The sequence below is a fragment of the Chloroflexota bacterium genome (assembly GCA_009840625.1).
Lineage (GTDB): Bacteria > Chloroflexota > UBA11872 > UBA11872 > VXNJ01 > VXNJ01.
The window spans coordinates 173015-634387 of sequence record VXNJ01000001.1 but is presented as its reverse complement, the minus strand read 5'-3'; the positions used below and the strand labels follow the sequence as shown (position 1 = coordinate 634387).

The following is a 461373-nucleotide window of genomic DNA, read 5'->3' as shown; positions in this document are numbered from 1 at the left end:
CAGCAGCGGCGCAAGCCAGCCGAATTGGAAGATGAGCACTACCGCGCCAAAGCTGGTCGTTAGCGAGAGCAGGTTGAGCGCGACCGCTTTGAGCGGCAGTATCAGCGAATGGAACATGCCCGCCAGCAGGACCAGAGTGGCCAGCAGGATGACCCCGATCACAATCGGAAAGGTCCCGTAAACGGCGTCGACGAAATCCGTGTAGTTGGCCGACCCGCCGCCCAGCTGTCCCTGCAACTCCAGGCCGGCAACCCGGTCCCGGATCGCATAGACCAGTTCGCGGCCGGCGGCGCTATTGCCGGCAACTGAAGGCGTGATTCCAATCAACGCCAGGTTGCCGCTGGTGGAAACCTGGGCAGCGGCGCGGGCGATCGGATCGGATGCGGCGGGACCGTCGGAGTAAAGCAGGCGATATTGATCCAGGGTTATGCGCGGATCGATGCTCACGATCCCGCTGGTTTTCGCCACCCGCGGGTCGGCTTCGAGCGATCGGACCAGCCGCAGCTGCTTTTCGAGGGCGGCGTCGCTGAAGGGGCCGTCTTCGAATTCCAAGACTAGAAAGAGCTGCGCCAGCTGGCCGGGACCGTATTCGGATTCGAGCAGCTCGAACGCCTGCCGGGCATCGGCGCGCTGGGGCAGGACGCGCGCGTCGGGAAGGGTGATGCGAGCTTCGGAGAGCGGTATCACGAATGCCAGTAGGACCATTGCAACCGGCACGAAGACCCTTATCGGGTGCTTCATGACCGCGCGGGCGGTGCGGGCCCAGAATCGGCCCCCGCCGAATAGACGCGGCAGGATCCGGAAACGGTTGATCGACGGCCCCAATATCGCCAGAACCGCCGGGGCCAGCGTCAACGCGCAAAGCGCCGCGACGGCGGTCACCATGGCGCCGACGATTCCGATCGAGCGCAGGAACTGGAATTCGAACATCGTCAAAGCGGTCAGGCCGATGATGACCGCCGTCGCCGAGAAGGCGATCGTCTTGCCCATCGAGGCGCTGGTCGCCACGACCGCCGCCCGGGGGCCGGCGCGGCGCAATTCGCGCCGGTACCGTGAGACCAGGAAGAGCGAATAGTCCACGCCCAGACCGAGTCCCAGCAGGGTGGCGATGTTGAGCGCGAAGATGGAAATCTCGACCGCGCCGGCAACCATCCAGACAAGTGCCAGGCCCACCCCCACCGAAATCGCGCCCATGACCAGCGGCAGGGCGGCGGCGGTCAGGCTTCCGAATACCGCCAGCAGGACCAGCAGCAGAAACGGAACCCCGAGCAATTCGGCCCGTTGCAAATCGGACTTGGTGAACTGCTCGATATCGTGGTAGTAGGCGGCCGGACCGGCCAGTCGCACCTCCAGCCAGGAACCGGCAATGGCGGTATTGACCGGCCCCGTCAGCGCGTGGGCCCGGGCGGTCTGCAAATCGGTGGTCACGTGCAGGAAGACGGTCTTCCCCGAATCGGCGCGCTGGAAGCCGGCCTCGCCCAAGGCCTGGACCGCGGCGACGCCCTCGACCGCCAGGACCGCGGTGCGCAGCCGCTCGATTTCGGCGAGGGCCGCGGGCGAATCGATTCGCCCATCGGAGTCGTGAATGATTAGCGTGAGCACCGGCAACGGCTGCTCGAACGCGGCGGCGTACCGCTCGTAGGCCTGTGCGGCTTCCAGGTCGGGGGAACTGAATCCCCCGGCTACGAGCCGTTCGGGTACCTGGACCGCAAAAACCGACCCGACTCCGGCCAGCAGCAACCAGCCGAAAACCACCGCCCAGCGCCACCGCACCACCACCCGGCCCAGGGATACAAACACTAGGCGCCATCGTCCGGGTTCGATCTAATTTTTTAATTATGGGTGTTTTTGGGCATCCTGATATTGCGGGCGAAGAAATGGAGTGCATGCCTTGACGCGCATCGCGATTGCCGGCGGTACCGGCATGCTGGGTCGGGAGGTTTCGGCGGTGCTGGAGGAAAAGGGCCACTCACTGGTGCTGCTTTCGCGCCGGGCTCAAATCGCCCCTGGCTACGAGCAGGTCGTCCAATGGGACCCGGTTACGAGGCCGGCGCCGGCCGAGGCCCTCTCCGGGGTCCAGGCCGTCATAAACCTGGCCGGTGAGCCCGTATCCGGACGCTGGACGTCGGCCAAGCGCGAACGCATCAGGACGAGCCGGGTTCGAGGAACGACGAATCTGGTGCGCGGCATGCTCGATGCTCGGCCGGGACCGCAACTGCTGATATCGACCAGCGCGATCGGGTACTACGGCCCGCGCGGCGACCAGGTCCTCAACGAACGCGCCTCGAGCGGCGACAGCTACCTGGCCCAGGTCGCCCGCGAGTGGGAAGCTGCGGCCGAGCAGTTCGCCACCGCCGGCAATCGCCTGGTTACCATGCGGCTCGGAATCGTCCTGGGCCACGGCGGGGCTCTAAAGCAAATGCTGCCGCTGGCGCGCCTCGGCCTCGGCGGACCGCTGGGCAGCGGCCGGCAATGGTGGTCATGGGTTCACATCGCCGATGTGTGTCGGTTTGTGGTCGGGGCAATTGAGGATCTCGAATGCACCGGAACCTACAACCTGACTGCCCCAGAACCGGTTCGGCAGAGGGAATTTGCGCAAACCCTGGGACGCGTTCTGGGTCGCCCAGCGGTTCTGCCGGCGCCGGCGTTCGGCCTGCGCCTATTGCTCGGCGGTTTCTCGACTGAACTGCTCGACAGCAAGCGGGTAATCCCGGAACGCCTCCAGAACTCCGGTTGGCGGTTCGCGCACCCCGATCTGTACACGGCACTCAAGGGCCTTATCCTGCGCAGGCGATCCGACGGGCCGCCTGCTAGCGTATGAAAAACATGGGCGCCCAAGGCCAGGGCGCGACTCCCTCCTGCCTGATTCCGGACCCAAATCTTGTCCAATTTCGCCGCCACTCTTAGCCGCTCGCGCGGACTGGTCTTGGCCGCCGTCGGGGTTGTTGCCGCCGCCGCAATCGTGCTGATCGGCATCGGCATCGGCGCCCAGCAAGCGGAAGTCGCCGCTCCCGAACCGGCGGGCGCTCCGCCGCCGCCGATTACGGTCACCCTCCAGGATCGGGGTCCCGCGCCCGAGTTTTCGGGTATCGGAGCCTGGATGAATGGCGAGAAAACAACGATCGCGGGCCTGCGCGGCCAGGTTGTCCTGATCGACTTTTGGACACTGGGCTGCATCAATTGCCGCCGCACCCTTCCCTATGTGCGGCAGTGGCACGACCGCTACGCGGCCCACGGGCTCAAGGTAATCGGCGTGCACACGCCGGAATTTGCCTACGAAAAGGACCAGGAGCGGGTCCGCCAGGCGATGGCCGAATTGGGCGTGACCTGGACAGTTGCGATCGACAACCAAAAAGGCACATGGTACGCCTGGCGCAACCGCTGGTGGCCGCGCAAGTACCTGATTGACGCCGCCGGCACCCTGCGCTACGACCGCATCGGCGAGGGCGCCTACGAGCAGACCGAGCATGCGATCCGGCTTCTCCTGGAGGAGAACGGCGCCGACCTGAGCGCCGTGCCATTCGGCGCTCGTCTCTAGGCGGTGGCGCTCAGCCGGTCCGGCTCGGGCGGACCCGGGCCGGTCGGTAGGGGTCGTCTTTGGTCAGCGGGTCGCTGGCCAGGAAGGCCGGCAGATTTCGCCAGGATTGGGCGGCGAACTGGGCGTCGCGCAGATCATCGCCCAGCAGCTGCAACCTGACCGGGTCGGGCTCGCCGGGATGGAATTCGAGCACCGCCGCCTGAAAGTACTGACGGATGAATCCGGGATCTCCGATCGCCAGGACCGCGCCCGCCTGCCGGTCGACCCGGGCCTCGGTCTTGGGCAGGCCGAATGACTGCACTCCGCCAAGCCGGTTGAAGAAGTCGGCGAACCCGGTGACCGTCCCGTCAACGGCCCGGTTTGAGACCCGGCGGCCCCAAGGCTCAAACACCTGCCCGGGATGCGGGTTGGTCGGCGCGTACTCGACTCCCAAGTCGGTGCTGCCGCCTTCGCCGCCGCCGAAGTAGTCCCAGGCCAGCCGCCGTTCGACCAACCAGCCGGCGCCGACCGAGTGGAAGTCGACCACGCCGCGCTGGTAGTACTGGCTGAGGGCCCCGGGTTCTACGATCAGGACCTCCGAAACCGGATAGCCCCAGCGTTCCAATCCGCCGGTTGCCTCGAAATGGGCGCGGAAATCGGCGACCGCGGTACCCCCGCCGGGGAGCTCCACGTCGAGCACCGGAACGTTGTGGGCCAGGACGTCGTGTGCCTCGACGGCCAGATGCAGGTTGTCGAGCACGGTTATCTTGCCGAATGCCGGTTCAGGCGGCTGCGGAGGCGCCGGAGCCACGTAATTTGCCGCGTCCCTGATGCGCACGGTCACGAAATCGATGATCGGGGTGAACCGCCCGAAACCGGGGGTCGCGCGATCGATCATCAGCAGGACGAATGCCTCGTCATCGCCATCCGAAACCCGCTCCTCGGGAACGTCCAGGGCGACCAGGCGGGCGCTGCCAAACGGCACGTCGACGTTGATCGGCCGCGGCAGGTCGCTGGCTTCGGCGCCATGGCCGCGGTTCTCGGACTTGAGCAGCAGTCGGGCCACCACCCCGGCCGCTTCGCGGTCCTGATGTTGCAGGCCGACGGCCAGCGGGCGACCCTCATCGGCGTAGTAGACCGGATTGTCGAACCCGGTGACCGCGCGCGAATCCGGGTCCAGGATTACCTCCACACCGGGAACGATCTGCTGTCGCCAGAGCGCCGGCAGGTTCGATAGACCGAACCCTTCCCCTTCGGCGCCCGGATTGTCTCGGACGTCAACCACGAGCGTTCTTGCCGGACCGATCTCGCCCAGCAGGTCCGGCGGCAATGCGGTCAGACCGGCATTGCTCAAATCCAGCCGACGCAGGTGCGGCAACTGCGAAAAATCTGCCGCGTTGATGTCGGCCACGTCCGCATGGCCGGAAAGATCGATCTCGGTGACGTGAGCCAGTTGCGCTATGCTCACCTCCTCGCAGGCCCTTTTCCGCGGCAGCCAGGATTCGATCTGGGTGCGGACCGCCGGATGGCGCTGGCAGAGCGAATGCCGAGGGGCGTCGTTGTCGCGCACCAGAAGCGTCGAATAGTCGATATCGCCGTCGTTTATGTCGGGCCGCGGGGCGGTCCCCTGACAACCCGGAATCAGGTCGAGCAGCAGTTCCAGTTCATAGTCGGGTTCGATTTCAGCGTTATCGGGCAAGCTGATCACCAGCCCGAACACCGACCGGATGCGATCCGAGGCGTTGATTCGCAGGCGCCATTGGCGGTGTCCCTCGAGAGTTATCTGCAAGCAAACGTCAATCGCCTCGTCGCCGACTTCCACGCCGGCCCCGGGCGGAATCGAGGCGAATTCAAACTCGATCAAGGGGCGCGAGCCTTCCGGCGCCGAATACCCCGAACTTCCGAATCCGACCCGGGTTCCGGTGCCGCCGTCGAACACCAGCAACAACCCTTCCGGCAACTCTGAGATGTCCACGTCGTCGGGCCCCAACGGGTTTCCGGAAAAACGCAGGCGGTCGATGTGACCGGCCGCAAAGTGGTAACTGATCAGCGCCTCGAGTGAATCGTCGCGCCAGCTGAACTGTTCCAAGTCCAGATTCGAGAAGTCGAGGGTGGCCGGGCGTCGGCCCGGGGTCCGGTCCAATTCGCGGGCCAGCTGGGCCAGCTTGGTGCCGGGGCGCAGCGCCGGATCTCGATCGGCCTCGTAATTGACGTAGAACTCATCGCAATCGTTGTAGTCGAGGTCGCCATCCGAATCTATGAGTCCGGCCACGGTGGGCGAAATGGTCGGCAGCAGGCCTTCGTAGAGCCGCTCAAATGCCTGGAAATGGTTGGGGTCAAGGAAGTGGCAGAGGTTGTAGTTGCCGTCACCGGCCAATTCGCCGGTGGCCGGCCGCGGTGCAAGCGCCAGGACGCTGGCGGCGATCGCCAGCCCCAACAGGAAATTGACGTGCCGGCGCCGCGCGCCTTGGGCGATGGCCTGGACGCCCGAACCGACTGGGGCGGTTATGCCAGCGGTCCTGCGGCCACGCCCAGGCCGGCGGCGGCGTCGCGGATGTTGGCCGCCGTGGCGTCGGCGATTTCTATTCCGGCCGCGCGGTTGTTGGCGCGGTTCATGCATTCCGGTTCGCCGGGCACCAGGACTTGATCGAATCCACCCGCCGGGGGCGTACCGTGCATCCGCGCGACCAGTTGGCGGACCCCTTCTCCGTAGGTTTCGGCACCGACCAGGGCCCCGGGATCGACGGCGATGATGCTGCCGCCCATCAGCAGGCCCGATGCCGACGCGTAGGTGCCGGTCACGGCTGAACCCAGCGCTTCGACCAGAAGCGCCAGTCCGTAGCCCTTGTGGGCGGCCGCTGGCACCATCATCCCGCCGGCGTAGAAGTCGGCTGGATTGGTCGACGGATTGCCGTCTTTGTCAAGGATCTGACCGGGTGGCAGCTGGGCCCCTTTGTCGCGGGCGACCCTGACCTTGCCTTCGGCGGTCGAGGTGGTCGCGAAATCCATGACGATCGCGGGTCCCGCCGGGTTGGGGACTCCGGCCGAAATCGGGTTGGTTGACAGCGCGCGCGCCGCGCCGCCGAACGGCGCCCCGGCCCCGGCCCCGGCGCCGCCGCCCACTGCCATGATGGCCAACACCCCTTCCGCGACGGCCATTTCCGACCACTGGCCGACCCGACCCAGATGGTTTACCTCGCACAAGCCGACCAGGGCGACTCCGGCGGACTTCGCCTTGGCGATCGCGATCTCGGTCGCGTATTTGCCGGTGAAGTGCCCGAATCCCTTGTTGCCACTGATGAGGGCGGTCGTGCCCGACTCCTTGAGCAATTCCGGCCGACCGTCCGGCACAATTCGCCCGGCCTCGATCATCTCAAGGTATGACGGGATCCGGATTACGCCGTGCGATGGGTGGCCGGACAAGTCGGCCAGGACCAGCGAATAAGCCATGAAATCGGCTATGTCGGCCGGGGTTCCGGCGCTGGCAAAGATCGACCGGGTCAGTTCCTGGATCGCGTCAGGGGCGTAGCGGGGCATGGAAGATGCCGAGTCCTGGGTCTGGTTCAGGCAAGTAAACGATCTGCGGCCGGAGCGGCGCGCGGTTGACTCAACCGCGGCCCAGCATGAACTTGAGATCTTCGCTCATCATATCCATGCTCCAGGGTGGGTCCCAGACGATTTCAATGTTCACCTCGTCGACCTTTTCCATCTCCTCGACCGAGCGTTGGGTTTCGGAGATCAGTTGCGGCCCGTAGGGGCACATCGGCGAAGTCAGGGTCATTTCGATATCGACCTTGCCCGCGTCGGGCTTGACCTCGTAGACCAGACCCAGATTCCAAATGTCCAGGTGCAGTTCAGGATCAAGCACGCCCTCCAGAACCGCGATCACATCATCGCGCGATACGGTCTGCTCGGACATTTGGGGCCCCTCCGTGGCGGCGTCTGCAGATGCTGAGTCCATTATCGCCGCCGAAGATCGGAACGGGCGGCGGAAAACACCGAACGGCTTGCAAACAAACAGGCGGCCAGATTATAATCAGCAAGCTGATGCGGCATCTGGTATTTGATCCTTCGAGACGGGGATTCTGCGCCCTTTTTGCAGCCCGTGATTTCGGGCTCGTATATACGCCTACTCGCCGCGCCGGCTTCCGCAAACCCCAAGAGAGAAAGCCGCCAGAACTTCTTGTCGCCGACCGCAACTAACCGCAACAAGTACACCGCCGCCCAGATCCGGGCCCTCAAGGGGCTGGAGCCGGTCCGCCAGCGCCCCGCCATGTACATCGGCGACACGTCTCTGACCGGACTGCACCATTGCGTGTACGAGGTGGTCGACAACAGCGTCGACGAGGTCATGGCCGGGCACGGCAACGCGATTTCGGTGGACCTGACCGCCGACGGGTACTGCGAGGTTGCCGACAACGGTCGCGGCATTCCGGTGGACCGGCACCGCGACGAAGGCGTCTCGGCCTTGGAAGTGGTAATGACCAACCTGCACGCCGGGGGCAAATTCGACGCCGACGCCTACAAGGTCTCCGGCGGACTGCACGGTGTCGGGGTTTCGGTCGTGAACGCCCTCTCCGAGCATCTCGAGGTCCGAGTTTCGCGCAACCGGCGCGAGTACTTTCAGGAGTACTTCCGCGGCATCCCGAAGTATCGCGTGCGCCCGCGCGGGAAGATCCAGGACAAAAACGTCACGGGAACCCGCGTCCGATTCAAGCCCGACGGCGAGATATTCTGCGACGAATCCGGCGACCCGATCGGTTTTGAATTCGACATCCTGGCCGAACGCCTGCGCCAGCTGGCGTTCCTGGTGCCAGGGATGGAAGTGAACCTGACCGATCAGCGCAGCGGGCGCCACGCGACCTTTTACTTCCAGGGCGGCATCAGGTCCTACGTCGCCAGGACCGCGCGGAGACTGAAGCCGGTCATCTCCGATCCGATCTTTCTGAGCGATTCGATCAACGACGTGCGCGTCGAGGTCGCGCTCCAGTACACCCGCGCCGCGCGCGAGCAGGTGACCGCGTTCGCCAACACCGTCCACACCATTGACGGTGGAACCCACCTGTCCGGCTTCCGCTCCGCGCTTACAAGCTGCATAAACCGACAGGGCCGCGAGATGGGGCTGCTCAAAGAGAACGATTCCAACCTCACCGGCGACGATGTGCGCGAAGGACTGGTCGCCGCAATTTCCGTCTTCCTGCCCGAGCCGCAGTTTGAATCCCAAACCAAGGTCCGGCTCAACAACCCCGAGGTTGCCGGGCTGGTGCAGTCGGTGACCAATGCGGCGCTCGCCCAGCACCTGCACGAGAACCCCTCAGACGCCCGCGCGATCGTCGTGCGCAGCATTGAGTCGGCGAGGGCCCGGGTTGCCGCCCAGCGGGCGCGCGACATGGTGCGCCGCAAGGGCGCGTTCGACTCGCTGGCTTTGTCGGGGAAACTGGCCGATTGCCAGGACCGCGATCCCTCGCGGACGGAACTCTTTATCGTCGAGGGCGATTCGGCCGGCGGCAACGCCAAGCAGGGCCGCGACCGGATTTTTCAGGCGGTGCTGCCGTTGCGCGGCAAGATCCTCAACGTCGAGAAGGCGCGCATCGACAAGATGCTCGAAAACCAGGCGATCTGTGACCTAATCGCGGCGATCGGGACCGGCGTGGGCGAGTCTTACGACGCCTCCAAACTGCGCTACCACCGGGTCATCATCATGACCGACGCCGATGTAGACGGCGCCCACATCCGGAGCCTGCTGCTCACGTTCTTCTTCCGGTACATGCCGCAGCTGATCGAAGACGGCCACCTGTTCATCGCCCTGCCGCCGCTGTTTCGAGTAACCCGCGGCCGCAAGACTCGCTACGTCTACAGCGAAGTCGAACGCGACGCGGTGATCGAGGAATTCGGCGGGAAAGTGACTCTTCAGCGCTACAAGGGGCTCGGCGAAATGAACCCCGATCAGCTCTGGGACACCACCATCAACCCGGTCGGACGGACCCTGCTCAAGGTCCGCACCCAGGACTTCGACCTGGCCGAAGACCTGGTTTCGCGATTGATGGGCCCCGAAGTTGCCCCGCGCCAGGAATACATCCTCGAACACGCCCGCGAGGTTCGAAACCTGGACGTCTGAATCCCAATCCAGACACAAAACCGGAACGGCAATGTCCGAGCAGCGACCGCGGGTCATCTTCGACGTCATGGGCGGCGATCATGCGCCCGGACCGATGGTCGTCGGAGCTCTGCGGGCGGCCCGCGATTACGGCATATCCAGCCTGCTTGTTGGTGACCGGGCCGCGATCGAACCGCATTTGGCCGAAGGCGGTCAGGAACGCGACCTGATCGAGGTCGCCCATGCCGGCGCGGTAATTGGCATGGACGAACATCCGGCCGAGGCGGTCAGGAACAGGCCCGATTCCTCCCTGGTGCGGTCGATCGAGTTGCTGCGCGACGGCGCCGGCGGATCCACGGTTTCGCTTGGCAACAGCGGCGCGATCATGGCGGCCGCAGTGCTGCGGCTGCGTCGCCTGCCCGGGGTGCGCCGCCCGGTAATTGCCTCGCTGCTGCGATTGCCAGGCGGGGCGACGGTCTGGATGGACATAGGCGCCAATGCTGACTGCGACGCGGATCATCTCTGCCAGTTCGCCCAAATGGGTGAGATTTATGCTCGGTCCGAGCTGAGAATCGAACGACCTACGGTGGGGCTGCTGAACATGGGCCACGAAGAGGGCAAGGGTCCGCAGGTGGTCAGGGACGCGGCGGCGATGATTGCCGCCAGGGGGTTAAATTTCGTCGGCAACGTCGAGCCCCAGATGATGCTGCGGGCCGAAGTCGACGTCGTCGTTGCCGACGGGTTCACGATGAATATTGCGGTCAAGACCCTCGAAGCGTTGGCCGACATGATCTTCGGCACCGTGCGCGACTATGCCCGTTCCTCGCTGCGGGGTCGGCTTGGCGGGATGCTGCTACGACCGGCTTTCGCCGGCCTTCGCTCGCAAGTTGACTACCGCGAGATCGGAGCCGCCCCGCTGCTCGGGGTCAACGGACTGGTCCTCATCGGTCACGGTCGCTCCCGCGAGCGCGCCGTGGTCGGCGCCATCCGCCAAGCCGACAGGCTGACCAGGGTCGACGCGGTTTCCCAGTTGGCGCGTGCCTTTGCCCCCTGATCCGGGTGCCCCGCGAATCGCGGTAATCGGCTGCGGCTACGTCGGCCTGGTTTCGGGAGCATGCTTTGCCGAGCTCGGCAGCCGTGTGCACTGCCTGGACATCGACCGCGCAAAGATCGCCCAACTGTGCGCCGGCGAGGTGCCTATCTACGAGCCAGGACTGGAAGAACTGGTCCGGCGCAACCGGGAGGCGGGCCGACTGGAATTCGGCGATTCGTTCGCCGTTGCAGTGCCGAACGCCGACTTCGTCGTGATTGCGGTAAACACGCCGGTCGGCGACTTTGGGCGGGCCGACCTTTCCGCGATCGAGAAGGTTGCCCGTTCGATCGCCGAACACGTCCGCCCCGGGACGGTGGTCGTGGACAAGAGCACGGTCCCGGTTGGCACGGCCGAGGTCGTCCAGCAGCTGATCGCCCGGCACGTGGACTTCCCGGTACCGGTGGTCGCCAATCCGGAGTTTCTGCGCGAGGGATCGGCGGTCGACGATTTCCTGCATCCCGACCGGGTCGTGCTTGGCACCGCCGACGAAGCGGCCGGTGACGCGGTGCAGGGCCTGTACGCCGGGATAGCGTGCCCGGTGGTGCGCACCGACCTGCGCAGCGCCGAAATGATCAAGTACGCCTCCAACGCGTACCTGGCCGCCCGGATTTCATTCATCAACGAAATCGCGGCAATCTGCGAGCGGCTGGGCGCCGACGTGACCACCGTGTCCAGAGGCATGGGGCTCGACCAGCGGATCGGATCGCGCTATCTGCAGGCCGGAATCGGGTGGGGAGGAAGTTGTCTCGGCAAGGACGTTCTCGCGCTGGAGCACATGGCGGCGGTCGCCGGTTCGCACCCGCAGCTTTTGCGGGTGGTGCTGGAAATCAACCGCGACGCCCGCCTCGGGGTGGTGCGCCGGCTGCGCGACTTGCTGGGCGACGTGCGGGGCCGCAAAGTTGCGCTCCTGGGTCTTGCCTTCAAGCCGCAGACCGACGACATCCGCGACGCTCCGGCGCTGGAAATCGCGCGCTTGCTGCTCGCCGACGGCGCCGAAGTGAGCGCCTGCGACCCGATGGCTGCCCGGCGGGCCGCCGCCGCGGAGCCCCGGGCACAGGTCTCCGACGATCCCTTGGCCGCGTTGACCGGGGCCGACGCCGCCGTGCTCTGCACGGAATGGCCCCAGTTCGTGGAGCTGGACTGGGAAGTTGCGGCGGCCAGGATGCGGGGGCGGATTGTCATCGACGGCCGCAACGCCCTTGACGGCAAGAGCCTGCGCCGGCTCGGGTTCTTGTACGCGGGCGTTGGTCTTCCGGGCCCGGAAGCGGCCGCCGACGCGGTTTCAAGCGCGTGATCTCGAACCGGGCGATTGCCGCCCATCTGGAGCGCATCGCCCAGGCAATCGATCTGGCTGACCCGGATTCGGGGCGCTCGCGGACCTACGGTGCGGCGGCGCGCCGCATCGAATCGTCCAAACGGGATTTCGCTGCCTTGGCCCAGGCCCGCGAACTCACCGGCGTGCCCGGCATCGGTCCCTCGTTGGCGCGAACGATTGGTGAGTTTGTCAGCAGCGGTTCCAGCAGGCGCTTGGACGAATTGCTCCAGCAGATCCCGCCCGGGGCATGGCAACTGCTTTCGGTCCGCGGCCTGGGAGCACGCACGGTGGGCCGGATCGTGCGGGACCTTGGAGTTTCCGATCTGGATTCCCTGCGGGCGGCGGGATCCGACGGTCGACTCAGTCAGCTGCCCGGCATCGGAAGTCGCAAGGTGGCGCAGATCCTGGCCGAAATCGAGCGGATCGCTGCCACCCGCGGGTTGTTCTCGCTCGGGCACGCGCTGGCCACGGCGCACCTGGAAGCCGCCCGGCTCGGGAATATCGATGGAGTCAGCGCGGTGCGCTTGGCCGGTGCCGCGCGAAGGGCGTGCGAGACGATGTCGGGCGTCGACCTGGTGGTCGCGGTGCGCGATCCATCGCGCCCCGCGTTGGCCGCCCTTGGCGGGGAATCGCTCGTCCAGCTTGACCCGGATGAATTGCAGGAACCAATTCCAGTCCGGATCCGGGTATCGGCTGAAGAGTCGCTTGGCTCGGCGTTGGTGCTGGCGACCGGCTCAGACGAACACATTGCCCGGTTAACCGACCTGGCGCGGCGGCGTGGCATCGAACTCGACTCGCCCCAGACCACTTTTGGAACCGAAGCCGAGCTTTATCGGGCGGTCGGCCTGGACCTGATTCCGCCCGAACTTCGCGAGGGGCGGGAAGAGATTGAACTGGCCCGGCGCGGGCAGTTGCCGCGCCTGCTGGAGCACCGCGACCTGGGCTGCGATTTGCATGCCCACAGCGACTGGAGCGATGGTCAGGACAGCATCGCGGCAATGGCCGAGGCGGCCCACCGGGCCGGCCTGCGGCAACTCGTGATCAGCGACCATTCCCAGTCGCTGGCGGTGGCCAACGGACTTTCCCCGGAGCGGGTGGCAGCCCAACGCGACGAGATTGCGGCACAGGCGCGGCAATGGGGGGAACTGTCTCTCCTGCATGGCACCGAAAGCGAGATCCGCGTCGACGGATCGCTTGATTTCGAGCCCGAGGTGCTGGCGAGTCTCGACTGGGTAGTCGCATCAGTGCACGCCGGACTGGGCCAGTCGCGATCGGCGATGACCGAACGCATATTGACCGCGATCTCCAATCCGGCGACCTGCGCGATCGGTCATCCGACCGGCAGGATCGTGCTTGGTCGTGAGGGGTTCGATTTTGATCACGATGTGGTCTTTGCGGCCGCCGCCGAAACGGGTGTCGCGCTCGAAATCAACTCGCAGCCCGGCCGGCTCGACCTATCGGCCGACCTCGCGCGCCGCGCAGCCCGCGCCGGCGCCGTATTGACCGTCAACAGCGACGCTCATGCGGCCGCCCAATTGGCAAATACACAGCTGGGGGCGATGATCGCGCGGCGGGCCGGCCTGACCTGCGCGCAGGTGATTAATGCTTGGGAGTGGGAGCAGATCGCGGAGCGCCGGGCGCGTCGCCTCGCCGGAGCTTGAGGTCGCCCGCCGCTTTCCTCCGCCCCCCGTCCCGGGAGAACTGCTTCTCAACCGGATCGCGCAGCGAATGGCGCAGGAACTCGGATATCTTGGCCAGGTATTCGTCGCGCAGGATATGAAAGCCTTCGACGTGCTCGGCTTCGTCGATGACCCAGAGGTGCTTTTCGGCGCTGGTAGCGGCCTCGAACAACTTGCGGGTGCTCTCGGCGCTCACGATTGAGTCCTGCCCGCTCTGGACGACCATCAGCGGGCGTGAATGCAGCGAAGCGACCAAGTCGACCGGCCGGATGTGGTCCATCCGGTGTCCGACCAGTCGCTGACCCAGCCAGACTACCGGACCCACGAACAGCCAGGGCGGAAGCCCTGTTATTCGTTTGAATGCCCGGGCCACGTTCTCGCGCAGGGTTGCAAATGGACTGTCGGCGATAACCGCCTCCAGCCGCTCGTCCAACGCGGCGGCCATGATCGCCACCGAGCCGCCCATTGAATTCCCCCAAACCGCCAACCGGCCCAGCTCCACTTGGTCTGCGGCCCAGTCCACGACGCCAAGGAGGTCCAGCATTTCCCGGTAACCCATCGTGGTGGTGCTGCCCTCGCTCTCGCCGTGGCCGGAGAAGTCAAACAGTACGACGCCATATCCGAGCTTGAGCAGCTCGACGCAGCGGCCGACCATTTCCTTGTGGTTGGTCCAAACCCCGTGACAGAGGATTACCGACGCCGGATGGTGTTTGGGCCGGGCGATCCATGCCTTGAGCGTCATGCCGGTCCGGCTTTCGATCTGTACAGGTTCGAGTCCCAGCACCGAGGGGTCGAAATCGGGCGCATAGCCCTTGGGCGTGTGGCGTGGGTTCGGGTGGGTCAGGTACCAGGCGGTACGAAAGACCAGCAGCGTCCAGAGGCCGGCCAAGCCGATCGGTATCAGCAAAAGCAAAAGCAGCCAGGGATTCACTTACGAATCGCCTCCTTGGCGGGCCGCTCCAGCAAGCTGGCTCACGAATTCTTCCGCGCGGGCCAGGCGTAATGGGCGATCGGCCAGGCCGCAGATTTTCACGAACGCCGAGCCAACGATCGCCCCGTCGGCCAGCCCGTGCAGCCCGAGGACGTGCTCGGGGCTGGATATGCCGAACCCGACCGCCAGCGGGCGGTCGGTCAGCGAGCGCGTGCGGCGCAGAAACGTCGCCAGTCCCACGCCCATATTTTGCCGAGCGCCGGTCACGCCGGTGAGCGAGACGACATAAATGAACCCCGACTCGTTCGCCAGCACCCGGACGGCGCGTTCGGGATCGGTGGTCGGGGCAAGGAACTGAACGAGCGCAACGCCGCGGCCGGCCAGCGCTTGCGCCAGCGGCCCGGACTCTTCGGGCGGCAGATCAACGGCGATCGCCGCGTCCACCCCGGATTCCGCGATCGCGGCGGCCAGGGGATCGATTCCGTAGGCCAGGAACGGATTGGCGTAACCCATTAGGATCAGGCCGGCATCGGTTTCGGCGCGCAGGCGGGCCGTGAATTCCAGGCAATCGCCCAGGTTTACGCCGTTTTCGAGCGCGACCTGGGACGAGTGCTGGATGGTGGGACCTTCGGCGATCGGGTCGGAAAACGGAATGCCCAGTTCGAGCACGTCGGCGCCGCCGGCCAGGGCGGCGCGGGCCAGTTCCCAGGACTCTTCGAGCGACGGATACCCGATGGTGAGGAATATGTTCAGCGCCAATTCGCCGCGGCTGCGGGTTCGCCGGTAAATCCGCTCGAGGCGCGCCGTCATTTGCCGGCAAGCCCATGCTCGGCGATGGTCTCCATGTCCTTGTCACCGCGCCCGGATAGGTTGACCACGACCGATTGGTCTTTGCGCATGCCGCCGGCCAGTTCGAGCGCGAAAGCCACCGCGTGCGCCGATTCGAGCGCCGGAATTATGCCCTCGGTGCGGGCCAGGGCGGTGACCGCTTCGAGCGCCTGCCGATCGGTGATCGAGGCGTACTGCGCACGACCGCTGCTGGCAAGGTGGGAGTGCTCGGGCCCCACGCCCGGATAGTCCAGGCCGGCCGAAATGCTGTGGGCCGGGAGCACCTGGCCCCACCGGTCCTGCAGGACCATCGTGCGCGTTCCGTGCAAGACGCCTTCCTTGCCGGCGCCGATCGTTGCCGCGTGCGAGCCGCTGGCCAATCCGTGACCGGCCGCTTCAACGCCGTGCAGGGCGACCGCGGAATCGTCCAGGAACTCGTAGAACAGCCCCATCGCGTTGGAACCCCCGCCAACGCAAGCGACCAGGGCATCGGGGGTACCCCCGACCAACCGGTTGAATTGCTCCCGGGTTTCGCGTCCGATCACCGCCTGGAAATCCCGGATCATCATCGGGTAGGGATGCGGCCCGGCGACCGACCCGAGCAGGTAGTAGGTGTCGGCGACATTGGTGACCCAATCGCGTATGGCCTCGTTGATCGCGTCCTTCAGGGTTCGGGAACCGGACTCCACCGGGACGACTTCGGCGCCGAGGACCTGCATCCGCACCACGTTCAGGTGTTGACGCTCAATGTCCAGGCTGCCCATGTAGACCACGCATTTCTGGTCCAGCAGGGCGCAAACCGTCGCCGAAGCCACGCCGTGCTGCCCGGCGCCGGTCTCGGCGACCACCCGGTCCTTACCCATGCGTCGGGCCAGCAGACCCTGGCCGATGGCGGCGTTTATCTTGTGGGCACCGGTATGGGCCAGGTCCTCGCGCTTGAGATAGATGCGCGCGCCGCCGGCCAGAGCGCTCAGGCGGGACGCCTCGTAAAGCGGAGTGGGTCGCCCGACGTATTCACGAAGGTATGTGGCCAATTCTTTAGCGAACGCCGCGTCGGCGCGAATCGCGCGATAGGCGTCATCCAGTTCGTGCACCGCCGGCATAAGCGTCTCGGGCATGAACATGCCGCCCCAGGGACCGAAATGCCCGCTGGCGTCCGGCAGTTCGCGCAATCGCCGCGAAGGAGCGGTCATGAAAGCTCCGCCGCCCGCTTGGCGCGCTCAACGAACGCGGCGATTTTGCGGCGGTCTTTCCGCCCTTCGGTTTCGACGCCGGAGGACACGTCGACCCCCCAAGGCCGCAAGCGGATCACGGTTGCGGCGACGTTTTCCGGGTCCAGCCCCCCGGAGAGAAGGTAATTGCGTCGGCCGACCAGCCGCGGCGCCTGGGTCCAGTCCCATGCCTTGCCGGATCCGCCGCCGGCGGGCGAATCGACGTGGACCAAGGCGGCATCGATCGCCCCGAGATCCGGTTCGAGGCCGCCCGAACCGACTCGGAAAGTCGGAATCACGCGCTCGGCCAGTTCCCTGGGCGGAGGTTTCCCCAGGTCGTGCACCTGGATGTAATCGGCGCCGGTCTGGTCGAGGGCGCCGGCCATCTCGGCCGCGTCGGCCGCCACCATCACCGCAACCGACTTGGCGTTCGGCGCGGCGGCGAATATCTCTCGCGCCCGCTGCGGCGAGACCTGGCGACGCGATCGGGCCAGAATGGCGCCGATGAAGTCGGCGCCTGCGGCGGAGGCGGCGGCCGCGTCGGCGGGATTCGATATTCCGCAGATCTTCACCCGCGGCGAAGGGGCCTTGATCAAAGCCCGCATCCGGTCCACGTCGCCGCTGTGACGGGCCAGGGTTTCGCCTATCAACACGGCATCGGCACCGGCGGCGGCCAGCCGCGCCAGATCGTATTTGTCCTTGACCCCGCTTTCGGCAACCAGTACCGCCTGACCGCCGATTTGGGGGGCCAGCCGTTCGGTGGTCGCCAGATCGGTTCGGAAGGTTTGCAGATCTCGGTTGTTGATCCCGATCAACGTCGCGCCGGCCGCCAGCGCGCGGTCCAGCTCGGACTGATCGTGGACCTCCACCAGAGCGTCCATGCCCAGTTCGCCGGCCACCCCGAGCAGCGGCTCGGGATCCTCGATCGCGGCCATGATCACCAGTACCGCGTCGGCGCCCAGCGCGCGCGCTTCATGAACCTGCCAGGGGTCGATGACAAAGTCCTTGCGCAGGACCGGAAGCCGGCAGGCCGCCCGGGCCCGAATCAGGTCCTCATCGCTTCCGGCGAAGAACTTCTCGTCGGTTAACACGGAAAGTGCCGCCGCGCCGGCCAACTGATAGTTGGCGGCAACCGCGCTCGGGTCCAGGTCCGCGATCCGGCCGGCGGATGGTGAGGCGCGCTTTAGTTCGGCTATGACCGCCAGTCCGGGCCCGGACAACGCTTTCGCAAAACCGCGCGGCGCCGCCGCCGCCAGCGCTCGCCGGCGGATCTGAGCCAGCGAAACCTGGGCTGCGCGCTGCCCAAGTTCGGCGCGCTTGTGGGCGAGGATATTTCGCAATACGCTCATGGTTTGGGATTTGATCCGGTTATTTGTCGCGCGGTATTGGCTCAGACCGCATGGGTTGCAGCCGTGAAATCGGCCAGCTTGCGGCGGGCGTCGCCCGAATCGAGGGTTGCCCTGGCCAGCGCGACACCGTCCCCAAGTTCGTTGGCCCTGCCGGCCACCAGCAGCGCCGCCGCGGCGTTGAGCAGCATGAAGTCCCGCGGCGGTCCGGACTCGCCGGCAAAGACCGCGCGGATGATCTCCGCGTTTTCAACCGGGTCGCCGCCGGCGACTTCTGCCAGCGGTCGTTCTTTGAGGTCGAAATCAGACGGTCTGACTTGGAACTGTTCGATGCGCTCGCCCCGAACCGAAAACACCCGCGTCGGGCCGGCGATGGAAATCTCGTCCAGGCCTTCCAGCCCGTGCACTACCAGCGCCCGGCGGGTTCCCAGTCGGGCCAGCGCCCCGGCAACCAGATCCAGCAACTCGGGCCGGGCGACGCCCAGCAGCTGGCGCCGCGCGCCGGCCGGGTTGGTCAGCGGCCCGAGGATGTTGAAAACCGTCGGGATCCCGATCTGCGCCCGCAGCGGGCCCGCGTGGCGCATTGCCGGATGAAACGATTGGGCGAAAAGGAACCCGATCCCGACCCGGCTTATGCAATCGCCGACCTGTCGCGGCGTCAGGTCGATCCGGGCACCGAGGGCTTCGAGGACGTCGGCCGAACCCGATCGCGAGGAGGCGGCGCGGTTGCCGTGCTTGGCGACTACCGCGCCGGCGGCCGCGGCGATCAACGCCGCGGCGGTGGATACGTTGAACGTGTTCTTGCCGTCTCCGCCGGTACCGCAGGTATCGATGTGATCCTCGCCGGCGACCTCGAGCGCCAGCGCCGCCCGCCGCATGGCGCGGGCCAGTCCGGCCACTTCGTCGGCGGTCTCGCCCTTCATTCCCAGGCAGGCGACGAACGCGCCGAACTGCGCCGGTTCGAATTCACCGGACATGATCTGATCCATGACCGATTCGGCCTCATCGGCGGTCAGGTCTTGGCCCTGGTAGACCTTGGCCAGCATTTGGGCGATCATGCGCGCGGCCCGATCCGATAGAGCTCTAGAAAGTTGCGCAGAATGTCGTGCCCCTGCGGGGTGAGGATCGACTCGGGGTGAAACTGCACCCCATGCACGGGCCGGCTCCGGTGGCGGAGCCCCATGATTATCCCGTCATCGGTCTGCGCCGAAATCTGCAGCGAATCGGGCAGCGATTCGCGCTCGACGATCAGGGAGTGGTAGCGGGTGGCCTGGAATGGTTGCGGCAAATCCTTGAACTCGCCCGCGCCGTCGTGTTCGATCATCGAAGTCTTTCCGTGCATAAGCGACGGCGCGCGAATGACCCGCCCACCGAACACCTCGCCGATGCACTGATGCCCCAGGCAAACCCCCAGGGTTGGCAGGTCACGAGAGACTTCTTCGATCAGCTCCATGGAAACTCCGGCTTCATGCGGGGTGCAGGGTCCGGGTGAGACCACGACCGCCTCCGGCCCGAGTTTTCTGACCGTGGCGGTGTCGATCGCGTCGTTGCGGTAGACCTCGACCTCGCATCCGAGCTCGTAGAGGTACTGGACGAGGTTGTAGGTGAAGGAATCGTAGTTGTCGATCATCAGGATCATTTGCTTGCTCCGTGCGCGCGGTCAATCGCGGCCAGCAGCGCGGCGGCCTTGTTCATCGACTCGTTGAACTCGTATTCGGCTTCCGAATCGGCCACGATTCCGCCGCCGGCCTGGACGTACCCGATCCCGTCGCGGACGACCATCGTGCGAATGCCGATGGCGGTGTCCAGGTCGCCCGAATAGGCGAAATACCCCACCGCCCCGCCGTAAACTCCGCGCCGGGTGGGTTCAAGTTCGTCGATGATCTCCATCGCCCGGATCTTGGGCGCGCCGGAGAGCGTTCCGGCCGGAAAGCAGGACCGCAGCGCGTCAACCCCGCTTTTGGCCGGGGAAAGCGAACCGTCGACGTGCGAGACGATGTGCATAACGTGCGAGAACCGGTCGACTTCCAACAAACGGGTCACGGAAACGCTGCCGCCGACCGCCACACGGCCCAGGTCGTTGCGCGCCAGATCGACGAGCATCACGTGTTCGGCGACCTCTTTCTCGTCCTCCAACAGCTCCTCGGCGATCCGGTCGTCGCTGGCGCGGTCTTTGCCGCGCCAGCGGCTGCCGGCCACCGGAACGGTCCGCATCCTGGACCCGCGCACCCGCACCAGCATTTCTGGAGAGGCGCCGCAGACATGCATGTCGGGCAGCTGCAGGAAATACATATAAGGAGACGGGTTCAACTGCCGCAAATGACGGTAAACGGCGAACGGGTGAACCGCCAATCGCCGCTTGAGTCGCTGCGAGAGCACCACCTGGATGATGTCTCCGGCGGCGATGTATTCCTTGGCCTGGCGAACCATGGCCGCGAATTCGGCCTTGGACATGTTCGTCTCGACCGGACCGGCCGCGCCACAACCATGATCCAGCGAGGCCGGCCGGCTGCCTAGCCGCTCGGCCAATTGATCGAGGCGCTTCAGCGCTTCCTGGTAGGAGCGTTGCGGGTCATCGCTCGGGTGGGCCAGAGTCACCAGCTTCTGGGTTCGCGACACGTTGTCGAACATCACGAAGGTGTCGACAAACATGAGTTGAACGTCTGGCAGTCCTACGTCGTCGGCGCGGGTGTGCGGGAGTCGCTCAAAACTCTCGACCGCTTCGTAACCCAGGTAGCCGATGGCCCCACCCTGAAAAGCAGGCAGCTCCGGGAGGGACACGGCGTTGATTTTCGCGAGTTGACGAGCGACGACCCGCAGCGGGTCCCGGTAAGCGACCGTTTCGGTTCCACCGTCGGCGAAAGTAAACGTCGCCGTGCCGTCGCGCATCGCCACCAACATGTAGGGGTCCGACCCAACGAAGCTGTAGCGGCCGACGGATTCGTCCGGTTCGGCGCTCTCCAGCAAAAACGCGGGCCCGTCGCCGGCAAGCTTGAGGTAAGCCGAGACAGGCGTCTCCAGGTCGGAGAGCAACTCGCGGTAAACCGGGACGGCGCGGTTCTGGCGAAGGTGACCGATAACGGCCTCGACGGCGGGAGCGGTGCCGATCATCTGCACCGGGGTGGCCATTTGAAGTCCTTCTGGGCGGTTGCTTTGTGAATTGACCGCCGGGACGAATGGCTATATCAGCCACGCGCGGTGCCACCCAGCTTGGTCGGCCCGAATTGGCCGACCCTCTCTGATTCGGGTGCGGACGCTCGGCGGCGGCCTACCGCCGCTGAGGGTCGATACCCAGTCCCGTTAACGGAGTTCCTCTACCGTCGGCGCCTACTGTGGGATTTCCCAGTTCGGGCCGCAGCTCCCGGGTCCATTCACCTGGCGGCACGTCGCCGGCATCTCACCGCTAACCGACTCTCTGTGCTCGCGCCGGGATCAGGTTACTAGTCCCGTTCACAGCCTTTGGGCGCAATTAAATTGTCAGAAATTATCGCAGCCGCTCCAAGGGTTGGGGCGACCCGGCTAGCTGCCTGAATCCTCGGTCGGGATCAATACGAACTGGCGGGGATCGACGCGTTGCGTGATTCCTTGCCGCAGGTTTGAAATCTGGGTAGACATCGATTCGAGATCGGTTATCGATTCGTAAACGCTGGCAAATCGCAAGTAGGCGATTTCGGACAGCGGTCGCAACCGTTCCATTACCATCCCGCCGATTTCGACGGTCGGAATCTCGTGCAGGGCCAGGCGCGAGATTTCGGCGATCAGGTCGTCGACCAGCGACTCGATCTGATCGCTGGAAACGGGCAATTTGGCGGTGGCGACCCGGACGCTGGCCAGGACCTTGTCCCGCCGGAAAGGTTCGCGGCGGCTGTCGCGCTTGACCACCACCAGGTCGCGCGCGACCGCGCTTTCGCGGGTCTCGTAACGAGTCCCGCAGGCAAGGCACTCACGACGGCGCCAGGAAACGCCGCGCTCGAATTCAAGTTTCGTGGTCCGCGAATTGGGGGAACTGCAGGTCGGGCAGATGAATCGCTCGACTCGCTCGTAGGTCGTAAAGCGCCGCCCGCAGTTGCCGCACTCGCGCCGCCGCCGGGTGGCGTCATCGGCGTGGCGGCTGTCGACCACCCGCAGATCAAGGCTCTGGCAATGCGGACACCACACTCGCTGCCTCCTTGAATCCGTAGGCCCGACCCGGTGGCGGGAGGGAGCGGGCGCTCGCCCCGTTTAAGCCACTCGATCAAATAATGCCTTAGTGGAGGCTCGGTTCCCGTTCGCGGCCGACCCGCGATCCTCGGGCGGACGCGAGAATTGACGGTCGCCTCTGGCGCGATTTCCCTCCCGTTAGCCATCGGCGCCGAACCATCGCACGGCACGGGTGCCGTCACGCGCTGGCCCAGTCGATCGAGAGCGCCCGAACAGCGTAATTCGGACGCGCTGCAAACCAGGCAGGAGCAACTATTGATGCAGGCCGCCGCCACGCTGCCTGGACCGCCTGAGAAGCGGTCGGCCCGCGCCGAGTCATGGCTGACCACCGCGATCCTGATCATGCTGGCCGCCCTGGCGCCGCTCTCGATCGACATGTTCCTGCCGTCGATCCCGGATATCACCGCCGAGTTTGCGGCCGACTCGGCCACCATCCGCCTGGCGGTAACGATGTATCTGCTGGTTTCGGCCGGCGCCGCATTGTTATTTGGACCGATTTCGGACCGTTTCGGGCGGCGGCCGGCCCTGATCGCCGGCATGCTGCTCTACGTGCTGGGCGGGATCGTGTGCTGGGTTTCCCTTTCGGCACCGATGCTGGTCGGGGGACGCATCGTGCAGGGGTTCGGCGGCGGAGTCGGGATGGCGGTCGCCAGCGCCACAGTCATCGACATTTACGGGCGCGACCGGGCGGCGCGGATCCTGGCCATCATGGGCGTGGTGATGTCGCTGGCGCCGATGCTGGCGCCGATAGTCGGCGGTGTTTACCAGGAGACTGTCGGTTGGCGCTGGGTATTCGGAACGCTCACCCTCATGGGCGTTGCCCTGATATCTGTCTACCTGCTTTGGATTCCGGAAACCAATCGCCACAAGGATCCGGACGCACTGCGACTGCGGCGGATTCTGGGCAACTACCGGACTCTGTTCTCGACGCGCGTGTATGTGATTCCGGTAACCCTGTTTGCGGTGACGTTTGCCGGGCACCTGGTGTTCATTTCCACCTCCGCCCTGGTGCTGATTGACGAGATCGGAATCGGTCCGGGACTTTACGGAATCGCGTTCGGAGTCGTTTCCTCCGGATTCATGGCCGGCGGGGCGATCGGCGGCGCGCTGGCCGGCCGCCAGAGCGGCCAGCGGATCATGATCGGCGGCATTGGGATGACCGCCGCGGCCGCGCTCGCGCTGCTGGCGGCGGCCTGGCTGCTGATCGAACCCGGTTCGGGGCTCTACGGGGCCGCGCTGCTGGTGGTACCGATGTTTTTTACCGCCATGGGGGCGGCGATCGTTCGCCCGGTAGCCACCGCGGCCGCACTTACCCCGTTTCGCCAGATGGCCGGACTGGCCTCAGCGGTGTTGGGGTTCTCGATGATGTTGGTCTCCTCCCTTTACGCGATTGGTTTCGCGGCCCTGCTCGAACCGACCGCGCTTTCCATGGCCGGGGCCATCGCCTTGACCGGGGTCGGTTCGTTCCTGCTGGTGCTGCTGGCCGGGCGTCAGATCATGCGCTGATCGGATCGCCGCGTCGGTTTGAGGAATCAGGTGACGGCCGCCACCGGCCCGTCCGATCGCGGTAGATTGCGACGCGGACGCGCCGAATCGCACCTGACAACTGCGATCCTGGTCGCCTTGGCAGCGTTGGCGCCGCTCTCGATCGACATGTTCCTGCCGTCGATCCCGGACATCACCGCCGAATTCGCGTCCGATTCGGCCACCATCCGCCTGACTGTGACCGGGTACCTCCTGGTCTCTGCGACTTCGGCGCTGCTTTTCGGCCCGGTCTCGGACCGGTACGGCCGGCGCCCGGCGTTGGTCGCGGGGTTGACGCTGTACGTCGTCGGCAGCTTATTGGCCTGGTTTTCGATTTCGGCCCCGATGCTGGTGGCGGCGCGGATCGTGCAAGGTTTCGGCGGCGGCGTGAGCATGGCGATCGCCACCGCGACCGTCATCGACGTACATGGCCGGGACCGCGCGGCCCGCATCCTGGCGATCATCGGCGTGGTGATGTCGCTGGCCCCGATGGTGGCCCCGATCGTGGGCGGCATCTATCAGGAAACGGTGGGTTGGCGGTGGGTATTTGCCACCCTGACCCTTCTGGGGGTCGGGCTTATCGCGACCTATCTGGCCTGGATACCGGAAACCAATTTGCGGCCCGACCAAGATGCGCTGCGGCTGCGGCGGGCGGCCCGCAACTACCGCAAGCTGTTCTCCAGCCGGGTCTATGTGGTCCCGGTGGCCCTTTTCGCGCTCACCTTTTCCGGCCACCTGGTCTTCATCTCTACTTCGGCCCTGGTCTTGATCGACCAGGTCGGGATCGGCGCGGGGCTTTTCGGGGTCTCCTTCGGGGTCGCCTCATCCGGACTTATGGCCGGCGGGGCGATCGGCGGAGCGCTGGTAGGCAGGCTCCGCGCAGACCGGATCTTGGTCGCCGGAATCGGACTCGGCGCCGTCGGCTCGCTGGCGCTGCTGGGGGCGGCGCTGCTGCTGATCGAACCCGGAACGGGCATCGTGGGGGCCGCCCTTATCGTGGTGCCGATGTTCTTCGTGCTTTTGGGCACGGCGATGTCCTGGCCGGTCGCCACCGCCACCGCGTTGACCCCCTTCCGGGACATGTCGGGCCTGGCCGCGGCCGTGTTGGAGTTCTCCATGATGGCCGTTTCGTCGATTTATGCGATCGCGTTCGCGGCGCTGCTGGCCCCATCGGCAGTCACGATGGCCGGTGCGATCGCGGTGTCGGGGGTCGGGGCCTTTCTCCTGGTGCTGTTGGCCGGACGCAAGGTTATCCGCTAGGGTTCGACGTAATTCAGAGCGGGGTAGATCCGGCGCGGTGGGATCATTGGCAGAGCGCCTTGGCCCGAACGCAGCGGCCATCGCCAACGCCTAGGACCTGATGCCACCCCCCGCCAACGCGGCCGCTGCCGCGCCGCCCGACGCCAAGCACGACGCCCGCGCCGAATCACGACTGACGACCGCGATCCTCATCGCGCTGTCGGCCCTGGCGCCGCTCTCGATCGACATGTTCCTGCCGTCGATCCCGGACATCACCGCCGAATTTAAGGCCGACTCGGCCACCATTCGGCTGGCGGTGACCATGTACCTGTTGATGTCGGCCACGTCGGCGATGTTGTTCGGGCCGGCGTCGGATCGGTTCGGGCGCCGGCCCGCTCTGGTGGTCGGCATGTCGCTTTACGTCCTGGGCGGCGTTCTGGCCTGGTTTTCTGCTTCGGCCGAGATGTTGGTGGCCGGGCGGATCGTGCAGGGGTTCGGCAGCGGCGCCGGCATGTCGATTGCTCGCGCCACGGTCATCGACGTCTACGGGCGGGAGCGTGCCACCCGGATCATTGCGCTCATGTCGGTGGTCATGGCCCTGGCGCCGATGCTTGCGCCGATCGTCGGCGGCATCTACCAGGAAACCGTCGGCTGGCGCTGGGTATTTGCGACCCTGACCCTGATGGGTATTGTGCTCATTGCGGCATACATCCGCCAAATCCCGGAAACCAATCTGCAACGCGATCCGAGGGCGCTGTACGTGCCTCAAATCCTGCGCAATTACCGGACGCTTTTTTCCACCCGCGCCTACGTCGTGCCGGTCGCGTTGGTCGCGATCGTATTCGCCGGGCACCTCACGTTCATATCCACTTCCGCCCTGGTGCTGATCGACGACATCGGAATCTCTCCCGGGATGTACGGGTTGGCATTCGGGATCGTCTCGGCCGGCTTGATGGCCGGCGGAGCCATTAGCGGGGCTCTGGTCGGCAGGGTTTCGGGCCCCGTGCTGTTGTTCGGCGGAATGATCCTGACCGCGGTCGGCGGTTCGACGATGTACCTCCTGGCGTTGCTGGTGCGCGAACCCGGCTCGGCCCTCGTCGGGGCGGCCCTCATCGTGGTTCCGATGTTCTTCACCACGATGGGTGCCTCGGTGGCCAGGCCGGTAATCACGGTGGCGGCGTTGACTCCGTTCCGCCACATGGCCGGATTGGCCGCGGCGGTGATGGGGTTTTCGCAAATGCTGGTCTCCTCGCTCTACGCGATCGTTTTTGCGGCCCTTTTTGCCCCCACCGTATTGACTATGACCGGGGCGATCGCCTTCACCGGCATCGTCGTCCTGACCCTGGCAACCGTAGCCGGCCGTGGCATCACCCGTTGACCGCGACCGGCTGACTCAAGCCAGGGAGTTGCAGAAGCGGCTGCAGCAGCAGGTCCGGATCGAACCGCTGGACGCATCACCTGCGCGGGTGGCGGGAATTGACGTCCATTTCGAGCCGAATGGCGATCGCGCGTGGGGTTCGGCTTGCGTGGTGTCCTGCCCGGATTTGCAGGTAATCGAATGCAAAATTGCCGCGGCCGCGATTGACTTCCCTTATCGAACCGGCTATCTGTCATTCCGCGAATTGCCGGCCGTGGCCGCGGTCCTGACCGCGCTTGCCGAACGCCCCGACCTGCTGCTGCTCGACGGCCATGGCATCGCCCACCCTCGCCGTTTCGGTCTGGCGTGCCATGCCGGCGTCGAATTTGACCTGCCGGCCGTCGGCTGCGCCAAGTCGCGTCTCTGCGGCCGGTTCGTCGATCCCGACAAGGAGGCCCTCGCGCGGTCTGACCTGACGGATGGAGCGGAGGTGCTGGGCAAGGTCCTGCGCTCGCGGGCCGCGGTCAAGCCGATATTCGTCTCGGTCGGTCACCGAATCACGCTGGACCAGGCGGTCGATGCGGTAATCGGGTGCCTGGACGGATTCCGGATCCCGCTTCCCCTGCGTATGGCCCACAACCGCGCCCGGTCGGCGGCCCGGAACGGCGGCGTGTAGGTCCATGGACAATCGCCGCGCCTACGACGACGTCGCCGCCCACTACGACCTCGAGTACCCGGGCCCGCGGACCGGCGAGCTGGAATTCTGGCAAGGCCAGCTGCCGGCGCCGGACTCGAAGGTGCTTGAACTCGCCTGCGGTTCGGGGCGCCTGCTGGCGCCCCTCGCCCGGGGAGGTGCCGTGATGACCGGCATCGATTCCTCACCGGCGATGCTGGCCCGGGCCCGCGAACGGCTTCGCGCCGATCCGGCGGTATGCGGTTTCGGCGCCAGACTCCATCTCCAGTCGATGCAGGATCTGGAACTGGAAGACGAGTTCAGTCTGGTCATGGCCGCGTTCAACGCGCTTCTGCTGGTGCCGCACCGCGAGCTGCCGCTGGTTCTGGAACGGGTCCGGTCGCATCTGGATAGGGGCGGAAAGCTGGTGGCGGAACTGTTCGCGATGACCGGATTTGACGCCCTGCCCGATGAAGAGTCGGCACCGTTGGCGGGCGGCTCGGGTTCGTGGTGGCGGGATAGGAGTTACCGCTACGATCCCGATTTGCGGGCCGGAATCTCGCACGTCAGTTACCGCCACGGGCGTGGACGGATTGCCAGCCAGCACAGCTACGGACTGCATCTCCACAGCTGGCCGGAACTGGAAACCCAGCTGGTCGGGTCGGGTTTCTGGATCGAATCCCTATACGGAGGATTCGACCGCCGCCCGTTCCGCGATGCCGGAGGCCAGTTGATCTTCGTCGCCCGGCCGTCCGATTGAACCGCCGCTGGTCCCCAAAATTAAAATCCGATCAGGGGCACGAAACAGCCACGGGCAAATTGGCCCCGACCAGCAGACGACCGGAGGCGGAATGGCTTCGACCGAGGCCGACAAGCGACCGCGCAGCCGCGAAAAAGTCTTCGTGGTCCGCTGTCCGGACGGCCAAGAGCTTGCGATCCGCAAGGCGCGCCTGCGCTGGACCGACAGTTTCACCTGCAAGTGCGGTACCGTGCTTTCGCTTGACGAGGTCCTGGATCAACTCCACGAACAAGGCCATGACGTTCATGACCTTGCGCGCGGCCGCGGCAAATTCCGCGAGCGCGTGCAGGGCCTGCCGATGCCGCAGGGCGGGTCGTTCGTGGCCGGCGAAACGCTGCAGCGGTCGGACGACGCCGGCCGGTCCGGTTCCCGGATCTGGCGCTTCAAACCGGTCGAGCGGGCGCGTCCCTTCGAGAAGGGCTTTTCCAAGGTCCGCTGAAAAGTTCAGCGGTCCGGTTTAGCTTCCGTCTAGCTGATCTCCAGCGTCGGGTCGAGCCCGAACCACGAACTGCCGCCGGACGAATTCCCCCAGGCCAATAGATCGGCGAACGAGACAGTCATCCCCGCGTCATCGCTTGCCCTGGCGGACAGGGAGCCATCCCGGACCGCGGCGGCGACCAGGTCCACCGGCAAGTCGAGCAGTTCGGCTGCGGCCAGCATTGTCAATGGGCCTTCAAGGGCGTTCCTGAGCGCCTCTGACTTGGCGGCCAGGACGGCGTCGGCGTAGCGCTCAAGGCCCGCCCGCGGCAGCCGTCCCAGCGACTGACGATCGCGGGTCCACTCGAGGACCCATTCGCCGTCGGAGAGTTCCAGCGTGAAGTAGGTGTCCGGATCTTCGCCGAGGGCCCGACGTGCGGCCAGGAACTGACCGTCGACGCCGGGCAGCGTGCTGGGGCCGCGGGCCGCTAGGCGCGAGATCATCAGTTCGCGCAGGGTTGCGTCGGTTGAAGCGGCCATGTTAACTCGATTCGATGATGCCGGGAATGACGATGTCCCAGAGACCGGACATCCCGCCGCCGGCGATTACCGCGTCGGCGTATTCCTCGGCGTTGTCGGAGGGGATGTAGCCGAGGTCGGCGACCGCCGAGGTGATGTCCCAGTAAGAGCGGGCGTTGTTGGAGACGCCGTAGTAGACGCCGAAGGAGATCCCCGCGGTTTCGACCGAGCGGGTTACCAAGTCGATCAGGTCGCGGTCGGACAGCCAAGTCGAAAGGATCCGCCGCCCCTCCCATTCGGTCGGTTTGGCCCGGTACTTGTAGCTGCCGATCCGCAAGCAGACCACTTCCATCCCGTAGCGGTCGGAATAGTAGTTGCCGAGCGCTTCGCCGTAGACCTTGGCGGCGCCGTAAAAGCCGTCCGGACGGTATCCGACGTCCGGCCCGGCCGCCTGCCCGGCCAGCTCCTGCCAGCCGGCGGCATGGTTGGAGCTGGCGAAGATGAAGCGCTTGACGCCGGCCAGCCGAGTCGCCTCGTACGCCGCGTACAGGTCGATGATGTTCGACCGCAGGTACGGTTCGAATTCGTCGGTGTCGTGGTTGGCCTTGCCGTGCATGTGGACGATCGCGTCCTGGCCCGAAAATGCCGCAACCGTCTCGTCCATGTCCGAGAAATCCAGCTCGATGAACCGCGGATCCGGATTGGAACTGCGCGAGGTTGCGGTCAATTCCCAGCGGTTGCTCAGATCCTCCATGATCGTGCGGCCGATCTGACCGGTCGCACCGGTGACCAGCACCTTCAATTTGGACATCGCGCCCCCGTGTTTTAACCTCGGGGCCATTATCGTTATTTGGGGCCTGGAATCGCCAGCGACCGCATCCGAGGGGGAGATGTCATAGCTGCCAAATTAGCCGTCGGTCTTTGCGCCAACGCGCACGTGCGGGCCGAGTACATCGGGGTAGGCGACCTCGCCCGCCTCGGAGATTTCGCCAGCTTTGACTGGCTTGAGTCGGATCTCGAATCCGAATGGCATCGGCCGCCCCCGTACGACGCCCACGCCGAAGCCGCCCTGGCCGAATTCGCGCTTGGACTTGACGCGTTGATCGTTTGCCATGGGTCACCGCGCATCACCGGTTCGCTGCTGTCGATGACCCCGCGCCTGCGCCTGGTCGGCGAGCTGGAAGGCGACCGGCTGGCGCGCCGGATCGACGTGGCGGCTTGCTCGGCCCGCGGCGTTGTCGCGGTCGATACGACGCAGGGTTCCTCGTACCCCGTCTCCGAATGGGCCCTGGCGTTGATGATGATCGGCCTGCGCGACGCCGGGGCGTTGTATCGGCGGATCATCAATCACGAGGACGTTCCTTCAGGCGACACCCGTCCCGACCTGCCTTTCTACCGGCGCGGCGAGCTCGAGGGAAAGACCGTGAGCATGCTCGGTTGCGGGCACATCGGGCGGCGCTTGATCGAGTACCTGAGACCGTTCAAAACCCCAATCCTGGTCCACGATCCCTACATCCCGATCGAGACCGCCGACGCGATCGGGTTCGAGTTGGTCGGCTGGGAGGCGGCCTTCGCCCTGGCCGACGTTGTCGTCTGCCTTCTGCCATTGACCCCGGCCACCCGGCACAGGATTGGCTGGGCCGAGTTAGACCTGATCCGCCCCGACTGTGTTTTCGTGAACGTCTCGCGCGGCGCGGTGGTGGATTCCGATGCCCTGATCGAGCGCTGCCGGGAAGGCGACATCAGCGTCTGCCTGGACGTCTTCGATCCCGACACGATCCCGATCGATTCGGAGATCCGCGACCTGCCGAACGTGTTCATCTCCCCGCACATCGCCGGCAACACGCGGGCCTCGCGGACGCGTTTTTTCGAGTTGATGGTCGATGAGATCGACCGCCTGCGAAAGGGGTACGAGCCCCGTTTCCAGCTCAGCGACCGGACGCTGGCCAACCGCGCCGGCGACCCGCCTCCGCCGCGTGGGTGACTCGATGCGTCGCAAGTACCGGGCCCTAAACGACGCGGTTTACGACCATATGACCGCGGTCAGCATGCCGCCGGACGAGTTGCTGTCGGACCTGATCGCCGAAACCGACGAATTGACCAAGGACTGGGCCGGAATGCAGATTTCGCCGGCGCAGGGATCGTTCATGAATTTGCTGACCCGCCTGATCGGTGCCCGAACAGCCCTGGAACTGGGAACCTTCACGGGTTACTCGTCGATCTGCATTGCCCGGGCGCTCCCGCCCGACGGAAAGCTGATCTGCTGCGACGACAGCCCCGAATGGACCTGCGTGGCGGAGCGCTACTGGCGTCGCGCCGGGCTCTCGGACCGGATCGAATTGCGCCAAGGCGAAGCGCTGCCGATAGTCCGCGCCATGCCGAAACGGGAACAGTTCGACCTGGCGTTCCTCGATGCCGACAAGAGTTCGAACTGGCTCTACTACGAAGAGGTCCTGCCGCGCCTGCGTCCGGGCGGAGTGATCCTGATCGACAATGCGCTTTCCGGGGTGGATTCCGAAGACTCCGAGCGGTCCCTGCGAGCGCGCGAGCTAAACGAGCGCATCAGCGCCGACCAGCGCACCGACTCGGTCCTCCTGCCGATTTCCGACGGGCTCACGTTCGCGCTGAAGCGCTAAGTTCCGAAGCGCGCGAGGATTCATTCCCGGTGGTGCTAGCAATTCCGGAATGTACTCCTGCAATTTGAGACGAGCGAACACGAAATGTTGGGCAAGTCGCGATCTGCGCACCTCTAATGCCGATGATTGCACTCAGCTGGCTGGGGAGATAAACACCGCCGCCGCGGTCGTTTCGACAAGCCGCCCAAGAAACGCTAGGAGTGCTTCAAGAATTGCGGGATTCCGGCAACAAAGTTACCGGGACGATTGCCCGCAGGGAAGCTCGGGATCGGCTAGCCAATTCCAAAGCAGGGAATGTAGTCGAATCGCTGATTGAACGGCAATTGGGTTCGACCTCTGATTGCTGACAGCCCCTTCCCCTAGCGTGGTCGGAAATCTGCCTCACGAGTGTCAACGGTTCTTTTGAGTATTAGTATGTAGTAGCCATATAAGGTGGTATGGGACGTATGGGTACGCATGAAAACCACGATCGATATAGATGACGAGCTACTTCGCCAAGCCAAAAATCTGGGAAAAATGACGGGCCGTCCGCTGCGGTCGGTGGTTGAAGAAGGCTTGCGAATCGTCTTGCAGGCCAATAGCCGGCGACCTCGCTACCGATTGCCGGACCTGAGCGTCGGATCGGAAAGCCGTCCCGACCCATTGGAGAAGTACTCCTGGCAGGAGTTGCGGGACGTAATTTACGGGGATGACGAATTACGTTGATCGCGGTGGACACCAACGTACTCGTGTATGCCCACCGCCGCGAGTCCAACAAACACCGTGCGGCGGCGCGGTTGCTGCAGACGTTGGCCGAAGGCGATGCCCCCTGGGCAATCCCCTGGCCTGTTTGCTCTGAATTCCTAAGCGTCGTGACGAATGCTCGCTTTTGGGGCAGAGAGTCGATTGACCGCGATGCCGCGTGGAGGCAATTGAATGCGTGGGCTTGCTCACCGTCAGTAAAGATGCTCTCCGAAACTGATGGTTTTCTTGCCGTATTCGAAAGAATCGCGCGGCGTCCTCGTGTCAACGGGCGGGTCGTGCACGATGCCAGGATTGCGGCCATTTGCATTGCTTGGGGCACAGAAGTTCTATTGACATGTGATCGGGACTTCAGTTTGTTCCCCGAGCTCAAAACCCGGGACCCGCTCCAACCCGATTGACTCTGTAACGGCCGGCGACGACGGCGCCGTGGCCATCGCAATAGCCCATCAACTGCCTGGCCGCTGGATCGCGCGCCGGACGATCTAGGAGCGCGTGCGCTCCCCGGTGCGGTTGGTTCTAATTGGTTTGCCCCGATCCAAGCCCGTTTCTCCCCGCACCATGAACACGCGCCATCGCACGCACTACCACTTTCAGCCGGCCGCCAACTGGATGAACGACCCCAACGGGCTGATCCAGCATCGCGGCATGCATCACATGTTTTTTCAACACAATCCCGACAACCCCTGGGCGGAGCGGATCCACTGGGGGCACGCCCGGTCTGAGAACCTGATCGACTGGCAGATCCTGCCGATTGCCCTTTCGCCCGGCCAGGTCGGTGCCGACCCACTCTCCTGCTACTCGGGTTGTGCGGTGAGCAACGACGGCCAGCCGGTGATCATTTACACCGGCGTGGCCCCCGAACGGGCCTGCGTCGCGTTCGGTAACGAAGATTTGAGCGAGCTAGAAAAATACGGCGGCAATCCGGTTATCGCCGGCCCTCCGCGCGGTTTGACCACCCCGGGGTTCCGTGACCACTCGGTCTGGCGCGAGGACGGGGGTTGGCGGATGATCATCGGCTCCGGCGAAAGCGGCCGGTCCGGTCTGGCGCTCGGGTACCGGTCGCCCGATCTACTCGGCTGGGAATACGACGGAGTCTTTGCCTCTTCAATTGGCCAGGAAAGCTCGCCGATGTGGGAATGCCCCGATTTCTTCACGGCTGGCGGACGCGATTTCCTAGTCGTGAGCATGCACCCCGATCGACGGGTTTTCTACTACACCGCGCCCGACCACGGGCGGGTCTTCGAAGGCGCGCCGGGCGGTCGCGTCGATCTGGGCCAGGCTTTGTATGCCCCGCAGAGCTACACCGATCAAACCGGTCGCCGGATCATGTTTGGCTGGCTGCAGGAAGAGCGGCCCCGGCAGCTGCAGGTCGACGCCGGTTGGTCTGGCGCGCAGAGTCTGCCGCGGGTGCTGGGCAGCGACCGGGCCGGCCGGCTGGTGTGCAGTCCGGCGCCTGAAGTCGATGCGCTGCGCATTTCCGCAACCCCCGACTGGCGCGAACCGGGCCAAGTTGCTGGCGACCGCATCGAAATCATTGCGCGTTTTTCGTGGGTCGAGAACGGTGTTTGCGGGCTGAGCGTTCTGGATTCGGGCGACGGCCTCGAGCGGACTGAAATCACCTATGGCTTTGCCAACGATTGGCTGACCCTTGATGCGTCTGGATCCAGCCTCGAAGCGCGCAACCACCGCACCGTGTCCGGAGGACGACTGCATTTGCCGCCGGGCGAAGACGTTGAGCTGCGGGTGTTCGTCGACGCCTCGGTCGTCGAAGTGTTCGCCAACGGCCGGGCCGGCGCCCTGCGCGCCTACCCTGAGCTGGACCAGAGCATCGGGACCCGCGTGATTTCGCGAATCGATGACCCCGGGATCCCGGTCCGCGAGGCCGACCTCGATAACCTGACCGGTTTTGCGGCCTGGAGGCTGCGCGAGGCAAGCCCGGGCCAATAACATGGTGCGCCCCCGCCCGCGCATTGGAGAAGCCAGTGTCCGAACTGACCGTAATCGCCCACATCACCACCGATCCGTCCAAGACAGAGCAGTTCATCGAAATCTTCAGTGAGAACCTCATCAACGTGCACGAGGAAGCGGGCTGCCTGCACTACACGCTGCACCGCAACACGGAGGATCCGGAAAAACTGGTGGTGGTGGAGCGCTGGACCTCCGCCGAGGCACTTGCCGAGCACGCCGTCGCACCGCACATGAACGCCATGCGTGAGAAGGCGGCCGGCATGTCGCTCAACACCGAAGTTCTCAAGTTCGCCAAGATCGACGCCCCGGGGATGCCCGAAAAGTCGAACATCTGAACTTGACCGCTTTCACGGCCGTGCCCGGCGTGCAGCCAACACGAAGCAGTCGCGCCGGCTTCTAGAATCGATTTCCGCCAGGATATCGGCGGGCGGCGAGGTTGTTGTCGGTCGGAATGAGAGATTCCACGTTGTGGATCGGGCGACCTGTGGTCACCGGATCGCGGTCGCGCACGCTGGTTCTCGCCTTGATCTGCGCCGCCGCGATGTCGCTCAGCGGATGCGACCTGCTGCCCACGACGCCCGAACCGACCGTGGCGCCCAACCCGACTGCCGCGCCGCCGGCCACCGTCCCCACCGAGTCGCCCGAACCGCCGCCGGATAAGGCGCCGACTCCCACGCCGGTGGTTACGGTGCCGCCTCAGCCGACGCCAACGCAACCGGTCCCACCCGCGCCGACCGCCCCTCCCCCGACCCTGACTCCGACCCGGGTAGTTCCGACTCAGTCCCCGACCGTGGCAGTGCGCGGCCGCGTGGGCACGGCGGCGGTCGCCCGATCGATCGACTCGCAGCAGCGGCCGCGCGAGCGAGCCACCGAATTCGATGCCGGCGAACGGGTCTACGTCTCGGCCGAGTTCATCGGGATTGGCGCCGGCTCGACCATTGGAATCGCCTGGAAACGGGGCGATGAACCGGTGTTCGTCTACGAGCAGCCGGTGCAGTCGGCATTCACGCGAGGCTATTTCGCCTTTTACCTGGACCCCGGCGATGCCATCCCGGGCGCCTACTCGGCGGACGTCCTAATTGACGGCCAGGTTCAGCGCGAAGTGGCGTTTACGATTCGCGGGTAGCGCAGGCGCAGCGAATTCCCCAGCACCAGCAGGATGCTGAGCCCCATCGCCGCCGCAGCCAGGACCGGATTGAACTGAAAGCCAAGCACCGGGTAGAAGATCCCGGTGGCCAGCGCGACCAGCAGAAAAGTGCTGCCGAACGCGATTGCAAGGTTGGAATTCACGGCCGTGCGGACTTTGGCGATAAGCGTGAATGCCGCCGCAATCCGCTCCAGCCCGCCGGCAACGATGCTCATTTGAGCAGCGTGCGCGGCCAGGTCGGATCCTGTTCCGATCGCGATTCCGACATCGGCGCGGCCCAGGGCGGGGGCATCGTTTACCCCATCCCCGACCATTGCGACACAGTGGCCCTCGCTCTTCAATTCGGCGACGAGCTCGGCTTTCTGGTTCGGGCTCTGATCGGAGTGGACGCGTTCAATCCCCACCGCCGCGGCTACCCTGGCCGCCGCCGGCGCGCGGTCGCCGGTTACCAGGATCGGTTCAATGCCGGCGCGTCTCAGCCGCGTGATCTCATCGGCCGCCTCGTCTCGGATTTCGTCCTCTAGCGCAAAGCTGGCCACTGCCCGACCGTTAACCGCCACCTGTGCGATTGCATAACCGACGTCGCCGGAGACTTCGATAGGGCCAACCGAATTCCTGCGCAGGAAACCGGGCGAGCCAACCAGCAATTCGGCGCCGTCGACCAGGGCCCGAACTCCGCCACCGAATTCTGCTGAAAACTCTCTCGCGGCCGGAACCGTTAGGCCGCGTCGGCGCGCCACCTCGCAAATCGCCCGACCGATCGGGTGCTCTGAATGGGATTCGGCGGCGGCGGCCAGGGCGATTGCATCGCCGGCGTCCGTTCCCGGAAGGGTTTCAATGTCAACCACCTCCGGGCGACCGTGGGTCAGGGTCCCGGTCTTGTCCAGCATCAGGACTTTGACCCGGCCGGCGGCACCGATGACGGCCGGATCGCGCAGCAGGATTCCGTTGCGGATTCCCAGCGAGATCCCAACCGTCGTGGCGGCCGGTATCGCCAGCCCAATCGCGCACGGGCAGGCGACCACCAGAACCGTAAACAAAGTCCGGAATGCCGCCGCCACACCCTCATCCGGGGCGAGCAGCAGCCAGGCCGCCGACGAAACGATCCCGACCAGCGCGATCACCGGTACGTACCGGGCAATGAACCGGTCCAATGCGGCCTCGCCGTGACTACGGCGGCTGTGGGCGAGCTCTACCTCGCGGACTATCTGGGCCAGCACGGTCCGATCGCATGCCTGCTCGACCTGGACCCGCAGCGATCCGTCGTGGTTGAGCGCCGATCCGATGACCCGATCGCCAGGGCCCTTGGCGACCGGTCGGGATTCCCCGGTCAAGAGGGATTCATCGACGGTTGATCTTCCGGACAAGACCACTCCGTCGAGGGCGATCTGATCGCCGGGCCGAATCACCTGGATATCGCCGGGCCGCAGGTCGCGGATCCTGACGGTGGCGATCTCGCCTTCGCGCTCTACCCGGGCGTCGCCGGAGCCGACCAATTCCAGCAGGGATTCGTACGGTCGGGTGGTGGCCGCCAGGGCCCTATCCTGCAAGTGGTGTCCGAGGGCGACGATAGCAATGACCAAGGCCGCCTCAGCGAGGAACACCTCGCCCGGGGTGGACCCGCTCCAGGCGGCGCGTCCGATCTCAATCGCGCTCCACAGCAGCGCCATTCCCGTGCTCATCGACACCAGGGAATTCATATCGAGGTTGCGGGTGCGCACCGCCCGCCAGGCGGCGCGGTGGTAGTCGGATCCCAGCAATGTGAACACCGCCGCCGCCACCAGCCACAGGACCGGCAGGTTGCTCATGAAAGCCGGGGATGGGATCCAGGCTGCCTGGCCCCACAGGACGACCAGTCCGGCCAGGATCCCGGCGACCGGTCCGGACCAGTCCGGCAGCGCATCCGTGAGATCTTCCAAGTGATCCATTAGCCGGTCCCACCATGCGCGGGCTGCGATGGGGCCCGAATCCGGGAAATGCACCTTGCCGGCGGTTTCCGTCCTGACTGCCAGCGGCGTGATGCCGACCGCTTCCAGGGCGGCGTTAATCTGCCCGCGGCCGACATAGTCGGCAAAGTACTGGCACCAAATCTGATCGCCCCGTACTTCGGCTCGCAACAGACCGTCGAGTCCTCCCAGCGCCGCCAGCGCGGCAGGCCGCAAATCTCCGTCTGCGGGGCCGAGGGCTATCTGGGATTCAGCGAATTCGACCTCGTATCCGATGGCGCGAATCCGATCGCTGATTGCGATCGCATCGGTGGCAGCCGGATCGTAGCGGGCAACGACCGCGCGGGTGAGCAACGAGACGTAATGCTCGAGTACTCCGTCACCGGCGACGGCTCTTTCGACGTTTGCACGGCAAGCGGCGCAGGTCATTCCCTGAACCGGGATTTGAACCGTCCGTGGCCGGGATTGCGCTTCAGCTATCACGGCCCAAAGTACCTATTTCCTAATCTCGACCCCACCCTGTTAGGCCAATTATCGAACTTGCCAGCCAGGGCGATCATGATGCCCACCGAAGTACGCGTTGCCTCCGCCGGGCGTGGTCGGAACTCTAGGCGCGGTCCAGTCCCAACACGGCGCGGATGCCGTCGTCGATCGCGTCGGTGAGCGCCCGGGGCAGTCGCCCGGCGCAATCACCCAGCCAGGACCGATCGACCAATTTCAGTCGCAACGGCACCGCAACCGAGTCCACCGGCAATCCCGTTACGGCCGCGTCAAGCAACACATTTCCGGCTAGGCCGGCCCGGTCGGTGTTGGAGATTGGCGGCACCACGTGCGTTTGCCAGAAGTCCACGCCGAGGATTTCGTCGGAGGATTCGACTACGACGGTCGGCGCTCGTCGAGTTCAATCCAGCAAACTGCGCCGCGCGCTACCACGGAGCCGATCTATCCATTCGCTCGGCCACTGCCGCCGCATCCTCTTCGGTCGGCTGATTGCCGTCTGCCAATGCGGCATCGACCAACAGCATCTCGGCGCACGACATCGTCGATCGAGCCGCGTGACGTCGAAGTTGCCGGGTCACCCATCGGGAGAAGGGGACGTCGAGCCGGTCAATGATTGGAATGACGTCGTCGGGCAAGCTGATTGTTTTGTCGGGCATGTATGTATTGCATGTAAGTAATCGTCAGTACCGAGTCGATGTTTCTCAACTAATATCGGGCAACCGCGGTTAACCTGAATCATCCGGGCCGACAGAGCCAAGCACTATCTGATATGGCTTCCGAACTGACCACTCCCAACATTTCGCTGACCGAATCCGCAGCCTCGGCGTTCAACAGCATCGTCGACGCACAGGGTTATGACGCCGCGGCGATGAAGGTGGCGGTTGCCCCGGGCGGCTGCGGCGGCTGGGAATACCAGCTGGGTATTGCCCGTCGCCCCACCGACACCGATCTGGTCACCGAGTCGCTGGGCATAACTCTCTACGTCGATTCCATGACGCTGCCGCTGTTTGACGGTGCGGTGATCGATTTCGCCGACGGCTTGATGGGTCAGGGATTTTCGGTCAGCAACCCGCTGTCGAAGGCAGACTGCTCCTGCGGTCAGTCTTTTAAGACCACCGGCGGGGCCGTCGACGAGGGGACCTGCACATCGAGCGTGGCCGGGAACTAGCAACGTTCCCGCCCGGCGGCCGTTGACCCGCCGCGCCCCCGGCCGGATAACCGGCTAGGCAAGCCCCGCCAGCGCCTCGCGCGCCACTTCGACTTCGTCGTAGGCGACTTCACCGTCCGGTCCAATAATGCTCTTTTCATGCCCCTTGCCGAGCAGTGCGACTACGTCGCCGGGGCGCGCCTGGGAGAGGGCGTACCGGACCGCCTGCGGGCGGTCGTGGATGACCACGAAGCTGGCGGTGGGATCCTTCTGCCGCAGCCCGAACACGATTTGGGAGGCGATCCGGTCGCGGCTCTCGCCGCGTGGGTCCTCGTCGGTAATTACCGCGAAGTCGGCCAGTTCGGCCGCCACGCGCCCCATCAGCGAACGCTTTTCTATGTCGCGCTCGCCGGCGCTGCCGAAAACGGCGATCAACCGACCGTCGGTCTGCTTGCGCAATTCGGACAGTACCGCGCCCAGGCTGGCCGGTGTGTGGGCGTAATCGACGACTACCACAAAATCTTGTCCGCGATCGACGTACTGCATGCGCCCGGCGACGCCGCCAAACGATCGGCACCCGTCAATCAGCGCCTCCAGATCGAACCCGGCGGCACCGCCGGCGGCGATGGCGGCAAGGACGTTTTCGATGTTGAAGCGGCCGCGCAACGGAGTCTGGACTTTCCCCCGGCCCCAAGGCGTTACCACCTCGAATTCGAGTCCGCGTACACCCGATCGCTCCCGGCGACTCTGGACATCACCGACGCCTTGCCCGTAGCTGATCCGGCGACAGCGTCGGCCCGCGGTAATGGTCGGAGTATGCGGATCGGCGGCGTTTAGGACCAGGGTGCCAGGGTCGTCCGCTTCCGCGGCCGCGTCTACCAGTTGCGCGAGGCGCCCCTTGGCGGCAACGTAGGCGTCAATCGTGCGGTGATATTCGAGGTGTTCGTGGGTGATCCGGGTATACACCGCAAGATCGAAAGCGAGTCCGTCGACCCGTTTCTGGTCCAACGCGTGCGAGGTTGCCTCGATCACCGCCCAGCGATCGCCCGCCGCAACCATTTCCGCCAGCAACTCGTTGACGCGCAGGGCTGACGGCGTGGTCTCGTGCTCGGACCTTGGTGAGAGCACTCCGCCTACGCCGAGCTGGGCGGTCGTGACCAGGCCGCAATCGGCACCGGCGTTGGTCAGTAGGTGCGCAAGCAGCGAGCAGGTGCTGGTCTTGCCGTCGGTGCCGGTCACGCCGATAAGGCCCAGCTGGGTGTCCGGGCGCCCGTGGAAGCAGCGGGCCAATTGAGCCAGCGCCGCGCGGGAGTCCTTTACGACCAGTCCGACCACGCCCGGAGGGCAGGCCGAAGGGCGCTGCGCGACCACCGCCACCGCTCCGGCGGCGACCGCCTGCCGGATGTAATCGTGTCCGTCGACCCTGGTTCCCGCGATCGCCACGAAAAGCGATCCGGGCACCGCTTGGCGCGAATCGAAGGCGATGGCGGCGATCCGCAGTTCGCCCGCCCCGGGTTCGACGCGGCAGCCGATCGCAGCCGCCAGTCGGTCCAGCCTCAATTCGACGCCGGCTCCGGTTGCGACCGGTTGGCGATCACCTGCTGGTACATCGGCAGAAAGGCCTTGATGAGCCCCGATAAAGGCCGCGAGAGATCCAGATCGAATGTCCCCGGGTGCTCGATCGGCATCGGGTTGTAACCGTTCTTGAACCGGCTGACTCCGACCATCGGGTCGCGGGCGTTTTCGGGATCGGCCATTCCCCACAGGTCGTATCGGCGGCAGCCGTGGGCGCGGGCCCAACGCATCGCTTCCCACTGGACCGCGTAACTGGGCATCCGGCGTCGCTCGTGCGATGTCGAAGCCCCGTAGACGTACACCGCCTCCCCGCCGGTCTTGATAGCCAAAAGTGCGGCCAGATCACGCCCCTCGTAATCAGCCACAAAAAGCGCCGAATCGTCGGGCCCGAAAGCGTTGTAAACGGCTTCGTAGTATTCCCGGTCGTGGATCGCGAAACCGTCGCGGCGACCGGTTTCAACCGTCAGCTCGAAAAAGCTGGACAGGTCTTTCTCCCCGCCTCTCCGCACCACGACTCCGCGCCGTCCGGCCAAGCGGGTGTTGTAGCGCGTCTTGGACTTGAATCCGGCAAGGATTTCGGACTCCGATTTGCCCAGATCAATGTAGGCCGAGTGCCGGATTTGCACGTGCTGATCGGAAACCCCGAATCCCGCTTGCAGCAACGCCGGGCAGACCCAGCCCGCATTCGCTGCCGGCGGCTCCACTCTGAGCAGGCTGGCGCCGCCACGACGGGCGCCATCAACGGCCGCGGCGACCAGGGCCTCGGCCACGCCGCTTTCGACCCGTCCCACCGGCCCGCGCGGAACATACCCAATCCCGACCGCCGGCAGGAAGGAAAGCGGGCGATGGCGTTGGATCAGGATCTGAACTCCGGCCACCAGGGACTGCCCGTTGAAGGCCCCGATGCGCAATGGCTGCCAACCGTTGCGGCGCTTGATTTCGCCCCACTCCCAGCGCTGCAGAAAACTGTGCCCGGTCGCGGTGCCGAAGAGCTCGGCCCACTCCCGCGGATTGTCAACCGCGCGCAGTTCGAGCTTCATGCCCGGCCCCCCGGTGCGGCCGCGGTGTGAATTGCAACACTCCCCAACCCGCGGCGCTCCCACGCGACCTGCTCGAAGCCGGCTTCGGCAAGTTCAGCGGCCAGATCCGCGGGGCCCGGGAATCGCTCCACCGAGGCCGGCAGATAGCTGTAGGCGAATCGATGGCCGGAGACCAGGCGACCGAGCAGCGGGGTAATCCGCGCGAAATAGAGGCGGAATAATCGGGCCAGCGGACCATTGCCCATCGGCGTCATTTCCAGGATCACCAACCGTCCACCGCCGGCCAGGACGCGGCGCCATTCGGTAAAGGCGGTCTGACGGTCGGCCAGGTTGCGAACCACGAACGCGCAGACAATCGCATCGACCGCGGCGTCGCCGACCGGCAAGCGCAGAGCGTCAGCGCGAGCCAGCCGTCCGCCGGCGCGCCCCACCCGGTCGCGGCCGGCCAGCAGCATCGCGTGCGAGAAGTCGATTCCCAGGGCAAGCAGGTGCTCTGCTCCCCGCCGCTTGGCCAGGGCCACAAGGTCGCCGGTACCGGTCCCGATGTCGAGCAGGACCGCAGGGTCGTCGATCAGGGAAAGATCGATCAACCGCCGCCGCCAGCCGGCATCAAGCCCGAGGCTGATCATGCGATTGAGGCGATCGTAGGTCGGGGCGATGGCGTCAAACATCGCCCGGACCTGTGGCGGATCAAGCCGCCCGCGTTCAGCGGACTCGGTCAACTACGAATTCGGTCAGGTCGGATATCGCACTTCTGAATTCATTGTCCGGCAGATGGTCAAGTTGGGCGCGGGCCTCGGCGGCGAGATCCCGGGCCTTGGCTACCGCCGCATCCAGCGCGCCGCTGCAGCCGATTTCGGCCAGCGCCAGCGGAATCCGGTCGGGGCGTGCCTTGCGACCGTCGTAAAAGCTGGCAACTTCGCCGCCGGGAACCATGCCCAGGTGCACCAGGATCGGCAGCGTCAGCTGGGCCTGCAGCAGGTCACCGCCGGCCGGCTTGCCGGTCAAATCGGGATCGCCGCGAAGGTCAAGGACGTCATCGCAAATCTGGAATGCCAGTCCGAGGGCGACTCCCAGCTGCCGCATCCGCTCCTGCTGCTGGGACGGACGTTCGGCCAGGTCGGCGGCGGCGCTGGCGCAAAGTCCGATCAGAGCGGCGGTCTTGCCCTCGATCTTGGTCAGGTAGTCGGCCTGCGCTGCCGCCGCGCCATCGTCGAGATCGGGCGAATGCAATTCGGCCCGCGACATCTGCATGATGGCGTCGGCGAACTTGGATACGACCGATGGGCGGCGGAGGCTCGCCACCATTTCGGCCGAGAGTGCGAACATGAAATCCCCGGCCAGGATCGCGATCCCCTCGGACCACATCGTGTGCACGGTCTCGCGTCCGCGGCGGGTGGCCGAGGAGTCGACCACGTCGTCGTGAATCAGGGTCGCCGTATGCAGGCACTCGACACCGCAGGCGAGTACCACCGACCGCTCGTCGAGTCGCCCGAACGCCCCGGCCGACAGGAGCACCAACAGCGGCCGCAAGCGCTTGGCGGGGGCATCGAATAGGTTCTGTAACACGGCCGCGATCATCGGCGAAGGTTCGTCGTCGCAGAGCTGGTCCAGTCGCGAGTTAACCCGATCCAGCCAGGGTTCGACCGGGGCGGCGATGCTTTCCAGCGAAAGCTTGCTCATGCAGCGTCGGGCAGGTCGAACAAGGCCCGCGCGTTTTCCGCGCATAGGGCCGCGACTTCATCTCTGGCGGAATGCCGCAGGCGGGCCAGCAAATCGATCGTCAACGGCAGGTTGGCGGGCTCGTTGCGGCGCCCCGAACGCGCACCACGCGGGACCAGGTAGGGTGCGTCGGTTTCCACCAGCAGGCGTCCGTCCGGGACCAGCGTCGCCGCGGCCCGAACCGGTTCGGCGGATTTGAAGGTCAGCAACCCGGCGAACGAGACGTACAGGCCAAGTTCCAGGAACCGGTCAAGGTCCTCCGGGCCGAGACTCCAGCAGTGCATGACGCCGGTGATGCGGCGTCCGGCAAGCTGCTCCAGAATCGCGGCCGCGGACCGGCGCTGATGGATGATGACCGGCAGTCCCAGCCGCTCGGCCTGGTCGAGCTGCCAGGCGAACGCTTCACTCTGGACCTCGGGTTCCGGATAACCGCGCCCGGCGAAGTCGAGACCGATCTCGCCGACAGCGACCGCCGCGCCAGATGCCCAGATTTCCGCCAGGCGTGACTTGGCGTCCGAGTCAAGTTCGGCCGCCGAATAAGGGTGAACGGCGGCGGCGGCGCTAATTGAATCGTCGTTGCGCGCCAACGCAATCGCCTTAATTGAAGATTCCAGGTCGAATCCCGGCACCAGCAGGCGTCCCACGCCTGCGTCCCGGGCCCGCCCGATCACCTCCGGCAGATCCGCGCCGAAAGCGTCGTGGTTGAGGTGGCAGTGCGAGTCGAACAGCAATGGCGACACGAACCCTAGTCGAGCATGTCAAGCCGTGGGAATAGCGGCCGACCCCCGGGAACCGGATTGCCGGGTGAAATCGTCGACCAGCGCGCGGATTCGTCCCAGCTAACCTGCCCGGGGCCGGGGCAGCCGAGTTGGGAGGATATGCGTTCCCCCACCCCTGGCATAGCGGGATAAACCAGGACCGCAATCTGGCGCAGGCAGTCGGCCAGGTGATAGAGGATCGTGCCCACGCGCCCCCCGGCAGCGGGATCCCTGGCCAGTCTGAACGGTTGGGTCTGGTCGACATAGCGATTTGCGGCGGCGATGAACCGCCAGGCCGATTCGAGGGCCTCGGAAAACTCCCAGGCGGCGTAGTGCCGTTCGGCGTCCGACCACGCGGACCTGGCCGCGGACTGCAGCTCGGCATCTTCGTCAGCGGCCTCGCCCGGTTGTGGCAGAACCCCGTCGCAGTAGCGGGAGATCATCGCCACGCAGCGATTCAGCAGGTTGCCAAGGTCGTTGCCGAGATCGTGGTTGTAACGCGAGTGCAGGGTCTCACGACGAAAACTACCGTCCAGCAGAAAACGCATCTCGCGCAGCAAGTAGTAGCGGAGCGGATCGACTCCGTAGTACTCGGTCACGTCGTAGGGGTCGATAACGTTGCCGCGCGATTTGCTCAACTTCTCGCCGGCCATGTCGATGAACCCGTGCGAGACGATCTTGGCTGGCGGTTCCAGACCGCAGGACCAGAGCATGGCCGGCCAGTAGATGGCGTGAAAGCGCAGGATGTCCTTGCCGATGACCTGGGCGTCGCACGGCCACCAGCGCCGGAAGGCTTCGTCGTCGCTGGTGAACCCGACGACGGTTGCGTAATTGATCAGCGCGTCAAACCAGACATAGATAACGTGGTCGGGGTCGTCCGGGGTCGGGATTCCCCAGTCGGCGCGATGGCGTGAGACCGAAAAGTCCTTGAGCCCGCCCTCTATCAGGGCCAGCATTTCGTTGTAGCGTGAGCGCGGAATCACGAAATCCGGGTTGTCCAGGAAGTGCGTCCGCAATCGCTCCTGGTACCCGGTAAGGGCGAAGAAGTAGTTTTCCTCGGCCAGCCATTCCGGCGCCCGCCGGTGGATCGGGCAAACGCCTTCGACCAGTTCGTCCTCGGCGTAATAGTTCTCGCACGAAAGACAGTACCAGCCTTCGTACCGGTCGCTGTAGATGTCGCCGCGGGCTTGGGCGCGGCGGAAGAACTCCTGCGCGGCCTGGTGGTGACGCGGTTCGGTTGTGCGGATAAAGGCGCTGGCCGAAACGTCGAGGTGCTCCCACAGCGCGGCGAACCGGGGCGACATCGAGTCGATGAATTCGCGCGCGTCAAGGCCGGCCGCGGCCGCCGTGCGGGCAACGTTGAGGCTGTTCTCGTCCACCCCGGTGGAGAAGAACACGTCGAATCCCTTGAGGCGCTTGAACCGCGCCTGGCAGTCGGCGCCGATCTTTTCAAATGCGTGGCCAAGATGCGGGTTCCCGTTGGGGTAGTCGATCGCACAAGCTTGGTAGAAACTGGGCATTGCACCGCCGGGACGGGGAAAAAGGGGCGCGCTCGCGGCAATTATCCCCGTGCGGGCGCAAAATCGACCGGGGCGGCCCCACCGCATCGCCCCGGCAATGCTTTCATCCAGCGAACGCTTACCCAGATTCGAGGCACCGCATGTCCACGCCCGCCGCAGCCGCCGTCAGCAGTGCCGACGGCGTAGCCTGGGACCTCGCGGACCTTTACGCGGGCCCGGCGGACCCGCAGTTGGATGCCGACATCGCCCGCGCCGGCGAGCGCGCCACGGAATTCCGAAACCGTTACGAGGGCCGAGTCGCCGAGCTAGACGCGCCGGCGATGCGGGACGCGCTCGCCGAGCTCGAAGATCTCAGCCAGTTGGCCGACCGTCCGTTGATCTTCGCCCACCTGCTGCACGCGGCCGATAGCTCCGATCCCGCAAACGGGGCGTTGGTCGCCAGGACGGCCGAGGCCAATTCGCAGGTCCGGGCGGGACTCCTATTCTTCGAACTCGAATGGCTCGCCCTGCCCGACGATCACACCGAACCCATAATCACCGACCCGGCCGCCGGCCGCTTCGCCCACTTTTTGCGCAAGGGTCTGGCTTTTCGCCCGCATGTGCTGGACCGTCCGGTCGAAGAAGCTCTAGAGCAGAAATCGAACACCGGTTCGCGGGCTTTCAAGCGCCTATTTGACGAGATAACCAGCGGCCTGGAGTGCGACGTCGAACTGCCGTCGGGACCCCAGCGGCTCAATGAGTCGGCCACGCTCGCCCTGCTCCACGACCACGACCGCGAGGTGCGGCGCGCGGCCGCCCGGGCCTTGACCGTGACGCTGCGCTCCAATTCCAAGGTGCTCACATACATATTCAATGTGTTGCTGCAAGATCACAACGTCGATGACCAGTTGCGTTCCCGAGGGCACCCGATGCAGGCGCGCAACCTGGCCAACGAGATATCGCAGGAATCAGTCGACGCGTTGATTGACGCTTGCGCGGGCGCCAATGGAATGGTGCAGCGCTACTACCGACTAAAGACCCGGCTGCTGGGGCTTGAGAAGCTCTACGACTACGATCGCTATGCCCCGCTGGAGCAACAGGACGGGCGCTGGTCATGGGACCGCTGCCGCCAGATGGTCACCGACAGCTACGCCGCCTTCGACCCCCGGGCGGGCGAGGTCGTCGAAATGTTCTTCGAGCATTCCTGGATCGATGCCGAGCTGCGCAACGGCAAGCGCGGCGGTGCGTTCTCGGCCGGCGGTCCGGCCGACGCGCATCCCTACATCCTTTGCAATTACACCGACCGCGCTCGCGACGTGATGACCGTGGCCCACGAACTCGGGCACGGGATTCACCAGTACCTGGCCCGCGATGTGGGGTACTTGCAATCGCACACCCCGCTGACGATGGCCGAGACCGCCTCGGTGTTCGGGGAGATGATCGTCTTCTATCGCCTGCTGGAGGGCAGCCGCGACGCCGGCGAGCGGCTTTCGCTACTGGCGGGCAAGATCGAGGATTCCTTCGCCACCGTGTTCCGGCAGATCGTCCTGACCCAATTCGAACGCGCCGCCCACGCCGCCCGGCGCAGCGAGGGGGAACTCAGCACCGAACGCATTGGCGAACTTTGGATGGATGCGAATGCGCCGATGCACGGCGACGTGGTCGAACTCACCCCGGACTACGAGTCCTGGTGGAGCTACATCCCGCACTTCATCCACACCCCCTTCTATACCTACGCCTACAGCTTCGGCCACCTGCTCGTCCTGGCCCTGTACGCCACCTATCGCCGGCAGGGACCCGACTTTGTGCCCGGCTACCTGGAGATGTTGCGGCGGGGTGGCTCAGCCTCGCCGAGGGACCTGGTCGCACCCTTGGGCGTGGATCTCGACGACCCCAGGCTCTGGCAGCGCGGGCTGGCGCTCATCGGAGACATGATCGATGAAGCCGAGGCCCTGGCGGCCGGCCGCGACTAGGGACGGGTCATAGGTGCCCGGTCCGCGCCGAATCGCCGCGGTCGCGGCGGCGCGCCTCAGTCGCGCGGCGGTGCGCAGAATCGCCCGGCGCGGCGGTTCTGCACTGCCGGGTCTGGTGGCCGCAACGATCGACCCCGACCTGCTCTACGCGCTAATCGGCGATCTCGGTGGCGGCACGATCCTGGTTTCCGGGACCAACGGCAAGACCACTGTGACCGGGCTGGTGGCCGAAATCGCCAGGGCCGGCGATGATCCGGTGGTCAGCAACCCGTCGGGATCGAATCTGGCCCGCGGCCTGCTTTCGCACCTGCTGGAACGGGTCGACCTGCGCGGCCGGGCGCGCTGGCGCCGGGACTCGCTGGGGGTGCTCGAACTCGACGAAGCGCAGTTGATCGCCAGTCTGGTCCGGATCGGGCCGCGCGCGGTGGTACTAACGAACCTGTTCCGGGACCAGCTCGACCGCTATGGCGAACTGGACGCGTTGGGCCGCGGTTTCGCCGCCTCGCTGGCCGACTGCGAACCGCGCCCCGTGCTGGTTCTCAACCGGGACGATCCCGTCCTGGCCCACATAGCCGAGTCCTATCGGGGCCGGGTGGTTGGATTCGGTCTGGACGTTTCCGATTCGAGCGCCGAACCCGATGAATGGGCCGATTCGACGCTCTGCCCCGAGTGCCTTGGACCGCTGCATTACTCGGGCGTGGCCTACTCGCACCTGGGCCGCTTCCAGTGCCCGGACTGCGGGTTTGCCCACCGCTCCCCGGAAATTAGCGGGAAGGTTCTGCGGGCCGATTTGTCGGGCATTTCGCTCGAATGCCGCGTCAACGGGGGGTCGGTGACCATTAACAGCTCCCTGCCCGGGACTTTTAATGCCTACAACCTGCTGGCCGGGTTGGCCGCCGCCCACGCCCTGGGGTATCCGGTCGAAAGCTCGGCCGCCGTGATTGCCGAGGTCGGGCCGAGGTTCGGTCGGGCCGAACAGGTTGAATTGGACGGCGTCGAAATCACCCTGCTGCTAATGAAGAATCCGACCGGCGCCAACGAGCTGGTCCGCACCTTGCCGAAAGAGAACTACGACCTGCTGTTGCTCTTGAACGATCGACCCGCCGACGGCGAGGACGTCTCCTGGATCTGGGACGTCAACTTTTCCGAGATGGGTCCGCGCCAGCTGGTTACCGGAGGTTCGCGAGCCGCCGACATGGCCCTGCGGCTCAAATACGCCGGACACCGAGCCGCCGCCGTTGCCGAGGGCCCGGTGGAGACCGCCTTGCGCGCGGCGTTGGAGCTTGGCGGGCAGCGGCTGCTGGTGCTATCTACTTACACCGCGATGCTCGAGTTGCGGCGTTGGCTCCTGCGTTCGGGAGCCGTCGACCAGCACTGGCAGGCGCGATGAACCTCAGAATCGGACACCTGCTCCCGGAGTTGATGAATATCTACGCCGACCGGGGCAATGTCGAGTGCCTTGTCCAGCGCTGTCGCTGGCGCGGATTTGACGCAGAGGTAGTTCCCTTGACTGCCGGATTGCCGTTCGGCCCAGAGGATGTCGACATAATCCTTATCGGCGGGGGCCAGGACCGCCAGCAGGTACTGGCCAGCCAGGCCCTCAAGGCCTCGACCGGAACGGCGCTGCGAAGCTGCGTCGACGACGGCGTGGTGGTCCTGGCGGTTTGCGGTGGGTACCAATTGATGGGGCACAGTTACCGCGACGCAGGCGGAACGGTACTCGAAGGCATCGGTCTGCTTGACGTCGAGACTGTCCACCCCGGCGCCGAAGTGCCGCGCTGCATCGGTAACGCGGCGGCCCGCTGGCGGGAACAGATCCTGGTCGGGTTCGAAAACCACGGCGGCCGCACCTATCTTGGCGCCGGGCAAGCCCCCTTGGCCAAAGTCGAGTACGGGCACGGCAACAATTCCGCAGACGGAACCGAGGGTGCCCAAGCGGGAAACGTCTTTGGTACGTATCTGCACGGTTCGCTCTTGCCCAAAAACCCGGGATTTGCCGACTTTCTGCTGGCGCGGGCGCTGGACCGTCGCGGGCACCGGGAGGAATTGGCCCAACTGGACGATCGCCGGGAATGGGCCGCCCACGCCGCCGCCCGGGCGCTGACCGGATGGAGCGGTGGCAGATAGTCCGTCTTGGCGGGTCGCGCCGGCCGGTCAAAACGGGCACCCAATATAAAATCCGCTGGTTAACCCGCCCGCCCCCGGATTTGCCTACCACCAATGGCGCCCCCCGATAGCGCCGGCGCCACCGGCGCTGTCAATGAAACCGGCCTGCGGGTAACGCTTCCCGGGCTCGATTACTACCGCGAGCAGATCGCCTGTCAGGCCGCCTGCCCGTTGGATACCGATGTGCGGGGAATGGTCACCGCGATCGCCCGCGGCGAGTACCAGGCTGCATGGGACATGGCCCGCCAGGTGAACCCGTTCGCCGCCGTCTGTGGCAGCGCCTGCTCCGCTCCATGCGAGACGGCTTGTCGGCGCGGGAGCATCGATACTCCCGTCGCGATCGGTCCGCTGCAGCGCTTTGCGGCCGAGGTTGCGGGGCCGACTACGCGCCCCTTTGACCTGGCAGCGCCCGAACGGGCGCCGGAAAACTCCAGGACCGCATTTTCCGCCTTCGGGCTGTCGCAATATCGGCGCAACTTTGCCGACCAACGCCGGGCGGGGGCGCAAATCGCCGTCGTTGGTTCGGGCCCCGCCGGCCTGACCGCGGCGCACGACCTCGCCCTGCTCGGGCACGCGGTCGACGTTTTTGAAGCTACCGACCGCGCCGGTGGCATGATGTTGCGGGGAATACCGGAATTCGTTCTGCCGCGCGCGGTCATCGAAGCCGAAGTCGCGGCAATTCTGGAAATGCCCGGGGTTCAGGTCCAATTCGGGATGCGGCTAGGCGAAGGGCTGGATCTTGCCGAGTTGGCCGCAAATTACGACGCTGTGGTGCTGGCGCTGGGCGACCCCGGTCAGTGGTACCGCGGCACCGGTGGTCCGATCATCTCCGCACCCGAACTGGTCGAGCGACTGCGTGTCGGCCAGACCGCCGAAGTGGGCCGCCGAGTCGTCATAGTCGGTGGTTGCAACCGATCCATTTACGCCGCCCGGGTCGCCGCTCGCATCCAGCGCATGGCGGGCAACCCAGTCGGCGTGACTATGGTCGCGCACCGCATCATCGGGTCGCTTGAAGCCGCCCGCGAGGCCCGGCGCGAAGGCGTCGAAATCATCAGCGGCCACCTCCCGGACGAGGTGTCCGAGGAGTCGGGCCAAGTGAGCGTCCCACTTGGGCCCGGGCGCGGTTCGCTATCGGCCGACCTGGTGGTCCTACCGATGGGCCATTCGCAATTGGAAGCACCAAAAACCCCCGAGCTGAGCCAGTTGCCCGATAACGTGATCGCCGCCCAGTCCCCGCACGCCGACGAGGGAGTGGTTTATGCGGTTGCCGCCGGCCATCGCGCCGCAGCCGACGTCGAAGCGCTGATCCAGGGGCAATCCCTGGGGGTGCGCCGCGACGGGCGGATGCACCCGGTCGAGCATTCCGATTTTTCGGTAACCGGCTCCCTGACCGCCCTCGCGCAGGAGTCGGAGATTATTCCGCCGGCGCGGCGCGGGCCATTCGATGTCGTCGACATCGGATTCACCGCAACCGAAGCGCAGGCCGAAGCCCGCCGCTGCCTCAAGTGCAACGTGAACACGGTGTTCGAAAGCCCGCGTTGTATCACCTGCGGGGACTGCGTGGACGTTTGTCCGCCCGGTTGCCTGCTGCTGACCCGACCTGAAGACGCCAGCGGCGCGGGGCTGGATTCGCTGCTTGCCCAGGAATTCGGAGCAGGCCTCGACTTCCAGCGCAACTCCGAAGCGGCCAGCGAGGCGACATTGATTCTCAAGGACGATTCAAAGTGCGCGAATTGCGGACTTTGCGTTCAGATATGTCCGACCGACGTAATTTCGTTTGAATGGTTCGCCTTTTCAGAAGAGCTTGACTTGATCAAGGTGCCGGCCTGATGCGCGGCCGGCCCACCGGCGCATTCGCCCTGTCCCGCTTTGGGAAAATGGGTGCGGTCCAGGCGGGCCTTGCAGCTTGCCGGAACCTGCGATTTTGCGAGCGCGATTGGAGCAATTCGCGCCGATGCAATCAGAAGGAGTCGTCGGCGTGAATCTGCGGCCCGAACCCAAGAACGGCTACACCGATCGCTCGCGGGCGGTTGCGCAGAACTTCTTTCTCGCGTTTCACCCGGTGCAGGTGAATTCGACGAACCTGCGCCCGACATATTCATTCGGCTTCGGGTTGCTCGGCCTCTACAGCCTCCTGATCATGTTCGTCAGCGGATTGCTGCTGATGTTCCATTACGTACCCGAAATCAATAGCGCTTATGCCTCGATGGTGCGCCTGGAGACGGACGTGTTTTTGGGCGGCCTCATCAAAAACTTGCACGTAGTTTCCGGGCACGCTCTGGTCGCGTTTGCGGCCTTGCATTTGGTGCGAGTGTTTTTCACTGGGGCCTACGCCGGCCGCGCCGCCAATTGGATTCTTTCGGTGGCAATGCTGCTCGGGGCGGTACTTACCGTACTGACTGGGTACGTATTGCCGTGGGATCAATCCGCTTACTGGATCACGGCCGGGGGTGGTGAAATCCTTGCCGAAGGACCAATCTTTGGCGAGTGGATCAGACTGCTGGCATTCGGGTCCGAGGATGTGAGCCAGGCCACGTTGACGCGTTTCTACACCTTGCATTTCATCGTCGGCCCCTTGGCGCTTATGGCGCTGGCCGGCTGGCACGTTTTCCTGCTTCGCCGCGGCGGTCCGGCCGCAACCGAATGGGGGCCTTGATGCCTGACGCTGGGTTAATGGCTTGAGTACTTCGCAGTTGGACTCCTCGGGTAAGACATACGGCCTGATGGGGCTCGCCCGCGGCCAGGTGCGGCCGGTTCGCGCCGCTCCCGGCAAACAGCTTGCCTGGCCCTCGGTGCTGCTGACCGAGTTGCTGTTGGGACTGGGCCTGCTGCTGGTGCTGTTGGTTGTTGCCGCCGCCATGTCGGCCAATCTCGGACCTCCGGCAAACGTTGCCGCCTCCGACAATCCGGCTCCGGTTCCATGGTTTACGGCCTCGGTTGCCGAGTTAAACCTCCGCTACGATCCCATCATCGGCGGAATTATCATCCCCAGCCTTTGGGTTCTCGGCTTGCTGCTGGTGCCGCTCACCGCGTCGAACCCGATCGCCCCGGGAACCTGGTTCGGGGGTCGGTCGCTTGGGTTTGCACTGGCCGGCGCGGCATTTTTCGGAATCGCCTGGATCCTCTATGTCGCGTTCGACCCCGATGGTCGACTTTTCCATGAAATCAACTCGGCGCTGGAGCTGACCAAGCTATCCGGCGGTGAATCGCCCGGCTGGTGGCCGACCGGGATTCTCTTCTTCGGTTTCTTGGATCTGTCCGACCTGTCGGCCCTGGTCTGGACCGGGCTCTTGCCCTTGCTCGTTTGGATCGTGCTAAGCGGGGCCGCCCTGTTGGTGGGGCGATTGGCGATGGGTGCCGACCGCCGGGAAATGACCGTGTTCCTGTTCACCGGAGTCTGGGTATCGATCGTGCTGCTGACATTCATCTATGGGGCGATGCGCGGCCCGGATCTTGCGCTGTACGCGCCCTGGAACGTACCGGCTCCGATTCCCGCCGCCTTTGGCGCCGGATGACCGGGCGCAGCCGCGCTTTTTGATCGCCCGCATTCCCGCGCCGTAGCGTAATGCCTGCCCGCCAGCCAGGACTAGTCGAGCTGACTCGACGCAATTTGCTTAAAGGCGTATTCGGATCGACCATGGGTGTGCTGGCGCCGCTGGCGGCGGTGGCCTCAGGGGTCGCTTACCTCATGCCAGCGCGCGAGGTTGACGAGGAGTGGCTGGACGCCGGCGAACCAGCCAGCTACGCCGAAGGCGAAGTCAAGTTCATCCCCACTGCAGGCATATTCGTGGCCCGCAGTGAGCGCGGTTTCATCGCGCTAAATCACGAGTGCACGCACTTGGGCTGCAAAGTTCCGTTCGATCCGGTTGAGCGCGAGTTTCGCTGTCCCTGTCACGGTTCCGTCTACGACGAATATGGCGACAATGTAAGCGGTCCGGCTCCACGCCCCCTGGCGTACCACCCGCTGCGTCTGGATGGCGGTCAGATTCTGGTTTCGACTAATCCGCGTCCGCGCGAACTGGTCAAAGAGGTCCAATTCAAGCCCTATGCCTAATCGAACCGAAGTCCAAGTCGCGGCCGTCGCCACGCTGGCGGCGCTGATCGTGGTGGTGTTGGCCGCCGTGCTCGTGACCGAGATTTTTTGGCGCCACAGCGAGGCTGCCGACCATTACCGGCCCTACATCGATTCGCCGGAGCTGACCGAATTTGGCATCTTTTCGATCACCGCCGCCGCCGCCGGTGCAGCGGATGCCGCGCCGGTCGCACGCTCTCCCGAACTTGAGGCCATTTACGACATCTTCATTGAAAAGGGCTGCACCGGTTGCCACATCGTGGATGGCATTCCGGAAGCCATCGGCGACACTGGCCCGAACCTGAACGGGTTCGCCAGCCGCCAGATGATGGCCGGTGAAACGATGGAGGTCAGCCGCGATAACCTGGCTTCCTGGCTCAAAGACCCGCCGGCCCACAAGGCCGATACGCTGATGCCGAACCTGGGTCTCAACGACGCCGAGATCGATCTATTAATCGACTGGCTGTTAACCCTCACCTGATTGCGGGAATAGGCCCAATAGATCGGCTTCGGTCTCGCGCCGACGGGTGAGAGTCGACCGGCCGTCAGTTACGAATACCACCGCCGGCCGCAGGGCCATGTTGTAGTTCGATGCCATTGCCATCCCGTAGGCCCCCGAGGTTGCCGCTGCCAGGATGTCGCCGCGTCGCAGCCGAGGCAGTTGCGCGTCCTTGAAAAGGATGTCGCCGGACTCGCAGTAGCGGCCGGCAACGGTTACGGTCCCGAACGGCGGGCCTGGTTGGCGGTTGGCCAGCACCACCGTGTATTCGGCGCCGTACAGGGCAGGGCGGATGTTGTCGGCCATGCCGCCGTCGACGGCCACGTAGGTGCGGATGTCCGGAATCGATTTGATCGTACCGACGCTGTAGAGGGCCACGCCGGCCCGGGCGATCAGCGACCTGCCCGGTTCGACCACCAGCAGAGGCCGGCGCGCATCGGGCAGGGCTTCGGTAACCGCTGACCCGATCGCGGTCATCAGCGGGCCCGGATCCAGTCCGGCATCGTCCAGCGTGTACCGCACGCCGCCGCCTCCCCCCGGCGAGATGACAGCCGGGAAATAGCCGGTTTCGCGCTCAGTCGCAATGGCAAATTCCACTAACTTGCGTGCGTTGTCGATTAGCGGTTGGCGGTCAAATATCTGCGAACCGATGTGGGCGTGATAACCGAGCAGCTCGATTCCGGGATCAGCAAGCGCCGACTTGGCGGCCGCGCGGGCCTGACCGGTGGAAATCGGAATGCCGAACTTGGAGTCGAGCTCGCCGGTCCTAATGTACTCGTGGGTATGGGCTGAAATGCCTGGCGTGAGCCGCAACAGGACCGGAGCGCGGATACCGCGCCCGGCGGCTACATGACCGATGAATGAGAGATCATCCTCCCCGTCGGCGACCAGTTGTCCGATCCCGGCGTCCAACGCCAGCTCGATCTCGGCGCGCGATTTGTTGTTGCCGTGTAACGTGACCATGCCCGGGTCGATGCCAGCCTCGAGCGCGGCGGTCAACTCGCCGGCGCCGACGCAATCGACCCCGAGCCCGCATTCGTCCACCAGGCCGAGCACGTGCAGGTCGGCATAGGCCTTGACGGCGTATATCACCCGCGAATTCGAATAAGCCGCGGCCAGTGGCAGGCGGTACTGCCGGCAGGATGCCCTGACCGCGTCTTCGTCGTAGACGTACAGCGGGCTGCCGAATTGCTCGAGCAGGTCGGTCACTGCACATCCGCCTAGGATCAGGCGGCCGGCAGCGTCGCGCGCGGTGCCCTCAGGGAACAGCTCCAGAGGGTCCTGTATGCGGTCGTTGGAGTGTTTCACTTGGTCCCCAAAAAACTGACGGCGCGGGATTGCCGCGCCGTCAGGGTAATTCAACCAGGTTCGAATTAACCGGTGCCGGCGCCGCCCCAGGATTTGATGAAGTTTCCGTCCGAGTCGAAGTGCACGATCCGGTTGTTGCCGTTATCGGCGACGTATACGCCTTCTACGCCGGCCTGCAGGCCGGTGGCCCCGGAGAACTGGCCATCGCCAGATCCGGAGCCGCCGAAGCTGGCGCTTCGGGTGCCGTCGATCTCGAACCGGTGAATCTCATCATTGGCCGGGTCAAGCACGTAGAACTGCTCTTCACGGTTCACTGACATGTGACCGGGCTCGACGAGGTCTTCGAAATCGGCCTTGTGCTCGATCTCGTAGTCGAGCCCGACGCGGTTGATTTGGAAGAGCTTGGATTTGCCCTGGTCTGGATCCCAGTCCAGTCCAAATATTTCGCCTTCAACCGGGACCGCGGTAACGCCGCGCCAGAGCCCGCCGGCCTCGGGAGGTTCGATTACCGTCTTGTTGCTGCCGTCGGCGGAAAACCGAATCAAACGCTCGTCGGCGGTGATTATGTACGGAAACCCAAACCCGCTCGAGCGCAGCTGGGTAGCGCCTTCCAGGTCGGGGTCGCCCCATATTTTGGGAATGTTCATGTGTCCCTCAGGGCGTCCCAGGTAGGTTGAGAACTTCTGCACCTGGGCGTTGCCGGCGTCCAGCACCCAGAGAACCCGGGTGCGGTCCATCGTGGTGTCAGAGGGGGCGTTGAACGGGTGTTGGCGATCGGTTATCTCATCGCCACCGTCGGACCAGTAGTTGAGGACGCCCTCATTAGTGAATTCAAACAGCTTGTTGTCGGCGGTGACAACGTAGATGTCCTTGCGTTCGTCGTTCTGACCGATGCCAACCGGCCCAACCATCTCAGTCGGGTCCTCCACGAACTTCGGCCCGCCGTCGAGTTCGGCCGAGGGACCGCCGCCCGCGCGCGCGGCGCCGGCAACTTCTTCGGCCCCGCCGAGCCTGCCTTCGTCGTGGGCCTCGCCGCAGGCGGCCAGGGCCAATATGGCCGCACCGGCGGATCCGGTGGCCAGCAGTCGCCGGCGGCTAATGATCGAGTCATTTCTCACCACGTCTGCCTCCTGTATCTCTTCTCCATATATATATCGGTCGCGCAAACGAACTATTCGGGGCCAATCGCGCCACGCCCCTGGTGCTCGCTGCCGGCCGCCGCGGGCCAGCGGTGTAAGCGGGGACGATTGACCGATTTTAGGCAGCACTGACCCGAAGTGCCGACACGGTCGAAAGCTGCGCGATTGCGATTGGTCGATTCGGCGCTTACCTTCAGTGGATTTGACATTGACCCTCTATGGGCGCAAAATGCGCCCAACTGATAGGCCCGTCAACGGTTGGCCTTCTCTGAATATTTGGGAGGACACTGCTGGCGCGGGATTCTTTATTGATCCCAGCGCGCCGGCGGGATATCAGAGCAACTCAAAGTAGGAGGAACACTCTTGCGCATAACCCGAAGACGTGCCTTAACCGGCATGGCTGGGGCAACCGGTCTGGCCATCCTGGCCGCTTGTGGCGAGGAAGAGGCAGACGCCCCGGCAGCTGCGGCTCCGGCAGCTGCGGCACCCGCCGCTCCGGCGGACAGTGGCGGCGACGCCATGGCCGACAAGGGCGACGAAATGATGATGTTCGATGACGTGGAAATTGAATTCCGCTTCAACGGACTCAACCCGGCTGGCCAGGAAGCGGCACGCACTGAAATCGCCAAGTTCAAGGACTTGACCGGTATTCAGGTCAAACCCGACTTCTCCGACTGGGCAAGCTCTTTCCAGAAGATCACTACCGGTTTTGCGGCCCAATCCGCGCCTGACATTTGGTACGGCGGCGGGCTGTGGACCCCGGTACTGGCCGCAAAGGGCCAGGTGCTCGAAATTGATGAGTACGTAGCCAACTGGGACGAGTGGAGCGACTTCTACCCGCGCGGGCTTGAGGACGTGACCTATGAAGGTCATATCCAGGGTGTCCCGTATCGGTTCAACTACCGAGCCTCTGCGGTTATCCGAGCCTCGTTCTTTGAAGCGGCCGGCCTCGAGCCGACACCGCCGACAACTTGGGACGAACTCAATGAAGCAACTCCCAAGCTCACGATCAAAGATGGCGACATCTTCGAGCAGGCCGGAATCAACATCCAGCACCACACTCAGGTGTACGAGGACTGGCTGTTCCAGGCCGGCGGTAACTACTTCTCCGAAGACCGCACGATGCCGCTTAACAACTCGCCCGAGGGCATCACTGCGCTTAGCCAGCACGTGAGAGCCGGTCTGGTCGACGGGACCATGCCCAAAGAAGGCATGGACTCCGGCGTACCGAACCTGCACGCGTTCTGCGCTGGCCGCGTGGCGTACCAGCAGCTTTGGCCCGGTAACGTGGGCAACTGCGAAACGAACGCCCCGGACGTGTTTGCGGACGTGGTAGTCGGCGAACCGCTGCGTGGTCCCAAAGAGCAGATCATGCAGATCTACGTTGATAAATACATGCCTTGGAAGCTCACCAAGAACCCGGACGCTACCTTCGAGACCATGAAGTACTTTGCGTCCCCGGGTCCAAACCATGACATCAACGTGGTTGGCGACCGCTCAATGCCGTGCCGGGTAGCGATGGAAGCCTACGAGCTCTACAAGCAAGAGCCGTGGAAGACCTACTCCCAGAACGGCAACAAGTTCGGCAAGGGACGCCAGATCGTTCCGGAGCACTTCGACGTTCAGCCGGCCATGAGCCGCTGGGTCGAGAAGGCCGCTCTCGGCGAACTTACCGTCGAGGAAACCCTCGAGGGAATGGACGCGGAAGTCCTGGAAATCATTACGGGCAGCTAAGTCGTCCAATTCGGCGGTTCCCGTCAAACGGAACTACCGAGAAGCGGGGCATGGGTGGTGGCCCGAGCGGCCGCCACCCGGCCTCGCCGAAAAAACGCCCGCCCGGTGGATCAAGCCTGGCTGGCTGAATCTGAATCGCCACTCAATTTAAGAGGGGCGTTTCGGTAAGATGAAAGTCTTAACGGCCGAGTGCATAGCCGCATTGCGGCTCGGACAGCGGAAGAACGGTTCGTAAGGAAATCACCTAATGGCGGTAGCGCAAACCCAACCGGCGGCGACGCTGCGGACGCAGGGCCGTACCTGGCCGATCATCCGCCGTTCGTTGCTCTACATCCTCATGTCGGTAATCGCCTTCTTGGCGGTTTTTCCGTTCCTCTGGTCGCTCCTGGGGTCATTCAAGACCGCGGAGGACCTGTTCGACTTCGCGATTGAAGATCCGGGCACCTATCTTCCGTACGCTTGGCAGTTCAATAACTACACCACCGTCTGGGGCCTTAACTTCGGGCGGTTCTTCTTTAACAGCGCATTTGTGGCCACGGTTATCACCCTGGCCCACCTGCTGCTTGCTTCAACCGCCGGATACGCTTTCGCGCGGTTGGAATTCCCCGGTCGCGACGTTTTGTTCGTGGCCGTGATAGCCACCCTTATGGTCCCGTTCCAGGTCACGATGGTTCCGCTGTTCATCATGATCAAGAACTGGCCGCTAACCGGTGGCAACGACATCCTGGGCCAGGGCGGACGCGGTCTGCTCGACTCATACGCCGGACTGACCATCCCGATGTTCCCGACCGCCTATGGAACTTTCCTGCTGCGTCAGTTCTTCCAGACCCTGCCGCGCGAGCTCGAAGATGCCGCGCGCATCGACGGGGCTTCCGAGTTGCGCATTTACTGGAACGTGATCCTGCCGCTCTCAGGCGCCGCTCTGGCGGTTCTGACGGTGTTCTCGTTCCAGCAGACCTGGAACGACTTCGTCTGGCCGTTCATCATCACCCGTGACGAGGACATCAAGACCCTGCAGGTGGCGTTGGCCAACTTCAGACAGGAATACAACACGGACTGGGGTCTGCTGATGGCGGCCACCATGGTTGCCACGGTGCCGATCCTGATCCTGTTCCTTATGACGCAGCGCTACTTCGTCCAGGGGATCGCCCTCTCCGGCATCAAGGGGTAAGCCTCCTTGAATAACGGCCCCGTCGCCCCCGCTTCGATCGGGGGCGGGCAGGCGCGGTTTGGTGTTTACTTTCGGCGCAATTTGGCCGGGTACCTCTTCGTCCTGCCCCAGATCCTCTTCATCACGGTATTTATCCTGGTGCCGATCGTCGGCGCGTTCTATTACTCGATAACCAACTACAACCTGCTCACCGCTCCGGAGATCGCCGACCCGATCTGGAAGAATTTCGCCGCCCTGCCGGGCGATGAGCGCTACGGACCGGCGATCCGCAACACCCTGGTGTTCGCGTTCGTGACCGTGCCGGCGGGAGTGATCACCTCGCTGCTGCTGGCCCAGTTGATCAACCGTTCGATTCGCGGCATTTATTTTTTCCGGGCCATGTTCTACATGCCGGTCGTGTCCTCGTTCGTGGCGGTCTCGCTGATTTGGCTCTGGTTTTACGAACCCCAGTTCGGGCTCTTTAACGAGTTTCTGCTCTGGGTCGGCCTGCCGGCCTCGAAATGGCTCAAAGGCCAGGAATCGGCGCTGCTCGCAATCATCGTCATGAGCGTCTGGAAGAACATGGGGCTGAACATGGTGATCTACCTGGCCGGGCTGCAGGGGATCCCGCCGACCGTTATCGAGGCCGCCGACATCGACGGCGCGGGACGGGTATCAAAATTCCTGCGGATCATTTTGCCCCTGCTGGCGCCGACCACGTACTTCGTGGTCATCGTTTATTTCATCGGCGCCCTGCAGATGTTCGTGCAGGTGTGGATCATGACGCAACAGCCAGGCAACGGCGTACTCACCGGAGGCCCGCTCGACAGCACCGTCACCGTCGTTCTCCTGATTTACTCCAATGCCTTCGAGTACCTGAAGATGGGATACGCGGCGGCGATGTCGGTGGTCTTGTTCCTGGTAATCGCGCTAATCACCTACATGAATTCGCGCCTGCTCCAGTACGAGGTAGGCTGGTAAACGCACGCGAACCGGCGCCCGCGGGCGGGATCGCAAATCCCGGAAAACGCCGGGAAGACGGGACCAGCTCCCTTCCTTGAAGCCCCCGGCGGTCAGTGGCCGCGCGCCGACTTGATCCAAACCGGTTGGGAGTCGCGACCCGGGGTTGAAATCAACAGATCTGCCCGGGCCCCATCGGCGCCTGTGATCCAGATGTCGGCCGAATCCTCACCGGCGCGCGAGAAGGCGATTTGTTGTCCGTCGGGCGAATAGTCGGGATCGCGGTCGTCCCCGCCGCCGCGGGTCACGCGCCGAATTTCTCCGGACTCTCGATCGAACGTGAATAGGTCCCAGTCCCCGCTTTCGAAGGCCTCAAACGCGATCCGCTTGCCGCTCGGATCAAAGTCTGGGAACTGGGCGAATGCGAACGTATCGACCACCCTCTCCGGGTCCTGCCCCGGCGCTTGTTCCGTCCGGATGACATAGATGTCGAAATCGCCTTCGGGGTTGGCGAAATAGGCCAACTCATGCCCATCCGGGCTCCAGTCGGGCGCGTAGTTGTGCCAGGGAACATCCGTGAGTTGGCGCACCCGGCCGCTATCCAAATCAAGCTCAAACAATTGGAAGAAATCGACGTCGCGTTCAAAGACTATCCGTCGGCCATCGGGGGAGAAGACCGGCGAGTAGTCTTCGAGATCGTTGGCGGTCAGCTGGATGAGGTCGCTGCCGTCGATTCCGACTATGAACAGATCGAAATCGCCCCCGTCGGCGCTGGAGGAAAAGAGGACCCGGGATCCGTCCGACGAAGGGTCCGCATAGCGATTGTGATGTCGGTCGGCGGTGACGCGCCGCAGCTCGTCGCCGAACCCGTCGGCGAAATAGATGTCCCAGTCGCCGTCGGCGCTTGAACGGAATATGATCTGGCGGTCGCCCAGCAGCTGCCAGTTTACGAAGTGCTCGAAATCAACCGGCGATCCGGCCCGGGACGATTCGGCGCCGGGCTGACATCCCAGCAAAAGGCCAGCAAAAAGCAGCCAGACCGGCCAACTGCGTCCGAGTCCCAATTAAGCTAAATAGCCGGGTGCCAAGAGCGTCCCTGGCCCGCGACCCGCAAATTTCTGCCTAAGGATCGGGGCATGCCCAAGCACCCCAACATCATCATCTTCATGCCCGACGAGATGCGCTGGGACTGTGTTGGGTACGCCGGAAATTCGGTCATTAACACTCCAAATTTTGACCGCTTTGCAGACGAGTACGCTCCGTTTTCGCATTTTTTCGTCAATCACACGGTCTGCACCCCGTCGCGGATCTGCATGTTCACCGGATGGCCGCCGCATGTAAATGGCCACCGCACTCTCTGGCACATGCTGCGACCGCACCAGCCGAACGTGTTCAAGTACCTCAAGCAGGCCGGCTACCACGTCGAGATGTGGGGCAAGAATGACCTCCTGGCGCAGGAGTCATTCCCCGACAGCATTTCGCACGAGGGCCAAATCAATTTCGACTACCGCAAGTTCACCGCCAACCCTTGGCCGCCGGAGCATAAGCACTTCCGCAGCTTCTACTTCGGTCAACGCCCGGACGCGGCTTCGAACGATACCGATCGTCAGTGGATCGACGGCGCAATCCGCTTCCTCGAATCGAATCCGCCGGAGCCGTTCTGCCTGTACCTGCCGCTGATCTTCCCGCACTGCCCTTACTGGTGCGAGGAACCCTACTTTTCGATGCACGACCGTGACCGGGTACCCGACCCCATGCCACCGCGCGGCGATGCCCCCATCCATCACCAGGAGATGCACCGCTCCTATGGGCTGGATCGCCTCAACGCGGCGGACTGGCGGGAGTTGATCGCCACCTACTGGGGTATGTGCTCGCGGCTCGACGACCAGTTCGGCGAGCTCCGCGAATCGCTGGAGAGGAATGGATTCTGGGACGAGGCGGCGGTGCTTTTCTTCTCCGATCACGGCGACTATGCCGGCGACTACGGCCTGGTCGAGAAGTGGCCCAGCGGATTCGAGGACGTGCTGCTGCGGGTGCCGCTGACCATCAAATTGCCGACCAACGAGCGCGCCGCGATGATCCCGCACCTCTGCGAAACGCTCGACCTGACCCCCACCATCCTCGACATCGCCGGCGTTCCGCTTGAACACGACCAGTACGGCAAAAGCCTGTTGCCGTTGATACGCGGGCAAGCGCTCGACCACAAGGACGCGGTATTCGTCGAAGGCGGCCACCACCATTTCGAGCGCCAGGCGGTGGAACTCAAGTGGGACGGCTTGGGCGGGACCGACCACGTCTACTACCAGAAGGGCCGAATCCAGACCGACAACCCGGATTCGGTAGCTAAGGCGGCGGCGATTCGCACGACCACGCACAAGTACGTGCGTCGCCTGCGCGACCGCGACGAGCTGTACGACCTGGTTGCGGACCCGGGCGAGCAGGTGAACCTGATCGACTCTCCCGACCATCAATCGGTCCGACTCGAACTTGCCGGTCGGCTCACCGACTGGTTTCTTGCCACCGGCGACGTCGTCCCGCGCGACAAAGACCCCCGCATCGGAGGAGCCCGCAGTGCGCGTCCTGCTGATTGACATAGATTCGCAGCGCCCCGACCACCTGGGGTGCTACGGGTATCACCGCGACACCTCACCCAATATCGATTCGATCGCCGCCCGCGGCACGCGATTCGATAGCTGCTATGTTTCCGACTCCCCCTGCGTGCCGGGCCGGGCCTCGCTGTTCGGGGGCATGTTCGGCATCAACAACGGAGTGGTGACCCATTGGGGGCCGGGGTCCGAATACCGGCTGCCGGCAGACATCCACCTCGAGCGGGCCGGCGGCCTGACCCTGACAATGGCCAGGAATTTCCTCGTCAACGGGTATTACACGGCTTCGGTTTCGTCGTTTGCCGACCGCCATCATGCCTTCTGGCACACTTCGGGGTTCCGCGAATACCATCACCACACCCTCAAGCGCGGCAACGAGACCGCCGATGAGGTCAACGCCGCCGCCCTGCCGGTGCTTGAGCGGATCTGCCAGAAAGACGATTGGCTGCTGCACGTAAATTACTGGGATCCGCACCGGCGCTACCGGGTGCCACCGGAGTGGATGACCAAATTCGACGGGCAACCCCCGCCGGACTGGCCCGATCAGGCAACTCTTGATGCCCAGCAGGACCTCTCCGGGCCGTTCACGCCGCCAACCGTGAACCCCTACCGCGATCCCGAGACCGGGACAGTGCCGGATACGCGCTTTGACCGCCTGAGCGATTTCGAGGAGTGGATTAACGGCTACGACGGATCGATTGCCTACGTCGATTACCACATCGGGCAGTTGCTGGAAGTGCTGGAGGACCAAGGGGTCCTGGACGATACGTGCATCATCATCACCGCCGACCACGGCGAAGCCCAGGGTGAATTCGGCATCTACGGCGATCACTGCAACGGTTACGAGGCCCCGCACCATATCCCGCTGATCATCTCGTGGCCCGGGCGGGTGGCCGAGGGCGCCGTCTGCGACGAATTCGTCTACAGCCTGGACATTGCCCCGACGCTGTGCGACTTGGCCGGTATAGACCCCCAATCCGGGTGGGACGGAGCCAGCCTGGCGCCGCTGCTCGGGGCCGCCGGGGAATTTTCGAGCCGCGATCACCTGGTGCTTTCGCACGGCCTGTACGCTTGCCAGCGCTCGGTCAGGACCCGGGACTGGTACCTGACCCGGACGTACCACCCCGGGTTATTCGATTACCCCCCGCTCAGTCTTTACGACATGCGTTGCGATCCGCGCCAGACCAACAACCTGGCCACCGAACGCCCGGATGTGGTGGCCGAACTCGACCACCTCTTAACCGAATGGACCCATCGCCAGGCGGGTCGCCCGGGCCATCCGGGCGACCCGATGCCGAAGGTGATTGAGTCGGGCCCGTTCAAATACGTGCCGTATGAATACTGGATTGATTACCTGCGCGAGCAGGGTCGCGGCCATGCGGCCGAGCGGATCGCGACCCGGTTGCGGCACTGGCCGGACTGGGAGGTCTGAGCGTGACCGCGGGCAAGCTTTCCGGAAAAATCGCCGCCATCACCGGCGGCGGCGACGGGTTCGGCAAGGGAATCGCGCAGAAATTTGCCGCCGAAGGCGCGGCGGTGGCGATCTGCGACATCAACCTGCCGGCCGCCCGAAGGGTCATTGCGGGGATCGAGGAAGGCGGTGGTACGGGCCTCGCGTTTGAGGCCGACGTCACCGACAACTCCTCCCTGGAGGCGTTTGTGGATGCGATCGTTGCGCGGTTCGGGCGACTGGACGTCTGGGTCGGGAACGCCGGCCGAGCCGGCGGGAGCGCTTCCGAAGAAGTGGTGGAAGCCGAGTACCGGCAGATGATTGACCTCAATCTCTGCGCCGTATTTTTTGGCGCCCAGCTTGCCGGCCGGCAGATGATTGCCCAGGGCGAGGGCGGGCGGATCATCAACATGGCCTCGGTCGCCGGCTATCGCGGGATTCCGCAACGGGCGGCCTATTGCGCCTCCAAGGCCGGGGTGGTAATGACAACCTACGTATTGGCCGAGGAATGGGCCAAGCACGACATACGCGTCAACTCGATCTCGCCCGGTTATGCCGACACTCCGCTGTTCTGGAGCTCGGCCGGCTCCGGTAGCCGCATGCCGCTCGAGCAACTGATGTCGCGGGTTCCGACCGGCAAGTTGATAACCGTCGAACAGGTGGCGCGGGCGGCCCTCTACCTGGCCTCGGAGGACTCCGACGCGGTGACCGGGTTGGATCTGCGGGTGGACGGCGCGTTGGCGGTCGGCAACATCTGACCGCCGGCCGCGAGCCAGCTAACTGTCGATGGCGGCCAGGCGCAGCGCTCTATTCAGGCTCAATCCGAAGAGCAGCAGCAGGATAAGCAGCGACGATATGCACCAAATGCAGAAGTTGTTGATCTGGGTCGCCGAGACGATGGTCAGGTAAACCGAAAACGTCGATCCGGCCGCGGTCAGGAGCACCAGGGCCAGCGTCGAGTCAGGGTGCACCTTGTCGCGCCAGAACAACTCGGCCGCCGCCGCCAGCACGATCAGCGCGTAGGCAGCCACTCCCAGCAGCGCCACCGGGGCTCCGAAAAGCTCGCCCCAGGCGCTTTGCGTTACCGCCTCGCAGCCGCCGCCCTCAATGCAGACTGTCGCCTCGCCGGCGAGGTCGGACGCGCTGAGGTACGCCGCGACCGCCAGTCCGACCACGGCCAACAGGGCCGTCAGGTAGCGGTAGGTAAGCGAATCCACGAAACTCATCGGGCGCTGCCCAGCGCTTCCTCGATTGCGGCCAGAAATTCGTTCAAGGATCCGGAGCCCACCTTGCGCTTGCCGTTGAGAAAGAACGTGGGAGTCCCGTTTACCTCGAGACCGGAGGCCTCGGAGATGTTGGCCTGCAGGATTTCGGACGTTCGATCCGACTGGGCGTCTTCGACCAGCAGTTTGCCGTCCAGGCCGAATTCATTGCCGATCGGCTCGAAGTCCTCCCAGCTGTAGCCGTTCGCGGCCATCTGGCGAATCTGGTTCAGCAGCCGGTAGTGCATCGGCCAGAACGCGGCCGGGTCCTGCTGGGCGGCTGCAATCGCCACTCGCGAAGCGCTGATCGCGTTGGTATCGAACGGACGGTGCCGGGCCACCAGCACGGCTTGTCCGGTGTCGATGTATGACTCTTTGACCTGGGGTTCGATCTGCGCGGCAAAGGTGATGCAGTGCGGACAGGTGTAGGAGAAATACTCGACGATCAAAAGCGGCGCGCCCGGATCGCCAAGGCGGTGCGACAACGTCGCATGCCGGTGTCCATCGAGTTCTTCGGGCGACCGGGCGATGAACGGTTTTTCGCCCGATTCGGGTTCGGCGTCCGGTTCCGGCACGCTGGCAACCGGGGCCGCGGGCGTTGATGCATCAATAATCGGCTCCGGGACGCTCTGCCGCGATTGGGCGTCGAACCAGTTCAGTCCGCCCAGCAGGCCGCCGGCCACTATGCCCGCTCCGGTCCCTAGGAATACGTCGCGCCGGCGCAGCCGGCGCGGCTCTGCACGAGATTGATCGGGCGGCGGCGCTGCGGCCCCGGTCTGATCGGCGGCGGCGCGAGTTCGCACTTCGGCCATGCGCCGGCGCCGGCGCTGCCGCGCGTCAGAACGGCCGGCCATCTGCTTGCTCGGCTAGGAGACCGCGCCGGAGTCGCAGGTCCTGGGCCTGTTCGGGGCGACCGTCTTCTTCCAGGTGGGCCAGCACCGCCTCAAGCGGAATGTAGGTGTCCGGGGTAACGTCCATCATGTCCTGGAATGGGTCGCGCACGCTCCCCGGGCCGGTGCAGTGGTCGGACCACCAGTTGGAAAGCAGATGATCCATGTCCGCCGTTACCTGCGGGTCGCTGGCGGCCAGGTTATGTTCCTGCCGGGGGTCTTTCTCCATGTCGAATAGCGAAATCGGATCGACCGGCAGGCAACCCGGATGCAGGGTCCGGATGAATAGGTGCCGGCGAGTCCGGACCGCCCGCTGGAACGTAAATATCCCGGTTCCCCACACCAGGTGGTCGCGTCCCTGCCAAGACTCGCCGCGCAGGGCCTGGCCAAAACTCTCCCCGCTCCAGCCGGATGGGATCTCCAGATCGAGTAATTCGGCTACGGTGGGGACCAGGTCGAGCTGGTAAAGCAGCCCGTCGTAGGAGGAGCCGCGCGCGCCGTCGGTCACGCCCGGCCAGCGGATAACCAGCGGCTGGTGGGCGGTCCCCTCGGATGCGTTGCCGTGCTCGAAATATAGGCCCTGTTCGGCAACCGATTCGCCGTGGTCGGAGGAGACTATGATCGCGGTTTCCTCGTAAATCCCGAGCTCGCGCAGGATGTCAAGGATCCGCGCGATGGCGTCGTCGACGTAGGCCATGCCCGCGTCGTGTCCATCGACAAAGGCCTGCAGGTCTTCGCGATTGCGGATCTGAGCCCGCATCCGCGGAAACCGCTCGAAATAGGCCCTACCGGCCCATTGCCGCTCCATGATGCCCCAGTCGCGTGCCGAGCGGGGGCCGTAGTAGCGCTCGTAGTCGGCGCGGATTTTTGCGTCGTCGGGCCACTCCAGTCCGGGACCGGCGGCCTGCACCCGGTCCCAATATTGGTCGGGGGCCCGATAGGGATGGTGGACATCCCAGTAATTTACGTGCAGGAACCAGTTGTCGCTCTGGCCGTTGTCCTGCAGCCAGGGTTCGACCAGTCCGTTCACGTCATCGGCCGATTCGAGCCCGCCCGGGAGCTTGTTGCCGTGGAATTCGGTGAACCCGGCGGTGAACCACCAGGACATGTGCCGCTGGGCAAAACCGGAAAATGAGACGGTGTTGTAGCCGGCGTGCTGGAGGTGCCGCATGAACATGGGCCGCTCGGGATCGTGGCGGTGGCCCTCGCCCGGATAGCGCATGTGCTGGGCCGGCCCGTTGTGGCCGACCACCCCGTTGAGAATTCCGAAACGGCCCGAGAATAGGGCCGCCCGGGACGGATTGCACGGCAGGTCGGAACCATAGCAGCCGTCGAAGCGCACTCCTTCGGCGGCCAACGCGTCCACGGTAGGCGAGGTCGGCCGCGAATACCCGTAGCAGCCCAGGTGCGCCGGCCGCAGCGAATCGATATCGAAATAAATGATGCGCATGTTTTGCTGGGTGGCTTCTCTTATTGGGTACGCAGAATCAGTCTCGTCGGACGACGTTGCCGGGGCGGACGGTGTTCATTGGAACTCCATCCGGGAACATGCCCGGGGCAAAGACCGCGGCACCCTGCTTCGGATCGATCCCGTCCGGCCCGTCGCGGAACAGTTTGATAGCAATTTCGGGGGCCTGCGACTGCTCCAGGAATGAAATCAGCTCTGCGTGCAACCGCGCGTAATGATCGGGCTCCTGGCCGTACAGATTGACCTGGGTATCCGGATCGGCGTCGACGTCATAGAGTTCGCGCATCCCCGGGTCGGCGTTGTCAACCAGCCACCAGCGTCCGTCGGTCACCTGTAGCGGCGACCAGCCCGTGAACCGTCCCGCCAAGGCCGCGGCGAACGGGCTTCTCGCGTCAAAGTAGGAAGGACCGTTGCCGGAAACGGTTGCCGTCCGTGCCTCGTACCCGCCGCCGCTCAGCAGCGGGACCCAGGATCTGCCCTGTATGTCCATCCCCTCCGGAACCTCTACTCCGGTCAGGTCGAATACCGAAGGCGCAAAGTCTGGGTGCTGGGTAAGTTGGGCGATCCGGCTCCCGGCGCCCGCTCCGTCCGGAAGGCGGACCATCTGGACGGTGCGAACCACCTCGGGATAGATTGCCCGCTTGCCGACGTAGCCGTGCTCGAAGAAATCGAATCCGTGGTCGGACATGATGATCACGGCGGTTTTCTCGCGCAGCCCCAGGTCGTCGATCTTCTCCAGCACCCGGCCGATCCAGCGGTCCATCAGCGTCACCTCGCCGGCGTACAGGGCCTTGACGTTGCGCTGCTCGGCCGGACTGAACTTGTCGGCGACTTCCCCAAAAGACGGCCAGGTGATCTTCACGCCTTCGTAACCGGGATCGTACATGTCGACGTAGTGCTGGGGCGGGTCCCACGGCTCGTGGGGATCGAAGGAATCGATCCAGAGGAAGAACTTCTCGTGCCCGGCGTTGTGATCCAGCCACTCGCAGGCGGCCGACATCACCCGGGCTACGCATTGGTCCTCCTCGCGTCGCATGTGGCGGTAGTTGCGGTATTCATGGGTGGCCTGCTGGTCCCAGGTGAACTTGCCGCCGCCGGGAACCTGCAACTCTGAGAAATAGTCGGTCCGCCAGCGGTCGGCCTCGTTCCCGCGGACGAATTCCCAGCCGGAAAACGGCCGGTCGAACCCGTACCCGAAGTTGGCCAGATGCGGGGTGTCGTGGATGAACATCGTTTCGTAGCCGGCTAGTCGCAGGGCCTTGGGCAACGTCATCGCCCCCCACTCCAGCGGTCGCCACGCCTGGAAGGGGTTGCCGTGGCGGCCCTTCATCATTTCATGGCGATTGGGAACCGTGGGGAACGAGCAGAGGTGGTTGTTGTCGAATACGGCCGCCTCGGCCGCGAACGCGTCCAGGTTTGGAGTTGAGATCCAGGGGTTCCCGTTGGCGCCGACGTGGTCGTAACGCAGCGTGTCGTTCATGATCAGGATGACGTTCAAGGTGAATTCCTAAGAGTGGTCGGAGGTATTACCGGTATTGGCAACGCTGGGTTTGGCGAATTCAGAGGACCGAACCGTCCAGGGTGACGGTGAACGGCATGCCGCGTTGACGCACCAGCTTGAGGTGTTCGTCGATGTCGGGAACCTGCACCCCGGCCGGACCGTCGCCGTAGATCCGCTTGATCCATTCCGGGCTGTCGTGGGTCTCCAGGAAGGCCATCAACTCCCGGTGTAGTTCCTGCTCGCGTTCGCGGTTTGCGTCCACGATGTTGCTGGTCATGCCCGGATCGCTGGGCAGGTGATAAACCTCGTTGCGCTCCCGTTCCGGGTAGGCGATCAACGCGTACTCCGGGCCGGTGACTGTCAGCGGGGTCCAGCCCGGTTCCACCATTGGGGCCGGGACTCTTCGCCCGGCGTAGGTCGGATCGCCGACCGGCAGGATTTCGTACGGGAACGTGCCGGACACGGCCACCGGACGATGAATCTCGTTGGAACCGGCCATCTGCGGCAGCAGCGATCTGCCCTGGATACCCATTTCGGCCGGGGCCTCGATTCCGAGCATTTCAAGGACCGTGGGGGCGAAATCGGCCGGCTGGGTAAGGGCCTGAAAGCGTTCGCCTGACCCTATTCCGTGCGGGTGCCTGATCATCAGGATCTGATGTGAGACCTCTTCGTATAGTGGGCCGGACTTGGACTGCTGGTCGTGCTCGCCGAAGTAGTGGCCGTGATCGGACATGATCACCACGACCGTGTTCTCGCGCAGGCCCAGGTTGTCGATCGTGGTCAGCACGCGCCCGATGTGGGTGTCGCACATCGTGCATTCGGCCGCAAAGAGCTTTCCGATGTGCTCCTGCTCTTCGGGGGTGTACACGTCCGAGGATCGGCAATAGGCCGGCCAGACCACTTCCACCCCGTCGTAGTCGGGTGCGTACATGTCCCGGTAGTGCTGCGGCGGATCCCAGGGTTCGTGGGGGTCGAAGGAGTCGACCCAGAGAAAGAACTTGTCGTGGTTGTGATTGCGCTCCAGCCAGGTGCAGGCCGCATCCATGACCATCGGAGCGAAGAACTGTTCCTCGAGGAACTTGTCGTGGGTCTGGCGGTAAAACTGGGCCATCCCGGCGCTCGTGCGAAATTTGTCCATGTTGCCGAGCCTCCATTCGCGGAACCAGTCGGTGCGAAACCGGTCTACTTCATTGCCGCGAATCATTTGCCAAGCGTGGAACGGCCGGTCAAAACCGAAACCGTAATTGATCATGTGCGGGGTGTCGTTGATCAGCATCGTGACGTAGCCGTTGGCGCGCAGCACTTCGGGCAACGTCAGGCAGTCCCACTGCAGCGGGCGCCAGTAGTGCAGGGGCTCGCCGTAGCGGCCTTTCATCAAATCGTGACGGCAGGGTATGGTCGCAAACGATCCGATGTAGGAACGGTCGAACACCGCCGATTCGGCTGCAAACCCGTCTAGGTTCGGGGTCGAGATCCAGTCGTTGCCGTTGGCGCGCACGTGGTCGTAGCGCCAGGTGTCGTTCATGATGAGTACGACGTTCATGCTCAATCTCCCGCCTTGCCGGTAATCTGCATTTGTTTGGTCAGACCGTCGCTACTATCTTGCCGATATGCGACTGGTTCTTCATCGCCGCAAACGCCTCCGGCAGCCCGTCGAATTCAAACTCCTGCCCGATATAGGGTTTGTAGCCGACCTTTTCGATGAATTGGTTCATGCGCTTGAACTCTGCCCGCGAATCGACATAAATGCCGCAGACGTTCAGGCGGCGCGCCAGTATCGTCCTCGTCTCGATCTCGCCGGAGGGTCCGGTCAAGACTCCGAACAGCGCCGCGGTTCCGGCCGCGCGCAGGCTGCGCAGCGACTGGTTCAGGGTCTGTGCGCCGCCCGCCTCGAGGACCAGGTCCACGCCCCGCCCGTCGGTTATTTCACGCACCTGTCGCGCCCATTCGGGGTGGGTCCGATAGTTGATTCCGTGATCGACACCCAGCCCGGCCACGGTCGCCAGTTTTTCGTCGTCCTTGCTGGTGATGATGGTTCGGGCGCCCATCGCCTTGGCCATTTGGAGGCCTACAACAGATACCCCGCCGGTGCCCAGCGCCAGCACGGTGCTTCCCGGCCCCAGCGGATCGCCGGCGTGAAGTCCGGACCAGGCAGTCAGAGCGGCGATCGGCAGGGTAGCGCCCTCTGCGTGAGTGAGATTGGACGGCTTGGCCACCAGGGCGGTTTCCGGCAGGACCAATTCGGTCGCCGCCACGCCGGGGCCGGGGGTGCCGAGCGTGGTTTGCAGGTACCGGTCCTGGAACGGCCCATCCTGCCAGTCGGCCACGTAGTTGCTCACGACCCCGTCACCGGCCGAAAACTCGGATACGCCGGCCCCGACGTCAATGACGTCGCCGGAAAAGTCCGACAGCGGAACCACCGGCAGTTCCAGGTCGCGGCTGACCCACCCCTCAAGCACCAAGAGGTCGCGGTAATTCAGGCTCACGGCGCGCACTGCCACGCGGACGTCGCTCTCGCCGAGCGGGGGCCGGCCTTTTTCGACCTGAGTGAGCGCGTCGATTGCGTAATCGTCAAATTGCCAGCTTCGGACCATGGGGCGACCTGTTCGGATTGGCCTGGAATCGGGGACTAGTGGATTCGGACGGGCTAGGCTGCAGAAAACCGGACCCCACCATTGACATTTTCGCCGGGCCAGGCCGTCGCCTTGGCAGGATCAGGCGGCGCCGGTGTAGAGCAGTTCCCCGCCGCGCGGCTGCGCGGCCGGCTCGCCGCGGCCGGGTTCGAACCAGGACCCGGCGACCGGCGGGTGATCGGCGTCGGGATCGATCGCCAGGTCCAGAACGCAGGGTCCGCCAAGCCGCAGCGCGTGCTCGAACGCCCCGTCGAATTCAGAATGCCGGTTCACCCGCAACCCCTCGGCGCCCAGCGCCCGGGCCAGAGTCGCGAAGTCGGTGGACACCTGGAATTCGGTACCGATCGTGCGACCCGCGAAATCGGCCTTCTGGCCCTCCCGGATCGCCGCCAGTACGCCGTTATTGAAGACCAGCCAGACGATCGGCAGGCCCATCTCGACCGCGGTGCCGATCTCCTGGCAGACCATCAGGAATCCGCCGTCGCCGGTGATCGAGACTGCCGGCAGCCCTGGTTTGGCCAGGGCTGCGCCGATGATCGCGGTCGGTCCCCAGCCCATCGGCGTCCACCCGCCCGGGTTCAGGAATTCCCCGCCTTCCAGGATTGGGAAGTTGAACGAGAAATAGTGGGCGTGGTTGCCGGTGTCGATCGAAAGCAGCGATCGCCGCGGAAGGATCCGGCGGACCTGATCGGCGATGCGCAGCGGGTTCATCGGCTCGGCGTCGGGATCCGGCAACTCGAGCTTGTAAGACGATTTGGCGCGCTCGACCAATCGGCGTGATTCTGGGGCCCCCGGGCGGCCGCCCAGGTCCGACAACCGGTCGAGCAGGTCGCTCAGAACCGCCCGGGCGTCGCCCACCAGGGCCGTCTCGGCCGGCCAGGTCCGGGCGATTTCGCGGGGTTCGACGTCGACCTGGATGATTCTGTTCTGGGGAACGAACGGCCGGCCTTCCGTCCACCAGCTGGTGGACTGGTCCGAGAATCGGTGCCCCACGGCCAGGATCACGTCGGCGTGTTCGCGGATCAGCTCGTGGGCGACCGGGTGGCCAAGCCATCCGCAGATACCGACGCTCAGCGGGTGGTCTTCGGGAATCAGTCCCTTGGCCACGAACGATGAGGAAATGGGTGCGCCAAGCAGCTCGGCCAGCGCGATCACCTCGGCTGCGGCGCCGGACCGCCGCGCCCCGTTGCCTACCAGAATCAGCGGAAATTCGGCCTCGGCCAGCGCCTTGGCCGCCGCCGCGGTCTCCGACTTTCCGGCCCGCGGACGGGCCCGGACCAATGCCGAATCCGGCGGTTCGACACTCCCGGCCGCCGCCGCCGCCTGCACGTCCCAGGGGATCTCAATCGCCACCGGCCCCGGTCTTCCCACCTGGGCGGTTGTGAACGCTTTGCGCAGCGCCGGCGCGATCTGATCGGTCGACCAGCAGGACCAGACCCGCTTGGTAACCGGCTGGTACATCTGCATGAATGCCTGATCGATTCCCGACGAATCGGGCCGCGAAGTCTCCTGCAGCTGCCCGCGGCCCAGCCAGTCCCGGATCGGAGATCCGATCAACGCCAGCACCGGCGAGGAGGTCGACATGGCGGTCGCAACCCCCATCAGGAGGTTGGTCGCCCCCGGTCCGACCGATCCGGTACAGACTCCGACCTTGCCGGCGACTCGCGCGTAGCCGTCGGCGATGTGTGCGGCGGCCTGCTCGTGGCGGACCAGGTGGAACCTGATTCCCGGCTCGTCCAGGAGGGCGTCCAAAATGTTGGTGTTGCCGTGGCCGGGGTGGCCGAAGACGTGCTCGACCCCGTGTGCGGCCAGGCCGCGCACGAGTAACCCAGCCCCGTTCATCGCCGGTCCCTGTCCCTGGCGCCGTTCCTGAGCGCCTCGAAGAAGGCCGCCAGGTCGGGCTCGACCTGCAGCGGCAGGGTGACCTTGGCGCCGCTGGCGGCCGATGCGAACGCTGCGTTGACTGCCTCCACCGCGGCCGATCCGGCGTCGCCCGGGGCACGGTTTTCAGCTTCGCCCGCGATGCAGTCGGCAAAGTGGTTCAACTCACGGGCGTAGCGACCGTTGCGGGCGATTTCGGCCCGAATGTTTGCCAGCGGTCGCACCGTCAGGTCGCGAGTCGTTCCGCCGGGCCCGAAAAACGTCATCTGGAACGGATCGGCCGAGGCGTAGCTGGCCCGACCGGAATACTGGATCCGCAGGCGGCCGCGCGTTCCTACGAGGTCGTAACTCTCCATCATCCGCCCCGTGTGCACCCTGGAAATATTGTGGGTTGAGATCGCGCCTTGCGCGTGCAGGCAGATGGCCGCGCCGACATCCTCGTTGTGGCGTTCCCCGAACGCGATCTTCATCTCGGCCGACACCTGCTCGATATCACCCAGCCAGAGACGACAAAGGTCGATCGTGTGCGATCCGTGGTCCTGGAAGGTCCCGCCCCAGGTTTGGGGGTGAGCTCGCGATTCGTGGGCCGGAAACGGCGAACGGTGCGACCAATCACAGCGGACCTCGATCATCGTTCCCAGCTCGCCACCGGCGACCATTTCAGTGGCGCGCTCGAAGCTGCGGTCGAACCGCTTCATGAATCCGACCATCAGGACCCTGCCGGCGGCCGCCGCCGCCCGCTGGATCGCCCGGCATCCGGAGAGCGTGCGCGCCATCGGTTTTTCAACCAGAACGTGCAGGCCCGATTCCAAGGCGGCTATCGCCTGCGGCCGATGAAACTGGACCGGCGAGGCGATGATGGCCGCCTCAACCCCATCGGTGAGCGCTTCCTGCAGGCTGGCGGCCGGCCGGCCTTGGCCGATAGCGTCGACCAGCGCGGCGCTGTTCTTGCGGTCCGGGTCGTAGACCCAGGCCACTTCGAATCGGTCGCTGCCGGCCAGCGCCGGGGGGTACATCACCTGCGCCCCGGCCGGGCCGGCGCCGATGATCGCCAGCCTGAGCGCCATGGGCTAGCGGCGGATGAACGGCCGCGCGGCCGGATCGCCGGTTGGCGGACCCCAGACGCCCAGATTGCGACCGTTGCTCTCAAGGCCGTGTCGACGTCCCTGCGCCTCGCGGCGAAGGTGGTCAAAGTACATGCGGCCGAAGCCCGCCAGCATGTCGCGGGCCAGCTCGTCGTTTCCGGAACGAAGATTGGTTCGCTCACCGGGATCTGCTTGCAGGTCGTACAGCTCATCGCCCTCACCGGCGGGCCGCAGAACAAGGCTCCAGCGGTCGTTGCGGATTACCCGGTCGAACGCCTCGTGATAACCGCAGATGATTGCATCGCGGTGATGGTCGGTGTCGCCTTCAAGAACTGGCAGGAAGCTCCGGCCGTGCATGTCAGCGGTGCAATTTCCGAGCCCGGCCACTTCCAACAACGTGGGGAGCAGGTCCTGATATTGACAAATGGCTGAAGTGCGCCTGGCGCCGCGCCCGCCCGGCAGGCGGACCATGAACGGTATCAACAGCTGTTCGTTGTAGAGGCGGTCGGCACCTTTTAGGAACTTTCCGTGATCGGCCAGCGGGTGACCGTGGTCGCCCATCAGCACGATTGCCGAATCGTCGTAATAGCCCAGTTCGCGCAGTTGTTCAAGCACCATGCCGACCGCGGCATCGACCGACGCGGCTTCGCCGGCATAAAGAGCGCGGATGTTGTCGATTTCGGCATCGCTGTACCAGTTGCGCGCCGGCCCGCCCATGGGCATCACGTAGCGTGGACCCGTGTAATCGGGGTCGCCGTATACGTCGAATTCGGCAGGCGGGTCCCACGGCTCGTGGGGGTCGAAGCTGTCCATCCACAGGAAGACCTTGTCCTGCCCCCGGTTGCGTTTCAGCCAGTCGCAGGCCAGGTCGGCGACTTTGAATGCGAACCAGTCTTCTTTCCGCGCGAATTCCTCGGTATTCACGATGAACTGGGCCACGTTGGCGCGCCAGAGCTCGTCGTAGTGCTCGTTGGTGAACTTGGCCAGATCGCTCTTGGGGGGTTCCGAGCGCCAGGGATCGTATTCCTGCCCGCGCACCCATTCGTAGGCGTGAAATCCGGCGTGGAAGTTCTGGTCGGCGGCGCGGTAATGGTAGACGTCGGCGATCAGCGCCGATACGTATCCCTCCAGGGCCAGGATCGACGAAATCGAAAAATCCTCGTCGGCCAGCGGCTGCCAGGCGCGCGTGAAGAGGGTGCGGTTTCCGGTAAACAGTGCGGTCCTGGCTGGAATCGTCGGCAGGGCGTCGGCGTACATCGAATCGAAAACAACCGACTCGGCCGCGAACGCGTCCATGTTGGGCGTTTGGCAGGGCGGGACGTTCGGGAAGACGCGCCGACCCTGGTGGTAGAAGCCGAAGTGGTCCTGCCGGTAACTGTCCAGCATGATCACGATGATGTTCATAGTCGATCCCACCCCTTGTTGCTTGCCGCCCCGCCGCCGGCCGCACCGACCCCCTCAGGGGGCGCCGATCATTTTGGCCGGAGGCACTCTCAGACGCGGGACAATTCGAGCACCGTCAACGAATGCGGTTCGAATTGGCGGGTAAAACCCCGGTCTCCCGGCTCCAGTTCGCAGTCGGCGCGCGAGAGCCGGACGACGGGGACAGCACCGGCGGCGTTGCGGGCGTTGGGTCCGTCGCCCCCGAGCACGCTCACCCGAGCGCGCGGATTCCAATCACCGGCGATCTCGATCATCGCGGTGACCGCCTGGCCGGGGTGACGGTTGATCACCGATATCCAGACGCGGTCGCTATCCCGGCTGGCGGTGGCGGCAACGCGCAGCCAGGGCACCGCCCGCTGCGGGGGTTCGGTTCCCAGACCGGGCGTGCTGTACGACTCCGAACGGCAGGTGCTGGCAACCGCCAGCGGACCGGAGTGATTGGCCAGCAGCGCGAACGCTTGGAAACACGGAGTTTCGGCGATCGAGTCGGCTTCCACGTCGATTAGCCCGAGCCGGTTGGCGAATCCGAACTGGGCGCCGATCCGCACCCGGGCGGAGCGCTGCTGCATCGACTGGATGATTCCGGCGATGCAAAGCCCATCACGCAGGGTGTAGACCTCTTTCCAGGGAGTGGCGGTTCGAAGGTCTTCGCGAACCCCGTATTCGTCGTAAGAAATCTCGGCCCCGGGCCCGCTCCAGTGCTCATCGATCACGCTGATCGAATCGTCCAGCACTCGATCGACCGTCTCTGGACCGGCCACTATGGCCAGGTACTTCTCCTCCGGATCGGGTTCCGTGGACAGGATCATCGGGTTGAGGGTGTAGCTGTGTATTGCAATCGCGTCGACGCTGGCGCCGGCGATTCTTGACACGCGCTCGTTCCAACGGCCCAGCACGTTGCGGACGTGCCCAACCGCGGTTAGGTGCAGTCGGTCGTCCACCGCCCGCATGGCTCGGGCGAATTGAACACAGCGTCGCGCGTAGGTCTCGGCGTCAACGTGCCCGACCTGGAAGTTGCCCCAAATCTCGTTTCCAATCGACCAGTGGCGCACGCCGTAGGGTTGCGTCCGGCCGTTGGCGGCCCGGATCGCCCCGTACTCCGAATCGGGCGGGCCGTTGCAGTACTCGACCCAGGCGGCCGCCTGCTCGGGCGATCCGGAGCCGGCGTTCACGGTCAGGAAGGGGGTGATGCCCCATTGTTCGCAATGGGTCAGGAATTCGTCGGTACCCAGGTCGTGCGGTTCCCATTCCCCCCAGGCGCGGTTTAGGGCCGTCGGACGGCGGTCGCGCGGCCCGACGCCGCATTCCCAGTCGTAGTCGGATGCGAAATTCCCGCCCGGCCAGCGAATGAGGGTGATGCCGCCGGTCTTGAGCCGCTCGGCAACGTCCTGCCGAATTCCGCCGGCGCGATGATGGTCGGCGCGCATCAGCGACACCGCCCCGACCCAGAGTTGCCCGCTGCCCGAGGCGGTGATCCGAAGATCAAAATCGCCTCCCGCCTTCGGCACCAGCCGGGATTCGATGGTGCGCCATTCATCGGCCAGGTCGCGATCGTCGACCACCAACTCGGCGACGTCGTCGCCGAGTCCGATCCTGACCGGACCGATCGGTCCCCGCGCGCGCAGCACCGTCCGCAGGTGGTATTCCTCACCGCCCAGCACCGCTATGCCCGGCTGGGAAACTCCGCGGGGACTCCGGTCGTCGCCGAGCAGGTCGATCCGCTGCGACTGCCCGCCGCTGTAGAAGACTGAATTGTCGTGGGCATATTCCACCGCCGGACCGGCCCCGAACGGCTCCCAGCACGCGGCGATCCCGAACCCCGGCGGGTCGGCAAATTCGCGTTTCCAGGCAACCGGCCGACCGCGTCCGGGTCGGTCGTCGTCGTGACCGGCGAACTTGCGGTTTCGGACCAGTTCGGCCCAGTAACCGCCGTAGACCGCGCGCTCGAGATGCTCGACGTTCACTCCGTAAAGCATCGGATCGATCTCCCCGAGGATTTCCTGCGGTTCGATCCGGATTTCGGCGCGCATAGGCGGTGTTCGATCTTGTTTGTGTGACCCAACCGATTTTGTCTGGCACCGCCGTCTCGGCGTCGCCTGGAGCGGCCGGGCCCCATACCAAAACCGGCCCCCGCGACTGCGGGGGCCGGCAGCTTTGCGAATCGATTCCGATTAGTTTTTGGAGATCTTTATTCGCTGCGGCTTGTGGTCCTCGACCAGCGGGATTTGCACGGACAGCTCGCCGTTGGCGTAGTTGCTGGTGGCGGCACCGGCGTCCACGCCGCGCGGCAGCCGCACCGAGCGCTCGAATGAACCGATTCGACGCTCGCGCACGATGAACGAGTCGCCCTCCTCGGCGGACGAACCGGACGCCGTTCCGGCGATCGTGAGGACGCCTCGATCGAGAGTCACCTCGATCCGGTCGGGGTCGATGCCGGGGACCGATGCGACCACCGTGATCGCCTCGTCGGTCCTTGTCATGTCGATCGGAACGTAGGTTTCAAAAAAGACGTCGCGGCCAATATCGAAAAACTCGCTCAGCAGCGGACGGGCCCAGGGAAAACCGAAATCCGCGCTGGCCGGCGCCAGTCGACTTCGGGTGGGTCGGCGGAGCAACTGCGGCATTGCATGGTTCCTTTCAGAATTCGTGTTGACCTCGTTGTCAACCTGCCGTTGCTAAATGATAAAGCTTGAGCGTGTAATTGTCAAGAGTTATTACAATGCGAACAACGGTTTGCTGCGCCCACGCGGCTAGGAACGGGAATCGGCCATTCAGGTGATCGGCCGCACGTCCTCGAACGAATTTGACTCCCAGGAACGAAAGATCGCGTCCGACACCTCGGCCACCGCCAGGGCGGCGTTGATGTTGGGCTCGCCGGGCTCGCCCGCGTCGGTGGCGCGCAAGAACTCGTAGGCCTCGATTACCTTGGTGTCGTCATAACTCATTGACAAACCGTCGCCGGGGGTGAAGTTGGCGAAGTACGGCATCTCGACGCTGGCAAGTAGATTGACATAACCATCACGCGCGTTGTCGCCTTCGCTCAGTTCGAAGAATTCGAGTTCACCCATTCGGCCCAGGTACCACTTGAGGACTCCGTTGGTGCCGTGCAACTCCCAGCTCAGATTGATCTTCTCGCCCTGGATGACCCGGCACGACTCGAGGTGGCCGAAGACGCCGTTGGCAAATTCGACCAGGACGCCGACGTAGTCCTCGTTTTCGACCGGTGCCCGCGGCGCTCCCTTGCGGATTGAGAAATGGGTCCCCTCGCCGGGAATCGGCTCCGGTCGATCCCCGATGAATGTGTTCTGCTGCGAGGCCAGGCGCTTGATCGGACCGGCCAGGAAATGGGCCTGGTCGACGACGTGCGAAAGCATGTCCGCCACGACCCCCGATCCGGCCATTGAACGCGAAAAGCGCCAGGTCAGCATGGCGTCCGGGTTGCTTCCGTAGCCTTCCAGGAAGCGACCCCGGAAGTGGGTCAACCGGCCGAGCCGGCCCGAATCGACAATCTGCTTGGCAAACTTCACCACCGGACACATCCGGTAATTGAACCCGATGTGCGAGGTGACCCCGGCCGTGTTGATTGCGTCGGCGATCGCCTTGGTCTCAGCCGGCGAGCGCCCGCACGGTTTCTCAAGCCAGATATGCTTGCCGGCGGCGGCCGCAGCCTCGGCCATTTCCAGGTGCAGGAAGTTGGGGGTCGTGATGCTCACGGCTTCCACTTCGGGGTGTTCGAGAACCTCCCGCCAGTCGGTGGTCCACTGCTGATAGCCGTACTTTTCAGCCGAAGATCGGGCCCGGCGCTCGAAGTTGTCGGCACAAATGACCAGCCTTCCCGTCGCCGGCGCATCCGGAAACCGAATCGCGACCTGATTTTGCGAGCGCGAGTGCAATTCGCCCATCCAGCCCATGCCGATCGTGCCGATCCCAATTTGGCGTTGCATTTGCATTCCTTAAGGTTTGGCGTGCTTGCGGGGCGCGCTTGACCGGGCGCTCGCCGCCCTAGCAATTTACCGCCAAATTGACCGGCGATATGGCCCGGTCGCGCCTGCACCAGATCCCTGGCGGCCGCTACCCCTGAAACCGGCGGCGCACTCCACCTAGAATGGCGATTCAAAGAGCACTAAATCCGGGGAGCGGATCAGGGATGCGGCTCAAGGTTGGCAACTGCCCCGATTCATGGGGTGTCTGGTTCGGTGAACCCGATCCGCTGCAGACTCCATGGGAGCGCTGCTACGACGAAATCAAGGAAGCCGGGTACAAGTACGTCGAGTCGGGGCCCTGGGGTTACGCTCCGACCGACGCGCAGGTAATGAAGGCGGCCATGGAGGCGCGCGGTTTCAGTGTTACCGGCACCAACATGATGGTCCACTACGAGGACGTGGAGGCCCGCGACCAGATTCGGTCGGTGGCGCGCCAGATTTCGGACTACCTGGCCAAACTGGACGCCGAATATTTCATTTTTATCGATGGCAGCTACACCGGCGGTACCCATACCGACCCGACCGGCCGCGAAGTCGAAATGCCGGAGCGGCTGGACGATGCCGCCTTCGACGCGCTGATCGAATTCACGGTCGATCTGGCCCGCATGATCTCGGCCGACTACGGCCTGCGCCCGGTGTTTCACCCCCACGCCGACACCCATGTCCAGTACGAAGACCAGATCGAACGCTATCTCGAGGCCACCGATCACGCCGATGTCGGCCTGCTGCTGGACACCGGTCACCACGCCTATGCCGGCGGAGACCCGGTCGCGTTCATGCGCAAGTGGGGCCACCGCGTCGACTACCTGCACCTGAAGAACGTCGAACCCACGATTGCGGCCAAGGTGCAAGCCGAAAACATCCCCATGACCGAAGCCACCAAGATGGGCGTCTGGGTCGAACCGGGCGACGGGGTGGTGGACTTCGACGACTTCCTGAACGCCATCGTCGAGGCCGACTTCTCCGGCTACGCTGTCGTGGAGCAGGACATGTATCCGGTACCGTTTGACAAACCGCTGCCGATCGCCAAGCGCACCCTGGCCTGGCTCGAAGAGCACGGGTACACGAGCGCCTGACCGCCGAACGCTGAGGTGTCTACCGGGAATCCGCGACGATGACTGACCGGGCCGCATTCCCCGATCAGTTCGCCGGCAAGGTGGCGGTCATCACCGGATCGACCCAGGGTATTGGCGAGGCTACGGCGCGGCTGTTCGCGGCGCGGGGCGCCGCCGGACTCGTGATCTGCGGGCGTTCGCAGGATCGTGGGGCGGCGCTGGCTGCCGAATTGACTGCCGGCGGCTGCCCGACCAGCTACCAGCGCGCCGATCTTTCCCGCTATGAGGACCTGAAACCGATCGTGGATCGCGCCGAATCGGACTTCGGCCAACTCGATGTCCTGGTCAACTGCGCCGGGGTTGGGCCGCGCGGGACCATTTGGGACACCGATCTTGAGACGTACGAATACATCTTCAACGTCAATATGCGGGCCCCTTATTTCCTCACCCAGTCCGCGGTGCACCTGATACAGCGCGGCGGTCGCGGCGGGGCGGTCTGCTCCATCGGATCGATCTCGGGCTACGGCGGTCAGCCCTACATAAACGCCTATGCCGCGTCCAAAGGCGCGCTGATGTCCTTTACCCGCAACACCGCGTTCCAGTTGATGCGCCACCGCATCAAGGTGAACGTTCTCAATATCGGCTGGGCCCAGACGCCGAACGAGCACATCGTGCAGACGACCGCCCAGGGTCAGCCGCCGGACTGGGTCGAGCGTGCCAACCGCGAGCTGCCGTTCGGACGGCTGGTTCAGCCAGACGAGGTCGCGCGCGCGGTGGCATTCCTGACTTCGGACGAGTCCGGTCTGATGACCGGCGCGTTGGTCGATTTCGACCAGTATGTAATCGGGGCCTTCCAAGAGCCCCCGCGTCCGGCGCCACTGGAGACCTGAATCCCATGCCACGCATCAACCGAGCGATCGAGCTGCTGGAATCCGGCCAACCGGTCTACTACACGGCGGCCGGCGAAATCAGCTACGAGGGCGGCCTTGCCGAAGCCGCGACCTGGGCCGATTTCCTTTTGATCGACTACGAGCACCGCCCGTTCGACATGACCGCGTTGCGGAGTTTCATGCGCGGACTGGTCGATGCGGGACCGACGCGTTCCGGGCACCGCATGCCGGCGATCTTCTGCACCCTGCCGGCGTCGGGCAAATCCGCGTCGGAAGTGCTCGACAACCAGTGGCAGATTACCCATCTGCTTAATGCCGGAGTTCACGGGCTTGTGCTCTGCCGGGCCCGCGATCCGGAGGCGGTCAAGGCTTTCGTCGACTGCTCCCGCTTCGTTTTTCACCGTGACGCCGAAGGCGGCCCCGGCACCGGTCTGCGCGGCAACGGCGGTCAACAGCACCCGGCCGAAATATGGGGCATAAGCCCGGAGGAATACTTGCAGCGGGCCGATCCGTGGCCGCTGAATCCGGCCGGCGAGCTGCTGCTGGGCCTAAAGCTCGAGGACCAGGAGTGCGCCGCCGCCGCCGACGAATGCCTGGCGGTGCCCGGCCTGGCCTATGCCGAATGGGGTCCGGGCGACATGGGGATGTCTTTCGGTTATCCGACCAACCACGATCCTCCATACCCGCCGGAAATGGAAGTTGTTCGGCAAAAAATCAAGACGGCCACGCAATCGGCCGGCCTCGCCTTCCTGATGAGCTGGGACGATGCGGAGATGAGCCCGGAGGACAAAGCCCGATTCCTCTTCGACGACCAACAGGTCAAAGTCGTCGCGGCCGGTCCCAACGGGGCCGCATTTGCCTCGGTCGGGCGACGCCACACCGGTCGCCGGCTGCCGGCCTGACGGAATGGGCGGTCAGGCTCAGATGGATACCAGATCGGCGCTCGCCGCATTGGGGTCAGGCGCCGAACTCCTCACCGCCGCCGAGCGCGAGTCGCTCGATCGGGAGGGGTATCTGGTTCTACACGACCTGATTTCGCCGGCCGAGCTGGCTCCCCTGCGGCGGCGTTTCGACGAACTGCTGGCCAGCGAGGACGGCCTGGGCCGCGAGGTGCATTCGGAGTCCAACGTCGATCGCCTGGCCAATCTGGTGAACAAGGGGCGTGAATGGGAAATCTGCTATTCCCACCCCAAGGTTTTGGCGGCGGTCTGGCACGTAATCGGCGGCGAATTCCACCTTTCGTCGCTCAACGGCCGCTCGGCCCCGCCCGGCCACGGCCATCAGGCGTTGCATTGCGACATCTACGCCGGCCAGCCCGGCCCCGGATTCCGGGCCTGCAATTCGGTCTGGATGCTGGACGATTTCGTCCCCGACAACGGCCCGACCCGGCTGGTTCCCGGCAGTCATCGCCGGGCCACCAAACCGGAGGAATTGCTCGACGACCCGTCCGCTCGGCACCCGCAGCAGATTCTGGCGCTGGGCCGGGCCGGAACGGTAATCGTCTTCAACGCCCTCACCTGGCACGGCGGGACGCGCAATCAGACAACGCGCGAACGGCGCGCGCTGCACTCATTCTGGGTGGAACGGTCGCTGCAGCAACAGACTGACCAGCGCCAATGGCTGGCGACCGAAACAATCGCGCGGTTTTCGCCGGCGCTGCGTTTCCTAGTGGACGTTTAGCCGCCCGGACCGCTTGGATCAAGCCAGCCAGACCGCGCCGTTCTCGGTAATCTTTCTGCAACGGGCCGGGGCAGCCGCGTCCGGGAGTTGATGGTGGAGAAGGCGATGAAAACGGCCGAGGCCCTGAGCGCGCTGGGAGTTGCGTCGGACACCCTGAGCGTGGAGGAAAAATCCCAACTGGACGAACGCGGGTACTTGTACCTGCACAATGTGCTCACCGCGGACCAGCTTGAGGCGATTCGCCAGCGATTTGACGAGATCGAATCTAGCGAGGGCGATGAGGCTGGCGAGGAGATGGCTCGCGTCAAGGAAGCCGGCATCGGGCGGCTGGCCAACCTGGTGGAGAAGGGCGTGGAGTTCGCTCCCTGCTACACCCACCCCAGGGTGCTGGCGGCGATGGCCCACATCATGGGCGAAGAAATCCACTTCGATTCCCTGAACGGCCGGAACTGCCCGCCCGGCGAAGGCCTTCAGGCCCTCCACCGCGACGCCATGGGTTCGACCGACGAAACCGGTTTCCGGGTTTGCCAGAGCCTCTGGATCCTGGACGATTTCACGCCGGTTAACGGCGCCACTAGAATCGTGCCCGGGACTCATCGATCAAACGAGGATCCGCGCGAGGTCATGGAGGACCCCAAAGCTTCCCATCCGGACGAGGAATTGGTATTGGCGCCGGCCGGATCGGTGGTGATTTTTAACGGCCACTGCTGGCACGGCGGGACCCAGAACCGCAGCCAGGGCCAGCGCCGCGTGCTGCACGGCTGCTACGTGCGCCGCGACCAGGAGCAGCAGCAGGTCCAGGCCGAATGGCTCTCGCCCGAAACCATCGGCCGTTTATCGCCGGCGGAGCGCCACATCCTGCACGTATGAGCGTTTAAACCGTGTCCGATCGGGCCCGCGTCGGAATCATCGGCGGCGGAATCGTCGGGTCCTCGATCGCCTTTAACCTGGCGAACGCGGGAATCAGCGATGTAGTCGTTATTGACCGCGGTCCGTTGCCGGGATGGGGGTCGACGGGGCGCGCCGCCGGCGGTTTCCGGCACCAGTTCCCCCACCCGGCCGACATCGCCTTTTCGCGTTTCGCGTTCGAGCGGTTCCGGCGGTTTGAAGCCGACACCGGCGTCGACCCCAACCTGAGGATGCACGGATACCTGTTCCTGGCGCAAAGCCAGGCCCGCCTCGACCAGTTGCGCGGAATCCACCAGGTTCAGCGCCGGGCGGGACTTTCGGAAGCGGTAATGCTTGATCGCGAGAGCGTGGCCGAACTCGTGCCTCACGTGGTGGTCGACGACGTGTTAGGGGCCTCGTTCTGTCCGCTGGACGGGTTCCTGGACCCGCTGTACATCATGCACGGCTACGCCCGCGCGGCCCGCGCCCGCGGAGTCCGCTTCCGACTCGGCCAGGAGGTCGAGCGGGTGGTTGTTACGAACGGCCGGGTGCAAAAGCTTCAGGGGCCGGGCCTAGACCTGGAAGTGGAATGGGCGGTGGTCGCCGCCGGCGCCTGGAGCGGACGCCTGCTCAGGCAACTGGGCGTTGAGTTGCATCTGGCTCCGGTGCGGCGCCAGATTGCCGGCACCCACCCCCTTCCGCAACTGCCGTCGGACTCGCCGATGACCTTCGATGACGACGGATTCCACTTCCGCAAGGACCACCTGGGCGGGGGCGGCGCCAACTTGATATGGGAAGACCCGGCAGAGCCGGAGAGCTTCAACCAGGAATTCGACGTAGCGTTCGGCGCCGTCCTCCGCGAACGCCTCGTGAGCCGCTTAAAAGACCCGGGCGAACCGCTCTTGTCGCCCCGCCGCAGCTGGGCGGGACTCTACGCGGTCACCCCCGACCACCACCCTTATATCGGGCCGCTGCGGGATCCGGCCGGAATCGTCCTGGCGGCCGGATTTTCGGGTCACGGCGTGATGCATTCACCGGCCACCGGTTGGAGCGTGGCGCAGATGATCGCCAACCAAGAAACCCCCGACCTGGCAGCACCCTATTCACCCTATAGATTCGAGCGGGGTTCTCAATTCCCGGCCACCGGCAACATCTACTGACCGGAAAAGGTCCCACCGCCGGCGATGGCCGGCTATTGCCGGCGGCGCAATGTATTCGAACGGCGGCGCGACGGAGTACTAGCCGACGTCGACGGGCGTGCCGATCATGCTGCCCCACTCGGTCCATGACCCGTCGTAATTGCGAACGTCGGAGACCCCGATCAGCTCCTTCAGGACGAACCAGGTGTGCGAGGAGCGCTCGCCGATCCGGCAGTAGGCGATCGTTTCCTGGCCCGGCGACACGCCCTTGGAGCCGTAGATTTCGTTGAGCTCATCGGCCGACTTGAAAGTGCCGTCGCTGTTGACGGCCGTCGCCCACGGAACGTTGGCAGCTCCGGGGATGCGACCCATTCGCTGAGCAGTTTCCGGAAGACCCGGCGGGGCCATGATCTCGCCCCGGTACTCCTCCGGCGCGCGCACGTCGATCAAGACCACGTCGCGCGAGAGCGCGTCCAAGACCTGGGGCTGGTAGGCGCGCAGCGACTCGTCGCGGGCGCGGGCGCGGTAGCTGCTGCGGGGGTAGGAGACCGGGTCGGTGCTGAGCGCTCGCCCGTCCAGCTCCCACTTGACCCGCCCGCCGTTGAGCAGGTGCACGTCTTCGTGACCGTAAAGCCGGAACTGCCAGTAGGCGAAGGCCGCGAACCAGTTGTTGTTGTCGCCGTACAGAACCACGCGGGTGTCGTTGGCAATGCCGGAGGCCGAGAGCAGCTCCTCCCAGTCGTCCTGGTTGACGATGTCGCGGCGGATGTTGTCGGAAAGCTGGGTCTGCCAATTCCAGCCGACCGCCCCCGTGATGTGGCCGCTCTCGTAGGCGGTCGTGTCAACATCGACTTCGACGAGACGCACGTTGCTGTCGGCGCCATGCTGTTCGACCCAGTCGGCGGAGACCAGCGCGGATGGATTTGCGTATTCGGCCATGGTGGTTCCTTTGAGGAATGCCGTGAGCATCAAGCGAGCCGCCGGTCGCGGCAATCTTTACCAATATAGTCAATTTGGTGGGAAATACCAATCAACGCCCAGATTAGTGCTTGGAATCGGACCATGGTTATCGACACGCGGCCACAGGCCGGGGACGGCTTTCAAATCCTGGTGCGCGATCGGATCGGTCGCCATGACGCGGTCCTGGCGCGGTCCGAAGGACCCGCCCCGCATCGATTCGCGATCTATGTCCGTCCCGAACCAGATCGGCGGTTCGGCCGGCGCGCCTTCAAGGAGGGGCACGCCCTGATGCTGCTCGGGTTTGCACCGCGACCGCGCTGCAAGTTCTTCGTCCGCGGCTGCGCCCTGGCCGGTGGTTTCGAACTCCTGCTCCCCGCGAAAGCGGACCCGGACGAGGAATCGAGCGCCCGGGAGCTGTTTGCCCGGCTGCGGGATGGGTTGGAGGCCGTTCTTGACCGGGTCGCGGATGCGATCGCCGCCGGCCAGGACCTGGGCTTGGCGCCGGTTCCGCCACCCGCCCCACGCTATACAGGGGCTTGAAAGACATTTAGCTGGTTGAACGCCGTTGACCGAACCCGGACCATCTGATCCAGCCGATTCCCCGGATCCCGACACGCTATCGGGCGGGACCCTGGTGGGAGTGGACATCGGGGGCACTTTTACCGACGTCTTGACATTCGACGAGCGCCAGCGCCGGCTGCGGGTCGCCAAGGTGCCGACCACCGCCGACCAGTCGCGCGGGCTGATTGCGGCCCTCCACTCGCTGGCGGTTCCCTGGGCCGAGATCGCACTGGTCACGCACGGAACCACCGTTGCCACCAACGCCATATTGGAGCGCAAGGGCAGCCGCTGCGGATTGATCGCCACCCGCGGGTTCCGGGACATCCTCGAATTGCGACGCCGCGATCGTCCGCATCTTTATGGCCTCACCGGCAGTTTCGAACCCTTGATCCCACGTGATCTGCGTCTTGAAGTGACCGAGCGAATCGGGTTCGACGGGGCGGTCGTCGACCGGCTCTCTGAGGACGATGTCGTCGCCGCGGGCGAATGGCTGGTGGAACAGGGCGTAGAGGCCGTCGTTGTCGCGTTCCTGAACTCGTACGTCAACCCGGCCCATGAACTCGAGGCCAAATCGATCTTGGAAGATCGCTGGCCGAAGCTGCACGTTTCCGCATCGGCCGAAGTCCTGCCGGTGCTGAGGGAGTTTGAGCGCACCAGCACCGCAGTCGTCAATGCCTACGTGCAGCCAACCATTTCACGCTACCTGGCTGGCTTGCAGACTCGCCTGCGCCGACGCGGCGCCCCCGGCGAGCTCTTCATCGTCCAATCCAACGGCGGCATGATATCTGCCAGCGCAGCGAAAAAATTTCCGGTCCAGACGGTCCTCTCGGGCCCGGCTGCCGGCGTGATCGCGGCCGCCAGCCTGGCCAAGCAGTGCGGCGAGTCGAATCTGATTTCCTACGACATGGGAGGCACCAGCCTGGACGTCGCGCTGGTGATTGACGGGAATCCGCAGACCAAGAGTGGAATCGAACTGGAATTCGGAATCCCGATCATGGCTTCCATGGTCGACATTGATTCGGTCGCGGCCGGCGGCGGCAGTATTGCCGCCGTCGACGCCGGCGGGATCCTGCGGGTGGGCCCCGAGAGCGCCGGTGCCGACCCCGGTCCAGTCGGGTACGGGCGGGGCGGAATACGGCCAACGTTCACCGACGCCCAACTCGTGCTCGGCAGGATCAATCCCACTTACCCGATAGCCGCCAGCGCGGGCCTTGAGCTGGACGTGCACCGGGCCGAGACGGCGATCGCCGAGCAAATCGGAGAACCCCTCGGACTGCCTGCGGCGGCCGCCGCGCAGGCGATAGTCACGGTGGCCACGAACCGGATCGCGGGAATCCTGCGGCGCGCAACGGTTGACCGCGGCCACGATCCGCGCGACTTTGCCCTGTTCGCGTCCGGCGGCGCCGGTCCGCTGCTGGTAAGCGCATTGCTTACCGAGCTTGGCGCCGAAAGGGCTCTGATTCCGAGCGCGCCCGGAATCGTCTCGGCCTGGGGATGCGCAATAGCCGACCGCCGCCATGATCTGGTGACAATGCTCAATGTCCGGCTGGAGGATCTGGACCTGGGCGAAGCCGCGAGACTTTTGGCTGGGCAAGAGAAGCGCGGCCGCGAAATGCTCCGCCAGGAACCATTGCCATTGACGGGGGTCGAGGTCATACGCGAAGCCGAGTTCGCATACCAGGGGCAGACCCACGTGGTGCGGGCACGGTTGCCGGCCGGCCGGTTAAGCCGGGTCGGCATGGCGGAGAGTTTTCGTCGCGCCTACCGGCGGCGCTACCGGCAATCGGAGGCCTACTTTGAAGGGTTGGGCCGACTGCTGGAGGAGATTCCAATCCGGCTGCTCAGCCTGCGCACGGCGGTAATAGGCATCCGTCCCGGCCTTTCGCTTAGCGATTACCTAGAAAAGCCGGATACCGAGCTGAAGGACGCCTACAAGGGAACGCGTCCGGTATACGCCGATGGAAAAATAATCGACTGCCCGACCTACGAGCGCGCCAAGCTTCCCTGGGGAGCGCGCATCGAAGGCCCGTTGATAGCCGAACAACCGGACGCTACCACCTGGCTCGAGCCAGGGTTTGAAGCCACCGTCACCGAGGGCGGGAACCTGCTGGTGGGGAAAACCTGAATGACGGTCGATCCGATCACCCTGGCGGTCCTGCAGGGGAGCCTTGAGCAAATTGCCGACGAGATGGACACCACGCTCGAGCGCATGGCCTTCTCCCCGGTGATCTCGGACGGCTGGGATCGGGCCAGCGGAATCTACCACCCCGACAGCGGCGAGATCATAGTCCAGGGACCGCGCGGGCTGCCGAATTTCATCTACGTAATGGAATTCACCGTCCGCTCGGTAATTGAATGGGTCGATGAATTCGCTCCCGGGGACGTGTACATCGTCAACGATCCCTATCTGGGCGGCACCCATCTGATGGATGTGAAGATGGTCAAGCCGGTCTTCTACCGGGACCGGCTTACCGCGTTTGTTGCCACCAGCGGCCACTGGCCGGATATCGGTGGACGGGTCCCGGGCGGGTTCTCGACCAGGGCAACCGAGGTCTACCAGGAAGGGCTGCGCCTACCTCCGGTCAAGCTCATGGACCGGGGTCGGTTAAACCGCGACGTGCTCGAGATCATCTTGCGGAACGTGCGAGTTGCATCCGAGCGCCAGGGCGACATCATCGCCAAGATTGCCGCGCTCGATGTCGGCGGCGACCGCCTGGTCGAACTGCTGGACCGCTACGGTCGGGAAACCCTGTTTGCCGGCATCGCGGAGCTGCGGAATCGATCGGAGCGGCTGATGCGATCGCACATCGAGACGGTTCCCGACGGCACGTACGCGTTTATCGACCATCTGGACAGTGACGGAATCGTCTGGCAACCACTTAAGATCGATCTCCGAATGACCGTTTCCGGCAGTGCTGTTCATTTCGATTTCTCCCGGAGCAGCCCGCCGTGCAGGGGACCGCTCAACAGCGTATTGAGCACATCGATTTCCGGAGCCTACATCGCCGTCAAGCACCTGTTCCCGGATGTCCCGATAAATGCGGGTTGCTTTGTGCCGTTCACCTTCGACTTGCCGGAGTCGACCTTTCTCAATGCCCAGCCGCCGCGCCCGGTCGCCGGTTGTGCCTCCGAGGTGTGCCAGCGAATCATCGACGTCGTACTCGGCGCATTCAGCCAGGCGATTCCAGATCGTTGCTATGCGGCGCCCATGGGCACGGTCACCAACGTCTCGGTCGGCGGAGAGGACCCGGAGCACGGACCCTATGTTTTTTACTCGTTCATCGGCGGCGGATACGGGGGGAACTACCTCACCGACGGCCTCAACAACGGCAATCCGACGATCGCCTTGGCCCGGACCCAGGCGCTGGAAATCTTCGAATCCAGATACCCGGTCATTTTCCGGCGTTACGCGCTGCGCGAGGGATCGGCCGGAGCCGGCCGGCTTCGTGGTGGCTTGGGGGTCATATTCGAATTCGAGCTCCTGCGCGGGACGGCCGTCGGTTCGATGCTGGGGGAAAGGGGACGCTTCGCTCCGTTTGGAATCTTGGGCGGCGGACCCGGCCAGCGCGCCCGGCACACTTTCGTCCTGGAAGGCCGAGATTATCGGCCGACTCACATCACCAAGGATGAGGACGTAGCTATGCGGCCGGGCGATCGCCTCCGCCTGGAAACTCCGGGCGGCGGCGGTTATGGGGACCCCCTGGACCGACCGGCCGCAAAAGTTGCCGGGGATGTGCGGCAAGGGTACTTGGACCCGGCCGCCGCCCGGCGCGATTACGGGGTCGTCGTTCGGCCTGAGGATTGGTCGGTCGATGTCGAGGCTACAGAGCTCCTGCGGAGCACCCGAGGACCCTAAGCGACCGGCCGGGGCAATCTGCGAATTCGCGTCGCCGGAGCCCCCGGCGGTCAATATATAAGGAGTTGACCCTCTCGCCGTCCGCGCGAGGGCTTTGAATCGCGCGAGAACTGGAACAAACGCATGCTCAAATTCGCCGAGGAGATCGTCCTGCTGCTCCTGCACGATGACGACGGTCGGTTCGTTAACGTGCCCAACTGGTCGATTCGCTATGCGCTGGCCGGGGCGGTATTGATGGACCTGGCCATGGAGAACCGGATCGACACCGACCTGCAGAACCTTTCGGTCATCGATTCGACCCCGGTCGGCGACAGTCTGCTGGACCCGACCTTGGCGGCAATCGCCGCCGGCGATGAGCACGAAATCCGTTTCTGGGTCGACCAGGTTGCCGCCCAGGCCGATGAAATACGCGAGGAGGCGCTGAGCCGCCTGGTCAGCCAGGGAATCCTCGAGGTCGAGGACGACCGGATCCTCTGGGTGTTTCGTTCGCGCCGTTACCCGTCGGTTGACGGTACCGTCGAACGCGAGGTGAAACTCCGCATCCTGGAGGTGTTGTTCAGCGACCAGATTCCAGCCCCCCGCGACGTTGTGATCATCTGCCTGGCCGATGCATGCGGTATCTTGAGCGAACTGCTCTCCCGGCGTGAACTGGATGCGGCCGCGCCGCGCATCGAGCAGGTGCGTCGGCTGGATCTGATCGGACAGACCATGACCCAGGCGATTCGCGATATCGAAATCTCGATTGCGGCCTCGATGCAGCACATGCAGTAGGCCGGGCCGCCCGCGGGGTTTGGGGCTGCCCCCAAATAGAATCGACCCATATCAGGGCCCGTGGGTGGCGCCTGATGGCGTGACAACAAGGCAAGCAGAGCGGGAGCGGCCGGTGGGAGATTCGCAGAGAGTCGCGTATCTGAACGGTGAATGGGTGCCCGAGACGAAATCGAGCGTCTCGGTGTTCGATCTGGGGGTGCTCTACGGCCAGATGGTCTTTGAATTCACGCGCACCTACAACCGCAAGCCTTTCCGGCTGGTGCATCACCTGCAGCGCCTCTACAACTCGATGCAGGTCGCCGACATCGACTGCGGCCTCACCATGGATGAAATGTACGACCTGACCATGGAGCTGCTTGAACGAAACATGCACACCCTGGCCGATGGGGACGATTTCGGGATTTGGCACAACTGCAGTCCCGGAATCCAGACCCAGTACCAGGACATGGCCCCGCAATCCAGCCGACCTACGGTCACTATCAACGTCTGGCCGATTTCGCTATTCAAGCCCGATCAGTGGATTCACCAGTCGATCGGGATGGACGCGGTGATCACCCCGCAACGGACGGTTCCGTCGAAGCTGATCGATCCCAAAGTCAAGAATCGCTCGCGGATGCACTACCGCATGGCCGAGGTCCAGGCGGCGCGGATAAAACCCGGATCGATGGCGATCCTGGTCGACGACGACGGGCACATTTCCGAGGGCACAAGCTGCAACGTCATGCTGGTGCGCGACGGAACGCTCGTCTCGCCGGAGCCGCGCAACATCCTGCGCGGAGTGACCCGGGGAGCGATCATCGACCTGGCCCAGGCGCTCGAGATTCCGTTCGTTGAAACGAATCTCGATCCGTACGACGTGTACACCGCTGACGAGGCGTTTTTCTGCTCGACGTCGTTTGCCATCATGCCGATCCGGACCGTCGACGATCACCGGATCTCGGAAGGAATTCCGGGACCGGTAACCCAGCGGATCATCGATGCGTTTTCCGATGATGTCGGCATCGACTTCATCCAACAGGCGCGCGAACTGTTCGACCTGCCCGAGCCCGCGCTGGCCCACTGACGCCGACGACCCGCAAGCGGGCGCCGGCCGCGACCCGGAATCCCCAGATGGTCCAGGATCGAGCCGAGGTGCTCTGGCAGCCATCGCCCGCCCAGGTCGCCGCATCCAACCTTGAGCGGTTCCGAATCCGGGCCTGCGTGAGCACCGGTCGTGATCTCTCCGGTCACCGTCAACTGCATGATTGGTCGGTCAACCGACGGGACGAATTCTGGGGTCAACTGGCCGAGTTCGCCGGCGTTGATTTTTCCACGCCGCCGGCCAGGATCAAGGGTCCAGATCAGATGCCAGGCACCGAATGGTTCCAGGGCGCCCGCCTGAACCTGGCTCAAAACCTCCTGTCACGCCGTGACGAAAAGATTGCGATCATCTACCGCGACGAGTCCGGGCAGCAGCGGAGCCTCAGTTACCGGCAGCTGGAATTAGACGTTGCGGCCGCGGCGGCGGCGATGCGCCGCCGCGGGATCGGTCCCGGCGACCGTGTGGCCGGTTACATGACCAACAGTCCGGAAACCGTCATCGCCGCCCTGGCGGCGATATCAATCGGAGCGGTGTGGACGGCCTGCTCACCCGATTTCGGTTCGGATGGCGCGGTCGCACGATTGGGCCAGGTCCGGCCCCGCCTGGTGTTCGCCTCGGACTGTTACTCCTACGGCGGGCGCCAGTTTGACTGCCGCGGGGCGGCCGCGGCGTTGGCCGGAATCGATTCCGTGGATGAAGTCATCCAGGTCCCCTACCAACCGGAATCCGATTCGAGCGGCGGGGACGGCGACTGGCAGGGTTTTCTTGCCGAGGGAGCCGGGGCGGCGCCGATGTACGCGCAACTGCCGTTCGATCATCCCTGCTACATCCTTTATTCGTCGGGTACTACCGGTGCCCCCAAGGGAATCGTCCACGGTGCCGGCGGGACCCTGCTGCAGCACCGCAAGGAGCACCTGCTGCATTGCGACCTGCGGGCATCGGACGTGGTTTTCTACGGGACGACCTGCAGCTGGATGATGTGGCACTGGCTGGTGAGCGCGTTGGCCGAGGGTTCCACCCTGGTCCTCTACGAGGGAAGCTTCGGCCACCCCGACATGTGGGCCATGTGGGAGTTGGCGGCCGATCTCGGCGTGACCGTGTTTGGCACCAGCGCCGCATTCATCGAGGCCTGCCGCAGCCGTGGCGTCGCCCCGCGTCGGCGTTACGGTCTGGGCGGAGTACGCGCGGTTCTTTCGACCGGATCACCGCTCTCCCCGGACGGATTCCGCTGGGTTTACGAGAACGTAGGATCCGACCTCTTGATGGGCTCGATCTCCGGCGGAACCGACATAATCTCCTGCTTCGTGCTCTCGAATCCCACCCGTCCGGTGCGGGCCGGCCAGATCCAGGGTCCCGGGCTGGGGATGGACGTCGCGGCTTTCGACGAACAGGGCCGCGAGGTCGTGGGCCAGCGCGGCGAGCTCGTCTGCCGGCGGCCGTTTCCCTCGATGCCGGTGGCTTTCTGGGATGATCCCGACGGCAGCCGCTACCGGGCCGCCTACTTCGATCATTTCGACGGAGTCTGGCGGCACGGCGACTTCATCCAGTTCGGCTCCGACGGCAGCTGCGTCATCTACGGACGCTCGGACGCGACCCTCAATCCGCAGGGCGTGCGCATCGGAACGGCCGAGATCTACCGGCCGCTGGAGGAGATCGAGTGGATCGACGAAGCCATCGCGGCCGCGTACGTCGACGGCGGAGTGGAGAGAATCGGCCTCTTCCTGGTCTGCCGGACCGAGCCCGACGACGACTGGCGCGCGCGGGTTCGCAACGCGATCGTGGACGCGGCCAGCCCGCGCCACGCACCCTCGCTGATCCGGCGAGTCTCCGGCATTCCGGTCACCCGCAACGGCAAGAAAGCAGAGTTGACGGTGCGAGACGTTCTGGCGGGACGGCGGCCGGGCAACGTCGCGGCCCTGGCCAACCCGGAATGCCTGGCCGATTTCGAGCAAATAGCCCGGGAAATCGCAAATGCCTGAGGCGGTCCTGGCCGCTGCCGCGCGCAGCCCCATCGGTCGATTGGGCGGGGGCCTGGGCAAGCTCTCGGCCGGCGCACTGGGCGGGGCCCTGGCGGTGGAGTTCTGGCGCAGATTCTCGATCGACCCCAAAGATATCGACGAAACGATCCTGGGCTGCGTTCTCCAGGGGGGACAGGGAATGAACGTGGCGCGTCAGGTTGCGATCGGCGCCGGGGTCCCTGCCGATCGCCCGGCGCTGACCGTGAACCAGGTCTGCGCCAGCGGATTGACCGCGATCGAACTGGCGGCCGTGCAGGTAGAGTCCGGGCGCGCCCGGCTGGTCCTGGCCGGCGGGGTGGATTCGATGTCGACCGCGCCGCACCTGTTGCGGCGCCTGCGCCGCGGTCGCCAATACGGGCCGGCCGAAGTCGAGGACCTGATCCTGGTCGACGGACTGACCTGCGCGCTTGAACACATTCACATGGGCGAGACCGCCGAGGAAATCAATTTCGAATACGGTCTGTCGCGGGAACTCCAGGACGCCTACGCGCTGCAGAGCCAACAGCGTTACCGGGCGGCGGCCGCCAAATTGGCCGAAGAAATCCTGCCGCTGCGCAGCGCCGACAACCCGGAGGCGGCTGGACTCGAGGTTGACGAACTGCCTCGCGACAGTGACCTCCAAGGACTGGCCCGGCTGCGTCCGGTATTTGCGCCTAATGGTTCAGTAACCGCCGGCAACGCATCGGGACTCGCCGACGGCGCAGCGCTTGTTTTGGTTGCCGAACGCGGATTTGCGCACCAGTTGGGCCTGACCACGCTGGCCCGCCTGCAGGGGTTTACGACCGTCGGAGTCGACCCGCGGCGGATGGGCATCGCCCCGGCCCCGGCGATTCGAAAACTCCTGCGAGAGCATGGCCAGTCGCTGGGCGAAATCGACCTGCTCGAAATCAACGAGGCTTTCGCCGGGCAGGTTCTGGCGGTGCTGGCAGATCTTGGGATCTCGCAGGAACGGGTCAATGTAAATGGGGGCGCGGTCGCCCTGGGCCACCCGCTGGGAGCCACCGGCGCCCGGATCCTGATCAGTCTGGTCCACGAACTGGTGCGGCGCGGCGGCGGCCGCGGGGTGGCGGCCCTCTGCGTCGGCGGCGGGATGGGCAAGGCGGCTCTGGTGGAGGTTGGCGCCGCCTAGCGGCGCGGAGCCGGGAGTGGGACTCGAACCCACGACCTGCTGTTTACAAAACAGCTGCTCTGCCAGCTGAGCTATCCCGGCCGGTTGGATCCTTCGGTTCAAGTATCCGGCCTGCCGTCAACCGGCCGATTCCGGTTCCGCCCCGGCAGGCTTTGGACGACGAGCGCTACGGGGATCGCGGCATGCTAGGCAACGATAATTGAATCGGGCCCGGATTGCGCCGCCGCAAACTGCCGGTTACGGGCGCCGGCGCGAAAAAATTGCCAAGGACCCACGACAGGACGGGATTCGACCGCACGAGCGAGCAACGCGGCCGCGGTTGCCTTCCCAGCCCACGGAGGGAGCAGAATTGAGCTCATCGGATCTGGTCTTCGACCTTCCGGAACGCCTTCCGACACCGGTACCCGATCTGAAATTCAGCGACCCGGCCCTGGCGCCGATCTGGGAGAGAGTCGTCGCCGGCGAGCGATTACCCAAGGCGGACGGTCTGGCGCTGCTTGAGACCTCCGACATCCTGGGGCTGGGACGAATGGCCGATTTCGCCAAGCGGCGAGTCTCGGGAGACAAGGTCTACTTTGTCCTGAACGTGCAGGTGAACCCGACCAACATCTGCGTGCTTTCGTGCAAATTCTGCGACTTCGCCGCCAAGCCCGGCGACGACCACGCCTACGAGATGTCCTACGAGGAAATCCTGGAAACCATCCACCCCGAGATGGAGGAAATGCACCTGGTCGGCGGGCATCACCACACGCTGCCGTTCGAGTGGTACGAGGAGCTCCTGCGCACGGTCCGCCGCGAGCGCCCCAACGTGCAGATCAAGGCGTTCACGGCGGCCGAGATCGATTACTTCTGCAAGCGTTTCAAGCTCAGCGAGGACGAGGTATTCGACCGATTGATCGATGCCGGATTACAGTCGATGCCCGGCGGCGGAGCGGAAGTGTTCTCCGACCGCGTACGCAAACTCCTGTTCCGCGGCAAGATCGGCCGTCACCGCTGGATGGACATCCACCACATGGCCCACCGCCGCGGCCTGCGCTCGAATGCGACGCTGCTATACGGGCACATAGAAACGCTGGAGGAACGGATCGACCATCTGGTCGTCCTGCGCGAGGGACAGGACGTGACCGGTGGATTCCTGGCTTTCATTCCGCTCGAATACCAGCTGGGGACCACCCGCCTGGTTGACCGCGGCGCCACCGCAATCGATGACCTGAAGATGCTGGCGGTGTCGCGCCTGATGCTGGACAACGTCCCGCACATCAAGTCCTATTGGATCATGACCGGGGCCGAAACCGCCGCGATCGGCCTCAATTTCGGCGCCGACGACCTCGACGGCACGATCGGCAAGGAGCGCATAGCCCACGCTGCCCTGGCGGAGAGTCCCCTGGGACTCGAACGGGAAGCGATGGCCCAGATGGTGCGCGACGCCGGCAAGATTCCGGTGGCGCGCAACGCCCTCTACCGCGAGGTGGAAGTCTTTGCCTGAGAGCTCCGAGCTGCAACGGCTGCGGCTGGGCCGGATCGCATATCTGAACACCGAACCGTTTTTTGCCAGCGACACCATCCGCTCGGCCGCGGTCTCGCTGCCGCCGCGCCAGATGTACGACCTGGCAGCCGCCGGCACGATCGACGCCGCCCCGCTTCCCTCGGTGGCCCTGGCCGACCATCCCGACCTGTTTGCCCAGGTCGGCAACTTCACGATCGCGGCCGCCGGTCCGGTCAGTTCGGTGCTGCTCCGCTCGCGGATTCCGCCTTCAGAATTCAGTCCCGGTACCCGCATCGGCGTAACTTCCGAGACCGCGACCTCGCTGCGGCTGCTGAAGGTCCTCCTGTACGAGTACTGGGGCTTGGGCCAAGGCCTGCTATTCGACCCCTTGGGTCCCGAAAACGACGCCCAGCTGGTGATCGGCGACCAGGCCCTCAGCGAGCAGGCGGCCGAATTCCCACACTTGATCGACCTGGGAGCGGCCTGGTACGAGTTCTCCGGGTCGCCATTCGTGTACGCGCTGTGGCTGGCCGGCCCCCGCGCATCCGAATCGGCCCTGGAGGAGCTGGCCGACTATTTTTCGGTCAACCTGGCCCGCAACGGCGCCGATGTCTCGGAGATCGCGGACCGCCGCCCGGGGCTGGGCATGACGGAGGAGCAGATCGAATCCTACCTGGCCAAATTCAGCTACCGTCTCGGCGAACGCGAGCGGGTCGGCCTGGAGCAGTTCTTCGAATTGGACGCCCGCGTGCGAACCCGGAGCGTCTCCCGATGATCGATGCCATCCGCGCCAAACTCGTCGCCAACGAACGGCTGGATAGCGCCGACGGTCTCTATCTTTTGGAGCGCGCCGACCTGCTGGAGCTGGGCCAGCTGGCCGCAGAGGCCCGCTTTGCGCGGCACCCCGATCCGGTGGTCACTTACGTAGTCGACACGAACCTCAACTACACCAACATCTGCGACGCCTACTGCTCGTTCTGCGCGTTTTATCGGCCCCCGGGGTCCGGCGCCGAGCAGGGCGCTTACACCTACACCGCCGACGAGATCGTCGAGCAGGTCGGGCGGGCCGCCGAAATGGGATGCACGACCGTGCTCATGCAGGGCGGCCTTCACCCGAACCTGCCGCTGACCTATTACACCGACTTGGTACGCGCCGTCCTCGCCGCCCATCCACAGGTGACGCCCCATTTCTGGTCGGCCCCGGAGATTTTCAAAATGGCCCAGGTCAGCGGAGAGTCCTACTCCGCGATTTTCGAGGCTCTCTGGGAAGCCGGTCAGAGGACTTTGCCCGGTGGTGGCGCCGAGGTCCTGACCAACCGGGTGCGGCACAAGATCTCGCCGCTGAAGATGGATGCCGACGAATGGATAAAGATCCTGCGCGCGGCCCACGGGGTCGGATTCACCGGGACGGCGACGATGATGTACGGGCACGTGGAGACCGACGCCGACATCGTCGAGCACCTGGACCGGATCCGGGACCTTCAGGATGAACCCGGGCCGGGCTACTTCCACGCATTCGTCCCCTGGAGCTTCTCTCCCGGCGACACGCCGCTGGGTCGCCGCCTGGGCCGCAAGCGGGCCGGGCCCAACAAGTACTTGCGGATCCTGGCGCTGGCGCGGCTGTACCTGGACAATTTCGATCACATCGACGCCAGCTGGTTTTCCGAAGGCAAGAAGACCGGCCAGATCGCCCTGCACTTCGGGGCCGACGATTTCGGCGGCACGCTGTTCGACGAGAACGTGATGAACGAGGCCGGTCATTACAACCGGACGACCGAGGCCGAAGTTCAGCTCATGATCCGCGAAGCCGGTTTCAAACCGGCACGGCGCGATACGAAATACCGGGTGCTTGAACAGATCGCAGATCCGGTGGCGGTCTGATGGCCGGGATTGGCGAACTGACGATCGGGCACAGTCCGGACGCCGACGATGCTTTCATGTTCTATGCGATCACCCACGACCTGGTCGGGATCGGCGATGGTGCCAGGTACCGGCACCGCGAGGTGCTCGAAGACATCCAGAGTCTTAACGAACGTGCCCTGCGGGCCGAATTGGATATGACCGCGATTTCGGCGGCCGTCTATCCGGACGTGGCCGCCGACTACCAGATCCTCTGTTGCGGCGCCTCGATGGGGCTCGGTTACGGCCCGCTGGTAGTGAGCCGCGAGCCTTGCGCGCTGCCCGATCTGGCCGGGAAGCGGGTGGCCATGCCGGGGCCGCACACCACTGCTTTCATGCTCTCGAAGATGTTCCTTCCTACGGTTGAGGCGGTGCAGCTGCCGTTCGATCAGGTTATGGAGCCGGTTGCCGACGGCGAACTTGCCGCGGCGGTCGTGATCCACGAGGGGCAGCTCACCTACGTTGACGCCGGGCTCTACAAGATCTGCGATCTGGGTCAGGTCTGGTTTGAAGAAACCGGCCTGCCGTTGCCGCTGGGGCTCGACTGCGTCAAGCGGTCGTTGCCGTCGGACCTGCGCCTGCAACTGCTCGACGCGCTGCAAGGCAGCATCCGGGCGGCGTTTGCCAATAATGCCGCCGCGGTTGATTACGCGCTGCAGTTCGGCCGCGGGATCGACGCCGAGCGCGGCGAGAAGTTCGCCAAGATGTACGTGAACGATCTCACCTACGACATGGGAGACGACGGCGTCGCGGCGCTTGCCGAGCTTTACCGGCGGGCGGCCGCGGCCGAGATAATTCCGGCTGCTCCGCCGGTGGACGTGCTTTTTCCGGGATAAACGATTCCGGCGAGATCTTGACCTAGCCCGGCAATTTCACCGGGACTTGGAAGTCGGAGGCGGCGGATTAGCGTCCTCGAGCGTCGCCCGCTCCACTGAAGGTCCGCAAGCCCCTGGTTTTTGTTCTGGCGGTAGCGCATTGCGCCGCCGCCAGACAATGGCCTTTAGACGCGCCCTCCCAGCGGGCGGGGCTTCTTTCCAGACTTGCGGGCGTTGATTCCGGTAACTTGTTGCTTGGTCGAGTTCCCGACTCCCAACTCGCCGAGTTCGCCTTCCGGCAGTTGATCGCAAACCACTTCGCCGCCCCGGGCCACTTCGATCCAGGCCCCCCGCGGACCCCCGGTGTTGGGATCGATGGCAAATGACGGGCAGAACTGGATTACGTACGCCAGCCGGGCCTGGTCCGACTGGTTGGGGCCGGAGCGGTGCAGGCACATCGATGACATTGCGATCGCATGTCCTTTGGCCACGTCGATCGTCACGCCCGGGTCGTCGCCGTCGTAGCCCACCAGATCGGGCGAATCCTCGGCCTTTTTGTGTTCTTGCAGGCCCCACCGGTGCGACCCCGGCATGACTGCGAGGGTACCGTTGTGCTCGTTGACGTCGTGCAGCGGCAGCCAGATGGTCAGGTATTCCTCCGGAACGATCGGGTAGTAGCCCGAATCCTGGTGCCAGTCGAATTTGCCGCCGGTTCGCGGGGCCTTGGTGACTGCCTGGTCCCAGTAGAGCCGGACGTCGTCCCCGATCAGCTCCATTGCCAGCTGCGACATCGTCTCGCCGACCGCCAGCTGGCGTGCGGCGGAACTCTTGTCGTGCATGTCCCAGATGAAGTTGCGACCGACGATGTTGATCGAGTCGCCACCGTCCTCGGCCCGCTCGGCGTCCATGATATTGCGCAGGCGCTCAAAATCGTCTGCGGTCGAATCGAGCAATTCGTCGGTGAAAAGCTTGTCGGTGACGAAATACCCGTCGCGCTCGAATGCTTCGCGTTGTTCGGATGTAACCAGCATCTTGATCGCCTGTTGCCATTTGAGATTGCGGGCGCTTCGCATAATCACGGCGAGTCCAGCCCCGCTAGATTGTGCCCGCGCAATGCCCAGCGACGCAAATCCCGATTCAGCGGCGATCGGATTCACTTCGGCCCGCGAACTGGTGCGCGCCTACTCCGAGCGCCGCCTCGGCGCGGTCGAGGTCGCCCGCGCGCTACTGGATCGAATTGAGCGCTTCAACCCGGGATTGAATGCTTTCTACCTAGTCTGTGAAGACGCCCTTGAGCAGGCCAGGCAGGCCCAGGTCCAGATTGACGCCGGCCGGGCCGGTCCGCTCTGCGGCGTGCCGGTGGTGCTTAAAGACCACACACTGGTGAAGGGCCTGCCGGCACCGTACGGCTCGCTGGCCAACGCCGGCAGCATCGCCGCAGAAGATTCGATCATCTGGGAGCGGTTGCGCGCCGCCGGCGCGGTGCTTCTGGGCAAGACGATCATGCCGGCGTATGGACACATGGGGGTAACCCACAGTTACCTGCACGGCATCACCCGCAACCCCTGGAACCCGGCCCACACTCCCGGCGGTTCATCCGGCGGATCGGCGGTCGCGGTCGCCGGCGGCATGGCGCCGGTGGCGATTGGGACCGACGGCGGAGGATCTATCCGGATTCCGAGTTCCTTCTCCGGAATCTATGGGCTCAAACCGTCGCTGGGGCGGGTGCCAATGTATCCGACCATCGGAAATTCCGACCAGCTCTCGCACGGCGGGCCGATGACCAGAACGGTGGCCGATGCGGCCCTGACCCTTAACGTCCTGGCCGGTCCGGACGAACGCGACAACATTTCGCTGCCCGGGCCGGTTCCGGATTACCTGGCCGGGATCGACGAGCTGGATCCGCCCCGCACGCGCATCGCATACGCGCCAGAGCTGGGTTTTGCCCAGGTCGACCCGGAAGTCGCCGCGGTTTGCCGGTCGGCCGTCGACCGGCTTTCCGACGCAGGTTGCCGGATCGAGGAAGTCGGAGCCATCTGGGATGATCCGAGCGAGGACTTTATGGCGCTGTTCAGCACGAACTACGCCCTGCGCAGCGGCGCCGACCTGGAACGCGACCGCGCTCTGTTAGAACCGACCTACGTCGCAATGGTCGAACACGGACTTTCGCTCTCGCGCGAAAAGGTGATCGCCGCCGGCGCCCGGCGCCGCGAAATGGTGGCACGGGGGCGGGAATTGTTCGAGCGATTTGATGTCCTGCTGCTGCCGACGGTGGCGGTACTGCCGCTGAAGGTCGGTACGGACGCTCCCGCCGACGCTGATGGCCTGGAACCGCTTTCCTGGGCAGCCCACACCTATACCTTCAACCTGACCGGATACCCGGCTGCCAGTTGTCCGGCGGGGTTCGCCGCCGGCAACCTGCCGGTAGGCCTGCAGGTCGTGGGACCGCGCTTTGCCGACCAGATGGTGCTCTCGTACTCGCGCCTGCTGGAAAAAATCCTGCCGTTTGCCGAAGAACGTCCGCCGCTGGTCGCCTGATCCGGTGCGTTGGTAGCCGGTGCGGTTATCCGTCCAGGCCAAGTGATGCATCGATCGGCCCCTGCCAGGCGTAGGCGCGGCGATCGACCACCTCTTCGGGCGTAATCTCGCGCTTGAGCGAGCTGGATTCGAGCTGGGCGTAGGCGAGCGCCAGATCGCGCAGGCCCTGCCGGCCGTCGCATTCGGGTGCGACGCTTCCGCCGCTGTTAATAGCGGCCAGGAAATCGGCGAACTGAAGACCGAATTCGTGCTTGATTCCCTCCGGAAACCACCCACCAAGGACGGCCCGTTCGGCGTCCCGCCAGAGCAGGTCGACAACGTCGGCCGAATTGCCGCGATCGTCGACGATGTTGCGACCGACGATCGATCCCGAACTGCCGTAATAGGCGGTAACGTGCGGCTGATCGAGCGGTCGGCCGTGCAGCCCGCGGGCGATCAGGACCTGGCCGAAACCGCCACCGGCCAGCCGCAACTGCGAAATGCAAAAGTCATCCGATTCGTCCCGGACCTCGGCGTAGTCGGCGTGGGCGTCGGGGGCGGTTTTGATCTCCTCGAGAGTGCCGGCCATCCCGCTTACCGCTTCAATCCGGCCGGCAACGTATTCGATCATGTGCAGGCGATGGACCCCCAGGTCGAGGGCGGTATTCGATCCGACCCGGTTGAGCTGGTGCCGCCATAGGTTCCCGGACCCGAAGTGGGGCGGTCTACCGGGCACACCCATCTCGCGGTGGACCACGAACTGGATGGATCCGATACGGCCGCTTTCCACGACCCAGTGCTGGGCGCGGTGCAGTTCGATGTGGCGAACCATTTCCGCCACCGCCAGGACGCAATCGTGGGCGGCAGCCGAGTCGATCATCGTCTGGGCGGCGTGGGTGGTTATCGCCATCGGTTTTTCGACCAACGCGTGCACCCCGGCGCTGAAGCAGTCCCGGGCCATCCCATGGTGCTGCGATACCTGGGTCAATATCAGTACCGCGTCGACCAGGTCGGCATCGAGCATTGCCCGATAGTCGTCGAACACCTCCGGTCTTTCCGATTGCAGTTCGGAAACGTAGATGTGCGGCGTCGACATCGGATTCGCGGGATCGCTGACCGGCGGTTTTCGGGGCTCAATCCCGTCTTCGGGAGAACGAAACATCAGCGCGTTTTTGATGTGACCGGAACACAGAGCCGTGATCGTGGCCTCACAGACGCCGGCTTCGATCACCTGGGATATCCCAGCCAGATGGGCAGGCAGGACTCGCCCGCAACCGATGATCCCGATCCGCATGTTCTGCCACCCTCCGGCGCTGACCCGAACTGGTATGGGTCCGCCGCCAAATTACGCTCGGCGCTCATCTGTGGATGCGGGCCCCAATAGCAATAATGGCCGGGGCCAGTACACGAACGAACGCCAAAGGGATTTGTTGATGGAAAAAGTCCGTCTGGGTGCCACCGACTTGCTGGTGACGCCAATCTGCATCGGAACCAGCGCGCTTGGCAATATGCCGGACACTTACACCTACGCGGTCGGCGAGGAACGAGCCTGGTCAACCGTGCGGGCAATCTTCGACGGTCCGCTAAATTTCCTGGACGTCTCGCGAAATTACGGCATGGGACAGTCCGAGGCGCGGATCGGTGACGTTATTCGCGAGCGGGGCGGCAAACCCGCCGATCTGGTCATTTCCACCAAGCTCGATCGCGACATGGACAGCGGGCGGTTCGACGCCGCCCAGGCGCGCCGTTCCCTGGAAGAGAGCCTGTCGGCCCTTGGCGTCGATCGAGTGGAGATCCTGCACCTGCACGATCCCGAATACGCCGCCGACATTGACGAAGTGACCCGGTCGGGGGGCGCTCTGGACGAGTTATTCAAGATGCGCAGCGAAGGCCTGTGCGACTACGTCGGCCTGGCCGCCGGTGACGTGACCGTAATGACGCCGCTGGTTGAGACGTGGGACTTTGACTTCTTGATCTCGCACAACCGGTTCTCAATCATCAACGGCAACGCCGAGCCGCTGTTCGACCTGGCGATCGAGCGCGGGATTGTCGTCCTAAACGCCGCTCCCTACATGGGTGGCGTCCTGGCCAAGGGCAGTGAGGCGTACCCGCGCATGACCTACATGCCGGCGTCCCGGAAACAGCTCGATCCGGTGCGCGAACTCGAGCAGATCTGCCGGGAATACCAGGTGCCGCTGGGCGCTGCCGCGCTGCAGTATTCGCAGCGCGATCCACGGGTGAGCGCGACCATCTGCGGCTGCTCGCGCCCGGAACGGATCGAGCAGACTATTGCCTGGTTTGAGCACCCGGTTCCGGAAGGATTCTGGAACGCGATCGCGCAGATACCACGCGGGTTCGGCGACCCTGAAGCCGACCGCGAATACAAGCCGGGTTGATCCTTCAAATCGGCGATCGCCGAATGATCGTAATCCGGTACCCAGCGACCCGGCTCCAACTGCGTCAATTCAATTTGAGTCCGCACCGGTTCGGGATCGTGTGACTGGGATGTGCTTCTTACCTGGAGCGGATTTGTGCGAAAGACCCGTCTAGGAACCACCGAACTCTCAGTCACCCCAGTGTGCATCGGCACCGGCGTGCTGGGCAATATGCCCGACTCGTACACGTATGAAGTCGACGCGGAGCGAGCCCGGTCCACGGTGCGGGCCATATTCGACGGGCCGATCAACTTCCTCGATACGTCGCGAAACTACGGATTCGGACGGTCCGAGCAACGCGTCGGCGATGTCATCCGCGAGCGCGGCGGCAAACCGGCCGATCTGGTCATATCCACCAAACTCGATCGCGACATGGAAACCGGCCGTTTTGACGCCGGCCAGGCGCGGCGGTCGATTGAGGAAAGCCTTGCCGTACTTGGCGTCGACAAGGTGGAAATCCTGCACCTGCACGACCCTGAATATGCCGCCGACGTCGGGGAGGTTACCCGATCGGGAGGTGCGCTGGATGAGCTATTCAAGATCCGCGAAGAAGGTCTCTGCGACTACGTAGGGCTGGCCGCCGGTGACGTGATGGTAATGGCGCCGCTGGTCGGTACTTGGGACTTTGACTTCTTGATCACGCATAACCGATGCTCGATCCTCAACGGCAATGCCGAATCCTTGATCGATCAGGCAATCGAACGCGGGATGGTCGTTCTTAACGCCGCGCCTTATATGGGCGGCATCCTCGCCAAGGGGACCGATGCGTTTCCGAGGCTTACGTATATGCCGGCTACGTCGCGACAACTGGCGCCGGTACGCCGGATCGAGCGGATCTGCCACGAATTCCAGGTGCCACTGGGGGCCGCCGCGTTACAGTACTCGCTGCGCAACGCGCGCGTGGCCGCCACGATCTGCGGGTGCTCCCATCCGGACCGCATCGGGCAAACTGTGGCCTGGGCAGAATTCCCGATTCCTGATCGGTTTTGGACCGAAGTTGCCCAGGTTCCTCGGAATTTCGACAATCCCGAAGCAAGTCGTGTGTATCGTCCCGGTTAGCTAGCTTCGACGGCACCGGCCAGCGGTGGTTCGACCGGGAACCGGATAGTGAACTCGGTGAACTGGCCCGGTTCGGATTCCACGCTCATCGTCCCGCCGCGCCTGACGACGATGTCGTTGGAGATTGAAAGCCCCAGACCCGTTCCCTGATCGGTCGGCTTGGTCGTAAAAAACGGATTGAAGATCTTGTCCACGACGTCGGCCGGGATGCCGGAACCGTTGTCGCGAACCCTGATCTCGACGTTTTCGGGATCTTTGGCCGACATGAGCCGGATTCGTGGACCGCTTTCGCCGCCATTGCTAGGGGCGGGCCCGGCGATGGTGCCGCGCCAGCGCTCGTCGACCGCGTAGCAGGCGTTGGACACGAGGTTCAGGATCACCCTTCCCATGTCCTGCGGGATCACCATCACCTGGCCGACGTCCGGATCTAGCTCGTAGGCAAGGTCGGCCTGCAGGTCGGGGTCTTTGGACCGGGCTCCCTGAAACGCCAGCTTAGCGTGCAGGGAAATCAGGTGGTTTATGTCGGTGGCCTGCAGCTCTCCCGATCCGCGGCCCATGCGCAGCATGTTGGTCACGATGTTTTCGGCGCGCTGGCAGTGGTTGCGGATCCGCTCCAGGTTGTCTTCCAGGTCGGTTGCGACTTCGACGATGATCTCGCGCCCCTCCTCGTCAATCTCGCCGCTTTCGGGATCGGCCACGTCTCCGAGTTCCTCGAGCAGCTCTTCCGAGGCCTCGGAAAAGTTCTTGATGAAATTGAGCGGATTGCGGATTTCGTGGGCGACTGCGGCGGTGAGTTCGCCCAGGGCGGCGAGTTTCTCCTGGGCCACGATCTGTCCTTGAGCGCGCCGCAGTTCGGCCACCGCGGCCTCGAGCTCCTTGTTGTTCTCCTGCAGTTGCTGGGCCAGTTCCTCGACCAGGTTCAGGCGCTGTACTTCGAGGGCGTGGCGACGGAAAACCTCCAGCGTCTCACCCAGTTCGGCGATTTCGTCGTTCCCGGCCACCACTTCGCGGGCCTCCAGATCGCCCCCGGCCAACCGTCGCATCCAGACCGCGAGCTGGTCTATGCGGGCGGTTATGACGCGGCCAACGTAAAGCCAGGCGATAAGCAATCCGCCGGCGACCGCCAGGGCGGTAATGGCGAATAGGAACAGGCGGCCGACTTGAATTGAATTCGAAGCATCCATGCTGGCGCTGGCGGCATCGCCGGATGCGGCGCGCACGAGGTTGTCCACGTGCAGGCCGAGGATTCCCGCGCTCGCCTGACTGTGACTCATCGTATCGGCCTGCTGCTGGGTGATGCGCAGCTTGTTCTCCATGGTGTCGAACCCGCCCGCTTCCGTCAGCGCCAGTCCCTGCAGCTGGCCGAATGCCGGTGCGAGCAATCCCTGGATCGGGTGACCGGCCAGCCCGGCGAGACCCAGCTGCATTCGTTCGGCGGCCGCTTCGAATCGCTCCCGCAGGGGCTCAACCGCCGCTGCCTGGTCGAGGATGAACGCCGACGCCAACACCTGCACCGCGATATTGGCATCGGCCTGAAGATCAGTCAGGCGGCGGTAAACGTTCAGCTCCTCAGAGGTCAGGTAGTCCCCGATCTGGGTGCCGGGCCCGGCCGACAAGGCTGGGTCATCGCGGATGCCGGTCGCCAGGAAGAAGAGCTGGTCGTCGATAGCCGGACCCAGCAGCCCGGCCAAGTCATCGCGCAGCAGCGCGATCTGATCGCTGATGAGGGCCGCCCGGGCGTTCAGCTCCAGAATCTGGCGCTGATCATCTTCAAGCTGGGCTATGTCTTGAGAAATGGCGGCGCTCAATTGGCGTATCTGGGCCACGTCCTCACCCTGACCGGCGAACCCCGCCAGGACGGCGTCCAGTTCGGCGCGCACCGAGGCGGCCTCCTCGGCGGCCAGGTCGAATTGTTCTGGGGAATCCGCCGATGCCAGCCGGGGCCCCACCGCCACCAGATTTCCGGAGATTCGAGCCAGGTCAAAGGCCGCCGTCAACTCCGGCACCGCGTTCTCGGTGATCTGAGTCTGGAATCGGCCAACGACTTCGAAAGAAATCAGGGCCACGGTGCCCGCCAGCAGCGTCATGACCAAGGCACCGCCGATGCCCAGATACATCTGGGTCGCGATGCGGCGCGGCAGCGCCGGGAGGTTGGCCAAGAGCCAATCCCAGTCGGCGCGGATGGCATCACCCGCCGCCCGCGCCCATCGGTTTCCGGTCAGTGCCATCGGTGACTCTAAACCGGAACGGCGGGAGGGTTGTCGGGAGCGAGGGGCCGGAAACGCCCTTCGGGTCCGATTTCGGTCAGGAACACGCTGTCGGAACCCTGGTTGTCATCGGGCCCGAAGGAGAGGGGGAACCCTCCCAATTCGAATTCGACCAGCGATTTGAGCCCGTCAACAAAGCATGTCCGGCTCAGGTCTGGGCCGCAGGCGGCCAGCCCCGCGATTGCCAGGCGTCCGGCCAGATAGCCCTCGAGCGAGACGAATCCGGGCAGGCCGGTGACATCGTGCGACGCCATCGCGTCCAAGTACTCGACCACTATCGGCACCGACCGGTCGGTGGGCAGGGGCACAACCTGGGTGACTTTCACTCCCTCGCCGTCCGGCCCCAGCTGCTGGGCGAGCGAATTTGACCCAACAAACGAAATCGCGATGAACTCTGAATCCAATCCGATCGACTTGGCCAGGCTGATCAACGTACCGACCGGTTCGTAAGCGCCGATTAGGATGATCGCTTCGGGTTCGGCCGCCGACAGGTCCAGCAGCGCCGTCTTGATGGCGGTGGTGTTGCGCGGATAAAGCCCGACCCCGACCGGCTCAAGGCCCCGCCTCGCCAGGGCGTCCCGGGCGCCGTTGTACCCGGTCCTGCCGAAGGAATCGTCCTGGTATAGGACTCCGATGCGGTCGAAGCCGCGTCGATCTACGAACAGTCCGACCATCGTCTCTGTTTCCTGCGCATAGGAAGCGCGCAGGTTGATCACGTGCTCGAGTTGCGGATCGCGCAGAAACGCCGCGCCGGTGAAGGGGGCTATGAAGGGCACCCCCGCTTCGCCGGCAACCGGAACCGTAGAACGGGAAGTCGGGGTTCCCACCGATCCGATCAGCGCAAAGACTTCCTGCACACCGATCAACTGCTGAGCGTTGGTGATTGCCGCCTCCGGTTCGTAGGCATCGTCCAGGGACACCAGCTCAAGCCTCCGGCCGTTGACTCCTCCCGATCGATTGGCTTCCGCGAACGCGGCTTCAATGCCGCGCCGCATTTCGATGCCCAGTCCCTGCGCCGGTCCGCTGAATGCGGCGGTTTGGCCGAAAACTACCCGGTCATTGAAAATCCCGGGTTCCGGGCCCGGGTCCGGGGCCACGGCCGGTACCGGCCCGGTCGCGTCCGCGTTCACGTTTGCGGGCGCGTCGGGGCGCGTCAACACAAACACCATCGCCGCAATGGCCGCGCCCAAGACCACCAGCCCCGCCAACGCGGCAAGGGCTGGCCGGCGGGTCAACAGCGGAATCACTTTGCCCGATTGGCAACCATGGTCAGGTTGTTGCGGCCGCTTCCGCGGTCGTAGGAAACCATGTCCATCAGAGTTTCCACCAGGTGGACTCCAAGCCCACCGATGCGGCGGTCGGCGACCGACGCCTCCAGATCCGGGGCGGGCGCGTCGACAAACGGATTAAACGCCGGCCCAGGATCCGAGAAGACGACCGTTACCGATTCCGGCGTCGAATCGATCGTCACCTGGATGGCCTGGTCATTGGAAAGGCCGGCGTAGGAGACGATGTTCATGCCGATTTCCTCGACCGCCAACGCAACCTTGTATTCGAGATCGGGCGTCCAATCGTCGTCGGCCGACACTTCGGCAACGGTATCGGCAAGCTTGCTGACCGAGTCCAGTTCCGGGGTGAGCGAGAGCTCGCGCTTCACAGCCGCGATCCCGGCGCCAGTCGCTGCAAAACAAGGCACGTGATGTCGTCGAATTGGTCCTGTTCGGCGGCGAACCGTTTGACGGCCGCCACCACATCGTTTACCGTTGCGCCGGCGTGCGACGGGGGTTTTTCGGCGAACAGCTGCATCAGGCGACCGAGGCCGAACTGTTCCTCCTGCGGGCTCATTGCGTCGGTGACCCCGTCGGTATAGGCCACAAACGTATCGCCGACTTGCATCTTTATCGATTCGGCCGAATACGGCATTCCCGGCAAGACTCCGAGCGCAACTCCGCCGGTCGAAGGGATGGTGCGCGCCCCGTCTCTGTCAACCAACACCGGCAGGTCATGCCCGCCGTTGGCGTAGGTAAGGGTTCCGCTGGCAGGTTCGTACTCGGCGTAAAAGGCGGTGACGAACATCATGTTGGGGTTGTCGGCGCTGAGCAAGTCGTTGGCCCGCGTAAGCACCTCGGCGGCGTCGCATCCGTCTAAGGCGGCCCCCTTGATCGTGGTGCGCGCCGACATCATGAACATCGCCGCCGACACGCCCTTGTCGGATACGTCGGCGATGACCAAACCGACGTTTCCGTTCGGCAGTTCTAGGAAATCGTAGAAGTCGCCGCCCACGTTGCGGGCGGCCTGCATGAATCCGGAGATTTCGAAATCGTCGCTCTTCGGAAACGACTTCGGCAGGATTGATTCCTGCAGGCGCCGCGCAATGTCCAATTCGCGCTGCAGCGAGACAAGTTGGTCCCTGGCCGCCAGCGCGTTGCGCCATTCGGCAAGGTTGTTGAGCGCGCGCTCAATGGTGATGTCCAGGTCTTTGAAATCGACCGGTTTGGTGACGAAATCGAACGCGCCCCGATTCATGGCGGTTCGGATGTTGTCCATGTCACCGTATGCGGAGATGATGACTGACCGAATGTCGTCGGTGATCTGCGGAATCTGTTGCAGGAGCGTCAACCCGTCCATCCTCGGCATGTTGATGTCGGAGAGGACTAGCTCGATCTCCTTGTCCTGCTCGAGAAGGGCGACGGCCTCGACGCCGTTGCCGGCGAATTGAAATTCGTATTGACCGGACCTGATCTGGCGACGCATGCGCTGCAGGATCAGCGGCTCCAGGTCAGGCTCGTCATCGACCACCAGAATCTTCCGGGTCGGGCCTTCGTAGCGGGTCCGAGACCGGCGTCTAGGTCTGTCCGGGGGCACCGGAAAAGTCTTTGTGGAGGACTCTAGTCGGGCTCGGCCCTAGCCCTGCAGGTCGGCGAGAGCGGCGGGCCTATCGGCGTGGACGTTGATGATCTTGTCGAATCCGGAGATCTTGAATATTTCGGAAATCGACTCGCTAAGACTGCAGACTGCCAGCTGTCCGCCCTTTTGGTCGAGCTGGCGGGCCACCAGCAGTACAACCCGAAGCCCGGCGCTGGAGATGTAGGAGAGGTCCGCGAAATCCAGCAGCAGTCGGCGGTCATCGTCGCCGAGCGCCGATTCCAATTCGGTCTGTACTTGTCGGGCGTTGGTCCCGTCGATGCGGCCGGAGAGTCCGGCGATCAGTATTGGACCCTCGCGGGCGGTGTCAATCACGGTCCATCCAATTCCAGCGCGGGCAAAGATTCAGTGCCAATTATTCCAGCCCCAATTATTCCAATGATCGACAAACGGAGCCGGCCTCACGCTCAAGCCAGTTTACGGACTCGGACGCGGAACCTTCCATAGACCTTAGCGCCCGAGTCTCGAATTAGAGTGGTCGGCGCGCCAGCGAGAATGACTGGCCGGTTGGGCCCCCGGGCGGCAGGCCGGCCATCCAGGCGACCAGTTCGCCGACCTCGTCAGGGTGCTTGACGCGTTCGGAAGCTGCGAACGGCACCGGCCGATCCGCGAATTCGGCCAGCACCGTATCCACCGAAGACCGGTCGCTGGCCCAGGTCACGTTGGTGGTCGCCACCAGCCCTGGAATCACGTCGTTCACTTCGATCCCGCGTTCCCAGACTTCCTGCGAAAGAACCTGCGTGAGCATGTGCACAGCCGCCTTGGCGGCCGCGTACGAACTGTTGCCGGGCAACGCCGCCAAGCCCATGCCGGAGGCGATGTTTATGATCTTGCCGCCGCTGGGAATGTCGGCCAGCAGGGCCCTTGTCAGGAAGTAAGTGCCGTACAGGTTGATGTCGACGGTCTTGGTCCAAAGTGCCGGGTCGCTGTCGGCCAACTCCCCCTCGGCAAACGTCCCGCCGGCGTTGTTGACCAGGATGTCGCAGCGCCCGAATTCCGCGACGACCGTTTCGGCGAAATGCTTGACGTTTTCCCAATCGGCCACGTCGACGCGGGCGGTCGCGCAGCGCCGCCCCAGCTGTTTGATTTCGCTCGCCAGGGATTCGAGCTCGCTCACCGTGCGCGAGCACCCCACGACGTCGGCGCCGGCGCGGGCCAGGGCGATGGCGATCGATCGGCCGATGCCCCGCCCTGCGCCGGAGACTACCGCGACCTTCGATTCGAGGTTGTTCATGATCTGATTTGCCCCCTGGCAGCCCGCGGCGATAGCAGCCGCCTCCTGGAATCCGAACTCGGTTCTGAGTTGCGTCATCAATTTACCCGTCGCCGGTTCGGTTCGGTCGGCGTTAGGTCAAAATCGTTCGGTTTGGCTTGGCCAATCGACGATCGTTCCGACGCCCTCCAGGCAGTGCCCTGACTATGCAAATCTCCCAGCGTGCTCTTCGCATGGCCGAATCGGCCACCATGGCGGTGACCGGTCGGGCCGCCCAGTTGCGCCGCGAAGGCGTCGACGTCGTCAGCTTCGGCGCCGGCGAGCCCGATTTCGACACCCCGGACCACGTCAAGCGAGCTGCCATCGACGCCCTCCAGGGTGGCCAGACCGGATACGCGGCCCCGGCTTCGGGGATCGTGCCGCTAAAGACCGCGATAGTCGATGCCCTGGCGCGCGATGCCGGGCTGCATTACCGATCCGACCAGCTGATCGTCACTTGCGGCGGCAAGGAAGCCTTGTTTCTGGCGTTCGCGGCCATCCTGGACCCGGGTGACGAGGTGATCGTGCCGGCGCCGTACTGGGTCTCGTTTCCGGAGCAGGTCGCGCTCTGCGACGGCGTCCCGGTGATCGTGGAGGGGAGTCCGCAAAACGACTACAAATTGACTCCTGATCAGGTCGCCGCGGCGCTGTCCGATCGAACCCGGGCATTCGTGTTCAACTCACCGTCCAACCCGGGCGGATTCGTCTATTCACCGGAGGAAGCGGCGGCGATCGCCGAAGTCCTGGCCGGCTCAGAAGTGATCGTCCTGGCCGACGAGATCTATGACCAGCTGGTTTTTGGCGGGGCAAGTTTTGCCAACTTCGCCAGCCTGTCGGACGACGCCTACGCGCGCACGGTAACGTTCAATGCCTCCAGCAAGACCTACGCGATGACCGGCTGGCGATTGGGATTTGCGGCCGGTCCGGCAGAGATCATCGGGGCGATGGCCAAGATTCAGACCCAGACCACGTCCGGGGCCTGTAACTTCACCCAATTCGGCTATGCGGCCGCTCTAGCCGGCGATCAAGCGATAGTGGCCGAACGGCGCGAGGAGTTTGCCCGCCGCGGACGCTACTGCTTCGAACGCCTCAACGCCATGCCGGGCGTTACCTGCCCGCGACCGCAGGGCGCTTTTTACGTCCTGCCCGACGTCTCGGCCAACTACTCGCGGCTGGGAGTTGCCGGTTCGGTCGAATTTGCCCAGCGGCTGCTTGAAGAAGGGCGGGTAGCGGTGGTGCCCGGCGAAGCGTTTGGAATGGATGCAACCGTGCGTCTCAGCTTTGCCACCGACATGGAGACCATTGCCCGTGGACTCGACCGCGTCGCCGAGTTTCTCGCGTGATCGGCGGCCTAGCTTGACGCCGGACTGCTGCCCACCGCCCCGGTCCGGTGTTCCGGAAGTTGAACCCCGACCAGCCGTCCGGGAGACCGGTGTAATGGCGCCCGAGGGCATGGTGTTGCTGGACGGCGGAACTTTCCTGATGGGCACCGAGAGCAGCGACGGATTCCCCGACGACGGGGAAGGTCCGATTAGAGAAGTCGCGATCGACCCGTTTTTCATCGATTTGACGCCGGTGACCAACCGCGAGTTCGGTCGGTTCGTTCGCGCGACCGGATACAAGACTGAGTCGGAGCGCTTCGGTTGGTCATTCGTCTTCCAACTGTTGGTTCCGGGCAGATTGCTGCGCGGCAATCCGCAACGGGTCAACGAGGTCCCCTGGTGGCTGGCGATCAATGGCGCCAGCTGGCGCCATCCCGAAGGCCCCGGATCGAACGTGCGCAAGCGTCCCGACCATCCGGTCGTGCAGGTGTCCTGGAACGACGCCGCCGAGTACTGCCGCTGGGCCGGCAAGCGCCTGCCGACCGAGGCCGAATGGGAATATGCCGCGCGCGGCGGATTGGTCCAGGCCGTTTATCCCTGGGGTGACGATCTGACTCCGGCCGGCAAACACATGGCCAACATCTGGCAAGGCAAGTTCCCGGACCTGAACACCCGCGACGACGGGTATCTGGGAACCTGTCCGGTCAAATCGTTCGAACCCAACGGCTACGGGATGTACGGCGTAGCCGGCAACGTCTGGGAGTGGTGTCAGGACTGGTTCAGCCCCAACCACCACCTGAGCGCCTCACCTCTTAATCCGCGCGGCCCTGCCGAGGGCTCGGCCCGGGTGATGCGCGGCGGGTCTTACCTTTGCCATGATTCCTACTGCAACCGCTACCGGGTGGCGGCGCGCAACCGAAACACCCCCGACACCGGCGCCGGCAATCTCGGATTCCGGTGCGCCCGCGACCCCTGACGGGCTTCCGGCGGCAATTTTCGCGGCCTAATAAAGCGCCAGCTTGCGGTGGCGGCGATCGTAGGTCGTGGCCAGTTTCTGCAGCAGCGCCTTCCGCATCCGCGCCAGTTGGGCGGCGTGTCCGGGGGAGCACGCCAGATTCACGTGTTCGCCCGGATCCTCGGCCCGGTCATAGAGAATTTCTTCGCCTTCGTCGTTGATCCAGTACTTGTATTCGGAATTGATCAGGGTTAACACTGAAGACCCGCCCTGGTAGTAGCGAGTGTGACGCGAGATCTCGGTTTGGACCTGGTCGTTGCCGGGATTGAAGTACTCGACCAGCACCGATTCCTTGCCGCCGCCGCCCGAGCCCGTCAGCTGCTCCCACAGGGAGCTGCCGTCGACGCGGTCGGGTACCTGCAAGCCGAGAGCCGCGAGCAGAGTCGGGACCAGGTCAACTCCTTCGAAGAACCCCTCAAAACTGCTGCCCGCCGGGATCCTGTCCGGCCAGCGCCAAACCATCGGGACCCGGAGGCAGGAGTCGTAATGGGCCTCGTGCTTGGCCATCGTGAAGTTGTCGCCGCAGGCGTCGCCGTGGTCGGAGTAGAAGACTACTAAAGTGTTGTCGAGTTGGCCCGTTTGCCGCAGGTGCTCGACGATGCGTCCGCAATGGTGGTCGATCATGCTGCAACTGGCGTAGTAGTAGCGCCTGAACTGCATTACTGTCTCCTCGTCTTCGGGCAGAACGGCCTCGGCGATCCGACGAACGGTAGTGGGCTTGTCGTCCAGCTCGCCAGGGATCACGTCTGGTGGCGGCACGCTATCGCGCGGGTAAAGGTCGAGGTATTTGGGCAGCGGATTGCACGGGGAGTGCGGCAGGTAGAAACCGGCAATGGCAAACCAGGGCGTTTCGCCCGACGCGTCGATGAAGCCGATCGTCTGATCGGCCACCCAGGCGCTGTAACTGAGTTCCTCGGGAGCGTCGAAGTCCCAGTACAGGATGTTGCGGTCGCCGGTGATCGGGTGCGGCACGCCGACTTTTTCCTCCATGCCCGGCGCCACTCGCCGGATCCAGCGGATGTAATCGTCCGGATAGCAGCCCGGTTCGTCGGCGTTGACGTGGACGTCGAATCCGTACGCGGGGTGAGCCCGATCGTAGTCGCGGTTGGAATGGGGCAGGAAGTGCAGTTTGCCGAGGTTGCCGGTCCGGTAGCCGGCTTGCGAGAGGATCTCGGCGATGGAGACTTCATCCTCCGGCAGCGTGAACCCGTTCGAGGTGACCCCATGGTTGCGAGGGTAGCGACCGGTCAGCAACGTCGCCCGCGAGGGCATGCAGACCGGGTTGTTCACGAAGGCCCCGGTCAGATTGACGCCCTCGGCGGCCAGGCGATCGATATTGGGAGTCTTCACGTATCCGCCTGAATTAACGCCCAGGCAGTCGAACCGTTGCTGGTCGGTCGTGAGGAAGAGGATGTTGGGACGTTGCGCGCTAGCCATCGGCCGTTCCGTGGGTTGGATGCGGGTCGCGGGTCGCTGAAAATACTTCGCCGACCCGACCACGCTATTTTGGGCCGGTCGCCGGCGTCGATTCTTGCCGGGCGGGCGGCCGTTTCCTCTGGAGCACAAGCTAATGCAGATCACCGCCGTCGACGTCTGTACATATCGGCGCCCGGGGCGCTCATTCGTGTGGGCGCTGGTGCGAACCGATGCCGGCATCACCGGCCTGGGCGAGGCTACTTTGATGGGGCGCAGCCAGAGCGTGCGGTCCTGCCTGGGAGAGATGGGCGAGGTAATCCGCGGGATGGATCCGCTGGCCTCGGAGGACATCTGGTGGCGGCTGTACCTGGGCGACCGGCGTCGCGGAGGCGCGGTGACCGCCTCGGCCATGGGAGCGATCGATGTGGCCCTGTGGGACATCCGCGGGCAGGCCCTGGGGGTTCCGATCTACCGGCTCCTGGGCGGGCCGTTGCGCGACCGCGTGCGCCTTTACAACCATGCCCAGTTGCCGACCCCGGAATCCGTCCCCGACGCGCTCGGGCCGCTGATTGACGATGGCTGGACTGCGGTCAAGTTCATGGCAACTCCTTCCGATCCGGGCGCGGGACCAAGACGGGAACGCTTCGACCCGCGGCCCGCGGTCCGCCGCGGTGCCGCCGTGGTCGCCGCCGCCCGCGAGTTCGTCGGGCCCGAATTCGACCTTCTGCTTGAAACCCACGGGAGACTGCGGCCGGTCGACGTGGTGGCATTCGCCGAACGGGTCAAAGACTTCGACATTCTTTTTCTTGAAGAACCGACCCGGTTCGAGGCCGCAGAGAGCTTTAGGATGCTGCGAGAGCGGTGCCCGACGCCGCTGGCCACCGGCGAGCGGCTTTACTCACGCTGGCAGTTCCAGCCCCTGATCGAAAACGAATGGGTGGACATAATCCAGCCCGACATAGTGCATGCTCACGGCATCACCGAAGTCAAGAAGATCGCGGACTACGCCGATGCGCACTTGATCAGCCTGGCCCCGCACAACCCCCAGTCGCCGGTCAACACGATGGCCAGTCTGCAGCTTGACCTGGCCTGTCACAACTTCCTGATCCAGGAGGTGATATGGCCGTTTCCGGAGCAATTCCACGAGATATTCGACGGGATTCCCGAACCCCGGCGTGGTTACATGTATCCGCCGGATGCTCCCGGATTGGGTATCACCCTCGACCTAGAACGGGCGCGGGCGCTTGAGCGCAAGCGACGGCATCGACCGGCTCCCACTGACGAATTGCAGTTGCCCGACGGCACCTGGATCGATTTTTGAGGTTTGGACGGTTTTTCCGGGGCGATCAGGACGGCCAGCTTGCGCGTTCGCCGGCCGGTCTCAGCAGGCAGATGCTGGCCGAATAGGAATGCAGGTAGTTGGAGGCCCCGACCGGGCCCAGTTCCCCGTTGGCGAAGAAACCGGCCACCGGAACTTGGCGGCCAATCGCGCGGCCGACGATGCCGACATCGCGATTCGGCTCGGCGTATAGCCGGGTGCCGCGGGCGTTGCAGGTAAACAGCAGGGCCGCCGCCGGGGCGGTCGCGAACGCTTGGGGCGACAAGAGCAATTCAAGATCGTCGGCCGCCGCCGCCGGGGTGCGAACGTGGAAGCGGACCACTTGGCCGCTGCGGACCAGATCCATCACCCCGATCGCACCGGTTTCCGGATTGACCCCGGACACGTTGCGGATCAGGTAATCCGATGGGCCGGGCGGGTCTTCGCTGTCGTCGACGGCGATCCCGATGAGCAGTCCCCCGCTGCGGATGAAGGACTGCAGATCCGAATCGAGTTCGTGGTAAAGGTCGCGGAATACAAGCGTCGGTTTGCGACCATCCAACTCGGTAATCTGGCTGCGCTCGGCGCCGGTCACCTCAAACTCGTTGCCAATCGGACGGCAGCCCTGCGAAAGGATGATTTCGGGCTCCAGCGCCCCGCCCAGAGCCAGACCGACGACCCCTTCGTCGCGGATCCGCCCATTGGCCGAAAGGCGCGTCATCCCGGGCGACATGCCGCCGCTGGCGACGCCGCCGACGACCGGCGTGGCCGGGAACGCGCTGTCGAATGCCGGCAGCAGATGCCGGAGCGGGGCCGTGAACGGTTCGGCCAGCAGTACGAACAATTTGGGTTCGAAATCAAGCTCTAGATGGTCCCGCAGTCCCTCCGGGGTGCCGAAGATGGTTTTCCAATCGGTGTCGCCCAATTCGAACGCCGAGCATGCCATTCCTTCGCCCCAGCCGGCCAGCAGGGTGGCCGCCGGACGCTCCTCGACTTCGCGATCGTTGCCGATTACCCATTCGGCCGAGCAGGCGATCGAATTGGTCGGGGCCAGCGTGCTTTCCAGCGCCGCAATCTGGGCCTCGGCCTCGGCCCCGCTGGTTGGGGCGGTAAATAGCAGCGCCAGATCGGGGTTTTGCGGGCCCTCGCCGGCAATAGAGTCGACCAGCGCCGGGATCGAGTCCGCTGCCGCTTGGTCGGCAGCCAGCGCCGAGGCGAACCGCATGTCGGTCACCTCAGGCTGATTCAGTCGGAGATGTCGCGCAGCGTCAGGCCCGAATTGGTCGGCGGGGCCATGCGGGCCGCCATCGCGGCGTGCTCTTCGTCGGTACAGGGGGCGTCCAGCGGAACGCCGGCGTCGTCACCGGACGCGGCGACCAGTCCGCGGGCAATCAGGTACTGTTCCAGCTCTTCGCCCGAAACATCGGCCACGATCTCACCGTTGATTTCGAGGCTGGGCTGGAAGCGCTGGCCGGTCTTCATCACCATCTCGATGTAGTTGTCGGGGATGTTGATGATGTCCTTGTCCTCGTACGAGAGCCCGTATTTGGCCAGTACCGCGCGTACGCCGTTGCTCCAGCCGCAGGACGGCTTCATCCAGGCGGTAATTGCAGGTGCTTGGTCGCTGGCGGCCATGGGACGCTCCCTCGGATCAGCCACTGATGGTGCATGAGGAGTGGTGATTTGCCGATTATGGCACGCTGCCCGGCGGTCCCTTCAGGGCGTGGCGACGGACTCGAATTCCACGGCCTGGCCGATTTCGGCGGAGCGGTAGCAGGCCCGCACCAGGGCGATAGTGTCGAGGTTGTCGAGTCCGCCCGGGTCGGGTTCGCAGTCGTCTTCGATCGCCTTCATCAGCGACGCCATCGGCCCAACGAAGGAGTGCGGCACCCGCAATTCCGGCACTCGCATCACGAATTCGACTTCGGGATCGATTTTGTCGCTGCGCACCATCAACCGGGTCGGGTCGCCGGCCGCGCTGCCTGAGAAAAGGTGGTTGTCGCCGATCACCGTGCCGCCGCTGCCCTCGAATCGGAAGCGGGCGTACTGGGTGTCGTGCCGGTTGTTGGAGGAGGCAAATACCAGGGCGGTGTGGCCGCCGGGGAAATCCAGAACGGTGGTGGACCGCGTTTCGCCCCTGCCCTGCTGGTCGGGCAGGCAGCCGGTCGTGCAGTAGACCCGGTGCGGATTCCCGAAGATGGACCGTAGGGTGTCCAGGTAGTGGATGGAGTGATACATGATTTCGAGCTCTTGCTGTCCCGCCAACCACGGAAAGTCGTAATCGAGATCGATGTTGGTGTCGAACATCGTCCGAGTCGGCCGGCCGAGCAAGTCCTTGTCAAATAACGCCGCCACCGAGCGCATTCGGGCGTCGTGGCGCAACTGCTGATTAACGTTCAGCTTCACCCCGGCCGCCTGGCAGCATTCGACTATCGCGCGGGCCGGCGCTAAGTGTTCGTGTAATGGCTTCTGGCACAGGATGTGCTTTCCAGCCGCCGCCGCCGCTTGTACGATTTCCAGTTGCACGTCGGGAATAAGCGCGATGTCGACTATCTCGACGCTGTCATCGGCGACGAGCTGGTCGACGTTCTCGTACGCGCGTTCGATCCCGAACCGCTGGGCGGCCGCCTCTGCGCGGGCCCGGGTGCGGTTCCAGATCCCGGCGACATTGAATCCGGCCAGCGCGTAGGCGGGCAGGTGGGCACCGGTGACGATCGCGCCGGCGCCGGCGATGGCAATGCGGCGCGAGGAATCGGCGGGCATCTCGGGCAGGTAGTTGATTTCCGGCAACACGGCGGCCATCAGGCACTCACTGACTGGTAGTAAAAATCCAGAACCATTGTGGACGCCGGGACGCGCGGCTGCTGCTTTTGCCAGAATTTCCGGGGCTTTGCCCGAACCACTCTCGAACCAGTCCTCGTAGGCCGTCGCACCCATGTCCGATCCCGCCAAACGCCGCAGCGCCGTCATGACCGACGGCCCCAATCGCGCCGCCGCGCGGTCTTTTTTCAAGGGAATCGGCTTCACTGACGCCGACCTTGACCGCCCGCTGGTAGGCGTCGCGCACATGTGGATCGAGACGATGCCCTGCAACTTCAACCAGCGGCGCCTGGCCCAACACGTGAAGGAAGGCATCCGCGCGGCCGGCGGAATGCCCGTCGAGGTCAATACGATTGCGGTCTCGGACGCGGTGTCGATGGGCACCGAAGGGATGAAGATGTCGCTTACCTCGCGCGAGGTCATCACCGATTCGATCGAACTGGCCGCGCTGGGACACTCCTTCGACGGCCTGGTTGTAATCGTCGGTTGCGACAAGACGATTCCGGCCGGCGCGATGTCGCTGGCGCGACTGAACATCCCCGGCCTGGTGCTCTATTCGGGGACCATTGCCCCCGGCCGCTTCCAAGGACGCGACGTGAACATCCAGGACGTTTTCGAGGCGGTCGGGGCCCATGCGGCGGGCAAGATGACAACCGACGAACTAAATGAACTGGAGGGGGCGGCCTGCCCGGGCGCCGGCGCCTGCGGGGGACAGTTCACCGCCAACACGATGTCCTTGGCGCTGGACTTTTTGGGAGTTTCCCCGGCCGGGCTCAACGGGGTGCCGGCCACCCACGCCGACAAAATTGAAGTCGCCCGGGAAGTCGGCCGTATGGCCATGCGATTGGTGCGGGAGAACCGCCTGCCGCGCGAATTCATCACCCGCGAATCGGTGCACAACGCGATCGCCGGGGTGTGCGCGACCGCCGGTTCGACCAACGCCGTACTGCACCTTATGGCCATAGCCAACGAGGCCGGAATCAAGATCCCGCTGGAGGACTTCGACCGCATCTCCGAGCAGACTCCGGTGCTGGCCAGCCTCAAACCCGGCGGGGAATACGTGGCCACCGACGCGTTCGCCGCCGGCGGGGTTGGCGTTGTCGCAAAGGAGCTGGTCCGCAAGGGTGTGCTCAACGACTGCCCCAACGTCGACGGGCGGTCAATGTTCGAAATCGCCGCCAGCGCGAGCGCCACTCCCGGCCAGAAGGTCTTTACCGATCTGGAGAATCCATTCAAGCCGACCGGCGGAATCGCGATCCTGCGGGGGAACCTGGCCCCCGAGGGCTGCGTGGTGAAGCTTGCCGGACACGAGCGCAAGCAATTTAGCGGCAATGCGCGGGTTTTCGAGTCCGAGGAGGACTGCTTTGCCGCGGTGCAGGCGCAGGACTTGCGCGATGGCGACTTCGTGGTCATCCGCAACGAGGGTCCGGCCGGCGGACCGGGAATGCGCGAGATGCTGCAGGTGACCGCCGCGATCGTGGGATCGGGGATGGGCGACAAGGTCGCGCTGATGACCGACGGCAGGTTTTCGGGCGCGACCCACGGCCTGGTCGTGGGACACGTCTCCCCGGAAGCTGTCCGCGGCGGCCCTATTGCGGCGGTTCGCGACGGGGACCGGATCACCATTGACGTGGACGCGCGCGAGCTCATCCTGGACGTCTCGGCCGACGAGATTGCGGCGCGGATCGAGGCCTACCAGGCTCCGGAGAACCGCTACCCGAGCGGGGTCATGGCCAAGTACGCGGCGCTGGTTTCTTCCGCTTCCGAGGGGGCGATTACCCGGCCGGCGGCCTGATCCGCCGTCAAATGATTGGCATGGGAATCTTGATCAAGTCGGCACGAGGGTTGTGCACGGTGACTCACTAGCCAATTCGTCGAGTTTCCCGGCCTCAATCCGCGTGCGCAGAACCGGTTCGCCGGTGATATTCAGGAACGTCGAACGGGAGCGAATCCGCGCTTTGGCCATCGCTTGGTGCGGATTGTCCCGGTTTATGCCTTTCTCGCGTGGCTCGGACGCTTGCATCTTGCGACCGAGCCAGGTACATTCGGTGCTGGCCGAATCACGTCCCAGTCCCTCAAGGTCCTGGTTGGGAAACCGCATCGCCGCCGGCTTTCTGGTTTGCGTCGATCGCCGGTCTGATCTCTCAACTGCCGGTAACTGCCTGTGAGGTCAGTCGTAGAGCAGGCGGGGCCCTCGTTCGCGCTCGAATGCTTCAATCCCTTCGCGCCAGGAATTTGTAATCGATTTGATCGAATCACCCTTTGCGAGCGCCTGTCGTAGCCGCCCGGTGCCGGCTAGTCGGTCGAAGTGCTCGGCTCGCCAGGCAAATTCCTGAGGGTGCAGCGCGATTGCAGAGGCGACCAGGTACAGGGCGGCCTCAAGCGGCCTGAACTGCTCTCGGTCGGTTACATGTAACTGCAGTCCCCGGCATATCTGGGAAACGTATCGGCCCGATTCGGGCACGAATGCCTGGGGCCGGAAGACAGCTCCGGGCAGCGCAAGCTCGTTTAGGCGGCCGGCAAGCGCATCCGCCTTCAACCACGGCGCTCCGACGAGCTCGAAGGGCTTGACCGTCCCGTGGCCGTAGGAGAGGTTGGTGCCCTCCAGCAAGCACAGGCCCGGAAACACCGTGGCGGTGTCGAGCGTGGCTATGCCGGGCGAAGGGCTAATCCACTGCAGACCGGTCTGATCGAACCAATGTTGCCGGCGCCAACCGGCCAGCGGCACAACTTGAATGGAGCAATCCAGACCCGCGTGGGCGTTGAAGTAAAGGGCCAGTTCCCCCGGCGTGAGGCCGTAGCGGACAGGGAGGTCGAAAATTCCCACGAACGAGCGGAATGCCGGATCCAGCCGCGGCCCCTCGACGCGCACGCCGCCAATCGGATTTGGTCGATCCAGGACCACCATCGGGACGGCGCATTCGGCAGCGGCCTGCATGCACAGGAAAAGGGTGGAAATGTAGGTGTAGAAACGCGTTCCAAGATCCTGTATGTCGAAGACGAGCACGTCCAACGGGGCCAGCATTTCGGGCGTCGGTTTCTTGGTACGTCCGAATAGGCTGTGTACTTGGGCGGTACTGGCGACCGGTTTTTCGGCCGATTCGTAACCCAGATACCCGTGCTCGGGTCCAAATAGCGCCGCCAAATCAGTCCCGGGACAGCCGGCCAGCACTGCGGCGGTCGGTCGGAGCCGCGAATCCACCCCCGTCGGGTTGGTGACCAGGCCAACCTTCCTGTCGGCGATCAAACTCAGGTAGGGAGGTTCGAGTATTCGATCCGCCCCCACCAGCACCTGGCCAGCGGTCATGAAGTCGTTGGCCGGGAAGGCCTAGGCCGCGCGCTGTTTATCCGGACTCGACCGGATTGGTGGTTGCCCGTTTGTCCGGATTCAGCCGACCGCCTCCTCCAGTTGCCCGCTGCACGCAAGCCACCAGCCGGTCCCGGGCAACGGTCTCCTGCTTGCCGGCAACAAGGTCCCTGACGGAGGCGCTGTCACTGGCCAGCTCGGCGTCGCCCAAAATGACCGCGCAGCGCGCCCCTAGGGCGTTGGCCTTGCGCAGGTGTGAGCGCGGCGACCCGGCCGCGTATCCGACCACGACCCGCATTCCAGTCCCTCGCAGATCGCGGGCCGCGACCAGCGCCGCCGGCCGCGCCGCCCCGCTGAGCGGGGCAATGTAGGCATCGATTGCGGACTCTGCCGCAGGCAGCCTGCCCTGGGCCTCCAGGTTCAACAGCACCCGCTCGACCCCGCACCCGAACCCGATCCCGGCCGTTGGGGGGCCGCCCAGCTGCTGGGCCAGCAGGTCGTATCGACCACCCCCGGCGACGGTCGACTGGCCGCGCGAATCGGCCGGCCAGATTTCAAATACGGTGTCGGTGTAGTAGTCAAGGCCCCGAACCAAGGCCGAATTAAGGACCGCATCGATTCCGAGGCCGGCAAGGCCGTCCTTGACCGCCGCGAAGTGCGACTCGGACTCCTCGCCCAGGAAATCGAGCGTGCGCGGCGCCGATTCGCAGACATTGCGGTCGCGCTGATCCTTGCTGTCGAGGATTCGCAGGGGGTTGGTAGACAATCGCCGCTGGCTCTCAATGGATAGGTCCGATCTCACCGGCTCCAGGAAATCGAGCAGCGCTTTCAGGTAGCGCGCTCGGTCGTCGGACCTCCCGATGCTGTTCAGTTGCAGGGTCAGATCCCGCAGGCCCAAGTCTTGGGTCAACAACCACCAGATCTGCGAGATTAATTCGACGTCCGCGTGCGGATCCTGTTCACCCAGGATTTCGGCGCCGATCTGGTGGTGCTGGCGCAGCCGTCCGGCCTGGGGGCGATCGTAGCGGAATAGTGGGGCAAAGTAAGCCAGCCGCTGCGGCTGCGGGCGCGACGCCATGCCGTGCTGTAGGTAGGCCCGCACGACCGGAGCGGTGCCTTCCGGGCGAAGGGTGAGGGAGTCTCCGGATTTGTCGGCGAAGTTGTAGGTTTCTTTGCTGGCTATGTCCGATTCTTCGCCGACCGCGCGCACAAATAGGGCGGAATCCTCAAAAAGCGGCGTGTCCAGACGTCCGAAACCGGCTCTCTCGAAGCGATCCCAGAAGGCGCCAAGCACGAATCCCCACGACGGCTGCTGCTCCGGCAGGCGGTCCTGCGTGCCGCGCGGCGTCCTGAATTCCATGTTCTGGTCCTAGCCTCTGCCGCGAGGGCCGCCACCGGCGCAAAAGCGTCGGCACTCGGTATCCGACGTAGTCAACTTCGCAGGAGGGAGTCGAGAAATACGCCCAGGATCTGCAGGCCTATGATCGCGATCAACGGCGAGAGATCGATTCCCATGCCACCGCCAATCCGGTTGCGAATCGGGGCCAGGATTGGTTCGGTTAGGTCATTGAGCGTGCGCATCAGTGGATTGAAGGGGTCCTGGATGAACCAGGAGAGCAGCGCCCGGGCGATGATCAGCAAACTCAGCGTCTGAATGACGATCATCGCTAGGTTCAGGATCAGATTCGAGAGTGCGTTCATCAGCTCACCTTTGCGATTCCCGCCTTCGCAAGCTCATGACCGATCCCGGGCCGCCACTGCGTAAAGCGCCGACCCCAGTATCGCTATTGTGCGCAGGAGTTCTGATCCGGCTACTGCGGCCTGGACCCGAAGATTGCCCGGCCGATGCGTACGATGGTGGACCCTTCGAGGATCGCTTGCGAATAATCCGAGGTCATTCCCATTGAAAGCTCGTACAAGGGGGCGTCCGGGAACTGCGAAGCCAGGCCGTCGCGCAATTCACGTAGTCGGGCAAACGTCGATCGCAGAGTCGGTTCATGCTCGGTCTGCGGGGCAATCGTCATCAGGCCGCGCACCTGCAACCGGGTCTCGGAGGTAATCGCACCGAGAAGTTCGGGCAACTCGCGCGCATCAGCCCCGCCCTGGGAATCGACGCCGGATAGCTTGACCTGCACCAGGATTGGGAATCCGGCAGCTTCGGCGCGGCGATCGATCGCCGAGGCTAAACGGAGTGAATCGACCGATTCGACTAAATCGAAATACCGGGCCGCGTCGCGGGCTTTGTTGCGCTGCAATCGCCCGATGAGGTGCCAGCGGGCCGGTTCGTCCAGTCGCCGGATCTTGGCCACTCCTTCCTGGACGCGGTTTTCCCCGAACCTCCGTAAACCCGCCCGCAGACCGGCCTGAATGTGTAAGTCGCCAAAGGTCTTGGTGACCGCGACGAGCTTGACGTCTTTGCGGGATCGGCCGGCGGCCGCGCAGGCCGCTTGAATCTGCTCCTCGACCCGCTCCAGATTGCCGGCTATGACGCCGGCAAGCTGTTCGATCTCGGCGTGTTCGCCTAAATCGCCGTCCGTCGGTGCTGTCGAATGAACGATGGCAGATCCGTCCGATCCGATTCGCCGGCAAAATCGCTGGCGCCGTATCCGCGCAGGCTGCCGCTCGATTCGCCTTGCAACCTGGTGGCGATCACGGTGACAAATATGTCCTTGTCGGTCTGCTCCTCGACCACCGCGCCAAAGATGATGTTGGCGTCCTCGTGGACGGCGCTGGAGATCATGCTGGCGGCTTCATTTACCTCGAAAAGGGAGAGATCGTAGCCGGCGGTGAAATTAAGCAGCACGCCTTTTGCTCCGTCAATCGAAGCGTCCAGCAGCGGAGAGGCCAGGGCTTCCTTGACCGCGGCGACCGCGCGGTTTTCCCCGGTACCGTGCCCGATGGCCATCAGCGCGGTTCCGGACTTGGTCATTACCGTCCGGACGTCGTTGAAGTCCAAGTTGATCAAGCCCGGCTTGGTTACCAGGTCGGAGATTCCCTTCACCGCCTGACGCAGGACGTCGTCGACAGTCCGGAACGCTTCCAGCATTGGCAGGTTTTGGTCGGCAATTTCCAGGATCCGGTCGTTGTGGATCGAAATGGAAGTGTCGACGTGGCGCTGCAATTCCTCCAGGCCGGATTCGGCCACCGCCGAGCGGTGCGAACCTTCGAAGGAAAACGGGCGCGTGACGATGGCGACCGTGAGGATGCTCATGCTGGATGCGATTTCGGCGACGATAGGCGCGGCGCCGGTGCCGGTCCCGCCACCCAAGCCGGTGGTGATAAAGACCATGTCGGCGCCCTGCAGGCAGGCCGCAATTTCGTCGGCGTTTTCCTCGGCCGCCTTGGCGCCAATCCGCGGGTCGCCGCCCGCGCCCAGCCCGCGGGTCGCTTTTTCGCCGATGCGGATGCGCTTGGGAGCCAGCGAGCGGACCAATGCCTGGGCGTCAGTGTTTATGGAAATAAAGTCCAGGCCGTCAAGCTTCTGGCGGATCATCCGGTCGATCGCATTGCCGCCGCCGCCGCCTACTCCGACGACCCTCAACACGGCCGGATTCGGAGCGCTGACCCCGTCGCCCGACGACGCGCCGCCGCCCGAAATGCGGGTGACTACGTTGCCACCACGAGTCGATTCAGCCATGCGCGCGCCTCAGAAAAAAGCCGGTTTCAGATTGATGCGAGCACCATGCCGAATGCTTGGTTTTATATACCGCATATCTTACCCGCCGCCGCCAAATGCGACCCGCGGCCCGCCTAACTTGACCAGGAAATACTGGGTTGGAACAGTTGCCGGATCCAGCGTCGCATCGACTCCAGCGTGTTCCCGCGGGCGTTGAACCCGGTCAATTGCGACTGACCATGCTCCTCGGGACCGATCGCCGCCAGGGCGAGCCCGAATGCGGTCGTAAATTCAACGCTGTGAGCGCTCGGATTCATCCCGAATAGGAATGGTGCCAGACCGCGGTCGACCGGCATGCCGAAGACCCTGCTGGCCAGGCTGGGCAACCCGGTGATCTGGCTAGCCCCTCCAGTAAGCACGACGCCGGCCGCCAGATGGTGGATCAGGCCGGCTTCGACTAGGACCGACCGGGCTCTGAGCAGCATGTCCTCGTAGCGAGCTTCCAGGATTTCGTGCAGGAGCGAGGAGTCCACGTCGATCATCTGGGACCGGAAGGAATGGGCCGGCAGGCTAGCTCCCGGGTTGGGACCGGCCAATTGCCCGTAGGAGAGTTTTAACTCTTCGGCCACATTGACCGGGACGTGAAGCCCCTTGGAAATGTCCGCGGTCACCGCCTCTCCGGCAATCGGGATCGAGTGCATCAACTTGAACGCCCCGCCCTGAAACGCCATCACGTCGGTGGTGCTGTGGCCGATGTCGATCACCGCAACCCCTGATTGGATTTGCTCCTGATCCAGGCAGGCGGTGGCCGCCGCGTAAGGCTGCAGCAGCGCGAAATCCACTTCCAGGCCACATTGCTGCAGGGCCTTGGCCTGATTCTCCAGCGATCCGCTGACGCCGGTAACGACCGTGGCCTTCAGCGCGAGGCGGCGACCGGCCAGACCGATCGGGTCGTTGACCCGGGCGGTGCCGTCGACGACGAATTCCAGCGGAGACACGTATACGATTTCGCGGTCGCCGCGCTGCGCGCCCTGGGTCAGGCGCGCCAGCAGCTGCTGGAGGTGGCGGTGCTGGAAAGTGCGTTCGTTGGCGCGCAGCAATACGTCGGCGGTCTCGGTGGTGGTTGCGAGGTGTGATCCGGAAACGCCGACGCACACCCGCTCGATTTCCGCCCTAGCGGCGCGCTGGGCGTGCTCGATCGCGGCCTTGATCGATTCGGCGGCCGCGTCCACGTCGACGACTTGGCCGCGGAATACCCCGGCGCTCGGCGCCGTGCCCAGTCCCAACACGTGGGTCTGATCGTTCCGGTAGCGCTGGGCGATTACGGCAACGGTCTTGAGCGAGCCGACTTCGAGTCCCGCCACAAGCTGCCGGCGACCCATCAACCGAGCCCCAGCTTAGGGTCGAAGTCGTGCGGCACCGCCCTGAACGTAGGGTGGAGCGGCGGGCGCAGGTCCACGTGCAGGAGGCGCAGCTGGTTGCTGCGGGCGTAGCCAACAACTTCGATCAGGGCGGATAGCTTTTCATCGACTGCTTGGGGGGTGCCCAGATAGATCAATGCACCGCCGGCCGTCCGCGCAATCATGCCGTTGGCCGCCGAGTGCTCTATGTGGTCAAGTTTGAACCCCAGCGCGGGGAGCGTCTGCTGGATCCGGTGGCCGGCTTCCAGTACCGCCGGATTGACACCCGATTCGGCGTCGGCGAATGGGCTGGAAATCGCCAGCTCCAGGCCGGGATCGAATCCCGCGGCCAGCGCGTTACCACGGCGGTCGATCAGGAAGAAACCGTCGCTGGTGGACCAGTTGGCGACCGCCAATGCCGGTTGGACGGACACCGCCACCGACCCGTCAATTCGGGGACGTACTTGAGCCCAGGCGATCTCAGGGCGCGCACCCAACCGGGCGGCGGCGTCCGTGCCGGAGAGCAGGAACAGGTTGTTCGGGGCTGCAAACAGTTCTTCCACCGGGCGGTGATCGACGGGCACGCTGCCGGCGCCGGTTCCGATGAAAGTTGTCCGCGCACTGCGGACATCAAAAAGCGGGTCGGTCAGCATCCAGGCGATCAATCCAGACAGGGCCAACGCGCCCGCAAGGGCCAGCCAGCGGGCCTGATTGCGTGCCACGAATGCAATCATGCCGTCTCCCCGAAACCCGATCCGATGCGCCGAATTTCCGGCTCCAGCCGGATGCCGCTAACTTCGTGAACCCGGCGGCGGATCCGGTCCATCAGAGCAACCACGTCGGCGGCGCGGGCTTGGCCGCGGTTGACGATGAAGTTTGCGTGCCGATCCGAGACCTGGGCGGCCCCGCTGCGCGCGCCTTTCAACCCAGCCTTTTCGATCAGGCGTCCGGCGAAATCGCCGGCCGGGTTCTTGAATATGGACCCGGCGCTGCGGTCGGCCGGCTGTGATTGCCGGCGCTTGTCCTGGATTTGGACCATGCGGGAGCGTATTTCGGATTCTGGCCGGGCGACCCCCTGCAACCGGACCTCTATCACGACCGCTAGACCCGGCTCCCGTTGCAGTGCAGAGCAACGGTATCCAAATTCAAATTCGTCGCGCCCCTGCCAGCTGACGCCATCGTTCCGCCAGACCAAAGCCCGCTCCAGAACTTTCGAAATATCGGATCCGAAGCAGCCCGCATTGCCAAACACGGAACCGCCCACCGACCCCGGGATGCCCAGGCCGAACTCGAATCCGCCGATCCCGTTTTCGGCGGCAAAGTGCGCCAGCTGACCCATCAATGCCCCGGATTCTGCCGAGATCTTTCCCCTTTCGTGCAATCCCAGCTGGCGAGCCTGATTGATGATCACCAACCCCTCCACGCCGTCATCGCCGATCAGGACGTTCGAGGCGTTGCCCAGTACGGTGACCGGCAGCTCCCGACTCGAGCCGAAGTCCAGAAGCTCGGTCAATCGGGAGGCCTCGTCGGCTATCGCCAGGTACTGAGCCGGTCCGCCGATACCGAAGTAGGTATGCGGCGCCAGTTCGCGGTCTCGGCAAACCCCCAGATGGGACGGCCAGGAATTCTTTGCCAAGTCCTTCACCGCCGGCCCAGTCGCGCCGACACGCGTTCCGAAAGCAGGTTGATATCGCCGGCACCGAGCATCAGGATCAAATCGCCGGGCTTGGCGCCGCCTACGACCGTTTCGCAGGCTTGCGCGAAATCTGGGCAGCTGTCAGCCCGGTCGCCGACCGCGGCCGCCAGGGCGGCCGCATCGACCTCATATTCCCGGTCCCGCCCCGGGGGCGAATAAATGTGGCAAACAGTGACCTTGTCGGCCGCCGCCAGGGCCTCGGCGAAAGACTCAAAAAGGAGCGCCGTTCGAGATCGCAAATGGGGCTGGAATACCACCCAGACCCGGTCGGCTTCCGGTTCCAGACCCCTGGCGGCTGCGATCGCGGCGCTGATTTCGGTCGGATGATGGGCGTAGTCGTCGACCAGGCGTATCCCGGGCGCCGGGTTTGAACGGACGAAGCGACGGTCGCTGCCCGTAAACGCGGCGAGCGCGGCGAAGCTCTCGCCGGGATCGATTCCCAGTTGGGCCAATGCCGCAACGGCCGCCAGCGCGTTGAGGGCGTTGTGCTCGCCGGGGACCGCCAGGCAGGTGGTCAGCCCCAGACCATCCGGGCCCGCAACATCGATCTGCTGGCCTCCCCGGCTGGATCGGTTGGCGATCAGCCGCCAATCCCCATCCGTACCGAAACTGACGATCCTGGCGGTCCCGGCTGCGGCGGCATGCGCGACGGCCGGTATCTCGCAGCGGGCGACGACAGCACCGGCCGGATCCACGCCGCGGGCAAATTGCGCGAAGGCCTCGTACAGCGCTTCCTGGGTTCCAAAGTAGTCAAGATGGTCGGGTTCAAGGTGGCCGATTACGGCCACGTGCGGCCGGTAAGCCAGGAACGCCCGCGCGTACTCGTCGGCCTCCGCGACCGCGATCTCGCCGTCGCCCCAAGCGGCGTTTCGGCCAAGTTGGGGGATGTTGGCCCCCACCAGATAAGCGGGTTTGCGACCAAGCTTCTGCAGTGCGAAGCTTGCCATCGCGCTGGTGGTTGTCTTCCCGTGTGTGCCGGCAATTGCAAGGGTCGTTTTTTCGCTCAGCAGCGACGCAATGAAGCTCGCCCGGTCGGTAACCGGGATCCCGCGGCACGCCGCCGCGGCGATCTCGGGGTTTTCGGGCCCGATCGCGGCCGAGTGCACCAGCAGGTCGGCGGCTCCCAGGTTCCCGGCGGCGTGCCCGAGTTGGATCCTCGCGCCCTGGTGTCGCAGGCGAGCGACGTACTCCGAATCGACCATGTCCGATCCGCTGACGCGAGCGCCCCGATCGAGGGCGATCTGGGCGATGCCGCTCATCGCCATCCCGCCGATTCCGACGATGTGAACCTGCGGTCGGCCGGTCCAGTCAACGATCGGAAGGTCGCTCACGGCGGCGAGCTCCCCAGCATTAACACCTGTTCGGCCACGAAACGGGCTGCATCCGGTCTGCCCAGCCCGCGTCCGGCCGCCGACATCCGGCAAAGCCGGGGTCGGTCGGAAATCAATTTGCCGGCCCGGTCGGCCAGTTTGTCCAGGCAGTCGTCAGCCATCGAGACCGCCGCCCCGGCGCGGACCAGCGGTTCGGCGTTATCGTGCTGATGTCCGCCGGCGAAACTTCCCGGAACCAGGATTGCCGGCCGGCTGGTGGCGGCGATTTCGGCCACCGCTCCGGCTCCGGCCCGGCTCACCACCAGATCAGCGGCGGCGAGTAGGTCGGCAAAACCGCTGTCAACGAATTCGAAGGGATGGTAGCGGTCTCTAAGGCTTTCGTCTAATTGGGCCCGGTCGGAGTGCGCCGCATCAATTTGTCGGGATCCGGTGACGTGCACCAATTGCGAATTGGCGAGCAATTGCGGCAACTGTGCGGAAACCGCCCGGTTGATTGCCGCCGCTCCCTGACTGCCACCGACCACCAACAGCAAATTCTGGTCTGACGCGATCCCGACCCGGCGCCGTCCGGCATCGCGATCGGGGTGATCGAATTGGGTCCTAAGCGGCAGGCCGCTGACGACCGCACGTTCGGTCGCCACGCGCTCGAGCGAATCTCCGTCAACGCAGCAGACCAGATCGGCGATGCGGGCCTGGAGTCCGACCGCCAAACCGGGGCGCCGGTCCAACGCCAAGAGCAACAGCGGACGCCTGAGGGTGCGTGCCGCCAGGGCCCCGGCGACTGAGGGGTATCCCCCGGTGCTCAGCGCGACTTGAGGATCGAATTTTCTTACCAGAGCCAGCGCCGAAAGGTACGCGGAAGCGTTCCGGGCCAGGTTCAACGGCACCGCGGCCGGCGATACGCCCGACAACGGCGCCGAGCCAATCCGTTCTACCCGCAATCCAGGTAATTCGCGATGTCCCAGTCCACGGCGGGACCCGAGCAGAAGTACCGTCAGGTCATTGCGCAGGCAGCGCAACTGGTCGATCACCGCCAGCGCCGGCATGGTGTGCCCGTAGGTTCCGCCGCCGCAGACCACCAGACGCATCACCGGTTGGCCCAGCGGGAACTGCGGGCGACGTTGAGGAGCACCCCGAGCATCCCCATCGTGAATATGTGCGAGGTCCCGCCGGCAGAAATCAGGGGTAGCGGGAGCCCGGTCACCGGGACCTGCCCGGTGATGACCAGCATGTTGATCATGGCCTGGGCGACGATTGAGGTCGTGATTCCGGCCGCCAGGCAACTTCCCAAAAGGTCGGGCGCCCGGTAGGCGCACCAAAGCCCGCGTCCCAGCAGCAGCAAATAGGCGCCCAGCACGGCGCCGGTGCCCAATAGGCCCAGTTCCTCGCCGATCACGGCAAAAATCGAATCCGAGCTGGAGACCGGCAGGTACAGGTACTTGATGGTCCCCATCCCGATTCCCTTGCCGGTCAGGCCCCCGGATCCCAGGGCCAGCGTCGCTTGTTGGATCTGGTAATTGGCCGATTGCGAATTGGCCGGATCCAGGAATGCCGAAATCCTGGCTATCTGGTAGTCAAGGTCGCGGGCCAGCATCAGGACGACCGCGAACGTCACAAAAACGGTCACCGAGAGCACCAGGTAACGCAGCCGCACCCCCGCCGCTAGCCCCACCGCCATCGCCGCGATCGCCAGGGTCAGGGAGGTTGATAGATCGGGTTGCAGCATAACCAGCACAATGGGGACTCCGCTGACCAGGACCCCTTTGGCGAAAACCGGAAGCGTGGCGATGCGTTCCCGGAACTGCCAGGCCAGGGCGCTGAGGCTGACGATCAGCACCGGTTTGGCCAACTCCGACGGCTGAACGGTCAGGCCTCCGATTTCGTACCAGCGCGCCGAATAGGCATCGGAGACGTACCCGAAAACCAGCACCCCCAACAACGCCAGTACGGTGATCGTGTAAAGCCCGGCCCAGCGGGCGCAAATCGCGTGATAGTCGACAAATGAGACCGTCACCGCGAGCACCAATCCCCCCATGAGGATCCCCAACTGCTTCATGACCGGGCCGGAAAGCAGGTCGCCGTCGCCGCCGGCGAACGGCATGTTGGCGCTGACAATCATCACCGCGCCCAGCAGCGGGACGATCACGACCAGCGCCAGCAAGTAGGAGTCGTTCGCCGGCCAAGATAGGTCTTCCCAGGAAAGGGTGCGCAATCTTCGCAAGGGGGCGTCCATGAAGTCAGCCGTCGCTGGCCGGGATGCCCAGCAGCGGAAAGATTGCCTCGACTACCTCGCGGAATACTGGGGAAGCAACTTCATGGGCCCAGCGACCCTTCGCGGGGGCGTCGATCTTGACCAGCACCAGGGCGCGCGGGTCGCGCGTGGGCCCGAATCCGGCGTAGCTGGGAATCGACGAATCCTCGGAATAACCCGAGTTGATCGGCACTTCGGTGGTCGCGGTCTTGCCCGCGGTATCAAACCACGGACTCAGCGCCGGGTTGTTGGGAACCGAGCGTTCGGCATCGCGCATCATGGCGACCATTCGCCCGGCGGTGGCTGCGGTAATCGCCCGCCTCCGCACCACTGGCGGATTCGGAGTGACCCGGCCCGCGGGATCGATCAAGGCCGCGACCGTGCGCGGGCGCAGCAGCAGTCCGCCGTTGGCGATCGCGGCGTAACACATCGCGGCCTGCAGCGGGGTGATCGCCAGGCCTTGGCCGAAGGAGTTGGCGGCCAGGTCTCCGGGGTACCAACCGGGGTCGCGGTAGTAGCGGACGATTCCGCCGACTTCCCCGGCCAAATCGACTCCGGTCGGCTCGCCGATCCCGAAATTGCGCAGGTAGCCGTAGAACTTCTCCGGCCCCATTTGGTCGGCGATCCAGACTGCGCCGGTGTTCGAAGAGTGGCGCAGGAGGCTCGTCATGGACTGGTTCGGGTAGGTCTTCTGGTCCCAGTTGGCGATCTGCAGTCCGCCGTATTCGATCTCTCCCGGGAAGCTGTGGGTCGAAGCCGTGGTAATCGTCCCGGAATCGAGTCCGGCGGCCATCGTAATTAGCTTGAACGTGGATCCGGGCTCCCACACAAGCTGAACTGCCGGGTTGAGGAACTGGGGTCCGATCTCGGCGTATTCGTGCATACGATCGGGGTCGAACGTCGGTTGGCTGGCCATGGCCAGAACCGCCCCGTCGCGGGGGTCGAGAACCAGTATGGTGCCGTGCGCGGACTCGTACTTGGCGAGCGACCGTTGCAGGATTCCCTCGACCTTCAGCTGGACCCGACGGTCCAGGGTCAGTCGGACGGTTGATCCCGGCTCGGCCGCGGTGACGATTTCGCGTCCCACGGGTATCGATCGCCCAAGTGGGTCGCGGTCGGCTATGACCCGTCCGGGGCGGCCGCGCAGTTGCAGGTCGTAAAACGACTCGACTCCGGAGCGGCCGGAGTTGCTGGCGTCGGTAAACCCGAGCAGGTGGGCGGCCAGCGGACCTGAGGGGTAACGCCGGTTGTGTCGGCTCTCGATCTGCAAACCGCCAGCCTGGCCGGCGTGGATAGCCTTCTGGATCGGAGCCGTGCGCACCGGATCGACATCCTCGGCCAGAACGGTGTACTGGGACAAGCGGTCGCGGACCCGGTGCCTTAGTTGATGCAGCGCGATCCCGGTGTGCCTGGCGACGAATTCGAGCATGGCCTGCAGGCCCGATTCGGAGAGAACTGCCGGCGAGATGATCAGCCGGTCCACAACGCGAGTCACCGCCATGGGTTTGGCCCGGGCGTCGATGATGTCGCCGCGGCGCGGGTTTAGCAAGTTGTCGGCGCGCAACTGCAGCACGGCGTCGGCGGTGTGCGCGCTTTGCTCGCGGACCTGAATCCGCAGCAGAGCATGGGTGACCGCCCCGGCCAGAGCGAGGTTGGCGCCGCCCAGGAAGAGCAGCCGGCGGCCGAGCTGCGGTCGGTCGTCCGTGGTCGGGTGCACTGGCACGGTTCAGGCGCCGGGGGGACTGCGGCCGGTCCACCGCAGAAGGGCGTGCCAGAAACGATCTCGCCAGTGGGGGATTTCCGGCGGAGCCGGGTCCGACCAGGTAGGGGAAGGACCTACCCGCGAGCGGCCACGCGTCGGCGGCGAGATTGTGGCGGCGGGCTCGGCCGGGTGCATTCCCAGTTCGCCGGCCCGTTGCTCAATCCGCGGGAGGTTAGACGCGGTCGCGGCTTCAACCAGCAGCGCCGAGCGCACCCGCTGCAATTGGGAAAGTTCGCGCTCGAGTTCGTTCACGGTGGCGATCCGGGCCGCCTGCAGTTGCAGCTGCAGCACCAGAATCATGGTCACCAGAAACGCCGCCGCCACCAGGGTGAGAACGACCACGCCGGGGCGGGGCAGCGTTCCGGCAGCTCGGATTCTGGCCCACAGCCCGGTGAATCCGGCGGACTTCCCGGAGGACCCGGCGGCCCCGAGCGCGATGAAGTCGGTGCCCTGGACGTTCAATTCAGAACCGCGCATCGGAGTCGGGCGCTGCGGGCGCGCCGGTTGGCAGCCAATTCATCGGCCTGCGGCCGCAGCGGTTTGGGCGTACGCACGGTGAGTCGACCCTCGGTTTGGCCGGACCTGAACGCGAGCTTGACCAGCCTGTCCTCGGCACTGTGAAAGGAAATCACAACTATGCGAGCGCCCCGGGCGCCGATGCCGAGGATTCCCTCCAGAAACCGCTCCAGGTTTTCAAGTTCCCGATTCACCGCGATCCGCAGGGCCTGGAAGGTGCGCGTCGCGGGGTGAATGCCGCGGCGCCGCCGCCGGCGCGCCCCTGACACAACCGCGGCCAGATCGCCGGTTCGGGTAATCGGGTTCTTGGCGCGGGCCTGACAGATCGCCCGGGCGATTCGCCGGCTGTCGCGTTCGTCACCGTAGCGATATATAAGGTCGGCCAGTTCCTTCTCGCGCATGTCATTGACATAATCTGCGGCAGTGCGTTCCTGGCGGAGGTCGAACCGCATATCGAGCGGACCATCGGAGGCGAACGCGAAACCGCGATTGGGATCGGCGAGCTGGTCCGAGGAAAGGCCCAAATCGGCCAAAACCCCGTCGAACCGGTCGAACCCGGATTCGCGCGCAACCGCCGGTGCATCGGCAAAGTTGGCGTGTGCCAGTACCGCGCGCTGCCCGAACCGGGAGAGTTGCTGCCGGGCGCGCTCGATCGCGTCGGCGTCGGCGTCGATGGCGAGCAGCCTTCCGTCGGGAGCGTTGCCGTTCAGGATCAAGCAGGAATGTCCCCCGCCGCCGGTGGTGGCGTCGAGGTAGTCCAGGTTCGGTTGCGGATCGAGCAGGGCCAGTGCTTCGCGCGCCATCACCGATTGGTGTGAAGTTGGCTGGACCACGGGATTAGCGACTTCGGTATGTGTGGGGCGGAGGGGAGGCACTCTGCCCCACACGAATACCCGTTAAGAGTTGCTGGGGCCGGTTTCGGACGCTGTCCTGAAGGTGTCGGCGATCGTCGCCGGCAGTCCGGCTTGCAGTTGGCCCCATTTCTCGGCGCACCAGATTTCGATTTTTTCGCCAGCTCCGACAACCGCGACTTCCTTGGCGATACCAACCATTTCGCGCAGCGGCGCGGGGATTGAGACCCGCCCCTGCCGGTCGATATCCAGTCGGACTGCGTTGGCGAACAGCGCCCGTCGGGCGTTGCGGCCTTCGCTGCGAAATTCATCCAACCCGGTGACCCGTTCGGCTTTAGCTTCCCAGGCCCCCATTGGCAGGATTTCCAAGCAGGTGTCGATGCCGCGCGTGATCGCGCCACCATCGGCCAACCCGTCTCGAAATCGGCTCGGCACGGTCAGTCGACCTTTCGAGTCGAGCGAATGCATATACGTGCCCATGAAGCGTTCCATCGGCGCGGCAACTCGCTCTCCTTGATCCGAGAAAGCCTAGTCTACCACTTTGACCCACCATTTACCACATTGTCGTGATCTCGGGCTCTTTTCAGGGTTTTGGTACCACACCGTGCATGGGGTCGGAGCCGCCGGGAGTCATGTCTGCGCGAATTAACCTCCGGCCGTCCAGCGGCCCGGAGTCAGGCTTCTTCGGCTTGGAAAGCGTCGATTGCGGCGTTGGCCAAGCCGTCGGCGACGGCGTTGCCGGCGCGCCGCACATGGACGAATTCGACCTCTTCGAATCGCGCGCAGAGCTTGCGCACGGTCTGGGCGATTGCGCGCAGGCGGGGGTTGCGGACGCGGTACTCGCCGCGCATCTGCTTTACGACCAACTCGGAGTCCAGCCGACAGGCTACCCGCCGCAGGCCTCTCTGGTCGGCCAGCAGCAGCCCCAGCCGCAGACCCTGGTATTCAGCAGCGTTGTTGGTGTCGGTACCCAGATAGATTTGGGAGCGACCCAGTTCGTTGCCGTCGCCGTCAAGAAGGATCGCCGCCGCAGCTGCCGCCCCGGGGTTCCCACGGGAGGCACCGTCGGCGTAGATGTAACCGTCGAACGCGGCTGCCGAGGCCAATTTGCCAGGTCCTTTCGGCGTCGCTGTGCCGGCACTTCAATTATCATGATCCGGGACGTTCAGGGGGGATTCTTGCCAGACAAAACTGCCGGCTTGCGAGATGTGATTGCTGGCTCCTCAACCATCTGTTACCTGGATGGAGAGCGGGGCATCCTGCGTTACTGCGGCTACCCGATCGAAGAGTTGGCCCAGCATTCCACGTTCGAGGAAGTGGCCTATCTGCTCTGGCACGGTGAGCTACCGGCAATCAATCAACTCCGTCCCCTGGCCGAGCGGTTCGCTGCGGCATCAGTACCCCAGCAGGTCTGGAACGTTCTCAGGGAACTGGGCCCGGTCCAGGTTATGGATGCGCTCCGTACCGGTGTTTCGGCGTTGGCCGGTCACGACCCAGACTACGGCGACGATTCGCCGACCGCCCTCCTGCGCAAGTCCGAGCGGCTCACCGCCCAGACATCGAGCATCGTGGCCGGAGCCTGGCGCATCGGCCAGGGCATGGCGCCGGTCGATCCGGACCCGGAGCTGGGGTTTGCGGCCAATTTCCTATATCAGTTGCGGGGGGAGCGACCCTCCGCCGTCGCAGCCCGCAGCCTTGACATTGCCCTGATCCTGCACGCCGAGCACGAACTCAATGCATCCACTTTCGCCGGGCGCGTGATAGCCGCGACCCTGACCGACCTGCATTCGGCGATCGCCGGTGCAATAGGAGCCCTCAAGGGACCCTTGCACGGCGGCGCCAACGCGGCCGCATTGCAAATGCTGCTGCAGATTGGTGACCGGAGCAACGCCGAGGCCGCGATCCACCAGCGCCTGGCCGCGCGTCAATTGATCATGGGCTTTGGTCACGCCGTTTACCGGACCGCGGATCCGCGCGCCGGAGTCCTGCGCGAGATGTCGCGGCAACTCGGTGAGGACGTTGGCGACCTTTCGCTCTTTGAGTTGTCGGGAGCGATCGAAGAGATCATGATGCGCGAAAAAGGTCTCAACGCGAACGTCGATTTCTATTCGGCCAGCGTCTATCACAACCTGGGGATACCGGTCGACCTGTTCACTCCGATATTTGCCGTTTCGCGGATGACCGGCTGGACCGCGCACATCATCGAGCAGGTTGGCAACAACCGCATCATCCGTCCGCGGCTCGAATACGCCGGGGCCTGGGAGCGCGAATACGTGGCCATCGAAGAGCGCGGTCTGACTCCTACCCAGCGGTAGGGCCGGGTCAGAGGCTGGCCGGGGTAACCACCCGCCCGCGGGTCGCTGCCAGGGCCGCGGCAACAAGGAATAGTCCCGCGGCCGTCCCGTACACGGCCCAGTAACCGTAACGGGCGAATTCGAACGGCGCCTGCAGGGCCTCCTGAACTCCTTCGAAGGAGAGCACCACGGCGGCGAAGAGCAGTCCGAAGGCCGCCTGACCGTAGACGAACCCAGATGTCCGCATCCAGGCGTTGAACGCCCCCGCCAGGCCGATGTGGCTGAGCGGCAACGACCCCATGATCGAACTGGAATTGGGCGACATGAACAGGCCCTGGCCGAGCCCCAGGACGAGCATGCGAACGCCAACGTCCAAAATCGTCGACTGCTCGTCCAACAGCAGCATCGAGGCGGTGGCGGCACTCATTACGAGCAGGCCCAGAGTGGCCGGGATGCGCGGGCCGAAACGGTCGACGAAGGCGCCCGCCTGCAGGGCCAGGAGCACCGCCCCCAACGGCATCAGCGACATCAACGCGCCCGCCGTGGCCGGGGAAATACGCATCACGTCCTGGAGCAGGAAGGGGGTCATGAGAACGTGGCCGGCGATCCCGATGAAAGTCAGGAAGCCGATCCCAATGGAGATTGTGAAGGCGTGGACCTTGAACACCCTTAGCTCCACCAGCGGGCTTGCGGCGCGCAATTGGCGCCAGAAAAACGCCGCCACCAGCAGTATTCCGCCGGCCAGAACCGCGATTATCAGCGGGTTGCCCAGACCCCGCAGCGCGCTCTGGTTGATCCCGTAGGTAAGCGCACCGGTCCAGCCGACCAGCAGGGCGGCTCCCAGCCAATCCATGCGGGCGCTGCTTTCGGGGATCTTGTCCTCCTTCAGGATCCAGGCTCCCAGCGCCAGCGCGGCCAGCCCGAGCGGGGCGGCCAGCAGGAAGATGAAGCGCCAGCCCAGCAGGCCGGTGATTAGGCCGCCGATGATCGGGCCGGCGAGTAATCCCAGCGATACAACGGATCCGTTCAGGCCCATGGCGCGACCCCGCATCGATGCGGGGAAGGCGGTAACCATCAAGGCGTTGCCGGTCGATTGCAGCATCGAACCACCGACGCTCTGGATGATCCTGGCCGCGACCAGCATCGGCAGGTTCACACTCAGCGCCGAAACGATCGCGAACCCCCCGTAGATCGCAAACCCCACCAGGGCCAGCCGGCGGCGCCCGATCAGGTCGGAGAGGCGGCCGAAGAAAAGCATCAGGCTGGCGGTGCCGAGCATGTAACCCAGCGCGACCCATTGCGCCTGGGGCAGGTCCACATCCAGTTCGCGGGCGATGGTGGGGAGGGCGATGGTCACACTCGAGACGTCGGTGGTGGCCATAAAGACCCCCAACCCGACGACTACCGCCTGGGGCCAATTGGGCCGGACAGCGACGGCGGTCGACCGGCTCATCGCCGCGAGCACATATCGGCGAGCGCGTCGAGCACCATCTGCAGCTTTTGGGGGGCGGTGCAGGCGGGGAATCGCCAGCTCGTATCCGATCGATTGGCGGCGGCCCTGAACGACTCCAGGCTGTCGACGAAGTCTTCGATATCGTCCGGCGAAGGGACGCTGCGCCGCAACCGCCCGGGCAGGAATTCAAGGAACGGATCCCTCTCCGGCGCGGCAGGGCAGACCAGGCGGGCGCCGATCACGGACGCGCTCGGCGGAATCACCAGCCCGAGCGAATTGGACCGGATCCGCAAGCGTCCGCCGCGACCCATCCAGTGCACGGCCAGGGACATAATCGCCATGGCCCGGTCAGGGGCGTGAATTGCCAGCCAGTCCGCCAGGCGAGGGTCCTCGGCGGAGTCGATCAGTGCTTGGTCCAGGGCCCGGCGCATATCACTTGAACTTTAATTTGAATGCCGGGACGGAAGCGATCCGGGATGGCGAAAAAAGGAGCGTAATTATCTACGGAGTAGCGATTCAGGGAACCGGCTGGGTGGCTTCGGCCCACCTTGAGGCGGCACGGTCCGATCCGCGTTGCCGGGTCGTGGCAGTGGGCGGATCCTCGGTTGAAAGTGCATCCCGATTCTGTGCCGACAACGGCCTTGACGCGGCCGCCTACGGGCGCATCGAAGATCTGTTAGCCGATTCGGCGGTGGACGTCGTAGTACTGGCCACACCAAACGACCTGCACGCTTCCGAAACGGTTCTGGCGGCGCAAGCGGGCAAGCACATATTGATCGAAAAGCCGGCCGCCCTGGACACCGAGTCGCTGGATCGGGCGGTGCAGGCAGTCGCTGCGGCCGGAGTAACCACGCTGGTCGGGTTCGTGTTGCACTGGAATCCGATGTTTGACCTGATCCGTGCCCAGATAGATAAGGGTCTTCTGGGGCGGATCTTCTACGGCGAAATCAATTACTGGCATGAAGTCGGGGACTGGTACAGCGGTTTCGCGTGGGCCAAGACCCGGGCCGCCGGGGGCAACGCGCTGCTGTGTGCGGGCTGCCACGCCGTGGATGCATTGCGCTTCTTCACCGGTTCCGATATCGCCGCCCTCTCGGCCCTGGCCACCCGCGACGGGACGGCCCACGAATACCCGTCCACCACCGTATTCGTGTGCGAGCTTGCCAGCGGGGCAATCGGCAAAGTCTCTGCGTCGCTGGGGGCCCGTATGCCTTACCAATTCGATGTCGACCTGCTGGGGACCGAGGGATCGGTCCGCAACAACCGCCTCTATTCGCGACAGCTTCCGGGCCTTCAGGGATTCGTCGAATTTCCGGTCGAGCGGCCCGATTCGGCCGATGTAGTTTCACACCCCTTCACCGGCGAGCTGGGCCACCTGTTCGACTGTTTGGACGAAGGAACGGATTCCGAATTGAACCTCGCCGGGACGGTAAACACGCACCATGCCTGCATAGCGGCCGAGATTTCGGCAAGCGAGGGTGGTTGCAGAGTGGAGCTGCCGCTTGCCTGACCTTAATTAGTCCGGCGGTGGCGTCGCGCTGGCGAGGAGATCGTCCTCATCCTCTGGATCGTCGGACGGCTGGGGGTCGTGGCTCCCGGATCCACGGTCCCGTTGGTCCGAGACCGGCGCACCGGTGCGGCTTGCCAATTCATCAAGGTCCACCGACGACGCCGACTTTAGCAATTCGAACCCGTCGCCGGTAGGCCGAAAAACCCCGAGTTCAGTGACCACCAGAGCGCAGTTCGCCGGCGAAAGATTGCGCTCGTCCGGCGCCAATTTTTGGCTCAGCGCCGGGCTGCCGTCCGGCAATTGGTGCTGAAGGCAGGCTATGAGCCGGCCGACTCCGTATACGATCTCCCGCAGGTGGCCGGGAGCGGATTCATCGTCCGAGGGTGCCAGATCACCGGCCGCGTCGACTTGACTCGCTTCGACCACGCCGACGTCGATCCATCCGCGCCGCAGCATCGCCGCCGCTCGCACGGGGCCGGCCATCGCGCCGCCGGATATCACGGTAACCGTTTCGCCGCCGTCGGCCGGCTGCAGCCCGCGTTCGCGCCCACGTGGGGCCGGCCCCAGGCCGATCAGGCCGCTTCGGTCAACCGCGATTACCGCGCGTCCCGCCAGATGCTCGCCCACCAGGCGCGGCAACCCGGCGTCCAGATAGACGACGTCATTGGTTTCGAGTTCATCCGCAAGCGCCTTGGCGATGTCATGCGCCGACCAGGCCATGTCAGTCGTCCTTGACGACGTGGCGAACGATCACGCCGGGTGTGGCCACCGCCGCGGGATCGATGTCGCCGATCTCGTACAGCTCATCCACCAATGCCACCACTACCGGCGCCGCGGTCGCCATCACCGGGTTGGATCCGGCGCGCGATCCGCGATAGGCAAGATTTCCGAATCGGTCGCCACGCCAGGCCTTGACCAGGGCCACGTTGCCGATCAGGGCCGGCGCGACCGAAAACTCCCTTTCGCCGACCATCGTGGGCGAAAAATCGCCCCCGCCTGCCAGCTCGGGTGGAACGAGGACCCCGCCGAGGCCGGCGCCGGCGGCCCGGAGCCGCTCCAGCAGCACTCCCGGGGGCACGATCTCAACCCCCGATTCACCGGCCGCTTCGCGGATTTTTGGTCCGGCGGCGCCGGTGAGCAGACGACTACAGCGCCCGCTCGCTAGCAGTCGGGCTACCCAATCGTCGTCGGCGTCCAGGCAGATGATGGTCAGGTCGCCGGCCGGTGAGTCCAGCAGCGCCGCAATCAGGGCCGCGGGGTAACTGGGCCTACCGCTCCCGCCAACCAAGACCGTATCGCCGTCCTGGATCTGGGCGACCGCTTCCTCCGCACCACATACCTTGTCGGGGAGAGGCTGGGCCGCTGGTCGGGCCGGGCCCAGGTACCGGGCCGATCGCGTGCGGGCGGACATCGGGTCGAATCAGCCGCTGGCGGAGGTGGTCAGATCCAGCGGCGCAGCAGGCGTGCCAGCAGCGCGCTCAGGCCCAACGCAACTCCGAATGCGATCGCGGCGCGGGTCCCCATCAAGGCACTTACGTGGCCTTCCACAGAGCCCGCAACCACGGCAAGAGCCATTACCCGCTGGGCCTCGACGGCCCCGCCGATGATTACCGGGGTGGCCCCGTTCTCGATTCGCACCGAACCGCCGCAGGCCACGATGGCAGCCGAATCGGCCAGACGGGCGGTGCCCGCGATGACGGCCCCGCTCGCTGATTGCTCAAGCTGGGCGCGGTCGGCGTGGGTCAAGGCGATGGCCGAATAGCCGGCCCGGCAGGTGTCGGCCCTAACGCGTTGCGCTGCCGAAAACTCGAGGTTTATCTCAGCCCCTGATAGGTTGCCGATCGACGATCCGACCGGTCGGGCTGCGTCACGCATGGATGGTCTCAATTAGCTGGCCGGGTGCCGTTCATTCTCGCCGGTGGACTCGGCGGTCTGGCGGGCTGCCCGCATTACCTCGGCAATCGGCCGCTGGTGAGCTAGCGCGGCACGGCGGACATCTTCATATTCCGGCGAAATCAGGTTCGCATCGGCGGCCGATTTGATCCTGATCGATCCGAACTGGGTTTCCACGGTCCACACCCGGCGGTCCAGGATCCGGCGCTCAAGCGAGCGGCGGCGGATTCCGAGCGTGCCGGTTTCCGTGAATATCACATTCTCAATTTCGGCGGCTTTTTCCGGTTGGCAGATCACGTGCAGGGCGGTGCCCGGGCGGAACTTCTTCATCTGGATCGGGACCATCCAGACATCCAACGCCCCGGCCGCCAGGCAGCGCTCGGCGGCGAACCCCAGTACTTCGCCGCTGGCGTCATCGACGTTGGTTTCCAAAACGACCACCGAATCGGTCCCGGAGGCGGTCAAGTTGTTGCCGATTACGACCCGCAGGACGTTGGGGATCACCAGGTTCGCCGACCCGGCACCGTATCCGTAGGCGGTCGGCCGCATGGCGGGGATGGCGCCGAACCGGTCGGCGATCGAAGTCAGAATCACCGCTCCGGTGGGGGTGAGCAATTCGATCGATTCATCACCGGAATAGATCGGTGCCCCGGCGGAAGTAACCAGGGCCAGCGTGGCCGGCGCCGGAATCGGCAGGCGGCCGTGCGCGGTGTCCGCGTGGCCGGAGCCGACGTTGATCGGCGAAACCGTGATCTCGGCGGCGTCCAACCACTCGATTCCGACCGCCGCCCCGACCAGGTCCAAGATGGCGTCGGCGGCGCCGACCTCGTGAAAATGCACCTTTTCCAGCGGGACTCCGTGAATTCCCGCTTCGGCGTGCCCGAGTTGCTCGAACATCGCCAGCGCCCGGGATTCGACCGCTGTTCCGAGATCGGCGGCGCAGATAAGTTCCCGGATCTCAGGGAGCCCGCGTTGCACCTGCTCGGGGATAGTCTCCACCTGCAGCCAGGTGGCGCTGATTGCTCCGCGAACCACCCTTCGCGGCCGCATAGACCAGTGCGGGAGGGCGAGCCGGCGGAGGCGTTCCTCAAGCATCCCGAAAGGCATACCGGCGTCGATCAGGGCGGCCAGGAACATGTCGCCGGCGGCCCCGGACGCCGCCTGCAGGTAAACGACCCTGCTCATTGCCGGCGATCGCGGCCGCGCAACAGCAGGGCGGCCAGGTACCCGGCGCCGAACCCGTTGTCGATATTGACCACGGCCACGCCGGGGGCGCACGAGTTGAGCATCGTCAGGAGCGGTGCGATGCCGCCCAGCGACGCTCCGTATCCAACGCTGGTGGGCAAGGCCAGAACCGGCGCGTCGGTCAGGCCGGCGACCACGCCGGGCAATGCGCCCTCCATCCCGGCGACGGCGACGATAACGTCGGCGCGTTCGAGCCTTTCCCGGTTGGCCAACAAGCGATGAATGCCGGCAACTCCGACATCCCAGTAGCGCTCCACCTCCGCGCCCAGCGCGGTGGCGACCTCGGCGGCCTCGGTCGCCACGCCGATGTCGGAGGTCCCGCCGGTCACCACCGCAACCAGTCCCGCAAGGCCCGGTGCCCGGCCGGCGATGACCAGTCGCGCTTCCTGGATATGGCGGGAGCCGGGCACGGCCGCCATCAGCGCCGCGGCGTGATCGTCGTCGGCCCGCGTGGCAATCACCACCTCGCCGGCACCATGCAGGGTGGCCCCTATGCGGGCCACCTGCTCCGGAGTCTTGCCCGGACAGAAAATCGCCTCCGGAAATCCGGTGCGTTGCGAACGGCGGTCATCGACTTTGGCGTAACCGAGGTCGGTGTAGGTATCGCCGAGGGCGCTGAGCGCTTCCTGGACGCTTACCTGCCCGTCGGCGAGGCGCTCGAGCAACTGGCGCAACCCGGTATTCATGGCTGGCGGTTTTTGGTCCGCGAGGCGAACGGAGGCAGGGTTCCAGCGTAGCTGGCCGCCGAACCCAGGCGTGACTCAATTCGCAGCAACTGGTTGTATTTGGCGACGCGGTCCGAGCGCGCCAGCCCGCCGGTCTTGATCTGGCCGACTCCGGTGGCGACCGCCAAATCGGCGATGAAGGTGTCCTCGGTTTCCCCGGAGCGGTGCGAGATCACTGCCGCAAACCCGCTGCGCTTGGCCAGATCGATCGCATCCAGCGTCTCCGACAGGGTACCGATCTGGTTTAGCTTGATCAGGATGGCGTTACCGGCGCCGTGGTCGATCGCTTGCTGTAGGACCGCCGGGTTGGTGACCGTGAGGTCGTCACCGACCAACTGGACGCGGCCCCCAACAGCCTCGGTCAACGCGCGCCAGCCATCCCAGTCGTTTTCGTCCATGCCGTCTTCGATGGAATAAATCGGATAGCTGGCGACCCAGCCCGACCAGAAATCAACCAATTGGTCAGAGTCGAGGTCGCGGCCCTCGCGCGCTAGCCGATAGGTTCCCCCATGGCAGAACTCGCTGGCGGCGGCATCAAGAGCCAGGAGAACGTCTCCGCCAGGGTTGTAGCCGGCGCTTTCGACCGCCTCCAGAATCGCCACCAGGGCGGCCTCGTTCGAATCCAACTGCGGGGCGAACCCTCCCTCGTCACCGACGTTGGTGTTTTTGCCCTGGCGCTTGAGAACCGCTCTCAGAGCCTGGTATATCTCGGATCCGGCGCGCAGCGCGTCGCTGAAGCTGCCGACTCCGGACGGGGCCACCATGAATTCCTGGATGTCGGTCGAATCGTCGGCGTGGGCGCCGCCGTTGAGGATGTTCATCATCGGCACCGGCAGCACGCCGGCCCCGGCTCCGCCCAGATACGCGAACAGCGGCAGCTGGCAGTCGTCGGCCGCGGCGGCCGCGCAGGCCATCGAAACTCCCAGAATCGCGTTTGCGCCCAGGTTCGATTTGTCGGAAGTGCCGTCGAGTTCGATCATGCGATCGTCGATTTCGCGTTGCGCGAAGACATCCGATCCGGCCAAGGCGGGTCCGATCACGACGTTTACGTTCTCAACCGCGTTGGCGACCCCTTTGCCGCCGTAGCGATCCGCGTCACCATCGCGTAACTCGATCGCCTCGCGTTCCCCGGTCGAAGCCCCGGAAGGCACCGCCGCCCGGCCGGTCGCCCCGGAATCGAGCAGCACGTCGACCTCGACCGTGGGGTTGCCGCGGGAATCGAGGATTTCGCGGGCGACGATCTGTTCTACGTGGCTCAATTGGGTTCCGTTTCAGTACTGGGGCAAGGATCTGCCCGGAAGACCGGATCCGGCGGTCACCGGGTCGCGGGCCAACTGCCCGGAGAAGATCCCCGGGGGAATTATCAGAGGCCGGGGCGTTGGCGGCTGGAGTTCGGGCTCAGGTCGCCGAGGTAGGGGAGAAGCGCGGACCCTCGACCGAAACCTGGGTCCGGTCGGTCATGAGCAACCCGAACACGCAGCTGGCGGCGGCGATCACCGCCCCGCCCACGAACGGGACCACGTGACCGAATTGCTGCCAGAGGATCCCACCGGTTATCGGCACAATCACCGCCGCGATGTGGTTCATGGTCTGGCCGGTCACCATAGTGGGCCGCAGATCCGAGGCCTTGATCAGCATCTTCTTGCCGAAGGTCGAGATCGCCAGCTGATTTGAAAACAGCAGGTTGTCGATGACGTACAGGGCGAACAGGACGTTGACCGAATCAATGAACGCGTAGCCCAGAAACACCAGGCCGATGAAGAACGTCGAGGGCACGAAGACGAGCCGCTCTCCGTAGCGATCGATCCAGCGTCCGAAGACGTAAGCGGCGAAGATCGACACGACCTGGTTGACCAGAAAGAGCGTGGTAATCGTCGAAATCGGGGTTCCGTAGCGCTCGACAAGGGCAAATACCGCGAAGGTCATGAAGATGTGCCGGCGGCCGCCATTGAGGATCTGCAGGACGTAGAAGAGCCAGTACTGGGGACGGATCACGATCCGCTGCTCGGGCGGATGCTCTTGCGACCTGATAGTGAACATGATCAGCCCGCCAAGACCGATCATTACCCCCGAAAAGATGAACATCGGGCGGAATCCGAATCCGGCGGTGACAAGGTAGACGACCGCGATTCCGGCCAGGGCGGCGATGTTTCCCGAAGAGCGCAGGATCCCCAACCGGGTGCCCATGTCGGAATCTTTGCCGAACCGCAGGGCAAGCGATATCGCCAGCGGTGACCAGGTGTGGAATCCGATGCTCCATATCAGCGAGAAGACGATCAGCAAGGCGACCGAGTCGACGTAGAAGTAGTTGAGGACTCCGAAAGCCATCAGCAGCAGGGCGAGTCCGGCCACCACCGGCTCCAGCAGCATCATCACCGCCGCCGCCATCAGGACCGAGAGAAGGCCGGGGATCTCGCGAATCGTCTCCAGCAGACCCAACTCGAAGGGCGTGATGCCGATGGACTCGACCGCGAAATTGGTAAAGACCGTGTTGTAGGCAAAAAACCCGAGCGAGTAGAGTGCCCCGGCAACCACCAGTAGTCGGAAGGGCTGGGTCTGTCCGGGGAGGATCCGGTTCCCGGCTATGGTCAGCAGCGCGCGCATCGGTCGGCTTACCCGGCCAGGCCCGCAAATTGCGGTTCGAGCGTGGCATACATCTCTTCGTAGCGCTTCCGCTGGCGGGCGAAGTGATCAGCGGCGGCCGGATCGGGCCGAACCTCACCGACGATCGGAACCAATTTGGGAGCGTCGAGCAGCGATTCCATCGCGCCTTCGGCGCGCATGGCCAGCATCGCCGCCCCCAGGACCGAGGCGTCTCCCTCCTGCGGCAGGGCCAGCGGGGTGGCCAGGCAGTCGCAGAGCATTTGCACCCAGAAGCTCGATCCGCGGAATCCGCCGGTCGTCCTGACCTGCCGCGGCGCCGAGCAGATTTCGCGCAGGGCCGACATTACGTGGCCAAGGTGCAGGCAGATCGATTCCATTGCCGCCCGGGCGACGTGCCCGCGGCCGTGCCCCAGGGTCATGCCCAGCAGCGCGCCGCGGGCGTTTACGTTCCAGTTGGGCGAACGCTCACCGGCTAGGAATGGAAGCATCAACAGTCCGTCGGCGCCCGGCGGGGCTGCCTCCGCGGCCGCGTTCACCGGGGAATAGTCTTCGGGTCCGGCCCGATCGGCAAAAAGGGTGTCACGGACCCAGCGATACACGATTCCGGCCGAGGAGATGGCGCCCCCGTTTACCCAGAGGCCGTCGGCCAGGTAGTAGGACCAGGTCGCCCGCCGCGGATGCAGGATCGGACGGCTATCGACCGTGCGACAGGCGGCCGAGGTGGCGATCATGGCGGTGTAAACCCCTTCTCCGACCGCACCGACGCCGAGCGAAGAGAGCATTCCGTCGGCGGCGCCGACGATCAGCGGGGTGGCTCGCGGCACCCCCAGCATGGCGGCAGCTTCGGACGTTAGCCGGCAGCGGTGGTCGGATTCGACCAGCTCGCCCAGCGAACCGGGATCGACGCCCAGGAACTGCAGCCAATCGTCATTCCAGCTGAGACCGGAGGTGTCAAGCAAGCCGGACCCGGAACCCACCGAGCGATCCAACAGCAACGAGCCGGTGAGCTTGAGCAGAAGGTATGACTTGAGCGGGACGAACCAGCGGCCGGCCGCAAACCGCTCCGGTTCACGGCGGGCCAACCACGCGATCTTGGGGCCGGTGTATATGGAGTGGATCTGGCATCCGGTCTGAAAGTAGACGGAATCGTGGTCCAGGGCCTCGATCGCCTCTTCAACCTGCGGGCCACAACGGAGGTCGGCCCAGGTGAACGCCATACCCAGCGGACGCAGTTGGCGGTCGAGTACGACCAACGATCCGATGATCCCGCTCAACCCGATCGCGGCGATCGGGTGGCCACGCTCTTTCACCGCGCGGAGGCAATCTGCCAGAACTGTTAAGCAGGTTGCTACGAAGTGGTCCGGGTCCTGCTCGGCCGCGCCTGGGACCGGCGAGTTCATCGGCAGCTCGGCGCGCACGCTGGCAACGTCTCGCCCGTCGTCCAGGAAAGCGGTTGCCTTGACCCCGGTGGTACCGGCGTCCAGGCCGACGAATACGGGGTTAGCCAATACGCTGTCCGGCAAGGGGTTCGCTGACTGGCCGGCGGCGTATCAGCGGCGCAGACGGCCCTTGCCGCCGCACTTTGGACACGTGCCACTGGCCACGTGCCAACCGCCCGGTTTGGAAGGATCGGGCCAACGTTCGTCGATGTTGCCGGTGCCGTCGCAGCGGTTGCAACGCGGGCCCTGGGGACCCATGATGCGCGGCAGCAGCAGGACCGCCGCGGCGACGATCGCCAGCGGGATCACGAAGGTCGTAAAGTCCAATCCTGCCCCTTAGGCCGCTGCAGCTTGTGGTCATTATCAACCGAGCACCATTCCGCTATTCGCTAAGGCGGGAGCGAAGTCGCAATTGGGCGCTGAAACCGCCGGATGCGGCCACTAGAATCGGGCCATGCAGGCGTCTCCCCGTTCGGATTTCGTACACCTGCACGTCCATTCCGAATTCAGCCTTCTGGACGGGATGGGCAAGATCCCGCAACTGGTCTCGGCCGCCCGCGAGCAGGGCATGCGGGCGCTGGCGCTGACCGACCACGGGTCAATGTACGGGGCGATGAATTTCTACCTGGAAGCCCGCCGCCAGGGCATTCAACCGATCGTTGGCTGCGAGGTCTACGTGGCCGCGCGCGCGATGGACAAGAAGGAAGGCCGGCGCGACCAGAGTTCGACCCACCTGACCCTGCTGGCCGAGAACGAAGTCGGCTACCGCAACCTGATCGGCATGGTTTCGCGAGCCCACCTGGAAGGTTTCTACTACCGGCCGCGGATCGACCTTGACCTGCTCGCCGCCCACTCCGACGGCATCGTATGCCTGTCGGGCTGTCCTTCCAGCGAAGTCTCGCGGCGGATCCGCCAGGGCAACACCGATTCAGCCCTGGAGCTGGCCGGCTTCTACCGGGAGCTGTTCGGCGCGGATCGATTCTTCGTCGAGGTGATGAATCACGGCTTGGATTTCGAACGCCAACTGAACGTCGGCTTGCTGGAGATATCGAAGCGCTTGCAAGCTCCGCTGGTCGGGACCCAGGACGTCCACTACGTGGGCCGCGAAGACCGCGACGCCCACGACGCGCTCCTGTGCATCGGGACCAAGTCCCGCGTCGCCGACGCCGACCGTCTCCGGATGGAAGGCCATTACCACCTGGCCGGGCCCGAGGAGATGGCCGGCGTCCTGGCCGAGTTCCCGGATGCGTTCGAGAACACCAACCTGGTGGCCGAGCGCTGCCACCTGGAGTTGGACCTGGGCCGGATCTCGCTTCCGCAGGTGGACCTTCCGGAGGGCCGCACTGCGGCCGAGCACCTGCGCGCGCTGGCGGTCGAGGGTCTAAACGAGCGCCGCCGCGGATCTTCGCCGGGTTACCGCGAGCGACTCGACTACGAACTGGGGATCATCTGCGACCTGGGGTTCGAGGTCTACTTTCTGATCCACGCCGAAATCTTCCAATTCGTGCGTCAGCGCGGCATGCTCGCCGGCCCGCGCGGGTCGGTCGGCGGATCGCTGGTGGCGTTCGCCCTGGGGATTTCCGGAATCGACCCCATCGAGCGCAACATCCCCTTCGAGCGGTTCCTGAACGAGGGCCGCCGCGATCGCCCGCCGGACATCGACATGGACTTTCCGGACAACGAGCGGGCGACCGTGATCGATTACCTCGCCCGCAAGTACGGACGCGACCACGTCGCCCAGATCGCAACTTTTGGCACGATGGCGGCGCGACAGGTAGTCCGCGACGTAGGGCGGGTCCTGGAAATGCCCTACGATGCCGTCGATCGAATCGCCAAGGCCATACCGCAGAACGCGGTCGACCCCTGGGATTTGCGGCGGGCGCTCGACAACGTGGACGAAATCGCCTCAGCTTATGCCGACGATCCTCAGGTCAAGCGGCTGATCGATCTGGGCCTGAAGCTTGAGGGAATCTCGCGTAATCCTTCGGTGCACGCGGCCGGCGTGGTCGTCTCCAGTTCGCCGCTGGCCGAGCACCTGCCGCTTATGCGCGGCCAGCAGGGCGAGCGGGTGGCCCAGTACACGTTCGAAACGCTGGAGACCATCGGTTTTCTCAAACTCGACATCCTGGGCCTGACAACATTCCGGACGCTGAGCACCGCGCTGGGCCTGATCAAGACTCACCATGGACGCCAGATCGACATTGAGAAGATCCCGTTCGATGATTCGGCGACGTTCGAAATGCTCTCGCGCGGCCGCACCGTGGGCTGCTTTCAGCTTGAGGGCGAGGGTATGACCCGGGCTCTGGTGCAGCTGAAACCCACCCGCGTGGAGGACCTGGCAGTCCTGGTTGCGCTTTACCGGCCCGGCCCGATGTCGAACATCGATCAGTACGTTGCGATGAAGAACGCGCCTGAGCGGGTCTCCTACCTGCATCCCAGCCTGCGGCCGATCCTGGAGGAGACCTACGGTGTGATGGTCTATCAAGACCAGGTGCTGATCGCCGCCCGCGAACTGGCCGGATACAGCTGGCCCGAGATCGACGTGATGCGCAAGGCGCTGGGCAAGAAGATTCCCGCCGAGCTGGCCGAGCAGCGCGAAAAATTCCTGACCGGGGCGGCCGAGCGCGAGATCCCGCGCCAGGTGGCCGAGTCGATCTACGAACTGATCGAACCGTTCGGCGGCTACGGCTTCAACAAAGCCCACGCTTTCTACTACGGGACGGTCGCATATTGGACCGCCTACCTGAAAGCCAACTACCCGCGCGAGTTCATGGCCGCGGTGCTGACCACCGCCGCCGGGGATTCGGCCAAGCTGGCGGCCGCAATCGGCGAATGCCGCAAGCTCGGCATCAAGGTCGAACCGCCCAGCGTGGCCCGTTCCGGAGCCGACTTTGAAGTCGACGGGCCGTCGATCCGGTTCGGCCTCGCTTCGATCAAAGGCATCGGCCGGCAAGCCGCCCAGTCGATTGTCGAAAAGCGCGGTTCGGGGTATACGGACATGCCCGACATGTGCAAGCGCGCTTCCGACCAGATCGGGCGCCTGCAGCTGGAGAAGCTCGCCAAGGCCGGCGCGCTCGACGTGTTCGGCGAGCGCAACGCCCTGCTGGGGGTGATCGACCCGGTCATCCGGCACCTGCAGTCGCTCAAATCCAGCGGATTGCTCGACCAGCAGTCGCTGTTCGGCGCGATGCAGAACGGCCCCGGCAACGGCGAGGCCGGGATCTCGTTCGCGTTGCCGTCAGTAGAGTCGGCCAGTCCCGAGGAATGCGCCGGCTGGGAGCGTGAGCTGCTGGGGATCAATTTCACCTCCGACGCCATGGACGAGGTGATCGAGCGGCTGAGGGCGGGCCGCTTGAAGCTGCCGGACCAGATCGATGCCGGCGAAACGGGATCCAAGGTAGCCACCGGCGGAGTGGTCAGTCAATTGCGCAGTTTCCGCACCCGCAACAACAACCAGATGTGCGCATTCCAACTGGTGGCCGGCGGGTCCGGCGGGCTAGCGGTGACGGTGCTGCCGCGCATGTACGAGAAGTCCCGCCGGCACCTGGAGGAAAACACCCGCCTGTGGTTGACCGGGCGGGTGGAATCGGACGGTCCGGGCGTCCGATTGCTCATTGGCGACGAGGACACGGTGGCGCCGCTCGCGCAACTGCCGGCCGATGGTCCGCCGCCCGACCGATCTGCTCGGCGTTCCGGGTCGCGGCGCCGGCGAGCTCCGGCCCACCCCGAGCCCCGGCCGGGACCGCAGCCGCCCGCCGAACTGCCCGACCGTGCGCTGCGCCTGCGCATGCGGCTCTGCGGCGACGAGGATGCCGATCGCGGCGCTCTCGCGGGGCTCGCCGCCTGCCTGCGCGGCAACCCGGGCCGGAACCGGGTCGAACTCGAATTGACCGGCCAGGGCCCGCGAGTGCTGCTGGCCGTGCCGGATCCCGTCGGCGACCCGGCCGGCTTCTTGCAGGACCTGCCGGAAGCCGTCGAACTCCTCCCGGGCGGTTCCCCGCGGACCTGACCCATAATCGGGATGTGACCCCGGTCCGCCGGGGGATTCAGGCGGGTTGCTAACACCGCGAACCCGAAACACCCCCATCTACTAGAAGGACTTTTGGCGCAGATGAAAGTCGGATTCATTGGTCTCGGGACCATGGGCCTGCCGATGGCCGCCAATCTCGTCGAGGCCGGGTTCGAGACCGTTGTCTGGAACCGAACCGCATCCAAGGCCGAACCGCTCGTGGCCGCCGGCGCAAAACTCGCCGGATCGCCGGGGGAACTGGCCGCCGAGTGCGAAGTCGTCGGCGCCTGCTTGTTGCTGCCCCAAATCTCCGAAGACATATTCCTCGGCGAAGGTGGCGTTATCGAGCGCGCGGCGCCAGGTTCCACCCTGATCGACTTTTCAACCAACGGGGTGGATACCGCCGAGAAGTGCTTTGCGGCAGCCAAGGAAAAGGGAATCGGCTACCTCGACGCGCCAATTTCGGGCGGCCCTTGGGGAGCCGAGGCCGGGACCCTGGCGATCATGGTCGGCGGCGAACAGGCGGCCTATGATCACGCCCACCCGGTGCTGGACGTCCTGGGCGGAAACGTGAACCTTATGGGCGGACCGGGCGCTGGTTCGGTAACCAAGCTGGCCAACCAGGTCATCTTCGCCGCCCAACTGGCGATCGCCGGCGAGGCGTTCGTGATGGCCCAGAAGTTCGGGCTCGATCCCGAACGCCTGCTTGACGTCCTGCAGTCGGCGACCGCGGCCTCGGCCTCGCTCGATCGAAACTTCGGCATGAAGGTCCTGAAACGTGATTTCGACCCGGCTTTTTCGGTCGATCTGCTGGCCAAGGACCTGGGTTTGACGTCCGACCTCTGCCGTTCGCTGGGCGTCCGCAACAACGTCGGCATGCAGGCCGAGAGCTTCATGCGCGAAGCCCAGGCGCTGGGCCACGGCGGCCTGGACATAACCGCCGCCGTTCTGACGCTGGAGCATCTGGCCGGCGTGGAAGTCAAGCCCCTTTGACCGTGCTTGGGGGATGATTACCCCCGGGAGGTAGCTTGCGCCGCCTGTTGGTGAATTGGGTCGCGGCCGTTGCCGGCCTGGCGACCGCGGGGGCGCTGCTCTGGGGATCGCTCGATCTGCCGCCGACGACCTCGGAGGAATACTGGCGCACGCTGGCCGGGTTTGCCGCCGCGTTTGCGGTTCTCACGACCTACGTGCGACCGCTCGTCTTTCGGCTGCTGGGACCGGTCGGCTGCGCCCTGACCGTGCTCACCCTGGGGTCGATCCATCTCGTGGCGGCCGGTCTCCTCTTCTGGCTGACACTGCAATTGCCGCTGGCGGTGTCGGTCGATGGGCCGTTGACCACCCTGGCGACCGCGGCCATCATCGCCGTGATCTCGGTTGTTGCCTGGCAAATCCTGGGGTCCGAGACGCAGGATCGTCGCCGGCGATGAATGATCAGGCGGGGTTGCTGGACCGCGCCCAGGCGGAGCTGGAGGAAACCGACCGTCCGTTGCCGCTGCCCGTGTTGGCCCGGGCGGCCTACCGAACTACATCTCCGATACCCCATCGGCTGTACGCCCGCCTGGCGGCGGCAGTCGATTCGGACCGGCGCTTCCAGCGCAGTCAGGGAATGGTGTCGCTGGCGGACTGGGAGATGCGCGACGTCGGCTTGCAGAACGCCGAGTTTGTCGCAATCGACGTCGAATCCAACGGCGGGGCTTCGGGACGGCATCGGATTGTCGAACTGGGCGCGGTCCGGTTCGGATTGGACGGAGTCAGGGGAAGGTTCGAAACCCTCGTGGCCTGCCCCGAACCGATTGCCCGCGCGGTAACCAGGATTACCGGAATCCGCGCCGCGATGCTCTCCGGGGCGCCCGGGCCGGCGGAGGCCGTGGAGGCGTTGTCGGAATTCTGTTTGGGGGCGGTCCTGGTCGCCCACAACCTTCCGTCGGATCTGGGGTTCCTGAACCTCGAAGCGCGCTGGGCCGGTATTCCGGCGTTCAGCGGCGACGGCCTGGACACGATGGCAATTGCCGCCTGGCAACATGCCGACTCCGGACCGTTCGGGTTGGCCCGGACCCTCGAGCTCTACGGCTTGCCGCCGCACGAGGGCCACCGCGCGGCCGCCGACGCAGAGGCGGTGCGGAAAGTCTTTCTGCGACAGGCGGAGCGCGCGCGCAGTGAGGGAACAAAGACCATCGGGCAGCTCCGGGCGGCCAGCCGGCCGGACTCCAGCCCGGCCGGTGTCCGCGGGCGCCTCTTGGAAGAAGTCGCTACCCAGCTGCCATCGCTGCCCGGCGTGTACCGGCTGCTCGACGCCGCCGGTGACGTGATCTACGTGGGGATGGCCCGTTCCCTTCAGCGTCGGGTGCGAACCCACTTGAACAACAGCAACCGCCACGCCCGCCGCCGCGAGGCTTTCGTCGAGCAAATAGACCGGATCGAATTCGATCTGGCGGGGTCCGAACTGGAGGCGTTGGTGCTCGAGCAGGAGCAGATTGCGCGACTGCGCCCGGCTTTCAACCGCCAGCTGCGTTCGCACCAGGGACCGCACTACGTCGCCATTCGTGGCGATTCCGGGCGGGGCCAGTTGCACGCTTGCCGGCAACCCCCCAAAGGCGCCATCGCCTGCGCCGGCCCGTTCCGGACCGCGGCCCACGCCCGCCGCCTGGCGCAGCAATTGCGCTCGGCCTTGGGAATTCCGGCGCGGTGGGGCGGGGAGAACGGACCATCGGAGCTTGCGATCGGGGCCGGGCGGGCATTCCTGAGCGGCGGAATCAGTCGCGCGCGTCGTTATCTGGATGAATCAGGTTCGTCGTCGGCCAAGCGAATCCTGCGACGATTGAACGCCCGCGAACCGTGGCCGCGTCCGTTGCCGGGAGGAGAGTCCGGAGGCAGGGTGTTGGTTGTTGCCCACGATTCCGATCCGGCGCGGGTGGCGCTCTGGTTGATCGAAGGCGGCAGCGCGGTTCGCCGCTACAGGATCCCGGCCGATGCTCCCGGCCGCATTGCAGAGTCGGTCGAAGCGCTGCTGGCGACGGACACCGGCTTGCCCGACTCCGGCGATGTAAGCGTTACCAACCGCATCGACCGCTGGCTGATTGCCAATGCCGACGATCCCAATGTCATCTGGATTGACTCGCGGCCCGAAAAAGTTCAGGTGCGGGTCCGGCGCGCGGTCCGCCGCCTCGGATTGGGCGCGGGACTGCGCTGATTCAAGCGCCGACGGCCCTGAGAGGTGGCGCCGGCGAGCGCGAATTCGAACGAATGTCTTGGAGGCGACGATCGGAATCGAACCGATGATAAGGGTTTTGCAGACCCCTGCCTTACCACTTGGCTACGTCGCCTGAGCCGGGTACGGACCAATAAGAATAATGGTTTGGTTTGCGTTCGCAGCAGCTAACTCTGAAGCCCAAGGGGACACAACATATGAACATTGATTCGATCGACCGCTGGCGCGGCGCCGTCCTGGGACTTGCCTGCGGCGACGCTCTGGGTATGCCGTTTGAGTTCGCCGACCCCGTTCCCTCCGAACCGGTCACCGAAATGCTGCCCCACGAGCGATTGAGGTTCGGGCTAAGGAGAACCAGCGCCACGTCGGCGGACGAATCGATAAGCCTGCCCGCCGGTTCCTGGACGGACGACACATCGATGACTCTCTGCCTGGCCGAAAGCCTACTTGAGTGCGGCGGCGTAAACCTGCGCGATCAGATGTATCGATATTGGCGTTGGGGAAGGCAGGGCCACCTGACGCCAACCGGCGTCACCTTCGGCATGGGCCCGACGGTCAGGGTCGCCCTGGCGCGGTTCGATTCCGGCGAGGAGGTTTGGGGAGACGAGTCCGCGCTTACCAACGGGTCGCTGATGCGCGCCGCCGCCGCCCCGCTTTATTTCGGCTCCGGAGCACAGCTGCTGGACGCGGCTGCCGAATGCTCCGAACCCACCCACCGCGATCCGATTTGCCGCGCGGCATGCCAGGTTTACGCGGCGCTAGTATCCGCCGCCCTTGGCGGAGCGCGGCGTGAGGATCTGCTGGCCGCCGGGGCCGGAAGTTCGGGCCTGGAACGCCCGTTTCCGGGGCGCTTGGAATCGATATTGGACGGGGGGCTTGCCCGGCGCGATCGATCCCAAATCTCGGGCGCCAACGATGTCCAGTGCACGCTCGAAGCGGCGCTGTGGGCATTCGCCGGCACGGATGACTTCGAATCCGGTGCGGCCGCGGCCATATCCCTGGGAATGGACACCGACACAACCGCCTGCGTCTACGGCGCCCTGGCGGGCGCCCACTACGGAGTGGGCGGCATTCCGGAACGCTGGCTCGAAACTGTGCAGCAGCGGGACCTCTTGGAAGGGTTTGCCCGACGATTGCACGCGGCCGCGAACTAGTCCGGCTCAGAGCCGGAATCCGGGTCCTGCGACCCCCGCCCGCGAATGAAATGGACCTGAACTGGGGCTTCTCGCACGAAAAGCGCGCTAGCCAGGGTCGCCGCCAGCGAAGTCAACAACGCTGCCAGCAACGCGCTGCCGAATCCCCCTACGGTTACTCCGGGCACCACCTCGCTGGCCCACAGCAGCAGCACCGCTCCGAGAATGAAATGGAAGGCGCCGAAAGTGAGCACGATCAAAAGACACGCCAGCGGCCCGAACAACAAATAGATCAGGGGCCGCAAGACGATGTTGACGGCGGCCAGGATCGCCGCGAACGCGATCAGCGTCGCAAGGTACTCGATCTGCCCGAACGGCGGCAGGCTTACGATTCCGGGCGCTACGGCCGACAGCAGCGCCAGCGCCAGTGCCAGGGCTACGATTTGAACCGCGAAGCGATGCGCGATCCGGTCCCAGGCGGGACGCGGTCGCGGCGGTTCGCCGTCGGTGGGCGGAGGCCAGATTTGCATGTAGATTCGGTGCCGAGAGCCGGAATTGAACCGGCGACACATGGATTTTCAGTCCACTGCTCTACCGACTGAGCTATCTCGGCAAAAAGCGATCGATTGTACGGCGGGGCGGTAGTTCAAATTCGGAGATCAATTGACGGCTTCCACCAATAGATCGAGCACTGCGCGGGCGACCGGCTGCAAATATGGCCTGGCCCCGTTGAAATGCTCTTCGAGTTCGGCGAACGGCACCCAGCGACAGAGGTCGATATCTTCGGCAAAGTCGGGGACCAGCGGATCGGTCAGTTTGCCGCCGTATTCGAAAACCAGCCAGTGAACTTTCTTTAGCACCGGTTCTCCGCCGTAATAGGCCACGTAGCGCGTCTTGCAGAGCTTTGATCGCCGCTTAAGCAGTGCGGCTGCCAGCCCGGTTTCTTCACTTATCTCCCGCATCGCGCAGTCCTTGACCGCCTCCCCGCGGCGGCGTTTGCCCTTGGGCAAATCCCAGAGGCCGTGCTTGCGGATCAGCAATCCGTGGCCGTTGCAGAGCACGATCCCGCCGCACGCGATCTTCTGGCGCAGCGGCCGTTCACTCATGCATAAGGATCTGATTGAGAAGCTGGACCTGCTCGGGATTCGGGTTTTCGAATAGCACCCCGTCGGCGGTCGTGTTCCGCGACGGGCGCCGCCGACTGGGGGAACTCAAGTTCTCCAAGCCGCGATCGCGATCCAGGTAGGCGATGCCCGCCATCAGGCAATGAATGGCGTTCAAGCGGGCTCGGCGCTTGTCGGCAAGCTCAGGTAATTCACTCCGCGCCGGGCGCCCCGGCGACCGAATGGCAGAGGGCCGGAGATCGAGTAATCCCCAATCCGCCGGGCCTAATCGCCGGCCATGGCCGGCTTCCAAGAAATCGGGACCGGGGCCGAATGGCGGGCTCGCGGTGCAACCTAAGCCCCGTCGGCATCACCCATCTTCTCCACAGATCACCATGTGCGAGCCGTCGGCGTTGGAATGGACTGGGTAAAGCGCTCCGTCGAGATCGAAAAGGAGTTTGTGGCCCGGTGTAATCACCTGGGCGTACGCGTAGCCTTCCTCCGGGCACCCCAGGCTGGCGTCAGGCCATTGAACCCTCTCGTAACTGAGGAGTCTGAAGGCTCCCTCGCCGACCTCTGCGGCCAACAATCGCCGCGCGGCAGCTTCGACTTCGGCGTCCGCGCCTTCGCCGTCCGCGACGGCTGGCGTTTCATCTGGGCCCGCGGGAGCTCCGGATACGACCGCCGGCGTGTTCGCAGGGTTTTGCGGTGCCGGGTCTTCTCCGTATGCGTCGCAAGCCGCCGCGGCCGTCAACGCAAGCACAGCGCCGAGCGTTAAAAGCTTTCGCAACCTTGGGGAGATGAGCATTCGCGGTCAGATCCCCCCGGAAATTACGCCTGGGAAGCTGGCGTTAGGAAGCTCCGGGTGGCGATGCGCTGGAATCGCGCCTTTGCAAGACCGCCCTGCAACGAATGGCGGCGTGCCAATAGAGCAACGAGTCGTACCCGATGGCTGTGTCATACAGGCGATTTGCACTGGTGGGCGATGCAGGACTTGAACCTGCGACCCCTACGGTGTAAACGTAGTGCTCTGGCCAACTGAGCTAATCGCCCGCTGGGGCGGCCGGTACCCGACGGGAACCGGCCGTGGTGTCAATTACCGGCCGAGTTTCCGGATCCGGAAGCGTCGACAAATACCGGCAGGCCTGTGTCGGGGCTTACCGGAACGTAAACGACGCTTCCGCCGGATATGTCTTTGAGGCTGTTGATGTAAAGGAGCTGCAGGTACTCGTCGGTCAGCGTCTTGGCGATTTCGGCCTGCGCGTCGCGCTCACCGCCGGCTTCGATGACGCGGCGCTGGGCCTCGACTTCTTGCCGTTGGCGGCTGAACTCGGCCTGCTGGACCCGCTGTTCCTCGGCCAGCTTGTCGTCGATCGCCTGCTGAATCACGGGCGGCAGGCGCACATCGCGCAGCAGCACGTTTTCGATGTTGACGCCGCGCGGCTCCAGCGCGCCCCGCAGTTGCTCTTCGATCTGGATCGCCACCTGCTCACGACCGGTCGTATAGAGGTCCTGGGCGGTGTACTGGGCCACCACGTCACGGATCGCGTTCCGGATCGCGGGGCGGACGATGATCGCCTGGTAATCGGGCCCAATCGTGCGGAAAACTACCGGCGCGGTCTGGAATTCGAGGCGGAACAGCACCGTAATGTCGAGCCCTACCGTAAGACCCTCGCTGGTCAGCGTCTGAACCGCGTCGTCAGCGCCGAGTCCGGCTTCCTCGGTGCGCGAGCTCATCGTGAATTCCTGGGTCCGGACGTTCAACTGCTCCAGCGCCGACCACGGGAGCTTCAGCAGCAGACCGGGCGGTTTTGATACCGGGTCGACCACGCCGAAAGTGTGAATTACTCCCGCCTGCCCGACACCAACGATTCGAATCGAGAAGAAAGCAAACAGGGCGACGATGGCGACGATGACGACAACGAAGCCCAATGCCAGGGAGCTGGAACGGGACTGCATATGGAACCCTTTGCGAGTTCGAGCGAACGGGAATTAATGGAACTGGAACAGCGGCGGATTTTTGTCGGCCGCACCGGCGTGATGCCTTCAGGCAAGGCATAGTCCGGCTTGATCGATCAAATATACGAAATTGTTCCTGCGAATAGCCAGTCCGGACTCGGCGCGGAACCTGCAAACACGCAATGACCCCCGGCGTATTGCGAGGCCGCCATGCGGCAGCCCCAATCAGCAAATAGACCGAGTATCGGACCGTTTGCCGCGCCGATCTGCGCCCGCGGGTAGTCTTTTCCAGTAATTCGGCCCCGCACGTCGGGGCGGCACATCCATTCGGCAGTTGGGGCGAAATCGCAAATGGCCAAAGAGCGAGTAGGACTTGTAGGCGCCGGGATCATGGGGATCGGCTTATTGGGGCAGGTGCTCCGCGCCGGGCATCCGGTCACCGTGTACGACGCCAATCCCGAGGCCCTGGAACGCGCCGCAGCCATGGGGGCCGATACCGCTGGCTCACCGGCCGAAGCGGCGTCCGAAGCCGAGTTCGTACAGGCCGTTTTGCCCGGTCCGCCTGAAACCGAAGCTGCGGTTTTTGGTGACGGCGGCGTGGCCGCAGGGATCGGAAACGGGGCGATATTTCTCAACCACGCCACCGTCGACCCGACGTTCATCATCTCGGTTGCCGACCGGCTCCTGGAACAGGGTGTGGAGACGATCGACGCCCCGATGCTGCGCGGACCCGAACAGGCCCGCACCGGCACCCTGGGAATGCCGGTCGGGGCCAATCCCGGTGTCTACGAGCGCGCTCAGCATCTGATCGGGGCGATCTCGGAAGTTCAACTTCAAACCGGCGCGGTCGGGACCGGATCGGCACTCAAACTGGTCAACAACATGCTCAACTGCACGATCCTCTGCGCAACTTCGGAGTCGCTCACCCTGGGCGCCAAGAGCGGATTGAAACTCGAGACCATGCTGGAGGCGTTCTACATGACGCCGGCTCGCGGAATGCACCACATTTGGTGGCCGAAAACATTTACCGAGCGCAATTTCGAACCGGGATTCACAACTACGCTCAGCGCCAAAGATTCGCGCCTGGCGCTCAAACACGCTTCCGACCTGGATGTTCCGATTTCGGTGAATGCAGCGGCGCAGGCAATGATGCGTCAGGCCCAAGTCCAGTACGCGCGCGAGCACTACGCCGCCGTCCTCAAGATTTATGAGGCCGCCGCCGACATCGAGCCGCTGCGCTCGGTCGGCGACAAGCTCTACCCCAACGTTGCGGAGCTGGACATATGAGTAACAGCCTGGGGATCGGGTTCATTGGCGCCGGCGGCATAACCCGGCTGCGACACGCCCCCGGACTGGCGGCAATCGCCGGGGTCGACCTGGTTGCGGTGGCCAACCGCACCAGGGCCTCGGGCGAGAGATTCGCCGCCGACTTCGGAGTCCGGACCGTGTATGCGGACTGGCGGGAACTGCTCACTGACGATCGCGTCGACGCGGTATTCATAGGGACCTGGCCTTACCTGCATTCCGAGATTTCCGAGCGAGCGCTTGGGGCAGGCAAGCATGTTTTCTGCCAGGCACGATTGGCGATGGACGCAGCTGATGCGCGCCGCATGTTGGCGGCCAAGGAAGGCACCGAACTCACCACGATGGTCTGCCCTCCGCCGCACGGCATGCAATTTGCACCCCGGATAAAGCAGATCGTCGATTCAGGAACCCTTGGCCAGATCAGGCACCTGGTGGTCCGGGACTTTAATCCGTCCTACCTGGATCCGCGGACGCCGTTGCACTGGCGTCAGCGCGAGAGCCTTTCCGGCGCCAACACCCTGACCCTGGGCATCCTCTACGAGGTGCTGCTCACCTGGTTCGGTCTGCGGGCCGACTGGGTACTGGCCGGCGACGCAACGTTCGTTGACGAACGACCCGCCGGGGATTCGTCGTCGGCCGTAGAGCGTCCCGACGCGGTATTTGTTACTGCCGGTCTGGAGAACGGCGGATTGGCCAGCCTGACTTTCTCCAGCAATGCCGGTGGCGCCGGCGAGACCGCCGTTTCGGCATACGGGACCGGGGCGAGCCTGCACTGGACGGCCGGCCCGTCCAGCAGCGAGGGTGGGAACCTGACCCTGCGGCGCGCGCCCGGATGGACTGACGAGCAATTCAAGCCCGACCCGGCGGCCGCTTGGCGGGTCGAAGCCGATTTCATCGCCGCGGTGCGCTCCGGAACCGACGGGAATCCCAACTGGGAGCTGGGACTGGAGTACATGCAGTTCGTGGAGGCGGTCGAGCGGTCGGCCCGCACCGGACGAAGGGTCCGGCCGGCTTCGCTCTAGCTCTGGTCGGTTCCGCGCACTCCGATCAGCCGGCGGTTGCGCGGTCCGGCCGCCAGCAGGATCAGCCCGTCGGCGTCGAGGTCGGAGGGCTTCAGCGGCTCATTGCCGCGCTTTAGGCCGTTGATCCTGATCGCCCCCTGGGCGATCAGCCGGCGGGCCTGGGAGCGCGACGGCGCGAGTCCGCAATCGACCAGCAGCTGGCGCAGGTCGAGCCCGGCTTCAAGATCGTCCGAATCAACCAGCAGGTGAGGCGTGGAGGCGGCCCCGGCCGCGGCGCCGCGGCCGAACATTGCCGCCTGTTCGGCACGCGCGGCAGCCGCCGCCTCGGCGCCATGAACGAGCGCGGTGACCGAATCGGCCAGCAATCGTTGCGCCCGGCGCGCGGCCGGCTCAGCGCGCAGCTGGCTTTCGGCGTCGGCGATTTGGACGTGATCGCAGAAAGTGAACACCTTGAGCGCCGCTAGGACGTCCTCGTCGGCGAAGTTGTACCAGTACTGGTAGAAATCAAGCACCGGGGTGCGCTCGGCGTCCAGCCAAATCGTCCCGGCGGCGGTCTTGCCCATCTTCTGGCCACTCCGGGTCTGCAACAACGGGAAGACCAGGCCGAAGGCGCGGTCCTCGGGACCGAGCGAGCGACGGATCAAATCGGTTCCGGCCACTATGTTCCCAAGCTGGTCGGACCCGCCGATTTGCAACCGGCAGTCGTACGCGCGGTACAGGTGTAGGAAATCGTAGGCCTGTATCGCCTGGTAGCTGAACTCGGTGAACGAAATCCCGGCATCGCTGCCGAGGCGCCGGTTGACCGACTCCCGGGAGAGCATGACCGAAACCGGGAAGTGCTTGCCCACGTCGCGCAGGAACCCGATCAGGTCGAGGGGGGCGAGCCAATCGAGGTTGTCGACCATCAAGGCCGGCGCGACCTCGTCTTCAAAGTCCAGGATCGCCTCGAACTGGCGCCGCTGGGCGGCGGCGTTTTCGGACAGGGTCGTTTGGTCGAGCAGGTTGCGTTCGTCGCTCTTGCCCGAAGGGTCGCCAATCATGCCGGTGCCTCCGCCGAGAACCACGATCGGGCGGTGGCGATAGCGCTGGAAACGGGCCAGTGTCAGCAGCGGCACGAGGTTACCGACCTGCAGCGAAGGGGCGGTCGGATCGAACCCGCAGTAAAGGGTCATCTGCTCGCGGTCGAGGATCGATTCGAGGTCCTCGTGGGTCTTGGAATGGACCAGGCCGCGCGATTCAAGTTCGGCGAAGATGCCGGGACGCGGCCGTATCGGGGTCAATTCGTGGCTACCTTGAACTTTCCGGCTCCGGGGCAAGTTTCGGCAATAAGGCTGGTCTTCGACCCTCGAATCCGGCAAAACCAGGGCGCCGCGGCAAGCGGGCATCGGATGCGGGGTTGTGAATCCAAATTTCGCCTCAGCTAGTTCAACATTGAATCGTGATCAGCACCAGACCAGGCCCCGGCAATGATCGATTACACCAGCCACGAATCGCTGCTCGGATTCGAGATCGCACAGCTCAAGGAGGAAGGTTGCGATCCGGTCGAACTCTCGGATCGCCACAACCGGCTGCAGAAACACGGCGCTGCCGATTCCGAATTCGAACAACTGTGGTCGCTTGCCGAGGCGCTTGCCGGCACTGGTCCGTTGGAAGACGCCGAACCCAGCGGCCTGGACCAGATCCAAGCCGCCCGACCGAATCCCCGGGCGCAGCTGGGCGACTTGCCCGCGGACTTGGGCGATGCGGTCGCCGGAGCGTGGCTGGGCCGCTGCGCCGGATGCCAGCTTGGGAAACCGGTCGAGGGTTGGCCGCACTGGGCGATCCGGCGCTACCTGGAGCCCGAATACGCGTTTCCGCCCGACGACTACATCCCGTTGATCCCGGACCACGACGTCGGGATTCCACTTCACCAGTCTGCGTATGAAGCTGCCCGCGGGAACTTTTCTTCGATGGCCCGCGACGATGACATCGACTACATGATTTTTGCGCTGGCGAATCTTGAGCGAAACGGCTTCGACTTTGCCGCCGCCGACGTCGCCGAAGCCTGGCTCGAGGGCATTCCGGCAAACATGACCTACACCGCCGAGCGGGTCGCCTACAAGAACCTCATGCTGGGTATCGCCCCGCCCGAATCGGCCACCGTACGGAATCCATTCCGCGAATGGATCGGCGCCCAGATCCGGACCGATGTCTACGGCTACGCCTGCGCCGGCGACCCGGCCGCCGCGGCCGAACTGGCCTACCGGGACGCCATCGTTTCGCACATCAAGAACGGGATCTACGGGGCGCTTTTTGCGGCTGCCGCCAACGCCGCCGCATTCGCCACCGACGATCCGCTACAGGCGCTGCTGGCCGGAATGGACCAGATTCCGGCGCGATCCCGTTTGCAGCGCGAACTGGAGAGCGTGATCGACTCCCGCGAACGCGGTCTCGATTGGGAGCAGGCCCTGGCCCAGGTCATGTCGACCTGCGGGCACTACCACGGCGTACACACCATCAACAACGCCTGTTTCGTGGCGATCGGCCTGCTTTGGGGCGAATGCGATCTGGAGAAGTCCATCTCGATCGCGGTTGCCTGCGGCCTCGACACCGACTGCAACGGCGCCACCGCCGGGTCAATCGTGGGCGCGATTCTCGGCGCCCGCTCGCTCCCGACGGCCTGGATCGATCCGCTCGGAGATCGAGTCGGCAGCATGGTGGCCGGATTCGATGGCTCTCGAATTAGCGATCTGGCCGAGCGGACCCACACCCTGGCAAAGAGTCGGTAGATGCCGCCTTCGAGTCGATTGACGCACGCCGGGATCGTGGTTGCCGACATGGACCGGATGATCGGATTTTTCAACGATGCGCTCGGATTCGAAATCCAGCACCGGTTCCGGCGCGGGGACGAATTCACCGAAAAAGTCGTCGGCCTAAAGGATGCAGACGTGGAAGTCGCGATTCTGGGCACCGACGCATCACCGCGCCAGCTGGAACTGCTCTGCTATCACTCGCATCCGGACCGGCCCGGGCCCAGGCAGGCGAACGCCCTGCACGCCAACCACATAGCGGTTGAGACCAACGACGCAGCCGGAATGCACGAACGGTTGTTGGCTGCGGGCGGGAGACCCATCTCCGGTCTGGTAGAGGCTCCGGGCGGAGCGAAGACGGTCTGCTACGCCTACGACCCGGAGGGCGGCATCATCGAGATCATCCAGGTGCACGACAGGGCCAACGAGTACCCGCCGGGGTAACCGCACTCGCCCGATGTCGCCCGGCCGGGCATCCTGCCGGCAAGGCCTAGTAGTAGAGGCGCTGGCTCCGCTTTTGCTGGTCGTACTCGGCCCGCATCGCCACCACGTCCTCGTAGGAGGAGATCTCGGGCACTGAAACGTCCCACCAGACGCCGGTGTCCGCGGCCCAGCGCGAGGGTTCGACTTCACATTCGATCAGGACCGGTTGGCGTGTAACCGAATCGGCCTGGCGCAGGGCGGCGCGCAACTCCTCCAGGCTGGTCGCCGTCAGCCCGACCGCACCGAGCGATTCGGCATTCTTGACGAAGTCGATTCCCGCATAGGCGCCGGTGAGACGGTCGGTCGCCTCTTCGCGGGTGCGGAATTCGTTCCCGAACGCGCGGCCGGTTTTTGCCTCTTGCAGTTTGCGGATGATCTGGAAGCCGTGATTGTTGGCCACCACGATAACGATCTTTAGGCCCTCTTTGGCGGCGGTGACGATTTCGGTGTTATTCATCAGGTAGGTGCCGTCGCCGATGAAGGTATAGACGCTGGCCTCGGGCCGGGCCAGCTTGGCTCCCAGCGCGGCCGGCAATTCCCAACCCATGCAGGAGAAGCCGAATTCGACCAGCGGCTGACCGCTGTCCGCCGAGATCCATTGCTGCTGTACGTCGCCCGGTGGAGATCCGGCCGCCACCGTGACGAAATCCCCCGAATCCAGGTGTTCATTGAGCGCCTGGATCACTTGGGCCTGGTTCATGCCTTCGCCCGGCGCCGGCGGCCTGACTTCGGTGTCGAGCTGAACCCGCCATTCCTGGTTGAGGCGCCGCGCGCGCTCGGTCCAATCCGGGTCGGCCCGGTAATCGGATGCGGCCAGGAGCAGCTGTTCTAGCGCGATGCGGGCGTCGGCCTCCACCGCCAGCCCGCCCTGCTTGTAGGCGTCATGCCCGGCGACGTTGATGTTCAGGAACGCCACTTCGGGGTTCTGGAAGAGCGAATTGGAGCCCGTCGCAAAGTCTGAATAGCGGGTGCCGATGCCGATCACCAGATCGGCTGCGGCCGCGATCTGGGCGGCCTGCGGGGTCCCACAGACCCCCATCCCGCCGAGCGCCAGATCGCCGGCCAACCGTCCCGCGGAAAGCCCGGCGTGCGTCTCCCCGATCGGGATTCCGCAGGTGCGGGCAACCTCGCCGAGCACCGCTTCGGCGTCGGAATAAATCGCGCCGCCGCCCGCCAGGATTACCGGATTGCGGGCCGACCGCAGCAGCTCAGCGGCGGCGTTGATGGCATCGGGATTCGGATATGGCCGGGCGATCGTCCAGGTGCGTTCGTTGAAGAAATGGACCGGCCAGTCATAGGCCATCATTTGCACGTCCTGGGGCAGCGCGATCGTTACCGCGCCGGTTTCGCGCACGTCGGTCAGCACGCGCATGGCTTCCGGCAGGGCGGTCAGCAGTTGTTCGGGCCTTGAAACGCGGTCGAAGAAACGGCTCACCGGCCGCAGAGTGTCGGCCGCCGAGGTGTCGAAGCTGACCGGGTGCTCAAGCTGCTGGAGAACCGGTCCCTGGTGACGGGTGGCGTAGTTGTCGGACGCAAAAAGTAGCACCGGCAAGCGGTTGATCGTGGCGGTGGCGGCACCGGAAACCATGTTGGTGGTCCCCGGCCCGATCGATGCGGTGCAAGCCATTACGGCGCGCCGTCGCATGGCCTTCGAATATCCGGATGCGGTGTGCACCATCGCCTGCTCATTGTGCGGCTGGTGGTAGCGCAGCAGGCCGCGCTCTTCCTCAAGGGCCTGGCCCAGCCCAGCCACGTTGCCGTGACCGAATATGCCGAACATGCCGTTGATCAGGCGTTGGCGTTCGCCGTCGAATTGACTGTACTGGGCGGCCAGAAAGCGTACGATCGCCTGGCCGGCGGTAAGCCGCATTGTTGCGGACATGGCTGCGGCCCCATCCTGTTGGTGGTATGTCTCCGAATGTGCGCCGATTCTATGGGGGTTCGCTGCCAGCCTCCGGCGGTAGAAAATACGAGAGACAGCGGCGCCCGCCATTCAGCGCGCTAACGACAGAAGGTCTCGGCCCCACCTCTATGGATCTGTGCGGCATTGCGCCCGTCGTTCCCACTCCGTTCGACCCGACCGGTGGAAGCGTCGACCATCCCGGCTTGGACAACTTGTCGGACCTGCTGGCCGAGTCGGATGTTGGCGCGCTGGTTGCGCTGGGCGTGGCATCCGAATCGCGCGCCCTTTCCGAAAGCGAACGTTCCGCGGTGGTCGAAACCGTTGTTTCTTCGGCAAACGTTAGGAAACCGGTAATCGCCGGAGTGGACGGGTACACGCAAGCAGCGGTTGAGCAGGCCCGGTCCTATAGGAGCCTGGGAGCCGCCGCGGTCATGCTGCGCACCCCGCCCGGCTGCGCCGGCGCGGCGCTGGTAAACCATGTACGCGCGGTGGCCACCGCCGCCGACCTGCCGATCATGTTGCAGAACGCGCCCCGGGAAACGGGAGTCGACGTACTGCCGGACGACCTGGAACAGCTCTGCCGGCAGGTACCGTCGGTCTTTTCAATCAAGGAGGAGTCGGCTGCGGTCGGGGCGCGCACCTCGCAGTTGGCGGCGGCCGGTTTGCGGGTTTTCACCGGCAACGGGGGGATCAACTATCCCGAATTCGTGGCCCGCGGCGCGGTCGGCTGCGTCCCCGGTCTCGACCTGGCCCCGGCCTGGCTGCGGATCGACGGGCTGCTGCGCGAAGGATCCCGCGAGGCGGGGTTGGCCGAATACGAGAAAATCCTGCCCCTGCTGACCTTCGGAATGCAGTCACTGGATCTCTACATGCACTGCCAGAAGCGCTATTTCGAGCGCCTCGGGATGATCGGTTCGGCGCACGTGCGGGGGCCGGCGCAAGTATTCGATGATGTTTCGCGGGAGACCGCCGACCGGCTGTTTGCGGGCCTGGCGCGGCGGGGCGTGCCGGGATTCGAGCGCGCGGTCTTCGACTCCAAAACGGCCGGCGGACAGCAGAGACCTTGAGCAATTCCCGGGTAGTTGCCGTGGCGCCGGCCGCGGACGATTCCGAACGTCGCGTCGCGATCGTACCGGGCGACGTCGGGATGCTGCTGGATTCCGGATACGAAGTGAGCGTGCTCTCCGGCGCCGGAGAGCGGGCTGGCCATGCGGACGCTGAGTACCGTTCCGCCGGGGCCGCCATCGCCGCCGACCGCGGCCAGCTGCTGGCCGGGGCCGCAGTGGCCGCGATCGCACCCTACCCGGACGAAGGCGATCTGGCGGCCCTGCCCGCCGGAGCTACGGTGGTCGGTTTGCTGGATCCGATCGCCCGGGCCGGGCACGTTGCCGCAATCGCCGAGCGCGGGCTGCGAGCGTTCGCGTTCGAGATGGTTCCCCGGATTTCGCGCGCTCAGTCCCTGGACGCCCTGTCGGCGATGGCGACCTTGGCCGGCTACAAGGCGGTTCTGGTCGCAGCCAATCGGCTGCCGCAGATCTTTCCGCTGCTCATGACCGCGGCAGGTACCCTGGCCCCGGCCAAGGTGACGGTCTTGGGGGTCGGGGTGGCCGGTTTGCAGGCCATCGCCACCGCCAGGCGGCTGGGCGCCCGCGTGTCGGCTTACGACGTCCGCGAAGAAGTCCGCGAACAGGTCGAGAGCTTGGGTGCGCAGTTCATTGAACTGGATCTGGATGTTGCCGGCATTCAGACCGCTGGCGGCTACGCCCGCGATCAGTCGGCCGAATTCCTGCGCCGGCAGCGCGAGCAACTCGGCGCCGTCCTTGCCGACGCCGACGTGGTTATCACTGCGGCCCTCGTGGCCGGGGCCAGGGCGCCGGTCCTGGTGACAGATGAAATGCTGGCCAAAATGCAACCGGGATCGGTACTGATCGACCTAGCCGCGGCCAAGGGCGGAAACTGCGCGGCTTCGGCACCCGGCCAGACTGTCGATCGCGCCGGGGTAGCGGTGGTGGGCCTGAGTGATGCCGAATCGCAGCTGGCCGCGCACGCATCACAGATGTATTCCCGCAATCTGGCGCGTTTCCTGGCGCTACTGGCCGAATGCGGCGACGATCCGTCCAAGGACGAAATCCTGGCCGAATCGCTGGTGGCGGCCGAGGGCAGCGTGCGCAGCCGGATGGTGTTGGAGCAACTCTGCCCGCAACCGTCACCGGGAGAAGGTGATCCGGATGCCTGAAGGACTTGTGTTGCCCACGATCCTGGCGCTTTCGGTGCTGCTGGGACTTGAACTGATCACCAAGGTGCCGCCCACCCTGCACACGCCGCTCATGTCCGGGGCGAACGCGATTTCTGGAATAACCATCGTGGGGGCGCTGGTGGCGGCCGGAGCTGCCGAGGGGCTCTGGCCGACGTTGCTGGGCACCCTGGCGGTGACCCTGGCGACCGTCAACGTGGTCGGCGGATTCCTGGTAACCGGACGCATGCTGAGCAAATTCAGGCGTCGCAAATGAGCTCGGACGGCCTTATCGGAGCCGCCTATCTGATCGCGGCCGTCCTGCTGGTGGTCGGCCTGAAGGGCATGGCCTCGCCGCGCAGCGCGGTGCGCGGCAACCTGCTGGCCGCGAGCGGCATGCTGGTGGCGGTCCTGGCCACGTTGACGGCGTCCGAAATCGTGGAATTCCTGTGGATCGGAATCGGCCTCGCTGCGGGCGCCGGACTGGGTGCCGCGCTGGCCTTCCTGGTCCGTTTCACCGCAATGCCGCAACTGGTCGCGACCTTCAACGGATTCGGCGGGGCGGCCTCGGCGCTGGTGGCGGTTGCCGCCGCCCTGGTCGGCGCCGGGGCGGCGGCGGATTCGGTGCAGGTCACCGTATCGGTTGCCGCCGGGACCCTAATCGGAGTCTTGACGTTTACCGGTTCGCTGGTGGCGCTCATAAAACTGCAGGGGTTCGCACGCTGGCAACCGCGCATCAACTGGTTCCACCGCGGCAGCGCGTCGCTTCAGATACTGCTGGGCCTGGCGCTGGCGGGTATGTATGTCTACCAACCGGACTGGATCTGGTGGCTGCTCGGGGTGGCGCTCGTCGCCGCGGTCCTCGGATTGGCGCTGACGTTACCCATCGGCGGGGCTGACATGCCGGTGGTGATATCGATGCTCAACTCGCTCTCCGGCGTTGCTGCGGCGGCAACCGGATTCGCCCTCGGGATCGAGATTCTGGTCATCGCCGGGTCGCTGGTGGGGGTAGCCGGCCTGATCCTGACCCTGATCATGAGCAGGGCGATGAACCGCTCGCTGGCCGACGTCGTGCTACGCAACTTCGGGTCCGCCGGGACCACCTCGGCCGACGTCTACGACGGCCGCGTGACCGCCACCAGCCCGGATGAAGTGGCGATGGTCCTGGAGGTTGCCGACAGCGTGCAGATCGTTCCCGGTTACGGAATGGCCGTCGCCCAGGCCCAGCACGCGGTTCGCGAGCTTTCGGACCACCTGAAAGCCGCCGGGGTCAAGGTCGGGTTCGCCATCCACCCGGTGGCCGGCCGCATGCCCGGGCACATGAACGTCCTGCTGGCGGAGGCCGACGTACCCTATGAAGAACTGCTCGAACTAGATCAAGCCAATCCGCGCATGCCGCAGACCGACGTCGCGATCGTTATCGGCGCCAATGACGTGGTGAACCCGGCCGCAGCGTCCGATCCGGGGAGCCCGATCTTCGGCATGCCGATCCTGGAAGCCGGACGGGCCCGCACGGTCGTGGTGATCAAGCGTTCGCTCTCGCCCGGGTTCGCCGGAATCTCCAACGAACTCTTCGCTTCCGAAAACACGGTGATGCTGTTCGGCGACGGTCGCGAGATGACCGAGCAACTGCTCCGCGCGCTGAAGGCGGGCTAGCGACGGTGGTGACCACCCGGCAACTGCGGCGCATATTTTTCGGGTTGGGGATCGCCGCACTGGTCGTCTACCTGGGCGGATTCGTGGTGGACGCCGGCCGCGAGCTCGGCTCGGTGATCCTGATATTCCTCTTCGCCACGATGCTCAACCTGCTACTGCTGCCGCCGGTGCGCTGGTTGCGCCGCCTGCGGCTGCGCGGGCACCCAATCCCCTACACCCTGGCGGTTTTCCTGGTCGCGATCGGGGCATTCCTGCTAATCGCCGGGCTGGTGACCCTGTCGGTCCCCTACATGGTTCGCGACCTGCGCGAAATCATCGACCGGCTGGGCGAATATTCCGAGGAGGTGAGCCAGCTTTACTCCTGGGCGCTTGACATATTGGCATCGCTGGGCATGCCGGTCACCAGCGTCGAACAGGTAATCGACGATTACGCCAGCAACCTGCAGGGCCTGGTAGGCCAGGCCGCCACTGAAGTCCTGCAGGGCCTGACCTCGGTCGCCGCGGGAGCAATCAATTTCGTTCTGGTCCTGATCGTGACCGTTTACATGATGTTGAACTGGGACCCGGTCCTGGCGAAGCTGCGCCGGCGATTGCCGACCTCCTGGTCGCGCTACCTGGCGACCGGGGTCAGCACTGTAGAGAGTGCGTTCGGAGCCTACATGCTCGGGGTAATAACCGAGGTCGTGCTCTTTGCGATCGCGGTCGCCGTCGTATTGCGGATCGCCGACGTGGATCCATGGCTGTTTCCGGCGGTGATATCCGGGCTGCTGCTGGCGGTGCCGATCGTCGGGGCCCTGATCGGCCTCCTGCTGCCGGTGCTGATCGCGCTGTTGGATTCGTGGACGGTTGCGGTGTTCTGGGTGGGCATTCCGCTACTGATCATCCAGGCGGTGTTGGAAAACCTGGTCCGGCCCAACGTCGTCGGGCAGGTCGCCGGCGTCAACCCGCTGGCGCTGATCGCCTCTGTCCTGGTCGGGGCCGCCCTGCTCGGTTTCTGGGGGATCCTATTCGGCGTTCCGGCTGGAGTCCTGATTTCACTGATTCTGCGGGCGATATTCCTGCGCTGGGCAGACGACGCCAGGGCGCGCGAGGACGGTGATGCCACCAATTCCGAAGACGCGGATCCCGCCCCCGCCGAAAACGATTGACCGCCGCTACTGAACCGCGGCGCGGGGCTTAGCGGACCGGCGCCCCCGCTCCCGGCGAGGTTTGCCGGGCAAGCGCCGACCGCAGCCGGTCGGCCACTTCCGGCTCGCTATCGACGATGTTGGTCAATTCGTGGGGATCGATCTTGCCGTCGAAGAGGAGTTCGCGCCCTTCGGTGTGGTCGACAACCAGCTTGTAGCGCCCGTCGCACACCACGTCGAACCGAGTCACCCTGATCACCCGGTAGGAGCTGCTTGCACCCCTTGAGCCGCGTTGGTTCAAGCCCGAATAGGAGTAATCGTGCACTCCGCGGGCGCGGCCCTCCAGGACCGGCCGCAGGGAAAGGCCGTCGCTGTCCCCCAGCGGTTCGGCCCCGGCCAGGTCGAGGAACGTCGGGCCCAGGTCGTTGACCTGCGCCAGCGCGTCGGACACTCGCCCGCCATCGATTCCCGGGCCGGCGATCACCAGCGGCACGCGCAGGGCGCCGTCGTAGAAGTTGGACTTTTCCCAGCAGTTGTGATCGCCCAGCATCTCGCCGTGGTCGGATGAGTAGACGACGATGGTGTTTTCCAGTTCGCCGCGACTTTCGATCGCATCCAGGATCCGTCCGGTGTGCCGGTCGATGTTCTCGATCATGGCGGTGTAGTTCTGGCGGATCCGGTGGTGGTCGCCGGGTTCGAACTCGGTGCTGTCTACCGGGCCCGGGAATTGGCGCCCCTGGACCGAATCCCACATGCTCTGGGTAACGTCGTTTGGTTCGTGCGGACCCGTGTAGTTGATCTGCATGAACCAGGGCTTGCCAACCTCCACCTGTTCCAGGACGCTGAGGCAGTTGTCGGCGATCCAGTTGTCCGAATAAAGATCCTCGGGCAGCGGTGTCGGCTGGGTGTCAAGAAAGTAATGGCGGCTCTTTAAGTCCTTCACGTGAGCGTCGGCCCAGCCCTCGCGATGCAGCATCGCCATGTACGGTCCGGCCGGCTCCTCGTCGCCGGTCACCACCCCCGCGTGTTTGCCCTCGTTGTCTATGCCGCGGGTGAACCCCCACTGGTCAAGCCAGCTGGAGCCGTCGGTCTTCCATTCCGCGGTGCCCTTGTGGAGGTCGACTTTGCCGACCGCGCAGACCTCGTATCCGGCGGCGCGCAGGTTCTGGTAGAAGAACGGCCCGTCCAGGGGCGTGTCGTCGTAGTTGTCGTTGACCCCGCAGCGCCAGAAATTGCGCCCGCTGGCCAGACAAGCCCGCGCCGGCGCACACAGCGGCGAACTGGTTATCGTGTGCTCGAACCGCACCCCCCGCTCGGCCAATCGGGCCAGGTTCGGCGTCCGGATGTCCAGCTGCTCGTTCCAGGGCCCCCAGTCCCAGCGCTGCTGGTCGGGAAATATGAACAGTAGGTTGGGTGGGCGCTCGGCCATGGGGTCGCGACTCCTCGCTATGCGGTGGCGGGCTGGACTTTAGACGGAGATGCCGTTGCGGGCGGTCTCGGCGTGGATCAATTCGAGCATGGCGGAGGTCCGGTCGGGATCTGCGGCCGCAAGGTCGTTCGATTCCGCCGGGTCCGATTCCAGATCGAACAACTGCGGGCTAAGCCCCAGGCCGTGCTGGTGGATCAACTTGAAGCGCCCGTCGAAGGCCAGGTCCCAAACGTAGTGTTTCGGCTCGCGCGACGCTGCCACGCTCGTGTATCCGCCGTGGTAGCGGAGGCCCGAGAAGAGGATTTCGCGATGTGCCCGCGCAGGGTCCTCCAGGACCGGGCGGATCGATTGAGAGTCCATTTCGGGCACCGGATCGGCGTCGGCGTAATCAATGAACGTGGCCGCCAGATCGAACATTTGGATCAGGGCCGAGCTCGACCGCCCCTGCGCCACCCCCGGGCCGGCCGCTATCAAGGGCACCGCGACCGACGATTGCCAGGGACGCGACTTCTGCCATTCGTCGTGATCGCCGAGCATGTCGCCGTGGTCGGACGTGTAGACGATCACGGTGTTGTCCAGTTCGCCGCGGCGTTCGACGGCGGCGATGATCTCGCCGATGCGGGCGTCGATGTTCTCCAGCATGGCACCGTAGTTCTGGCGGGCCCGGTTGTGGAATTCGGCGTCGTGCTGGGTACTGGCCAAGGGGCCGGGGTACCCTACACCCTGACAGGAATGCCACATCGAGGCGGTAATGTCCTGCGGTTCGTGCGGACCGGTGAAATTGACCTGCATGAACCATGGCTGTCCTTGCGGAAGGTCGCGCAGGATGTCGATCGTGTTGCGCCCGATCCAGTTGTCGCCGTAGGCAAAGTCCGGCAGCGTGGTCGGAAAGGTGCTGCCGTAGTCCCTGCCGTCGCTGTAATCGCGGCCGCGGCGCTCGAAGTCCTGGCAGTGCGCCTCGGCCAGGTCGTTCTCAACCAGGAACCTGTAATACGGACCTTGCGCGGCGCCGGTGTCGCGGAAGTTGCGAAAACCGTCCCACTTGCCCTCGTTGTCGATCCCCTGCGTGAATCCCCAATCGGCCAGTCCGTTCTGCCCGTCAAGGCCCCAGCCACCTGACACCTTGTGGAGGTCGAATTTGCCGGTGCCGCAAACCTGGTATCCGGCGCTGCGCAGCTGCTGGTAAAAGGTCGGCAGGTCGATCGGATAGTCGTTGCCGTTGTCGACCACTCCGCACGATCCGTAGGATCGCGCCGACGCGAGACTGGCCCGCATGGGTGCGCAGAGCGGGCTGTTTACGATCGCCTGATCGAACTGCACCCCGCGCTCGGCCAGGCTTGCCAGGTTCGGCATTCGCAACGGCGACTGCGGGTCCCAGGGCCCGAAGTCCCAGCGGTGCTGGTCGGGAATAAGCAGCAGAAGATTGGGGCGCGTATTCGGCACGAGCGGTCAGCTCCGGTTGGTTGTGGGCACGGGTCGGCGGGGATGCCTGGCGGCAGCCAAGGCCGCCCCAATTTGAACACGGCGGACGCCCGAAAACTCGAATCCCTCATTGGCTACCGCCGTGCCCGGCTAGAATTTCAACGTTCATCAAAGTCGCCGATCTGACGGCGACGAGGTGCTTTTTATGCAATCGACGTCGGCGTTGCCGAAGCGCAATGCCTGGCGGACCCTGGTGGCACTTGTCAGGGATGAAGAGGCCCGCAGCGGGTATCTGTTCGTCCTGCCATCGTTCGCCTTTTTTCTCATATTCACGCTGGTGCCGGTCCTGGCGTCGTTCTATCTGGCTTTTTTCCGCTGGAATCCGCTCGACCCCTTCGAAGCGGCCAAGTTCATCGGGATTGAAAACTTCGCCGAGCTGATCACCAAACCGGACTTCATACGCACCATGTGGAACACGTTTGTGTTCGTGGTGGCCTCGGTCGCAATCATGATTTGCGGAGCGCTGGGAACTGCGCTGGCGCTGAACCAGGGGATCAGGGCGGAGTCGCTGCTGCGCGGACTCTACTACTCCCCGGTGGTGACCTCGCTGGTCGCCACCGCGGTCATCTGGCTCTGGATTTTCGATCCGCAGTTCGGCATAATCAACGCCCTGCTAGAGGTGGTCGGGCTGCCGGACGATTTGCGCTGGGCCTCGGACCCGGTCCTGGCGATGCCGACTGTGATCATCACCTTCGTTTGGCGGGAGGTCGGCTACTTCACTGTCATCTACTTGGCGGGGTTGCAGGGGATACCTTCGGAGTTGAAGGAAGCCGCCCGGATTGACGGGGCCAACGCGGTAACCACGTTCCGCTACGTGGTGATCCCGCTGCTGATGCCGACCACTCTCTTCGTGCTGGTCCTGGGGATCCTGCGCGCCACCCAGAATTCGTTCGCGGTCATTTACATAATGACTGGAGGCGGGCCGGTGAACGCCACCAACGTGATGGTGTTCTACATGTACCAGAATGCCTTCGAATTCTTCCGGATGGGATTTGCCAGCGCGGTTTCGCTGTTCATCTTCATCCTGATCTTTTCGCTGTCGCTGCTGCAGTTCCGGTTGATCGGCGCGCGCACGGAGTACCTCTAAATGGCCCAGACCCAGGTAATCGAAGCGGTCGCCGACCCGGCGCTAACGATCCGCTCCCGGCGGACCCAGAATTGGCGCCGAGTCGGAAGGATCATCCTCTACGCCGCCCTGGTAATGGGCGTGCTGTTCGTGACCATCCCCTATCTGTGGATGCTTTCGGCTTCGCTGAAAGAAGAGCGCGAGATCTATGAGCCCGGCCTGAACTTCCTGCCCAATTCGCTCTACCTGCAGAACTACATCGACATCGTCGAGGACTACCAGATCATCCGCTGGCTGTTCAACAGCTTCCTGATCGGATTCATCGTCATTCTCTCGAACATGACGTTCACCGTGCTGGCCGGCTACGCGTTCGCCCGGCTGCGCTGGCCGGGCCGCGACATCATCTTCTACACGTACCTGGGCGCGATGATGATTCCGATCCAGGTCCGGCTCATACCGAGCTTCATCATCATCAAGGAACTCGGTTGGGTCAACACCTACCAGGGAATCGCCTCGCTGCAGCTGGTCGAATTCTTCGGCGTGTTCCTAATCAGGCAATTCATGCTCAACATGCCGCGCGAACTCGAGGACGCCGCCCGAATCGACGGCTGCGGCTGGTTCCGGGTGCTCTGGCAGATCATCATTCCAAATTCCAAGCCGGCGCTGGCCGCGCTGGCGATATTTACCTTCACCGCTTCCTGGAATAACTTCCTGTGGCCGCTGGTTGTTATCAACCAGGAGCACTACATGACCATCCAGGTCGGACTCGCCAGCATGAAGGGCGAGATCATTCCCTGGGGCCTGCTGATGGCCGGGACGATGATCTCGGCGGTGCCGCTGTTCATCGTCTACATCATCCTGCAGAAGCTGTTCACGCAGGGCATCGTGATGAGCGGGATCAAGGGGTAGTCGCCGCCGACTAGTTTCGGTTCCGCGCCGGCGACGCGTCAGCGACGGCCGGCAGGGAAAGTCCGGGCGTCAGGTCAGGTCGAAGCGGTCCAGATCCATCACCTTGGCCCAGGCCTTGACAAAATCGCGCGCAAACGCTTCCCCGGCGTCGCTGGATCCGTAGACCTCGGCCAGCGCGCGCAGTTCCGAATTAGATCCGAACACCAGATCGACGCGGGTCGCCGTCCAGATGGGCGCCCCACCGCCGGCGCGGCCCTCAAACACGTCCCCGGCTCTGCGCCACTCGGTCCCGGGATCAAGCAGGTTCACGTAGAAGTCGTTGCTGAGGGTTCCGGGGCGCGTAGTAAAAACTCCATGCCGCGTGCCGCCGGTGTTGGCGCCCAAAACGCGCAGACCGCCGATTAGCACGGTCATCTCGGGCGCGGTCAATTCGAGCATCGCCGCCCGCTCGATGAGCAGCTCTTCGGGCGGCCTGCTCTCGCTGGCCGCGACGTAATTGCGGAAGCCGTCGGCGCGCGGCTCCAGCACTGCGAAGGATTCAGCGTCGGTCCAGTCCTCCCCGGCGTCGGTCCGGCCCGGGTGGAAGGGCACCGCAAGGACGTGCCCTGCGTCGCGGGCCGCCCGCTCGACCGCCGCGCACCCGCCCAGGACGATCAGGTCGGCCAGCGAGATCCTGGCGCCGTCGGTCCGAGACGAGTTGAATTCGTCCCGGATTCGAGCCAGCGCGGCCAGCGTTGCGGAAAGGTCCACCGGGTCGTTTGCGGCCCAATCTTTCTGTGGGGCCAGCCGGATCCGGGCCCCGTTGGCGCCCCCGCGCCGGTCGGTGCCGCGATAAGAGGCCGCCGCCGACCAGGCGGCGCGGACCAGCTGTGAAACCGAGAGCCCGGAAGCGAGTATGAGCGCTTTCAGTTCGGAAACGTCCCGGTCACCGACCAAATCATGGTCGACTTCGGGCACCGGGTCCTGCCACAGCAGCTTCTCGGCCGGAACCAGCGGTCCCAGGTACCGGCTGCGCGGCCCCATGTCGCGGTGCAGAAGCTTGAACCAGGCCCGTGCGAACGCGTCCTCGAGTTCGGCCGGATTGTTCAGGAAACGAGTCGAAATGGCGGCGTACGCGGGATCGGCCCGGAGCGCCAGATCAGTCGTGAGCATCATCGGCGCGTGCTTGACCGCCGGATCGTGGGCGTCGGCGACGGTGGTCGCGGCCGCGGCGTCGCGCGGCCGGAATTGAGATTTGCCGGCCGGACTCTTGGTCAATTCCCACTCGTGGCCGTATAGGTTTTCCAGAAATTCGTTGTCCCAGCGGGTGGGATTGCTGGTCCAGGCGCCTTCCAGTCCGCTGGTCACCGAATCACCGGCGTTGCCGTTGCCGTAGCTGCTGGCCCAGCCAAGCCCCTGCTGCTCCAGCCCGGCCCCTTCCGGGTCCGGTCCGACGTGCGATTCGGGGCCGGCGCCGTGGGCCTTGCCGAAGGTGTGCCCGCCGACGATGAGGGCGACAGTCTCCTCGTCGTTCATCGCCATCCGCTCGAATGTCTGGCGGATGTACCGAGCCGCCTCCGCCGGGTCCGGACGTCCGCCCGGCCCTTCCGGATTCACGTAAATCAAGCCCATGTGATCGGCCGCCAGCGGTCCCTGCAGGCGCCCGTCTGCGTCGTGGCGTTCGTCGCCCAGCCACTCGCTCTCCGCACCCCAGTCGGTCTCGTCAGGCTCCCACACGTCCGGGCGCCCGAACGCAAATCCGAACGTCCTAAATCCCATCGACTCCAGCGCGCAGTTGCCGGCGAATATCAACAGGTCGGCCCAGGAAAGACTCTGGCCGTACTTTTTCTTGATCGGCCAGAGCAGCCGCCGGGCCTTGTCGAGATTGGCGTTGTCGGGCCAACTGTTCAGCGGCGCGAACCGCTGCTGGCCCGAGCCGCCGCCACCCCGACCGTCGCTCACCCGGTAGGTTCCGGCGGCGTGCCAGGTCATGCGGATGAGCAGCGGCCCGTAGTGGCCATAGTCGGCCGGCCACCAGTCCTGCGAGGTCGTCATCACCGATTCGATGTCGCGTCGCAGGGCCTCGACGTCCAGCGACTGGACTGCCGCCCGGTAGTCGAACCCGTCCGGCAGCGGATCGGACTGCGGCGAGTTTCGGCGCAGGGCGGCAAGACTTAACCGCCCCGGCCACCAGTCTTGGTTGTTGGTCACTTTGGTGCCCCTGTCGAATCGTCGTGCCGCCGGTATTCTGCCGCCGCGACGGCGGCCACAAACCGGCGGCCCATTGGCGCCCTCACGGGCGCGGTGTTTCCATTAAGGCCGCCCCGGAACCCAGGAGCCGGACGGGCTGGATGCTCGGCCGGCGTTGATCAGCCGGCGGTTTTGCTGCGAGCGCAGCGCGCGGGCATAGACCTCGTCGGGATCGTAGTCGCGGCGCGCCCGGGCGCGCAGATCGGCAAGCGCGTCGGCGTAGCGGGGATTCTGGACCTGGTTAACAAGCTCGTCCGGGTCGGCGGCCATGTCGAACAGCTCCTCAGGCTCGCCGTGGTAGTAGTTGTATTTCAGGTCGCCCACGCGCACCATCCGGCAGGGTCCCTTGGCGGCCACCGCCGTGTAGTCGGCGATGACTTCGCCCGGGCCTTCGGGCCCGCCGCCGGCCAGCCCCAGCAGGCTCTCTCCAGACCAGTAGTCGGGGGCTTCGACGTCGGCGCAGTCGAGCAGCGTTTGCGTCACGTCAATCAACGACACCGGTTGGCTAACGCGGCGTCCGGCGTCGACCTTGCCCGGCCAACGCACGTGCAGCGGGACTCCGACTGAATCCTCGTAGAAAGTCTGCTTGGTCCACATCCCGTGTTCGCCCACCGCATCCCCGTGATCGGAGGTGTAGACGATTACGGTGTCTTCGCCCTGGCCGGACTCGTCGACTGCGGCCAGGATCTGACCCAGGCAATCGTCGCAATAGGTGATAAGTCCGTAATAGGCAGCCCTGGCCCTTGCCACCAGCTCGGGATCGACGTCCACGTAGGAGAACCATTCCGCCAGGCGCCGCTTGTGCGGGTGGATGTCGTCTATGTGAGCCGGTACGCGCGGCTGATCGGCGTGTTCGGGATAGTACATGTCCCAGTACTTCTGGCGCGCGATGAATGGGAAGTGGGGAGTGATCAGTCCCACCAGCAGCGCCCAGGGACGGTCCGCACCCTCCTGGGCGCGGATGTAAGTGCTGGCTTGGGCGGCGGCGACTTCGTCGTAGGCCGAATAGGGGTGCTCGCCCGGCCCGGCCTGGGTGAACATGCTGTAGTCGGCGGCCGCGTTCTCAGGGTGCCAGCCCACCCAGTCGGCGGTCAGTTTTGGGTTGGCGTCGCCGTGGACGTCGGACAGGATGCGGCGCTTGAAGCCGTGCATCTGGTCGGCGCCCTGGAAGTGCATCTTTCCGCAAAGGACGGTCTCGTATCCGGCCCCATTGAGCAGATGCGCCCAGGTGGCCTCGTCGCTGCTCAGGGTGGCGGCATTGTCCCAGGCCCCCACCTGCGGGGTGTGTTGGCCGGTCATGAACGATGCCCGCGAAGGGTTGCAGATCGGCGAATTGCAGTACGCGTTGACAAACGTGGTCCCCTCGTCGGCAAGGCGCTGCATGTGGGGTGACTTGACGAATGGATGGCCGTAGGGCTCGGTGAAACTGCGCGAGTGTTCGTCGCTCATCACCACCAGGATGTTGGGTCGCTTTGGCATTGGCGTGCCTTCGGAGTTGAACTGGGAGTTGTCGGTGCGGCGGGCTAGGGAGCGATCAGGCGAAGTCGCCGCCCTGGTAGGGTTGCCCCCAGGGCTGGTCGCCGAGCGCGCCTACGAGCTTGGATCGCGACTGCTGCGAGTGGACTACGCGGCGCGAGATCTCATCCGGATCCCAATCCTTCAGCGCGGCCGCCGTCAATCGCTGCACGGTCCCAGCGTGGGCGGGATCGGCGGCAAGGTCTGAGACCTCTTCGGGATCGTCCTCCAGGTCGAACAATTCGGGCCGTTCGCCATGGTAGTAATTGAGCTTGAAGCGGCCCTGGCGGATGCTGCGACCGGGGGCTATCGATCCGTGCGCGTAGTAGTCACATATCGCCTCGCCGCCACCGTCAGACTCCTCGCCCGAAAGTAGCGGCAGGAGCGAGGTACCGTGACAGAGCTCACTGTCGGCGCCTGCGCCCTCCAGTACCGTCTTGACCACGTCCAGGAGCGACGTAACGCGCTTGAAACGACTGCCCGGAGACGTGACCCCGGGCCAGCGCACCAGGAATGGAATCTTGGTCGAGGCATCGTAGAAACCGCACTTGTACCACAGCCCTTTTTCGCCCAGCTGCTCACCGTGATCGGCCACGTAGATCACCACGGTGTTATCGCCCAATCCCAGGTAATCAAGGGCGTCGACCATCTGACCGATCTTCTCGTCGGCGAATGTGCACATGCCGTAATAGGCGGCCCGCGCCTTGCGCACTTGTTCGACCGGAATGTCGCGGGATTGGAACACGTCCAGCAATCGTTCGTTCTGCGGGTGCAGCGTGCCCAGATCGCCAGCGCCAAGCCGGGGCATCTCGACGTTGTCGGCGTAGTACTTGTAATAGTGCTGGTCGCGGGCGATGAAGGGGAAGTGCGGCGTGAATATGGATGCGCAGATCGCGAACGGGCGATCGCGCCGGTCCGGCTGGGAAAGGAATTCGACCGTGCGAGTGGCCACCTCGTCGTCGTACCGGAGATGGAAGTAATCGCCCGATCGCGGGACCTCGGTTAGCCGGCGGGCATTGTCGATCGTGTCGCCGAAGTGACCGCCCGTCGACCAATCGGGCAGCCGCCCGGTGGTCGTCCCGCCACCGTGGATATCCTCCAGCAGTCGATGCTTGAAACCGTGCATCTGGTCGGGCCCGACGAAGTGCATCTTGCCGCACAGGGCCGTGTCGTAGCCGAGCGAATTGAGCCGGTGCGCCCAGGTGATCTGGTCGGTGCGCAGGGTGTTGGCGTTGTCCCAGACTTCAACCTCGTGCACGTATCGGCCGGACATGAAGGATGCCCGCGACGGCACGCACAGCGGCGAGTTGCAGTAGGCGTTATCAAACGTGGCCCCCTGTGCCGCCAGGCGGTCGAGATTGGGAGTCTGCACCGTCGGGTGGCCATAAACCGAACTGTAGGCAGGGTTGTGCTCATCGGACATGATGATGAGGAAATTGGGTCGGTCCATTTACCCTGCTCTCGGGGGATTCTGGGGGCGATGGGCCGCGCTGGCCCGCCATATTAAAAGGTGGCCGGGCCGGCCGGGCCGGAATTGCCGACATTGCCAGGGACCAATCTGCAAAATTGACCGGGCGATCAAGTTGATGGCGATAGCAGACCGGGACGCAAGGCAATGAACCAGACCAGGGTGGCTTTAGTTACCGGCGCCAACCGCGGAATCGGGCTGCAGCTCTGCCGGCAGCTGGCCGGTTCCGGCTTCAAGACCGTTCTCTCCTCGCGCGACGAGCGCCTGGGTGCGGTGGCGGTCCAGCAATTGGCGGTCGATGGCATCGAGGTTCTCTACTGCCCGATGGACGTCACCAAGCGGTTCACGGTGGATCGCGCAATCGATTTCGTGCTCGGCGCCTGCGGACGGCTGGACGTGCTGGTGAACAACGCCGGAGCGCTGCTCGACGAGGCGCCCGCGCCGGGAGCGTCCGCCGTGCTGGAGACGACCGACGCGACCCTGCTGGACAGCTTTCAGGTAAATGCGCTCGGCGTCTACCGGGTTTGCCGCGCGGCGTTTCCGGTCATGCAGGACCAGGGGTACGGGCGGATCGTGAATGTGACCTCCGGCGCCGGATCGCTGGCCCGCATGACCTCGCGGCATCCGGCCTACCGGATCTCGAAAGCCGCCGCCAACGCGGTCACGCGGGTGTTCGCCGATCTGGTCGGAGACGCCGACATCAAGGTCAACTCGGCCACCCCGGGGTGGGTGCGCACGGACATGGGCGGTCCCGATGCCGACCGTGACGTTGCGACCGCCGCCGCCGGCATCGTACCACTGACCCAACTGCCGGCGGACGGCCCCAATGGCGAATTCTTCTTCGATGGTCAGCCGGTCGAATGGTGATTCCCCACCCCCCGGCCCGGTCCAATCCGCCCTCCTTGGCAGGGCCAGGATCGTGAGCAGTCCAGGCGGATCCGGGTTCCGGCTCTTTCGCAGCGAAGACGATCGCAAGATCTCCGGCGTGGCCGGCGGTCTGGCTGAGGGGCTGGGCATAGACCCGACCCTGGTGCGGCTGCTCTGGGTGCTGGTCGTCCTGGTTACGTCCGGCGTCGGCCTGCTGGCCTACCTTGCCATGTGGGCGATCGTGCCGCAGCGATCAGAGGTACTGGTCGGCACCGCTGAACCCAGCCGGCCCGATCCGGCGCCCAAGGCGGCGGATTCCACCCCGGATGCGTCCGCCGGCTCCGAACCCGCCGCCGCCCGGCCGGCCGCGGCGCGGCGACCGTCAAATGGGCCGGTAATCGCCGGCGTCGCCCTGATCGTCGTCGGGGCGTTGTTCCTGCTGGACAACTGGGTTTCGCTGCAGTTCTGGTCGTATGTCGGAGATCTGATCAACCTGGCGCTGCGGTTCTGGCCGGTGCTTCTGATCGTGGCCGGCGCCATGCTCGTGTTTTCGCGTTTGCGCCGCTAAGCGGCCACACCTTCAGCCGGCACGGGGCCGGTTCAACCGCTCACTTGAGGCCCAGCGCGCTGCGCACGTCGGCAACCTCCGGGTATCCGTGCTGCTCGCGGTGGTACCAGTTGTCAAAGAAGTTGTTGGTCTTGAACCATTCGTGGCGGCCGTCGCGGGCCTCATTGCGTACGCGGTGGGCAAATTCACGCATCTCTGCAGGGGTGAACGGCTCGAAGTTCTCCCCGATGGCGACGTCCTGGTCGACGTCCTCGAGGCTGGTCAAGCCGCAGCTGAGCGTAGTTATGGGCTGCGAAAGGGCGAACCGCCTGCATTCCTGCGCAGTCAGGCCGCCGTCCCTGATGAATTGCCCGTTGCCGCCAAGCGACTTCATGCCGATGCAGGCCATTGAGCGCTCGGTAATGATCGGCAGCACCTGATTGATGAAGCTGCGGTAGGAGGCGTCGTAAACGTTGATCGGCATCTGCACCGCATCCCAGCCGTCAAAGCGTCCCAGCATCTCCACCAGGATCGCGGGATGCTTGTGGCCAGTGAAACCGATGTACCGGGTCTTGCCCTGGGCCCGGGCGTCGAGCAGGGCCTCGAAGGCGCCATCCGGGGCAAAGCACCATTCGGGATCGTTGTCGTAATTGATCTCATGCAGCGAAAGCAGATCGACGTGATCGGTCCGCAAACGATCCAGCGATTCATCGATTTGCGCTTCCGCGCTGACGCGGTCGCGTGCGCAGACCTTGGTGGCCAGGAAAAGATCTTCGCGGCGCCCTTCGATTGCGGCGCCGACCCGCAATTCGCTGGAGCCCTCGCCGTAGTCCCAGGCGGTATCGATGAAGTTGACACCGCGGTCTATCGCAGCCCGGACGATCGCCACCGATTGCTCAAAGGTCGTGCCGGGGCGGACAATGTGCCCGCATCCCACGGCAACGATCGTCACCTCGTCTTCGTGACGGCCGAATCGGCGCTTTGGAATCATCGGTTCGGCCTTTCCCGGCGGAGTTATCGGGCGCAACAATGGTCTGACCGGTGAGGAGGGTACGGGCAACCGGCAATGCCCGGGTTGCAGCCTTCTTGATAATAATTCTGGGGAGAGTTGCAAGCTATTCCGGCAATGGAGCGAACGCCCCTGACCATGGGTGAATCCCGCCACCTGATCCAGCTTCCGGACCAACGCCTGGGTCGCCGCCGCCTGCTGGGACTGGCCGCCGCCGGCGCTGCCGCCGGGCTGGCCGCCGCCGCCCAACCGGCGTGGGCCGCGCTATTGACCCCGGCCGCAGCAGAAGAGACGACTCCGCGGGACCGCGAAAACATCGTCTATGTCCCTCAGACCGGCCACAATGTCAGCGGCTCGGTCCTGGACCACTGGTCGCGCTACGGCGCCAACGAAACGTTTGGGTGGCCGGTATCCGAATCGCAAGCGCGCGGACCGCAGACCGTTCAGTTCTTTGAATTCGGGGCGTTGATAACCGATCCGGATTCGCCTGAATTAACCGGGGTCCGGTCTCTGGCGGCCGGTTCGGACTGGATAAACCGGCGCGCCTATCAACTGACCTCCCTGGTGCGCGACTTCACCGAGGCCGACATTCCCTGGGAACCTAGCGTCGGGATGCATCCGGCATTTGCCGACTGGCATCGCGACACCGGCGGGGTGTTCGCCTGGGGCGACCCGATCGACTGGGCGTATCGGCTCGACGAGGAAACAATCCTGCAACCGTTCCAGAAGGTCGTCGCAGTCGCCAAGGATGGGCAGTCGCCACACCCTCTGCCCATCGGACGCTCGCTGGCGGCGGCCTACGGTCTCCCGCAAGCGGGTGTAGCGCCGCGCAAGGGCGCCCGGCTGTACGACCCGACGGAATTTCTTCCATCGCTGGGTCCGCTGCGAGGGCGCTGGGTTGACGTGAACCTTGCCACTCAACTGGTCACTCTGCACTCTGCCGAAGGCCCGGTGTTCCAGTACACGACCTCCTCGGGCAAAGACCTATTTGAGACTCCGCTGGGCAGTTTTCACGTGAACCGCAAGGTCAAGACGGAGCGCATGACCGGCCTCTGGGGCACCCAGGAGTTCTACGACATAAGCAATATCTACAACACCGTCTACTTCACCTGGGAAGGCCACGCGTTCCATTACGCTTACTGGCACGACGACTTCGGAACCCGGCGCTCGCACGGCTGTCTCAATATGCGCCTGCCGGACTCGGCGCTTACCTATGAGTTCTGCCAGGTGGGCACCAGGATAGACATACACTTCTGACCGGCGGCCGGCGCGGGCCGGTAATTGCCCGTGCGTCGACGACTTGCCTTCAATGAGCCGATCGGATCCGGCGCCGCGAATCCTGCTGGTTGACGATGAGCCCAACCTGGTCGCCTCTTTGCGTTACAACCTGCGCCAGTCCGGGTTCAGGATCCACGCCTGCGCAAGCGCTGAGGAGGGCCTGGACCACCTTCGGCAGACCGCGGTTGATCTGGTCCTACTGGATGTGATGCTGCCCGGCATGGACGGGTTCGAAGCCTGTCGCGAGATTCGCGCAAACTCAAGCGTCCCAGTCGTCATGCTGACCGCCCGCGACGATGAGATCGACCGAGTGGTCGGGCTTGAGATCGGGGCCGACGACTACGTCACCAAGCCCTTTTCAGTCCGCGAATTGCAGGCCCGCATCAAGGCGCTGTTGCGCCGCCACGCGCTGCTTCTGGGCGAACTCGAATCGCGCCGATCCGACTCCTCGCTCGTCGACGGCGATCTGGTGTTGGACCGTGCCGGCATGCGGCTTGAAATTGGCGGCGAAACGGTCGAGTTGCGACCCAAGGAATTCGATCTGCTGGAGCATTTGCTGGCCAATCGCGGACGCGTCATTTCGTCCGAGGACCTGATTCGCCAAGTCTGGGGACACGACTTTACCGAGGACACTCGCACGGTCAGGGTCCATATCAGCCTGTTGCGGCACAAGATCGAACCCGACCCGACCAATCCGAGACGAATTCAAACGGTACGCGGTTCGGGGTACCGCTACGCTCGCCCCTAGGGTTGCTTGATCGACCGCTGGATCTGGCTGGCCATTCCGGCGGGGATCCTATTGGGGACCCTGCTTGGGATCACTTCGCAAGGGTGGGTCGCGCCGCAGCCGGCATTCGCGGCACTGGTGCTGGCGGCGCTGGCCGCGGCGGCCGGCGCCGCCATTGCCAGGCGCTGGCTCGGTCGCCGATTGGCCGCAATTGGCTCGGTCTCCCGGAGATTGGGATTCGGGGCCGCCTCGATCGGCGAATACCCGCAATTGGCCGACCGAATCGCCCGTCGGATCGGACGTGGCGAAGCGATGGCGCGGGACCTGCGGCATTTGCTCGAGAACATGGCGGACGGCGTGGTGGTCATAGACGGCGACGACCGGGTCGAGGTGATTAACGCGGCGGCGAGCAGAATTTTCGGCATCGAAAGCGCCGAAAGTGGCGGACTCACCCTTACCCGCCTGGCGCGAGACGTCGAGATTGTCGATCTGGTCGGCCGGGTTCGCGAGGGGACGGGCACCCAACGCCGGATAGTGCGCCCGGTTCATCCTGATTTGATCCTCCAGGTTGTGGCCACCCCGATCGCGGTCGGGACCGTATCCCGGGTGCTGTTGATCCTCCAGGACGTGACCGCAATCGAGGGGCAACGGGCGGCGCAGCGCGATCTGATTGCCAATATTTCGCACGATCTGCGGACGCCGGTCGCGGCGATCAAATCGCTTTGCGAAGCCCTGCTCGGCGGGGCCGTCGACCAGCGCCGATTCCGCGACGACTTCCTGGCCAGGATCGATTCGGAGGCCGACCGGCTCATCGAGTTGACCGAGAGCGTAATAGCCGCCGCCCGGGCAGATGCGATCGACAACCAGATGGATTGGCAGCGAGTCGACCTATCCCAGTTGGTGTCCGAATTGGCAAGCCGGTTGCATCCGGTCGCGCGACGCGCGCAGGTGGAATTGACTGTGGAGATCGCGGGCTCCCTGCCGGTTCAAGCCGATCAGGCCAAGCTCGAGATAGCCGTCGCCAATCTGCTCCTGAACGCATTGAAATTCACGCCGCCGGGCAAGTCGGTACGGGTTGTGGGCGACCGTCGGCAGGACATTGTCCGGATCCGCGTGATCGACGAAGGCTGCGGTATCGATCCGGCGATTCAGGAACGGATTTTCGAGCGTTTCTACAAAGGCGATCCGGCTCGAACCGCAGCCGGATCGGGACTGGGCCTCAGCATTGCCCGGCAACTGGTCGAGTTGCATGACGGAGACATCCAGGTACTCTCTGCCGGCGTCGGCAGCGGATCCGAATTCATTCTGTCGGTTCCCGATCGAAGGGGCTCAAATCTGGGCGGAGGCTAGTTTGACGGGCCGCTAGCTGCGAATTGACGCAGCGTTGACATTGCCCCGACGACAGGCCGGCGTCGTCACCTAACTTTGGGCTGGCAATTCAGTTTCAGCCACAACCGGACGAGCAATGACCCAGCTTTCAAGGCGCAGTCTGCTGGCCGCTACAGGAGCCCTGGCCGCCTTCACCGCCATGGCCGCTTGCGACCCGGATGAGGCTTCCCCGAGCGCTGGTTCCGACGCCATGAGTGACCAGAATTTGACCGCTGGATCAGGGCTGAGCGGCACGATTCTGGCCGACGGTTCGTCGACTGTCGGCCCGGTTACCCAGGCGGTTGCGGAAGAATTCGTAAAGCTCCATCCCAATGTGCGGATCCCGGTGGGTATTTCGGGCTCCGGGGGCGGTTTCAAGAAGTTCTGCATCGGAGAAACCGACCTGTCAAACGCATCGCGCACGATCAAGGAATCGGAAACTGCGGTCTGCACCGAAAACGGGGTCGATTTCACCGAGCTCACAGTTGCGTTCGACGGGCTCGCGGTGCTCGCCAACCCGGCCGCCGACTGGGTCGACTGTCTCACCGTCGACGAATTGAAGAGGATCTGGGACCCCGAGGCCGAAGAAAAAATCACCAGTTGGTCTCAGGTCCGCGATGGCTTTCCGGATCGCGGCCTCGTCCTCTACGGCCCGGGCGTGGATTCGGGGACGTTTGATTTCTTCACCGAGGTGATAAACGGCGAAGAGGGCCACAGCCGCGGCGATTTCACCCCGTCCGAGGATGACAATGTCCTGGTTCAGGGGATCGCCGGTGATGCCAGCGCCACCGGATTTCTCGGCCTGGCTTATTACGCCGCCAACGCCGATCGCTTGAAGCTCGTCCCCGTAGATGGCGGCAACGGCTGCGTATCGCCTTCCGAGACCACCGTAAACGACGGGACCTACGCGCCGCTCTCGCGACCGCTGTTCTTCTATGTGAGCAACCAGGCGGCCGAGCGCCCCGAAGTGGAGGAATTCATCCACTTCTACCTGGAAAACGCCAAACACGTAGCCGCGGATGTCGGTTACGTGGCCATGCCCGATGAAATGTACGCCGAACAACTTGAAAAATTTGAAAGCCGCTAGTAGCGCCGCGAACCGGCGGCTCGCGGCGACTCCAGTCCGCGGCCGCCGCTCGGGTCTGCGGGCGATCGGGAAATCCCCGAACGCAAAATCCTATGGCGCGGCCAACCGCCGCCGCCTGACCGGGTGACAATGCAACAGCAACAAACCGTAGACCTCTCGCCCAAGCGCAAGCGAATCCTGGTAGAGGGGGCGGTGCGATCAGTCCTTTTCGCGGCTGCGGCGGTCTCGGTGCTCACCACTGCCGGGATCATCTTTACCTTGCTGGGCGAGACGTTCCAGTTCTTCACCCAGGTTTCGCCGGTCGAGTTTCTGACCGGCACCCGCTGGACACCGTTATTCGTATCCAAACACTTCGGCGTGCTGCCGCTGGTAAACGGCACGCTGGCGGTGGCGCTGGTGGCGATGCTGATCGCAGTTCCGCTTGGGCTCCTTGCGGCGATCTTCATGTCCGAAGTGGCGGCACCCCAGTTGCGCACCGTCCTGAAGCCGGCCCTTGAAGTACTGGCCGGAATCCCGACCGTGGTTTACGGATATTTCGCATTGTTGTTCGTCACACCCATCCTGCGGGAGATATTTCCCGACGCGGGAATATTCAACGTCCTCTCGGCCGGCATCGTGATGGGTTTCATGATCCTGCCGATGATGGCCTCGATTACCGAGGACGCGTTGCAAGCAGTCCCGGTCGGCCTGCGTGAGGGTTCGTACGCGCTGGGTGCAACCAAGCTGGAGACTGCGGTCAAGGTGATCGTCCCGGCGGCCCTCTCGGGCATCCTGGCCGCGGTGATACTTTCGATCTCCAGGGCGATCGGGGAAACGATGATCGTCTCGATCGCCGCCGGTCAGCAGCCCCGCTTGGGGTTTGACCTGCTCAATTCGATGGAAACGATGACCGCTTACATCGTGCAGGTATCGCTGGGCGATACGCCACAGGGCACGATCGAGTACCAGACGATATTTGCCGTCGGCACGCTGCTGTTCGCCATGACTTTCGTGATGAATCTGCTTGGCGACTGGCTCGTTCGGCGGTTTCGCGAGGTGTACGAATGAGATCGCCGGAAGGTTCGGTTGCCGCGGCCCGACGCTCGATCGGGTGGCGGACCGTAAAGACCTGGATCTTCTATGCGACGACGCTGATTTCGGTTGTGCTGGCGCTGGCCGTCCTGGCCTCGTTGCTGCTGGACGTCTTCTCGCGCGGCCTGCCCGAAATCGACCTGGCATTCCTGACCAGCTTTCCATCGCGCTTCCCTGAAGAATCGGGTTTGCGCTCGGCGCTGCTGGGCAGCCTCTGGCTGATCGCGTTCACCGCCCTGATCTCGTTCCCGCTGGGGGTCGCATCGGCGATATACCTTGAGGAGTACGCGCCGGAGAACTGGATCACCCGCTTCATCCAGATAAACGTCGCCAATCTCGCCGGCGTGCCCTCGGTCGTTTACGGGCTACTCGGACTGGGATTGTTCGTCCGCACTTTCGGGTTGGGCCGCAGCATCGTCGCCGGGGCGCTGACGATGTCGCTGCTGGTGCTGCCGATCATCATCGTTGCGGCACGCGAAGCCATCCGCGCCGTTCCCGACTCGCTGCGTGAGGGCGGTTACGCGCTTGGCGCCAGCCGCTGGGAAGTCATCTACAAGACCGTGCTGCCGGCGGCGCTCCCAGGGATCCTGACCGGCACGATATTGGCCCTGGCGCGCGCGATCGGCGAAACCGCGCCGTTGATTACCATCGGGGCGCTGACGTACATTGCGTTTGACCCGCAGGGCCCGATGGACCTTTTCACGGTGTTGCCGATTCAGATATTCAACTGGGTATCGCTGCCGAACCCCGAATTTGCTTCGCTCGCCGCCGGCGGGATCGTGATTTTGCTGATCGTGTTGCTTTGCGCGAACCTGACCGCCGTGATACTTCGCTACAAATTCGAACGGGCCAACCGATGATCGAATCCAACGTGAGAACCGCGCAGCGGTACGCCCAAGCGCCCGCTTCGGCGCCGTCGGCGCCGCCAAACGGGGAGGCCTGGCCGCATCCGATCCTGGCGACCCGGAACGTCAGCTTCTGGTACGGGCGCCTGATGGCGTTGGAAGGCGTAACGCTCACTATTCCGCACAACCAGGTGACTGCGATCATCGGGCCTTCCGGTTGCGGCAAGAGCACCTATCTGCGCTTGTTCAACCGCATGAACGAGATGGTGCGCGGGACGCGCGTGAAAGGCGAAGTGCTATACCGCGGGCAGAATGTTTTCGCGCGCAACGTAGATCCGGTCGAAGTGCGCCGGCAGATCGGAATGGTGTTCCAAAAACCCAATCCCTTTCCAAAGTCGATTTACCAGAACGTCGCCTACGGACCCAAGGTCAACGGCTACCGGGGCGACATGGATGAATTAGTTGAACGCTCGTTGCGCCAGGCGGCCCTCTGGGACGAGGTCAAGGACGACCTCAAGCGATCGGCGCTGGCGCTCTCCGGCGGCCAGCAGCAACGGCTCTGCATCGCCCGCGCCATAGCGGTGTCGCCGGACGTGATCCTGATGGACGAGCCCTGTTCGGCGCTGGACCCGATCGCGACCACCAAGATCGAGGACCTGATCCGCGAGCTGCGCGAGAAGTACACGATCGTGATCGTCACTCACAACATGCAGCAGGCCGCCCGGATATCGGACATGACGGCCTACTTTCTCAACAACGCCCGCGGCGCCGGCGAACTGATCGAATTCGACGAGACCCATAAGGTCTTCACCAATCCATCCGACGAGCGCACCGAGGCCTACATCACCGGCAGGTTCGGATGAGAGATTTGCCCCTCGGCGCCCAGCGCCACGAGTACACCAAGAACCTGGAGCTGGCGCAGGACCGATTGATAATCCTGGCCAATCTGGTCGAACGTTCGGTGCGCGACTGCATCGAAGCGGTGCGAACCCGGGACATGGACCTGGCCCGGACAGTTATCGCCAACGATGACGAAATCGATACGCAGGAATTGGCCATTCAGGAGCACTGCATCGAACTGATCGCCATGCAGGCGCCGATGGCTGCGGACCTGCGGCAGATCATCTCGGTGCTGTTGATTGCCGCCGAGCTGGAGCGGATTGGCGACTACGCAGAGGGAATAGCCAAGATCGGTCTGCAAATGGGGCAGGAACCGCCTCTAAAGCCGCTGATCGACATCCCGCGGATGTCGGACATTGCCACCGAAATGCTGCACACCGCAATGCTCTCGTTCACCGAACGCGACGTCGATCGCGCATTCTCGGTTCGGCACAGGGACGACGAGATCGACGATCTTTACCAGCAGGTGCTGCGCGAATTGCTCTCCTACATGATCGAAGACCCCGCGTCCATCCGGCGCGCCACCTATCTCATCTGGATCGCCCACACGCTGGAGCGGATCGCCGACCGCTCAGTCAACATCGCCGAACGGGCGCACTACTTCGTTACCGGGGTCCAGGGTGGGCTGTATTCGCCTCAGGCGGAGCAATAGCCGGCCGGTATCTCAACGCGGGCTGCGCCGGCTTCCGTATGCGTAAGTGTCGGGATCGCGGCCGCCGTATTCCTGGGCTGGATGGTGCCCGGACAGCCCTTCGTAAGCGGTTCCGGTCGCCGGGCCCGGTAACTGGTCTTCGGTCTCGATCAGGACATCGGCCAACCGGCGGGTGAGCTCGAAACGCTTTTCGCGCCAGCCCGGGTCTTCGTAGAGGTTGTCGAGCTCCAGGGGGTCTTCGGCCAGGTTGTACAGCTCCCCGTAGGGCTTTGAACCGTAGTGGATCAGTTTCCAGTCATGAGTGCGCAGCATCTTCATGTTCAGCGACTCGGCGAACGCCCAGTCCCGCCAGGGCACCTGTTCCTTAGCCAGCAGCCGCCTGAAACTCTGACCCTGCAGTCCGATATGGCCGTCCACCCCGCAGAAATCCAGAACCGTCGGAACCAGGTCGACCGCCTGGAGCATGTCGGAGACAATCTGGCCGCCGCCGTATTCGCGTGGGTAGCGAACTATCAGCGGCACGTGGGTGATGTGGTCATAGAGCATGCGGCCCTTCCAGAGGACGCCGCGGTTCCCCAGCATCTCGCCGTGGTCGGCAAAAAAGAAGATGACCGTCTCGTCCAGCACGCCCTTGCGTTCGAGCGTATCCAGCAGGCGGCCGATCTCGCGGTCGACCAGCGAGATCGTGGCGTAGTAGTAGGCCTTGATCCGGGCCAGTTTTTCCTCGGTCAGCAGCGAGAAGTCCTGCTGTCCGGAGCTGGTCCGGTACTCGGGCCAGCGCATGGTCTGCGAACGGTAGAAATCGGGCGGGATCTCCATGTCGTCCGGGTCGTACATGTCCGCGACCGAATCGGGCGGATCAAATGGCATGTGCGGGTTGCAGAACGAAAACCAGGCAAAGAATGGATCGTCCCCGCAGGACGCGATCATTTCGACCCCCCGCGCGCCGATGAATGAATCGACGTAGTTCTCGTCTCCAAGAGGAAAGACCTCGGCGCCGAAGTTGTCCACGTTGTTCCAGCGCTTCACGTGCTCGAAATAGCGGCCGTCCAGGCCTTTGGAGCCAAGCATCGTGCGGTACTCGTCGTAGTCGGAGAACATCTTGCCTTCGACGTAAACCCGGTCCTTGAATCCGTGGTTGTCCTCGATCGGCGTAAAGTGCATCTTGCCGATGGCCATCGTGTGGTACCCCGATGCGTCCAGCATGCGGGCCAGGTTCGGGTCATCGGGCAGGTTGTACCAGTTCCAGCGCACTCCCGTCACCCGCGGGTACCGTCCGGTGATGATCGATGCCCGCGAAGGCTGGCACATCGGCGAGTGAACGAAGAATTTCTCGCACAGCACTCCTTCGCTCGCCAGCCGGTCGATGTTGGGGGTCTTGACCCGGCCGCCGCTGGTGACCCCCAGCGCGTCGTAGCGGAGCTGGTCCATGGTGATGAACAGGATGTTGGGTTTCTCGGAATTCACCTAGTGCTCCCGTCAAATCCCGCCGCGCGGCGGCGATCGAAATGATTCAACTACCTTCGGCCCGCCATACGCGGACCCGGCCCGCGGCCGGGTCGAGCTCCACCCGATCCCCGGTCTTGATCGCCACGACCGGATCGGGATCGAGCCCGGCCATGAGCGGCAGGTCGGCCAGCACCGCACCTTGCACCATGACCGGATTGGTCGACGAAAAAATCAGCCCCAGCGGCGCCATGTCGCGCGAGGCCATTTCGGCCAGCATCCAGGAGGTGGCGATTCCGCCCTTGGCGGTAGGGAACACCAGGATCCGTTCCAGGTAGCTCTGGCCGAACAGGTCATGGGCCGGCCGCGAAAACACGCCCGATTCGCGATCCAGGTCGTAACGGGCCGAAAACCCGGACTGCGAGACCAGGGCCACTCCGGAAACTGACGGTCCGACGCCGGCGCGTCCCCGCAGAACCAGGTCGGGCGGCCGGCTCACGGGATCTTCCCGGTGATTGCGGCGTCGACGCAGTCGTCGGTTCCCCGCAAGGCCGGCTGGTATCCGTAGCCGGAGATTATGTTGGCCAGCTTGGCCGAGTCGGTGACGATGGTGCGGAAACCGCGTGAACTGACGAGTTCATGGGGGGCCATTACGTAAAAGCAGGTCCCGGCGATCAGCTCCACGCCGGAGCCGGCCAGCGTCCCGGCGTGGCCGAGCCGTTCCGCCTCCAGCCGAGCCATCGGGCTTGTCGTTGCCAGGCAGAGGACCCGGTCGCTGACGCGCCGCCCGCGAAAACGGGCCGCCAGATCGGCAATCTCCTGCGGGGACAGCTGCGGAGCCGAGAAGGCGACCACATCGGCCGCGTCCGAATCGGGCGTGAACTCCCGCATGAATCCGGCGATCGCGGCATCGTCGACGTCCAGCGTGCGCTTAGGCGATGCACTCCCGAATGCGGCTTCAAGGCTGGGCGCTTCGGGAGTCAGTCCGACCCAGTGGAACATCGGAGTCGACCCGAAGCTGGCCAGCGCGGCGCCAAAGAACTTGAGCTCGTCCGGGCTGGGTGATCCGAAATCGCCGACAAAGCAGGGGACTCTCCAGTAGTCGTTCAATTCGCGGCCCACCAGCCCGCCCAGCGCACTCCACTGGCCGCGGCCCCGCGGGCGGGCGCTGACCCGCACCAGGACCTCGGCTCGCCGGTTGACGTCCAGATGCATCCCGTAGCGCGGCGTTCGCCCGGTGATGCCAGCGCAGAGTGCGGCCGGCCCGGCCTCGAAGTTTGAACGCGCCCCGCAGATCGAATTGGCCCAGATCACGGTCCCGGTGTCCCCCCACGCCAGGTGCTCGCCCAGGTGCGGTTGGTCGAGCAGCTGGTAATTGACGCAGGTCAGGCACATGTGCGCGCCCATCGCATCCAATGCCGCATTTATGTCCCGGGTGCGCGAGTGCCAGACGCGGCGCTGGCCGATCACGCCGGGGCGGTCCGGATCGGCGGCGCCGGCGTTGATCGTGGTGGGAATCTTGAATCGTCCGTCCCGGTCTGCGATCGAGCGCAGATACTGGACGCCGAAGTCGCGCAAGGATTCGGCGTCTGCGGCCAGGTGCGCCGACCGGACCGGAACCATATCCTCGGCGCCGAAGAAATCGCCCACTTTTATCTGCAATTGCAGGGCCAGTTGGGCCGCCTGGCCGGACTCTCCGGCCAGCATTGCCTGTTCTTGGGAGTTGAGCCGCATTGCGGTCGGAATCTGCTCCATTGGCGATTGCCCCCGGGCGGGTTCGCCGCAGGCAAATAGATTTTGCCAATGCCGATCAGTCCGGCGCCGGATCGATCTGCCAGAATGCGAAATCGCCGCGCGCAGCGGCATTGCCGAGACCGTCCTTGCCCCGTAGCGGCGAGTCGTCGGGCTTGGGGTGCGCCGTTGGCCGATCCGCCCATTTCGCGAACGAGGCAATTTGCAAGCTCAATCGTCGGCGGGCCGGCTCCGCGACCGACCGTATGTGGTCTTTTCCCTTTCGCAGGCCCTCGCGATGGGCGGCTGGCTGCCGGTGCTGGCCCTTCTGGCGATTTACATGCGCGATCATCTGGGTTCGAGCGTCCTGGCCGCGATGGCAACGATCCTGGTGATCCAGACCGTCGCATCGGTTGTGAGCCTGTTTGCCGGATCGTTCGCATCGCGCTGGGGCGGCCGCCTGACCCTGCTGATCGGAACTGCCGGGATGATGGGGTTCGCCGGCCTGCTCAGCCTCATCCGGGAGGGCTGGCACGTAATCGCGCTGGCCCCGCTGGCCGGCCTGGTGGTTCCTTTTTTCTGGACCGGCACCAGCACCTACCTCCTGCAGGCGGTTGCGCCGGCGCGCCGCGGCGCCGGGACCGGTGTGAACGCATTTGTGATGACTCTGGCGCCTGGAGTTTCCGGTCCGATCCTGACCTGGCTGGGCCAAGCGATCGGAATCTGGGCGACGATTCTGGGCGGAGCCGGCCTGCTGGCGATCTCATCGCTGGTGGTGCTGTCCCCGCTGCCCGAGCTGGATTCGGGGTCCGGCCCGGCGGTCGCGCAGAAGAGGTTCCCGCTCGCCGGATACCTGCGTCTGCTCTCCGATCGCCTGAACCTGGCGGCCGCGTTCGCGCGCCTGGTTTCGGGCCTGAATTTCGGCGTCTTCCAGCTGCTCTCGGCGCTGGTGCTCCTGGACCTTACCGGCCAGCTTGCATCGGTTGGCTTTTACCTGACCGCCGGGGCGATCGGCGGGGGTGCCTCCCAGGTCCTGGTCGGGTCGCTCTCGGACCGGATCGGGCGGCGCAATCTCCTGGCCGGATCGATGCTAATCGGCGCGGGCGCGTCGCTGCTTTTCTGGCACTCGCAAATCCTGTCGGTGCTCCTGCTCGCCGCCGCCATGCAGTCGTTCTCGCACGCTGCCTACCACACGCTGATAACAGCGATCAGCGGCGACCTCGTTCAACCGGCCGAAATCCCGGCGATCTCCGGGTTGCACACCAGCATGTTTTCCACCGGCATGATCGCCGGCGCCCTTTTGGCCGGCCTGCTCTGGCAGGTTGACCACCGGGTCGCCTTTCTGGTCTCGGCGGCCCTGTTTGCGCCGGCGCTGTACAGCGTTCTGGCTTTGCCACGCAGAACTCTGCGGCCTTAATCGGAAGATTGGAAGCGTTGGTGCAGGCACGGGAACCCGCTTGGGTCCGCACCTATCCGGAAGCTTTTCCGCTTCCCTTCAAATCTCCGAAAGGCCCTTCAGAACGAACTGTTGGCAAGATTCACGGTTGCCGCGAAATGGTGCGACGTGATGACTTCCGGGCCTGATTCCATCCCGCGCGGCAGCGGATTGACCGATCGGCCCTACGTGGCCTTGAACGTCTGCTTCGCACTTTCGGTTGGCGGCTGGCTACCGGTATTGACGCTACTGGCGGTATTGATGCGCGACCACTTGGACGCCGGCGTTGGCGGAGCCGTCGTGACCGTGCTGATCATCCAGGTGATCGCCACCGGCGTCAGCCTCTACGCCGGGACTTTCGCGGCACGCTGGGGGAGCCGCAAGTCGTACCTGCTCGGTACCGCCGGCATGGCGCTTTTTGCATGCCTGCTTGGCGTGGCTAATCAGGGTTGGCAGGTATTTGCGGTGGCTCCATTGGCCGGCTTGGTCATGCCGTTCCACTGGACCGGTACAACCGCCTACATACTTCAGGCGGTCGAATCCCACCGGCGCGGATTCGCGACCGGGATCAACGCCCTCGTCATGGTTGCGGCCCCCGGGCTGACCGGGCCCTTGCTCACCTATCTGGGGGCCGAGTTCGGCCTGGGTGCCTCGGTGCTGGGCGGATGCGGATTCATGGTTGCCGCGGCGCTTGCCATTTGGCTGCTTTTGCCGGATCTTCCGGCGCCGCCGTCGGTCGGGGCAAAACCATCATTTGCCGACTATCCGCGTCTCCTCGCCGAGCGCGCGAACCTGATCGCGGCCGCCGCCCGGCTCACGATGGGGCTCTCGTTCGGAATGTTCCAGCTGTTGTCGGCGCTGGTGATCCTGGACGTCACCGAAGACCTCGCAACTATCGGCTTTTACCTATCGGCCGGCGCGATCGGCGGCGGGTTGTCGCAAGTGTTGGTGGGCGCCGCTTCCGACCGCTTCGGGCGCCGCAATCTTCTTTTCTTGGCCAAGATCGTCGGCATCGGCGCGTGCCTGTTTTTCTGGCAGGCTCCATCGCTGCTGCTGCTGTTGGTCGGGGCGACGATGCACTGGTTCGCCCAGAGCGCCTACCAAACGCTGATAACGGCCATATGCGGGGACCTGGTGGCTCCGCGCGACCTGCCGACCCTTTCCGGCTTGCACACCAGTTCCTTTTCGGTCGGAATGGTCGTTGGCGCGGTCGCCGGCGGACTGCTCTGGGGCCTGGACCCCGGTTTGCCGTTCCTGTTCGTCGCCTTCTGCTTGGCGCCGGTGGCGATGGCTCTGTTCCTATTGCCGCAACGCACGCTGGCGACCTGAATTCGATTGCCGGCCCATGCAAAAGGGGAGCTTGTCCCGGCGCGCCGGCATGGATTCGCGACCGCTGCGTCCTTTCCCAGGTCTGACGTGACCAATTCCGCGAATTCAGCTGCGTGCGGCAGGTAACCGGCCCGGTGTCGGCCACCCGCTCGGCGCGCCGCACCCTCGTTCTGCTTGCGCCGATAACGTTCCTGGCCGCGGGTGGCTGGGCGACGACGATGTCTTTCCTCTCCAGTTTTGCCGCCACCGAGTTCGACGTGGGCATCCTCTCGGCGGCCCTGATCATGATCGCCGTGCACGGCGGGTCATTCACGATGGGTGGGGCGCTCGCCCTGCAGGTGATAAACCGCTGGGGATCCAAGGCCTCCTACGTGGCCGGGATGGGGCTCATGGCCGCGTACCTGGCGTTCCTGGGACTGACGCAGAACCTGATCCTCGGTATTCCCCTGGGACTAATCGGGGGTCTGGGCCTGGCCATGCACTGGACGGGCCTGCAGAACTACATATTGGAAATCGCCCCTCCCCAGCACCGCGGCCTGGTCGCGGGCACGGTTTCGTTCCTGTTGTTCGGCTCAATCGGGGTGACCGGACTGGTGCTCGGTTTCGTCACCGGGGAAGGCGGTTTCGCCCGCTTTATGGCCATTTCCGGATCGATGATGGTCGCGGCGTTCCTGCTCTCGCTCAAGGTGCTGCCGAATCTGGGCGCGGGCGAGGGAGTGCGTCCCCCCGGCAACGTGTTCACCGGCTTGCGCGACTCCAACCTGCGGCAGATGTCGTACGTGCGATCGGCGCACGGGGCGGCCTACGCGCTCTTTAACCTGATGGCCGGCCCGCGCCTGTTCGAGGCCGGCGGCGGCCTCGAATACGTCGGCCTGCTGGCATTTGCCGGATCGATGGCCGGCGGGGTGGCCCAGCTGGTTGTCGGGAGGCTGTCGGATCTATTCGGGCGCACCGGGCTGCTGCTGATGCTGCTGGCGCTGACCATACTCTCTTGCATAAGCTTCATCTTCCTGGACAACGTGTATCTGCTGCTGTCGGTCACGTCGCTGCACTGGTTCGCGCAGAGCGCGTTCCAGACCGTCCTGGTGCCCCTGGGCGGGGATCTCTCGCCGCCGGGCCAGAGCGCCAACGCGATGGCGCTGCAGACGGTCGCCTTCTCCTTCGGCCTGGTGGGCGGAGCCCTCTACACCGGCCTCCTTTCGGCGACCCCCTGGCCCGAGGCCGGTTTCGTGTTGACCGCCGCCCTCTTGGCGATGGTCGTACCGGCGGCATTCAGGCTGCGCGCCGCCCTGGCCGGGATGGTGGTCCGGCAGTGATCATGGCTCTGCGCAGAAGCCTGCTCGAGGCCTACGCCCACCGTCCGGTCCGCATCGGCGGTATCCCTTATCAAACCGCGGCCACCACCTGGGCATGGTTTTGGCGCGACCTGCTGATCAGGGTTCCGCCGATCGTCGCACTGCCGATCGCGCGAGCGGTTTACGAAGACGAATTCCCGGGACTCGTCGGGATGGACGGGAGCGGCTGGTTGCTGACCCTGGCGGCGTCGGCGGCGGTGATGGGCGTCTGCACCTGGTTCGTATTCGTTTACCCGTCCCAGCAATACCGCTACACCGCCGGCGGGCTTATCGTCGGCGGGGTTTTCTTCCTGGTCACCAACCCGATCGCCGAGGAGATCTTCTGGCGCGCATTCGTTCAGGACATCCTGGCCGACTGGGCGGGATTCTGGCCGGCGCTGCTGATCACCTCGCTGGTGTTCGGACTCCACCACTGGTTCGCCGGGTTCGGCCCCCGGTTCATTACCCTGGCGACCGTGGGCGGCCTCGCTTTCGGGCTGCTCTTTGAATGGACCGGATCGCTGCTGGCTCCGATAATCGCCCACTCGGTGGCCGACCTGGCCCTGTTCGTCACCGGCCCGCCCTTAAAATTGCGCCGCTCGTTGGCGGCCGCAAACTTGTCCTCGTAGCTCAGCCGGATAGAGCGTATGGTTGCGGACCATAAGGTCGGAGGTTCGAATCCTCTCGAGGACGCCACCCGAAAGCGCCCGGGGCCGGCTCAGCGGTAGGACTTGGCCTGCATCTCGAATAGGCGCGCGTATTCGCCGCCCAGCCGCATCAACTCCTCGTGCGAGCCCTGTTCGAGGACCCTGCCGTCGGCGATCACGACTATGCGGTCGGCGATCCGCACGGTGGTGAAGCGGTGCGAAATCAGGATCGCCATCCGTCCCTCGGTGAGCCCGCGGATGCGTTCGAAGACCTCGGCTTCCGACTCCACGTCCAGGGCCGCGGTCGGCTCGTCCAGGATCAGCAGCTGGGCATCGCGCATAAAGCCCCGCGCCAGGGCGATCTTCTGCCACTGACCACCGGAGAGATTCACGCCTCCGCTGCCGAACCACCGCCCCAGCTGCGTGGCAAATCCCGCCGGTAGCTCCTCGATGACCGGGGTGGCGCCGCCCTTGTCGGCCGCCGTGCGGATCCGGTCCATGTCTTCCAGCCGCCCAATCTCGCCGAACCCGACGTTGTTGGCGGCCGTTTCCTGGTAGGTGCCGTAGTCCTGGAAGATGACCCCGATCTGGGAACGGATGTCGGCAACGTCGTATTCGCGCAGATCGCGACCATCGATCAGGATTCGCCCGCGGTCGACGTCGTAAAAGCGGGCCAGGAGCTTCACGGCGGTGGTCTTGCCGGCTCCGTTTACGCCGATGATCGCCACCTTCTCGCCGGGGCGCACCGCAAATGACAGACCGCCAAGGACTTCCTGGTCGGTGCCCGGGTAGGTGAAGTGGACGTCTTCAAACTCGATTCCTTCGCTGATCGGCCGCGGCACCAATTGCCCGGCTCCGCGGTTCGGCACCAGCGGGGCAAATTCGAGGAAGTCGTAAAAGTTCTTTATGAACAGGCCGCGCTCATAGAGCGAAGCGATGCTGGCCAGCACCATCCCGGTGGTCTGCACGGTCTGCTGGTAGGACTGGAAGAACAGCGAGATGTCGCCGAGCGGCAGTTCCTGGCGGTATACGCCCAGGGCGACATAAATGAATACGCCCAGGCCGCCCAACGCGCCGAGCGCCTGCAGCAGGAATCCGGCCCGGTTGCTGCGCACGAGCAGGGACCGGTTCTGGAGATGGAAGCGATCGAACGTGCGCCGGTAGATCCCGATCAGGTATCGCCCGAGATCAAAAATCCGCATTTCCTTGATGTAGTCGTCGTTTGTGATCAGCCAGCGGAAGTAGGCCAGGCGCCGCACCAGCGGGGAGCGGAAGGTGAGCAGCCGGAATCTTTCGCGCGAGTACATGACCTCGACCAGCAGCGACGGGGCGGTTGTAAACAGCACCACCATCACGACCCACCAGGAGAGCGTGAAGAGCAGCCCGATCATCGTCGCCAGGGTAATCAGGCTCTGGGCCAGGCCGAAGGTCTCGTTTACGATCTGCACCGGGCCCTCGCGCGCTTCGCGCTGAGCGTTCTCCAGGCGGTCGTAGAAGGCCGGATTCTCGAAATAGGAGACGTCCAGCGACTCGGACTTCTCCAGAATCATCAGGTTGGCCCGGTTCGAGAAAAGATCGCCCAGGGTGCCGCGCACCAGGGCAATTCCGGATCGGGTCCCGAATCCGGTCAACTGGGCCAGGAAATTCGCGCCGACCATCACCAGGATCGGCGTGAGGTCGCCGTCGCCGCGCCCCGAGAGCTCCAGGCCGATCCCGTCCATGATCTGCTTGAACGTCCAGACCTGCACCGCCGGGACCAGCGCCGCCAGCAGGGTGAGCGCCGCCAGAGTGATCGTGAGCGCCGGGCTAGTCTCGAAAACGAGCACCATTACCCGCGCCGCGTAGCGCAGCGCTTCGGGAAACCGGGCGATCCGGATTTCGGCCTGGGGGCCCCTGCGGCGACCGGCCACCGCGGTCAGCCCCTGCCCCTAGAGGGCGGCCGACGAATCCTAGTTGAGCTGCTCAAGCCCAAACTGCTGCAGGTAATTCGACATTACCGGGTCGGGACGGGTCATTATTTCCAGGATGTAGGGCCGGTCGTCGGCCGCCGCCGCCAAGCCGCGCTGGAAGGCCGCGGCGAGTTGGTCGTGCTCGCAGACCCTTTCGCTCTCGACTCCGAGCGCCCTGCCCAATGCCGCGTAGTCGCCGCCGAGTTGGTCGGCCTGCCACTTCTCCACCGCGGCCGGCATGTGCTTGCCGTAACCGGACATCACCCCGTTGTTCAGGATTACGGTCATAACCCCGATTCGGTTGCGGGCGGCGGTCTCGAAATCCATTCCCGCCATGCCGACGGCCGCATCGCCCATGATGTTTATCACCTGTTTGCGCGGGCAGGCCAGCTTGGCCCCGTAAGCCAGGCCAAGACCGTAGCCCAGCTGGGTGGACTTGCCCCAGCCGAGGTAGTATCCGCCGGGCCGCGATTTCCAGAACGGCGCGGTCTGGTCACGCGGAAATCCCGAGTCGTGGGTGACGATGGTCTCGTCCAGGTCGACCGCCGCCATCAGCTCGCCGATTACGTGATAGGGGCTGAGCGGCGACGCCCGGTCCGCAAACCGGTCCGACCACTGGGCCATCCATTCGGCGTGAGCGGCCTTTATTTGCGGGCGCGGATCGGGACGCGGACTCGGGTGCGCGCCGTCGACTTCGGCCAGTACCTGCCCTAGAACCAAGTCCAGGTCGCCGACCACGGCGTGGGCCACCGGGTAGTCCTTCTGCAGATCGACTTCCGAATCGAGAACCTGGATGAGATCGGCGCCTGCGGGCAGCGAGGCCTGTTGGTTGGCGATGGAAAAACTGGATCCCAGCCCCAGGACCAGGTCCGCGGAGGAGACGAACCTGCACGCCGGCAGGGTGTTGGCCTTGGCGAACACCCCCAACGAGAGCGGGTGGTCTTCCGGAAACGCGCTTTTGCCGTTCAGGGTCACGCACACCGGGATGTGCAGCCGTTCGGCCAGTTCGACAAGGCGGCGTGAGGAATCGCTGTAGAGGACGCCCGCGCCGGCGTGAATGACCGGTCGTTCGGCCGCCAGCAGGCGCCTGACCAGCTCGGCGACGTCGGCCGGATCGCCCATGCTGCGGTGCCGGCGGGCGGGCCGGTAAGAGTCAACGTCGCCGGGAAATTCCCGGTCCCCGACGTCCATCGGCAGCTGCAACAGGACCGGGCCCGACTTGCCGTTGCGCAAGAGCGTGAACGCTCGCCGCACGCGGTCCAGGGTCACGTCCGGGGTGGCGATTTGCCCGGCCCACTTGGTGATTGCGCGGTAGTTGGGGACTGCGTCGAACATCGGGGTGATATCCAGGCGGTTAGCCCGATAGGAGCCGGTCAGCACCAGGAACGGGGTCGAGTCGGCAAACCCCTGGGCGACTCCTCCGAACGCGTTTTCGGCGCCGGGCCCGTACTGGACCGCCACGACCCCGATCCGCTCCCGCCGGGCGAGGCGCGAATAACCGTCGGCCATGTTGATTACCGTGCGTTCGGTGCGGCCGATGATCGGTTTGATCCCGATCCGGGCGCAGGCATCAATTACCGGATTGTGCGGAAAGGCGAAGAGGTACTCGGTGCCCTCGGCCTTGAGTGCGTGGGCGATGGCTTGGTTGCAATTCATGCGAAATCTAGGTCCATTCGCCGGATCGGATTGGGGCGCGCTCTCAGATTCTGCGTGATTGGGGAGCTCCCTTCAGCCACCGCCGGTGAGTTTGCAGCCGGCCAATAGAATCGCCGCGCCGCCGACCGAATCAGCCGTGAGTCCCGATCGCATGACCCTGAGAATTTCGCCGAACCGACGTTATCTGCTCGATTCGGAAGGCAGACCATTCTTCTACCTGGCCGATACCGCCTGGAGGTTGCTTTACCGGCTGGACCGGGCCGAAACCGACCACTACCTTTGCGACCGGGCGGCCAAGGGTTTCAACGCGATTCAGTTCGTCGTGTTCGACATCCGCTACCAGCCCAACCGCTTCGGCCACGCGCCCTACATGGACGACGACCCGACCCGACCCAACGAGGCGTTTTTCGAGCACCTCGACTGGGTAATCGGGCGCTGCGCGGAACTTGGGATGTACGCCGTGCTCCTGCCCAATTGGGGTTACGTCGTCACCGCCCGCAGTCCGGGCGGCGAGCACTATCTTGAGCGCCCCCTCGTTGACCAATCAAACGCCTACGCCCAGGGACTTTTCCTGGGCCGGCGATACCGGGACCGGCCGGTCATCTGGATGCTGGGCGGCGACCAGCCCGAACACGGCAAGTCCGAGGTATTCCGGCTCCAGGCGGCGGGGATCGCCGAAGGCGACGACGGCGCCGGCCTGATCACCTACCATCCGCGCGGGCAAGCAAGCTCGTCGCAATGGTTCCACAACGCCGCATGGTGTGATTTCAACTCCCTGCAGTCCGGGCACTTACTGGATAACCCGAACTGGCAAATGATCGAGCACGATTGGTCTCTGGACCCGCCCAAGCCGACGCTGGACTCGGAACCCATGTATGAGAACATGCCCCAGTTTCTGCGCGATTTCCGTCCCCGGGCCGACGCCTGGCATGTGCGCAAACAGGCCTACTGGGCGGTGTTCTCCGGCGCCTGCGGTCACACCTATGGCTGCAACGACGTATTCATGTTTTGGCGCCCGGGCGGACCAGAGCCCACATTCGGCGCCAATCTGCCCTGGCCGATTGCGCTCCAACTGCCCGGATCGCACCAGATGCGGTTCTTGAAAGAGCTGATCGAATCGGTGCCCGACTACTGCTCGCGGATCCCTGATGATGACCTCATCGTGCGTGTCGATCGGGCCGCCGACCGCGGCCACGTCTGCGCCACCAGTTCGTCCGACCGCCGGATGGTGCTCTGCTACACCTCACACGGCCACGGCTTCACGTTGGACATGGACTCGCTTGCCGCCAACAGCATTCGGTCCCGGTGGTTCGATCCCCGGGCTGGCGATTACGGTGCCGAATCGATCGTGCCGGCGCGAGCGTTCCACACATTTGCCCCGCCCAAGACCGGCGAGGGTTATGACTGGGTGTTGCGTCTCGAAACGGCGTAGCAATCGGTCGCTGGCGGCGTCTCCACAGTCGTCCCCCGCCGGTCGCCGGTCAGCTCCCGGATCGTTCTCGCCGGGCCCTGCATATCGAATAGCCTGTACCAGGTTCTGAGTTGGTCGGCGAGGGTCAAAAGCCGCGTGGCCAGGGCTTGACCCAGTTCATGATGCGGAAATTGAGCGAAAAATCCCCGAACTCGCGGGAGAATACGCGCGATCCGGGTCCCCCGAGCACGTCGGCGTGAGCTTCCGTTTCGCCCATCAGAATCTCCGTCACCTGCTCGAGGTCCAAGCCATAGGCCACCCCGATGTCGACGTCGCCGCGGACGCGGGAAATCGACAGGGTCTAGTTGTCGAAGTGATTGGTGATCGGCTCGGAATTGGGCATGACCATTTCGGTCCCGCCGAAGGTGCGGATCAGTGTCGAACGCAGCCGGCTAAAGAGTGATTTCGCGTTTTTCATTAGCGGCGTGCAGATTGGCACGCCACTGGGTTTCAAGCGTTTCAGACAATCGAATGTAACCGGAATTTCCGGTCATTTGAGTCGCCTCTCCCTTTTCGCCGGGGTATTCGTCTAGCCTGCTTCCCTTGCGCGAAAACCAAATCGGGTATTCCTCAATCCATGTGCCCCGCATCATGCCGGTGAATCTGCTTTGACTTAAATTCGGCTGACTGGCGGAAAGTTCGCTGCGCACGACGTTTGCCAACGCCCGGTGGCATCCATTTACGCCGATGCTGCCCCAAAGGACATTAGTTTTTGGCTCATCCCGTGAAGTCGGATTCACTGCGGCGACGGCATTCCAGAAGTTCTTGAGCACTTTCACCCAAAACTCTGTCGGAACCGGAGCTCCCTCAATATTCTTGACCCGAGAGCTAAGGTCTTTGTCGTCGAGGATGTGCTTGAGGCTCGTCCAGAATGCTTGCATCTTGATCGATTTACCAGCAGCCTGTTGCCCAGGCATCTGGATCAATCCTCGAAATGCCGAATCGGCTTCGCCATTCAAGCGAGCAGCTACCCGGCTCGCTTCATATCTCCACTGTTCGGTATTTGGAACGACAGTTTCAAGCGATCTGATTTGGGATTCCGATAGCCCACCTTCATCCAAGGCTCTTTGAACAACTCTGAGGCTCAGGTCTGTGCGGACTCGCTTCTGGTTCTCATTAATCAAAAGAAATAGCGCGATTTCTTCGGGAACAGAAAGCCCTCCAAACAATCGAACGTCAAAAAATGTCTCTCCCGTGATCGCTCCAGACGCAACCGCCCGTTCGATCCCCCTCAAACGAGTACCGCCGTCTACCATCGACATCCATGGCCCGTGGTCCGCAACCACGTCGACGAATCCTAGGTTTGCGTTTTCATCGAGCGGATCAAAGTTGACTCGGACCCGATGGTCCGCCGACTTACATCGAGCGCTGCCCGTCATTTCGAAGATATGGGGGTTCAAATCCGCTTCGGCGCATCTTTTGAAGTACTCCTCAATGTCACGCGCCCTGGTTTCTCGCATTGTCTCGTTTCGTTGATATCCCTGACCTGACACCTCTTCATAGAAATCCACCCAACCAGAATCAACCAGATCTCGAGCCTTGATGCTGATGCTGAAACTGCCATCTCGGTTGCGTTTGCCTAATAGTTGCAAGATCGGCTCCCCATAGCGCCTCTGAGTATTTCCTCCAATCTTATCCGCCACCATTGCAATTTGCAAATGGCGAGTGTTTCCGAGGCAGGTACCAACAAACTGTCCACAAGTTCGGTCGCATCGTTGGGTGAACTGGGGCTTGGCAGTTCATCCGGTGGACCAATGCGAGGCGCGATGGTCAGAATCTGGAACAGTGCGTATTCAGAGTTTTGGTCACGTTGTGGCGAACCCAGATCGCTTGCACGGTATGCGCGTGCGTGTAGGGTTTGCTTCGATCGGGAGAATTGACCGAATCAGCTCAGACGTTCCACGATCGACTAAAGCGCCGGATACCGCCGCATCGCTTCCCGCGCATTGCCGCATCGAGACTTGGCGTTAGTGACTGGCCAAACAGAATTGATCCTCTTTCTCAAGGCTTGCGCGAACGCCGGATTCGCGACTTTAGAATTGCAGTCGGTTAGTAAGTAATTCGTTTGGGGGTTCGGGCTGTGGTTTGTTCGATGGCTGCTAAGGAATTGTCGGATTTCCTAGGTTCTCGGGAGTATTCGACGGTATTGGCCGACCCGCCCTGGCGATTCATCAATAGAACCGGCAAGGTTGCTCCGGAGCACCGTCGCCTAAGTAGGTACGAGACGCTGAGCGTCGAAGAGATCTGCCAGTTACCTGTCGAGCCGAACCTAACCGAAACCGCCCACTGCTACCTATGGGTTCCGAATGCGCTGCTCCCGGAAGGGCTGCGCGTGCTGGCCGCCTGGGGATTTACATACAAAACGAATTTGATCTGGCACAAGGTCAGAAAGGACGGCGGGTCCGACGGGCGCGGGGTGGGGTTTTACTTCCGCAACGTGACTGAGTTGGTGTTGTTCGGAACGCGCGGGCGCAACGCCCGGACACTGGATCCGGGCCGCCGCCAAGTGAACTTGATCGCGAGCCGAAAACGCGAACATTCGCGCAAGCCCGACGAACTCTATTCGGTGATTGAAGGTTGTAGCAACGCGCCGTATCTGGAACTGTTCGGGCGCGGGAAACGGCCGAACTGGACCGTCTGGGGCGATCAGGCGATTGACGACTACGTTCCCGATTGGCCAACGTATCGGTACAACTCTGCGAGCCCGCTGAACCCGACAGGATGAGCCTGGAAGAGCTCTCGGCCGCCGGTTACGAGCTTGAGACTCGGAACCACGCTCGGGCGGTGCTGGAATCGGATTTTCCCGGCCCTCTTGCAGAAATCTGCGATTCGCTATTGGAACTGGAAATCTTCGACACCGAATTCATCAGGGGAGGCGGCGGCGAGTCGGCGATAACGCAGCGGTTAAAGCGCTCCCTCGCCGGCCGCGGTTGGAATACAAAGCGCGTTTTGACCCGGCAAATAGTCGACGAAAGCGAGTTTTCCTCCTCGACCTACGCGATCGATCACTATCGGCCGACGGAATCCGGCGCGATTGCGCTTGATATCGAGTGGAACAACAAGGATCCGTTCTTCGACCGTGACCTGGGCACATTCAGGCGCCTGCATGCTGTCGGCGCGGTCAGCGTAGGTGTGGTGGTGACTCGCGGCAGTTCGATTCAGGAGGAGTTGCCTACCATCGTCCGCGAATGTGCGCTCGCCCACGGCGTCGCCAGTCTAGAAGATCTGGGCCAATTCGAATTGGAGCCGACGTCTCGGCAGCGGCGGTTGATTGCGAATCGGCGCGAACCCGAGTTCATCGACGCCTGGACCGCGGTGTTCATTGCCGACAAGTTCGGGGCGGCAACGACGCACTGGTCAAAGTTGATGGATCGGTTAACGCGGGGCGTCGGAAACCCCTGCCCGCTCCTTTTGATCGGTATACCAGCCAGCGTGGTGACCCGCAGCCGGTAAGTGCCCGATCGGCCTTGCGGGTCCGCCCAGACAGCGTTCGCCTGTTAGGGAATGGTCGACTCTGGCTCTGCAGCCAGCGCCAGGTAGTCGCCCCGTATGTGGATATCGCGTTGAAGATACGGAATCTCGATGTCGACTTGGCGAACTTCGATTACCAGATGTAGGGCAGGTCGGTGAGCGTGGCGGCGCGTTGGCCGGAACCTCGCCCCAGCAATTACCTGGAAATTGAGCGCGAAATCGCCAAATTCGCGGGAGAACTCGCGCGATCCGGGCCCCCCGATCACGTCGGCGTGGTCCTCCATACCGCCCGTCAGGATGCCCATCACCATTTCGGGATCGGAGACGTATGCGACTCGGATATTCGCATTGCCCAAGACCAGCCAGGGTTACAACTGGGTGTTGCGCGCGTAGCGCGGGAAGGTTCGCCCCGCACGTCAGTGCGTTTAAGGGGTCTGAATCATCTCGGGCGAAACGACTCGCTCTGGCGCGGACGCAAACGTCCGCGCGCGACATTTGAAGACGCGGGGCAAGGGCGTTGCCCCATTGTCCGGTTCGAAAGGTACCCGATTCAGCGCAAAATGCGCTGGTCGCTCAGGTCCTTCCCGCCTACCGTCCGGGTTACCGATCCGCCCAGCAACTCCTTGACTTCCAAGTCGGCGAACGCGTTGACCACCGTATAGAAGGTCGGCAGGTCCTCCCACTTTGCCCGGTGAAAGGTAACCGATCCCTTCCCCACCTGATGGTCGATCACCTTGCGGTGGGGAGTATCGGACGGCGTCAACACGGCGTAGTGCAGGTCAGCCTCGCCCCAGAATTGCGTCTTCGGGATGTACTTGTAGTGCAACATCCCGTCGACCGGTTCGATTGGGCCTCGCTTGGTCGGGGCCGCGAGATCGTCCACTTGCAAGTCCATGAACTTGAATCCGAGCCAACCGGCGGTGCACCGAGTCTGGCCGCGGCAGACGCTCGGTTCCGGCAATTCGCAGTAGATCTTTGAAAAGCCGATGTCCTCGCGGCCCGTGATGATCGGGTCGGCGAGGTTTTCCCACAGCACGGTCAGGAACGGCCCCCGGGCACTGTCGACCTCTCCCTTGAACACGGACGGAAACGTGACTCCGAGAGTGTTGTAACCGCGCCCGGCCAGCCATTCGATCTCCTTGATGTAGGAGGCGGTCACGGTCACGATCGGCCGCTCGCCGACTTCGAATCCGGCCGGAAGCATCGCGTTCAGCTGATCTCGATTGGAGAGAAAACTGACCGACACGGACGTTGTCTTGGGATTGTCAAGGCACGAGAACTTGCGCCCGCCGGGACCCTGACGGGGGCCCAGCGAAGGGCCGAAGTGGGTGGGCATCCGGTACATTTTTCCCGGTTCAAATTGATACGGCATAGAGACCCCCTCGTTGTATCAGCGCATCATTCGGAAATCAGATACGGGTACATCGCCAGCGGGGTCGTTGCCAGCAGGCCGGCGTCCACCGGTAGCACGACCCCGGAAATCCAGCGCGCTTCATCGCTGGCCAGAAAAAGCGCCGCCATCGCCACGTCCCAGGCCGTGCCCTCGACGCCCAATGGCGCCGCCTTGCGGCGGAGTTGACGTATCTCGGCCGACATTCTCCCTTTTACGAGGGCGCCGAAGATATGGCCGGGGGCGATGCAATTCGTCCGGATGTTCTGCCGGCCGTGATGCCCGGCCATGTTTCGGGTAAGAGACACCACGCCGCCCTTGGCGACCGCGTACGGAAGATTGCGGGACGATCCCGTCGCAAGACCGTCGATCGACGAAATATTGACGATCGATCCGCCCCCGCCGGCGGCCATCGCGGGGACCGCGAATTTGGCCATCATCACCATGCTCTTCAGGTTCACTTCCAGGACTTCGTCCCACCGGGAGGATTCGAATTCCGTGACCGTTCCGGAACCGGTGATGCCCACGTTGTTGACCAGGACGTCCAGTTTTCCAAAACGCGCAACCGCCGCTTCAACCGCCGCCTCACACTCTGCTTCCTTCGTCACGTCCGCTCCGAACACGGAGACGAGGCCGCCTTCGGCCGCTATTTGCCGGCTGGTCTTTTCGGCGTTATCCGGGGATATATCCACGACCTGAACGCTCGCCCCCTCGCGGCTAAAGGCGATCGCCGTAGCAGAGCCGGTCCCTTCGATTTCATCGTCGCTCTTGCCGGCACCGGTGACGATTGCGACCTTTCCTTGCAACCGATCGGCCATCAGTAGCCCCGCCAGACTACCGCCCCGGATCGGTGCGGGTGCTGCCTCACCGCGTTTTCCAAAGCCCGACGCCGTCCCCGCCTATCCGCCCTGGCCGATACAGCGGTTGGCTCGCGACGGATTTGCAACCAGGGGCCCGGCGCTGTTTCTGCCCGGGACGATCTAACCCGGCGGATCTTCCGGCGCCGGCAGGGTGCCCGAGCGGATGTGGATGTCATGCTGCGGGAAGGGGATTTCAATACCGGCCTCGGCGAAGCGCTGGTACCAGGAGCAAAGCAGGTCGGTGAGCGTGCTCAACCGTTTGGCCGGCGCTTCGACCCAGTAGATGACGCGGAAATTGAGCGCGGAATCGCCAAACTCGCGGAAGAAGACGCGCGGTCCGGGTTCCTCCAGAACGTCGGCGTGGGCCTCCATCTCGCCCATCAGGATGCCCATCACCTGCTCGGGATCGGAACCGTAGGCGACTCCGATGTTCGCGTCACCCCGGACCCTGGTATTTGTCAGCGTCCAGTTATCGAAGTGATTGGTTATCAGGGCCGAATTGGGCATGATCACTTCGGTCCCGCCGAAGGTGCGGATGACGGTCGACCGCAACCCGATTGATTCCACGACCCCGGTGACCCCGGAAATTGAGATTACGTCGCCGTCCTTTACCGGGCGCTCGCCCAGCAGAATCACCCCGGATACGAAGTTCTCGGCGATGCGCTGCATCCCGAATCCAAGGCCGAGTCCGAGCGCCGACAGCGGAAGCAGGACCACGTTCAGGTCAAACCCCAGCGAGGAGGCGGAGACGTAGAACCCGATGAAGATCACCACCGCGCGCGTCAGGTTGGTGATCAGGGTTGCCAACGATCGGCCGATTCCCTGGCCGGCGATCCACTGATTGACCAGCTCGGCGGCGACCTGCGAGAGGTTCCAGGTCACCCAGACCATGATCAGCGCCAGGAACACCCCGCCGACGGTGAGCTCGGACTGCTGGATCTGGCCGAGGCTGAAACGTCCGACGCCCAGCTGTTCAACCGCCAGGTAGAAACCGATCAAGACGATCGCGACCTTGATGGCCCGCAGCGCGGCGCGGTCGGCCCCGGCGGAAAGATCCCAGCGGCGGTCAAGCCAGCGGTAGGCGAGCCAGGCCGCGATCCGCGAAACTATCAGCCCGGCCAGGGCCAGCCCGACCGCCACCGTCAGGCGGCCGGCCGAAAGCGTGTAGTCGCCAAGGACAAGCAACTCGTAGTTCCAGTATTCGGCCAATGGACTCCGCCGCTTCCGGGTCGATTCGAGGCTGAATCGCTGCGATTTTATGGACGCGCAATCTCCCCGCCGGCGCCCAAGGAAGGCAGACTTATGTGCTGGGCGCTCCGCTTACGGCGGAACTCCCGTCCCGACCAGGCAGAGACCACCGAGCGAGGCTGATGAACGACGGCAATTTCGTAAAGCGCAAGATCGAGAACGGCCAGGTATCGGTCGGCGCCTTCCTGAATCTCGGATCGCCAATGGCCGGCGAAGCCTGCATCGCCGCCGGCTACGACTGGGCGGTCGTCGATGCCGAACACGGCGCCTGGGACCTTGCGCTCACAACGGCGGCGTTTACTGCGATCGAGGCTCGCGGTGGCATCCCGATGGCCCGGGTCTGGGATCACGACAAGGAGACGATCAACCGCCTGCTCGATGCCGGCGCACTGGGAATCGTCCTGCCGCACGTCTCCACCGTCGAGCAGGCGGAAGCGTTCGCTTCGGCCTGCCGCTATCCCCCGCGCGGCCACCGCTCGGTGGGCTCTTCGCGGGCTACCCTGCTAAACCCCGCCTATCGCGGCGACTGGGCCAACGACAACATCCTGGTGATTCCACAGATCGAGGACCCATTGGGAGTCGAGAACGCGGCCGCCATTGCCGCCGTCGACGGCATCGACTGCATGTTCATCGGCCCCAACGATCTGGCGTTGGAAATGGGCCTGCGCGGAGATCAGGCCTATGTGGATCCCGGCCATCGCGCCGCCCTCAGCGCGATCCTGGCCGGCGCCCGTGCGGCGGGCAAACCGGCCGGCATCTCGGTCAGTTCGCCGACCCTGGCGCGCGAATTCGTTGAAGAAGGATTCACGCTGATCAACCTGAGCAACGATTTCCGCCTGCTGCAATCCGGCTGCGCCGAAGCCCTGGGGACGTTCGGCGGCTGAAGATCGATTGCGCGCCGGCGCTCAGCCGGGCCCGCGTTGCCCCGGATCCAATTTCAGCACCGGATTGGACAGCGTCCCGATGACCTGGTGCGAGATTTCGACTATGTCTCCGTCGCGGACCGCGCAGTCTTCCTCGACGATTATTCCGGTGCCGGTGGTCAGGATGGTCCCGGAATGGATCGGGTTGTTGCGGGTCAGGTGGCCGACCAAGTCGGAGAAGTGTCGCCTGATCAGCCCCAGGTCGACCCGGCCGGAGAAAATCGCCGCGCCGTCGCGGATGATTCGGGCCGAGAGCTCGCCCGCCCGCGGGTCGGGCAGTTCGTCGGCGGTGACGATCACCGGCCCGATAGCGATGCAGCCGTAAAAGACCTTGGACTGGGGCAGGTAGAGCGGATTGGCGCGCTCGATATCCCAGGCCGAGTTGTCGTTGCAAAGGGTGTACCCGAAGATCTGGCCGTCCGAAGCCAGCACGAGGGCCAGTTCCGGTTCGGGGGCGGTGAATTCCGAATCGGAGCGGATGGTAACCGCCTCGCCGGGGCCGACCGCGTGGCGGTGGTCCCCCTTGTAGAACAGTTCGGGTCGCTCGGCCAGGTAGACCTGGTCGTAGATCCCGGTCGGGGCGCTCATGTCCTCGTCGCGAAACTCGGCGCTCTTGCGGTAAGTGACCCCGGCCCCCCAGGCTTCGGGAATCCGCAGCGGGACCGCGAGACGCGGGCGGCCTGATCCGGATCCGGTCCGGAGCTGCTCGAGCGAAGGTCCGGCTTCGACCCCGGATGCGGCACCCACTTCTGCCAGCGACCGACCGGTCTCTTCGGCCGCGTTCACCAGTTCGATGAGGTCGGCGTGGTCGGTGAACGTCTCCACCTGGTCGCCGGCCAACCGCCCGCAGCGGCGGTTGCCTTCGACGTCGACATATCCAAGGAGCTTCATTCCGGGCTGGTCCTCCGGGAGGTGCGAACGGTGATCTGCAGGGTTTGGGCGCGCGCACCGAACAAGCGCGCCGCCGACCCGCTGGGTATCGCCAGTTCCAGATAGCCGGCGCTGCCCACGAGTGCTACCAAATGATCGTATTGGCTGTACGTGCGCGCCGGCGCACCCAGCTCCAGCACGCGCGCGCCGTCCTCCACCAGCACAGCCGCGTTGCCGGGATCCGGGATCTGCTCGCCGCGGATGTTGGTGACCAGGTTGCCGAAACGGTCCTGGTGGAGAACTCTCCCGCGCAGCTTGCCGTCGAGTTCGGCGGCGCGTTCGAGTTCGAGTCGGCGCGCCGCTTCAAGGGGGCGGCCCATGTCCGAGAGCAACGCATTCAGTTCGTCGTCGCCGGCCAACGCCAGGCGGGCGCCGACCGGAGCGAACACGTCGCGACCGTGGAACGTGTTGGAGACCTGGTCGCGCCAGTAGCCGGAGTTGGTCAGTTCGAAGAAATCGGCCGGTTCATCTGCGGCCCGCGCCGCCGCCGCCTGCGGCCACAGAATCCCGTTGTCGGGCCCCACCAGGATCGTCCGCGGGGTCACCAGGACCACGGCGGCCCGTTCTCCGCCGACTCCGGGATCGACAACCGCGATTACGACCGTTCCGGCGGGCAGGACCGGCAGGGCCGTCTCAAGCAGGAATGCGCCGTGCGCGATGTCGTGCGGGCGGACCGCATGCGAGATGTCCAATACCAGCGCATCTGGCGCGATCCCGGCCAGGACCGCCTTCATCTGGGCCACGTACGTATCGTCGAGGCCGAAATCGGTCAGCAAGGCGATCGGTCGCGTCATCGCGTCTAACCGGAGCCGCCGACGGCCTTGATGCCGTAGGCGGATCGGGCCGCCCGCACGCCGTGGCGGATAGCGGCGGCGAGGGCGTCCGCGGCCAGGGCGCCGACCAGGTCGGAACGCGTCTTGACCCGCCGCTCCCCGCAGGCGGCGGTGAATACCGTGTCGCCGTCGGATGCGGTGTGGGTCGGCCGAACCGCGCGCGCCATTCCGTCGTGGGCCATCTGTGCGACCCGGGTGGCGCCCAGCTTGTCCAGATCGGCGTTGCAGACGATTGCCGCGATAACGGTGTTTCCAAAGCCGTCGTCCATCAGCTGGTAGGACCGCTCCGGCTCGGTGACGACGCCGTCCACGCGCAGGCCCGCCAATTGCATCCCGCGCTCGTCGACGACCGTTCCCAGCGGATTGACCGCCGCCAGCGCCCCGACGATCAGCGGGCCGCGCTCGATCAGGGCGGCGCCCAGGCCGGACTTGGTCCCGTTCGGACCCGGTCCGGCGGTCGCCCCGGTTCCGGCTCCCACGTTGCCGCACTCGAAGCCGTCTCCGCCGGCGGCGCGGAAGGCGGCCGCGCCCTCGGCCGGCCCCGGCCAGACCGGTTCGGCGGTGGCCAGGTCAAAAACGACTGCGGCCGGCACGATCGGAACCGGTCCGGCCGGGGTAGGGTGGCCGCGACCCTCGGCGCGGAGCTGATCGGCGACGCCGCCGGCGGCCGACAACCCCAGCGCGCTGCCGCCGCAGAGCACGAGCGCATCGATCCGGTCGACGCTGCATTCGGGGGCCAGCAGCGCGATTTCGCGGCTTCCCGGCGCGGCTCCGCGGACGTCGACCCCGGCCACCGCCGGGGGATCGAACGCGAGCACCGTGCAGCCGGTGCCGGCCGGGGAATCCGTGTAGTGGCCGACCAGGAGGCCGTCGAGCTTGCCGAATCCGCCCCCGCCCGGAGTCAGGACCAGTCGCTGACCGGCACCCTCAGGCAACGCCTTCCCCGATTAAGTCGTCGACCCGGCGGCGCAGGGCGGTTTCGGCGTCAATCCCGAGATCGTCGGCTTCGGCGACCAGGTCGTAGATGCGATCGGCCAGCGCCGCAGCCGAGGCCGCCGAACCACCCGGGACGTCGCCTGGCTCCGGCCCGCCGCGGGCCCGCGCAATCTGCTCGCGGGCGTATTTGAGAGCGGGCAGGTACCCGGGGATGGGCTGGGACTGGGCAGGGGGTTTACGCGACCGTTCGTCGGCCTTCACCGACTGCCATATTTCTATCGCCTCGGCCGGATCGCGCGCGTTTGCATCGCCGAATACGTGCGGGTGACGGCGCACCAGCTTGGCGTTGAGCTCCGATATCACCTCGGCCACATCGAACTTGCCAGACTCGGCGGCAATCTGGGCCTGCATGAGGATTAGCAACAGCAGATCGCCCAGTTCTTCGGGTAGTCCGGCCAGGTCGCCGGTGCCGGCGGAGGCGACTTCGTAGGCCTCCTCGATCACGTACTGACCCATGTCCTGGATCCGGAGTGCCCGGTCCCAGGGACACCCCTCCTCCGAGCGCAGCACCGCCACCAGCTCGAGGGTTTCCCCCATTAGTTCCAGTGCGCGGCGGCGCGGGCCCGATTCGGATTCGGGAGCGTTCAATCAATCCCCAATTCGGTTAGCGCGGTTGCGGCGGCCCGTAGGGAGGACCGCTGGGCCAATTCTGGCAATTTGCCCGGCCAAATCGAACCAGGAAGGGTGCCGGTGAACATAGAATCCGCCGCATGTTCGACTTGCGCAAGACGCCGCTGCACCGCCACCACCTGGCGGCCGGTGCGCGCATGGTCGACTTCGCCGGCTGGAGCATGCCGGTCCAGTACGAGGGCCTGATTGCCGAGCACAGCTCGGTTCGCCAGTCTTGCGGCATGTTTGATGTTTCCCACATGGGCGAATTCCTGGTGGAGGGACCGCGGGCCGGGGACCTGCTCCAGCACCACTTCTCCAACGACGTCGCCCGATTGCGTGATGGCAGATCACAGTACACGCTGCTGCTCAATGAGGACGGCGGAGTCGTCGACGACGCCATGATCTACCGCTGGTCGGAAGACCGCTACCTGGTCGTGGTCAACGCCGCAAACCGCGAGGCCGACTGGGAGACTCTCTGCGATTCGGAATTTGATGCTGCGCTGCGCGACATCACCTTCGATTGCGCGCTCCTGGCGGTCCAGGGGCCCCGGACCAACGAATTAATCGAGGACCTGGTGGATTGCGACCTGACCGGGATCCGGCGCGCCGGGATCGTGGCCACGCGAATCGCCGGCCTGGATTGCTGGCTTGCCCGCACCGGCTACACCGGCGAGGATGGCTTCGAAATATTCCTTGAGGCGGGCGATGCCGCCGAGGTGTTTGCGGCGCTTTGCGACGCCGGCGTCGCCCCGGTCGGACTTGGTGCCCGCAACACCCTTCGCCTGGAAGCCGGCATGGCGCTGCACGGCCACGAGCTTTCGGCCGAGATCAATCCCTACGAGGCCAATCTGGGCGGAGTCGTCAGGCTAAAAAAGGGCCAATTCACCGGCAGCGAGCGTCTGACCCGGGTCAGGTTGGAGGGGCCGGCGCGGCGCCTCTTCGGTCTCAAGATGGAGTCCCGGCACGTGCCGCGCGACGGGTATGCCGTCAACACCGAGCACGGACCCGGTGAAGTCTCCTCGGGAACGTATTCGCCCACCCTGGAGTGCGGAATTGCGATGGCATTCCTGCCCGCTGACTGCAAAATTGGCGACGCCGTTGAGGTGATGGTCCGGAACCAAGCGGCACCGGCACGGCTATGCGAATTGCCGTTCTACTCCAACGTGCGGCGCTGGCGCGCAAAGCCGTCCTGAGATTTCGCTCCAAGACAACCGATCGACCCCGATTCGGAGGGCTACGTGAACCCCCAAGACCGCCGCTATTCGCGTGAGCACGAATGGGCCCGGCCGGAAACTGAATCCGAGTTCACGGTAGGCATCAGCGACTATGCCCAGAGTGAGCTCGGCGACATAGTCTTTGTCGAGTTGCCGGCGGTGGGCACGAGTTTCAAGCAGATGGAATCGTTCGGCGTCGTCGAATCCGTAAAAGCGGTATCCGACCTATATGCGCCGCTTTCCGGCGAAGTCGTGGCGGTCAATTCAGAGCTGGAAATGGCCCCCGAATTGGTCAACGACGAGCCATTCGGTGGAGGATGGATGATCCGGATGCGCATCGCCGATCCGGCCGAACTGGAATCGCTTCTGGATGCCGCCGCCTACGACGCGTTGACAGATGAGTTACGCGCCTAACACCGCCGACGATCAGAAGGTAATGCTGGACGCCATCGGCGTCCCGGCAATCGACGACCTCTTCGTCGACATCCCGTCCGAACACCGTGACCCGCAGCTGGGTGTCGGGCCGCCCATGGCCGAGATGGAGGTGCTTGAGCACCTGGGCCATCTGGCCGCCAAGAATCGTTCGCTGGGCGCCGGCCCGGCTTTCCTGGGGGGCGGCTGGTACGACCACTACGTTCCGGCCCTGGTTGACCAGATGTTGCTCCGCTCGGAGTTCTACACCGCTTACACGCCCTATCAGCCGGAAATATCGCAAGGCACCCTGCAGGCCATCTACGAGTTTCAGAGCCTGATCTGTGACCTGACCGGCCTGGATGCGGCCAACGCATCCATGTACGACGGCGCTTCAGCGCTGGCCGAAGCGACCGCGCTCAGCCTGGCGGCCACCGGCCGGTCGAAAGTGGTCCTTGCGGCGTCGGTCGACCCCGCCTGGCGCGCGGTGGTGGCGACCTACCTGGAGCCACTGGACGTGGAAATCTGTCAGCCCCGCACCTGGCGATCCGATGAATCCGCACTCACCGACGCCAGTACCGCGCTCTCCGATTCAATCGATTCCGACACCGCGTGCGTGGCCATCCAGCGCCCCAACTACCTGGGCTGGCTCGAACCGATCGACGCCGTAATTGCCGCCGCCCGCGAAGCCGGCGCGATGGTGATCGTGGCCGGTGAGCCGGTGGCCCTGGGCCTGATCAAACCCCCGGGCGACCTCGGCGTCGACCTCGCGGTCGGCGAACTCAGACATCTTGCCGGGGCCCCGGCCCTGGGCGGACCCGGCGCCGGCTACTTTGCGCTGGCGCAGCGTTACCTGCGACGGATACCGGGCCGGATCGCCGGCAGGACCCGCGACACGAACGGCAATGAAGGGTACGTCCTTACCCTGCAGACCCGCGAGCAGCACATCCGCCGTCAGCGGGCATCCTCAAACATCTGCACGAACCAGGCGCTGGTAGCGCTGGCCGCGACCATCCACCTCTGCGCCCTGGGCAAAGTGGGGTTGCAGAAACTGGCCACGCTGAGCCTGCAGAACGCCCACCGCGCCCTGGCGGCCGACTGGCCGACCGGGTTCGCGCCGGATGCGGCCGGCCCGGTGGTGCGCGAGTTCCCGCTGCGCTGCCCGATCCCGGCGGCGGCGGTCAACGACCATCTGGCCGAACGCGGCATCGTCGGCGGCATAGACCTCGGGCAGTTGGATCCGGCCCTCGACCACCATCTGCTGCTGGCTTTTACCGAGCGGTCCGGCGCCTCCGCCCTGGGATCACTTCTGGGCGCCCTGGAGAGCGTTTGATGCAGAGACGCGATCCGGTGATCTACGAGCTCTCGCAGGAGGGTCGCAGCGGAGTGGCTCTGCCCGACCCGGACCCGGCCCTGGGCGGACCCGAGGACCTGCTGCCGGCCGACCAGCTGCGCCAGGACCTGCCGCTTCCCCAGGTTTCGCAGGTGGACGTCGTGCGGCATTTCGTGCGGCTGTCGCAGAAGAACTTCTCGATCGACACCGACATGTATCCGCTCGGTTCCTGCACCATGAAGCAGAACCCCAAGATCAACGAAGCCACCGCCCGCCTTGAGGGATTCAACCGGATTCATCCCGGCCAGCCCGACGAGCAACTGCAGGGCGCCCTGGAACTGCTCTATCGACTCGGTAGCCAGCTCAAAAAGATCACCGGATTTGCCGGAGTGACCCTGCAACCCTCGGCCGGCGCCCAGGGGGAATTCGTCGGCCTGCAGCTGATCCGGGCCCACCACCTGGCCAACGGGGACCAGCGGCGCCGCATATTGATACCCGACTCGGCGCACGGCACCAATCCCGCCACCGCGTCGATGTGCGGATTCGAAAGCGTGGCAATTCCCTCGAACTCAGACGGTGAAATCGATTTCGACTTCCTGATGGGGGAACTTGACGAGACGGTGGCCGGGCTCATGATGACCGTGCCGAACACGCTGGGGATTTTCGAGACCCGAATCGGCGAAGTCTGCCGGGCCGCCCACGCGGTCGGCGCGCTGGTCTACTGCGACGGGGCGAACATGAACGCCATGCTCGGGCGGGTGCGGCCCGCCGACCTGGGGATCGACGTAATGCACCTGAACCTGCACAAGACGTTCTCGACCCCGCACGGCGGGGGCGGACCCGGCGCCGGGGCGCTATGCTGCGCCGAGCGACTAGCCCCTTATCTGCCGGTCCCAACGGTCGAACGCGACCCGGACGGCCGTTACCGGCGCCAATGGGATCGGCCGCGGTCGATTGGCAAAGTCCACTCGCACTTGGGCAATTTTGGAAACCTGGTGCGCGCCTACACCTACATCTGCTCCAACGGCGATGCCGGCCTGAAAGGCATCGCCGACAACGCGGTGCTCAATGCCAACTACCTGCGCACCCAACTGCAAGCTGACTACGATCTGCCCCACGACCGGATATGCATGCACGAGGTGGTCTTTTCCGGATCCCGCCAGAAAAGGCTGGGCGCCAGCACCCTCGACATCGCCAAACGCCTGATCGATCACGGTTTTCATCCGCCGACGGTCTATTTCCCGCTGGTTGTGCGCGAAGCGCTGATGATCGAACCTACCGAGACCGAATCGCGCCAGACCCTGGACAGATTCATCGCGGCGATGCGATCAATTGCCCGTGAAGCCGAAACCGAACCCGAAAAATTGCAACAGGCCCCGACCAGCGCGCCGGTGGGGCGGCTGGACGAGGCGACCGCGGCGCGGCGCCCCGACCTGCGCTTCCGGCATGCCTGACCTCCGCCGCATCCGGGGGCGCTGACCGCGCGGTGCCAGGTGACCGGGGCCGCCCGCCGCGCCGGATCGCCCACTTTGACCTCGATCAGTTTTTCGTGGCGGTCGAACGCGCCCGCGACTCGAGCCTGGCCGGAAAACCGGTCATCGTCGGTTATCCCGGGCCGCGCGGCGTAGTCTCGACCGCGTCGTACGAAGCCCGCGCGTTCGGAGCCCATTCCGCCCAGCCCATGGCCGAAGCACTGCGGCTCTGTCCCCAGGCGGTGGTGATCGCCCCGCAGCGGCGGCGCTACCAGGCGGCTTCGGAGCAGTTCCATCGGATCCTCTCCGCCCATGTCCCGATAGTGCAGCCGGGCGGTCTGGACGAGGCCTACGCGGACCTGACCGGCGTTGAAGCCGGCGATCCAGAGGGTCCGCGGCGGGTCGCCGAAGGTGTCCGCAGCGACGTGTCCGACCAGATCCAGGTCAGGGTGTCGGTCTGCATCGCCGGCGGCCGCACCACCGCCAAGGTCGGATCGGACAAGGTCAAGCCCGACGGCCTGCTGGAGATTCCCCCGGGTGGCGATGCGGCCTTCCTGGCACCGCTGCCGATCCGCGTTCTCCCTTCGGTGGGGCCGCAGTTCGCCGGCCAGTTGAAGCGAGCGGGGGTCGAAACGATCGGCGATGCGGCCGCCCTGTCCAAGCAGTGGCTGGCAGAGCAGTTCGGACGCCGCGGCATTGTTCTTTCCGATCGCGCCCGCGGGGTGGATCCGACTCCGGTGACGGGCGGCTCGGCGCCCGCCAAGCAGGTCTCGCGCGAGACGACCTTTGACGCCGACATAACCGCCAAGTCGCACATGCGGCAGGTCGTGGGCCAACTGGCCGCTTCGGTTGCCGCCGATTTGCGCAGTGGCGGCCGGCGCGCTCGCACCATTACCTTGAAGTTGCGCTGGTCGGACTTTTCCACGATCACCCGATCCCAGACGCTCCCCCAGCCGGTATATGACACCGAGGCGGTCGCTGCGGCTGCCGACCGGCTGCTTCGCCGCGTCATAGCCGGCGCCCCCGGTCGGGCGGTGCGGTTGCTGGGGATTTCGGCCGGCAATCTCGAAACGCCGCTGAGGCAGCTGGAGATGGAATCGATTTCCGGGGCGGATAGGTCCGATCGCCAGCGGCGCCGTGCCGAACGCCGGGACGCGGCCCTCGACGCCATCCGGCGGCGCTTCGGGCCCCGGGCGTTGCGCCGCGGTCTTGCGCGCGAGGAGGACTGACCATATGGCTTCGGCGCGCGCGGTACGGCTATCCAAATCTCGCTACATTGCCGGACGACAGTGCCCGCTGCAACTCTGGTACCGGGTCTACGACCCGCCCGCCGACGGGTTCGATCCGGTTTTCTGGGAGGGCGCCGAGGAAACGGCCCGCGCCCTTTTCCCCGGCGGGCGGTCCGGCAGCGCGCCCGGGGCGGCGGGTGGCGCCGACATCGCCAGGACCGCGTCGTTGCTGACCGACCCCGGCTGCCCGGCTATCTTCGAGGCCGCATTCGCGCACGACCGCCTGCTAGCGGTAGTCGACGTGCTTCAGCGCCACGGGGAAAGCTGGGACCTGATCGAGGTCAAGACCGCCACCCGCTACGACCCGACCCGCGGCTCGGCGGTGAGCCAGCCGCACATTACCTATGACGTGGCCTTCCAGCGTGAAGTTCTGCGACGCGCCGGAATCCCGGTGCGCAAGTCATGGGTCTACCACTTGAATCCGGAATACGAGCGGCGAGGTGAATTGGACCTCGAAGCCCTATTCCGGCGCCGGGAAGTTACCGACCTCTGCGAGGAATTGGCCCCCCAGATACAGGCGGAAATCGAGGAATTCCTGGCGCTCACCCCGGCCACCGCTCCGGCCGCCGAACCGGGCAGCCGCTGCCGGAGCCCCTTTGAGTGCGATTTCCAGGACCGGTGCTTTGCGAGAAAGCCGCGGCATTGGATCTTCACCCACCTGAATCGGCTTAACCACCACCACCGACGCTGGCTGGCCGAGGGCGGCGTCGAGTCGGTCCTCGAACTCGACGCCACCAACACCGCCCGGCTCCCGGACGGGGCGCGCCGCCGTCATTTGCGGTTTCGCGACGTCTACGCAACCGGCCGGCCCCACATCAGCCCCGAGCTCGCAGACGACCTCGAGCCCCTGGGACCGCCGTCGGCGTATTTGGACTTTGAAACCATCAGTCCGCCCATCCCGCGCTTTGACGGGACTTCACCGTTCCAGCAGCTGCCGTTTCAATACTCGTTGCACCTGTGGTGGGGCGATGAAGATCTTCGCCACTTCGAGTACCTGGCCCCGGCCGCCGACGATCCGCGCCTGGGATTGGCGCGGCACCTTGTCGGATCGCTGGCTCATTTTCCAACCGGACCGATCCTGTCCTACAACGCCAGCTTCGAGCGCAGCTGCGTGGATTCGTTGATTCGCCGGGCCGGCGAATCCGATTCGGCACTGGCCGATTCGCTCATCGGCGTGCGCGACCGCATCGTCGATCTCCTGCCGGTCGTTTCCGCGAACGTCATCGCCGCCGGATTCAAGGGCTCCTATTCGATGAAAGCGGTCGCACCGGCGGTGCTTGGCGAGGGCAGCGGTTACGACGAAGCTGAAATCTCCGACGGCCTGGCCGCCCAGCGCGCGTTCGAGGATCTCGCCGCCGGTCGAATCCGGGGCGGACGGGTCGAACAGGTTCGGCTCGCGCTCCTCGCCTACTGCAAGTTGGACACCCTAAACCTGCACCGGCTGCACCGGGCCCTAATGGACCCGCGGCAGCTTGCCCGGTCCCTCACCGCTGATCCGGCATCGGCATGAATTGCGCGGAAGGTCAGCCCTGAGTCTGCAGCCCGTAGCGCTCGCTTACCAGGGTGGCCAGGTTGTGGACCAACAGCTCGTTGGTGAGCGGACCGATTCCGCCCGGCACCGGGGTGATGGCCGACGCCACCTTGCTCACTTCGGCAAAATCGACGTCGCCGCGGACCTCCGACCCCACGAAGCTGAACCCGGCGTCTAGGACCACCGCCCCCGGCCGGACCAGATCGGCGGTGATCATTCCCGGATTTCCGGTCGCGCTGACCAGAATGTCGGCCGACCGGGTGACCTGGCGGAGCTGTTCGGGCGTCGTCTTGGAGTGGCAGTAGGTGAGCGTGGCGTTGCGCTGCAGCAGCAACCATCCGGCCGGCCGCCCGACGTTGCCGCTGCGCCCGATCACCACCACCCGCCTGCCGGAGATCGGAATCTGGTTGTGGTCCAGCATCCGCAGGATCGCGCCGGCGGTGGGCGGAGCCAGTTCGCTGTAACCGAGCGCCAGGTCCATGATTCGGCGCGGGGAGATGCACTCGAGGTCCAGGTGGCTTTGTACCGCCGCCACGTACGGGAGCGTGCGCGGACCGTTGAAGTCGACCGTGAAGGACTCGGGGAGCGGCTTCAGGATGATCACGCCGTGCTGGCTCGGATCCGACTGCAATTCGCCCAGGTCGTGATAGAACTCGGCCGCGTCGGTGCCAGCCGGGTAATTGTGAGCCTGGACCGGGATCTGATATCGGCCGAACGTGCGCTCGATGCTGCGCATATAGGTCGCGGTGGACGGATCGTCCCCGACCGATAGCGCGGAGATTTCCATATCGCCGTGGTCCCAGCGCACCCGGTCGAAGAACGTGCGCAAGTCGCGGCGCAATGCGCGCGCCGGCTCGCGGCCCGTCAGTTCTAGGTGATCGGCCAAATAACCCTCCGCTGCGTACTCGATTTTCCCCGGTCAAAGCCGCCGGCGCGCCGCTTCGGCAAGGCCCTGCCAGCGCTGCCGATCCGAGTCTTCGGGACACGATCGCAGGTTTGCGTCCAGGTTCGCCAAGGCGATCCCGGCCGCTGACCGGGCGAGCAGCGCGCCGCCCTCGGCGTCGCTTGCCAACCGGGGGTTGCCGATTTCGGCGACGGTCCGGCCGGCGTCGATCACCGCCAGCGCCGCCTCCAGGATCGAAACCGAGGTCGCCGACGCCGCCTTGGCGGAGTTTTGGATCTCACGCCGCCGGAAATCTTTCTGGGCCTCGTCTGAACGCGGCAACCTGACCGCCTTGCGATAGGCCGTGTAAGCGTCGGAATCGGCATCCACGGCCGCGACCGCGTCGGACTGGGCGCGCTGGCAGAGCGCTCGCGCGGATTCGACCCGGTCCCGTCCTGATGCGTCCAGCGTTTCCGGATTTGCATAGTGCGAGGCCATCTGAACCAGTGCCGCGCCCATCGCCACTGCGGCGGCGGCGGCGGCCCCGCCGCCCGGGGCCGGCGCGTGGGCGGCCAGCGCGTCGGCAAACGCGGCGATCCGCGGGCCCTGTTCTTCTGGGACTTCTGGGTTCAATGGTTTTGGGCGGGCCGTCGCCGGTCGGTCGGGAGCTTGCAATTTCGTCCAACAATTAGTTTGTACGAAACCTTCGGGAAATTGCGTGAGTGCTTCCGGAAACCCCTGAACCGCCGCTGGTCGCGATCGTTGGACCGACCGCCAGCGGCAAAACCGCGCTGGCGGTTGAGCTCTGCCGGGAGATCGGCGGCGCGGTGATCTCGGCCGATTCGCGTCAGGTCTACCGCGGCATGGATATCGGGACCGCCAAGCCCACGGCGTCCGAGCGCGGTGGAATCGATCACCACCTGCTGGACATTAGGACGCCCGACTGCCCGTATTCGCTGCCCGAATTCCTCGGCGACGCCAACGCCGCGATCGGCGCGATCCGGTCCGACGGGATGGTCCCGGTGGTGGTGGGCGGGACCGCGCTTTACGTTCATGCGCTGCTGGCCGGGTTTGCCCCCGGACCGGCCGATCCCGACCTGCGCAGAGCGCTCGAACGGGATCTGAAGCGTACCGGACTGAATGCGCTGAATGAACGACTCGGTGCCCTCGACTCCGCGGCCGCCCGCGCAGTCGACTCCAGGAACCCGCGACGCGTATTGCGGGCTCTGGAACGGCGGATCCTGGCTGGCCGCGGCGCCGTCGCCAAAAGCTGGCCGCAGCACCCGGCGATCGTATTGGGCCTCCATGATCGGCCCGCCCGGCGGACCGAAAAGATTGCCCGCCGCACCCGCATGATGCTCGCCTCGGGACTTACCGACGAAGTCCGCCGTTTGCTCGCCGGTTACGGTCAGTCGACCATATTGCAGACCACCATCGGCTATTCCGAATGCGTCGATTACCTGCTGGGACGCTGCGACCTGACCGCGGCCGAGCAGGGGATCCGGACCGCGACCAACCAGTACGCGCGCCGGCAGATGACCTATCTAAGAAATAAAATGCGCATTCAATGGCTTGAACCCGACCGACCGCAAATTCAGCAGGCGCTGACGCGAATTGGTCGGACCGGGTAGCCGATTCCCCTAGCGAGACCCATGCGATTTACCAAGCTGCACGGAGCCGGCAACGATTTCGTGCTCGTCGATACCCGCTCGGAAGACGAGCGCGATTGGCCGCAGTTTGCGCAGTCGGTATGCGATCGCCACTTCGGAGTCGGCGGGGATGGCGTGCTGCTGTTGCGGGGCGAACCGGGCGAGAACCTCGAGATGGTCATGTACAACCCGGACGGCTCTGCGGCCGAGATGTGCGGCAACGGCATTCGCTGCTTTGCCAAATACCTATACGACCGGGGCGAGATCGGCGAAGGCCGGACCGGCGTTCTTACCGGCGCCGGGCCGCTCTGGGTCCAGGTCCTGGGCGACGGCCCGCAGGGCCTTAGGGTTGCCACCTCGCTCGGCGTGCCGGACCTTGACGCGGCGGCGGTGCCGACGACGTTGGCCGCCGATATGGCGATCGAGGTTCCGCTGGAGATCGGCGGTCAGGAGATTGAGTTGACCTGCGTGAGCATGGGCAATCCCCACGCAGTCGCCCGGGTGGAATCGCCCGAGGAATTCGATCTCGAGCGCATCGGACCGCAAATCGAGCATCATCCGGCCTTCCCCGAGCGCACCAATTTCGAGATCTACGCTCCGGTGGTCACGCGCAATGGAGCCACCCTGCGAATGCGCGTCTGGGAGCGCGGCGCCGGGATCACCCTGGCCTGCGGATCGGGTGCGGGCGCCACGGTGGCGGCAGCAATGAAGACCGGTGCGATCGAATTCGGGCGGGTTGGGCTCGAGGTCGACGGGGGCCACCTTGAAGCCGAGTGGGATCACGAGCACGACGACCTGATCCTGATCGGACCGGCAGTCACCGTTTTTGACGCCGACTGGAACCATTGAGCCGACTGGCCAATATCACGCAAAGGTTGGTCAATTGACCCTTGACACCAATAACCTGATCGCGCGCCGCATCGCCGAACTGCCGCCATATCTGTTCGCGCGCCTGGATGCGCTGCGGGCCGAGAAGGCCGCCACCGGAGTCGACGTGATACCGGTCAGCATCGGAGACCCGGACCTGCCGACGCCGGAACCGGTCGTGGAACGCCTGCGCGAAGCGGCCGGCAACCCCGCCTACCACCGCTACAACGAGACCGCCATCCCCCAGTTCCGCCGCGCCATTGCCGACTGGTACCGGCGGCGGTTCGCGATCGATTTGGATCCGGACCGTGAAATCGTCCCCCTCATCGGCTCCAAGGAGGGGATCGCCCACGCCCCGGTCGCCCTGGTCGACCCGGGCGACCTGGTGCTGGTCCCGGACCCGGGCTACCCGGTCTACTCGATCGGCACCGAACTGGTCGGCGGCCGGGTGTCCTACATGCCGCTGCTGGCCGAGCGCGGGTGGACCCCGGATCTCTCCGAAATCGATCCGATGGACAGGTCCGCGGCCAAGCTGATGTGGCTCAATTACCCCAACAATCCGACCGCCGCGGCCGGTTCGGAGGGGTTTTTCGCAGAAGCGTTGGAATTCTGCCGCCGCAACCAGATCCTCCTCTGCCAGGACGCGGCCTATTCCGAGGTCACGTTCGACGGGTTCCGCGCCACGAGCGCCCTGTCCCAACCCGGGGCGCTAGATTACTGCGTTGAATTCCATTCGCTATCCAAGACCTACAACATGACCGGCTGGCGAATTGGCTGGGCCGCCGGCAACGCCGCCGTCATCGAGGCTTTGGCGCGGGTCAAGAGCAACATGGACTCGGGGATGTTCGCCGCAATTGAAGCGGCCGGCGTGGCTGCCCTGGAGATGCCCGAGGAATGGATCAGCAGGCGCAACAAGGCCCTGGAGGCGCGGCGCGATCGCGTGGTGGCGGCGCTGCGCCGGATGGGGCTGGCACCGGAGGTTCCCGCCGCCAGCCTCTATGTCTGGACGCCGGTGCCGCAGGGGTTTGATTCCAGTTCCTTTGCGGCCCACGTGATCGACGAGGCCGGCGTCGTGGTGACTCCGGGACTGGGATTCGGTCCCGGCGGGGACGGCTACTTCCGAATTTCGTTGACCACGCCGGATGCGCGCCTGGACGAAGCTATGGACCGACTGGCGCGACTTAACTTTTGAACCGCGAATCCGGGGAGCCGGTCTTCCTGGTTGGTCTGGAACTACCCGGGCGCGGCATCTGGACGCCGAAGGACAGCCTGGCCGAACTGAGCGAGTTGGCCGAATCGGCCGGCGCCCGGGTCTGCGGGCAGACTCTGCTGCGGGTGCGCCGCCCCAACCCGGCGTTGCTCATCGGGACTGGGCAGGCCGAGGAAGTGGTGGCAGAGGCCGCCCGGTTGCGAGCGCAGGCGATCGTATTCGACGCCGAGCTGCAACCGCGCCAGCAACGCAACTTGGAACGGCGCGCGCGCCGCAAGATCCTCGACCGGACCGCCTTGATCCTGGACGTGTTCGCCCGCCACGCGGGATCCGCCGAAGGCAAGCTGCAGGTCGCCCGGGCCCAGATCGATTACCTGCTGCCGCGCCTCTCCGACCTCTGGGTCCAGTTCTCGCGTACCGGCGGCGGGATCGGGACGCGCGGTCCGGGCGAGACCCAGATCGAACGCGACCGCCGCGAGCTGCGGGCGCGCCTCTCGGTCCTGGACCGCCAAATCGAACGGCTCCGGTCGCGGCGCTCCATCGCCCGCGCCCAGCGCGCCGAAGCCGGACTGACCGTCGCCCTGGTCGGATACACCAACGCCGGCAAGACCAGCCTTCACGCAGCGCTCTGCGGCGACGCCGATCCCGGCGAGCCGCGCATGTTCGCGACCCTGGATCCGAAGGTCCGCCGGGCCGAATTGCCGGGTGGCCAGTTGGCCCTGGTGATCGATACGGTCGGGTTCATCAACCGCCTGCCGCCGCGCCTGGTGGCCGCATTCAGAGCGACCCTGGAAGAAGTTGAATCAGCCGATGCGCTGGTCCACGTCGCCGATGTATCCGCCCCCCACCTGACGGAAAGGGTCGAGACGGTTGTTTCCACGCTGGAAGATCTTGGCCTGGCCGACAAACCAAGCGTCCTGGCGCTGAACAAGGCCGACCGCTTGCGGGCCGGAGAGAGCCCGCCGTTGCCCGGCGGGATGCTGGTTTCGGCCCGTACGGGCGCCGGGCTGGACGTACTGCGCGACGCGATCGGCAAGGCCGCCGCCGCCGACTGGCAGCAGTTTGACGTGGAACTCCCTTACCGCAGCGGCGCCCTGCTCGAAAGGATCAGATCCAGCGGGCGGATCGCAAGGCTCCGCTATGTCGGAGACCGCGTGTTGGTGCAGGGCAGCGGCCCGCCGGCCCTGCTGAACCGGCTGCGCCGATACGCGGCACCGGAATCGATTCACACTTGATCTGAGCAATCGCCTGCAATCGCCGCATCCGAGGGCTAGGCGCATCGAAGTTGTGTTCGATCACAATGCCGGGTCAAGCGTTGAAAGCATTCCAGATCGCCTGGCCCAACTGGTTATCCTGCCGTCGGCGGTCGCCAATCGATAACCGCCGACCAGGGCGGTGGCGGCGATTATCCGGTCGGCCGGATCGGCGTGAAACCCCTCGTTCGCGAGCTCCGCGGCCCGGAACGCGATCTCAGCATCCACTGAGACCGTCCGAAGTCCGTCAACCCGCAGCCGCCGATGGAGCGCGCGCGGCGATATCGCAAGATTCAATCGGCCTTTGTCGTTAAGCAAGGCGATTTCCCAAAAACTGAATGCCGAAGCGGTTACGGCGCCGCTTTCCCAGGCGGCCTGCAATCGCCTCAGTGCGTTTTCACCCATGCGTTCTGAACCCGCAACAAACCACAGCAGTACGTGGGTGTCCAGCAGGATCAACGCGCCGACCCACGTTTAGGGTCCAGCACTCGGTCAGGATCGTTAATGGCATCCCATTCCTCAGCCGGCACGACCGGGGCCATGACGTCGCCTACGACCCGGACTGTGTCCCGGTATCGACCCCAAATCTGCGGCGTCGATTTTCTTGCCGGAACCAATCGCGACACGGGTTTGCCGTACTTGGTGATCACGATCTCTTCGCCAGTCTCGTTTACTTCGTCCATAAGCGCCAGGCAGCGGTTCTTGAATTCGCCCGCCGAAATCGTGCGTTGCTCGGTGTTCGCGCCGCTCATGTCGAATCCCTCGAGTTCCCTTTTGTCATATTATTGCCATAGCCAGTAGCTATAGCTATTTGTAGATAGATTGAATCGGCGACGGCTCTTCGCCTCGGGTAATTGCGAGCGAATCAGACCCATCGAATCGCCGTTTCATAGGGCGGCGTCGGGCTTTAAGAATGCCGCGATCAGTTGGCGCGATCCACCGTCCAAAGGAGCAGGGGAGGCGAATTCGCGTTATTGCGCGTCGTCAGGTCCCGTATTCCGGCCCGCGACGGCATCTGCCAGCGGTTGCGAATAGCGATCGAATGCCGAGCGGAGATGCTGGATCGAATAGTGGGCGTAAATGGTCTTTGTCGTTTCCGGCGAGGCGTGACCGAGGAGATCTTGGACCTGGGACAGGTCGGCTCCCCGATCAAGCAGAGTGGTTGCTTTCAGGTGACGGAAATCGTGCGTAGACGCGGAGACCCCGGCGGCACGCGCGTAGCGCTTGACTGTCAGCCAAATCGATTGCGGCGATAGTCGCAGTTTTTCGCCCCGTGGGCCAGGGTTCCCACGCGCCGGATGTCGAATGAATAAGGGTGCGAATGAATCGCTTCGCAGGGCCAAATAGGCGGCAATGTGTCCGAGCGAACTCTCGTCGAAAAAAACCACCCGTTGTTTGTTGCCCTTACCGGTGATGATCGCTTCCCCACGTCGCCCGGCTTCGACGTCGGCCCGATTCAGAGAAGCGACTTCGGCGCGTCTCATTCCGGTGCTGTAGAGGGTATTGAGGATCGCGCGGTCGCGCAGGATGCGGGTCGCCAGGTTGGGATCGGAGCGATCCTCGGGCAACGGAGTTCGATTGGCCGTCTGAACGACCAGCGCGAGGGCCGAATCAACGTGTGGAGTCAGGTAATTCTTGCGGACCTTGACCCGTCGCAATTGCTCGCGCGAGCGCTCGATCGAGATGTGCGGGATCGATCCCTCCCCGGCCAGAAAGCGCAGCAGGCCTCGGAGGCCGGAAAGGTACGTCTCGACCGTGGATAGGCGGTCGCGCCCGTGTAGATCAACCAGCCAGAGGTAGAACTGCTCCAGCGATCGCTCCGGAAGCGAATCGATATCGTCGGCTGCAGGGTCGATGCCCAACGCCGCCAGGTAGGCCCGGAAGGCCTTGAGCCCGGTAGCGTAGGTGTTGCGCGTCGCCGGAGACTTGGCCCGATTGGCCAGCAGGAATCCGTCGATCGCTTGATTGATCGTCATCGCACTTTACATAATAAAAGGCTTTGCAAACCGGGATCGTTCCACGGCCGTATAAAGCGAAAGAGCCTGCATCGATAATCGAGCGCGGTGGTGCAGCACCGGAGGGGTCCATGCACGATCCGGAAATTGACGCAGACGCCGGCCTGACGGCGCGGATTTCCGCAGCCGTCGGTGCCCCCTGGGCAATGGCAGGCCTAACCGGCCTGCTCGCGGGTGGTCTGGTGACTTCCCTCTACTTCCCGCTTTTCGAACTGGGTTGGATGGCCAATCCGGCATTTGACTTCGTCGATCTGCTGATCCGCTTTTCGCCCGGCCAGCTGGCAACCTGGTCGATTGAAACCCTGGGGCCGCTGGGCAAGACTCTCCTTGAGGCTTCGGGACTGGCGACCTGGATACTGGCCACCGGGGTCCTCTCGGCGCTGGTCTACCGGTTCGCGCCGCAAACCGACTCGCTCGCCCAGCGATCGCTCCTGGCCGGTGCGATCTTCCTGGTGGCCCAGTTGACGATCGAACTCCTGGCCGAACTCTCCTTCTACGGACTGGGCGGCATTTTCTGGCTGGTCGCCGCGGCCGCCCTATACGGCTACCTATCGCAGGCCTATGCCCCGTTGCCCGCGCCGGCCGCCGAGTCGGTCGCCAGCGCAACTTGGCCACCGCCCCGGCGCTCTGGCTGGCTCCAGCGGCGCTCGCGCCGCGAGTTGCTGGCCCTCTCGGCCGCAACTGCGGTGGCGGGATCGTTCGGCGCCATTGCCGCGCAGCGCGGGATTCTGGCTTCCCGGGCCGAGCCTCCCAGCCCCGAACCGGTGGCGATCGAGGGCTTCGACTCCGACTTCATGCAGGCCGCCAACACCCGTCCCTTGGTTACATCCAACGAAGACTTTTATCGGATCGACATCTACACCCGTACGCCTACATTTGCGCGGTCCAACTGGTCGATGCAGGTTGGCGGACTGGTGGACCGGGAGTTGAGTTTTTCGATCGACGACATCGAGCGGCTGCCCATGCAGGAGATGTACGGCACGCTGCAGTGCATTTCCAACGAGGTTGGCGGCGAATTGATCTCCACCACCCGCTGGACCGGCGTGCCGCTGGCCGAAGTCTTGGATCTGGCCGGGCTGCAGCCGGGCGCCCGCGACGTGGTGTTTCATGCCCCGGGCGGATATGACGATTCGATACCGATCGAAAAGGCACTGGAACCCACGACGCTCCTGACGTACGGTATGAACGGCCAGCCGCTTCCTGCCGCGCACGGGTTTCCGCTCCGCGCATACATCCCCAACATCTACGGGATGAAGAACGTCAAGTGGATCACCCGGATCGAAGTCACCGACCGCGATCACGAGGGCTACTGGCAGCGCCGCGGCTGGTCGGACATCGCGATCATCAAGGCCACCAGCGCCTGGGACCTGGCCGGCCGGCGCCGAACCGGCCGGGTGCAAGTGGGCGAGGACATCATCGGGGGCATCGCGTTTGCCGGCAACCGCGGAATCTCGGCGGTCGAATGGCGACGCAACGATTCCGATGTTTGGACGCCGGCCGAACTCGAAGACCAGCTCAACGAGACGACCTGGCGCCGCTGGAAAGCCAACCTGGGCCTGGATCCGGGCACTTACTTCCTTGAGGTGCGGGCATTCGACGGGGCGGGCGATCCGCAACCTGAAAAACGCACCCCGACCCACCCCGACGGGGCCGGCGGGTACCACCTGATTCAACTGGCGGTGGTCGAGTAAGGCAGCGGCTTTGCCGCGGGCGGCTACTGCCGTGCCGGGGCCGCGCCGCAGCGCGACTGATTCGAACGCAGCCGGTACGGTCGCCGTGCCGGGCTATCCAATAATTGGTCGAGGACTTGGCCGGCCCCGGGATCCTCCACGCGGGCCCGACAGGATGTGACGATGCGCCTAACCCAGGAACAAATCGATCATTTCGACCGCGAGGGCTGGCTAATAGTCGAAGCGGTATTTGATCCGGAGACGGATTTCGCGCCGTTGCTCGCCGACTATTCGGCCATCGCTGACCGCCAGGCCCCGAAATTACTGAGTTCGGCTCAATATGCCGGGTACGATCACGCTTGGAATTTCGAGCAGAAGATGCTCTACCTGGCCGAAAGCACGGGCGGATTCGACCATCAGCCGTACGACATCTCGCTGCCCCCCAAGGGGATCGACCCCGCGGTAGAGATGTACACCGGCGAATCTGCCTTCCGCCTGCTCTCGCACCCGCGGCTGCTGGACATCGTCGAGTGCTTCATCGGTTCGGAGATTTATTCCAATCCGGTCCAGCACATCCGGGTCAAGGTTCCCGAGCGATCGGTGCCGGACAGCCGGTCGGTATCGAATATGGGAATCGGCAACGCGACCCTCTGGCACCAGGACAACGGGGTCATCACCGAGGACGGCGACGTTACCCCGATACTGACCTGCTGGGCCCCAATCACCGACGCCAGCGTGGAGATGGGCTGCCTGGCCGCGATACCGCGCTCGCACCGATTGGGCCTCGCGCCGCACTGCCTGGCCTCGACCGGCCTGCACATCCCCACCGAAAACGTGGAAGAGAGCCTGATGCGGCCACTCCCAATGGCGGCCGGATCGGTCCTGTTCCTGCACCGCCACACCCTGCACCGGTCACTGAACAACGTCTCCGACGCGGTGCGCTTCAGCTTCGATCTGCGCTACTCCCCGACCGGCCTTCCCACCGGGCGCGAAGTCTTTCCCGGATTCGTGGCCAGATCAAGGCTCGATCCGGCCAGCGAGCTGCATGATGCCGGGTCCTGGGCGCAGAGCTGGCGCCGGACCCAGTTGCATTTGTCGGAGGTCGGCAGCTACGCCGGCAATCGCTACAACGCCGACGCAGTCTTCTGCTAGGGAATCGCAATGGACACCAACCGCAAGTACCTGCTGGTTAACCGGCCTCGCGCCGAGCCTTCACCCTCTGATTTTTCGCTGGTCGAGGAACCGGCCGGGCAGCCGGGCGAGGGCCAGGTGCTGGCACGAACGATCTGGCTGAGCGTCGACCCTTACATGCGCGGTCGGATGCGACCCTCGCGCAGCTATGCCGATCCGGCCGGCCTGGGCGAGGTGATGGTCGGCAGCGGAGTAGGCGAGGTCGTTGCCTCGCGCTCTCCGCGCTTTAAGCCCGGCGACATCGTCGAGGGTGACTTCGGCTGGCAGACTATGCCCACGATTGACGCCGACGGACTTGATCTGGTCGACCCCGAGCTGGCGCCGATATCCACCGCGCTTGGCGTGCTGGGAATGCCCGGCATGACCGCCTATTTCGGTTTTCTGGAAGTGGGCCGCCCGCAACCCGGGGACACTGTGGTGGTCTCCGCCGCCTCGGGAGCGGTCGGCGGTGTCGTCGGACAGATGGCCCGGATCGGCGGGAACCGCGTGGTTGGAATTGCCGGATCGGATGCCAAACGCGAATATTGCCTGCAGCGGCTCGGCTACCATGCCTGCATCAACCGCCGCGATGAGGATGTCGGCGCGGCGCTCGACCGCGAATGCCCGAACGGGATCGACGTCTACTTCGACAACGTCGGCGGGCCGATCCTGGACGCGGTTCTGCAGCGAATCAACCTGGGTGCGCGCATCGCAATCTGCGGGATGATCTCCGAATACAACCTGCCCGAACCCGAACGGGCCGTTCGCCCCACGCGCGCCCTGCTTTCGAATCGCGCCACGATGCAGGGCCTGCTGGTGCGCGACTGGTGGCACCTCCGCCAGCGCGGGCTCAGTCGGCTGGCGGGCTGGATAGCATCCGGTGAGCTCTACTACCGCGAAGAAACCGTCACCGGATTCGAGAGCATGCCCCAGGCGCTGATCGGACTGCTTGAGGGGGAGAACTTCGGTAAGCGCCTGGTCAGGGTCGCCGACCCACCCCCGGGCGTGATTGCTGGTGGGGACGCGCGATAGCGCTTGGCGCCAGCTGGATGCCGACGGTATTCCAGTCGGTAACTCGACGGCTGACTCGATTAGCTGACCCCCGGCGGGCGCGTTTGTCCGGGCAACTTCGCCACAAGCCGTGAGCCCGGCCGGCTCGATAGCGCGCCGCTGCGCGAACGGCTACGCCAGCTGGTCGAAGCGGGTCAGGACGTCAAATATGCAGCTGGCGCCGAACCGCAGACACTCGTCGGGAATACGCTCGTCGGCAGCGTGAATTAGACGAAAAATCTCGATGTCGGGTGGAAGGTTCATCGGCAGGAAGCCGTAGGACTGGATCCCGATCCGGCGGAATTCGCGACCGTCGGTGGCTCCAACCATCAGCATCGGCATCGGCCGGGCATCCGGGTCGTGCTCTCTGAGCACCTGTTCGAGCAGCGGCAACAGGCGCAGGTCGGGCTGTCCGAGCGGTTCGCTCATCGCCCGCGGGGGATCGAATTCGACCTCCTCCCCGACCAGGTTTTCCAGGTCGGAGACCAGTTTTTCGGGCGTTGAACTGGGCAGGATGCGGGCGTCGAAATTCAGCTCCACGACGCTGGGCACGACGTTGAACTTGTCGCCGCCATTGATGACCGTCACGTTGACGGTGTCGTGCAGGACGCAGTCAAAGATGTCGCCTCGCGGGCCCATGCGGTCCAGCGCGGAGTCGGCCCGTTCGGGGTCGAGCAGGGCCAACACCTGGGCCCGCTCGGGGTCCTGCAGGCCGTTGGCGACGGCCTCGACCATTCCGGCCGCGGCCGGAGTGACCGACACCGGCAGGCGGTTCTGGTCGAGGGTCGTCAGGACCCGGCCCAGGCGCGCCATGATCCCGCCGCGGTGAATCATGGCGCCGTGGCCGCCGGGACCCCTTATGCGTCCGGTCAGGCGAACGACGGTTTTCTCGGACACCTGGATCGGGTAGTACGTTTGACCGAACATCTCCTCGCGGTAGCCGCCGAATTCGCCCAATGCGAACCGCACCCCTTCGAACAGTTCAGGGTGTTGATCGACCATGAAACCGGCGCCGTACTCGGCTCCGGCTTCTTCGTCCGCGAGCAGGCAGAGGATCACGTCGCCGGGCAGTTCGGTCTGCTCGTGGACGGCGCGCAGGAAGGCGGCGATCATCATCGCGTCGCCGCCTTTCATGTCCAGGCTGCCGCGCCCCCAGATCACGCCATCGACAAGATCTGCCGCGAACGGGTCCCTGGTCCAGGGCTGTCCGGCGGTGGTCACCACGTCGACATGTCCGTACAGCAGGAGCGGCGGTTCGTCGCCGCCCCGGATGCGGGCCACGAGATTGGGACGGTCCTGGTCCAGCGCGTAAAGGCGCGATTCGATTCCGTATTCCCCCAACAGGCCCTTGATCCATTCGATGCAAGCGCGCTCGTTGCCGGGCGGGTTGGTCGTGTTGAACCGGATCAGGTGCCGCAGTAAGGCGCCCGGATCGGCATGGATTCCGGCCAGGTCGCCGGTCAGCGCCACTGCTGCCCCCAATCGGAGGTCTCGTAGTGGCTGCGTATCAGCCAGTCGGTCAGAACGTCCGAGAGCCGGCCCCTTTCGGCAGCGCAGTCCGGATCGCCCCAACGGTTGCGAGTCTCGCCAGGATCGGATTCAAGGTCGAACAGCTGGCCTTCGTCACAGTCCAGCAAGCGCACCAGCTTCCAGCGACGGTCACGGACCATGGTCATAAAGTCCCAATCGAGCCCCATCATGTCCTCGCGCGACTGCTCGCAGAAGACATAACGGCGTCCGCTGGCGCTCGGGCTGCCGGCCAGCGCCGGGCCCATGCTTATGCCTTCGAACCCCTCCGGTACGGTCAATCCGGCGAACTCGAAGATCGTCGGCGCCAGGTCGATCCACGAATAAAGGTCTTCGATCCGGCGGCCGCCGTCGAATCTTCCCGGTGACCAGACAATGGTCGGCACGCGCGTGACTATGTCGTAAAAGGTCCACTTCTGGCTGTGCCCGTGGTCGCCGAGGGCGTCGCCGTGGTCGGAGGTGAAGACCACGATCGAATCCTCGAGCAGGCCGCGGTCTTCTAGGGCGGCCAGGATGTTGCCGACCTGGGCGTCGATCATCGCCACGTTGGCCATGTAGCAGGCGCGCTGGTGCTGGCGCTGCGCGAAGGTCGGATCGAGCATGTGCACGATCGAATCATGGTCGACCTCGGCGTTGTGCTCGCGCATCGACCGGAAGGGGCCGGGTTGACCGTCGATCTCCGCGCGGGTCGGATCGACGATCCCGAAATCGCGGTCGCGGTACCGGCGCTCGAACTCGGGCGTCGGGTCGTACGGGGGGTGAGGCCCGGGGAACCCGATCTGCAAGAAAAGCGGTTCGCGAACGGTCTGGTTTCTTATCCAGTGGGCCGCAAATCCACCGACGAAGTTGTCCGATTGCAGGTCCTCGTCCCAGTCCCAAACGAACGCACCCAGGCTGTGGCGGTAGTCGGCGCGCTCGCGATACATGATCCGGCCAGGCTTGGGGACCACGCCGCGCGCTATCAGGGCTTTGTCCCATTCGTCGATGAACTCGGCCCCCTGCAGATAGCGGTCCTTGTTCTCTACGACGTAACGCTCGTCGAAGCCCGCTTCGGCGAGAAAGGGGGTAGTGTGCATCTTGCCGATGTTGACGGTGTGATACCCGGCCGCGCGGAGATCGCTGACCCAGGTCTTGCGCCAGGGATCCCCGTTCTTGAAGATCCGGGTCGTGTGCGGATATCGACCGGTGAAAAGGCTGGCCCGCGCCGGCGCGCAGGACGTGGCCGGAATGAAGCAGTTATCGAAGGAAACCCCTTCTCGCACCAAACGGTCCAGGTGCGGGGTGTCCATGTAATCGAAGCCAAGCGCGCCGATGGTGTCGAAGCGCTGCTGATCGGTGATGATCAGGATGATGTTTGGGGGTCGTTGGGACAACCCGGAACCGCCTTGAATCGAATCGGTGCTGGTCCGGCCGCGAGCAATCAAATCCTAATTCCGGGTATTCGCGGGCTCGGCGAAAATCAACCCGAGGTCCCGGCCGACGGCGCCCGGGTCCGATACCGCTCGAACCCGGAAGCTGACCGCGATCCATGTCTGACCAATCCCAGCCGCCGATCATCGGACTGACCCTCGGCGACCCGACCGGCGTTGGGCCCGAGGTGGTGGCCAAGGCATTGCTGCATGACTCCATCTACGAGCGGCTCCAGCCGATTGCGATCGGCAGCGCTTCGGCCCTGGAGCGAATCCTCGAAATCTGTGGGATCGACCTTGCGGTGCGTACGATCGCGGACGCTAGTGATGCCCGATTCGAGCGCGGGACCGTAGACACTCTGGACATCTGGCACCGGGACCACCGCGAACTGCCGTTTAAGGAAGTCACGGCCGCCGGCGGCGAGGCTGCCGTCACCGCGGTCATCGAAGCGGTAAAACTCTGCGCGGCCGGCCGATTGGACGCCATGGCCACTTCGCCGCTGCACAAGCTGGCCATGAAAATGGCCGGCTACGACTATCCCGGGCATACCGAAATAGTCCAGGAATTCTCGGGCGCCAGGACTTCACGCATGATGCTGGTGGCGGGGAAACTGCGCGTTATTCACGTCTCCACCCATGTCGGCTTGGCCGAGGCCGTCACCCTGGTCAAGACGGACCGCATTGTCGAGGTGATCGGGATCTTCCAGCAGGCCCTGCAGGACATGGGGATCGACTCGCCCCAGATTGCGGTTGCCGGCCTCAATCCACATGCCGAACCCGGCAACCTGTTCGGCATGGAGGACTCCGAGCAGGTGGAACCGGCGGTGCACCGCGCCCGAAGGGACGGAATCGACGCGCTCGGCCCGATGCCCCCGGATACGGTGTTTGCGCGGGCTTCCCAGGGCGAATACGACGGCGTCGTGGCAATGTACCACGACCAGGGGCACATTGCGGTGAAGATGCTGGGAATCCACAACGGGGTCAACGTGACCTTGGGCACGCCGGTAATCCGGACTTCGGTCGACCACGGCACCGCCTACGGGCGCGCTGGCGAAAATCGCGCCGAGGAAACCAGCATGCTGAACGCGACCCTCTTGGCGGCCGATATGGTGATGGCGCGACGACGACGCCAGGCGTACGCGACCAGCGGGGCCACTTCCGGCTAGGTTCGACGGGCCTCAGGAGTCAAGGATTTGATTCACCGTGGTTCGATCGGGCAGCGAAGAGGACGCCCCCAGTTGCCGACAGGCCGCTGCGCCGGCGGCGCTGGCGAACCGAAGCGCCTGGGCGAACCCCATCCGCTCCAACAACCCGACCGCGAGTGCGCCGCAGAAGGCGTCACCGGCCGCGGTGGTGTCAACCACCGTGGTCGCGAACGCCGGGAGCCGAATCCGATCCGCTCCGTCGCTGGCGCAGAGGCCGCCGGACCCGAGCGTGATGACCGCGGCGCGCCCGCAAAGTTCGGCCAATCGATCGGCCAGCTGCGGGGCCTGCCGGTGATCTGGCGCCGGCTCTCCGACCAGCGCGCCGGCCTCGGTCTCGTTGACCACCAGGTAGTCGGCCAGCGAAAGGACTTCGCACGACAGGCGGCCCGGAGGAGCGGCGTTGAGCAGAGTAATGGCGCCCGCGCGGCGGGCGGTAGTGAAGGCGGCCGCTATCGGCGGGGTCGGGATTTCCACGACTGCCATAACCAGCGATGCATTCTCGACCGCGGCACAGGCGGTATGGAGGGGCGTGACGCTCTGGTTGGCGCCGGCCGCCAGGGCGATGCAGTTTTGACCTTCCTCATCGATCGTGATGAGCGCCACCCCCGAGGATCGGTCGGCGACGCGGGCTACGTTTTCCACGTCGATTCCCTCGCCCGCCAGCTGGGAGACTCGATCACCGCCGAACTGGTCCGCGCCGACCGCCCCAACCATGCTTACCGGAACCCCCAGGCGGGCCGCGGCGATTGCCTGGTTGGCCCCCTTGCCGCCGCCAAATATCTGAAGCGCCGATTCGGTGAGGACGGTTTCGCCCGGCAACGGCAGGCGCGGGAGTTGCAAAACCAGGTCGGTGTTGATGCTGCCCACCACCGCAATCGAGCGATCTGGCCGGTTTTCGGAACCCAATTCGATTCCTCCTGCGGACGCTGGTTTCTGAAAGACGATAGTCTTCCGCGTGTTGGATCGGGGCATCGGGCCCGGATGTCCACCCGCCCGGCGAGCGCAATGCCGGTGCGCCGATGATGCCCAACCGACCTCCGGTGATACCCGGTCGGCCCCCCGGTCCGGCCTTGAGACGGATTTCCTGGACCCTGCCCGTGCTCGCGGTCACCATGCTGGCGGTCTTTGCGGCCTGGCTTTTTACGCCCGAACCCCGCGCGTCCGATCCCGCGGCAGTTCAGGATGCCGCCCCGGCGGTGCCGGTAGCCCCGGCCCTGTCGCGGATCGAGGCCCTTCCGCCCGACTGGCTGGCCGAGATTCCGGCCTCGATCCCCGATCCGGGCGCGCTGGTTCCGGATTGGCCTGACGACCAGCCGTTCTCGGCCCTGATACTGGGAATCGACCGCCGCGGTGACGACCCTTCGGGACGCACCGACACGATGATCTGGCTGCGGGTGGATCCCGAGACCGACACCGCGATCGCGGTGTCGGTTCCGCGCGACATTTGCGTGGCCAACTGCACCGACGAGCCGGTCCGCATCAACGCGGTCAAGGATCTGCACGGCCCCGAGGGCTTAAAGCGCGAGGTCGGCCGCCTCCTGGATCAACCCGTTGACTACTATCTCGCGGTCGAATTTCCGGGGTTCGTCGAACTGGTGGACTTTTTTGGAGGAATCGACATCTACGTGGAAAAGGCGATTCGCGACCAGACCTTCCCGGCCGCCGACGATTCGCGATACGAGCACTTTTACCTGGAACAGGGCGAACATCACCTCGACGGGGCGACCGCGCTGAAATTTGTGCGCACCCGCTACCAGGACGGCGATTTCGGACGGGTTCAGCGGCAGCAGCAGTTCCTGCGCGCCGTTCGCGAGCAGTTTGTCACTCCCAATCTCATCGTGCAGGGCCCGGCGCTGGCCGGTCGGCTGGCGTCCACCTTCGAGACCGACTTCCCGCTTTTTTCGCTGCCGTCGTTGACCAAGCTGATTCTCGACGTACCACCCGGGGAAATCACGTCGGGGGTCATTGATTACGAGCTGGGCATGGTCGAACCGTCCACCAGCGAAAACGGCGCCCAGGTGTTGCTGGCTTACCCGGAGGCGATCCGACTCTACGTGTCGGGACTGATAGAGGACTCGGCCTCAGGGACGGCGACCACGCCGCATGCGTTCCCGTCCGCCCAGCGCCAGGAGCTTGAACCTTGACCGAAACCGGGATCAGGATTGCTGATCCGGCGGCCCCGGCGGAAGTCCTGGCGATCGGGACTGAGGTCGTGATCGGACGAATCCAGGACACCAATTCCTCCTGGCTGGCCCAGCGCCTTACCGAGGCCGGCGCGCGGGTTGAACGGATAACCGCCGTAGCCGACGACCCCGGGCTGCTGGAAAACGTCTGGCGCGATGCAATTCACCGTCGCGCGAGCCTGGTGCTGGCCACCGGCGGTCTCGGCCCGACTCCAGATGACCTGACGGTGGAAGTAGCCGCCGCGGTGGCCGGTGTCGAGGTCATCCAGCATCCCGCGGTAATCGCCAGCTATCGGCGCCGCCGCGAGCTTGGCGAATCGGATCCGTTGCCGCCGCACCTCTACAAGATGTCAGCGGTTCCGTCCGGCTCGACGGTATTCGAGAACGGACCCGGCTGGGCGCCGGGCTTTGCGATCCGCGTTGACGAAACGGTTCTGGCATGCATGCCGGGCCCACCCAGCGAGATGCAGTGGCTGTGGGAAAACGCCCTGGGATCTCTTGCGGCCCGCTGGTTCGGCGGGCGGACGGAGTCTGCGCGGGTCCTGGTGACGATGTTCGAATCGCAGGTCTCGCCCATCCTGGGGCTGGTGATGGATCGCCATAGCAATTCGTACCTGAAAGCCTATGTGGCTCTGGGGTCGCGCCACGTCGGCCTGCCGGTCGACGTGATCGTGCGGCGCGAGTCGGGAGGCTCGGCGCTATCCGACGTAATGGACACGCTGCGCATCCTGGTCGAAGGCGCCGGCGCCGAAATCAGGCCCTGGCCCTGACCTGAAATGGACCGGAATCTGGGTCGGGTCAGATTCCGCGCGTAACCCCCGAGATGACCATTTCCTGATCGGAAATGATCAACGTCTTGGTTTCGATCGGGATTCGCGGCAGGCCGGCGTCGACCGTTGCTTTTATCGCTTCCACCGTCAGATCGCGAAACCAGCCCGGGGCCGCCAACGCCCCCAGGCGCGCGCTGTCAATCGCCACCTGGCGTTCTTCGTCCTCGATCCGCAATCGGGTCTTGACCGCGTATTCGAAATCCACCCCGAGGATGTGCAATCTCCCGCGGAAATCGATGCCGTCGTCTCCCAGATAGGCCTCGCCGCCGGAAATCCCGAGCAATGCCAAGCCGGGTTGCGACCAGTCGGCGTATTTGCTGAACATCTCGGGCTCGGAGATTTGCAGCAGGACCGGTTGCGATTGGCCGGTCAACCGCGATTCGGCAATTGCCCGGTTGACCGGTTCCAGCTTCTGGTCTAGGCGCCGCAGATCAAGACCGCTGCGCGAAAGCGAGGGGTAACCGCCCTCGTCCTCGAGCGGTCGCGAGGCCAGGAAGACCACCACCGCCAGCGAACAGAGGAGGATGATCAGCAGCAGCGGTTTGGAGCGCACGAGATTCCCAGGTTCCGGAGCGTCTCTAGAATGAATCCGCCGTTGCCGGGACGGTCTCCGCTGACCCGTCCGGGCAGCCCAGCCCGAGGCCGCTTAACAAAATCCGAGCAATATGGAATTCTTCGTTCCTTTTCGCAATCTCTGGATCGGCCTCGGAATTCTTTACTACGACCTGCTGGCGCTGGCGCTGCGGGCCCACTTGCCCTGGCTGCTGTTCATGTTGCCGTGGTTCATATTGCTGGCCGCTCTTCTGCTTAACGCGTTGGGCAATCCGGACTTTGCCGAAGCGGTCCGCGAGACCAGTTTCCATCCGCTCGAATTGCTGGGCCTGCCTCTGCTTACAGCGGTTACCATGGCCGCCGCCGGTCCCGCTACCGCGGCGCTTTACGACGTCACCTGGAAACTGCACGACCAGCACCAGGATCCCAGCTGGCGGGGATTCATTCAGTCGTTTAGGACCTACTTCTGGCGGGGCTGGGCGATCGCCACGATCGATATTTGCGCTTTTTACGCCCTGGTTCTGGCCTTCTTCTTTTATTGGAACCAGGGGGAACTGATCACCCAGGTGGTGGCGGTGATGGTCACTTATCCGGTGATCTTCTGGTTTCTGCTACAGCCCTTCCTGATGCCGGCGCTGACTCAATTGGACTGCTCGATCGTGCAGACCTTTCGCAATGCAGCCGTACTCGCAGTTTCAAGTTTCTCGGTCACGATCGCGATGCTGATGGTCACCCTGATGGCGATCGCGGTCTCGCTGGTGCTCAATTTTTTGATCTTTCTGGCCGCACCCACGGCGTTGGCCATCTGCGGGCAGCTCAGCACCCGCATGTTGATCGAGCGGGTCCAGGGGCGGACGTACTAGCTTCGCGGCGGTGAACCGGCGTGGCTGAACTCCTCGCCCGCGATCTGACCGTGCGCTTCCAGGCCTCCGGCCAGGGGTCGCCGTCGGACGAGCCCGGACCGCGGATCGAGGCCGGTCAGGTAGTGGCACTGGATCATGTTGACCTGCAGATTCCGGACGGCCGCACGCTGGCCCTGATCGGGCCGTCGGGCTGCGGTAAGACCACCCTCATAAGGGCCCTGGCGGGACTCGTCAGCCCCACCGCCGGCAACATCTGGTTCGGCGAGCGTGAAGTCACGGAGTTGCCGCCGCGGGACCGCGACGTGGCGGTCGTTTTCCAGGAATATGCCCTCTATCCACACATGCCGAGCGGGGGAATCGTCTCGTTTTTTTTCCAAATGCACCGGCGTCGACAGGAGATCCCCGAACGCATTCTCAGGGCCTGCGAAATCATGGGCCCGGGGTTCGATGAACTCCTTGATCGCAAGCCGGGCGAACTCTCCGGCGGTGAACAACAGCGGGTCGCGATCGCGCGTTGCGTCATCCGCGACCCGGCGATGTTCCTATTCGACGAGCCGCTCGCCAACCTCGATGCCGGGTCGCGCGCCAAGGTTCGGATCGAGACCAAGCGCCTGCTGCGCCGGTTCGGCACCACGGCCCTTTACGTGACCCACGACCAGCGCGAAGCGGCCGCGATCGGAGACGAGATCGCGGTGATGGTTGGCGGTCGGATCATCCAGCGCGGCCCCTACGGGGCGCTGCGGCGCTATCCGGCCAACACCCTGGTGGCCGGGTTCGTCGGCCAGCCTCCGATGAACCTGTTTCCGGCGCGCGTGGCCGACGGCTCGGTCCGGCTGGGGCAGTCGCGGGTACCGCTCGGTCGGACCCGGCTCTCGATCCTTGAAGGCGAATCCGTCACCGTCGGCGTCCACCCAGACGAACTCGAAGTGTGCGCCGTCGAGGACGCCCTGGTCCTGTTGGAAGCCGAATCGGTGCAACCGCGGCCAGAGCAGCGCGCCGCGCTGGTGACCGGGCGCAGCCACGGTCGCGAATGCAGCGCGCTGCTGCCCAATTGGGCCGGCGCCGCTGCCGGCGACGTGATTCCGCTGCGGGCGCATGAGGACCGCTGGGTTCTTTTTGACCCGGAGGACCGTTTGGTGCCCTAGCCGCGGCCCTCTTCCGGTTTACATAACATGGCTCTTCGGGACCGGAGGCCGGCCCCGGAAGCGGATATACTTTTGCACAGCACGGGCAACAGGCTGGAACGACCTTGGAGTGGGCTTTTGACAAGCCCACTTAAGTTGTTTTTGGCCCAAGTTGTGGAGGCCCAACCGAATAGCTGACGGAGGTCTGGACGGTGAAAAGCGAGTTCGAACTCGCCGCCGCGCAGATCGCCGCTGACAAGGGACTGACCATCGGTGACGTGATCGAGGCGGTTCGGGTCGCGGTTGAATCGGCCTACATCGATCTGCCCGGTTCGCTTGAGGACATCTACGCCGAGGTTGACACCGAGGGTTCGTTTACCGTCTTCGCGAACAAGACGGTGGTTTCCCGGGTTTCGGATCCCGACACGGAAATTGCCGTTGCCGGCGCCCGCGAACTGGATCCGTCGGCCGACGTTGGCGGCGTGGTGCGGGTGGATGTCACGCCGACCGGGTTTTCGCGCATCGCGGCGCAAAAAGCCGGCCAGGCGATGCGCGATACCTTGCGCGAGGCCGAACGCATGTTGGTGCGGGACCTTTACACCGACCACGTCAGCGAGTTGATGGTCGGCAAGATCGTGCGGATCGAAAACCGCGGCGCCATCCTGGAATTCGGGCGCGCCGAGGCGCTGCTGCCGCCTTCCGAGCAGATTTCCAGCGAGAGACTCCGTCCCAATTCCTGGTTGCGGGTGCTCCTGCTGGAGGTGCGCGAGGTGGGTCGCGGACCGCAGCTCCTGGTCTCGCGCCGCCATCCGGATTTCGTGCGCAAGTTGTTTGAACGCGAGGTTCCGGAAATCAACAACGGGGTGGTCAGCGTGGTCAACATCGCCCGCGACGCGGGAGTTCGCTCCAAGGTCGCGGTGCAGGCCATGCAGGAAGGGCTCGATCCGATCGGCACGTGCGTGGGGATTCGCGGCTCGCGCATTCAAAACATCGTCCGCGACCTGGTGCCCGAAAAGGTTGAAATCGTCCAGTTCTCCGAGGACCCGGCGACCTACGTGGCCAACGCCCTCTCGCCGGCGCGGTCGATGCGCGTGGTGATCGACCCCGAACAGAACCTCGCCGATGTCCAGGTGGCGTCGGACATGGTCTCGCTGGCCATCGGCCGCGAGGGCCAGAACTCGCGCCTGGCGGCGCGCCTGACCGGCTGGCGGATAAATATCCGCGACGCCGCCCAGCCCGACAAGCTGCGTTCCGAAGCCGCCCCTGATCCGGCGATCCTGCTCGGTGACGAAGACCTTGAAGACCTGGCCGAAATCCTGGGCCAGGATCTCAGCGACCTGGACGAGCAGGAAGCGCCGGATGACCAGGATGCCCTGGCCGGCCCCGCCGGCGAAGCATTGGAACGCGGCGAGGCTTGAACGGCTTCCAACACCGCCGTCCGCCACCGGCGCAGCCGGTAGCTAGGACCTGAATGGCCCGCCGCCGCGCCCGGCGCCGCCCGCCGGGAAGACGCCGCCCGCCGCCGCGCAGCCCGGCCCCGGTCGCCGCCGAACGCACCGAGGTCGCCGCCGCCGCGGCGCCCGAGCGGCCTGACAAGGTCGCCATCCCCGATTCGATCACGGTTTCCGATTTGGCCGGGCAGATCAACATGTCCGGTGCCGAATTGATCGGAGAGCTTTTCAAGCAGGGAATCTCCGCCAACCTGAATGCCCCGCTGGATTTCGAGACCGCCAGCCTCATGCTGGCCGACCTTGGCGTCGAAGCCGAGCTGGCCGAATCGGCGCCCGATCCGGAAGAGGACCGCGAAGACGACATCCCCGAGCCGGACGGCGAACGCGGCGCGCGTCCCGCGGTGGTTACCGTGATGGGGCACGTCGACCACGGCAAGACGACTTTGCTGGACACCATCCGCAAAACCGATGTGGCCAACCAGGAAGCCGGCGGAATCACGCAGAGCATCGGCGCCTACCAGGTTGAAGTCGACGGCCGCTCGCTCACGTTCATCGACACCCCCGGTCACGCCGCGTTCACCCAGATGCGGGCCCGCGGCGCCGGCGTAACCGACATCGTTGTGCTGGTAGTGGCCGCCGATGACGGGGTCATGCCCGAGACCCGGGACGCAATCGGTCACGCCCTGGCCGCCGACGTCAAGATCATCGTCGCCGTGAACAAGATCGACCTGGAGGCGGCCAACGTCATGCGGACCCTGGCGGCGCTGGCCGACGCCGGCCTGCAGGTCGAGCAGCTCGGCGGCGACGTAACCAGCGTAGAGGTGTCGGCGCTCACCGGACAGGGCGTCGAAGAGTTGCTGGAGCTGGTCCTGCTTACTGCCGACCTGGATCCCCCGCAAGCGCGATTGACCGGTCCGGCGCGGGCGACCGTCCTTGAAACCCGCCTCGACCGTTCGCTGGGTCCGGTTGCTACGGTCCTTATCACCGGCGGGGTTCTCAGCGTGGGCGATCCATTCGTGCTCGACGCCAGCGCCGGCAAAGTACGGGTACTGGTCGACCCGCGCGGCAACCGGGTTCGCAGCGCGTCTGCATCGATGGCCGTCGAGGTCGTGGGCCTGAAGGAGATACCGGTTCCCGGCCAAACCCTCTACGCCGTCGAGAGCGACAAGCAGGCGCGAGGCATCGCCCAGGTGCGGCGCGGCGCCCAGGCGCGCGCCCAGGCGCGCAATTCCCTGGCCAACCAGCTGAGCCTCGAACAACTTGCCCAACAACTGTCACAGGGCAGGGTGCAGCAGGTCGACCTGGTGATCAAGGCCGAAACCGAGGGTGCCGCCCAGGCGACGGTCCAGGCAGTGGAGTCGCTCTCGACCGAACTGGTGCGGGTGAACGTGGTGTTCCAGGGCGTGGGCGCAATCACCGAAAACGACATCAACCTGGCCACCGCCGCTTCGGCGATCGTGCTCGGATTCGGCGTCCAGGCGAGCGCCAACGCGGGTGCCCTGGCCGACCAGAACGGGGTCCAGATCCGGCAATACTCGATCATTTACGAGCTGATCGAGGATGTCGAGAAGACCCTGGCCGGCCGCCTGCAGCCGGAGTTGGTCGAGATCATCGACGGCCGCCTGGAAGTGCGCGGGGTATTCAGGACCGAGCGTTCGCTCAAGATCTTCGGCGGAATGGTCACCGAGGGACAGATGGCCGACGGCGCCCAGGTCCGGCATTTCCGCGAAGAAGAGCTGATTCAGACCGGACGGATTTCTGCGCTGCAGCGGTTCCAGGACCGGGTCAATTCGGTCGCGGCCGGGTTCGAATGCGGCCTTTCGGCAAATCTCCGGCGCGTGGTACGGATCGGTGACGTCATCGAGGCGTTCCACGAAGAGGAACAACTGCCGGGTTAATCGGTAACCGGGCGGCAAATGTCTTACCGACCGCAGAAAATTGCCGCCCAACTGGCTCGCGAATTGGGCCAGATTCTGGCCCACGAAGTCAGCGACCCCCGTTTGCAGCAGTTGATCATTACCAGAGTGACGGTTTCCGGGGACCTGAAGCACGCGCGGGTGCTCTACGGTGCGCCGGGTTCCATGGCCGACGGGCAGCGCCTGCAGGCTACCGTGAGCAACGCGGCCGGATTCCTGCGTCACCGGGTCGGCCAGGTCATGCGCATAAAGCTGGTTCCGATGCTGGACTTTCGACCGGACCGCGGCTACTGGGAGGGAATGGACACCGTCGAACTGCTGGCCCAGCTTGAATCCGATTCCGAACCGGGAGATGGTTGAGTCGGCTGCGGTGGGGAGCTTCGTTGTTCCCGTGTACAAGCCGCGCGGGATTACGTCCACCCACGTCGTTCGCTCTCTCAAACGCGCCGGCGGTTTTGCGCGCATTGGGCACGGCGGGACCCTGGACCCGCTGGCTGAGGGCGTGCTGCCCATCCTGGTCGGCCCGGCCACCCGCATGACCGAGCACCTGCACGCCGGGTCGAAGACCTACCTGGCGGCGGTGCTGTTCGGCGCCACCAGCGCGACCTGCGACCTGGGCGGCGAGATAGTCGATTCGGGGTCGTCGATTCCGGCCCCGTGGCGTGTGCGCGATGCCCTGCGGCTGTTCCGCGGGCCCATCAGCCAGACTCCCCCGCGCTATTCGGCGGTCCGCGTCGGCGGTCGGCGCGCTTACAGCCGCGCACGGGCCGGGGAAAACGTGGACGTCCCGGCCCGATCGGTGACCATTCACCGGCTCAGGGCGATCGAATTCGCCTATTGGGATTCCCGCGAAATGGCATCAACGGGGCGGTTGGCGGGACTCGGCGGCCGCGGCAGGCTGGTCGCCGCGCTGGAGGTCGTGTGCGGGACAGGGACCTACATACGTGCCCTGGCGCGCGATCTGGGCCGTTCGGTAGGCAGCGGCGCCGTGCTGGTCGGACTCCTCAGATCACGGGTCGGACCGTTTGCCGCCGCGTCGGCGGTCCCGCTGGCGCAGGCCGAATCGCTGGCCCGCGCGGGCCAGCTTGCCGATATCGGTCATTCCCCGGACGAGGTCGCCCTTCACATTCCGGCATTGCTGCTGGGCGCAGATTCGGCGCGGGGGTTCGTCCACGGTGCATTCGCGCCGGTCGCCGAGACGGCGGGACCTCGCCGGGTCTACGCGGCGGATGGCCGATTCCTGGGGATCGGCGAGGTGGCGGCAGATAACCTCCTGCGCCCGAGAAGGGTGTTGACGCCCGCCGCGGAAATCGGGCAATGACCGCGATCTGGGCCAAGACCGACCCGATTCCAGAGGGCCGCGAACTGGCGATTTCGATCGGCAAATTCGATGGCGTTCACAAGGGCCACCGCCAATTGCTCGGCGTGCTGCGCGACCGGGCCCGCGAAAACCGGCTGGAGAGCATGGCGATCGCATTGGATCCGCATCCGCTCGCGGTGCTGGATCCCGATTCGGCTCCACTGGGAATCAATTCGGTCGACGACCGCGGCGAGCTGCTCGCCCGCCTTGGTTTAGATCACGTCAAACTGCAGGAATTCAACCGGGATCTGGCCGGTCTTTCGGCCGACGAATTCCTAGGCCAGCTGGCCGCGGCCGGCATGCGAATGCTGGTAGCCGGCGCCAACACCCGCATCGGTCGCCGGCGGGCGGCCGGAATTCCCGAGATCAAGGACATTTGCGCCCGGTTGGACGTAGCCGTACGGACGGTTCCCATCGCCAGCAACGGGCAAGCGTTCAGCACGGCGAACCTTCGCGCACGCATCGGGTCCGGCGACCTGGCCGGGGCCGGCGCCATCAGCGGCCGCCGGCACAGCCTGGCCGCGCGCGTAGAAAGCGGGGCTGGCCGAGGGACCGAACTTGGATTTCCGACTGCCAACCTGACCCCGGACCGGAAATTGCAGTTGCCGCCGGACGGCGTTTACGCCGTCTCGGCCCTGCTGGCGGACGAGAACGCGCTTCGGGCCGGTGTGGCCAACATCGGGGTGCGACCCACCTTCGGCGGTGACCGACGTTTACTCGAGGTGCACCTGTTTGATTTCGACGGCCGGCTGGAAGGTCGCCGAATGCGGGTTTATTTGGAGCGGTTCCTGCGACCCGAGACCAAGTTCGCCGGGCCCAGGGAACTAGTCGACCAGATTCGCATCGACTGCCGGGAAGCCCGCGCGGTTGACCCGGGCCCCGCTTGCCGGTACGGTCCCTGGCTGCGACCTAGCCCATAAGGTCTTCGCCGCCGTCAACACCGATCACGTTGCCGGTGATCCAGTGCGCGCGCTGATCGCAGAGCAGCGAGATTGCCTCGGCCACGTCCTCCGGAGTCGTCAGGCGACCGCCGGGGTTCAGGGCCGCCGACCGCTGCATCAATTCCTCGTAGCCGCGAATCTTCTCAAGCGCGGGGGTGTGGGTGACTCCGGCCCGAATGGCGTTCACGGTGATCCCGTGCGGGCCGCATTCGAAGGCGAGGCGCTTTACGTGCGCCTCCAGCGCCGCCTTGACCGGCCCCACCGCACCGTAATGCGGCCAGATTCGGGTGCTCCCGGCCGACGTCATGGCAAATACCCGCCCGCCCCGAGCCATCAGCCGGCTTTGGATCAGTGCCCGGGTCCAGTAGATGAGGCTGTGGGCCATCACGTCGAACGTCATCTCCAGCTGGCGCTTTGACACCGACCGGTCGTTCTCGTCGGGAAAGTAGGGGAGGAGATTGCCGAACGCCAGCGAATGCAGCAGAATGCGCACGCTTCCCAAACCCCGGCTCCCGACCACTTCGCGCATCGCGGCCACCGCTTCTTCCATGACTTCCGCGTCGGCGGCATTTGCATTGGTGAATTCCGCCCGCACGCCCAGTCCGGCTATTTCAGCTTTTAGGGCATCGACCTTGGGCATGGTGGAGCGGCGGTCCAGGTGGAATCCGAAGATGGAAAACCCGTCGCCGGCCAGTTGTCGCGCAACCGCGGCGCCGAATCCCGAAGAGACTCCCAGAATCACGGCCCAGCCTTTTTCGGTCATGCCAATTTCCTGCAATCTGGCTAAGTACAACGCCGGCTGCCTGGCTGCCGTTCCGGCGGCCGGTGCCAAGGGTGCAGCGCCGGGTCCCGGCAATCACTTTAACCGGGCTGCCGGCCACCGCGGGCGGTCGCCAATTACCATTGCCCACCCGGTGTTCCGAAGCTAGCAGGGAGAAGCCAGATGCGCGCATTGATGGCCAGGACTCATGGCGGACCAGAGGTTCTCGAAATCGCTGATGTGGCCCCTCCCGAGCCGGCCGAAGACCAACTGCTGGTCCGGGTCGAGCTGGCCGGCCTGAATTTTTCCGACATCGATCACCGGCGCGGCGAACGGGGTACCCCGGTGCCGATGATATTGGGCACTGAAGGAAGCGGCAGGGTGGTTCAAACCGGCGGACTCGCTGAGGGGTTTGCAGTTGGCGACCGGGTCGTCTGGTGGCTGCCCGGCACACCCAGCAGCTGCGCCGAACTGGCGGCGATACCGGCCGCGCGAGCGATCCTGGTCCCGGACGGTTTCGACCCCAAAGTCGCGGTGGCGCTGATGCTCCAGGGGATCACCGCCCACGCCCTGGTATTCCCAATCGCCGGCATCGAGCCTGGCGAATCGGTGCTGGTGCACTCGGGCGCCGGCGGGGTCGGGCATCTGGCCGTGCAGTTGGCGCGCCTGGCCGGCGCCAAAAGGATCATCGCCACCGCTTCGCCGGAAAAGTTTGGCTTCCTCGACGAACTAGGTGTTGATTGCGCCATCGACTATCACTCCAACGACTGGGACGCCCGGGTCCGAGCCGCCAGTGACGGCGGCGTCGATGTAGTCCTGGACGGAATCGGCAACTCGACGCTGCCCGGCTCGATTGCATCCTGCCGCCGCCGCGGCCGCTGCATCCTCTACGGATACAAATCGGGCGGGCACGCCGGCGGCCTGGCGACCGCCTTCGACACCGGATTGCTGGGCCGCGGCACGGTATTCCTTACGACCGGGGTCTCGTTCCTCTACGTCCGCGACCGGGCTGCGCTCACCGATCGCGTGGGCAAGTTGTTCGATCTCTACCGCGAAGGCCGGTTGAAAGTCAATATCGGCGGGGTTTACGGCCTGGATGAAGCCGCCGCCGCCCACCGCGCGCTGGAGGGTGGCACATCCCGCGGCAAACTCCTCGTGGAATTGGCGTGAGGGTTCCCGCGGGTTGGGTGCCGGCCGGGAGACTTGCCGGAGCCGACGGTGGGAATCGAACCCACAACCTGAGCTTTACGAAAGCCCCGCTCTACCGTTGAGCCACGTCGGCGGTCGGGCCGGTCGATTCTAGGAGCGGACCAGGGCCTTCCAGCCATCCTTCAATCAGTCTCGCGACGCCGTGCTTCGCGGGCCCGGCAATGCGGTGCGATGCCTCGCTAACGACCGCCGATCCGGCGCCTTCGACGGCGATCGCGGTCCCGGACCAGCGCAGCATTTCGATGTCGTTTACGTCATCCCCGATCGCCGCGACGTGTTCTGCCGCCACGCCCAACTTCGCGCAGAGCCAACTCAGGGCGGCGCCCTTGGACGTTCCCGAGTGCACCACTTCCAGCACCGATCCCCGGTACCGGGGGCTGCTCCAGGTCATCGCCCGCGCGTTGCCCGGCGGCAACCCGTCGATTCGCCTTTGCAGTTCGGCCAGCCCGTCCGGCTCGCCGAAGCAGACGATCTCCAAAGCCGGCCCAAGCCCCGCGAAGCTGTCCTTTTCGACGAACGCCCCCGGATTGGGGCGAGAGTAGATCTGCAGTTGCGGACTGGCCGCGACCTGTCCGAATACGTAGAGCTGCCTGGTCCGTTCGGGAGTGTCGTACCAGACCGGGATCAATCCCAGGTCCAGGGCAACCCGGCAAACGCCAACCGCCACCTCTCTGGGGATGTATTTGCGGTATACGATCCGTCCACGGCGGTCCGGATCCAAGTCCCGCACGACCGCCCCCGAGCTCTGGATCAGGAAGTCCCCCGCCCCGAGGGGCTCCAGGACCATCTGGGCCGTGCGCCAGCGCCGGCCGGTGGCGATGACAATCCGGACGCCGGCCGCCGCCGCCGCACGCACCGCGTCGATGGTCCGCTGGCTGAGTTCGCCGCCACTTGCGATCAGGGTCCCGTCGACGTCGAGCGCCAGCAACTTGGGCGGCAGCGGGGCGTGGGACAGGGAAAAACTCGATGTCTGGTCGCGGGACGTGAGGTCAAACTCCAAAATTATGAGGGCGAAGAACAGCCGGTACGCCGCCTTGCGGTGCGCGCAGCCGGAGATTTGAAGGGCGACCATGTATCTGGGGATTGACGTTGGCACCCAGGGTTCGCGGGCAATTGCGATCGACGAATCCGGCACCATTCTGGCGTCGGGATCGGGCGAGCACGCACTGTCCACCCCGCGCCCGGGCTGGACCGAACAGGACCCCGAGGAATGGTGGAGGGCGGTCAAGCTGGCGGTCGCCGAGCTGGGAGGCAAGATCGATCTGCGGGAAGTTCGAGGCGTTGGTCTGACCGGGCAGATGCACGGATCGGTTTTCCTCGACGAGGGCGAGCAGGTCATCCGTCCCGCGTTGCTTTGGAACGATCAACGCACCGCCGTCCAGACCGCGGCCATGCAGGATCTTGCCGGCGATCAACTCATGGGAATCGCCCTGAGTCCCGCAATCACCGGATTCCAGGCCCCGAAGATCCTCTGGCTGCGCGACAACGAACCCGAAAACTACGCCCGAATCGAATCGGTCCTGCTCCCCAAGGACTTCGTCCGCCTGCGCATGAGCGGTCGGCGCGCGACCGACGCCGCCGATGCCTCCGGGGTGCTGCTCTTGGACGTGGCTCGCCGACGTTGGTCGGACCAGTTGCTGGACGCCTTTCAGATTCCCGCCCACTGGTTGCCGGAAGTCTTCGAGGGACCGCAGGACACCGGCGGGATCAACGCCGCCGCAGCCGCCGAACTGGGACTGCCGGAGGGGACGCCGATCGCCGCCGGCGGGGGCGACAACTCGGCCGCCGCGATCGGAACCGGGATCGTGCGCGAAGGCATCGTCTCGGCCAGCATCGGGACCAGCGGAGTGGTTTTCGCCCATGCCGACCGACCGGTCGCCGACCCCGGCGGCAGGATCCACACGATGTGTCATTCGGTCCCGGACGCGTTTCACTACATGGGCGTGATACTTTCGGCCGGCATGTCGCTGCGCTGGCTGCGCGACCTGCTCCTCGATCCCGCCTCCGGGGCGAGGGTCGTCGGCGAGGGCGACCCCTACGACCTGCTGACCGCCGCCGCCGCGGACGCGCCGCCGGGTGCGGAGGGGCTGGTGTTTCTCCCGTACCTGACCGGGGAGCGCACGCCGCACCTGGACCCTGACGCGCGCGGCGCGCTGGTCGGGGTCACCCTGCGGCACTCGGTCGGGCACGTGGCCCGAGCGGTCATAGAAGGCGTCACCTTCGCCATGGCCGACTGCCTGCACCTGATTTCCGACCTGGGGGTCCGTGCCGATCGGGTGATCGCCACCGGCGGCGGGGCGCGGTCTGACTTCTGGGTTCAGACGATGGCCGACGTGTTCGGTCTGCCGGTGCAGCGGACCGCATCCGAGGAGGGGCCGGCCTTCGGCGCGGCGATCCTGGGGGCGGTCGCCGGCGGGGGCCACTCCGACGTTCAGACGGCCGTGGACGCGTGCGTCGGTTATTCCGAACTGTTCGAACCCGACACCGGCCGGGTGGAGAGCTACCGCGATTACTACGGAGTCTTCAGGGCGCTTTATCGCGACCATTTACGCGAGCCCTCGCACCAGCTTGCCGCCCTGGTCCGCGACGATGCCTGAATCCCGAACCGCGGACGGTTTGCCGGCGGTGACCGAACTGATCCCGCAGCGCCCGCCTTTCCTGTTCATCGACCACCTTCTGGAACTGGTGCCGGGCGAGCTGGCCGTGGCCGAATACACGGTGCGCGGCGACGAGGATTTCTTCGAGGGCCACTTCCCCGGAAACCCGATCCTGCCGGGGGTGATCATGGTCGAGGCTCTGGCCCAGACCGGGGCCTGCCTGGCGATGTCGGCTCCGGCCAACGCAGGCAAACTGGCGGTATTCGCCGGCATCGACGAACTCCGGTTCCGGCGCATCGTCGCTCCTGGCGCCCGCCTGGAGATTAGGGTTCGGGTCGAGCGCCTGCGCAGCCGCATGGGGCGCGGCCGCGGCGAGCTCTTCGCCGACGGCGAGCTGGCGGTTTCAGGCCGGCTGACGTTCGGCCTGATTGACGCACCCGGGGGCGATTGAGGCGGTCCCCTTGGCGGGGTCGGCACGCGACGGGTTAGTCAGCGCGGCCTGCCGGGCACTGGCGGCCGGCTTCCCTTCGGCCGAAGATTCGGCAATCTCGGCGCCGCGCCGGGTCCTGGTGATCAAGCCCGGCAGCCTGGGTGACGTACTCCTGGCGGGAGCCGCCCTGGCATCGCTGCGGAAGGGGTTCCCGGACGCCGAGATTTCGCACCTGGTAGGGGACTGGGCCAGGCCCGCCGCCGCCGGCAGTCCCAGCGTCGATAGCCTGATTGTGTGCGGTCCGGTGGGGACCCCGGGGGCTTACACTCTGCGCCAATACGTCCGGACCGCCAATCGAATCCGGGCGCGCAGGTTTGACGCTGCGATCGTGCTCGATCGGTCTCCCCTTATGGCCCTGTTGCCCTGGCTGGCCGGCATCGGCGTGCGAGCCGGGCTCGACAGCGATGGGCGCGGGTTCGCCCTCAACTACCGGACCCCGGTCCCGCCGGCGCGCCACGAAGGTGAAATCTATCTGGACGTGGTGCGCCGGATCGGTCTGCCGGTCGTCAGGCCCGATACCTGGTTTCGCCCGCCCGCCGCCGCAAGCGCGAAGGCCAGGGGCTTGCTGGCCGAAATGAACCCCCCGTCAGGCTGCTTGGTGCTGGCCCCCGGCGGCGGTGTAAATCCCGGCGCCCGCCGGCTTGACAAGCGCTGGGCACCGGATGGATTCGTCCGGGTGGCAAGGCGCCTGCGCGACGATGCCGGCGTTTTGCCGGTACTGGTCGGCGACGCGAACGATCAGGATGCGGTCGGAGCGGTCCGCGTGGGGCTCAGCGGCGGCCCGCTGCTTGACCTTTCCCGGCGGCTTGAATTCGCCGAAATCGGCGCGCTGCTGGCGTTGGCCGGTCGCTTCTTGGCCAACGATTCGGCGATTGCGCACCTGGGGGCGGCGGTCGGATCGCGCGGAGTCGTGATCTACACCGCGACCGATCCCGATATCTACGGCCCGCAAGGCGGGAAGGTCGCCAGGCTGGTGGCCGCGCCCGGAGCAGGCGTCGAGGGTGCAGCGGTCGCCGCGCTAATGCCACGGCTCGATCGGCCGGGGTCCGGATCCGGACCGGGACGAACCGCATTCTTATAATTCCACGCTCCAAGATATGGAGGGGTGGCCGAGTGGTTTAAGGCGGTGGTCTTGAAAACCACTAACCGATGAGGTTCGTGGGTTCGAATCCCACCCCCTCCGCCCCAAAAATCCCCTGGAGGAGTCGCATAGTTGGTCTAGTGCGGCCGCCTGCTAAGCGGTTACTCGGCTTTTAACCGGGTCGCGGGTTCGAATCCCGCCTCCTCCGCCAACGACTGTTCGCGCTAGAGAACCCTATTTCCCGGCCAGCGCGGCCCAGCCGGCGTATTCGATCCCGGCTCCCGCCCGGTCCTCGATTCGCAACAGCTGGTTGTACTTGGCCCCGCGCTCGGAACGCGCCAGCGAACCGATCTTTATCTGCCCGGCGCCGGTCGCCACCGCCAGATCGGCGATGGTCGAGTCTTCGGTTTCGCCCGATCTCGCCGAGACCACCGTCGCAAAATTCGCCGCCTGGGCGCGGCGCAGCGCGGCAAGCGCCTCGGTGAGGGTGCCGATCTGGTTCACCTTCACCAGGACGGCGTTGGCCGCCCCGGTGGAAATACCCCGCTCCAACCGCGCCGGATTGGTTGTGAACAGGTCATCGCCCAGCACCTGGATGCGATTGCCCAGGGTTCCGTTCAGCTCCGTCCAGGAGCCCCAGTCGTCCTCGGCCAATCCGTCCTCGATCGAGACGATCGGATAGTGATCGGTCAGCCCCACCAGGTACTCGATCAACTCGGATGCCTCCAGGCGGCGGTTCTCCGCGGCGAGCCGGTAACCGGGGTCGACGAAGAAGTGCTGGGCGGCGACGTCGATCGCTATCGCAACGTCGGCACCCGGTTCCAAACCGGCCGCCGAGATTGAGTCAGTCAATAGGTCCAGCGCGGCGCGGTTGCTCTCGAGCGCCGGCCCGAAACCGCCCTCGTCGGCCAGCAGCAGCGAATGTCCGGTGCGGGCCAACGCCAGCGCAACCTGGGTCCTTACGGCCGCCGTCCATTCCAGTGCCTGGGCTATCGAATCGGCACCGCCCGGGACGACCAGGTAGTCCTGGAAATCAAGATTCTTCCCGGCGTGCAGACCGCCCGAGATGATGTTGATCATCGGGGTGGGAAGCGACTGGTGGGAGCCGAACCGCGCGAGGTATTCGAACAGCCGCAACCCGGCGGCGCTGGCGGCGGCGTGGGCGGCGGCCAGCGAAACGCCCAGGACCGCGTTGGCTCCTAAACGCACCTTGTTGTCGGTGCCGTCCAGGTTGATTAGCGCTTGGTCGATCTCGTCTTGTTCGGCGCAATCCATCCCGACGACGTAGTCGGCGATTTCGCCGTTGACTGCCGCCACCGCCCCGCGTACGCCTTTGCCCTGGTAGCGCGTAGGATCGCCGTCGCGGGACTCGTGAGCCTCGTGGCTGCCGGTGGAGGCCCCGGACGGGACGATCGCCCGGCCGAATCCGCCGTCGCAGGCCAAGTCGACTTCGACGGTCGGCAGGCCGCGCGAATCCAGAACTTCGCGGGCCCGAATTGATCTGATCAGGGTCATGTCCGCAGCGAGCTTTCGTTGGCGCATTGGGCCGCCATCCGGCAGGCGTTGCCGATTGTTCCGGAGTCGTTACGCAACAACCGGTGGCCCAAATCTACGACGCGCCTGCGCGCGCCCGAATCGGTCAGGTACTCGGCCGGCGATTGTCCGTCGACGCGCGCCAAGAGCAATCCTCCCAGGCACCGCACGGTGATCGATTCGTGGTCGGGCGTCAACCACCCGCCGAGTCGGCTCGTATATGAATCCCAAAAGACCTCGGCGAGCGCGATGAATCCGCCGGCCGCCCGCGGCATGTGCTGGGACTTGAGCACCAGGTGGGTGAGCATGAACGCCGGGTCGAACGCCGGGTGCCCGAAATGGCAGATTTCAAAATCAAGCAGACAGACCGACCCCTCTTCCCCGACGAGGACGTTCTTGGGCGAATAGTCACCGTGAACCAGGCAACGGCGGTTCGCGAGCAATTCGGCGCTCAGCGTTGCCAGCGCGGGCGCCAGCGAGGGGTGGCGGCCCCGCAGCCTGTCCCCCAGGTAGGGGTCCAGGCGGCCCTGGACGAAAGTGTCGGTGGCCGGCAGCTTCCGGGGCAGGTCTTCATCGCCGCCGGCGCGTTGCCAGTCGGCCAGCATGACCCCCAGAGTGCGGGCCGCGGCCGGATCAAGTCGCCGGGCCAGCAATTCCTGTTTCCAGTTGCGGTGCCCCGGAGGCGCACAACTCATTGCCAAAATGTAATTGGCTTTGTCAACGAAATGCACGGCCGGCACGGCGTCGCGCGCCACCAGACTTTTCCACAGCCGCATCCCTTCGGCTTCGCGGAATATCCGGACCCGGTCGATGCGCCATTCGGTCTGTACCCGCAACCTGGCCAAGGGCTGTTTGAGTACCAGGCAAACTGATTCGGATTCGAGCTTGAAAACCGCGTTTGATACCCCGCCGGCCGAAAGATCGCTCACGGTTGGTGTGGGTGAGCCGATTAGCAATCCGTACGAATCGGCCACGGCCACGGCGTTTTCAGCGGTCAGCAGCATGCTCGGCCCGGAATGATGTTTGGCAAATGTCGCTTGCGCCCCGATTTTGGGGTGCGCGCGCCGGGCAGGCCCGCCGCAGCCGCGTTGCGGGCGTCGATCCTGCTGGCGCTCCTCGCCGTCGCGCTGGCGGTGCCCGCGCAGGCCCAGGAAGCCGAATACGCGGTTCCGGGCGGTCGGTTCTTCACCCAAACCGGTGGCGACACTCCCGACCCCGGCGACGGGTACGCCGTTGTCGACGACTCCGAAGCCCGGTTCTGGACGGCATTTGAAGAATTCGGCGGCGTCGCCGAGGTCGGCTACCCGGTCTCGCGCCGGTTCATCTGGGACGGATTCGTTACCCAGGTGATGCAGAAAGCGGTCTTCCAGTGGCGGCCGGGCGAACAGGCTACCGCGTTCGTGAACGTATTTGACGACCTGCACCGCCTGGGGTACGACGCTCGCCTGGCCGACGAATTGGTGCCCGAGCAGGAGGATTTCGACGAATCCGGCCTGGCCTGGCCGCAGATCCTGGAGCAGCGGATCGCGCTCCTGGACGAGGAGCCCCTGCTGCGCCGGGTCTACTTGGCGTCCGGCGATTACCTGCGCCACTTCGGCCTGCCGACTTCGCGGGTCCGAAATTACTCCGGGTTGCGCGCCATCCGGTTGCAGCGGGCCGTGCTCCAACTCTGGCTGGACGACTTCCCATGGGCCCGCGCCGGCACCGTGACCGTCGCCAACGGGGGTGATCTGGCAAAGCAGCTGGGACTGTTCCCGCAGGCGGCGCTGGCGCCCCACGCCCCCAACGTGGTTCCGGCTACCCTGCCCGCCGGTTCGCAGGCTAAAGATTTCGGGACCGGCCGGTGGTTCGTCGACACCGAGGGGTCGTTCCTCAACGTGCGCCAACGGCCGTCGGTCTCGGCCCCGATAGTCGACAGCGCCAACGACGGCGAGGAGGTGTTCCCGACCGGGCGCACGATCGAAGCCGGCGGCCTTACCTGGGTTGAGATCGGGACGGCGCGCTGGGTATCCGGCGAATTCCTGAGTCCGCAGCGCAGGGAAACCCAGCCGGTGGACCCGCCGACGCCGGTGACTCCACCGACGACCGGAACTGATTATTCCAGCGGCAGCTGGCAGGCCAATGTGCCGGGATCAACGCTAAACGTTCGGGCCCAACCCTCGCGCGGAGCCCAGATCGTCGCCCGCTTCCAACACGGCCGCGTCCTGGACCTCACCGGCAACACGGAATCGGTTGGCGGGGAGACGTGGCTGGAGCTGAATGTCAACGGCGCAAAAGCATGGGTAGTCGCCGAATTCGTAGCACCGGTGACCGGCGGCGCCCAACCGGTAACCCCCGGAACCGGTGACTCGCTGATCGAGGAAGTCAATCGGGTCCGGTCCGGCCTGGGACTTTCGCCGTTGGTCAAATCGGATGCCCTGACCCAGGCCGCATCCAGCCATGCCCTTTACTGGATAACCAACCGCGGAGATTTCCACAACGAGACTGCGGGCCTCCAGCATTTCACCGGCGTGTCGATCTTCGACCGCGCCAAGGCCGCAAATTACGAACTCAACTGGATCGACGAGGTCGCTGGGCTGCTGGATCCGGCGCGGACGCTCGACTGGGCGCTGTCGACCGTCTACCACCGCTACATGTTCGTTCACCCCTCGGCCGTGCACATCGGCTACGGTTCGGCCTCCGACGGGAACGTGACGGTGTCCATCTTCAACGTCGGCCTGCAGTTTGACCGATCCGGTCCGAATCCACAGCCGAGCATCTATCCGGCCGACGGCACCTCCGCGGTGCCGCCGCAATGGGATGGATTCGAAAGGCCCGATCCGGCGCCCGGCGTGCCGCGTCCGCTGGGTCCGCCGATCACAGTCCTGTTCCGACTCGGTGACGATGTCACCTGGGGCCAGGCCAGCCTGACCCGCCTGTCCGACGGTGCGGTGCTGCCAGCAACGAATCAGACCAGCGCATGGCGGAAGGGGCTGTCGCTGGTTCCTCACGATCCTTTGGGCAAATCCGAAACCTACCGCTTCAATGTGAGCTGGACGGTCAACGGAGTAGCCGGGACATCTTCCAGCACGTTCACCACCGCCAGCCAATGACCTCGGGCACTGCGTCCGTCCGCCGTCCGGCTCCCGGCTATTGCTTCCCCCGGGCGGGTGCGTCCGCCGGACGCCGCAATCAGTCGTCGCCGTCTGCGGCGTGCCGAGTCGGGTTTATGCGCGTCAGGTACGGGCGGCCGTCGAGTTGCTCCAACTGGGCCGTCACGCCGAATCCGGCCGCCAGGTTCTGCCGGCTTAGAACGCTCGCCGGGTCGCCGGCGGAAATCAACCGGCCGCCGCCGATCAGGTAAATCCGGTCGGCGAACGCGGCCGCCAGGTTCAGGTCATGGGCTGCTGCCAGCACCGCGCGCCCGGACCGGGCGCGGTCCAGCAACAAGCTCCAGCACCAGGAGATTCGGGCGACGTCCATGTGCGCGCTCGGTTCGTCGGCGAGCAGGATCGGGGTGTCCTGGGCAAGGGCCACGGCCAGGGCCACGCGCCGCCGCTGGCCACCAGAGAGCTCGCCCAGCGGCCGGCTGGCGAGCCGGTCCAGGCCGCATTCGGCCAGCGCCGCCGAAACCGCGCGGCGGTCGCCGGACCGCATCCGGCCGAAGTACCCCATATGAGGGGCGCGGCCGAACTCGACAACTTCACGCACATTGAACGCGAACGGGATCTCGAACTCCTGGGGAATCGCGGCCATTTGCAGGGCCTGCCTGCGCACTGAAATCCCGCTCAGCGGCCGGGAAAAGATATCGATTTGACCGCGGTCGGCCCTTAATTGACCGCCAACGGCGTTGAGCAGGGTCGATTTGCCGGCCCCGTTCCGCCCGATCAGGACCACGAGCTCACCGGGCTCCACGCGCAGGCTGTCGATTCGCAGCCGAAACCCGCCCCTCCGCAGGCGCAGCCCCCGGACCTCGATCGCCGACCGGCTAGAAGTCATACCCAAATCGATCGCGTCGCAGCAGCCACAGAAAGACCGGGGTTCCAAGCAACGCCGCCAGGATCCCGACCGGGATTTCGGCCGGTGCGAATGCGGTTCTGGCGATCAGGTCGACTAGGACCAGGTAGGCGCCGCCCAGGATGGCGGCGACCGGCAGCAACAGCCGATTCGCGGGCCCCAACACCAGGCGCGCGGCGTGCGGCACCAGCAATCCGACCAGGGCGACGATTCCGGCCAGGGCCACGGCGATGGCGGTCAATAGCGACGCGGCGAGCAGCAGCGCGACACGCAGGCGGCCGACGCTTACCCCAAGGCGGGCTGCCCCGGCTCCGCCCAGCGCCAGGTAGTCGAGCTGACGGGCAAACATGAAACCCAGCGCGACACATAAGGCGATCGCCGGCAGGGCCAGCGCGACCGGAGTCCAGCCGGATACCTTTACACCGCCCAGGATCCAGCTGACCGACTCCAGCAGGCGTTCCCGCAGCGGCTGCGCCGTCAGCAGGATGAGCAGGTTCAGCGCGCCCAGCAGGGAGCTGACCGCAAAACCGGTCAAAACCAGGGTGCTGTTCGACCGGCGTCCGCGACGGCCGGCGATCAGGAATACCAGCCAGACCGCAGCCAGCGCTCCCGCGAACCCGAGCGCCGGGATCAACGCCGCGCCGCCGGCGGGCAACCCCGCATAGATCAGCAGGATTTGTCCGCACACGATTCCCAAAGCCGCTCCGCCGGAGGCGCCGACGATAAACGGGTCGGCCAGCGGGTTTCGCAGCAGACCCTGATAAAGGACCCCGGCGGAGGCCAGCGCCGCGCCGACCAGGAATCCACCGGCTAGTCGCGGCAGGCGGATCTGGAGCAGGATCCGGGTCGCCAGTTCGGCGTCGCCCGGTCCGATGCGGTCGGCACCGCAGGACGCGGCCCAGCGGATCCCGAAGGCAGGCAGCAGGTCGACCGCGCCGCAGGCCGCTCCCAGCAGGCCCGCCAGCAAGGCGAATGCGCCCGCGCCGAGCAGGGCGATGATGGCCGGCGGACGCGGTCTGGACCGCAGGCCGGGATCAGTCGGAGGCAAAACGGGGCTGGAGGTATTCGATCAGGTCGAACACCGCCGGGGTTGCGCGCGCCCCGGCATCGGCCAGTTGCGGACTGAGTTCGATAACGCGGTCGTCGGTCAACGCGCTCAACCCGGCCCAGGCGGGCCGCTGCGCCAGCGATTGCCGGTCAACCCCCCAGGGGGCGTTGGCCAGCACGATTACCGCGGGATCGCGGGCGACGATCGCTTCCAGGCTTACCTGGGGGTAGGGTTCGCCGATATCTGCGAGCACGTTTCTGCCGCCGGCGAGCGTGATGATCTCGTCGGCCAGTGATCCCGGCCCGGCGGCGAACGGTCGGGTTGGATCGGTCGCGTCCAGTTCCCAGTACACTCCCGGTCGCTCGGACTGGGCGTCCACTGCCGCCGAGACCTGCTCCAGGCGCCGGGCCAGGTCGGCGGTCAGCGGTGCGACCGCTTCGGTCCGCCCGATCGCCGCCGCCAGTTTGGCGAGCGCCGGGGCGATGCCGGCGATGGTCGTGCTGTCGACTATCCAGACCGGAATTCCAAGGTCGCCGATTCGGTCGATCTGTTCCAAAGGGGTGATGTTGGCCCCAATCACCAGGTCCGGCGAGAGAGCGGTGATCAATTCGTAGTCGAGCGTGAACGCCCCGACCCGGGGCAGATCCGGACGCGAAGGAGGCAGCGGACTGTAGTCGTCGACTGCGATCACCAGGTCTTGACCGCCCAGCGCAAATATGAGCTCGCTCGCGCTCGGGGCCAGCGACACTATCCGCTGCGGGTTTACCGGGACCGCCACCGATCGCCCGGCCGAGTCGATCCGGACGGCCGTTGCGGGCGCGTGCTCCGTTGACGGTTCGGCCCCGCAGGCCAGCAGCAGCGCGGTCATCGCAACCAAAAGCACCGACAGTATCAGCCGGGCCGGGCCGGCGTTTTGGAATCGCATCCGGGTCAAGCCATATCCGCCGCCGGACGCACCAACGCCAGTGCCGGCCCGGCCGCTGGTGCCCTTCCGGGGCTGTTTCAGGTTCGCGAGCGGCGCTGAGGGCTTCGGTTCCGGCTCGGTCTCCCGGCTTATGGCTTCTTGTTGCGGCCTGGCCGCCCTTCCCGCCCGGGCACCGGCCGTTCCGGCGTCATCCGGGCAGTGGCGTGCGGCTGGCCTCGCCAATCACGGTGGCGCGTCCGCTGCGGAATCTCACCGCATTCCCAGACGTTCGAGAGTTCCGGGCCGCGATTGCCGCGGCCGAGGGACAACCCCGGACATAGCAGGAACCGACTGCGTGGGGACATTATGCGGGGGCGGGTCCCCCAAATTGCCTGCGCCTAAAATCCCTAGGCTCCCGCCGATCGCCCACTTTGCCCACATAGCTCAGTAGGAAGAGCGCATTCTTGGTAAGAATGAGGTCTCCGGTTCAATTCCGGATGTGGGCTCCCTCAATCGCCTCCGGGGAACTGCCCTTTGCCTGAATCAATCGCTTCAACCGCCAGTCCCGCAACCGGCCAAATTGATCCCGCACTGGTCGCCCGCGGCATACGCAGCCGCAGCCTTCGCAAATCACTGGAACTCGACGGCGGCTATCTATCGCAATCCTGCTCGTCGGCTGAAATCCTGGCCGTCCTCTACACCCGCCTCATGCGACTCGGACCGAGCATCGCGCCCCCGATGCCGCCGCCCTATTCAGGGGTCCCCGGACCCGACAACCCCGGTCATTTCCCCGGTGACCGCTACAACGGGCCCCATACACCCGAGCTGGACCGATTCATCTTCTCGCCCACTCACTATTCGCTCTCGCTGTATTGCGTCCTGGTCGAGGTCGGCCGCCTGGATGCGGCCGCTTTGGACCTGGTGGAGGTCGACGGGCACGTGATGGAGCGGATCGGCGCCGAGCACTCGCCCGGGATCGCCGTAACCTCCGGTTCGTTCGGACAGTCGCTATCGCAGGCGGCCGGAATCGCCTTCGCGCGGCGCGAAAAGGGCGAGACCGGCCACACCTGGATCTTCATGTCCGACGGCGAACTGCAGGAGGGGCAGACCTGGGAGACGGTCGCTTCCTGCAGCTTCCACGGCATCGACAACCTGACCGCGATCATCGACGTTAACGGGCAGCAGTGCGACGGCGAGATGGAATCGATCATGCAGACCGAGCCGATCGTTGAACGCCTCGAGGCTTTCGGGGCCAACGTGCTCGAAATCGACGGTAACGACATCGATGCGCTGACCGCGATCCCCGAGGCAAGGGTTCCCGGCAAGACCCTTTTCGTGGTCGCCCGCACCAATCCCATGTGCGGGATGCCCGAATTGGAACCGCGCCTGCCGGAACTCCACTACGTGATATTTAGCGATCCGGACGAAAAGCGGCGGTTCGAACGTCGCCTCAGCCTGCTCGAAGGAGCGGTATCGTGAGCGAGTCCGAGAACTACGTCCTGCGTCCGCACCATTCCAATTTCCCGCGCTTTGCGGCCGCCCACCCGGACGTCTACGGGGTTACCGCCGACCTGACCCGGCCCTGCGAACTGGGACTGTTCCGGGACCTATATCCCGAGCGCTGCATATCGCTGGGCATGGCCGAACAGAACATGATCGGCTTCGCCGGCGGAATGGCGCGAGAGGGCTTGATCCCCTACGTTCACACGTTCGGGGTGTTCACTACCCGCCGGGTCATCGACCAGATCGAGATGGCGGTGGCATACCCGAACCTGCCGGTGAAGATGCTCGGATTCCTGCCCGGAATCATATCTCCCGGCGGAGCGACCCACCATGCGATCGACGACGTGTCGCTGATGCGTTCGATTCCCAACATGACTGTTATCGACGCCGGCGACGCGACCGAGATCGAATCGGTCCTGGAAGCCGCCTATCAGCATCCGGGTCCGGTTTACATACGAATGAACCGCGGACGAATGCGGCGCCTGTTCCCTACCGATGAACCGCTGCAGATCGATCGCGTGCGGCGGCTCTCGGCGGGCGAGGACCTGACCGTGTTCTCCTCCGGCCTCATCACCGAACACGCGATCAGGGCCGTCGAAGTCTTGAAGGAACGCGGCCTAAGTGTTGAACACGTCCACATCTCGACCCTGAAACCGTTCAACGACCCCCAGATCGCTGACTCCCTGCGGCGCGGCCGGCTGGGCGCCATCTCGATCGAGAACCACCTGATTACCGGGGGTCTGGGTTCCGCCCTGGCCGAGAAGATCGCCGACGAGGGCATCGGGATCAAGTTGGTGCGGATCGGCCTGCGCGATACGTATGCCCACGGAGCTGACCCGGAATACCTGTTGCGACTGCACGAAATGGACGCGCTGGCGGTTGTGCGCGCCGCCGAAGACCTGCTTGGCGACCGCCTTGGGGTCGATCCCGAGGACCTGGGTGCGGTGGGCTTCGAATCCACCCGCGCCAGCTATCGCGCCGACGCCCTATAGGCAAAGGCATTTGCCCCGCCGGACAGTTCGGAGCGGAATGCGAGCCGCAATTGATTTGGGCCGACCGGGGAGCGTATGTTAACTTGACGTTTGTAATGGGTGCTGGGGAAGACTTGGCACCCTGCTTTTAATTTGGAGGAAAAACACATGCGGAAGATAAGCCGCAGGACCGCCCTGCGAGCCGCCGCGACCGGCGCCGCCGGCCTGGCCACGACCGCGGCCCTGGCCGGATGTGGCGAGACCGAGGTCGTCGAGGTCGAAAAAGTGGTGACCGTCGAGGTCGCCGGCGAGACCCAGATCGTCGAAGTCGAGATCCCGGGCGAAACCACGGTTACCGAGCGAGTGGTGACTATCGAAGTGCCAGTCGCAGCACCGGCACCGGTCACCCAGGTGACCAACATCTGGTTCAACCAGGCCACCCAACAGGAAAACTTCGAGAAGAACGTGGTGGGGCATTACCACCGCCAGCAGGACGCCTTCAAGCTGGACCCGATCCTGGTCCCCAACGGCGAGCTCAACGTCAAGCTGACCGCCGCAATCGCCTCCGGCACCCCGCCGGACGTGGTGCGCGTTGGTGGCTCAATCCTGGTGAACAACTTCTACCGCCGCGGCGTAATGCACGACATGGACCAGTTCGATCCCGAGATCCAATCCCGGGACTTCGTTCCGTCGATTACGCAGACGATTACCTGGCGCGGCAAGATGTGGGCGATGCCGGTCAACTCCGGCACCCAGTCGCTCTACTACAACGCGGACCTCTACCGTGCAGCCGGTCTCGACCCGGATGTTCCGGCTGAAACGACCGAGGATCTGTATGAAAACGCTGCCCGCGTCCACTCAGTCAGCGACGAGATAACCGGAATTTCCTTCCCGACAGTCCCGGCAACCGCAACCGGCAACGGTTCGGCCGGCTTGTTCTTCCGCTTCGGCGCCCACGCGGTGACCGACGACGGAACCAAGACTCTGTTGGACTCGGCCGAATACAGCAACTATTTCGCGTGGATCAAGCGGTTTGTCGATGAAGAAATCACCAACTTCAAGTCTCAGAACGAGACCGGGCAGACCAACGACTACGGCACCGGGCTGATCGGCCACTACGTGGCGTACCCCTCGCGGTTGCAGAACTCGGTTCAGAACCTGGGCGTCGAAGTGGGGCGGGTCGCCCTGCTGCCGCGCGGTCCGCTTTCGGACCTGAACCCGATCGGATACGGAGCGCTGCAGATGCCGACCGGCGGTAAGAACACCGAGGGCGGCTGGCACTTTACCAACTTCATCGGCAATGACCCCGAGAACGACTCGATCTGGTGCACCGCGTTCGGGCAGATCCCGCCGCGGTTCTCGTTCCGCGACTCGGTCGTCTACACGGCCTACCGCAACGCCATCCCGGGTACCCAGCCGTTCATTGACGGGCAGAAGAACTCATTCGCGTTCTACTTCGGCCCGGCGACGGCGGAGATCTGGACCCAGTTCGGCAAGATCCAGGAAGCGGTCATCCTCGGCGGGCAAGATCCCGCCGATGCCCAGGCAACGTTCAATGCGGAGGCTCAGGCCTCCCTGGACCGGGCCCTGGAAGCCGACGATCCGGTCTCAAATCCGTTCCCGAACCCGCTCACCGGCGGATACCTCTAGAACGATCGTTCGGGGTCACTGAACCCCGAAAAATCCTTCGGGGCCGCATCGCAAGATGCGGCCCCGTTGGCGTCTCAAAGGGGCTTGCCGATTGCGGCATAACTAATTCGTCCGCAATTCGACCCGCGCAATCTGTAAATCTGCGGCCAAGTTGAGTTTCGGTAAGGTTTAAAAACGGGCACAGGAGTCCATAGCAACAGGACTGTGTGCTCAGTGGGGAATCTTGGAGGAGGAAGCGATGCGCAGATTTAGCCGCAGGACCGCCCTGCGAGCCGCCGCGACCGGCGCTGCCGGCCTGGCCACGACCGCGGCCCTAGCCGGGTGTGGCGAGACCGAGGTCGTCGAGGTTGAAAAGGTGGTGACCGTCCAGGTCGCCGGGGAGACCCAGATCGTCGAAGTCGAGATCCCGGGCGAGGCCACGGTAACCGAGCGGGTGGTGACAATCGAAGTCCCGGTCGCCGCACCGGCGCCGGTAACCCAGGTGACCAACATCTGGTTCAACCAGGCCACCCAGCAGGAAAACTTCGAGAAGAACGTGGTGGGGCACTACCACCGCCAGCAGGACGCCTTCAAGCTGGATCCGATCTTGGTGCCCAACAACGAGCTGAACGTCAAGCTGACCGCCGCGATAGCCTCCGGCACCCCGCCGGACGTGGTGCGCGTCGGCGGCCCGATCCTGATGAACAACTTCTTCCGCCGCGGCGTCATGCACGACATGGATCAGTTCGACCCGGAGATCCAGAGCAAGGACTTCGTCCCCTCAATCATCCAGGCGCTGAGCTGGCGCGGCAAGATGTGGGCGATGCCGGTCAATTCCGGCACGATGTCGCTCTACTACAACGCCGACCTCTACCGTGCCGCCGGGCTGGATCCCGACGTCCCGCCGGACAATACCGAAGAGCTCTTCGAGAACGCCTCGCGGGTGCATTCGGTCGGCGACGAGGTCACCGGTATGGCGTTCGCCACCAAACCAATCGCGACTACTGGCGCGACCTCGACCGGGTGGTCGATGCGCTTCGGCGCCCACGCCGTTACCGCCGACGGTACCACGACGCTGTTCGATTCGGCCGAATATGCCAATTACTGGGGTTGGATCAAGCGATTCGTCGACGCCGGCACGATACAGTTCAAGTCCACCGACGAGACGGGTATGACCAACGACTACGGCACCGGCCTGCTCGGCCACTACGCCGCCTACCCGTCCCGACTGCAGAACTCGGTCCAGAACCTGGGAATCGAAGTCGGCCGGGTGGCGCTGCTGCCACGCGGTCCGCTGTCGAACCTGAACCCGATCGGATGCGGCGCGCTGCAGATGCCGGTTGGCGGCAAGAACCCGGAAGGAGGCTGGCACTTTACCGATTTCATCGGCAATGATCCCGAGAACGACTCGATCTGGTGCACCGCGTTCGGGCAAATCCCGCCGCGGTTCTCGTTCCGTGACTCGATCGTCTACACCGCCTACCGCAACGCGATTCCGGGCACCGAGCCGTTCATCGAAGGCCAGAAGAATTCGTATGCGCATTACTTCGGCCCAGGGACGGCCGAAATCTGGACCCAATTTGCCAAGATCCAGGAGGCTGTGATCCTGGCCGGGGCCGACATTCAGGAGACTCAGGCCCAATTCAATTCCGAAGCCCAGGCCATCCTGGACCGGGCCCTGGAGACCGACGAACCGATCAGCTCGAATCCGTTCCCGGAACTAGCTGGGGGCTACCTCTGATCAGAATGACGGCTTAACGACCCACTGGCGAGCATTGGGGCCGCACCGCAAGGTGCGGCCCCATTGATAATGAGGATCGAAACCGCCCGCAGGGGCCATTTGCGGAAGCGCAACCGAATGGGGATTGCCGGTGGCATCCTGCCAAATCTCGCATCCGGGCCATGCCACCTGCCTGATCGAACTCGACGGCAGGGTGCTGCTCACCGACCCGTTACTGGCCGACCGCATCTTTTCGATCAGGCGGATTTGTCCGACGGTTGACCCGGCTTGCCTGCCGAACATCGACCTGGTCTTGATTTCACACCTTCACCACGATCACTGCCATCCCGAATCGATGCGCGCATTGAACGGCAATCCGACGTACCTGGTGCCGCATGGAGGCGGAGAGTTTTTGGCCCGCCATTCGATCGGACCGCTTGTTGAAGCCGGTCCCGGTGACCAGTTGGAGCTGCTGGGGCTGCAAATCACGTGCCTGGCGGTCGATCACAGCGGCGAACGGGTGCCGTTCGGCCCGCACGCGCCCGCCCTGGCTTTTGAGATTTGCGGCAGTCGCCGGATCTATTTCGTTGGCGACACCGGGTATTTTGAACCGATGCGGCCCGGCCCGCAGCCGCTGGACGTCGCCTTGTTACCGGTAGCCGGGTGGGGGTCCTCGCTCGGCCCCGGGCACCTCGACCCGCAGGAAGCTGCCCGCGCCGCCAATCATCTGCGTCCGCGTTGGGTGATTCCGATCCACTGGGGCGCATATCGCAACGTCTTGCCCACGATCACCAGCGCAGGGCAGACTCCGGGTCCCGCGCAGCAGTTCGTCGACGCGCTCGAGACATTGACTGCGGACATCGAGCCTGTGGTACTGCGGCCCGGAACCGCCGATCGGCTGGCGCTCTAGATGGCCAATTTCGGCCGCATGCTGCGCCAGACCGCGTTCGTGATCGCGCTGCACCTGGTTTCGTTCCTGATCTTGGGACGCATTCTGCCTGGTTTCACAGTCGGGGACGTCGGGTCCGGCCTAGCGCTGGCATCGGCGGTGGTGCTGGGGAACATATTCGTACGACCCCTGATCCTGCTTTTGACGCTGCCGCTCACGATCGTGACCCTGGGGCTGTGGTCGCTGGTTCTGAACGCGATCATCATCTTCGCTGCCTCGCTGATCGTGCCCGGCCAGATGACCGATGGGTTCGGTACCGCGCTGATCCTGGCAGCCGCATTTGCCACAGTAAACGCCGCCGCCAACGCACTTTCGCTGATACAGGACGAAGACACCTTCTACTACTATTTCGCAAATCGTCTTTCGGTGCGAACCGAAGAGCACGAACTGGTCGGCTCCGGATTGCTGGTCGTTGAGATAGACGGGCTTTCCGAACCGGTCCTGCGCGATGCGCTCGCCGCCGGCCGCATGCCCAACCTGCGTCGATTCCTGCTGGGCGGACAGTTTGAAATGCGGCCGTGGTGGTGTCACCTGCCCACCCAGACGTCCTCTTCGCAGGCCGGCATCCTGTACGGCAACGACCGCGATATTCCAGGATTTCGCTGGTTCGACAAGCGATCCGGGCAACTGGTGGAATCCTCGAATCTCGAGGACGCGGCCGCGATCGCCAGGCGTCTTGACCATCCCGGAGCGCTGCTGCGCGGCGGGGCCTCGATCTCGAACCTCCTCGACGGCGGAGCCAAGGAGCGGTTCGCGACCGCCAGCACAACCCAGCTGGCCGGATCGGTGAGCCGACCGGCCCGTGACCTGTTTCTCTTCTTCTACGACCCCTACAGCTTTCTGAGAACCCTGGTGCTGGTGCTGGCCGAATTGGCGGTAGGACTGGTTTACGAGTTCCGGCGATTGCGCCGCGGCCACGCCCACTTCAAATTCGCCATCACCCGCGCAATCACCACCGTGCTGCTGGCCGAATTGACCACCTTTTACGCCACCCGCGAACTCTTCGACGGAAGCCCGGCAATTTACCTGACATACGTTGGTTACGACCAGGTCGCCCACTATCGCGGACCGCGAAGTCGCGATGCCATGGCCACCCTGCGCAATCTGGACCGGCAGATCGCCCGCCTGCGGCGGGTGGCCCAGTCGGTGCCGCGCGAATATTCGCTGGTGATCCTGTCCGACCACGGTCAGAGCATCGCGCGGCAGTTTTCGGAAATCTCCGGCACGCCGCTGGAGCAGGTCGTCGCCGATTCGGCCGGTTCGCAGCCAATCTGGACCGCGATGGAGGACAGCGAATTGATGGGCCACTTCAGCTCCCTGCTAACCGGGCCGGCCGAGTCCGGCGGCGCCGGGGGAATGGCGGCCCGCTCAGTGCTCGATCGGATGCGCGGCGGCCGCGAGCAGGGCGATCCGAACGGAAATACCGGGTCCGTCCCGCAACGCGGTGGCGGGATCATCGTGTGCCCGTCCGGCAACTTGGCAAACGTGTACTTCCCGGCCTATCCCCACCAATTGAGCGCCGCCGAGATCGCCAAGGAGTTCCCGGCACTGGTACCGAGCCTCGTCAATCATCCCGGGATCGGATTCGTGGTGACCCGTTCGCAGTCGGGCGGGGCTTTGGTTTCCGGTCCAGGCGGGGTGCTGGATCTGGCAACCGGCGACGTGCTCGGCCGCGACCCCCTGTCCGGGTACCCGCCGGAGCTGGCCGGTTCAATCGCGCGACTGGCCGAATTCTCGAATGCGGGCGATTTGATCATCAATGGCGCGACCCTTACCGACGGACGCGTGGCCGCGTTCGAGCCCCAGGAAAGCGTCCACGGCGGCGCCGGTGGCGAGCAGACCACCCCCTTCGTCATCTACCCCGCCCAGTTCGAGGTATCTGACGAACCGCTGGTGGGCGCGGACGCGATTTACAAGCTCTTGATCAGGCACCGACCGCCCATCGCGTCACCGACCGCCGATTGAGTCCGGCCGGTTCTCACCAGCGCACAATTGACCGTTGCCAACGGGGACTGGATGCAAATGACCGAGGGATTGTTCGCCGACCGCGTCGCGGTCGTAACGGGTTCAACACAGGGTGTAGGGGCCGAAGTTGCCCGCATGTTCGCGCGCGAGGGTGGCGCCGGCGTCCTGATCTGCGGCCGCAACTCCGCCAACGGCAAAGCAGTGGCGGCCGACATCGCGGCGCTTGGCGCAAAAGCGCATTTTGTCTCCGCCGACCTTAGCGATCTCGCCCAGGTGCGCGAAATCGTACCCACGGCCCTGCAAGTTTTTGGCCGGGTCGATCATCTGGTCAATTCGGCCGCGATCACCGACCGGGGCAACATCCTGGGCACTTCCCCCGAGCTTTATCAGCAGACACTGGACCTGAACCTGCGCGCGCCGTTCTTTCTGATCCAGGATGCCGCCCGGGCGATGATCGATCAGGGCAGCGGCGGGTCGATCGCCAATGTCCTCTCGGTAAATTCCTACGGGGGCGGTCTGGATCTGGCACCCTATTCGACTTCCAAAGGCGGTCTTCTGACGCTTACCAAGAACGCGGCCAACTACCTCGCCGAGCACCGAGTAAGGGTTAACGGGATCGCCCTGGGCTGGACGGATACGCCGAACGAAGACCGGATCCAGCGCCAGTACCATGGCGCCGGGGCGAACTGGCGCGAGCAGGTCGAGCCCGGACTGCCATTCGGACGGATGCTCAAACCTTACGACGTAGCCAATACGGTTCGATTCCTCTGTTCGGAAGAATCCGGGATCATGACCGGCGCGATCGTCGACCTGAGCTTCAGCGTAGTCGGTACCGGCGGAACTTCGCTGGTCGAGTCGCTGAACGAGTAATTGCAGCGCGATCCAAGCGCGACCTGACGGGGAGATTGCGATGGGCTTACTTGACGATTTTTCGCTGGCCGGCAAAGTTGCCCTGGTCACCGGTGGCGGAACCGGGATCGGCCGGGCGGTCGCGCTCGGATTGGCTCAGGCCGGCGCCGACATTGCGCTGTCAGGTCGGACCGAGCAGACGCTGGAGGAAAGCGCGGCCGATATCGAAGCGCTTGGCAGGCAAGCGTTGACCGTCACCTGCGATGTGCGCGACGCCGATGAGGTTTCGGCGATGGTCGACCGGGTAACCGGACACTTCGGGCGCATGGACGTGGCTTTCAACAATGCCGGCGCCTTCGGCTGGATTCCGGGTTACGAGTTGGCCGAAGCGGACTGGGACCGAATCGTCGACACGAACCTGAAAGGCGTGTTTCTCTGCATGCAGGCCGAAGCGCGCTGGATGCGCGATCACGGCGGCGGCAAGATCATCAACAACGCCTCTATGTCGGGATCGATCGTCAATCACCCGCAGATGCAATCCACCTACAACGCCTCCAAGGCCGGTTGCGTGCACCTGACAAAATCGCTGGCGGCGGAATGGATCGGCGACGGCGTCTACTGCAACTGCATCTCACCCGGCTACATCTACACCGATCGGGCGGCCCAGAACCCGGCCGCCGACCCCTTGCGCGATTACTGGAACAAGGTGACGCCGATCGGCAGGCCCGGCGCGGTCGACGAGCTTGCCGGAGCGGTTTTATTCCTGGCCACGCCGGCGTCTGATTTCGTCGTGGGACTGGACCTGATCGTCGACGGCGGCTACAGCTTGTGGTAGCCCCGGACTGCCCCGACCCCTGATTGGGTGCTAAAATCTTTGCGATCGGCGCGGCTTAAAATGCCGCGCTTTTTTCAATTTCCGAGCAGAAGTAGAAACCCCGGACCGCCTTCGCGGCGAACCGGTGTGGCCACATCCAGGAACCAAAGTTGGCGGGCAGACGCAGAACCGGCCGCCGAGAGGCACGCAAGCAAGGCACGAACCCGGCCGCATTCGCGCGGGAAACCGTGACTGAACTGCGTCGGTCGCACTGGCCGACCCGCGACGAAACGGTTCGTCTTACCGTGATCGTGCTGGGCGTTGTAATCGCCTTGGCGGCGTTCCTGGGGTTGTTCGACTTCGGCCTGGCGCGCTTGTCCGATCTGATATTCCTGCAAAATTAATTCGCTATGACCGTCGATTCCGCCTCCCAGGGTGACTGGTACGTAGTCCAGACCTATTCGGGCTACGAGAACCGCTTCCGGGAAAATCTCCTCTCGCGCATCAAATCCATGGATGCGCAGGATGCGATATTTGAAATCGTGATTCCTGAAACGGATGTCGAGGAGGTGCGCAACGGCGAACGCCAGACCGTCAAGCGGAAGATGTTTCAGGGATACGTGCTGGTGCGGATGGACTACAACACAACCTCCGGCACGATCGTGCGCAATACCCCGGGCGTGGTCAATTTCGTCGGCGGCAACCAGCGGGCGTTACCGCTGCCAAAGGCCGAAGTTGACCGCATCTTTGAACAGATCCATGGCAAGGCTCCGCGGGCCCAGGTCACCATGGCGGTCGGCGATACAGTCAAGATCGTCGACGGCCCGTTTACCGAATTCCTTGGCACGGTTGACGAGGTCAACATCGAGCGCGGCCGCGTTCGAGTCATGGTTTCCTTCTTCGGTCGCGACACCCCGGTCGAACTCGACTTCCTACAGGTCGAGCGCGTGCGTTCCGGAACCTGATCCAGTTCACGCGGTTGCCGAATCGACTCGGCCCGCCCATTCCGCCCCCAATAGGACTTTGACTTGGCGCAAAAAGTAATCGCGGTCGTGAAGATGCAGCTCGAAGCCGGTCAGGCTACAGTGGCCCCTCCGGTTGGCCCCTCGCTCGGCCAGCACGGTGTGAACAGCGTTCAATTCGTCAAGGAATACAACGAGCGCACCCGCGACCAGGCGGGGAACATCGTGCCCTGCGAAGTTACGATCTACTCCGACCGCTCCTACTCATTCATAGTCAAGACTCCGCCGGCCAGCGACCTGTTGCGCAAGGCGGCGGGCGTCGAATCGGGCGCCAACAACCCGAGCCAGGAAACTGTCGGATCGGTAACCGACGATCAACTCGCCGAAATCGCCAGTATCAAGATGCCGGACCTGAACACGAACGACATCGACCAGGCCAAAAAGATCGTCGCCGGGACCGCCCGCAGCATGGGCATTGAAACGCCCTGACCCCTGCAAACGACTAAGTAGCCAAAGCTCCAACGCAAAGAGTTCTACGAGGCCAGCACATGCCCAAGCACGGCAAAAAATACCGGTCCATGGTGGCCAGCATGGAAGCGGACAAGGTCTACGGGATTGACGAGGCCGTTGAGGTGGCCCGCAATACTCAGATAACGCGCTTCGACGCGACCGTGGAACTTCACTCCAAGCTCGGAATCGACACCCGCCATCAGGACCAGCAGGTCCGCGGCACGGTGGTTCTGCCGCACGGTACCGGTCGCAGCCGCAGGGTGATTGCATTTGCCGCCGGGGACGCCGCCGCCGAAGCTACCGAAGCCGGGGCCGAGGTGGTCGGCGGGGACGACCTGGCCGATCGAATCCGCGGCGGATGGCTTGACTTCGACGCCGCCGTTGCAACCCCGGACATGATGCGCACCGTCGGCCCACTGGGGCGCATCCTGGGTCCGCGCGGCCTGATGCCGAACGCCCGCGCCGGCACGGTCAGCCCCCGGATTGGCGAAGTGGTTTCGGCTATCAAGGGCGGCCAGGTCGAATACCGGGCTGATCAGAGTGGAAACATTCATTTCGCCATCGGCAAGACTTCGTTTGGGGCCGAACAACTCAAGGAAAACCTCTGCACGGCGCTGAACGCGGTGGTCAACGCCCGCCCCAGCGGCGCCCGCGGCACCTACGTTCGTTCGATTACGATCTCGACATCGATGGGACCGGGGCTGCCGCTGGACGTGAGCGAAGCGATCAACGAGGCGCGCACACTGGCATAGAATCGCTCCGAAAAAAGCAACGCTTTACGCCCCAGACGGCCGGTGCCGAAAAAGGCTTAATTGCTTGCGGAAAGACCGCAGGCGCCCGCCCAGGCATGTGCTCCTGGCATATTCCGAGAGTTGCCGCAAGGTGACGCGCGACCGCGCGGGGTTGTACTGCCCGGCGCGGTTTTTCATTTGACGGAACTCTCCAATCCACCTACCTTAAGGAGCCGAATTGGCAACAAGAGCTGAAAAAGAGGCCGAAGTAAAGGCGCTGGAGGAACTGCTCGAGTCCTCGCCTTCCTGGTTCGTGAGCTGCTACCGCGGGCTATCCGTGCCGGAGATCGCCCAGTTCAGGAGCGAATTGGCGGAAGTCGGCGCAAGTTACCGGGTGGTCAAAAACACCCTGGTCCGAATCGCGGCCGCCAACCAAGGTCTGGGCGACCAGAGCGAACTCTTCGACGGTCCGATCGGACTTGCAGTTTGCCCGCAGGACCCGCCCGGGGCCGCCAAAGTCCTGGTCCGGCTGGCCGGCAGCAACGAAGCGTACGCAGTGCGCGGCGGCATGCTGGAGGGCGACCTGATTGACGCGGCCGTAATTGATCGCCTGGCGGCGATTCCGTCGCTTGACGAACTGCGCGCCCAGGTAGTTGGCGGCGTTGCCGCGCCGCTTACCGGCCTGGTGTTCACGTTGTCGGCGGTTGTTGGCAGCCTGGTGACGGCGTTAGAGCAGATTCACGAGCAACGTTCAGCCGCCTAGGCCGCGGCCAAATTCATAGACCCTTTATCCACTAAACGGAAAGGAACCCTCATGGCAACCAAGAAAGCCGACGTAAACGAACTAATCGGTGCGATCGAGTCCCTCACGGTGCTTGAACTGGCCGAACTGGTCGAGCAACTCAAGGAGAAATTCGGAGTCTCGGCGATGGCCGCGATGCCGGCGGCCGCGCCGGCCAGCAACGGCGAAGCAGAAGAGGCCGAGCAGACCGAATTCGACGTTGTGCTGTCCGAGATCGGACCCAACAAGATCCCGGTCATCAAGGTCGTGCGTCAGATCACCGGACTTGGCCTGAAGGAGTCCAAGGCGATGGTCGACGAAGCCCCGAACGCCATCAAGGAAGCGGTATCCCGCGACGAGGCCGAGGAAATCGCCAAGTTGCTGCAGGCCGAGGGCGCGACGGTCGACATCAAATAGGCGAACCGGTTCCGGCAGTCATCGGCGGCCGCAACTGGCAGACCCGGGTCGGGGATTTCCCGACCCGGTTCTTTTGCACTCGGTTCCGGGCGGCAAGACCCGGACTACGTTATTTCAGCGGCTGTAACCGGAACGACCTGTCGCCGATTCGAACGGCAAGGCCGCGAGGTGCCCAAGTACGGTCCTGAAATCGCGGAACGCGCCCAGGCCGCCGAGATGCGGTTCCAGGTGCCCCAGTTCATCGCGCAGCGCCGAGAGTTCCTCGCCTACCACCCGGTCACCGGACTGCGCATTCCAGAGGCTGGAGTAGCGGTCCGAGGCCAGGGCCACGATGGCTCCAAAACGAAGCATCGCGTTGTCATAGTCGCGCTCCCCGAGCCGGTTGGCAAGGATGGGCGCGTGCTGGCGATTCGAATCGCCTGAAATCGGGGTAACCCACCGGAGTTCGACTTCTCCGATCCGCTCCCCGGGACCTGAAGGCGGCCGGTGCAGCTCCAATTCGAAGAATGCGGTCGTGGCCGATCCGGCCGGGATCTCGGCGAATTCACGGCGGTCCTGCACGAAGGACTCGTCGCTGGTGATCCGGTTCTCGTAGCCGATGAGCCGCCAGGAATTGACGACTTGGTCGTCCCAGGTGATCTGGGCGCGGGTCTGGTCGGCGAACGGGACCGAGATTGCGAGCCAGTTCTCGCGTTGGAATGTCGCCTCGGCCTGGTCGACGTCGCTCAGGTAGCGGTACCAGCCGTTGCCGTGCTGGGCCAGTTGCTCGAGCAGGTAGTCGTTGAAGTTCTCGACCCCGACGCCGATGGTGATCAGGCGCAGCGGATTCTGGCTTTCTCCGCGGCCGACCGATTCGAGGATCCCGAATGGGTCAGTGGCGTCGACATTGGCGACGCCGTCGGAGAACAGGATCACGTAATTGTGAGCGTCGGGCCGATTCCAACGCGCCTGATCGGCGAGCCGCACGCCCAGATCCAGTCCGGCCTGGACGTTGGTGGAGTTGCGCGGCCGAAGCGCGTCGATCGATCGACGCACGTTACTTGAATCCGGATGAGCGTGCTCAACCGTCAGATCGCCGATTACGTCCGTGGAGAACTGCACCACTGCGACCCGGTCGTCTTCACCCAGGCTCCGGCGAATCGCCTCGGCGGCGGCGCGCGCGATGGCGACCCTATTGCCGTCCCCCATCGACCCCGAGGCATCCATGACCAAGGTCACGTTCAACGGCGTATTGTCGACGAATTCAGGTGCCTGAAAAGCCAGCCGGGCAAGGTATTGCCCGTGGTTCAGGGGGTGCTCGATTACGGCGCTGGATATGGCGAAACTGTCTCCGCGCAGCGGCTTGTCATACCGGTAATCAAAGGCGTTAATCCACTCTTCGGCGCGGACCGAATCGGGCTCGACCGCGTAACCGGATTTGATCCAGTTGAGCGCCAACTGGAACGAAGTCCGGTCGGTGTCCAGGCTGAACGTAGAAACTGCGTCGGCCGCTGCCGATACGCTCCGGGTTCGCAGGTAGTCCCTGAACGTGGTAGCGGCCGGACTGCCGGTGGCAACCACGTTCCCAGACTGCGCAGTGGACCGGGCCTGCTGGAACGACGAAGAACCGCCCTGGAAAAATGTTGCCCCGCTGGCCGGCGCGGACGCAGGCGTGGCGCTGGCGGGCTCGTATCTGCCGGCCTCCGTCTGAGTCGTTGCCGAATCGGCGCTGAACATCATCATCTCCGATCCCGCCGACTCGGCCGCAGCGTCCGATTCCACGGATGCCGGTGCGGCAGTTGCAATGTCCGCCGCCGGCGGGCGGGCGAATTCGGTCGCGGAGGGCTCGCTCCCACCCTTACTGATGTCGCCGAGGCTGGCGAGTGCGCCCACGATTACGATCGCCGCAAGGGCGATGCCAAAAAAGATGGCGGCCGGCTTGTTGACATGCCAATGCCCAATTCGTTTGTTCATCTTTCCTGCTCCCCGTCATATGTGATCTTGGTCGGTTTTGGCGGTGCGATGGACAATCCCGGTTTGACTGCACCGAAACCCCATCGACCTGGTTCGTAGCCCTCCTTGCTCCGATATGCAGAGACCTCCCGTAATGACCGGAGAAAGAGGGACTGGCAATATGTGCAAGACGCTACCGTGTTTGCGATAGGGTCTTGATCCCATTGCGCTGAGACACGCGGGTTGCAGTATGCGGTGAATACTGAACCGCGTTCAATTCGGGCCGCATTAGCGCCGCGTGTTCGCCCATATATTACATATATATGAAATATATGGTCAAGCCATTCAAGCTACATATATGGAATGGGCGAACCGACGGTATGACCTAGCAACGCGGCATCGGCAACAGGAAAGTTCGACGGGCCCGGCGCTTTGACGGCCCGGTGCGGGTTAGGCGGGCTTTTGAAACTCGGCGTTGAAGATCACCGACTCGAACCCGGGGTGGGAGAGATATCGCTCGCCGGTGTCCGGCAGTATTACGACGATCAATTTGCCGGCGTTCTCGGGCCGCATACCAATCGAACGTGCGGCAGCGACGCCGGCCCCGGCGGAAATGCCCACGAAGACCCCGTCGCGGGCGCAGAGCTGTCGAGCCATGTCCTCGGCGGCTTCGTCATCGACCTTTAGCACCTCGTCCATGAGGTCGGCTTCGAATATCTCCGGCACAAACCCCGCGCCGATGCCCTGGATGCGGTGCGGACCGGGCGGATCCCCGGAAATCACCGCGCTGCGGCTGGGTTCGACCCCAATCACCTTGAGTCCGGGCTTGCGCGGCTTCAGGGCGCGCGCGCAGCCGGTGGCCGTTCCGCCGGTCCCGACCGGGGAGACGATGAAGTCGACTTGGCCCTCGGTGTCGCGCCAGATCTCTTCGGCGGTGGTCTGGAAGTGGATGTCGGGGTTGGCGGGGTTTTCAAACTGCTGCGGGATCCAACCCCCGTCGATCGAATCGCGCAGCTGGACCGCCTGGTCGATGGCCCCCTGCATTCCGCCGGCGGCGGGAGTCAGGACCAATTCGGCGCCGAACAGCAGCAACGCCTGGCGACGCTCGATGCTCATTGTTTCCGGCATCGTGATCACGCAGCGATAGCCCTTGGCCGCGCAAGCCATGGCCAGCGCGATACCGGTGTTGCCGGAGGTGGGTTCGATCACCACCGTGCGGCCCGGCCCGATCGCTCCGGATCGCTCGGCCGCCTCCAGCATCGCCAGTCCGGTGCGATCCTTCACGCTGCCGCCCGGATTGGTCGACTCCAGCTTGCCTAGGATGATGGCGGCCGAGTCGGACACGCAGTTGTTGATGCGGACCAGCGGGGTGTTTCCGATCAGGTCGATGACGCTGGCCCCGACCCGGCCGAGGCGATGCCCGCGCACGTTGATCCCGGGCCCGGAGGCGTCTTCGGCGCCGCGTGGAAAATGATCTGTGTTCGAGATTGCCGATCGACCCTATTGCAGACTTCCAGCCAAAGTATCCGCGAACCGGCCAGCCGCCAACCACACCGAACCGGCCGGCGCACCTGATGTGGCCCCGCGTCGCCCTCACCGGTCTGGGCGGCGGCGTGTTTTCCGGACTGGCCGGCATCGGCGGCGGTACGTTCATGGTTCCGCTGATGGTGTCGCTGCTGAAGGTTTCGCAGGTGGTGGCGCACGGCACCTCCCTGGCGATAGTGGTGCTGACCGCGCTGGCCAGCCTGCTTGGGTACACGATCTCGGTGCAGATTGATTGGACGCTCGTGCTGGTCGCCACCGTTCCCTCGATCGCCACCGCGCCGCTGGGGGCACGATCGGCCTCGGCCATGCCGGAAGTCGGCCTGCGCCGGTCCTTTGCCGCCTTCCTGATGGTTGCCGCTCTGCTCCTCCTGTTGCTGGCCGACCCTGAGGAGCTTTTCGCGTTCGCCGGGATCTATCGCTACCTTGTCGCGGTCGTCATTGGGCTGCTGGCCGGGTTCCTGAGTGGGCTGCTGGGGGTTGGCGGCGGGATATTCGTCGTCCCCACGACGGTCTTCTTTCTCTCCATGGAGCAGCGCGACGCCCAGGCCTTTGCGCTGGCGATGATGATCCCTACGTCCGTGGCCGGCACCATCGCGCACACCCGGTTGGGCAACGTTCGCTGGCGCTGGGCGGTCGGCATTGCGCTTTTCTCGGTGCCCACCGGGCTCCTGTTTGGAACTCTGGCCGGCGGCTGGATCGACCAGCAGATCCTGCGCTACGTATTCGTGGCCCTGTTGATTTATTTTTCGCTGCGGATGTTCGGAACGGTTCCGTGGTTGCGCAAGCACGTCATGCGCTCGGGGTGACCGCGATAATCGGCTGACCGCAGTAAGGACTCCATGGTCCGAGCTTGATCCGCTACCACACCGCCCACGTCGCAGAGTCGCTGCAGACCAACGTCTGGAGCTTTGACTTCCTGGCGGGCCTGACGTTGCTGCTGGCCGCCGGCGCCTACCTTTACGTTCTGGGGCCGCTGCGGACCAGGTTCGCCCTGGGGCCGGACCCGGAATGGTGGCGGCCGGCCATGTTCCTATCCGGCCTGCTGGCGTTCGCCGGGGCGATCTTTTCGCCGATTGATTACATCGGCGAGCATTTCCTGTTCTCGATGCACATGGTCCAGCACCTGATCATGTTTTTCATAGTCCCGGTCGGAATCCTGCTGGGAACTCCGGGATGGATGATCGACCTGGTGCTGCGCCTGCCGGGCACCATGCGGGTCGGCCGCGTGGTTACCAATCCGGTGGTTGCGATCGGAGTCTCGCAGGGCGTGGTCGCAGTATGGCACGTGCCGGCGCTCTACGAGACCGCGCTGGCCAACCGGATCGTCCACGACCTTGAACACGGTTCATACATCGCGGTCTCGCTGATGATGTGGTGGCCGCTGCTTTCCCAGTCGCGCCGGCTGCCGCCCATTCGGCCCGTGTTCCAGATCTTCTACCTGTTCGTTCTGCCGGTGCCGCAATCGCTGTTCGGGGCGATTCTTACTTTTGCCGATGGACCCGTTTACCAGGTCTACGCCGACGCCCCGCGGGTGTTCGCGCTCAGCGCGGCCGACGACCAGCAGTTGGGTGGCCTGCTGATGTGGACGCCCGGCAAGGTCATCTTCTGGTTCGTCCTGGCGATAGTTTTTTTCCGCTGGTTCGGCGCCGAACGGCGTCGCGACAACCTGGAGTTGCGCAACCAGCTGGAGCAGCGCCCGGGATTTAACTGACCCGGGCCCGGCCGCGGCCCAGCCGCTTCCGGAGCAGGCTGAGGATCACGCCCGGTTCCCTCACTCCCAGCACGTGCAGCACTCCCAAATAGACGACCGCGCTCAGCGGCAGGGCGATCGCCAGCGTCAACAGGCCGGGTTCTCCCGCTTCGAGGGCGCCGCCCGCGGCGGAGCCGGCTAGCAAGGCGAACCCAGCCGCCGTCCCACCGACGGCGATCTTTGCTAGGAAGACGAAGGCGGAGCGGCCGGGGCGTTGCCGCGTCCAGTAAAGGATCAACCCGATAAGGACGAGTCCGTGCAGGCTGTTCTGAACCGTGTTGGCCCAGACCAGGCCGTGAAATCCGATTGCCGCTGAGGCCGGAAACGCGATCGCCAGAAAGACCAGACTGCCCAGTACCCCGACCCCGGCCGGGAGGATCGTGTTGCGGCAGGCGTAGAAGGCAAAGATCAGCAGCTGATCGATTGCGATCAGCGGCAGCGCCAGCGCGTATATGACCAATGCCAGCGCGGTCGGGGCGATTGCGGCCTCGACGAACTGGCCGCGCGCGAAAACTACCCGGACGATGGGCTCGCTGGCCAGGATCAGAAATAATGCCAGCGGCGTGATTCCGACCGCCAACGCGCGCGCTGCCGACCAGAGCAACCGGCCAAATTCCTCGGCGCCGGGCAGATCGGCCAACCGTTCCGGGGCCGCTCGCGAGAGTCCCGGCAGCAGCACCAGGGCGACGGCGGCCACAACCGCGCCGAGCGGGAACTGCTGCAGGCGCGCGGCAAATCGCATCATTGCCAGGCTGCCTTCGCCGGCGCTGCTGGCCAGGCGGGTGTCAACCATGATCACGAGCTGGGTAACCAGCAAGCCGCCAAGGACCGGCAGGTAAAGGACCGCGGCGCGCCGCAGGTTCGGATCGCGCCAGGGTGCCGGGCGCGCGGCCAGGGGGTCGATCCGCAGCAGTCCCGGCAGTTGCACCAGCAGATGGGCGCCGGCGCCCAAAAGGTAACCCAGTGCGACCGCGATCGGACCCAGCAGCGGCGTCAGGGCGAGGATCGAGACCACCAGAACCGCATTCAGCGACGACACCGAAAACGCCGGTCCCAGGAAGAGTTCGCGGGCCAGCAGGCGCGCCGTAACAACCGCTGAAAGGCCCAGTAGCAGCGCCGCCGGAAGCGTGAACCGCAGCATGTCGACGGCCAGCGGCTTGGCCTCCGCAGGCAGGTCGGGGGCCAGCAACTGAACGATCGGCCCGGCGAAAAAGACCCCCAGGCCGACCAGCGATCCGAGCAGCAGCGCGGTTACCAAGGCGACATTGGCGAACAACCGGGCCGCCGCGGCCGGGTCGCTGATCCCGGCCAGCAGCGGAACCAGCACCGCCGACACCGCCCCGCCGATCGCGACTTCCAACAGGGTGTTGGGAACGCGCGATGCGATCTCGAACGCATCCGCCTGGGCGGTCGCTCCGAAAACGGCCGCGATCACCGGCTCGCGCACAAAGCCCAGCAGGCGCGAAAGAACGTTGCCGGCGGCTACCAGGCCAACGGCCGCCAGGAGTCCGGTGAATCGAGGGTCGGCGGCTATCTGGGCCCTCTATGCGACGCTGCGACCCGGGCGGCCAGCTCGGTGGTCGAGTGCCCGTCGCGCATTCGGATGAACCTGCAGCAGGCTCCGACATCGCGGGCGCCTGCCAGTTCGGGCAATGGGCGCCGGTCGATCCCGGTTGGGTCGTACTCCACGCCCTTGGCGTAGATGTCGGGGCGCAGGTTCCGGATCAGCGCTTCGGCGGTCGGCTCCGGAAAAGGGATCACGAAATCCACCCAGCGAACCGCGGCCAGTGCCGCCGTCCGCTCCTCGATCCCCTGAACGGGACGTCCCGGTCCTTTCAGCCGTCTGACCGTCTCGTCCACGTTCACGCCCACAGCCAATAGATCGCCCAGTTCGGCGCAATCCTGCAGGAAAGCCAGGTGGCCGGGGTGCAGCAGGTCGAAGACCCCGTTGGTGAGCACCAGGGTCTTCCCGCCGCGCTGGGCCAGGCCGGAAGCCGCGGAAGCCTCGATCACCCGGGCCGGCCGCGACTTCACGAACGGGCCAGTCCCGCCGCAGCCACCGCCAGGATATCTTTTGCGGAAATCGCTGCAACGCCGATTTCTGCGACCGCCGCCGCGCCGGCCATGTTGGCCAGCAGCGCCGCTTCCGCGGGCTCGGCACCGGCCGCCTGGGCGGCCGCGAACGCCGCCGCCACCGAATCACCGGCCCCGGAGGGATCGGCGATCCCGGCGCCGGCTACGGCCGGGATGTGCAGAGGGGTGACTGATTCATCGGCCAGGATCATTCCTTGCGCCCCCATGGTCAGCAAGACCTGGCGACACCCGAGGCGGACGCGCATCTCCTTGGCCCCGGCGCGGGCCTCTGCGAGCGTCTTGAACCGCCGCCCAAGGAACGATTCGGCTTCGGGTTGATTGGGCGTGAGCGCATCGAATCCGCGGAACCGCTCAAACCCGCCGTGCGAATCGGCGACCCGCAGGGCCCTACCGCCGCTTGCCTGCACCGCCGCCGACGCCACCGTCGGGTCGACCACTCCGCCGTCGTAGTCGGAATAGACGAGCGCATCTACCGACGCCGCGGCGTCGCGCAAACGGGCGGCCAGGTCGGCGACTATCGGATCCGGGACCGGGGAGGGCGCAGGCGTATCGATCCGGGCAACTTGCTGGTAATTGAACTGTCGGTCGCCGCTCGCCCAGATGCGGAGTTTGGTCGGAGTGGCCCGCCCAGCGGCAACGATTATTTGGCCGGTGTCCGCACCGCCGCCACCAATGAGCTCGATCAGCTTCTCACCGCGCCGATCGTCGCCCACGACCCCCATTACCGCGACCTGGGCGCCGAGCGCGCATAGGTTGGCGGCCAGATTGCCCGCCCCGCCAGGCAGGTGACGAAGCTCGCGTTGCTCGATGACCGGGAGCGGGGCTTCCCGGGAGAGGCGAGCCACCACCCCCAGGCGGTGTTCGTCGAGCACCAGGTCGCCGATCACCAGGACGCGGGTTCCGGCCATGCCATCCAAGATGGCGGCCAACCGGTCATTGGTTATCTGCATCATCGAATCCGCAACTTGGCCGTGCTGTCCCGCGCAATCTGCATTTTCCCCGGACGCGGCAAACCGGCGACGTTGCGCCACGCAACGATCGCGGCGATTCAGAGAATCGACTGATGATCCCGACCCGAAGTAGTTCCCAGCGCTTGGCTGCCGTCGTCGCGATGGCCGACGAGCTCGTCGGCGCCGCCCGGCCGCAGATCGCCGCCGATTTGCTCGAACAGATTAAGGCCGCGTTCCCGGATTCTCTGGGCGCCCGATTGCTTTCGCTGCGCCTCGATCTTGCCGGCGACCGGCCCTCAGAAGCATTGGACGGGGCGCGCGAAGCGCTGCGGATCGACCCCACGAATCCTCAGGCGTTGGCGATCGAGCTGCAGGCCAGACGCGCGTTGGGAGAGTCCGGCGAGGGGATCGCGACGGCGCGCAGACGGCTGGCGGCCATCGCCCCCGACCATCCGCAAATCGGCCCGGAACCGCCGACCCCGACCCTTGCCGGAATCGGATTCATGCACCTTCGACAGGGCCGCCAGCTGCTGGCCCAGCGCTGGCTCGGGGAGGCGGCTCAGACCGAAGACTGGCCGGAACTGGCGGCCGCCATCGCCCAGCTTCAGTTGGAAAGCGGCCAGGTCCGCGGGGCTTTGGAGTCTGCCCGTGCGGTACTCGATAAGTTGCCCGATTGCTTGCCGGCCAACCTGGTGTGCGCCCAGGCCAACGCCGAGCTCGGCAAACTGGCGCTGGCCGACAAGCACCTGAAACGAGCCCGCCGTTTCGATCCCGAATTCGAATTGGCACGGAGGCTATACGGCAGACTCCGGGTTTCACGCCTGGAGCTGCCGTCGATTCCGGAACTGGAACTGCCGGAAATGCTGCTGGCCCGAGCCCGGCGGGCCCTTGACCCTCCGGACGAACCTGTCGCCGACACCGAATCGGCACCGGACCCGGTCGGCGAATACAGCCCGCCCAGCTCCCGGTTCCTGCCCGCCGAGGATGCCGGATCGGGCCCCGATTCCGCTACCGAGACCCCCGATTCGCACGTGCCGGCGGCAACCGGCGAACTGGCTCGGTTGATGGAGGCCGGACGGTGGCCGGCCGTCCTCGAACTGCTCCGCGGCAGCGCTCACCTGCTTGACCCGGGACAATTCGTATCGCTCCCTCCGGAAGGCCTTCCGCGACTGGCGGACGAGTTGGTGCGGCTCAACTTCTCCGAGCTGGCGACCGAGGCCTATCGGCTGGCCGAGCGTCGTTCGGCGCCGGCAGTTTCGGAGCCCGCCGCAGACGACGCATCGCCCGACAATTGACGGCATTTCCGCGACCGGATCCCAGCGAGAGGTATCCCAAATTGTTCGAACGCACTTTCGTGCTGCTCAAACCCGACGCCCTGCAGCGCAGCCTGGCCGGCGAAATCCTGTCCCGGCTAGACCGTCGCGGCTACCGGTTCGTCGCGCTCAAGCTCCTGCAGCCGACGTCCGAGCAGGCGAGGGCCCACTATGCCGAGCACGCCGGCAAGTTCTTCTTTGACGGCCTCGTCGAACACCTGACCTCGGGACCCGTATTGGCTATGGTTCTGGAAGCCCCGAACGCGGTCTCGTCGGTCCGGCAACTGGTCGGCGCGACGCGTCCCGCGGAAGCCGCCGCCGGGACAATCCGCGGCGATCTCGGCCAGTCGCCGCTGCGGAATCTCGTACACGCCGCCGATTCGCCAGAAAACGCCGCCCTCGAACTGGCGATCTATTTCAATCAGGCCGACCTGCTCGATTACGAGCGCGGCTCCGACCGCTGGATATTCGAACCGGGCGATTGACCCGGCAACCGCCTAGCCGGTCTGACTCCTGATCACGTTCAGGGCCGAACCGGCCCACAGCCAGGCTATCTGCTCGGGATTCAGGGTGTGGGAAAGACTGATCCGATCGACCGAACCGTCGGAGTGGTCGATACGTGCCCGCAACCCGCGGCCGGGAGCGATCTCGGCCACATCCTCGAGCGTGATTCGGTCGTCGGACCGCAGCAGGTCGTAGTCGGCGCGGTCGTCGAATGTCAGGGGCAGGACCCCCTGCTTTTTCAGGTTGGTTTCGTGAATGCGCGCAAACGAGCGCGTGATGACCACGGCCGCCCCGAGCAGCCGCGGCGACATCGCGGCGTGCTCGCGCGAGGACCCTTCCCCGTAGTTCTCGTCCCCGACAGCCACCCAGCTGCGCCCGGCCGCGGCTAAGTTCCGGGCAACCTCGGGCAGCGGTTTCGGGCGGCCGTCGCCGGCCAGGTCAGGCCCGTGCCCGGGTTGGTCGGCGAACGCATTGTTGGCGCCCAGGAACATGTTGTCGGAGATGTTGTCCAGGTGACCCCGAAACCGCAGCCAGGGCCCGGCCGGCGAAATGTGGTCGGTCGTGCACTGTCCGACGGCCTTTAGCAGCACCGCCATGTCGGCGAATTGTTCAGGCGCCCGCCTCGCGAACGGCTCCAGCAGCTGCAGGCGGCTGCTTTCCGGATCGACTTCGATCGGATCGGTCTCGCCGTTGGGAGCTACGTATCCGGTTCCGCGGGCGATAAATCCGCTGTCCGGCACCTCCGGCGCCGGAGAGGGCGGTTGCAATTGGACGCCGCCACTGCCGGGCACCCGATCGCGGCGCGGATCGAATCCGAGCCGTCCGCCGATCGCCAGCCCGACCGCGACTTCGGGACTGGTGATGAAGTTCATCGTTTCCGGATTGCCGTCGTTGCGCCGCGGGAAGTTGCGATTGAAAGAGGTGACTATCGAATTGCGGGCCGGGACCGGCTCCTGGGGTGCTTCCGGGTCGGCCCGACGCCACTGCCCGATGCAAGGGCCGCAGGCGTTGGCCAGCACGGTAGCCCCGATCGCCTCCAGCTCGGCGATCTGCCCGTCGCGCTCGAGCGTGGCGCGAACCATCTCCGAACCGGGCGTCACCAGCAGCGGAGTCGCCACCTGCAGTCCCTGCGACGTCGCCTGGCGAGCGACCTCGGCCGCCCGCGAAATGTCCTCGTAGGAGGAGTTGGTGCAGCTTCCGATCAGCACTGCCGAAAGGTCGTCGGGAAACCCCTCGCTGGCGATCTCGTCGGCCAGCTTGGAAAGTGGCCGCGCTCGGTCGGGCCGGTGCGGACCGACCACGTGCGGTTCAAGGGCCGAAAGGTCGATCTCGATCACCTCATCGTAATAGCGCTCCGGATCGTCGGCGATTTCCGGGTCGGCGACCAGCAGGTCCGTTTCGGCTTCGGCCAGATCGGCGACTTCGGCGCGGCCGGTCGATCGCAGGTAGGCTGACATCCGGCGGTCGAACGGGAACACCGAGGTCGTTGCTCCGACTTCGGCCCCCATGTTGGTGATCGTCGCCTTGCCGGTGCAGGAAATCGTCTCGCAGCCCGGCCCGAAGTACTCGATGATCCGGTTGGTGCCGCCCTTTGTGGTCAGGATCCCGGCGAGCTTTAGGATCACGTCCTTGGGAGCACTCCAGCCCGCCAGCGAACCGGTCAGCCGCACCCCGAGGACGGAGGGTGCGAGCACTTCCCACGGGAACCCGACCATCACGTCGACCGCGTCGGCGCCGCCGACGCCGATCGACAGGGTGCAGAGACCGCCACCGTTTGGAGTGTGCGAATCGGTGCCGATGATCATCGAACCGGGCACGGCGTAGTTTTCTAGGACTACCTGGTGGATGATCCCGGACCCCGGTTCCCAGAAGCCGAGCCCCCAGGTCGCCGCCGCCGCGCGCAGGAAAGTGAAGACCTCGTTGTTCTCCAGCCGCGCCCGCGCAAGGTCGGGGGCGGCCCCGATCTGGGCCCGGATTAGGTGGTCGCAGTGCACTGTGGTCGGCACCTGGGCCCGGTCTTGGCCGGCCAGCCGGAATTGCAGCAGCGCCATCTGGCCGGTCACGTCTTGCAACGCCACCCGGTCGGGGCGCAACATGATCCAGGATCCCGGGTCCAGCGAAATCTGGTCCGCGTCGTCGGCGTGGCCCCACAGGATCTTCTCGGCCAGCGTCAACGGCCGGCCGGACCGCCGGCGAATCGTTTGCAGCCGGCCGCGCAGGGTCCGGTACAGATCGCTTACCGCCGCAGAATCGACACCGTTTTCGGCCATGGTCCGGTTTGACTCCAGCTACTTGCCTCTACAGCCGAATTTACTCAATGACACGCGGCGATCGCCGTGATCGTCAAACTGCGAATTCGTTGGCCCCCTGAGCGAAAGCGGCTCCCAAGTCCTGCTAAGTGGAAACCAAGTCAAATCACGCTAACGCCGCCGACGCGTTCCAACAATTCGCGGCGGGAGACAACGCTTGTGGTCACGCGATCGATCCAATACTGCGGTGCGGCTTTTGCGGATCTGCATGACCATGACCGTTGATGGCGGGCTGTCATTTGAAACGTGAATACGGTTCATGTTGGCTGTGACTAGCTTCCATGGCCGACCGACATGGCCAACAGTTCCCGTCGTGTGGTTGCCGGGACCCCCCAACCTAATCCCGCAAGAGTCCCAGGCCTCCCAGTACAGGCAGCCGCCGGCGAGCGCTTTTCCGTCGGTGCCGCGCCCAGCCACAGGCGGCGGGTGATGCACCGTAACCCGCTACATGGTACAATTTGCCATGCAGTTTAGGCACGTAGGATTGAGGCGATTATGGGAACGTGGCGATGGCCGCCGCATCAATCCTGAGCATGTGGTCCGCGTCAACCGCATCCTGGACGATTTGGCTCAGGCCATCCAGCCAGCGGACATGCGCCGACCCAGCTACCGCTTGCATCAGCTGCGCGGCAACCGGCGTGGCACCTGGAGCGTCCGGGTTTCCGGCAACTGGCGAATCACATTCCGGTTCGTCGAAGGCCAGGCAGTGGACATAGACCTTGAGGACTATCACTAGACGGAGGAAGCAGGGACCACAAATGAGCGCAAAGAACCCGACCCACCCGGCCGCCGGTCTGCGGGATGACCTAGAAGCGGCAGGGTGGACGGTCAACGAATTTGCAGCCCGCCTGGGCGTCAGCCGGAACACGGCCTCTCGGCTGCTGAACGGACGATGTGGCATATCGCCCGAGGTGGCCCTCGCATTAGAGCGCGTCGGCTGGAGCAACGCTGAATTCTGGATGCGCCGGCAGGCCAGTTACGACTTGGCAATGGCCCGCCGCGCACGGGAAGCGACTCCCGTCGCTTAATCGCGGTGTGGCGGTCGTCCGCTCTTCATCCGCAGGATGATCTCCCGGTCGAACGGCTTCCAGCGCAGGCGTATAGGAGTCCGGCGCGGCGATACCAACGACAGTAACCCGCGCTGGGGGCGTGCCACTACTCAACCATTGCGTCAGCCCGTCGAATTACTCGGGCGCCGCCGGCGACCCCGATAATGGGGCCGCGTTTCGGGCAATCGTCCGCGCGATTCAGGCCCTGCGATGGCAGCAATTGAAGCTCCACGAACACCAATCCCGCCAACTGCTGTCCGACAGCGGAATCCCGGTACCGGCGGCCCTCCTGGCGGCCGATCCGGCCGCCGCGGCGCGGGCAGCAGCCGAACTCGGCGGCCCGGTCGTGATAAAAGCCCAGGTGCTGTCCGGCGGACGCGGTAAGGCCGGCGGGGTCAAACTGGCCAGCGACCCGGACGGCGCCGCCGCGGCCGCGGCCGAAATCCTGGGACTGGAAATCGGCGGCAATCTGGTCGAAAACGTGATGGTAGCCGAGGCGGTCGACATAGCGGCCGAGTACTACCTGGCGGCTCTCCCCGACCGCGAATCCGGCCAGTTGATGGTGATGGCATCGGCCGCGGGGGGAATCGAAATCGAAACGGTCGCGGCCCAGGACCCGGAAGCGATCCGCACCGTTGACTGCGGGGTTGATTCCGGACTGGCGCCGCACCAAGCCCGCCGGCTCGCTTTCCAGCTCGACATTCCGCTCCCGTTGCTCGGCGATTTCATCCGGATCGCTACCGCAACGGTGGATTGCCTGGTTTCCAACGACGCCTCGCTGGTGGAGATCAACCCGCTGGTTCAGTCCGGGGACCGACTGCTGGCGATCGACGCCAAGATCACGATCGACGATTCGGCGCTATTTCGGCAGCCCCAGCTGCGGGAAATGCGCAACCCGGAAGAGGAGACCGCAACCGAAGCCGAGGCGCGCAATTCGGGGATCTCCTACGTAAAGCTGGACGGGACGATCGGCTGCATGGTCAATGGCGCCGGTCTGGCCATGGCGCTGCTGGACGTGATTGTGAGCGAGGGCGGCGAACCGGCCAATTTCCTGGACGTGGGCGGGGGCGCCGACGCCGGCCAGGTCGCCAAAGCGATGAACCTGATCCTGGCCGATCCGGAAGTCGAGGTAGTTCTGGTGAACATATTCGGCGGCATCACCCGCTGCGACGACGTCGCCCACGGGATCGTCCAGGCCCTCGACGGGCTCTCGCGGCGCGTGCCGCTGGAGATCAGGCTGGTCGGCACCAATCAGGCCGAAGGCTTGAAAATCCTGCGCGAAGCCGGACTGAACGCCCACCGCGACATGCTCTCAGCGGTGCGCGCGGCAGTCGCCCTGGCCGGTTAAGGGAAACGCTTGGTGCTGGTCAACGCGAAAACCGGGATCCTGGTCCAGGGCATCACCGGCCGCCAGGGCGCGTTCCATGCCGGATTGATGCTCGAATACGGCGCCCGAATCGTTGCCGGGGTCGTGCCCGGCCGGGGCGGCCAGGCCGTTAGCGGGGTCCCCGTTTACAACACCGTCGAGGAGGCCACGCAGGAGCAGGCGATCGACGCCGGAGTGGTTTTCGTTCCGCCCTTTGCAGCCGCCGACGCAGTCTGCGAACAGGTCGATGCCGGAATCGACTTGGTAGTGGTGATCACCGAAGGGATCCCGGTGCTGGACTGCGCGCGGATGCTCGCCTTCGCGAGGGCCCGCGGCGCAAGGATCCTGGGGCCGAACTGCCCGGGCCTGATCCTTCCCGGACAGACCAAGCTCGGCATAATCCCCGGCGATATCGCCCAACCCGGCCGGGTCGGCGTCGTGTCCCGATCAGGAACCCTGACTTACGAGGTCATCCAGGCCCTCTCCGACCGCGGAATCGGCCAGGGCCTCTGCCTTGGAATCGGCGGCGATCCGATCAAAGGGCTCTCGTTCGTCGACGCGCTGGCACTCTACGAATCCGATCCGGACATCGACGCGATGGTGCTGATCGGAGAGATCGGCGGCCGCGACGAGGAGCTGGCCGCCGAATACATCGCCGAGGTCTGTCGCAAGCCGGTGGTGGGGTTCGTTGCCGGGCGCGCCGCCCCGCCGGAGCGGCGAATGGGTCACGCCGGCGCGATCGTTTCCGGCGGCACCGGTGCCGCAGAGGGCAAGATCGCCGCACTCACGGCGGCCGGTGTGGCGATCGCCGGTCATCCCGACCATGCGGGCGATCTGGTCGCCGCCCGACTCTGAACAGACCGCATGAGAGAAGGTGCGGGCGTACACCAAATTAAGATTTTGATCGTGGGGTGGCCGGCCGGCGCAGCTGGAAGGGCCACCGTTGCTTTGTCCGGGCCAATTCGGGACGGGGCTCTGTTTCTTTGATTGAATACGACTTGGTGGTGGTGGGCGGCGGTATCGCCGGACTGCGCGCCGCCATTGCCGCCGCTGAATCAGACCTGTCGGTGGCCCTGATATCGCGAGCCCCCTTCGGCGCGCACCATGACGGGAACATCCGCGACGGCCTGAACGCTCCCGCCGGCGATTCCCAGATCGAGCAGTTCCGCTCCGACGCGCTCGCCGCCGGATCCGGACTGGCCGATGCCGCGGCCGTTTCGCGATCCGCTGACGCAGCGGTGGCCGAGGCCGTGGCCACCGAGCACATGGGGGCCGCCTACGCGCGCTCCGCCGATGGCGGGCTGCAGACGTTCCGGCTGGGACAAAACAGCGGTGACTACAGCCTGCGGGCGGGGTGGTGGACCGGTCGCGCGGTGCTGAACTCGCTGCTCGATCAGGCCTGCGGCTACGCGATCGATGGCTACTTCGAGTGGCTGCCGCTGGAGCTCCACATGGATGAAGTCGGGGTCAGCGGTTTGACCGCGCTCAACATCCGGTCGGGGCAGGTGCAGGCATTCGCATGCGGCAACGTGCTCCTTACCGACGGGGCCGTCGGAGGCCTGTATTCGGTCAGCGGCAATGCGCGCCACAGCGCGGGAACCGCGCAATCCCTGGCGGCGGCAGCCGGCGCGGTTCTGCTCGACCCCGAGCTGGTCGAATTCGTTCCCGGATTGGTCTCCAGCTCACCGGCCGCTGCCGGGGCCGTGATCGGTGACGCCGCTGCCGCTGCCGGCGCGCGCTATTCGGGCCTCAGATCCGAACCGGACGGTATTGCCCTGGGCGCGGTTGCCCGGGCGTTGGATCCCGGCGGCGGTTCGAGAGTTGATTTCTCGGACTGCGTCGAGGAGTTGGAACTTTTCGCGCCCGAACTGCGCGGGCTGCTGGACGATTACTTCGGCGCGGCGGTTGTCCCCAGCGCACACTTTGCGCTGGGCGGAATCGCCCCGGACACCGGCATCCCGGGACTGCACGCGGCCGGCGAGGCGGCCGCCGGGTCCCTGCACGGGGCCGGATTGCTACCCGGCAATGCGCTGTTGGACCTATTGCTTTCGGCCAAGTCGGCGGTGTCCCGGATCGATCCGCGTCCGGCCGCCCTGTCCGAAAGCGTCCGCTGGCGGGCCCAGGAAGGAATTCAGCTGACGCTGGCCGGCGATTCGAGCATCGACCCGGCGGTTCTCTGGAACCGGCTCCGCGGCCTGATGAGTTCGAACCTGGGTCTGGGACGCGATGTAAGCGGCCTGGCCGCGGCCGCCGATCAAATCGCCGAAATCGGCGATCTTGCGCGCCGCGCCGCACCGGCCAGTTCCGGCTACCATTTCAACCTCGAACTGGTCCGTCTGCTGGAATTGCGCCAGGGCGTGGTTACGGCGGCGGCGATCGCCGCCGGGGCCGGTTCGCGCCGGGAATCGCGGGGGCCGCACCAGCGCGCAGATTTCCCGAACGCCGACGCCGATTTCGCCGACCACAGCGCGATTCGGTTTTCCGCGTCCGGCTGGCGCAGCGACCGGTGGGCGGATTATGAGCCGGCGGCGGCGGAGGTTCCGGCGTGATTTCCCAGACCGAACTCAGCATCGCCCGCTACGACCCCGAGACCGACCCGGCACCGAGCTGGCGCAGCTACACGATCCGCACCGAACCGGGTATGACCCTGCAGGACGCGCTGGTCCAGGTGCGCGACGAACAGGACGGTTCGCTGCGGTTCCGCGAGGCGGAACCGGGGGGATTCTCGGGCGTCGGCGCGGTAACCCTGAACGGCCGGCCGGTTCTGCCGGTCCGCGAACCGCTGCCGTCCGCGGGCGAAGAAATCCGAATCGGACCGCTGTCCAATCACGCGGTCATTGTTGACCTGGTAGTTGACGGCGAAATCTCCCGCAATCGGCTGGCCCGGCTCTCGCCCTGGATGCAGCGGGTTGATGCCCCCGACCCCGAACGCCCAACGCCCATGACCCGCGAGGAACTGGACCGGCTGCAGCGCAGCGAATTCTGCAACGGCTGCGGGATTTGCGATGCCGCCGTGCGCGGCGTGGACGTGGATTTTCTCGGTGCCGCCTACCTGCTCAAGACCTACCGGCTCGCCGCCGACGTGCGCGACGATTTCGACCGCGAGCGATTGGAAATGGCGGTCGGCCCGAACGGCATGTGGCGGCTCAATCTCGCCCAATTTGCATCCGATCCCTGTCCTTACCACCTGGCTCCATTTGCCCAAATCGACAAGCTGCGGCGGGCAGCCGAACTAAACGGATTTCGCAATCCGGGCTAGTTGACCGGGATTGCCGGAGCGGCCCATTCCTCAGACAGCACCAGAACGAAAACGCGAGGCTAGTTGAATGCGACCCAAAGTAACCGTGGTCGGCGCCGGCGCCACCGGCGGTTCGACCGCCCGTCGAGTGGCCGAGCGGGGATACGCCGACGTGGTACTGCTCGACATCGTCGAAGGCCTGCCGCAGGGCAAGGCGCTGGACCTGAATCACGCCGCGGCGCTGGCAGGCTATCCGACCACCATGCTGGGCAGCAATTCCTACGACGACACCGCCGGATCGTCGGTGTGCGTCGTCACATCCGGATTTCCGCGCCGGCCCGGCATGAGCCGCGACGACCTGCTGCTGGCGAACAAGGCGATCGTCGAAGAAGTCACCACCGAATTGGTGCGGCGGTCGCCGGATACCACGCTGGTGATCCTCTCCAATCCGATGGACGCCATGGCGCAGCTGGCCATGCACGTATCGGGTTTTCCGCGCGAGCGCGTCATTGGCCAGGGCGGGATCCTGGACACCTCGCGCTTTCGCACCTTCCTGGCCTGGGAACTGGGGGTCTCGCCGGCCGACGTCTCCGGATTCGTACTCGGCGGGCACGGGGACACCATGGTCCCGGTGCCAAGCTACACGAGCGTGAACGGGATCCCGATCCGGGACCTGATCGCGCCCGAACGGCTGGATCAGATCATCGATCGAACCAGCAACGGCGGCGGGGAAATAGTCGGTCTGATGAAGACGGGTGGCGCGTTCGAAGCGCCCGGCGAAGCCTGCGCGATGATGGTCGACGCGATCCTTCTTGATCAGAAGCGGCTTTTCCCCTGCGCGGTCATGCTGGATGGCGAATTCGGCATCAGCGAAACCTTCGTCGGCGTGCTGGTCAAACTCGGGGCCGGCGGAGTCGAGGAAATCGTCGACCTCCAGCTCGACGAGACCGAGCTGGCCGGCCTGCGCGGTTCGGCTGCGGCGGTACGCGAACTTATCGAAGTTATGGGGATCTAACCGGCCGCAGCGGGCCCGTCAGCGGTTGCCGGTCAACAGCCCCAGCAGCTTGCGGACGGGATCGTAGGCGTCGTCGGCGACGCGTTCCTTCAACGGGATGATCGCGTTGTCGGTAATCTTTATGCCCTCGGGGCAGACGTCGGTGCAGCACTTGGTGATGTTGCAGAAACCGATTCCGTGGCTCTCGCGAAGGTCCGAGCGGCGGTCGGCGTTATCCAACGGGTGCATCTCCAGCGCGGCGGCATGGATCAGCAGCCGCGGACCGACGAATTCCTGGTGCAGGGCGCTGGCCCGCAGCACGTGACAGACATCCTGGCACAGGAAGCACTCGATGCACTTTCTAAATTCCTGGACCCGGTCGATGTCGCGCTGCTGCATCCGCCAACCCCCGGCAGAGCGCTCCTCCTCGGTTTGCGGCCGCGGTGAAAACCCTTTGACGCTTTGCTTGGCGCGGTAGTTCCAGCTCACGTCGGCGACCAGATCGGTGATGACTGGAAAGGCGCGCAGGGGAGTGACGTACACGGGTTTTTCGACGTCGATCTCGTGAAAGCCGGTCATGCAGGCCAATTTGGGTCGCCCGTTTATTTCGACCGAGCAGGACCCGCATTTGCCGGCCTTGCAGTTCCAGCGGCAGGCCAGCGAGGGATCGGCGTTGGCCTGGATCCAGTGCAGGGCGTCGAGCACCACCATCCCCTCTTCAAGCGGGACCTGAAAATCCTCGAATTCGGGCTTTTGCGTGTTGCCACGCTGGACTCGCAATGTGGCGCTATCCGACATGCGGCGCTATTCCCCGTCGATGATGGCTTGAAACTCGGGCGGCGGCTTCTCCAGCCGGGAGCGCCGCACGCGCAGCGGCCCGTCGGCCGAAGGGCCCACGATGACCGAGTAGTCGCCCCACTCGGGATCGGTTAAGGGGTAATCGTCGCGGGTATGGGCCCCGCGGCTCTCGGTGCGGGCCAGCCCGGCCAGCGCGCAGGCCCGGGCAACGGTCAGGACGTTGCGCAGGTCGATCGCCTGTTGCCAGGCGACGTTGTAGGCGCGCCCGCCGCGGACCGGGGCCGACGCCGACCGCGCGGCTAGTTCTTCCAGGTCGCCGAGGGCCGATTCCAGGTCCCTTTGGCGGCGGATGATGCCGACCTTGCGGTCCATCATTTCCTGCAGCTCCGAGAGGAGCGCGAAGGGGTTCTCGGCGCCCTCGGCCGCAAACGGCGACAGTGCGCGGGCCACCGCCGATTCGACCGTTGCCGCCGCCGGCTTGGGCGGGGAACCGCATTCAAGGGCGTACTGGGCGGCGTGCTCGCCGGCCCGCTTGCCGAAGACCAGGAGATCGGTCAGCGAGTTGCCGCCCAGGCGGTTGGCCCCGTGCATTCCGCCGGCCGCTTCCCCGGCCGCGAACAGCCCCGGCAGGCTTGAGGCCTGGGACTCCGATTCAACCCGAATACCGCCCATGATGTAGTGGGCGGTGGGGCCGACCTCCATCGGGGTCTTGGTAATGTCCACCTGCGCCAGTTCAGTGAACTGGTGATACATCGAGGGCAGGCGCGACCGGATGTCGTCGGCGGAGCGCTGCGAGGCGATGTCGAGGAAGACGCCGCCGTGGGGCGAGCCCTCGCCGGCTCCGACCTGGCGCAGGATCGCCCGCGCCACCTCGTCACGGGTCAACAGCTCCGGAGGCCGGCGCGCCTGCTGGTCCCCTTCCAGCCAGCGTCGGGTCTCGGACTCGTCCTCGGCGAATTCGCCCTCGAACATCTCCGGCACGTTGTCGAACATGAAGCGCTGCCCGGACCGGTTGCGCAGGATCCCGCCTTCGCCGCGGACCGCCTCGGTGACCAGGATCCCCCGCACCGAGGGCGGCCAGACCATACCGGTCGGATGGAATTGGACGAACTCCATGTCTATCAGTTCGGCGCCGGCGTCAAGCGCCAGGGCGTGACCGTCGCCGGTCCCTTCCCAGGAATTGGTATTGATCGCCCAGGCCCGGCAGGCTCCGCCGGTGGCCACGACCACCGCGCTGGCGGCGATTGCGAGGAGCTTCCCGTCGGCGCGCTGGAAGGCGAGCGCCCCGACCACCCGGCCGCCTTCGACCAGCAATCCGGTGACGGTGCATTCCATGTGCACCTCAAGGCCCTGGTGGACGCCGTGGTCCTGCAGGGTGCGGATCATCTCCAGGCCGGTCCGGTCGCCGACGTGAGCCAGCCGCGGATAACGGTGGCCACCAAAATTTCGCTGCAGGATCAGGCCGTCGTCGGTGCGGTCGAACACCGCACCCCAGGCTTCCAATTCGCGGACCCGGTCGGGGGCCTCCAGGGCGTGGATCTGGGCCATCCGCCACTGGTTCAGGTGCTTGCCGCCGCGCATGGTGTCGCGAAAGTGGACTTGCCAGGAATCGCGCTTGTCGGTGTTCTGGAGCGCCGCCGCCATCCCGCCCTCGGCCATAACTGTGTGGGCTTTGCCGAGCAGCGACTTGCAGATCACCCCGACGCTGGCGCCGCTCGCGCTGGCCTCGATAGCGGCCCGCAGTCCGGCCCCGCCGGCTCCGATGACCAGCACGTCGTAGGCGAGCCGCTCGGGTTCGGGCGTGTTCATGCCGAAATGAGAATCAGCCGCGGATCGCCGATTACTCCAGACGAGACCAGGCGCACGTAAAAGTCGGCGAATCCGATCCAGACGAGCGAGAACCACGCCCAGGCGCCGTGGTTCTCGTTGAACTTTGTCACCACCTGCCATAGGCGCCCGCGCGTTCGCGCCGCCAAGGAGCAGGAGAAGCAGTCCAGACCGCCCCCCACCATGTGTCGCAGCGAATGGCACCCGAAGGTGTACCCGGCCAGTCCGATGACGTTGACGATCAGGATCAAGGTCCCGAGGCCGATGCCGAAGCCGTTGCTGAAAAAGAAAGCCAGGACGGTGTCGTGGAGGTTAATCACCACCAGGGCCACCGCGAAGGGCACGAAGTAGCGATGCAGGTTCTGCAACAGGAGCAGACCGCGCTCACCGTGGTAGGGAATGTTCAGCCGTCCGACCGCGCATGCCGGTGGCGATAGAAAGTAGGAGCGGTAGTAGGATCGCCGGTAGTAGTAGCAGGTGAGCCTAAAGCCGAGCGGCGCCCAGAGGATCAGCAGGGCCGGCGTGCGCAGCCAATCCGGCCACCAGTCGGGCCAGGGAAACCCGGCAAAATTGGGCGCGTAAAGGGGCGAGAGGTACGGCTCGGCGATGTGGTGCTCGTTTTGCGCTCCCTGCAGCAGCGCCCAGGTGGCGTAGACGACGAATGCCCCGAAAATGACTCCGAACCGCAGTGGTTCCACCCACCAGCGGTCGGTGCGAAAGCTCTTCCCGAGACTCTCCCGGGCAGCCGGAATGGTCGCCAATTCGGTTACGATCTCTCCTTGCCGGGGAACGCTTGCGCAAACACCCACCTAGGATAGTTTGTGTGGGATCGCCAACGCCCGGACCGGGTGTCGGGCGCCGGGCCCCCGTAGCTCAGGGGACAGAGCAGCTGCCTTCTAAGCAGCGGGTCGTGTGTTCGAATCGCACCGGGGGCGCCGACCGGATCTGGAATGATGGACGGCGGGGATCGATGCAGCCTTCAAGGTTGAGTCGCAGCCAGCAGGCGCGTTTCGCCAGCTGCGGTGCGCTTGTCCTTAAAAGGGCGTTGGCGGCGGAGATTCAGGCGCTGGAAGATGCGTTCGAACGCGTCTTTGGCGCCTGGTCCGGCCCCGCCGGCCAGCGCGCGTCCATGACCGGGTTCCTGGAACTCGATCCGGTCCTCTCCGGGCTCCGATCGCACGGAATGATCAATCGCCTGCAGGCCTCGCTGGTCCCCGGCAGGAGTCTGGTCCAGATCGCCAGCACGGGAAACCTCCATTCCGGCGACAACCCATGGCACGTCGACGGGGTGGGAACGGACACTATCCACGTGCGGATCAACGTCTACTTGGACCCGGTCGCGGTCGGCCGCGGCTGCCTGTTGGTAATCCCGGGATCGCACCGGTACGGGCCGTGGCAATCGGGTCCGGCGCCGGACCCGATCGTCCGGTTGCCGGACTGGTACGATCCGGGCGGAGCCTGGATCGGACTGGAATCTGAACCGGGCGATGTAGTGGTTATCGACCGCCGCATAATCCACGCCTCCTTGGGCGGGGGTCTCCGGCGGCGAATGTTCAATCTCGATTTGAAGGAAGGCAAGGGTCGTGCCGCTTAAAGTCAGGGTCGCCAGTTCGCCCACCTCCTGGGGCGTATCGTTCGCATCCGATCCCCTGCAGCCGCCGTGGAACCGGTTCCTGGACGAGGTGGCCCGCTCCGGATATCGCTGGATCGAATCCGGCGGGTTCGGCTACCTGCCGACCGACCCGCGGCGCCTGGGCACCCAGCTGGTCGCGCGCGGACTTTCAATTTGCGGCGGCAGGGTAATGCGCAACTACCTGTTCGATGACGAGCAGGACTCGATCCGCCAGGAGTGCTTCCAACTGGCCGAACTCCTCTCGGCCGCCGGCGCCGAAGCGATCATCCTCATCGAAGGCCTTTACCGCGAAAAAGAGACCGGGCGCCTGATCGACGAACCCGAGCTGGATGAAGCCAGGTTCAAGCTGCTGGTCGAGCGGGTGGTAGATCTGGCCCGGGCGCTGCGGTCTAACTTTCCGCTCAAGACTTACTTCCATCCCCATGCCGAGACCCATGTCTGCACCGAAGAGCACATGGACCGGTTCTTCGAACTGGCCGCCGACCCCGAACTGGGCCAGGTCCTGGACACCGGCCACCACGCCTACTGCGGCGGCGACCCCAATTCCTACATGGCCCGCAACCACGCCCGCATACCGTACGTGCACCTGAAGAACATTCATCCCGAGGTTCACGCGCGCTGCCAGGCCGAGGGAACGGGATTCCTGCCCAGCGTCCGCGCCGGGGTGTTCTGCGAACCCGAATACGGGCTTTTCGACCTGCGCGATTTCCGACGTGTGCTGGAAGAGGTCGAGTTCGACGGATTCGCGGTCGTGGAACAGGATCTCTATCCGGTGGAGACGTTCGCGGTGCCGGAGCCGATCGCCACCCGGACACGCAACTGGCTCAGCCGGAACGGATTCGGCTGAGCCTCATCCGGCCCGCGATTTACCAGTAGTAGCGCTGGCGGGCGCGTCCGCGCTGGCTTTCCTCCGACACCTTGACCACTACCGGGTCGTTGCTCACCTCGGCCGCGTAGACGTCCCACCACACCCCCGGCGAGGGCGCGGTGGTGTACTTGTCGACGTCGACTTCGATCAGACAGGGGCCGGCCTGGCCACGGGCTTCCTCCAGGGCGGCCGATAAATCGGCGGCGCTGTCTACCGACCAGCTTCGCGCCCCCATGCCGGCGGCGATTTCGGCGAACGGAATCTCGACGAAATCGCCGAGTTCAAGCGTGTTCGATTCGGGATCGCGCCAGCGGAACTCGTTGCCCAGGCTGTGCCCCACGGTGCGCCGCTGATGGGCGTTGATCGACTGGAAGCCCAAATTGCGGACGATGATCACGGTGATCTTGGCGCGTTCCTGGAGGGCGGTTATCAACTCGGACGGGTGCATCAGGAACCCCCCGTCGCCAATGTGGACGAATACTTCGCCTGGGGGATCGGTCTTGCGCACGCCGATCGCGGCCGGTATCTCGTAGCCCATGCAGGAATTGCCGAATTCGAGCATGGCCGTCCGTCCGCCGGTGCCGTCCCAAAGCTTGCACATTTCCCCGACCGGCGTGCCGGCCGCGGCGATCATGATGTCTCCGGCCCGGGCGTGCCGGTTCAGGACACCGATCAACTGCGGATGGGTCAGGGGCTTGCCGGCCGCGGGGACCTGCACTTCGGCGATCTCGGCGCGCCAGCTGCGCCGGGCGTTGCCGACCGCTTCCAGCCAATCCGGGTTGGGAGATACGCCGCGATCGGCGGCGGCGGCTCCTAACTGTTCCAGGGCGAGGACGGCGTCGGCGACGACCGGATGGGCGCCCAGCTTGATCGAATCGCGGGGGCTGACGTTGATGGAAATGAACCCGACGTCGGGGTTCTGGAAGATGGAATTGGATCCGGTGGTGTAGTCGGCGAGCCGGGTGCCGACGCAGATTACCAGGTCGGCGTTCTCGGCCGCGTGCGCCGCGGCGCGGGTACCGTTCATCCCGATCCCGCCCAGCAGCAGCTCGCTGTCGCGGGAGATCACGCTGCGTCCGGCATAGGTCTCGGCAACCGGCACCCCGAAGCGCTCTGCGAATCCGGTCAGCGATTCCTCGGCGTTCGAATAGCGAACGCCCCCGCCGGCGATGATCAACGGCGCGCGTGCGGCAGCGAGCAGTTCGGCGGCGCGTTCGATCGCGACCCTTGTGGGTGGCCTTCGCTCGATCAGCCAGGTGTTTTCGCGGAAAAAATTGGTTGGGTAGTCAAATGCCCAGTTCTGGATGTCCTGGCACAGCGCCAGGCAGACTGCCCCGGTTTCGGCCGGATCGGTCAGGACCCGGAAGGCTTCTGGCAGCGAGAACAGCAGCTGTTCGGGACGGGTGATCCGGTCGAAAAACCGGACCGCCGGCCGGAAGCAGTCGGTCACCGAGTAGTCCTGGTTTACCGGATGCTCGATATCCTGCAGGATTTGGCCCTGGTGGCGGGTGGCGAAGTAGTCCGAGGGGAGCAGCAGGACCGGGATCCGATCGATCGTGGCGGTGGCCGCGCCGGTGATCATGTTGGTCGCGCCCGGTCCGATCGAGGTCGTGCAGGCCATCGTCGCCAGGCGCCGCTTGGCCTTGGCGAATCCGGCCGCGGCGTGCACTTGGGCCTGTTCGTTGAACGGCTGGTGATAGGGCAGTCCCGGTCCGCCGTATTCGTGGATCGCCTGGCTCAGGCCCGAGACGTTCCCGTGTCCGAAGATCCCCCAGATTCCCTGGATGAACCGCTGCCGCACGCCGTCGAATTCGGAGTGCTGGGCGTTGATGAAGCGCACCAGCGCCTGCGCCATGGTCAGGCGCACGGTCTCGTGCGAGTCGTAGGTCGTGTACATGGTTGCGCAAATCCCCCGTCGGCCATCTCGGCCGTTAGTTCATTATTTCGATTGGCCGGCCGCCAACCGGACTCAGGGAATCGCGGCCACCTGCTCCCAGCGTCCCGAATCCCAGGATCGGGCCATCGCCGCGTTCACGCGCGCCACTTGCAGGGTCGACTCGAAGTCGGGGGCCTCGGATTTGCCGGCCGCGATCGCGCTCAGGAACTGGTGGGCGCCAATCACCTGCAGGGCTTCGTAGTCGATCCCACCGCCCAGATCGGCCGAAAAGCGCGCGTGGTTGGGATGGTGCCGGCCGGCGAACACGGTAGTGAGCCCGATACGCTCGGGTTCCTCGCCGGCGATGTAGAGCTGTAGCTTGTTGAGCAGGTTGAATTGCCAGGATGCGACGCCTTCGGTGCCGTAGATGGTGAAACCGAATTCGTTCGCCGGCGTCTGCATCACCCGGGAGGCCTCGAAAGTCGCCGTCGCCCCCGACTCGAGCCGCGCCTGGGCATAAACCGAGTCCTCGTTGTCGACGGGCAACATTGGATCGGAGTCCGACCCAAGAGCGTAGTGGTCGACCCCCAGTCTCGGTTCCGGCCGCTGTTCGTATACGTGCTGCTTCTGCGAGGAGACTTCGCTTACCGGACCAGCCAGCAGGGTCGCCATGTCAACGACGTGCGTCATCAGGTCGCCCAGCACCCCGTATCCGGACTGTTCGAAAACGTAGCGCCAGGTCCGAAATCCCTGCGGCGGCGCCCCGTAGGCGGCGAAGAAGACTCCGCGGTAGTGCAGGATCCGACCCAGCCTGCCGCTGGCGGCGAGCTGGGCGGCGTAGCTGACGACCGGCACCCAGCGGTAGCAGAAACCCACGAACGTGACCACGCCGCTGCGCCGCGCGGCAGCGGCGATCGCGGCGGTCTCTTCGGGCGTGCGCCCGACCGGTTTCTCGCAGAAGATGTGCTTCCCGGCCTCGGCCGCGGCGATTGCTATTTCGGCATGGGAGTCATTGCGGGTGGCAATGCTGACCGCGTCGATGGAGGGATCGTCCAGCAGCTCCCGCCAATCCTCGGTCGAGCGCGGGATGCCGAGCCGCTGCGCCTCGGCCGCGGCGCGTCCGGGCAGGTTGTCGGCGCACGCCACAAGGTCCGCCGATATCCCGCTTTCGGGAAACCGCTCCCGGACCTCCCGATAGGCGCGGCAGTGGACCGAACCCATCCAGCCGGTCCCGATGATTCCGATGGAAATCCGCTTGGTAGCCATATTCGGCCGCCTCGCCACAGCCGCCAGTATGGCACTGACGCCGCCGCCCGCACCCAATTAGGGCGAATAATACCCGACGACCACCATATGTGCAACTGTGACGCGCCCGGCGCGCCTCAGCGTACTAGCGGTGGTGGCTGTTTCCTCCGGGTTTGATCTCCGTTACTGCGGATTGGCGAGCTTCCACTGCTCGTATTCGGCCAGGGTCTTTTCGTTGGGCGGATAGGCCTCCGAGAGCGGATAGCCGTGTTCGAGCACCCTTTCGCGGATGAACGTCTCTTTGTGCTCGATCGCGCTCCCTTCGGCCGCGATTTCGGCCGCCAGCGACGGCGGGATCACCACCGCGCCGTCGCCGTCGGCGAGGATCCAGTCCCCGGGAAAGACGCTGGTGCCGCAGCAGCGGACCGGCTGATCGTAGTCAATCGCCATGAACGATCGCTGCGAAGCGGCTCCGTGAATGCCCTTGACAAAGCACGGCAGGCCGACCAACTCGCGGATCTGGACTCCGTCGCGCAGGCCGCCGTCGGAAATGACCCCGACCCCGCCCTGGGCCTTTATCCGCGCCGAGATGATGTCGCCGATCGAACCGGCGGTAACTTCGCCGCCCGAATCAATTACCAGGAAGTCGCCCTCGGAAATGTTGTCGGAGACCAGCCGTTGCGGGTTGCTGCCGGCCGCGACCATGGCCTTGTGAACGTCTTCGCGCATCGGAATCTGGCGCAGCGTTCGGGCGCGGCCCACGATGACGCCGCTGACCGGCACCACCGCCTGCAGCCCCGCCATGTAGGTGTTGGAAATCCCCTTCTGCTCCAGCAGGTGGGTCGCGGTGGCTGGGGTGACCTTGGCCAATTGGCGGGCAAGGTCCTGGTCGCTGCGATTCATGGTCTGCTTTCTCCCCCTCGGCTGGGGTGCCGCAACTGGCAACGGCTGCTTTCAGGTAGCGCGCATCGCGCCCAAGGATTAGTTTGCCCGCAACGCGGCGGCCGGAAGGGTTGCGATCACAAAATACGGAGGAATCTATGCAGGAAGCCGGAACAAATGCGCGCCAAAGTACTTTCAGTCGATTCAATGGAGCCCATTTCGCGTGGCGGCGGAATAAAGTCCTATCCCTTTTTCGGCGAGTGGACCGGCGCGGAACAGCTGGTCTCCGGAATGAGTGTTTTCCCGCCCGGGACGGTAATCGTCGAGCACACCCACAACGTCGAAGAAATAGTGGTCGTGATCGGCGGGCAAGGCAACGCGATCATCGACGGCGAGGTCTTTCCGGTAAAGGCGGTCTCGACCACCTGGATACCGGCCGAGGTGCCGCACTACTTCGAGAACACCGGGGAGGGGGACCTGACGATTCTCTGGTTCTACGGCGAAATCGAGGTGGTGCGCAAGATAGTTGCCACCGGTGAGGTCATACCGCACCTCTCCGCCCGCGACCGTTCGATAGCGGCCAATTCCTAGCCGCCCTCGCTGAATCATTCACGGACCAGAGCCGAATCCATGTCCAAACCCCCCAACATCGTCATCTTCATGCCCGACCAGATGCGCTGGGACTGCACGTCCCACAGCGGCAACCGCCTGCTGGCGATGCCCCACTTCGACGCCCTGGCAGAGGAAGGGGCGGTGTTTTCTAACTTCTACGTAAACAACACCGTCTGCACCCCCTCGCGCTGCGCGATGTTTACCGGGCAGTACCCGCACAATCGCGGCCACCGATCGCTCTGGTACCTCCTCCAGGAACACGAACCCAACGTCCTGCGGGAGCTGAAGCAGGCCGGCTACCACGTCCACCTGACCGGCAAAAACCACCTGCTGGCCGATGACGCGGTCGAATCGAGCATTTCCTCGCGGACGCTCTCTCCGCTCGGCGTCGAGCGCCATAACCTGATGAATCCCCCCGATTGGCTGGACGAGCGCTATCGCTACACGCTCTATTACGGGGAGCGACCCGCCGACCTGGCGCGCGATTTCGACCGCGACTGGGTGGACGGGGCCCTGGAATTCCTAGGTTCGAATCCGCCCGAGCCGTTCTGCCTGGTGATCACCCTCTTCTTCCCGCACCCGCCCTACTGGGTGGAAGAGCCGTACTACTCCATGTACGACCGCGACGCGGTCCCGCTGCCGCGCCCGGCCCGCGACGGGGGCAGTCCGATTTACCATCGCGAGATTGCCGAGCGCTACGGAGTGGCCGAACTCTCCGAGGAAGAGTTGCGGGAAATCGTGGCCGTCTACTACGGCATGTGCTCGCGCATCGACGACCAGTTCGGCGAGGTCTGCGGGGCCCTGCGCGGGGCCGGGGTGTACGACGAGACCGCGATCGTATACCTCTCCGATCACGGTGACTACTGCGGTGACTGGCAATTGACCGAGAAATGGCCCTCCGGGTTCGAGGACCCGCTCGCCAACATTCCCTTTGCGATCAAGGCGCCGGGTGTCGCCGGCGGTCAGCAGTTCGACCAGCTCGCCGAAGCGGTCGACCTGACCGCCACGCTGCAGGACCTGGCCGGGATCGAGTCGGGCCACGACCATTTCGGTCTGAGCCTTATGCCGCTGCTGGCGGGCGAGCGCAACTGGCACAAGGAAGCGGTCTATTGCGAAGGCGGTCACCTCCCGCACGAGACCCAGGCCCTCGAGATAACCAGCAAGTACTCCAGCCTGCTCTGCTATCACCAGAAAGCGGCGATTCAGACCGAGAACCGCGCCTCAGTCTGCAAATCGGTGATGGTCCGCTCCGGCAAGTGGAAGTTCGTAATGCGGCTATCCGACCTGGACGAGCTATACGACCTGGAGGCCGATCCGCGGGAGATGGTCAACCTGGCCCGGGACCCGGATCATGCCGCGATCGTCCGCGAGCTAACCGACCGGATCGCGCGCTGGTATATCGAAACCGGCGATTACGTGCCCCGGGAGAAGGACGAGGCCGGCAGGCCCGCCCACTGAACCGGCTGCGGGTCGGACCGCCCGGACGGCGGTTTCTTCGAACAGGTCCCGGTCAGACCAGTTGCACCGCCACGGGTTGGCCGGTTTGGCTTGAGGTCGTGGCCGCGTCGGCCAGCAGCAGCGCGTTGAGCCCGTCGGCCCCGGTTGGCGACTTGAAGTCGCCGCTTTCGATGCCGTCGGCGAATTCGTCCAGCTCCAGTCGGTAGGAGTCGGCGTAGCGCTCGACAAAGAAATTCGGCGGTGGATCGACCCGCGTGTCGCCGGCGCCGGCGACGCTTACGGTGTTGGAGGACACGTTGTCCAACAGCAGTTTTCCGTCTGATCCGTGCACCTCGACCCGCTGGTCGTAGCCGCCGGCGTTGCGCCGTGAGCAGTTGATGTGGCACAGCTTGCCGCTGGCGGTGCGCATGATCACCATCGCCGAATCGACGTCGCCGGCTTCGCCAATCGCCGGATCGATCAGGACCGATCCGCTGGCGTAGACCTGGATCGGTTCCTCGCCGAGCAGCCAGCGGGCGATGTCGAAGTCGTGAATCATCATGTCGCGATACAGCCCGCCCGACACCTTGACGTATTCGGGCCAGGGCGGTTCGGCGTCGTGACTGATGATGCTGACCATCTCGGTCGTGCCGATCCGGCCGGCGTCGAGTTTGGCTTTCAGTTCGGCAAAGTTCGGGTCGTAGCGGCGGTTGAATCCCATCGCCAGGCGCCCAGAGTGCTCATTAACCACTTCCAGGCACTCGCGCGCGCGGCCCGAATCGAGATGAATCGGTTTTTCACAGAACGCGGCCTTGCCGGCGCGGACCGCGGCCTCGATCAGCTCGGCGTGGGTATCGGTCGACGAGGCGATCAGCACCGCCTCGATCGAATCGTCGGCGAATATCTCCTCCGGGGTCACCACCGAACAACCCAGGTCTGCGGCCAACGCGTCGGCGGGCGCCTGGACCGGGTCGGAGACCCCGACCAACTCGAACCTCGAGCTGGCGGCCAGATTGGGCCCGTGCACCTGTCCGATGCGGCCGGCCCCGAATTGTGCGATCCTGATCACTTTGCTCCCCTTCCCAACGCTCCGATGGTGCCGCGGCGTCGGGAATCCGGGCCGCGACGCCCCTGAATATTCTTGGCCATTCCGAACCTAGCCGGCTCGGGAGTCTGCTTCGGCCAGGACCTCGCGGATGACCCGGGTGCCGTCCAGCGCCGCTGGGGCCCCGCAGTAAACGGCGACCTGCAGCATGATTTCGCGCAATTCGTCGCGGGTTACGCCGTTGTTCAGCGCCCCGCGCGCGTGCAGCCGGAGTTCATGCGGCCGATTCAAGGCCGTGAGCATTCCCACGTTCAGCAGGCTGCGATCCCTCCGCGTCAGCCCCGGTCGGGTCCAGATCGTGCCCCATGCGTGTTCGGTTATCTGTTCCTGCAGGGGCCGCAGGAATTCATCCGCCTCGGCGATCGAGCGGTCCACGTACTCGCGGCCGAGAACCTCTCGTCGAACCGGCAGTCCCCGTTCGTACAACTCGGAGGGCATTGCGCATCCTTTCGCCTATGGGACTTCCCTCAGTCAAACCGAGCGTAGCGCCCGCCAGCCTCCAGGACCAGGTTGCCCCGTCTGGGGGTACGCACCCCGACAGGGCTGGCCCCTCGGAGCGCAACGTCCGCGGCCCGGTTATTCGTCGAAGTTTTCAGGCATGAGCACGAATTCGGGGTAGGCCTCCATGCCCAACTCGCCGCTGTCCTGGCCGATCTGCTCGACGTCCCGCGAGACTCTCGCACCGATGGTCAACGACAGGATCTTCCAGATCGCCAGCGAGGCCAGGAAGACGAACGCCCCGATCGAAGCCACGCCGGCCAGCTGGGCCAGGATGTCGCCGGTCCCGAAGATCGCCACCGCTATGGTCCCCCACACCCCGGCGAAGAGGTGGGCCGGGATCGCGCCTACGACGTCGTCGAGCTTCACCACCTCGAGCAGCTTCAACCCGCCGGTGCAGATCAGAGCGCCGATTACTCCGATCAAAACCGCCCAGTAAGGCTCGGCAAGGTCCGGTCCGGCGGTGATCGAGACCAACCCGGCGATCGCGCCATTGAGGCCCGCGAAGAGGTCGATCCGGCCAAACACCAGGCGCGAGACGGCCAGTGCCGCCATAACCCCGGCCGCCGCCGCCAGATTGGTATTGACGATGATTTGGCTCATCGCCACCGCGTCCACGGCCCCGCCCAGGGCCAGCTGCGAGCCGCCGTTGAACCCGAACCAGCCGAGCCAGAGGATGAAGACGCCCAGGGTCACGTTGAGGATGTTCGACGGCGGGGCGTTGCGCACCGTGCCGTCGCGGCGGAATCGGCCCAGCCGGGGACCGACGATGATCACCCCCGCCAGGGCCGCCCAACCGCCGGTGCTGTGCACGATCGTGGAGCCCGCGAAATCGGTGAAGCCGAGTTGATAAAGCCAGCCCTCGCCCCAGGTCCAGGCGCCCACGATCGGGTAAACGACAGCGGTCAGCAGCAGCGTGAACACGAAGAACGACCACATCTTCACCCGTTCAGCCAGCGCGCCGGAGACGATCGAGGCGGCGGTCGCCACGAACACCATCTGGAAGAACCAGTCCGACATCCGCGAGTAGCCGTTCTCGACCACGCCCGCCAGGGCATCGGCTTCGCCGGCCAGCAGCGCCAGCTCGTCGGCCGAAGGACCGTACGTCAGCTTGAACGAGCCGATCACGTCGACGACGTCGACGTACATGAGGTTGTATCCGATGAAGTAGTAGGAGAGGCCGGCGATGGAGTAGATGCCGATGTTCTTCAGGCAGATCATTGCGGCGTTCTTGGTCCTGACCGACCCCGATTCGAGCATCGTGAAGCCGGCGCACATCCACATCACCAGCGCGCCCCAGATCAGGAAGGAGAAGGTGTTCAGGACGAATTCGGTCTCGGTGTCGACGGCGGCTGCGACCGCGACCGGCAGCGCCGCCAGTAACGCGACCCCGGCAAACGCCGCCAACGCCAGACGGCCCTTCCGAATGTGCTTGCTACTGAACGCCCGCATCAGCAATCCCTCTCCCGCGGTTCAACCAAGCGCTTCCCGATTTCGGATCGGCCGCCTAGGCGGTTTGCGCCCAATCCGATATTGCCATCCGCGCCGGTCCGCCCCCGGCCCGACGGGGCCTCGCCGGCGTGCAACCGTTCAATACCCGGTCGCGACTCCGCCGTCGAAGTTAATCGCCTGGCCGTTGATGTACGACCCGGCCTTGGTGCAGAGGAAAGCGATGAATTCGCCGGTCTCGTCGCCGTCGGTGGCCCGCCGAAGCGGCACTCGTCGATCGACCATTTCGTCCCAGCGGCTGGTGCCAAGGTCCGAATCCCAGCGCGAGGTCGCGGCAAGGCCGGGACACACCGAGTTGACGGTGATGTTGTGAGCGCCCAGCTCCCAGGCCAGCGACGCGGTCAGCGCGTTGAGCGCGGCGTTGGCGGCCGCATAGGCCGAGGCGTTGGCCTGGGGCCGCTTGCTGGCGATCGACGAAACGTTGACGATGCTGCCTCCCTCGCCCTGCTCGATCAGGGCGCGGGTGACCGCCTGGGCGCAGAAGAAGCTGCCCAGGACTTTCACCTCCATCACCAGGCGGAGCTGCTCCTCGGTCAATTCAACCAGCGGCACTCGGTCGTCGCCCTTGGGGGCGGCGGCGTTGTTGATCAGGAAATCGACCCGGCCGAATTCGTCCAGCGTGTTTGCAACCAGGCGTTCGACTTGATCGCGCTGCGACACATCGGCCACCAGCGGCAGCGCGCGGGGCCCCAGGGCGCGGACTTCGTCGGCGACGCTCTCCACGTCGCGCCAACCAATCTCCTGCTCATCGGATGGGAAAGTGCTTGGATCGCGACCGGTCCCGACGGCCACGATCGCGCAGCCGCGCCTGGCCAATCCCACCGCCGCGCCCCGGCCGATGCTGCGCAAGCGGCCGGCACCGGTTACGATCGCTACCTTGCCGTCAAGTTCTGCCATCTGTCGCGGTCCCCGCTAAATCCCGATCCGGCGGCGCTCGGCCGTGCGCCAATTTAACCCGGCGCCGGGTCGATCAAATCTGCGGACCGACCTGATCCCGCCCTCGCCTCCGCCCGGATTGCGTTCATCGGAACGCAATCGCGTCACCCGCATCCTGGCGATGTGGCCGCCCTCCGATTCAGCGCGCGACTCCAAAATCAATCGCGGGAGAGAGCCGTCGTTCGGCCCGAGCCGGCTCGTTTCCCGTGAACCACGGGAGGAAGCTGTCAATGGCAGACGCGCAAAGGCCTGAAATCGAACTGACGGACCGCCTGCGGTCCTGCTACAGCGGAGCCGTCTACGATGCGATGCGCGACCTCGGCCTGGCACCTGCGGTGCTCCCAAGCGCCATACGTCCGCTGGATTCTGGATTCGCGCTGGCGGGCCCGATCTGGCCATGCGAGGGCCGCCCCGACCAATCGGCCGATGACCACGAAACTTTACTCGGATGGACCAGGCTGCTCAGCGCCGCCCCGGCCGGGGCGGTGGTCGTCTGTCAGCCCAACGACTCCTCCATCGCGCACATGGGCGAGCTCTCCGCCGAAGCGCTGCGGACCCGCGGGGTTTTGGGGTTTTTCGTGGACGGCGGTTGCCGGGACACGGAATTCATCGTCAACCGCCGTTTTCCGGTCTTTTGCCGTTACCGGACACCTTCCGACGTGGTCGGCCGATGGGTCGTCGAATCGCTTGGCGAGCCCATCAGGATCGGGGAAGTAGACATAAACGCAGGAGACTTCCTGCTCGCCGACATCGACGGCGCGGTGGTGATACCGGCCGGCGCCGTGGAAGCAGTGACCGAGTCCGCCGAAAAGCTGATTTCCACCGAAAGCGAAATGCGCCGGGCGATCCTGGCTGGCATGGATCCGAGTGAGGCGTACCTCAAATACGGGGTTTTTTAGCGCCGCTTGGAGGTTTTTGCAACGGATCCGATTTCAGCCGCGTGATTTGGCGCACCCGGTGCGGTCCGGGCGAACTTTTCCAAACGATGGGGGCCCGGCGCGTCGGCCGAGGCTCAAATCAGGACCGGTACCGCTCCGCCGGTGAGCGGTCGAGGTAATCGGCTAGATTCGCCGGGTCGTCGGCGCCCGGCGCCAACTCGACGGACGGGCTGGTTCTGCGCTGACGGCGCAATGCCTCCAGTGCCTCGGGAAGCGCAAACTGTTCGCCGGTCAGCCCGGACACGAAGCGTCCGCCGCGAATGGTGCCCCGGGCCTCCATCAGCCGCAGCCGCCGCAGCAGCAGGCGCCAGGGAACGCGCCAGCGTTCCCGGGTAGCCAGCTCGCGGAAAACGACTCCATAGCGTTCGAGCAGCACCTCGGCAATTCCGTCCAGCACCGCTTCCTCGTCCGGCGGCGCCGTCGCCGGCAGGATCGCTGCCCAGCGGCCCGGCGGCCAGGCGTCGTTTAGCAGTCCCTGGCGCCGGCCGGCGAAGTTGCCGCGACGCAGGCGGCGTGCCAGCTGTCGATTGGACAGCGCCCGGATCGAGGCGTAACCGTCGGAATTGACGAGCCCCGCGGCGACCAGTTCGAGCAGCCGCCGCTCGACGTCCTCGGGCAACCGCCCGCTGTGCCCGATGAGGTCTTCGAAAAACAGCGCCCCTTTTTGGCGCAGGATCTCGAAGAGCTCCCGGGTGCCATCGGTCAACCCGTCCAGCGGGTCTTCGGACCCGCGGGCGGCCGCCAGCAGCAGCGGGAGCTGCCGCCGCGGCATCAAGGCGATACGGGTAGCTCGCGTGGCCGACCGCCGGCTCGGTCCGGACCGTCCATTGCCCGGAACGCTCAAGCGCAGCCAGGTGACCTCGCCGGCCAGGCACAACTCGTCCAGCAGGGCGGGGTCGTAATCGCTGACCCGGGCCGGAAGCAGCTCGCCTTCCCAGGCCGGCGCCGGCGCCTCGTAACCCTGCAGGCGCAAGATCGCCCGGCGCAGCCCGGCCCGCCCCTGCAAGCGCGTATCCGGTCCCAGGAACTGCCAGTTCATCAGGAAGCGCAGGAAGTCCTGGCGGGTGACCGGGGCGATTTCGGCGCGCAGCCGCGCCCGCGTGCGGCGGTGAATCCGGGCCAGCAGCTGGCGGTCGCAGTAGGCCTGACCGTCGCCTTCGAACTGGCCCCGCAGGACGTGACCCAGGCCTTCGATCTGGGTCAGACCGATTTGGGCGTCGACTTCCGACAGGCCGGTTCGTTCGGCGATCTGGGCCGGGGTCACCGGTCCGCATATCTCGCAGTGTCCCCGCACCGCGCGGATGCGGACCTCGTCGGGGCTCTCGAAGGCGGCCAGGGCCCGCTCGGGAATCCCGCCCAGATCGACCCCGGCCTCCGGGAACAGCGCCCCTACCATGGCCGCCGATTCGGCGGCGAACCAGAACTCGGCGCCGTCTAGCTGCAGCCTCCGCGCGCGGTTGGCGGCGACCAGCTCGTCCATGAGGTGCGACCACTGCTCCAGTGCGGAAACCCGGACTATCACCAGGCTGAAGAGAAGCTCGTGCAGTTCGTCGCAATCGCGCGGGTCGGGGGCGATCTCGGCGAGCACCTGGGCGATCGCGGCCGGATCAAGCGCCCCCAACTCGCGCTGCTCGAGCGGGAGGACCTGGCGCAGCTGGACCGCCCGCGAGCGGCGCTCCTCGAGCGGCGCATCGTCCAGAAATGTGAACGGGCGGCCGTTGATGATTTCGTGCGACATCGGCGAGGGTTCGGTCACGTCGCGGGCGTGCAGGCGAATCTGGCCGGACTCGATGCGGCGCATGATCTCCTCCAGGCCCTTTACGTCGTGGGCCTCGAACAGGCAGTCCTCAACGGTCTGATGCACGAGGACGTGATCGGGGATCTCCAGCGGTCCGGTCACGTTTTCCTGGCAGCCTACCTGCTCCGGGAACACCGCCGCCAGGAGATCGTCGGCGCGCATCCGCTGGATCGGCGGCGGCACGCGGCGCCCGTTCTGGAACCGGCGCACGAAAAGCGCCCGGGTCGCGTTCCAGCGCCAGCGGGTCGGGAAAAGCGGGGTGTAGAGGATCGCCTGCCTGAGCGAGGGTCGGGCGTTGTCGGACGTGACGTAGGAAAAGGACTCCTGAAGCGGGAAGGAATGCTGGGGACCGAGCGAAAGCAGGATGCAGTTGTCGTTGGCGGCGGCCTGCAGTTCGAAGTCGAAGCGCACGCAGAATCGCTTGCGCAGGGCCAGCCCCCAGGCCTTGGTGATTCGCTGGCCGAACGGGGCGTGCACGACCAGCTGCATACCGCCGGCCTCGTCGAAGAACCGCTCGAACACGACGTCGGTATCGGTGGGCACCAGCCCCAGGCCGTCGCGGGTGGCGCGCACGTAGTCGAGCAGCAATCCCAGCGCGGCTTCGGTCAGCCCGCAGTCCTCGGCCAGTTTCGTACGGGCCGAGTTGCCCTCATCGAGCGCCTCCGCCAGGTCGCCGCGCAGCCGCGAGACCTGATGCGAGAGCTCGGGCGTGCGGCCCAGCCCCTCGCCCAGCCAGAACGGGATCGTGGGCGGGGCCCCGTGGGCGTCGGCGACCCGCACGCGCCCGGATTCGACCCGCAGGATCTTCCAGGAGTTGGTCCCCAGGATGAATATGTCGCCGGCCATGCTCTCTATGGCAAAGTCCTCGTTCACGCTGCCCACCACGGCCTCGTCGGGTTCGGCGACTACCAGGTAGTCGCCCTGTTCGGGGATGGTTCCGGCATTGGTTGCGGCCACCATCCGCGCCGCCCGGCGCCCGCGCACGGTTCCGTTTATCTGGTCGCGGTGGATCAGCGGGTTGCCGCGTCCGCCGCCGGATCCCAGGCCCTCGGACATAAGCTCCAGGACCGAATCGAATTCGGACCGGGTCAGTTCCTGGTAAGTGCCGGCGTCGCGGAACAGGGCGAACAACTCGTCTTCCGAACACGACCTGGCCGCCGATTCGGCGACCACGTGCTGGGCCAGAACGTCCAGCGGCCGCTCCAGCAGTACGACCCGGTCCAGGATGCCGGCGCGGGCGGCGCGAACGATTGCGGCGCACTCCAGGACGTCGTCGCGCGAAGTCGGCAGGAGCCTTCCCTTGGGAATCAGGTCGATCGCGTGGCCGGAACGACCGATCCGCTGCAGGAACGCGGCGATCGACCGCGGTGACCCGACCTGGAGGACGAGGTCGATGTGCCCGACGTCGATTCCCAATTCGAGCGACGCGGTCGCCACCAGGGCGCGCAATTGACCGGCCTTGAGCCGCTGTTCGACATTCAGGCGGCGCTCCTTGGCCAGCGATCCGTGATGACTGGCGACGACGTCCTCGCCGAGGCGCTCGGCGAGATTGAAGGCCACCCGTTCCGAAAGCGACCGGGTATTGACGAATACCAGCGTCGTGCGGTGCTCGTTGACCAGGTCGGCGACGCGGGCATAGAGCGCGGCCATGTACTCGCCCGAGGCGACCGCGCCCAGCTCGACGTCCATGACCTCGACCGCCAGGTCAATCCGGCGCTGGTGGCCGAAGTCCAGGATCCGGCAGGGGCGCGGCCGGCCGGAGTCGTATCCGCAGAGGAACTGGGCGATCTCCGACAGCGGCTTCTGGGTGGCCGAGAGACCGATTCGCTGCGCCCGCCGGCCGGTCAGGGCATCAAGCCTGGCCAGCGAAAGCGCCAGGTGCGAGCCGCGCCGATCGCGCGCCAGCGAGTGGATCTCGTCGACGATTACGGTCCGCACGCCGGAAAGCGCCTTGCGCCCGCGCACCGATCCGAGGAGCAGGAACAGCGATTCCGGGGTCGTGACCAGGATGTGCGGCGGTCGGCGGTAGATCGCCTCGCGGTCTTTCTGGGTCGTATCGCCGGTGCGCAGGCCGACCCGGATTTCGGGCATCGACCCGATCGCGTTCGGGTCGCCGGCGCGCATCTCCCGGAGCGGCTGGCGCAGGTTGCGGGAGATGTCGTTGGAGAGCGCTTTGAGCGGGGAAACGTAGACGATCTCCACCGATTCGGGTTCGGGCCGCGCCGGGATCTGTTCGGCCAGCTCGTCTATGCCCCAAAGGAAGGCGGCCAGGGTCTTGCCCGACCCGGTCGGTGCCGCCAGCAGCACGTCGTCGCCGGCGGCAATTGCCGGCCAGGCGGCGGCCTGGGAGTCGGTCGGAGCGGCGAACTTGGACTCGAACCAGGCGCTGACCGCCGGATGCTTGAAATACGCTGCCGAACTGTCGGTCAAGGGTTCAACTAAGAGCTTTCTCGGGGCCTAGTCGAATATATGTGTTTTCGGCAAATCGGCCCGTCTGGTTACCCGAACGAGACCTGGTGCTCGCGGATAAATTCCTCGTTCAGCTCCCAGCCGAAACCCGGTTCGTCGGAGAGTTCGATGCAGCCGTTAACGGCCTCGGGTTCGTTGCGCAGCGCGCCCCAGACGTATGAATTCCCGGTCAGCGGGTAGCGGGCCGGGAAGTACTCCCCGATCGGGCAGCATGTCTTGGCCGTGATCAGGTGGTAGGAGTGCAGCCAGCCCTGGTGCGGGCAGACCGCCCGGTGATGGGTCGCGGCCAGGGCGCAGATCCTCAAGACCTCGGTGTAACCGCCGACCCGGTTTATGTCCGGCTGCAGAAAGTGCACCCCGGCGTTGATGAAGTCCAGGTAATCAAAGCGCGTGCGGGCGTGCTCGCCGGCGGCAATCGGGATGGGGCTGTAATCGGCCAGGCGGCGATGCCCGTCGATATCGTCGGGCGAGAGCGGTTCCTCCAGCCAGGCGATGTCGTACTCGGCGATGGAGTCGATCATGCGCTTGGCGTAGGGCAGATCCCACTGGATGTGGGCATCCACCATGAACTGCACGTCCGGTCCGATCGCGGCCCTGATCTCGCGGACCACTTCCACCTCGCGCCGCATCCCCTCGGGGCCGTGCGCCGGATTCATGGTGAAGAAGTACTTCATCGCCTGAAAGCCCGCCTCGGCGTCGGCGGCGGCCCGGGCGACGGTGTTCTCAAGTCCGGCGTTGTTGCGCAGCAGGCTCATGTACAGCGGAACCCTAGGCTTGCTCTTGCCGCCGATCAGGTTGTAGACGGGCTGACCGCATTCCTTGGCCAGGATGTCCCAGAGGGCGAGGTCGATCCCCGACATCGCCATGATCACCGCCCCGCGCAGGCCGTACTGCTGGGTCTGGTGGTACATGTGGTCCCAAAGGGCCTCGATCGCCAGCGGGTCTTTCCCGATAAGTAGCGGCGCCAGGTGCCCGCTGATGATCGAATCGGCGGCGATGTTGAAGCCGCCGACCGTCCCCAGCCCGGTGATGCCGGCGTCGGTTTCGACCTCCACGACGGTCAGCGCGGCCGGTTCGGGCAGGGTGAAAGACCCGTCCCGGAACGGCCCGGAACCGCCCAGCGCGGCCGGCGCCGGAGGGTCGAATATGGCGCGCGATTCCTTGTTCGGCGCGGCCAGGGTCCGGGCGCGGATGGCGATGATTTTCATGCCTGGTCTTTATCCCTTGCTGCCGGTCTGCCGGTCGCTGGCCGAGAGGTGCTTGAACGTCTCGCCGGTCTCGGTCACCGTGCGGGTAACGTCGGCATCCCCGTATACCCAGAGGATCCGCATCTGCCCGGAGCCACTGTTGTAGAAGCGGTGCGGGACGCCGGCCGGGATCCAGGTGGTCGACCAGGTGCGGACGGCGAATTCCTCTCCGTCGATTACCGCGGTGCCCTCGCCCTCGATCACGGTCACGCACTCCTCGACGTTGTGCGAGTGCATAACCACCCCGCCGCCGGGCGGGAATACGGTCATGCCGGTCGACATCTGCCTGGCGCCGGACCACTCGCCGAAGAACGGCAGGGTGCTGATCCCGCTGCCGCGGGTGACGCCGTCGACCTCGTCAGCATGGGTTATCTGGCCGCGCATGGGGCAGCTCCTATCTGGATCGGATTGGACGTTCGGGTTCGGGTTGGCGCGATGATCTCGGCACCGAAGTATTGCCGAAATGTGACCTAGCGGCCCGGCTGCGGCGGGAGGCCCACCTTGCGTTCCAGGCGGGCCGATTCGCGCAGGGCGTCCAGCACCCGCGCCTGGGCGATCGCGTCCCGCTGGTCGAACGGCAGTTCGGCTTCCCCGCGCACCGCGTCGGCGAACGTCTCGAACTCGGCCCGGTAGATCAGGTCGGCCTGGAAGTGCTCGACCCGCTCGACGTCGCTCCGGTTGGCGCGAACGCTGATCGTGCCCGGTTCGCCGGCCGAGATCACGAACTGGTCCAGCACCATCCGCCCGTCGAACCCGATCACCTCGATTTGCTGGCTTCCGGCGTCCTCCATTGAATATGAGATCAGGGCGGTCGGGCCGCCGGGGAACTCGAGGATTCCCGAGCCCGACATGTCCACGCCGAATTCTTCGTCGATGTGCATCGAAGAAAGCACCGCGACCGGCTCCGCGCCGAGCAGGAAGCGGGCAGCCGCTACGGTGTAGCAGCCGGCGTCGGCCAGCGCGCCGCCGGCCATCTCGGGGTAGTGGCGGATGTTGCGCGGCGACCTTGGGACGTTGAACGAGAAACCGGCCTTCACCGTCCAGATCCGCCCGAGCTCGCCGGAGGCGATGATCTCCCGGGCGCGGCGGTTGCGGGCCGCGAACCGGAACATGAACGCCTCGCTGAGCAGCACCCCGTTTTTTTCGCAGGCCGCCGCCATCTCCCGCACCTGGGCGGCGTCATCGCCCATAGGTTTTTCGCAGAGCGAGTGTTTGCCGGCCTCGGCCGCCTTGATCACCCACTCGGCGTGCAGGAAGTTGGGCAGCGGATTAAAGACCGCATCGATTTCCGGGTCGGCGAGCAGCTCCTCATAGGAGCCATAGGCGCGCGGAATTCCGTGATCAGCGGCGTAGGCGCAGGCCGTATCGAGGCTGCGGCTGGCGATCGCGACCGGTTCGACTTTTTGCGAACCGACCAGTTGATCATGCACCCGCAGCGAATAGTGATAGGAGGTCGAGATGATTCCGAAACGCAGTTTTCGGGGCATGATGGGGCGATGCCTAGCGGGTTGGGAACGAAACTGTCCGCCTGCATTTTTGCGCACGGCGGCGGCGCGGCGGACCGATTGTGGGAAGGGCGCCGGGCGGCAGGAACGGAAGCCTTGAATTGAGCGTTTCGGATCTTCCGCGGGCGCACCCGATCCGCCCGACCGACGACCGGTCGTAGCCGCGGGCACCCCTAGAATCTTTATCCTTGCCCGCCCGCCGTGGCTGCGCGCGATCCACGCCCCATCTTGCTAAGAAGGACCCGGCCTTGCAGACGTTGCTTACGTCCGGCGACATTTGCGCCACCGACGCCGACACGATCATCGTGAACCTGTTCGCGGGCGTGACCGCCCCCGCGGGTGCGACCGGCGCGGTTGATGCCAGGCTCGGCGGCCAGATTTCCAAGGTCGCGCGGCTGGGCGACCTGAGCGGACGGGCCAACCAGGTCCTCACGCTCTACCCCGGCCCGGAATTGACCGCCGACCGGGTCGTGGTCGTCGGGCTCGGGGACGCCGCCAAGTTCAGCGCCGAGGCCGCCGCCGAAGCCGCTGCGGCCGGGGTCGCTGCAGCCGCCAAAGCCGGGTCCAAGCGGGCCGCGATCGTCGCCTTCGGGGCCGGCGTCGGCGGGTTGTCTCCGGCCGCCGCGGCCGAGGCCACGATCCTGGGGGCGCGGCTGGCGGTCTACCGCTTCGACAAGTACAAGACCATCCGCGCCGACGACGATTCCGACCCCGAGCTCGCGACCGTCGAGCTGGTCGAATTCGACGCCGCCAGTCTCGATGAACTTGCCAAGGGCATGGCTGCCGGCAACGCGATCGCCGACGGGGTGATCCTGGCCCGCAACCTGCAGAACTCCCCGCCCAACGACATGACGCCCGGGGCGATCGCCGAGGCCGCCCGCCAAATGTCCGAAAGCGAGGGTCTCGACTGTTCGACCATGGACCAGGATCAGATGCGCGCGGCCGGGATGGGTTCGCTGCTGGCGGTGGCCCAGGGATCCGAACAGCCGCCGCACCTGATCACCATGATCTACGAGCCCGATCAGGCTGCGGCCGGCACCCTGGCGGTGGTCGGCAAGGGCGTGTCGTTCGATACCGGCGGTATTTCGATCAAGCCCAGCGCCCGTATGGAGGACATGAAGTTCGACATGTCGGGGGCCGCGGCCACGATCGGCACAATGCTCGCGGTCGCCCGCCTCAAACCCGCCCTCAAGGTGGTCGGCATCGTCCCGACGGTCGAGAACATGCCGTCCGGCCGCGCCCTGCGGCCGTCGGACGTGGTCACCGCTTCCAACGGCAAGACGGTCGAGATCGTCTCCACCGACGCGGAGGGGCGGATGATTCTGGCCGACGCGCTCTGCCACGCCCAGACCTTCGAACCCGACGCCATCGTCGACATGGCCACCCTCACCGGCGCGGTTGTGATCGCCCTCGGACACTTCGCGACCGGGATGATGGTCACCAGCCCGGAGTTGGCCGACCGGCTTTCGCGGGCCGGCGACAAGGTCAACGAACGCGTCTGGGAACTGCCGCTCTGGGACGAATACGAAGAGAACATTAAGGCCAAGACCGGCGATCTGGACAACACCGGCGGGCGCGCCGCGGGCTCGATCAACGGCGGAATGTTTCTCAAGCACTTCGCCGGCCAATACCCGTTCGCCCACCTGGACATCGCCGGTACTGCCTACGAGGGCAAGAAGACCCCGCTCTGGCAGGGCGGCGGCAAGGGGGTCGGGGTGCGCCTGATCACGCAACTGGTCCGTGATTGGCCGGGCCCGCTGGCCGGGGACGCGACTACCGCGCAGTGAAATCGATCTCGGTCCAATGGACGCCCGAGGTCACGATGACTGAGGCCCGGGCGGTAATCGACGGCGCCGCCGGCGCGCTCGAGCACGCCTTCTTGCTGGCCGCCGATACCGGCATCGGCCTGACGCGCCCGCACCTGCGGCCGCTGGGGACCTGGCACATACCCTCGGTCGACAAGGGCTCGCCCTACTGGTCGACCCTTTACTACGTCGAGCAGAGCCTCGATGAGGCCTCGGGGGTGATCGACGGACGCCGTTTCATTGAGACGATCCGCCAGGAACCCTGGCAACAGATGGGGGCCCACTACGATCTGGCCATCATCCACCACGACCTGCACGACGTACCGGAGCGCATGGCCGGCGAGGACCCGTCATTTGCGCTTTCGGCCACCGAACCGAACCTTGCGGCGGTCATATCCGTCAACCGGGTGCGCCAGATCCGGCGCTCGGCCGAGCGCAAGCTGGCGCTGGCCCGGCTGGCCATGCACTCGCTTGGCCACATCATGGAAGCGGTTCCCGCCGGTCGCGAAAACGCCGAGCTTTCCTGGGGCGACTGGCACTGTCTCAACGATGCCTGCGTAATGCGGCACGCCCCGACCGTGGAAACCCTCCTAGACTTTGCCCACGCCGAAGACGAATACGATCCCAGCTATTGCGACGATTGCTCGGACGCGATCTTCGAGCACCTCCTCGCCAACCACTTCATTCCCAATTGACTGACCAGCCCGCCGAACCCCGCGCCCGCGTCCTGTCCGGGATACAGCCGACCGGAAACATCCACATCGGCAACTACCTGGGCGCGATCCGCCACTGGGCGGCCAACCAGGACCGGGCCGAAAACTACTTCGTAATCGTCGATCTGCACGCGCTCACCGTCCCGCAGGACCCCCAGCTGCTGCGCGCCAACATCCGTGAAGTTGCCGGGATCCTGATCGCGGCTGGAATCGACCCCAAGCGTTCGGTCCTCTTCCAGCAGTCGCACCTGTCCGCCCATGCCGAGATTGCCTGGGTCCTGAACTGCTACATCCCGCTGGGCTGGCTCGAGCGCATGACCCAGTTCAAGGACAAAGCCGGCCAGAACCGCGAACGCGCCTCGACCGGGCTGTTTACCTATCCGGCCCTGATGGCCTCCGACATCCTGCTCTACGACGCCACCCACGTCCCGGTCGGTGACGACCAGCGTCAGCACCTTGAGTTGACGCGCGATGCGGCCGAGCGATTGAACAAGCAACTCGGCAAAGGCACCGTGGTGGTCCCGCAGGCGGCGATCCCGCCGAAGGCCGCCCGAGTCATGTCGCTCACAAACCCGGCCGCCAAGATGAGCAAGTCCAACCGGGACCACTCCGGCGAGGTCATGGTCCTGGACGACCCCGACCAGATCCGGCGCAAGGTCCGCCGGGCGGTCACCGATTCGGAGAATTCGATCCGATTCGACCCGCAGCGTCCGGGGGTCTACAACCTGCTTTCGATTTATCAGGCGCTGGACGGGCGGGCCGAGGACGAGATCGAAGCAGAATTCGACGGGCTCGGATACGGCCAGCTCAAAGACCGCGTCGCCGACGCTCTGATCGAGACCCTGCGGCCGTTGCGCAGCAGGTACCTCGAGTTGACCCGCGAACCTGGCCGGCTCGATGCGCTCCTGGCCGCCGGCGCCGAACGGGCCGGACCGGTCGCTGATGCGACCCGGGATCGAATTTACGAGCGGATCGGATTGATCTGACCGTCGGCGGCGTCGCTACGATCCTTGGGAATTTGGGACGGAAATACCTAGCTGCCGGATGCCGGCTTGGCCGCGCAGCCGCCGCCGTATTGATCGTGGCGGCGCTGCTGGCCGCTTGCGCCAACGAACCGGTGGAGCAGGTAGTCGAAATAGTCGTCCAGAATGGGGCGATCGTGGGCGGGGCGGGGTCGATCTCCGCCCGGCAGGGCGACGCCGTCACCTTGCTGATCGATTCCGACGCCGACGCCACGCTGCATGCCCACGGCCTCCCCGACGTGGTCGCGGTGCGGGCCGGCGAACCGGCCCGGATCGAACTGGATACGACCTATGTGGGCCAGTTCGATGTGGAATTGCACCTGATTTCCGCCGGCCCGGCCGCGATGGCCGGTGATCGAGATTCCGGGGCCGCGATGGAGGCGGGCGCGATGAGCCACGGCGGGGCGGTGCCGGCGCCGTCGGAAATGAGCGTTGCGATCACGCTTACTCCCGATTCGGTGGACGGCCTGAACCTGCAGATTTCCACCATCGGATTCAAGTGGTCCCCCGAAGGCGCGGGCCGGGAGCACGTTGCCGGCGAGGGTCACGCGCACGTGTACGTCGACGGGGTCAAGCGCGCCCGCGCCTACGGGCCCTGGCTGCATCTCTCCGCGCTGGAGCCGGGGACGCGCCACGTCAGGGTCACGCTTAACGGCAATGCCCACGGCGAATACGTGCGGGAAGGCCAGCCGGTCGCTGCTGAGGCCAGCGCCGAAGTGCCCGAATCAAGCTCCGGCGGCGGACACGGGGCCGCCGCCCTGATCGTCGCCGAACTGAGCGTGGCGCCGTCCTGAAAGCGAACTCGGCCCGGAACTGATCGACCGGCGAATGCCAACGCGGCGGATGGGCCGGAAATTGGTGCCCGCGGCGGCGAACAATCGGCCGCCGCCCTAACCGGTCAGCCCACTCCCAGTTCGCCTAGCCGTTCTTCGCCTATCCCGAAATAGTGGCCGATCTCGTGCAGAACCGTGATCCGTACTTCCTCGCGCACCTCGTCGTCGTCGGCGCAAATGGACTCGATCGGATCCTGGTAGATGCTGATCTTGTCCGGCAGCGCGAAGCTGTAGCCGTCGCTGCGGTCGGGCAGCGGGATCCCGTGGTACAGGCCGAGCAGGACGTCGTCCCGCTCGAGCCCGGCCTGTTCCAGGTCTTCCGCGGTCGGGCGGCTTTCAACCACGATCTCGAGGTTTGCGATGCGGGCGCGGAGCCTGTCAGGCAGCGAATCGAGGGCTTCGTCCACCAGTCTGCGGAATTTGTCGCGTTCCATCGCCGCGAGTTTAAGGAGACGGTCCGCGCTAGGGGGTCACCCAAATCTCCACCAGGGCTCCTAGACAAGCCCCGTAGAGGGCGTGGGCGGGAATGCCGAGCTTTAGGACCCGTTCGCGGGTCTTCTCGCTCAATTTCGAGAGCTCCTCGCGCAGTCCCGAAACCGGGTGCCAGATCGCCATCTTCAGAAACACCAGAACGACCGCCAGGCCAACGCCCCACACCCACAGCCAGCTGGTGATGCCGGCCACGTCGACGGCGACGAACGCGGCCAGCGCCCCGACGGTTGATCCATAGCCAAAGTGGAGGACGATCCCCAGGATCGTCATGGCCAGCGTGTTGTAGTCGGCCCCCAGGGTCTTGCCCAGGATCATCGCTGACAGGCGGGTTGTCTGGTGGGGATCGTAGGTGGAGACAACCGTCATCATCACGGTAGCCAAAAAACCTGCCAACAGTCCGGCGAACCAGGCGTCCAATTCAGGGCCCTTCCTGCGAGATCGCCGTATGCTTGTTCGACATCAGCGTCCAGCCCGGCTTGCAAAAAAGGTTCTTATCCATGCAACGATACGTTGTCCTTGCAAAATTCACCGACGCCATCGACCAGAAGACTATCGCCGAGGGCACCCCGCAGATCACGGCTGTGTGCGAGAGCCACGGTGGCAGCGTCGTCGACGCATACCTGACCATGGGCGCCCTGGACATCGTTCTGGTGCTCGACTTCCCGGGCAACGGCGAGTGCGCCGCGGCGATGCTCGAGTACGCCCAGAAGGGGTTGCTGACGACGCAGACCATGCCGGCGTTTTCCGCCGCCGATTGGGCCGACCTGGCCGGCTGAACTTAACCGGCCGGGGACGCCGGGCGGCTATTCCGCACGGGCAATCGCCGATTGCCCTAACCGGCGAAAGTTGCCGCCGGTCGGCCTTTGACGCCGGGTCGACAGACGAATAGTCCGCCGGGGCCGGTCTCGGCATCGAGTTCGGCCGGCGAGAGGTTCTTGGCTGAACTGGTGATGTAGAGATCCATGTAATCGTCGCCGCCGAACGCGACCGACGTGATCTGGCTGGCTGGCATCTCGATCACCTCCATAAGGCTGCCCGCGGGCGAGTAGCAGCGGACCGCGCTGCCCCCGTAGAGGGCCAGCCAGAGGTTGCCCTCGACGTCCACCGTCATCCCGTCCGGCCACATTCCCTCTTCGACCTGGACCAGCGGCCGCCGGTTGGTGGCGACCCCGCTCTCGAAATCGAAGTCGAACACGTCGATGTTCTGGGTCGGCGTGTCGATGTAGTACATCAGCGAGTTGTCAAGACTCCAGTCGGTGCCGTTGGAAATGGTCACGCTGTCCAGGATGGTGGTGACCGAGTGGTCGGGGTCGATTCGGTAGAACTTGCCCGCCCCGGGGGCGTTCTCGGCGTGGGCCATCGTGCCGGCCCAGATCCGACCGGCCCGGTCGCACTTCCCATCGTTCATGCGCGTTACCGGATCGTCGGCCTCGATCGCGCAGATCTCGGTCAGGATGTTCGAGTCGGACATTCCGAAGAACCCGTGCTGGGTCCCGACCGCGTACCCGCCCGAGTCGCGGATCAGAATGCAACCCGGCATCCGGTCGCCAAGGTCGATCGCCAGGTCGGCGCCGGTGTCGGGGTCGTAGTGGTGCACGGCGCAGCCGGGGATGTCAACCCAGACCAGCTTGCGGGTGCGTTCGTCCCAGACCGGACCCTCCCCGGTGCCGGCGCGTGCGTCGACTATCAGTTCTACCTGGGTCATGGGTTCCCTCCAATTGGATTGATCATCTTGCTCCTGCGGTCAGTCAGACGTCGTGGGAGCCTCGGGCCAACGCCGGCCGTCTAACTCAATCCCACGCGGTCGAATTGCTCCGGCGGGGCGTCGTTGGCCTTCATCAGCGCGGCTACTTTGCGGCCGAGGTCGGCCTCCAGTTGCGCGTTGCTGATCTCGTTTTCCTGGCCCGGGTCGTTGTGCAGGTCGAATAGATGGGTGCTCATATCGATCGGCCAGGAAAGGTATCTGGCTTCGGGCGAGAGGGCCGAGATCTTGGCGGTCCGCACTCCCTTGGTGAAGGAGAACGGCTCGGCCAGTCTTACATCCTGCAGTTCGGATACCGGCATGCGGTTGCGCATGTGGGTGGCCATCAGGGTGTAGTGGTTGAGCTCGTAGCCGATTTCGCGGTCAACCGGACCGCGCATGTAGACGTATCGCCCGTCGGTGTAGTTAACGTGCGCCCCGAACATTCCAAAGAGGATCCCCTCCCGCGTCGGCGAGCCGTCGGCCACCGTTTCGCGCAACGGGATTCCCTGCATATCGGGCGGGCGTTCGATCCCGAAGTACTCCAGCAGGGTGGCCGGTACGTCGATGTTCTGAACCAGGTTCTGGTTGCGTACGCCGCGCCGTCCCGACCGCGGGTCCCAGACAAAGAACGGAATGCGGGCAACCTCGTTGTAGAACGGCTGCACCATCTTGGCCCACCAGCCATGTTCGCCAAGCAGGAAGCCGTGGTCGGTGGTCACGATCAGCATCGTGTCCTCCCACATCTGCTGCCGGTCCATCTCGTCGAGTATTTGCCCCAAGTAGTGGTCGCACATCGAAAGAGTGGCGGCGTATTCGTAGCGCATGTGCTGAACCATGTGGTCGGGCTCGGTGACGCGGCCGTAACTCGGCCAGTCAAAATGCGGCCCGTCGTACTCGTGCGGGTACAGGTCCTTGTATTCATCGAGGGTGTAAAAGGGCTCGTGCGGATCGAAGGTTTCAATCTGCAAGAACCAGTTGTCCGCATCACGATTGGTTCGCAAGAATTCGATGCCGTCGGCAAACGTTTTGGCCTGGGGCAGCTGGTCCTGCTCTTTCAGGTATTTGCGGTTGACCCAGTCCTGGCGCCAGGTGTAGCCGGCTCGTTGGTCAAGCGTGAGGCCCTTGGGCAATTCGGGGTCGGCGACCTCGCCTTTCCAGGCGTCACCCTCGTGACCGCGGTGAAAAGACCAGGTGTTGTAGCGGGCGTGAAAGGTTGAGCCGCCATCTTCGAAGTAGTGCTGGTGGTCGGTTGTGAAGTGGCAGTAGGTGCCCGATTCCTTCATGATTTCCGGGGCCGAATCGTCGAACGGCTCGAGCGGACCCCAGGCGCGGTGCAGGAAGTTGTAACGGCCGGTGTGGAGCTCGCGGCGAGCCGGCATGCAGGGCATGCTCCCGACCCAGGCCTGGTCGAATGTGACCGTGCGTTCGCCAAGCCGCCGGAAATTGGGTGCGTGCGTCCAGTCGCAGCCGTAGTTGGGCAGGAAATGCCGGTTGAGCGAGTCAAACATGACCATGATGGCGCGCATGGTTTGCCTTTGCAGGTGCGAACGGTGGCCGGGAGACGAATGGATCGATCTCCTCACTAATCTTCACCTCGACCGGTCCGCGAGCAGCAAATCCGATAAGTTCCGGTTGCCGGACGAATAATCCGGCTTCGGGCCGTCGCTAGTCAGCTGATTCGGGAAATCCCGGGATACCGGTCAAATCTCCGGTCGAAGCGGAAGATCTCCAAAAAACCAACCCGACCGCGTGATCGCGGCAAAGACCGCGTCGCGCGCTGAAACGCCGCGAATCGACCCGATCAACTTTTGGGCGCCGGGGAGCTGGGCCAGTTCGAGTGCGAATACTTCGTCGGCGATTGCGTCCAGAAGGGTGACGCGGGTTCATTGGCGTCGGCGCGATTCAATGCTGCGTATCGATGCAGGATTTCCTGATAAACCTCGACATCGGGCGCGAATATTTCTCCTTCCGCGGCCAATCGACCCGGCAGCATCGCGGCCCGTTCCTTGATTGGGTGGGAAGCTCCGACCAGAATCGTCGGAACGTTGGAACCGATGAATATCAGTTCGAATCGCGTCCCGCGTCGATTTCGTCCAGCATTTGGTCAATGTCGGATGTCGGGTACTGATGCCGCGTCGCAGCGGCGATTGCCGCGAGCTTGGCGTCGACGGATGCGAGTGAATCGCGGCGCGCTTGCCGCAGGGCACGGCGGACCCATTCGGACACGGTCACGCGATGGCGGCGCGCAATGCGCTGAGTCTCGCGAAACTCCACTTCATCCAAGATGACGTGCAATCTTTTGGTCATGCAAAGAGTTTCAACCACCTTTTTTCGGTATGCGCGGGTTGCGGCAGAAGTCCGAAGCATGCCCAGCTGGCACCGATAATGGGCGCGGCAACGTTGAGCGATCCGCCCCGCGTTCGGATTCCCGAGGCAATTTCACTGATGCAAATAACCGACATCTGGTTCGAAAAACTCTACGGCCGGCTGGCGCCCGAGTACCCAATGTTTGAAGAGCGGCTGATTCGCCCGATTGACGTTTACCCCGAGCACCGTGCCGAAAGCGCGGCGGCGATGTCGCAGGACCGATTCGAGGCAAATGACGACGGCACGGTCGACGTGACGACGGTCATCTGCCACGTCGAAACCGACGTCGGCATCAGCGGACTGGCCGGTCCCTGCTCGGTCAACGAGGCTTTCTTCGTGCGCAAGCAGCTATTGGACCTGCTCCGCGGAGAGGATCCGCTGGCGACCGAGCGCGCTTGGGACAAGATGTACCGGTACCTGATTCACGGTCGCAAAGGCGAGGCGATGTTCGCCGTCGCCGCGGTCGATTCGGCCCTCTGGGACATCCGCGGAAAAGCAGCCGGTCTGCCGCTCTATCGGCTGCTGGGCGGGCCCGTCCGAAAATCCTTCCCGGCCTATGCTTCGGCGCTGGGGTTTTCGATCGAACTCGAGGATGCCGCGCGGGTCGCCAAGGGATTCGTCGACCAGGGATTCACCGCCACCAAATGGTTCGTCCGCAACGGACCGATGGAAGGCGAACCGGGCGCGCGCAAGAACGTGGAGCTGGCCGGCGCGCTGCGGTCGGCGGTCGGCGACGACGTCGAGATCATGATCGACGCCTGGAGTTCCTGGGACGTGCGCTACGCGATCGACATGGGCAACCGCCTGGCCGAGCACCGCGTGCGCTGGATCGAGGAGGTGGTCAAGGCCGACGACATTCCGGGCCAGGCCGAGGTGCGCCGCCGCTCGGCGACCCCAGTCTCGGGCGGCGAGCACGAATACACCCGCTGGGGCGCGCGCGAATACCTGGAGGCCAAGGCGGTCGACCTCTACCAGGCCGATACGATCTGGGCCGGCGGGGTCTCGGAGATGATGAAGATATTCGCACTCTGTTCGGCCTACGGCGTACCGCTGATTCCGCACGGCGGCTCGGTTCCCATCAACGCTCATCTGACGGCCGCGGTGTCGCCCACCGACGCCCCGTACATCGAATACCTGGTGCAGTGGAACGAGTTCACCCAGTTCTTCTGGAAAAACCCGACCAAGCCGGTCAACGGTTACATTTCGCCCACCGACGATCCCGGGCTGGGACTCGAGATCGACGAGGAAAAGGTGATCAGCCGCCAGCGCCTGGACTACTAGTGGCGACCGCCCCGATGCAGGCCGAGACCGCCCGCATGCTGGCGGTGGGCGGAATCGAGATCAACGGACCCAACCCCTGGGACATCCAGGTAAACGATCCGCGGCTGTACCGGCGCATCTTCCGGCACGGTTCGCTGGCGCTGGGCGAATCGTACATGGACGGCTGGTGGGACTGCGAGCAACTCGATGAGTTCATCGCCCGCATCCTGCGGCACCGGATCGACCAGTCGGTCCCCAAGAACCTGAAGACGATCGCCTACCGGCTCTCCGGGGTGCTGCTGAACCGCCAGTCCAAGGCCCGCGCCTGGATCGTGGGCCGCGAGCACTACGACCTGGGCAACGATGTCTTCGAGGCCACCTTCGACACCCGCATAACCGGCAGCTGCGGGTACTGGGCCCGGGCCGACAATCTCGACGACTCGCAGACGGCCAAGCTGGACCTGATCTGCCGCAAGATCGGGCTCCAGAGCGGCCAGCACGTGCTCGACATCGGCTGCGGCTGGGGGGCGTTCATGCAGTTCGCCGCCGCAGAGTACGGCGCCCGGTGCACCGGCGTGACGGTGTCCGAGAACCAGGTCGAGCTGGGCCGCCAGCGCTGCGAGGGGCTGCCGGTAGAGTTTCGGCTGCAGGACTATCGCGATCTCCGTGGAAGCTTCGACCACGTGGTTTCGATGGGGATGTTCGAACACGTCGGGGTGAAGAACTACCCGATCTACTTCGACGTAGCCCGCCGCTGCCTAAAAGACGAAGGTTTCTTCCTGCTCCACAGCATCGGCGCCAATCGGACCTCGCCGGTCGTGGACCCCTGGATAGACAAGTACATCTTTCCCAACGGAGCGCTGCCTTCGATCAAGAACCTGGGCGAGGCCCTGGAGAGCCGATTCGTTGTCGAGGACTGGCACAACTTCGGGCCCGATTACGACAAGACATTGAACGCCTGGATGGCCAAGTTCGATTCCAATTGGGACGCCCTGAAGGACAAGTACGGGGAACGCTTCTACCGGATGTGGCGGTACTACCTGCTCTCCTGCGCCGGCGGATTCCGGGCCCGCAACATTCACCTCTGGCAGCTGGTTCTTTCCAAGCGGGGCGCGCTCGGGGGCTACGTCCCGGTACGCTGAACCGCTCGGGCGGCGCGCGGCCGTCGACCCAAGCGGCCACTGTCCGATATTTAGGCAGGCTTCGGCGGTGCGGGATTCCGGCCGCCGCCCCGGGCTATTGGAAGGGTTCTTTTTCCGGACCGAACGCTGCGGGCGCCGGGGTGTAGGGAATCTTGACGTAGTTGGCGACGATGTGCTCCTCGCCCCCGTTTCGCTCAACGAGCGCACGCTGGTCGGCAAACGCGCGCGAGTTCACCTCCGCCGGATCGCAGATGTCCAGTAGTTCGAGATGCAGGCGCGCACGGACGCCGGCGTGGCTCGGATCGGAACCCAAGTCGCAGAGTTCGCGCGGGTCGTTGTCCAGGTCGAAGAGCTGTGCCGGAAACTGCGGGTCGGCATAGTGCACGTATTTGTAGCGCTGGTCGCGGACCATGTAGGAGCCGCAGATGGCCCCGCTGGCGTGGTACTCGGCGAAGACGGTCCGCTGCGGATCGCTCTCGCCGCGCGCTACCGGCCACAGCGAGGTGCCCGGCAGGTCGGAATCTTCGGCCGCGGCCGGGGCTCCCACCGCATCCAGCACTGTCGGGAAAAAGTCGATGAACGAGACGTTGGCGCTGCGCGTTTCGCCGGCCGGCAGGTCGGGGCCCGACATGATGAACGGGACTCCGACGGCATCCTCGTAGTGCGAGCTCTTGCCCCACAGCCCGAAACTGCCCGCCATCTCGCCGTGGTCCGACGTGTAGATGATGCGGGTGTTCTCGCGCCAGCCGTTGGCATCGACCGCGTCCAATATGCGGCCGACCTGTTCGTCCATGAATGAGATCAAGCCCCAATAGGCGGTAATCCCGCGGCGGACCGCCTCGTCGGGCAGCCGGTCCGAACCGTCGGGCGGACTCATCCGCAGCGGGCGGACCCTGTTCCAGTAGGGATGGTCGGGATAGCTCTCGTGGGAGAGCGGCATTTCGACTTCGTCGACGTCGTAGAGGTCCCAGTGCCGCTGCGGGCAAATGAACGGGAAATGCGGGGTGACGACCGAGGCGAACAGCACCCAGGGCCGATCGTACGACGTGGCATCGTCGCCCAGCCAGCGCACGGTCTCGTCGGCGACCGCGGTATCGAAGCGGATGTATTCGGAATCGCCAGCGTGGGCCTGCAGCACGTCGAACGCGGGGGCTTGGCTGGGGGGCATGTTCCAGCGGATCGAACCACGCACATCGCCGATGCCGTCCCGGACGTTCATCGAGACCCGTTTTTCGGCGATGCCGTTGTCGTCCTCATCTGCGCGGTAGTGGAGTTTTCCGATCGATGTGACCTGGTTTCCGTTGGCGGCCAGGCGGTGCCCCCAGCTGGGAGCTTCGTGGCCCACGTAGGGATGGGCGTTGTCCCAGTGCCCTGTCTCATGGCAATAGCGCCCGGTGAGAAAGTTGGCGCGCGAGGGCACGCAGATCGGGAAATTGCAGTAGGCGTTATCGAAGCGCACCCCGTCGGCGGCCAGCCGGTCCAGGTTGGGGGTCTTGACCTGCGGGTGCCCGTAGCAGCCGGTCATGCGGCGCGTGTGTTCGTCCGACATGATGATCAACAGGTTCATTGGCTCCACGGCAACGCCTTTCGGGTGCGATCGTCTGGCGACCCGCGCGGCCGCGGCAATTGTGCGGCGCGCGGAAATAATCCCGCCAACAGTTTGACGTCGCCGCAGGGGGCCGCCGGCAATCGGAGGCCGCTGCGGAGGTCTAGCGCTGGATCCCGTCCTCGTAGAACTCGACCGGGGTAGGGGTCGCCCCGATCAGCGGACCTTCGGCGGCCACGTGCTCCTCGCCGCCGTAGCCGTCGATAAGCGCACGTTGGTCTGCGAACGCCTGCTTGTTGACCGCTTCGGGGTCGCAGATTTGGAGCAGTTGGGCGTGGAGCCGATCGCGGATCGCGGCGTGCGCCGGGCTGGCGTGCAGGTCGTTCAGCTCCTGCGGGTCCTCCTGGAGGTCGAACAGCTGCGGCGGATACCCGGCGGCGTAGTACACGTACTTGTAGCGCTGGTCGCAGATCATGAAGTTCCCGGTAGGGCTGCGGGCGGCGTGATACTCGGAAAACGCGACCCGTTCCAGGTCGGTTTCGCCCTTGGTCAGCGGCCATAGCGAATCACCGGGGAGCGCGTCATCTCCGGCCTCCGGCGAGGCGCCGACGCCTTCCAGGACGGTTGGGAAGACATCGGCCCAGCTCACGATGGTCTGTTGGGTCTCGCCCTGGGGTATGTCGGGGCCGGCGATTATCAGCGGGGTTCCGACCGAGTCCTCGTACATGCACATCTTGCCCCAGAGTCCGAACCCGCCCAGCATCTCGCCGTGATCGGAGGTGTAGATGATGCGGGTGTTCTCCGCCTGACCGGATTCCTCCAGCGCGGCCAGGACCAGGCCGAAGTTGTAGTCCATGAAGGTGGTGATCCCGTAGTAGGCGGCGATCGCCCGGCGGACCTGGGCCTCGGTGTAGTACTCGTCGCCGTCGAAGGGGAGCCGCCAGGGCCGGGCTTCGTTCCAGTAGGGGTGGTCGGGCCACTGCTCCGGCGACCAGGCGATCGGCATGTCCACCCCGTCCAAGGGGTACATGTCGTAAAACTCCTGCGGCGCGATCAGCGGCGGGTGCGGGCAAAGCAGCGAGACCATCAGGCACCAGGGCTTGTCGTGCCCCTGCGATTCGTTAGCCAGCCAGGAGCACGCTTCGGCGGTGGCGGCCCGATCGAATCGGGTGTAGTGGCTCTCGCCCGGCCCGGCTTCCATCGTCGAATCCGCGGAGTGCGAGACCTTGCCCTTGAGTCGGCGCCAACGCATGCTGGAAAAGTAATCGCCGCGCCCCTTGAAGATGTTCATCGCCACCCGCGATTCGGTCAGGCCGTTGGGGTCGGATACGTCGTGGAAGTGCAGCTTACCGATGGTGGTGGCAACGTGCCCCTGGTCGGTGAGGCGGTGGCTCCAGCCCTCGGGTTCGCCTTTCCAGGCATGGGCGTTGTCCCAGTGCCCGCTGCTATGAACGTACTGGCCGGTCATGAAATTGGCCCGCGACGGGACGCAGATCGGGCAGTTGACATAAGCGCGGTCAAATCGCACTCCCCGCGCCGCCAGCGCGTCCAGGTTGGGAGTCTGAACGATGTCGTGCCCGTAGCATCCGGTCATGCGCCGGGTGTGCTCGTCCGACATCAGGATCAGCAGGTTCATGGGCTCGGTGGACATCGCGCTGGCGCTCCGGCTTCTGGTGGGCGCCAGAATTTTGCATTGCGCCAGACCGTCCGCGGCCGGGTCGACCCTAGTCGGGCCGCGCGCGGAGACCGTCGCCGAGAATGCGGTCCGGCTTCAAAAGGGATGAAATGGAATCTGCATGTGCGGTCGATTCGGCCTTTTCTCCGACCTTGATCGCCTGGCCGAGCAGTTCGGGTTCGACCCGCTTACGGTGCGCGATCTGTTCTCGCCGTCGTACAACGTCGCCCCGACCAACAGCGTCCTAACGCTGACTGCGCCGGGACTAGCGCTGGAGCCGCAGTTGATGCGCTGGGGACTCATCGCCCCCTGGCAGCGCCGCGGCGATCCGCTCGGCAAGCCGATATTCAACGCCCGCAGCGAAACCGTTGCCGAGAAACCGATGTTCCGGCGTGCGTTTGCGCGCAGCCGCGGACTGGTGCTCGCGGACGGCTTCTACGAGTGGCGGCGCCGCGGTGGCGTCAAACAGCCCTACTGGATCTGTCGCCGGGACGGACACCCGTTCGCCTTCGCCGCCATCTGGTCGCTGCAACAGGGCGCGGGACTCTATTCCTGCGCGGTCCTGACCACCGGCCCCAATGAGCTGATGGCCCCGATCCATTCCCGCATGCCGGTCATCCTGGGCGAGCACGATTCCGATACCTGGCTGGATCCGGAGGCACCTGCCGAACGGTTGTTGGAGGCCTGCCGGCCCGACCCCTGGCCGCATATGCAGGCCGTCCCGGTTTCGGCCAGGGTTGGCAGGGTCGCCAACAACGACCCGACGCTGATAGTTCCTGTGACGAAGCCTTCGGATGAAGGTTTGCTCTGAGCGCAGATCCCGCTTGCGTTGCAAATCGTGCGAAGCAGTTTCGCCGGGGGTTTGGGGAGGTCTATTGAAGATTCGCCGGCTGGCGCTTGGGTGTTTAACCCCTTCGGGTGAATGCTTGCCGCTGGCCCGCGGCTGACGGCCCCGTCCTTTCGTTTTGGTCCCTGCGATCGCTCCGCCTCGAACTTTGACCTCTCGGCAGTTTCTCGCGGCTCGATTGCGCTAACCCCAATCGTGGGTTTTCTCGCTGACCACCAGGTCGGGCGACCAAGGCGCAGATAAGCGCCGCGCCTTATCGACCATGATGTTGGCGGATCCGTCGCGGCGCGACATCACTCCTTCGATCAGCACCAGCGGGGCCGAAAGGTCGTTGCGATGCCGCTGCCAGGTCGATGGCCAGATCGCCAGCGGGATCATCCCGAACTCGTCCTGCAGAGTCATGAACACCATCTTGCCCAGGGGGCGCTGGCGGCGCAGCACCTTGCCGGCCGCGCTTATCCGGGCCCCGTCAGGGACCTGGTCCAGCTGGCGGCTGCTCAACACACAGTCGGCCAGACGGGGGCGCAGCGTTTCCATCACATGGCCACCGGTGAACAGCCGCAGAGTCTGGTACTCGTAGGCCATCTGGTTCTCCGGCGACAGCGGCGCCAGCGACGGCATGACCTCGTGGTGCTCCAGGGCCAGCGGCGCCTGTGGCGACGGAGGACGGTAGTGCAGCCCCACCTCCCAGAGATCGCTGCGCCGATCGCCGGCGCCGGAAAGATCAGCGCAGGCGCCGGACTTTACCAGCGCCTCCAGGGCGGCCTGCTGGAGCCCGGCGCGGGCGATCAGGTCGCGCAGGGACTTAAATTCGCCGCCGCGCTCTCGCGCCGCCAGCAGTTTTTCGGCGCTCTGGGCGGCGATCCCGGCCACAAAGCCCAGGCCCATCCGGAACGTGTCCGGCCCCTCCGGCCGGCACTCCCGGTGGCTGCGGTTCACATCCGGTCCCAGGGTCCGGATTCCGCGCCGCAGGGCATCCTCCTTTAAGGTTTCGATCGACCAGAACCCCATCGGCTGGGCGTTGAAGATGGCGCAGTAGAACTCCGCCGGGAAGTAGTGCCGCAGCCAGGCCATGTGATAGGCGGTGGCGCCGAAGGCGAGCGCATGGGCCTCGGGGAACATGTAGTGCGGATTGAACTTTTTAAAGATCCGGTCGGCGATGCCCGCCGGGACCCCGCGGTCGCGGGCGCCCTCGCGGAAGCGGTGCCAGTACCGGCCGATCAGGTCCTGGTTGTTGCGCCGCTGGAAGGCTCGGCGCATGAGGTCGGCCTCGGCGGCCGAGAGCCCGCCCACGTCCATCCCCAGCTGCACCACCTGGTCCTGGAAGAGGATGATCCCCAGCGACTTGGCCAGGGCGCGCCGCTCCAGGGGATGGTCGTAGTCCCAGGACTGGCCGTGGCGGCGGCGCAGGAACTCGGTCACCCCGTCGTTGGCCCCCACTCCGGGGCGGACCGCGGCCACCTGCAGGGCCATGTCGTAGAGGTGTCGCGGCCGCATGCGCTTGATCGTCTGCATCTGGGCGGCGCTCTCCACCTGGAACACCCCCACCGTGTCACCGCGCCCCAGGTCGGCATACACCGCCGGGTCGGAATGGTCGATCCGGCTCAGGTCGATCCGCCGGCCGGTGCGGTCCTCGATCAGCTGCAGGCACTCCTGCATCTGCGAGAGCGTGCCCAGGGCCAGGAAGTCGATCTTGACGAACCCGGCGTCCTCGGTAGCGTACTTGTCCCACTGGCAGATGTAGCGCCCCGAGATCGCCGACGGCTGCACCGGCACCATGTCGACCAGCGGCTCGGAGCTGATGATCATCCCGCCCGGGTGCTGGGACAGGCCCTTGGGGAAGCCCTGCAGCTGCGCCCCCAGCGCGATCAGGTCGCGCCAGCCGCGCTGACGCTGTCGACCGGCCAGCTGCGGGATCTTGTCCATCTCCTGCTCCAGATCGGCGCCGGAGTGCGATTCGGCCCGCTGGGCCAGGATCGCAAGCTCGGCGGCCGGCAGTCCCAGCGCGCGCCCGACGTCGCGGACCACCCCGGGAAGGCGGTAGGTGGGAATCATGGCGGTGAGCGCGGCCCGCTCCCAGCCCAATTCGTCGAACACCTTCAGGATCAGCCGCTCGCGGATGTCGCGCGGGAAATCCAGGTCGATGTCGGGTGGGCTGGCCAGGCGGTCGGCGGGCAGGAAGCGCTCCAGCGGCAGGTCGTACTCGAGCGGATCGACGTGCGAGAGGCCGATCAGAGTCCCGGTGAGCATGGCCACCGAGGACCCGCGCCCGCGGCCGGGCGCACGCTGCGACAGCGGCGCCCCGGGCGGCAGGTGGCCGAGTTCGACGGCGACCTGGCGGGCCATCTCGATGACCTGGCGGTAGAGCAGGAAGAACCCGGCCAGATCGTGCTTGGCGATCAGGTCGAATTCTTTCTGCAGCCGCGCCTGCAGCGTCGGCGTGATGCGTCCGTAGCGCTCCCGGGCCGCGATCCGGCAGACATGCTCGAAATAGGCCTGCTGGCCGGCGAACCCCTCCGGGACCGGCGGCTGCGGGAGCCGGTAGCGTATCTGCCCGACCGAAAACGCCATGCAGCGCCGGGCGATCCGGGCGCTGTTCTCCAGGGCCTGCGGCCAGCGTCGAAACAGCCGTGTCATTTCTTCGGTTGGGCGCAGATGGTAGTTGGCGTTGGGGTGCCGCTGGCGGTGACAGCCGTCGAGGGTGGTGTTTAGGCGAATGGCGGTGAGTACGTCGCCGAGCCGGTGGCGGCTGCGGTCGTGATAGCAGACCCCGCCGGTGGCCACCATCCCGACCCCGAGCTGGCCGGCCAGCTCGGCCAGGGCCCGGTTGCGGGCAAGCTCGCCGGGAGCCAGGTGGCGCTGCAGTTCGATGAAGACGGACTCGCTGCCCAGCTGCTGGCAGTATCCGGCGACGAGGCCGCGGGCGGTGGCCAGGTGGCCGGAATCCAGGTGCCGGGCCAGGTGCCCGCCGGGGGATCCGAGCAGGGCGATCAGTCCCTCGCCGTGGGTGCTCAGTTCGCCCGGATCAAGCTGCGGATGACGGCGCTCGCCGGCCCGGTGGGCGCTGCTGATGAGCCGGCAGAGGTTGGAATAGCCGGCTGCGTTTTCGGCCAGCAGGGTTATCGGGGCAGGCTCCAGCTCCGGGTGCGCCACGGTGACCTCGGCGCCGACGATGGGCTTTATCCCGGCGGCGCGGGCCGCCTCCGCCAGCTCCAGGACGCCGGTCAGGTTGTCGCGGTCGGTCAGGGCCAGCGCCTGGTAGCCCAGCTTGGCCGCGCGCACGACCAGTTCGTCGACCGACGAGGCGCCGCGCCCGAACGAGTACCAGCTGCGGCAGTGCAGTTCGCCGTAGGCGGAATCGTCCATCCCTCTAGCCGTCCTGGCGGAACCAGCTCCCGCTGGCCAGGTCGCAGAACACGGTCAGTACGCGGCCGTCGGCCAGCAGGAGCCGGAAATAGCGGCGCCGGATCGGGTCCTCGCGCCACCACTCGTCGTCAAGCTCCCATGCGTCGAGCAGGGCCCGGACTGCGGCGGATCCGCCGGTCCGGGTGTCGGCGATCGCCCGCGGCAGACCGCGCGCGTTGGTGCGCACCGTGGCCGGGCGCGGCAGGTTTAGGGGGCGGTAAAGCGGACCAGCGCCTGGCGCCGTTCCGGGATGCGTGACCATGGTTCCACCTCAACTACCCGCAGCAGCGCCTCGCCCGGCAGGCGCCGGCGCAGACCGGCGACTGCTGAGTGGAGGCTGGCCTTGCGGGATTTGGACCAGAGTTCGCCCTGGATCGTGGGCGCGGGCCCCAGCTGGCCGAGTTCGACCTGCAGGTCCTTGACCGGCCCGGGCAGGCCCAGCGGCCCGGGTTCGCGGCCGGAGAGGACCGCCAGCAGGGTTTCGCAAGCGGCTTCGGCGCCGGCCACCGGGGTGCGGAACCGGTAGGCGAACGACCAGGTCGGCTGGTCGCTGATCTGGCCGGTCAGGGCAATATGCCCGGCGGCCCGGCCCGCGAGCCGGGGATGGCGGTAGAGGCGCTGCAGCAAGGTCAGCAGACCGACGCTGAAGGCCCCGACGCTGACCGCCGGAAACGGGAATTCCAGCTGGGCGGATACGGTTTCGGCCGGCGGGAGCGGTCGCAGAGGTTCGGAGTCGTCGCCGCGGGACAGGTCCCAGGCCCGGGCCCCGGGCGCCCCTAGGCGCGCCCGCAGCGCCCTGCGCGGCTGGGCGGCCAGATCCCCGAGAGTGTTGAGGCCGAAGTCGGCCAGCAAATGCTGCGCCTCGTCATCGAGCGGCAGCAGCGTAGCCGGCATCTTGGCCAGGAAGGTGCGCAGCGCAGCCGGCTCGGACGGGGCTCTCAGGATCTCCCCCGCCGGGGAACGCACCGCCGCGCAGCGGGCGTTGAACTTGCCCGTACCCAGGCCCCACCGCCCGCGCCAGTCATCCGCGATGGCCTCGCGCAGGTGCCGTTTTAGACCGGCCGGGCCGCCGTAGAGCGACTCCAGCCCGGCAATATCCAGGTAGGCGCAGCCCGGCCCGCCGTCCTCGACGCCTGGAAACATCTGCTGCAGCCGATCCAGGATCCGGTCCCAGCAGCGCTGGTAGTAGACCGGATCGGCCGGCAGGAGACGCACTTCTGGCTGCTCGGCCAGGACCCGGCTCAGGGCGGTCCCGGGCCGTGACCCCAGCGATGGATCGGCATCAAGCAGCTGCGGGCGCCAGGCGCTTCCCTCGTAGATCGCCAGCGGCTCCGGGCCGAGCCGGCGGCGGATCCGCTCGGCCTGCAGCGGCAGGTGAGCAAATACCACACAAGCAATACGAAACATAAAACATTATAGAAACACTTTGCCGATCGATAGAACCCTGTCAGACACGATCAAGGCATATGATTCCTGCCAGGCTGAACGGCGGCAACGGACCATCGGCGGAGATGGCGCATTAGCATCCCGTCATGGATATTGCCAGCACATTTCGCCACTACGACGGGAAGCGCATAGCACCGTTCCGCCAGGTGATGAATGCCGTAAGGGACTCCCCGGAGAGTGCGGTTGGCGAGTTGCTTGACCTCGCCGCCTCCGACGAGCTGGCACTCCAGGTTGGCGCCACTTGGGTCCTAAGGAACCTTGTTGAGCGCGGCGCAGTGCTTGACGGTCGGCAGGCGGAGAAGCTCCTTCGCCTCCTAAGTCAACCCATCGCGCCGGACGCGCTCCTTCACGTTCTGCAGACCCTGCCGCATATGGAGGTCGAACCGGCCCAACAAGGAGCGCTGCACAACGCGCTGATGGCGCTGATCAAGTCCCGACGGGCATTCATCCGCGCATGGGCCTACAACGGCCTCGGCATTCTGGCTGCACGAGAGCCCTCATTGCGGAACGAAGTTCTCACTCTGCTTGACCAGGCTGCCGGGCGTGAGACTGCCGCTGTGAAGGCGCGCATACGGCATGTGCGGACTGCGATCTCGAACGAGCCATAGATTGCCGACTTGACCGGCAAATCTCCATTCACGACTGCTGCGGGATTGCCTTAACGACCCTCCCAAGGGTTGACGATTTCGATTCCGCACCCTTCGAATCCGGCCGCATCCCGGCTGGCGACTGAAGCCGCCCGGCTTCGTGCGATCCCGGCAATCTGACAATCGGCAAAGGCAATGGGATGCCCGGACGCCCTCCGGGCGGCTGCGATGCGCGCGTGATTGCGAGCCGCAATGCTGTCAAAGCCCAGGATTCTTCCGGCGAAATGCTCCCCCAGCAATCTTTCAATGAGGGTGAACAGATTGGCGCGGCGCCGGCCAGCCGGGAGGCATTCAATGCCAAACAGCAACTCCGCCTCGGTAATCGTTGTGACATACAGCGTCGAAGGATCTTGTGCCCTGAACCATGAACCAACAAATGGGTCGCAACCGGGCTTGATGACCTCCGAAACCACATTCGTGTCAAGGATGATCACGGAGCGTCCTTCAATCGAACTTTAGGGGTTCGCCGATCAGCTCCCGAACCGGTAGTTCAAGGTCGGCGCCGCCCAACTCTGCAACGTCGGCCCTGATCTCATCAAAGAGGCTGCCCGTGCCATGCTTGGCGTTGCCCTCGAGCGTATCGAACAGGATTACCCGGACTTCCTGCTCCATCGACCGGCCGTTATTGGCCGCACGGATGCGGAGTTTCCGTTTGAGCGCCTCGTCGAGGCCGCGTACTGTGATTGTGGCCATGAACCCGCATTGAAAGCGATGTCATTGCTGTCATTATAGTGCTAGCAATGCATCCATTATCGATGGCTGGACATGCCGCTCCATGCGTTGAGCCCCGAAGAATCTCCAGTTGCGGCAACGGATGGGTTAAGGCGTCGGCGACCGGTTTCGGCAGGACGGAATTCAAACGATTCGGTGGGTTTCGGCCGGGCCATGGCGCGCCGGCTCCGATGGCGACCGGGTTAGGTTGTTGGTTACATAATGCTGCGTGCTCAATTAAGTACCAATTGACCGTTTGGCGTGCACGCCCAGGAATCGACGGAGGAGCGGAATTGAAACCCGAGAACGAATTCCAGATCGCGGTATCCGAGAGCCCCTTTTGCGCCGAGACCGATCCGGCCGGCCAGGGTGACTGGACGACCCCGAACGAGCGGTTCTTCATCCGCAGTCACTTCGGCGAGCCCGAGCTGGCGAAAGACCACCGCATCGCCATAGGCGGGGCCGTCGAGCGGCCCGGTTCGGTCTCCATCACTGAATTGGCGGCAATGGAGAAGGTGGAGCAGACGGTGACCCTGGAGTGTGCCGGCAACAGCCGTTCTTACCTGATTCCGCCCGGGATCGGGCTGCAGTTCCAGCACGGAGCGGTCGGCAATGCCGTCTGGGCAGGCATTCCGCTGGCGCGGTTGCTCGAGCCGGCCGGGATCGCCCCCGACGCCGTAGAAGTGCTGTTCCGGGGCGCCGATTCAGGGATCGAGGCCGGCGAGCACATGTATTTCGAGCGCTCCCTGCCGCTGGCCCAGGCGCTGGATCCGCACACCATCGTCGCTACTTCGATGGATGGCCAGCCGCTGACCCGCGCACACGGTTATCCGGCCCGCCTCATAGTTCCCGGCTGGTACGGAATGGCCTCGGTGAAGTGGCTGACCGAGATCGAAGTGTTGACCGAACCCTTCGGCGGTCACTTCCAGACCGACGCATATACCTTCATCGATCCCGGATCCCGGGACGGGCCCAACCGGCCGGTGACCCGCATGGCGGTCAAATCGGTCATTACCTCGCCGCTGCAGGACGAACGGCTGAGCGGAACGGTCACGATTTCCGGGTTCGCCTGGTCGGGGCACGGAGCCATTGCCGAGGTCCAGGTCAGCACCGACGACGGCGCCACCTGGGAGAAGGCGAATTTGGCCGATTCGGGAAACCCCCGCGCATGGCGGCGCTGGGAGCTTCCCTGGCAGCCGTCCGGCAGCGGGCACTACGTTCTGTGTGTTAGGGCCCGCGACGAGGCCGGCAACCTCCAGCCAAATTCGGCCGGCTGGAATTACCGCGGCTACGTCAACAACGCCGTCCACGCCCTCTCGGTGATAGTCGATTGATTCACCGGCCGGCCGGCACCAACGGTAGGCCGTAATTCCCGGACCGGAAATGACTGCCGCCAATTCGCCGAGGCACGCCGGCCCCAGGCGCATCGCCATCGTCGGAGGAGGGGTCTCCGGACTGGGGGTGGCCTGGGCCCTTAGCCATCATCCGGAGCGATTCGACTTTCGGCTCTTTGAGGCCCGCGACCAACTGGGCGGAAACGCGGTGACGGTGGACATGCCGCAGGCCGACGGCAGCACGATCCCCTTCGACATCTCGGTGACCGCCTGCATTCCTTCGGTCTACCACCACGTCCTGCTGCTGCTGGAAAAGTTCGGCATCGAACTGGTCGACACCAGGTTCAACTACAGCGTCAGGTATCAGGGCGATGTCTACGCCCACGATTTCGATTCGGAAATCCGTCGGCAGCTGCAACCCGAGATTTCAAAATTCCAGCGGCTGCTCGGCCGCCTGCACCAATTCGGGGCCCTCACGCGGGCGCGGTCAAAGCTCCTGAACGCGCTGAATCCATTCAATTACCTGAGCATGGGAACGGTGCTCAACCTAGGCGGGTTTTCCGGCGACTTCAGGTACAAGATCCTCAAGCCGATGTTCGTCAACTTCCTGATGGCAACAAACGTGTTCGACATGCCGGCGGCACTCTTCTCGCGATACCTTGAATTCTTCGACATCGAGTCGGCCACGCCCATGCAGACGTGGGACGGCGGGACTCGGCGGATCTACGAGAACATTGCGGCCGGGTTTCCCGACAAGATTTATCTGAATCGGGGCGTACGCAAGGTCTACCGCTACCGCTCCGGCGTGGTTGTCGAGGACGACGCCGGGGTCCGCGAGAAGTTTGACGACGTCGTTCTAGCCTGCAACGCCAACCAGGCGCTCATGGCCCTGGATAGGCCCACTTTGCTGGAGCGCTTCATCCTCTCGTCAATCCGCTACGAGAGCGAACTCCACAACCACGCGATCGTCCATTCGGACCCCTCGGTCCTGCCGGAGAGCCCGGTTAAGGCCCTGGCCACGCGCAGCAATCACATTGAGCAATACGGCGCGCGACCGGACAACTACGAGATCACCTACATCATGCATAACCAGCAGCCTTGGGCAAGCGCCTCCGATCGGCCCTGCCTGGTGACCTACAACCCGATCAGTCCGATTGACGAAGAAAAGGTGATCGCCAGGCGCTGGTTCCAGCACGTCGTCCACGACGTTCGCCACGTGGCGTTGCTGGTCCCCCTGTTCCGCTTCATTCAGGGGCGGCGGCGCACCTGGCACTGCGGCGCCCACACCCTGGTAAACAGCCAGGAAACCTGCCTGGTCACCGGCCTGGCGGCGGCCAGGCAACTCGGCGCCGATTACCCGTTCGCGGATTCGGATGCCCGGGCATGGTTCAATCACTACGGGAGCCTGTTGTACGGGCGGGGATTCCGCAGGGCCTAGCCCCGAAAGCGCGCCCTAAAGACGCCGTCGATTGCGACCGCCGGCCGGCAGTAGAACGACGGGTACCAACTTAAAATCACCCGCCATGAACCAACCGCTGGTCATATTTAGCCGACTGGTGACAGCCCGACCCTGGCTGACTGTCGCCGCGTTGGTTCTGATCACCTTCGCCTTGTTGGTCGGCGCGGATCTGCGAGAGCCTCCGCCTACCACCGAAGAGACCCTTCCCGATGGCGCGGTAAGGGAAACCCTTGCCGAGATTGACGAGATCTTTGGCGCCTCCGGCGAATCGAACGTGGTGACGTTTCTTTTCCGCGGCGAAGCGTTGACGCCGGCCGGCCTGTCCCAGATGGCCGACTTGATCGACGCGGTCACCGGCAACCCCCAGGTCGCGGACCTGCTGGTGCCCGACAACCCGGTCGTGGCACCGCACCTGCTGGTGCAGGGTGCGCTTCAATTGACCGATCTGAGCGGTATCACCCAGGCCGAAATCGATTCGACCGGCGGTATTCCGCAAATCGCGGCCGCACTCGACGCCCTGACGGGGAATGATGCGGACGGAGACCCGATAACGATTGCCACCCTCAGGCTCGCAAGCTCGGATTTCGACCTGGTCGCCGAAGCCGAACGCTGGATCAACGAGTCCGCAGCCGCCAGCGAAGGCCCACTTAAGGCAAGTTCGATCTCGCCCATCATCATCGAGGACGAGTACCAGGAGGCGACCGAGGTCGGAATGCTGCCGGTCACCGGCCTGGCGCTGCTGGTGATTGTCATCCTGCTCGCGGTTTTCCTACGCACCCCGGCTGACGTATTGCTGACCCTGGCGGGCCTGGTGATGGCGATCCTTTGGATTACCGGCGTGGAAGGATTGCTCGGGCCCAGGGGATTGGGCTTGATCGGGCCGCCGAACTCGCTGACGACCATGGTTCCGATCATCATCATCGGCCTCACGGTCGACTATGCCATCCAGATCGTCACGCACTACCGCGAACAGCGCGTCGAAGGGTTGCCGGTTACCGAATCGATTCGGACCGGATTGCGGATCGTGACGGTCCCGCTCATCCTGGCGGCGGTTACGACGATGGTCAGCTTGTTCGCTAGTCTCTTTTCCCCGATCGGAATCGTGGGGGACTTTGGAGTAGTTGCCGGACTCGGCGTGGGACTGAGCCTGGTCGTGATGCTGACCCTGCTGCCCTGCGGTCGATTTATCATCGACCGACGCCGCGAAGCGCGCCAGACCCTGCGGGAGCCTAGACCGGTCTCGCAAGCCCTGCCCGGAATCGAAGGGGCGGCCGGGTTGCTGGGGCGAAGCGTGACCAGCCGCCCGGCACCGTACATCGTGGGCGTGCTGGCGGTCACCGTCGCGCTCGGATTCGCCGCAACCGACATCGAGTCCGAATTCAGCATCCGGGACATCCTTCCACGCGGCGGCCAGGTGCTCGAAGACATGGACACGCTCGACGAGGCGGTCGGCGGCGCGACCGAATTGACGTCGATCCTGATCAAGGCCGAGGCGACCGAGACGCGCACCCTCATCAACCTGCGCGACCTGGACGCCGCGTTTTCAAACGCATCGGTACGACCGGCCGCCGCCGCCGGACCCGTCCTTGGCACCTATGAAAAGGTTGTCCGCGACTGGGTCACCGCGAGCGGTGAGCCGGGCGACAAATTCGACCCCGACCTGGCCGCCCTGTACGACCAGGCAACCGCCGGCGTTGAAGTGGATCGGGCGCTGATGCAGGAAGTCCTTGACCGGATCGGGCGAAACGACCCGGCGCTCGACAGGCTCCTGGTCAACGACCCCAACGGGATCGATTCGATCCTGGTGCAATTCCCCGCCTACAACAACGAGCCCTCACAGACCGCCACACTGCAGGATGAAATCGAGGCCCTGTGGTTCGGAGACGACGAAAACGTCACGGCGACTTCGGACAGCATCGTCTCGATCACGGTCACCGATTCAATAACCCGGCGCCAGACCGAGGCAATTAGCGCCACGGTTGCGGTCGCGCTTACCGTGCTGGCGGTCTTTTTCTGGATAACGATCCGGCAGCCTATGCTCTCGATCGTGGCCGTCGGCCCTATCGTGCTGGTTCTTATCTGCGTGCTGGGAACCATGGCCCTCATCGGGATCCCCTACACGCTGATCACCTCGATAATCACGGCCCTCTCGATCGGGATCGGAGTCGATTACACGATTCACGTGATCCACCGCTATCGCGAGGAGTTCGCCAAGCACCGCAACCCCGAAACCGCCGCGGTCCGGACGCTTTCGATAACCGGATCCGCGCTGCTCGGCTCCGGTCTGACCACCGCGCTGGGCCTGGGCATGCTGGTCCTCGCGCCGCTGGCGGCATCGCAGCAGTTCGGCTTCACCGCGGCAATCACGATCTTTTACTCGCTCCTGTTTTCGATCCTGGTGGTGCCGCCGGCGATGACGGTCTGGGGCGCCTACCAGAACATGCGGCTCCGATCGATGGTTGAGCGGATGTGGGACGATCTCGACGTCGCCATCGAGGAAACGCACCGCCGCCTGGAGGGACAGGGGCAGAACTGAGCCGGGCCGGGCGGCGCAGCCCGGACCTCGTTGGTGTAAGCGTCCGGTTGGTTTGCTCTTCCGAATCCGAGTGGAATCGTCGGAAGGGTTCGGTGTTGCGGGCGCCCTAAGCGGGAATCTCCCGCCGGCGCGCAGTGATCCGGTACTTGAGTTTTTTGCTTACCGACTGCGACGGAAACGGGTTGATTCGAAACTTGAAATCGGGGGGCCAAACTTCGATCTTGAAGTAGTGCGCGAGCATCAGCAGGTTGACCGCCAACAGCATCTCCATCATGTGCGATCCCATGCACGAGTGTGACCCCAACCCGTAGGGCGCATAGCCGGGGCCGCGATGCTCGTTGCGCGGCGCTTGGTAGCGGTCGATGTCGAATTTGAACGGTTCGGGGAACAACTCTTCCATGTAGTGACAGGCGGTTTGGGCGATGTGCAGTCGAGTCCCGGTCGGCAGCGCGAACCCTTCCACCACGCACGGATTCATAACCGTTCTGACCGACATCGGGACCACCGGGTACATCCGCAGGACTTCCATGATGAAGCGGTGCGTGACATCAATCGCTTGCAGGGAGAAGTCTTCGCTGCCCGGATCGCCGCCGCCGAACAAAGCGTCGGCTTCGGCCTCGATCCGGTCGCGCAATTCAGGTTGAGTCACCATGGCGTACACGGCGAAATTCAACTGGTCGCCCAGATACATGCTGGCAATCAGCGACGCCGAAAGAGCAAAGCTCAGGTTCGTCGCCGGTAGGAACTGCGGATCGCTGGCGTGCAGGCTGAACAAATCGTCAGCAAGGTCGCGCGGGCACCCGGCCCGCTGGGCGGGCGTATGGCCGCTCGTGACCCGTTCAAGCAAATCCGCGAGTGAAGCGAGTTTGCGCTTCATGCCCGGGGTCTTGAGCATGAATTTGGGCAACGTCTTCGTTACGTGCGCCTTGAGCGCCTGCTCCTTGAAACTGACAAGGTCGTCGAATATGTCTTGCGAATGCACGCTCAGAAAGTACGCCGATATTTGAGCGTTGACCAGTTGGCGCATCATGGGCGTTGACGAAAGCACGTCGCCTTGCTCCCACTTCGTCATCTCGCTGCGGGCGTGCTGGTAGATGTCGTCGAGTTGCCCCGCGAGGCGCTTGCGGGAGTACGCCGGAGCCAGCGATTTGCGCAGCCGGAAGTGGTCGGCCCCATCAAGCGCCGGCATGATTCCGTGGGCCCCGTACACCTTTTCAAAGGTGGATAGATAGTCCTGGGAGCGCAGAAAACCTCGCGCGTTCCGGTTCGCCCACCGATTGATGGACGGTCCGCCCAAAAAAACCAGAGGCTTGGCGAAGGGTGGCTTGATCTGATACACCGGGCCCAGCTGCCGGGTGAGGTCGGCAAACACCGCCGGAATGTTGCCTTTGCGCAGATTCCGGTTGAAAAGCAATTTGCGCAGCGGGGCGGTAGGAATCGCCTTGGAAATCGGAGGGCGCTGGAACAAGCCGCCGGTCAGGTTCTGCTCCACCGCCGCGGCTATGGACCGGCCGATCAAGTCCATCCTGCAGATCAACTCGATCCGCTCTTCGTTTTCCTCGTCCAATTCGAAGATGAAGCGGAACAGGTCGCAGGTGTTGATCAGGCAAATGATGACGATGTCGCGCGGCTCGGGAATCTCCCCATCGAAGATCGCCTTGCTGATGCGGGTCTTGACGAATCCGGTCGCCGAGCCCGGGTCGCCGTCGGGCGCCGAATCTTCGCGCAGGGCGTTCTCGGTCAGCGTCCAGAAATCCCCGGTATGATGCCGCAGAATTCCCAGCTTGACGAGTCGGTCAAGCGCCCCGTCGACTATCGGCTCGGCCCGGCGGGCGTACCGCTCGATCCAGTACTGTGCATTGCGCTGGCCCGAGTCGGCCGCGATTTCGGCAAGCAGCGGGTCCAGCAGGGGATCGCCGGTCGGGGTGTCATCCAGCAGGATGAGCGAATTCATGTCGGTGTCTATACGACCCGTCATGGACAGTTCGGCCAGCACCGAACCGACTATCGCGCAGTCCAGGTTCCAGCCGGGCACCTGCCGAAAGTAGCCGCTTTCCTCGTTGAGGAGCATCAAGACCAGCTCTTCGGTCAGCGTCAGCGCGTGAGTCCTCACGCCCTCGCTTGTGGCAGTCATCCGCCTGAATCCCCGGACATCGTTCCACGCAGTCTAGGGCGTGTGCTGCTACCTCGCAACCTAGGGGGACGCAGATTTCTGCGCCTCATTGCACCATCGGCGAACGAAATCCACATCACGCGATCGGCCGGCGGCGACTGGAGCGGCTGGTCCGATCGCCGACCCGCCCGGCCGCGACGCCGGAGGAATCGGATCGGGTGGACCGGACGTCGCGGGCGTGACGCCGGTTCCGGGATCGCCGCCGCTGGGCCTGTGGCCCGAAACGTGGTTTCCGGGGCGGGATCCGGAATTGATTTGCAGCCGGCTGCCGGCGACGCTTTAAGTTAACTGGGCAACGCCGGTCGGGCAACTTACCCCCGTGCCGCCGATACCGCAGTAGCCGGCCGGATTCTTGGCCAGGTATTGCTGGTGGTATTCCTCGGCGTAATAAAACTCGGGCGCATCCAGGATTTCGGTCGTAATTGCTCCGTAACCGGCGGCGGTCAGCGCCTCCTGGTAGCGATCGCGACTCGCTTCGGCGGCCGATCGCTGCACCTCGTCAAACACGTAGATGCCCGAGCGGTACTGGGTACCGACATCGTTTCCCTGCCGCATTCCCTGGGTCGGGTCGTGACCCTCCCAGAACACCTGCAGGAGGTCCGCGAAGCTGATTTGCGCGGGATCGAATACGACCAGGACGACTTCGTTGTGTCCGGTAAGTGAGCTGCACACTTCGCGGTAATTGGGATTTGGAGTGGTTCCGGCGGCATACCCCACGGCGGTCGTGTACACGCCGGGCAGCGTCCAAAACATCCGTTCCGCCCCCCAAAAGCAGCCCATTCCAAAGAGCGCCTTCTCAAGTCCGTCCAGTTCAGGTCCAGATATCGGTCGGCCGTGCACGAAATGCCCGGAAGGAATTGGCATCGCCGCGTCGCGGCCGGGCAGCGCCTCATGGGGTTTGGGAAGTTCTGGTTGCTTGCCAAAGAACCAGGGCATGCGTTCGTCTCCATTGCTGGCCGGGCCGGGTTGGTATGGACCGCCGGGGGCCGGCTCACCCATCTGCCAGATCATACGGATTTAACGCAGTGCCCGGATCAGCCGAACGGTAACGGTACCAGGTGATCCCGCCGCGTACGAAGCTATCGACGCGGTTGGCCCGGCGCGGCACCTCCGGCGGAAAATCCAATCCGGGTAAACGAACATTTGTTCGGGAACAGGGCTTGGCGCCCGCCATGGCGGCGAAGGAGGGACCCGCGATGCCGAGAAAACACGGCGAACCCGCGATTGCGCCACTGCCGTCACCCTACCCCGAGGGCTGGTTTTACGTCGCCAGCGTTCGCGAAGTTCGAAAAGCCAGCCTCATCCAGAAGACGTGGATGGGCGAGAGCATAGTCGCCTGGATCGATGACGCCGGCCAGGTTTGCGTGGCCGAGGCCATTTGCCCCCACCTGGGTTCGTTTCTGGGCCCGAGTGCCGGTGGCCGGGTCAGCGACGGGCGGATCGTCTGTCCGTTCCACGGGTTCGAATTCGACACTTCCGGCCGCTGCGTCCATACGCCGTACGCGGCCCCGCCGCGATCGGCGCGACTGCGGGTGTTTGCAACCCGGGTCATTTGCGGATTGATCTTCGGTTGGTGGGGGATTGACGGGCGGGACCCGCAGTGGGATCTGCCGTCCGAAGAACCGGACCAGTCCGGCTGGTGCGACCTGCGGATCAGAACCCTGCGGTTCCGCGGCCACCCGCAGGAAACGACGGAGAATTCGGTCGATCTGGCCCACCTGCGCTACGTCCACGGCTACGGCAGCGTCGACCGGGTGGACCCGCTCGCAATAGACGGGCCCTATCTGCGCAGCCGGTTCGACTTCACCCGCACGCGCGAGATTGCCGGAATTCTGAAATTGACGTTCGCGCCTTCCGCCGACACCCACATTTACGGATTTGGATATTCGCTGGTGGAGGTACACGAGCGCTCCATCGGAATGGACTTGCGAATCTGGATCCTGGCGACCCCAGTCGACGGTGAATTCATCGATATGTCGCTGGCTTGCCAGGTGCGCGAACTGCGCAGCCCCAAGCGCTGGTTCATGGGTTTGAAATTCCTGCCGACGAAGGCGCGCGCCCCGCTGTTGAATCGATTCATGTCCGCCCAGCAGGCCGAGGATGTCCTCCAGGACGTTGAAATCTGGGGCCGCAAGAAGTTCGTTTCTCACCCGCGCCTTTGCCGATCCGACGGCGAGGTGCGGGCATTCCGCGCGTATTGCGAGCAGTTCTACCCGGAAAACGGCGCCTGACATCGTGCGCGCGGCGCGGCCTGGTCGGCTGCCCTTGTTATTCGATCTGGCGGGGCCGGCGCAAAGCCGGCGATCGAGGCGGGATTCCAGCCACGGCCCGCAACGGGCGTCGATTCGGCTGGGGTAGAAGGATTCGAACCTCCGCTACGTGGGCCAGAACCACGCGTCCTACCGCTAGACGATACCCCATTGTTCGCGGCGAGAAAATGTTAGCAAGTAAAAACTCAGATCCAGGCCCTCCTGCCATTGCCCGCAACGCCCTTTAGACCACGCGCCGTTTTCATTTTTCCGGCGCTATTGCTGCTGGCGGCGCTGGCCGCGGCCGCGCTTTTCGTCGCCACCGACCGCTTAACCGTGCACGCGCTCGGCGCAAACGATGAAGGGATATGCGACTACTCAAACACGATGCGCAAGGCGCTGCTGGCCCATCTTGAATTCGAATTCTTCCAGTGCGACGAAGGCGTTCTCGCCAGCGGTTCTGCTGACCCATGGTCGGGGGATCTCGACGTTGAGCCATTCGTCGGCGCGGAGTTCGCGCCGGGAAAAGGTGAGCTTGACGGCTACGTGCGCGGATCGCGCGTAGACCTGCGCGGCAGCGGGCTGGGGGTTTCAGACCTTGACGTAAGCGCGGCGCTGGATTCGCACGGAACCCCGACATACAACCGCTTCGGCGTGGACGCAGCCGGCACCCGCCTCAGCGGCAACCACAGCGGCGGATTCGTCGGCCTGACGTTCCTGTTGGACGGCTCGGACGTCGCGACCAACGGATTCGTGGGTGAACCGTTTGCCGGTGTCGAGGGCCAGGTCGCCTGGTTCGGATTCCAGTGGAACACGATTCCGGAGCAGTTCACGGACTGGGACGACACGATCACCGGCACAGCCGACGCCGGCGAAGACGGTTACTACCTAGTGCTTAAGCTCGCGATCGAGTTGGAGGGAGATGACAAGCAAGTCTTCTTTCTGGTCAATTCCGAAGACTCCGTACGAACTCTCTACGCCGTACCGTTCCTGATCCCGGACGACTTTGTCATCGAAAGGCCGGAACGGGTAAGCGTTGACCTGTCGGCAGTAGCCGTTTACGACGACCTCCCCGCAGACGGCGATTTGGACCTTGGCCTCAGTCACAGCGGCGACGCCGGCGACTACTTCGACGAAATCGAGCGTGCCATCTCGCGCGGCAACGACGATGCACGTCTGCAGATCAACGACGACGACGCCCCGGCCATAGAGGTCTGCGACAGATCGCGGCCGGTCCGCGACCTGCTGGTGGAAGACCTTTCCAAGGCCTGCGACGAAATCAGCGCCCACGACCTGGAAGAAGTCACCTCGATTGACCTCTCGGATTCGGAGATCGAGGAACTGCAGCGCGGAGATTTCTCGGGGCTCACCATGCTTGAGGAACTGGACCTTACCGGCAACGAACTGCGTTCGCTACCGGCCGGAGTATTTGAAGGGGCCGGTTCGGATCGCGACGCGCCCGACGTGGCGCTTATCGACGTGACCGATAACCCTGGGCCACGCGGCGGCGGATTTGAATTACGCAACATCTCGAATGCTTTCCGCGCCAGCGTTGGACCGCGCCAAGCGATCCGCCTGGACGCCCATGATGATCCGAACGACGACCCCGCATACGGCTTCGAGGAATCTCGGTACAACGCCACCGAAGGCGGCACCCTGGTGGTCGGGGTCACCGGTTTCCAGGACAGCGCGGTCCTTTTCCGGTCGCTGGGCGGGGATACGGGCGTTTACGAGGACCTTGATGCCGATTGCCCGGCCCCCTGCTATGCGCCGGAGGCCTCGCAGATTGAAGAAGACGGTGATTACCTGCTCGGGTTCGCCGTTCCGAAGGACGCGAATGATCGCAACGACACCTTCACCATTCTTTTTGGTGAAAGCAACACCGCGCTCGACCTGACCTCCATTCACGGAATTGCCCGCCTCACAGTTACCGAGGATGGCAGCGTCGTAACCCCACCGGCGCCCGCCCGTTCGATCTTTGAAATCGTCCGCGTCACCGAAACCGCGCGCAGCACCACTTCCGACAACCCGGACCTCGACCACAACATCTCCGATCTGCAGGTCAGCGTTGGCGGTCAGGCGCTGGATGCCGAATTCCTCGGTTACTACAACCGGACCGGGCAGCTCAAGCGCTGGGGCTACGCCACATCGGAGGTGCTGGAGATCGAGCAGGGCACGCTGACGCAGTTCTTCCAGCGCGGCGTGATCGACTTCCACCGCCGCCCCGACCTGGGCGGGATCTGGCTGGTCGAGCGTCGCCTCGCCTGGGACTACTTCGGCGGCGGGCTCGGAGGAAGCATCGATCAAAAAGTCGAACCGGCGCCAACCACGCCGCCTTCGGCAGGCGCGGTCAATTTCGGCGGTTTCAATCACTACGTTTCGAATTTCGCCCCGGATGGCACCCGGACCGGATTCCTGGACTTCTTCATCGAACTGGGCGGCGTCGAAAGTTTCGGATACCCCAAGACCGCTGGGCGGACTGACACCGGTGCCCCTGGAACCCTTTTTGAAGGGAAAACTCCCGGTTTTGTGCGGCAATACTTCCAGGCCGCGATATTCCAGCTGTCCGCCCAAGGAATCGTGGAGCTGACCTTGCTGGGGGACTCGCTCCGCAATCAACTGGTACCCAACTTCCGCGACTTCGCCGCCTTCGGGCCCGCGGCCCCGGTGGTCAGGGGACAGTTGATCACTCCGGAGCAAATCGCCTGACGACGCCAATTCGGGCGACCCGACATTGATGGCGCCTTAGGGCGGGCCTCAGTGTCGCGCAAACGCCGGCAGCCCGAGAACGCCCAAAAGCTGGGCTGGATGACGCTCTCCTCGCGCGTTGCTTGGCAGGGCAGGTTTCCGGTTTTCGAGGACGAGATCGCTGCCGATCTGGATGGTCGCCGGCACACCTACACGTACCTCGCCAGCCGCGCCCGCGCGGTCGCGGTGCTTGCCCAGGACGATGACGGCCGAATCCTGACGGTGCGCGAATACCGCCACCCGCTCAAAGAGGTGGTCTGCGACCTTCCGATGGGATCGATCGGACCGGACGAAGAACCGCGGGCCGCCGCGTTGCGCGAGTTGCGTGAAGAGACCGGGTATGCCGCGCTGTCGGCCGATTCCTACGGGGCGATTCATCCCATTCCGGCTTTGACTCGGCTGCGGCTCGAGTTCTTCCGCGCCCGCGGTTTGGAATACGTCGGGCACGACCGCGACCGATCCGAGATCCTGCAGACCGAATGGATCCCGTTGGAGGCGGTCCTGAGCGGGATAAACGACGGCCGGTTCCAGGTGGGTGCTTTGCCGCTGGGGGTGCTCCTGGCCGACGCCCGGGGCCAACTCGACAGGGACCGGGATGGCCGCTGAACCCGGGGCGCGGCGCTTTCGAATCGCGCCCAGCCCGACCGGATCGATCCATGTGGGAACGGCCCGCACCGCGCTTTACAACTGGCTGTTGGCGCGGCAGAGCGGCGGATCGTTCGTGCTGCGGGTCGAAGACACGGCCCGCGACCGCAATCGTCCCGAGTACGAGCGGGCGATTTATTCGGGCCTGGCCTGGCTGGGCTTGGACTGGGACGAGGGCCCTGACGTCGGCGGCCAATTCGGCCCATACCGGCAGAGCGAACGGCTCGAGCTGCACCGGCACCACCTGCAACGCCTGATCGACCGCGGTCACGTCTACCGCTGCTTCTGCAGTCGCGATCAGCTGGCCGAGGAGCGCAAGGCGGCCCAGCGCGCAAAACTCCCGCCGCGCTATTCCGGACGCTGCCGGAACCTTCCCGAATCCGAGGTCGAATCCAGACTCAGCGCCGGCGAACCGGCCAGTTACCGCTTCAAGGTTGCGGCCCGAAACGTGGAGTTTGATGACCTGGTCCTGGGCGGGTTGCGCGAGGATGCCGGCCTGTGGGGCGATTTCATCGTGGCCCGCTCGGACGGCTCCCCCGTGTACAACTTCGCGGTTGTGGCCGACGACCACGACATGGCGATCACGCACGTTCTGCGCGGCGCCGACCACATCTCGAATACCTTCAAGCAGGTCGTGATGTACGAAGCGCTGGGCTGGGATTGTCCGCGATTCGGCCACATCCCGCTGACGTTGAACGCAAAGCGCCAGAAACTCTCCAAGCGCGACGGGTCCGTCTCGATCCAGGAGTACCGTGATCAGGGCTACCTGCCTGAGGCGGTAAACAACTTCATAGCCCTGCTGGGCTGGAACCCCGGGGACGAGCGCGAGTTCTTCTCGCTTTCTGAATTGGTCTCCGAGTTTTCCGCCGGGCGAATAAATCGCGCCAACGCCATCTTCGACCAGGAGCGCCTCGACTGGTTCAATGGCAATTACGTGCGCGGCCTGCCGATTTCCGAGTTGAGCCGGCGGGCGTGGGAGTATCTCGAAGGTTGCGGTTATTTCGAACCGCCGAATGGGACTCCCGGTGGCGAGTTTGGATCTGAGCCGGTGAAGCGTCCCGCCCGCGAGTATTTCGAGTCCGCGCTGGCCCTGGAGCAGGAGCGAATCCGGCGCCTATCCGATTTGCCCGGTGTCATTTCGTTCTTCTTCCGCGACCAAGTCGATCCCGACCCGAAGTTCCTCGTGGCCCGGCGCCAGTCGCCGCAGGCGAGCGCGGATGCCCTGGCGAAGGTTGCCGACTGGACCGAACAAAACGATGTTGCTGATCAAACGCTGACCGAGGAGTTCTTGCGCGGATTGGCCGAAGAGCTGGGCTGGAAGGCCGGCATTTTATTCATGCCGATCCGGATGGCCATTACCGGTTCGCGCGCGACTCCGCCGCTCTTTGCAACAATGGCGGTACTGGGGTCGGGGCGCGTCAGTTCACGCTTGCGCGCCGCCGTGAAGCTGTTGAAGGGCTAGGGGATGGAGTCTCAATACCGTTACCGCGGGCTGGTTTGCAATATTGGCCCCGGTGAACGCCGCCAACGATTGATCTTCGGCGTGGTGCTGATTCAGTTGTCGATCGTCGCCTGGGCGCTGATGTTGGCATTCGGGTTGGACCAACTCTGGCGCCTGTCGCTGCAGGTACCCCTTTGGCTCGGGTTGATGGGGATCGGCCAGGCCCATTACCAGATCTGCGTGGGGTTCGACTTCATCGGCAAGGTTGACCCGGCGGTTGCCGGGGACGTCGTCGGGCACGATTCGCCGGCGTTCAGGCGCGCTTTGCGGCTGCGGTCCCTGAAACTGCTTGCCGGCACTGGCGCCGGGGCCGCGCTGCTGACCACCTTGGCGTACGCGATCGGCTGAGCGACCCGCCGACCCGTCACCAACCCGGTAGGTAGTCGGCCTCGGCCGAAAACAGCTCGTCGGTCATTGATTCGATCTCATCCAGCGTGCAGACTGCGGCGGTCAGCGGGTCGAGCATAAGGGCCTGACGGGCGAGCTGGCGGTCGCGCCCCAGACCGGCCAGGGCGCCCAGTTCGATCACGCTCATGTTGCTGCGGCAGACGGCCGCCATCTGCGGTGGCAGGGCTCCGACAGCGGTGGGAGTGACGCCGCGCCCGTCGGCCACGCAGGCCAGTTCGACTATCCCGTCGGCGGGCAGGTTCGTAATCAGGGGGCCGGCCCCTCCCCAGTTGTTGGGGATGTTGCCGTGGAACACGAACGGGGCGTTTTTGCCGACCGCCTCGATGATCCAGGAGGCGTATTCGTAGGTCCGGCTGGTGCTCAGATCGGCCTCGCCGCGGGCCATCGCGCGGCGTTCGGCCTCGTCGGCCCGCCGGCGTTCCGGCCACATACTGAGCAGGAAACCGCTCTGTCCGTGGTAACCGGAGCGCATGAATCGGGCGCGGGTCTCAGCCCGCTTGCGGTACCAGGGCAAGTACTCGGAGAGATGGCCGGAGCTTTCGGTAATGAAAGCTCCGAAATGCAGCATCATGTCCTTGCGGACCAGGTCCTGTGAGCCGTCGCCGGGTTCGGCGGTGGCCAGGTCAACGCGGGCCTGTTCCCGCAGCTGCGGGTACAGGTCGCGTCCCCGATGCTCGAGCCGTGTGAACCAGGCCAGGTGGTTGATCCCGGCGCACTCCCAGTCCATCTCGTCGTAGTCGACGCCGGCGCGTGCGGCCAGGAGCCGGGAGGTGCTCTGGACTGAATGGCACAGACCGACGACCCGCATGCTCGAATTCAGCGCGGCGGCCAGACAGAGCATTCCCATCGGGTTGGTGTAGTTGAGGACGATCGCCTCCGGGCAGCTGCGCTCGCAGTCCGCGAGGATCTGAATGAACGCGGGCAGGGTCCGAAAGCACTTGAATAGTCCGCCCGGGCCGATCGTGTCGCCGATGCACTGGTCGACCCCGTAGCGCTCGGGGATGTCGTTGTCGAACCCGATCGTCTCCAGCCCCGAGACCTCGATGGTGATCACCACCCAGTCGGCGCCGGGCAGCAGATCGTTGCGATCGGTGCTGGCCGATACCGACCAGCGTTCAGTGTTGCTGGTTATGGCGACCAGGGTCTCGACGACAGCGGCCATGGTTCCAAGGCGGTTTTCGTCGATATCGCACAGTCGCAGTTGCCCGCCGGCCGAGCCGGGAATGGCGAGGATGTCGGCGGCGAGCTTGGGCGTAAAGTGCGATCCGGCGCCGACGATGACCACGTTGATTGGGGACTGCATGCGGCCGGGCAGACCTGCCTGGTTCTCGCTCAGCATCCGGTCAAGTTCGGCCGGAGGTTCCGTAGAACGGGTTTCGGTCGCCATCAGTTCGCTCGCTTCGCTGGTGGGGGCGGGCTGACGCCCGCCTCAATTCTTTCCGGACTAGGTAGGCCTGGTCTAGAAGATGGTGAACCCGCCGTCGACGATCATGTCCAGCCCAACCGTGAAGTTCGATGCGTCCGAGGCCAGGTAGATAACCGCCCCCTGCAGGTCCTCGACCGTCCCCATTCGGCCGATCGGAGTGTCGCGCAACCAGGTCGGCTGCAGGTTTTCACGAATGTGGGGGTTGTCGGCCATCTCGGTGACGATGTAACCCGGACTGAGCGCGTTGACATAAACGCCATGCGGAATCCATTCCGCGGCCACCGAACGCGTCAGGTGGATCAAGCCTGCCTTGGAGGTGTTGTAGGGCGCCTGCCACTGCGGACGGTTGACGATGCTGCCCGACATCGAGGCGTTGTTGATGATCTTCCCGCCGCCGGCCGCGATCATTACCCGCGCTTCGGCCTGCATGCACAGGAACGGGCCTTTGAGGTTGGTGTCGATCATCTCGTCCCAGGCCGACTCCGATGCGTCCAAAGTGTCCATGTGGGCCCCGATCCCGGCATTGTTGACCGCAACGTCAAGCCTGCCCCAGGCGGCCACGATCGCATCGATGAAACGGTCGACCTCTTCCTGGTTGCGCACGTCGGCCGGCAGCACCAGGGTTCTGCGCCCGATGGCACGGACCTTCGCCGCCGTCTCCTCGAGCGGTTCCGGCCGGCGCCCGACCAGGGCCACGTCGGCACCCGCTTCGGCCAGCCCGGTGGCGATGGCCCGCCCGATGCCGGTACCTCCTCCGGTAACCAGCGATTTCTTGCCGGCCAGCGAAAACCGCTCCAGAATTCCCATCGTTTTTCCTTCCAGGAGGTGGCCCGCCGGCCGCCGCCGGCATCAGGCACCTAAAATCAACTCGCGGCAATCGATCTTATGTAGGAGCGGCGGTTCTGCCAGGCCGCAATACCGAGCAGCGGGTCCCGATTCTGAATCCGAAACCGGGCACCAAACCGGTTAGGATTAGCGCCCCGCGCTACTACGACCTGAAGGGCGCGATGCTGCGCAGGCTGGGCGATTGCGGGCAAGGGATCGCGTTCGCCGATCTGGCCGACGCCTGCGCCGAATCGCTCCAGACCAGACTGTGGGACGGAGCTTCGCTCAACTGGTACGTGACCTCGATAAAGCTCGACCTGGAAGCCCGCGGCCTCGTATACCGCACCTCCCGGCGGGGCCGGCAACAGGTGCACCTGGGGCCCGGGGCGGGCTGATGCGCCAGCAACTGGGTGAACGCGCGCGGCGCTACCTGCTGATGGCCTTCGGCGTGCTGTGCTTGTCGCTGGGGGCGATCGGGCTGGTCGTGCCTGGCCTGCCGACCACGATCTTCGTGATATTGGCGGCCTGGGCGTTCGTGCGCAGCTGCCCGGTCCTGCACCGTTGGCTGCTTGAAAACCGCCTGTTCGGACCCAGGCTGCAGGCCTGGTACGACGATCCGACCCTGCCGCGGGCCGGGAAGCTGGCGATCATTGCCGCCATCGCAATTTCAATCACGATTTCTATCACCCTCGCCCGCCCGCCGGCCCCGCTGGCACTGGCCGGCCTGGCAGTGGCCGGATTCGGCGCCTGGTGGGTCTGGTTCAGGATCCCGACCCGGGCCGGAACTTCCTCCGGCGGCGATTTCTAGTCGGGTAGCGCCGAGGGGCAGATATCGGCGAGCGAGCATTCGCCGCACAGCGCCCGGCGCGCCTTGCAGACCGAGCGCCCGTGCAGGATCAGCGAGTGCCCGAAAAACACCCATTCGGATTGATCGACCAGCGCCATGAGGTCTTTTTCGATTCCCGGCGCATCGGATTTGGCGGTTAATCCCAAGCGCTGCGACAGCCGGCTCACGTGCGTGTCCACGACCACCCCCGCCGCGATCCCGAACGCGGTCCCCAGCACCACGTTGGCGGTTTTGCGCGCCACGCCGCGCAGGGTGAGCAGTTCTTCCATGGACCGGGGCAGCTGACCGTCGAATTCCTCGACGAGCGCTACCGCGGATTCCTTGATTGCGCGGGCTTTGTTGCGGAAAAAGCCGGTGCGGCGCACGAGCTCCTCGATTTCGGCAATATCAGCCTCGGCGAAGCTCTGCGGGCTGGGGAACCGGGCAAAAAGGGCCGGCGTTTCGGCGTTGACCCTTTCGTCGGTGCACTGGGCCGAGAGGATAGTGGCGACCAACAGCTCCCAGGGACTGGAATAGGTAAGTGCGCAATTGGCGTCAGGGTAGTCGGTGTGCAGCCGGCTAACGATCTCCGCGGATCGTGCCGAGCGCTTGGCGCGGCTTTCGCGCCAGCGGCGGATCCTGAACTTGGAAGCCGGAGAATTCTTGCGACGGGCGGCCATGGCAAACCGTTGGTGATCTGAGGACCCACATTATCCGGGTAGACGCGCGACTTCCGGCGACGCGCCTTCAAACTATCGTGGATTTGGCTTGGACTGCGGGAATGGCGCCGCGGCAACAACGACCCACGGGAGCAACTACGCGTGGCGGATTGGCATTTTGAACGAATTGGCGGGGAGTATTCGTTTACCGAGGGCCCGCAATGGACCGGCGATCTGGTGCTGTTCACCGACATGTACAACCACCGGATCATCTCCTTCGACCCCGCGACCGGTCAGGTGGCGCGTTTCTTCCAGGGCACGAATCTGACCAATGGATTGCTTTATTCGACTGGCGGCGACCTCTACTGTTGCGAGGTGGCGGCTCGGCGTCTGTCGCGGCTGCGCGACGGGCGGCGAGAAGTACTGGCCGAGAGTTTTGGCGGCGACCGCCTTAATTCACCCAACGACGTGACCGAGGACTCCAAGGGCCGCATCTGGTTCACCGACCCGCGTTACGGCGAACACCGCGCCGACATGGAACTCGATCATGAATCGGTGTACCGCCTGGACCCGGAATCGGGCACGCTTACGAGGGCAACTTTCGACACCACCCGGCCCAACGGGCTGTTGTTTTCCGCGGACGAGAAAACGCTTTACGTCGTGCAGAGCGACTACGGCGAAGGCGCGGCCCGCGAACTGCGCGCATACCCGGTCGGCGAGGACGGTTCATTGGGCCCGTTCAGGGTGCTGCACAATTTCTTTCCCTCGCGCGGGGCCGATGGTCTCACGCTGACCTCAGAAGGTCACGTCATGGCCGCGGCCGGTTGGTCGGTCAACGGGCCGGGCCCGATGATCTACGTATTCGACTCCAGCGGCCGCGTGCTCGAAACCCAGCCGACCCCGCCCGGATTTCCGACCAATCTGTGCTTCGGCGGCGCAGATCTTGGCGATCTGTACGTGACCATGGGGGAGGCGGGGGTATTTCGCGTGCGCAACTGCGGGTACCGCGGACACGATCGCTACTGCCGCTAGCTTGGGATCCCCCGCCGCAACATCGCGCGGCGGTGACCCGCCAGGGAATCGAACCCTGAACCTACTGATTAAGAGTCAGTTGCTCTGCCTGTTGAGCTAGCGGGCCAAGCCAGTATAGGTGGGCCCGCCGGGGAGTGGTTCGCCGCGCTGGAGCGCGGCCAATTGGACTTAGGCTACCTGCGCCTTGCGCAGTTCGGCAACGTGCGAGCGGACATCCTCGGCCAGCTGCTCGTCGCTCTCGGCCTCGACCGCCAGCTGGATGAAGTCCTCGGAAGACAGCTGCAGCTGGGCCAACACCCGTCGGTCGATGGGGCAGGGGTAGATGTACTCGTCGATGTACCCACCGGCGAATGCCTTCGCCTTGTCGGACATGCGGGCGATCCACGGCACGCCGTCGACGGTGACGTCGCGGGCCCGGGGACGGAACGGGCGCTCGATCGGCGGCTGGGACATTGGCGGCTCCCGTCTGGCGGAAATCAATTATTCGGACGCGTAATTGTTTCATTCTCGTACCTTTTGCAAGCGGTGTAAACGCGCCTCCAATAACTCGGGTCTCGCATTGATCTCCCGGGCGAATGCCATACCTCAGCAAACCCCACCTGACCCCCGCGACCAATGCCGCAATGACGTCAGAAACCGACCCCCACAGCCGGTTCGACATCAAACTGCCGGCCTTGAGCATGCGGCACTGAAGGCGACTGAGCAGTGACCGATCAGCCCCCGAATCGGAAAGATCAATTGGCAGTCGGGCCGATTCAACCGGTCTGGGCCCTGAACTGGCAGTTGACCCCGGATGCCTATGCGGTTGCCGGTCCCGACGTCGAAATCGGGTGGCCCGACCGATCCCGTATGGCCTGCGCTTTTCGGTGGATTACCAAGGCGCCGATTCGTTTGATTGGACGCTGAGGACCGGGTCCAAACTCTCAACGCATTAGTCAATAAAAAGGACTAGTCATATAATCTGGTCACTTAATCTTTTGGATGAGAGTAGAGATGAAGACGATCGGCGCGGCGAAATTCAAGGCCCAATGCCTGGCATTGCTAGACCAGATTGACGCTGACGGCCTTATCGTGACCAAGCACGGAAAACCGGTGGCCAAGGTGATTCCCATCGGCAACCGTGATGCGGATCTGATTGGCTGCCTTAGCGGCCGGATAGAGGTCAAGGGTGACATTTACACGACCGGAATCGCCTGGGACGCAGATGGTAAACCTTGACACGCACATGTTGGTACACGCTTTCGAAGGCAAGTTAACCGCGTCGGAGCGGCGCGTTCTTGCACGAAACCCGTGGTCGATTTCGGCAATCGTGAATTGGGAGTTGGCCAAATTGCACCAACTCGGACGAGTCCATCTGGACTTGAATCGCCCCGAGTTTTTGCGGGCGATGGCCCGTTTGCACGTATGGCCAATCGATTGGGAAGTCGCGTGCGCATCCACGAGGCTTGATTTCCGCAGCGACCCGGCGGATGAAATCATCGCCGCGACAAGCCTGGTTCACGGCGTGCCGTTGTTAACCCGTGACCGCAAGATGCTCGAATCGAAACTGGTGCCGCTGGTTTAGCGACGCCGCACATGCCGCATTCGCCGGAGGTGGAAGGCTCAGCGCCGGTCCAGCTCCATCTCGTGGGCCAGCTCGCTCAACTCCTCGGGCCGGGCCACCGGTTCGGCGAGCGCTGTCACGACCGATTGCCAGCGCCGCTGGCTGATTTCGGCTCCGTCGGCCCGGGCGCGATCGAGCCGTTCGAGCAGCGCCAACAGCGCCAGGAACCGGTGGATCCCGATCAGTTCGGGCCGGTAGCCGCCACCGCCCAAGAAATCGAACAGGTCGATGAGGGTCAACACCAATTCGCCGGTTATCGCGCAGACGTACTCCTGACCGGCCCCGCGGGCCCCGCTGGCGATCAGATAGGAAGCAAGCCTTCGCTCCACCCACTCGGCGCCCAGGACTGAAAAGTCGATCACGGTCACCGATTCGCCGTCGGTCACCAGGTTGCTGGCCGAGCAGTCCAATGAGCCGTAGTTCCAGGAACCCTGCCAGGCGATTTCGTAGATGGGACGCAGAAGGTCTTCGGCATCGTCCAGGTCGGGATTGACCAGGCGGCAGGCGCGGGCGTTGCGGAGCAGGTCCTCCTCGTCGCGGCGGCGCAGGTGATCGACCATGATCTGATCCGATTCCTCGCGCGGTCCCGAGATCTGGGCAAACACCAGCTCCACCGCGATCAAAGCCCGCAGGCCGAGTTCGATCAGGGGGTCGTCGCCGCGCGCGCTGATGACCTGATCCAGCGTCCGGTCTCCGTGCCAGCTCAGCAGCAGCGCCGGCGCATCCTCGTCGGCGCCCACCACCCGCGGGGTCGGCGCGTCGAAGCGCTCCAGTTGCTGCAGCGTCTCGCGTTCGGTGCGGTAGGCGGTGTGGTCCGGGCCGTAAAGCTTGAGGGCCCAGCGCTGGCCTTTTTCGTCCTCGGCCAGATAGGTACCGGCGCCTGCGGCGCGCTCGGTGATCGGCCGCGCGGTGAGCGGGCGGTCGGCCAGGGCCGTAGCCAGCTGCGAGGGGTTCACGGCGCGGCCTCCTAGAACTCGTACTTGACGTTAACGCGGGTGAACGAGTTGCCGCCGACCCCCAGCGCATCGGCCACGTCCTCGGGCCGGCAGAGGGTTCCCTCCCCGATTGCGATTTCGACCTCGAATTCATCCGGGCCCTTGGCGGAAAGATCTCGCACCGCTTTGCGCACGTCGATCTCGCGCACCCTGCCGGGGCCGCGCCGGACCGTGGCAGGAGCTGATTCGAGCTCCATGAACCCCCGGACGGACGGTGCCAAATCGGGCGCCGGATCGGCAAGCAGGACCTGGTACCGGTAACTCCGGGCGGCCGCCATGGGAGATCGCCGTCCCGCGACCGACCGATCCTCGGCCACGATGCTTATCCCGTCGGGGCAGGCCCGGTCCAGCAGGGCGACCAGGTCTGCCGGACCCGGTTCGGAAAACTCGATGTCGACCAACTCGCCGCGGCCGCAGTGACCCACCGGGAGCGGCGGTCCGAACCGCAGGCGCGGCTTGGGGGAAAAGCCCTGGCTGTAGGCCAGCGGGGCGTTGATCCGGCGCAAGGCGCGCACCAACGCGGTAATCAGATCGTTGTGCGGCAGGTAGCGGGCCGGGCCGGCCTTGTCGAACCGCAAACGCCGGGTAATACGCGGGGCGGAAACCTCGCCCGGCGGTCCGGAGGCGGATTGCCCGGTCAACCGTGAACCCTCCGGGCATTAGCGGATAATCCCGCCGGGAGGCTTGCCGCATGCAAACCCTGGTTCTCAATCAGGACTACCAGCCGCTGAACATTTGTTCCGACCGGCGCGCGTTCGTGCTTGTGGGCCGCGGCAAGGCCGACCTCGTGTCCGAACACCGGCAGCGATTCCGGCTGTTTGAAAGCTCCCTGGCGCGCCCCTCGGTAATCCGGATGCGCTATTACGTTCGTCGCCCTCCGCCGGGCGCCAAGCTGGGCCGGCGTGAACTCTTCGCCCGCGATGACCATACCTGCCAGTACTGCGGCGCGCGTGAGGCCGAATTCACCGTCGACCACGTATTGCCCAAGCGGTTGGGCGGTCCGGGCACCTGGGAAAACCTGGTGACCAGTTGCCGGCGCTGCAATCTGCGCAAGGGGGGCAAGACTCTCAGTCAAGCCGGAATGCGGCTGCGGCGTAGGCCGCAGCGACCGCTGATATCGATGCACCGGATGGTCCAGCTCAAGGCCGCCGGCCGCGAAGAGCCGGGCTGGCGCCAATTCCTCTATCCGGGAAGTTTTGCTCCCAAACTGGAGCAGAGCGCAGTCTGACCGGGGCCGGGGACCGGCCCCGGTCGGGCCGGAGACGGCTAGTTTGCGGACTTACTCTCGCTGGATTCGGCTGACGCCGCGTCCGAGGCGTCGGCGCTGGCGGCCATGTCGCCCGATTCCTCGCCCTCTGCCTCGTTTTCCTCGGGCCGGGCCTCTTCGCGGAATTCGCGGATGCTACGGCCAAGCGCCCCGCCGATTCCCGAGATCTTGCCGACCCCGAATACGACCAGGACGATCGCAAGGATTATGAGGAGCTCGAGCGGCCCTACCGATGGCACGTGTTGACCCTTACTGCTAGGTGGTCCCGCCCACCGCATGAAGCCGCGAAGCCGGAGGCGGGCAGATTTATTTTAGAAATTGTTGACAAAAACCGGTTGCCGTCAGTCTGCCCCGCCGGCCCGCAGGTAGTTTTGCGACCGCTGGTAGTTGTCCTCCGAGATCCAGCCGCGCGACATGTAGTAGTTCAGGATCCGACGCAGGTGCAGGATGCTGAACAGGTTCACTTCGGCGCCGCCACGCCGCGTGTCGCGGTCGCGTTCCCGGTCGATCAGCACCGCTGCGTCGGTGACCCGAAGGTCTACCGACCGCAGCGCCAGCGCGGTCGCCGATATGGAACCCCCTGAGGTGACCAGGTCGTCGACTATCAGGACCGTCTGGCCGGGCAGGTAGCGGCCTTCAATTCGCGAACTGCCGGATGGTGCGGGATTCACGTATATGAGCGGCGTTCCGCTTTCCAGCGACATCGCGGTGGCCAGATTGAGACCGCCGAGCGGGACGCCGGCGATCAGGTCGAAAGGTCCACACTGGGGTCGGCGGAGCTGCTGCCGCGAGCGGATTTCCTCAAGCATCACGTGGGCCGCGGCGCGCAGTGCTTCCGGATTCGAGCACAACACCTTCGGATTGATGTAGACCGGCGAATCGACGGTAGAGCGGCCCAGGGTGAAGCTGCCGAATTCAATTCCGCCCAATTCGTAAATGGTCTGGGCGAGCGCCAGGACGTCTGACTCGCTGTTCACCTGTTCGGCTCGGCCCTCTCGAACGCCTGCGCAACACGACGTAAGGCGACTTTAGGTGGCCCGGTTCGAAATGCTGCATGATTGCCTCTTCATTTTCCCGACGGCGGCAATCGCGAATTCAACCCGGTCCGGCGCCGCCGGGCATCCGGTCAATATGGGCGGCGCGCGGCATCGCCGGTCGTCCCCACTAAGGCGGTCCGGCACGCGGATACGGTCTGCCCCGTGCCCGCGGACCGCAAGCCCGTCGGGCCTCCGGCAGCCGGATCGCACCGCGCTGCCGGCGTTTGAGGCAGGCGATCATTGCAGTGCCGCCAGCCGAATCCCAAATTTCGCCGCCATTCCCGGCTCGAGTGCGGCCGTACCGATCAGGTCCCGAAATAGGCACCAGCCGTGTTCGACCCCGCAACCTTCATCGCCGCCAAGAAATCGGGCGCGCGACATCCGGCCGACCAGATCGAGAGCTTCGTCAAAGGACTGGTCAGCGGCGCGGTGGCCGATTACCAGGCCGCCGCCTGGGCGATGGCGGTCTGCTTCAAGGGTCTGGACGGGCAAGAGACGGCAATCCTGGCCGAGGCCATAGCCGATTCCGGGGCCCGCCTCGACTGGCCGCTGCCGGGCGTTCGGGTCGTGGACAAGCACTCAACCGGCGGGGTCGGCGACAAGATATCGCTGGTGGCGGTGCCGCTGGCGGCGGCCTGCGGCCTGGCGGTGCCCAAACTCTCGGGACGCGGACTGGGCATAACCGGGGGAACGCTCGACAAACTTGAGTCGATTCCCGGACTGCGGGTAGGTCTGGACGAGGCGCAATTGCGCGGGCAGGTAGCCGAACACGGCCTGGTGATCGCGGCCCAGAGCGAAGCGATCGCGCCCGCCGACGCAATCCTTTACGCGCTGCGCGACGTGACCGCCACCATAGATTCGATCCCCCTCATCGCGGCGTCAGTAATGGGCAAAAAGCTGGCTGGCGGGGCACCGACCCTGGCGCTCGACGTCAAGTGCGGCCGCGGCGCTTTCATGGCCGATTACGACGACGCCTTCGCCCTGGCCGAGCTGATGGCCGAAATCGGTTCGGCCGCCGGCGTGGCGGTTCGCGCGTACGTCTCATCCATGGACCACCCGCTGGGGCGCGCGGTCGGGAATTCGCTGGAAGTGGCCGAGGCCCTGGAAGTCCTCTCCGGCGGGGGCCCGGCCGACGTAGTGGAGCTCGCCCTCACCATCGTGGCCGGACTCCTGCGCGACTCCGGGGCGCGACCGGCCCCGCGCGCCGCCCGCGAAGCCGCCGGCCGGGCGCTTGAGTCGGGTGCGGCGCGGGAAAAATTCGCGGCGATGATCGAGGCCCAGGGCGGGGACCTGGCCAAATTCCAGGCCCACCCTCCCCACTCCCGACGCCGGCGGATCGAAGTCCGGTCAGCCGCCGACGGGTTCGTGTCCGGAATCGACGCTCGGATGATCGGAGAGGTGGTCCGGTCCCTGGGCGGCGGACGGCTGGCAAAAGACGCGAGCGTCGATCACGGCGTCGGAGTAAGGATCTGCGCGGGCCGCGGCGACAGGATTGCCGCCGGCGACCTTCTCGCGGAGGCGTTCGTTTCCGATGCCAGCGGGGGCGTGGTCGCCGATTCTGTTGCCGCCGCGTTCGAACTTTCTTCCCAGCCGGCGTTGCCGAAACCGCTGATACTGGGCCAGGTGCTGCGCACCGCTTCCGATGCCGACCCATAAAATCGCGCCGGATTCGCCGTAAGGAACCATGACCACCACGAGAAGCGCCGCTTCACCCGCGCCGGACTCGTCGCCGCAAGGCGCAATGCCGGAAGCGCTGCTGCGCCCCTATGATCCGGCCGCGGTCGAGCCGGGGATTTACGCCGCCTGGGAGGGTTCGGGCGCGTTCCGGGCCGAGGTCGATCCGGACCGGGAACCCTATTCGATCGCCATGCCGCCGCCGAATCTGACCGGCGCGCTGCATTACGGTCACGTTGCCTTCGTTACTTTCCAGGATCTGATGATCCGCTGGCAGCGCATGCGCGGCGTGCCGGCCCTCTGGCTGCCAGGCACCGATCATGCCGCGATCGCCACCAACGCGGTGCTGGTCAATCAGCTGGCGGGCGAGGGCAAGTCCCGCGAGGACATCGGCCGCCCGGCGTTCGAGGAAATGTTATGGGACTGGATGCGCCAGAGCGGCCAGCGGATCCGCTCCCAGTTGCGCATGGCGGGCGCCTCGTGCGATTGGTCGCGCGAGCGGTTCACCATGGACCCCGGATTGTCGCGGGCGGTTAACGCCGCTTTCGTCCAGCTGTACGAAAAAGGCCTTATCTACCGCGGCAGCTACCTGGTCAACTGGGACCCGGTCGACCAGACCGCAATCTCGGACATCGAGGTCGAATACCAGGAGGTGGACGGCTGGCTCTGGACGGTCCGCTATCCGCTCGCCGAAGGCGGCCACCTGGAGGTCGCCACCACCCGGCCGGAAACGATCCTGGGCGATACCGCGATCGCGGTGAATCCCGCCGACGAACGCTATCGCGACCTGGTCGGCAAGCAGGCGCTGGTGCCGGTCCTGGGCCGGTCGATACCAATCGTCGCCGATGACTACGTGGACCCCGAATTCGGCTCCGGCGCGGTCAAGGTCACGCCGGGACACGACCCCAACGACTACGCGATCGGGCAGCGCCACGACCTGCCGATGATCAACATCCTCGAACTCGACGGCCGACTCAACGACCACGCCGGCCCGTTCGCCGGCCAGACCCGCGAAGCGGCCCGCGCCAATCTGCTGGATCGGCTCGAGGGCGACGGCTTGCTGGCCGGCCGCAGCCCCCACCGCCACGCCGTCGGCCACGGCCAGCGCTCGGGAGCGGTTATCGAGCCGATGCTCTCGCAGCAATGGTTCGTGGACACCTCCTCGATGGCCGCCAAGGCTGCCGCCGCGGTCCGCTCGGGCGAAATCCAGTTCCACCCACCGCGGTTCGCGCAGGTGTTCCTGCACTGGATGGACAACATCCGCGATTGGTGCATTTCGCGCCAGATCTGGGTAGGGCACCGCATCCCGGTCTGGTACTGCGAATCCTGCCCGGAACCAATCGTGGCCACCGACGATCCCGGGACCTGTCCTGATTGCGGCGGAAACCTGCGCCAGGACAGCGACGTGCTCGACACCTGGTTCTCCTCCGGGCTGTGGACGTTTTCCACCCTGGGTTGGCCCGACGAGACCGAGGACCTGGCTTACTTCCACCCGACCACGGTGATGGAAACCGGCTACGACATCATCTTCTTCTGGGTGGCCCGGATGGCGATGCTGAGCCTGGAGCTACTGGATCAAATCCCGTTTCGGCACGTTTACCTGAACGGCCTGCTGCGCCGAGCCGACGGGTCCAAAGTGTCAAAGTCCGATCCCCAGCCGGGCGACGATCCGGCCGAGGTAATCGGCGAGTTTGGCGCCGACGCGGTTCGCTACCTCATCGCCACCGGCTCAAGCCCGGGCAACGATATGAAGCTCTCCTGGGACCGACTCACCGCCGCCCGCAATTTCGCCAACAAGCTCTGGAACGCAGCCCGGTTCGTGATCGCCGCCGAGCAACCGCCAGGCACCGCCCGCGCCGCCCCGACCGCGTTCGACAGCTGGATCCTGGAACGGCGCGACCAGACCGTGGTGACGGTCTCCCAGCTACTGGAGCGCTTCCAGTTCGGCGAGGCCGGCCAGGCCGTTCACGATCTGCTCTGGCGCGATTTCTGCGACTGGTACATCGAGGCCGCCAAACTGCGCCTGGCCGGGCCGGACAAGGCCGCCGCGGCCCAGGCGGCGGCGGTCCTGCGCGAAGTCTTCCTGGACGGGTTGAAGCTCCTGCATCCCTACATGCCGTTCGTCACCGAAGCGCTCTGGGGGCATCTGCAGGCCGGCCGGGGCGCCTCCGACCTGATAGTGGCTTCATGGCCCGAGCCCGGCAAGCCCGACCCGGTCCGCGAGCGGACAGCCGGGAACGTTTCCGCCCTGCAGGCCGCGATCGGAGCGATCCGCCGGGTGCGGTCGGATTTCAGGATCGATCCGGGAGCGCTGGTGCCGGCCGAAATCGTGCCCGGTCCGGCCGCGGCCGAGATTGAATCCGAAGCCGAGGTGATCAAGCGCATGGCGCGGATATCCGAGCTGGAGATTGCCGGGGCCCAGTCCGGCGACGTGGCCGAGAGCGGAGCGATCATGCGCCGCCACGACCGCCGCTGCGCTTTCGTCGCAGCCGAGGGGATCCAGGTTTATCTGCCGCTGGAAGAATTGCTCGATCTGGACGCCGAGCGCGCCCGCGCCGCGGACCGGGCCAAGGACCTGCAGGCCCGGCGTGGCCGTCTGCAGGGGATGCTCGCCAACCCCGGGTTCGTGGGCAAGGCACCGGCGGCGGTCGTAGAGCAGCGCCGGACCGAACTGGCGACGATTAGCGCCGACCTGGACAACGTGCTCAAGTTCATTTCCGAGCTCGACGCGTGAGCGCCCAGACCGGCGGGACCGTCGGCGCATTTCAGATCTCGCTGTTCGAGCGGCTGTTTGCCTCGATCGCCCAGGAAATGGGCGTTACCCTGCAACGGTCCTCCTTTTCTCCCAATATCAAGGAACGCCGCGACTTCTCATGCGCGGTGTTCGACCGCCGCGGCCGGATCATCGCCCAGGCCGAGCACATCCCGGTGCACCTGGGGGCGATGCCGATGTCGGTTGCCGCCGCGATCGAACTTTTCGATCAAGACAAGGCGGCGCCCGGCGACCTGGTGATCCTCAACGATCCCTATCGCGGCGGCACCCATCTGCCCGACATCACCACCGTTTCGCCGGTTTACGTGAACGCGGACGATGGTCCGACCTTGTTCGGTTACGCGGCAACCCGCGCCCACCACGCCGACGTCGGCGGAATGAGCCCGGGATCGATGGCGATCGCGCGCGAGATATTCCAGGAGGGCCTGATCATCCCGCCGGTGAAGCTGGTCCGCGCCGGTTCGATCGAGCGTGGCGTGCTGGACCTGATCGTGGCCAACGTGCGCACCCCGACCGAGCGGCACGGGGACCTAACCGCCCAGCTGGCGGCGCACCGGGTGGCCGAGCGCCGGACCGGCGACATCGCGGCCCGGTACGGACTCGAACGAATCATTTCGATCTCGCAGGAACTCATCGACTACTCGTCCCGGCTGGCGCGCGCCCGAATCGCCCGCCTGCCGCAAGGGACGTACGAATTCGTCGACTACCTGGACAATGACGGGATTTCCCCCGAACCGCTGCCGATCCGCGTCCGCGTGGACATTGACCAGGATGGAATGCGGTTCGACTTTGCCGGGACCAGCCCGCAGGTCACCGGCTCGCTGAACGCCCCCGCCTCGGTGGCGCGCTCGGCGGTCTATTACGTGCTGCGCTGCATAGTCGGTGACGACGTGCCGGCCAACGACGGACTCTACGGATCGGTGACGATCAGGGTCCCCAAGCGATCGCTCCTGGATCCGGAGTCCCCGCGCCCGGTAGCCGGCGGCAACGTCGAAACCTCGCAGCGAGTCGTCGATGCCGTCTGGGGCGCGCTGGCGCCGGCCCTTCCGGACCTGGTGCCGGCGGCCGGACAGGGAACTATGAACAACATCACCCTGGGCGGATACGACGACCAGCGCGCGGCGCCGTTCGCGTACTACGAGACCATGGGCGGCGGCGGCGGCGGAGGACCGAACCGACCCGGTGCGCACGGCATCCACGTTGCGATGAGCAACACCTGGAACTCACCGATCGAAGCCCTCGAGCACGCATTGCCGGTGCGGGTGCGGCGCTATTCGCTGCGCCCCGGCTCGGGCGGGGACGGCGCCCATCCCGGCGGAATGGGGCTGCGCCGCGACATCGAGGTGCTCACCAATACGGAAGTGACCCTGCTCGGCGAACGTCGCCGCCACCGCCCCTGGGGATTGGCCGGCGGGGGCAGCGGCGCTCCCGGCGACGACCAGGTCTTGCGCGCCGGCGGCTGGGAGAAGGTCGGAGCCAAAGCAACCGTGATGCTCGAACCCGGCGAGGTGATCTCGCTGCGATCGCCCGGCGGGGGCGGTTGGGGCCGGAGCCCGGATGAGCAATCGGCGACTGCCGAGGATGAGCACCCCCAGACCTAGCCGGCGATCGGGTGCGGACGGAGACGGCTCAGGTCCGGCCCTGGTCAGGCTGCTGGCCGCGGCGGCCGACCTAAATTGCGGGGTCGCGGCGGTAGACGAGGCCGACCTCGGTTTTAAATTGCTGCCCGATCTGGGCCGTGAACTCGCGTTTGCGGTTGCCGGCCACTTGGGCGCAAACACCCTGACCGTCCGGCTCGATACCGGATCGGAATCGGTCGATCCCGCGGCGCTGGGTGCCGACGCGCTGCGCCGCATCGTTCGGATCGACAAACTCCCGGAATTCGGACCCAGGCCGGCGGGATACTCGTGTGCGCCGATCAGCACCCTGGCGCCTGCGCGGTTCCTCGCGTTTTTCGGGCAGTTGTTCGGCCCCGACGACCTGGGGCTTGCCGACCGGACCGCGCTTCTGCGCACCGCCAGCGACTTGCATCGGGGAAGGCCGGTGCAGGGCCGTGGCGACTATCTGGGCCTGGTGGTATTGAACGGGTCCGAACCGGTTGGGCTCTTCTTCCTGGCCGGCGACGGCCCGGAGCGCGAACTGGGTTTTCTGGGGGCGGCGCCGAGGCTGCGCCGTCGGTTCGGGTTGCGCGGGGCGCTGGCGTCGGGAGTCTCCTGGATGCGGGGAAACGGAATATCGTCGCTCACCGCCGAGATCGCGGTGCAGAATTCGGCTTCGCTGGCAATGGCCAAACGCCTGGGATCCCGGACGATGGGGTTCAGGGCCGTTTACTTGATTGACGCAGCGCGAAGGCGATGATCAGCAAATTCGGGTCGCTCTACATAGGGCACGTCGACCTCGCCGACATCGGATTCGCGGGCACCCCGGTCGATCAGCGACGACTCTCCTCGGCGCAACTGGCCGGCGTATTTGCCAAGGCCGAATCGATCGCCGTGCTGATGCAACGTCTGGGTTACGACGCCCTCTGGCTGGGCGAGCACCACTTTCAACACGAAGGTCACGAGTGCATACCCAACCCCCTGCTGCTGGGGGTTCACCTGTCGCACCTGACCGAGCGGATCAAATTCGGATGCGCCTTCAATGTCACGCCCAACTGGCACCCGCTGCGCCTGGCCGAGGACTACGCGACCGCCGACATCCTCACCAACGGACGGATCATCTTCGGGGTCGGCCGGGGATACCACACCCGCGAAGTCGAGACGTTCGGCGCGCCGCTAATCGACCAGGACGCGAACCGCGAACTGTTCGAGGAACAGGTCGAAATCATATTCAAGGCTTTCAACCAGCCATCGTTCTCGCACCACGGCAAGAACTACCAGGTCCCTCCCCGGGTGCCCTACCGCGGATACCGGCTGGAGGAAATCACCCTGGTGCCGCGGCCGCGGCACCTTCCGGTCGAGTGTTACCAACCGATCGTCAGCGCCAGCCAGCGCGGGATCGACTTTATGGCCCGCAATGGAATCAAAGCCATGATCGGCGGGGGTGCGGCGGTGGCCGAAGGAGCCGCCGAGGAGTTGATCCAGACGTGGAGACTCTCGCTGGCCCGGGCCGGGAGGAAGACCGAGCCGGGCGGGGATTTGGTCGTGAATTTCTACACCCATCTGGCCGACACCGAAGAAAGAGCGGAGGCAGAGGTTCGCCCGTTCGTGGAGGAATACCTGAAGGTCTTCGCGCCGGCGGGTTTGATCGACCTGCCGAAATACCAGCTGGCCGCGCTGGCCAGCGGATCGGGGACCGAAGAATCCGGACTGTCCGAAGTAGTAGACCAGATCCTGGCCAGCGCCTGGTTGTGTGGACCGCCGGATTCGATTGCCGCCAGGTTGACGGCAGTCCAGGAGCGCTATCCGGGTCTTGAACAGGTCAACGTCGGATCGGTGATCGGAACCCCCGAATCGGTCGTTTTGGAGCAGTTGCGGCGGTTCGGCGAGGAAGTGATGCCCAGGTTCCGCGCCGAGCGGGAGGAATGCCCGGGCTGAGTCGCCCGCCCGCACGGAACCCGACCTCGCGGTCGGCGCGGACGATCGCCGGTGAGGCCGGTGCGAATCGGGGCGCGGTTCAACCGAGTTCGGCGCGCTCCAGCAGCTGGTAGCTGGCGCCGGAGGTTCCAATCCGGCTCCGGTAGAGTCCCAGGTCTTCAATCCGAAAACTGAACCGCACCGGCGCCAGGAGCGAGGCGACCTCCCGCCGGAGCGCGGTCCGTTCCCGGCCGGATGCCCGCGGACGGATCCGGGCAAGGGTCAGGTGCGGCCGGAAGCTCCGCTCGCCGGTGGGCAATCCCTCCTCCGCCAATGCCGTTTGCAGCCGATCCCGGAGCCGTTCCAACCGTTCAAGGTCCCCGCCGACCGCGGCGGCGAGGATGCTCCTCCGGGACCCAAACACCGATAGGGCTCCCGAAATATCCAGCCGGAACGGGGCGATGCCGGGCCCGATGCGGCTGACCGCGCAGGCCGCGGAATCGGCCCGGGTCGGGCTGATTTCGCCCAGAAAGGCCAGCGTCAGATGCAGGTTCTGGGCCGGAACCCGGCGCAGCAACCCTCGGTCGTCCAGCCCTTCCAGCACGGCCGCCAACCGGCGGCGGGTTCCCGGGTCGGGGGTGACGGCGACGAATACTCTCACCCTCCGGAGCCGATTCCGGGCAGGAGCGCCGCGCCGAGCGCGTCGGCCAGGAACATACCGCGATCTGATGGATGCAGCCGCACCCCGTCCCTGACCAGCAAGTTTTCGTGGGCCAATTGCCCGATCAACGGTCCGTGCTCCTCGAGCAAGTCGTATCCGAAACGGTCGTTCAGCCCGGCAAGATCGATTCCGGCCGCGGTTCGCAGGGGCAACGCGACCGCCTCCCGCAGCAGGTCGCCGGCCTCAAGTTGCTCCGACCCGGCCAATAGGGAGTCGCCGGACCTGACCCGGTCGGCGTAGCGATCCGGGCGGCGCACAAGGTGGTAGCGCCGATTGCCCAGGAATCCGTGCGCGCCGCAACCCAGGGGCAAGTAGCGGCCGCCCGCCCAAACTGCGCCGTTGTGACGGCAACGGTGGCCGGTTCGGCCCCAGTTGGAGGTCTCGTAGTGTTCGAAACCGGCCGACCCCAGGATTCCGAGCGCGGCCTGGTAGTAAGGGAACATCCCGTCGCCATCAGGGACCCGGCCAAGTTCGACAGCCCTGGTTCGGGCGCGTTGCGAATCGAGCGTGAGTGCGTAACAGGAGACGTGCCCGACGCCCAGGCGAGCGGCCCGCTTCAAATCCGACCGCCAATCCTCCAGCGACTGCCCGGGTGTGCCGTAAATCAGATCGATCGAAATCGAGCCGAACCCGGCCGCGACCGCCAGCTCGACCGCCCGCCCGGCCGATTCGCCGGTATGGTCGCGGTCGAGCAGGCTCAGGCTCCGGTCGGCAAATGACTGCACTCCCAGGCTCAAGCGCGTGACCCCGGATTCGGTCATTGCGGCATAAATCTCGGCGCTGGCATCGGCCGGGTTCGCTTCGACGGTAAATTCGCCGCCCGGGGCCAACCGTAGGCTCCGCCGCAGCGTTGTAAGCATCCGTTCCAAACGTTCCGGCCCGGCATGGCTGGGGGTGCCGCCACCGACGTATATGGTGTCGATCCGGGGACTTGGATCCAGGAATCCGGCGACTGCGGAAACCTCGACCCCGAGGGCGTCCAGGTAATCGGCGACCGCGCCCTCTCCGCCGACATGCACGTTGAAGTCGCAGTACCAGCAGTGCCGGCGACAGAAGGGGAAATGGACGTAGGCCCCGATCGACCCGGACGCGCACACGTCGGGCCGGCCAAACCGGTGCGGATCCCAGGTCAAGAAGGCCTTCTCCCCGACCGGCGGCGAAGACACTTACATAATTTGTGGTTAATGCCCAGCAGGCCCTCCCATCGGACAGGTCCGACCCCTGATCATCGACGCCCACACCCACATTTTTCCACCGACCGTGATCGCCGACCGCGCCGCGCTGGCGGAGCGCGAGCCGTGGTTCGGCGCGCTTTACGGTGGGCGGGCGCGGATGGCCGACGCCGATGCGCTGCTCTCGGAGATGGACCGCGCCGGGGTCGAGCGCTCGCTCTGCTTCGGGTTCGGTTGGCGGGGCCTGAAGATGCACCGGCGATGCAACGATTACCTGGTCGAAACCGCCGCCGGCAGCGGCGGCAGGATCCGCGCCGGTATAACGGTCCCAGTTGCCGACGCCGACGCGACGATTGCCGAGCTCGAATACTGGCGCGGGGCGCCGGTGGCGGCCGTGGGCGAGCTCTACGCCGACGGTCAGGGATTCGACCTGGCCAACCTGCACCGCTCGTCGCCGCTGCCCCAGGCGTGCGTCGACCGGGACCTGATCCTGTGCATCCACGTGACCGAACCGGCCGGCCACTCCTACCCCGGCAAAGACTCAACCGGGCCGCGCCAGATCGCCGATTTCCTGGCGGGGATGCCGGAGGGGCTGCGGTTGCAGCTGCCACACTGGGGAGCCGGGTTCGGGATCTTCGAATCGATGCCGGAGATCCGGGCCCGGACCGGGTCGGTGCGCTACGACTGCGCGGCCTCGCACCTGCTATACGACGATTCAATTTACGGCCTAATGGCCCGGATCGCGCCCGGTCGGATCCTTTTCGGGTCCGACTATCCCCTGACCAGCCAGCGCCGAATGCTGCGCCGGGTGCGCCGGGTCGGCCTGGAGCCCGGCCTGGAGGCAGACTTTCTGGGCCGAAGCGCCGACGGCTGGGGAATCTGAATGAGCGACCCGGCGGTTAGGACGATGCTGCTGGCTACCTCCAATCCCGGCAAGGCCGCCGAAATCGAAGACCTCCTTGCCGGTCGCGGTTGGGGCAGCCTGCTCCCTGACCAGATTGGCATCCGGATCGAGGTAGCCGAGGAAGGCGAGACTTTCGCCGAAAACTCGGCGCGCAAGGCGCTGGCTTATTCCGAACTAACCGAATTGCCGGTCCTGGCCGATGATTCCGGCCTCGAGGTTGACGCCCTGCACGGCGCGCCGGGGGTGCGCACGGCGCGGCTGGCCAAGGGCAGCGATGCCGACCGAACCGAGGCGCTGCTCTCACTCATGCACGGGATGCCGTCGCCGCTGCGGTCGGCCCAATTCCGGAGCGTGGTCACCATCGCCCGCCGCGGGTCCGTCCTCGCTGTCGGGGAAGGCACCCTGCGGGGCACGATCCTGGCGGCCCCCCGCGGCGAGAGCGGATTCGGGTACGATCCGGTTTTCATGCCCGCGGGCGGGGAATGCACGCTGGCCCAGCTCGGCATCGCGGCCAAGAATTCCATTTCGCATCGACGTGCCGCAGTTCTTGCCGCGCTGGATGAACTTGAGCTCGGCTAGGCGGCGGCGCAGCGGCGCGCCGCGCGGGTTCCGCCCGCGGCGCTCGCGCGGGCAGAACCTCCTGGTCGATGCCGGGGTTGCAGAGCAAATCATCGCCGCGGCCCGGATCGAGCCGGATTCGGCGGTCCTGGAGATCGGCGCCGGCACCGGCGTCCTGACCCGCCCGCTGGCCGGGATGGCCGGGCAGGTCGTCGCCGTGGAAGTGGATGCCGAACTGGCGATAGCGCTGCGCCGCCGGCTGCGCGGATACCCGAACGTGGCGGTTCTGCGGCGCGACGCCCGCGCCCTCGATCTCGAACAGATTTTTCCCGACCGGCCTTACCAGGTGGTGGCCAACCTCCCTTATTCGGTAGGCACTCCGCTGCTGGTCGACCTGCTCCACAGCCGCAACCGCCCCAAGCGGCTTACCGTCATGCTGCAGCGCGAGGTGGCCGAGCGCATCTGCGCCGACCCCGGGGACTGGTCGGCGCTGACGGTGATGACGCGTCCGTTCGGGGACGCCCGGATCGAATTCCTAGTGCCGCCGTCGGCTTTCTGGCCCCGGCCCAAGGTCACTTCGGCGGTGATCAGCGTTGAGACCACCGGGCGGGATCGCAAGGACCCGCAGGTGGCCAGCGCGATTTGGCTCTCCCGGCACGCTTTCGCCCAGCGTCGCAAGAAACTCGTGAATTCAATCGCGGCCGGACTGCGCCTGGAGCGCGACGCGGCCGTAAATCTCCTGACGGCGGCCGGTATCGACCCCGACGATCGGCCCGCCAACCTCGATCTGCCGGCCTGGTTGGCCCTTTCCGACGCCTTCCGGGAGGAGGTCGCAGGCGCCGATGGGTCTGGTTGATCTCTTCCGGCCCGGACCGGAGCCGGAAAGGCTGCTGGTTTTTCTGGGCAATCCCGGGCGCGAACACGCCGGCGCGCGGCACAACATCGGTTGGCGCGTGGGCCGCAAAATGCTTGCCGACAACCCCGGCCCGGGTCCCCGGCGGCGCTATCGCGGTCGCCTTGCGGTGCGCGAGATCGGCGGCGATCCCGTCGGACTGCTGTTTCCACACACTTTCATGAACGCGTCCGGCAATTCGGTGCGCGCGGCGCTCGGAGGCCTGGGCCTGGCGACGGACCGCTTGGTCGTGATCCATGACGATATGGATCTGGGTTTTGCCAGCCTGCGCGTCCGCTTTGGCGGCTCGGCCGGCGGTCACCGCGGGATCAGGTCTATCATCGCCGCGCTGGGAACCGACCAGTTCCTGCGCTTCAAGCTCGGGATCGGACGTCCGCCGCCGGGCCTGGATCCGGCCGAGTACGTGCTGCAGGGGTTTACGCGGGCCCAGAAACCGGCGGTCGAGCGGATGGTCGCCGCCGCTCAGGCGGGGCTCTCCGAAGCGGGGATTGCAACGCCCGAGCAGTTGATGAACCGGTTCAACCGCAACTGGGCCGACCCGCATTGAGACCCGATCGGATCGCGGCCCGGTTGACCGAGACCGCCGAAATTGCGGCCGCCGTCGAACGGGCCGCCGCCGACGACCCGTCCACGGTCGTGGCCATGCCGGCCACCCACGCGATTCTGCTGGCCGAGGTCGTTGTACGCAGCGCCCGCCCGCACCTTCTGGTGGTCGCCGACGAAAACCGCGCCGAGGAGCTCCTGCGCGAATTCGAACTTTGGGCGGGCGGACTGGAGGTACTGCCGTTCCCCGCGCCCGACCACCTGATGCATGCTCAGGTGAGCACCGACCATGGGATCCTGGCCGCCCGCAGCCGGGTGCTAAAGCGCCTGACGCTGGCCGCGTCGGCCCCGGTTGATCGGGGATTCCTGATCGTTGCCTCGGCCCGGGCGCTTTTGCCCAAGCTCTGCCCGGCCCGCGAGTTCGCGGAACGTCTGCTGGCCCTGGAACCCGGCATGGTGCTGCCCCCGGCGCGGCTGGCCACGCGTCTGCTTGACCTGGGTTTTCGACGTTCGCCGCTGGTGGAGGAGCCGGGCGAATTCGTCCAGCGGGGCGGTCTGCTGGACTTCTTTCCAGCCGATTCGGCGCATCCCATCCGGGTCGATTTCTTCGATGACGAGATCGAATCGCTGCGTTATTTCGAGGTCGCCGACCAGCGCTCCGGCGCCCCTCTGGAGACCTGGGAGGTCGCGTCCGCGACCGAGCATCCGGTCTGGCGCGGCCCGCAGGTGGCGGCGGATCTGGGCAAGCTCGACATCGATGGTCTCAGACGCGCCGACCAGGACCGACTGTATCGCCAGCTGGCCCTGCTGGCCGAGGGGTCGTACTTCGACGCTGCGCCTTTTCTCTTGGCCTCCGGCCAGGGCGAATCCTCCAGCCTGCTTGACTTCGCCGGCGCCGCGCGCCTGGTGGTCGAAGATCCCGACGCGATAGCCTGGGCGCTGCGCGAACAGTCCGGCGCCGAGGAGCGCCTGCGCGCTCAACTGCTCAAGGACCGCCAGTTGCCGCGCGGAATCGGAACACCGCTAAACGACCCGGCGCCGCTTATCGGGGCGCTCGAGTCCGCCCATCTCAGGCTGCTGCAGAGCGGTTCGGGGCCCGGTGCCGACGAGGTTTACGCCACCGAGGCTTTTTCCTCGCCCGAATCGTACGGCGGGCGCCTGCTGCACATGGCCAACGAACTGGCCGAGAGCGGGCTGGCGACGATCCTGGCCAGCTACCAGGGGGACCGGCTGGTCGATCTGCTGACCGAGCACGGAGTCTGGGCCACGCCGCTGGCCGAGGCCGGCGGCCGGCTCGGGCCGGGTGACGTGGTGGTCGTTCGGGCCTCGCTGATGCGGGGCTGGCGGCACCGAGACCTGGGCTTACAGCTGCTCACCGACGCCGAGATTTTCGGACGGATGCGCCGCCGCGCCGCGCCGGCCGCCAAACCGGCCGTCGACGAGGAATTCCTGCTTGATCTGTCCGAAGGGGACTACGTCGTTCACGTCGAGCACGGAATCGGGCGTTACCGCGGCGTGGTGCGGCTGGCCAATGCGGCCGGCGACCGCGAGTATCTGCAGATCGAATACGCCCGCGACGGCAAGCTCTACGTCCCGGTCGATCAGCTGGGTCGGGTGCAGCGGTTCGTCGGCGCCGGCGAAGCCACTCCCAGGCTTTCCCGGTTGGGCACCAAGGACTGGACCCGCGCCAAGCGAAAGGCGTCCGGGGCGGCGCGCGAGATTGCGGCCGAGCTGCTCGAGATCTACGCCACCCGCGAGAGCGGTCCGGGTCACTCGTTCGGACCGGACTCGGACTGGCAGCTTTCCATGGAGCAGGCATTTCCGTTCGTTGAAACCCCCGACCAGCTCACCGCCATTGAGCAGGTGAAGGCCGACATGGAATCCGACCGGCCGATGGACCGCCTTATCTGCGGCGACGTCGGATTCGGAAAGACCGAGGTCGCGGTGCGGGCCGCGTTCAAGGCCGCCCAGGAGGGTAAGCAGGTCGCCATCCTGGTGCCGACCACGATTCTGGCGCAGCAGCACCACGACACCTTTCGGCGCCGGCTCGGTTCCTTTCCGCTGCGGGTGGCGCTGCTCTCGCGCTTCCAGTCGCCCGGGCGCCAAAAAAAGATCGTCGCGGATCTGGAAACCGGCGCCGTAGACATCGTCATCGGCACCCACCGATTGCTCTCGCGCGACATCAATTTCGCCGACCTGGGTCTGGTGGTTGTAGACGAGGAGCAGCGGTTCGGCGTGGCCCAGAAGGAACGCCTCAAGAAACTGCGGGCCGAGGTGGACGTCCTGACCCTCACCGCCACCCCTATCCCGCGGACCCTGCACATGGCGCTGACCGAGGTGCGCGACATTTCGGTGATCGAATCTCCCCCGCACGACCGCCGACCGGTCAAGTCGTACGTGACCGCCTACGACGAGGGCGTCGTCCGCGAGGCGATCGATTCCGAACTGGCCCGCGGCGGCCAGGTGTTCGTCGTCCACAACCGGGTCAATTCGATCTACGGCGCGGCCGCCAAGATCTCCAGGATCTGTCCGGGCGCCAAGGTGGCGGTAGCCCACGGCCAGATGCCGTCGAGCGCGCTGGAGTCGGTGATGGTCGAATTCGCGGGCGGCCAGCACGACGTCCTGGTCTGCACCGCGATCATCGAAAACGGGGTCGACCTGCCGAACGTCAACACCCTGGTCGTAGACGAATGCTGGATGTTTGGGCTGGCCCAGCTCTACCAGCTGCGCGGCCGGGTGGGAAGGTCGGCAACCCAGGCCTACGCGTATTTCCTCTACTCGCGCGAGGACCGCCTGACCGAAGCGGCGCAAAAACGCCTGCAGGCCGTGCTGGAGGCCAACGATCTCGGCGCCGGCCTGCGCCTGGCGATGCGGGATCTGCAGATCCGCGGCGCCGGCGACATGCTGGGCGCCAACCAGTCCGGATTCGCCAATTCGGTTGGCCTTTACATGTATCTGCAGATGGTCCGCGACGCGGTCCGCGAGGCCAAGGGATCAGGCCCCGCCGACGGCCAGCAGCGACGCCCGCTCACCCCGGTCGATTTGCCGCTGAGCGCCTACATCCCCGACGAATACGCCGGGACGTACGCGGCCAAGCTGCGCGAATACCAGCGCCTGGTGCGCGCTGACACGGTGAGCGCGGTCGAAGCGGTGGCGGCGGGCCTGCGCGACCGGTTCGGCGAGTTCCCCGATCCGGTGGCCAACCTCATATACGTGGCCAAGGTGCGAGCCCACGCCACCGAACTGGGGATCGATTCGATCGCCACCACCGGCGCCGACCTGGTGATGCGGATGGACCCCGAGAGATTCGTCGACCGGGCCGATTTGCGGCGCCGACTGGGCCCCGGCGCGCGCCTCGGACAGCTCGGGATCACCTGGCCGGACTTTGAAGATTTCCCGGACTGGCGCCAGCGCCTGCTCGGCTACTTTGAGCACTCTCGCGCCGATCGGGTCGGACGCTCGGCGCCCGCCGCACCGGGCTAGACCTGCCCAACCCGTATCTGCTAAGGTTGGGTGCTTTGACGCATAACGGCCCAACCGAGCGGACCGGGCCGGCGCCGAAGACCGCGCATCTTACCCGCGCCGGCGGCGGCCGAATCTGGGCCGCAATCGAAACCTCCCTGAACCAAAAAGACCATGGCCCAACGCCGCAAATCCCCCGCCAAGCGCCGTTCCCGACCGGCGCCGAATCTCGTGATCGTCGAATCCGGGACCAAGGCGCAGACCATCAAGCGCTATCTCGGGCGGGACTATGACGTGCTGGCTTCGGTGGGGCACGTCCGCGACCTGCCCAAGGGCAACCTGGGCGTGGACATCGAGAACGAATTCGCGCCGACCTACGTTGTCCCGCGCGACAAGCAGAAGACCGTGACCCAGATCCGCAAGGCGGCTGCGGCCTCGGACTCGGTGCTCCTGGCCACCGACCCCGACCGCGAGGGCGAGGCCATTGCCTGGCACCTAATGGCGGCGGCCGACCTGGACGAGAAAAAGACCAGCCGGGTGCGGTTTCATGAAATCACCGAATCGGCGGTACGCGATGCGCTGAACTCCCCGGAGCCGGTCGATGACCGTTTGGTCGAGGCGCAGCAGGCGCGCCGCGTTTTGGACCGGCTGGTGGGATTCAAGATCTCGCCCATCCTGCGACGCCGGATTCCGGGCGGATCCTCGGCCGGCCGGGTCCAGAGCGTGGCGTTGCGCATCGTCGTCGACCGCGAGCGCCAGCGACGCGAGTTCGTGCTCGAGGAGTGGTGGACCGTAGACGGCCGGTTCGGCGATCCCGGAACCGGTGTTGCCGCGTTCTCCGCCCGGTTGTATCGGGAGGGCAAGGAACTCAGGCTCGATGCCGCCTCCGCCGAGGCCCTGCTCGATCCGTTGGGGCAGGCCGAATACCAAGTGACCGACCGGCAACAGAGCGACCGGCGCCTGCGCCCGCAGGCACCCTTTACGACCGCCAGCCTGCAGCGAGCGGCCTCCAACCGCCTGGGGCTCTCGCCCTCGCAGACGATGCGCATCGCCCAGCGCCTGTACGAAGGCGTTAGGGTCCCGGGTCGCGGCCAGATCGGCCTGATCACCTATATGCGAACCGATTCGGTCAGCGTGTCCGGCCAGGCCCTTGACGCCGTCCGCGGATATGTCCGGACCGAACTCGGCGAGGATTTTCTGCCCGCGCGGCCCAATTCATACAAGACCCGGACCCGCAACGCGCAGGAGGCCCACGAGGCGATCCGGCCCACCGAGGTCGCCCTTTCGGCGGCGGTGCTCGGCGAGGCCCTGGATTCGGACCAGCGCAAGCTCTACGATCTGATCTGGCGTCAGTTCGTCGCCAGTCAGATGGTGCCCGGGACCGCGCGGCGCCTGGCGCTCGACGTGGCCGCGGGAACCGATTCAGAGCACGTATTCAGGGTCACCGCCTCGCGGGTCATCGAACCGGGCTGCCTTCAGGTGGCAAGTTACGGTCCGCGAATCAGCGCCGAGGAATCGGACCGCTTCGACTACCTGAGCGGACGCGCCGTGGGCGACCCGATCGAATTGCTCGAGATCGAATCGCAAAAGCACGCTTCCGAGCCGCCGCCGCGCTATACCGAGGCCGGCCTGATCAAGGTGCTCGAAGACGAAGGCATAGGGCGCCCCAGCACCTATGCGGCGATCATCCGGACGCTCAAGGACCGCCAGTACGTGTCAAGCCAGCGCCGAGTCCTGGAACCCACCCAGGTAGGCGAATTCGTAACCGATGCAATGGCCGAGTTCTTCGCCGACATAGTCGACGTGGCGTTCACCGCGCGGATGGAAACCGAGCTCGACCGCGTGGCGAGCGGCGAGCTGGGCTGGGTCGATGCCACCGGCGTGTTCTGGGAACGCCTGGACCGGGACCTTACAAATGCCTGGGAGAACCTGAAGAAGCCGGTCGCCGACGAATTGCTGGAGGAGGAATGCCCCCGTTGTTCGCGTCAGTTGGTCAAACGGCTGGGCCGGAACGGCATTTTCGTGGGCTGTTCGGGATTCCCCGAGTGCCGGTTCACCCGCGACCTGCAGGACTCCGGCAACGGCGAGGAACCGACCGCGGTCGGCGAACCCTGCCCGGACTGCGGTTCGGACCTGGTCTACAAACAGGGCCGGTTCGGCCGGTTCATCGGTTGCGAGTCCTACCCCGACTGCCGCTACACGCGCCAGATCACCGAGCCGACCGGAGTGCAGTGCCCGGATTGCGGCGAGGGACAGCTGGTAGTGAAAAAGACCCGCCGCGGCCGGACCTTCTACGGCTGCGAGCGCTACCCGGCCTGCGAGTATTCGACCTGGCAGGACCCGCGCCAGAAGCCGGCCCAGAGCGCCCCTCCCAAAACTGCCAAAAAATCCGCGAAAAGCGAGCCGGGCGGTGCCATCGTGGGCGAATGCCCGCGTTGCGGCAAGGAGCTGGGCGTCAAGCGCGGACGCTATGGCGAATTTGTGGGCTGCAGCGGGTTCCCGGGGTGCCGCTTCACCGGCAAGATCGCCGATTACGTCGCCGCTGAATCGTCCGGTTAGGACTGACCGCGCGTTCCGGCCAGGTGCGCCCGCACCTTGCTGATTTCGCGGGTCACCGGGACCGCCGGCAGGGCGTCCAGCAGGAATCGGCCGTAGCGCCGGGTTAGGATCCGGTCCTCGAGCAGGGCCAGGACGCCGCGGTCCCGGCGGCTGCGGATGAGTCGCCCGAATCCCTGCTTCAGATCCATCGCCGCCAGCGGCAGCGAAAGAGCAATGAAAGATGAACGGCCTTCGGCGTCTATTGCCCGGCACCGCGCCGCAAAAACCGGTTCTGCGGGCGAAGGGAACGGCAGGCGGTCGACTATCACCATCGAAAGCGCGCGTCCCGGAATGTCCACGCCCTGCCAGAAGCTCTTGGTGGCAAATAGGACCGCGTTCCGCTCTCGGCGAAACCGGCTGATCAAAGCGGCCGGCGAGGCCCGGCCCTGCAACAGGAACGTGCGCCCGGCGGCCCGTTCGGCGACCAGTTCGTGGTACTGGAGCATGCGCCGGCGGCTGGTGCAGAGCACGAAAACTCCGCCGTCGCTGGCGGAAATCAAATCGACGATCTGGTCCACCACCGGCGCCAGCGCGCCGCGTTCATCCCCGACTGCCGGCGGCGGAAGATCCCGGGGAACGTAGAGCAGTGCCTGGCGCTCGTGATCGAACGGGCTCTCCAGCGCCAGTTCGTCGGCCTCGCCGATCCCCAGCCGCTCGCGGGTGAACCCGAATCCCTGAGCGGTGGCCAGGGTCGCCGAGGTAAGCGTTACCGCGGTCGCCGGCCTGGTCGGGCCGAACATCTGGGCTTCAAGAATCGGTCCAACCGAAAGCGGCGTGGACAGCAGCGCGTAGCGGCCCTGGCGGTCGGGCTGCAGGTGCAAGACCCATTCGGGATCGGGGTCGTCGAGCAGGCGATGCAAAGCCTCGTGCTGGGCCAAAAGGTTGGAGGCCACCGGAATTAGCGGATCGAATTGGGAGTTTTCGGTTTCGATCCGTTCCTCGAGCGACCGTTTCATTGCATCAATCGTGCTGATCAGGCCGGCCGCTGCTTCGGAGATGAAGCCGACGAAACCCTCGTGGGCGGCCGCGTCGATGACGACCTGGCGCCGGTAGGGACCGTCGTCGGCCCCGCCGGCCACGTCCCGGACGTATCGTTCAAGCCGATTAAAGAAAGGTTCGGCCGCGTTGTCCAAGCCCCCTCCGACCGGGATTCGGGTACCGGACAGTTGGCTGGCGGTTCGCAGGTTGCGGGCGATTCGGCGCCAGCGCGAGCGCGAGACCTCGATCGAAAACGCGCTTGAGGCGAACCCCTCCAACTGATGGGCTTCGTCGATGACCGCCAGGTCGTGCGGCGGCAGCAACGGCTCGGCGCCGGGCTGGGGCGAGATGCCGGCCAGGTACAGCGCCTGGTTGGTCACAATCACGTCGGCCTCGGCGGCCTCGCGGCGCACCTTGGTCACGTGGCATTCCGAATAGAGTTCGCAGCGTTGCCCGTGGCACATGTCACCCGATCCGTCGATCGATGAGAGCAACGGATCATCGGGACCTACGCCAGTGAGTTCGGCGAAGTCCCCGGTCGCGGTCTCTTCTGACCATTCCCCGATCTGCCGCAGAACCCGGGAATTCGGCCGGCCGGTACCCATCTCAAGTTCCAGCTGGCCGGTGCGGAGCTGGGCGAATTTGAATTTGCACAGGTAATTGCTGGCGCCCTTCAGGTTCACGACCGCGAGGGCGGGCAGACCCAGGGCGGCCGTTATCTGCGGCAGGTCCTTGCCCACCAACTGGTCTTGGAGGGCGCGGGTGCCGGTCGCAATCACCATGCGCTTTCGGGCCATGAGCCCGGGGGCGATGTAGGCGAAAGTCTTGCCGGTTCCGGTGCCGGCCTCCACCAGCAGAACCTGCTCTCCGGCGATCGCGTCGGCGACGGCTTCGGCCATCCGGGCCTGACCGGGGCGCGGCTCGAACGTCCCGCCCAGGGTCCGGGCGATCGCTCCGCCCGGCGCAAAGAGGGCGCCTACCCCCGAATGCCGGTCCGGGCCGGACGGAATCCTCCCGCCGCTGGCCGCGTCGGTCACTTGGCCGATATGTTCACGGACAGCTGGTGGTCGTACCGGCCGACCGCGGAACCGATGTGTATCAAATGCTTTCCGCCGTGCAGCTGCCAAGCATTCGCCGCCGGGTCCCAGTAGGAGAACGAGCGATCGTCAAATCCCAGGATCGCGGTGCCAGTCTCTCCCGGTTCGAGGTCGACCCGGTCGAACGCGCGCAATTCGCGGCGCGGCCTAAACAGCGGCCCGGCCGGGGGTTCGACGTAAGCCTGCACCACCGCGGAGCCGGCCCGCGCCCCGGTGTTGGTGACCTTGACCGCCAGCTTGAGGTCGCCGCCGCGGCCGCGCTGGGTGATCTGCGGCTCGGCCAGCGCGAAGCTGGTGTAGGAAAGACCGTGACCGAAGCGGTAGCGAACCGGCAGGTCGCGGGTGTCATAGTGCCGGTAGCCCATCAATAGGCCCTCGCCGTAGCGAACCTGGCCGGCTTCGCCCGGAAAGTTTCCGTAGGCGGGCGAATGTTCCAGGCGCCGGGGGATGCTGGTCGGCAGGCGGCCGCCGGGCTCGGCGGCCCCGGTCATCACGTCGGCCAGGGCGTTGGCGAGCTCCTGGCCGCCGAACCAGCACTGCAATACCGCTGCCGCGTCGTCGTCCCAGCCCATGTCCACCGGCGATGCGGCATTGACGACCACGACCGTGTTCGGGTTGGCCCGGCAGACTGCGCGGACCAGCTCGTCCTGCCGGTCGGGCAGGGCCATGTCGGGGCGGTCGCGGCCCTCGGTCTCGTAGTCCTCGTTGGTCCCGACCACCACCACGGCCACGTCGCTCCGGCGCGCCAGGGAAACTGCTTCGGAAAGCATGTTTGCGGGCTGCGGCGGCAGGAACCCGACCCGGGCCGCCTGGAGCAGGCCGCCGGCGCCGGCTTCGCCCTCCATCTCGATCCGCAGCGAATGCTTGCCCGGGGCCAGGTCTACCGCCACTCGCTTTTCTGCGCTGCCGAATCCCATGTAGGAATCGCCTGGCGGCAGCGGGTCGGCGACGCCGTCGACCAGGACTTCGTCGTTGATCAGCAGGCGGGCCCCGCCGGCCTGGGCCAGCGAGAACTGGTAATTGCCGTGTTCGAGCACATCGAAGGACCCGGTGGCCCGCACCGCGGAACCGCCCTCGCCGGATGCGGTCACGACGAAGAGTTCCGAATGCGCCGACGACTGGGTCCGGAGAACGCCGCCGCCTTCACCCAGGACCTCGATACGCAGTCCGGGCAGTCCGTTGGGCTGGCGCAGGTTGGGACCCTCCAGCAGCGGCAGGAACTTGCCCACAAAAGTTCCGGGCGCATATTCGACCGAGCCCTCAGGGCCCATCGATGCGCGCAAGGATTCCTGCAGATTCAACCGGTAGTGCGGGCGCAGCTGCGCCGATCCGCCCCCGTAGAGCTGCAGCCGCCCGGCGTTGTGCCCGATCAGGGCGACCTTGGCGTCGCCGCCGAGCGGAAGCAGCCCGGAGCGGTTTTTCAGCAGAACGATCGAGCGGGCGGCCGCCTCGCGCAGCAGGGCGCGGTGTTCGGGCAGGTCAACTTCTTTTTCGTCGTCGGAAGATTCGGAACCGAACGCGCCGACGCGATCGATCAGTTTCAGTACCCGATCTGCTTGGTCTTCAAGGTGCCGAACGGCGACGCGGCCATCGTCGACGGCTTCGGCCAGCGCCGCTCCGAACATGCGGGCCGGCCCGGGCATCTCAACATCCAATCCGGCGCGCGCTGATTCGACCGTGTCGACGAAGCCGAACCAGTCGGTCATCACGATCCCGTCGAAACCCCATTCGCCCCTCAACAAATCGGCCAGCAGCCAACTGTTGGCCGAACAGGCGGTCCCGTTGAGCTGGTTGTAGGCGGTCATCACGCCCCAGACTCCGGCCTCCTTCACGGCGGCCTCGAACGGGGGCAGGTAGATCTCGCGCAGGGTTCGTTCGTCGACTACTGAATTGATGGTCATGCGCTCGAATTCGGCATCGTTGGCCACGAAGTGCTTGATCACGCAGGCGATCCCCTGGTCCTGCACCCCGCTCACGTAGGCCACCGCCAGTCGCGCCGAGAGATGCGGGTCCTCGGAAAAGCACTCGAAATTGCGCCCGTAGAGCGGCGAACGGTGCAGGTTCACGGTCGGCGCCAGCAGGACCGTGCACGATTTGGTCTTGGCCTCCTGGCCCAGGGCGACTCCGACCCTCCGCACCAGCTCCGGGTCCCAGGTCGCGCCAAGCGCCGATCCGCAGGGAAAGCAGGCCGCGCTGCGACCGCTTCCGAAAATGCCGTTCCCGCGCGCCCCGTTGGGCCCATCGGTGACCTTCAAGGCCGGAATGCCAAGTCGATTTACGCCGTTCATGCCCCACATCGAGCCCCCGGCGGTGAGGGCGGCTTTTTCGGCGATCGAAAGCTCGTTGAAGAGGTCGGCAGCGCGTTCAGCTGTCACTTGATGTCCTTGGGAAATCCGGCGGTCATGAGCCCAGACTATTTTCGGGCGTAAGTCCTTGTCTGCCCTTGGCGAACCCCGGAGGGCCGGGCGCCCGATCCCCGGTATCATCGTTGCAGCCACGTTCAATCGCCGCGGAGCCGGGCTCACCCAGTGCGCCAGAAACTGTTGTTCCTCAACCTTCGCAATGGTGACTTGAACTCCGAAGTTGTTGCCTGGGCCCTCTACGACGGGTCGCTGGCCGAAGATCAAGTCCAGATGCAGGCCGGCAGCGAAAACGAACCGCCGTACGCCACCGGGATTGCGGCCCTGCGCGACGGCTGGCGGGTAATCCAGGCGGGCCCGGTGCCCGAACGCACTGCCGGTCGACCGCTTGGCGGTCTTTCCAATGAATACATGCTTGAAAAACTAGTTGACTGACCCGGTGAGCTTATGCAAGGAGCAAGCTAATGGCAATAGCTGAATCTGACCGCAAGCTGGCGCCGGTCGAGAAAAGACACCTTCTGAACGTCGAACAGATGGCCCGCTTCGTGGTCGACGGATACCTCGAATTCGACGACCTGATCCCGGCGGATTTGAATGAGCGCGCCTTGGAGGACGAGCTGACCGCGGTTGACGATTCGGGACGCAAGGCCGAATTCGCCTGGCACATCACCGATAACAAGGACGGTTTTTTCAACTATTCGGACGCCATTCGGCAAATCCACGAACTGCCGGCGGTGCGGGGCGTCCTGCAGAGCCTGCTGGGCCCCGGATATGCCCAGAACCACTCGGCCCTGCACGTTACCTATCCGTATCAGGAGGAAGCCCAGCTCTGGCACGTCGACTCGGGCGGCAGGCGCCAGGTCCGCCTGCCCGGCGCGCACCCCTACTCTTTCGACATCCTCACCGCCTACTTTGCCCACGATGTCCCCTACGAGATGGGCCCCACCCTCGTGTTGCCGGGATCGCACCTGCGGTCGATGATGGGTCCCGACACCGGCCGCTACAAGAACATCAAAGGCCAGAAACGCCTGGCCGGCAAGGGCGGGCGGATTTGCTTCCTGCACGAAGCGCTATGGCACTGCGCCCAGACCAACGAGACCGAGCAGCACCGCTTCATGTTCAAGATCCGCTACAACCCAAGGACCGAGCAGCGGGCGACGTTCAACACCGACGGCTGGGATAACCCCGAGATTCGCCGCTATTTCCTGACCAACAAGGACACCCATGTCCTGACCGGCGAGAGCGCATGGGTCGTAGGCGAGCGCGCCCGGTGGTGGCGGTACCTTTGCGGCGCCGGAGAACTGGCCGACCCCAGCGGCACCGGGGCGCACGGGGACTACAACTAGGCCGGCTTCAGTCCGGTTGGGGACGGTCCGGGGCGGCGCCGGCGGCCTCCAGCAGCGCTCTTGAGTACTCGTGGTCGGGCTCTGCCAACAGCTTCTCCACGCTGCCCTGCTCGACGATGCGGCCGTTCTGCATGACCGCGATCTCGTCGCACAGGTAACGGGCGACCGCCAGGTCGTGGGTAATCAGCAGGAAGCTGACCCCCAGCTCGTGCCGCAACCGGTCGAGCAACGCGATCACGCCGGCCCGCACCGAGACGTCCAGCATCGAGGTGGGTTCGTCGGCCACCACCAGGTCCGGTTCGATGATCAGCGCGCGGGCAATGGCGACCCGCTGCCGCTGGCCGCCGGATAGCTCGTGGGGGTAGCGGAAGAGGTAGCGGTGCGGCGGGGCTATCCCGACTCTGGCCAGGAACTCCTCGGCGCTTGCCCGCCAATGCCGCGGCCCCCCGACCCGGTGCACCCGCAAGGGCTCGATGACGCTGTCGTACACGGTTCGCCGGGGGTTCAGCGACTCGTAGGGATCCTGGAAGATGATCTGGGCGCGGCGCCGGAATGATTTGAGCGCCCGACCGCGCAGGCCGGCCACGTCGAAACTCGCCCGACCTTCGTGGAAGATGATCTGCCCGTCGCTGGGGTCCTCCAGTCGAACCAGCATGCGACCGGTCGTCGTCTTGCCCGATCCGGAGCCGCCGACCAGCCCAAAACACTGTCCGCGCCCGATCTGGAAGCTGACGCCGTCGACTGCCCGCAACGCTTCGCCGCGCGCCCAGAAGCCGCCGCCTTGCTCGAAAGTCTTGCCCAGACCCTTGACGGTCACGATTGGGTCACCGGCCGGATCCTTCATGCGGGCTCCGGACATGGGTCGAAGCACAGGGCCCAGTGATCCGCCGAGCGTTCGATTCGGGGCGCCTGCGCGGTGCGGCACTCCGGCAGGGCCTGCCGGCAGCGGGGATGAAAACGGCAGCTCGGCGGAGGCTCGAGCAGGTCGGGCGGCTCGCCGCCGATGACCGCCAGATCGCGGCGCGGCCCCTGGAGCCTGGGCACCGCATCGAGCAGGGCGCGCGTGTAGCGGTGGATGGGCGCGGAAAGCACCCGGTCGGTGGGACCCGATTCGATCAGCTGGCCGGCGTACATGACCGCCACGTGATCGCAGACCTGGGCGATCGCCGCCAGGTCGTGCGAGACCAGGATCATCGCCCTTTGCGACCGGCGGTGGATCCGGGCCAGGCGCCGCAGGATCTGCCGCTGCACGATCACGTCCAGGGCGGTGGTCGGCTCGTCGGCCACCAGCACGTCGGGATCGCAGCAGAGCGCCATCGCGATCACCGCGCGCTGGCGCATGCCGCCGCTGTACTCGTGCGGATAGGACCACATGACGGCGGGATCCAGGCCGACGAGCTCGTAGAGCTCTTCGAGCCTTTCCTGCATCCTCTCGCGCGGCAGCGAGCGGTGCGCGCGGATGGCCTCGATGATCTGATCGCCGACCCGGTAAACCGGATTCAGCGAGTTCATCGCCGCCTGGAAGACCATCGCCACCCGGTTCCCGCGCAACTCGCGCAGCTGGGCCGGTGAAAAACCCAGGATGTCCTCCCCGCCGAGCAGGACCCTCCCCGAGCGGACGCGGGCGTTCTCCGGCAGAAGGCGCAGCAGGCAGTTGGCCACGGTCGTCTTGCCGCAGCCGGATTCGCCCACCAGTCCGAGCGCCTGGCCCGGCCGCAGTTCGAATGAAACCTGGTCTACGGCGGCCACCGGTCCGTCGCCGGTCAGGTATTCCAGGGTCAGGTCCTGAACCCTGAGCAGCGGTTCTGGACTCATCGCCGGCGGAGCCTGGGGTTAACGACCTCGTCGAGGGCTCGTCCCACCAGGTAGAAGGAGGAGCAAAGGAGAGTGATCGAGAGACTGGCCGGCAGGATCAGCCACCAGTAGCTGCCGACGTCGAGCAGGTACCCGGCCGATTCGGTGGTGTGGATCATCAGCCCCCAGGACATGCGCACGTCGAGCAGGCCCAGGAAAGAGAGGACCGCCTCGGAAAAAATGGCGGCGGTGACGGTGAACATCATGTAGAGGAACGCCAGCGGCAATAGGTTGGGGACGATGTGCGTGAAAACGACGTGCCAGGGCCCGCCGCCGGCCGCGCGGGCGGCTTCGATGTAGGGTTTGACCACCACCGTCAAGGCCTGGGACTTGAGCAGCACTGCGGTGCCGCCGAATCCGGACAACACCCCGATTACCAGGGCCAGTTCGAACTGCTGGACACCGATCAGGGCCGAAAGAACGATCAGCACGCTGATTCCCGGGACCATGATCATGGTGTCGGCCAAGCGCATCAGGACGGCGTCCACGACGCCGCCGAAGTAGGCCGCGACCGCCCCTACCGTGGTGCCGATGGTCACCGTGATGACCGCGGCTGACAGGCCGAGCACGAACTCGGTCCGCGCCGAGAACATCAGCTGCGAGAGGATGTCCCGGCCAAGCGGGTCGGTGCCGAGCGGGTGGGCGCGGCTGGGCGGGGCGGGCTGTAGGGTCTGATCGAACGCGTAGCCGACCACGGGATCGTAAACGGCCGGGTCCCAGAAGGTTGCCATGAGGAGCGGATGGGCGATCGCCATTAACGCGTACAGCGAAATGATGGCGAGTCCGGCGAGGCCGATCCGGGTGGCGGCGAACAGCCGCCAGTTGCGCCGCGTGGTCGCCCAGAACAAGCCGGCCCGGACCCGCCAGATCGGGACCCCTTCGCCGTAGTCGGCGTCGGCTCTCATCTACAGCCGGATCCTGGGATCGAGCAGGGCGTACAGGATGTCCACCGCCAGGTGGGCCAGCAGCACGAATACCCCGACGAACACGAAGGCCCCGACTGCCAGCGGCAGGTCCTCCTGCTGGGCGGCCGCGACCAGTGTCTGGCCCATGCCGGGCCAGGAAAACACCGTCTCGATGATCACGCCGCCGTCGATCGCGAACGCCAGCGAAAACACCAGACTGGTAACCACCGGCAGGATGGCGTTGCGGGCGACGTGGCGGTCGCGAACCACCGCTTCCGACAGCCCCTTGGCGCGCGCCGCCAGGACGTAGTCCTCGCGCATCGTCTCGAGCATGCTGTTGCGGGTGAGCAGCATAGTGCCGGCGAATGAAATCAGCGTCAGGGTCGCAACCGGCAGGACCATGTGCGAGATCACGTCGAGCGCCAGATGGGCGGTCCCGGCAAGGGCGAAGGCTCCAAGCGCGGCGGCGCTGGCCGCCGCGAGCACTCCTACCCCGATCAGGGTCGTGTGCGGCAGCCGGCGGCGGCGCGCGATTACGAGCGCGGCGAGCGCCAGGACCGAGACCAGCCCGGCGGCGATCAGCATTTGCCCGAAAAGGGTGTTGGCATCGACCTCGGCGCCGGACCAGACCCGCGGGTCCAGGAACTTGCCGAGCGGGAACCAGCCGAGTTTGTAGGCGAACGCCCAGATCATCATCAGGCCGAACCACGGGGTAAATACGGTATAGAGCGAGACGCCGCCGACGGTGGCTACGTACTCGAACCACTGCCCGCGGCGCCAGGCCACGACCTTGCCCAGCGCAAACCCCAGATAGAACGACGCGACCGTGGCCGTCGCGAAAAGCATTACCGTGCGCGGGAGTCGTTCGGCGATCACCTCGCCCACCCCGCGCGGATACAGCGAAAAGGAGGTTCCAAGGTCCCCGCGCACGAAGTTGCCCAGGTACGTCAGATACTGGCGCCACAGCGGCTGGTCGAGACCGAATCTCTCCTGGATCTGGGCGCGCGTCTCTGGCGGAATGTTCGGATCGAGGGCGAAGAAATTGCTCACGTCGCCGGGCTGGGCGTTGACCAGGAAGAAGACCAGGGTGACGAAAATGAAAAGCGTGAGCACGATCTGCAGGCCCCGCCGCAGCAGGTACCTGGTCATGGAACCGGCCTCAATGAGCGGTCGCAGTCAATCGTTTTGCAACGATGCGCTACTTGATCAGGGCTACCGTCTGCATCCCTTGGGCCTGTTCGATCCCGCCCAGCACCTTGGTGTAGGGGAACTCGACCTTGGCGGGGCGGTAAGCGTCCAGTTTGGGGGTTTCGAAGAGGGTCACGTAAGGCAGGCGGGTGGCGATCATGGCCTGCATGCGGTAGGCCAGGTCGCGTGCCTCGGCAAACGTTGTCGCCTGCAGGAACTGGTCGGCCAGGGCGTCGAATTCCGGGTCGGAGAATCCGCCCCAGTTGTTGCCGCCCTTCTGGTTCTCGGGGGCGTAGCGCGAGTGGAAGAAGGATTCCAGGTGGTTGGGGAATATGTTGAATGCCCAGCCCAGGATCCACATGTCCAATTCCTCGGCCACGTTATCTGAGAAAAGTTTGTCGACGATCACGTTGAATCCGGCCAGGTTGGCCCGGGCCGGGATCCCGACGTCGTTTAGCCAGCGCTCGATCCAGATCGCAAACGTCGAACGCAGCGGGTCGTAGCCTGCGCTGGGGGCCAGTATCTCCAGCTGCGGGACCGGCTCTCCGCCGGGCATTGTGAGCCCTTTCCCCTGCACGCTGACGAAATTGCCGTCCTCGCTGACCTCCGGCCGGACTTCGAATTCGAATCCGGCACCCTCGAGCAGCGCCACCGCCTGGTCGATCCGCTCGGCGCGGGTAAGGCCCTCGCCGATTCGTTCGATGTCCGGGTTGTGCCAGAAGGAATTCCCCTCCGCGACCATCCCGTACTGCGGAAAGGCGGTCGCCTGCAGGACCGTCTGGGTCACGAATTCCTTGTCGATCAGGATCGCGACAGCACGGCGAAATTCCAGCGAGTCGAACGGGGCCTTGCGCACGTTGAAACCCAGGTACCGGGTCCCGTTGTTCTCGTTGCTGACCAGCGTGAGGTCGTCGGCCGCTTCGACCCGGTTGCGGAAACCCTGCTCGAGTCCCAGGGGGTTGAAGACGTAGTCGACATCGCCGTTGGTCAGGGCCAGGATGGCGGTGTCCTGGTTTCCGTAAATGTTGAATGAGGCGTGCTCCGCGTGCGGTCCGACCACGTATTCAAGGTCGACCTCGCCATCGCCATCGCCCAGGACGGTTTCGTCGTAGCCGAGCACCGGATTCTGGGTGCGGATCGAACCATCTCCGAACTGGGTGATCTGGGCACCTTCGAACGCAAAGTTTGGAGCGGCCCCGTTCTGATAGAACGCACCCGGCTCCCACTGGCGGAAATCGAGACCGCCGGCCGAGGGTTCGCCATCCGGGACGTGCGCGAACAGTGCCTCCACCTGCGCGGCGTTGTCGCCCAGGGCCAAAGCTTCATCGACGACCGGTCGCCAGTAATGCTCGGCCATGATGGGCATGAACGCGAGACCGAATTGCCACACGCCAAGGCCCGGAGTCTGCGGATCGCCGTCTTCGTCGGTGGCTTTGAACCACACTTTCACGGTGTGCGGGTCGAGGGCTTCCACGCGCTCCACGAAATTCGGATCGACCGCCTGGGCCCAGTTTGAGCCGAGTCGCAGCGCCTGCACCGTCTCGACCGTGAACACGAAATCGTCGGCATCCAATGCCTCGCCGTCGCTCCAGAGTATTCCCTGGCGCAGGGGAACCTGGGTGGTCCAGAAATCCTGGCCGCCCGATTGCTCGATCGCCAGGTCGGTCGGGAAATCGGCGGCCGCCACCGGGACCCAGTCGAAGCGCTGGTCAGAGAGACCGTACAGGCTCAGGTTGTAGGCCCCGACGACGTAACCAGTCCAGACCGAACCCCCCGGACCGCCGTAGTAATTCCAGACGTTGCGAGTGATCGGTTCGGCAAAAACGGCCATCGAATAAGCCTCGGCCCGTCGGACGGGCTCCGGGCCGGGTGAAGAGGAAGCCGAAATCGGTGCGGGTGCTGGCGCCGGGACCGGGGTGGACGCAGTGTCAACCTCTTCGGACCGAAGGTCGCACCCCGTCAACAGAAATGCGGCAAGCAATGCGGATAAGGTCAGGGCCAGGCTGGGTCCGGGCCGTCTGAATGGACTTGGCACGTTGACGCCTTAAGTGCAATTTCTGGAGCGGGCTGGGATCGACTTGCTTGCTTCCCTCACCAATATAGATAGCTTCATGGAAATCGCCGGTGGCCACGTCGATAGGCGACCGCGGAGGGGATCCAGCGATCGGCGCACCATTGGGGGCGTCCGGGCGACCGTCGGGTGGCGCGGGGGATGGGCCGAAAGATGCGGGCAAGCGGGGGTGATTAGCCGACCGCCGCGCTCAGCTCCGCGCAGGCGAGATTCAACCGCCGGTTGCGGCGAACCCTTGGACACCACGATCACGATCGTGCTGCTGGTATTCCTGGAATGGCTCAAGGTCCTGAAGATAGGGTTCGGGGCAGCGCTCTAGTTCGTCCTGTCCGCGGTGATCGCGCTGATGGACATCATCAATTCGCGAATCCTGAGCTAGGACGTAGGGTATTGACCGAACGGCACATCCGTTACAGAATGCACGCCTCCGCAAGCGGCGGCGCATGGCCTTCCGAAGCTATGCGGCCAAGTTCCCGGTTCGGGCTCGGGCGGCTACAAGAAAGCGGATGCGCCGGGCGGGGAATCGTGCCTGATTTGTGAGCTAGAGCGACCCAATCGAACCCGCCGGACCAACTCCTCACCCGCGCTGGCCGCGGCGATTGACCAGGTGAAACGACCTGGCGCCGCGCGAGGTAGCTGAGCGCGCGCGATTGCGAATCTGCGGCGCTACGGCACCAAACCGCGGCGACACCACGGATATGGCGGCGAAGCCGGTACCCGTAGCTACAATGAGGCCATTCCGCGACTGAAAACGACGATGTCACCGGTCCGTGGTAGTGGGCCGGTGCAGCACATTCGTATCGAGGAGTCCTCAAACGGCGACTGAAGCTGGCACTGCGCCCCGGATGACGCTTCGCAGGCGGCTCGGACTGACTTACCGAGGCGGAGCGACGGCTTACCTGTTCGTTCTGCCGTCGATCCTGTTTATCACGGTGTTCGTCATCATCCCGATCTTCGGAATCCTCTACTACAGCTTCACCGACTACGACCTGCTCACCCCGCCGAAATGGGTTGGTCTGGAAAACTACCAAAAGGCGCCGGACGAGCCCCGGTTCTTCCCGGCTATACGCAACACGCTGTTCTTCGCGCTCGGCACGGTTCCGGCCGGGGTGGTCACCTCGCTGCTGTTGGCGGTGCTGATCAACCGCGCGATCCGCGGAATCTACTTCTTCCGGGCCATGTTCTACATGCCGGTCGTTTCCTCTTTCGTATCGGTTTCGCTGATTTTCCTCTGGCTGTACGAACCCCAAGTCGGGTTCGCCAACGAGACCCTGCGGGCGGTGGGCCTGCCGGGGTCCAAGTGGCTGCTGGGTCCGGAAACGGCCCTGATGGCCATCATCATCATGAGCATCTGGAAGAACATGGGCCTCAACATGGTTCTTTACCTGGCCGGCCTGCAGTCGATCCCGCCGCACCTGTACGAAGCGGCGGACATCGACGGAGCCGGCCGCGTGTCCAAGATGTTCAGGATCACGTTGCCCCTGCTGGCACCGACAACCTACTTTGTCGTCATTGTTTACTTCATTGGCGCATTGCAGGTATTCGTGCAGATGTACATCATGACTTGTAGGACGACTTTCTGATGGTTTGCGGCGGACCTTTAGACACCACCATCACGATCGTTCTGCTCGTTTTCTTGGAAGCGTTCTTGGCCCTGAAGATGGGATTCGGCGCCGCGCTATCCTTCATCCTGTTCGCGGTGATCGCGCTGATCACGATCATCAACTCGCGAATCCTGAGTTACGACATCGGATACTGACCGGCAGACCTCGCGGTTTCAGGCCGCGGGCCGGTCGCAGTCGGGGGCAATGGCCTTCGGATCCGAACCAGTCATCGCATGATCGGGCTCGCTGCATAAGCCCTTCGCATCCGCGAATGAAAACCCCTGGCGGGTCGCGAAACTCGGCTAAACGCGACTAGGCGCTGCGCCGGTTGGCGCGAAGCCGCCGCGCGATCGATCGCTGGCGGAACCAAGTCTGCCTAGTTTGCCGCAACGCGGCTGATCTGGTGCCCGATCCGAGTGAGCGGGCGAACGCCGTCGGGCTCGATCAGGCAGGTTATCTCGGAACAGAAATGACCTAGATCTGCGACCCTCGTTCCGGCTTCGAGGACTATCACCATCCCCGCCTCAAGCGGCGTCGGGTCGACCGGGGCCAGGTACGGCGTTTCGTGGATATCGATGCCGATTCCGTGACCAATGAAGGCCCCGGCCATTTCCAATCCCTCGGACTCCATCCGCGTCCGCCCCAGCTGAAATAGCTCAGCTCCGCTTGTCCCCGGTCGCAAGGCATCAAGCAGGGCCGCGTTCACCCTATCGAGCCCTTCATGGATTTCGAATGCCCGCAGCGGAGGGTCGCCGAACGCGTACACGTGAAACTTGTCGCCGGCGTAATCGCGGTGAATGCAACCGACGTCGACCGACACGACCGAATTGCGTGCGATGCGCCGATCGGTTGGCGGCAGCAGGGTCGGGCCGACCGGGCCGGCGTTCAGGTGCAAGATGTAGGGAACGGTGCGGGAATCGGCGACCGCGCGGCGAACATGGCCGGCCAGTTCGCGTTCACTCAACCCGGTGGCGAGATGCCGCGGGACTGCTGCGTGTCCGCGTTCGCTGCCCTCCACGGCCCCCTCGAGCCGGGCCAGTTCCGCCGGGGTCTTGACCATCCGGACGTAGATGAAGTCCTGCGTGGCGTCGACTAGTTCGGCGAGCGGCGAATGTGCGGCCAGGCGACTGGCGGTGCGGGCAGAAATATCGGCCAGGTCGACTCCGATTACCGCCTCCGCGAGCCCCCTGGCGGCGAGGGCGCGCGCCAACTCCTCGAAAGGCTCGGCTTCGGTGTTGGGGGAAACGTCCGGTCCGGGCAACTCCGAAGCCGGACCCACGAAGCGGCGGTCCTCGATCCAGCTGCCCTGGAAAGCCACGTCTTCGGCTTCGTCGGGACAGGTGACAAAAAACGGCGGAATGTCCGGGTCGGCCGGCAGGGCGGCGAAGCGGACCAGCGGCAGTCCGTTGTAGAGCGGCCCCGGGAAGTCGCGTCCGAAATGGGTGAAGAAGCCGGCGAGGTACCCGAAGTTCACGTACCCGCCGGCCAGGAGCAGATCGATGCCGCGTTCGGCCATCCGGGCGATGGCGCGTTCGTGGTTTAGCAGTTCGGGTACGGGCACGGCAACCGCCTTCCGCAACTCGGCCGGTTCAGAGGCCATTCTGCAATTGCCGCGACGCCGGCGCGGGATCGGGGTGGGCCCGACCGATAATGAGTTCTTGAACGAACCATAAGCGGTGGTTGCGGGGCAGGGTGGCTCAATTCAGCGCGGTTCGCGGCGACGGCGCGCGGCGCCGGCTGGGACTGACTTTCCGCGGCGGGCTGGTCGCGTACCTGTTCGTCCTCCCGTCCATCGTTTTCATTGTCGTGTTCATCATCCTGCCAATCCTGGCCGCCCTCTACTACAGCTTCACCACCTACGATCTGCTGACCGCCCCCAAACTGACCGGAATCGACAACTACCGGGCCCTCGGCAGCGAACCCAGATTCCCGCCCGCGGTCCGCAACACCCTGCTCTTCGCCCTGGGCACGGTGCCCACCGGGGTGCTGATTTCACTGCTCCTGGCGGTCTTGATCAACCGCTCCATCGTCGGAATCGTCTTTTTCCGGGCAATGTTCTACATGCCCGTCGTTTCCTCGTTCGCGGCGGTCTCGATCATATTTCTCTGGCTGTACGAACCACAGGTAGGGATCATCGGCAAGTTCATGCAGTCGCTGGGCATGGCGCCGATCAGGTGGGTCCGCGACCCGGATACGGCCCTGCTTTCGATCATCCTGATGAGTGTTTGGAAGAACCTGGGTTTGAACATGGTCCTTTATCTGGCCGGGCTGCAATCGATCCCGCCGCACCTTTACGAGGCCGCCGACATCGACGGGGCGGGTCGACTGCAAAAGCTCTTGCGCATCACGCTGCCACTGCTCGCCCCGACGACATATTTCGTGGTGATCGTCTACTTCATCGGCGCCCTGCAGATGTTCACGCAGGTGTTCTTTATGACCTGCGACTACGAGACCAACATCTGCGGGGGTCCGGTGGACTCGACGATCACGATCGTGATGCTTATCTACCTGGAGGCGTTCGCGGCGCTGAAGATGGGATTTGCGGCGGCGCTCTCGTTCGCCCTTTTCGCGGTCATCGGGATCGTCACCGCTGTCAACGCGCGACTGCTCTCATACGACATCGGGTACTGAGCGACGCGGCATCCGGCGGTGCGGGTCCGGACGCGAACGGCGGTCAACTTGCCCAGGCCGGGTCGAAGTGCTTAATCCGGGCCCCGGATCGGAATGCGGCAAACGTTTGCCGGGCAGATTTTGATTGATTCGCTCAGGGAGGGTTTGCCGGGCCGGCGCGGGCGTCACCGCGTACAAATATGCTGCGCAACGCGGCGGTGCGGTAGTCGAATATCTTCTCCAGGTCCCTGCGCACAAACAGCCGGTTGACCAGGCGCCCACCCGGCACCGTGTAGTCGACGCGGTCGATTACGAGAGTCCCGTCGGATTGGGACTCGAAACGGTGCTCGTGCGCCCATTCTTGGTAGGGGCCGCGGATCTGGATGTCAACGAACCTGCGCGGGGGATCCCAAATGACGATTTGGCTGCGCCAGCGAAGCGGGAAACCGCGCAGCCGCAAGCGGTAGTCGATTGATGCGCCGGCGTCCAATTGGATCGATTCTGGATCCAGGACTTCGAACCGCAGCCATGCCGGAGTGAGCTTTTCAAGGTTGCGCGGGTCGGCGAAGAACTCGAAGACCCTCTCCCGCGGCTGCGGCAGCCAGATTTCCCTGAGGATGCGGAATCTCGACACGATCGCCTGACCCGAACCGGTTGACCGGGTCGATTATCCGAACCGGATTGCGTGCTATGCCGCAACGCCCCGGGCGCGGATTGCCGAGGGATTTGTCGCCATTCCCGTAACATGAGCCGGGCGGTGTGGATATAGGGCAGATCTGGGTCAGGGGAAGTAGATGGCGGCAAATCCAGTCCCTTTGCGGGCGTTGCGCTCGCGGTTCGGGCTCACGTTCCGCGGCGGGTTCGCGGCCTACCTGTTCGTCCTGCCGTCGATCGTGTTCATTTCCCTATTTGTGATCGTTCCCATCCTGGGGGCGCTCGCCTACAGCTTCACCACCTACGATCTCCTGACCGCCCCCCGGTACGCCGGGTTCGAAAACTACCTCGATATCTCCAGCGAGCCGCGGTTCCCACCGGCCATCCGCAACACCGTGCTGTTTGCGATCGGCACCGTACCGGCGGGCGTGATCACTTCGCTCCTGCTGGCGGTTTTGATCAACCGCGGCATTCGCGGAATCTACTTTTTCCGGGCGATGTTCTACATGCCGGTCGTCTCGTCGATGGTGGCGGTGTCGGTAATCTTTCTCTGGATATACGAACCCCAGACCGGCATCATCAGCGAATTCATGCAGATGCTGGGACTGGTGCCGATCAAGTGGATGCGGGATCCGGATTTCGCCCTGCTGGCAATCATCCTGATGAGCATCTGGAAGAACATGGGCCTGAACATGGTCATCTATTTGGCCGGCCTGCAGTCAATCCCGCCGCACCTATACGAGGCGGCCGAGATCGACGGCGCCGGAAGGCTGTCGCAGATGTTCAAGGTGACGGTGCCGCTGCTGGCCCCGACCACGTATTTCGTGGTGATCATCTACTTCATCGGCGCCCTGCAGATGTTCACCCAGGTTTTCATCATGGCCTGCGACGACGGCACCCGGATCTGTGGGGGGCCGGTCGATTCGACGATCACGATCGTGATGCTGATTTACCTGGAAGCCTTCCTGGCGCTGAAAATGGGGTTCGCGGCCGCCCTATCGTTCACGCTGTTTGTCGTCATAGCGATCGTCACCTTCATCAACGCCAAGCTGCTCAGCTACGAAATCGGCTGGTAGCGCGGATCCGACCGGTGGCCGGGAACCGCGGACCGGGCCACGTGAAGCCCTTCATCGCACCCGGGCCACGCCCTACTGCGGCGGCCCGAATAGGCGGGAGCAGGGGTTGGGTCTGAGAGCATGAGCGCGCCGATGCGTTTCGCCCCCGGCGAGCGCTGCCCTCTTCCGACGGCCGCCGGCGTTGGAATCCAGGGGGCGATTTTCGCGCTGGCCCCCCTTGTTCTGGTGGTCGCCATCACCGCGCGGGCCGGCGGGCAGGATGACGCATATCTTTCCTGGGCGGTCTTTGCGGCGCTGATCATCGCCGGCGTCCTCACCGCCCTGCAGGCAGTCCGGTTCGGGAGGGTCGGCGCCGGACACGTGCTGATCATGGGCACGACTCCCAATTTCGTGGCGGTGTCCGTCCTTGCCCTTCAGGCCGGTGGACCGGCCCTGCTGGCTAGTCTGGTGGTCGTGTCATCGCTTTTCTACCTGGCCCTGGCCAATTGGCTGCCCGCCCTGAGGCGGGTCATCACCCCGATCGTTTCCGGGACCGCGCTCATGCTGATCGCGGTGGCGATCCTGCCAATTGCGATCGGCCAGATGCGGCAGGTCCAGGGCGACGCCCCGGAAGCGGCGGCCCCGGTCATTGCGCTGGTGACGCTGGTGGTAATCATCGCCATGGCGCTGCGGTCCGGCGGGGTTCTGCGCCTCTGGTCGCCGCTGATCGGCATCGCGTTCGGCTGCGCCGCCGCCGCCGCTTTCGGCGCCTACGACCTTGCGCCGCTGGCCGAGGCGGCCTGGTTCGGGATCCCTGCCGCCGGGCTGGCCGGCTTCGACCTATCGCCCGACGCCCAGTTCCTGGCCTTGCTGCCAGTGTTCGTGGTGATCACCCTTGTCGGGGCGGTAAAGAACATCGGCGACAGCATAGCCGCCCAGCAGGCGTCGCAGCGCGGCGTGCGGGCGACCGATTTCCGGTCCGTCCAGGGATCGCTCAACGTCAATGGCCTTGGGGTGCTTCTTTCCGGACTGGCCGGGACGCCGCCAACGACGGTTTATTCGGCAACCAGCGTGGCGTTGATGAATCTGACCGGGGTCGCGTCCCGGAACGTTGGTTACATGGTGGGTGTGTTCCTGGTTGCCCTGGCGTTTCTGCCCAAACTCACCTCCCTGCTGCTGGCCATTCCAAGCGCCGTGCTGGGGACCTACATACTCACCGCGACCGGACTGCTTTTCGCGGAAGGCCTGCGCACGATCAGCCGGGACGGCCTGGACTTTCCCAAGATGGTCGTTGTCGGCATATCGTTCGCGCTCGGCGCCGGAATCGAACAGCAAAGCGTTTTCGCCGATCTGATCGGTGGGACCTGGGGGCCGCTGCTGGACAATGGGATGCTGATCGGGTCGCTGACGGCGGTCGCCCTGACGCTTTTCCTGGATGCAACCAATCCGCGTCGGCCCTCGCGGCTCAAGACCGACCTTGGCCAGGCCGCGTTCGCCGAGATCGACGGGTTCGTTGGCGCCGCCGCGACCCGCGCCGGCTGGGACCAGGGTTCGGCCGACCGGCTGCGTTCGGCGGCCGAGGAAACCCTGCACAGCCTGATGCCAAATGAACAATCCGCTGGCGACGTACCGCGTCTCGTGCTCACCGTGCGTCCGGCCGGTGAGGTCATCGAACTCGAATTCGTGGCCGCGTTCGACGACGCCAATCTCGAGGACCGGCTGGCCCACCTCGAGGAGGAGGAGGACACGGATATGGCCGACAACCAGCTGTCGATGCGGCTGCTGGGCCACTACGCGGCGGCGGTTCAGCACCGCAAGTATTTCGGCCTGGATGTCGTTGCGGTACAGGTGAGGGCGCACGGATAAACCTCGCCAATGTCACGATTGCCGATCACGCAACCAATGCATAGGGTTCCGGGACGGACCATTCGCCCCGCCAGGCTCGCCCGGTGGCGGCCGGCTCCCGGGCGCTGGGAAATGGCGGCGACTTGACGCCCGGGCCGGCCAGCGCGTTCCGGCCGTGGTGGCGGCCGCATTTGCGGCAGGGCGATCTTGTCGTGTACCACGTCGACCTCACGCCAGCAAATGGTTCGGAGTCGGCGGCCCTGGCGTGGTTGGACGAGTCTGAAAACGAGCGCCGGCGCCGGTACCTGGGCGATCTGCCGAAGCGCCAGTTCGCCCTCTGCCGGGCCGCCCTGCGGATCCTGCTGGTGCGGCGCCTTGATTGTCCGAACCGCTCGCTGAGGTTCGAGGAGGGCCGGCGCGGCAAACCGTTCGCCCTGATTGGGGATGAGCGGTGCGGATTCAGCTTCAACGTGTCCCACAGCGGCGATCACGGGATGATCGCAATTGCCCCCGGCGGCAGGCTCGGTGTCGACGTCGAGGTGCGCCGCGAGCGCAAGGCGATCGATCAGCTGATTGAGATCCTGTTGACCGAGGCCGAGCGACGGCAAATGGAGCAAATGGATTCGGACCGCAGGATTTCGCGCTTCTATGATCTTTGGACCGCCAAGGAAGCGTTGGTGAAGGCAAACGGTCTGGGTCACGCCATCGACGTGTCCCGGCTCAATCTGGTCGATTCGGTTGGTCGATCCGGCGAAACGCGATGTTTCCATGACCGGGACGTGCTAGGCGGACGGTGGGAAATCTCAAACCTTGGCACCGCGGTTTTCGCGGCCTCCCTGGCCCGGGAGTTGCCACCCGCGCCCTGATCATCCCGAACCCATGGCATGGGGCGGTCCGGATCGGTCGCTAGACTGGGCTGGCTTGGTCGGCGATCAGTAAGGCGAAGCGCCATCACAAACAGGGTGCGGGTCACCAAGCTTGCGGCCATGAAACGCGCGCGGCAGCCGATAGCCTGCGTGACCGCGTACGATCATGCGACCGCACGGCTGGTGGACGAAGCTCAGATTCCGGTGATCCTGGTGGGCGACACGCTGGGCGAAGTCGTTCTCGGTTTGGATTCCACCATTCCGGTGACATTGGACGACATTGTCCACCACACCAAGGCGGTCGTTCGTGGCGCCCGCCGATCGCTGATCGTCGCCGACATGCCGTTCATGACTTACCAGACGGACACCGCCGACGCGCTGCGCAACGCATCGCGGCTGCTGCAGGAGGGCGGTGCGCAAGCGGTCAAGCTCGAAGGCGGCGAGGTCGTCGCCGACTCCATTCGACGCCTGACCGAATGCGGCATACCGGTGATGGCGCACATCGGGCTGCAACCGCAGTCGGTGCACCACTTGGGCGGCTATCGCGCCCGCGGGCGAACCGCGGATGAGGCGCGCCAGTTGCTGGCCGACGCGCTGGCGGTCCAAGCGGCCGGGGCGTTCGCGGTGGTCTTGGAGCTGATCCCCGGCGCAATCGCCGCCGCGATCACCAAGCGACTCGAAATTCCCACCATTGGCATCGGCGCCGGACCGGGCTGCGACGGCCAGATACAGGTCATCTCCGACATCCTCGGACTCGGACCGCGTTTGCCGCGCCACAGCAAGCAATACGCGTCGCTCAACGGCGAGATTGCCGGGGCCCTGGCCAGCTACGCCGCCGAAGTGGCCGGCGGCGGATTCCCGTCCTCCGAGCACACCCTGGCCGTAGACCCGCAAGTCCTGGACGCGATAGACGGCGCGGACTGATCGAAAAGCTAGATAGGGTTGCCGACCTGCGGGCGGCGCTGGCGCGTTCGCAGCGTCCGCTTGGCCTGGTCCCAACGATGGGCGCCTTGCACGCCGGGCACCTGGCGCTGGTCAAACGGGCGCGGGGAGAATGCGCCTGCGTGGTGGCGTCGATATTTGTCAATCCGACCCAATTCGGCCGCGGCGAAGATCTGGCCGACTACCCGCGCCCCTTAAGTCGCGATCTGGCCCTGCTTGAGGAGGAGCGCGTCGACATTGTGTTCGCGCCTTCGTCGGAGGAGATGTACCCGGACGGATTCGCGAGCACGATAAGCGTCGGGGGGCCGGCGCTGCCGCTGGAGGGCGCCGCCCGCCCCGGGCATTTCGACGGCGTGGCCACAATCGTTGCCAAGCTGCTCGGGCAGTCTTTGCCGGACCGGGTGTATCTCGGCCAGAAGGACGGCCAACAGGTCGCGGTGATTCGTCGCCTGTTGCGCGACCTTGATATTCCCACCGAGATCGCGGTTGAGCCGACGGTACGTGCAGGCGACGGCCTGGCGCTCAGCAGCCGCAATTCCTACCTGGCGCCCGTCCAGCGGGCGGCGGCAACGGTGCTCTACCGGGCCCTTTCGAGCGCGCGCGATCGATTCGGTGGAGAAAAAGCCGATCCCGGCGATGTGGAGGCGTTCTGCCGCGGAATCATTGAATCCGAGCCGCTGATCGATCGCATCGACTACGTCGCCGCGGTAGACCCGGACACGATCGAACCCTGGACCGGGCACGGCCCCTGCATGCTGGCGGCGGCAGTCCGGCTGGGGGATGTCCGCCTGATCGACAACGTCCTGTTCACCTGATCCGAATTCGGCAAGTCCCGGCCGGCGGCCGGCGGTCGCGAATAATGTCACTGGGTACCGGGAGCCGCGTTGCAGCACCCGGCTAGGACTTCGGCGCAGCGTGAGGGGCAAGGGCACAGGTGATAACCAGATTCGGAACTCTCTTCGCCGGTCACGTCGATCTGGAGGACATCGGCCTGGCCGGAATCCCGGTAAACGATCGCTGGCTGCCCGACGATCAGTTGGCTACGGTGTTCGAGAAGGCCGAGTCGATCGCGGTGCTGATGGACGACTGCGGATACGACACGTTCTGGCTGGCCGAACACCACTTCCAGCGCGAAGGCTACGAGTGCATCCCGAATCTGCTGCTCTTCGGGGTCCATCTCTGCCACTTGACGGAAAAGATAAGGATCGGCTGCGGCTTCAACATCGCCCCGATGTGGAACCCGTTGCGCCTGGCCGAGGACTACGCGACGGCCGACATTCTGACCGGTGGCCGGGTCATCTTCGGGGTTGGCAGGGGATATCACACGCGCGAGGTCGAATCGTTCGGCGCGCCGATGCTCGACCAGCACGCCAACCGCGATCTTTTCGAAGAACAGGTCGACATAATCTTCAAGGCCTTCAACAGCCGCTCGTTCTCGCACCGCGGTCCCAACTACACGATTCCGCCCCCAGTCCCATACCGCGGCTACCAGTTGGAGGAAATCACCCTCGTGCCGCGGCCCGCAAACCTCCCGGTCGAGTGCTACCAGCCCCTGGTCAGCGCCAGCCCGCGCGGGATCGACTTCATGATCAAACACGGAATCAAGGGCATGCTGGGCGGCGGGGCGGCTCCCGGCGGTGCCGCCGACCGGGTCGTTGCGGCGTGGCGCGACGCGCTCGCCCGCTCAGGCCGCGAAACCGAGCTGGGCCAGGACCTGATCATCGGGTTTTCGGTCCACCTGGCCGACACCGAGGCAAAGGCCATCGCCGAGGCCGAGCGGTTCGCCGAGGAGGACATGAAGATGTTCGCCCCGCTGGGGTTCCGCAAACTCTCCGACGAGCATCTTGCCGCGCTCGGGGACCCTTCCGCGGCGGTGGGGGCGGGTCTGCCCACGGTCCGCGACGGGGTGGCGGCGGGTTCGTGGCTGTGCGGGCCGCCCGATCTGGTCGCCGAAAAGATCTTCGATGTCCAGGAGCGCTACCCGGGCCTGGCGGAGATCAACGTCGGGTCGGTCGTTGGCACCCCCAAGGACGTGATCCTGGAGCAGTTGGGCTGGTTCGCCGAAGACGTAATGCCGCGATTCAAGTCCCAGGCCGACCACAAATCTAGCTGAGCGGATTGCTAACTGGTGCGGGCCCGTCCGCGTCGCGGCCGGCCGCGGGCACTTCCAATTGAAGGAAGATCCCCGCCCTTGAAGAACGAAGCGACCGCGCCCAGCAGCAGCAGGCACCCGGTGCCGGTGTACAGCAGGTTCATTCCCGAGACGAATGCGGCTCCGGCTCCGGAACCATCGGCGCTGGCCACACCGCGCAAATCGGGGGCGAACCCCATCCCCGCCATGGTCGCGGCCACGACTGCGGTTCCGAGCGCAATTGAAGTGACGTTGGCCGAATTGCGGACCAGGCTCAGCAGCGCCGAGACGATGCCGTGGCGCGCCGAGCTGGAGGCGCTGAAAATCGATGCCGAATTAGGCGATGAGAACAGTCCGCTGCCGGCGCTTTGGACGACCAGGGCCGCGATGATGAGCGCCACCGGAGTCGACTCGGAAACTCTCGAGATCACAAAGATTCCGACCGCGGCGATCACCAGTCCCAGGACGTTGAAGATTCGATAGCCGAAGCGGTCCGACAGCCGCCCCGCGATCGGCCCGGTGATGGTCATGGTCACCGCGGTGGGAAGCATGATCAGGCCCACCTGACCGGCCGGAAAACCCAGGACTCCCTGCAGGTAGAAAGGCATGAGAAAGCGGACCGACCCGGTGCTCAGAAAAGACATGAACGAGGCCAGAACGCCCAGTGAAAAGACGCGGTTTCGGAAAAGTCCGAGATCCAGCATCGGAGCCGGCGCTTTCGACTCCCAAGCCAGAAAACCGGCCACCAACGCCACGAACAGCAAGGCGGCCGCGATCGCGATCGGCGAATCCCAGCCCAGCCGGTTTCCGTTGGTCATCAGCAGCAGGAAAGTCACCAGCGCGGCCGTCGAAAGCGTGGCTCCGGGCCAGTCGAAGCCGATCCCGCGCTGCTCGCGGTGGAACAGCTTGGAGTCCAACAAGAGCAGGGCCCCCAGCAGCGCGATTGAGGCCAGCGGCAGGTTGATCAGGAAGACCGACCGCCAGCCGAATGCGCTTACCAGCAACCCGCCGATTGCCGGTCCGGCCATCCCGCCGGCGCCGACCATGCTCATGTGGGACCCGATCCCCTTGCCGCGCTCTTCGTCGGGGAAGACCGTCGTGATCATGGCCATCGCCGTGCCCTGGGTCATGGCCGCCCCCACCCCCTGGACGACCCGGGAAAGTATCAGGAGCGTGACGTTTGGCGAGAGCGCGGCAAAGACTGAGGCTCCAACCAGAAAAAGCAGACCCGTCATGTAGACCCGCTTCCGCCCGACCAGGTCGCTGAGCCGGCCCATCGGCAGCAGCAGCGCGCTGATCGTTAACGTCTGGGCGATCACGACCCACTGGATGGTTGGCAGGTCGCTGCCGAAGTGATCCGCGATGGTGGGCAGGGCCACGTTTACCGACCCGAAAGTCATGACCCCGGTGAACGTGCCAAGTCCAACTGCGGCGAACACCCACCACTTGTAATGGGGGCTGCCGGCGACGGCGCCGGCTAGCAATTAATGCCCGGAATCGGAACGCGCCGGGATCCGCAATGAGGGAGTTGCCGGGCCGTCCGGCCGTCGTTGAGCGGGGTCACCCCCAATAATTGCACCCGCCGCCGGACGGGTGTGGAGTTAGTAGGGAGTCTTGTCCTCCAGGGACTCCCACTCGCGAAACGCGGCGCTGGCTTCCGCCAGCGGGAGGCGGATAAGCGGCAGCGAGCGGTTCTCGATCGGCATCGAGATTTCCTGATACAGCGATTCGTCGTCGAACCCGATCCGCGCCGCGTCGGCCCGGTCGTTGGCAAAGTAAACCCGGTCCAGTCGGGCCCAGTAAATCGCGGCCAGGCACATCGGACAGGGCTCGCAACTGGTGTAGAGCTCGCACCCGGCCAGCGTGAAGGTCCCCAGCGCCCGGCAGGCGGCCCGGATGGCCACCACCTCGGCGTGCGCGGTGGGGTCGTTGGCGGACGTGACCTGGTTGAATCCTTCGGCGATTACGCGGCCATTGCGCACCACCACCGCGCCGAAGGGCCCTCCCAGGCCGGCGCGCATGTTCGAGTGCGAGAGGTCGACCGCCCGCTTCATGAAGAATCTCGGTGAATTCAATGTCCTTCTCCTCTTCGCCCCTGCCTCCGCAGTTCCTCGCGATTCAATTCCGGCGCCAATCGATTCGTTTCCGGCAATTCCCGGCCGGGCGCTTTTTTCGGATCCGTTTCGTCGGTCCGCTGCCATGGCCCGGTCCTTGGTTTTTTGACCGCACATTCCGGGAACATCTTCGCACGTTTGCAAAATCGCGGCGGGACGCGACCGAGCCGCGAGCTCTTCGCCGGTGGATCCGCGTTTTTCGTGCGAGCGGTATCTTTATTTGATATGACCAGGACCGGGAAATCTGCGGGGAGTTAGTGGCGGTCAGATTCACCCTCAACGGGCGGCCGAGGCAGACAACGGGCGTTGCCCCATCGGCCACGGTGCTCGACTATCTGCGCGATCGGATGGCGCTTAAGGGCACCAAGGAAGGCTGCGCCGAGGGAGATTGCGGCGCCTGTACGATCGTGACCGCCATCGCCGACCGGGCCGGTGGCGGTGTGCAGGCGGTCAATTCGTGCCTGATGCTGGTGCCGCAACTGGACGGCAAGGCGGTGCTCACCGTCGAGGGGCTTGAACGCGAGGGCGGGGACTTGCATCCGGTCCAGAGGTCGCTGCTGGATTCGCATGGCACCCAATGCGGCTTCTGCACGCCGGGAATCGTGATGGCGCTGTACGCCTACCAACACTCGGGCGATCCGCGCGACGACTCCAACATCCACGAATCCCTGGCAGGGAATCTCTGTCGCTGCACCGGTTACCGCCCAATCGTCGAAGCGGCGCTGCGCCTCCCCGATCCGGCCCCGCCGGCGCCCGCCAACGGTTCACCACCGACCCGGTCCGGCGGATGGAGCTACGAATGCGGCGGCGAGAACTTCCATGCGCCCGCGAGCTTGGCCGAACTTCTCGCGCTGCGGTCGGAGCACCCCGGAGCAAATCTGCTCGGTGGTGGGACCGATCTGGGGTTGCTGGCCAGCAAGGAGCGGCGGCGGTTCGGCGAAATCATCTGGACGCGCCGCGTCCCCGAGCTCGGCCGCATCCGGATCTCTGAGCGGGAGCTGGTGGTCGGCGCGGCCGCGACCTACACCGAGGCGCTGCCGGCATTTGATGCGAACCTGCCCGCGCTGGGAGGTTTGGTCCGCCGCATCGGCTCGCCACAGATCCGCAACCTGGGGACGCTGGGCGGCAACGTTTGCACGGCTTCTCCGATCGGTGACACCCTGCCGCCGCTGCTGGCGCTGGGCTCGCAGATGGACGTCCGGTCGGTGCGCGGCCGACGTCGCATCTCCGCCGAGGAGTTCTTCACCGGATACCGCCGGACCGCCTTGGCGGACGACGAAGTACTCGAAGCGGTCAGATTGCCGCTGCCGCGCCGCGGCGAAATCTTTCGTACCTACAAGGTCGCCAAACGGTTCGACCAGGACATAGCGGCCCTGATCGGGGCGTTTGCGATCGCAATCGAGAACGGCGAAATCCGCACCGCGCGGGTTGCCTACGGCGGGATGGCCGCGACCCCGGCACGCGCCCCGGCCTGCGAGGCCGCGCTGACCGGGTCACCCTGGTCCGGCGAGACGATCGAGGCCGCGGCGGCGGCGCTGGAACGGGATTTCAATCCGATTTCCGATCTCCGGGCCGGCGCGGCCTATCGGCAACGGGTGGCGGGCAATCTCCTGCGGCGCCTTTACGCCGAACTGGAATTGGCTCCCGCAACGGACCTGATGGACCTGTGAAGACCATCACCGGCCCGCGGGGGGCCGCCCACGCGGCGCTGGCGCACGACAGCGCGGCCAACCACGTCCGCGGGCGGTCGGTATTCATCGACGACATGCCCGAGCCGGCCGGTACCCTGCACGCGGCGATCGTGCTGAGCCCGCACGCGCGGGCGCGGATCAATTCGATCGATGCCGGTGCGGCGGTGGCCCAGGACGGCGTTCACGCGGCCCTTACCGCCGCCGACATACCGGGGGCGAACGACGTCGCACCGATATTTGCCGGCGAACCGCTGCTCGCCGACATCGAGGTCAGCTACCGCGGCCAGCCGGTGGCGATCGTCGCCGCCGAAGACTTGGACTGCGCGAGATCCGCAGCCGCCCTGGTGAGGGTCGAATACGAACCGCTGGAGCCGCTGCTTGCAATCGAAACGGCGCTCGAGCGTGGTCAATTCACGAGTCCCCCGCAGACGATCGAACGGGGAGATCCGCGCAGGGCCATCGCGTCCGCCCGGCACCGGATCGCGGGAACGTTCAGGTGCGGCGGCCAGGACCACTTCTACCTGGAAGGGCAAATCGCGTTGGCGGTGCCGCAGGAGGACGGGCACATGCTGATCTACTCCTCCACCCAACACCCTACCGAGGCCCAGCACGTTATCGCCAACGTGCTCGGGCTGCCGGCTAATGCGGTCACGGCCGAGACCCGCCGGCTCGGTGGGGGATTCGGTGGCAAGGAAAGTCAGGCGACCGCGATTGCGGCCCTGGCCGCGCTGGCCGCTTCCGCCACCCAAAGGCCGGTCAAGCTACGCCTGGTCCGCGATCAGGACATGGTCGCCACCGGCAAGCGACACGACTTCCTTTTCCACTACGAAGCCGGTTTCGACGACCGGGGCCGGATCGAAGGGATCGAACTGGTGCTGGCCAGCCGCGCCGGGAACGTCGCCGATCTCTCATCGGCGGTGCTGAACCGCGCCGTCCACCACGCCGACAACTGCTATTTCCTGCCCAACGTTTCGGTGCGCGGGTACCCCTGCCGGACCAACACCGTCTCCAACACCGCCTTCCGCGGGTTCGGCGGTCCGCAGGGGATGCTGGCCATCGAAGGCGTGATCGACCACATCGCCCGTGATCGCAGGCTGGACCCGGATGCGGTGCGGGAGGCCAATTTCTACGCCCCAGGCGAACGCAACGTCACCCACTACGGCCAGGTGCTCGAGGACAACATCATCGCCGAGATGGTCGGGCGCCTCAGCCGGTCAGCGGACTACGCGGATCGCAAACGCGCGGTGGCCGAGTTCAACCGCGGCAGCCGAATCCTGAAAAAGGGGATCGCGCTGATGCCGGCCAAGTTCGGGATCTCGTTCAACGTCGTCCATCTCAACCAGGCCGGGGCGCTGGTGCATGTGTACACCGACGGGACGGTGCACCTCAGCCACGGCGGTGTCGAAATGGGCCAGGGCCTCTTCGTGAAGGTCGCCCAGGTGGTGGCCTCGGTCTTTCAAATCGACATTGACCGGATCAAGAACGCCGCAACCAGCACCGCCCAGGTGCCCAACACTTCCGCGACGTCGGCGTCGTCGGGTTCGGACCTGAACGGAATGGCGGCGCGCGATGCGGCCCTGAAGATCCGCGCGCGCATGGCCGCGGTGGCGGCCGAACATTTCGACGTGGATCAGGACCAGGTCCAATTCCGGCGCAACGTGGTGCGGGCCGGGCAATCCGAGGTCGAATTTGCCGAGCTCGCCGAGATGGCCTGGCGCCGGCGGGTCTCGCTCTCGGCGACCGGATACTATGCGACCCCGAAAATCGGCTGGGACGAGCGTCGGGAAGCCCCGCGCCCCTTCTTCTACTTCTGCTACGGCGTGGGGATCTCCGAGGTCGCGATTGACACCCTGACCGGCGAGACAAGGGTCCTGCGGACCGACATCCTCCAAGACTGCGGCGCTTCGCTGAATCCCGCGATCGACATGGGGCAGATCGAAGGCGGATTCGTCCAGGGCATGGGCTGGCTGACGATGGAGGAACTCTGCTGGGACGAGCAGGGAGCGCTCCTTACCCACGGTCCTTCGACGTACAAGATTCCCGGCAGCCGCGACGTGCCGCCGGTGTTTAACGTGCAAATCCTGGAGGATGCACCCAACCGCGAACCGACTATCTTCCGTTCCAAGGCCGTGGGCGAACCGCCGCTGATGCTTTCGATTTCGGTCTGGCTGGCCATCCGCGAGGCGGTCGCCGCCGCCGCCGGTCCCGAGGCGGCGCTGCGTCTGCAGGCGCCGGCCACCCCCGAGGCCGTGCTCGCGGCGATCTGCGAATTCGACGGCCGCCGCGCCGGTCCGGGATAGGGCCCAGGCGACATCTCCGGATACCCGAACGGCATACCGCTTTTCATTCGCGGCTCCGGCCCGCAGAATATCGGGCGAACGTGGGAGGGTGGCTTCCACGGCCCCAAGAACGCCCGCCCCGGAGGCATGCGATGCGGCCCGTCCTGATTGATTGCGACCCGGGGACCGACGATGCCCTGGCGATTTTTGCGGCCCTTAATTCACCGGACCTGGAAGTTGTCGGAGTCACCACGGTGGGCGGCAACGCCTCGCTGGCCGATACGACCCGCAACGCCCTGGACCTGCTTGAAGTTTGCGGCCGCGGCGACATACCGGTCTGGCGCGGCGCGGCCGGGCCGCTGTCCGGAGAGTTCACCTACGCGTATGAGTTTCACGGCGCCGGCGGGATAGGCGCGCGGTTGCCGGCGGCGGCGTCCGACGCCCGATCGGGATCGGCCGATGAGGCGATCGCGGCCGCGGCGCGCCGGCGGCCGGGCGAATTGACCCTGATTGCGCTGGGCCCGCTCACCAACGTTGCCGTCGCGCTCGGCAACTGGCCGGAACTGGCCGGCGATTTGGCCGAAATCCTCGTAATGGGCGGAGCGCTGCAGGTGCCCGGCAACGTCACCGCGCACGCCGAATTCAACATATACAACGACCCCCGGGCCGCCGCCTCCGTTTTTTCAAGCGGCGTCCCGGTCGCGCTGGTCGGACTCGACGTGACCACCGCGGTCTCGATCGACCGGTCCGCCGACCACTGGCGCGGGGAGCGGTCGCGGACCGCTGTGCTGGCGCGCCGGATTCTGGACACCTGGTATGACACGCACCCCGATTTCGACCGCTACGACCTGCACGATCCGCTGACCGTGGCCGCCGCGATAGATCCCGGGATTTGCGAATGGCGGAGCGGCAGGCTAGCGGTGGACTCCGGCGACGGGCCGGAGCGCGGCAGGACCGTGCTGGAGGACGGTGACGGTTCGGATCGCGCCGCCGTCGGAGTCGACGCAGTTCGCGCCCTGGCGGTGATTGGGGACTTGGTCCAAGGCGGCTGAACGGCCGTCTACAAGGCGGTGTAACCCCCGTCCACCATCAGCGGCGCGCCGGTGACGAACGATGATTCATCGGACGCCAGGAACAGGGCCGCCTGGGCGATCTCCTCGGGTTTGCCAAGTCGGCCAATGGGGTGTCGGTCGATCAGCTTCTGGTGCATCGCCGGGTCGGCGATAAGGGTTGCGATCAGGTTCGATTCGACGTACCCCGGACAGATGCAGTTGACGCGAATTCCGTCGGCGGCCAACTGGGTAGCCATGTTTCGGGTCAGTTGCACGACGCCGCCCTTGGACGGAGGGTAGGGATTGAACGCCCCCAGAATGCTGGGAATCTCGCGGGGATAGCCGACGACCCCGATGATCGAGGCCAGATTGACGATCGATCCGCCGCCGCGGCGCAGCAGCTGCGGGACGGCGAATTTGCTCACCCGGTAGGTGCCGGTCAGATTGACATCGAGCACCGCGTCCCAGACTTCGTCTTCGTCGGCTTCGGGGCTGGTGGCGTTGCGCGGCGACACCCCGGCGCTGTTGACCACCACATCCAACCCGCCGAAGGAATCAATTGCGGCCGCAACCATTGCCTCGGCGTCTTCGGAACGGGTGACATCGCCGGCCGCGCAAACGGCTTGGCCGCCGGCGGAATTGATCTGATCGGCGGTCCGTCGGGCCGAATCCTCGGACTTGTCGGCGACGACGATCTGGGCGCCCTCGCGGGCGAACAGTACCGCCGTTGCGCGGCCGATTCCGGAACCGCCCCCGGTAACCAGGGCAACTTTCTTGGCGAGCCTCACGAGTTTCTCCATGGATTGCGGATCTGGATCGTAGCGGCCTATTCTCCAATTGAATCGGCGGCGGTCCCTGGAGTCCGCGGCGTGCCGCCTGGGAACGGCAACGTGCGGGGAGGCGCGGGGGAAGTCTCCGGGGTCGGATCGGTAACCTGACAGAGTGGGCCTTGAAGACGCGGAGCCGGCAAGCGTGAGAACGGTCAAGGAATTCGATTCGCCCTGCGTGCATCCCAATGGACTGCAGTGGGCGGGCGACGAACTCTTGGTGATGGATCAAAAGACCGACGATGTATTCGTCATGGACGCCGGCGGGGACGTTAAGCGCCGCATCCCGACACCGACCGAGAACGGTTCCGGGATCGCCTCCGGCGGGGGATTCATTTGGACCGCATCGAACGGCAAGACCGCGGTTCGACCGCCCCGGCCCAGCGACACCGGCCTGGGCTGGGTGCTCAAATTGGATCCCGAATCCGGGGAAATGGTCGACCGCTTCCGGACGCCGGACGGAGGGGGCGTGCACGGCCTGGAATGGGATGACGGGAATATCTGGGTCACCGGATTCAATCCGTTGGCGCTGCACCTTGTGGACGGGGACAGCTACCAAGTCCTGGCCACCTTCCCGGTCAAGCTGCCGAGACTGCACGGACTGGCCCGCGAGGGCGAGGGGATCTGGTGCGCGCACACCGGGGATCGCCTGATCGTCAAGTACGCCGTCGAGGACGGCAGCGAGCTTGACCGGATCACCTTCGGCGCCGAGGACGCGTTTCCGCACGGTCTGTCGATCCGCGGCGGTGAACTCTGGTACTGCGATGCCGACTACCGGGTGGCCGGTTTCGAAGGCACCTGGCGCGGCTGGCCGGAGATCGGCCGGGTCGTAGCCTGATTGCTGGCTTGGGGGCGGGCACCGCGGCGGCGCGTTGATCGCGGCCAGGGTCCGGCCGGCCGACGGCGAGAACTGTCACGCCGGCCGATAGCGTGACGACCCAGGTCAACCCGAGCGGGGTATTCACCGTCGGCCGGCTTGCCGGGCGCTGGTGGCTGATCGAACCCGGCGGCGGGCCATTCTTCTCGCTGGGGCTGAACCACATCGACCCGGCCAGCCTGCGCTACCCTGAGAACCTCCACGTCTGGCAAGAACGCTACGGTGGCGACACGATCCGCTGGATCCGCGAGTCGGTGGCCCCCAACCTGCGCCGCCGGGGATTCAACACGGTCGGCTGGGTGCAGGAAGTGACCGTCAGGCATTGGCGGCATTCACGTTCGTTCACCGCAGAGGAGTACCGCGCCCTGGGGATGCCGTACTGTCATCTGCTGCCGTTTACCGAATCCCACCAGTGGGAACAACACACCCGGCACTTCGATTACCGGAGCCCGGACTGGACTGATTGGGTCGACTACGTCGCCCGATCGCACTGCGCCGAGCTGTCCGGCGACCCAAATCTGATCGGCTACTTCTACAGCGACTGCCCGACCTGGGTGCACGACCTGCCGCAGAACCGGTGGCGGGGACCGATCTTCGATCCGGACCTCCTTACCAGCGCCAGCGGCAGGCGCGAATTGACCGAATTGGCGCGGAGCTATTACAAGACGACTCTCGATGCGATCCGGCGCTACGATCCGGGCCACCTGATCCTCGGCGACCGCTACGAGGCCAACGCCCGCATCCCCGGCGAGGTCGTCGACGCCGCCCTGCCGTATGTGGACGTGCTCTCTTTCCAGGACTTTCAGCGGCCGGCCGAGCACCTTGACCGCTGGCACCGCCGCACCGGGAAACCGGTGCTATTGGCCGATGCGGCCGGCCAAGGGGAGGTCGACGGCGACGGTTTCGTCGCCAACGACGGGAACTGGTACGCCGAGGTTCTGGGGGCCCTTCTGGAGAACCCGGGCTGCGTGGGATTCCACCTCTGCGGCGCCTACCAGCGTAACCGAGCGCGCCGGCGGGGGCTGCTCGACGAACTGGAGCGGGAGGACCGGGAAAACCTGGCCAGGATCACCGCCGCCAACCGGCAGGCCGCCCGGTGGGCCAACGAACGGTGCGGGTACTCGCCACCGCCACCCACCTCCAGGGAGACAGTTACGCCGGAGGACGCGTAACCGGGCCAATAGTCCGGCCGGATTGCGCTTCATCGCGTTTTTGGCTTGCGGGCCTTGATCGAAAACATCTGGGGAATGGAATCGTTGTTTTCGGGAAACCGCCACCAACCGTCGGCGCCGCGGACCATGTGCGGGAGAGCCCGGTAGTAGCAGAAAGGAAACTCGGTCAAGGATTCGATCACAAGACCCGTATCGCACAGCGCGCTTACCACGTCTCCGAGGCTGTGCTGCCACTCAAAGCAGGGCGATTCGATTCGCCCGCCGCCGGCATAAGTGGGCTGGTTGCCGGGAACCGCCAGTTCGTGATGGAAATAGGAATTGGCGACCTCATGACCCTGCGGGGCGGGTTCGTAGGTGCTGAGCAGCGGATGGAAATCGACGATCAGGAACGACCCGCCGGGCACAAGGTGGCGGTGGACGACCTGAGCCCAGCGGGCAAGATCGGGGAGCCAGGCCAACACCCCGTAAGACGTGAAGACCCAATCGAACTGTTGCTTCAGGACCGCCGGCAGGGAGTAGACGTCGGAGCAGATGAACCTGGCGTTGGTGCCGGCTTCGGCGTTCAGCTCACGGGCCAGGGCGATCGCCCGGTCGGAGAAGTCCACGCCGGTGGCGCGGACCCCCAGCCGCGCCCAGGAAATCGTGTCCAGGCCGAAGTGGCACTGCAGGTGCAAAAGGCTGCGCCCGGCGGCATCCCCCACCGCCTCAAGTTCGATCGGGCGCAGCGACTGGCGGCCGGCTCGAAAACCGTCCAGGTCGTAGGAACGCGAACCGGCGTGAACCGGGGTGCGCTGGTTCCAGTTGCGGCGGTTGAGCGACAGGCGCTGGTCCAAATCAGGCTGCTTTCTATCGGAAATGGGCCGGCCCCGATCAGGCCACCCGGTTCTGGGCGCGGCCCTGCAGAAAAGCGATCACATTCTCGACCGCGCCTTCATTCAGGAGGTCGGCCCCCTCCGGGGTCATGTCGGCCACGTGCGGACTGAACACCACGTTTTGACAGGCCAGCAGCGGATTGTCCGGCAGGGGCGGCTCGGGTTCAAACACGTCCAGTCCGGCCCCGGCCAGATGACCTGAGCGAAGGGCATCGACCAGCGCCGCCTCGTCGACAAGCCCGCCGCGGCTGACGTTCACGAAAAGCGCGCCGGGCTTCATCAACCCGAATTCGCGCGGGCCGATCAATCCCTGCGACTGCGGACTGAGCCGCAGGTGCAGGCTAACCACGTCGGCTTCGGCAAGCAACTGGTCGAATTCGACGTAGCGCACGCCGAGGCGCTTGGCCCGCTCCGGGTCGGGATTGAAAGTCCAGGCGATGCAACGCATGCCCAGCGCATTGCAGACGCGGGCGAAATCCGCCCCGATGTTGCCGGTTCCGACAATGCCGACGGTTTTGCCGCGGAGCGACATGGAGTGCCCGGAAGGCCATTCGCCGGAGCGAATCGCGGCGGTTTGCTCGGCAAGGCGGCGGGCGGCCGCGTACATCAGGGCCACGGCGTGTTCGGCGACAACCGGGGCAGTCCGCCCGGGAAGGTTGCATACGGCGACGCCGCAGTCGCGGGCGGCCGCCAGGTCGATCATGTCGACACCGATTGAGCAAGTTGCGATGAGCCGCAGTTCGGGCAACCGGCGCAGCGCTGCGGCCGGCCAGGCGACCGAACTTCGGGTGTTTATGATCACCTCCGCCCCGCGCGAGCGGGCGACCAGATCGGCGACGTCGGCCGGCAGGTCGCGGTAGATCTTCACGTCCCCGTAGCCGTCTAAAAGCTCCAGGTGCGGCGAACCCTGGATTTGCGGCGGGAAGTCGCCGGGCACGACTATCCGGACCGGTGTCGGCGGCTTGTCGGTTGCTGATGCTGGCGCCATCGCGGAGTGTTCTTGGTTTTCCTGCTCGGTGCAGATTATTGCCGCTATCGCCTGGGTCCGGCGGCCCGCCGGTGAGCGCCGTGGCGGCGCGGCCGCAGATGAATCCGGCAAATCGTTGGTTTCGTAGCTTGAATTAGCGACACCGGTCCGACTGCCGGTCCGGAAACCACAGGGAAGTTGCAGAATGCAGACCCACATCGAATTCGATCCGGCCTACGCGCTGCTTACGGTCAATCTTGATCCGGGCGAAAGCATCAAGGCCGAGCCGGGCGCGATGGTCGCCCAGCGCGGAGTGTCAATGCAGACCGGGTCGGCCGGGGGCGGCCTGGTGAGCGGATTCAAACGGATGCTGGGCGGCGAGTCGTTCTTTATCAATACGTTCACCGCCGAATCCGGAGGTGGCCAGGTGAGCCTGGCGCCTGCGACGCCGGGCGACATCGGGACCTTCGATCTGGAACCCGGCCAGAACCTGTTCATTCAGGCCAGTTCATTCATGGCTTGCAGCGCCAACGTCCAGACCGACTCGCAATTCCAGGGCTTTCGCGGGTTTTTCAGCGGCGAAAGCGTCTTCTTTCTGCGCGCGTTCTCGGAAGGCGACGCGGGGACGGTCTACTACAACTCCTACGGGGCCATCAAGAAACTGGCCGTCGAACCGGGCAGCGAGCTGGTGGTCGACACCGGCCACCTGGTCGCATTTAGCGACGACGTCGACTACACGATCGGCAAAGTCGGCGGCCTGCGGTCCCTTCTGGTCGGCGGCGAGGGACTGGTGATGCGGTTCACTGGCGAGGGCCAAGTGTGGGTCCAGACCCGCAACCTCTCATCGCTGGCGGCGCGGCTGGTCCCCTTCCTGCCCACCAGCAAACGCGGGCAGTAACGCGGCTGCGAATCGGGTCCGCACCGGGCCGGCGCGGCTGCGCCGGGCGCTGGGATCGGCCCGGCCTAAAAGGGCACCGTCAATTCAGTTGCCGGAAGCGGCCAACACAAGGTACTGGTGTTCGCTGAGGCTGTGGTACTCGAGGCCGGCAAACCCGGCCTCGGACGCCAAGGTCATCAACCGGTCGTGTCCGATGCGCCGCTCCCGCGGCGGGCCGAAATCGGACTCGCGCTCAACCCACTCCAGCATTGCGCATCGTCCGGAGGCCTTGAGCAGCCGCCGCGCAGCGACCAGGAACCGGACGTGGTCATCGGCGTGGTGGACCACGCAGGAAAGGAATACAAGGTCCAGCGTCATGTCCTCCAGACCGAATTCGTATTCCCCGCAGCGGCGGACGAGGACGTTTTTCAGGCCGGATTTGGAAACGGTCAGGCGGCAAAGCTCCAGCATGTCCGGGTCAACGTCCAGCGCGTAGACCAAGCCGCGGCCGGCGACGCCCGCCAGACGGACCGTGTAATACCCTGGACCGCATCCGATATCGGCGATTCGGGCGTCGGACGCAATCCCCAGGTGTGAAAGCACCGTCGCCGAATCCGCCCACCGCTCGCGGTCCGGCGACAGCAACCGCTCGGCCATCGTCGGTTCGTGCCCGGCATCGACTTTCTCGATTGGGCAGTCATCCATTTGCGACTCCTCGAACGTCCTCGCGCCGGCCGTGCATCTTGAGGACCGACATCCCGGAGATTGTGCCTGACGCCGAACCGGACCGGGTCGCGGTTGCCGGGTCACCCGGCGCAGGTCCCGCCGGATCCGCCGTCGCGCAGCGAAGATCATTTAACGGCATGCGCCGAGGGCATCCCTTGCAGAGCGTTGCCGAGTCCGCGCGAGATCCCGATGCCAAACCCGAGAGCGATTGTGGCGGGGGTGATTTCGATCCGCAGCATTGAAGGAAGTCCCCTGCATGAGCAATGCCCAGCAAGATGTGCGATTTGAACCCAATTGGGAATCCATCCGCATGCACCGGGTACCGGATTGGTACCACGACGCCAAGCTCGGGATCTTCGTCCACTGGGGACTTTTCTCGGTTCCGGCTTGGGCGACGCCGGTAGGTGAATTCGGAACCGTCGACTGGGACCGGTGGTTTGCCAACAATCCATATTCGGAGTGGTATCTGAATACGCTCCGGATCGAGGGCTCACCGACATTCGAGCACCACCGGACGACCTTCGGCGACGGCTTCGACTACATGGACTTTGCCGAGGAATTCAATGCCCGGACGCGGCGATGGGACCCGCTTGCAATGGCGAAGCTGTTCAAGTCCTCCGGCGCCGGCTACGTGGTGCTGACCAGCAAGCACCATGATGGCTTCACCCTCTGGCCCAGCCGGGTGGAGAACCCGCATTTGCCGCCCGATCGGCGCTGCAGCGAACGCGACCTGGTCGGGGAATTGACCGACGCGGTCCGCGGCCTGGGTCTGCGCATGGGGCTCTATTACTCGGGCGGACTCGACTGGAGCTTCAACCCGACACCCATCAAATCCCAGGAGCTGGTCGGCGCGACGATCAATCACACACCCGAATTCGCCGCCTACGCCGACGCGCACTGGCGCGAGCTGCGGGAGCGTTACGATCCGATCATCCTCTGGAACGACATCGGTTACCCGGAACAGGCGGACCTGGCCGCGATCGTGGCCGACTTTTACAACGACCATCCCGACGGCCTGATCAACGACCGCTTCGAAACCCGCAAGCCCGGCTCGAGTAGGCGCCATCACGACTTCACGACCCCCGAATACTCCCAGCTAGACGAAATCGCTCCCTACAAGTGGGAGTCCTGTCGCGGCCTGGGCTATTCATTCGGGTACAACCGGTCCGAGACCGCCGAGCACACCGTATCCGAGACCGACCTGATCCACCTGCTCTGCGACATCGTCAGCAAGAACGGCAACCTGCTGCTCAACGTCGGGCCGCGGGCCGACGGGAGCATCCCGCAGATCCAGGCGGAACGCTTGCGCGGCCTGGGCGCCTGGCTGGAGCGAAACGGCGAGGCGATATTCGGCACCCGGCCATGGGTGCGCGCCACCGGCGAAACCGAAGACGGTATGCCAGTCCGCTTCACCGCCAAGGGCGATGCCGTTTACGCGATCGTGCTCGGCCGGCCCGGCCCGGACGGAATCAGCCTGCGGCTGGACCTGCCCGGACGGCTGCGGCACGCGACCCTGCTCGGGTCGAGCGCCGCGGCGCCGGCCAGCTACGACGACGGACGCCTCCTGCTCCGGCCGTCGGTTCCGCTGCCGGATTCACCGGCCCATGCGCTGCGATTTCTAATCAGATAGCCCCCGGGACTTACCGCCGACGCCGGCTCCGCGCGGGCGGGCTCGGGTCGCCATCGGCCTGCGCCGTGGCCTAGTCGATCCGCCAGTGGCCGGTCCGGTGTGCGCCGATCCAGTCCCAGTCGATTTGGACTCCGATCCCGGGTTCCTGCGGGGCATACACGTTTCCGTCCGAATCGATCCCGTCCAGATCGTCGTTGTAGTCCAGGTAGACCGACGCCCTGGTGGTCGGAACACGGGGGTGCACCAGGCCCAATTCGTAGTAGTTGGTGTTGCGAATCGCCGACATCAGGTGCCGGTGGACCGGCCCCGGACCGTGGAATTCGACGTCCAGGCCGAATCCCTCGGCGGCGTGAGCGATCTTGAGCGCGCCGGTAATGCCGCCGTCCTCGTGTGCCCCGGCCCGCACGTAGTCGGTCCCCTCGGCCAGGATGAAGTCGACGTGCTGTTCCAGGAGGCGCACGTGCTCGGTTTGCAGGATCGGAGTGCTGAGCAGCTGCCGCAGCTTGCGGTGCGCGAACGCCGATACGCCGCCATCCTTGAATGGGTCCTCGTACCAGAAGAAATCGGCTTCGTCGCAGGCCCTACCGACCGCGAGCGCCTGCCCGAACGTGTCGATCTCGCAGGCCGGGTCCAGCATCAGCTCCAAGTCCGGTCCGACTGCGGCGCGCACGGCCAGAATGTTGTCGATCTCGCGCTTTATGTGCCTTGCGGCCAGGCCCCAGCCGTGGATCTTGAATGCCGGATAACCCATCTCGCGACACTGAACGGCGAACTCGGCAAACTGCTGCGGATCAGATAGCCCGCCGTTCTCGTCACCGTGCAGGGTGGAGGCGTATGCCGGCAGCGGGCGCCGGCTCCCGCCGAGCAGCCGGTACAGCGGTTCGCCGTAAAGTTTTCCGGCGATGTCCCAGAGGCAGATGTCGATCACGCCCACCGCCAGCTTGTCGAAGTGCCGCAGTCCGCGCTTGAGATCGTTGTAGATCTGTTCGCGCGCGGTCGCATCCTTACCGATCAGGTAATTTGCGCACATCCGGACCTGTGATTCGGCCGGCCCGGCGCCGATCGGGAATTCGCCGCTGACGCCCTGGTCGGTGTGGATTTGCAGGATGCTGCCTTCCTGCCGCAGCTTCCCGCCGGGCTCAAATACCAGGTTGAAGCCGTTGTGGTCGCGTCCCATCTGGTTCAGGTGGAATTCAAACGAGGTGATCTCCACGGCGGTAATCTTCGGGCCCTGATTCATGCATGACTCCGCGTCCGGACTGTTCACGGGCAGATTCTTCCACGGCCCAGACATCTGGGCGGCGAGGGAACCGCCAGCGTTCCCCGCTCTGCCAGCAAATAATTGACTCGGACCAGCGCCGAGCGCGCTTGGTTAGGCAGCCGCCCGGGACCTGCGGCGGGGAATCGAATCGACGAAGACATGAGCATTTCCAACCCCACGCGTCGCTTAGACGCCGCAACCGCCGGCGTTCACCCGCTGGATCCGCTCACTACCGTGGAGATTGACGCGGTGGTGGGCCTGATCCGTGTCGACGCTCGCGCCCCGAAAGCGCCGCGGTTCATAAGCGTCGAAGTGCGCGAACCTCCGAAGGCCGAAGTGCTTGCCTACGATCCGGGCGCGGACTGCGATCGCCAGGCGAGCGCGGTGCTGCTGGATCGCGAAAGCGGGGATTGCGTCGAAGTCATGGTCTGCCTTAACCGTGCGGAAATCGCAAGCTGGCGGGTGATCGAGGGGGTGCAACCGGCGATTACCCCGGACGAGGCCGCCGAATGCCAACGGGTGGCGCGCAATTGCCCGGAGTTTCTGGCCGCAATCAATAAACGCGGCGTGAGCGATCCCGACCTGGTGATGCTCGATCCGTGGTCGGCCGGCCATTACGGCGACGAACCCGCCGGCGATAAGGGCCGAAGGCTGGTCCGGGCGCTGGCCTACGCGCGGGCGGAGTCGCACGACAACGGTTACGCCCGCCCGATCGAAAACCTTCTGACGATCATTGACCTGAATCGGATGGAGGTCGTCCGGGTGGAGGACCACGGGGCGGTCCCGCTCCCGCCGGAACCGGCCAATTGGACCGGTCGCTACGTTGCCCCGACGCGCCCGGCGCCCAGCCCGCTCCAGATAACCCAACCGCAGGGGCCGGGATTTACCATCTGCGGCCGGGAAATCCGCTGGCAGGGATGGCGGTTCCGGATCGGATTCAACGCCCGCGAGGGGCTTGTCCTGCACACGGTTGGATACGAGGATGGCGCCGGTCTGCGACCGATCCTTTACCGCGCCGCGGTCTCGGAAATGCTGGTGCCCTACGGCGACCCCGGCATCACCAGCTACCGCAAGAACGCATTCGACGTGGGCGAATACGGGATCGGTGTGACCGCGAATTCGCTGGCCCTGGGTTGCGATTGCCTGGGCGAGATTCGCTATCTCGACGCCCACATGGTCGACTCCTCCGGCAACCCCAGGACGATAAAGAACGCGATATGCCTGCACGAGGAGGATGACGGCATCCTCTGGAAGCACACCGATTGGCGCACCGGCGACGTGGAAGTCCGCAGATCGCGCCGGCTGGTGGTCTCGTTCATAACCACCGTCGGGATCTACGAATATGGCTTCTACTGGATCTTTGGCCAGGACGGATCCCTGGAACTCGAAGTAAAACTCACCGGTATACCGAGCGTCACGGCGCTGGCGCCGGGTGAACGCCCGATGCACGGCGTGGAAGTGGCGCCCCGCCTCAGCGCCACCGTGCACCAGCACTTCTTCAACGTCCGGATGGACCTGGACGTCGACGGGCCGGGCAACAGCGTCCTGGAGGTGGATGCGGTCGGCCTGCCGCCGGGCGAGGGCAACCCCCATCTGAACGCCTTCGTCGCCCGACCCAAGTCCCTCGAATCGGAAGCGGTTGCACGCCGACGCTGCGATCCCTCGGCCAGTCGCTACTGGCAGATCGTCAACCCCAACACCCGGAACCGCACCGGACAGCCGACCGGTTACCGCCTGGTTCCGGGCGAGAATTCGGTTCCACTGGCCCATGAGGCGGCGGCGGTTTCACGGCGGGCCGGATTCCTGCGGCACCATCTGTGGGTGACCGCCTACGATCCGGCCGAACGGTTTGCGGCTGGCGACTACCCGAACCAGCGGCCCGGCGATGCCGGGCTCGCCAGGTGGTCGGGCAAGGACCGCCCGCTTGCCAATACCGACCTTGTCGTCTGGTACACGTTCGGCCACACGCACATCCCGCGCACCGAGGAATGGCCGGTCATGCCGGCGCACAAGATCGGCTTCATGCTCAAGCCGGACGGTTTCTTCCAAAACAACCCGGCGCTCGGTCTGCCCGGCGAAATCGAGAGCATTCTCAGCGAAGACGGATTGACCGGAAACGGCGAATCGAGCAGAGCGGGCTGCCACTGAACCGATCGCGGCCGGTAAGCGCCGGCGGTTCATGTCCGCCACGCGGCGGACTGTTTCTGCCCAGGCGCCTTCCAGGTCAGGTCGGTCGGTACTGCGCCTCCGGCTCGAAGGGATATAGCGGCCGGCGCCGACGACAGTAATCGAATGTTGAGAGGTCGGCGCTGGTGAGCCCGGGCGTATTGACCAGGACTATCCGCGATGCGATCGGTTCATAAGCGGGTCGCGGCGAAACGACTCCTTTGGCCACCACTATGCGGTACTCCTCCGGCCGGATGCCGACCGCGTACATCTGCTCGCGGGACGTATTGCCGTCCCGGTGGCTGGTCAGCACCAGGGTGTGTCCGTCGGAGGTTTCGAGCACCGCGGTCGTGCCGGAATCAAAGAACCGGTAGCCAGCATGGGTGGGACCACTGTCCTCGTACTTGCCATCCGAAATCCCGACGACCCTGGCGCTGACCGAAACGGGGGCGCCGTGCAATCCGTCGGTCTTGCCGCCGACCATCAGATCGACCTTGCTGTCCACGCCGGCGACCAGGCAGGCCTGCACCGCGACAGGATCGTAAAGGGTCTGCAGCAGGCCGCGGATCCCCAGTTGCTGCGCCCGGCTCAGTATGTGGGTCGAATCGGCCGACGATCCCCCGCCGATGTTGTCGCCTACGTCCATCAAGACCACCGGGCCGGTCGCGCGGTCGTCCGGTCGGTGGCTGGCGGCAATCGCAAGCGCTTCATCGATGCCGGGTATTTTCGCGTCCATTTCGGCCCGACGTTCCCAGGCGCGTTTAGCCATCCAGGTACACCGCCGGCGGGCCAGGCCCGGATCGCCGTCGGACACGACCAGGAATGACATCCCCATTTCCGCCACGTCGGCGTAGGGATAGCCTTCGGCGATCGAAGTCGACAGAACTCCGGGCTCGGACTGGACCGCCAGGCTGTCTTCGACCAGCCCCCGCATGGGTTCTTCGCCGGTGAACTGGCGCACGATGTTGATGACCAGCGGGGGCGTTTCAAGCCACTGCCGGGGCCGGATCTCGCCATTGGCGGTTCGGTAAATCAATTCGGCGCACTCGAAGCCTCGCTGAAGGGCGTCGAGGTGCGGATTGGTGCGATAGATGGTCACGACGTCGGTTGCCCGGATCGTCGCCGGCGAGATGTTTCCGTGCATGTCGAGGGCCATCCCGACCGGGGTTTGCGGACCGACCACGTTGCGGACCCGGGCCGCGATTTCGCCGTCCACGTCGGGGTATTCCTCCGAAACCGCCGCGCCGTGATTGGCCAGCAAAACGCCGTCCCAGGGACCCCCGTCGCTCAGCATGTCGATCATTTCGCCGACTATCCGGTCGAACGCGTCCTTGGTGATTAGTCCGATCGGGCCGGTGCGGGCGTGCAGCAACGGGACAGCTTCGAACCCGAGCTCCCGGCCGGCTTCAAGAAATCCGGCCAGGGTGGCCTGCGATCGCCCGAATTTCTCCACGATCTGGCCGTGGCGCAGAATCCCCTCCCGCTCGAACGCGGCGTAGTCGGCCGGCACTGACGAGAAGGTGTTGGTCTCGTGCGAGAGCCCGAGCAAGGCAAACCTCATCGGCGGCCGCCGTCGGCGCCGACCGGTTGCGCTGCCGAGGGTTCTTTACCAGTCCGAACCCGAGCGGTCACCATTCACACGTCCCGATCCGCGTGCAAACCGGCGAATTCGACGCCGGTCAACTGCGCCGACATCTCCCAGACCCGTTGCGCATGCGGCTCGCTGCGGGACAGCCGTGAAGACGAAACCAGGACCGGGTGCCCGCGTTCGCCGAAGAGGCCCCGCGGGCCGTAATACTGCCCGCCGACCGCTTCCAGCGCGGTGGCCGCGCGCAGTATCGGGAGGGCCCCCATCGGCGGTCCCTGGATCAGCCTGCTTCGCAGCCACTGTCGCCAGCGCGGGCGCCTTCGCCCGAACCGGCTGCCGAGATTCGTCGCCGTGTAGCCGGGATGGGCGGCCAGCGAAGCGGCGTCGATCCCGGCCCGGCTGAAAAGGCGCTCCAGGTGATAGGCGAACAGCAGGTTGTAGAGCTTCGAGCGCGCGTACGCGCCCCAGGTGGAGTAGTTGGCTTCGGAGTGCATCAGCCCTTCGCGATCGATCCGCCCGAAACGGTGCATCAGGCTGCTCACCGTCACGATACGCGACCCGGGGGTTCCGGCGATCATGCCGAGCAAACGTCCGGTCAGGGCAAAGTGGCCCAGGTGGTTGATCCCGACGTGGAGCTCGAACCCGTCGCGGGTCCGCAGGTAGGGCGCGGCCATTACTCCGGCGTTGTTGACCAGGATGTCGAGACTTGAATGACGTCGCTGGAATTCGTCGGCGAAACCGGCGATCGACTCCAGGCAGGCCAGGTCGAGATCCATCAACTTGGCGCGCGCTCCCGGCACCGATGCCTGCAACCCGGCCAGGGCGGCCCCGCCCCGTTCGGGCGAGCGACAGGCCAAGATCGTCTCGGCCCCCTGCCGGGCCAGTTCGACCGCGGCGGCGTATCCGGTCCCGCTGCTGGCCCCGGTCACCAGGGCGATCCGCCCATTCAGTTCGGGGATGTCCGCAGCCGTCCAGCGACTGGACCATCTGCCGCCCACTGATCAACCTCCCAAATCTGCAAACCGGCCAATCATGCCCGTCGGGTCACCAAAATTTTCCGGAATCGGCCGCGGCGCGGGCACTCTCTCCCGCGGACTAGGGACCAGATTTCCGTCCGATGCGGCGGTGGGTCCAGCCGATGCCGGCGCGGCCCGCGATGGCAAACGTCGCGGCCAGGAAATTAAACAGGATGTCGACCGGATCGAAATGGCGGCCAGGGATAAACAGCTGCACCAACTCGTCGAGCGTCCCGACCAGGGTGGTGAGCACGAGCGCCCAGAGCCAGGCGAAGGGCACCCGGCGGCCCCCGGCGACCCGTTCGGCCAGCGCGGCATAGACGAATGCACCCAGGACCGCGTATTCCACAAGGTGCGAGCGTTCCGCCAGCACCGCGGTGCGCAGGAACAGCATCAGCAGCATGGCGGTCGCCCCGACCGCGATTACCAGGTTTAGACCGCTCGGCCTTTGGTTCAGGCCCTGGACGAGAACGGTGGCGGCAACCAGGATCATGCCGGCCAGGAATATGAACGCCGCGGCCGCCTCGAGCAACCCGGCGGCGGCCAGCTCCCCGGCCAACCAGCCACCAAACCCCAGGGTCGCGAAGATCGCCGCAATCACCGCTAGCACCAGGTACCACATGCGGCGCTCGCGAGTTGACGCGAATAGCCCTGCTGCGGCCCGGTTTGCGAAACGGCGATTCGGTGGACCCGGATTCATACAAGACCCCCGGCCAGCAAGATCTTTCCGGGCCCGGCGCGATTCATGCCAGTCGAATCAGGTTGTTGCGCCGGTGGCGCGGTCGAATAGATTGAGCACCCGGTCCGAGGGCGGGGCGGTCAGGAGACAGGCTACAACCCCGGCCAGCATCGCAACAATGAATCCCGGCGTGGCCGGTTGTACGTCCCAGATGCCCCCCGGACCACCGCTTTGCAGCGCCCAGATGGAGGCCACCAGGGTCCCTGACAGGATCGAAATGATCGCGCCCCAGCGATTGAAGCGCCGCCAGTAGAGGGCCAGGATCGTGACCGGCCCGAACGCTGCCCCCATCCCACCCCAGGCGTAGCTGACGAATTCGAAGATCGATTCCGGATGCAGGATCGGGATGGCTGCTCCCACGCAGCCGATGACCACCAGCAGCGCCCGGCCCAGCCAAACACGCGATTTTTCCTGGATGCGAGCGGCATATTCACGGATCCCGGGGAGGTCCCCGGTCGCGACCGCCGAGGCCAGCAGCAGCTGCGAATCGGCGGTGCTCATGACTGCCGCGATCACCGCCGTCAACAGCAGGCCGGCGACCGCGGGATGGAAAAAGTACTCCGAAACTACCAAGTAGACGCGCTCTGAGTCCCCGAGCTGATCGAGCAGGCCGGCGTCGGCGAGGGCGGAATGGGCCATCAGGCCGACCGCCAGGGCCAGACCGTATACGGCGATGAGCCAAACGATGGAGATGTTGCGGCTGCCTTCAACCCGGGCGCGGCTTTCCAGGGCCATGAATCGCTGCAGAATCCGCTGGGCACCGAATGCCCCCAATGCCCAACCGGCGGTGGACAGGAAGAACAAGGGCGTCAGTATTTCACCGTCAACATCGCTGAACGGGTTCCAGAACCCGGTCCGGCCCTCGGCCCCGATGGCGGGGGAGAGGTTCAGTGCCAGCGTCACCGCGATCAGCAGGAGACTGGCCAGCATCAGCAGGGCTTGGAAAACATCAGTCCGTGAAACCGCCAGATATCCGCCGATGAGGGTGTAGGAGCCCACCGCGGCCAGGGTCAATACGACGCCGGCAATAGGTTCGATGCCAAAGATGGTTTCGAGCAGTTTCGAACCCCCCACCAGCCCGGAACTTATGTAGAAGACCACGAACAGGATGGTGACCAGCGATGCCAGGGTTCTAAGCGCCCCCGAGCGGTCGTCGAAGCGAGTCTCGAAAAACTCTGGAATGGTGAGCGCATCGCGCGCCTCGACGGTGTAGCGGCGCAACCGCTTGGCCAGCAGCGACCAGCTCAACCAGATTCCAATAACCGCGCTCGCCGGTATCCACCAGGCGACTGCCCCGCCGACGTAGGCAAGCGCCGGGAGCGAGAGCATAGTCCAGGCGCTGGTGGTCGACGAACCGGCGCTCAGGGCAGTCGTGAAGCTGCCCAGGCGCCGTGCCCCCAGCACGTAATCGGACATATTGCGCATCCGCCGCGCCCGCAACACCGCGATCCCGATCAGGAGCAGGAAGTAGGCTCCGAACGGCGCGATGATCCATTGAGTTGCCATCGCGCCTCAATCAATTGCGGTTGTTGCTCGCGGAACCGCATCGGCCGTGGCATCCGCTGGATGCGGGCCCGCATTGCGGTCGCGGCAAGATTTTCTCCTGCTAACGTACCGGCCGACTGCATTCGCTGCGCGATCCGTTGCTGGCCGCCCGTCGCCAACCCGGCCCAATTCAGGAATGCGAACGGGGCTGGTCCACCCGCGTCAACCCGCCGCAGTTACCCTATTACACGGGTGTTTAATACTTGTCTGCTACCGGCAGCGGAGGGCTCCTTGGGCGCGCGGAATACGTTCAACTTCCGGCACGAAATCCTCGGACTGTCGGTCCGGCAAACGTGCGCGGCGCACGCAGGGATTCCCATTCGTTGGGCGCCAGCGTTGCGGCATTGCGCTTGGGTGGTGGCGCTGACGCTGATGCTGACAGTTCTGGTGGGCTGCGATCCGGATGCGGCTGAGTCGCCGGCTTTCCGGATCGGCGTGATGGAATCGCTGACCGGCGCCGGGGAGACCTACGGGACGGTGGCGATACAGTCCAAGACATTGGCGGTGGAAGACATCAACGCCGCTGGCGGCATCGACGGGCGCCCGCTGGAGCTGGTGGTCGAGGACTCCAAGTGCAACGCCCAGGACGCGATCAACGCCTACAACAAACTCACCGACGTCGAGGGCGTGCAGATCATCCTCGGTACCTCGTGCAGCGGCGCCATGCTGGGGGTCGCGCCGCTGGCCGAGCGCGACGGGGTGATCCTGTTCTCGGGCCTGGCATCGAACCCCGACATCGCCAACGCCGGCGACTACATATTCCGGACTCAGATCAGCGACATCGAGGTCGGCCACAGCACCGGGGACATCCTGTGGTCGGATGGCATCCGGCGGTTGGCGATGATTTCCGAAGAAACCGATTACGCCGCCGGAATTCGCCGGGTAACGGCGGAGCGCTTCGAGCAGCACGGCGGGAGCATCGTGGCCGCCGAGCGGTTCGCTCCGGACACGACTGACTTCAGAACCCAGTTGACCAAGCTGTTCGATGCCGGCCCGGACGCCCTGCACGTGTCTCCGCAGTCGGAATTTGCCGGCGGCACAATCATCAAGCAGGCCCGCGAATTGGGATTCGCCGGGCCGATCTACGCCGAAACAGTTTCGGTCGGGGCCACGGCGCTTGAAATCGCCGGTGACGCGGCAACCGGCGTCAAGGCCATAACCGCCGCCCCCGACCCAGAAAACGAGACGGCCCAGGACCTGCTGGCCCGATTTCGCGAGCGCTACGAGTACATAACCCTGCCCTGGCACCTGGGGTCGGCCTACGACACCGTCAATATTGCCGCCGAGTGCTTGCGTCGGACCGGCGACGATCAGGACGCCGACGGATTTCGCGATTGCCTCTACGAGATCACCTGGAGCGGTGCGATCGGCGATGGCTACAGCTTCGATTCCGACGGCGAAGTAGTCGGGCTTTCACGGAGCGTGGTCGAAGTCTTGCCGCCCCGCGAACGCACCGCAGAAAACTATGGTTACCGGGTTCTGGGCAACGCGGCGGAGCTGGCGGCGACCTAGGTTTGCGGCAATTGCGGTCACCGCGCCGACCGCCCCTAGGTGCCCGGATAGGACCGCCCAAACTTGACACCGCCTCCGGGCGCCAATAAGCTTTTTCCAACCTGTCGAAAGACACTTTCTGAGGATGTGCGGTGTCGAGTAGCGATGTCGCGCTGCTAGCGCACCTGATGCGGCGCGCCGGATTCGGAGCGACCCGGTCCGAGCTGGCGGAACTGGCCGACCGCGGTTACGAAGCCGTGGTGGAAGACCTGGTCAATCCCGAGCGTTTTCCGGACATCGAGGATGACGTCCTCAAGCGCTACTATCCCAACCTGCGGAGCTGGGAATCGATTTCGACCTTCGGCGGGGCCTGGATGTACCGGATGATCAACACCCGGCGGCCGCTGCAGGAGAAGATGGCGCTCTTCTGGCACCACGTGTTCGCCACCGGCTGGCACAAGAACGAATTCGTCCCCGCCATGGTCGAACAGATCAACACCTTCCGCGACAACGGGCTCGGCCGATTCGACCAGATCCTGCTGGACCTCTCGCGCGACCCGGCCATGATCGACTGGCTTGACAACCAGGAAAACCACAACGGCGCCATCAACGAGAACTACGGGCGCGAGTTGCTCGAACTTTTCTCGATGGGTGTCGGCAACTACACCGAGACCGACATCAAAGAGGCCTCGCGGGCGTTCACCGGCTGGACTTTCGAGCAGCCGATTCCCCTCTATCCCTACGGACACTACCCCACCCGGTTCGTCTACCGCGCGGACGATCACGATGACGGCGAAAAGACCTTCCTCGGCCACACCGGACGGTTCAACGGACAAGACATAATTGCCATCATCGTCCGCCAGCCGGCCACCGCCCGGTTCATCTGCCGGCACCTTTACAACTTCTTCGTGGCCGACGAGCCGCAGGTACCGGCCTGGCAGACCGTGCCGCCCCAGGACCCGGAGGCGATGGCGATGCTGACCGACGCGTTCGAGGTTTCCGGCGGGGACATCCGGTCGGTTATGCGGGTGTTGCTCAATTCGGACTTCTTCAAGCAGGCCCGGCAACGCAAGGTCAAGAGTCCGATCGAATACGTCGTCGGCACCGCCCGTCTGGCCGGCGATCAACGCTTTCCCGAACCCGGGTTGCTCGATCTGGTTGACGCGGCCGCGGTCATGGGTCAGTGGGTGTTGAACCCTCCGACCGTCGAAGGCTGGCATACCGGCAAGGAGTGGATAGACGGCGGGACTTTAAGCGAACGCGTCAACTTTGCCGCCGACCTGATGTCGGACGCCTCGCGGCCCGGCGTTCGCGAGGTCGTCCAGGGCGTGTGCAACCACGGCTCCGACCCCGGTTCGGTCAGCGCACAGGAATTCGTCGACCGCTGCCTGGACGGGGTAGGCGCGCTTGAGGTGAGCGACGATACCCGCGCCGCGCTGTTGCGCCATGCTGAATCCGGTGGTGGACTGGACACCGGCAAAGGCAACGGCGAATCCACCGAAAAGGTTGCGGCCATGCTGCGCCTGATCGTCTCATCCATGGAATACCAATTTGCTTAAACGCCCGCCGGCCAGCGCACGGCCAGCCTCGCTGTGGGGCAGGCTTTGAGTACTTGGAATTGAAAACCTTGAGGAAACCCAGGAGATAACGCGTCGTGGCAGCCAACGGGAAGCCGCCGGTTCTGGTGGTCTTGCAGCTAACCGGAGGGAACGACTTCATGAACTCGGTCGTTCCCTACAACAGCCCGGTGTACTACGATGCCCGCCAGAGCTTGGCGATTGCCCAGGAAGATGTCCTGCCCATCGACGGCGAACTCGGGTTTCATCCCAATCTGGCCCCGCTCAAGGAGCTTTACGACGAGGGCACGGTCGCGATCGTACAGGGGGTCGGCTACCAAAATTCGTCCCGCTCGCATTTCCGCGCGATGGACATAATGCACACCTGCGAGCCGGAGATCGTCGGCACCGAGGGCTGGGTCGGCCGGGCCACCCGACAGCTGGACCCGGAACGCGAATCGGTGCTGACCACCGTGAACATCGGTCGCGGCATGCCTCGGGCGCTGGCCTGTCCGGGAGTCCCGATCACCTCGGTCGGCGACCTGGACAGCTACGGATTGATGTCAGGGATTTCGGCCCTCGAGCAGCGCTCGTTGGCGCTGACCCGATTCCAGGAAATGTACGCTCCGGCGATCGGTTCCGGGCCGGTGGCCGACTACATCGCCCGCACCGGTCTGGACGTGATCAAGGGGGCCGAGATTCTCAAGGCCGCGCCGGCCGCGTATCAATCGCGGGTCACTTACGCCGAAAACGCGATCGCCCAGAGCCTGCGCGACGTGGCGCGCGTGCACCTGGCCGGTCTGGGCACCAGGATCTTCTATGCCCAACACGGCGGCTACGACACCCACGCGATCCAGAACCCGACCCATCCCCGGCTGTTGTCGGAACTATCCGGCGCGATCCGGGACTTCTTCCAGGACCTGCGCGACCACGATGCCGATGACGAAGTCGCGATGCTGGTCTTTACCGAATTCGGCCGCCGCATGCGCGGCAACGGGAGCGGCACCGACCACGGCTCCGGTGGCGGCGCTTTCATCATCGGCAAGAACGTTAACGGCGGCCTTTACTGCGAATACCCGTCGCTGAACCCCAACGACTGGCTCAACGGCGAAGACCTGCGCCACACGGTCGACTTCCGCAGCGTCTACTCGGTGATGCTCGAGAAGTGGATGGCAATGGACCCCACCGACATCGTCGGCGGCAGCTACGAGCAATTCCAGCCCTTCAAGCAGGCCGGCTCGACGGCCGCCGCTTCCGCCTGAGCGGCCGGCAGGCGGGCAGGTAAATGGGCAGACCGCACGCGCTCTTCAGGACCGGCTTTCCTTACCTGAAGACCATCGGCATGCGCCGGGTTACAAGTTACGCGATCGACGTTGCCGTAACCGACGATGACCGCCTGTTCGTTCTTTGCCGTGGCGACACGACCGCCGAGGTCAGGCGCACCGACATGGATGACGTCGACCACGGCTCTTTCGGCGGAAGAGGCACGGCCGAGGGCAAGTTCACCTGGCCGGCTTCGCTGGCAGTCGGGCCCGACGGAAACCTCTACATCTCCGATGAGGCCTTGAACCGCATATCGATCTTCTCGCTGGACGGGGAGTTCATTTCCTGCTGGGGTTCACCCGGCAGCGGCGAGGGCCAGCTCGATCGGCCTTCGGGGTTGCGGTTCGACGGCGACGGCGACCTTTACCTGTCCGACACGATGAATCACCGGGTCCAAAAGTTCTCCAAGGACGGGGATTTCCTGCAGAGTTGGGGATCCCACGGCGACGGCGACGGCGAACTGAACATGCCCTGGGGCGTGGACATTGACGAGCTTGGCGCGGTGTACGTGTCCGACTGGCGCAATGACCGGATCCAGAAATTCGGGCCGGACGGTCAATTTGAATTTGCGGTCGGGACGTCCGGGAACGGGCGCGGCCAATTCGACCGCCCGACCGGAATTGCGGTCGACGGAGACGGCGACATATACGTGTCCGATTGGGGCAACGACCGCGTCCAGCAATTCGCCGCCGACGGCAGGTACCTGGACACCTTCATCGGTGATGCCACGATGTCCAAGTGCGGGATCGACTACGTGCTGGCCAATCCGGTACCGCTGCGGCTGCGCGAGATGACATCGCTCGAGCCGCAGAAGCGGTTCCGCGGGCCGCTGGGGCTGGCGACCGACGAACGGAAACGATTGTTCGTAGCCGACTACGGCGCGTTCCGGGTCCAGATCTACCAGAAGCAGGCGATCGAGCTGAGCGCCGACCAGATCGCCCCCGAGCGCCAGTCGCCGAGCCTTTCGGTCACTTAATAGCCGGCCGAAAGGTCGCCACCAGGCCGAATGCATGTGTGCAACCGGGCGGCACGATTCGGCGCCTAAGCGCGCGGCAATAATTGCGGCGAATTGCCGGAATGCCTTCCGATCGAATCTCTCCCCGGCCGGACAAATCTATGCCTACGCGTCCCGAGCGGTACACCCGGTCCCAACAGCTGTTTGAAGCCGCCCAGGACCTGGTGGCCGGCGGGATATCAAGTCAGCTGCGCCGCCAGGAACGCCCGGTCCCGCTCTTCTTCGATCGCGCCAAGGATGGGCGGATGTGGGATGTCGACGGGAACGAATACGTCGATTTCGTCCAGGGAATGGGGCCGAACCTGTTCGGTCACTCCCCTGGATTTGTCACCGACGCGGTCGCAAATGCCATCCGACGCGGGGTGGTGTACACCGGCCAGTTCGAGCGCGAATTGGAGGTCGCCGAGATGGTTCGCCGCGCGGTGCCCCTTAAGGGGCCGGTGCGTTTCGCCAGCTCGGGGACCGAGATCCTGCAGCTGGTCATCCGCCTGGCCCGCGGCTATACCGGGCGCGCCAAGTTCGTGAAGTTCGAGGGCCACTACCACGGCTGGGCCGATTCGGTCAGCTACAGCTACCATCCGCCGCTGGCGGTGGCCGGGTCAGAAGCGGCGCCGACCCCGGTTGCCGACTCCGCTGGAATGGATCCGGCCACCAGCGAGAACATCGTCGTCTGTCCCTGGAACGACACCGCCGCGCTGTCGCGGGCATTTGCCGACAACCCTGGCCAGATCGCCGGGGTCGTGATGGAGCCGTTCCTGCTGAACACCAACTTCGCGCCGCCGCGCGAAGGGTACTTGGAGGCGGCCCAGCGAGTGTGCGCGCGGGAAGGCGCGTTGCTGATATTCGACGAGGTGATAACCGGGTTCCGGGTGGCGCTTGGGGGCGCCCAGGAACTGACCGGAATCACTCCCGATCTGGCGACTTACGCCAAGGCGATGGCCGGCGGTTTTCCGATCGCGATGCTGGTAGGTCGCCCCGACGTGATGGCCGTGCTCGGTGACGGCACCGTGAACCACGGCGGCAGCTTCAACTCGAACGTGGCCTCGATCGAAGCCGCCCACGCCAGCCTTTCGCACATCATGGAGGACAGCGACCGCTTCTACGCGGACTTAAACCGGCGCGGGCAGGCGCTCATGGAGGGACTTAAAGTCGCCGCCGCTCGTACCGGTGCCAATCTGCGGGTTGCCGGGTTCGGCTCGGTATTCTCGACCGCATTCACCGACCGGGCCAAGATCTTCAATTACCGCGATCACGCGCGGCATTGCGATGAGGACAAATATCAGCGCTTCCGCAGTTCCCTATTGGATCGCGGCGTGCGCATAGCCCCAAACGGGCGCTGGCACCTGGCCTCGACGCATACCGAAGCCGACATCGAGCAGACTGTAGCGGCCGTCGAGGAGTCCCTGCGCGCGCTTTGAATCCGTTCGGCGGAGGCGCCTACCCGGCGATCGCGGCGCGGATGAACTCGTAGCGGCGCAGGTGCGACGCCTCGGTTGGCGGGGCCCCAAAATCATCGAATGCGTGGGTAGCACCGGGATAGATTGCGATTTCGGCCCGGTTGCCGGCCGCGATCCAGCGCGCATGCATGAACAGGCTGTCGTCCAGCAGCGGGTCGGCGGTGCCGCAGCTAAATAGCGCCGGCGGCAGATCGTGCAGCGATGCCCGCAATGGCGAGACATCCGGATCGGTGCGGTCGGCGGACCTGAAGTAGCCGCGCTGCATCATCTCCATCGACTCCGGACGCAGCACCAGACTGTTTCGCCCGATGATCCGGCGCGAAGGGGTGCCCCCGGCGAACTCGTACGCACCATACATAAGGTCGGCTCCTGACCAACCGGCAAATCCATGCCGGTCGCGCAGGCGCAGCATCGTCACCGCGGACAGATTCGCTCCGGCCGATTCGCCGCCGATTAGCAGCCGCTCGGTGCCGAACCGCTCCGCCGAGTTCTCGATCAGCCAGAGGGCGGCGGCCTCGCAATCGTCCGGTGCCGCCGGGTAGGGGTTCTCGGGCGCGAGTCGGTAATCCACGCTCACCACCGCGATGCTGCATTCCTGGGCGCGGCGCCAGTGGTTCTCGTCCTCTAGGTCGGCGCCGCCGAATACCCATCCCCCGCCGTGAATGTGAAGGTATACGGCGTCGCAGCGATCGGGTACAAAAACCCGCAGCGGGATCGGGCCGGCTGCCCCGGGGCAACTCTCGTCGATCCCAACTTCCAGCCGCCGCTGCGGGCTCTGCCAGGGACTCCCCTCGCGGCGACGTCGCCGCAGGTAGGCAGGCGTGATTTCCTGGCCCGCCTCCTGGGCCATCAGGTCCTTCAGGCGGGAATTGAACGCACTCATTTCCGGGCTGATCGCCTCCGGGCGAAACTGGGCCGGGTCAATTCGCACTGGCTTTCCCTTCCCGCTGAGGGCCGATGTCGGTGTCGGAGCACGGACTGTCTGGGCGGAGTCGATCCGGTTCGAGCCGTCCCGGATCGGTGTCCATTTTCACCGGCGCCGATGCGGCTTTCCGCCAAGTCAGCACGTCGCGGTCGGAGTCCGGCCAATAATCGAGCCTGCGACGTGATACGCCCCCTCCGGGGGGCGCCGGGAGTTCAGCCGACCGCATGCTGGAGATTGAGAGCGCCGTCCTCCACCGTTACAACGAACCGATCGCGGTCGAAGGGCTGGAGTTGAGCGATCCCGGCCGCGGGGAGGTCCTGGTTGAACTCAAGGCCAGCGGCGTCTGCCACTCCGACTGGCACGTGATCAAGGGTGACTGGTCGGACGTTCCTCCGCCCGTGGTCCTGGGGCACGAGGGAGCGGGCATCGTCAGGGCCATTGGCCGGGGAGTAAACAGCGTCCGCGAAGGCGATCACGTGATCCTCTCCTGGATGCCGAACTGCGGTCGCTGCGAGGCGTGCCAGCGTGGGCATCCCAACGTTTGTTACGACCCGCCGCCAAGCACAGCTTCGGCCCGCTCACCGCGAACCGGCCAGGACGTGCCGTTCCTGTACGGGGTGGGTTCGATGTCGACGCATTCGCTCGTGAACGAAAACGTGGCCATACCTATCGACAAGTCGATGCCCTTCGCGCAGGCCTCGCTCATCGGCTGCGGCGTCACGACCGGGGTCGGCGCTGTCATCAACACCGCCCGGGTTCGGCCGGGTTCGACGGTTGCGGTGTTCGGGGCCGGCGGCGTCGGCTTGTGCGTCGTGCAGGGCGCCGCGATTGCCGGAGCTACCACGATCATCGCGGTCGACCTGCTGGATGACAAGCTTGAGCGGGCCCGGCGAATGGGCGCCACCCAAACCGTCAACGCCGCCGAATGCGACCCGGTCGAAGCGATCCGGGAACTGACCGGCGGCCTAGGGGCCCACTACGCATTCGAAGCCATTGGCCTGGTCCCCGAACCGTTCGTCCAGGCGATACGTGCGACCAGGACCCGCGGCACTACCGTCTGGGTCGGGCATGCCCCGGAAAACACTCCGGTCACGCTGGACGCCCACGACCTGATGTTTGAGAAGACCGTGATCGGATCGATGTACGGCAGCGCCCGGCCGCGGATCGACTTCCCTCGGATGGTTGCTCTGTATCAAGCCGGCAGGTTGAACCTGGACGGATTGATCACCCGCAGCTTTCCCCTCGGCCGGGTCAACGAAGCCTTCCGGTTGTTGGCCGAAGGCAAGGTCGCACGCAGCGTCCTGACCCTTTAACAAGCGCGGCCGCAAATGGACCCGGCACGAAGGGAAGAGGCCGACCCGACCGCATCCGGGGTGCAGCACTGGTCGAATCGATCACCGCGACGGAGCCAGTTTCGGTGATCATTCTGCCGTCGGTTCCCCGCCCGGCGCGCCGGGGTCGAACTCCGTGAAGGACCTGGACGGAGCGTCGCGCTCGGTCGGCTCGTAAAACTCCGCGCCCCGCAACTCGTCGGGAAGGTGCTGCTGGGGAGCTATGGCGCCGCCGAAATCGTGCGCGTAAAGGTAGCCGCGGCCGTAGCCGTGCTCGGCCATCAAGCCGGTCGCAGCGTTCCGCAGGTGCAGCGGAACCGGGATCGCGCCCAGATCGCGGACCGAACTGGCCGCCGCCGAATAGGCTTTCATCGCCGAATTGCTCTTCGGGGCCCGGGCCAGGTAGATCGCGGCCTCGGAGAGCACCAGCGAGCATTCGGGCATCCCGATCAGGTGCGTCGCCTGCTGGGCGGCTACCGCGATCGGCAATGCCTGCGGGTCGGCCAGGCCGACGTCCTCGGCGGCCAGGATGACGATTCGGCGGGCCACGAACATCGGGTCTTCGCCGGCTTCGAGCATGCGTGCCAGCCAGTAGACCGCCGCCTGGGGGTCGGATCCGCGGACCGACTTGATGAATGCCGAGATGGTGTCGTAGTGGGCGTCGCCGGCCTTGTCATGGGGAAGGGCCCGCTGCACGACCGCCTTGATGGTTTCACGGTCCACCTTGCTTCCGCGGGCCGCGGCATCGTGGACGGCGACCTCGAGAGCGTTCAGAGCAACCCGCGCGTCACCGGCGCCAATCGCGGCCAGCGCCTCGATCGCCCCGTCCTCAATGTGCGGGGGCTCTTGCCTCAGACCGCGGCTGCCGTCCGCAATCGCCCGGCGTAGCAATTCCTCGATTTCGGCAAGTCCGAGCGGCTCAAGCTTCAACACCCGGGCGCGGCTGAGCAGCGGGGCGATCACCTCGAAGGAGGGGTTTTCGGTGGTGGCTCCGATCAGGGTGATCGTTCCCTCTTCGACGGCCGGCAGCACCGCGTCCTGCTGGGCCTTGTTGAATCGATGGATTTCGTCAATGAAAAGCAACGTCTGGGTCTTGAACATCCCGCGCTCGGCCTCGGCGCCGGCGATGATCTTGCGCAGGTCGGCAACTCCGCCGGAAACAGCCGAGAGCGTGGCGAAACGTGCATCGCTGTGGCGGGCGATCGCCCGGGCGATCGAGGTTTTGCCACTGCCCGGCGGCCCCCAGAGGATGCAGGAGGGCAGCTTTCCGGCCTCGACGGCACGACGCAGGGGGGCGTCGGGACCGACCAGGTGGTCCTGGCCGACCACCTCGTCCAGGGTGCGGGGTCGCATTCGGGCGGCCAGTGGAGCCGAACGGTCGCTTTCGGGTGAGATTTCGAACATTCCGCGCATCTTGGGGTCGGTTCCGGACCGCGATCTGGCCATGGGTCAGGATAGTGCCCGCGACCGGATGTCAGGCCGGTTGCCGGGCCCCGGGTCCGGAATCGGGATGCGCCAACGGCGCCTCCAGCGATGTCCGGGCAGGCAATACACTGAGAATTCGTGTACCGGTCCGGTCAGACCCGGCGGACAGCAGCGGATGGAGATTGACTACATGCGGCTCAGTGGCAAATCGGTGATCGTGACCGGCGCGGGTCGCGGCATCGGGCGCGCGATTGCCATCGCGTATGCGCGCGAGGGCGCCGGTGTCTGCCTGGCGGCCAGAACCGAATCGCAGATTCGATCCGTGGCCGAAGAGATCGAAGCTGCAGGCGGTCGGGCAATCGCTGTCCCGACCGACGTGGCCGACTGGGACTCGGTCCAAGCGATGGTGAGGGGTGTGGCGAACGCGTTCGGCGGCCTGGACATTGCGGTGCTCAACGCCGGGGTGTTGCTGGACGGCGGCCGCACGCTGGAAGAGAGCGTGATCGACGACTGGCGCCGAACGATCGAAGTCAACCTCATCGGCGCCTACCTATGCGCCAAAGCCGTCATCCCGCCGTTGAAGGCGCGCGGACAGGGCAAGATCATCATCACCGGTTCCGGCAACGGCCACCACGGCCGGGTGCGGGGTTCGTCCTACGGGGCTTCGAAAGCGGGACTATGGATGGTCACGCGGATTCTGTCCGAGGAATTGCTGGAAGACAGGATCGACGTCAACGAGATCGTGCCCGGACCGGTTTACACCGAGTTGGCCCGCGAGCTGGTGTCAGATCCGGCAACGCGTTTCGCCGCATCCGGCGAGTGGGCCAAGCAACCCGAAGAACTGGTGGACGTGGCCATGTTTCTGGCCACCCAGCCCAGTCCGGGCCCGACCGGCCAGTCGTTCAGCCTGCTGCGACGCCCGCTGTAGCAGCGGCCAAACTCTTGCGCGGAGAGACCCCGGGGTCCGCCTTAGGCACCCCCGTGAAGATCCTCGCCCCGCAACAGCCGGGCGGCAATCTCGTAAGTCTGCCCGAGCGACCTCACCGTCGGCGAGTGGGCCGACAGGTAACGGGCGGCGGCGATGAGGAAGTGGCCGGCGCAGGCGCTTCCGGCGAACTGGCGGTACTGGCGCACCGCGGCCTCGTACATCTGGAATGAATGAAATCCGGCATCCTCGCGCAATAGCGCGTGACCCAGCACCGCAACCACCTCGTCGGCCCGTTCGGCGGCGATCATGTCGGCGACGACCTGGCCGGCGACGTCCACGTGGCCCTGGGCGTCAAACGCCGCCAGCAGGTCAACCCCCGACGCCGGGCCCGTCCCGGGAACCGGAACCGCCTGCTTGGGCACGTTCAGGAACCGGTCCAGGTGCACCGACATCGCGCCGTCGAATATCCCGCGCGCCAGCAGGTTCGAAGGCGCGCGGCGCAGCGCCTGGTCGACCGCGTTGGCGTAGGTGAAGGTGTGCAGGACCGTTTCCCAGTCGCCGAATTCGTTGCTGGTGCCGAAATGGATCAATCGCCGGGCGGCCGCGTAGGCGACCGACGCTGAAAGGTCGGTCAGGGCAACTCCTTCGCCTACCAGGCGGCAGAGTTCGTCCAGGACGGTCCGGGGTTCGCCGTCCAGCATCAGATCGGCCAGCTCCTCGTGTCCGTCCCAGCGCCCCCGCCGGCCGTTGGCGTCGAATCTGCTTGCAATGAGTCCATCAAGTTGCTCGTGCACGGCAAATAGCATCCCGGCCAGGTCGGCCGGCATGCGCCAGCTGGCGTTTTCCTCCATGCGGGCGGCGTTTACCAGGTTTCCGCCGGGCACCAGCGCCGGGAGAATCTCGCCGGCTTCATCCCAGCCAACATGGTCGAGCAGCTCGAACGACTTGTTGGCAAAGTCCAAAGTGTGCCCTCCGCCCATGTAGAGGTGATCGGTACAGGCGGCGGTGACGATGCCGGCGAGTACCTCAGGTTCGAATCCCAGATAGGCGGCGGTGCGAATGACCCGCTCGGCGGCATTGGCCGATCGCAGGTCTACGAACCGGCGGAACCAATCCAGGTACCGATCCGCACTGCGCTCGCTGGTCTGAAGCGGGTCGAGGTAGAAGTTCGGCGCCTGGTCGGTGGTGTCAGAAGCCACCGCCACGACACCGTGATACAGGGCCAATGGACGATCTTCGCCGGACAATTCGGGAAGCACATTCGCCATTGCCGCCAGGATGGTGAGTCCCGGCGACCAGCCATCCGAACGGTTGCGGATGCCGAACTTGGCCGTGCGGGAAACGACGTCGGCAGATCCATCCACGCTGCAAAGTCCGATCACCGATTTGGCCAGGACCAGGCGGATGTTCTGCTCCAGCCCCTCCGAGAGCTTGCCGGCCCAGCGGCCGCGCTGGTCGGTCTCAATTGGCTCCGGGTCCAGCCACACCGAATCGTCCTCTACCCTGGTCCGGAACGGCGTGACGTCGTCGGCGAACGGGTCGAACGTGCAGCCGCCGGCCAGATCGAACTTGGCATGATGCCAGTGGCAGGTCAGGATCCCGTCGCTGACCGTGCCGCGGGACAGCGGGAAGCCCATGTGGGGGCAGCGGTTGTCGACCGCGTACACGGTCCCCTCCGACTCCAGCACCAGGACGGTGCGGCCGTTGGCCGCGACCACCCGGCTCCCTTCGCGCCGCAACTCGCTTAACGGGCAGACTCGGATCCAGCCTGCCTCATCCTGCATATTTCGCATCGCCGATCGCCTTCCCGCTCCCTTGGAGCGCTGGCGCGCCTACCGGCCGTCGGTTGTATTGTTTGGCCGGCGCGCTCGCTCCGCTAGCCGTCTTGCCCCTCTGGTTCTTTATACGGGAACCCTCTACGTTCGGTTGCCAGGGACAGCCGGCAGGTTGGTGGGCCAGGACCCTAGTAAGAAATCTCGTACCCGAGAAGTTTCGAATTGATGAGAGTGATGACCCCGATGACCAAGAACAGCAGGAAGGACAACGCCGCCGCAAAACCCATGCGCAGGTTGGTGAAAGCTTCCTCGTATATGAGCAGCACGATGGTTACGGTCGAATCTATCGGCCCGCCACAGCCGGTTGAGGGGTTCGGGCAGGCCATGATGAACACCTGCACGAACATCTGCAGTGCCCCGATGAAGTAGACGATGACCACGAAGTAGGTGGTCGGGGCCAGCAGCGGGATCGTGATCCGGAACAGCTGGGAAATCCTTCCCGCCCCGTCGATCTCGGCCGCCTCGTAGAGGTGGGGAGGGATGCCCTGCAGGCCGGCCAGGTAGATGACCATGTTCAGGCCCATGTTCTTCCAGATGCTCATGATGATGATGGCCAGCATGGCGGTCTCTGGTCCGCGCAGCCACTTCGAGGTCGGCAGGTCGAATGCCCGCAATACTTCGTTGGCCAGCCCGAACTGGGGTTCATACATCCAGAGCCAGATCAGCGAGACAGATACGAAGGACGAGACGACGGGCATGTAGAACATGGCCCGGAAGAAGTAGATCCCGCGGACCGCGCGATTGACCAGCACCGCCAATAACAGCGACGTGATGACTCCGGCCGGTACGGTCCCGAACGCGAAGTAGACGGTGTTGCGGATCGCGGGAAACAGGCGCGGTTCCTTGGCCAGCAACCGGTAGTTCTTCAAGCCCTCGAATTCGGGCGCGGTCAGCAAGTCGTAGTCGTTGAAGGAGTAGTAGAACGCCCCGACGATCGGAACGATGACGAACACGCTGATGAAAATGATCGACGGAAGAACGAAAAGATAAGAGGTGGGCCCGCCACGGTAGGTCAATCCCAACCTCCGGCGCAGATTCGTCTGCCAGGAGCTTTGAACCGTACCCGCCGTTTGCATCTGCGCCCTCCGCCCGCCTGCCTGCACTACTGACGGTTGACCTAGAAAACCGCGTTGGCCAAAAAGGTTAAGTGCTGTCCAAATCGAGTTGGTCTCAGTTTACGGAGACCAATCCTCTGCCGCACCCGATCCTTCGCCGACGATCTCGTCAGTCCGCTCCACTCACCCTCCGGGTGTTACATAGGGGTATACGAGATTTCCGGATCCCGGAGCCGACCGGCTGGCGGGCAATCGCCCTAGTAGGAAATCTCGTACTCGAGCAGTTTCGAATTGATCAGGGTGATGATCCCGATAACCACGAACAGCAGGAACGAGAGCGCGGCCGCAAATCCCATGCGCAGGTTCGTGAATGCTTCCTCGTAGATGAGCAGCACGATGGTTACGGTCGAATCCACCGGTCCGCCGCAACCGGCGGTGGCGTCCTGGCAGGCCATGATGAACACCTGCACGAACATCTGCAGGGCCCCGATGAAGTAGACGATGACCACGAAATATGTTGTGGGGGCCAGCAGCGGGATTGTGATCCGGAATAGCTTCGAGATCCTTCCCGCACCATCGATTTCGGCCGCCTCGTAGAGGTGCGGTGGTATGCCCTGCAGGCCCGCCAGGTAGATGACCATGTTTAGGCCCATGTTCTTCCAGATGCTCATGATGATGATGGCCAGCAGGGCGGTTTCGGGCCCGCGCAGCCACTTCGAGGTCGGCAGGTCGACGGCTTTGAGGAATTCGTTGGCCAGCCCGAACTGGGGCTCGTACATCCAGAGCCAAATAAGGGAGACGGAAACGAATGACGAGACCACCGGCATGTAGAACATGGCCCGGAAGAAGTAGATGCCGCGGATGGCGCGATTGACCAACACCGCCAGAAGCAGCGACGTTATCACCCCGGCCGGAACGGTCCCGAAGGCGAAGAAGACGGTGTTGCGAATCGCGGGAAACAGGCGCGGCTCCTTGCCGAGCAGCCGGTAGTTCTTCAATCCCTCGAATTCGGGCGCGGTCAGCAAGTCGTAGTCGTTGAAGGAGTAGTAGAACGCCCCGATGATCGGAACGATGACGAACACGCTGATGAACAGGATCGACGGCAGGACGAATAGGTAGGAAGTGGCCCCGCCGCGATAGGTAAGGCCCAAGCGGCGGCGCAATTCTGCCAGCCAGGGACTTTTGTAGGTATCTGCAGTCTGCATCATCAGCTTCCGATCCGGCCGGAGCCAGCGGGGTCAAGCGCAGCGGGTTAATTGCCCTGTCTGCGACGATGGCGGTCAAAAGGCGACGCGTTCGAGTTGATGGCAGTCTAAGTTGGCCGCCGACACTTTTTTGCTAGTAGAAGACCGCGCTCCCGATGCCCCCGCCGGCCGAAATGACCTCCCCGGTAATCGCCGCGGCCTTGTCCGAGGCCAGGAACGCGGCAAGATAGCCCACTTCGTCGGCTTCGATCATCCGGCCGACGGCGTTGCCTGACGCGGCGCCCGGGGCGAACTGGCGCCGTTCCAATTCCTCCGGCGAAATACCAAGATCGCGGGACTGGGCGGCCTGCATCCCGGGCGTTCGCTCGGTGCGAGTTGCGCCGGGATGGATGCAGTTGACGGTTATGCCGTGTGGGCCCAGGTCGATTGACAAGGTCTTCGTCTGGTGAACGAGAGCGACATTGCGCGCCCCTCCGCTGAGATTGCCGGCATTCCGCGCGTTCCCTCCGGAGATGTTGATGATGCGTCCCCAGCCGGCGTTTTTCAGATACGGGATCGCGGCCCGGCTCAGCCGGAGGGCCCCGACGTACTTGACGTCGAAGTCGCTGAGCAGGGATTCCTCGTTCACGGTTTCGATGTAACCGATCGCGTCGGCCGCCCCGCCGGGGTGCGACGCGCTGTTTACCAAGATATGCAGTCCGCCCAGGCGCTCGGCGGCCGCGTCGACGGTTCGGTTCACCTGCTCGGTGCTGAGGGCATCCATGACCATGGGAATCACCGTTGCCCCGGTTTGCCCCGAAATCTCGCGCGCCGAGTCCTCCACCTGACTGCTGGTGCGGGCCGCGATCGCCACGTCGCATCCCTCGCCGGCCAGCGCGCGCGCGATCGCCTTGCCGATGCCGCGCCCGCCGCCGGCCACCAGGGCATTTCGACCAGTTAGTCCAAAATCCATGTCAGTCTCCGGCTGATTTAGGTTGGGAACGGCGCCGACCGGAGCGCAAGCTTTTAGCCGGTTCCGCCGCAGTTTTCTAGTATCGGGACCACTCAAAAACGTCTCCGCCGAACAGCCTTAACGGGCTAATCGACCGGCCCCAGCAGGGCAGCGTCCGACCATTCGCCGATTTCGTTTCCACTGACTGTCCGGACCTGGAATGCGTACGCAAGCCCCGGTTCCAGCCCAGATATCACCTGGACGGTTTCGAGGTCGTTGCGGGCCCGCCCGGCAAACGTCCAGTAGAAATCGGCCAACCCGGCGGCGCCGGCGAATATGTACCTGACGTGGTAACCCGTAATCGGCGGCCCATCCGGGTCTTGCGGAGCACCCCAACGCAGCAGCGCCGAATCAGCCGAACGGGCGGCCGACGTGATGGCGGATGCGCCGGGCGGTCCCGAAGCGCGCACGATCACGAAGACGTAGTCTCGGTGCCGGGTTCCATCGGCAGCGGTAATCCGGGCGATCAGGATGTTGGGGCCGATCCGCAGCGGGATATTTCCGCTGTCGGGCAGCGGTTGCCGGTTCCCGTCCGGACCCAGCAACGCCAGCAGCTGGTGGGTTGCGGCCGGATCGGTGGGGATGGGCGCAAACTCTATCGACTCGGTCTCGGTCGCGACCTGTCGGCGCAGAACGTTGCGGTCGGCCGGCAGCGACGATATCGACCCGGAGAACGCCACCGAGTGCAGCCCGGCATCCCCGGGCCGGGCGCGTTCTATCCAGAGCGTGTAGGTCTGCAGGAACGTCCGGCTTCTTACCCGCACCCGCAGGATTTTTGGCTGGGAATCTGCCGCAAGGTCGGCCACGTCGAATTGAAATCCGGACAGCGTCGGGTCGGCGTCCTCCAGCTGCTCGAACCCGGCATCCAGGAACAGAACCCGGGACTCTGGTTCAAAGGCGGCGGCGTTGACCGTGATGCGGTCGATTGGCGGGTCTGCCGGTTGAATGCTCAGCCGGTACCTGGTGCGCTCCGGGTCGAACGTTGGAACCAGCACCGCCGGCCCTGTTTCCAACCGCGTCAGGCCGATGTCGCAGTAGGGAAGGCCTAGTTCGGCAAAGTCGTGGAACCGGAGGGTGTTGTTGCGCATGCCCGCCGGCACGCAACCGGTAAGCCGGTTGCCGGCAAGGCGCAGGATCTCCAACCGGTCCAGCCGCTGCAGCCGCCCGGGGATCTGGCCCACCAGCCTGTTCTCGGACAGGCCCAGCGCAACGAGTCCGGTCAGCTCGGCCAGTTCCTCGGGAATGGGGCCTTCGAAGCGGTTGCGGTCGAGCCCGAGCACCCGAAGTTGCGGCAACCGGGCCAGCTCGACCGGTACCGGTCCGGCAAACCGGTTCCCGGCCAGATCGAGTTCCAGCAGTTCGGTCAGCCCGGCCAATGACCCGGGTATCGGCCCGCTCAGCGAATTGTCCGCGAGCAGCAAGCGCCGCATGTGCGCCAGGCCGGTGATGCTTTGCGGGAGGACCCCGTTGAGGCCGTTGCCGGCCAGGTCCAGTTCGATCACCCGGCCGGCCCGGTCGGTCTCCACCCCGTGCCAGTCCGCGAGCGGGACGGGAGATAACCAGCCGTCGGCTGCCCGCCAACCGGGACCGCCGACGGCATGAAAGAGCTCGCCCAGAATGGCGCGCTCGTCGGGCAGGCGCTCGATGCTGATTTCGGCCGTCGCTACCGCGGATCGGTCGGGGGAAACCGTCTGGATCAACGCCCGGTTCAGTCCCACCGCGAGCCGCAGGAGGACGTTGCCGCCCGCGTCGATTTCGAACGGGACACCCGTGATGCTTGCCGATGCGTCCGGATTGGCGGGCAGGGGGCGGATCGCCAGCATTCGGGTCGCATGGCCAACCCGGTGCGCGATTTCCCGGTCGCCGATGATCGGCCGCTGATCGATCAGCACCCCGAAAAGTCCTGCGTCGTCAGGTCGCGGTCGGTCAACTTCGATGCGGTATTCGGACGTTCGCTCCGGGGCTGACAGGCGGACCCGCAGACTGAACGGGTACCCGCCGGATCCGACTTCCGGCAGCGCCACCTGGAATCCGTCCAGTGCGGGGTCGGCGTCGTCGAGAGGGATGCCGTCCCCGTCCAGGAATTCCAGTCGCCCGGCGCCCGGGAAGGCGACCGGGGTCAGGGTCAGCGGCGCCGGCGGTCCCTCGACCGGATCGGTCACGAACCGGTATTCGAAGCGGTCGCTCGCGAATCCGGGGGTCATCGCGCCGCCCCGGACAGTCAACTCGGCCAGGGCCACGTCGCAGGCGGGGAGGCTCAACTGGTCCAGATCCGTAAACCCGAGTTCCAGCGCCAGGGCCTCCGTCGGGACGCAGCCCGTGAACCGGTTGCCGGCCAGATAGAGCTCGAACAGTTCGGCGAGATTGCCTAATCCGGTTGGAAGAGGGCCGGTGAAGTTGTTGTGGGAGAGGTCCAGCGAGTACATGCGGACAAGCTCGCCGATTCCCGGCGGAATCTCGCCGCTCAGCGCATTGTGCTGCAGGTGGAGCCGGGTCAGGGCCTGCAGCCGATCAAGTCCCTGCGGCAGCGGCCCGGAAAGGTTGTTGCCGTTCGCCCGCAGGTCGGTCAATGCGGAAAGGTCGGCCAAAGTTTCCGGAAGCGGGCCGTTAAGGAGGTTGTGCTCAAGCCGCAGGCGCCGCAGGCGCTCGATGCCTCCGATTTCGGTGGGAATCTCCCCGATGAACCGGTTGCGGGCAAGATTCAGATAGGTCAACTCGGTGAGTTCGGTCGCCCATTTCGGGATTGGGCCGGACAGCGAGTTGCTATCCAGTCGCAGAATCCGCAGCTGCCGCAAGTCGGCCAGAGCCGCCGGCAGCGGGCCGGAGAAACGGTTGGAATGTAGTTCCAGCTCGCGCAACCGGCCGAATTCCCCCAGGAGTTCAGGCACCGGGCCGGCAAAAAGGTTTTCGCCCAGGTGCAGGCGTTCCAGGCCGGCAATGGCGACTAGCTCCTGCGGGATCTGCCCGGTAAGAAGGTTGCCGGAGAGCAGCAACCAGCGCAATTCGGCGAGTTCGCCAAGCTCGGGCGGAATCTGCCCGCTCAGGCGATTGTCGGAAAGGTCGAGGCGCCGCAGGCGCGCGAGCCGGGCAAGCGCCGGCGGCACCGGGCCGGTCAGATCGCAGTTGTTGAGGAAAAGCCATTCGAGGCGATCCATGCCGCCGATCCAGTATGGAATCGTCCCGTTGAGGCGGTTCCCACCGAGCTCCAGGCGGCGCAGGCCCTCGATCTCGGCCAGTTGAGCCGGAATCGGACCGGACAGCGAGTTGTTGCTCAGGTCGATCCACTCGAGCCGCTCCATGCCCGCCAACCAGACCGGTATGTGACCGGCGAAGTGGTTGCCGCCCAGGACAAGCTCGCGCAGCCGGTCTAGATTGAGCAATTCGACCGGGATCGCCCCCATGAATACATTTCGCTCCAGGTGCAGCTGCTCCAATCCGGCGAGTTCGCCGATCCAGTCCGGCAGCCCCTCCTGGAACCGGTTGCCACCCAGCCGCAGCGCCTGCAGCGCGGAAAGGCCGCGCACCGCGGCTGGAAACGGCCCGTCGAGCGAGTTTTCGGACAAGTCCAGCTCGCGAAGCTGGCCGAATCCGCCGATTGCCGCCGGCACCGGTCCGGTGAGTTCATTGCGGGCGAGCCGGAGGACTCGCAGCCGGCTCTCTTCTGGGACCTGGTCCGGAATCGGGCCGGCTAAGCTGTTCCCGGAAAGATCGAGGTGCTCGAGCGCGGGCAAGGTGAGCAAGTCACCTGGCAGCGTGCCGTCCAGACCGTTGTCCGTCAGGTCCAGCACGGCCAGCGAATTGAGTGACGTAATTGAGGGCGGGATTGGCCCGGAAAGCTGGTTTCCGGAAAGGCGCAGACTCGTCAGCGTTTGCAGATCGCCCAGTTCCGGCGGGATCTGGCCGGTGAGCATGTTTGCGGACAAGTCGATCCGGCGCAATTCGGCGATTGACCCGAACCCGGGCGGGATGCGGTCCAGCAGGCGATTGCCGGATAGGTCCATGATTTCCAGGGACGCGAGTTCGGCAATCTCGTCGGGAATGCGACCGACGAGCCGGTTGTCGGAAAGGTCAAGCAGGGTCAGGCTCGCGGCCGACCCCAAGGCACGCGGAATCGATCCGCTGAGCCGGTTGCCGCGCAGGGAAAGCGACCGCAGTTGTGCCAGCTTGCCGAACCGGACCGGTATCGCCCCGCGCAGGGCGTTGGCCGACAGATCCAGCTGCCCAAGGCGCTCGAGTTCGCCCAGCTCCGGTGCGATCTCGCCGCGGAGCCCGTTGCCCGCAAGACCGATCGCCGTGACGTTGCCTTCTTCGTCGGTAGTGACTCCGTGCCATTCGGATAGCGGCGATTCGGTCAACCATCCTGACGAATCGACCCATTCGGCACCGCCGGCCGACTCGAAAAAGCCCTCCAGGATCGCCCTTTCGGCCGGTTCGGATGCAATTGCCCGCTCGGCATCGGGCTGCCCGCCCACGGGGTCGGCGGTGCGCTGACCGTTGTCCTCGACGGGCGCCAGGGTCAAGGTCGCGAATGCCAGCAGGGCGATGACCGGTTCACGCACGACTGATCCCTGGCCTCACCAGATCCGATGCCCGGTTGATGATTTCACAACGCCCGGACGGCGTTTCCGGACCTGCCGGTGCCGGGCCGGGTCAAACCAGCTTGCCGGCCTGGATGATTGCGGCGCCGCGTTCACCGATCATGTAAGTCGGTGCCTGCGTGTTGCCGCTGACAAGACGCGGCATCACCGATGCGTCGATCACCCGCAGGCGGTCCAGGCCGCGAATCCGCAGCTGGTTGTCAACGACCGCCATCTCGCCGTTGCCCATTGCGCAGGACCCCACCGGATGATGGCCGGTTTTTGCCCAACCGCGGATGTATTCCCGGATCTGGTCGTCGTCGGCGACCGCCGCCCCCGGCACGCGTTCCTCGCGGACTAAACCCGACAGCGCGCGGGTCGCAAGGAACCGGCGGCCCCATTTGATCCCCTCGACCGCGATCCTCAGGTCATGCCCCTGCGGATCCGAACAGAAGTTTGGATCTATCCGCGGGGGATCGTCGGGGTCGGGCGAATTGAGGGTCAATGAACCCCTGCTGCGGGGTCGGGTGTTGAGGATAAACAGACTCATCCCGTGCCCGTCGAGCAGCATCGGGCCGTCCTTGACCACCACGAACGATGGCAGGCAGTGGATCTGGATGTCGGGCCCTGCGACTGAATCGTCCGAACGGACGAATGCGCCGGCCTCGGCAATCGCCGCGGCCATCGGACCGGTACCGAAGAGCTTGTACCGGAGCATGTGGCGAAGGCGGTTGTGGACCCGGTTTCGGCGGGAGTAGGAGACCGGCCGGGTCTCGGCGGCGATGAATACGTCCATATGGTCCTGGAAGTTCTTGCCCACGCCGGGCAGGTCGTGCACGACCTCGATGCCGAGATCTGATAACTCGTCGGCGGGTCCGATTCCGGAGAGCAGGAGGAGCCGCGGCGAATTGATCGTTCCGCCGCTGACGATGACTTCGCATTCGGCATTTATGGTTTTGCGCCGGCCCAGTTGACGGTACTCAACGCCGACCGCGCAACCGCCCTCGACCAGGATCCGGGTTGCCAGGGCGCGGGTGTGGACGGTGAGGTTTTCGCGCCGGTCTACCGGATGCAGAAAGGCGGTGGCGGCGCTTTCGCGACGCCCGTTCCGGCGCGTCTGATCGTAGAGCGTGACTCCGTCCTGAACGGACCCGTTCACGTCTTCGTTTTGGGCGAGGCCTAGCTCCTGGCCGGCCTCGACGAACGCCCTCGTAAGCGGGTTGTAGGTGGTCTGCCGGGCCACGCCCAACTCGCCCTCGGTTCCGTGGTACCCGTCGCTCAAGCGCGCGTGCCGCTCCGAACGGCGGAACCAGGGAAGGACGTCGGCGTATCCCCAGCCGGGATTGCCGAGCGATTGCCATAGGTCGTAGTCGCGGGGTTGTCCGCGAACGTAGATCATCGCGTTCACCGAGGTTGATCCGCCCAGCGTCCGACCCTGCGGGTACCAGAGCCGGCGGTCGTTTAGCTGCGGCTGCGGGGCGCTACTGAATCCCCAGTCGAACTCCGGGGCGGCCAATCGGGTCACGCCGGCCGGAATGTGTATGAGCGGGTTCGAATCCGGCGGCCCGGCTTCGAGCAGGGCGACGTTGTTGCCCGGGTCCTGGCTCAATCGGTTGGCCACCACGCAGCCGGCCGCCCCGGCGCCCACGATTACGTGCGTGTAACGCACCGCTCACCGACTCGGACTTGCAGTAGCTATTTGCGCGGTCGCCATCCTCGGACCGGTTCCTCCCCGACCGGAATGTCGGCGCCGAATTTCGTGCGCCGGCCCGGCAATTTCAGTATCGGGACAACGGACCTACTGGTACATGATCAGATCCGGCCGCCGGTCTATGGCCTGGACCTGCTCGGGAGTCATCGGCGGCGTGTCCTGGTCGAAAAAGATCTTGAAGGCCGGTCGCTCCGACGGTGCGGTCAGGGCGTACCAGCCGTAATGCCGCAGCTTGATGCCGATCCCGCCGAACCCGTCCATGTCGATCGATAGTTCGACGTCGTCGACGCTCTCGATGGCGGCGCGGTCCTCGATCATGTGCGCGGTGAACTGGTGCACCATCAGGATCTTGGGCGGTATGCCCTCCTGGCGCGACAGGTCGGCCAGATAGTGCTGGACCGCGTTGATCTGGTCCGCATTGATGCCTCCGATGGCCAGCCCGGGCCGCAGTCCGGAGGTCTCGGTGGCAAATTCAGGGTCGAGGGCCATGTGCACGAACGGCTCGCGCAGGAACTCCTCCAGCAGCTGGACCTCCCGCAAGGGATCGCTCCAGCCGATCTGGACATCCAGGAACAGCAGCATCCCGCGTTCGCGGGCCGCTTCCACATAGGGGGCGATACCGGCCCGAGGCAGCCGGTAAAGCCAGGTTCCATCGGCAGTCGGATTGGCCTGGGCCACGCCGGTGATCAGGTGGTAGGCCGGGATCACCGCGCGCGGTCCATTCAGGGCGTCGTAGCGCGCCGCCCAGACCGCGATTTCGTCCGCCACCTCGGCCGGCGATCCGTGTCCCAGCACGCCCATCACCGGCACATTCGGGTGCCCGTAGAACGAAACCACCTGGGCATCCTCGAACACCGAACGCCGCGTCGGCGGCCGGGGGAACGTCCAGGCCCGGTCCCGATCTGACACGAGCAGGTAGCTCCGGCCCGGCACCAGGTGCGAAAGACCGCTCAACACCCGTGGCACGTCATCGCCCCAGCCCAGGATCAACGGTGAACTGCCCGGCACCAGCGACCAGACGGTGAGCCCGGGGACCGTACCCCCGCCGTTGCGCTCCCAGTTCAGCCAGCCGAGCGCCCTACCGGCAAACGCATCGCCGATTGCGGTCCGCGGGCCGGTCCATTTCACCCACGTCGACCCCCGGCGGAGCAGGACGTCGCACTGCGGGAGGGCTCCGAGTCCGTTGATCGGGACAGCGGCGGACCAGTTCAGGTCGGAGGAATATGCCAGCACCCGGGCCGATTGGCCGTGGCAGAGATACGCGCGCTTGTAGTCGATTCGGACCGGTGAGGGTCCGGCGACCCAGTGCTCCGAAAAACCGCCGCCGGGAGCGCGCAACTTCACCCGCGCGGGTCGGTCGCAATCGATCGTTATCGCCAGCGGGGTGCTGAGCGGCGAGCCGGCCACCAGATCGACACCGCCCGGTCCGTTGACTGCCGCGGCGGTGACCTGGCACGGCCCGGAAGCGGCCGCCGGAGTTGCTCCGGCGAGCGTAAAGGCGAATACGCCAAGCAGCGCCAGCAACGGTAGGGCTCTCAACGGAGGCAGTCGCCGCATGCCAAGTCGATTCCAAGCGCTCGAGTGTTCCTCATTTTCGTCGATCGTATCAAGGGCCGCCGCGGGATTTGCCGGGCGGCAACCACATCGTGTGGGCGGATGGCCGGCCCGCGCCGCAGATTACTACCGGCTGGGTCCGGCAATGATCGGCCGGCATCGCCTAAATTGAAGCTATCGCGATGGCCGACGGTGGGGCGGCCTCCGTCGCCGAGGGATCCGGGGGCAATTAGTGAAGATCACCAAGGTTGAGACGCTTTACCTGCGTCTTCCGGCGGTAAATCCGCGGACCGACAGCGGTCAGGACGCCCTGATCGTTCGGGTCGAGACCGACGCCGGAATACACGGGATCGGCGAGGTTGATTCGGCGCCGATGGCGGTCAAGGGACTGATCGAGGGACCCTATTCCCATCCGCTGATCTGCGGCCTCGGGGAATTGCTTGTCGGCGAGGATCCGCTGCGGACCGAATTCCTCTGGCAGAAGATGTACCGCCAGAACATCTATGCCGCGCGCCGCGGGGTCGGCATCCACGCCATGAGCGGAATCGACATCGCCCTCTGGGACATCAAGGGCAAGGCGCTGGGGCTGCCGGTCTGGAAGCTGCTGGGCGGGGGATTTCACGACCGAATCCGCGCCTACGCGAGTGCTCTTTTCGGATTGACCCCGGCCGAGACGCGGAGCCGCGCCGAGCGGTTCCGCGACCGCGGTTTCGACGCCGTCAAGTTCGGCTGGGAGCCGATGGGGCAGAGCCGGGAAACCGACATCGCGCTGGTGCGCGAGGCCCGCGCCGGTCTGGGTGACGACGCCGACCTGATGATCGACGCCGGCATGGTCTGGGACGCCAAGACCGCCATTCAGAGGGCTCGCCGGTTTGCCGATTACGACATCTACTGGCTGGAGGAGCCCCTGCACCCGGACGATTACGAAGGGTACGCGCGGCTTAGCGCGGCCACCGACCTGCCGATCGCGGCCGGCGAAGAAGAGAGTGAGCGCCGTTCGTTTATCGAACTGATGGACAAGGGCAAGATCGACATCGTGCAGATCGATCTGACCCGCTGCGGCGGTTTCACCGAAGCCGTAAAGATCGCCAGCCTGGCCGCCGATCGCGGGCTGCG

General features: G+C 65.1%; 407 protein-coding genes, 12 tRNA genes, 1 pseudogene and 1 riboswitch (2 of these 421 only partly in view). Of the genes and pseudogenes, 218 read left to right on the top strand and 202 right to left on the bottom strand.

The window, feature by feature from the left end; all coding sequences use genetic code 11:
- Positions 1–1800: the 5' portion of an MMPL family transporter gene (locus F4X41_02840; protein ID MYB15961.1), read on the bottom strand. It extends 390 nt beyond the left edge of the window; the window shows 1800 of its 2190 coding nt (coding positions 1–1800); its start codon is at positions 1798–1800; the stop codon falls past the left edge of the window.
- A 91-nt stretch (positions 1801–1891) separates the two neighbouring features.
- On the opposite strand from F4X41_02840, the gene F4X41_02835 reads away from it, so the two are divergent.
- Both F4X41_02835 and F4X41_02830 read left to right on the top strand, forming a co-directional pair.
- Positions 1892–2821 carry a TIGR01777 family protein gene (locus F4X41_02835; protein MYB15960.1) on the top strand — a complete coding sequence of 310 codons (930 nt, stop codon included), beginning with the start codon at positions 1892–1894 and terminating at the stop codon, positions 2819–2821.
- 57 nt (positions 2822–2878) lie between these two features.
- Positions 2879–3538: a redoxin family protein gene (locus tag F4X41_02830; protein ID MYB15959.1), complete on the top strand. Its 660-nt coding sequence runs from the start codon at positions 2879–2881 to the stop codon at positions 3536–3538.
- A gap of 10 nt (positions 3539–3548) precedes the next feature.
- Here F4X41_02830 and F4X41_02825 read toward each other — a convergent pair whose 3' ends face one another.
- The 3 genes from F4X41_02825 to F4X41_02815 form a co-directional block, all read right to left on the bottom strand.
- Positions 3549–5954: a hypothetical protein gene (locus tag F4X41_02825; protein ID MYB15958.1), complete on the bottom strand. Its 2406-nt coding sequence runs from the start codon at positions 5952–5954 to the stop codon at positions 3549–3551.
- A gap of 68 nt (positions 5955–6022) precedes the next feature.
- Complete coding sequence (locus F4X41_02820; protein ID MYB15957.1) at positions 6023–7054, bottom strand: Ldh family oxidoreductase; 1032 nt, start codon at positions 7052–7054, stop codon at positions 6023–6025.
- A gap of 70 nt (positions 7055–7124) precedes the next feature.
- A complete protein-coding gene (locus tag F4X41_02815; GenBank protein ID MYB15956.1) occupies positions 7125–7436 on the bottom strand; it encodes a DUF59 domain-containing protein in 312 nt (103 codons plus the stop codon).
- Between the two features lie 264 nt (positions 7437–7700).
- Here F4X41_02815 and F4X41_02810 point away from each other — a divergent pair, with 264 nt between their 5' ends.
- From F4X41_02810 to F4X41_02795, 4 genes are read left to right on the top strand one after another with little or no spacing between them, the layout of a single operon-like run.
- A complete protein-coding gene (locus F4X41_02810) occupies positions 7701–9635 on the top strand; it encodes a DNA gyrase subunit B (GenBank protein MYB15955.1) in 1935 nt (644 codons plus the stop codon).
- Positions 9636–9666: 31 nt separating this feature from the next.
- Positions 9667–10668: a phosphate acyltransferase PlsX gene (gene plsX, locus F4X41_02805; GenBank protein ID MYB15954.1), complete on the top strand. Its 1002-nt coding sequence runs from the start codon at positions 9667–9669 to the stop codon at positions 10666–10668.
- Entirely contained in the window at positions 10658–12001 is a 1344-nt protein-coding gene (locus F4X41_02800) for a UDP-glucose/GDP-mannose dehydrogenase family protein (GenBank protein MYB15953.1), read from the top strand. Before plsX ends, F4X41_02800 begins: the two co-directional genes overlap by 11 nt.
- Positions 11998–13683: a hypothetical protein gene (locus tag F4X41_02795; GenBank protein ID MYB15952.1), complete on the top strand. Its 1686-nt coding sequence runs from the start codon at positions 11998–12000 to the stop codon at positions 13681–13683. The genes F4X41_02800 and F4X41_02795 overlap by 4 nt, the downstream gene beginning before the upstream one ends.
- Here the strand turns inward: F4X41_02795 and F4X41_02790 are convergent.
- From F4X41_02790 to nrdR, 8 genes are all read right to left on the bottom strand, one after another.
- Entirely contained in the window at positions 13622–14632 is a 1011-nt protein-coding gene (locus F4X41_02790) for an alpha/beta hydrolase (GenBank protein MYB15951.1), read from the bottom strand. The genes F4X41_02795 and F4X41_02790 overlap by 62 nt on opposite strands.
- Positions 14633–15442, bottom strand: a complete 810-nt coding sequence (locus F4X41_02785; protein MYB15950.1) for a tryptophan synthase subunit alpha — start codon at positions 15440–15442, stop codon at positions 14633–14635. It lies immediately after the preceding gene.
- Positions 15439–16653, bottom strand: a complete 1215-nt coding sequence (gene trpB / locus F4X41_02780) for a tryptophan synthase subunit beta (GenBank protein ID MYB15949.1) — start codon at positions 16651–16653, stop codon at positions 15439–15441. The genes F4X41_02785 and trpB overlap by 4 nt, the downstream gene beginning before the upstream one ends.
- Complete coding sequence (trpC, locus tag F4X41_02775) at positions 16650–18020, bottom strand: indole-3-glycerol phosphate synthase TrpC (protein MYB15948.1); 1371 nt, start codon at positions 18018–18020, stop codon at positions 16650–16652. Before trpC ends, trpB begins: the two co-directional genes overlap by 4 nt.
- Before the next feature lie 41 nt (positions 18021–18061).
- On the bottom strand, positions 18062–19075 hold the full coding sequence (trpD, locus tag F4X41_02770) for an anthranilate phosphoribosyltransferase (protein ID MYB15947.1): 1014 nt from the start codon (positions 19073–19075) through the stop codon (positions 18062–18064).
- A complete protein-coding gene (locus F4X41_02765; GenBank protein ID MYB15946.1) occupies positions 19072–19656 on the bottom strand; it encodes an aminodeoxychorismate/anthranilate synthase component II in 585 nt (194 codons plus the stop codon). Before F4X41_02765 ends, trpD begins: the two co-directional genes overlap by 4 nt.
- Entirely contained in the window at positions 19653–21128 is a 1476-nt protein-coding gene (gene trpE, locus F4X41_02760; GenBank protein MYB15945.1) for an anthranilate synthase component I, read from the bottom strand. Before trpE ends, F4X41_02765 begins: the two co-directional genes overlap by 4 nt.
- A gap of 408 nt (positions 21129–21536) precedes the next feature.
- Positions 21537–22175: a transcriptional repressor NrdR gene (nrdR, locus tag F4X41_02755; protein MYB15944.1), complete on the bottom strand. Its 639-nt coding sequence runs from the start codon at positions 22173–22175 to the stop codon at positions 21537–21539.
- A 300-nt stretch (positions 22176–22475) separates the two neighbouring features.
- On the opposite strand from nrdR, the gene F4X41_02750 reads away from it, so the two are divergent.
- The 6 genes from F4X41_02750 (at position 22476) to F4X41_02725 (ending at position 28248) form a co-directional block, all read left to right on the top strand.
- Positions 22476–23723: a multidrug effflux MFS transporter gene (locus tag F4X41_02750; protein ID MYB15943.1), complete on the top strand. Its 1248-nt coding sequence runs from the start codon at positions 22476–22478 to the stop codon at positions 23721–23723.
- 18 nt (positions 23724–23741) lie between these two features.
- On the top strand, positions 23742–25001 hold the full coding sequence (locus F4X41_02745) for a multidrug effflux MFS transporter (GenBank protein MYB15942.1): 1260 nt from the start codon (positions 23742–23744) through the stop codon (positions 24999–25001).
- Positions 25002–25101: 100 nt separating this feature from the next.
- Positions 25102–26358, top strand: coding sequence for a multidrug effflux MFS transporter (locus tag F4X41_02740; GenBank protein ID MYB15941.1), 1257 nt, complete (start codon positions 25102–25104; stop codon positions 26356–26358).
- Positions 26342–27013, top strand: a complete 672-nt coding sequence (locus F4X41_02735; protein MYB15940.1) for an endonuclease V — start codon at positions 26342–26344, stop codon at positions 27011–27013. Before F4X41_02740 ends, F4X41_02735 begins: the two co-directional genes overlap by 17 nt.
- A 4-nt stretch (positions 27014–27017) precedes the next feature.
- On the top strand, positions 27018–27770 hold the full coding sequence (locus F4X41_02730; protein ID MYB15939.1) for a class I SAM-dependent methyltransferase: 753 nt from the start codon (positions 27018–27020) through the stop codon (positions 27768–27770).
- A 91-nt stretch (positions 27771–27861) separates the two neighbouring features.
- Complete coding sequence (locus tag F4X41_02725) at positions 27862–28248, top strand: hypothetical protein (protein ID MYB15938.1); 387 nt, start codon at positions 27862–27864, stop codon at positions 28246–28248.
- 29 nt (positions 28249–28277) lie between these two features.
- On the opposite strand, the gene F4X41_02720 is transcribed toward F4X41_02725, so the two are convergent.
- Together F4X41_02720 and F4X41_02715 are read right to left on the bottom strand one after the other, a co-directional pair.
- Complete coding sequence (locus F4X41_02720) at positions 28278–28766, bottom strand: hypothetical protein (protein MYB15937.1); 489 nt, start codon at positions 28764–28766, stop codon at positions 28278–28280.
- A 1-nt stretch (position 28767) separates the two neighbouring features.
- A complete protein-coding gene (locus F4X41_02715) occupies positions 28768–29586 on the bottom strand; it encodes an NAD(P)-dependent oxidoreductase (protein MYB15936.1) in 819 nt (272 codons plus the stop codon).
- 96 nt (positions 29587–29682) lie between these two features.
- Here F4X41_02715 and F4X41_02710 point away from each other — a divergent pair, with 96 nt between their 5' ends.
- The 7 genes from F4X41_02710 (at position 29683) to F4X41_02680 (ending at position 35219) form a co-directional block, all read left to right on the top strand.
- Positions 29683–30729, top strand: a complete 1047-nt coding sequence (locus tag F4X41_02710) for a hypothetical protein (protein MYB15935.1) — start codon at positions 29683–29685, stop codon at positions 30727–30729.
- Positions 30730–30733: 4 nt separating this feature from the next.
- Positions 30734–31381, top strand: coding sequence for an SAM-dependent methyltransferase (locus F4X41_02705; protein ID MYB15934.1), 648 nt, complete (start codon positions 30734–30736; stop codon positions 31379–31381).
- A gap of 456 nt (positions 31382–31837) precedes the next feature.
- A complete protein-coding gene (locus F4X41_02700; protein ID MYB15933.1) occupies positions 31838–32086 on the top strand; it encodes a DUF2191 domain-containing protein in 249 nt (82 codons plus the stop codon).
- A complete protein-coding gene (locus F4X41_02695; protein MYB15932.1) occupies positions 32077–32523 on the top strand; it encodes a type II toxin-antitoxin system VapC family toxin in 447 nt (148 codons plus the stop codon). Before F4X41_02700 ends, F4X41_02695 begins: the two co-directional genes overlap by 10 nt.
- Before the next feature lie 160 nt (positions 32524–32683).
- Entirely contained in the window at positions 32684–34072 is a 1389-nt protein-coding gene (locus tag F4X41_02690; protein MYB15931.1) for a glycoside hydrolase family 32 protein, read from the top strand.
- A gap of 35 nt (positions 34073–34107) precedes the next feature.
- Complete coding sequence (locus F4X41_02685; GenBank protein MYB15930.1) at positions 34108–34428, top strand: antibiotic biosynthesis monooxygenase; 321 nt, start codon at positions 34108–34110, stop codon at positions 34426–34428.
- Between the two features lie 116 nt (positions 34429–34544).
- Positions 34545–35219, top strand: a complete 675-nt coding sequence (locus tag F4X41_02680; protein ID MYB15929.1) for a hypothetical protein — start codon at positions 34545–34547, stop codon at positions 35217–35219.
- Here the strand turns inward: F4X41_02680 and F4X41_02675 are convergent.
- The 3 genes from F4X41_02675 to F4X41_02665 all read right to left on the bottom strand — a co-directional run bounded on the left by F4X41_02675 (position 35186) and on the right by F4X41_02665 (position 38343).
- Complete coding sequence (locus F4X41_02675) at positions 35186–37615, bottom strand: metal-transporting ATPase (protein MYB15928.1); 2430 nt, start codon at positions 37613–37615, stop codon at positions 35186–35188. The two genes, F4X41_02680 and F4X41_02675, sit on opposite strands and share 34 nt — an antisense overlap.
- 178 nt (positions 37616–37793) lie before the next feature.
- Positions 37794–38045, bottom strand: coding sequence for a type II toxin-antitoxin system PemK/MazF family toxin (locus F4X41_02670; GenBank protein ID MYB15927.1), 252 nt, complete (start codon positions 38043–38045; stop codon positions 37794–37796).
- Positions 38046–38112: 67 nt separating this feature from the next.
- Positions 38113–38343, bottom strand: coding sequence for a hypothetical protein (locus F4X41_02665; GenBank protein ID MYB15926.1), 231 nt, complete (start codon positions 38341–38343; stop codon positions 38113–38115).
- 113 nt (positions 38344–38456) lie between these two features.
- Here F4X41_02665 and F4X41_02660 point away from each other — a divergent pair, with 113 nt between their 5' ends.
- Positions 38457–38855, top strand: coding sequence for an iron-sulfur cluster assembly accessory protein (locus F4X41_02660; protein ID MYB15925.1), 399 nt, complete (start codon positions 38457–38459; stop codon positions 38853–38855).
- A 54-nt stretch (positions 38856–38909) separates the two neighbouring features.
- Here F4X41_02660 and F4X41_02655 read toward each other — a convergent pair whose 3' ends face one another.
- Genes F4X41_02655 through metG form a run of 6 tightly spaced genes read right to left on the bottom strand, consistent with a single transcriptional unit; the run spans position 38910 to position 45536 of the window.
- A complete protein-coding gene (locus tag F4X41_02655) occupies positions 38910–40598 on the bottom strand; it encodes a UDP-N-acetylmuramoyl-L-alanyl-D-glutamate--2,6-diaminopimelate ligase (protein MYB15924.1) in 1689 nt (562 codons plus the stop codon).
- A complete protein-coding gene (locus F4X41_02650; GenBank protein MYB15923.1) occupies positions 40391–41449 on the bottom strand; it encodes a peptidoglycan bridge formation glycyltransferase FemA/FemB family protein in 1059 nt (352 codons plus the stop codon). The genes F4X41_02655 and F4X41_02650 overlap by 208 nt, the downstream gene beginning before the upstream one ends.
- Positions 41446–42120 carry a ubiquinone/menaquinone biosynthesis methyltransferase gene (locus tag F4X41_02645; protein MYB15922.1) on the bottom strand — a complete coding sequence of 225 codons (675 nt, stop codon included), beginning with the start codon at positions 42118–42120 and terminating at the stop codon, positions 41446–41448. Before F4X41_02645 ends, F4X41_02650 begins: the two co-directional genes overlap by 4 nt.
- Positions 42121–42154: 34 nt before the next feature.
- The gene (locus tag F4X41_02640; protein ID MYB15921.1) at positions 42155–43177 is read right to left on the bottom strand and encodes a polyprenyl synthetase family protein; all 1023 of its coding nucleotides are present in this window, start codon (positions 43175–43177) and stop codon (positions 42155–42157) included.
- Positions 43129–43911 carry a TatD family deoxyribonuclease gene (locus tag F4X41_02635; protein ID MYB15920.1) on the bottom strand — a complete coding sequence of 261 codons (783 nt, stop codon included), beginning with the start codon at positions 43909–43911 and terminating at the stop codon, positions 43129–43131. Before F4X41_02635 ends, F4X41_02640 begins: the two co-directional genes overlap by 49 nt.
- 5 nt (positions 43912–43916) lie before the next feature.
- A complete protein-coding gene (gene metG, locus F4X41_02630; protein ID MYB15919.1) occupies positions 43917–45536 on the bottom strand; it encodes a methionine--tRNA ligase in 1620 nt (539 codons plus the stop codon).
- Between the two features lie 53 nt (positions 45537–45589).
- On the opposite strand from metG, the gene F4X41_02625 reads away from it, so the two are divergent.
- From F4X41_02625 to F4X41_02590, 8 genes are all read left to right on the top strand, one after another.
- Positions 45590–47401 (top strand): M3 family oligoendopeptidase, encoded by a 1812-nt coding sequence (locus tag F4X41_02625; GenBank protein ID MYB15918.1) that lies wholly within the window; start codon positions 45590–45592, stop codon positions 47399–47401.
- Between the two features lie 13 nt (positions 47402–47414).
- Positions 47415–48791, top strand: coding sequence for a DUF1727 domain-containing protein (locus F4X41_02620; GenBank protein MYB15917.1), 1377 nt, complete (start codon positions 47415–47417; stop codon positions 48789–48791).
- Positions 48788–49528, top strand: coding sequence for a glutamine amidotransferase (locus F4X41_02615; GenBank protein MYB15916.1), 741 nt, complete (start codon positions 48788–48790; stop codon positions 49526–49528). The genes F4X41_02620 and F4X41_02615 overlap by 4 nt, the downstream gene beginning before the upstream one ends.
- Positions 49529–49621: 93 nt before the next feature.
- The gene (locus F4X41_02610) at positions 49622–51397 is read left to right on the top strand and encodes a 4Fe-4S dicluster domain-containing protein (protein ID MYB15915.1); all 1776 of its coding nucleotides are present in this window, start codon (positions 49622–49624) and stop codon (positions 51395–51397) included.
- Between the two features lie 124 nt (positions 51398–51521).
- Complete coding sequence (locus F4X41_02605; GenBank protein MYB15914.1) at positions 51522–52223, top strand: DUF4405 domain-containing protein; 702 nt, start codon at positions 51522–51524, stop codon at positions 52221–52223.
- A gap of 22 nt (positions 52224–52245) precedes the next feature.
- Positions 52246–53082, top strand: coding sequence for a hypothetical protein (locus F4X41_02600; protein MYB15913.1), 837 nt, complete (start codon positions 52246–52248; stop codon positions 53080–53082).
- A 50-nt stretch (positions 53083–53132) separates the two neighbouring features.
- Positions 53133–53621 carry a Rieske 2Fe-2S domain-containing protein gene (locus tag F4X41_02595; protein ID MYB15912.1) on the top strand — a complete coding sequence of 163 codons (489 nt, stop codon included), beginning with the start codon at positions 53133–53135 and terminating at the stop codon, positions 53619–53621.
- A complete protein-coding gene (locus tag F4X41_02590) occupies positions 53542–54120 on the top strand; it encodes a c-type cytochrome (GenBank protein MYB15911.1) in 579 nt (192 codons plus the stop codon). Before F4X41_02595 ends, F4X41_02590 begins: the two co-directional genes overlap by 80 nt.
- Here F4X41_02590 and lysA read toward each other — a convergent pair.
- Positions 54106–55539, bottom strand: coding sequence for a diaminopimelate decarboxylase (gene lysA / locus F4X41_02585; protein ID MYB15910.1), 1434 nt, complete (start codon positions 55537–55539; stop codon positions 54106–54108). The genes F4X41_02590 and lysA overlap by 15 nt on opposite strands.
- Positions 55512–56612, bottom strand: coding sequence for a hypothetical protein (locus F4X41_02580; protein ID MYB15909.1), 1101 nt, complete (start codon positions 56610–56612; stop codon positions 55512–55514). The genes lysA and F4X41_02580 overlap by 28 nt, the downstream gene beginning before the upstream one ends.
- A gap of 369 nt (positions 56613–56981) precedes the next feature.
- Between F4X41_02580 and F4X41_02575 the strand changes: the two genes are divergently transcribed.
- The 3 genes from F4X41_02575 (at position 56982) to F4X41_02565 (ending at position 60450) form a co-directional block, all read left to right on the top strand.
- Positions 56982–58319, top strand: a complete 1338-nt coding sequence (locus F4X41_02575; protein ID MYB15908.1) for an extracellular solute-binding protein — start codon at positions 56982–56984, stop codon at positions 58317–58319.
- Positions 58320–58566: 247 nt separating this feature from the next.
- Complete coding sequence (locus F4X41_02570; GenBank protein MYB15907.1) at positions 58567–59490, top strand: carbohydrate ABC transporter permease; 924 nt, start codon at positions 58567–58569, stop codon at positions 59488–59490.
- Between the two features lie 6 nt (positions 59491–59496).
- A complete protein-coding gene (locus F4X41_02565; GenBank protein MYB15906.1) occupies positions 59497–60450 on the top strand; it encodes a sugar ABC transporter permease in 954 nt (317 codons plus the stop codon).
- Between the two features lie 92 nt (positions 60451–60542).
- On the opposite strand, the gene F4X41_02560 is transcribed toward F4X41_02565, so the two are convergent.
- Positions 60543–61493 (bottom strand): hypothetical protein, encoded by a 951-nt coding sequence (locus tag F4X41_02560; protein MYB15905.1) that lies wholly within the window; start codon positions 61491–61493, stop codon positions 60543–60545.
- 72 nt (positions 61494–61565) lie between these two features.
- Here F4X41_02560 and F4X41_02555 point away from each other — a divergent pair, with 72 nt between their 5' ends.
- Genes F4X41_02555 through F4X41_02545 form a run of 3 tightly spaced genes read left to right on the top strand, consistent with a single transcriptional unit; the run spans position 61566 to position 65243 of the window.
- Positions 61566–63020, top strand: a complete 1455-nt coding sequence (locus F4X41_02555) for a sulfatase-like hydrolase/transferase (protein ID MYB15904.1) — start codon at positions 61566–61568, stop codon at positions 63018–63020.
- Positions 62896–64467 carry a sulfatase-like hydrolase/transferase gene (locus F4X41_02550; GenBank protein ID MYB15903.1) on the top strand — a complete coding sequence of 524 codons (1572 nt, stop codon included), beginning with the start codon at positions 62896–62898 and terminating at the stop codon, positions 64465–64467. Before F4X41_02555 ends, F4X41_02550 begins: the two co-directional genes overlap by 125 nt.
- A complete protein-coding gene (locus tag F4X41_02545) occupies positions 64446–65243 on the top strand; it encodes an SDR family oxidoreductase (protein MYB15902.1) in 798 nt (265 codons plus the stop codon). The genes F4X41_02550 and F4X41_02545 overlap by 22 nt, the downstream gene beginning before the upstream one ends.
- Before the next feature lie 18 nt (positions 65244–65261).
- Here the strand turns inward: F4X41_02545 and F4X41_02540 are convergent, their stop codons facing one another.
- The 12 genes from F4X41_02540 to F4X41_02485 form a co-directional block, all read right to left on the bottom strand.
- Positions 65262–65711, bottom strand: a complete 450-nt coding sequence (locus F4X41_02540; GenBank protein MYB15901.1) for a vitamin K epoxide reductase family protein — start codon at positions 65709–65711, stop codon at positions 65262–65264.
- Positions 65708–66601 carry a thioredoxin domain-containing protein gene (locus F4X41_02535; protein MYB15900.1) on the bottom strand — a complete coding sequence of 298 codons (894 nt, stop codon included), beginning with the start codon at positions 66599–66601 and terminating at the stop codon, positions 65708–65710. Before F4X41_02535 ends, F4X41_02540 begins: the two co-directional genes overlap by 4 nt.
- Positions 66585–68087, bottom strand: a complete 1503-nt coding sequence (locus F4X41_02530; protein ID MYB15899.1) for a sulfatase-like hydrolase/transferase — start codon at positions 68085–68087, stop codon at positions 66585–66587. Before F4X41_02530 ends, F4X41_02535 begins: the two co-directional genes overlap by 17 nt.
- 37 nt (positions 68088–68124) lie before the next feature.
- Complete coding sequence (locus F4X41_02525; protein MYB15898.1) at positions 68125–69603, bottom strand: sulfatase-like hydrolase/transferase; 1479 nt, start codon at positions 69601–69603, stop codon at positions 68125–68127.
- Between the two features lie 61 nt (positions 69604–69664).
- Positions 69665–71149, bottom strand: coding sequence for a sulfatase (locus F4X41_02520; protein MYB15897.1), 1485 nt, complete (start codon positions 71147–71149; stop codon positions 69665–69667).
- 40 nt (positions 71150–71189) lie between these two features.
- Complete coding sequence (locus F4X41_02515) at positions 71190–72200, bottom strand: NAD(P)-dependent alcohol dehydrogenase (GenBank protein ID MYB15896.1); 1011 nt, start codon at positions 72198–72200, stop codon at positions 71190–71192.
- Positions 72201–72320: 120 nt separating this feature from the next.
- Positions 72321–74081: a thiamine pyrophosphate-binding protein gene (locus F4X41_02510; GenBank protein ID MYB15895.1), complete on the bottom strand. Its 1761-nt coding sequence runs from the start codon at positions 74079–74081 to the stop codon at positions 72321–72323.
- Complete coding sequence (locus F4X41_02505) at positions 74078–75187, bottom strand: Gfo/Idh/MocA family oxidoreductase (GenBank protein MYB15894.1); 1110 nt, start codon at positions 75185–75187, stop codon at positions 74078–74080. Before F4X41_02505 ends, F4X41_02510 begins: the two co-directional genes overlap by 4 nt.
- A 3-nt stretch (positions 75188–75190) precedes the next feature.
- On the bottom strand, positions 75191–76609 hold the full coding sequence (locus F4X41_02500) for a sulfatase-like hydrolase/transferase (GenBank protein ID MYB15893.1): 1419 nt from the start codon (positions 76607–76609) through the stop codon (positions 75191–75193).
- Positions 76610–76698: 89 nt separating this feature from the next.
- Positions 76699–78678, bottom strand: a complete 1980-nt coding sequence (locus F4X41_02495) for a hypothetical protein (GenBank protein ID MYB15892.1) — start codon at positions 78676–78678, stop codon at positions 76699–76701.
- 141 nt (positions 78679–78819) lie between these two features.
- Complete coding sequence (locus F4X41_02490) at positions 78820–79272, bottom strand: Hsp20/alpha crystallin family protein (GenBank protein ID MYB15891.1); 453 nt, start codon at positions 79270–79272, stop codon at positions 78820–78822.
- 147 nt (positions 79273–79419) lie between these two features.
- Positions 79420–80592, bottom strand: coding sequence for a Gfo/Idh/MocA family oxidoreductase (locus tag F4X41_02485; GenBank protein MYB15890.1), 1173 nt, complete (start codon positions 80590–80592; stop codon positions 79420–79422).
- A gap of 161 nt (positions 80593–80753) precedes the next feature.
- Here F4X41_02485 and F4X41_02480 point away from each other — a divergent pair, with 161 nt between their 5' ends.
- From F4X41_02480 to F4X41_02455, 6 genes are all read left to right on the top strand, one after another.
- The gene (locus F4X41_02480; GenBank protein MYB15889.1) at positions 80754–81707 is read left to right on the top strand and encodes a TIM barrel protein; all 954 of its coding nucleotides are present in this window, start codon (positions 80754–80756) and stop codon (positions 81705–81707) included.
- A gap of 38 nt (positions 81708–81745) precedes the next feature.
- On the top strand, positions 81746–82576 hold the full coding sequence (locus F4X41_02475; protein MYB15888.1) for an SDR family oxidoreductase: 831 nt from the start codon (positions 81746–81748) through the stop codon (positions 82574–82576).
- Between the two features lie 5 nt (positions 82577–82581).
- Positions 82582–83478, top strand: coding sequence for a hypothetical protein (locus F4X41_02470; GenBank protein ID MYB15887.1), 897 nt, complete (start codon positions 82582–82584; stop codon positions 83476–83478).
- A gap of 22 nt (positions 83479–83500) precedes the next feature.
- Positions 83501–84256, top strand: coding sequence for a phytanoyl-CoA dioxygenase family protein (locus tag F4X41_02465; GenBank protein MYB15886.1), 756 nt, complete (start codon positions 83501–83503; stop codon positions 84254–84256).
- Positions 84257–84361: 105 nt separating this feature from the next.
- Positions 84362–85126, top strand: coding sequence for a phytanoyl-CoA dioxygenase family protein (locus F4X41_02460; protein MYB15885.1), 765 nt, complete (start codon positions 84362–84364; stop codon positions 85124–85126).
- A gap of 11 nt (positions 85127–85137) precedes the next feature.
- Positions 85138–86304 carry an FAD-binding oxidoreductase gene (locus tag F4X41_02455; GenBank protein MYB15884.1) on the top strand — a complete coding sequence of 389 codons (1167 nt, stop codon included), beginning with the start codon at positions 85138–85140 and terminating at the stop codon, positions 86302–86304.
- Positions 86305–86382: 78 nt separating this feature from the next.
- Here the strand turns inward: F4X41_02455 and F4X41_02450 are convergent, their stop codons facing one another.
- The gene (locus tag F4X41_02450) at positions 86383–87222 is read right to left on the bottom strand and encodes a sulfurtransferase (GenBank protein ID MYB15883.1); all 840 of its coding nucleotides are present in this window, start codon (positions 87220–87222) and stop codon (positions 86383–86385) included.
- 123 nt (positions 87223–87345) lie between these two features.
- Here F4X41_02450 and F4X41_02445 point away from each other — a divergent pair, with 123 nt between their 5' ends.
- The 7 genes from F4X41_02445 to F4X41_02415 all read left to right on the top strand — a co-directional run bounded on the left by F4X41_02445 (position 87346) and on the right by F4X41_02415 (position 96659).
- On the top strand, positions 87346–87783 hold the full coding sequence (locus F4X41_02445) for a hypothetical protein (GenBank protein MYB15882.1): 438 nt from the start codon (positions 87346–87348) through the stop codon (positions 87781–87783).
- Positions 87784–87808: 25 nt separating this feature from the next.
- Positions 87809–89929, top strand: coding sequence for a hydantoinase/oxoprolinase family protein (locus F4X41_02440; protein MYB15881.1), 2121 nt, complete (start codon positions 87809–87811; stop codon positions 89927–89929).
- Complete coding sequence (locus tag F4X41_02435) at positions 89930–91660, top strand: hydantoinase B/oxoprolinase family protein (GenBank protein ID MYB15880.1); 1731 nt, start codon at positions 89930–89932, stop codon at positions 91658–91660.
- Between the two features lie 123 nt (positions 91661–91783).
- Positions 91784–92431 (top strand): GPP34 family phosphoprotein, encoded by a 648-nt coding sequence (locus F4X41_02430; GenBank protein MYB15879.1) that lies wholly within the window; start codon positions 91784–91786, stop codon positions 92429–92431.
- Positions 92432–92585: 154 nt separating this feature from the next.
- Positions 92586–93494 (top strand): hypothetical protein, encoded by a 909-nt coding sequence (locus F4X41_02425; GenBank protein MYB15878.1) that lies wholly within the window; start codon positions 92586–92588, stop codon positions 93492–93494.
- A gap of 47 nt (positions 93495–93541) precedes the next feature.
- On the top strand, positions 93542–95491 hold the full coding sequence (locus F4X41_02420; protein ID MYB15877.1) for an acetoacetate--CoA ligase: 1950 nt from the start codon (positions 93542–93544) through the stop codon (positions 95489–95491).
- Positions 95484–96659, top strand: a complete 1176-nt coding sequence (locus tag F4X41_02415; GenBank protein ID MYB15876.1) for a thiolase family protein — start codon at positions 95484–95486, stop codon at positions 96657–96659. Before F4X41_02420 ends, F4X41_02415 begins: the two co-directional genes overlap by 8 nt.
- Positions 96660–96667: 8 nt before the next feature.
- On the opposite strand, the gene F4X41_02410 is transcribed toward F4X41_02415, so the two are convergent.
- A tRNA-Thr gene (locus tag F4X41_02410) sits at positions 96668–96740 on the bottom strand.
- Between the two features lie 328 nt (positions 96741–97068).
- Between F4X41_02410 and mqnE the strand changes: the two genes are divergently transcribed.
- Genes mqnE through F4X41_02390 form a run of 4 tightly spaced genes read left to right on the top strand, consistent with a single transcriptional unit; the run spans position 97069 to position 100880 of the window.
- Entirely contained in the window at positions 97069–98145 is a 1077-nt protein-coding gene (mqnE, locus tag F4X41_02405; GenBank protein MYB15875.1) for an aminofutalosine synthase MqnE, read from the top strand.
- A complete protein-coding gene (locus tag F4X41_02400; protein ID MYB15874.1) occupies positions 98024–98920 on the top strand; it encodes a menaquinone biosynthesis protein in 897 nt (298 codons plus the stop codon). Before mqnE ends, F4X41_02400 begins: the two co-directional genes overlap by 122 nt.
- Positions 98917–100026 (top strand): dehypoxanthine futalosine cyclase, encoded by a 1110-nt coding sequence (gene mqnC, locus F4X41_02395; GenBank protein ID MYB15873.1) that lies wholly within the window; start codon positions 98917–98919, stop codon positions 100024–100026. The genes F4X41_02400 and mqnC overlap by 4 nt, the downstream gene beginning before the upstream one ends.
- Positions 100026–100880: an ABC transporter substrate-binding protein gene (locus tag F4X41_02390; GenBank protein ID MYB15872.1), complete on the top strand. Its 855-nt coding sequence runs from the start codon at positions 100026–100028 to the stop codon at positions 100878–100880. Before mqnC ends, F4X41_02390 begins: the two co-directional genes overlap by 1 nt.
- 164 nt (positions 100881–101044) lie before the next feature.
- On the opposite strand, the gene F4X41_02385 is transcribed toward F4X41_02390, so the two are convergent.
- On the bottom strand, positions 101045–101932 hold the full coding sequence (locus tag F4X41_02385) for a phytanoyl-CoA dioxygenase family protein (protein MYB15871.1): 888 nt from the start codon (positions 101930–101932) through the stop codon (positions 101045–101047).
- Here F4X41_02385 and F4X41_02380 point away from each other — a divergent pair.
- Entirely contained in the window at positions 101766–103397 is a 1632-nt protein-coding gene (locus tag F4X41_02380; protein MYB15870.1) for an amidase, read from the top strand. The two genes, F4X41_02385 and F4X41_02380, sit on opposite strands and share 167 nt — an antisense overlap.
- Positions 103398–103422: 25 nt before the next feature.
- Here F4X41_02380 and F4X41_02375 read toward each other — a convergent pair whose 3' ends face one another.
- Positions 103423–104670, bottom strand: coding sequence for a Gfo/Idh/MocA family oxidoreductase (locus F4X41_02375; protein ID MYB15869.1), 1248 nt, complete (start codon positions 104668–104670; stop codon positions 103423–103425).
- A 139-nt stretch (positions 104671–104809) separates the two neighbouring features.
- Between F4X41_02375 and F4X41_02370 the strand changes: the two genes are divergently transcribed.
- Both F4X41_02370 and F4X41_02365 read left to right on the top strand, forming a co-directional pair.
- Complete coding sequence (locus tag F4X41_02370; protein ID MYB15868.1) at positions 104810–105772, top strand: aldo/keto reductase; 963 nt, start codon at positions 104810–104812, stop codon at positions 105770–105772.
- A 135-nt stretch (positions 105773–105907) separates the two neighbouring features.
- On the top strand, positions 105908–106870 hold the full coding sequence (locus F4X41_02365; GenBank protein ID MYB15867.1) for an aldo/keto reductase: 963 nt from the start codon (positions 105908–105910) through the stop codon (positions 106868–106870).
- Here the strand turns inward: F4X41_02365 and F4X41_02360 are convergent.
- From F4X41_02360 to F4X41_02335, 6 genes are all read right to left on the bottom strand, one after another.
- On the bottom strand, positions 106867–109098 hold the full coding sequence (locus F4X41_02360) for a HAMP domain-containing protein (GenBank protein ID MYB15866.1): 2232 nt from the start codon (positions 109096–109098) through the stop codon (positions 106867–106869). The genes F4X41_02365 and F4X41_02360 overlap by 4 nt on opposite strands.
- Positions 109099–109106: 8 nt before the next feature.
- Positions 109107–110372 (bottom strand): ABC transporter substrate-binding protein, encoded by a 1266-nt coding sequence (locus F4X41_02355; GenBank protein ID MYB15865.1) that lies wholly within the window; start codon positions 110370–110372, stop codon positions 109107–109109.
- A gap of 8 nt (positions 110373–110380) precedes the next feature.
- The gene (locus tag F4X41_02350) at positions 110381–110848 is read right to left on the bottom strand and encodes an ATP-binding protein (GenBank protein ID MYB15864.1); all 468 of its coding nucleotides are present in this window, start codon (positions 110846–110848) and stop codon (positions 110381–110383) included.
- Positions 110791–112002, bottom strand: coding sequence for a SpoIIE family protein phosphatase (locus F4X41_02345; GenBank protein MYB15863.1), 1212 nt, complete (start codon positions 112000–112002; stop codon positions 110791–110793). Before F4X41_02345 ends, F4X41_02350 begins: the two co-directional genes overlap by 58 nt.
- A gap of 39 nt (positions 112003–112041) precedes the next feature.
- Positions 112042–112374, bottom strand: coding sequence for an STAS domain-containing protein (locus F4X41_02340; GenBank protein ID MYB15862.1), 333 nt, complete (start codon positions 112372–112374; stop codon positions 112042–112044).
- Positions 112375–112531: 157 nt separating this feature from the next.
- Positions 112532–113374 (bottom strand): SDR family NAD(P)-dependent oxidoreductase, encoded by an 843-nt coding sequence (locus tag F4X41_02335; GenBank protein ID MYB15861.1) that lies wholly within the window; start codon positions 113372–113374, stop codon positions 112532–112534.
- Between the two features lie 107 nt (positions 113375–113481).
- Here F4X41_02335 and F4X41_02330 point away from each other — a divergent pair, with 107 nt between their 5' ends.
- Entirely contained in the window at positions 113482–114657 is a 1176-nt protein-coding gene (locus F4X41_02330) for a pyridoxal phosphate-dependent aminotransferase (GenBank protein MYB15860.1), read from the top strand.
- On the top strand, positions 114575–115612 hold the full coding sequence (locus tag F4X41_02325) for a formylglycine-generating enzyme family protein (GenBank protein ID MYB15859.1): 1038 nt from the start codon (positions 114575–114577) through the stop codon (positions 115610–115612). The genes F4X41_02330 and F4X41_02325 overlap by 83 nt, the downstream gene beginning before the upstream one ends.
- Positions 115613–115639: 27 nt before the next feature.
- Here F4X41_02325 and F4X41_02320 read toward each other — a convergent pair whose 3' ends face one another.
- Positions 115640–117307, bottom strand: coding sequence for a sulfatase-like hydrolase/transferase (locus F4X41_02320; protein ID MYB15858.1), 1668 nt, complete (start codon positions 117305–117307; stop codon positions 115640–115642).
- Here F4X41_02320 and F4X41_02315 point away from each other — a divergent pair.
- A complete protein-coding gene (locus F4X41_02315; protein ID MYB15857.1) occupies positions 117222–118388 on the top strand; it encodes a mandelate racemase/muconate lactonizing enzyme family protein in 1167 nt (388 codons plus the stop codon). The two genes, F4X41_02320 and F4X41_02315, sit on opposite strands and share 86 nt — an antisense overlap.
- A 25-nt stretch (positions 118389–118413) precedes the next feature.
- On the opposite strand, the gene F4X41_02310 is transcribed toward F4X41_02315, so the two are convergent.
- From F4X41_02310 to F4X41_02300, 3 genes are all read right to left on the bottom strand, one after another.
- On the bottom strand, positions 118414–119619 hold the full coding sequence (locus tag F4X41_02310; GenBank protein MYB15856.1) for a hypothetical protein: 1206 nt from the start codon (positions 119617–119619) through the stop codon (positions 118414–118416).
- A gap of 11 nt (positions 119620–119630) precedes the next feature.
- Entirely contained in the window at positions 119631–120020 is a 390-nt protein-coding gene (locus F4X41_02305) for a glutaredoxin (protein MYB15855.1), read from the bottom strand.
- A gap of 81 nt (positions 120021–120101) precedes the next feature.
- A complete protein-coding gene (locus tag F4X41_02300) occupies positions 120102–121355 on the bottom strand; it encodes a Gfo/Idh/MocA family oxidoreductase (GenBank protein MYB15854.1) in 1254 nt (417 codons plus the stop codon).
- Here F4X41_02300 and ilvD point away from each other — a divergent pair.
- On the top strand, positions 121321–123000 hold the full coding sequence (ilvD, locus tag F4X41_02295) for a dihydroxy-acid dehydratase (protein MYB15853.1): 1680 nt from the start codon (positions 121321–121323) through the stop codon (positions 122998–123000). The two genes, F4X41_02300 and ilvD, sit on opposite strands and share 35 nt — an antisense overlap.
- Positions 123001–123375: 375 nt before the next feature.
- Here ilvD and F4X41_02290 read toward each other — a convergent pair whose 3' ends face one another.
- The 16 genes from F4X41_02290 to F4X41_02215 form a co-directional block, all read right to left on the bottom strand.
- The gene (locus F4X41_02290) at positions 123376–124512 is read right to left on the bottom strand and encodes a DUF1343 domain-containing protein (protein MYB15852.1); all 1137 of its coding nucleotides are present in this window, start codon (positions 124510–124512) and stop codon (positions 123376–123378) included.
- 37 nt (positions 124513–124549) lie between these two features.
- Positions 124550–125872 (bottom strand): histidine--tRNA ligase, encoded by a 1323-nt coding sequence (locus F4X41_02285; GenBank protein MYB15851.1) that lies wholly within the window; start codon positions 125870–125872, stop codon positions 124550–124552.
- 71 nt (positions 125873–125943) lie between these two features.
- Positions 125944–126177: a YggT family protein gene (locus F4X41_02280; GenBank protein MYB15850.1), complete on the bottom strand. Its 234-nt coding sequence runs from the start codon at positions 126175–126177 to the stop codon at positions 125944–125946.
- A 146-nt stretch (positions 126178–126323) separates the two neighbouring features.
- Positions 126324–126998, bottom strand: coding sequence for a YggS family pyridoxal phosphate-dependent enzyme (locus F4X41_02275; GenBank protein MYB15849.1), 675 nt, complete (start codon positions 126996–126998; stop codon positions 126324–126326).
- A gap of 35 nt (positions 126999–127033) precedes the next feature.
- Positions 127034–128149: a cell division protein FtsZ gene (gene ftsZ / locus F4X41_02270; GenBank protein ID MYB15848.1), complete on the bottom strand. Its 1116-nt coding sequence runs from the start codon at positions 128147–128149 to the stop codon at positions 127034–127036.
- Between the two features lie 113 nt (positions 128150–128262).
- On the bottom strand, positions 128263–129510 hold the full coding sequence (gene ftsA, locus F4X41_02265) for a cell division protein FtsA (GenBank protein ID MYB15847.1): 1248 nt from the start codon (positions 129508–129510) through the stop codon (positions 128263–128265).
- Positions 129510–130250, bottom strand: a complete 741-nt coding sequence (locus tag F4X41_02260) for a hypothetical protein (protein ID MYB15846.1) — start codon at positions 130248–130250, stop codon at positions 129510–129512. The genes ftsA and F4X41_02260 overlap by 1 nt, the downstream gene beginning before the upstream one ends.
- Positions 130251–130258: 8 nt before the next feature.
- The gene (gene murB / locus F4X41_02255; GenBank protein MYB15845.1) at positions 130259–131302 is read right to left on the bottom strand and encodes a UDP-N-acetylmuramate dehydrogenase; all 1044 of its coding nucleotides are present in this window, start codon (positions 131300–131302) and stop codon (positions 130259–130261) included.
- Positions 131170–132555 (bottom strand): UDP-N-acetylmuramate--L-alanine ligase, encoded by a 1386-nt coding sequence (gene murC, locus F4X41_02250; protein MYB15844.1) that lies wholly within the window; start codon positions 132553–132555, stop codon positions 131170–131172. The genes murB and murC overlap by 133 nt, the downstream gene beginning before the upstream one ends.
- Complete coding sequence (locus F4X41_02245; protein ID MYB15843.1) at positions 132552–133643, bottom strand: hypothetical protein; 1092 nt, start codon at positions 133641–133643, stop codon at positions 132552–132554. The genes murC and F4X41_02245 overlap by 4 nt, the downstream gene beginning before the upstream one ends.
- The gene (locus tag F4X41_02240) at positions 133643–134788 is read right to left on the bottom strand and encodes a stage V sporulation protein E (protein ID MYB15842.1); all 1146 of its coding nucleotides are present in this window, start codon (positions 134786–134788) and stop codon (positions 133643–133645) included. The genes F4X41_02245 and F4X41_02240 overlap by 1 nt, the downstream gene beginning before the upstream one ends.
- Positions 134789–134792: 4 nt before the next feature.
- Entirely contained in the window at positions 134793–136523 is a 1731-nt protein-coding gene (locus F4X41_02235) for a penicillin-binding protein 2 (protein ID MYB15841.1), read from the bottom strand.
- A gap of 9 nt (positions 136524–136532) precedes the next feature.
- Complete coding sequence (locus F4X41_02230) at positions 136533–137045, bottom strand: hypothetical protein (GenBank protein ID MYB15840.1); 513 nt, start codon at positions 137043–137045, stop codon at positions 136533–136535.
- The gene (rsmH, locus tag F4X41_02225) at positions 137027–137887 is read right to left on the bottom strand and encodes a 16S rRNA (cytosine(1402)-N(4))-methyltransferase RsmH (GenBank protein MYB15839.1); all 861 of its coding nucleotides are present in this window, start codon (positions 137885–137887) and stop codon (positions 137027–137029) included. The genes F4X41_02230 and rsmH overlap by 19 nt, the downstream gene beginning before the upstream one ends.
- A gap of 93 nt (positions 137888–137980) precedes the next feature.
- A complete protein-coding gene (mraZ, locus tag F4X41_02220; GenBank protein MYB15838.1) occupies positions 137981–138427 on the bottom strand; it encodes a division/cell wall cluster transcriptional repressor MraZ in 447 nt (148 codons plus the stop codon).
- A gap of 182 nt (positions 138428–138609) precedes the next feature.
- A complete protein-coding gene (locus F4X41_02215; protein MYB15837.1) occupies positions 138610–139011 on the bottom strand; it encodes a ribonuclease HI family protein in 402 nt (133 codons plus the stop codon).
- 75 nt (positions 139012–139086) lie between these two features.
- Between F4X41_02215 and F4X41_02210 the strand changes: the two genes are divergently transcribed.
- The gene (locus F4X41_02210; protein ID MYB15836.1) at positions 139087–140250 is read left to right on the top strand and encodes a citrate synthase; all 1164 of its coding nucleotides are present in this window, start codon (positions 139087–139089) and stop codon (positions 140248–140250) included.
- 7 nt (positions 140251–140257) lie between these two features.
- Here the strand turns inward: F4X41_02210 and F4X41_02205 are convergent, their stop codons facing one another.
- Positions 140258–141682: an MFS transporter gene (locus F4X41_02205; GenBank protein MYB15835.1), complete on the bottom strand. Its 1425-nt coding sequence runs from the start codon at positions 141680–141682 to the stop codon at positions 140258–140260.
- Positions 141679–142023: a hypothetical protein gene (locus tag F4X41_02200; GenBank protein ID MYB15834.1), complete on the bottom strand. Its 345-nt coding sequence runs from the start codon at positions 142021–142023 to the stop codon at positions 141679–141681. Before F4X41_02200 ends, F4X41_02205 begins: the two co-directional genes overlap by 4 nt.
- Before the next feature lie 20 nt (positions 142024–142043).
- Between F4X41_02200 and F4X41_02195 the strand changes: the two genes are divergently transcribed.
- On the top strand, positions 142044–143192 hold the full coding sequence (locus F4X41_02195) for a Gfo/Idh/MocA family oxidoreductase (GenBank protein ID MYB15833.1): 1149 nt from the start codon (positions 142044–142046) through the stop codon (positions 143190–143192).
- A 6-nt stretch (positions 143193–143198) separates the two neighbouring features.
- Here F4X41_02195 and F4X41_02190 read toward each other — a convergent pair whose 3' ends face one another.
- From F4X41_02190 to F4X41_02150, 9 genes are all read right to left on the bottom strand, one after another.
- Positions 143199–143912, bottom strand: coding sequence for a hypothetical protein (locus F4X41_02190; protein MYB15832.1), 714 nt, complete (start codon positions 143910–143912; stop codon positions 143199–143201).
- 1 nt (position 143913) lies between these two features.
- Positions 143914–144603 carry a CoA transferase subunit A gene (locus tag F4X41_02185; GenBank protein MYB15831.1) on the bottom strand — a complete coding sequence of 230 codons (690 nt, stop codon included), beginning with the start codon at positions 144601–144603 and terminating at the stop codon, positions 143914–143916.
- Positions 144604–144632: 29 nt separating this feature from the next.
- The gene (locus tag F4X41_02180) at positions 144633–145067 is read right to left on the bottom strand and encodes a hypothetical protein (protein ID MYB15830.1); all 435 of its coding nucleotides are present in this window, start codon (positions 145065–145067) and stop codon (positions 144633–144635) included.
- Between the two features lie 12 nt (positions 145068–145079).
- On the bottom strand, positions 145080–146270 hold the full coding sequence (gene larC / locus F4X41_02175) for a nickel pincer cofactor biosynthesis protein LarC (GenBank protein ID MYB15829.1): 1191 nt from the start codon (positions 146268–146270) through the stop codon (positions 145080–145082).
- Positions 146267–147016, bottom strand: coding sequence for a nickel pincer cofactor biosynthesis protein LarB (gene larB, locus F4X41_02170; GenBank protein ID MYB15828.1), 750 nt, complete (start codon positions 147014–147016; stop codon positions 146267–146269). The genes larC and larB overlap by 4 nt, the downstream gene beginning before the upstream one ends.
- Positions 147013–148314 carry a phosphopyruvate hydratase gene (locus F4X41_02165; GenBank protein MYB15827.1) on the bottom strand — a complete coding sequence of 434 codons (1302 nt, stop codon included), beginning with the start codon at positions 148312–148314 and terminating at the stop codon, positions 147013–147015. The genes larB and F4X41_02165 overlap by 4 nt, the downstream gene beginning before the upstream one ends.
- Positions 148315–148453: 139 nt before the next feature.
- Positions 148454–149659, bottom strand: coding sequence for an MFS transporter (locus F4X41_02160; protein ID MYB15826.1), 1206 nt, complete (start codon positions 149657–149659; stop codon positions 148454–148456).
- A gap of 8 nt (positions 149660–149667) precedes the next feature.
- Positions 149668–151182, bottom strand: coding sequence for a carbohydrate kinase (locus F4X41_02155; protein MYB15825.1), 1515 nt, complete (start codon positions 151180–151182; stop codon positions 149668–149670).
- A 27-nt stretch (positions 151183–151209) separates the two neighbouring features.
- Positions 151210–151425, bottom strand: a complete 216-nt coding sequence (locus F4X41_02150) for a hypothetical protein (GenBank protein ID MYB15824.1) — start codon at positions 151423–151425, stop codon at positions 151210–151212.
- A gap of 127 nt (positions 151426–151552) precedes the next feature.
- On the opposite strand from F4X41_02150, the gene dnaE (F4X41_02145) reads away from it, so the two are divergent.
- The 4 genes from dnaE (F4X41_02145) to F4X41_02130 all read left to right on the top strand — a co-directional run bounded on the left by dnaE (F4X41_02145) (position 151553) and on the right by F4X41_02130 (position 158297).
- Complete coding sequence (gene dnaE, locus F4X41_02145; protein MYB15823.1) at positions 151553–155107, top strand: DNA polymerase III subunit alpha; 3555 nt, start codon at positions 151553–151555, stop codon at positions 155105–155107.
- 93 nt (positions 155108–155200) lie between these two features.
- Complete coding sequence (locus tag F4X41_02140; GenBank protein ID MYB15822.1) at positions 155201–156100, top strand: NAD(P)-dependent oxidoreductase; 900 nt, start codon at positions 155201–155203, stop codon at positions 156098–156100.
- A 44-nt stretch (positions 156101–156144) separates the two neighbouring features.
- Complete coding sequence (locus F4X41_02135; protein ID MYB15821.1) at positions 156145–156534, top strand: phage holin family protein; 390 nt, start codon at positions 156145–156147, stop codon at positions 156532–156534.
- Positions 156531–158297, top strand: a complete 1767-nt coding sequence (locus tag F4X41_02130) for a hypothetical protein (protein MYB15820.1) — start codon at positions 156531–156533, stop codon at positions 158295–158297. Before F4X41_02135 ends, F4X41_02130 begins: the two co-directional genes overlap by 4 nt.
- A 59-nt stretch (positions 158298–158356) precedes the next feature.
- Here F4X41_02130 and F4X41_02125 read toward each other — a convergent pair.
- Positions 158357–158430, bottom strand: a tRNA-Cys gene (locus F4X41_02125).
- Between the two features lie 82 nt (positions 158431–158512).
- Here F4X41_02125 and F4X41_02120 point away from each other — a divergent pair.
- Positions 158513–159469 carry an ADP-ribosylglycohydrolase family protein gene (locus F4X41_02120; protein ID MYB15819.1) on the top strand — a complete coding sequence of 319 codons (957 nt, stop codon included), beginning with the start codon at positions 158513–158515 and terminating at the stop codon, positions 159467–159469.
- Here F4X41_02120 and F4X41_02115 read toward each other — a convergent pair.
- From F4X41_02115 to F4X41_02085, 7 genes are all read right to left on the bottom strand, one after another.
- Positions 159466–160020, bottom strand: coding sequence for a phage holin family protein (locus F4X41_02115; GenBank protein ID MYB15818.1), 555 nt, complete (start codon positions 160018–160020; stop codon positions 159466–159468). The genes F4X41_02120 and F4X41_02115 overlap by 4 nt on opposite strands.
- A tRNA-Phe gene (locus tag F4X41_02110) sits at positions 159989–160061 on the bottom strand. The genes F4X41_02115 and F4X41_02110 overlap by 32 nt, the downstream gene beginning before the upstream one ends.
- 46 nt (positions 160062–160107) lie before the next feature.
- Positions 160108–160554, bottom strand: coding sequence for an NUDIX domain-containing protein (locus F4X41_02105; GenBank protein MYB15817.1), 447 nt, complete (start codon positions 160552–160554; stop codon positions 160108–160110).
- A complete protein-coding gene (locus tag F4X41_02100) occupies positions 160547–160729 on the bottom strand; it encodes a hypothetical protein (protein MYB15816.1) in 183 nt (60 codons plus the stop codon). The genes F4X41_02105 and F4X41_02100 overlap by 8 nt, the downstream gene beginning before the upstream one ends.
- A 192-nt stretch (positions 160730–160921) precedes the next feature.
- On the bottom strand, positions 160922–161341 hold the full coding sequence (locus tag F4X41_02095) for a hypothetical protein (GenBank protein ID MYB15815.1): 420 nt from the start codon (positions 161339–161341) through the stop codon (positions 160922–160924).
- Between the two features lie 186 nt (positions 161342–161527).
- Positions 161528–161604, bottom strand: a tRNA-Val gene (locus F4X41_02090).
- A 39-nt stretch (positions 161605–161643) separates the two neighbouring features.
- Entirely contained in the window at positions 161644–162510 is an 867-nt protein-coding gene (locus F4X41_02085) for a prohibitin family protein (GenBank protein ID MYB15814.1), read from the bottom strand.
- A gap of 351 nt (positions 162511–162861) precedes the next feature.
- Here F4X41_02085 and F4X41_02080 point away from each other — a divergent pair, with 351 nt between their 5' ends.
- Positions 162862–163797 carry an NAD(P)-dependent oxidoreductase gene (locus tag F4X41_02080; protein ID MYB15813.1) on the top strand — a complete coding sequence of 312 codons (936 nt, stop codon included), beginning with the start codon at positions 162862–162864 and terminating at the stop codon, positions 163795–163797.
- Positions 163794–164837, top strand: a complete 1044-nt coding sequence (locus F4X41_02075; GenBank protein ID MYB15812.1) for a Gfo/Idh/MocA family oxidoreductase — start codon at positions 163794–163796, stop codon at positions 164835–164837. The genes F4X41_02080 and F4X41_02075 overlap by 4 nt, the downstream gene beginning before the upstream one ends.
- On the opposite strand, the gene F4X41_02070 is transcribed toward F4X41_02075, so the two are convergent.
- On the bottom strand, positions 164834–166222 hold the full coding sequence (locus F4X41_02070) for a tyrosine--tRNA ligase (GenBank protein ID MYB15811.1): 1389 nt from the start codon (positions 166220–166222) through the stop codon (positions 164834–164836). The genes F4X41_02075 and F4X41_02070 overlap by 4 nt on opposite strands.
- 81 nt (positions 166223–166303) lie before the next feature.
- Here F4X41_02070 and F4X41_02065 point away from each other — a divergent pair, with 81 nt between their 5' ends.
- Positions 166304–167605, top strand: coding sequence for an ADP-ribosylglycohydrolase family protein (locus F4X41_02065; protein ID MYB15810.1), 1302 nt, complete (start codon positions 166304–166306; stop codon positions 167603–167605).
- Positions 167606–168070 carry a hypothetical protein gene (locus F4X41_02060; GenBank protein ID MYB15809.1) on the top strand — a complete coding sequence of 155 codons (465 nt, stop codon included), beginning with the start codon at positions 167606–167608 and terminating at the stop codon, positions 168068–168070.
- Between the two features lie 46 nt (positions 168071–168116).
- Here the strand turns inward: F4X41_02060 and iolD (F4X41_02055) are convergent, their stop codons facing one another.
- Positions 168117–169991, bottom strand: coding sequence for a 3D-(3,5/4)-trihydroxycyclohexane-1,2-dione acylhydrolase (decyclizing) (gene iolD / locus F4X41_02055; protein MYB15808.1), 1875 nt, complete (start codon positions 169989–169991; stop codon positions 168117–168119).
- Between the two features lie 26 nt (positions 169992–170017).
- Between iolD (F4X41_02055) and F4X41_02050 the strand changes: the two genes are divergently transcribed.
- The 5 genes from F4X41_02050 to F4X41_02030 are packed head-to-tail and all read left to right on the top strand — an operon-like array spanning position 170018 to position 175049.
- Complete coding sequence (locus F4X41_02050; GenBank protein MYB15807.1) at positions 170018–171079, top strand: dihydrodipicolinate synthase family protein; 1062 nt, start codon at positions 170018–170020, stop codon at positions 171077–171079.
- A 20-nt stretch (positions 171080–171099) separates the two neighbouring features.
- On the top strand, positions 171100–172248 hold the full coding sequence (locus F4X41_02045) for an NAD(P) transhydrogenase subunit alpha (GenBank protein ID MYB15806.1): 1149 nt from the start codon (positions 171100–171102) through the stop codon (positions 172246–172248).
- Complete coding sequence (locus F4X41_02040) at positions 172241–172522, top strand: NAD(P) transhydrogenase subunit alpha (protein ID MYB15805.1); 282 nt, start codon at positions 172241–172243, stop codon at positions 172520–172522. Before F4X41_02045 ends, F4X41_02040 begins: the two co-directional genes overlap by 8 nt.
- Complete coding sequence (locus F4X41_02035) at positions 172519–173901, top strand: NAD(P)(+) transhydrogenase (Re/Si-specific) subunit beta (GenBank protein MYB15804.1); 1383 nt, start codon at positions 172519–172521, stop codon at positions 173899–173901. Before F4X41_02040 ends, F4X41_02035 begins: the two co-directional genes overlap by 4 nt.
- Before the next feature lie 5 nt (positions 173902–173906).
- Positions 173907–175049 (top strand): AI-2E family transporter, encoded by a 1143-nt coding sequence (locus tag F4X41_02030; protein ID MYB15803.1) that lies wholly within the window; start codon positions 173907–173909, stop codon positions 175047–175049.
- A 28-nt stretch (positions 175050–175077) separates the two neighbouring features.
- Here F4X41_02030 and F4X41_02025 read toward each other — a convergent pair whose 3' ends face one another.
- Together F4X41_02025 and F4X41_02020 are read right to left on the bottom strand one after the other, a co-directional pair.
- Positions 175078–176457 carry a sulfatase-like hydrolase/transferase gene (locus F4X41_02025; GenBank protein ID MYB15802.1) on the bottom strand — a complete coding sequence of 460 codons (1380 nt, stop codon included), beginning with the start codon at positions 176455–176457 and terminating at the stop codon, positions 175078–175080.
- A gap of 39 nt (positions 176458–176496) precedes the next feature.
- Positions 176497–177900: a sulfatase-like hydrolase/transferase gene (locus F4X41_02020; GenBank protein MYB15801.1), complete on the bottom strand. Its 1404-nt coding sequence runs from the start codon at positions 177898–177900 to the stop codon at positions 176497–176499.
- A gap of 184 nt (positions 177901–178084) precedes the next feature.
- Here F4X41_02020 and F4X41_02015 point away from each other — a divergent pair, with 184 nt between their 5' ends.
- Together F4X41_02015 and F4X41_02010 are read left to right on the top strand one after the other, a co-directional pair.
- Positions 178085–179026: a sugar ABC transporter permease gene (locus F4X41_02015; GenBank protein MYB15800.1), complete on the top strand. Its 942-nt coding sequence runs from the start codon at positions 178085–178087 to the stop codon at positions 179024–179026.
- Positions 179027–179914, top strand: a complete 888-nt coding sequence (locus tag F4X41_02010) for a carbohydrate ABC transporter permease (protein MYB15799.1) — start codon at positions 179027–179029, stop codon at positions 179912–179914.
- A gap of 69 nt (positions 179915–179983) precedes the next feature.
- On the opposite strand, the gene katG is transcribed toward F4X41_02010, so the two are convergent.
- From katG to F4X41_01995, 3 genes are all read right to left on the bottom strand, one after another.
- The gene (katG, locus tag F4X41_02005) at positions 179984–182140 is read right to left on the bottom strand and encodes a catalase/peroxidase HPI (GenBank protein MYB15798.1); all 2157 of its coding nucleotides are present in this window, start codon (positions 182138–182140) and stop codon (positions 179984–179986) included.
- A 66-nt stretch (positions 182141–182206) separates the two neighbouring features.
- Positions 182207–183622 carry a sulfatase-like hydrolase/transferase gene (locus tag F4X41_02000; protein MYB15797.1) on the bottom strand — a complete coding sequence of 472 codons (1416 nt, stop codon included), beginning with the start codon at positions 183620–183622 and terminating at the stop codon, positions 182207–182209.
- A 55-nt stretch (positions 183623–183677) separates the two neighbouring features.
- Entirely contained in the window at positions 183678–185108 is a 1431-nt protein-coding gene (locus F4X41_01995; protein MYB15796.1) for a sulfatase-like hydrolase/transferase, read from the bottom strand.
- A 165-nt stretch (positions 185109–185273) separates the two neighbouring features.
- Between F4X41_01995 and F4X41_01990 the strand changes: the two genes are divergently transcribed.
- Together F4X41_01990 and F4X41_01985 are read left to right on the top strand one after the other, a co-directional pair.
- The gene (locus F4X41_01990; protein ID MYB15795.1) at positions 185274–185993 is read left to right on the top strand and encodes an SDR family NAD(P)-dependent oxidoreductase; all 720 of its coding nucleotides are present in this window, start codon (positions 185274–185276) and stop codon (positions 185991–185993) included.
- On the top strand, positions 185953–186561 hold the full coding sequence (locus tag F4X41_01985) for a PspC domain-containing protein (protein MYB15794.1): 609 nt from the start codon (positions 185953–185955) through the stop codon (positions 186559–186561). The genes F4X41_01990 and F4X41_01985 overlap by 41 nt, the downstream gene beginning before the upstream one ends.
- A gap of 40 nt (positions 186562–186601) precedes the next feature.
- On the opposite strand, the gene F4X41_01980 is transcribed toward F4X41_01985, so the two are convergent.
- Positions 186602–187531 (bottom strand): aldo/keto reductase, encoded by a 930-nt coding sequence (locus tag F4X41_01980; GenBank protein MYB15793.1) that lies wholly within the window; start codon positions 187529–187531, stop codon positions 186602–186604.
- Positions 187532–187687: 156 nt separating this feature from the next.
- Between F4X41_01980 and F4X41_01975 the strand changes: the two genes are divergently transcribed.
- The 8 genes from F4X41_01975 (at position 187688) to phoU (ending at position 195477) form a co-directional block, all read left to right on the top strand.
- Positions 187688–188806, top strand: a complete 1119-nt coding sequence (locus tag F4X41_01975; GenBank protein MYB15792.1) for a L,D-transpeptidase — start codon at positions 187688–187690, stop codon at positions 188804–188806.
- Between the two features lie 52 nt (positions 188807–188858).
- Positions 188859–189575, top strand: coding sequence for a response regulator transcription factor (locus tag F4X41_01970; protein ID MYB15791.1), 717 nt, complete (start codon positions 188859–188861; stop codon positions 189573–189575).
- A gap of 6 nt (positions 189576–189581) precedes the next feature.
- Complete coding sequence (locus F4X41_01965) at positions 189582–190904, top strand: PAS domain S-box protein (GenBank protein ID MYB15790.1); 1323 nt, start codon at positions 189582–189584, stop codon at positions 190902–190904.
- A gap of 178 nt (positions 190905–191082) precedes the next feature.
- A complete protein-coding gene (locus tag F4X41_01960) occupies positions 191083–192009 on the top strand; it encodes a PstS family phosphate ABC transporter substrate-binding protein (GenBank protein ID MYB15789.1) in 927 nt (308 codons plus the stop codon).
- A gap of 129 nt (positions 192010–192138) precedes the next feature.
- Complete coding sequence (gene pstC, locus F4X41_01955; GenBank protein ID MYB15788.1) at positions 192139–193056, top strand: phosphate ABC transporter permease subunit PstC; 918 nt, start codon at positions 192139–192141, stop codon at positions 193054–193056.
- Entirely contained in the window at positions 193053–193940 is an 888-nt protein-coding gene (gene pstA / locus F4X41_01950; protein ID MYB15787.1) for a phosphate ABC transporter permease PstA, read from the top strand. Before pstC ends, pstA begins: the two co-directional genes overlap by 4 nt.
- Positions 193937–194788 carry a phosphate ABC transporter ATP-binding protein gene (gene pstB, locus F4X41_01945; protein ID MYB15786.1) on the top strand — a complete coding sequence of 284 codons (852 nt, stop codon included), beginning with the start codon at positions 193937–193939 and terminating at the stop codon, positions 194786–194788. Before pstA ends, pstB begins: the two co-directional genes overlap by 4 nt.
- A complete protein-coding gene (gene phoU, locus F4X41_01940; GenBank protein ID MYB15785.1) occupies positions 194785–195477 on the top strand; it encodes a phosphate signaling complex protein PhoU in 693 nt (230 codons plus the stop codon). Before pstB ends, phoU begins: the two co-directional genes overlap by 4 nt.
- A gap of 12 nt (positions 195478–195489) precedes the next feature.
- On the opposite strand, the gene F4X41_01935 is transcribed toward phoU, so the two are convergent.
- From F4X41_01935 to F4X41_01925, 3 genes are read right to left on the bottom strand one after another with little or no spacing between them, the layout of a single operon-like run.
- The gene (locus tag F4X41_01935; GenBank protein MYB15784.1) at positions 195490–196944 is read right to left on the bottom strand and encodes a sulfatase-like hydrolase/transferase; all 1455 of its coding nucleotides are present in this window, start codon (positions 196942–196944) and stop codon (positions 195490–195492) included.
- Positions 196945–196990: 46 nt separating this feature from the next.
- Positions 196991–197404 (bottom strand): DUF126 domain-containing protein, encoded by a 414-nt coding sequence (locus F4X41_01930; GenBank protein ID MYB15783.1) that lies wholly within the window; start codon positions 197402–197404, stop codon positions 196991–196993.
- 14 nt (positions 197405–197418) lie between these two features.
- A complete protein-coding gene (locus F4X41_01925) occupies positions 197419–198789 on the bottom strand; it encodes a DUF521 domain-containing protein (GenBank protein MYB15782.1) in 1371 nt (456 codons plus the stop codon).
- 163 nt (positions 198790–198952) lie between these two features.
- On the opposite strand from F4X41_01925, the gene F4X41_01920 reads away from it, so the two are divergent.
- The 5 genes from F4X41_01920 to F4X41_01900 all read left to right on the top strand — a co-directional run bounded on the left by F4X41_01920 (position 198953) and on the right by F4X41_01900 (position 203448).
- Positions 198953–200071, top strand: coding sequence for an MFS transporter (locus tag F4X41_01920; protein MYB15781.1), 1119 nt, complete (start codon positions 198953–198955; stop codon positions 200069–200071).
- Positions 200072–200221: 150 nt separating this feature from the next.
- On the top strand, positions 200222–201418 hold the full coding sequence (locus tag F4X41_01915; GenBank protein ID MYB15780.1) for an MFS transporter: 1197 nt from the start codon (positions 200222–200224) through the stop codon (positions 201416–201418).
- 113 nt (positions 201419–201531) lie between these two features.
- Positions 201532–202734 carry an MFS transporter gene (locus tag F4X41_01910; protein MYB15779.1) on the top strand — a complete coding sequence of 401 codons (1203 nt, stop codon included), beginning with the start codon at positions 201532–201534 and terminating at the stop codon, positions 202732–202734.
- Between the two features lie 2 nt (positions 202735–202736).
- Positions 202737–203381, top strand: coding sequence for a CPBP family intramembrane metalloprotease (locus F4X41_01905; protein MYB15778.1), 645 nt, complete (start codon positions 202737–202739; stop codon positions 203379–203381).
- A tRNA-Arg gene (locus tag F4X41_01900) sits at positions 203372–203448 on the top strand. The genes F4X41_01905 and F4X41_01900 overlap by 10 nt, the downstream gene beginning before the upstream one ends.
- A gap of 22 nt (positions 203449–203470) precedes the next feature.
- Here F4X41_01900 and F4X41_01895 read toward each other — a convergent pair.
- Positions 203471–205309, bottom strand: a complete 1839-nt coding sequence (locus F4X41_01895) for an ABC transporter ATP-binding protein (protein MYB15777.1) — start codon at positions 205307–205309, stop codon at positions 203471–203473.
- 39 nt (positions 205310–205348) lie between these two features.
- On the bottom strand, positions 205349–207004 hold the full coding sequence (locus F4X41_01890) for a thiamine pyrophosphate-requiring protein (protein MYB15776.1): 1656 nt from the start codon (positions 207002–207004) through the stop codon (positions 205349–205351).
- Between the two features lie 136 nt (positions 207005–207140).
- Here F4X41_01890 and F4X41_01885 point away from each other — a divergent pair, with 136 nt between their 5' ends.
- The gene (locus F4X41_01885; GenBank protein MYB15775.1) at positions 207141–208436 is read left to right on the top strand and encodes a DUF4038 domain-containing protein; all 1296 of its coding nucleotides are present in this window, start codon (positions 207141–207143) and stop codon (positions 208434–208436) included.
- Between the two features lie 124 nt (positions 208437–208560).
- Here F4X41_01885 and F4X41_01880 read toward each other — a convergent pair whose 3' ends face one another.
- Both F4X41_01880 and F4X41_01875 read right to left on the bottom strand, forming a co-directional pair.
- Positions 208561–208773, bottom strand: a complete 213-nt coding sequence (locus F4X41_01880) for a mechanosensitive ion channel (protein MYB15774.1) — start codon at positions 208771–208773, stop codon at positions 208561–208563.
- A 94-nt stretch (positions 208774–208867) separates the two neighbouring features.
- Positions 208868–210118, bottom strand: a complete 1251-nt coding sequence (locus tag F4X41_01875) for a hypothetical protein (protein ID MYB15773.1) — start codon at positions 210116–210118, stop codon at positions 208868–208870.
- A gap of 449 nt (positions 210119–210567) precedes the next feature.
- Between F4X41_01875 and F4X41_01870 the strand changes: the two genes are divergently transcribed.
- Positions 210568–211200, top strand: a complete 633-nt coding sequence (locus F4X41_01870; protein ID MYB15772.1) for an S-adenosylmethionine-binding protein — start codon at positions 210568–210570, stop codon at positions 211198–211200.
- Complete coding sequence (locus tag F4X41_01865) at positions 211197–211928, top strand: restriction endonuclease (protein ID MYB15771.1); 732 nt, start codon at positions 211197–211199, stop codon at positions 211926–211928. The genes F4X41_01870 and F4X41_01865 overlap by 4 nt, the downstream gene beginning before the upstream one ends.
- 44 nt (positions 211929–211972) lie before the next feature.
- Here F4X41_01865 and F4X41_01860 read toward each other — a convergent pair whose 3' ends face one another.
- The 4 genes from F4X41_01860 to F4X41_01845 all read right to left on the bottom strand — a co-directional run bounded on the left by F4X41_01860 (position 211973) and on the right by F4X41_01845 (position 215405).
- Positions 211973–212251, bottom strand: a complete 279-nt coding sequence (locus tag F4X41_01860; protein MYB15770.1) for a hypothetical protein — start codon at positions 212249–212251, stop codon at positions 211973–211975.
- Positions 212252–212496: 245 nt separating this feature from the next.
- Positions 212497–213318 carry a hypothetical protein gene (locus F4X41_01855; protein ID MYB15769.1) on the bottom strand — a complete coding sequence of 274 codons (822 nt, stop codon included), beginning with the start codon at positions 213316–213318 and terminating at the stop codon, positions 212497–212499.
- Positions 213319–213344: 26 nt separating this feature from the next.
- Complete coding sequence (locus F4X41_01850) at positions 213345–214154, bottom strand: SDR family oxidoreductase (GenBank protein MYB15768.1); 810 nt, start codon at positions 214152–214154, stop codon at positions 213345–213347.
- A gap of 162 nt (positions 214155–214316) precedes the next feature.
- The gene (locus F4X41_01845; protein ID MYB15767.1) at positions 214317–215405 is read right to left on the bottom strand and encodes a mechanosensitive ion channel; all 1089 of its coding nucleotides are present in this window, start codon (positions 215403–215405) and stop codon (positions 214317–214319) included.
- Positions 215406–215566: 161 nt separating this feature from the next.
- On the opposite strand from F4X41_01845, the gene F4X41_01840 reads away from it, so the two are divergent.
- Positions 215567–216328, top strand: coding sequence for a hypothetical protein (locus tag F4X41_01840; GenBank protein MYB15766.1), 762 nt, complete (start codon positions 215567–215569; stop codon positions 216326–216328).
- Between the two features lie 21 nt (positions 216329–216349).
- Here the strand turns inward: F4X41_01840 and F4X41_01835 are convergent, their stop codons facing one another.
- From F4X41_01835 to F4X41_01820, 4 genes are read right to left on the bottom strand one after another with little or no spacing between them, the layout of a single operon-like run.
- The gene (locus tag F4X41_01835) at positions 216350–217258 is read right to left on the bottom strand and encodes a 2-keto-3-deoxy-D-arabinonate dehydratase (protein MYB15765.1); all 909 of its coding nucleotides are present in this window, start codon (positions 217256–217258) and stop codon (positions 216350–216352) included.
- Positions 217255–218091 carry an SAM-dependent chlorinase/fluorinase gene (locus tag F4X41_01830; protein MYB15764.1) on the bottom strand — a complete coding sequence of 279 codons (837 nt, stop codon included), beginning with the start codon at positions 218089–218091 and terminating at the stop codon, positions 217255–217257. The genes F4X41_01835 and F4X41_01830 overlap by 4 nt, the downstream gene beginning before the upstream one ends.
- Positions 218092–218096: 5 nt before the next feature.
- The gene (locus F4X41_01825) at positions 218097–219035 is read right to left on the bottom strand and encodes a P1 family peptidase (GenBank protein MYB15763.1); all 939 of its coding nucleotides are present in this window, start codon (positions 219033–219035) and stop codon (positions 218097–218099) included.
- A 22-nt stretch (positions 219036–219057) separates the two neighbouring features.
- Entirely contained in the window at positions 219058–219714 is a 657-nt protein-coding gene (locus tag F4X41_01820; protein ID MYB15762.1) for a hypothetical protein, read from the bottom strand.
- A gap of 122 nt (positions 219715–219836) precedes the next feature.
- On the opposite strand from F4X41_01820, the gene gcvT reads away from it, so the two are divergent.
- From gcvT to F4X41_01790, 6 genes are read left to right on the top strand one after another with little or no spacing between them, the layout of a single operon-like run.
- On the top strand, positions 219837–220931 hold the full coding sequence (gcvT, locus tag F4X41_01815; GenBank protein MYB15761.1) for a glycine cleavage system aminomethyltransferase GcvT: 1095 nt from the start codon (positions 219837–219839) through the stop codon (positions 220929–220931).
- A 45-nt stretch (positions 220932–220976) separates the two neighbouring features.
- Entirely contained in the window at positions 220977–221366 is a 390-nt protein-coding gene (gene gcvH / locus F4X41_01810) for a glycine cleavage system protein GcvH (GenBank protein MYB15760.1), read from the top strand.
- Entirely contained in the window at positions 221350–222696 is a 1347-nt protein-coding gene (locus tag F4X41_01805) for an aminomethyl-transferring glycine dehydrogenase subunit GcvPA (protein MYB15759.1), read from the top strand. The genes gcvH and F4X41_01805 overlap by 17 nt, the downstream gene beginning before the upstream one ends.
- Positions 222696–224150: a glycine dehydrogenase subunit 2 gene (locus F4X41_01800; GenBank protein MYB15758.1), complete on the top strand. Its 1455-nt coding sequence runs from the start codon at positions 222696–222698 to the stop codon at positions 224148–224150. Before F4X41_01805 ends, F4X41_01800 begins: the two co-directional genes overlap by 1 nt.
- Positions 224060–225397, top strand: a complete 1338-nt coding sequence (gene dinB, locus F4X41_01795) for a DNA polymerase IV (protein MYB15757.1) — start codon at positions 224060–224062, stop codon at positions 225395–225397. The genes F4X41_01800 and dinB overlap by 91 nt, the downstream gene beginning before the upstream one ends.
- A gap of 4 nt (positions 225398–225401) precedes the next feature.
- Complete coding sequence (locus F4X41_01790) at positions 225402–226967, top strand: DUF2779 domain-containing protein (GenBank protein MYB15756.1); 1566 nt, start codon at positions 225402–225404, stop codon at positions 226965–226967.
- Positions 226968–226980: 13 nt separating this feature from the next.
- On the opposite strand, the gene F4X41_01785 is transcribed toward F4X41_01790, so the two are convergent.
- Entirely contained in the window at positions 226981–227874 is an 894-nt protein-coding gene (locus F4X41_01785) for a bifunctional 5,10-methylene-tetrahydrofolate dehydrogenase/5,10-methylene-tetrahydrofolate cyclohydrolase (GenBank protein MYB15755.1), read from the bottom strand.
- 33 nt (positions 227875–227907) lie between these two features.
- The gene (locus F4X41_01780; GenBank protein ID MYB15754.1) at positions 227908–228546 is read right to left on the bottom strand and encodes a cyclodeaminase/cyclohydrolase family protein; all 639 of its coding nucleotides are present in this window, start codon (positions 228544–228546) and stop codon (positions 227908–227910) included.
- Positions 228547–228593: 47 nt separating this feature from the next.
- Between F4X41_01780 and miaA the strand changes: the two genes are divergently transcribed.
- From miaA to hflX, 4 genes are read left to right on the top strand one after another with little or no spacing between them, the layout of a single operon-like run.
- Entirely contained in the window at positions 228594–229502 is a 909-nt protein-coding gene (gene miaA / locus F4X41_01775; GenBank protein MYB15753.1) for a tRNA (adenosine(37)-N6)-dimethylallyltransferase MiaA, read from the top strand.
- A gap of 21 nt (positions 229503–229523) precedes the next feature.
- Positions 229524–230369 (top strand): diaminopimelate epimerase, encoded by an 846-nt coding sequence (locus F4X41_01770; protein ID MYB15752.1) that lies wholly within the window; start codon positions 229524–229526, stop codon positions 230367–230369.
- A 55-nt stretch (positions 230370–230424) separates the two neighbouring features.
- Positions 230425–231579, top strand: coding sequence for an aminotransferase class I/II-fold pyridoxal phosphate-dependent enzyme (locus F4X41_01765; protein MYB15751.1), 1155 nt, complete (start codon positions 230425–230427; stop codon positions 231577–231579).
- On the top strand, positions 231576–232832 hold the full coding sequence (gene hflX, locus F4X41_01760; protein MYB15750.1) for a GTPase HflX: 1257 nt from the start codon (positions 231576–231578) through the stop codon (positions 232830–232832). Before F4X41_01765 ends, hflX begins: the two co-directional genes overlap by 4 nt.
- Positions 232833–232892: 60 nt before the next feature.
- Here the strand turns inward: hflX and F4X41_01755 are convergent, their stop codons facing one another.
- The 3 genes from F4X41_01755 to F4X41_01745 all read right to left on the bottom strand — a co-directional run bounded on the left by F4X41_01755 (position 232893) and on the right by F4X41_01745 (position 234826).
- Complete coding sequence (locus F4X41_01755) at positions 232893–233309, bottom strand: type II toxin-antitoxin system VapC family toxin (protein MYB15749.1); 417 nt, start codon at positions 233307–233309, stop codon at positions 232893–232895.
- The gene (locus tag F4X41_01750; GenBank protein ID MYB15748.1) at positions 233306–233602 is read right to left on the bottom strand and encodes a type II toxin-antitoxin system Phd/YefM family antitoxin; all 297 of its coding nucleotides are present in this window, start codon (positions 233600–233602) and stop codon (positions 233306–233308) included. The genes F4X41_01755 and F4X41_01750 overlap by 4 nt, the downstream gene beginning before the upstream one ends.
- A 219-nt stretch (positions 233603–233821) precedes the next feature.
- Positions 233822–234826 carry a tyrosine-type recombinase/integrase gene (locus F4X41_01745; protein ID MYB15747.1) on the bottom strand — a complete coding sequence of 335 codons (1005 nt, stop codon included), beginning with the start codon at positions 234824–234826 and terminating at the stop codon, positions 233822–233824.
- A 110-nt stretch (positions 234827–234936) separates the two neighbouring features.
- Between F4X41_01745 and F4X41_01740 the strand changes: the two genes are divergently transcribed.
- From F4X41_01740 to F4X41_01730, 3 genes are all read left to right on the top strand, one after another.
- The gene (locus F4X41_01740) at positions 234937–236556 is read left to right on the top strand and encodes a molybdopterin-dependent oxidoreductase (protein MYB15746.1); all 1620 of its coding nucleotides are present in this window, start codon (positions 234937–234939) and stop codon (positions 236554–236556) included.
- 162 nt (positions 236557–236718) lie between these two features.
- A complete protein-coding gene (locus tag F4X41_01735) occupies positions 236719–237687 on the top strand; it encodes a phytanoyl-CoA dioxygenase family protein (GenBank protein MYB15745.1) in 969 nt (322 codons plus the stop codon).
- A gap of 9 nt (positions 237688–237696) precedes the next feature.
- The gene (locus F4X41_01730) at positions 237697–238737 is read left to right on the top strand and encodes an NADP-dependent oxidoreductase (protein ID MYB15744.1); all 1041 of its coding nucleotides are present in this window, start codon (positions 237697–237699) and stop codon (positions 238735–238737) included.
- A 150-nt stretch (positions 238738–238887) separates the two neighbouring features.
- Here F4X41_01730 and F4X41_01725 read toward each other — a convergent pair whose 3' ends face one another.
- Both F4X41_01725 and F4X41_01720 read right to left on the bottom strand, forming a co-directional pair.
- A complete protein-coding gene (locus F4X41_01725; protein MYB15743.1) occupies positions 238888–240198 on the bottom strand; it encodes a M20/M25/M40 family metallo-hydrolase in 1311 nt (436 codons plus the stop codon).
- Positions 240199–240215: 17 nt separating this feature from the next.
- Positions 240216–241655, bottom strand: a complete 1440-nt coding sequence (locus tag F4X41_01720) for a sulfatase-like hydrolase/transferase (GenBank protein MYB15742.1) — start codon at positions 241653–241655, stop codon at positions 240216–240218.
- A 155-nt stretch (positions 241656–241810) separates the two neighbouring features.
- Between F4X41_01720 and pdxA the strand changes: the two genes are divergently transcribed.
- A complete protein-coding gene (pdxA, locus tag F4X41_01715; protein MYB15741.1) occupies positions 241811–242857 on the top strand; it encodes a 4-hydroxythreonine-4-phosphate dehydrogenase PdxA in 1047 nt (348 codons plus the stop codon).
- A gap of 12 nt (positions 242858–242869) precedes the next feature.
- On the opposite strand, the gene F4X41_01710 is transcribed toward pdxA, so the two are convergent.
- Positions 242870–243868, bottom strand: coding sequence for a ribokinase (locus tag F4X41_01710; GenBank protein ID MYB15740.1), 999 nt, complete (start codon positions 243866–243868; stop codon positions 242870–242872).
- Positions 243869–243915: 47 nt separating this feature from the next.
- On the opposite strand from F4X41_01710, the gene F4X41_01705 reads away from it, so the two are divergent.
- Positions 243916–245040, top strand: a complete 1125-nt coding sequence (locus F4X41_01705; protein MYB15739.1) for a LytR family transcriptional regulator — start codon at positions 243916–243918, stop codon at positions 245038–245040.
- Positions 245037–245849: a competence/damage-inducible protein A gene (locus F4X41_01700; protein ID MYB15738.1), complete on the top strand. Its 813-nt coding sequence runs from the start codon at positions 245037–245039 to the stop codon at positions 245847–245849. Before F4X41_01705 ends, F4X41_01700 begins: the two co-directional genes overlap by 4 nt.
- A gap of 28 nt (positions 245850–245877) precedes the next feature.
- On the opposite strand, the gene F4X41_01695 is transcribed toward F4X41_01700, so the two are convergent.
- Positions 245878–246462 carry a hypothetical protein gene (locus F4X41_01695; GenBank protein ID MYB15737.1) on the bottom strand — a complete coding sequence of 195 codons (585 nt, stop codon included), beginning with the start codon at positions 246460–246462 and terminating at the stop codon, positions 245878–245880.
- A 112-nt stretch (positions 246463–246574) separates the two neighbouring features.
- On the opposite strand from F4X41_01695, the gene F4X41_01690 reads away from it, so the two are divergent.
- From F4X41_01690 to F4X41_01660, 7 genes are all read left to right on the top strand, one after another.
- On the top strand, positions 246575–247324 hold the full coding sequence (locus F4X41_01690) for a DUF624 domain-containing protein (GenBank protein MYB15736.1): 750 nt from the start codon (positions 246575–246577) through the stop codon (positions 247322–247324).
- Between the two features lie 20 nt (positions 247325–247344).
- On the top strand, positions 247345–248469 hold the full coding sequence (locus F4X41_01685; protein MYB15735.1) for an ABC transporter ATP-binding protein: 1125 nt from the start codon (positions 247345–247347) through the stop codon (positions 248467–248469).
- Positions 248470–248660: 191 nt separating this feature from the next.
- Positions 248661–249866 carry a transcription termination/antitermination protein NusA gene (nusA, locus tag F4X41_01680; GenBank protein ID MYB15734.1) on the top strand — a complete coding sequence of 402 codons (1206 nt, stop codon included), beginning with the start codon at positions 248661–248663 and terminating at the stop codon, positions 249864–249866.
- Positions 249867–249919: 53 nt separating this feature from the next.
- Positions 249920–251797, top strand: a complete 1878-nt coding sequence (locus F4X41_01675; GenBank protein ID MYB15733.1) for a translation initiation factor IF-2 — start codon at positions 249920–249922, stop codon at positions 251795–251797.
- A gap of 18 nt (positions 251798–251815) precedes the next feature.
- A complete protein-coding gene (gene rbfA, locus F4X41_01670) occupies positions 251816–252175 on the top strand; it encodes a 30S ribosome-binding factor RbfA (protein ID MYB15732.1) in 360 nt (119 codons plus the stop codon).
- Complete coding sequence (gene truB, locus F4X41_01665) at positions 252168–253136, top strand: tRNA pseudouridine(55) synthase TruB (protein ID MYB15731.1); 969 nt, start codon at positions 252168–252170, stop codon at positions 253134–253136. Before rbfA ends, truB begins: the two co-directional genes overlap by 8 nt.
- Positions 253133–254095: a bifunctional riboflavin kinase/FMN adenylyltransferase gene (locus F4X41_01660; protein MYB15730.1), complete on the top strand. Its 963-nt coding sequence runs from the start codon at positions 253133–253135 to the stop codon at positions 254093–254095. Before truB ends, F4X41_01660 begins: the two co-directional genes overlap by 4 nt.
- On the opposite strand, the gene F4X41_01655 is transcribed toward F4X41_01660, so the two are convergent.
- On the bottom strand, positions 254085–254879 hold the full coding sequence (locus tag F4X41_01655; protein ID MYB15729.1) for an SDR family oxidoreductase: 795 nt from the start codon (positions 254877–254879) through the stop codon (positions 254085–254087). The two genes, F4X41_01660 and F4X41_01655, sit on opposite strands and share 11 nt — an antisense overlap.
- Positions 254880–255059: 180 nt before the next feature.
- On the opposite strand from F4X41_01655, the gene F4X41_01650 reads away from it, so the two are divergent.
- Complete coding sequence (locus F4X41_01650) at positions 255060–256046, top strand: quinone oxidoreductase (GenBank protein ID MYB15728.1); 987 nt, start codon at positions 255060–255062, stop codon at positions 256044–256046.
- 40 nt (positions 256047–256086) lie between these two features.
- Here F4X41_01650 and F4X41_01645 read toward each other — a convergent pair.
- Together F4X41_01645 and F4X41_01640 are read right to left on the bottom strand one after the other, a co-directional pair.
- Positions 256087–256158 (bottom strand) — tRNA-Thr (locus F4X41_01645).
- The gene (locus F4X41_01640; protein ID MYB15727.1) at positions 256138–257223 is read right to left on the bottom strand and encodes an HAD family phosphatase; all 1086 of its coding nucleotides are present in this window, start codon (positions 257221–257223) and stop codon (positions 256138–256140) included. The genes F4X41_01645 and F4X41_01640 overlap by 21 nt, the downstream gene beginning before the upstream one ends.
- Here F4X41_01640 and xylB point away from each other — a divergent pair.
- From xylB to F4X41_01615, 5 genes are all read left to right on the top strand, one after another.
- On the top strand, positions 257156–258682 hold the full coding sequence (xylB, locus tag F4X41_01635; GenBank protein ID MYB15726.1) for a xylulokinase: 1527 nt from the start codon (positions 257156–257158) through the stop codon (positions 258680–258682). The genes F4X41_01640 and xylB overlap by 68 nt on opposite strands.
- Complete coding sequence (fabZ, locus tag F4X41_01630; GenBank protein ID MYB15725.1) at positions 258675–259133, top strand: 3-hydroxyacyl-ACP dehydratase FabZ; 459 nt, start codon at positions 258675–258677, stop codon at positions 259131–259133. The genes xylB and fabZ overlap by 8 nt, the downstream gene beginning before the upstream one ends.
- A complete protein-coding gene (locus F4X41_01625) occupies positions 259111–260253 on the top strand; it encodes a glycosyltransferase family 9 protein (GenBank protein ID MYB15724.1) in 1143 nt (380 codons plus the stop codon). The genes fabZ and F4X41_01625 overlap by 23 nt, the downstream gene beginning before the upstream one ends.
- 18 nt (positions 260254–260271) lie before the next feature.
- A tRNA-Ser gene (locus tag F4X41_01620) sits at positions 260272–260355 on the top strand.
- A gap of 15 nt (positions 260356–260370) precedes the next feature.
- Positions 260371–260464, top strand: a tRNA-Ser gene (locus F4X41_01615).
- A 23-nt stretch (positions 260465–260487) separates the two neighbouring features.
- On the opposite strand, the gene F4X41_01610 is transcribed toward F4X41_01615, so the two are convergent.
- Both F4X41_01610 and F4X41_01605 read right to left on the bottom strand, forming a co-directional pair.
- Positions 260488–261768 (bottom strand): phosphopyruvate hydratase, encoded by a 1281-nt coding sequence (locus F4X41_01610; protein ID MYB15723.1) that lies wholly within the window; start codon positions 261766–261768, stop codon positions 260488–260490.
- The gene (locus F4X41_01605; GenBank protein ID MYB15722.1) at positions 261765–262790 is read right to left on the bottom strand and encodes an aminoglycoside phosphotransferase family protein; all 1026 of its coding nucleotides are present in this window, start codon (positions 262788–262790) and stop codon (positions 261765–261767) included. The genes F4X41_01610 and F4X41_01605 overlap by 4 nt, the downstream gene beginning before the upstream one ends.
- Positions 262791–262802: 12 nt before the next feature.
- On the opposite strand from F4X41_01605, the gene F4X41_01600 reads away from it, so the two are divergent.
- Complete coding sequence (locus F4X41_01600; GenBank protein ID MYB15721.1) at positions 262803–264878, top strand: SH3 domain-containing protein; 2076 nt, start codon at positions 262803–262805, stop codon at positions 264876–264878.
- Positions 264879–264957: 79 nt separating this feature from the next.
- Here the strand turns inward: F4X41_01600 and F4X41_01595 are convergent, their stop codons facing one another.
- From F4X41_01595 to F4X41_01585, 3 genes are read right to left on the bottom strand one after another with little or no spacing between them, the layout of a single operon-like run.
- A complete protein-coding gene (locus F4X41_01595) occupies positions 264958–265764 on the bottom strand; it encodes an ABC transporter ATP-binding protein (protein ID MYB15720.1) in 807 nt (268 codons plus the stop codon).
- The gene (locus F4X41_01590; GenBank protein MYB15719.1) at positions 265754–266830 is read right to left on the bottom strand and encodes an iron ABC transporter permease; all 1077 of its coding nucleotides are present in this window, start codon (positions 266828–266830) and stop codon (positions 265754–265756) included. The genes F4X41_01595 and F4X41_01590 overlap by 11 nt, the downstream gene beginning before the upstream one ends.
- Positions 266817–267755 carry an ABC transporter substrate-binding protein gene (locus tag F4X41_01585; protein ID MYB15718.1) on the bottom strand — a complete coding sequence of 313 codons (939 nt, stop codon included), beginning with the start codon at positions 267753–267755 and terminating at the stop codon, positions 266817–266819. Before F4X41_01585 ends, F4X41_01590 begins: the two co-directional genes overlap by 14 nt.
- Positions 267756–267871: 116 nt before the next feature.
- Positions 267872–268018: riboswitch (cobalamin riboswitch) on the bottom strand.
- A gap of 149 nt (positions 268019–268167) precedes the next feature.
- Here F4X41_01585 and F4X41_01580 point away from each other — a divergent pair.
- The 15 genes from F4X41_01580 (at position 268168) to F4X41_01510 (ending at position 281535) form a co-directional block, all read left to right on the top strand.
- Positions 268168–268240: transfer RNA gene (locus tag F4X41_01580), tRNA-Thr, on the top strand.
- Positions 268241–268280: 40 nt separating this feature from the next.
- On the top strand, positions 268281–269213 hold the full coding sequence (locus F4X41_01575; protein MYB15717.1) for a transketolase: 933 nt from the start codon (positions 268281–268283) through the stop codon (positions 269211–269213).
- Entirely contained in the window at positions 269210–270229 is a 1020-nt protein-coding gene (locus tag F4X41_01570; protein ID MYB15716.1) for a transketolase, read from the top strand. The genes F4X41_01575 and F4X41_01570 overlap by 4 nt, the downstream gene beginning before the upstream one ends.
- A gap of 147 nt (positions 270230–270376) precedes the next feature.
- The gene (locus tag F4X41_01565; protein ID MYB15715.1) at positions 270377–271858 is read left to right on the top strand and encodes an extracellular solute-binding protein; all 1482 of its coding nucleotides are present in this window, start codon (positions 270377–270379) and stop codon (positions 271856–271858) included.
- A 238-nt stretch (positions 271859–272096) separates the two neighbouring features.
- Positions 272097–273578, top strand: a complete 1482-nt coding sequence (locus F4X41_01560) for an extracellular solute-binding protein (GenBank protein MYB15714.1) — start codon at positions 272097–272099, stop codon at positions 273576–273578.
- A gap of 97 nt (positions 273579–273675) precedes the next feature.
- Positions 273676–274467: an MBL fold metallo-hydrolase gene (locus tag F4X41_01555; protein ID MYB15713.1), complete on the top strand. Its 792-nt coding sequence runs from the start codon at positions 273676–273678 to the stop codon at positions 274465–274467.
- Complete coding sequence (locus F4X41_01550) at positions 274468–276471, top strand: hypothetical protein (protein ID MYB15712.1); 2004 nt, start codon at positions 274468–274470, stop codon at positions 276469–276471.
- 57 nt (positions 276472–276528) lie between these two features.
- The gene (locus F4X41_01545) at positions 276529–277341 is read left to right on the top strand and encodes an SDR family oxidoreductase (protein ID MYB15711.1); all 813 of its coding nucleotides are present in this window, start codon (positions 276529–276531) and stop codon (positions 277339–277341) included.
- Positions 277342–277381: 40 nt separating this feature from the next.
- On the top strand, positions 277382–278155 hold the full coding sequence (locus tag F4X41_01540; protein MYB15710.1) for an SDR family oxidoreductase: 774 nt from the start codon (positions 277382–277384) through the stop codon (positions 278153–278155).
- A 134-nt stretch (positions 278156–278289) separates the two neighbouring features.
- Positions 278290–278538 carry a preprotein translocase subunit SecE gene (gene secE / locus F4X41_01535; GenBank protein MYB15709.1) on the top strand — a complete coding sequence of 83 codons (249 nt, stop codon included), beginning with the start codon at positions 278290–278292 and terminating at the stop codon, positions 278536–278538.
- Positions 278539–278544: 6 nt separating this feature from the next.
- The gene (gene nusG, locus F4X41_01530; protein ID MYB15708.1) at positions 278545–279099 is read left to right on the top strand and encodes a transcription termination/antitermination factor NusG; all 555 of its coding nucleotides are present in this window, start codon (positions 278545–278547) and stop codon (positions 279097–279099) included.
- 63 nt (positions 279100–279162) lie between these two features.
- The gene (gene rplK, locus F4X41_01525; protein ID MYB15707.1) at positions 279163–279585 is read left to right on the top strand and encodes a 50S ribosomal protein L11; all 423 of its coding nucleotides are present in this window, start codon (positions 279163–279165) and stop codon (positions 279583–279585) included.
- A 59-nt stretch (positions 279586–279644) separates the two neighbouring features.
- Complete coding sequence (locus F4X41_01520) at positions 279645–280358, top strand: 50S ribosomal protein L1 (protein ID MYB15706.1); 714 nt, start codon at positions 279645–279647, stop codon at positions 280356–280358.
- Positions 280359–280575: 217 nt separating this feature from the next.
- Positions 280576–281100, top strand: coding sequence for a 50S ribosomal protein L10 (locus F4X41_01515; GenBank protein ID MYB15705.1), 525 nt, complete (start codon positions 280576–280578; stop codon positions 281098–281100).
- Positions 281101–281151: 51 nt separating this feature from the next.
- Positions 281152–281535, top strand: coding sequence for a 50S ribosomal protein L7/L12 (locus F4X41_01510; protein MYB15704.1), 384 nt, complete (start codon positions 281152–281154; stop codon positions 281533–281535).
- 114 nt (positions 281536–281649) lie between these two features.
- Here the strand turns inward: F4X41_01510 and F4X41_01505 are convergent, their stop codons facing one another.
- Both F4X41_01505 and cysK read right to left on the bottom strand, forming a co-directional pair.
- Positions 281650–283488, bottom strand: a complete 1839-nt coding sequence (locus F4X41_01505) for a DUF3520 domain-containing protein (protein MYB15703.1) — start codon at positions 283486–283488, stop codon at positions 281650–281652.
- A 429-nt stretch (positions 283489–283917) separates the two neighbouring features.
- A complete protein-coding gene (cysK, locus tag F4X41_01500; GenBank protein ID MYB15702.1) occupies positions 283918–284856 on the bottom strand; it encodes a cysteine synthase A in 939 nt (312 codons plus the stop codon).
- 185 nt (positions 284857–285041) lie between these two features.
- On the opposite strand from cysK, the gene F4X41_01495 reads away from it, so the two are divergent.
- Entirely contained in the window at positions 285042–285818 is a 777-nt protein-coding gene (locus tag F4X41_01495; protein ID MYB15701.1) for a sulfite exporter TauE/SafE family protein, read from the top strand.
- A 44-nt stretch (positions 285819–285862) separates the two neighbouring features.
- Positions 285863–286723 (top strand): cytochrome c oxidase assembly protein, encoded by an 861-nt coding sequence (locus tag F4X41_01490; protein MYB15700.1) that lies wholly within the window; start codon positions 285863–285865, stop codon positions 286721–286723.
- Here F4X41_01490 and murJ read toward each other — a convergent pair.
- Genes murJ through F4X41_01475 form a run of 3 tightly spaced genes read right to left on the bottom strand, consistent with a single transcriptional unit; the run spans position 286716 to position 289887 of the window.
- Entirely contained in the window at positions 286716–288296 is a 1581-nt protein-coding gene (murJ, locus tag F4X41_01485) for a murein biosynthesis integral membrane protein MurJ (GenBank protein MYB15699.1), read from the bottom strand. The two genes, F4X41_01490 and murJ, sit on opposite strands and share 8 nt — an antisense overlap.
- On the bottom strand, positions 288293–288775 hold the full coding sequence (locus F4X41_01480) for an adenylyltransferase/cytidyltransferase family protein (GenBank protein ID MYB15698.1): 483 nt from the start codon (positions 288773–288775) through the stop codon (positions 288293–288295). The genes murJ and F4X41_01480 overlap by 4 nt, the downstream gene beginning before the upstream one ends.
- A gap of 17 nt (positions 288776–288792) precedes the next feature.
- Positions 288793–289887, bottom strand: coding sequence for a hypothetical protein (locus tag F4X41_01475; protein ID MYB15697.1), 1095 nt, complete (start codon positions 289885–289887; stop codon positions 288793–288795).
- Positions 289888–289949: 62 nt separating this feature from the next.
- On the opposite strand from F4X41_01475, the gene F4X41_01470 reads away from it, so the two are divergent.
- Together F4X41_01470 and F4X41_01465 are read left to right on the top strand one after the other, a co-directional pair.
- Complete coding sequence (locus F4X41_01470; GenBank protein ID MYB15696.1) at positions 289950–291101, top strand: hypothetical protein; 1152 nt, start codon at positions 289950–289952, stop codon at positions 291099–291101.
- Positions 291102–291142: 41 nt separating this feature from the next.
- Positions 291143–291604, top strand: coding sequence for a nucleoside-diphosphate kinase (locus F4X41_01465; protein MYB15695.1), 462 nt, complete (start codon positions 291143–291145; stop codon positions 291602–291604).
- A gap of 12 nt (positions 291605–291616) precedes the next feature.
- Here the strand turns inward: F4X41_01465 and F4X41_01460 are convergent, their stop codons facing one another.
- Positions 291617–293893 carry an aconitate hydratase gene (locus tag F4X41_01460; protein ID MYB15694.1) on the bottom strand — a complete coding sequence of 759 codons (2277 nt, stop codon included), beginning with the start codon at positions 293891–293893 and terminating at the stop codon, positions 291617–291619.
- A 502-nt stretch (positions 293894–294395) separates the two neighbouring features.
- Here F4X41_01460 and F4X41_01455 point away from each other — a divergent pair.
- The 7 genes from F4X41_01455 to mdh all read left to right on the top strand — a co-directional run bounded on the left by F4X41_01455 (position 294396) and on the right by mdh (position 300600).
- Positions 294396–294668: a peptidase gene (locus F4X41_01455; GenBank protein ID MYB15693.1), complete on the top strand. Its 273-nt coding sequence runs from the start codon at positions 294396–294398 to the stop codon at positions 294666–294668.
- Positions 294669–294690: 22 nt separating this feature from the next.
- Positions 294691–294960 carry a HigA family addiction module antidote protein gene (locus tag F4X41_01450; protein MYB15692.1) on the top strand — a complete coding sequence of 90 codons (270 nt, stop codon included), beginning with the start codon at positions 294691–294693 and terminating at the stop codon, positions 294958–294960.
- A gap of 226 nt (positions 294961–295186) precedes the next feature.
- On the top strand, positions 295187–296329 hold the full coding sequence (sucC, locus tag F4X41_01445; GenBank protein MYB15691.1) for an ADP-forming succinate--CoA ligase subunit beta: 1143 nt from the start codon (positions 295187–295189) through the stop codon (positions 296327–296329).
- 9 nt (positions 296330–296338) lie between these two features.
- The gene (gene sucD, locus F4X41_01440) at positions 296339–297202 is read left to right on the top strand and encodes a succinate--CoA ligase subunit alpha (GenBank protein MYB15690.1); all 864 of its coding nucleotides are present in this window, start codon (positions 296339–296341) and stop codon (positions 297200–297202) included.
- 56 nt (positions 297203–297258) lie between these two features.
- Positions 297259–298896 carry an FAD-binding protein gene (locus F4X41_01435; GenBank protein ID MYB15689.1) on the top strand — a complete coding sequence of 546 codons (1638 nt, stop codon included), beginning with the start codon at positions 297259–297261 and terminating at the stop codon, positions 298894–298896.
- Positions 298893–299606, top strand: a complete 714-nt coding sequence (locus F4X41_01430) for a hypothetical protein (protein ID MYB15688.1) — start codon at positions 298893–298895, stop codon at positions 299604–299606. Before F4X41_01435 ends, F4X41_01430 begins: the two co-directional genes overlap by 4 nt.
- Before the next feature lie 67 nt (positions 299607–299673).
- Positions 299674–300600 (top strand): malate dehydrogenase, encoded by a 927-nt coding sequence (gene mdh / locus F4X41_01425; GenBank protein MYB15687.1) that lies wholly within the window; start codon positions 299674–299676, stop codon positions 300598–300600.
- Between the two features lie 18 nt (positions 300601–300618).
- On the opposite strand, the gene F4X41_01420 is transcribed toward mdh, so the two are convergent.
- From F4X41_01420 to F4X41_01410, 3 genes are read right to left on the bottom strand one after another with little or no spacing between them, the layout of a single operon-like run.
- Positions 300619–301377, bottom strand: coding sequence for a succinate dehydrogenase/fumarate reductase iron-sulfur subunit (locus tag F4X41_01420; protein ID MYB15686.1), 759 nt, complete (start codon positions 301375–301377; stop codon positions 300619–300621).
- Positions 301378–301383: 6 nt separating this feature from the next.
- Positions 301384–303186 carry a fumarate reductase/succinate dehydrogenase flavoprotein subunit gene (locus tag F4X41_01415; GenBank protein ID MYB15685.1) on the bottom strand — a complete coding sequence of 601 codons (1803 nt, stop codon included), beginning with the start codon at positions 303184–303186 and terminating at the stop codon, positions 301384–301386.
- Positions 303183–303965, bottom strand: coding sequence for a succinate dehydrogenase (locus F4X41_01410; GenBank protein ID MYB15684.1), 783 nt, complete (start codon positions 303963–303965; stop codon positions 303183–303185). Before F4X41_01410 ends, F4X41_01415 begins: the two co-directional genes overlap by 4 nt.
- A 101-nt stretch (positions 303966–304066) precedes the next feature.
- Between F4X41_01410 and F4X41_01405 the strand changes: the two genes are divergently transcribed.
- The 3 genes from F4X41_01405 to F4X41_01395 all read left to right on the top strand — a co-directional run bounded on the left by F4X41_01405 (position 304067) and on the right by F4X41_01395 (position 305684).
- Positions 304067–304139 (top strand) — tRNA-Arg (locus tag F4X41_01405).
- 35 nt (positions 304140–304174) lie between these two features.
- Positions 304175–304798, top strand: a complete 624-nt coding sequence (locus tag F4X41_01400; GenBank protein MYB15683.1) for a phytanoyl-CoA dioxygenase family protein — start codon at positions 304175–304177, stop codon at positions 304796–304798.
- Positions 304788–305684 (top strand): TIM barrel protein, encoded by an 897-nt coding sequence (locus F4X41_01395; GenBank protein MYB15682.1) that lies wholly within the window; start codon positions 304788–304790, stop codon positions 305682–305684. Before F4X41_01400 ends, F4X41_01395 begins: the two co-directional genes overlap by 11 nt.
- A gap of 19 nt (positions 305685–305703) precedes the next feature.
- On the opposite strand, the gene iolD (F4X41_01390) is transcribed toward F4X41_01395, so the two are convergent.
- The 3 genes from iolD (F4X41_01390) to F4X41_01380 form a co-directional block, all read right to left on the bottom strand.
- On the bottom strand, positions 305704–307602 hold the full coding sequence (gene iolD / locus F4X41_01390; protein MYB15681.1) for a 3D-(3,5/4)-trihydroxycyclohexane-1,2-dione acylhydrolase (decyclizing): 1899 nt from the start codon (positions 307600–307602) through the stop codon (positions 305704–305706).
- A gap of 72 nt (positions 307603–307674) precedes the next feature.
- Positions 307675–308847 carry a Gfo/Idh/MocA family oxidoreductase gene (locus F4X41_01385; protein MYB15680.1) on the bottom strand — a complete coding sequence of 391 codons (1173 nt, stop codon included), beginning with the start codon at positions 308845–308847 and terminating at the stop codon, positions 307675–307677.
- 162 nt (positions 308848–309009) lie between these two features.
- Positions 309010–309729 (bottom strand): ribonuclease activity regulator RraA, encoded by a 720-nt coding sequence (locus F4X41_01380; GenBank protein MYB15679.1) that lies wholly within the window; start codon positions 309727–309729, stop codon positions 309010–309012.
- A 156-nt stretch (positions 309730–309885) separates the two neighbouring features.
- Here F4X41_01380 and F4X41_01375 point away from each other — a divergent pair, with 156 nt between their 5' ends.
- Both F4X41_01375 and F4X41_01370 read left to right on the top strand, forming a co-directional pair.
- Positions 309886–310299 (top strand): cupin domain-containing protein, encoded by a 414-nt coding sequence (locus F4X41_01375; protein ID MYB15678.1) that lies wholly within the window; start codon positions 309886–309888, stop codon positions 310297–310299.
- 39 nt (positions 310300–310338) lie between these two features.
- A complete protein-coding gene (locus F4X41_01370; GenBank protein ID MYB15677.1) occupies positions 310339–311778 on the top strand; it encodes a sulfatase-like hydrolase/transferase in 1440 nt (479 codons plus the stop codon).
- A gap of 52 nt (positions 311779–311830) precedes the next feature.
- On the opposite strand, the gene iolG is transcribed toward F4X41_01370, so the two are convergent.
- The 4 genes from iolG to F4X41_01350 form a co-directional block, all read right to left on the bottom strand.
- Positions 311831–312826, bottom strand: a complete 996-nt coding sequence (gene iolG / locus F4X41_01365; GenBank protein MYB15676.1) for an inositol 2-dehydrogenase — start codon at positions 312824–312826, stop codon at positions 311831–311833.
- Between the two features lie 87 nt (positions 312827–312913).
- Positions 312914–313300, bottom strand: a complete 387-nt coding sequence (locus F4X41_01360) for a 4-carboxymuconolactone decarboxylase (protein MYB15675.1) — start codon at positions 313298–313300, stop codon at positions 312914–312916.
- A 138-nt stretch (positions 313301–313438) separates the two neighbouring features.
- On the bottom strand, positions 313439–314812 hold the full coding sequence (locus tag F4X41_01355; protein ID MYB15674.1) for an ammonium transporter: 1374 nt from the start codon (positions 314810–314812) through the stop codon (positions 313439–313441).
- A 138-nt stretch (positions 314813–314950) separates the two neighbouring features.
- Positions 314951–315766, bottom strand: a complete 816-nt coding sequence (locus F4X41_01350; protein MYB15673.1) for an SDR family oxidoreductase — start codon at positions 315764–315766, stop codon at positions 314951–314953.
- A 269-nt stretch (positions 315767–316035) separates the two neighbouring features.
- Here F4X41_01350 and F4X41_01345 point away from each other — a divergent pair, with 269 nt between their 5' ends.
- Entirely contained in the window at positions 316036–316704 is a 669-nt protein-coding gene (locus F4X41_01345) for an RraA family protein (GenBank protein MYB15672.1), read from the top strand.
- A 118-nt stretch (positions 316705–316822) separates the two neighbouring features.
- Here F4X41_01345 and F4X41_01340 read toward each other — a convergent pair whose 3' ends face one another.
- From F4X41_01340 to F4X41_01325, 4 genes are all read right to left on the bottom strand, one after another.
- Positions 316823–320971, bottom strand: coding sequence for a DEAD/DEAH box helicase (locus tag F4X41_01340; GenBank protein MYB15671.1), 4149 nt, complete (start codon positions 320969–320971; stop codon positions 316823–316825).
- Positions 320972–321039: 68 nt separating this feature from the next.
- The gene (locus F4X41_01335) at positions 321040–322218 is read right to left on the bottom strand and encodes an L-rhamnonate dehydratase (GenBank protein ID MYB15670.1); all 1179 of its coding nucleotides are present in this window, start codon (positions 322216–322218) and stop codon (positions 321040–321042) included.
- A gap of 9 nt (positions 322219–322227) precedes the next feature.
- Complete coding sequence (locus tag F4X41_01330) at positions 322228–322641, bottom strand: cupin domain-containing protein (protein MYB15669.1); 414 nt, start codon at positions 322639–322641, stop codon at positions 322228–322230.
- Positions 322642–322727: 86 nt separating this feature from the next.
- Positions 322728–323744: a Gfo/Idh/MocA family oxidoreductase gene (locus F4X41_01325; protein ID MYB15668.1), complete on the bottom strand. Its 1017-nt coding sequence runs from the start codon at positions 323742–323744 to the stop codon at positions 322728–322730.
- A gap of 206 nt (positions 323745–323950) precedes the next feature.
- On the opposite strand from F4X41_01325, the gene F4X41_01320 reads away from it, so the two are divergent.
- From F4X41_01320 to F4X41_01305, 4 genes are all read left to right on the top strand, one after another.
- Positions 323951–325549: a leucyl aminopeptidase gene (locus F4X41_01320; GenBank protein MYB15667.1), complete on the top strand. Its 1599-nt coding sequence runs from the start codon at positions 323951–323953 to the stop codon at positions 325547–325549.
- Positions 325546–326262, top strand: a complete 717-nt coding sequence (locus F4X41_01315) for a hypothetical protein (protein MYB15666.1) — start codon at positions 325546–325548, stop codon at positions 326260–326262. The genes F4X41_01320 and F4X41_01315 overlap by 4 nt, the downstream gene beginning before the upstream one ends.
- Positions 326259–327266, top strand: coding sequence for a tryptophan--tRNA ligase (gene trpS, locus F4X41_01310; protein MYB15665.1), 1008 nt, complete (start codon positions 326259–326261; stop codon positions 327264–327266). Before F4X41_01315 ends, trpS begins: the two co-directional genes overlap by 4 nt.
- Before the next feature lie 95 nt (positions 327267–327361).
- Positions 327362–328096 carry a hypothetical protein gene (locus F4X41_01305; protein MYB15664.1) on the top strand — a complete coding sequence of 245 codons (735 nt, stop codon included), beginning with the start codon at positions 327362–327364 and terminating at the stop codon, positions 328094–328096.
- A 104-nt stretch (positions 328097–328200) separates the two neighbouring features.
- Here F4X41_01305 and F4X41_01300 read toward each other — a convergent pair whose 3' ends face one another.
- Positions 328201–328569 carry a metallopeptidase family protein gene (locus F4X41_01300; GenBank protein MYB15663.1) on the bottom strand — a complete coding sequence of 123 codons (369 nt, stop codon included), beginning with the start codon at positions 328567–328569 and terminating at the stop codon, positions 328201–328203.
- A 28-nt stretch (positions 328570–328597) separates the two neighbouring features.
- On the bottom strand, positions 328598–329044 hold the full coding sequence (locus tag F4X41_01295; protein ID MYB15662.1) for a hypothetical protein: 447 nt from the start codon (positions 329042–329044) through the stop codon (positions 328598–328600).
- An 80-nt stretch (positions 329045–329124) separates the two neighbouring features.
- On the opposite strand from F4X41_01295, the gene F4X41_01290 reads away from it, so the two are divergent.
- Positions 329125–329403: a GYD domain-containing protein gene (locus F4X41_01290; GenBank protein ID MYB15661.1), complete on the top strand. Its 279-nt coding sequence runs from the start codon at positions 329125–329127 to the stop codon at positions 329401–329403.
- Positions 329404–329459: 56 nt separating this feature from the next.
- On the opposite strand, the gene F4X41_01285 is transcribed toward F4X41_01290, so the two are convergent.
- The 3 genes from F4X41_01285 to F4X41_01275 form a co-directional block, all read right to left on the bottom strand.
- Complete coding sequence (locus tag F4X41_01285; GenBank protein ID MYB15660.1) at positions 329460–330332, bottom strand: SMP-30/gluconolactonase/LRE family protein; 873 nt, start codon at positions 330330–330332, stop codon at positions 329460–329462.
- A gap of 80 nt (positions 330333–330412) precedes the next feature.
- Positions 330413–331897, bottom strand: coding sequence for a sulfatase (locus tag F4X41_01280; protein MYB15659.1), 1485 nt, complete (start codon positions 331895–331897; stop codon positions 330413–330415).
- Between the two features lie 535 nt (positions 331898–332432).
- Positions 332433–332678 (bottom strand): antitoxin, encoded by a 246-nt coding sequence (locus F4X41_01275; GenBank protein MYB15658.1) that lies wholly within the window; start codon positions 332676–332678, stop codon positions 332433–332435.
- Here F4X41_01275 and F4X41_01270 point away from each other — a divergent pair.
- Together F4X41_01270 and F4X41_01265 are read left to right on the top strand one after the other, a co-directional pair.
- Positions 332607–334019 (top strand): mandelate racemase/muconate lactonizing protein, encoded by a 1413-nt coding sequence (locus tag F4X41_01270; protein MYB15657.1) that lies wholly within the window; start codon positions 332607–332609, stop codon positions 334017–334019. The genes F4X41_01275 and F4X41_01270 overlap by 72 nt on opposite strands.
- Before the next feature lie 14 nt (positions 334020–334033).
- On the top strand, positions 334034–335140 hold the full coding sequence (locus tag F4X41_01265) for a cyclopropane fatty acyl phospholipid synthase (protein ID MYB15656.1): 1107 nt from the start codon (positions 334034–334036) through the stop codon (positions 335138–335140).
- A gap of 94 nt (positions 335141–335234) precedes the next feature.
- Here F4X41_01265 and F4X41_01260 read toward each other — a convergent pair whose 3' ends face one another.
- Complete coding sequence (locus F4X41_01260; protein MYB15655.1) at positions 335235–336707, bottom strand: sulfatase-like hydrolase/transferase; 1473 nt, start codon at positions 336705–336707, stop codon at positions 335235–335237.
- A gap of 142 nt (positions 336708–336849) precedes the next feature.
- Positions 336850–338337: a sulfatase-like hydrolase/transferase gene (locus F4X41_01255; GenBank protein ID MYB15654.1), complete on the bottom strand. Its 1488-nt coding sequence runs from the start codon at positions 338335–338337 to the stop codon at positions 336850–336852.
- A gap of 145 nt (positions 338338–338482) precedes the next feature.
- On the opposite strand from F4X41_01255, the gene F4X41_01250 reads away from it, so the two are divergent.
- Positions 338483–339172 (top strand): SOS response-associated peptidase, encoded by a 690-nt coding sequence (locus tag F4X41_01250; protein ID MYB15653.1) that lies wholly within the window; start codon positions 338483–338485, stop codon positions 339170–339172.
- Positions 339173–339391: 219 nt separating this feature from the next.
- Here F4X41_01250 and dnaE (F4X41_01245) read toward each other — a convergent pair whose 3' ends face one another.
- The 3 genes from dnaE (F4X41_01245) to F4X41_01235 are packed head-to-tail and all read right to left on the bottom strand — an operon-like array spanning position 339392 to position 344002.
- The gene (gene dnaE / locus F4X41_01245) at positions 339392–342574 is read right to left on the bottom strand and encodes a DNA polymerase III subunit alpha (GenBank protein MYB15652.1); all 3183 of its coding nucleotides are present in this window, start codon (positions 342572–342574) and stop codon (positions 339392–339394) included.
- A 4-nt stretch (positions 342575–342578) separates the two neighbouring features.
- On the bottom strand, positions 342579–342800 hold the full coding sequence (locus tag F4X41_01240; protein ID MYB15651.1) for a hypothetical protein: 222 nt from the start codon (positions 342798–342800) through the stop codon (positions 342579–342581).
- A 20-nt stretch (positions 342801–342820) separates the two neighbouring features.
- Complete coding sequence (locus F4X41_01235) at positions 342821–344002, bottom strand: DNA polymerase Y family protein (GenBank protein ID MYB15650.1); 1182 nt, start codon at positions 344000–344002, stop codon at positions 342821–342823.
- Between the two features lie 143 nt (positions 344003–344145).
- On the opposite strand from F4X41_01235, the gene F4X41_01230 reads away from it, so the two are divergent.
- Complete coding sequence (locus F4X41_01230; GenBank protein MYB15649.1) at positions 344146–344667, top strand: hypothetical protein; 522 nt, start codon at positions 344146–344148, stop codon at positions 344665–344667.
- A 50-nt stretch (positions 344668–344717) separates the two neighbouring features.
- Here F4X41_01230 and F4X41_01225 read toward each other — a convergent pair whose 3' ends face one another.
- Positions 344718–345140, bottom strand: a complete 423-nt coding sequence (locus tag F4X41_01225; protein MYB15648.1) for a type II toxin-antitoxin system VapC family toxin — start codon at positions 345138–345140, stop codon at positions 344718–344720.
- A 10-nt stretch (positions 345141–345150) separates the two neighbouring features.
- Positions 345151–345399 (bottom strand): plasmid stabilization protein, encoded by a 249-nt coding sequence (locus F4X41_01220; GenBank protein ID MYB15647.1) that lies wholly within the window; start codon positions 345397–345399, stop codon positions 345151–345153.
- Between the two features lie 47 nt (positions 345400–345446).
- Between F4X41_01220 and F4X41_01215 the strand changes: the two genes are divergently transcribed.
- From F4X41_01215 to F4X41_01205, 3 genes are all read left to right on the top strand, one after another.
- On the top strand, positions 345447–346751 hold the full coding sequence (locus F4X41_01215) for a sulfite oxidase (GenBank protein MYB15646.1): 1305 nt from the start codon (positions 345447–345449) through the stop codon (positions 346749–346751).
- Between the two features lie 49 nt (positions 346752–346800).
- A complete protein-coding gene (locus F4X41_01210; GenBank protein ID MYB15645.1) occupies positions 346801–348189 on the top strand; it encodes an NAD(P)-binding protein in 1389 nt (462 codons plus the stop codon).
- 85 nt (positions 348190–348274) lie between these two features.
- Entirely contained in the window at positions 348275–350746 is a 2472-nt protein-coding gene (locus tag F4X41_01205; protein MYB15644.1) for an MMPL family transporter, read from the top strand.
- A 106-nt stretch (positions 350747–350852) separates the two neighbouring features.
- On the opposite strand, the gene F4X41_01200 is transcribed toward F4X41_01205, so the two are convergent.
- Both F4X41_01200 and msrA read right to left on the bottom strand, forming a co-directional pair.
- Entirely contained in the window at positions 350853–352880 is a 2028-nt protein-coding gene (locus F4X41_01200; GenBank protein ID MYB15643.1) for a cytochrome P450, read from the bottom strand.
- Between the two features lie 318 nt (positions 352881–353198).
- Complete coding sequence (gene msrA / locus F4X41_01195; GenBank protein ID MYB15642.1) at positions 353199–353855, bottom strand: peptide-methionine (S)-S-oxide reductase MsrA; 657 nt, start codon at positions 353853–353855, stop codon at positions 353199–353201.
- A 224-nt stretch (positions 353856–354079) separates the two neighbouring features.
- On the opposite strand from msrA, the gene F4X41_01190 reads away from it, so the two are divergent.
- A complete protein-coding gene (locus tag F4X41_01190; protein MYB15641.1) occupies positions 354080–355150 on the top strand; it encodes a Rieske (2Fe-2S) protein in 1071 nt (356 codons plus the stop codon).
- A gap of 118 nt (positions 355151–355268) precedes the next feature.
- On the opposite strand, the gene F4X41_01185 is transcribed toward F4X41_01190, so the two are convergent.
- Positions 355269–355339, bottom strand: a tRNA-Gln gene (locus F4X41_01185).
- A gap of 57 nt (positions 355340–355396) precedes the next feature.
- On the opposite strand from F4X41_01185, the gene F4X41_01180 reads away from it, so the two are divergent.
- The 4 genes from F4X41_01180 (at position 355397) to F4X41_01165 (ending at position 360410) form a co-directional block, all read left to right on the top strand.
- Positions 355397–357877, top strand: a complete 2481-nt coding sequence (locus tag F4X41_01180; GenBank protein ID MYB15640.1) for a leucine-rich repeat domain-containing protein — start codon at positions 355397–355399, stop codon at positions 357875–357877.
- Between the two features lie 51 nt (positions 357878–357928).
- Complete coding sequence (locus F4X41_01175; GenBank protein MYB15639.1) at positions 357929–358522, top strand: NUDIX hydrolase; 594 nt, start codon at positions 357929–357931, stop codon at positions 358520–358522.
- On the top strand, positions 358512–360023 hold the full coding sequence (locus F4X41_01170; GenBank protein ID MYB15638.1) for a glutamate--tRNA ligase: 1512 nt from the start codon (positions 358512–358514) through the stop codon (positions 360021–360023). Before F4X41_01175 ends, F4X41_01170 begins: the two co-directional genes overlap by 11 nt.
- 84 nt (positions 360024–360107) lie before the next feature.
- On the top strand, positions 360108–360410 hold the full coding sequence (locus tag F4X41_01165) for a hypothetical protein (GenBank protein MYB15637.1): 303 nt from the start codon (positions 360108–360110) through the stop codon (positions 360408–360410).
- Positions 360411–360426: 16 nt separating this feature from the next.
- Here the strand turns inward: F4X41_01165 and F4X41_01160 are convergent, their stop codons facing one another.
- Positions 360427–361773 (bottom strand): alpha-glucosidase/alpha-galactosidase, encoded by a 1347-nt coding sequence (locus tag F4X41_01160; protein MYB15636.1) that lies wholly within the window; start codon positions 361771–361773, stop codon positions 360427–360429.
- 156 nt (positions 361774–361929) lie between these two features.
- Entirely contained in the window at positions 361930–362703 is a 774-nt protein-coding gene (locus F4X41_01155; protein MYB15635.1) for an SDR family oxidoreductase, read from the bottom strand.
- Positions 362704–362903: 200 nt separating this feature from the next.
- Here F4X41_01155 and F4X41_01150 point away from each other — a divergent pair, with 200 nt between their 5' ends.
- A complete protein-coding gene (locus F4X41_01150) occupies positions 362904–363116 on the top strand; it encodes a hypothetical protein (GenBank protein MYB15634.1) in 213 nt (70 codons plus the stop codon).
- Entirely contained in the window at positions 363116–363529 is a 414-nt protein-coding gene (locus F4X41_01145) for a DUF454 domain-containing protein (GenBank protein ID MYB15633.1), read from the top strand. Before F4X41_01150 ends, F4X41_01145 begins: the two co-directional genes overlap by 1 nt.
- Here the strand turns inward: F4X41_01145 and nth are convergent.
- Positions 363526–364227, bottom strand: coding sequence for an endonuclease III (gene nth / locus F4X41_01140; GenBank protein ID MYB15632.1), 702 nt, complete (start codon positions 364225–364227; stop codon positions 363526–363528). The two genes, F4X41_01145 and nth, sit on opposite strands and share 4 nt — an antisense overlap.
- A gap of 81 nt (positions 364228–364308) precedes the next feature.
- Between nth and F4X41_01135 the strand changes: the two genes are divergently transcribed.
- A complete protein-coding gene (locus F4X41_01135; GenBank protein ID MYB15631.1) occupies positions 364309–365238 on the top strand; it encodes an SMP-30/gluconolactonase/LRE family protein in 930 nt (309 codons plus the stop codon).
- A 33-nt stretch (positions 365239–365271) separates the two neighbouring features.
- Here F4X41_01135 and F4X41_01130 read toward each other — a convergent pair.
- Positions 365272–365344, bottom strand: a tRNA-Lys gene (locus tag F4X41_01130).
- 62 nt (positions 365345–365406) lie between these two features.
- Positions 365407–365691, bottom strand: a complete 285-nt coding sequence (locus F4X41_01125; protein MYB15630.1) for a DUF5069 domain-containing protein — start codon at positions 365689–365691, stop codon at positions 365407–365409.
- Positions 365692–366231: 540 nt separating this feature from the next.
- Between F4X41_01125 and F4X41_01120 the strand changes: the two genes are divergently transcribed.
- Entirely contained in the window at positions 366232–366456 is a 225-nt protein-coding gene (locus tag F4X41_01120) for a type II toxin-antitoxin system Phd/YefM family antitoxin (protein MYB15629.1), read from the top strand.
- Positions 366443–366802 carry a type II toxin-antitoxin system VapC family toxin gene (locus F4X41_01115; GenBank protein ID MYB15628.1) on the top strand — a complete coding sequence of 120 codons (360 nt, stop codon included), beginning with the start codon at positions 366443–366445 and terminating at the stop codon, positions 366800–366802. The genes F4X41_01120 and F4X41_01115 overlap by 14 nt, the downstream gene beginning before the upstream one ends.
- 38 nt (positions 366803–366840) lie before the next feature.
- Here the strand turns inward: F4X41_01115 and F4X41_01110 are convergent, their stop codons facing one another.
- Together F4X41_01110 and F4X41_01105 are read right to left on the bottom strand one after the other, a co-directional pair.
- On the bottom strand, positions 366841–367797 hold the full coding sequence (locus F4X41_01110) for a phosphotransferase (protein ID MYB15627.1): 957 nt from the start codon (positions 367795–367797) through the stop codon (positions 366841–366843).
- Positions 367798–367808: 11 nt separating this feature from the next.
- Positions 367809–368477, bottom strand: a complete 669-nt coding sequence (locus F4X41_01105) for a DUF2344 domain-containing protein (protein ID MYB15626.1) — start codon at positions 368475–368477, stop codon at positions 367809–367811.
- A 50-nt stretch (positions 368478–368527) separates the two neighbouring features.
- Here F4X41_01105 and F4X41_01100 point away from each other — a divergent pair, with 50 nt between their 5' ends.
- On the top strand, positions 368528–369064 hold the full coding sequence (locus F4X41_01100; GenBank protein ID MYB15625.1) for an HNH endonuclease: 537 nt from the start codon (positions 368528–368530) through the stop codon (positions 369062–369064).
- A gap of 38 nt (positions 369065–369102) precedes the next feature.
- On the opposite strand, the gene F4X41_01095 is transcribed toward F4X41_01100, so the two are convergent.
- Positions 369103–369342 carry a twin-arginine translocase TatA/TatE family subunit gene (locus F4X41_01095; GenBank protein MYB15624.1) on the bottom strand — a complete coding sequence of 80 codons (240 nt, stop codon included), beginning with the start codon at positions 369340–369342 and terminating at the stop codon, positions 369103–369105.
- Positions 369343–369444: 102 nt separating this feature from the next.
- A complete protein-coding gene (locus F4X41_01090) occupies positions 369445–370080 on the bottom strand; it encodes a phosphoribosyltransferase (protein ID MYB15623.1) in 636 nt (211 codons plus the stop codon).
- Between the two features lie 390 nt (positions 370081–370470).
- On the opposite strand from F4X41_01090, the gene F4X41_01085 reads away from it, so the two are divergent.
- The 5 genes from F4X41_01085 to F4X41_01065 are packed head-to-tail and all read left to right on the top strand — an operon-like array spanning position 370471 to position 378123.
- Positions 370471–371796 (top strand): thymidine phosphorylase, encoded by a 1326-nt coding sequence (locus F4X41_01085; GenBank protein MYB15622.1) that lies wholly within the window; start codon positions 370471–370473, stop codon positions 371794–371796.
- Positions 371797–371824: 28 nt separating this feature from the next.
- On the top strand, positions 371825–374548 hold the full coding sequence (locus tag F4X41_01080) for a valine--tRNA ligase (protein ID MYB15621.1): 2724 nt from the start codon (positions 371825–371827) through the stop codon (positions 374546–374548).
- Entirely contained in the window at positions 374545–376188 is a 1644-nt protein-coding gene (locus F4X41_01075; protein MYB15620.1) for a hydantoinase B/oxoprolinase family protein, read from the top strand. Before F4X41_01080 ends, F4X41_01075 begins: the two co-directional genes overlap by 4 nt.
- Positions 376169–376945: a hypothetical protein gene (locus F4X41_01070; protein MYB15619.1), complete on the top strand. Its 777-nt coding sequence runs from the start codon at positions 376169–376171 to the stop codon at positions 376943–376945. The genes F4X41_01075 and F4X41_01070 overlap by 20 nt, the downstream gene beginning before the upstream one ends.
- Entirely contained in the window at positions 376942–378123 is a 1182-nt protein-coding gene (locus F4X41_01065; protein MYB15618.1) for an LLM class flavin-dependent oxidoreductase, read from the top strand. Before F4X41_01070 ends, F4X41_01065 begins: the two co-directional genes overlap by 4 nt.
- A 79-nt stretch (positions 378124–378202) precedes the next feature.
- On the opposite strand, the gene thpR is transcribed toward F4X41_01065, so the two are convergent.
- Together thpR and hemW are read right to left on the bottom strand one after the other, a co-directional pair.
- Complete coding sequence (gene thpR, locus F4X41_01060) at positions 378203–378919, bottom strand: RNA 2',3'-cyclic phosphodiesterase (GenBank protein ID MYB15617.1); 717 nt, start codon at positions 378917–378919, stop codon at positions 378203–378205.
- Positions 378760–379989, bottom strand: coding sequence for a radical SAM family heme chaperone HemW (gene hemW / locus F4X41_01055; GenBank protein MYB15616.1), 1230 nt, complete (start codon positions 379987–379989; stop codon positions 378760–378762). The genes thpR and hemW overlap by 160 nt, the downstream gene beginning before the upstream one ends.
- Before the next feature lie 37 nt (positions 379990–380026).
- Between hemW and F4X41_01050 the strand changes: the two genes are divergently transcribed.
- From F4X41_01050 to topA, 6 genes are all read left to right on the top strand, one after another.
- Positions 380027–380878, top strand: coding sequence for an amidohydrolase family protein (locus tag F4X41_01050; protein MYB15615.1), 852 nt, complete (start codon positions 380027–380029; stop codon positions 380876–380878).
- Positions 380879–381478: a non-canonical purine NTP pyrophosphatase gene (locus F4X41_01045; GenBank protein ID MYB15614.1), complete on the top strand. Its 600-nt coding sequence runs from the start codon at positions 380879–380881 to the stop codon at positions 381476–381478. It abuts the gene before it with no gap.
- On the top strand, positions 381459–382313 hold the full coding sequence (gene rsmA / locus F4X41_01040; protein MYB15613.1) for a ribosomal RNA small subunit methyltransferase A: 855 nt from the start codon (positions 381459–381461) through the stop codon (positions 382311–382313). Before F4X41_01045 ends, rsmA begins: the two co-directional genes overlap by 20 nt.
- Positions 382300–382917 (top strand): aminoacyl-tRNA hydrolase, encoded by a 618-nt coding sequence (locus F4X41_01035; protein ID MYB15612.1) that lies wholly within the window; start codon positions 382300–382302, stop codon positions 382915–382917. Before rsmA ends, F4X41_01035 begins: the two co-directional genes overlap by 14 nt.
- Positions 382914–386396 (top strand): transcription-repair coupling factor, encoded by a 3483-nt coding sequence (gene mfd / locus F4X41_01030; GenBank protein MYB15611.1) that lies wholly within the window; start codon positions 382914–382916, stop codon positions 386394–386396. Before F4X41_01035 ends, mfd begins: the two co-directional genes overlap by 4 nt.
- A gap of 153 nt (positions 386397–386549) precedes the next feature.
- The gene (gene topA, locus F4X41_01025) at positions 386550–388934 is read left to right on the top strand and encodes a type I DNA topoisomerase (protein ID MYB15610.1); all 2385 of its coding nucleotides are present in this window, start codon (positions 386550–386552) and stop codon (positions 388932–388934) included.
- Here the strand turns inward: topA and F4X41_01020 are convergent.
- Together F4X41_01020 and F4X41_01015 are read right to left on the bottom strand one after the other, a co-directional pair.
- Positions 388931–390988 carry an ATP-dependent DNA helicase gene (locus tag F4X41_01020; protein MYB15609.1) on the bottom strand — a complete coding sequence of 686 codons (2058 nt, stop codon included), beginning with the start codon at positions 390986–390988 and terminating at the stop codon, positions 388931–388933. The genes topA and F4X41_01020 overlap by 4 nt on opposite strands.
- Positions 390985–393546, bottom strand: a complete 2562-nt coding sequence (locus tag F4X41_01015) for a beta-glucosidase (GenBank protein ID MYB15608.1) — start codon at positions 393544–393546, stop codon at positions 390985–390987. The genes F4X41_01020 and F4X41_01015 overlap by 4 nt, the downstream gene beginning before the upstream one ends.
- Positions 393547–393618: 72 nt before the next feature.
- On the opposite strand from F4X41_01015, the gene F4X41_01010 reads away from it, so the two are divergent.
- Both F4X41_01010 and F4X41_01005 read left to right on the top strand, forming a co-directional pair.
- Positions 393619–393843 carry a hypothetical protein gene (locus tag F4X41_01010; GenBank protein ID MYB15607.1) on the top strand — a complete coding sequence of 75 codons (225 nt, stop codon included), beginning with the start codon at positions 393619–393621 and terminating at the stop codon, positions 393841–393843.
- Positions 393844–393872: 29 nt separating this feature from the next.
- On the top strand, positions 393873–394754 hold the full coding sequence (locus tag F4X41_01005; protein ID MYB15606.1) for a hypothetical protein: 882 nt from the start codon (positions 393873–393875) through the stop codon (positions 394752–394754).
- 7 nt (positions 394755–394761) lie between these two features.
- Here the strand turns inward: F4X41_01005 and F4X41_01000 are convergent, their stop codons facing one another.
- The 5 genes from F4X41_01000 to F4X41_00980 are packed head-to-tail and all read right to left on the bottom strand — an operon-like array spanning position 394762 to position 400532.
- Positions 394762–395625 carry an ABC transporter ATP-binding protein gene (locus F4X41_01000; protein MYB15605.1) on the bottom strand — a complete coding sequence of 288 codons (864 nt, stop codon included), beginning with the start codon at positions 395623–395625 and terminating at the stop codon, positions 394762–394764.
- Positions 395595–396569: an ABC transporter ATP-binding protein gene (locus tag F4X41_00995; protein MYB15604.1), complete on the bottom strand. Its 975-nt coding sequence runs from the start codon at positions 396567–396569 to the stop codon at positions 395595–395597. The genes F4X41_01000 and F4X41_00995 overlap by 31 nt, the downstream gene beginning before the upstream one ends.
- Entirely contained in the window at positions 396566–397513 is a 948-nt protein-coding gene (locus tag F4X41_00990; GenBank protein ID MYB15603.1) for an ABC transporter permease, read from the bottom strand. Before F4X41_00990 ends, F4X41_00995 begins: the two co-directional genes overlap by 4 nt.
- A complete protein-coding gene (locus F4X41_00985) occupies positions 397514–398662 on the bottom strand; it encodes an ABC transporter permease (protein ID MYB15602.1) in 1149 nt (382 codons plus the stop codon).
- Between the two features lie 49 nt (positions 398663–398711).
- A complete protein-coding gene (locus tag F4X41_00980) occupies positions 398712–400532 on the bottom strand; it encodes an ABC transporter substrate-binding protein (GenBank protein ID MYB15601.1) in 1821 nt (606 codons plus the stop codon).
- 1085 nt (positions 400533–401617) lie between these two features.
- Between F4X41_00980 and F4X41_00975 the strand changes: the two genes are divergently transcribed.
- On the top strand, positions 401618–402355 hold the full coding sequence (locus F4X41_00975; GenBank protein ID MYB15600.1) for a sugar ABC transporter permease: 738 nt from the start codon (positions 401618–401620) through the stop codon (positions 402353–402355).
- Entirely contained in the window at positions 402355–402531 is a 177-nt protein-coding gene (locus tag F4X41_00970; protein MYB15599.1) for a sugar ABC transporter permease, read from the top strand. The genes F4X41_00975 and F4X41_00970 overlap by 1 nt, the downstream gene beginning before the upstream one ends.
- A gap of 221 nt (positions 402532–402752) precedes the next feature.
- Here F4X41_00970 and F4X41_00965 read toward each other — a convergent pair whose 3' ends face one another.
- The gene (locus F4X41_00965; GenBank protein ID MYB15598.1) at positions 402753–403976 is read right to left on the bottom strand and encodes an aminopeptidase P family protein; all 1224 of its coding nucleotides are present in this window, start codon (positions 403974–403976) and stop codon (positions 402753–402755) included.
- Positions 403977–404056: 80 nt separating this feature from the next.
- Here F4X41_00965 and F4X41_00960 point away from each other — a divergent pair, with 80 nt between their 5' ends.
- Positions 404057–405007: a sugar ABC transporter permease gene (locus F4X41_00960; GenBank protein ID MYB15597.1), complete on the top strand. Its 951-nt coding sequence runs from the start codon at positions 404057–404059 to the stop codon at positions 405005–405007.
- Positions 405008–405140: 133 nt separating this feature from the next.
- Here the strand turns inward: F4X41_00960 and F4X41_00955 are convergent, their stop codons facing one another.
- A complete protein-coding gene (locus F4X41_00955; GenBank protein ID MYB15596.1) occupies positions 405141–405620 on the bottom strand; it encodes an SRPBCC family protein in 480 nt (159 codons plus the stop codon).
- Between the two features lie 160 nt (positions 405621–405780).
- On the opposite strand from F4X41_00955, the gene F4X41_00950 reads away from it, so the two are divergent.
- From F4X41_00950 to F4X41_00925, 6 genes are all read left to right on the top strand, one after another.
- Positions 405781–406716, top strand: a complete 936-nt coding sequence (locus F4X41_00950) for a sugar ABC transporter permease (protein MYB15595.1) — start codon at positions 405781–405783, stop codon at positions 406714–406716.
- A gap of 120 nt (positions 406717–406836) precedes the next feature.
- Positions 406837–408561, top strand: coding sequence for a hypothetical protein (locus tag F4X41_00945; protein MYB15594.1), 1725 nt, complete (start codon positions 406837–406839; stop codon positions 408559–408561).
- A 122-nt stretch (positions 408562–408683) separates the two neighbouring features.
- Positions 408684–409406 carry a 4'-phosphopantetheinyl transferase superfamily protein gene (locus F4X41_00940; protein MYB15593.1) on the top strand — a complete coding sequence of 241 codons (723 nt, stop codon included), beginning with the start codon at positions 408684–408686 and terminating at the stop codon, positions 409404–409406.
- Between the two features lie 18 nt (positions 409407–409424).
- A complete protein-coding gene (gene panB / locus F4X41_00935; GenBank protein ID MYB15592.1) occupies positions 409425–410330 on the top strand; it encodes a 3-methyl-2-oxobutanoate hydroxymethyltransferase in 906 nt (301 codons plus the stop codon).
- Positions 410330–411163 (top strand): pantoate--beta-alanine ligase, encoded by an 834-nt coding sequence (locus tag F4X41_00930; protein MYB15591.1) that lies wholly within the window; start codon positions 410330–410332, stop codon positions 411161–411163. Before panB ends, F4X41_00930 begins: the two co-directional genes overlap by 1 nt.
- 119 nt (positions 411164–411282) lie before the next feature.
- Entirely contained in the window at positions 411283–412461 is a 1179-nt protein-coding gene (locus tag F4X41_00925) for an LLM class flavin-dependent oxidoreductase (GenBank protein MYB15590.1), read from the top strand.
- 8 nt (positions 412462–412469) lie between these two features.
- Here F4X41_00925 and F4X41_00920 read toward each other — a convergent pair whose 3' ends face one another.
- Both F4X41_00920 and F4X41_00915 read right to left on the bottom strand, forming a co-directional pair.
- Positions 412470–413963, bottom strand: coding sequence for an MFS transporter (locus F4X41_00920; GenBank protein MYB15589.1), 1494 nt, complete (start codon positions 413961–413963; stop codon positions 412470–412472).
- A 117-nt stretch (positions 413964–414080) separates the two neighbouring features.
- Positions 414081–414533 (bottom strand): nucleoside deaminase, encoded by a 453-nt coding sequence (locus F4X41_00915; protein MYB15588.1) that lies wholly within the window; start codon positions 414531–414533, stop codon positions 414081–414083.
- A 317-nt stretch (positions 414534–414850) separates the two neighbouring features.
- Between F4X41_00915 and xdhA the strand changes: the two genes are divergently transcribed.
- The 3 genes from xdhA (at position 414851) to F4X41_00900 (ending at position 419615) form a co-directional block, all read left to right on the top strand.
- On the top strand, positions 414851–416263 hold the full coding sequence (gene xdhA / locus F4X41_00910; protein MYB15587.1) for a xanthine dehydrogenase small subunit: 1413 nt from the start codon (positions 414851–414853) through the stop codon (positions 416261–416263).
- Entirely contained in the window at positions 416260–418584 is a 2325-nt protein-coding gene (xdhB, locus tag F4X41_00905; protein MYB15586.1) for a xanthine dehydrogenase molybdopterin binding subunit, read from the top strand. The genes xdhA and xdhB overlap by 4 nt, the downstream gene beginning before the upstream one ends.
- Before the next feature lie 131 nt (positions 418585–418715).
- Positions 418716–419615, top strand: coding sequence for a nucleoside hydrolase (locus F4X41_00900; protein ID MYB15585.1), 900 nt, complete (start codon positions 418716–418718; stop codon positions 419613–419615).
- 8 nt (positions 419616–419623) lie between these two features.
- On the opposite strand, the gene F4X41_00895 is transcribed toward F4X41_00900, so the two are convergent.
- Positions 419624–420403 (bottom strand): SDR family oxidoreductase, encoded by a 780-nt coding sequence (locus F4X41_00895; GenBank protein ID MYB15584.1) that lies wholly within the window; start codon positions 420401–420403, stop codon positions 419624–419626.
- A gap of 184 nt (positions 420404–420587) precedes the next feature.
- Here F4X41_00895 and F4X41_00890 point away from each other — a divergent pair, with 184 nt between their 5' ends.
- Together F4X41_00890 and F4X41_00885 are read left to right on the top strand one after the other, a co-directional pair.
- Complete coding sequence (locus tag F4X41_00890; protein ID MYB15583.1) at positions 420588–421280, top strand: hypothetical protein; 693 nt, start codon at positions 420588–420590, stop codon at positions 421278–421280.
- A 92-nt stretch (positions 421281–421372) separates the two neighbouring features.
- A pseudogene (locus F4X41_00885) lies at positions 421373–422407 on the top strand (agarase).
- Positions 422408–422520: 113 nt separating this feature from the next.
- Here the strand turns inward: F4X41_00885 and F4X41_00880 are convergent.
- Positions 422521–423324 carry a class I SAM-dependent methyltransferase gene (locus F4X41_00880; GenBank protein MYB15582.1) on the bottom strand — a complete coding sequence of 268 codons (804 nt, stop codon included), beginning with the start codon at positions 423322–423324 and terminating at the stop codon, positions 422521–422523.
- A 37-nt stretch (positions 423325–423361) separates the two neighbouring features.
- Positions 423362–424549 (bottom strand): hypothetical protein, encoded by a 1188-nt coding sequence (locus F4X41_00875; protein ID MYB15581.1) that lies wholly within the window; start codon positions 424547–424549, stop codon positions 423362–423364.
- Between F4X41_00875 and F4X41_00870 the strand changes: the two genes are divergently transcribed.
- On the top strand, positions 424536–425228 hold the full coding sequence (locus tag F4X41_00870; protein MYB15580.1) for a TIGR00266 family protein: 693 nt from the start codon (positions 424536–424538) through the stop codon (positions 425226–425228). The genes F4X41_00875 and F4X41_00870 overlap by 14 nt on opposite strands.
- Before the next feature lie 84 nt (positions 425229–425312).
- Here F4X41_00870 and F4X41_00865 read toward each other — a convergent pair whose 3' ends face one another.
- Entirely contained in the window at positions 425313–426062 is a 750-nt protein-coding gene (locus tag F4X41_00865; protein ID MYB15579.1) for a class I SAM-dependent methyltransferase, read from the bottom strand.
- 127 nt (positions 426063–426189) lie between these two features.
- On the opposite strand from F4X41_00865, the gene F4X41_00860 reads away from it, so the two are divergent.
- Positions 426190–427563 (top strand): alpha-L-fucosidase, encoded by a 1374-nt coding sequence (locus tag F4X41_00860; protein ID MYB15578.1) that lies wholly within the window; start codon positions 426190–426192, stop codon positions 427561–427563.
- Positions 427564–427633: 70 nt separating this feature from the next.
- On the opposite strand, the gene F4X41_00855 is transcribed toward F4X41_00860, so the two are convergent.
- Complete coding sequence (locus F4X41_00855; GenBank protein ID MYB15577.1) at positions 427634–428803, bottom strand: mandelate racemase; 1170 nt, start codon at positions 428801–428803, stop codon at positions 427634–427636.
- A 180-nt stretch (positions 428804–428983) separates the two neighbouring features.
- Here F4X41_00855 and F4X41_00850 point away from each other — a divergent pair, with 180 nt between their 5' ends.
- Positions 428984–430972: a primary-amine oxidase gene (locus F4X41_00850; GenBank protein MYB15576.1), complete on the top strand. Its 1989-nt coding sequence runs from the start codon at positions 428984–428986 to the stop codon at positions 430970–430972.
- Between the two features lie 76 nt (positions 430973–431048).
- Here F4X41_00850 and F4X41_00845 read toward each other — a convergent pair whose 3' ends face one another.
- From F4X41_00845 to F4X41_00830, 4 genes are all read right to left on the bottom strand, one after another.
- Positions 431049–432551 (bottom strand): M81 family metallopeptidase, encoded by a 1503-nt coding sequence (locus tag F4X41_00845; protein MYB15575.1) that lies wholly within the window; start codon positions 432549–432551, stop codon positions 431049–431051.
- 74 nt (positions 432552–432625) lie between these two features.
- Positions 432626–433576, bottom strand: a complete 951-nt coding sequence (locus F4X41_00840; GenBank protein MYB15574.1) for an SDR family NAD(P)-dependent oxidoreductase — start codon at positions 433574–433576, stop codon at positions 432626–432628.
- 97 nt (positions 433577–433673) lie between these two features.
- Positions 433674–434294 carry a VanZ family protein gene (locus tag F4X41_00835; protein MYB15573.1) on the bottom strand — a complete coding sequence of 207 codons (621 nt, stop codon included), beginning with the start codon at positions 434292–434294 and terminating at the stop codon, positions 433674–433676.
- A gap of 57 nt (positions 434295–434351) precedes the next feature.
- Positions 434352–435839 carry a sodium/proline symporter gene (locus F4X41_00830; protein MYB15572.1) on the bottom strand — a complete coding sequence of 496 codons (1488 nt, stop codon included), beginning with the start codon at positions 435837–435839 and terminating at the stop codon, positions 434352–434354.
- A 60-nt stretch (positions 435840–435899) separates the two neighbouring features.
- Here F4X41_00830 and F4X41_00825 point away from each other — a divergent pair, with 60 nt between their 5' ends.
- From F4X41_00825 to F4X41_00805, 5 genes are all read left to right on the top strand, one after another.
- The gene (locus F4X41_00825) at positions 435900–437390 is read left to right on the top strand and encodes an ABC transporter substrate-binding protein (protein MYB15571.1); all 1491 of its coding nucleotides are present in this window, start codon (positions 435900–435902) and stop codon (positions 437388–437390) included.
- Positions 437391–437557: 167 nt separating this feature from the next.
- A complete protein-coding gene (locus F4X41_00820) occupies positions 437558–438928 on the top strand; it encodes a DUF1800 domain-containing protein (protein MYB15570.1) in 1371 nt (456 codons plus the stop codon).
- 95 nt (positions 438929–439023) lie between these two features.
- Positions 439024–440187, top strand: coding sequence for a DUF1501 domain-containing protein (locus F4X41_00815; protein ID MYB15569.1), 1164 nt, complete (start codon positions 439024–439026; stop codon positions 440185–440187).
- Positions 440188–440210: 23 nt separating this feature from the next.
- Positions 440211–441224: a hypothetical protein gene (locus F4X41_00810; protein MYB15568.1), complete on the top strand. Its 1014-nt coding sequence runs from the start codon at positions 440211–440213 to the stop codon at positions 441222–441224.
- Positions 441225–441325: 101 nt separating this feature from the next.
- Entirely contained in the window at positions 441326–442681 is a 1356-nt protein-coding gene (locus tag F4X41_00805) for an aspartate aminotransferase family protein (GenBank protein ID MYB15567.1), read from the top strand.
- A gap of 19 nt (positions 442682–442700) precedes the next feature.
- On the opposite strand, the gene F4X41_00800 is transcribed toward F4X41_00805, so the two are convergent.
- Entirely contained in the window at positions 442701–443651 is a 951-nt protein-coding gene (locus tag F4X41_00800) for an alpha/beta hydrolase (protein ID MYB15566.1), read from the bottom strand.
- A gap of 218 nt (positions 443652–443869) precedes the next feature.
- Here F4X41_00800 and F4X41_00795 point away from each other — a divergent pair, with 218 nt between their 5' ends.
- Positions 443870–444958 carry a Zn-dependent alcohol dehydrogenase gene (locus F4X41_00795; GenBank protein ID MYB15565.1) on the top strand — a complete coding sequence of 363 codons (1089 nt, stop codon included), beginning with the start codon at positions 443870–443872 and terminating at the stop codon, positions 444956–444958.
- Positions 444959–445066: 108 nt separating this feature from the next.
- Here F4X41_00795 and F4X41_00790 read toward each other — a convergent pair whose 3' ends face one another.
- Positions 445067–446389, bottom strand: coding sequence for a replication-associated recombination protein A (locus F4X41_00790; protein ID MYB15564.1), 1323 nt, complete (start codon positions 446387–446389; stop codon positions 445067–445069).
- Positions 446390–446576: 187 nt separating this feature from the next.
- Between F4X41_00790 and F4X41_00785 the strand changes: the two genes are divergently transcribed.
- Positions 446577–447329, top strand: coding sequence for an SDR family oxidoreductase (locus tag F4X41_00785; GenBank protein ID MYB15563.1), 753 nt, complete (start codon positions 446577–446579; stop codon positions 447327–447329).
- A 41-nt stretch (positions 447330–447370) separates the two neighbouring features.
- Here the strand turns inward: F4X41_00785 and F4X41_00780 are convergent, their stop codons facing one another.
- The 7 genes from F4X41_00780 to F4X41_00750 form a co-directional block, all read right to left on the bottom strand.
- The gene (locus F4X41_00780; protein MYB15562.1) at positions 447371–449122 is read right to left on the bottom strand and encodes a Rieske (2Fe-2S) protein; all 1752 of its coding nucleotides are present in this window, start codon (positions 449120–449122) and stop codon (positions 447371–447373) included.
- Positions 449123–449292: 170 nt separating this feature from the next.
- Entirely contained in the window at positions 449293–450240 is a 948-nt protein-coding gene (locus F4X41_00775; protein MYB15561.1) for a sugar ABC transporter permease, read from the bottom strand.
- Between the two features lie 236 nt (positions 450241–450476).
- Complete coding sequence (locus F4X41_00770; protein ID MYB15560.1) at positions 450477–451427, bottom strand: sugar ABC transporter permease; 951 nt, start codon at positions 451425–451427, stop codon at positions 450477–450479.
- Positions 451428–451557: 130 nt separating this feature from the next.
- On the bottom strand, positions 451558–452376 hold the full coding sequence (locus F4X41_00765) for an SDR family oxidoreductase (protein ID MYB15559.1): 819 nt from the start codon (positions 452374–452376) through the stop codon (positions 451558–451560).
- A 125-nt stretch (positions 452377–452501) separates the two neighbouring features.
- Complete coding sequence (locus F4X41_00760; GenBank protein MYB15558.1) at positions 452502–456974, bottom strand: hypothetical protein; 4473 nt, start codon at positions 456972–456974, stop codon at positions 452502–452504.
- Positions 456975–457065: 91 nt separating this feature from the next.
- Complete coding sequence (locus F4X41_00755; GenBank protein ID MYB15557.1) at positions 457066–458661, bottom strand: alanine-phosphoribitol ligase; 1596 nt, start codon at positions 458659–458661, stop codon at positions 457066–457068.
- A 129-nt stretch (positions 458662–458790) separates the two neighbouring features.
- The gene (locus F4X41_00750; protein ID MYB15556.1) at positions 458791–460242 is read right to left on the bottom strand and encodes a hypothetical protein; all 1452 of its coding nucleotides are present in this window, start codon (positions 460240–460242) and stop codon (positions 458791–458793) included.
- A 247-nt stretch (positions 460243–460489) separates the two neighbouring features.
- Here F4X41_00750 and F4X41_00745 point away from each other — a divergent pair, with 247 nt between their 5' ends.
- Positions 460490–461373, top strand: partial view of a mandelate racemase/muconate lactonizing enzyme family protein gene (locus F4X41_00745; GenBank protein ID MYB15555.1) — the 5' portion only. It continues 235 nt past the right edge of the window; 884 of the gene's 1119 nt are visible here — the first part of the coding sequence; the start codon lies at positions 460490–460492; the stop codon falls past the right edge of the window.

Excerpts from the sequence above, each read along its gene's own strand:
- F4X41_00850 (MYB15576.1), top strand. The coding sequence starts at position 428,984 with ATGAGCATTTCCAACCCCACGCGTCGCTTAGACGCCGCAACCGCCGGC.
- F4X41_01115 (MYB15628.1), top strand. The coding sequence starts at position 366,443 with ATGGTAAACCTTGACACGCACATGTTGGTACACGCTTTCGAAGGCAAG.
- F4X41_02210 (MYB15836.1), top strand. The coding sequence starts at position 139,087 with ATGATCCGGGACGTTCAGGGGGGATTCTTGCCAGACAAAACTGCCGGC.
- F4X41_02725 (MYB15938.1), top strand. The coding sequence starts at position 27,862 with ATGGCTTCGACCGAGGCCGACAAGCGACCGCGCAGCCGCGAAAAAGTC.
- F4X41_00860 (MYB15578.1), top strand. The coding sequence starts at position 426,190 with ATGAGCAATGCCCAGCAAGATGTGCGATTTGAACCCAATTGGGAATCC.
- F4X41_01450 (MYB15692.1), top strand. The coding sequence starts at position 294,691 with ATGAGCGCAAAGAACCCGACCCACCCGGCCGCCGGTCTGCGGGATGAC.
- F4X41_01970 (MYB15791.1), top strand. The coding sequence starts at position 188,859 with ATGAGCCGATCGGATCCGGCGCCGCGAATCCTGCTGGTTGACGATGAG.
- F4X41_01005 (MYB15606.1), top strand. The coding sequence starts at position 393,873 with ATGGCAATAGCTGAATCTGACCGCAAGCTGGCGCCGGTCGAGAAAAGA.
- F4X41_02120 (MYB15819.1), top strand. The coding sequence starts at position 158,513 with ATGAACATTGATTCGATCGACCGCTGGCGCGGCGCCGTCCTGGGACTT.
- nth (MYB15632.1), bottom strand. The coding sequence starts at position 364,227 with ATGGCCGCCCGTCGCAAGAATTCTCCGGCTTCCAAGTTCAGGATCCGC.
- fabZ (MYB15725.1), top strand. The coding sequence starts at position 258,675 with ATGCCTGAATCCCGAACCGCGGACGGTTTGCCGGCGGTGACCGAACTG.
- F4X41_01155 (MYB15635.1), bottom strand. The coding sequence starts at position 362,703 with ATGGGAATTCTGGAGCGGTTTTCGCTGGCCGGCAAGAAATCGCTGGTT.
- trpE (MYB15945.1), bottom strand. The coding sequence starts at position 21,128 with ATGATCGGCACCGCTCCCGCCGTCGAGGCCGTTATCGGTCACCTTCGC.
- F4X41_02675 (MYB15928.1), bottom strand. The coding sequence starts at position 37,615 with ATGACCTGCGCCGCTTGCCGTGCAAACGTCGAAAGAGCCGTCGCCGGT.
- F4X41_01790 (MYB15756.1), top strand. The coding sequence starts at position 225,402 with ATGGCTTCGGCGCGCGCGGTACGGCTATCCAAATCTCGCTACATTGCC.
- F4X41_01870 (MYB15772.1), top strand. The coding sequence starts at position 210,568 with ATGGCTGCTAAGGAATTGTCGGATTTCCTAGGTTCTCGGGAGTATTCG.
- F4X41_02115 (MYB15818.1), bottom strand. The coding sequence starts at position 160,020 with ATGTGTCGCCGGTTCAATTCCGGCTCTCGGCACCGAATCTACATGCAA.
- F4X41_02485 (MYB15890.1), bottom strand. The coding sequence starts at position 80,592 with ATGCAACGCCAAATTGGGATCGGCACGATCGGCATGGGCTGGATGGGC.
- F4X41_01985 (MYB15794.1), top strand. The coding sequence starts at position 185,953 with ATGGCGAATTCTTCTTCGATGGTCAGCCGGTCGAATGGTGATTCCCCA.
- F4X41_02785 (MYB15950.1), bottom strand. The coding sequence starts at position 15,442 with ATGACGGCGCGCCTCGAGCGGATTTACCGGCGAACCCGCAGCCGCGGC.
- F4X41_01270 (MYB15657.1), top strand. The coding sequence starts at position 332,607 with ATGGCGGCGCGCAATGCGCTGAGTCTCGCGAAACTCCACTTCATCCAA.
- F4X41_01125 (MYB15630.1), bottom strand. The coding sequence starts at position 365,691 with ATGTCCCAGCCGCCGATCGAGCGCCCGTTCCGTCCCCGGGCCCGCGAC.
- F4X41_02665 (MYB15926.1), bottom strand. The coding sequence starts at position 38,343 with ATGCCCGACAAAACAATCAGCTTGCCCGACGACGTCATTCCAATCATT.
- F4X41_01455 (MYB15693.1), top strand. The coding sequence starts at position 294,396 with ATGCAGTTTAGGCACGTAGGATTGAGGCGATTATGGGAACGTGGCGAT.
- F4X41_01330 (MYB15669.1), bottom strand. The coding sequence starts at position 322,641 with ATGCGCGGCCAGATAACCCATGCTGACGAGGTCGACGGCGTCACCCGC.
- F4X41_01980 (MYB15793.1), bottom strand. The coding sequence starts at position 187,531 with ATGATTCCAAAGCGCCGATTCGGCCGTCACGAAGACGAGGTGACGATC.
- F4X41_01290 (MYB15661.1), top strand. The coding sequence starts at position 329,125 with ATGCAACGATACGTTGTCCTTGCAAAATTCACCGACGCCATCGACCAG.
- F4X41_02230 (MYB15840.1), bottom strand. The coding sequence starts at position 137,045 with ATGCGCGGTTCTGAATTGAACGTCCAGGGCACCGACTTCATCGCGCTC.
- F4X41_02750 (MYB15943.1), top strand. The coding sequence starts at position 22,476 with ATGCAGGCCGCCGCCACGCTGCCTGGACCGCCTGAGAAGCGGTCGGCC.
- F4X41_01595 (MYB15720.1), bottom strand. The coding sequence starts at position 265,764 with ATGACTTCTAGCCGGTCGGCGATCGAGGTCCGGGGGCTGCGCCTGCGG.
- F4X41_02680 (MYB15929.1), top strand. The coding sequence starts at position 34,545 with ATGAGAGATTCCACGTTGTGGATCGGGCGACCTGTGGTCACCGGATCG.
- F4X41_00765 (MYB15559.1), bottom strand. The coding sequence starts at position 452,376 with ATGGATTTTGGACTAACTGGTCGAAATGCCCTGGTGGCCGGCGGCGGG.
- F4X41_01605 (MYB15722.1), bottom strand. The coding sequence starts at position 262,790 with ATGCTGCTGACCGCTGAAAACGCCGTGGCCGTGGCCGATTCGTACGGA.
- F4X41_01860 (MYB15770.1), bottom strand. The coding sequence starts at position 212,251 with ATGGGCATCCTGACGGGCGGTATGGAGGACCACGCCGACGTGATCGGG.
- F4X41_01705 (MYB15739.1), top strand. The coding sequence starts at position 243,916 with ATGATGCCCAACCGACCTCCGGTGATACCCGGTCGGCCCCCCGGTCCG.
- F4X41_00980 (MYB15601.1), bottom strand. The coding sequence starts at position 400,532 with ATGGCCGTTTTTGCCGAACCGATCACTCGCAACGTCTGGAATTACTAC.
- rsmH (MYB15839.1), bottom strand. The coding sequence starts at position 137,887 with ATGGCGCGCGAAGCACTGGCCCTGCTCGATCCGCAACCGAACCTGGAC.
- F4X41_02280 (MYB15850.1), bottom strand. The coding sequence starts at position 126,177 with ATGATCGTCATTCAGACGCTGAGTTTGCTGATCATCGCCCGGGCGCTG.
- F4X41_01415 (MYB15685.1), bottom strand. The coding sequence starts at position 303,186 with ATGAACACGCCCGAACCCGAGCGGCTCGCCTACGACGTGCTGGTCATC.
- F4X41_01200 (MYB15643.1), bottom strand. The coding sequence starts at position 352,880 with ATGACTGCCACAAGCGAGGGCGTGAGGACTCACGCGCTGACGCTGACC.
- F4X41_01800 (MYB15758.1), top strand. The coding sequence starts at position 222,696 with ATGCAGAGACGCGATCCGGTGATCTACGAGCTCTCGCAGGAGGGTCGC.
- F4X41_02300 (MYB15854.1), bottom strand. The coding sequence starts at position 121,355 with ATGACGGCGCTGCGGCGTTTGGCGGGATCGGACATGGGTGCGACGGCC.
- F4X41_02035 (MYB15804.1), top strand. The coding sequence starts at position 172,519 with ATGAGCTCGGACGGCCTTATCGGAGCCGCCTATCTGATCGCGGCCGTC.
- F4X41_01915 (MYB15780.1), top strand. The coding sequence starts at position 200,222 with ATGACTTCCGGGCCTGATTCCATCCCGCGCGGCAGCGGATTGACCGAT.
- F4X41_01505 (MYB15703.1), bottom strand. The coding sequence starts at position 283,488 with ATGAACAAACGAATTGGGCATTGGCATGTCAACAAGCCGGCCGCCATC.
- F4X41_02375 (MYB15869.1), bottom strand. The coding sequence starts at position 104,670 with ATGCGGATCGGGATCATCGGTTGCGGGCGAGTCCTGCCTGCCCATCTG.
- F4X41_01360 (MYB15675.1), bottom strand. The coding sequence starts at position 313,300 with ATGCCCTCCGAGTTGTACGAACGGGGACTGCCGGTTCGACGAGAGGTT.
- F4X41_00875 (MYB15581.1), bottom strand. The coding sequence starts at position 424,549 with ATGTGGGTCTGCATTCTGCAACTTCCCTGTGGTTTCCGGACCGGCAGT.
- F4X41_01690 (MYB15736.1), top strand. The coding sequence starts at position 246,575 with ATGGAATTCTTCGTTCCTTTTCGCAATCTCTGGATCGGCCTCGGAATT.
- F4X41_01550 (MYB15712.1), top strand. The coding sequence starts at position 274,468 with ATGGCCAATTTCGGCCGCATGCTGCGCCAGACCGCGTTCGTGATCGCG.
- pstA (MYB15787.1), top strand. The coding sequence starts at position 193,053 with ATGAGATCGCCGGAAGGTTCGGTTGCCGCGGCCCGACGCTCGATCGGG.
- larC (MYB15829.1), bottom strand. The coding sequence starts at position 146,270 with ATGAGCAGGGTCGTTTACCTGCAGGCGGCGTCCGGGGCCGCCGGCGAC.
- F4X41_02325 (MYB15859.1), top strand. The coding sequence starts at position 114,575 with ATGCAACCGTGCGTCTCAGCTTTGCCACCGACATGGAGACCATTGCCC.
- F4X41_02645 (MYB15922.1), bottom strand. The coding sequence starts at position 42,120 with ATGTTTGACGCCATCGCCCCGACCTACGATCGCCTCAATCGCATGATC.
- F4X41_02470 (MYB15887.1), top strand. The coding sequence starts at position 82,582 with ATGCCACGCATCAACCGAGCGATCGAGCTGCTGGAATCCGGCCAACCG.
- F4X41_02490 (MYB15891.1), bottom strand. The coding sequence starts at position 79,272 with ATGCCGCAGTTGCTCCGCCGACCCACCCGAAGTCGACTGGCGCCGGCC.
- F4X41_02190 (MYB15832.1), bottom strand. The coding sequence starts at position 143,912 with ATGGCCTGGTCGGCGCATGACATCGCCAAGGCGCTTGCGGATGAACTC.
- F4X41_01540 (MYB15710.1), top strand. The coding sequence starts at position 277,382 with ATGGGCTTACTTGACGATTTTTCGCTGGCCGGCAAAGTTGCCCTGGTC.
- F4X41_01805 (MYB15759.1), top strand. The coding sequence starts at position 221,350 with ATGAGTTACGCGCCTAACACCGCCGACGATCAGAAGGTAATGCTGGAC.
- F4X41_00835 (MYB15573.1), bottom strand. The coding sequence starts at position 434,294 with ATGAATCCGGGTCCACCGAATCGCCGTTTCGCAAACCGGGCCGCAGCA.
- F4X41_01660 (MYB15730.1), top strand. The coding sequence starts at position 253,133 with ATGACCGCGATCTGGGCCAAGACCGACCCGATTCCAGAGGGCCGCGAA.
- F4X41_02530 (MYB15899.1), bottom strand. The coding sequence starts at position 68,087 with ATGCGCATCATTTATTTCGATATCGATTCGCTGCGGCCGGCGCACCTG.
- F4X41_00975 (MYB15600.1), top strand. The coding sequence starts at position 401,618 with ATGACGCTTCGCAGGCGGCTCGGACTGACTTACCGAGGCGGAGCGACG.
- F4X41_00785 (MYB15563.1), top strand. The coding sequence starts at position 446,577 with ATGGAGATTGACTACATGCGGCTCAGTGGCAAATCGGTGATCGTGACC.
- F4X41_02700 (MYB15933.1), top strand. The coding sequence starts at position 31,838 with ATGAAAACCACGATCGATATAGATGACGAGCTACTTCGCCAAGCCAAA.
- F4X41_02420 (MYB15877.1), top strand. The coding sequence starts at position 93,542 with ATGGTCCAGGATCGAGCCGAGGTGCTCTGGCAGCCATCGCCCGCCCAG.
- F4X41_01830 (MYB15764.1), bottom strand. The coding sequence starts at position 218,091 with ATGACGCGACCGATCGCCTTGCTGACCGATTTCGGCCTCGACGATACG.
- F4X41_00825 (MYB15571.1), top strand. The coding sequence starts at position 435,900 with ATGCGGGCCCGCATTGCGGTCGCGGCAAGATTTTCTCCTGCTAACGTA.
- F4X41_01975 (MYB15792.1), top strand. The coding sequence starts at position 187,688 with ATGGGTGAATCCCGCCACCTGATCCAGCTTCCGGACCAACGCCTGGGT.
- F4X41_01735 (MYB15745.1), top strand. The coding sequence starts at position 236,719 with ATGCGCCTAACCCAGGAACAAATCGATCATTTCGACCGCGAGGGCTGG.
- F4X41_01385 (MYB15680.1), bottom strand. The coding sequence starts at position 308,847 with ATGGCTACCAAGCGGATTTCCATCGGAATCATCGGGACCGGCTGGATG.
- F4X41_02740 (MYB15941.1), top strand. The coding sequence starts at position 25,102 with ATGCCACCCCCCGCCAACGCGGCCGCTGCCGCGCCGCCCGACGCCAAG.
- F4X41_02495 (MYB15892.1), bottom strand. The coding sequence starts at position 78,678 with ATGCGCGCCGAAATCCGGATCGAACCGCAGGAAATCCTCGGGGAGATC.
- F4X41_02765 (MYB15946.1), bottom strand. The coding sequence starts at position 19,656 with ATGATCCTGATGATCGACAACTACGATTCCTTCACCTACAACCTCGTC.
- F4X41_02590 (MYB15911.1), top strand. The coding sequence starts at position 53,542 with ATGGCGGTCAGATTCTGGTTTCGACTAATCCGCGTCCGCGCGAACTGG.
- F4X41_01600 (MYB15721.1), top strand. The coding sequence starts at position 262,803 with ATGATGTTTGGCAAATGTCGCTTGCGCCCCGATTTTGGGGTGCGCGCG.
- F4X41_01210 (MYB15645.1), top strand. The coding sequence starts at position 346,801 with ATGACTGCCGCCAATTCGCCGAGGCACGCCGGCCCCAGGCGCATCGCC.
- F4X41_02660 (MYB15925.1), top strand. The coding sequence starts at position 38,457 with ATGGCTTCCGAACTGACCACTCCCAACATTTCGCTGACCGAATCCGCA.
- F4X41_00900 (MYB15585.1), top strand. The coding sequence starts at position 418,716 with ATGCGGCCCGTCCTGATTGATTGCGACCCGGGGACCGACGATGCCCTG.
- xylB (MYB15726.1), top strand. The coding sequence starts at position 257,156 with ATGTATCTGGGGATTGACGTTGGCACCCAGGGTTCGCGGGCAATTGCG.
- F4X41_01995 (MYB15796.1), bottom strand. The coding sequence starts at position 185,108 with ATGGACCGACCCAATTTCCTCATCATCATGTCCGATGAGCACAACCCT.
- F4X41_02415 (MYB15876.1), top strand. The coding sequence starts at position 95,484 with ATGCCTGAGGCGGTCCTGGCCGCTGCCGCGCGCAGCCCCATCGGTCGA.
- F4X41_01520 (MYB15706.1), top strand. The coding sequence starts at position 279,645 with ATGCCCAAGCACGGCAAAAAATACCGGTCCATGGTGGCCAGCATGGAA.
- F4X41_01585 (MYB15718.1), bottom strand. The coding sequence starts at position 267,755 with ATGCGATTCCAAAACGCCGGCCCGGCCCGGCTGATACTGTCGGTGCTT.
- F4X41_02625 (MYB15918.1), top strand. The coding sequence starts at position 45,590 with ATGTCCACGCCCGCCGCAGCCGCCGTCAGCAGTGCCGACGGCGTAGCC.
- F4X41_02570 (MYB15907.1), top strand. The coding sequence starts at position 58,567 with ATGGCGGTAGCGCAAACCCAACCGGCGGCGACGCTGCGGACGCAGGGC.
- F4X41_02540 (MYB15901.1), bottom strand. The coding sequence starts at position 65,711 with ATGAGTTTCGTGGATTCGCTTACCTACCGCTACCTGACGGCCCTGTTG.
- F4X41_02535 (MYB15900.1), bottom strand. The coding sequence starts at position 66,601 with ATGGCCGGCCGTTCTGACGCGCGGCAGCGCCGGCGCCGGCGCATGGCC.
- F4X41_02320 (MYB15858.1), bottom strand. The coding sequence starts at position 117,307 with ATGCCGGCATCGGTTCGCACCAGCGCCCACACGAATGAGCGCCCCGGG.
- F4X41_01460 (MYB15694.1), bottom strand. The coding sequence starts at position 293,893 with ATGGCCGAAAACGGTGTCGATTCTGCGGCGGTAAGCGATCTGTACCGG.
- F4X41_01285 (MYB15660.1), bottom strand. The coding sequence starts at position 330,332 with ATGACCCAGGTAGAACTGATAGTCGACGCACGCGCCGGCACCGGGGAG.
- F4X41_01770 (MYB15752.1), top strand. The coding sequence starts at position 229,524 with ATGCGATTTACCAAGCTGCACGGAGCCGGCAACGATTTCGTGCTCGTC.
- F4X41_01960 (MYB15789.1), top strand. The coding sequence starts at position 191,083 with ATGGCCGCTTGCGACCCGGATGAGGCTTCCCCGAGCGCTGGTTCCGAC.
- F4X41_00965 (MYB15598.1), bottom strand. The coding sequence starts at position 403,976 with ATGGCCTCTGAACCGGCCGAGTTGCGGAAGGCGGTTGCCGTGCCCGTA.
- rbfA (MYB15732.1), top strand. The coding sequence starts at position 251,816 with ATGTCTTACCGACCGCAGAAAATTGCCGCCCAACTGGCTCGCGAATTG.
- F4X41_02510 (MYB15895.1), bottom strand. The coding sequence starts at position 74,081 with ATGAACGGGGCTGGGTTACTCGTGCGCGGCCTGGCCGCACACGGGGTC.
- ftsA (MYB15847.1), bottom strand. The coding sequence starts at position 129,510 with ATGGGTCGCCGGCAGCTTGTGGCGGGACTCGAAGTCGGCTCGCTCAAG.
- F4X41_01370 (MYB15677.1), top strand. The coding sequence starts at position 310,339 with ATGTCCAAACCCCCCAACATCGTCATCTTCATGCCCGACCAGATGCGC.
- F4X41_02285 (MYB15851.1), bottom strand. The coding sequence starts at position 125,872 with ATGGAATTCAGGACGCCGCGCGGCACGCAGGACCGCCTGCCGGAGCAG.
- F4X41_01990 (MYB15795.1), top strand. The coding sequence starts at position 185,274 with ATGAACCAGACCAGGGTGGCTTTAGTTACCGGCGCCAACCGCGGAATC.
- F4X41_02820 (MYB15957.1), bottom strand. The coding sequence starts at position 7,054 with ATGCCCCGCTACGCCCCTGACGCGATCCAGGAACTGACCCGGTCGATC.
- mqnC (MYB15873.1), top strand. The coding sequence starts at position 98,917 with ATGATCGATGCCATCCGCGCCAAACTCGTCGCCAACGAACGGCTGGAT.
- F4X41_02390 (MYB15872.1), top strand. The coding sequence starts at position 100,026 with ATGGCCGGGATTGGCGAACTGACGATCGGGCACAGTCCGGACGCCGAC.
- F4X41_02555 (MYB15904.1), top strand. The coding sequence starts at position 61,566 with ATGCCCAAGCACCCCAACATCATCATCTTCATGCCCGACGAGATGCGC.
- F4X41_02015 (MYB15800.1), top strand. The coding sequence starts at position 178,085 with ATGCAATCGACGTCGGCGTTGCCGAAGCGCAATGCCTGGCGGACCCTG.
- F4X41_01375 (MYB15678.1), top strand. The coding sequence starts at position 309,886 with ATGCGCGCCAAAGTACTTTCAGTCGATTCAATGGAGCCCATTTCGCGT.
- F4X41_01255 (MYB15654.1), bottom strand. The coding sequence starts at position 338,337 with ATGTCCACCGAGCCCATGAACCTGCTGATCCTGATGTCGGACGAGCAC.
- larB (MYB15828.1), bottom strand. The coding sequence starts at position 147,016 with ATGAATACCGGGTTGCGCCAGTTGCTCGAGCGCCTCGCCGACGGGCAG.
- msrA (MYB15642.1), bottom strand. The coding sequence starts at position 353,855 with ATGCCCTGGTTCTTTGGCAAGCAACCAGAACTTCCCAAACCCCATGAG.
- F4X41_01100 (MYB15625.1), top strand. The coding sequence starts at position 368,528 with ATGCAAACCCTGGTTCTCAATCAGGACTACCAGCCGCTGAACATTTGT.
- F4X41_01215 (MYB15646.1), top strand. The coding sequence starts at position 345,447 with ATGCATCCATTATCGATGGCTGGACATGCCGCTCCATGCGTTGAGCCC.
- rsmA (MYB15613.1), top strand. The coding sequence starts at position 381,459 with ATGAACTTGAGCTCGGCTAGGCGGCGGCGCAGCGGCGCGCCGCGCGGG.
- nusG (MYB15708.1), top strand. The coding sequence starts at position 278,545 with ATGACCGTCGATTCCGCCTCCCAGGGTGACTGGTACGTAGTCCAGACC.
- mraZ (MYB15838.1), bottom strand. The coding sequence starts at position 138,427 with ATGGAACGCTTCATGGGCACGTATATGCATTCGCTCGACTCGAAAGGT.
- F4X41_02370 (MYB15868.1), top strand. The coding sequence starts at position 104,810 with ATGGAAAAAGTCCGTCTGGGTGCCACCGACTTGCTGGTGACGCCAATC.
- F4X41_01280 (MYB15659.1), bottom strand. The coding sequence starts at position 331,897 with ATGCGCGCCATCATGGTCATGTTTGACTCGCTCAACCGGCATTTCCTG.
- gcvT (MYB15761.1), top strand. The coding sequence starts at position 219,837 with ATGTTCGACTTGCGCAAGACGCCGCTGCACCGCCACCACCTGGCGGCC.
- F4X41_01380 (MYB15679.1), bottom strand. The coding sequence starts at position 309,729 with ATGAATCGCAGCGACCAGGACCTTGCCCGCCAATTGGCCAAGGTCACC.
- F4X41_00945 (MYB15594.1), top strand. The coding sequence starts at position 406,837 with ATGAGCGCGCCGATGCGTTTCGCCCCCGGCGAGCGCTGCCCTCTTCCG.
- pstC (MYB15788.1), top strand. The coding sequence starts at position 192,139 with ATGCAACAGCAACAAACCGTAGACCTCTCGCCCAAGCGCAAGCGAATC.
- F4X41_02435 (MYB15880.1), top strand. The coding sequence starts at position 89,930 with ATGACGGTCGATCCGATCACCCTGGCGGTCCTGCAGGGGAGCCTTGAG.
- F4X41_02085 (MYB15814.1), bottom strand. The coding sequence starts at position 162,510 with ATGCAGTCCCGTTCCAGCTCCCTGGCATTGGGCTTCGTTGTCGTCATC.
- F4X41_02465 (MYB15886.1), top strand. The coding sequence starts at position 83,501 with ATGGATACCAGATCGGCGCTCGCCGCATTGGGGTCAGGCGCCGAACTC.
- F4X41_02160 (MYB15826.1), bottom strand. The coding sequence starts at position 149,659 with ATGCGCGCGCTGCTGACCATAGCCGGGAACCGGATCCTCCCCGGACAG.
- F4X41_00805 (MYB15567.1), top strand. The coding sequence starts at position 441,326 with ATGCCTTCCGATCGAATCTCTCCCCGGCCGGACAAATCTATGCCTACG.
- F4X41_00985 (MYB15602.1), bottom strand. The coding sequence starts at position 398,662 with ATGACCAGGTACCTGCTGCGGCGGGGCCTGCAGATCGTGCTCACGCTT.
- F4X41_02180 (MYB15830.1), bottom strand. The coding sequence starts at position 145,067 with ATGCGTGACGCAGCCCGACCGGTCGGATCGTCGATCGGCAACCTATCA.
- F4X41_00915 (MYB15588.1), bottom strand. The coding sequence starts at position 414,533 with ATGAAGCGGGCGGTCGACCTCTCGCACTCGAACATGCGCGCCGGCCTG.
- F4X41_02445 (MYB15882.1), top strand. The coding sequence starts at position 87,346 with ATGGTTATCGACACGCGGCCACAGGCCGGGGACGGCTTTCAAATCCTG.
- F4X41_02060 (MYB15809.1), top strand. The coding sequence starts at position 167,606 with ATGCCGCCTTCGAGTCGATTGACGCACGCCGGGATCGTGGTTGCCGAC.
- F4X41_00810 (MYB15568.1), top strand. The coding sequence starts at position 440,211 with ATGGGCAGACCGCACGCGCTCTTCAGGACCGGCTTTCCTTACCTGAAG.
- F4X41_01120 (MYB15629.1), top strand. The coding sequence starts at position 366,232 with ATGAAGACGATCGGCGCGGCGAAATTCAAGGCCCAATGCCTGGCATTG.
- F4X41_02205 (MYB15835.1), bottom strand. The coding sequence starts at position 141,682 with ATGAGCCGGTCGACCGCCGTCGCTGTCCGGCCCAATTGGCCCCAGGCG.
- F4X41_02730 (MYB15939.1), top strand. The coding sequence starts at position 27,018 with ATGGACAATCGCCGCGCCTACGACGACGTCGCCGCCCACTACGACCTC.
- F4X41_01170 (MYB15638.1), top strand. The coding sequence starts at position 358,512 with ATGGCCGCTGAACCCGGGGCGCGGCGCTTTCGAATCGCGCCCAGCCCG.
- F4X41_00795 (MYB15565.1), top strand. The coding sequence starts at position 443,870 with ATGCTGGAGATTGAGAGCGCCGTCCTCCACCGTTACAACGAACCGATC.
- phoU (MYB15785.1), top strand. The coding sequence starts at position 194,785 with ATGAGAGATTTGCCCCTCGGCGCCCAGCGCCACGAGTACACCAAGAAC.
- F4X41_02610 (MYB15915.1), top strand. The coding sequence starts at position 49,622 with ATGGCGCCCCCCGATAGCGCCGGCGCCACCGGCGCTGTCAATGAAACC.
- F4X41_01835 (MYB15765.1), bottom strand. The coding sequence starts at position 217,258 with ATGAAGCTCCTTGGATATGTCGACGTCGAAGGCAACCGCCGCTGCGGG.
- F4X41_01275 (MYB15658.1), bottom strand. The coding sequence starts at position 332,678 with ATGACCAAAAGATTGCACGTCATCTTGGATGAAGTGGAGTTTCGCGAG.
- F4X41_01730 (MYB15744.1), top strand. The coding sequence starts at position 237,697 with ATGGACACCAACCGCAAGTACCTGCTGGTTAACCGGCCTCGCGCCGAG.
- F4X41_01865 (MYB15771.1), top strand. The coding sequence starts at position 211,197 with ATGAGCCTGGAAGAGCTCTCGGCCGCCGGTTACGAGCTTGAGACTCGG.
- topA (MYB15610.1), top strand. The coding sequence starts at position 386,550 with ATGGCCCAACGCCGCAAATCCCCCGCCAAGCGCCGTTCCCGACCGGCG.
- F4X41_00865 (MYB15579.1), bottom strand. The coding sequence starts at position 426,062 with ATGATCTTCGCTGCGCGACGGCGGATCCGGCGGGACCTGCGCCGGGTG.
- F4X41_00775 (MYB15561.1), bottom strand. The coding sequence starts at position 450,240 with ATGCAAACGGCGGGTACGGTTCAAAGCTCCTGGCAGACGAATCTGCGC.
- F4X41_00995 (MYB15604.1), bottom strand. The coding sequence starts at position 396,569 with ATGAGTCCAGAACCGCTGCTCAGGGTTCAGGACCTGACCCTGGAATAC.
- F4X41_01220 (MYB15647.1), bottom strand. The coding sequence starts at position 345,399 with ATGGCCACAATCACAGTACGCGGCCTCGACGAGGCGCTCAAACGGAAA.
- F4X41_01345 (MYB15672.1), top strand. The coding sequence starts at position 316,036 with ATGGCAGACGCGCAAAGGCCTGAAATCGAACTGACGGACCGCCTGCGG.
- F4X41_02335 (MYB15861.1), bottom strand. The coding sequence starts at position 113,374 with ATGACGCAACTCAGAACCGAGTTCGGATTCCAGGAGGCGGCTGCTATC.
- F4X41_02305 (MYB15855.1), bottom strand. The coding sequence starts at position 120,020 with ATGGCCGCCAGCGACCAAGCACCTGCAATTACCGCCTGGATGAAGCCG.
- F4X41_02130 (MYB15820.1), top strand. The coding sequence starts at position 156,531 with ATGAATGATCAGGCGGGGTTGCTGGACCGCGCCCAGGCGGAGCTGGAG.
- F4X41_01260 (MYB15655.1), bottom strand. The coding sequence starts at position 336,707 with ATGAACCTGTTGATCATCATGTCGGACGAACACACGCGCCGCATGACC.
- F4X41_02640 (MYB15921.1), bottom strand. The coding sequence starts at position 43,177 with ATGCGCGGAAAACGCGCGGGCCTTGTTCGACCTGCCCGACGCTGCATG.
- F4X41_01565 (MYB15715.1), top strand. The coding sequence starts at position 270,377 with ATGCGGAAGATAAGCCGCAGGACCGCCCTGCGAGCCGCCGCGACCGGC.
- F4X41_01655 (MYB15729.1), bottom strand. The coding sequence starts at position 254,879 with ATGACCGAAAAAGGCTGGGCCGTGATTCTGGGAGTCTCTTCGGGATTC.
- F4X41_01045 (MYB15614.1), top strand. The coding sequence starts at position 380,879 with ATGAGCGACCCGGCGGTTAGGACGATGCTGCTGGCTACCTCCAATCCC.
- F4X41_00870 (MYB15580.1), top strand. The coding sequence starts at position 424,536 with ATGCAGACCCACATCGAATTCGATCCGGCCTACGCGCTGCTTACGGTC.
- F4X41_01640 (MYB15727.1), bottom strand. The coding sequence starts at position 257,223 with ATGGTGCCGGATTCGTCGATCGCAATTGCCCGCGAACCCTGGGTGCCA.
- F4X41_02380 (MYB15870.1), top strand. The coding sequence starts at position 101,766 with ATGATATTGCGCAGGCGCTCAAAATCGTCTGCGGTCGAATCGAGCAAT.
- F4X41_01145 (MYB15633.1), top strand. The coding sequence starts at position 363,116 with ATGCGCCAGCAACTGGGTGAACGCGCGCGGCGCTACCTGCTGATGGCC.
- F4X41_02360 (MYB15866.1), bottom strand. The coding sequence starts at position 109,098 with ATGGCACTGACCGGAAACCGATGGGCGCGGGCGGCGGGTGATGCCATC.
- plsX (MYB15954.1), top strand. The coding sequence starts at position 9,667 with ATGTCCGAGCAGCGACCGCGGGTCATCTTCGACGTCATGGGCGGCGAT.
- F4X41_02460 (MYB15885.1), top strand. The coding sequence starts at position 84,362 with ATGAAAACGGCCGAGGCCCTGAGCGCGCTGGGAGTTGCGTCGGACACC.
- F4X41_02520 (MYB15897.1), bottom strand. The coding sequence starts at position 71,149 with ATGAACGTCGTACTCATCATGAACGACACCTGGCGCTACGACCACGTG.
- F4X41_01420 (MYB15686.1), bottom strand. The coding sequence starts at position 301,377 with ATGTCGGATAGCGCCACATTGCGAGTCCAGCGTGGCAACACGCAAAAG.
- F4X41_02505 (MYB15894.1), bottom strand. The coding sequence starts at position 75,187 with ATGGCGCTCAGGCTGGCGATCATCGGCGCCGGCCCGGCCGGGGCGCAG.
- F4X41_01545 (MYB15711.1), top strand. The coding sequence starts at position 276,529 with ATGACCGAGGGATTGTTCGCCGACCGCGTCGCGGTCGTAACGGGTTCA.
- F4X41_01675 (MYB15733.1), top strand. The coding sequence starts at position 249,920 with ATGGCCCGCCGCCGCGCCCGGCGCCGCCCGCCGGGAAGACGCCGCCCG.
- F4X41_02010 (MYB15799.1), top strand. The coding sequence starts at position 179,027 with ATGGCCCAGACCCAGGTAATCGAAGCGGTCGCCGACCCGGCGCTAACG.
- F4X41_00845 (MYB15575.1), bottom strand. The coding sequence starts at position 432,551 with ATGAGGTTTGCCTTGCTCGGGCTCTCGCACGAGACCAACACCTTCTCG.
- F4X41_01495 (MYB15701.1), top strand. The coding sequence starts at position 285,042 with ATGTGGCCCCGCGTCGCCCTCACCGGTCTGGGCGGCGGCGTGTTTTCC.
- F4X41_01035 (MYB15612.1), top strand. The coding sequence starts at position 382,300 with ATGGGTCTGGTTGATCTCTTCCGGCCCGGACCGGAGCCGGAAAGGCTG.
- F4X41_02450 (MYB15883.1), bottom strand. The coding sequence starts at position 87,222 with ATGGCCGAATACGCAAATCCATCCGCGCTGGTCTCCGCCGACTGGGTC.
- F4X41_02245 (MYB15843.1), bottom strand. The coding sequence starts at position 133,643 with ATGCGTCTGGTGGTCTGCGGCGGCGGAACCTACGGGCACACCATGCCG.
- F4X41_01070 (MYB15619.1), top strand. The coding sequence starts at position 376,169 with ATGAGCACCCCCAGACCTAGCCGGCGATCGGGTGCGGACGGAGACGGC.
- F4X41_02240 (MYB15842.1), bottom strand. The coding sequence starts at position 134,788 with ATGGACGCCCCCTTGCGAAGATTGCGCACCCTTTCCTGGGAAGACCTA.
- ilvD (MYB15853.1), top strand. The coding sequence starts at position 121,321 with ATGTCCGATCCCGCCAAACGCCGCAGCGCCGTCATGACCGACGGCCCC.
- F4X41_02330 (MYB15860.1), top strand. The coding sequence starts at position 113,482 with ATGCAAATCTCCCAGCGTGCTCTTCGCATGGCCGAATCGGCCACCATG.
- F4X41_01905 (MYB15778.1), top strand. The coding sequence starts at position 202,737 with ATGGCTCTGCGCAGAAGCCTGCTCGAGGCCTACGCCCACCGTCCGGTC.
- F4X41_01150 (MYB15634.1), top strand. The coding sequence starts at position 362,904 with ATGCTGCGCAGGCTGGGCGATTGCGGGCAAGGGATCGCGTTCGCCGAT.
- trpC (MYB15948.1), bottom strand. The coding sequence starts at position 18,020 with ATGAGCGTATTGCGAAATATCCTCGCCCACAAGCGCGCCGAACTTGGG.
- F4X41_02475 (MYB15888.1), top strand. The coding sequence starts at position 81,746 with ATGACTGACCGGGCCGCATTCCCCGATCAGTTCGCCGGCAAGGTGGCG.
- F4X41_00970 (MYB15599.1), top strand. The coding sequence starts at position 402,355 with ATGGTTTGCGGCGGACCTTTAGACACCACCATCACGATCGTTCTGCTC.
- F4X41_02050 (MYB15807.1), top strand. The coding sequence starts at position 170,018 with ATGTCTCCGAATGTGCGCCGATTCTATGGGGGTTCGCTGCCAGCCTCC.
- F4X41_01265 (MYB15656.1), top strand. The coding sequence starts at position 334,034 with ATGCAGGCCGAGACCGCCCGCATGCTGGCGGTGGGCGGAATCGAGATC.
- F4X41_02605 (MYB15914.1), top strand. The coding sequence starts at position 51,522 with ATGCAATCAGAAGGAGTCGTCGGCGTGAATCTGCGGCCCGAACCCAAG.
- F4X41_02500 (MYB15893.1), bottom strand. The coding sequence starts at position 76,609 with ATGAACATCATCGTGATCATGCTGGACAGTTACCGGCAGGACCACTTC.
- F4X41_02715 (MYB15936.1), bottom strand. The coding sequence starts at position 29,586 with ATGGCCCCGAGGTTAAAACACGGGGGCGCGATGTCCAAATTGAAGGTG.
- trpB (MYB15949.1), bottom strand. The coding sequence starts at position 16,653 with ATGACCGCTCCTTCGCGGCGATTGCGCGAACTGCCGGACGCCAGCGGG.
- F4X41_02515 (MYB15896.1), bottom strand. The coding sequence starts at position 72,200 with ATGGTCCGAAGCTGGCAATTTGACGATTACGCAATCGACGCGCTCACT.
- F4X41_02815 (MYB15956.1), bottom strand. The coding sequence starts at position 7,436 with ATGTCCGAGCAGACCGTATCGCGCGATGATGTGATCGCGGTTCTGGAG.
- F4X41_02650 (MYB15923.1), bottom strand. The coding sequence starts at position 41,449 with ATGAAGCTCGAACTGCGCGCGGTTGACAATCCGCGGGAGTGGGCCGAG.
- F4X41_02385 (MYB15871.1), bottom strand. The coding sequence starts at position 101,932 with ATGCGAAGCGCCCGCAATCTCAAATGGCAACAGGCGATCAAGATGCTG.
- F4X41_01855 (MYB15769.1), bottom strand. The coding sequence starts at position 213,318 with ATGCCGTATCAATTTGAACCGGGAAAAATGTACCGGATGCCCACCCAC.
- F4X41_02575 (MYB15908.1), top strand. The coding sequence starts at position 56,982 with ATGGCTGGGGCAACCGGTCTGGCCATCCTGGCCGCTTGTGGCGAGGAA.
- F4X41_01400 (MYB15683.1), top strand. The coding sequence starts at position 304,175 with ATGCAGCCTTCAAGGTTGAGTCGCAGCCAGCAGGCGCGTTTCGCCAGC.
- F4X41_01080 (MYB15621.1), top strand. The coding sequence starts at position 371,825 with ATGACCACCACGAGAAGCGCCGCTTCACCCGCGCCGGACTCGTCGCCG.
- F4X41_02720 (MYB15937.1), bottom strand. The coding sequence starts at position 28,766 with ATGGCCGCTTCAACCGACGCAACCCTGCGCGAACTGATGATCTCGCGC.
- F4X41_02000 (MYB15797.1), bottom strand. The coding sequence starts at position 183,622 with ATGCCAAAGCGACCCAACATCCTGGTGGTGATGAGCGACGAACACTCG.
- F4X41_01205 (MYB15644.1), top strand. The coding sequence starts at position 348,275 with ATGAACCAACCGCTGGTCATATTTAGCCGACTGGTGACAGCCCGACCC.
- F4X41_00830 (MYB15572.1), bottom strand. The coding sequence starts at position 435,839 with ATGGCAACTCAATGGATCATCGCGCCGTTCGGAGCCTACTTCCTGCTC.
- F4X41_02040 (MYB15805.1), top strand. The coding sequence starts at position 172,241 with ATGCCTGAAGGACTTGTGTTGCCCACGATCCTGGCGCTTTCGGTGCTG.
- F4X41_00855 (MYB15577.1), bottom strand. The coding sequence starts at position 428,803 with ATGAATCAGGGCCCGAAGATTACCGCCGTGGAGATCACCTCGTTTGAA.
- ftsZ (MYB15848.1), bottom strand. The coding sequence starts at position 128,149 with ATGGCTGAATCGACTCGTGGTGGCAACGTAGTCACCCGCATTTCGGGC.
- truB (MYB15731.1), top strand. The coding sequence starts at position 252,168 with ATGGTTGAGTCGGCTGCGGTGGGGAGCTTCGTTGTTCCCGTGTACAAG.
- F4X41_00790 (MYB15564.1), bottom strand. The coding sequence starts at position 446,389 with ATGCGCGGAATGTTCGAAATCTCACCCGAAAGCGACCGTTCGGCTCCA.
- F4X41_02595 (MYB15912.1), top strand. The coding sequence starts at position 53,133 with ATGCCTGCCCGCCAGCCAGGACTAGTCGAGCTGACTCGACGCAATTTG.
- F4X41_02705 (MYB15934.1), top strand. The coding sequence starts at position 30,734 with ATGCGTCGCAAGTACCGGGCCCTAAACGACGCGGTTTACGACCATATG.
- F4X41_02315 (MYB15857.1), top strand. The coding sequence starts at position 117,222 with ATGCAGATCACCGCCGTCGACGTCTGTACATATCGGCGCCCGGGGCGC.
- F4X41_01355 (MYB15674.1), bottom strand. The coding sequence starts at position 314,812 with ATGCGGGCGTTCAGTAGCAAGCACATTCGGAAGGGCCGTCTGGCGTTG.
- F4X41_01230 (MYB15649.1), top strand. The coding sequence starts at position 344,146 with ATGGATATTGCCAGCACATTTCGCCACTACGACGGGAAGCGCATAGCA.
- F4X41_01890 (MYB15776.1), bottom strand. The coding sequence starts at position 207,004 with ATGAATTGCAACCAAGCCATCGCCCACGCACTCAAGGCCGAGGGCACC.
- F4X41_01745 (MYB15747.1), bottom strand. The coding sequence starts at position 234,826 with ATGACGATCAATCAAGCGATCGACGGATTCCTGCTGGCCAATCGGGCC.
- F4X41_01740 (MYB15746.1), top strand. The coding sequence starts at position 234,937 with ATGCACGATCCGGAAATTGACGCAGACGCCGGCCTGACGGCGCGGATT.
- F4X41_01560 (MYB15714.1), top strand. The coding sequence starts at position 272,097 with ATGCGCAGATTTAGCCGCAGGACCGCCCTGCGAGCCGCCGCGACCGGC.
- F4X41_00770 (MYB15560.1), bottom strand. The coding sequence starts at position 451,427 with ATGATGCAGACTGCAGATACCTACAAAAGTCCCTGGCTGGCAGAATTG.
- F4X41_02615 (MYB15916.1), top strand. The coding sequence starts at position 48,788 with ATGAACCTCAGAATCGGACACCTGCTCCCGGAGTTGATGAATATCTAC.
- F4X41_02075 (MYB15812.1), top strand. The coding sequence starts at position 163,794 with ATGAGTAACAGCCTGGGGATCGGGTTCATTGGCGCCGGCGGCATAACC.
- F4X41_02070 (MYB15811.1), bottom strand. The coding sequence starts at position 166,222 with ATGCCCGCTTGCCGCGGCGCCCTGGTTTTGCCGGATTCGAGGGTCGAA.
- F4X41_02480 (MYB15889.1), top strand. The coding sequence starts at position 80,754 with ATGGCGATTCAAAGAGCACTAAATCCGGGGAGCGGATCAGGGATGCGG.
- F4X41_01610 (MYB15723.1), bottom strand. The coding sequence starts at position 261,768 with ATGACCCTGATCAGATCAATTCGGGCCCGCGAAGTTCTGGATTCGCGC.
- panB (MYB15592.1), top strand. The coding sequence starts at position 409,425 with ATGGGGCGGTCCGGATCGGTCGCTAGACTGGGCTGGCTTGGTCGGCGA.
- F4X41_02065 (MYB15810.1), top strand. The coding sequence starts at position 166,304 with ATGATCGATTACACCAGCCACGAATCGCTGCTCGGATTCGAGATCGCA.
- F4X41_02080 (MYB15813.1), top strand. The coding sequence starts at position 162,862 with ATGGCCAAAGAGCGAGTAGGACTTGTAGGCGCCGGGATCATGGGGATC.
- F4X41_01325 (MYB15668.1), bottom strand. The coding sequence starts at position 323,744 with ATGCCCCGAAAACTGCGTTTCGGAATCATCTCGACCTCCTATCACTAT.
- F4X41_02200 (MYB15834.1), bottom strand. The coding sequence starts at position 142,023 with ATGGCGATTATGTCCCTGGCCGTGCACTGGATGGGTCGCGGCGGACGC.
- metG (MYB15919.1), bottom strand. The coding sequence starts at position 45,536 with ATGCGGTGGGGCCGCCCCGGTCGATTTTGCGCCCGCACGGGGATAATT.
- F4X41_01925 (MYB15782.1), bottom strand. The coding sequence starts at position 198,789 with ATGCCGCTGCGCGCGGCGATTTCGCATTCTGGCAGATCGATCCGGCGC.
- F4X41_01710 (MYB15740.1), bottom strand. The coding sequence starts at position 243,868 with ATGCCCCGATCCAACACGCGGAAGACTATCGTCTTTCAGAAACCAGCG.
- F4X41_02025 (MYB15802.1), bottom strand. The coding sequence starts at position 176,457 with ATGGCCGAGCGCCCACCCAACCTACTGTTCATATTTCCCGACCAGCAG.
- F4X41_02290 (MYB15852.1), bottom strand. The coding sequence starts at position 124,512 with ATGACCGCTGGCCAGGTGCTGGTGGGGGCGGATCGAATACTCGAACCT.
- F4X41_01160 (MYB15636.1), bottom strand. The coding sequence starts at position 361,773 with ATGCAGTCCCCAATCAACGTGGTCATCGTCGGCGCCGGATCGCACTTT.
- F4X41_01065 (MYB15618.1), top strand. The coding sequence starts at position 376,942 with ATGATCAGCAAATTCGGGTCGCTCTACATAGGGCACGTCGACCTCGCC.
- F4X41_00990 (MYB15603.1), bottom strand. The coding sequence starts at position 397,513 with ATGAGAGCCGACGCCGACTACGGCGAAGGGGTCCCGATCTGGCGGGTC.
- F4X41_01300 (MYB15663.1), bottom strand. The coding sequence starts at position 328,569 with ATGGAACGCGACAAATTCCGCAGACTGGTGGACGAAGCCCTCGATTCG.
- pstB (MYB15786.1), top strand. The coding sequence starts at position 193,937 with ATGATCGAATCCAACGTGAGAACCGCGCAGCGGTACGCCCAAGCGCCC.
- F4X41_02185 (MYB15831.1), bottom strand. The coding sequence starts at position 144,603 with ATGTCCGCCCGCACGCGATCGGCCCGGTACCTGGGCCCGGCCCGACCA.
- F4X41_01335 (MYB15670.1), bottom strand. The coding sequence starts at position 322,218 with ATGAAAATCATCGCCATCCGCGCCCGGACCCTGGCCGCGCCGAACAAG.
- F4X41_02430 (MYB15879.1), top strand. The coding sequence starts at position 91,784 with ATGCTCAAATTCGCCGAGGAGATCGTCCTGCTGCTCCTGCACGATGAC.
- F4X41_00820 (MYB15570.1), top strand. The coding sequence starts at position 437,558 with ATGCGGCGCGCCGGATTCGGAGCGACCCGGTCCGAGCTGGCGGAACTG.
- dnaE (MYB15823.1), top strand. The coding sequence starts at position 151,553 with ATGCAGGCGTCTCCCCGTTCGGATTTCGTACACCTGCACGTCCATTCC.
- F4X41_01920 (MYB15781.1), top strand. The coding sequence starts at position 198,953 with ATGGGCGGCTGGCTGCCGGTGCTGGCCCTTCTGGCGATTTACATGCGC.
- F4X41_00780 (MYB15562.1), bottom strand. The coding sequence starts at position 449,122 with ATGCGAAATATGCAGGATGAGGCAGGCTGGATCCGAGTCTGCCCGTTA.
- F4X41_00950 (MYB15595.1), top strand. The coding sequence starts at position 405,781 with ATGGCGGCAAATCCAGTCCCTTTGCGGGCGTTGCGCTCGCGGTTCGGG.
- pdxA (MYB15741.1), top strand. The coding sequence starts at position 241,811 with ATGTCTGACCAATCCCAGCCGCCGATCATCGGACTGACCCTCGGCGAC.
- F4X41_01250 (MYB15653.1), top strand. The coding sequence starts at position 338,483 with ATGTGCGGTCGATTCGGCCTTTTCTCCGACCTTGATCGCCTGGCCGAG.
- F4X41_01650 (MYB15728.1), top strand. The coding sequence starts at position 255,060 with ATGCGCGCATTGATGGCCAGGACTCATGGCGGACCAGAGGTTCTCGAA.
- dnaE (MYB15652.1), bottom strand. The coding sequence starts at position 342,574 with ATGGACGATTCCGCCTACGGCGAACTGCACTGCCGCAGCTGGTACTCG.
- F4X41_01750 (MYB15748.1), bottom strand. The coding sequence starts at position 233,602 with ATGAGCGGCGCGAACACCGAGCAACGCACGATTTCGGCGGGCGAATTC.
- F4X41_02690 (MYB15931.1), top strand. The coding sequence starts at position 32,684 with ATGAACACGCGCCATCGCACGCACTACCACTTTCAGCCGGCCGCCAAC.
- iolD (MYB15808.1), bottom strand. The coding sequence starts at position 169,991 with ATGTCCGCAACAATGCGGCTTACCGCCGGCCAGGCGATCGTACGCTTT.
- F4X41_01510 (MYB15704.1), top strand. The coding sequence starts at position 281,152 with ATGGCAACCAAGAAAGCCGACGTAAACGAACTAATCGGTGCGATCGAG.
- F4X41_01840 (MYB15766.1), top strand. The coding sequence starts at position 215,567 with ATGAACGACGGCAATTTCGTAAAGCGCAAGATCGAGAACGGCCAGGTA.
- trpD (MYB15947.1), bottom strand. The coding sequence starts at position 19,075 with ATGATCGCCCAAATGCTGGCCAAGGTCTACCAGGGCCAAGACCTGACC.
- F4X41_01850 (MYB15768.1), bottom strand. The coding sequence starts at position 214,154 with ATGGCCGATCGGTTGCAAGGAAAGGTCGCAATCGTCACCGGTGCCGGC.
- mdh (MYB15687.1), top strand. The coding sequence starts at position 299,674 with ATGCGACCCAAAGTAACCGTGGTCGGCGCCGGCGCCACCGGCGGTTCG.
- F4X41_02105 (MYB15817.1), bottom strand. The coding sequence starts at position 160,554 with ATGAGTGAACGGCCGCTGCGCCAGAAGATCGCGTGCGGCGGGATCGTG.
- F4X41_01350 (MYB15673.1), bottom strand. The coding sequence starts at position 315,766 with ATGGCAGAACTTGACGGCAAGGTAGCGATCGTAACCGGTGCCGGCCGC.
- iolD (MYB15681.1), bottom strand. The coding sequence starts at position 307,602 with ATGTACACGACCTACGACTCGCACGAGACCGTGCGCCTGACCATGGCG.